Genomic DNA, 461,373 nt, shown 5'->3' on the forward strand with positions numbered 1-461,373 from the left:
ATAAGGATATATCTTTAATAACCTGAACTCCGTCGAAATCCTTTTTTATATGATTCATTTCTAAAAGCTTCATACTGCCGTCTCCTATCGATAGTAATTCAATTTCTTTTCAAGCAGCTCCATCACACCTGCAACCGCATAGTTAAATATATAGTAAAAAACACCTGCTATAAAGAACGGCATAACCGTTGTCTGAGCCGCCGCAATCTGCTTTGCTACCGCAAACATTTCAATATAAGACAATGAGTATACAAGCGATGTATCTTTTACCAGTGTTATAACTTCATTTGTCACTGATGGCAACACGATTTTCACAACCTGTGGCAATACAATTTTGCAGAATGTCTGCTGTTTAGAATATCCCAATAAAGTTGCTGCCTCATACTGTCCTTTCGGGATTGATTCAATTCCCGAACGATAAATTTCTGCAAAATATGCTGCATAATTTAAAGAACAGCCCAATAAGATTGCCGTCAATTTGTATCCACCTATGTTCATTCCCCACAAATAATATGGTCCGAAATACCATACCAAAAGCTGAAGCATCAACGGTGTTCCCCTCATAATAGAAATGTATACTTTAACCAGCCAGCTAACCGGTTTAAATTTGCTTACCCTACCGAAATATACAACCATTCCAAGCGGCAACGAAAATACTAATGTTAAAATAAATATTAAAAATGTCTGTCCAAACCCTGCGCCAAGCTGACGCAGCATTACTTCAAAACTCATTTTGCCTCCTCTCATGTAAAAAAACTTCCCCATTGCTTTTTACATTTATATGCTAACGAAACTATGCCCCTCTGAATCTCTTCAGGGGGGTATAGTCATCCTGCACCATTCATCTTGTCTTATTATTTTAATGTTACCATATCGGCAATTTCATATTTCTCTGCCAGTTTTTCAACTGTACCATCTTCTGCCAGTTTCTCTAAATCTGCATTCACTTTGTCGCAAAGCTCTGTATTTCCTTTTTTGAATCCAATCGCATACTGCTCTGTATTCAAAGTTTCATCCAGGATTTTATATCCGTCTCCTCTGGAATTAATCTGATATTTTGCAACACCGATATCAATTGCAAGTGCATCCAGTGCTCCTGCCTGAAGCTCTGTAAATGCTGTATTGTAATCAGCAAACTCGTTAAGAGAACCGAATGTATCTGCCAGTGCTTTCTGTCCACCCTCTTCTTCGCTGTTCAGAAGATCAAGTGCTGCGGAAGCTGCCTGCACACCTACTGTCTTTCCTGCAAGATCTGAAAGTTTTTCAATTCCTGAATTTTCAGCAACTACGATTACCTGGCTGTTATCAACATATGGTGTAGAGAATGTGTAATCATCTTCTCTTCCATTCATTGTAAATCCATTCCAGATGCAATCAATAGAACCAGAATTTAATTCCATATCTTTTGAATCCCAGTTGATTGGTTTTTTTACAAGTGTCCAGCCTTCCAGATCACATACTGCCTGTGCAAGTTCCAAGTCAAAACCTGTATATTCTCCGTCATCATCCATGTATCCATATGGTGGATATTCTGCATCAAATCCTACTGTAAAAGTATTGCCTCCATTTGATACTGAATCCTTCGTGCTTTCTGTTTTTGTCTCTTTTGTATCTGTAGATGAAGAATCTTTACTGCTTCCGCATCCCACTGCCATTGTTGATACTGTCAACGCTGCAATCAATACTACTGCCAATTTCTTTTTCATTGTATCACCCTCCTGCGTCGGTGGTTTGCGTTATTCTTTTATCAGTTGACCGCTTTACCACACTAAATTACTTAGGCAGTGTAACACATTTTAAGATACTTGTCAATTATTGACTGCACATAACTTATATATTGCTCCTACGATATTTGCGTTTCCACTCATCAATTTGTATTTCGTTATTCTCTGACAATGATTTTGCTTTTACATCTTCTACTTCTTGGCGCATCTGTGCATTCACTTCCACATAATCCGCGTGTTTTGTAAGTAAAATATGATATTCTTCCATTGACATATATTTGTAAGATGCATAAAGATATGGTTTTAAATATTTTTTATCTTCACAAATTTTATACGCATGATCATACATTTTGGCAGCTTCCTGATATAAGAATAATTTTCCGTATGCTGCACCCAATCCTGCATAGATTTGTCCATAAAACTTATCCTCTACACTTTCGTCACGCTCTTCATTTAATATTTCCTGATAAACAAGGATTGCCTCTTCAATTTCTCCGCTTTCCAGCAGATTATCTCCTTTGAATTTCTGGCGCTCAATGTCTTTCTGGTTTTTCAGACGTTCCAGAACATTTTGAATTCGTATCATCTGTGCTTCACGGTAAATCTTTGATTCCTTTAATATCGTCAGTACAAATTTTTCTACTGAACCATGCATCTGCATCATCTCTCGCAATTGCTCTGACAAAGCAGAAAGTCCTAATTCTTCGTCCAGCCAGTTACACAATTGCTCATTCATAATGGTGTAATCGATCAGATAAAGATTATTACACAGATAATAGCACAGTTCTTCTATTGTATATATTTTGCAGTGAATCCTGGAAATCTCATAAGGATGTGCTGCATGCTGCTCATGACATAGAACTAAATTTCCCATCATTGCCTCCTAAATGAATAATCTTCTCTTTCTGAAAATCTGTCGCCGGATAAAATTCTCCGAATCCCATATCACGCACAATGATCTTACATGTCTTTTCATCCATAAACAGTGTTTCAATCATCAGGCGCATCGCATACTCAGAGCGTCTCGGAAATTTATCCATCGGGATTACTTCTGTTCGTACTGTTCCTTGAACAAGTGACTCAATATGCAATTCGATATCCTCTACCTTTTCCAATAAAACTTCCCACTGATTATTTGACTCGTACCACTGTGCTCCCCAGGATACGATTGGATACCACATCTCCTGACCATTCACCCTGAGATTAAGTGTAATCTGATCTGTCAGCTTGCCATCCGACAAATAAACCGGATCTTCTACCTGCATATACATCTTTCTATAAGAGGTAAAGCAAGCACCTTTACTATATAGATTATTGCCTATGAAAGCTCTTCGTCCATTACAAAGCAGACGCAAAGCATTCGGATACCAGTTGTTCTCAAAGCCTTCACCTGTCAAAAACACAGATGAGACAATTCTCTTATCAAATACCCCTTCTATGAACTTACAGAACATAGAATCTGCTTCTCTGGCCTTGTCTTCGTTTAAAACCGGATATACTGCTGCCAATTCTTTCATATGTGCGCTTGCGACCTCGTCAACAGTCACAAATGTAGTTTTCCCACCGCCAAGTCCCGGTTTTAATCTTCTAAGCATATATGCCTTTATTTCATTGCGATCACAGCAAAACAGTGCTGCTTCATACTGCCATAATTCTTTTGGCTGATAAAACAGGTAATTACAAAAACTTTCTTTATAATCCTGAATAAAAATATGCTGTTTATCAATATTCATACGGACAGCAATTCCTCTTAATAGCTTTGCCAGTTCTTCTGTCAACTCCGGCACTGTAAAGACAATCCCATCAATTTTAGGGAATGCCTGCAAAGACATCTGAATGAACTTTGATAAGAGCCATACTGCATCATACGTATCTTCTCCAAATTCAACCTTTTCTCCGTCCAGACTTCTCTCCAGCAGCCTTGTCACAGTAAACCCTTCACTGATTGACACCAGTCTTTTAGCCTCTTTTCCATAAGCCCAGGTATCTCTAAGTTTTCCAATGATCAGCGGAATCTGATAATTATCAGATTCTGACTCCAATGTCTCCGGTTCCAACTGCTGATCATTATAGAAACTGATCTGGCAGGTTTTTTCATTTATTTCGTATCCTATTATATTTCCCTGCATCATGCAGATAAGCCTCCTTAATTTTCTCCGAATATATGAGCAGCGACAGCATCTTCTATCTCATACTCTTTCATCTTTGCTTCTTGTTCTTCTCCATCTAAAAGCAGAATATCATTGATTCTTCCATAACGTCCCCGTTCGCCTTGCTCCACTTTTTTTGTACACTCTGCTTTTTCGCTTCGATATACATTACCATCTATTATTTCTTTAAAATAATATTTTAATTTTTCATTGGCAAACAGGACAAATTTTTTAACATATAAATTTTCATACATTGGTGTCAATACTTCTGTTGAATAATCCACATTTTCAGAATCACCTTTCTGCAACTGATAATACAGCATGACTCTGCTACCCTTCTGCCCTTTGTATTCAATTAATGTCTTATCCCACAGCTGCTGTTCAATCAGCCATTCTTTCTCATAATTCATAAAGAATGGGAAATATATCTGTTTTCCACATAAATCCTGCATAAACTTTTTCAATGTTTTTCTCATTGAAGAATCATATTCTTTCTGTGCATAATATTTCAGCACCGCAATCTTACAGATATCGATTGTCTCTTCACCTTTTTCAAATTCTTTGCAGATAATATCAATCACACTCTTACTGATTTTTCTATTTTCTACTACATACGCTCTCGACATATATGCCAGATAAGCCTGCTGCAGTCCAATATATGCACCTTCTGCATAATATTCCTCAAAAATGGCAGCCTCGCCAAATAAAGATTCTGAAAAAAGCATCTGTGTCAGGATTCGTTCTCCGAGCTTGTGAGTATGCACCTCATATTCCTTTGCTTCTCTCCAGAGTTCTTTCATCTCGATCGTAGCTCCACAATAATAATTTGCCAGATATGTCAGGATTACTTTATCATACTGTCCTCTTTTAAACAGTCTGAAACATACATATGTAAGGAAATCATCGCATGCATAATTATTTTCACGGATTGTTTTACTGCTAAGTGCCAGCATCTCACTGTCTTCGTATTTTTCCACGCCATTTTTCTGTACGATTTCTAAAGTCAGTTCAGGGACAGCTTCTTCTTCCTGATTTATTTTCAAACTATTCAAATAGCGCTTACAAACATCCATGTAACGAAGTTCATAGAACATACGCTTGCTATCATATGGAATAGAATCTGTATAATGTCTTCCATCTTTGTTTTCCCACACAAGGCGGTCTGATTTTGCATACAGACAGATTAATGTGCCCTGCTCTGAATATGGTACTCTCTGTGTAATCTTCCCATCTTCTGCAATGACATAAATAAATTTTATGTTATGTACCTTCGTTTTCACCTCATAAGAATAGCAAATATCATATAATGCCTTCACACGTTCCGGATTCAGTTCTTTTTCTGAAATAAATCTTTTATATATTGTTCTTAAATGTGCATTAATATGTCTGCGTTCCAATTGTCTCCATGCAAATGATTCCATCTCTTCACGATAATGTGCATAAATTTCACTGCCCTCATCTTCATAGTTAATAACATTGGCATACAAAAATGCACATTTATTGTAATCAAGCATATTGCCATGCAAAAAATACAAATATACAGATCGTGGTAATGGCTTCTGAAACATATCTACATCCACTGATTCCATATAAAATTCGTAAAGCTGTGCGATTTTCAATTCCTCTTCAACAGCCTTTTCATACCACTCAAAATACTCTTTTCCTACACAGTTTCCTTTTATCAAAAGGGTACAGATAGAAGTCAGTATCATACTTTCCGGATATGCTTTATAGCACAGCACCAATGTCTGGAACAAATGTTTATCATATGCTTTCGACTGACTTGCCAGATTGGCTGTATAAAGTGCAAGCTCCTTTGTCATCAATCCGTATTTTGCCGCAAATAAAAGCACTCGGATTTCAAACATGCCTAATTTTTTCAAGCTTGTACTCTTTTCACGATAACAACGAAATACCTCCAGATAAAATATAAGGCTGTTTGTCTTTTCTGTATTAAATAATTTTTCTAAAATACGAAGCTTCTCACTGAGGATTTTATATTCAGAATCTACATTGATCAGCATACATAAAATGCGCCAGCTGTCTGGATGCTTCATATATGATTTTGCAAGCTCTTCCGCTACTCTTCTCTGTCCGATCGTGTCATTGCTTAAAAATGTAGTCAAATATAAATAATACGAGCTAAGTTCCACATTCTTACCAATTGCAAATCGGTTATAATTGTATGATTCAAGCAGCGTTCTTGCCTGCTCCTTCTTTCCACCGATAATACAAATATGTGCCTGTAAAAGCAGATACCATTCATTATTCTCATCCATCTTACGCAGACGCTCTGCCTTATGGATAGAATCCTCCGTCCATTCTTCCAGTTCTTTCTTGCCTGATTCATATACAAGATAATCTTTCAGAATACTCAAATACTCTCTTGTCTCATCTCTCTTCTCTTCATCTCTGCATATATCTTTTTCAACAATGATTTCATATGACAATGTTTCATATGGCGTTTCAAGAATAATCTTGCCAAAGTTACTGCCTTTATGTAAACGTTCTGCACTAATAAAATACTCTACTCTATAGGAATTTCCTAAAAATTCTTCTGTCGATATCTTTGTATGTTCTACATATAAAAAGTCACCCTCTGTATGGACATCAATATCCAAATGTCCCCAAGTGTTCTTTTTCAATGTAAACTTTTCTTTTCTTGCCTCTTTCATAGAGGTAAAAGCTCGACTCTCTTCTTCCAGTGTCAGATAAATTTTTTCTTTTTGTTTACAGCCAACTAAAAATTCTTCCAATGCCTGTTGATCCAGTTCCCACTTACGCATATTGTCATAAAGTGCCTGGATTCTTTTATCTTCGTATTTTAAAATTTCATAAAAATCTCTGGAACGGAATAATTTTTCCGCTTCTGCCGGATCACGATAAGTTAATTTTTTAAAATCTTCTAAGCTCTGAACTTTTCCATAAGAAGTCATCACAAACGGCTTCTCAATTACTGCTGTAAAAGCAATATCATATTCTCCGCCATTACATACGATAGTGAACTTTCCATGTTCGACATGCCCCGGCACCAATCCGGTCCCATCATATGTATAGGATATATTTACAGGATTCCCATCAAATCCCTGTTCCTCACAATGTACACGAAAAGAAGACGGGTATACCAATCCTCGGATTGTCCCCTCTCCCTGGTTCTGTAATGAAAAACTGCCTTTATATATTTCGCCTTCTCCGACACGCATAATAATCCTTGTTTCTGGGAAAATAATGTCAGGCTGCGGGACATGAAAATCCCCTTTTGAAAGTCTTTTTATTTTATTTTTCAACTTCGTCACCTACTTATATTCTTTTACGCACACGACGCTACTATGAATTATAACATCATCCCTTTCATTCTTGCAATGGTGTATAAAAATATTTTCGAATTAAATTGTATACACGCATACGCTTTATTTTTCATCATTTTTTCACTTTGTTTTTAGTGAATCCTTTGCAAATAAGTGTTATAATGGAAAAATACAAAGGAGGAATGCATTATGAAATTAGTGATTACAATGAGTCGACGTTTCGGAACCGGTGCAAGCGTCATTGCAAATGAACTGTCAAAGCGCCTGGATATTCCGGTATATGACAAAGCATATATTGAGCAGAAATTAGGAGAACATGAATATGAAACAGAGGCTGATGCAATTCGTAAGCTTGCTGAGAAACCTTGTATTATACTTGGTCGATGTGCCTCCGATATCTTAAAAGACCGCATGAATGTTTTAAACATTTATGTTTGCGCTGCAAAAGAGGATCGTATCCATCGAATCATGAAACTAGAGAATCTTTCTTATGATGCTGCCAAAGAAAGGGTCGAAAAGACAGACGAACAGCGTGCCGCCTATTATTATGAACATACCGGTAAAACATGGGGCGATGTCAATGACTACCACATGATTCTTGACACAAGTGAATTAGGTGTTGATCACTGTGCCGATATCCTTATGCAATATTTTGAAAGACTGGAATACATTTAATATCTTAAATCAAGCAAGTTACATTTTGCACAAGCATTTATCTTCTTTGCCTGATTTAAACATAAAAAGAGGATGAAAGTATTTTTTGCTTTCATCCTCTTTTTATGTTTCATTTACTCTGCACTCTCTTCTGTATTACCTGATGTATCTTTTACTGTCACACCCTGTTTCTGGAAATCCACTTTCTTCCATACACGTTTATTCAGATTAATATCTGTTTTCTTTCTCCATTTTTTCAAAAGATCATCATATTGATCCTTCTTTCTCTCTTCTACAATTGACTGCTTCTTTGCGTCTGTTGCAGTACGATCCAGAAAGCTTGTCACTTTTGCAACATATATACCAGAATCCGTCTCAATCGCATCTGTTACGTCGCCTTCTACTGTAAGAGCATCTGCTGCCTTCACTAAATCTGCATTCGGAGAAGTAGATTCTGAATCAAATGTAGCAGTCTGTACTTCCATGCCAGCTTCATTCGCTACGGCATCAATATCCTTTGTATCACTATTCTTCAATTTTTCCGCAAAATCTGTTGCCTTTTTCTTCACTTCTGTCTTTTCTGTCTCACTCATTGTTGATGTCGAATCGTTCTCATCCTTTGTATAACTATAAAATACATATTTCATAGCTTTCTGAGCTGCCTCATCATCTGACACCTCTGTATCCACATCCGCTGTCATCGCATCTTCCATCTTACTCTGAATTGTTAAAAGCTCCAGAACTTTCTTGACATACTTATTATACCCTGAGACTGCCTCTTTGTCTTCAAGTGCATTATTCTCATCAAATTCCTCTGCCGCCTTATCGATTGCTTTCTTTTCATCCTCGCTAAGTACCACCTCATACTCTGAAGCATGCTGCTCCAAAATATATATATTCTCCAATGACTTAATCATATCACTTTTAACTGACTGCTCATATGTCTTACCATCTGTTTCCTTTGCCCACAGTTCTTCACCTGTCGTTCCCATCATACCTGCGTAATAAGTTTCATACTGTGCCTGCTGCATTCTCGCATAGAAATTTGCCACACCTAATTTTATTTCGCTTTCTCCTACTGTTGCAACAACGTCATCATTATTCATAGAGCCGCATCCTGTCAGACCAGTAACAGCTAACATACCTGCCAGTCCCAGAGCAGTCACTCTTTTTTTCCACTGATTCATATTTTTTGTCCGTTCTCCCTTCATTTTCTCCGCATCCTAAAAAGAAGCTTTCTTCTCTTCCGCCACGCTCAAACTGAGCCGGTCAACTTCAATCATTATAATCTGTTTTTATATTTCTAACAAGGTTTTTATATCATTTAACAGCTTTTTCACAAGTTCAAGAACATCTTCGCTTTTTTCCTTTTTATTCTTTCCCTTTTTCTGATAGAGAAAATATGGCGTTGTCTCTGCCTTTAACACCAAATTTCCATGATACATTTTCAACAAGCCCGGTATCTTCTTTGGATCCACCTTTGCTTTTTCATACATTACAATCTTAATTGTATCAGTTTTCTGTTCTACTGCTGTCACATAAACAGAATGTGCGAGTGCTTTAAGCAGCGCAATATGCAATAGCTGCTGCACCTTTCTCGGAACATCTCCAAAACGGTCAATCAGCTCTTCAAGCATATCATCCATTTCTTCTTCATTTTCAATACTTGCGATTCGTTTGTAAATATCCAGCTTCTGAAATTCATTTGAAATATAACTATCCGGAATATAGGCATCCACATTCAGATCTATCGTTGTATTGAAAATATCTTCGTCCATCTCACCTTTTTCCTGCTTAACCGCTTCATTAAGCATCTTGCAATATAAATCATAGCCAACCGCTTCCATATGTCCATGCTGCTCTGCACCAAGCAGGTTTCCTGCACCACGGATTTCAAGATCACGCATTGCAATCTTAAATCCTGAACCAAGTTCTGTAAATTCCCGGATTGCTGCCAATCGCTTTTCTGCCACTTCTTTTAACAATTTATCTCTTCTATATAACAAAAATGCATATGCCATTCGATTGGATCTTCCAACTCTTCCTCTCAGCTGATACAACTGAGATAGTCCAAGCCGGTCAGCATCATGGATGATCATGGTATTCGCATTTGAAATATCCAGACCGGTCTCTATGATCGTTGTTGAAATCAACACATCAATCTCACCATTGATAAAGTCATACATAATATCTTCTAATTGACGTTCATTCATTTGCCCATGTGCAAACATTACATTCGCATCCGGAACCAATTTTTGTACCTTATCTGCCACATCCGCAATATCACTGACACGATTATATACATAATATACTTGTCCATTTCTGGCAAGCTCGCGTTCGATGGCTTCTCTTACCATCTCATCATTATATTCCATTACATAAGTCTGAATCGGCATACGATCCATCGGAGCCTCTTCTAGCACGCTCATATCACGTATTCCGATCAAACTCATATGAAGTGTCCTCGGGATCGGTGTTGCTGTCAGCGTCAATACATCAATATTTTCACGCAATTTTTTTATTTTTTCTTTATGTGTCACTCCAAAACGCTGTTCTTCGTCAATGATCAAAAGCCCCAAATCTTTATATTGTACATCCTTTGACAACACACGATGTGTTCCAATTACAATATCTACCAGCCCTTTTTTCAGATCCTCTATTGTTTTTTTCTGTTCTGTACTGGTTCTAAACCTGCACAATAGATCAACACGTACCGGAAATTCTTTCATACGCTGTACAAAATTATTATAATGTTGCTGTGCCAGTATTGTTGTAGGCACAAGATATACCACCTGTTTTCCTTCCTGGACTGCTTTGAATGCCGCGCGTATAGCAATCTCTGTTTTGCCAAATCCGACATCCCCACAGATCAACCTGTCCATGATTTTATGGCTCTCCATATCATGTTTCGTATCTTCTATCGCCTGCAGCTGGTCTTCAGTTTCTTCAAATGGAAACATTTCTTCAAATTCTTTCTGCCATACCGTATCTGGTTCGTAGACATATCCATCTGCCTGCTGACGTGCTGCATACAATTCCACCAGATCTTTTGCTACCAGCTTCACTGCACTTCGAACCTGGCTTTTGGTTTTCTGCCACTGCGCTGTTCCGAGTTTATTTAATTTAGGTTTTTTTGCATCTGCACCTGCGTACTTCTGAATCATATCCAGCTGCGTTGCAAGAATATACAGTGCACTGTCTCCCGCATAGCGAATCTTCATATAGTCCTTCGTTACTTTATCAACTTGTATCTTCTCGATTCCCTCATATACACCAAGGCCATGATTTTCATGAACAACATAATCACCCACTTTTAATTCTGTAAAATCCCGAATTTTCTGTCCTTCATAACTATGTCTTTTCTTGCGCTTTTTCTTTTTTCTGCCAAAAATATCACTTTCTGCAATAACCACAAACTTTAACATCGGATATTCATATCCTTCCGTTACATGTCCGTAAGTCACAAGTATCTCGCCCGGCTGTACCTCTTTTTCCAATGTTTCACTGTAATAACTGCTCAGCTCATAATCCCGAAGATCTTCTGCCAGTCTTCGTGCTCTCGTTCTTGAGCCTGATAACAAAATCACTCTGTAGCCATTTCGTTTTAATCGTTTTAGATCAAGTGTCAGCATTTCAAAACTGTTATTATATGGATTGACCCCTTTTGTCTGGAGCGAATATGTCCGTCTCACATGAAATGTGCCACACTTTGATTCTAACGTAGTAAATGCAACCGATGAATACTGATTCATCTTCTCAATTATCTCTTCTACCGCAAATACCAAAAGTTCGTCCGCAGACTCCTCCATACCTGCTTCTTGTCGGTTTTCTCTGCTTTTTTGATATTCTGATTCTATCTCTTTTGCCTGTTCCAGAAGCCGGATTGGCTCATCTAATAACAACAGACTTTCTTTTCTGTTAAAATACTCCAAAAAAGAAACGCTTTTTGTCTCATCCGTTATCAATTCTCCTGTCGGATAAATCGTTACCTTTTCTAAATTTTCAATTGAGCGCTGACTTTCTGCATCAAATGTCCGAATAGAGTCAATCTCATCTCCCCACAGTTCAATTCTTACCGGCAATTCATCTGTCAATGGAAATACATCCAAAATTCCGCCACGGACAGCAAACTGCCCCGGACTTTCAATCTGCGTTTCCCTCTCATATCCCATTTTCACAAGTTGTTCCTGCACCTTACCAAACTCAAGAACATCCCCGGATAACAATGTAAGTTTTTGTGTTTCTATCTCTTTTGGCCCGATCACCCCATCAAGAAATGCATCCATCGTTGTGATTACAGTAATTGATGCACTCTTGTCACATTCCAGTATTGCCCTGATAACTTCCATTCGCTGGCTCTGCAAATATTTTCCTTTGATGTCTGCATGATAAAACAACAAATCACGGGCCGGATAATAATATGTGTTTTCATCAAGAAATTTATATTCTTCATACGCCTGTTTAGCTTTTTCCTCATTTGAAAATACAACAAGATTATATTTCACGCCTTTACTGAGCGCATACATCAAATGTGTTTTCTGAGAATTTACACATCCCGTAATCTGTATAGTACCGGATTCTCTATTTCTATTTTTTATAATTTCTTCATAATCCGCCAGTTCCTTTAGCGGTGACAACAATGCATTCACGTTTACTCTTCCTTCTTTTTCCGATTATATTCATTCATTGCAGCAGAAATATCGCCTTCCAGAATCATCTCAACTGCATGTACTGCATGAGCATAGCCTTCATCCATAAGCACCTGCTCTTCTTTTGAAAAATGTCCAAGCACATAATCTGCCAGATCATATTTTGATGGTTTTTCTCCAACTCCGACTTTTACTCTTGGAAATACCTGTCCACCAAGATGTGCTATAATATTCTTAATCCCGTTATGTCCTCCTGCACTTCCTTTGGCACGAATACGGATCTGTCCGTTATCCAGACTGATATCATCGTAAATCACGATGAATTCCTGTTCTTCATCTACCTTATAGTAATCCAACAAACTTCTCACACTCTCACCACTAAGATTCATAAAAGTCTGTGGTTTCGCAAGGATTACTTTCTGACCCCCTATGATTCCTTTTCCAATCAGTGCACGGTGTTTTTTTGTATCTACGGAAATATTATATTTATCAGCAATTCGGTCTATAACCTCAAATCCTGCATTATGTCTTGTTCCTTCATATTCTTTTGATGGATTACCTAATCCTACTATAATAAACATTCTATTAACTCACCTTTCGTTCTATTCTTTCACATCCCTATTCTATCCGAAAACCTCTGACTTGTCATCTGCATCTTTCAATATTACCTTTTTATGCTTCATAAGGCACTAACATATTTTCTTCTTTTCTTTCATACAATGATAAAAAATGCATTGGAGGTTTATTTTACATGGGGTCTAAAACTAAAATCGTAGTTCTTCACATGAAAGAAATCGTATATACACTTATCTTTGCAGCCTTAGGAATACTTTTAATCATTTTACTGGTCATCATGTTTCGCTTTGGACACTCGTCTACACCTACAGCCTCAGCCAGGCTCTATACTCCCGGAATTTATACATCTTCCCTCACTTTAAATAATACGAATCTGGAAGTAGAAGTAACTGTAGATGAATCACAGATTAAAGCAATCCGACTGTCAAATCTGGATGAAAGTACAGCCGCCATGTTTCCTCTGCTGCAACCGGCTATTGAAAATATAGCAGATCAGGTTTGTAAAACCCAGTCAACCGACAATATTACTCTTTCATCTGAAACACCATATACCTCACAAATCCTCCTGGATGCAATTAATGAAGCCATTGAAAAAGCCGCAGTCCATTAGGCTGCAGCTTTTTTGCGGTTCTTTCTATTCATTTTTTTCATATAAAATATTTCTAAACTTAGTCTGAATGGTTCTACTATACTAACCTTCTACAATCAAATACTGACCGTTTGGTAATGGAAATACTTCCGAAGCCTCTTCTAATTCATCCATGCTCATAGTTTCTACATCTGCTCCGTTCTCTTCGAAGTACTCTTTTACCTCATCGAGCGAATCCACGACTACTGCCATACAATCTTCTAAAAAAGCTTCTGCCTCTTCCATTGATTCCGCAACTGGCTCATCAAATAACTGAGACTGATTTTCTAAGAAAGTTAATAAGCACTCTTCACTGTATTCGTTCATATTTCAAACCTCCCTAATCCTCTATCATGTTCATGATTTCTTCTGGCGAATCTACAATCAATTCCGCCCCGGCATCTTCTAAAACCTCTTTGCCACGAAATCCCCATGTCACTCCTACGGTATGCATCTGTGCATTCTTACCTGTAGCTACATCCACTTCTGAATCACCAATATATAGTGTCTCTTCTGGTGTTGCTCCTAATTTCTCTGCAATCTGAAGTACAGCCGTAGGATCTGGTTTTCTCGGAACTGTGTCTATCTGCCCTTGAATCCATTGAAATGTCTCTTTGCCAAAAATAGTCTCCACAACATGAACCGCCTGCTTATGTGGCTTATTTGACAAAACTGCAAGTTTCAACCCTCGATTCTTCATCGACTCCAGCATCTCTGTGATTCCTTCATAAGGTACTACATGATATGTGCAATTCGCATCAAATATACGTCCATATATCTGCATTGCTTCTTCAATTCTGTCAAGGTTCTCTGATCCTGAACTCCCCAGTGCTTTTTCCATCTGCACCCTTGCTCCATTCCCGACAAACAGTCGACACTGTTCTTCTGAAATCTGCGGAAGCTTCATCTCTTTTAATGTCTCGTTTGTCGAATACACAAGAGAGTCTAATGTGTTTGTCAATGTTCCATCCAAATCAAATATACATGCTTTATACATGGTTACTTCATACCCTTTCCTGTAGTCTACGATTATCATAGTATGAAGTCTCAAAAATTTCAATATCTAACTCTACTTTTTTTCTATCTTTTATTTTCCGGTTAAATATTGTCTCATTATAAGCAACGCATTTTTCTCCAATCTGCTTACTTGTGCCTGTGAAATTTGAATCTCCTTTGCCACTTCTACCTGTGTTTTTCCTTCAAAAAACCGCATCTGTATAATATGACGTTCTCTTTCTCCCAACCGATTCATCGCCGCTTCCAAAGACAATTCTTCTACCCAGTTTTCTTCCTTATTCTTTTTATCGCTCACCTGATCCATAACATATAACGTATCACCTCCATCGCTATAAATCGGCTCATACAAACTCATCGGACTTTGAATTGCATCCATTGCAAACACGATATCTTCTTTTGAAATACCAATCTCCTGTGCAATTTCTTCTACTGTCGGTTCTTTCATATTCATTTTCACATATGCCTCTTTTGCATATATTGCTCTGTATGCCGTATCCCTAAGTGACCGACTCACCCTGATTGAATTATTATCTCTCAAATAACGTCTGACTTCTCCTATGATCATCGGCACTGCATATGTCGAAAATTTCACCAGGCGATCCGGTTCAAAATTATCCACTGCCTTCATCAGTCCCACGCATCCAACCTGAAACAGATCATCAGCATTTTCATTACTTGACGAAAATCGCTTGATTACACTTAAAACCAGTCTGAGATTTCCCTTTATATATTCTTCTCTAGCGTCCTTATCTCCTTGTTTAATACGAACAAACAAAGCTTCCTTCTCCTGTTCCGACAGGAGAGGAAGCTTCGCTGTATTTACACCACATATTTCAACTTTATTCAGAGCCATAGTTTGAATCCTCCTACAAGATTTCAAAAATTTAAATCTAGTAAAATTTTTCTCACATTGTCTCCTTGTTATTCCGACTCTAATAAAATAAAAAAAGTTTTAGTCCTTGACAATTCTACAAATTATAACTATTATCTGCTGCTTTTTCAAATTCATCAACAATCTCTTTTTCCGGCGGTGCGGTCATAAGACTCACAATAATATTTAAAACCATCGCAACCAGAAAAGCCGGGAGCAGTTCGTAAATATCCCACGCCCCGCCCATCGGGCGTACAAGATATTTCCATACGAAAATCATAACACCGCCTGCAAACATGCTGACAATGGCTCCCTGTCGGTTGGAACGTTTCCAGAACAGTGCAAGCAATACTACCGGTCCAAACACTGCGCCAAAACCTGCCCATGCAAAAGAAACGATTGCAAAAACTGAGCTTTCCGGATTCAGTGCCATAAGTACTCCCATGACCGCAATCAAAAGTACGGTTACTCTTGCGATTATAAGAGAGGTCTTCTCACTAACTTCTTTTTTCAATATTCCCTTTAACAAATCTTCCGATACACTTGATGATGCCGCAAGAAGCTGTGAATCGGCTGTCGACATCGTACATGCCAGAATCCCTGACATGATCAGTCCCGCAAGTACAATTCCAAGCACACCACTCTTGCTCATCAATGTTGCAATGGTAATAATTACTTTTTCAGAATCTGCTCCTGTAAGCACATCAATATATCCCTGTCTGCTTAAAGTATATCCCATAATTCCGATAAATACTGCAACTGCCATAGAAATCACTACCCAAATTGTTGCAATTCTTCTGGAAAGTTTTATTTTATTCTCGTCACTGATTGCCATAAAACGCAAAAGTACATGCGGCATTCCAAAATATCCTAGTCCCCATGCAAGCGTAGATGCGATTTTAATCGAACCATAAGGAACCGCTGTACCCTCATTATATACACTTGTAAGAGACAAATATCCCTGCATGGAAGCAGTCTGTGATGCGATCACATCCATGCCGCCCAATGTCTTAATACCAAATAACACAACGCTGATCAATGCCACCGACATAACAATACTCTGAATCAAATCTGTTGTACTTGCTGCTGAGAATCCTCCTAATGCTGTATATGCCACAATTACAATTGCGCTGACCAACATTGCTCCAAAATAAGGAACTCCGAACAAGGTAGAAAAAAGTTTTCCGCATGCCGCAAAACCGGATGCTGTATACGGAATAAAAAAGATAACAATAAATATTGCTGATAATCCTGCAAGAATTCCACTTTTATCATGATAACGATTCTTAAAAAATTGTGGAATTGTAATCGCATTTCCTGCAACGACCGAATATCGTCTCAGCCGCTTTGCTACAATGAGCCAGTTCAAATAGGTTCCAATTGCAAGTCCGATTGCCGTCCACGCCGCATCTGCCGTTCCTGTCAGATAAGCAACTCCCGGCAGCCCCATCAAGAGCCAGCTACTCATATCCGATGCTTCTGCACTCATTGCTGTCACAATCGGACCTAACTGTCTGCCCCCGAGATAATAATCTCCGGTGGAACTGTTTTTCTTCATAAAATAAATTCCAATTGCGACCATCCCTACAAGATAGCATACAATAATCGCAGAAATTCCCCACACATTACTATTCATATTTATTCCTCACTTTTCCTTATTTCTTCTAAGCCCGCTTCTTTGACGTGGTAGCGTCCTAAAGTATTCTTTTCATAAAATCATACCATGAATGTATATACTTTTGCAAGATTAAATAAGAGTCCCTGCAATTTTCATCTATTCTGCATCAAAAAAAGGCCCTTACAGACCTTTTTTTGTATTTTTGTTTCTAAGTTTGTGCAAAAATTATTTGATTATTATATTACTCTAATCTATCCCATTTATCTGCCAGATTTTGAATCTGAGATTCGAATTTCGCTTTTTCTTTGTTTGCCAATCCTTCATTCTTATATACAATATCAAGCAATCGCTTCGCTGCTGCCAGCAATCTTTCAAAGGCTGCATCAGCCCTCTTCTGTGAAGCTTTCTTTGCTTTTATCGGAATTCTTACTCCTTCCTTCTCAATCTCACCTGTTGCAAGATCAACACAGCCCTGCGGGTATGGTGCAAATGCAGGGTAGCCAAATTTTTCTTCTACTGTCTGGGCAAATTCTTCAGTAACAGTATCTTCCCCATGTACCACAAATACATGCTGTAGCGGAGTTTGGAATCCTTCAATCCATTTTAACAACCCATTCATATCTGCATGCCCACTGACTCCATGCAGACTTTCAATATGTGCACGCACCTCGATTGGTTCTCCGAAAAGCTTTACATTTTTTTCGCCTTCGATCAATCTGCGTCCTAATGTTCCGACTGCCTGATATCCGACAAACAAAATGGTACACTCTTCACGCCATAGATTATGTTTCAAATGATGACGGATACGTCCTGCATCGCACATTCCAGAAGCTGAAATAATCACCTTTGGTTTTTCGATAAAATTTATCATCTTAGAATCGTCACTTGTTGTCATAATCTTTAGTCCCGGAAATACCAATGGATTAATCCCTGCATTCACAAGCTGCATGGCATCCTCATCGAAACATTCCATTTTATTCTTCGAAAATACTTTCGTTGCCTCAATTGCCAGAGGGCTATCCAGATACACTTCAAAATTCGCATATTCCGGAAGCATATTTTTTTCTTTGATCTCACGGATAAAATATAACAGCTCCTGCGTTCTTCCAACCGCAAAAGAAGGAATAACTACATTTCCACCCCGGTCAAAGGTTTCTTTTAAAATCTGAGTAAAATCTCCCACGTAATCTATCTTTTCCGTACTGTGCACCCGATTGCCATACGTGGATTCAACAACTACATAATCTGCTGTAGCAGTATATGTTGGGTCTTTGATAATCGGCTGGTCCAGATTACCCACATCGCCGGAAAATACAATCTTCTTGCTCACATCCCCTTCTGTAAGCCACACCTCAATACTTGCAGAGCCAAGCAGATGCCCTACATCTGTAAATCGAATCTCAACTCCGTCACAAATCCGAATACGCTGTCCATATTCACATGGAACTAATAAATCAATTGCATTGATCGCATCTTCCATTGTGTATATCGGCTCGTATACCGGTTTACCTGCACGTCTTCCCTTACGATTGCGCCATTCTGCTTCGAATTCCTGAATATGTGCACTATCACGAAGCATAATGTTACATAAGTCAGCTGTCGCATAAGTTGCATATATCTGTCCTTTAAATCCATTCTTCACAAGTTTTGGAAGCATACCTGAATGGTCAATATGTGCGTGTGTCAGCAACACATAATCCACTTCATTCTCCGGAATCGGTAAACCAGGGTTTTCATATAAATCGGGTCCCTGTTCCATACCACAGTCAACCAGTATATTCTTTCCTGCCACCTGCAAGAAATGACAACTACCAGTAACCTCATGTGCAGCACCTATAAACGTCAATTTCATACTATTCACCGACCTTTTTATTTTATTGTATCACCGGAAAACAAAGTGGTAAAGTTAAACATTTCCTGTTTTTATATATTTTTCGCTATATATTTTCTTACTTTTTATTATTGATATCGAACAATTTCTCTTCTTAGACGAAGCATGATTTTTTTCTCCAATCTTGAAATATAAGATTGTGAAATTCCAAGAAAATCTGCAACTTCCTTTTGTGTTTTTTCCTCCCCGGACGGATTGTCCAGCCCATATCTCATCCGGATGATCATCCGTTCTCTGTTTGATAATTTGCTAATTGCATGGATTAACAACTTTCTTTCTGCTTCATTTTCCAAATCTTTATAAATTGTATCTTCTTCTGTTCCTAATATATCGGACAACAGCAACTCGTTTCCATCCCAGTCTACATTCAATGGCTCATCAATTGACACTTCCAGTTTTGTTTTATTATTTCTCCTAAGATACATCAAAATTTCATTTTCAATACAGCGTGACGCATACGTCGCCAGCTTAATTTTCTTTGTTGGATTAAATGTGTTGATTGCTTTAATCAACCCGATTGTTCCAATGGAGATCAGATCTTCCACCCCAACCCCTGTATTATCAAATTTCTTTGCAATATAAACAACGAGACGCAGATTATGTTCAATCAGACTCTTTTTTGCTTTCTCCTGCTCATTTGTCTCAAGTGCTTCTATCATTTTTTGTTCTTCGTTTGCATCTAGTGGTGCCGGAAGTACATCCGTTCCACCTATGTAATGAATTTCTTTTCTCGGATGAAAAAATATATTTTGAAAATTAGATATTACATTTATCTTAAACTGTTGTGTATTTATTGTCTCTGCAACCATATTTAGCTCCTCCTATACTCTGCGCATTTACAATCATCTGATAGTCTGTTTCTTGCATAATGCCAATACCAATCTGCGGCATCTGTATTTCTATTACTGATTTTTGTCTGATTTCCATTTTATCCATTGTTATAACCGGCAATAAATGTGTTCCTTGAATGGTCTGACATGAAATAAAATGCAGTTTCTTTTGCATCCATTTTTCTTCATTCTCTTTAGAAAGTGAATACTCCATTAATTCTTCAACCATTTTTGCCCCATATATTTTTTCTGCCATTTTCTTTGAAATAATATGAACCGGTTTTTGTCCTACCGGATCTTGAAGCATATTTCCTGTGTCAATCATTGCACGAATATCCCATTTTTTTGTTTCATCATATAAGACAACCCGACAGCACCGCTTTTGAAGATTTCCCGCTCTTGTAAGCAAATTCCAGCTCATTTTTAAAATAAAGAATCCCACCAACGCACCACCATATACCACACTTACAATTCCAAGGTATGGTCGGAACAGTTGCATGATTCCTCCTAAGCATATTGCCGTAAAATACAATAGCAACAGGCCCTCGAACAACTGCAATACATTTGAAATTTTTACTCCTGCCCAGATCATAATGACCGGGATAATACAATAATTGCAAAAACACTTAACCGCTTCCGGCATTCTTATTGCAATAACCACACAGGAAAATACAGCGGAAATAATTCCTGCTGTAAATGTTCTTATCGTAAATGACTTTTTACCAAACACACTACGCACAAACAATAGTAAAATGGAATCCATCATAAAATTTTCTAAAAAAAATAAATCTATGTATAATTCATAGTACATATCCCCTCCTCATTTCCTACAAGCTCATTATAGAAACTACTCCTCTCAGATTTTGTCAAAATCTGGCATCCGCTATCAAAGAATCTTCGACAATTTTCTAACATTTAATAGGATTTTTATTGATTTTATCCCCATATTATGTATAATTAGAAAAGAATATGGTATCGTCTAATCTTAGATGGACGTACAGTATTACTACAAAGAAAGAGGTATATGTAAGATGGCAAAAATTGATTTAACTAAATACGGCATTACAGGAACTACTGAGGTTGTTTACAATCCTTCATATGAAATGTTATTTGAAGAAGAGACAAAACCTGAGTTAGAAGGCTTTGAAGTTGGTCAGGAAAGTGAACTTGGTGCAGTGAACGTTATGACTGGTGTATATACAGGTCGTTCACCTAAAGACAAATTCATCGTTATGGATGAGAACTCTAAAGATACTGTATGGTGGACATCTGACGAATATAAAAATGATAACCACCCAGCTACAGAAGAGTCTTGGAAAGCTGTAAAAGATATCGCAATCAAAGAGCTTTCTAATAAGAGACTTTTTGTTGTCGATGCATTCTGCGGAGCTAACAAAGATACTCGTATGGCTATCCGTTTCATCGTTGAAGTTGCATGGCAGGCACACTTTGTAACAAACATGTTCATCCAGCCTACAGAGGAAGAACTCGAGAACTTTGAGCCAGATTTCGTTGTTTACAACGCTTCTAAAGCAAAAGTAGAGAACTACAAAGAATTAGGACTGAACTCTGAGACAGCTGTTATGTTCAATATCACAAGCAAAGAACAGGTTATCGTTAACACATGGTATGGCGGAGAAATGAAGAAAGGTATGTTCTCTATGATGAACTACTTCCTTCCATTAAAAGGAATCGCTTCTATGCACTGTTCTGCAAACACAGATATGAACGGAGAAAACACAGCAATCTTCTTCGGTCTTTCAGGAACAGGTAAAACAACACTTTCTACAGATCCTAAACGTCTCCTGATTGGTGATGACGAGCATGGTTGGGATGATAATGGTGTATTCAACTTTGAGGGTGGATGCTACGCAAAAGTTATCAACCTTGACAAAGAATCTGAGCCAGATATCTACAATGCAATCGTTCGTGACGCTCTTCTTGAGAACGTTACATTGGATGAGAACGGAAAGATTGATTTTAATGATAAGAGCGTAACAGAAAACACACGTGTTTCTTACCCTATCAACCACATTAAAAATATTGTACGTCCAGTTTCTTCTGCACCAGCAGCTAAAAATGTTATCTTCTTATCAGCAGATGCATTTGGAGTACTTCCTCCAGTATCTATCCTTACAGAAGATCAGACACAGTACTACTTCTTGTCTGGATTTACAGCAAAACTTGCTGGAACAGAGCGTGGAATCACAGAGCCAACACCTACATTCTCAGCTTGCTTCGGACAGGCATTCCTTGAACTGCACCCAACAAAATATGCAGAAGAGCTTGTTAAGAAGATGGAGAAGAGTGGAGCTAAAGCTTACCTCGTAAATACAGGATGGAATGGAACAGGAAAACGTATCTCTATCAAAGATACACGTGGTATCATCGATGCTATCCTGAACGGAGCAATCAACAACGCTCCTACAAAGACAATCCCATACTTCAACTTTGAAGTTCCTACAGAACTTGAGGGTGTTGACACAGGTATCCTTGATCCTCGTGACACATACGCTGATGCTTCTGAATGGGAAGAAAAAGCAAAAGATCTTGCACAGAGATTTGTCAAAAACTTCGCTAAATACGAAGGAAATGAAGCTGGTAAAGCACTTGTTTCTGCAGGTCCACAGCTGTAAGATTTTAGTTGATAATTTAAAAGAGTGTGTGAAAACCAGTTTTTCACACACTCTTTTTATATATTAGGAAAGTGCTTTCCTAATATATAAAAATCGCTCCGCTAAGGATGCGCACTGCGGCGTACAATGTAGGTGTCGCAAGCGACCGCCGAAGGCACAAGAATGTGCAAAGCACATTCTTTTATGCATGGCAACTAAAAAAGAAGAGCACCTATATTCGATACTCTTCTTTCGTATTACTTATTCTCTATCTATTTATTTCTTAAAGAAATCCGGAATCTTAATAGACTGCTCTTTTACCCCGCTTGTAACAGGTCTTGACTGCTGCATAGATGGTGTTGTACCACCCATTGGTCTTGCTGTTGTTCTTCCATCATATGAAGGTACTGTTCTGTTTGCCCCATCTCCTGAAGGAAGGATAGATCCTACTTTCTGCTGTCCTTCTAATCTTGCTTTCAATTTTGATGAGCTTCCACCTACATTATGTAAACCAGTTGCAATAACTGTGATTGTAGCTTCATCGGATCTTGAATCATCATAAGTAGCACCAAAGATAATGTTTGCATTCTCTCCGGCAAGCTCCTGAACATACTCTGCTGCATCAGATGCATCCATAAGTGTAATATCACCAGATACATTGATAATAACGTGAGATGCACCCTGAATTGTTGTCTCAAGCAATGGACTTGCAACAGCCTGTTTTACTGCCTCAAGAGCCTTGTCATCTCCACGTCCCTCACCGATACCGATGTGAGCAATACCTTTGTCTTTCATAACTGTCTGTACATCGGCAAAGTCAAGGTTGATAAGTGATGGTACGTTAATCAAATCTGTGATTCCCTGAATACCCTGCTGTAATACTTCATCTGCCTTCTTCAGTGCTTCCGGCATTGTAGTTCTTCTATCTACTACTTCCAACAGTTTATCATTTGGAATTACGATCAATGTGTCAACATTCTCTTTTAATTTGTCAATTCCTGCCAATGCATTCTGCATACGTGTTCTTGACTCGAAACGGAAAGGCTTTGTAACAACACCAACTGTCAATGCACCCTGTTCTTTTGCAATACGTGCAACTACAGGTGTTGCTCCTGTTCCGGTACCGCCACCCATTCCACAAGTAACGAATACCATGTCAGCACCTTTCAATGCTGCTGAAATCTCTTCTGCACTTTCTTCTGCTGCTTTCTCTCCAACTTCCGGCTGAGCTCCTGCTCCAAGACCTTTTGTCAGTTTCTCACCAATCTGCATCAATGTTGGTGCTTTACATAACTGAAGTGCCTGTTTATCTGTATTAATTGCAATAAATTCTACACCTGCGATCTGTTCATCGATCATTCGGTTAACGGCATTGTTACCGCCTCCACCAACGCCAATAACAATTATCTTTGCAGCTGCCTCTGATTCATTAGTTTTAATTTCTAACAAGAGTAGTTCCTCCTTTGTCGTCTTATTAATCTTTATTATTATACATCCCATTTGAAATTGAACGCTATAATCCAATAATTATATAATATATTTTTTTCAGTAAATAATCAATAGATTTTTTTGTATTTTATGTTTTTTTTGCTCAACATCGCAAATTTCATTTTTTATTGTGTGTCCGGCACAAACCGGATTGATGTATCTGATGTCTGATAACTCTCCAAATGCAATTCTCCCGACTGATTTTCATACTGCTCAGACAATTTTTGCAATATCGGCGAAATCTGTGGAATCTTATCCTCATAGGAAGCACTTCCCAGAGAAACTCTTACGTTGCCAAAAACAACTGTGAGTTCACTTCCTGAACATATGATTTTATCTGCTGTCAGTTCATTCTCTTGTAACAGTGCTATAAGTTCTGAAAGTTGCTTAAACACATCTTTATCATCCACCGGTATTTTCTTTCCAAGTTTCACCTTGCTTTCTTCAATCTGTATTCCCTCGATCATTGCAGTTCCTTCGATCAGTTCCTCGCTTTTTAATGAAGCGATTCCATCCTTATCAAAATACAGATAACCACTTCCAAGATCAATCCTTCCTGTCATCGTCTTTTCTGTCACCGCCACATTAATCTTCCTCGGTGAAATAAGGCTTACTTTTACCTTCTCAACAGATGGTAATTGTGTGCAGTTTTCCCTGTTAAAATACCACAAATCATACAATGTATTTCCTGAATACGGATTTTGCTTTACCCACTCTTCTACTTCCTGCTGGGTTGTGTAAACATTTCCCGTCACCCGGATCTGCTTTAATTGGAAGATCAAGGTCTCCAGATAAACAAGGCCTGCACAAATAATGATAATTATAAATAAATACAAAAATACTTTTCCACTTACATTTCTTCTGTTCTTTTTATGCTTCTTTGATTGTTTTTTATTGTTTTTATTATTTTGTGAACGTATCTCACGATCATGCAGATCCTCTGAACCAGCAAGGTATATAATATCGTCACGCGAATAATGCTTCGCTGTAGTCCGGCTTCTTCCTCTGTCTGTCTTTCTGTTTCGCTGCTGTGTCATCGACAGCCGCCTCCTTCGTTTTCATTTGATACTGCCAGTCACAGTAATCATGTCTATTGCTATCTTACCAGATTTGATACACTCAACACAAGACCCATTTCCAGTAATAGAAATAAAACTGATGTACCTCCATAACTGATAAAGGGAAGCGTGATTCCCGTATTTGGAATACTGTTGGTCACAACCGCAATATTTAAGATTACCTGTATCATCATATGTGCCATCGCTCCGGTAACGATTAATGCTCCAAGCAAATCTTTTGCATTTATCGCAATAATAAAAAAGCGCCAGATTAAAATGAGAAATAAAATAATAATCATGCCAGCGCCAAATAACCCCAGCTCTTCACATATAATCGAAAATATCATGTCATTTTGCGCTTCCGGCAAGAATCCAAGCTTTTGAACGCTTTGACCAATTCCTCTTCCAAACAACCCGCCTGAACCAATCGCATAAAGTCCTTGTAATGTCTGATATCCTTTTTCGTATTGCTCCGGATTTCTCCATATTGCCAGCCTTTCCAGACGATAACTTTCCAATGCCAGAAATATTGCCATAAATCCGATTCCAAGAATCCCCATCCAAATAAACTGTATATACTTTGGACTTGCAACAAAAATAAGTACCACGGCAATACCTAATATAATAATCGCTGTACTTAAATTACTTGCTCCTACCAATGCTGTAACCGGAAGCACCGGAAGCATCAGACGCAGCATTGAATGCCAATTATCTACACACTTCTTTTGTCCTGATATCAGACATGCCAGAAACAAAATAATCGCTACTTTTGAAAATTCCGATGGTTGAAAAGAAAGCGGGCCCAAAGAAAGCCATCTTTTGGACCCGTTATATTCTTCTCCCACAAGCATCACTAATACTGACAATATAATTGATACCAGATATCCCAGATTTGCAAATGGAATCCACTTATGATAATCAATCTTTGCTATAATTAACATTCCAATCACACCTAAGACTGTAGCAGCACCTTGTTTTTTCACATAATAATATGCATCTTGAAATTTATTCTGTCCGTTATAAGCACTCGTACTGTATAACAATACAAGCCCTGCTCCAATCAACATGACCAAAACGATCAACAGCACATAATCTAGATTCGCTCTCTTCTCCAGGCGTTTCAAGGAACTTCACTCCTTATAATTCATTTACCAGCTCTTTGAATTTATCGCCTCGTTCTTCATAACATTTAAACATTCCCCAGCTTGCACATGCCGGTGATAAGAGAACCGCATCTCCCGGCTCTGCATATTTCACGCATGTTGCCACCGCTTCTTCAAATGTATCTACAAGAATTGTATCTGTAAAGCCTAATTTCTTTGCTGTTGCATCAATCTTTTCTCTTGTTACACCAAGTAATACAAGCTTTTTCACTTTTCCGTCAAAAGCATTGATCCACTCATCGTACGACGAGTCTTTGTCATATCCGCCCCCGATCAGAAGCGTTGGACGATTCATTGCCTGAATTCCTTTGATTGCTGCATCCGGGTTTGTTCCTTTGGAATCATTATAATAAGCTACACCATTTTTCTCTGCTACAAACTCAATTCGATGAGCTACACCTTTGAAAGACTTAATCACCTCTCGAACCAGGTCCACAGGCACACCATATGCGATTGCCATCGCAGCTGCTGCCATAATATTTTCATAATTATGTGTTCCCAGAAGCTGAAGTTCCTTCACATTACAGATTGTTACTGCAACATCTGTATCATAACTATATACAATATCACCCTCATCAAGATAAATACCTCTATCTAATATACGCTGACTACTGAAATATAGAACCTTCGCTTTAATCTCTTCCCCGAATTTTCTTGTCACTTCATCCTCATAATTCAATACACACACATCATCTGCTGTCTGGTTTCTGCAAATGTTCTTCTTTGCTTCAATATAAGCTTCCATTGTATGATGACGATTTAAATGATCCGGAGTAATATTCAGTATTGCGCTGACCTTCGGACGAAATGTATGTATTGTTTCCAGCTGAAAACTACTCATCTCTGCTACTGCCACAGAATCCTCTGTCATATCCAGCGCTACTTCTGTATATGGATTTCCAATATTTCCTACTACATATACATGTTCCTGATATTTCTTCATAATCTCCCCAAGTAATGTAGTTGTAGTTGTCTTTCCATTTGTTCCTGTGATTGCAAGAACCTCACCTTTTCCATATACGTAAGCAAGTTCAATCTCGCCCCATATTGGAATACCCATTTTTCTCATCTGGTTCACAACTTCAAGATCTGTCGGCACTCCCGGACTCATCACAGTAAGCACAAGACTTTCCATCACCTCTTTGGAGAGTTCCCCTAATATAACCTTTACATCGCCAGACAAAGTTACTCCGTGCTCTTCATCATGTAAAATATTTTCTTTGATTGTTTCTGCATCAAGCTTCTCATTTCCATCATATAAAATTACATCAGCTCCTTCTCTCAAAAGCAGACGACTTGCTGCTATCCCACTGATTCCAGAACCAAATACCAATACATTTTTATCTCTTATGTCCATCTTTATACCCCCATAAGTGCAATCAAACATAATATTGCTGTAATAATAGAAAATACAGCAACAACTCTTGTCTCTGACCATCCACACAATTCAAAATGATGATGTATCGGAGCCATTTTAAAAATTCGTTTTCCACCTGTCTTTTTAAAATATGTGACCTGAATAATGACAGAAGCCACTTCCACCAGATAGATTAAACCAACAATAATAATAAACAACGGCATCTGCATCATATATGCAGCACCTGCCACAAATCCTCCCAATGCAAGCGAACCTGTATCTCCCATAAATACGCTTGCCGGATATACGTTAAACAATAAAAATCCAAGTAAAGCACCTACTACCGCACAAGTAATCGGTTCAATTCCACTCTTTGTTCCAACTGCAACAACTGTAAAAAATGTTGCAACTAATACAGTTACACTAGATGCTAATCCATCCAGCCCATCTGTAAAGTTTGTTCCGTTTACAGTTCCGATTACCGCAATAAATAAAAGCGGAACTGCAAGCCATCCAATATCCAGATATTTTCCACCTGAAAATGGAATCAGCATTGTAAGTGGAATCTTCGCAATCCTTACTACATAATAAGCAAATATCGCTGTCACTACAATCTGCAATGCCATCTTCTGCTTCGGAAATAATCCATCTGAGCGTTTCATAACCACTTTTAAATAATCATCAAGAAAACCAATCAGACCAAAGCCAACTGTCAAAAACAATACCGGAATAATCTTCGGATAATCTTTTACATAGAACAGTGAAGTGATCACTACACTTCCTAATATCATAACGCCACCCATCGTCGGCGTTCCTGCTTTTTTCAAATGCGACTGAACTCCGTCAACACGTTCTGTCTGCCCCATCTTTAATCTTCGCAAAAATGGGATTACAAATGGTCCCATGATCACACTTAATGCGAATGATATTAACACTGGAATTACTACATGATTTGCCATACTCACACCTCTTCATCTCTTTGGTTCAGCGAGAAGTTTCTCTTTTGTAACTCTCGCTATATCTTATACAGTATAACTCATAGTCTGTGGATTTTCAACCTCACCAGAATATGGACGACATTTTATTTTTCCTGTTTTTCCAAATACGGAAGAACATTATCATAAATATCTCTTAGTACCGGAGCTGCAATTGTACCTCCATAATAGATTCCCTTTGGATTATATATGATCACCATTCCAATCACTTTCGGATCATTTGCCGGGGCAAATCCGGCAAATGAAGAGATATATTTATTTGCACTTCGCGGAAGCGTCTGTGAAGTCGCAGTCTTTCCTCCTATGCGATATCCTTCCAAATATGCATTATGTCCGGACCCCTCTGAAACAACACTTTCCAGCAGCATTTTCATAGTTTCTGAAGTTTCTTTTGATACGATTTCCTTTTGCTTTTGATATGTCAGTGTTTTTATTTCCTTTCCATCTGAATTATAAACTTTCTTTCCAAAATGAGGCGTAATACGGGTTCCACCATTTATAATTGAACTTATTGTTGTAAGTAGTTGTATCGGTGTGATTTGAAATGATTGTCCGAATGTCATCGTCGCCAGTTCTACTAATCCAATATCTTCTTTTTTATGCATGATTGTTCCTGCTTCTCCCGGCAAATCTACATTTGTTAACTTTAACAGCCCAAACTTTTGAAAATAATCATAAAATTTATCAGCACCTAATCGCAAACCTATTTCCATAAATACCGGATTACATGAATTTTGAATTCCTTGTGTAAATGTTTCCAGACCATGTCCTCCCACTTTGTGGCATCTGATTTTTCTATCCTCTACTATTTTGTACCCCGGACACGAAAAGGTATCATTTACTGTTACAACACCTTCTTCCAGACATGCTGCTGAAGTAATTGCCTTAAAAGTTGAGCCAGGCTCATAGGTATCATTAATACACCGATTTCTCCACATCTGATTTAATAAATCTTGCTTTTTTTCATCTGTAAGCTCACTTGTATCAATCTTTGAAGACAATGTGAACGGGTCATTCAAATTAAATTCCGGAACATTTGCCATCGCATAAATCTCTCCATTTTGAGGATCCATCAAAATAATTGCCACCGCATCAGCTTCTTTTTCTTCCATTACTCTCTTTGCCGCCTGCTCACAGTAGGATTGTATATTATAATCCATCGTAATCTCTAATGTATTTCCCGGTTTCGGCTCCATACGGTCTTCTGCCACTCCTTCCAGTTCTATTCCCCTTGCATCTGTCATTGTAAGAATTGTCCCATTAACTCCTTTTAGATATTCTTCATATTTCACTTCAAGTCCGATAATCCCCTGATTATCACCGCCTGTAAATCCCAGTACTTGCGATGCCAGTTCTCCATATGGATAATAACGTTTAAAATCCTCATCTACTTTCACTCCGTCTAAATCCAGATTGCGTATTCTGTCTCCAACCTCTTTTTCTACATTTGTTTTTATTTTTTCCATAGAAGAAATTTTCTCTACTCTCTTCCGTACATATGCTTCTTCCAGCCCCAACTCTTTTGAAAGCATTTGTATTGTCTGTTCCTTATTTTTTATCTGATTATGTATCACCGATATTGTACAAACTGTTTTATTTGTTGCAAGAACCACCCCGTTCCGGTCTAAAATCTCTCCTCTGGCCGCTTTGATTTTACGTTCTCTTTCATGTAATTCTTTTGCTCTTTTCTGATAATATTCTGCATCAAATATCATCAAAAAAATCATTCGTCCAAGCAATGCTATGATCATAATAACAGCAGCGAAAAAAACAATCATTATTTTTTTCTTATTATAAGTACGATTTTTCATAAAAAAACCTTACAAAAGACAGTTTATATAAAATATTATGTCTTCTGTAAGGTTATGCTTCTTCGTTCACATCTCATGAACGAATCTATTTTATTCTGTATAATAGTCCGAAGTCCAGTCTGTGAAATCCGGTGTATATGTATCATCTACATATGCCCCATCCCAATTGCTATAGGTGTCTGTATATGATTCATCATAATCTGTATAATCATAATCCCATGTTTCCTCATTGCTATTTGATGTATCCGATGAATCCTCTGTTTCCTGTACTGCAGCAGGATCATATCCTTCCACTGTGGTAACGTTTAAATACGGAAATGCTTGTGACATGATTTTTTTTGCCAGCCCAAGCACAAGTGAACTGTCATCCTGTGCCGCAGTATTTGGCTCATCGATTACCACATACACTACTACTTCCGGATTATCGAGTGGGGCACATCCGATAAAGGATAATACATACTTTCCATTATTACGCGGAAGCTTCTCCGCAGTACCTGTCTTTGCCCCAATATTGTATCCTTCCACTGCTGCTGTTTTACCTGTACCATAATCCATAACAGCTTTCAAATACGTCTTTACCTGTTCTGACGTTTGCTCTGAAATAGTTTTTCGAAGCAAAACCGGATTCTTTGTTTCTATAACTTTTCCATTTTCATCCTGGATTTGTTTTACAATATGTGGCTCATAGTAATTACCGCCATTTACCAGAGATGAGAATGCTGTTATCACCTGCGTCATTGTAACATTAAAACTCTGTCCAAATGAACTGGTCGCAAGATCCGTATCCCCCATTGTATCTTTGGTAAATAATAATCCTGCTGTCGAAGCTTCTCCCGGAAGATCAATTCCGGTATATTCCCCAAAGCCGAAAATATGCTGATATCGAATAAAGTCTTCAACACCTATCGATTCGGCAATTTCCATCAGTGCAACATTACAGGAATTTGCTATAGCATCCGCAACTGTCTCTGTTCCATGTCCTGAAGTAAGATGACATCGGATATCCCAGTCTCCCACATGCAGATATCCTCCACACACATAGGTTTCATCCCCTTTGATTGCTCCTGTATCCAGACCTGTTGCCACTGTAAATGGTTTGATCGTCGAGCCTGGTTCAAATGCATCACTAACGCAAAAATTACGCCACAATTCATTCATTGCCTCAAACTGCTCATCCTCTGTTTTTGCATTCCAGTCTTCCGTCGAATAAATAGCAGACAAATCTCTTGGCTTATTTAAATCAAAATTAGGATAAGAAGCCTCTGCAAGAATTTCTCCGGTATTTGGATTCATGATCATCACTGCTGTATTCTTACTTCCCAGCTCATCTTCCCGTTCTTCACCGGTATGTTCTTCATTAAATTCTTTAATACACTGCTCTACAATGCTCTGTAATGTCACATCAATCGTCGAAACAACCGTGTTTCCATTTTTTGCATCTTTTACAGTTCTCTCTAATGATGCATTATCAGAAAAATAGCCATACTCTCTTCCATTCAATCCATTTAAAACATCATTATATGCACTTTCAATCCCCAGTGCTCCAATATTATCTACTGTAGCAAATCCAATCACATCACTCGCCAATGTAGCATATGGATAATTACGCTTATAATCATCCTCAAGCCAGATTCCTTTTACATTTGGATAGTTTTCTGTATCTTCCTCAATCGCCCTAAATTTCTGTGCTTTTTCATAAGTTACATTTTCTGCAAGTATCTGGTATCTGCTATCCGGGTTATCAGAAATGATTTGATCTACATCCCCTTCATTTATCCCAAAACAATCCGACAATACTTTCTTTGTAGGATTGATATATTCTTCTTTGGAAGTCATAACATAAACATCGAGTATTACATTATATACTCTCTCACTTGTCGCAATCTTAGTTCCATTTCGATCGACAATATCTCCTCGTTTATATGGAATTACCCTGCTGTCATATGTCTGCTGATCCAAAACAATTTTTGTAAATTTGCTTCCTTTGGAAGCATTGATATATGTAATTTTTGCTATAAGAACAACAAAAGCCAGTATAACTGCCATAAATAGCATTACCAGCTTCTTTTGCATTCTTTTTGGAAATTTTCTTGTTAAAAATTGATAATTGTTTTTTTTATTCTTTTTGACTGCCATCTTCTTACCTTATTCTGACACATCTTTTGATTTTGCTAACACACCATCTTTTGGTATATCACTATACTGCGTTACACTGTCACTCTCTGGACCTGTATATTCCACCACGCTCCCCTGGGCTGCATATACCATTCCAAATTCGTTGATTGCTTTATCGCGAACCTCTTCCAAATTCACAGCATCTTCTGCACTTCGGTAAGCTGTATCATTTTCTTCTGTCAGATTTGAAAGTTCTTCTTGTAATGCCGTAATATTTTCCGAACGACTTACAACCTCTGCCTGCAACTGCAAAAACATAACACTGATACATACTGCAAAAATTGCTGCTCCTGTCAGAAAGACAGCATATACAGGACTTATACTCTGTGCACGTTTTCGATTTTTACGCACCTGACGACTAGCTTTCGCACTCTGCTTTTTCGGCTTTTCTATCTGCTTTGGCACTGTTTCCGGCTGCAAAGCTGCACTTCCATAGACATACATTCTTCTGTGCTGTCCAGCATAATATTCTGCTTTACTATACGTCTTCATACGTCCTATATCTGCCATTGCTTTTTGCCTTTCTCTTTCACCAGGCTCTCCCCTCCTGATGAAATTCTATTTGATATACTCCCTTTATTTTGCTAACAGCGTTCAAAAATACGTAACTTTGCACTTTTAGAACGGCTGTTATACTCTAATTCTTCTTCACTTGGAAGAATTGGTTTCCTTGTAATGACCTTTCCTTTTGAAACATTTCCACATACACATACCGGAAAATGCGATGGACATATGCAAGGATTTTCATTTTTTCGAAATGCACTTTTCACAATTCTGTCTTCCAAAGAATGAAATGTGATAATGCATATTCTTCCACCAGGATTAAGCATCTCGATCATATCATCAAGCGATTCCCTTAAAACATCCAATTCTCTGTTCAACTCAATACGAATTGCCTGAAATGTTCTCTTTGATGGGTGTCCTGCTGTCTTTTGAAATTTCATTGGGATTGCATGACGAATAATCTCGTTAAGCTGTCCCGTTGTCTCAATCGGTGCTTTTTGACGCTCTATTACGATATGCTTTGCAATATTTTTCGCAAACTTGTCCTCTCCATAGTCACGAATCACCCTGAAAAGATCTGCTTCGCTATACGTATTCACGATTTCTCGTGCTGTCAGCTGCTGTCTTTGATCCATTCGCATATCTAACGGAGCATCTACTCGATAAGAAAATCCTCTTTCTGCAGTATCCAGCTGATATGACGATACTCCCAGATCGATCACAATACCATCAACTTTATCTACACCAATTTCATGAAGCCGTGACTTCATCTCACAATAATTGCTTCTTATTATTGTAACCTTCTCCCCAAAGTCACGTAATCTTTCGCTTGCAGCTTCTATTGCTGCTGCATCTTGATCTATACCTATAAATCTCCCCTGTTCGTTCAGACGACTGCAAACTTCAAATGCATGTCCACCTCCGCCTAACGTTCCGTCTACATAGATTCCGTCTGGTTTAATTGCCAGACCATCTACTGTTTCTTCAAGTAATACTGATTTGTGTTTAAATGCCATATCTTCCTCCATCTTTTCGCATTATATTACCAGCTCTTATGATCGCCGTTCGTCATAACCGTGCAAACACGCTCCTGACTCACTACTACTCATTATATCCTGATTCCAATTGCTTCCATTCGTTCTGCAATTGCATCCAAATCTTCTTCGCTGACCATACTGCGTTCTTCCCAAAGTCCTTTATCCCAGATTTCTACACGATCTTGAACTCCCACAAGAACAACGTCCTTTTCAAGATGTGCTGCTTTTCTGAGTGACGGCGGTACTAAAACTCTCCCTTGTTTATCGAAACTGCCCTCTGAAGCACTTCCAAAGAAATATCTCTTGAATATTCTGGCATCCTTATTCATCCGTGGTAAGGTTTCCAGTTCTGCTACAAATTTGTTCCACTCATCTTGAGAGTACACAAATAAACAACCTTCCAGTCCATTGCAGATTACAAAGCTATCGCCCAAATCTTCACGTAACTTGGCTGGTATAATCAATCGGCCTTTTTCATCTATGCTGTGATTAAACTCTCCTAGTAACATTAAGAACTCCTTTTTAGAATTTATGGGCTCCACTTTTCTCCCACTTTATTCCACAATTCACCACTTCCTACCACTTAGAACCATTGTAAACCACTTCCCACCCTTTTTCAACCCCTTATTTTGTGAAAAAATTAGAACTAAAAAAATCCACTGGACCTTTTTGTCGTATACACGGCAATAAAAAAAGACAGAAAAGATTTTTTTCTTCTCTGTCTCTTCTTTACTTCTTATCTTACTGAGAAATTGTTGATAAATAACTGTTAATCGCATCATAATTAACTGAAGCAACTTCTCTTTCCTGCTTTGACTCATATGTATCATATGCAGAATATCCTAACCATCCGACTAATGCCAAGCCTGCCAGCGACAATACACAGGTTCTTACAACACCCATAACTCTCTGTTTGCGGATATTCTTTTTTCTATTTGCTTTTTCCTGTTTATATCGATCTACTTTCTCCTGACTCATATAAACCTTCCTTTCATCTATTAAATCGCAACGATGATACCACCATCATTTGCATACATAGAACTTATTCCGGCTGTATCCACGATGATGCTCTTCTTTACTTCCATCTTCTCTAATAATATTTTTTCAAAATCTTTTGCTCTCTGTTCACAATTACAATGTGAAATTGCCAGCACTTTTTCTCTTGCATTCTCTGTTTCCTGTTCAACATAATCTGCCATCTTAACTAATGCCTTCTTCATTCCACGAGCCTGCGCTTTCTGACAAATCGTACCTTCCGGTGTTGATCCCATAACTGGTTTTATGTTCAATGCGCCTGCAACCAGTGCTTTGATTCCTGTTAATCTTCCATTCTTACGAAGTGTATCCAGATTCTCCAGTACAAAATAAGTATGCTGCCCTTCTATATAAGCTTCTACTGTATCGATCACTGTCTGAAAATCCATTCCGGCCTCTTCACACTCCTGAATCTTTAATGCGATCAATGTCTCACCTATGGATGCTGAACGAGAATTAAATACATAGATGTCTTTTTCTCCATACTCTTCAAAGTACAAATTTCTTCCTAACTGAGCACTGTTATAAGAACCACTGAGCTCTGCCGATAATGTAACTACATAAATATGATCTGCATCACAATTATACTTCGCCAGATATTGCTCCGGTGAAGGACAAGAAGACTTTGGACTTTCCGGACATTCAGCAACTTTCTTTAAAAAATCTGCCTGATCAAATGTCTCATCATCTATAATATGATATTCTCCCACCTGCATAGTCAATGCGGCTGATACGAACATTCCGCTCTGTTTCATCTCATCTGTCAGTTCTCCGCAACTGTCAACAATCACTCTATAACTCATTGTAGTTCCTCCCAAATCACACTGTGTGTGATAAATTTCTATCACATGTAGTTTTTAATACTACATTATAATATACCATACTTTTGAGTGATTGAAAAGAGCTTTTTCATTCCATTTTTGGAAACCCATCTTATTACGTTACTGTTCACAGTAACTGTGAACAGTAACCTTATTGCTTCAATTTAATTTTACGAGATATTCCAAGTGCAATTCCCATCTCTGTCATAAGAAACAAAATCGACGTACCTCCATAACTGATAAACGGTAATGTAACTCCCGTTGTCGGCATCATATTGGTCACTACGGCAATATTTAAAATAACCTGAAGCGAAATATGTGCAAAGATTCCACTTGCGACTAATGAACCATAGAGATCCGGCGCATTCTTTGCAATAAACATCAAGCGATATAAAAGTAGACCAAACAGTACGAGAACGACAATTACGCCGAACACGCCCAGCTCCTCGCATACAATTGTCAGAATCATATCATTTTGCACTTCGGGAATTACCCCCAGCTTTTGCGTACTATTTCCAAGACCTTTCCCAAAAAATCCACCGGATCCAATTGCATACAATCCCTGCATTACTTGAAATCCACCTTCATCTGCATGATTTTCCGGATCAAGCCAGGTGATTATTCGTCGCAGACGGAAGTTTTCACTACTTGAAATATTTGCCGAAAGATATGAAAGTCCAACCACAACAACTACAGCTCCTGCAGCAATCAGCTGCAAAAATGGTTTTATCTTAGGATGTGCAACAAAGATTAATATCCCGGTAATCCCCGCAACAATAATCGCTGTACTTAAGTTATCTGTCAGAACCATTACACCACCTGCTGCAACTGCTCCAACTACACAAACTCGTTCAATCCCTTTCTTTGACTGAATCTTAGGACCCAGCCTGCAGATTTCATAAGGGATTAACAAAATAACTGCAATTTTGGCAATTTCTGATGGCTGTAATGTCATCTTGCCGGGAAGCTGAAGCCATCTTCTTGATCCATATGCTTCTACTCCAAGAGGTGTTTTTACCAGCAGCATCAAAAACAAGGAAATATAATAAATCTGCCAGGAAAAAGCACCATACACATGATAGTCTAATTTTGATACAAACAACATAAAAGCAAAACTAACCGCACTTATAATTGCCTGCTTTGAAAAATAGAACATATCATTTCCAAAATCCGCATTTGCACTATATGCACTTGTACTATAAAGCATCACCAGTCCAAAACACATTAAGAAAACCAGAATCATTAATAAATCATAGTCAAAATATTGCGGATTCTGAACAAATAATTTAGACCATTGAAAGCTTTTCTTATTTGGTCTTACAGTTCCATTCTCCATATCAACATCCCCTGTTTATTCAAATCATCTTGCTGCCATTTCCGGATGAACCGGTTTGCCATGTTCAAAATATCTGTCATACCATACAAGGAAAATATAAACTGTCCAGATTTTTCTGCTATTGTCTGTTTTTTCATTTTTATTCTTTCCATTCTTATGGTCGTCTAACATTTTGATCAGAAGTTCTGTATTAAAGAATTTGTTTGCTGCTTCTGACTGAAACATCTCTTTTACTCGGTTATAATACTTATCCTCTTTTAGCCAAACACGCGTTGGAATTGGGAATCCCAGTTTTTTCTTTTCTGCTGTCTTACTGCGAATCACTTTTTCAGCTGCTCCTCGCAGTGCTACTTTGGTCTTTGGTGCACGTACTTTATAATCTAATGGCAATGTTTCTGCAAGCTCCAGTACTTTTTTATCCAAAAACGGAACACGGACCTCCAGAGAATTTGCCATTCCCATCTTATCACCTTTCATCAAAATATCATGAACCAACCAAAGATGCATATCAACATACTGCATTTTTGTCACCGGATCTTTTCCCTGTACACGTTCATACAATGGTTTTGTCACTTTTTGAATCTGAGGTTCACAGCCCTTCTTTAAAATTTTATTTGCTTCACGTTCCGTAAAAATATTCGTTGCATTTGCAAAATAACGCTCTTCTAAGGTTTTTCCATGACGCATTAAAAAGCCTCTTCCCTTTGTTCCTCTAGGCAGGCAGTATTCTGCAAATTTGCCAAGCGCTCTTCGAATCGGCATTGGAATCTTATTAAAGCTCGTATGTTCCAATGGTTCACAATAAATATTATAACCGCCAAACAGCTCGTCTGACCCTTCTCCCGAAAGCACAACCTTTACTTTTTTCGAAGCTTCCTCACTCAAGAAATATAATGCAATTGCTGCCGGATCTGCTACCGGCTCATCCATATAATACTGAATATCAGATAATTTATCCCAATATTCCTCCGGACTGATTACTTTTGCATCGTTTTGCATATTAATACTTGCAGCAAATTCTTTTGCATCCTGGATCTCGCTGTATTTTCCTTCATCAAAACCAACTGTAAATGTACGGTCAACCTGACCTAAATAGGTTAAATAACTGGAGTCTACACCACTTGAAAGATAGGAAGCAACTTCTACATCACTGATCTTATGCATCTCTACAGATTCTTTCATCACTGCTTCAATATCATCTACGATTTCTTCAAATGATTTTGTCGTATCTCCTGTAAAATTCGGTTCAAAATAACGTGTAATCTCCATCTTTTCATTTTCATAAGTAAAGTAATGTCCCGGCTGTAAGCAGAAAACACCTTTAAAAAATGTCTCATTTGTCGGAACAAACTGAAATGACAAATAATTTCCAAGTGCATCTTCATTAAAAATCTTATCAAATTTCGGATGCTCCATAAAAGATTTAATTTCTGAACCAAACATCAATGTTCCATTCATCTGTGCATAATACATTGGTTTAATCCCAAAAATATCTCTTGCCCCAAATAGTTTTTTTGTTTTTGTATCCCAGATTACAAACGCATACATACCTCTCAGACGTTCTACCAGGCTTTCTCCCCATTCTTCATAACCATGTATCAATGTCTCGGAATCTGTATTCGACACAAATACATGTCCTGCTTCCACTAATTCTTTTCTCAGTTCCTGATAATTGTAGATTTCCCCATTAAATACAAGTACCTTACTTCTGTCTTCGTTATATAATGGCTGGTCGCCAACTTCAGAAAGGTCGATAATACTCAGACGTCGAAACCCCAGCGCCGCATCTTCATCCACATATTTTCCTTCGCTGTCCGGTCCTCTGTGAATAATCGTATTCATCATATTTTCCAGAACCTCTTCACGATTTTCAACCTCTCCTACAAATCCTGCAAATCCACACATATAGTCTTTGTCTCCTTTTGTTGTATCCTGTTTGCTCGTTGTTCTTATTATTTTTACATATAATTCGTTCCTTATTATAGCTTTTTTTCTATCTAAAAACAACTTTTTTCTTTTTATGCCCTTATCTTCATTTCTTTTCACAAAACTTTTCATGAAAAAGAATACATTTTCTCCATGCAATAGGAAATTGTCTGTTCCACACTCAATCCATTTTCTATCGGTCTTTGTATAATAACTAATTTTGTGCCTGTTTTTTGCGCTGCTTCAATCTTTTCATCAAAGCCACCTGCTTTTCCCGATTCTTTTGTCACCAGATATGCTGCTTCTGTATAATGAAGCAAAGCAATATTCATTTCTGTTGAAAATGGTCCCTGCATAGCGATTAAATGTCTGCCTTCAAATCCTAGTTTGGCCGCATCTGTCATAGAGTTTTTTGTTGAAAGCACACGCGCATAACATCTGTCTTGATAATCCTTAAGCTGAGTATATTTTTGAAGTTCTTTTCCGCCTGTCGTAATTAATATGTTTCCTTTCGTCTCCTGCAAATAAGAAACTGCTTTATCGACATTCTCTGCCCAGACACAATTTTCATTTTCAAATGCTTCATTTTCCGCTTCTCTGACACAACGGATATATTTTATTTTTCCATTCTCGCATGCTTTCTGTATATTTTCTGTCACCACTCTTGCAAATGGATGGGTTGCATCGATCACAATATCTATCTTATATAGATTTAAAAATTCTTGAATTTCTTCACGATCCATTCTCCCTGCTATAATCTCAGCTTCGGACTGTTCTTCTGCACACACTTTTCCATACTCAGTTGCAACGCTGACATAAACCTTTGCCGGCAGTCTGCACACTGCTTTTGCGATTTGATTTCCTTCTGTTGTTCCGGAAAATATCAAAATCCTGCACATTTCCAATTCTTCTTTATCGTTCTTATCCACGCCAAAACCTGTTCTTTCTTAAAATAAAACTTCCATCTTTTTCTGTACAATAGCTACCGTCATACCATCCAATTTCAGTTTATCTAATATCATCCTTCCATCCGGGCAACAATATTTTGCAGCTCTCTCACATACATTATCCACACCGGTAACCGATGCCACAAATTCTGAACTACTACTAACACACTCTACTTTTTTCAGCTTTTCTACTGAATATGTCAAAAATGGAATTTGATAGTTCTCCGACAGTTTTTTTATCGCCGGTTCTTCTTTCTTTAGATCAATACTTGCAAACGCTAAAATTTCAGCCAAATCTATTTGAACTTGTGCTAATGCTAACTGAAGTCCTTTTTCTAATTTTATATAAGATATGTTTTTTCTACACCCAAGACCTATAACATATGTTTTCGCAAGCAAATATAATCTGTTCGATTTTTGATTTTCTTCTTTTTTTTGAGCTGTCACAATAATTCCATATTCAAATTTATCCAATTCTCTTTCTGATTCACAACACACGACTTCTTTCGGCACTTTCCCTTTGTAACCAAGTTCACTGTAAAATCCTATCTTTTTTTCTTCTAAAACAGCTGCCGAAATTTCTTTTGCCAGTTTTCTGTCTGTAATTTGCAGTCTGTTTTTCTTTGCAAACACATCTACTGCAAATTTCTTCTGTACATCTGTCGCTGTCGTAATAACCGGCATTGCACCCATACAGTTTTCTATCATGTGCGCAAGCTCTATTCCCCCTCCGACATGACCAGATAGGACTGGTATGCAATACTGTGCTTTTTCATCCATCACCAATACTGCAGAATCTGAATATTTATCTTTCACCCACGGAGCGATCAAACGCACTGCAATCCCTATTGCACCAATAAAAATAAAATCTTCTTTCCCCCATTTTTTCCCAATCCATAAAGACAAATATTCTGGCATGGGTTCTAAATCACACTCTACGGAAAAACGTTTTATCGTATATCCAATGCAATCATACTCTTGTTCTGTTAAATAGCTGCACAGCTCTTTATTTTTTTGACTTCCTTTTTTTGTAAAACTTAATACGTTAATTTTCTTATTCATCTCTGTATATATTCTGAAAATCCTCCTTTTGCATACCATATGCAAAAGGAGGGTTTATTGTAATCATTCTATATTTTACTTACTTTATAAACATCGCATCCCCGAACGAGAAAAAGCGATATCTTTCTTTTACTGCTTCTTCATAAGCTGCCATCACATGTTCTTTTCCGGCAAGTGCAGACACTAACATAATCAATGTTGATTCTGGAAGATGGAAATTTGTGATCAGGCAATCTAACATTTTAAATTTATATCCCGGATAAATAAATATTTCTGTCCATCCACTGCATGGCTTCAAATGACCGGTTTCATCTGCTGCTGACTCAATCGTACGACAGCTTGTTGTTCCTACACAAATAACACGCCCCGCTCCATCTTTGGCACGATTAATTTTTTCAGCTGCTTCTTCATCTACCTGATAAAATTCAGAATGCATATGATGTTCTGTGACATCTTCTACTTTTACCGGACGGAATGTTCCAAGCCCAACGTGTAAAGTCACACGTGCAATATCAACACCCTTTTCCTGAATTGCATCCAGAAGCTCTGCTGTGAAATGCAATCCTGCAGTCGGAGCTGCAGCAGACCCCTCGTTTTTTGCGTATACAGTATTATAACGATTACGATCCTGCAACTGATGTGTGATATATGGTGGCAGCGGCATCTCGCCAAGCTGATCCAGAACCTCTTCAAAAATTCCTTCATAATGGAATTTTATCAGTCGGTTTCCTTCCTCTACCACTTCGATAACTTCTCCAATCAGCAATCCGTTACCAAAGCTCACCTGTGCTCCGACTTTCATCTTTTTGCCAGGTTTTACAAGTGTCTCCCAAACGTCTTTTTCTTTACGTTTTAATAAGAGTACTTCTATCTTTGCTCCTGTACCAATCTTTTCACCGATCAGTCTCGCCGGAATTACCTTTGTATCATTAATCACGAGACAATCTCCCGGATTCAGATAATCAATAATTTCTTTAAATATATGATGCTCTGTCTTACCTGTTTCTTTATCTAATATAAGCAGGCGAGAACTAGAGCGATCCTCCAGAGGATCCTGAGCAATCAGTTCCTCTGGCAGATCATAATAAAAATCACTTGTTTTCAATGACTTGTCCCTTCTCTTTCTTATTTACGAAGTTCAATTCCCATTTCTTCCAATGCTTTTAAGATCTTGTTCATCGCTGTTGTAATATCAGCCTCTTCCAAAGTCTTATCTTTTGCACGGAACACAATTGAATATGCAACAGACTTAAATCCTTCTTTAATCTGAGCCCCTTCATACAAATCAAACAAAGCAAAACTTTCCAGATAATTTCCACCTTTTTTTGCAATAACATCTTCAATCTGTCCAACCAGGATTTCTTTTGGTACTACCATACTCAAATCACGGGAAACCGCAGGATATTTTGCAATACCTGTATATTTTCTGTCAAATGTTGCATATTCCAGAACAACTGGCATATCAATCACTGCGACATATGCTCTTTCTCCGATTCCATAAGTATCAGCAACATCCGGGTGAACTTCTCCCAAATATCCAACCACTTTTCCATCATACAAGATATTTGCCTGTCTTCCTGGATGCAGATAAGATTTTCCTGCATTTGGATCGTAGCTTTCACGTCCCTTCATTCCAATCTTCTCAAAGAACTCTTCTACAACACCTTTCATATTGAAGAAATCTCCATCCCCATACATACCAAGAGTAAACTGCATTCTTTCATCCGGGAGTTCTGTAAGTGGAAGCTTTTCTGGAATATAAACATTTCCAAGCTCATACAGACGTACATTTTTATTTCTTCTGTTATAGTTTGTAGCAAGTGAAGTTAACATTCCGTTAAGAGATGTTGTTCTCATAATGCTATAATCTTCACCAAGTGGATTCATAATCTCGATTGCCTGACGCAATGGTGAATCTGCCGGAAGTAATAATTTATCAAACACTTTCGGACTTTCAAATGAATATGACATTCCCTGGCTAAATCCACAGAATTCTGCAATATCTCTTGCGACCTGTTCTACTCTCAGTTTAAATGTCAGCTTACCTGTTGTTGCCTCTCCATTTGGAAGTGTTGTAGGAATGTTATCATATCCATAAAATCTTGCCACTTCTTCTGCAAGGTCTGCAAGACGGAATAAATCATGACGGAATGTAGGTGCGATCACTTCGTTTGTATCTGCATCATATTCCAAATCAATCTTCGCAAAATATGCCAGCATATCTTCTTTTGAAATGTCTGTTCCTAACATTCTGTTGATTCTATTTTCATCAAATGGTACACGAACAGGTTCTTTCTTCTTACTGTATACGTCAACTGTTCCGCCTACAACTTCTCCTGCGCCCAGTTCTTCAATCAACTGACATGCACGGTCAATTGCCGCTTTTGCATTGTTTGGATCCAGTCCTTTTTCAAATTTTCCTGAAGCATCTGTACGAAGTCCGACTCTCTTACTTGATTTACGAATGTTTACTCCATCAAAACATGCCGCTTCGAAAAGCATTGTCTTTACATCATCTGTGATCATTGAGTTTTCTCCACCCATGATACCCGCAATACCTACTGCCTTCTCGCCATCGCAAATCATAAGAACATCTTTATCCATCTGACGCTCCTGTCCGTCTAATGTAACAAACTTCTGTCCGTCTTCTGCATTTTTAACAACAATCTCATGACCTGCAAGTGTATCAAGATCATATGCATGCATCGGCTGGCCATACTCTTCCATCACATAGTTTGTGATATCTACAAGGTTATTAATCGGACGGATTCCAACTGATGCAAGTCTTCTCTGCATCCATTCTGGAGATGGTCCGATTTTAATATTTTTAACAACTCTTGCACAATAGCGTGAACAAAGCTCTGTATTTTCTACAGTTACCTTTACATAATCATTAACATCTTCCTGATTACCTGTCTCTGTTACAACCGGTGGTTTAAATTCTTTATTAAATGTCGCTGCTGCTTCTCTTGCGATACCAACAACACTGTAGCAATCTACACGATTTGATGTGATTTCGTACTCAAATACAACATCATGAAGTCCAAGTACTTCTACTGCATCTGCCCCAACTTCTACATCATCTTTGAAAATATAAATACCATTTTCCGGAGCTTCCGGATACATATCTTTTGTAGAACCAAGTTCCTCGATTGAACACATCATACCGAAGCTTTCTACTCCACGAAGTTTTCCTTTTTTGATTTTAATTCCGCCCTCTACTCTTTGTCCAGGCTCGTGACCTCCTGCAACGCGTCCTCCATCAAGAACTACCGGTACCTTTGCACCTTCAAATACATTATGGGCACCTGTTACAATCTGAATCTGCTCTGTTCCTACATTTACCTGACAGATTATCAGTTTATCTGCATCTGGATGCTTTTCAATCTTATCAATCTGACCTACAACAATCTTATCCAGATCTGCATCTAATTTTTCAAATCCCTCTACCTTTGTTCCTGATAAAGTCATTGCGTCTGTATATTCCTGCGCTGTGACATCCAAATCTGGCACATACGCTTTAATCCATGATAATGAAGTATTCATGTTTTAAATCTCCTTTTTATTATTTCATTATTCGCTTATTGTTCTGTTCGCCAAAAACAATTTTCCTCTTTATTTATGTTTGTTTTACCTGCCAACTAGAATTGTTTCAAGAAACGAATATCATTTTCATATAATAATCTCATGTCATCAATCTCGTATTTCAATAATGCGATACGTTCCAGACCTACACCGAAAGCAAATCCATTGTATTCTTCCGGATCAATTCCGCACATTTCCAGTACGTGTGGATGAACCATTCCGCATCCAAGAATCTCAATCCATCCGGATCCTTTACAGAAACGGCATCCTTTTCCACCGCATTTAAAACAGCTCACATCCACCTCTGCACTTGGCTCTGTAAACGGGAAATGATGTGGACGGAATTTTGTCTTTGTATCTGGTCCGAACAATTCTTTTGCAAATACTTCCAAAGTACCTTTTAAATCTGCAAATGAAACATTTTTATCGATTACAAGACCTTCAATCTGATGGAAGGATGGAGAGTGTGTTGCATCTACTTCATCAGAACGGAATACTCTTCCCGGTGCAATCATACGGATTGGAAGTTTTCCCTGTTCCATCACTCGTGCCTGTACCGGAGATGTCTGTGTACGAAGTACGATATCTTTATTAATATAGAATGTATCCTGTTCATCTTTTGCAGGATGATCTGCCGGAATATTCAATTTTTCAAAATTGTACAGATCGTACTCTACTTCTGGTCCTTCAACTACTTCATATCCCATTCCTACGAAGATTCTTTCTACTTCTTCCAATGCGATTGTATTTGGATGTCTATGTCCTACACTATTTTTCTTAGATGGAAGTGTAACATCGATTACTTCTGCTTTCAGCTTTTCCTCGCGGATTGCTTTTTCCATCTTTGTTTTTGTCTCTTCCATAATCTGCTCAATTGCAGCTCTTGTCTCATTGACAAGCTGACCAACCTTTGGACGTTCTTCTGGAGCAACATCCTTCATACCTTTCAATACAGCTGTTAATTCACCTTTTTTTCCAAGAAATTTAACACGCACATCATTTAATTTTTCTGGAGCATCAGAAGCCTGAATTGCTTCAATTGCTTCTTTTCTGATCTGTTCCAATCTTTCTTTCATCATTTTTCTCCTTTCAAATAAAAAAGCTCCATCCCCAAAAAGGGACGAAGCTTATATTTTACTCGCGGTACCACCCTGTTTCCCAAAGTTATAACTTTTGGACACTCTGTTTGTGTAACGTACAACTTACGGTGTTCTCTACTTTATTTTTTCAAAAACACAGCTAACGTGGGAAATTCAATTACTATCTGAACTTAAGAAAATTTTCAGCCGATGATTCTCTCTCTCTGATAGAAGATAGCTCTCTACTGTACACGGTCTTCGCTTTTATGTTCATTTTATTTTTCAAAATTACCTCTATATTTTATCATATTCATACTGTTTGTCAAGTTTGATTTTCTGATGATTCCTCTTCTTTCTCATGTGCAAACATCTTGATTGCCCTTTGTAACAGGGCATTTACTTCTCCTCCAAGCAAAATGACATACATACACATATAAAGCCAGAGCATAATTAAAATGATCATCGTAAGGCTTCCATACATTGTTGTAAATCCGGTAAATATATCAAGATAAATAGAAAATATAAACGAAATCACTTGCCATGCACAAGCTGTAAATATTGCTCCTGGCAATTGTTTCTTCATTGTTGTTTTCCCTATATTCTTTCTGTTTGGCAAATATTTATATACCATATCCCAGAATAATGTAAGAATACCTAATGTAATCAGAGTTCTGCTTCGAATAACCATATCAATTAATCTGACTAACACCGGAAAATGCTGATTTAACATAATTGCAATCCGATTACCAAATACAGATAAAACAAGTGACAAAATAATTGCCACCAAAAATATCACTGTATACAATGATGCTCTGATTCGCAAATATACATAATTACGTGTTTCTCTGCTTTCATATACGCAATTCAGTCCATTTGTAATCGACAGTACTCCTCTCCCTGCCGACCATAACGCCACTAGAACTGTGATTGGAATGATTGTGCCAGACTGGCTGTACACCTGATCCACTATAGATTCAATCAACCCTTCTACTGTCGTTGGAAATGCCTGCAGTACAGCATTCATAATATAATCCTTTGTTAATGAGGTAAATTGTACCATCGTTAACAATAATAATATGATTGGAATCATGGATAAGACGAAAAAATAAGCTGCCTGAGCAGCATAAGCTCCTGTATGATGTGAGCTCACCACATCCATAACACGAAGCGCATATCCTTTTATTCGATTAAATTTTTCTTTCATATACTTCCTCATCTATCATTACATTTTATTGTAACAACTCTAAATCTCCTCGCAGCTATGTATTTTTAATCCACACCGCATTCAGTTTTAATAGAATAGCATACCCAATAAAAATATTCAAGTATATCATTTCAAGGACTGTTTTGTAGCTCTCTGCCAGATTTTGTGCCTTAAAAACGGGTTCAGTCAGCATGACCAAACCCGTTTTTGTTATATTTAATATAGAAATAGATTTTTATTTATCGGTTATTGATTGCCGTAATCAATGCATCGATTGATGCATGGATAATATCTGGATCCACTCCTGCTCCCCATGCAAGTTTGCCACTTGGAGTCTGGATTCCTACATAAGCAATTGCCTGTGAACTTGAGCTTTGTTCCAAAGCATGTTCTTGGTAAGTTACCAATGAGAAATCTAAATTATAAGCTTTCTTTAAAGCATTACTTACTGCATCCAATCGACCATTTCCTGTTGCTTCTGTTGTAATTGTTTTTCCTTCATATGTAGAAGTAACCTGAGTTGTAATTCCATCTTTCTGTTGGAAATGTACTTCATTGATGCTGTATGGTGATGTAATATTTTCAAATTTTTCTTTAAATAATTCAAAGATTTCTTCCGGCTGCAGTTCGGCATGCTTGTGGTCCGAAACACTCTTCGTTGCATAACTCATTGCCTCACGCATCTTTGGTGGAAGATTAAGGCCAAATCGAGTTTCCAGAATATAGCCAACACCGCCTTTACCAGACTGACTATTGATTCGTATAACATCCGCGTCATAACTCCTTCCGACATCAGTAGGATCAATTGGAAGATATGGAACTGTCCAATGATTTGGATCTTTTTCGTCAATCCATTTCATTCCTTTTGCGATTGCATCTTGATGTGAACCAGAAAATGCGGCAAACACCAATGCTCCACTATAAGGACTTCTTTCCCCTACTGTCATACCTGTATATTCTTCGTACTGTTCTACGATTCCCGGCATATCAGAAAAGTCAAGTTCCGGATCAACGCCCTGTGCATACATATTCATTGCAACTGTAATAATATCCACATTGCCTGTACGCTCACCATTTCCAAACAATGTACCTTCCACACGGTCTGCCCCTGCTAAAAGTCCAAGCTCTGTATCTGCAACTCCGCAACCTCTGTCGTTATGTGCATGCTGTGAAAGAATTACATTCTCTCTGTATTTCAAATTCTTTGACATGTATTCCACCTGACTTGCGTAAACATGTGGCAAAGATAATTGTACTGTTACCGGAATATTGATGATTGCTTTTCTTTCCGGTGTCGGCTGCCATACATCCAGCACTGCATTACATACTTCTACTGCATAATCCATCTCTGTACCTGTAAAGCTCTCTGGACTATACTCAAAATAAAGATCCTGCCCTGCTTCATCTGCCAGTCTTTTTAATAATGCTGCTCCATCGATTGCAATCTGTTTTACTTCTTCTTTTGACTTGCGGAATACCTGCTCTCTCTGTGCATAAGATGTTGAATTGTATACATGAACAATTGCTTTTTTTGCACCTTTGATTGCCTCAAATGTTTTCTTGATAATATGTTCTCTTGCCTGTGTCAACACCTGAATGGTTACATCATCCGGGATCAGATTATGCTCGATCAAAGTACGGCAGAATTCATATTCTGTTTCAGACGCTGCCGGAAATCCGACTTCAATTTCTTTAAATCCAATCTTTACGAGTAATTTGAAGAATTCTACTTTCTGTTCAAGACTCATTGGAATCACCAATGCCTGATTGCCATCTCGTAAATCCACGCTACACCAGATTGGAGCTTTATCTACATATTCTTTTCTCGTCCAATCCAGACATTCAGTTGGCGGCATATAATACTGTCTTTTGTACTTATTGTGATTCATCATGATTCATTTCCTCCTCGTTTTACATACCATTATATTTTTTATGCAAAAGAAAAAGTCCTCCGTCTCGCAAAATATCTTTGCAAGAGACGAAAGACTGCTATTTATCAAGTCCTACGCGGTACCACTCTTATTTATGAATGTTACTTCATACACTTATCAGATACAGGCTTTGTATATTCATATACGAAGCGATATATCTACCCTAGATAACGGTTGGGTTCCGTCTGCGTCTACTCTCCTGAACTTCTCCGTTCAGAATTTGGGGCAGCCGCTCCGAGGCCAGTTCCATCTATTCTTTCAACTGCTTTTCACCAACCAGCAGCTCTCTGGATTCAGATATAAATGTAATAATCCTCTTCATAGCTTTTTTCTATTACATAGCACAAGGTTACCATTATCTGGTACTCTTGTCAATATTTTTTTCTGAATTTTTATGCATTACTTATTCACCTAATATACAAAAAAGGCAGCCATTACTGACTGCCTCTTCTTTCGTATATCCCCAAAATGCCGTTCCCTGTCTTCTGACTCCTAGCTTCTGCTAGGTGGGCGTCCGCATCTGCTTTTCTGTCTTCCACTGCATAATGATGGCCTGACATATTACAGAGATTTGAGAGTCCCGTTTAAAGTAATGTAGGTTCAAAACAACAAGGTTATCGAACATCTCAGGTGATTTTTTCTCTGAGAGTATTATAACTCATTTAAATACTTTTTACAACATCAAGATATTGGAAATTGTTGCAAATTATAACCACATCAGATTAAAAATACTGTTTTTTTAATTTTGTAGTATAAACCAAAAAGCCAACAAGTACGATCAAGAATAAAATATTTGCAATTGTATCCACTATTCCAACTGGTTTGACAAATGAATTGATCATATCAATTACACCATATATTGTTGTAACTATACCAAACACAAGTACTGACGGAAGTGCCTTTTCCAGAAATGCTTTTTTATTTTTACATTTTTTTGCAACATAAGCATTTCCTAACAGAAGGATCTCATTGATCTCACCTGTTTTTTTCATTTTAATATATGCATATAATGTATATATACCACATCCTAATACGATCAGACTTACAAATCCAAATACGTCATTCATTTTTTACTCCTCTACACCGAGAATTTCTTTTACGGTCTCTTTCATTTTATCTACATCGCACTCTTTTGTATGTCGAATCTGTGCGTTGCGAATTTCTTCAATTGCATTCGGAATCGCTACTCCTGAAACCTTCTCAAGTTCGTCGATCAATGCAAATTCTTCTAATTCATCATATTTCTCATCAATTGCTGTCATTACACTTCTTGCAAATTTATAAGGGCTTGCTGTTGATGCAACCAACATCTTTTTCTGATCCTTGCTTGCATCACGATATGCTCTGCTTACATGCGCTGCGACAGCAGTATGTGTATCCATCACATATCCTGTAGACTTATAAGTTCCACCAATTGTCTCTTTTGTTTCTTCTTCTGTAGAATATCCACCTTCGAAATCAGATAATTTTTCTTTCATCTCAGGAGTAATTTCATATACACCATCTTTTTTCAAAGCTTCCATTAACTCACTATTTTTCTTAGCATCCTGTCCTGCAATTGTATAAATCAATCTTTCCAGATTGCTTGAAATCAGAATGTCCATCGATGGTGATGAAGTCAAAACAAACTCTCTGTTTCTGTCATATTTTCCTGTTTTAAAGAAATCAAACAAAACTTTATTTTCATTAGAAGCACAGATTAATTTTGCAATCGGAACTCCCATCTGTTTTGCATAATAAGCAGCAAGAATATTTCCAAAGTTTCCTGTTGGAACTGTAACATTAATTTCTTCACCATTTTCAATTTCTTCATTTTCAAGTAGTTTTGCATAAGCATATACATAATAAACAACCTGCGGAACCAGACGTCCGATATTGATTGAATTTGCTGATGAAAACTGATATCCTGCCTCTGAGAGTTCTTTTTCTAACTCTTTATCCTCAAAAAGTGCTTTCACGCCACTCTGAGCATTGTCAAAATTACCATGAATTGCAACAACCGAAGTATTATCCCCTTTCTGTGTCACCATCTGTAATTCCTGTACTTTACTTACACCATTCTTTGGATAAAAAACAATAATTTTTGTTCCCGGTACATCTGCAAATCCGGCAAGAGCAGCTTTTCCAGTATCACCTGAAGTAGCTGTTAAAATCACAATATCTTTTGTGACATTATTTTTCTTTGCAGCTGTTGTCAACAAATGTGGCAGGATAGATAATGCCATATCTTTAAATGCAATGGTTGCTCCGTGGAACAATTCCAAGTGATATGTATCGCCTACTTTTACAAGTGGAGCAATTACTTCTGTATCGAATTTGGAATCATATGCACTATTAATACAATGTTTCAATTCTTCTTCTGTAAAATCTGTTAAGAACTGTTTCATAACAGCATACGCTGTCTCCTGATAAGACATCGTTTTCAATTCATTCATTGTCACATCTAATTTTGGCAGTTCTGTTGGCACAAATAAACCGCCATCTTCTGCAAGACCTTTTAAAATTGCCTGAGAAGCTGTTACTGTCTTATCTGCGTTTCGTGTACTCTTATATAATAAGTTCATCTTTTCATCCTCACATATTATTTTCTACTATTTGTATAGTTTACAAGTCCGCCCGCTGCGATTAATTTCTGCATAAACTCTGGGAAAGCCTGTCCCTGAAATTCTGTTCCTTTTGTACGGTTATAAATTTTTCCACTGTCAAAATCTACTTCTACTTCATCTCCGGCATCGATTCCTCTTGCTGCTTCCGGACATTCGATGATTGGAAGACCAATGTTAATTGCATTACGATAGAAAATTCTTGCGAATGTCTCTGCAATAACACAGCTTACACCTGCTGTTTTTAAACAAAGTGGAGCATGCTCTCTGGATGATCCGCAGCCAAAGTTTTTATTTGCTACGATCAAATCTCCCGGCTGTACTTTTTTTACAAAATCTGGATCGATATCTACCATTGCATGGCTTGCCAGTTCCTGTGCGTCAAATGAATTCAAATATCTTGCTGGAATAATAACATCTGTATCCACGTTATCCCCATACTTAAATACATGTCCTTTTGCTTTCATTATTTGTCACCTACTTTCTCTGGATTAGCGATGCATCCTGCAATTGCACTTGCTGCTGCAACTTCCGGTGATGCCAGATAAATCAATGAATCAACATGTCCCATTCTCCCTACAAAATTACGATTTGTTGTTGAAACACATTTCTCTCCTGCTGCCATAACTCCCATATGACCTCCCATACAAGGTCCGCAACTTGGCGTATTCACAGCACATCCTGCATCTACAAAAATATCAAGAAGACCTTCTTTAATACATTGCTTATAAATCTTCTGTGTAGCAGGAATTACCATTACACGTACATCCGGATGAACAGTGTGTCCTTTCAAAATTGCTGCTGCTTTTCTCATATCTTCCATACGTCCATTTGTACAAGATCCGATCACTACCTGATCAATTTTAATCGGCTCCATTGCTTCAATCTCATCAATTGTCTTGGCATTTCCAGGTAAATGAGGAAACGCTACAGTCGGACGCACTTCTGCAAGGTTGATTTCAACGACCTGCTCATATTGTGCATCTTCATCTGCCGTATACACTGTATACTCTTTCTTTGTATGCTCTTTCAAATACTCTTCTGTCTTATCGTCTACAATAAAGATACCATTTTTAGCACCTGCTTCAATTGCCATGTTCGCCATTGTAAATCTGTCATCCATAGAGAGATTCTCAATCCCATCACCTACAAATTCCATTGATTTATATAAAGCTCCATCAACACCGATTTTGCCGATAATATGAATAATAATATCTTTACCGCTTACATATGGTCCTGGTTTTCCTGTTAATACAAATTTGATTGCCCCTGGTACCTTGAACCACAATTCACCTGTTGCCATACCTGTAGCAATATCTGTTGTACCCACACCTGTAGAAAATGCTCCTAATGCTCCGTATGTACATGTATGAGAATCCGCACCAATAATACATTCTCCGGCAGCCACTACACCAGCCTCAGGAAGGATTGCATGTTCAACACCAGATTTTCCTTGTTCAAAATACCATTTCAATCCCTGTTCTTTCGCAAACTCTCGGATTGCTTTTGAATTTTCTGCTGATTTAATATCTTTGTTTGGTGTAAAATGATCCGGTACAAATACAACCTTATCCTTATCAAACACATGATCTGACATCTGTTTTACGATTGGCAAAGCCATAGGTCCGGTAATATCATTTGCCATCACTACATCTAATTTTGCCATGATCAGCTGTCCTGCCTCTACAGAGTCCAACCCTGCATGTGCTGCCAGGATCTTCTGTGTCATTGTCATTCCCATCGTGACAACCTCCTTTATGCCCAATATTTTCTTTTATCTGTTTCTTTATATTTGTTAATACCTTCGGACAGATATTGCCCGAAGGTTCTTTTGTAATTATTTTGCCTGAATATACCCCTTTGCTGTCAAAGCTTCTGCACAAAGGACAGCACCACCTGCTGCACCTCTTACTGTGTTATGAGACAGTCCAACGAATTTATAATCAAACATGCTGTCTTCTCTGAGTCGACCAATTGATACGCCCATTCCATTTTCATAATTTACATCCTGTGTAACCTGTGGACGATTATCTTCTTCTAAGTACTGAATAAACTGCTTTGGAGCACTTGGAAGGTTTGCTTCCTGTGGAAATCCTTTGAAATTCACAAGCTTTTCGATAAGCTGTTCTTTTGTAGGTTTCTTTTCAAAATTGATAAATACAGCTGCTGTATGTCCATTTAAAACAGGTACTCGGATACACTGACATGTAATCTTTGGAAGCTCTGCTTTCACGATCTGTCCATTCTCTACTCTTCCAAGTACACGAAGTGGCTCCTGCTCACTCTTCTCTTCTTCTCCTCCGATAAATGGAATAATATTTCCAACCATTTCCGGCCAATCCTTAAATGTCTTTCCTGCTCCTGAAATTGCCTGGTATGTTGTAGCAACAACTTCTTTTGGTCCAAATTCTTTCCATGCTGCCAGACAAGGTGCGTAACTCTGAATAGAACAGTTTGGTTTTACTGCAATAAATCCACGAGTTGTTCCAAGACGTTTTTTCTGATCTGCAATCACCTCAAAATGCTCTGCATTGATCTCAGGCACTACCATTGGTACATCTGGTGTCCAGCGATGTGCACTATTATTTGAAACAACCGGAGTTTCTGTTTTAGCATAAGCCTCTTCAATTGCCTTGATTTCTTCTTTTGTCATATCTACTGCACTAAACACAAAATCTACTGTAGATGCAACTTTTTCTACTTCATTTACATTCAATACAACCAGTTTTTTTACTGCTTCCGGCATTGGAGTATCCATTTTCCATCTGTCTCCAACAGCATCTTCATATGTCTTTCCTGCTGAACGTGGGCTTGCTGCTACTGTTACTACCTCAAACCATGGGTGATTTTCAAGAAGAGAAATAAATCTCTGTCCTACCATTCCTGTTGCTCCTAAGATACCGACTTTTAACTTCTGTTCCATTATACATCTTCTCCTTTATCTAACTCTTCTATGATATAACTGCATTATGATTATTCTGCAATCAAATATGCTTCTTCCTGTGCAATCACTTTTTCCATTGCAGCTTTTCCAGGTGCTCCAATCGTATTTCTCATCTCAACACAGGTTTTCATACTGATTGCTTCATAAATATCTTCTTCAAATACCGGTGAAATCGCTTTGAACTCTTCCAATGACATATCATCGAGTGCAATATTCTTATCAATACAATATAACACCAGTTGACCTACAATACCATGTGCATCCCGGAATGGAACTCCATGGTTAACAAGATAATCTGCTGCATCTGTCGCGTTTGTAAAACCATTCTTAGCACTGTTTTCCATTCTTGTTTTATTGAATTTCATCGTGCGAAGCATTCCGGTAAATAATGCCAGACATCCTTTGGTTGTGTCAATCGCATCAAAAACAAATTCTTTGTCTTCCTGCATATCTTTATTATATGCCAGTGGAATTCCTTTCATCGTTGTCAACATAGACATCAATGCTCCATATACTCTTCCTGTCTTACCACGAACCAGCTCTGCAATATCCGGATTCTTTTTCTGAGGCATAATACTGCTTCCTGTACTGTATGCATCATCAATATCTACAAACTGATATTCATTTGAATTCCAAATAATCACTTCTTCCGAAAATCTACTCAAATGCATCATCACAGTCGACATTGCAGACAAAAGTTCAATTAAATAATCACGATCTGCGACAGAATCCATACTATTAAGTGTCGGTCCTTCAAAATCAAGCAACGTTGCAGTATATTCACGATCTAATGGATACGTAGTTCCTGCCAGTGCCCCTGAACCTAATGGACAATAATTCATTCTTGCGTAAATATCTTTCATCCGGGAGCGATCTCTTTTAAACATTTCAAAATATGCTCCCATGTGATGTGCCAGTGTGATTGGCTGTGCTTTCTGAAGGTGGGTAAATCCAGGCATATAGGTTTCCGTATTCTCTTTCATAATTTTTAAGAGTACTTCCAATATATCCTTTAACAGCTTATCCAATTCCAGAATCTCATCTCGGGTATATAACTTCATGTCGAGTGCAACCTGATCATTTCTACTTCGCCCGGTGTGCAGCTTCTTCCCTGCATCTCCAATTCTGTCAATTAAATTTGCTTCCACAAAACTATGAATATCTTCATATTTGTCCGTAATCTCTAATGTCCCATTCTCGACATCTTGTTTGATTCCGTTTAATCCTTCAATAATCTGTTTCTTCTCATCTTCTGTCAGGATTCCCTGTTTTGCAAGCATTGTCACATGTGCAATACTTCCCCGGATATCTTGCTCATAAAACTTCTTATCAAAGGAAATGGATGCATTAAAATTGTATACCAGCTGATCCGTTTCTTTTGTAAAACGGCCACCCCATAATTGTGCCATAGCCAATTTCCTCTCTTCTTTATTGTATTACTTTGTTCTGTAAGAATAAACTCCAGTCATATTCAGACTTTCTATATCTTCAGAGCGTTACTTTTGCACATTAGTTTAACATACTAAAGTGTTAATGTCTATCTTTTTTTCTGTGAAAGTGCCAAAAAATAGATTTCACTCTGTTTTTTATTCTGACAACATAAAGAAATTGCACTTTATTTTTTGTTTTTATTTTTCGCTTCTTTTCGTTCTTTCATCGAAAATACACAGCCACAATAATCCTGTCTGTACAATCCATATTGCTCAGACAATTCAACCGAACGTTTATATCCATTTTTCTTTTTAAAATCCGACAGCAGATACTCTATTCCATATTCTTCAGCTAAAAGCATCCCTATCTCGTTTAATTTCTGGGCATTTTTTAAAGGGCTGATACTCAATGTCGTCGTAAAAAAATCATATTCCCCATTCTTTGCAATTTTAGCAGCTTCCCTCAATCTTAATTCATAACATTTGAAACATCTTTCGCCACCTTCTTTTACATTCTCCATCCCACGTGCCATATTATAGAATTTTTCTGAATCATAATTTCCCGCAATAAATGTAACCGGATGTTTAAAACGCATTTCTGATATCAGTTTTTGCTGTTCCAGCACTCTCTTCGTATATTCACTTTCTGGATATATATTCGGATTATAATAAAATACTGTAACCTCAAAATATTGCGACAAATATTCTAAAACATAACTGCTGCATGGTGCACAGCAGCTGTGAAGAAGAAGCCGTGGCACTTTTTCTTCTTTTTTTAATTCCAGAATTAATTTATCTAATTCTTTCTGATAATTTACTTTCTGCCCTGCTTTATTGCTCACTTTCCAATTCCATACACTCACGTTTTTTATTCCTCATCTTTTCGTTTTCTATTATTCTTTTCTATCTTATATACTATCTCAATTATACACAGTTCGCAATTGTATCATCCAGCTTTTATACTTTTTTCATATACTCTTCATATTATTTTTCTTTATCTCTTGAGTCGATTCTGATACCAATTTTCCACCGCATTGATCAATGCGTATAATAACATAGAAAAAACACATAAAATACAAATGCTCATTAACAGCCAATCCATTTTAAATACCTGGCTCGAATAAATAATCAAATATCCAATTCCACTTCTCGCTGCAAGAAATTCTCCAATGATCACACCGACCAGACACAGTCCGATATTCACCTTCATATTACTGATAATTGCAGGAATTGATGACGGAAGTACAACCTTTGTCAAAGCCTGCCTTTTACTTCCATGCAGTGTATAGATAAGCCATAATTTTCCTTGGTCTACAGACTCAAACGTTGTATATAGACTCAAAACACTTCCAAATATCGCAACCGACATTCCTGCTATAATAATCGTTGTCGTATTTGCGCCCAACCACACAATCAACAGTGGAGCTAAAGCTGACTTTGGAAGACTGTTTAAAACTACAAAGTAAGGATCTAATATTTCTGATATTTTTTTGCTGTACCATAGTAATACTGCTATGCAGATACTGATTAATGTTACCAGCAAAAAACTGACTAACGTTTCATAAAATGTCGTCCACAAATGCACAAAAATAAAACCACTTAATATCATATTCCAAAAACAACAGATTACTTTGGAAGGGCTGCTGAATATAAATGAATCTATCAGACCAGTTGTTGCCGAAATTTCCCACAAAAATAAAAATATCAGCAAAATTGCAATTCTTGACACTCGTACAATCCATCTATGTTTATTCTGCTGTTTTAAATAAGTTTTCTGTCCATCAGATAATTCATTCATAACCATTTAATTCCTCCCATATTAAATTGAAATAATTCTTAAATTCTGATGCATTTCTTCGATGCATCGGTGTATCATTTTCCAATTCAAAGGAAATATCAACGATTTTAGAAATTGTAGCCGGACGTGGCGTTAAGATCAAAACCCGATCTGCCAGACTGACTGCTTCTGACAAATCATGTGTAACAAGAATCGCTGTTTTATGTTCATGTTTAAGAATCTGACCGATATCGTTTCCCACTGTAAGACGAGTCTGGTAATCGAGTGCTGAAAAAGGTTCATCCAGCAAAAGTAATTCTGGTTCCAGAACCAATGTTCTTATAAGTGCCACCCTTTGACGCATACCGCCAGACAATTGAGAAGGTCTGGAATTTTTAAATTGCTGCAGACCATATTGTTCTAATAATTCCAGTGCTTTCTTCCTTGTCTTTGCAGACAACATATGCTGAACTTCCAACCCTAATAAGACATTATGATAAACTGTACGCCATTCAAACAAATGATCGTGCTGTAACATATAGCCGATATTTGTTGTACTTTGTTTGAGATTTTTTCCATTCATTTTGATAAGCCCTTTTTCGGGCTTTAGGATTCCACAAATAATAGATAGAAGTGTTGATTTTCCACAACCGGAAGGACCGACAATCGCAATAAATTCTCCTTCTGAAACACTGAAAGAAACATCCTCTAAAGCTTTTGTCTCCCCTTCCGTTGTGTGATATGAATATGTGATGTGTTGCATTTCTAAAATCGGTTCCATTCAGCCACTCCATTTTTTCTATATTAATAGTGTATGACAGAACCTAAAATCAGTGAAAGAAACTCCTTTGTTTAAAAAATTGTTTCACTGAGATGTTTATATACCCGTTCGCAACGGATGATATCATCAATATCCACCCATTCATCCGGCTGATGTGCACATTCAAGATTTCCCGGACCATAGGACATACAATTATGATTGCCTAATTTTCCTGCTATCACAGCTGTATCTGTATATCCCGGAAATGGTGCAATCTCAGGCTCTTGTTTTGTAACAACCAGACAAGATTTTTTAAGTGCTTTAAGCATCAGCGAATTATCATCTTTTTCTATGTAAGGACGGTCTCCTGTAATTGTATATGTGACTGAAATTCCTGATACAACCTCTTTTGCTTTCTCAATTGCTTTTTCTAAAAGCTCTGTAGTTTTCTGCGTATTTGTCGGCGGAACCAGTCTCAGATCAATCCACAATTTGCATGCATCCGGCACAACATATGGTCGGTATCCGCCTTGAATCTGCCCAAATGTCACTGTCGATTTTCCAAGATCTGGGTGTGTTGGAACCTGTTCCATCTCTTTATGGAATGTATGTATGATCTCCGCCATAGCTGCAATGGCATCTGCTCCCTTCCATGGTGTACTTGCATGTGCTGTATGTCCCTGCACATCCACCTCGTACCAGGTACGACCCTTATGGGCCACCTGGATCATTCCATTTGTTGGTTCTGCATCAACAACCCAGTCATCTTTTCCTACCCAGCCTGATTTAATGCATTGTTCCGATCCTCTCATAAAATCTTCTTCATCTACTGTGCAGATTAATTTTAATGTACGTTTAGGTTTTTTATGTTTCTGCTGCACTAATGTAGCCGCATGTATAAATGCTGTCGTACAACATGCAAGACCGGATTTCATATCACATGCACCTCTGCCATAAATTTTATTATCCTGTTCTAGTGCACGAAATGGTGGCAATGTCCACCCATCTCCTACAACCACAGTATCCATATGGCAAATAAATATAAGAGCCGGCAATGTTTGATCTGTTCCTAAAAGCTCTGCACATAAATTAAATCTGCCCGGCAACACTTCCTCTTCTTTTAATTCTACTCCCGGTAATTTCAATAGTTTTTTCAGATAGTCTTTGATTTCTCTCTCGTATGTACCTGGATCTGTACTTTCAATCTGAACAAGTTCTTTTGTTAATTGAACTGCCTGAATCTGTTTCATTTTACTTCCTCCCATTGAACGCCCTGTTTTTATGTTCATAAGATAACTATAGAATCTTAAATAATAAAAGGCAAGAGATTTTATCAAAATGCTGTCCGCTCATCTATAACCATGCAATTTACTACCAACCTTTCCGGTGTCACTTCGTATCCAATACAAGTTGCCAATGTCACGATCTGACCTTCTGACCCTTCCCACTGTTTTTGGAAAATATCATTCGTATTTTCACAAACAAATACATTTTCTATTTGAAGTTTTTTTGTTTTGGAAGGAGTATACAAATATAATTCACGATTGGATTCTGCAAATACACTATCCTGAAATTCGTTTAATCTTCCAAACATCTGCCCTGATGCGGTATTATGTCCAAACAGACAGATATGTTTATCTGTCAACATATCATCTGTATATGCCCATGTAAAAATAGAACCAAGCGGACTATATTCTCCTTCGAAATTTCTCGTCAAATATATTGTATCATTTTCTCCTTTTAAAACCGGCGCATCTACTTCAATCTGAGGAATATAAAGCCATCCCACAATATCTTTGTTGATTTTTTTCAATGCTGCAAAATCTACACTTCTTCTCATAGGGCTTTCCGGTAATCCTGTATCAATTACATTTTGAACAATCTCTTCTTTTTTTATCATCTCTTCTATATACGGCTGATATTCCTTCACCGCAATGCTAAAAAATAAAAGACCACCGACAAATAAAATACCGATTATACTCATTGTAATTTTATTCCTCATTTTTCCTTTCTTTTCTCCATTCAACAGCTACAACAGTTCCTGCTGAGATAAAACACATTCCTACTATAGCCCATTTCCATGCGCTTGTTTCCAATCCTGTCTGCGGTGCCATATCCTTTCCGACCTTTTCCATCGATACATGCTTTGGCGACACCTTTATTTCATAAGACATTTTTCCTTCTGTTTCATCCCAACTTGGCAATGCTACGAGCATCGGAGTAATCAAATCATATTCATTGCTTTTTTCTGCCTGTATAAAATAAATCCCTTCTTCTAATTGCTCAAACACAACTTTTCCTGTTGCATCTGTTTGGATTCTTTGTTCCGGCTCTACTCCAAATTCTTCCAGACGTTTGGATACACGATCCAACTCTAAAGATGTTTTTATGTTATTTAAATCAATTCCTGCCAAATCATAAATTGGAAGTATTTTATACTCTCCATTTTCAATCTCTCCGATTTTTGTACATCCAAAAACAATCCCTTCTCTTTTCATATTTTTCCAATCTTCCGGCAATGTCATCTGTATTATTCCTGTCTGCTCCTGCTCAAATGCCGCCAATACCGGAAATGACTGAAATACTGCAAACAGCATCACAATTCCTGCCCATAATATTTTTCTTTTGTGTTTCATCTGTTCTTCTCCCTCCTCTTTCTTCTCCTCTGTCTTCGATATGTCTGTATTCTATTTTTAATTTCTATTACTACTATACTGACCACAAATAGGATGGGAAATACTGTAACTATAATTTCCCGTACAGAAGGAAGCTGTGGTTTAATTTTTATATATTCTTTTTCTTTGTAATCCACCCTGTGTCCTGTAACAATCAATCTATGACTGTTTATTCCAAAAGGCGTACACGTAACAAGCGATACCAGATCTTTTTCACCTTTTATCTCCATCCATGCAGTATCTTCTGGTTTTACAACCATAATTTCTTCTACCTTATAAGCCATCACTTCTTTGTATGTATGTATAAAAAATAAATCTCCTATCTTCATTTCATCAAGACGAACCAGTAATTTCGAACTTGGAAGTCCTCTGTGCCCCGTCAATACGCTATGTGTATTTTCTCCTCCTATTGGAAGACTTGTACCTTCCAGATGTCCGATTCCATTAGATAAAACTTCATCTGCCGTTCCGTGATATATTGGAAGTTCTACTTGGATTTTAGGAATTTCAAGACTTCCCATAATATCTGTCCCATGAATATTTAGTAACTCTTCATATTTCCTTTCTTCCGTTTCCTCTACAATTCCCCCTTTTGCCTGAAACAACATTTCATTATATTCATTTGCCTGTCTCCACTTCTCTTCTATTTCTTTTTCATCCTCTTTTTCCATTGTCTGTCGATATGTTGCGACAGCATCTGCCTGACGCTGCCGCTCAACTATATTACTGATAACCGGAAATATACAGATTAAAAAACCAGCCCAAAACAGTAAGTTTCGAAACTTTTTTCCTTTCTTTTCTGATTGTCTGTTTGTCTTCATCATATCTTATCGTTTTCGTTTGCTGCTCAATACTGCAACTGTCATTAAAATACTTCCACTTAAGACCATAATCAGAACAACGGGTGTTCCTGTAACCGGAAGCTTACTTCCAACCTGATTTATTACTGTCAGATTAATTGTTCCTTCTTCGGCATTTGTTTTCAATTCCTTCTCTTCACTATGCATAATACCACTGTAAAATGAATCTACTTTAGCCGTCACATTTAGATTTTTTAATACTGTATCATTTGCTCCGCTTCCCTTCACATAATGATCTCTATCATCTGTAAATATTGCCTTTATCTCAAGTTTAACCGGATCCTTTAACAATCGATAGCCTGCAGGTGCCTTTGTTTCTTTTAGGTAATACGTTCCAGAATCCAAACCGTAAATTTCAAATTGTCCATTTTCCGGTGAAACCATCTCGACAGCACGTTCAAATTTATTTCCACCGACATGATCCGTTCCTCCGACTGCATCTCGATTTACAACTGCGTACCCGTCTTTTTCCTTTCTTACATACACTTCATTTTGACAAGCTTCATCACTATATAAACGGAATTTTGCACCTGCCAATGTTTTCTGATAATTATTCACTTTTTGCACCTGCAATTTATATGTAAAACATACAACGGTATCCCATGGTGTAAATCCTCTGCTGCTTCCTCCATCGTTCGAATCCGGATTATTTGAAAATTCTAAACGGACATCATTTTCAATTCCCGGTCTTCCTATTTTCTGTACTGCCCTGTCATTTAATATTGCCTTATAACTCAGAGTTACTTTTTGATCATAAATATTTTCCTGTCCAGAATTAAATCTTGGAAATTCTCTATCTACAATACTTTTTATATCTGGTATTGAAATTTGAAATGTGTCGCCATTACTCGGCATCGTGTTGAGCAGATATTCAGATTCTTTTAATGTATATTCTTTTTTCCGGGTATCGGAAATGTTTCCTGAGATTGTGATTTTTACAGTGTCTTTAAGAAATGTTAATGCATCATCCATTCTGTCATGCCATGCATAATAGTATGTACGATAACCATTCATATTAGAAATATTAGATTCATATCGATATGGTACAAATTGACCGATTTCAAAATCCCCAATGTCATTCCATCGGTTTGGATCTTTTATATTTTCATTTGCCTCATCTTCCTGTATTTGTTTAGCAATTACCGGATAATCTGATTTAATTGATATGCTTGCTGTCGGATTTGCTGTATTAACCATGCATAATGAACTTGCTGAAGATGTATTACTCACTTCTGTCACCTCATCAATAATATAATACCCATATGCCATTCCTCTGATTTGAATAACATTATCCGGTCTCACCCCCCTTACTTCTACGCAATCTGAATTTACCGAAAGCTTCTCTAATTCATCTCTTAACTCTTCAACAAAATATCGAAATTCACTGTAGGTTCCTTCTTCTTTTTGTTCTGCCTTCGCCCCCTCTACTTGATTTGCATTTAATGACTGTATATAATCGATTGCCATATACTCTGTCACCTGTTCCGGGGTTGTTTTCTTTCCCTTTTTTGTTAATGCTTTTGCTGTCACATTCTTCAGTGCTGCCTCGCAATTAGGATTCCATGTATAGTTAACCGATTCTCCATCTCTGGCGTTCTCTGCTAAAAACAACTGATATATACGGAATTTTTTTCCAACCAGATTCTGCCCTTCATTTCCTTTTATCGTAATCACTGCTTCTCTGTTCCCTAGAACTGCAACCCCACCCTGGGTGTAAATTGGACTTTTATCCTCAGCCTTTACAATTGGTACCAGTTCTTGTAATGCAGTCCCAGGTATCACGGGTGCCATCCCGCTTAATAACATCACTCCTGCCATTCCTAGTACAATATTTCTACTCATCTTCATAATTTTTTTATCTCACTTTCTTGTTTATCTTATTTTTTATAAGGCGTCTTCCACCATATCGCTCCTAACACACATGCGATACCTGCAGTCAAAATCAAAAGATTCCAATCACTTCCTGTTTTAGGCAATTTATTTCCTTTATAATTTACAACTTCGATTGTTACAATTCGCTCCGCTTTTGTTCCTGATATAATGCTTTTACTATCCTCCAACTGATATATTTTTTGATCAATCTGACAGGTAAATATATTTTCCATCGGATTACTTGCTACTGATATTTCGTATATTTTATCACTTCCATCTAAATTCACTGGAATTCTGTATCCTTGTGGAGCCTTTGTCTCCTTTATAAAATATGTTTCTCCTACTGCAAGTCCTTCAAACTTTGCTTCTCCATTTTCATTGGTTTTACTACATGTAATTTTCTTTTTACATTCTTTATCCTGATACAAAGTGAATTCAGCATCTTTTAACTTTTTACCATCTTCATTTTTCTTATCTATCAAAAGCTTATATGGAGCACAAGCGTCTTCTACCCTTAATGCAGCTCCCCTTACTGTCTTCTCAAACTGTATTTTTCCACTTTGTACTGTCGAAGTATTTTCCTTCAATTCAATTTGATTATTTCCTGAAATTTGAAATCTGATTTTTCCCGGATTCCTTGTATAACCATCTGGTACAAAAGATTCTTCTACCATATGTTCACCACGAATCAATCCTTTTAGTGCAGCCTTTCCTTGTCCATCCGTCATTACTTCTTCTCTGCTTCCATCAGGCATTGTATGAATAAATTTTGCCCCGGCTATTGGTGTCATTGTTTCCTTTTGAACCTTAACGATATCCAATGTTAGAACCTGTTCCGGAATCTGAGCATTCTGATAACTGTCTACGATTTCTTCTCCTTTATTCTCACTTGTTATTTTCCGTACAATTACTTCTGGATTTATCTGATATCCTTCCGGAGCAGCAATTTCCTGTATTACAACCGTTCCTAATGGAAATGCAATTTCACCATTGTCCATTGTGTAAAATTCATCTCCTGATTCTCGATATTCATTTCTTAATTTTCCAACACCTTCTGAATCCGTCCTTATCACCCACGAACGAACAGGTTTAATCCCCTGTTGTTGAGGGTCCGATTCATAATTTCCAGCATAAAACTTCACATCAAACAATGCTCCTTCGAAAGTCCCATGACCTTGTGGTACATTTTGCCAAGTCTCTGCATCCACCTTTTTCAATAAAATTTCAACTGGGTTCATTGTTGGTGCGTCCGATACTTTAACAACTGCTGTTTCTCCAGAACAAATTGTCACATTGTATACTGTATGATTCCAGGCATACCCTATAGGCACTTTAATTTCTTTCACCCAATATGTATTTGCATCCAGTTGTGCTACATTTGAATTTCCATCTTTATCTGTCGTTAGAGTTGCCACTTGATTTGTACACGCCTGATCAGTATAGACTCCATAAACCGCACCATTGAGACTATAGCAGGTATTTCCATTTGTAATCCCCGGCTTTGTTGATGTCTTCAACACCCTTATATTTCCTTTTGGTGCACGCTCTACCCACACAATATCCTGCTGTGCATTGTAAGCAACATACGTTTTATACTCCGACATATATCTTTGCAAAGTCCCATTTGTTGCCATCTGATTTTGGGTTACAGCCACCATGTTTTTAATTCCCTGTGCCATTGAAGCAGATAAGCCTGTCAAACTGCCACAATACGCATACCCAACTGCCGCATGGCAATATGCATAAGTATTTCTATCTCTTTCATTGAAAATGTTTTTTCCTAAATTTTCATATAATTCCGGAATTACATAACACAAGATCAATGCTTTAATTATGTCACTGTTTAACTCTGACACACTGAATGTTCCGCTTGGTGTCGTTGAATTTGGCTCTGCACAAAATCCAAGATATGTCCCTGTTTGTGTCTTCACGCTAAATTCACAAGTCCCCCACGAGCCATACGAATGTCCTGCTCCCGGAGTAATCACAGCCGGAGATCCCACCGCAGACAATAACATAATTCTTTCTTCTGCTTCCTCTGGATTTTTTTCCTCACAGTAACTTTCCTCTTGATCAATATATGCTTCTCCTATCACCTCACCTTTTCCATATTTTCCTAATTCTTCTTCCGGGATCATCGACTCTAATTCTGCCTTAATGTTTTTTAAATCTTCTGATTCATCAATCGCTACGGCCGGAAGAATTGATTGCAGCAACAAGATAATTGTTCCTGTTATCGCGAATAGAAACTTTCCCTTCTTCATATATTTCCTCCTTCTTCAATTATTAAAACAGTAAGAAAGAGAATCCGACACTCATAGGCATTCCTCCTTTGTCTATTCGTTTTTAATCAAACATTGAAATAAGCTGGCGATCTGCCATAGATATTAGAATTTATTAGAATGTTTGAGTTGTGATTGCATCATAGCATAATAAAAAACATACCACAAGATGCTTTTTTATTTTTGTAAACAATTACTAAAAATCATTAATTGTTTTGGTGTATGTTTAAATAGAAAAAGGTGTAGATTCAACTTGAATCTACACCTCTATACAGCCGAAAATCGGACTTGAACCGACGACCCCTTCATTACGAGTGAAGTGCTCTACCAACTGAGCTATTTCGGCATTGGTTTTATAGCAACCTCATATATTATATCGTCTTTTCTTAGGAATTTCAACTGTTTTTTATTCTTTTTCTTGCATATGCACAGTCAACTGATTATATGGAATCTCAATTCCTTCTTCATCAAATGTCAATTTTATCTGTTCAAGAAGTTCCCATCTTGTATCCCAGTATTTTTCCATCTTCACATAAGCACGGATTCCTAAAACTACGGAACTGTCTGCCAATGAGTCCACAAACACCTTCCAGTCTTCGTTCGTCAATATATCTTTGTGACTAAGCAATAATCTTTCCAGAATTTCTTTTGCTTTCTTCAAATCTGATTCATATGAAATCCCAACCTTCAAATCCAATCTTCGTTCATCACGCTCTGTCACATTTGTCAGACTGTTATTCATAAGTTTTCCATTTGGAATCACAATTACCTTGTTCTCTATCGTCATCAATTTTGTATAGAAAATTTTAATTTCTTTTACTGTACCTTCGTTCTTATTCGTATCTTCAATAATATAATCTCCGACAGTAAACGGTCTCAATAACAGAATCATGATGCCACCTGCAAAATTTGTTATAAAATCCTGCAATGCCAACGATACACCGACACCTGCTGATGCAAATAACACGGTTATTGATGATAATTCAATTCCCAGATTTCCTGCAATGATAATAATTAATAATATATATAATCCGAATTTTACCATGGAATCTACAAATGTTGCAATTCCCGCATCTGTCTCTTTTACCTGAAAGGAATAACGAATACTTTTACGAATCCATTTTATAATTACACGTCCTATCATAAATATGATGATTGCAATGATTATTTTTATACCTAAGTTTATCAAATTCGGTATATGTTCTTGTATATAGTTGCTGAACTGACTCATATTTTCAGTCACTTCATTTACGGATGCTTCCGCCGACTGCTGAAGCTCATCTGTTGTTGTCATATACTGCCCTCCTATTACCTTACTCTTTTAATGCAAGAAATGCTGCCAGATTTCCTCTTCTGTCTCCGCTTGTACGGTGCGAATACAGAATCTCACTGTTGCAGTGTGTACATACATTCGTCACAGCAATATGTTCTGGCAATATTTTGGATTCTTTAAATATGATTTCATTTGCTTTCCATAAATCCAACTGATATTTTCCATTCTCTTTGCGATAAAACAAATCTTTCCAATATCTCTCTTCAAAATTTTTCTGGAACTCTAAAATCACATCTTCGCTGACTTCATAACAATCCTTACAGATAGACGGACCTACTGCTGCCAGAATATCCTTTGGATCAGACCCATATTGCTCCTCCATCTTACGAATTGTTTCTTTTCCGATTTTCCCCACTGTTCCACGCCATCCGGAATGACTAAGTCCGATTGCCTTTTGAACAGGGTCTACAAAATATAACGGGACACAATCCGCATAAAATGTCACAAGGCAAATTCCGGGGATATTTGTAACCATCCCATCCACATCTGTATAATCCAATGGTGTCACAATTCCCTTTCCTTTGTCTTTTTCCGTTACTACTCTTACATTAGTTGTATGCGTCTGTTGAGAAAGTACCATATTCTCGCATTTCACCCCGATTGATTTTGCGATTCTATGATAATTCTCACGCACTGCTGCTTCATCATCTCCTCTTGTAAAGCTCAGATTCATCGATGCATAGCACCCTTGACTCACGCCGCCAAGTCTGGTTGAAAATCCATGATGCACAATTTTTGTATCTGTCAAGAGCGGATATTCCAAATAGGGTACTTCCTTTTCTATCTCACGAAAAATTTGTCTCTCGTCTTTATATCTTATTCCAAGGCTCATCCTTATCTCCCTTATTCTATATGACCATTTTATTATTTTCACATATTTGTATTTTATCACAACTATGTGTATTTTTTATGAATGAAAAGCAAATGCGTTCTGGATAACATTTATCCTATTCTTCTCAATTCCTACTACGTCAAAACGATATGCCTGATTCTCTCCAAGATTATGTTCCATAATATAGAATAAGGCACAGCGACAGAGCACCCGCTGTTTCTTTTCATTCACAGCATCTAATGCATTCCCTGTCCCTCTGCCTTTCCGATATTTCACTTCACAAAATACAATATACGAACCATCTCTCGCAACAATATCAATCTCTCCGGCATGACAGCGATAATTATATTGTAAAATCTCATATCCCTGCTGTTCCAGATAGTAGCCTGCTGCCTGTTCATATACGCTTCCTATTTTTCTATTATTCATAATATCATATCGCATGATACCACTTAAAACAGCTTATTTTTCAAGATAGGCTGTTTTTTACTCATCTTTCAAGTCGAACGTCCGTGAGACTTGGCGCGTGATTCTGGTCAGCGAAGCTGACATATTCCTATCAGAATCACTGCGCATCCTCGCGGAGCGTTTATCTCAGTCGGAGATTGGACTCCCACTGAGACAAATTTGCTATTACTCACCACCTAAAGAGGTGGGAGTCTTCTCGACTGAGATAAAATTCTTGATAAATGTTTTTCTATGAATTGGTGTTGGTCCATATTCTTTCAATGCAGCAATATGTTCCTGCGAACCATACCCTTTATGTTTTGCAAATCCATATTCCGGCATAATTTTATCATATTGTAGCATCAGGCGATCCCTCGTCACCTTTGCTAAAATACTTGCCGCTGCAATAGATACACTCTTTGCATCTCCTTTAATAATCGGAACCTGAGCAATTGCAACGTCTGGTATCGTAACTGCATCGTTGAGCAAAATTTCCGGCATAATCCCTAAATTATGAATAGCTTCCCTCATTGCCTCATATGTAGCCTGCAAAATATTAATCTCATCGATTCTCGCCGGAGATGCCATACCAATCCCTGTCGCAATTGCTTTTTCCATAATTTCATCATACAATTCTTCTCTCTTTTTTGCAGAAAGCTTTTTAGAATCATTCAGATACAATATCTCGCAATCTTCCGGAAGAATTACAGCCCCTGCTACAACCGGACCTGCCAAAGGTCCTCGGCCAGCTTCATCAATCCCACAAATCCATTTACAGGCAGCATAACAATGCTCATATTCTCGCATCTGCTCTAATCGTGCTCTCTCTTGCTCCAGCTTTTCTTCTTGTTTTTGATATTTACGGATCAGATTCTTAACTCCCGCACGGGGATCGGATTCATATTTTTTATATAATTCCGGATATTCATCCATTTTTGCCTGTTCAAATACAAGCTTTATATCACTGATCTTCTCACTCATGCTTAATCACTCCAAACTTATCAAACGGCCATATTCGAATCCATGCCCTTCCCATAATATCATCTCGATGAAGAACTCCCACCGATGGGTCACGACTGTCTGAACTATGATTACGATTATCTCCCAACACAAAATATTCATCTTCTCCCAGTGTAATTGGCTCTGCTGCAATTCCCGGATCGTCCATAACTTCCAATCCATAATTTTCATCCAGCACTTCTCCATTGATATAAACATATCCATCTATCACCTGCACTGTTTCTCCCGGAAGACCAATGATTCGTTTAATGTAATAAGTATGTTCTTCATACTGAAATGGAAATACGATAATTTCAAATCTCTCTGGATCACGGAATCGGTAACTGATTTTATCTACGATCAGATTATCTCCATCTGACAGTGTCGTCTCCATAGAATGACCGCTCACTTTTGTCCTCTGCCCAATAAATGTAATGATTCCTAATGACAAAATAACAACGATCACAATGTAGATAAGCCAACTAAGCAACTCCCCTAAAATACTTCTTTCTTTCATTGTGCGCCCCTTTTATGCATCCATCTCATCCGGAAATTCTAATGTTATTCTTCCAAGTCTACCATTTCGGAAATCATCCAACATCAGTTTTGCTGCCTTTTCTGTGTCATACTCATTTCCTTTTACAAGGCAATGTCTGCTCTTTGCAATTTCCTGCAACATCGCAAAACCATCGTCAGATTCCTCTATATCATACTTTTCTGCCAATATTCCCGAATATTTATCATTCAAAAACTCACATAATTTTGCAGCCAGTTCTTCTGTATTCAGAATTTCATCCTTGATTGAACCAATATATGCAAGCTTCAATCCCACACTCTGATCCTCAAATTTCGGCCACAAAATTCCAGGTGTGTCTAATAATTCCACATTTTTATTCAAACGAATCCATTGTTTTCCTTTTGTAACACCCGGTTTATTTCCTGTTTTTGCACAGGCTTTTCCTGCAAGTGCATTAATAAATGTTGATTTACCTACATTTGGGATTCCAACAACCATTGCTCGTACCGGTCTGTTCAAAATTCCTCTTTTTCTGTCTCGTTCAATTTTTTCTTTACAAGCTTCCTGGATCACACCATGTATTGATTTAATCCCTCCGCCTTTTTTTGAATTTACTTTTACAACAGAATATCCTTTTTTCTTGAAATATTCCATCCACGCATCATTGCATCTCTCTTCTGCTAAATCTGACTTATTCAGCAAGATCAGTCTCGCCTTATTTTTTCCCAATTCATCAATATCAGGATTACGGCTGCTGACAGGAATTCTCGCATCAACCAATTCGATCACAAGATCAATCAATTTAATGTTCTCCTGCATCATTCTTCTCGCCTTTGTCATATGACCTGGATACCACTGAAAATGCATATCTTCCTCCTCTATTTTACAAATCCAAAATTCTTTCCTATATTTGTCACAAACCAAACTTTTCCGCCGATATCTTCACGTTTCACATTCCCGATATCTGCAAGCCGGCTGTCATCACTACCTGCACTATTATCTCCTAAAACAAAATATTCTGTCTCACCCAATGTAAGCTTTTTTTCTGCAATTCCTGCAAAATCCAGATCTGATGTGTAGACATTTTTCTTTTGTACTTTACCATCAATATAAATCTTTCCATCTTTGATTTGTACCGTTTCACCTGGAAGCCCTACTACTCGCTTTATACAATAATGTGCGTTTTCATTTCCATTTGGACGAAATGCTATAATTTCACCTCTTTTAGGCTTACGGGCATCATAAACAATCCGATTAATTAACACGACATCTCCGTTTTTCAACACCGGGCTCATAGAGTCTCCGGCATTGCTTACCCGCTGTCCAAAAAAACTCACAAGCATCCATGCTAAAATACATACAACAATAATTTCTGTGCCCCATTCAATCGCTGTCTTGACTTTTTCTGTTTTCAGTGAGCGGCATTTCTTTCGGAAATATAATTTCCACTTTTTTCGATCTATCGTATAACTTTTCTTCTTTGCTCTTTTTTTCATCGCCTATCTCTTAATATATCATACCAACAGTTACTTTCATATAATGAAAAAGGGACAAACTACAAATCTGTACTTGTCCCTCTCATCGTTACTATTTTACTAATTCTTTAACTTTAGCTCTCTTACCTACACGTCCTCTTAAGTAGTTCAGTTTTGCTCTTCTTACTTTACCTCTACGAACAATCTCAACTCTTTCTACATGTGGAGAGTGTACTGGCCAAGTTTTCTCAACTCCAACTCCGTTGGATGACTTTCTTACTGTGAAAGTTTCTCTAACTCCACCACCCTGTTTCTTTAAAACAGTTCCTTCGAAAACCTGAATTCTTTCACGGTTTCCTTCTTTGATCTTAGCGTATACTTTTACAGTATCTCCTACGTTAATTTCTGGAGCATTCTCTTTTAACTGCTCAGCTTCAATGTTTTTAATAATATCGTTCATTGTGTGACCTCCTTAATATTTGACGTTCTTAACACATTATTGTGCCAGAGGACCATCGCTCTTCTTTTCACAAACAACTGTTGTAGTTTATCACATTTTTGCTTGTTGTGCAAGTAGTTTTGCACTTTTTCTGTCAGCTTTTTCCTTTTTATTTTACTTCTGCTTTTGAGCCTCTACTTCTTCCAGCCATTTTTTCTCTTTTTTTGTCAACTCACATTTTTCAAATAAATCGGGACGACGTTCTTTTGTTCGAAGAATAGACTGTTCGCGTCTCCATTTTTCTATATTTGCATGATGTCCGGACAACAAAATAGCCGGTACTTTTTTCCCATGCCATTCTTCCGGTCTTGAATACTGTGGATATTCAAGCAGATTATCCTGAAATGATTCAAATTCAGCAGATACATCATTATGCAACACACCCGGAACCAGTCTGGAAATTGTATCAACCATGACCATAGCCGGGAGTTCCCCGCCTGTGAGTATATAATCTCCGATTGATACATAATCTGTAACAATCTCCTCCAGCACACGTTCATCAATCCCCTCATAATGTCCGCATAAAAGGACGAGGTCTTCTTCCTGTGCTAATTCTTCTGCCATCTTCTGATTAAATGTATCTCCTTGTGGAGATAAATAAACAACTCTCGTTTTCTTTTTATCTAAATTGTTTTCTGTCTGTTCTTCATTTGCTGGAGTATTTTCAATTTGACTTTCCTTCTTTCTCTTTGCAATGGACTCTTCAATCGACTGATAAGCCAAATAGACAGGTTCCGCCTGCATCAGCATACCAGCCCCTCCACCATACGGATAGTCATCTACGCTTTGATGTTTATTGAAAGCAAAATCACGAATATTAACAGCTTCTATGGATAATAAATCACGGGAAATTGCTCTTCCAATGATACTTGTATTCAATCCATTCATCACCATTTCCGGAAACAAAGTCATTATATGGAAGTTCATTATACCAGCCCCTCCAACAAATGTACTTTCATGCTCATAGCTTCTATATCCACATCTAATATGCAATCATGAATAGCAGGGATCAGCACCTCGCCATACTTGTCAAATTCCACGACATACACTTCATTTGCACCGGTTTCGATAACATCTACCAGTTTTCCTTCTTCACCTTCGTCTGTTATAACATCCATACCGATCAAATCTGCAATATAATATTCATCTTCCTCTAATTCTACTGCATCTTTTCTTGTTACAAATAAACTTTTTCTTTTATATCTTTCAATATCATTTATATTATCGATGCCTTTAAATTTCAGGATTACAAACTGTTTAAAAAATTTAACCCCCTGAATTTCCAACGGTATCTGTTCTTTTCCTGTGTCAAGTATTACATTTTTGAGGCTTTTAAATCGCTGCGGATCATCTGTTGTAGGAAATACCTTTACTTCACCTCTTACTCCATGTGTAGATGAGATCACACCTACCTGTAATAACTGTTCCATAATCGAACTCCTTATCTAAAATAAAGGGGACAGTCTTAACGGCTGTCCCTCTCTTATCGCTAAGTATATTTTAAAATATTCTATAGCATTTCTTTACTGAACAATATCAACAACCACTCTTTTATTATCTTTTGTAGCTGCTGCTTTCACTACAGAACGGATTGCTTTCGCAATACGACCTTGTTTTCCAATCACCTTACCCATGTCTCCATCTGCAACGCGAACCTCTAACACTGTTGTCTTGCCTTCCTGACGTTCCGTAACAACAACTCCATCTGGGTTGTCCACCAATGCTCTTGCAATAACTTCTACCAGTTCTTTCATTTACGCGCACCTCCGCGAAAATATTGCGTTAAATAATTTTTAATTATTTCTCAATTCCAGCTGCTTTGAAGATTTTAGATACAACTTCTGTTGGCTGAGCACCATTGTTGAGCCATTTTTTAGCTGCTTCTTCGTCTACTTTGATTGCACTTGGATCGCAGTTTGGATCATATGTTCCGATCTCATCGATAAATCTTCCATCTCTTGGAGATCTAGAATCTGCTACAATGATTCTATAAAAAGGAGCTTTCTTCTGTCCCATTCTTCTTAATCTGATTTTTACTGCCATGTTAAATACCTATCCTTTCTTTTTTACCTTCATAATTTCAGCGAACTATTCGCTTTATTTTTTATCTATGTGTTAAAAAGGAAGTTTAAATTTTCCTTTTTTACCACCCATACCACCCATGAGTCCCGGAAGCTTCTTCATCATCTTCCTTGTCTCATTAAACTGTTTTACCATGCGGTTCACTTCCGCAATATCTACACCTGCACCTTTTGCGATTCGGTGTTTTCTTGATGGATTCAACAAATCTGGATTTCTTCTTTCTTCTACTGTCATTGACTGTATCATTGCTTCCATCCTTGCCATCTTCTTCTCGTTCTCTTCCGAGTCGAGTTCCGGCATCTTCTTATTGCCCATTCCTGGCATACCCGGCAACATTCCCATTATGCTTGAAAGCCCGCCCATTTTTTTCATCTGTGACATACTGTCCAGATAATCTTCATAATCAAACTGAGCTTTCTTCATCTTCTCCATTGTCTTCTTGGCTTGTTCTTCATCTATCTCTGCGCCTGCTTTTTCAATCAGCGTCAGCACATCTCCCATACCAAGAATTCGTGATGCCATTCGGTCCGGGTAAAACTGCTCCAAATCAGAAAGCTTCTCACCCATACCTACATATAAAATCGGTTTTCCTGTCACTGCCTTAATCGACAATGCAGCACCGCCTCTTGTATCACCATCTAACTTTGTTACAATAACGCCATCAATTCCAATTTTATCATTGAAATTACTTGCTACGTTAACTGCATCCTGTCCTGTCATTGCATCAACAACCAGAATCGTCTGATGTACTGTAACTGCTTCTTTGATTTCTTGAAGCTCAGCCATCATCTCTTCATCAATATGAAGTCGTCCTGCTGTATCCAGGATCACAATGTTATTCTTATTCTTTGCTGCATGTTCCATTGCAGCTTTTGCAATATCAGCAGGTTTAATCTTATCACCCATGGAAAATACTTCCACGCCCTGCTTTTCGCCATTGATTTCCAACTGCTTAATTGCAGCAGGTCTATAAACATCACAGGCTACCAGAAGTGGCTTCTTACCTTTTAACTTGAACTTTCCTGCCAGCTTTGCAGTTGTCGTTGTCTTACCTGCACCTTGCAGACCGGCCATCATAATAACGGTGATTGCACTTCCCGGCTGAAGCTTAATCTCTGTTGTCTCAGATCCCATCAGCCTGATAAGTTCTTCATTAACAATCTTGATTACCATCTGTCCCGGATTCAGGCCGTTCATCACATCCTGACCGATTGCCCGTTCCTGAACTTCTTTAACGAAACTCTTCACAACTTTGAAGTTAACATCCGCCTCAAGAAGCGCCATCTTAACTTCTTTCAAAGCTGCTTTGACATCATCCTCAGTAAGTCGTCCTTTACTTCTTAAGTTTTTAAATACATTCTGAAGTTTTTCAGTCAAACTATCAAATGCCATTCTACAACTCCTCTATAATCCGATTCGAAATCTGCCTTATCTGTGAAATCATCTCTTTTTTATCTCGTCCTGTCTCTTCATAAGTATCCAGCATTTCATCAATCTGTCCTACCTTTTCTTTAATAGACAAGAATTTCTCCACCAGATGTAGCTTTTCCTCATATCCTTCCAATGTCTTCTGACATCGTTTTACAAGGTCATGTACGCCCTGTCTGCTGATTCCTTTTTCCTGAGCAATCTCACTCAAAGATAAATCATCTAGCACAAACTGCTCATACACTTCCTTTTGATGATCATTCAGCAACTCGCCGTAAAAATCATACAATAATGATTGTTCTAATATTTCATTCACAATTATCACCTATGCTATCTTACACGAAATGCCGCATGGTGTCAAGTGTTTTTTCTTGACACCTTTTATATTTTTTATTTCATCAACTTTCTCATATTCAACTTTCCCCATCCCAGCTCCTCTTTTTCTTCTTTTAAACAGCTTTCCCGAAGTCTAAGCTTTACTTCCACATTTGTCATATCCGGATATTTTGACAAAAGACAGGCTATTGCCCCTGCTACTACCGGAGTTGCCATAGACGTCCCACTCTTTGATATATAGGGCTTTTTCCAGCGATGTGTATACTGTCCGTTACAGCTTATTACTTTTGTTCCCGGTGCTGTCAGATCTGGCTTAACAACACATTGTTTTGTCGGGCCTCTCCCCGAATAATTCCATTCCTTTTGCGAATGAACATTAACAATTTGTGAGCCGCCTGTCACTCCTACTGTGATCACCTTTCTGCTGCTCCCCGGAATAGCGATTGTTCCATCCTTTGGACCATAATTTCCCGCTGACACTACAACCACCAGCCCTGCATCCCATAACATCTCCACAGCTGACAACAAGTTTCTTTCTTCTATATTATTTAGTTGTGGCTTTGCCCCTACTGAAATATTTACAATACGGATATTTCTTTTATTTTTCAATTCCAATATCCAATGTATTCCCTCTTCTACAGCCTGAATTGTTCCATTTCCCTGCTGATCTAATACTTTTCCTACAACCAACTCACTCTTTGGTGCCATTCCTTGATATATACCATCCGACATCTTCCCGCTTCCTGCGAGTATTCCCGCCACATGCGTACCATGACCGCTGTCATCATATATCGCTTTTTGTTTTCCAACAAAGTCTGTAAACTCTAAAATCCGCCTGTCAAAATCCGGATGTAAAATAATCCCGGAATCCAATATAGCAATACAGATTCCTTGCCCAAAATATTTTCCCTTTTCCATATCTTCCGTCCAATATCCGATAGCTTCTTTTACTCGTTTCATAAAAAGAACCTTTTCTTTCAATTTATTCACACTTTCTCATATTCGTTCATACTATAACATTGTAAATGATCATCTTTGGAGGATATATCGAATGAGTGATTTAACTGCTACAAACTGTGGATGTGGTTGCGACAACAATTGTGGAGGAAACTGGGAAAATAATTCTTGCCTGTGGATTATCCTGCTGCTTATCTTCTGTGGCGGATGCGGCAATAACCGAATCGGAGACGGCTGTGGATGTGGCGGAGACAGTTGTCTGTGGATTATCTTATTGCTTATCTTCTGTGGTGGATGTGGAAATAATGGATTTGGATGCGGCAACGGATTTGGATGTGGCTGCTAAGGTTTATTCTTTTTTTCTCATACTAACTTCAAAAGGTGCTGTCGCAACTGACAGCACCTTCTCTAAATATCTATAAATTGAATTTACAATTTATTTTAATTCTCCCAAAATAGATTTTCCAATTGTTCCTTCCGGCATCTTTACATCAAAGTTATCGGCGATTGTTGCTCCGATCACGGCAAAGGTATCTGAATCCTGCAATTTTCCATACCCTTCCATAGACGGAGAATAAGCAAAAAATGGAACTTGTTCTCTTGTATGGTCTGTTCCTGTATGTGTCGGATCATTTCCATGATCTGCTGTAATGATCAAAAGATCATCCTCTTTTAACTCCTTTAGAAATTCTCCTAATTTCACATCGAATTTCTCAAGCTCTTCTGCATATCCTTTTACATTTCGGCGATGTCCCCACAATGCATCAAAGTCTACCAGATTCACAAAACACAACCCTTTAAAGTCTCTCTTTGCTATATCGATCGTCTGCTCCATTCCATGAACAGAACTTTTTGACTTATTTGATTCCGTCAAACCTTCCCCATCGAAAATATCAAAAATTTTACCAACTGAAATTACATCATATCCAGCATCTTTCAATGCATTCAATGCAGTTCTTCCATATGGTTTCAGAGCATAATCATGTCTGTTACTTGTTCTCTTAAACTCGCCTTTTTTCTTTCCGACATACGGTCTTGCAATGACACGGCCTACTTTCCACTCATCTTTCATTGTGATTTCACGTGCAATCTCACAACAACGATAAAGTTCATCTAACCCAAACGTCTCTTCATTTCCACAAATCTGCAATACGGAATCTGCTGATGTATAAACAATCATATGTCCTGTCGCAATTTCTTCCTCAGCAAGTTCATCTAAAATTTCCGTTCCGCTCGCACTCTTATTTCCAATTACCTTATGCCCTGTTCTTTTCTCAAGTTCATCTATCAATTCCTTTGGAAATCCCGTCTCGGTAAATGTTTTAAATGGCTTTGTAATATGAAGTCCCATCATTTCCCAATGCCCTGTCATTGTATCCTTCCCTGTACTTGCTTCTCTCAAGAAAGAATAATATCCCATTGGTCGTTCTACAGGAGTCACTTGCTTAAGAGGATGAAGATTTGCAATTCCAAGTTTTTGGAGATTTGGAATATGAAAGTCCTCCACTGATTCGGAAATATGTCCCATTGTGTCAGTTCCGGCATCCCCATAATCTGCCGCATCCGGCATTGCCCCTGCACCAAATGAATCAATTACAATTGTAAAAATTCGATTATATTTTTTCATTAACCTCACTCCATTACATGTTTACAATAACTTTTGTAACAAGTTCCTTAAACGATTTTGCTACGCGGTCAGCTGTCTCCTGCACTTCTTTATGATCCAATGCTTCTTTTGAAAGTCCTGCAGCCATATTTGTAATGCAGGAAATTCCACAGATTTCCATTCCCATGTGACGTGCTGCCATAGCTTCGCAAGCTGTACTCATTCCAACTGCATCTGCACCCCAGTTCTGTGCAAGTCTTATCTCTGCCGGAGTCTCATAGCTTGGTCCTGTAAACTGAACATAAACACCTTCCTGTAGCTCAATACCACATTCTGCTGCGCATTTACGGATTACATCGCGAAGGCGCTTACTGTATACTTCACTCATATCCGGGAATCTCACTCCGAGTTCCTCAATATTTGGTCCGATCAATGGACTTGGTACCGCTGTTGTAATATGATCTGTAATCATCATAAAATCTCCTGGTTTATAAGCAGGATTGCATCCGCCTGCTGCATTTGTAAGGAGAATTTTCTTTGCTCCAAGCATTCCCATAAGACGCGTTGGAAGAACAACATCTGACATGGTATATCCTTCATAATAATGAACACGTCCCTGCATAATCACAACAGGTGTATTCTCTACATATCCAAATACAAAACGTCCTTTATGACCTTTTACTGTAGAAACCGGAAAGCCTTCTATTTCTGAATAATCAATTGTCTGCTCGATTTGAATTCCATCTGCAAAATCTCCAAGTCCGGAACCAAGAACCAATGCTACTTCCGGTTTAAAATCTATTTTCTTTTTTACACTTTCAAGACATGTCATTAATTTCTTATACATAATTTCCACTCCTTTTCACTCAATTTTATCTTCTGTCAATTTTATCAGTGACTATCTTTTTAAGACCTTCATACTGTTCTTTACTAATCTGTAACTGGCTTCCATTTTTTGTGACCAGTCCGGCTTCCGAAAATTTCCGAATTGCTCTACTGACACTCTTCAGACACAATCCTGTCTCGTCCGCCATACTCGTACGGCTCTCTTTGATATAAAATGTTCCATTTTTATTATATTTTTCATATAATTCCACATATAAAAGTGCCAGCCTGTCTGCTCCTTGAAGAAAGAGGTACAGACGGTTGCGCCTTTCTTCTTCCAGAAGAGAATGACAAGTTAGTTTCGCTTCCAGCCGAAATGTTTCCGGATCTGAATACAGCCACTTTTCATACTTTGCACGCGACAATTTTACCAACACACAGTCTGTCTCTGTCTGCACTGTTGTTTTGTAAGTCCCCTGCTCCATAATCACTTCCATTCCCCCAAGAGCAATTACATTATCAGGCTTCATAAAATCAAACGCAATTCCCGAGACTCGATAATCTGTCGCTTTTACTTTTCCGATTCCAACAAAATAAATCATATCTGCCGGTTCATTTTCATGAATAAAAATCGTCCCCGCTGCTATATTCTCCACTTCCAGTGCTTCCATGACCCAAAGCGGAGCACTATGAAAATATATTTCAAATTGTTCTTGTCTTTTTTTCTCAATCTGCGTCAAAAACGGCAGCATCTCATGCAAATAATTACGTTCCATACTTCTTCCTCTTTTTAATATCCTGTTGCTTCCTCATTCTTCACAATCTTAATGATACGGCTTGTGCCAAGACGATCTGCTCCAAGTTCAAGGAATTTCTCAGCATCTTCCATAGATGAAATACCACCTGCTGCTTTCATCTTCACATTTGGTCCGATATGCTGTGAAAAAAGTTTGATATCATCAAATGTTGCTCCCGCTCCGCCAAAACCTGTCGATGTCTTAATGTAATCAGCACCTGCATTTGTTACGATTTCGCACATCTTAATCTTCTCTTCGTCAGTAAGGAAACATGTCTCAATGATAACTTTAAGAATTTTATCTTTGCAGACAGCTTTTAAAGCTCTGATCTCATTCTCAATCAAGTCATACTTTTTATCCTTGAGCCATCCGATATTGATTACCATATCAATTTCAGAAGCACCATTCTCCAGTGCATCTTTTGTCTCAAATTCCTTTGCTTTAGTTGTCATATATCCGTTTGGGAATCCGATTACTGTACAAACCGCCATCTTATCACCCATATATTCTGCGGCCTGTTTTACGTAGCTTGGTGCAATACAAACAGATGCGGTTTCATATTTCATTGCATCGTCACAAATCTGTTTGATTTCTTCCCAAGTAGCCCCCTGAAGAAGAAGTGTATGATCAACATGTTTTAAAATCTCTTTCACATCCATTATATAGTCTTCCTTTCAATTTATAGTATATCATCTTTTTTACTATTTTTTATTTATTTTCCTGATCTGCTTTAATCAATTTACGAATTGCTTCAACTGCCACCTGAATTGCCATGTCTGTATCATGAGCAACCGGATTCTCAAGGCCAAGTTTTTCTCTCTCCTGATTTGCTACAACGAGGAAACATGAACCTGCTCTTGCTCTTAATTTAGATGCACAGATAAACAGTGCAGCAGACTCCATTTCTGATGCAAGACATCCCATCATCTTCCATGCTTCCCATTTATTGATAAGCTCATATCCTACCGGCATTGTCTCCGGCTCGTGCTGTCCATAAAATGCATCCTTACACTGAACAACCCCTGTATAATGAGTAAAGTTCTTTTCTTTTGCGGCTGCAACCAGCGCATTTGTAACATCAAGATCTGCCACTGCCGGATACTCGATCGGTGCATATTCTTTTGATGTTCCTTCCATACGGATTGCTCCTGTTGCAATTACAACATCCCCGCTTTTAATTTCTGTCTGCATTCCTCCACAAGTTCCAATTCTAACAAATGTATCTGCTCCGCATTTATATAATTCTTCCATTGCGATCGATGCTGACGGTCCGCCAATTCCTGTAGATGTTACGCTTACTTTTACACCGTCCAGTGTTCCTGTATATGTAACATATTCTCTGTTATCTGCTATCAAAACCGGATCATCAAAATACTGTGCGATTTTTGCACATCTCTTTGGATCACCCGGCATTATCACATAACGTCCGACTTCTCCCTTTGCCACCTGAATATGATATTGTCTGCTTTGATCTTCTGAATAATTTTTCATACCTTTTCCACCTTTCTGTCTTTATTTTATGTCTTATCGTTGTCCTTTATCGTATGGTATTCCTTCTGCCTTAGGTGCTCTGGAATTTTTTGATACAAACACAAGAACGACCAATGAAATAATATAAGGGAACATATTATACAATGTACTTGGAAGCTTTAACGCTACTAATGCCGGGAATCCTGTATATACATTTGAAAGGGCACGGAACTTTCAAATCTTAACAAGGAATGCTTTTTTCTCTTCAGGACTCTATATTTCCAATTATGACATATGTCCCCTCCTTTTAATAGGACTACAGTCCCTTTCTCCTATTCTTTTTTGCATTTTATCTATTTTTCACAGTTTTTTTATTCGGTTTTTGTTCACTTTATCTATATTTTTACCTTCCACGCAAAGACATTTGTCCTTTTTTGTCTCTTGAGATTCATTTTTTCTTCTTTGGTCTCTCTGTTTGTTTTTTCACCAACTGTTCCTCTCTTTTTTCTTTGCCTTTGTCCAATCGTTTCTTCAACATACAATCTTCATCTAATTCGTACACAGCATTTCCATCAATAATTAATCTTCGTTTCATATTTTACTCCATTGTTTCCTTTCCTATATAATATGCTTCTTTTTTTATCTCGGGTTATTCCACCTGCATATTCTTCCCTGTCACACATATTTTTATTCGACATATCATATATATCAGATATGGAAAAGAAATCAACAACACCACTCTCACCCTTTGATGAACTAACCATTCCATCTGAATTGCAGCTTTTAAAACTTATTCTTCCATACACTCCTGTCACCAATCAGAAAATGCTCGGTATTTTAATTAAATTTCTTGAATTAGAATACACGATTGATTTTTTTCAACACTGTACCCTTAAGCTCCACTCTCAGACAACCGATGCCCCTGTTTCTTTCTCAAATATCATCAGCGAAATAGCACCTTATCTTTCCAAACGCGATTCGCAAATGCTAGCTTCTGTTCAAAACATTTTGAATATTCTGGAAATGATGCAAACCTTTCAAGATACTTCATCCACTTCCCCTGCCGATTTATTTTCTGGAATGCTTTCTCCAGAACAACAAGAAATGTTCCAAATGTATCAAACCATGTTTCAACAGGAAGGAGACTCGCAAAATGAACGAATGGATGAATCATCCACTTCTAAAGAATATGAATCCGGTGAAATACAATCTCATTCAGATGGCTGCGACCAAAACAGCAGGAAAAAGCGGAAAGGAATTGATGCCGATTATGATGGCTCTGATCACGAGTGCAAATAAACAGGGGATTCATTTCACCCCCGACGAAATTACTTTAATCTTAGATATTATTAAAGAAGGTAAAACACCGGAAGAAAAAGCTCAAATTGACAGCACTATTCAAATGGTCAAAACAATTCTTTCTAAAAATTCCCATTCTTAAGTTCACCTGTTTTTTTACGAACAAAGAATGTGCTTTGCACATTCTTGCGCCTGTGGCGGTCGCTTGCGACACCTACATTGTACGCCGCAGTGCGCATCCATAGCGGAGCGATTTTTATATATTAGGAAAGCACTTTCCTAATATATAAAAAAAGATGCGGACATTATCGTCTGCATCTTTTTTAGTTCTAAAATCCTTCTTTTCTTCTGAGTTCCCGCATCTCGCGTCGCTTTTGTGCAGCCTCCCATTCGCCTCTTTGTTCTTCTGTCTCAATAATCAGCTCTGGAACCTGAATTGGATGATCATTTTCATCTAACGCTACCATTGTCAGATATGCTCTGTTAATTGGGCGTCTCATTCCTTGTTTATCTTCCACATATGTATCCACACGCACTTCCATCGAAGTATTCCCAACATAAGTCACTCGTCCGATAATAACAACATGTTCCCCCAGATATGCACCTCTTATAAATTTCAGATTATCGATGGATGCTGTAATACAATTTTCTCTTGTATGACGCATCGCCACAATACCTGCTGCTTCATCAATCCATTGAACCAACATTCCCCCAAATAATCTTCCTGCTGCATTCAAATGATTCGGACGAACAATATATACCGTCTCAACTCGAGATTCTTCCATCCGTCTTTGTTCACGCACTTTTACATTTTCCTCCAACTTTTTCACATATTTTTTTGCAATTAGTCTCATTGTAACGCTTTACTCTCTTGTTTGAAAGTATTCTTTTTTATGTTTTACATAAGATACAATTTATTTTATCTGGTAAATTTATTTCCTTTCATGTATCATATAAAGTACATATGAAAAGAGGATTGCTTATGAAAAACATAAAATTAACGATTCAATATGATGGCACGCGCTATCAAGGATGGCAGAAACCTGGGAAGAAAGGAAATTCTAATACCATCTCCGGAAAACTTACAGAAGTGATTTCTCGAATCACTGATGAAGAAACCACCTTATTTGCAGGTGCCAAAACAGACACAAATGTGCACGCTGATGCACAAATTGTAAATTTTAAGACAAACACTACATTATCTGCATTAAAATTAAAGCAAGAATTAAACCATTATCTTCCACAAGATATTGCTATTATTTCTGCCGAAGAGGTTTCTGAACGTTTTCATGCTTCATTAAATGCACAAACAATCACTTATCTTTATCGTGTAAACTGTGCACCGGTTGCAGATGTATTTACAAGAAAATACAAGTACCACCTGCCGGATACATTAGATTTTAATGCTATGCAGCATGCCTCAGAACAATTGCTTGGAAGACATGATTTCAAGCATTTTTCTTCTGGAAAGACAAAAAAATCAACCGAAAAAGATTTGCTTTCCATCGAAATTTTCAATGGATTTCATATTCCGAAAGATTTACTTCTAAAGTGTGAACAGCCATCTGATGCTGATTTTCTTTTTCTTCTAAAAGGAAATGATTTTCTACATCAAATGCCACTTTACTTAACAGAAACGTTATTAGAAATAGGACTCGGCAGCCGAAACGCATCTTCCATTCCATTAATTTTTTCTGGAGAAGATACTGTTTCTAAACGTTGTCCTTCTCATGGACTCTTTCTTCATGAGATTACATACTAATAAATAAGGAGGAGTTTTCATGCTATCATCAATGTCAATTTATTTTATATTACTATACTTTTTTGTATATGGGTTTTTAGGCTGGTGTACTGAAGTTGGTTTCGCAGCCTTTAAAACACATCACTTTGTAAACCGAGGATTCTTAAATGGTCCGATCTGTCCTATTTATGGAGTCGGAGTTACCGCTGTTATAACCATTCTAACTCCTTATAAATCAGATATTATTGTTCTCTATATTCTCTCCGTCGTCCTGGTAACAGTATTGGAAGGAGTTACCGGATGGGCTATGGATAAAATTTTTCATAATAAATGGTGGGATTATTCTGATATGCCATTAAACATCGGCGGATATGTATGTCTGTTATTTTCTATTGTATGGGGATTTGCATGTCTGTTTATTATTTATTTTATACAGCCGCTTGTTCATGATTTGCTTGCGTTCATCCCAACAATTGTCGGAATTATATTAATTATAATACTTGGAATCACTTTAATCGCAGACTTATATGTGACAGCTTCTACAATATTTAAATTTAATCGTCGTCTGGCCGCTATGGAGAAAATTGCTGCTGAGATGCATGAAATTTCTGAGCAGATTGGTCAAGAAATTTTTGAAAAGACAATCCGTGCTATGGATAGACAAGAAGCCTCAAAAGAAAAACTTGCTACTGCTACCGATGAGTTTAAAGAAAAAATGCAGGATACTGCTTCTGGATTGAAAGAAAAAACACAAGGAACTGCTTTTGAATTAAAGGAACGTGCTTTGGATGCCCGCGAACGTTCACAGGAAATCAGCGAAGAACTGCGCAGCAGAATCGCATCTCTTCACACTCGTTATCATGAATCAACGGATAAACCGGGTCGTATTTCCCGCCGTCTGATGAACGCATTTCCGAAAATGGAATCTCGTCAGCACAAAGAATCTCTTGAAGTATTAAAGAAACGCTGGAAACGATAATGTGTATTGTCTCAAAAAAGACAGGATGCAAATTAATTGCTTCCTGTCTTTTTTATGAAATAATCCTATTGATTTCTACATTTAAGAAAATATCTTATCTTCCATATAACACTGTCATTTGTTTCATCTGCTCTACAAGTTCATCTGTCAACGCATCTTTATCCATTCTCCATACCCAGTTTCCACCTAGTGTAGATGGCGTATTGATTCTTGCACGCTCATCAAGACAGAGGTAATCCTGCATTGGAATCACACATAAATCTGCAACACTTCCCATTGCCATTGCAATAAAATCCCATGAAAGAGTATCTTCATCTAATGCCGGCTTATGCAAATATTCTTTTGCATAAGTTCTACATTCTTTCGACACGTCATGATACCATGCTCTTGTAGTAGTATTGTCATGTGTTCCTGTATATACAACACAATTTTTCGGATACGTATGAGGGAGATAATTCCCAGACTCTCTGGAATCAAACGCGAACTGAAGCACCTTCATTCCCGGATATCCAGAGTCTTTCAATAACTGCAATACCGAATCTGTCAAAAAGCCAAGATCCTCTGCAATAATTTTTAATTCGCCAAGCTTTTCATTGATTGTATTGAACAGATCCATTCCCGGTCCCGGCTGCCAGCAACCATTCTCTGCTGTTTTACTTCCATAAGGAATTGCATAGTACTCATCAAATCCACGAAAATGATCAATTCGTACTACATCGTATAACCGGAAACAATGTGCAATTCGTTCCAACCACCATGTATACCCTGTCTCTTTGTGATATTCCCAATTATATAACGGATTTCCCCACAGCTGTCCTGTGGCTGAGAACCCATCCGGTGGGCATCCTGCTACTGCTGTTGGAAGATTTTCTTCATCAAACTGGAATAATTTTGGATTTGCCCAAGTGTCTGCACTGTCAAACGCAACATAAATTGGAATATCTCCAATAATTTCAATTCCTTTTTCATTGGCATAATCATGTAGTTTCTTCCATTGACATGCAAATTTATATTGCTGGAACTGATAAAATCCGATTTCATCTTTCAATTCTTCTTCGGCTTTTTTCATATACTCTGGAAGACGGTTACGATAACCTTCCTCCCACTCAATCCAACTTACTCCACCTTGCCAATCTTTAATTGCCATGTACAAACAGTAATCTGTCAGCCATTCTTCATTTTCTTTTATAAATTTTTCATATTCCTTATCCGGGCTAAAACGTTCATACGCTTTTCGAAGCAGTTTAAAACGATTAAAATACATTTTTTCATAATCGATTTCATCAGCCTTGTTTCCAAAATCTGCTGCATCGCATTCATCCTTCGTCAACAGACCTTCTTTGATCAGACTTTCCAGATCAATAAAATATGGATTTCCCGCAAATGTTGAAAAAGACTGGTACGGAGAGTCGCCATATCCCGTAGGACCAAGTGGCAGAATCTGCCACTTTTTTTGTCCTGCTTCTTTCAACTGATCCACAAAAGTATATGCTTCTTTTGAAAAACAACCGATCCCATATTTTGACGGAAGAGAAAATATTGGTAATAACACTCCACTTTCTCGCATTTTGTTTCCTCTTTTCTTTCTTGCTTCTGTTTATTTTACAAACAATATAATTTACTGTACATGCCAAATATCATTGTTATACTCTGCAATTGTACGGTCAGATGAGAAATATCCTGCTTTTGAGATATTTACTACCATCTTCTCGGCCCATGCTTTACGATCTTCATACGCTTTCAATGCTTCTTCCTTCTTTGCTGCATAAGCTTTGAAATCAAGAAGTGTCATAAACCAGTCTTTATTTAACAACTCATTTTTCAATCTTGTCAAATTCTCTTCATGTCCGATTGCAAGTAATTGCTCTGATGTGATAAAGTCTACTGCTGCCTTGATGTCCGCATCTTCCTCATAGAATTTCTTTGACACATAATCAGCTTTTGCATAGTGTTCAATAACTTCTTCACTTGAAGCACCAAATACAAAAATGTTATCGTCTCCAACAAGCTCATGGATTTCCACATTTGCCCCGTCTTCTGTTCCAAGTGTCAGTGCTCCATTTAACATAAATTTCATATTACCTGTTCCACTTGCCTCTTTTGATGCCAGTGAAATCTGTTCAGAAATATCACAAGCCGGAATCAGTTTTTCTGCTTTTGTCACGTTGTAGTTTTCTACCATAACAACCTTCAGATATGGACTTACTTCTGGATCATTGTTGATCAATTCCTGAAGACATAAAATCAAATGAATAATATCTTTTGCAATAACATATGCAGGAGCTGCTTTTGCCCCAAAAATAACTGTAATTGGTGTAGATGGTTTTTTCCCTGCTTTAATTTCCAGATATTTATGGATTATATACAGTGCATTCATCTGCTGACGTTTGTACTCATGCAGACGTTTGATCTGAATATCAAAAATTGACTCTGGATTTAATTCTACACCCTGGGTTTTCTTCAAATATTCGCAAAGTGCTTTTTTATTTTCTTTTTTCACTTCAAGTAACTGGTCTAATACATTTGCATCTTCTTTATATGCCAGTAATTTTTCCAGCCCGTTTGCATCATTTCGATACTCTTTTCCAATCACCTTATCAAGCAGTTCTGTCAGTCCTGGATTGCAGTGAATCAACCAGCGACGGAATGTAATTCCATTTGTCTTATTATTAAATTTTTCTGGATAAATCTGGTAAAATGGATTCAATTCTGTCTCTTTGAGGATCGCTGTATGCAAAGATGCAACTCCGTTTACACTAAATCCATAATGAATATCAATATGTGCCATATGAACTACATCATTTTTATCTATAATCACAACTCTTTCATCATCAAATTTTCTTCTTACTTTATCATCTAAAATTTCAATGATCGGAACAAGCTGTGGTACAACTTTGTTCAAGTAAGCGATTGGCCATTTTTCCAATGCCTCTGCAAGAATTGTATGATTTGTATATGCACATGTGTTTGATACAATTTCAATTGCCTCATCCATTGCAATTCCACGCTCTACTAACAAACGGATTAATTCTGGAATTACCATTGTCGGATGTGTATCATTAATCTGGATTACTGCATAGTCTGCTAAATCATGTAAATTGCATCCACGGGCAACACACTCGTCCAAAATCAGCTGTGCACCATTGCTTACCATGAAATACTGCTGATAAATACGGAGAAGACGACCATTATCATCACTGTCATCAGGATATAAGAATAATGTCAGATTCTTTGCAATATCTTCTTTGTTAAATGTAATTCCATCTTTTACGATTGTTTCATCTACGGAATCTATATCAAATAAATGAAGTTTATTTGTCTGATTATTGTATCCTGTAACTTCAATGTCATACATTCTTGACTGTAATTTCAAATCACCAAATGTAACCGGATATGTCACATCTGTTTTTGTAAGCCAGCTTTCTTTTTCAATCCATGGATTTGGCACTGCTTTCTGCAATTCGTCTTCAAATTCCTGTTTGAATAATCCTAAATGATAATTCAGCCCAATTCCATCTCCACTAATTCCCAAAGTTGCGATTGAATCAAGAAAACATGCTGCCAGTCTTCCAAGTCCGCCGTTTCCAAGAGATGGTTCTGGCTCTACTTCTTCAATCTCGCAAATATCTTTTCCATTTGCTGCAAGCAGCTCTCTTACTTCGTCATAAATCCCAAGGTTAATCATGTTATTAGAAAGCAATTTTCCAATCAAAAACTCTGCTGAAATATAATAAATTTTTTTCTTTGTAGCCGGAGCTTCTTTTTCTTTTGCCATTTCCTGCACAATACTTAAAAGTGCATAATAAATTTCTGTATTTGAAGCTGTATCCACTGATTTTCCAAGTTTCTGCTGCAATAATTCCTGAATCTTCATAAATGTGATTCTCCTTTCAAACATTTGCTTGTTTTCATTTTCTATATGTATTTTAATATGATTATATTTATTTTTCTTGCAAAATGCTCTTATTTTATAGTACAATACTATCAATTTTACAAATGATAGTTTTTAACAATCCAATCTTTTACTTTTGATAACATTTTTTGCAAAATGAAAGGAGCTCTATTATGAATATGAATGAATATCAAAATTATCATGAATCAAAATCGCATACTAACATAGAATTTCCTTACAACACTTATCTCTGCTGTATTCCTGTAGATTTTAATCAGGTTCCGCTTCATTGGCATGAAGAACTGGAATTTATCGTAATCACGAAAGGATGTGGGACCATATCTGTAGATTTCCATTCTCAATTAGTCTCCGCCGGTGATATTGTATTTGTACGCCCGGGGCAATTGCATTCTATAGAACAAAAAGAACATTTCCGCATGGAATATGAAAATATTCTTCTTGATCCTGCCATGTTAATAAGCGGAGAGCAAGATTTATGTGCACAGCAGTTTATTCTTCCACTTTTAAACAACCACATTCGAACTGAAACATTTTTTACTCCTGCGCTTCCTTATTATTCAGGAATCGCATCCTGCATCCGGGAAATCGATCAGTTGTGTGATATACGCCCCAAAGGATATCAATTAGCTGTAAAAGGAAGACTTTTTCAACTCATGTACCTTCTTATATCTAACCAGATAAGTAAAAAAAATATTTCAAGTGCCCGTTCAAAATCACTGGACAAATTGAAAATGATTTTAAAATATGTAGAAGAACATTACGATGAACCAACTACCATTGATGATATGGCTGACCTAACTCATTATAGTAAATCGCATTTTATGAAATTTTTCAAATCGCATATGGGAATGGGATTTATTGAATATTTAAATGATTACCGACTCACCATTGCCGCACGCCAGCTTGTATCTTCCGATGAATCAATCCTTACAGTTGCATCTCTTTCCGGATTTGATAATCTTTCTTATTTTAATAGATTGTTTCGAAGAAAATATCACACTACTCCGGGGGCATATCGCAAGAAAACAGCTTCTGACGAATAATTCCTCATAACCAAAAAGATGACACGCCCGAGAACATGTCATCTTTTTTATCTGTATTATTCCTTGCCTTGCAAGTATAATTCAATTGGATCAATCGGATCAAACGGATTCTCCTCTTCCATCTTGGAATTCCTTCCATGCCTCCTTAAGAGCTCCCCACTCTTATTATAAACCCAGAATGAATATGCCAGAATCTTATTGATCTTTCCCATCTTTTCTTTTGTTGTCTTCGTATAGAATGTACCACCAACCTGAAATTTTGTCTTTTTGTGAATCATAGAAATCAATTCTGTTTCACATGTTACAGGCTCAGGTAAAATAGTATATGCTTTTCCAATACAATCTGTCTTATGGGAATCACTTCCGCCCACTTTCACTTTTCCATATTTTTCCGCAAGCTTCATTGCACCATCATTCGACTCGGGAGACTCACAGCAATTAAATGCCTCGACAAAATCAAATCGTTTCATCAATTCCGGGGACTTGTAAAAACGTTTTGTATTCGTAAAGCTTAAATACTTTTCACCACATGGATGTGCCGGTCCCAATACACCTCCATTACGATGTACCAAATCGATCAGCACCGGTGCCGGCATTCCACGAAGCTCCAGAAGCTTCATCTTCACACCTTCCGGCATAATCACAAGAATATGTCCTGCATCCCTCGTATCATACTCAATTCCTTTTAACACTACAAAATCTGTGTGTCGTTTTCCTTTGATATGTTCTTTCCAATAACGATATCCGTTATACGTGTTATGGTCTGTTATGACCATTCCCTGAAATCCTTTTTCTTTTAAGATCGTAATATATTCTTCTACGCTAACCCTACTGTCAACAGAGCCTTCTTTTACATGGCAGTGCATATCAATTTTCATACGAAGCATCCCCTTTGCCTTTTCTTACTGTCTGCTATCTATGCAGTACAGTTGTATTACTTATCATCATCTGTAATAATAATAAAATCATCATCATCTTCCAGATCATCTAAATCTGTATAATCGTCTGGATTGTAGCCGTCAACATAATCACTTTCTTCTTCATCTTCATATTCTTCGTCATCCAAATCGATTTCATCCAGATAACTCAAGTCTGGTTCTTTCTTCGGCTTGTCATCCGGTTTATCATCTGACTTATCGTCCGGCTCGTCATCTAACAAAATGGCATCATCGAACATAGCTCTTGCTTTTTCTACCTCATTCTCTGTAGAATTCTGTTCTCTTATCTCAGCTGCTTTTTTCAAATTCTTCTTTTTACGCTTACCGGATTCCAGTGTGAATTGAATTATACCACCGACAATTGCAACCAGTACCATGATTCCGTATCCGAAAATTGGATTATCAAACTCCGCCAATGTAGCAATTGCATCCCCTGCGAGCACTCCACCGAGTATACTTGTCACAACAATCATGATTGGTTCTACAAACTTCAATGCCAGTAATGCGATGACAAGGCCAATTGCCAGACATACACCCAGGAAAATCCAATCCTGTGGATTCACGAACAGGATTGCAATGTAAGTTCCTGTCAGAAGTGCCATCAAAAATATTCCAAAACGATAAAAAAATCCTGCCAGAAATGCCAATACAATTCCGCCTCCAATGGTTGCTCCTACCACAATCATCGGTTCTAATCCTGCTAATTCTGTCACAGCAAAACCAATTCCGGCACCTGCAACAAGTCCAAGAAGTGCACTCCACAAACGAATCAGTTTTAAACCAAACATACTTAAAAATATACCTATCACAGTTGTAACAATCAGCGCAATCATCATGTTTTCACTTACAACCTGATTCACTGTATCTGAATTTACACTTTTAAGATATTGATATACTTGATCAGCTATTGTACTTATGTCCATCTTAATCTCTCCTCTTTTATACTTATAGTTCCCCGTATGTTTCTGTATCTTTTTCTTTTGATACTATTCTTATTTTATCAATTTTTACATTGTTATACAAGTAAATCAAACGAAGTTCACAAGATGTACACGAAAAAATTTTTTCTGTTTAAAAACCTCAAAAAGCATTTCCTATCGTATAAAAAAGCAAAAAGTAAGAGCCGATACGATTATTCATCCGATTCATATCAGCCCTTACTTTATATGTAATTTTTTATTCATTTAATATGCTGGTGGTCTATACCTCCTATTCTTTTCTATTCTTACGATTCGTTCTCTGATGAGAATCACGTTCGAAATAGATTTTACTTCTCTCATAACTTTCTCGTCATTATGATCTTTCTCTATCTCTTCTCACCCAATATCGAGAATCCTTCATAAGTGGAACTTACTGAATATTTTTTGAAGAAGACCTTTTTCCATCTCTTTCAATGATTTTTTACTTTTCTTTTATCTTAGCTAATAAGATTTATTTATCACTCTTTCAGATGTTTTTGTCTGTTCAATTGTATTCGTTCAGTTCTTTTTGTTGACTTTATATTAACATTCATTTTCGTTTTTGTCAACATATTTTCTGTTTTATTTTATATTTTTATTTAATTGTCAGTTTTCTATTGTTTTTCTTTTTATTTTTTCTGTCTTGTATTATCCGATTTCTATTAGCATTTCTATTATTTATAAAAATGTACTTGAAACACATTTATTGACTTTTTTTTTAAGAATCAGTACAATAGGTATATTCTTTCATAAGAGTTGAATTTTTAATCGTCTCTTATAATCATAGATAAAGGAGTTTAAAGTATGGAACATTTAACAATTCCTGAAGGCTACTCGTCTCCTCTTACAATTCGTGAGACAGAAGTTGCTATCAAAGAAGTAAAAGACTATTTTGAACGTGCACTTGCGAAATCCTTGCATTTGACACGTGTTTCCGCCCCATTATTTGTCCGCCCGGAATCCGGACTGAATGATAACTTAAATGGAGTAGAAAGACCTGTTTCTTTCGGTATCAAAGAGCAGGACGATGCACCTGCCGAAATCGTTCATTCACTGGCCAAATGGAAACGATATGCATTAAAGCATTATAATTTTCATTCCGGAGAAGGACTCTACACTGACATGAGTGCCATTCGTCGTGATGAGGATACTGATAATATTCATTCTATTTATGTCGATCAATGGGATTGGGAAAAAGTCATTTCCAAAGAAGAACGTAACACAGAAACCTTGGAATATACAGTAAGAAAAGTATTCAGTGCATTAAAAGAAACAGAAAACTATATTTCCAGACGTTATAACTACATTGAGCCATTATTGCCTGATGATATTTTCTTTGTAACTTCTCAGGAATTAGAAGATATGTATCCTGACAAAACACCAAAACAACGTGAATATCTGATTGCAAAAGCAAAAAAAGCGGTATTTATCTCTCAAATCGGTAAAGAACTTGCTTCAGGAGAAAAACACGATGGACGTGCTCCTGACTATGATGACTGGGACTTAAATGGTGACATCATCGTTTATTATCCTGTTTTGGATATTGCATTAGAGCTTTCTTCTATGGGAATTCGTGTTGATGAAGATTCACTTGCCAGACAGCTTAAACTTGCAGATTGCGAGGATCGCGCCAAACTTCCATTCCAGAAATCGCTTCTTAACAAAGAGCTTCCTTACACTGTCGGTGGCGGTATCGGACAGTCACGTATTTGTATGTATTACTTAAGAAAAGCACATATCGGTGAAGTCCAGTCTTCTATCTGGCCTGAAGAAGTCCTTCAATGTGCAAGAGAACATGGCATTCAGTTATTGTAATCTCTGCCACAATTGATACTTGCTTTGACTGATACAATCAAGTCGAACGTCTGTGAGACTTGGCGCGTGATTCTGGTCAGCGAAGCTGACATATTCCTATCAGAATCACTGCGCATCCTCGCGGAGCGTTTATCTCAGTCGAGAAGAATCACCACCTGAAGAGGTGGGAGTCTTCTCGACTGAGATAAAAAATGGTAGGCAACACTTTTTGAAGTGTTATCTACCATTTTTTATTATCTTATATCATTTAAAATTCTTTATAATTTTAGAATAATAATTTAACACATCCATACATACCTGCATCATTTCCAAGTGTTGCAAGTGTCACTTTTGTCTCACGACATGCCTGGAATACTATTTCAGAATATTTTTTCTGGATTCCTTCAATAAGAATGTCTCCCGCTCTTGAAACACCTCCACCGATTACAAAAACCTCTGGGTCTACTACACCGGCTACATTTGCCAAAGCAGTTCCAAGCACTGTACAAAGCTTGTCTACCAGCTCTAACGCTACTTCATCTCCTTCTTTTGCTACATCAAAAATATCTTTTGCTGTTAATGGATCAAAAGCTGTCAATTTTGTTGTTCTTGTTTCAGTCTGAAGCTTCTTCTTTGCCATACGTACAATTCCTGTAGCAGATGCATACTGTTCCAGACAACCTTTTCTTCCACAACCACAGCATTCTGTTTCCTCATCATCCATATGGATATGGCCAAGCTCCCCTCCGGCTCCATTAGCTCCTGCAATAATTTTACCGCCAACGATGATTCCACCGCCAACACCTGTTCCAAGTGTGACCATGACAACATTCTGATATCCTTTACCGCCACCTTGCCACATCTCACCGAGCGCAGCTACATTCGCATCATTTCCTGCCTTTACAAGAAGCCCTGTCTTCTCTTCCAGTTCTTTCTCAACATTTACAACATCCCAGCCAAGATTTACGCATTTATGTACTACACCTTCATTGTCAACCGGTCCAGGCACGCCAAGTCCAATTCCCTGAACATCTTCTTTATCAATATTCTTTTCTTCCATCTTACCAAGTACAGATGCTGCAACATCATCCAATATAGATGCTCCGTTATTCTCTGTATTTGTTTTGATCTCCCATTTTTCAAGAATCACACCGCTCATATCAAACAGACCAATTTTGCAAGTAGTTCCCCCTACATCTACACCAAATCCATATTTTTTCATGCCTTTACCTCGCTGAATCTCTTTCAGTTTCCTTTCTTATTTTTATTTATATTTTACCTAATTTGTTATATTTTCGTCAACCAATAACTTTGCTATCATTTAACTATATTTTTTCATGCTCCTGTTTTTCGCGATCTACAAACATCATGATAAATGCAACAAATAAAATAGCTGAACAAATCAAAATAGCTCTTTCTTTCATTAGGTTTACGAACTTATTTCCAATGATAGCACCCACCACAAAGCATAAAATTACGCCATAATACAAAAGACTTTTTTGCAAACAACTGCTTTTTTTTGTTCTTAAAAAATCCGTCAGATTCTGTGTTGCACTTCGCAAATTGCCAATACACATGGTTGTCGCGATCCCATTTCCATGAATCTTACGAAAACTTTCTACTTGAATTCCGCATGCAAAAGATGTAAGACTGTTCGCCAGCGTATTCATATCTTGTGAAATAAAGCTTACACCCATAAGTACAATAGCTTCCACTAATACAGAAAATTGCCTCCAGTGAAACAAACCTTCTTCATTACTCTTGTAACGAATCACTTCAGCCAGCGCAATTCCGATTGCAAATGCCATCACCGGGAAGAAATAATGTGCCGCCACTCCCCATTCTTTCTGTGATAAATGAATTCCAAGTAAAAGCATATTTCCTGTCTGTGCATTTGCAAATACCCCGTCCCTGCACATATAGGAATATGCATCCATAAATCCTCCTGCTACTGCAAGCACAATTCCCAGTCGAATGGATTCCGACATTTGTTTCGAATGTTTCATTTCTCTACACTTCTCTCTTAATTTTCTCGTTTTGTTCCCCAGAAAAACAATGCAACAGTTCCAGGGCCTGTATGACTTCCAATCGTGGTCCCAATGTCATTGATCATAACATTTCCTTTCAGATTCGGAAAACGCTCTTCTATCATATCTGCAACTTTTCTTGCATCTTCATAACATGCTGACTGGGACATAAAGCATTTGTCTGCATATTCTAAACCATTAACGGCAAATTGCTCCATCTTCTTCACTATTTCTTTGCTGACTTTTTTCTTTCCACGTATCTTAAATCTTGGAATTAATTTTCCCTCATTGCTTACATTTAATAGTGGACAAATATCTAACGCTGTTCCAAACCATCCCGAAATCTTAGATATTCTTCCCCCTTTAATAAAAAATGTAAGGTCTGTTGTGAAAAACCAATGATGTACTTCCAGCTTATGTTCTTCAGCCCATGAAGCAACCTCATCAATGGATTTTCCTTCATCTCGCAAATCTGCCAGCTTATCCATCAATAGTCCATATCCAGAAGATGCTGCAAGCGAATCAATAATATAAATCTTTCGGTCCGGATATTCTTCTTCCAGCATCTCTTTCGCTGTGCGTGCTGAATTCAAAACTCCTGAAATTCCTGATGATAATGTCACATGTAAAATATCTTTTCCATCTTCAAGAAATGGTCGGAAATATTCAACAAACTCGCCTACATTAATCTGTGATGTCTTGGTATCCGCACCATCCTGCATCTTTTTATAAAACTGTTGAAATGGCATAGACTGTCCAAGATCATCCGGATACTCTACTCCATCCATAAAATAGTGAAAACAAATATATGATATCTTTCGTTCTTCAAAAAATTCTTTTGGCATATCCGCCGTAGAACAACAACTTAAAATATACTCTTCCATCTGCTACTTCCTCCATGTTATCACTTACGTTGTTTCCTATTATAAAGCATTTCCCATAAAAGACAATTCCTTTTTTCTTTCTCTTTTAAGTTCGTATAAACTGACCTTGTGAAAAACACAACGTTAAAATTTTATCGTTATATTGCATAAAATTTAACAAACTATTTTTTAGATTTTTGTGCATTCTTCTTGCTTTTTTTTAGTTTATCGCATAAAATAAACTTAATTGAGTTTACGTGTTACGCTTGATACGTAAATACATTTGCAATTTTAACAATTTATGAAAAGGAGTATTTGATATGAGTAGATTAGAAATCCCTACCCCTATCCGGGCTCAGGTCGTTGTTGAAGGACTCTATCGTGATCTGGAACGTCGAATCGAATCCAGCCCTCCGGGACTTTGTCCTGTAGATATGACTCGTGCCTTTCTTGAAATGTGTCACACACAATCCTGTGGCAAATGTGTTCCTTGCCGTGTCGGTCTCTGGCAGCTAAAAAACCTTTTGACAGATGTTTTAAATGGCGAAGCTACCATGCAGACATTAGATGAAATGATGGAGCTTGCTACTTCTATTATGGAAAGTGCTGATTGTCCGATTGGATACGAGGCTGCTCATATGGTCTACAAAAGTTTATTAGGCTGTCGTGAAGATTATGAAGAGCATATTCGTCAGGGAAGATGTACATGCCAGTATACTCAGCCGGTTCCTTGTGTATCGCTTTGTCCTGCACATGTTGACATTCCTGGTTATATCGCACTTGTAAAAGCAGGTCGTTACGCAGATGCTATCCGCTTAATCAGAAAGGATAACCCATTCCCTACAACCTGTGGTTTTATCTGCGAGCATCCTTGTGAAGCACGTTGCCGCCGTAATATTGTTGACGATGCTGTCAATATCCGCGGTCTCAAGCGTGTAGCAGCTGACTTTGCAGGCGAAGTTCCACCTCCGGTCTGTTCACCATCCACAGGTAAACGAATTGCTGTTGTAGGTGGAGGTCCGGTTGGACTAAGCGCTGCATATTTTCTGCAGTTAATGGGACATCAGACACATGTATTTGAGATGCTTCCAAAATTAGGTGGTATGCTTCGCTATGGTATTCCTAATTATCGTCTTCCTAAAGACCGTCTGGATGATGATATTAATACAATCTTAAAAACAGGTGTCGAAGTTGAATATGGTAAACGAATCGGTAAAGATATGACTATCCAGAGTCTTCGTGAAGATTATGACGCTGTCCTGATTGCAATCGGAGCAAGTACAGATAAAAAACTTGGTATCGAAGGTGAGAATGCAGACGGAGTCCTCTCCGCAGTTCGTTTCCTCCGTGATGTCGGGGAAGGAACACCTGCAAATCTTGAGGGACAGGAAGTTGCTGTTATTGGTGGCGGTAATGTATCTATGGATGCAGTCCGCACTGCAAAACGTCTCGGTGCCAAAAAGGTAAGCATTGTATATCGTCGTCGTACAGCTGATATGACAGCTCTTGCAGCTGAAATTGAAGGGGCTATCGCTGAAGGAATTGAAGTGCAGACTTTGATGGCTCCATCCAAAATCCAGGTAGATGACAATAATCATGTGACCGGTATTTATGTTACTCCGCAAATGATCAGCAAGATTAAAGACGGACGTGCAAGTGTACGACCGACAGGAGAAGAAGACGTATTTATTCCTTGTCAGACACTGATCGTTGCCATCGGACAAGATATCGAATTTCAGCATTTTGAAGAAGCCGGTGTACCTGTTCAGCGCGGTAAGATCCAGACTGCAACATCCGGTGGATTTGATAATATTCCTGGCGTATTTGCCGGTGGAGACTGTGCATCCGGTCCTGCAACTGTAATCAAAGCAATTGCAGCTGCTAAAGTAGTCGCAGCAAACATTGATGAATATCTTGGATATCATCATATCATCAGCTGTGATGTTGAGATTCCGGAACCAGAACTTTGTGATCGTAAACCTTGCGGAAGAGTAAACTTAACGGAACGTGAAGCAGGTGAACGCGTCTGCGACTTTGATGGTGTTGAAAACTGTATGTCCAAAGCTGAGGCAGATCAAGAAGCCGAACGTTGTCTGCGCTGTGATCACTTCGGTTATGGAAGCTTCAAAGGAGGTCGAGAAACATTATGGTAAATATTACGATTGATAACCAAAAAATCTCCGTACCGGAAGGTACAACCATTATGGAAGCGGCTGCATCCATCGGCATCCAGATTCCCAAACTTTGCTATTTAAAAGGTATTAACGATATCGCAGCCTGTCGTGTCTGCGTTGTCGAACGTGAAGGGATGGATCGTCTTATGACCTCCTGCAATAACGTTGCGATAGAAGGCATGGTTATTTACACAAACAGTCCTAAGGTTCGTGATGCCCGCAAAAAAACGGTACAGCTTATCTTATCTCAGCATGACTGCCAGTGTGCAACTTGTGTCAGAAGTGGAAACTGTACATTACAGAAAATCGCAAATGATTTGAATATACTTGATATTCCATATAAACAAAGACTGGAAGATTTTCCATGGGATAAGGATTTTCCTTTTATCCGCGATTCCAAAAAATGTATTAAATGTATGCGCTGCATCCAGATTTGTGATAAAATTCAGGATTTACATATCTGGGATGTGACAAGTACCGGTTCTAGAACAACCGTAAATGTAAGAGGAAACAAAAAGATTTCTGATGTATCTTGTTCACTTTGTGGACAGTGCATTACCCATTGCCCTGTTGGTGCACTTCATGAAAGAGACGATACAGAAAAAGTATTCCGTGCCATTGCCGATCCAAATAAGGTAGTTGTTGCACAGGTTGCTCCTGCTGTACGTGCCGCATGGGGTGAAGCTCTCGGATTATCTCGTGAAGAGGCAACTGTAGGCAAAATCATGGATTCCCTCAAACGTCTTGGTGTAGATTATGTATTTGATACAACATTCTCTGCTGACCTGACCATTATGGAAGAAGGAAATGAATTCCTGCAGAGATTTACAAAAGGCGAATTAAAATTACGTCCAATGTTTACATCCTGCTGCCCTGGATGGGTTCGATTTATCAAATCGCAATACCCTCATCTGGTTCCACAGTTATCAACTGCAAAATCTCCACAGCAGATGTTTGGTGCAGTCATGAAAACTTATTTTGCTGAATCAATTGGAGTAAAACCAGAAAATATTTACACACTTTCCATCATGCCTTGCGTTGCTAAAAAAGGTGAACGAAACATGGAACTGTTCTATAAAGAATATGCCGGAAATGATATTGATGCGGTTCTTACAACCCGCGAACTTACACGTATGATCCGCTCTTCACACATTTCACCTTCTACATTAGTAGACCGTGAATGCGACCCACTTATGAAAGAAGGAAGCGGTGCCGGTGTAATCTTCGGTGCTACCGGAGGTGTTATGGAGGCAGCTCTTCGTTCTGCCCACTATCTTGTAACAGGTAAAAATCCAGAGCCGGATGCATTTAAAATTGTACGAAGCCCATCTTTTGAGACAGGTGTTATAGAGGCTGAAGTACAGCTTGGCAGTGCAACTGTAAAAGCTGCCGTTGTCAGTGGACTTGGCAATACACGTAAATTACTTGAAGCAATCGAACATGGCGAAGTACACTATGACTTCGTAGAAGTTATGGCCTGTCCTGGCGGATGCGTCGGAGGTGGAGGTCAGCCAATCCATGATGGAGAAGAACTTGCCCATGAGCGTGGTGAAAATCTCTACTTCCTGGATACTAATGCACCGCTTCGTTTCTCTCATGAAAATCCTGATGTACAGAAGCTGTACTCTGACTACATGGAGAAACCATTATCGCACAAAGCACATATGCTTCTTCACACAGACCATAATGCCTGGGAGATGCCAAAAGCTTAAATAACTTTTTTAACACAATATTAATTTTTTAACCAAATCTAAGCCTTCATATTTGTACGAAAAAAAGAGACGCATATCCGTTTTCAATAACGGCTGCGTCTCTTTTTTATAACTCTTTGATTACTTAGCTTTTATTCTACTCTTCATCATATGTATCTAAGAAATGATGCTTCACTCCATGCTCTTTATATGCCACGATCGTACTTAAATTCACATTCTCGACACTTTTAAAAATATTTCCCTCAACATATTTGTTTGTCTTTTTCAATTCCTGGATAAGTGCCTTGATTTCCATTCTTTTTGACTGATTTTCTTCGTTATTACATGTTGTGCATGTGTCCGTAAATTTGCAGGCACACTGAATAAAATGCAAATTATTGTAATCTCTCCACGCTTTAATACTATCCTCTCGAACCAGATATAATGGACGAATCAATTCCATTCCTTCAAAATTTGTACTGTGAAGTTTCGGCATCATCGTCTGAACCTGTGCCCCGTACAACATTCCCATCAAAATCGTCTCAATAACATCGTCATAATGATGACCCAGCGCAATTTTATTGCATCCTAATTCTTTTGCATAACTGTACAAATGTCCTCTTCGCATTCGTGCACACAAATAACATGGTGATTTTTCTATATTGTATACAGAATCAAAAATATCTGACTCAAACACCGTGATCGGCACTTTCAGCTTTCTTGCATTTTCCTCAATAACCTGTCTGTTTGCAGGGCTATATCCCGGATCCATAACAAGAAATTTTACATCAAACTGAAACTTATTATGTCTCTTCAATTCCTGAAACAACTTTGCCATTAGCATGGAATCCTTACCACCGGAAATGCAAACTGCGATTCGATCGCCCTCTTTTACCAATTCGTACTGATTGATTGCTTTTGTGAATTTGCTCCAGATTGGTTTATGAAATTTCTTCCGGATACTCTGCTCCACATCTGCGCAGATTTCATCTGCCTCCTGCTGCTTCATCGTGTCCAGCAACCATGCAATGTAACCTCCTTGAAGACTTACCGCATCATAACCGGATTCACACAATGCTTCTGCCACATCTGTACTGAAGCGCCCTCTTGCACAACAGATAACCAGTTTCTTATCTCTTGGAAATGCATCTTCTGTCTGTTCTTCTATCGCCTTATGTATCTCTTCTGCTGGCATATGAACCGCATTCGGAATGCTGCCATGTGCCACTTCAATTTCATCTCGCATATCGATAATCTGGTAGCTGTCCTTATCCAGATTTCTTAATTCCTGTACCGTAATTCCCATCTTTGTAATTCCTTCTCTATATGATATCTAATTGCTTTTGAATATACCTTTAACATCCTATCACGTTTTGCGGGATACGGCAACTGGGAGTGTTTGTATTTTGGTTATGAATTGGCGATACGGTCCTTCTAGAGAAAATAGAATGTGAATTTCTGTTCAGTTTCCATGAGCAAGAAATCCAATATGATGCTTTCCAAAAAGACCGTATAAGCCAGTACTCTAAAACACAACCACCAGCAACATCTTAAACTGCTCCTGTCCATACACTGCATGTGGGTGTTTGGCTGGCATTACAATGGATTCACCTTCTTTTAAAATGTATTCTTCTCCATCAATTGTGATTTTTCCAACTCCGTCCAGACATGTTACAAATGCATCACCGCCTGACTCATGTGTGCTGATTTCTTCATCTTTATCGAATGCAAACAGTGTTACACTTAAATGTTCATTTTGAGCAAGTGTTTTTGAGACAACCTGACCTTCCTGATATGCTACCTGTTCTTTTAATGTTACTACTTCTGCTTTGTTAAAATTTTTAATTCCTGCCATTTTTTTCTTCCTCCAAATATTTTTTATTTTATTATAAACCGATGTTTAGCAATTTAACCATTATTGTTTATTGCCGCATCTATTAATCTTATATCTTATATTGTTCAATCTCTGACAATTCCAACTAATCCAGAATTTGACCATCTATAGAAATTGTCACAACCTGCCACGGAATAAATTTTCCACTGTAATCTACAGCATTAAACTTCGAACATCCAATCAGCATCACCTTTCCACGCATGAATTCCTGATGTATATTTGCATATGCATAAGCTGTACAGTCTGCTGCAATCAATAATTTTGCTCCATTGTTTTCCTCCCTCTAAACTTCATTTTCAAAAATGCTGCCCCTGATATTCAGAAAGCAGCACTTTTACTAATATATTTTATTCACATTTTAAGCTATTCGTTTCCACATTATTATTTAAAAATCTTTACATAAGGATTTTCTTTTGTATAACTCTCCCATTTTTCTTTCTCTTCTTGAATCTGAGTTTCTCCATTCGGATCTCCCGTTTTCATAAAGTTTGTCCAGCATGTCACCATTTCTTCACTCAAATCATAATCATGCTGCTCCATTGGTCTCCAGCATCTGCCCAATGTACCAAATGTATACCACAACTCTGATGAATGGAAAGCGCCCCAGTCATCTCCCGGAAGTTCATGTGCAAAATGATACAGATACGCCGGCCTACCTTTCTCTTCTCTTGTTGCAGCCCAACGCTTGCACTCTTCCATCAAAATTCCTGTCTTTCCTTCTTTTACTTCATCTGGTGTTGCTCCAAGATCATCTGTCACAACACCACACATATAAGGAATATCCTTCATTGTTCCTTCTTTCCAAACATCTTTAACTGTCTTTTCCAGGACATATCCATCTGCATTTGGAACAACAACAAGACCCCTTCCTGTTTTCCACATCTCATCATCTAATTTTGCTTTTGCTTCAGACAATTCTTCTGTTGACATTGCACGAAGTTCTTCCAGCGAAGTTTTTCCGGTCAGTTCGACAAATCTTTCACCGATTTCCTCTTCCTCTTTTAATGTCGGTGTATAAAGTACATCTGCATCACAACTGATTCCACTCTGCATAATTGCCTTTGCCGGAATATCTCCTGTCAGTTTACTTGAACAAAGCACCTGTGTACTCATACTTCCTGCAGACTGTCCAAATACTGTGATATTTTTACTGTCTCCGCCAAAGTTCTCAATATTATTTGCAACCCATTTTAATGCTGCGATCTGATCTAAGATTCCATAATTTCCAGAAATATGTCTTTCATTTTCTGCATCCAGCCATGGATGTGCAAAAAATCCAAAAATATTTACCCGATAATTGATTGTAACAAGAATTACACCTTTTTTACAAAATGCTTCTCCATCAAATTCCAGTTCACTGCTGTAGCCACCGCCAAATCCACCACCATGGATCCAGAATGCCACCGGAAGTCTCTCTCCTTCTTCATGCTCCGGCACCCAGATATTCAAATACAGACAGTCTTCTCCCATTCCCGGAACAAATTCTGGATTATTATAAAATTCCTTATGAAAACGTCCCATAAATGGATGCTCTGCTTTCGGTAATTCCTGCATACACATATTCTGAAATGTATCTGCTTTATATGTACCTTCCCATGCATCCAGTTCCTGTGGTGCTTTCCATCTGAGTTCTCCTACTGGAGCCTTGGCATATGGAATCCCTTTAAATACAACATATCCACCTTTTTCGATTCCTTCCACAGTTCCCTTATTTGTTACTACACTTTTATTCATACTGAGCTTACTCCCCCACATTTATGCTTTGATCTTTCTTCTGCTTGTCACCAGATCTTTAATCTTTGGTCCTGCTAACTGAATCAAGATTACAATAATCAGGATTGTTCCTTTAATTGCATCATTGATCAGTGAATCCATCTTCAAAGCCACGATAATCTTATCGATAATTGTATAAGACATTGCTCCGAACAGAATTCCAAGGCATCTTCCTTTTCCGCCTGACATACTGATTCCACCGAGAACAACTGCTGCGATTGCATACATCTCATAACTCTTACCTGTTGTTGCCGGATCAGAAGAACCGTTCATCGCAATCCACAAGAACGCTGCAATACCTGTCATAACGCCTGCCAGAACAAATACAATCACTTTCATCGCACTGACATTGATACCTGACATTCTGGCACCTTTCTCATTACTTCCGATGGCATAGACTTTTTTACCAAATTTTGTGCTTGTTGATAAATATACAACCAATGCTGTCATGATCAACAGGATCAAACCAACAATTGGAATCGTCAGCATTTTACCATTACCAAACTGATATAAGGTCTGATATGAATTGTGGCTGGATGTCATACGATATACAGAACTTCCGCCTCCACATAATTCTTTAGAAATATGCTGGCATGCATACTGTGCTACCGAACGATAGATCAACATCGTAGCAAGTGTTACGATAAATGCCGGCATCTCTACTGCACCGACCAGTACACCATTGATCAGTCCACATACAGCGCCAAATACAATCGTAAATATTAATGTTACAAAAATATTATCTGTCATATTGAAGATAACAACTGCAAATCCACTGACCATCGCCAGCATAGAACCAACCGACAGATCGATTTCACCGGTCAGACATACAAGTCCCATACCAAGTGCAATGATTCCAACGACTGCAGAATGACGGAAGATGTTCATCACACCATTCCATGTCAATCCATTACTTGACAGTGCATATACTAAAAAAATTACTAAAAATACAAATACATAATTATAACGGGACCATATTTTTCCCAACATAGATTTTTTTGTTTTCATCCTTATCGCGCCTCCCCTGCATTTACTGCATTTGTAGAATACATCATAACGGTCTCTTCATTGATTTCTTCATGCTTTAACATCTTCACAAGCTCTCCGTCATAAAATACCGCACATCGGTCTGCCACTTTCTGTAATTCAGGGATTTCCAATGTGTTGATCAAAATGGTCTTTCCGGATTCCGCCAGGTCCAAAATCAATTTATAAATCTCCGCTTTTGCTCCTACATCAATTCCCTGTGTCGGATTATCAAGTAAAAGAATCTCTGCTTCTGTATTCAGCCATCTTGCCAGAAATACTTTCTGCTGGTTTCCTCCACTCAAAGAAGTAATCGGATCTGCACTGTTCTGTGCTTTTACATTCAACAATTTTTTGTATTTTTCAAATTTTCCTTCTTCTTTTTTCTTTGAAATCTGGAACTGCTTTGCTGACAATGTATGTTCTGCCAGATACATATTCTCCAGCAGACTCATATCTGCGATCACTGAATTTTCTTTTCTATTGGCAGGAAGCATTGCGATCTTATGTTTCATTGCTTTATGTATCGAATGTAACGGAACATTTTCTCCGTTGACATGAATTGTACCACCATCTGCACGGGTCACACCGAAGATTCCCTGTAGCAGCTCGCTGCTTCCGGATCCTTGCAGTCCTGTCATTCCGACAATCTCGCCCTTTTTCACGTCCAGGTTTACATTTCTAAATCCATGTCCTGTGAAATTCTTAATCTCTAATATCGTATCTCCGCATGCACGCGTCTGATAATTTTCTTCCGCACTATAATTAGAACCAACCATCATCTTTGTGATTGCTTCCGGATTGGTATCTACGATATTTCCCTCTCCGATAAATGTTCCATTCATCAGTACTGTATAACGGTCTGCAATCTCAAAAATCTCCGGCATCTTATGAGAAATAAAAATAAACGATGTTCCTTTCTCCTTTAATCTGCGGATAATACGGAATAAATGATCGATTTCCTGATTGTTCAAAGATGTCGTTGGCTCGTCTAAAATCAACAGTTTTGCATTAAAAAATAATGCCTTTGATATCTCAAGTAGCTGTTTCTGGCTCGGAGTCAGTTCTTCTACTTTCTCGTCCGGATCAATCTCTACTTCCAGTTCAGCAAATAATTTCTTTGCCTCATCTTTCATCCGTTTCTTATCCAATTTTCCAAATTTATTGGTATATTCCTTTCCAAGAAATATATTTTCATAAACAAGCAGATCATTGAACAGATTCAGTTCCTGATGGACAAATGCAATCCCCTGCTGCTCTGTCTGTTTGACTGATGTATTATTCAATTCTTTTCCATCAAACAGAATCTTTCCTGCATCTCTTCGGTATACTCCGGTCAGCACATTCATCAATGTTGATTTTCCGGCACCATTCTCACCTAACAGTGCATGTACTTCTCCTGCTTCCACTGTCAGATGTACATCCTTCAACACCGGAATATCGTTAAATGCTTTATATATTCCACTCATTTCCAGTCGTTTCATGCACGTTTCCTCCTCGTTTTTCTCTCTATTCTGTCGTTTTGCTGACAGATCAACATCTATTTTTTATTATATCATTTTTGACTCACAAGTAAATAAATTTAGATGCTCATATGTAAACAAAACACGGAAGTCTGCAAGCAGACTCCCGTATCAAGTTCCTCTATAACTTCTATCTGTAAGATTTAGAATGAAGGATAATCTGCAACGTTATCAGATGTAACATCTTCACACTCGATCACGTGATCCTGTTCTACATCTTTGCCATCCAGGTAATCAACCATATCCTGAATTGCTGTCTGAATCATAGATGGACTGTATGTAACTGACATGATTCCACCAAGTTTTCCAGCGATATCCTGATATGAGTTACCACGAAGTACTTCGTAAAGTTCATCTAATCCACCACATCCTGTGATAACAGGTTTGTTAGCATAGAAAGTATCTTTTGTAGAATCACTGATTCCGCCACCGTTGAGGGCTTCTAAGATACCCATTGTCAACTCATCATCCTGTGCATAGATCCATTTGATATCTGCGTTAGAAGCATCTCCCATCAGAGACTCAAATGATTCTTTTGTATCAGAACGGCTCCAGTTCATAGCTCCTGAATATGTAATTGCTTTGAGGTCATCCTCTGTCCATTTTGCATCGTCTGCAATCTTAGAGCCACCGAATTCAAGTTCTCCTGTAAGATAATCTGTAAATCCGCTGTCACGTAATGTTGTAACTGAAGATGTGTCGCCTTCGTAAACATATACTTTATCGCCAGGTTTCATTCCCTGCTCTACAAAGTAAGCTGCTGCACCAGCACCGATTCCCTGGTTATCACCTTTTACATTAGAAACAGCGCTTGGAGCTACTGCATCAATGATACGGTCGAATTCTACGAATGGAATATCTGCATCTACTAACTGCTGAATTGCAGACTGTACTGTGTCGTCCATTGGCTGTACAACTACTGCAATGTCATCCTCTCCGCTTGCTACGATATCTTCGATCTTAGTAATCTGCTCAGACGCATCAGCTGAAGTGATTACTTCTGCGGAATAATTTCCATCTCCGTTGATTTCCTCAACTTTTTCTTTTGCGAATGTTGCAACGGATCCTGTCCAACCATGATCTTCGGCTGCTGTTAACACATAAATGTGTGTTGATCCATTGTCAGATTTTGCTGTGTCGTCGCTACTGTCTTTTCCTGAATCGCTGCTGCTTCCACATGCTGCAAGGCTCAGAACCATAACACCAGCAAGAAGTGTTGCTAAAATTTTCTTTTTCATAATGATTTCTCCCTTCTTTTTTTCTTGTATTTATTATAATTTAATTATATATTTTTACCAGTGAAAAAACTTTTCTTTATCTAACCATTTTTATGTCATTTTCCGTCTTATTTTAACTTCAAAAAAAATAAAGGACAAAAAATATATACATTTTTTTGTCCTTTATTTTTTCTGGTTTGAAGATATCATTTACCTCTTCCCTTTTCCACTTAAAAAGAATTGAAATATCCATTTAGAAACTTCTTCATATCCATATCACTTTCTGTAATCTTTATAAAATAGAATAGTTTCTAACTCGCACAAAGGTCAAAAAAGGTTTTGATTGATGGTTTAGTTTCCATCAATCAAAACCTTTTTCCCTTCAAATGCAAACCCATAATGCCTGATTTGTGATTTCTTTATTCCCTGCTCCAACAACTCCGCATCATATTGCTTTTCTTCTATTTGGTTTAATGCTGCTTGCACTGTATCCTGCAATTTTTTTTCCTCTTCAGAATCATGCACTTTGAATTCCAATATAAACGCATTATCTCGTTTATTCGTCGGAATCAACATTACATCATAACGTCCATATCCACTTTCTCGATTTGATTTCACCTCATAGCGTTCTTTCAAATCAACCAACAGACCAAGAACAAAACCATGATAAAACCTCTCCGGTTGTGTCTTTCCTGACGGATGTTTTCCTGCATCAAAACTACTAAATGTTGTCAATGCTATATCGTTCATATATGCATTCATTTCTTTTACATTTCCATTCAATAGCGCATTTATAAACTCATTATAATTAGATGCATCATCATGAAACCAGCCTTGAAACATTGAATAAAACATACTCATCGTTTCAAGATTTGTAACACACAGATGATACCATGGTGTCAGCAGCATTCCCCTATATTCGATTTCCTGAATCTTTAAATATCCGCTTGCCAACATAAGACTCCAAATTGCATTTTTATTCTGCTCCAATTGATCAAATACAATTTGTTCATCAAAATTCACGATAATGTTTCTATCGTTTAAAAGTTCTTCCATCATCTCCTTTATATCCGGAGATGATTTTTGAAGCAATTTATTAATTAACCCATTCGAACTTGTCTGTGCCCAATATGGGCGTAATTGCTTTTCTTTCAGATAATTTGTAATTGACCACGGATTATAAATATCTTTTTGATTTCCGAATGTAAATCCATCGTACCATGTTTTTACAAGTTTCTTTTTATTTCCCATATCAAAATCATCCAATGCCTGAAATACTTCTTTTTCTGTAAAACCGAAACAATCCGCATAGCGTTCTGATGTTGTGGTAATGACAGTTAAATTGTTCAAATCAGAAAAGATAGACTCTTTTGAAACTCTTGTAATTCCAGTCATTATTGCACGTTCCATATATGGATTCGTCTTAAATGTTGAGTTAAAAAAACTTCGAATAAAAGAAGTAAATTCATCCCAATACCCATGCACATATGCTTCTTGCATTGGTGTATCGTATTCATCTAATAAAATAATTACTTTCTGTCCATAATAACGATTCAGACACGATGCCAGTCCTTTCACAGCTCTGAAAATCACTTCGTTTGTAATCGTTTTTGTCGGTTCTGGATTACTTACATACTCATCTAACACTCTAAAAATCTCTTTTTCCCCATCTGTTAAGAGATTGCTTTTTAATAAATATCTATGACTTTGATATGCGTCATTAATACATGCAATAATACTATTTTTACTCTCGTCATAATTATCCGCTTTCACATCTGCAAACGTCAAAAAGATAACCGGATATTTTCCTTGTAATTTTCTATATTGTTCATTTTTCCAAATAGAAAGTCCTTCAAACAAATCACTTCTATCTATATACTGATTTGAGAAAAAGCATTTCATCATATCCATATTCAAGGTTTTTCCAAATCGACGTGGTCTGGTAATCAAAGTCACATCATCCCCAGATTCCCACCATTCCTGAATATAGTTTGTCTTATCAATATAGAAATAGTTTTTCTTTCGTATCTGCTCAAAATCTTGTTTTCCTATACTTATTACTTTATTCATGAATCTCCTTCCTATCCATTAGCAATCGCTATTCACAATTCAACTATACTAACAGACTGAGTAAAGTGATATGGGTTATTCTTTTACTTTCCATTCATTATACCATACAACTCCTGTGCCTTCCAATCCAATTCCAGCAGCATCCATCTGGAATCATCCATCTGAGGCAATTTCAGATTTTTCCTTGCTTCCGCTTCACTGCTTTCTAACAAAACCGGAATTCAGGAATATTCTTTTATCCTCTTGTAAATATCCTTTTCTGCATTATTATCCAAAGCCCGCACATATAACGCATAACTATAAATCCCACAAATAGATATTTCAACATGACGTACACCAATGAGAACTTTCAATAGGTATCTTCTTAATTCTTCTGCTGAATAGTTCTGATTTGATATTACATTTGCAAGCTGTTCAAAGAACAAATTTCCATTTTGAATGTTGCACTTGTTGTAAACTTTTAAAATCTGTTTTGTTATCGGTCCATAACCGCCCGAGATTTCATTCAGATACTTTGTATTCTGTTCCTCTGTATGTAATGCTAACATTTGCATCAGCTGTTCTCCTAACCGAGCTTCAAATCTTGTTATCACATCTGTTCCTTTTGCGTACTTATCCGATGTTTCTTTTATTTTGTCTTGACGTTCGATAAATTCATTCATATTCACAAAACGAATCTTCATATTGCTGTACATCCGCTTCATTGCTTTTGCATATTCAATCGCATGGATATTCTGCTGTTTTTCCAATATAGCTTTTGCTCCCGGTATGAATTCTTCAGTCACTTCTGCACATGCAGTTGCAAAATTCTTTCCGTTTTCCATACACAGTTTTATTTTCTGCTGATATTCTCTAGGTTCAATAAATAAGAACTGAATCATGTCTTTCAACAATTTTTCATCTGCATCTTCACACAAAATTGCAAGTTCATCCACACAATTCAGTTTTTCCAACATCGATACTGCTGCAAATGCTAAGGTATCAAAGGTTGTCAATGTACAATATACTGGAATTTCCAACACAATATCTGCTCCCTGTTCCCTCAATATCTCTGCTTTTTTGTATTTACTTACAGATGCCAGAAGTCCTTTTTGTGTAAAATTTCCACTTGTAACAACGACAAGTCCATCGGCTTCTGTTTTCTTTTTTATGTGTTGGAATAACTTTGTTCTGTTGATTTCGATTGGTTCAAATTCATCTATTAATGCTGTAAGTTTCATGGGATTCCTCCGATTTCTATTCACATTTACCATTATTATAACTTTTGTTCACCAAAAAGAAATAGCAAATAATCATCTTTCCGACAATTATTTGCTATTTCTTGTTCTTTTTATCTATATTTACACAATTAACAATCTTCTCTCATTCACATGATGTCCAAACTCCGGCATAAAGATAAATGCTTCTTCATCTGGATTTAAACTATCCTGCATAACTGGTGGCATATAAGATGATGTAAAGCAGAATCCATATTTCAAATCATGGAATCCTTGAACAAGCCCACCCGATTTCTTTACTTTCAACACTGCCGGTGTTGTCACATCCCAGTGTGTCTGAAAATTTGATTTCATTTCTTCATAAGTATAATCTTCTCCATGAATATTCCAGATAATATCTTCTTTTTCAAATCGTTCTCCATCTACGAATAATGTTCCAGGTCTGAGCTGGCTTAAGAAGATTCCTCTATAATATGGAAGTCTGATCTTGAACTGAAATCCTGTTACATTTCCATCTTTCTTTATATTACGAAATCCTACAGACTGTATTACTTCTCTTTCCATTTTTCGAATCCTCCTTAATCACCAATATAATTCTTCATCATAATATGATGTTTTCTAAGTGTTTGTCCTACTTCGTATCCTGGGTCATATTTATCTGCACCTTCATATTCACTTAAGAGATATCCGTCCCAATTTTGTTTTTTAAGCAATTCAATAATTTCTTTATAAGGAATCGTTGTCTCTTCAAACTCATCACTCATATTGATAAATTTTGCATGACAACAGTAAATATATGGCAGTAATGGAATCAAATCTTCTGGTACGTTTGGAGTATAGTTTGGATCACGATATTCTCCTTCTGAGAATTCTGTACGAAACACGCTGAAGTCAATATTCAATCCAAAATTCTTTGTACCTGTTTCTTTGATAAAATCAACGTAATCTGTTACCATCTTTCCTTTCAGATTAGATGGTGTATGGATTTCAGGGCACATCTTGATTCCAAGTTCTTCTGCAAGTGGCAGTGCCATCTTGATAATCTCACGCCAGTTCTTTACCGGCTCCAGTGCGTCGTTGATTACCGGCATTTTTGTTCTCATTACAGTAAATCCCAGACGATGCGCCAGACGGATATCTCTTGCCAACATCTCATAAGATTCTTCTGTTGTCAGGTCTCGATATCCCAGAACATGTGAATCAATCCAATTGCCATACTCAACTGGAACAATCTCATATTTATCGCACAGGCGGAACCATTTTTCTACCCATTCATCTGTCGGGTTTGGATAATTCTCAATATGCGTATTTGCCAGAATCTCAATTCCATGAGCTCCCATGTCGTGTAAATCTTCAAAACATTCTTCCAATGATTTTGTAAGGCCAAATTCTGCTGAATAACTGTACAGTGCAACACCACGCTTTGGTCCCTTTCTATCGTACTGATACATTTTAACTCCTCCTTGTCATCTTTTCCGATTTGTTTTCGTTGAGTTTATTTTATCTCCTTTTTTAACATTTTTCTTTCCTTCAATTTCCAAATATTTTCCTATTTTTGCATTCTACATGAAAAAACAGGCATGACGCGCAACATTTTGTTATCATTTATTGCGTATCATGCCTGACTCTATTATAATTTATTAATTTTCCAGTTCTATCTCAACTTTGACATAAATATCTTCTATTATGAAAACTATACCTAGCATGCATCATCTTTTGATACATGCAACAATATAATCTCCTGTCCCCTCAGTGTCATTCTGATTTGAACCATCCCTTCCACTGACATTACTCCTTCCATCCGTCGCTCCGGTTGTGTAATCTCTCTCAAATATTTAATATCCTCATTTGTAAGGGTTTCTTCGTATTGAAATTTCTTCCATTCATCCAGAATACTCCCTTTTTCTCTGCAAATACGATTTGATGTGATTGTATAATTGCCATCAACCACATTTTTCAAAACCAAATCAATATTACATTCCTGATTTGTCAAAAATATTTTCTCTACTTTCTCCGGCGAATCAATGGGGTCATTTGCAACAACATAAGTATCTTCATATCTTTGATAATGAAAACCAATGATATGATAAACATCTTTTCCTATCTCTTTTGTAACAATTAATTCTTCATTATGTAATAGCAGTTCTTCGCCTAATTGGTTCAAAAACTGCAATGCAAAATACACCGGTTTTCGAATTGTATCCTTTGTGATCAAACCACTTCCGCCATTTGCAATTCGTTTCATATCAAAATAATTACTTACCCAATCAGATCCCATCCAAAGACATACCATATCTGCCATTGAAAGTATTTCAATAATCTTCTTTGTTATATAGGAAGCCCGAAAGCAAGAATCATTCAAAAAATTACGATTTGAAATAGAACTGTTCCATTCAACCACATAAAGAGGGATATCGACCTCTCCTTCTTCCATAATTTGATGAATAGACTGTAATTTTTCATACTCATAATTTTCTGACTGTGTACGATAATAATTTACTTTTCCATCCTTCCTCGAAGAATCATATGGAAACAAAAGAATAGAAATAAATTCTGGCAAGCAATTATTTTCTTTACTATATTGTAAGTACTCATGCAAAAATTTTACATCATTTGTTACATCAGAAGGTCCTCCTACGCAGGCATCTGGCAATGCCTTTTTTATAACCTGATAGGAAGATCTATAGCATTCTTTATAGTCATACTCCTTATCGATATAATATTGATTTCTTGCAAAATGCACAATATCACTGGATAATTCAAATTTCCATTGTACTACCTCTTCTTTTCCATATCGCTTTATTATATGATGAATAAAATCTTTCAACATTGCTATCCAGATATCTTTTGATTGAAATACAATACATTCTTCTTCGAAATATAATGTATTTCCCATAGATGATAATGCTGTATCTGGTCTTCTTCCCAAATCTACAAATGGTTTTATATGATGAGACACTAAAAAATCTAATGCCAGATCAATCATATCATAATTATAGTTTCCTTGCGTTTTTCCATCTGTAATCATCATCTTCTTAGAAAAAACATTCCATATCCGTACATATGAAAATCCCAACGTTTCTGTAAGATAAATTGTATGATATTGCAAATTAGCAAGTGTCAAATTATAAACCGAACCAATATTCACTACCTGATTCCAAATTTTTGTCAACTTGCTCTTTCGTCTCACATTAACTTCAATTGCACTATTTTCCGTATCAAGGGATTTGTTTTTATTTCTTTTATCTCTATTTTCTTTCTTTGTTGGCGTAGTACACTCTTTTTCTTCTTTTTTCTTCTCTCGATATTCTACCGGAGTGCACTGATAATATTGTCGAAACACACGATTCATTACCGAAGCATTAGAGAATCCATTATCCACTGCAATTTTCGTGACTGTCTTCGAAGTTGTCATCAAATCCTCTGCTGCAAAATAGATTCGCACCCGATTTACAAACTCTGCAAATTTCATTCCAGTTTGCCTCTGAAATAATCTGGATAATGTAGAGGTCGCTGTAAACAGTTCATCTGCAAGTTCTGATAAACTCACATGATTTTGACGATTTTCACCCACATACTTTACAATCTGACGCATACGAACATCGTCAGAGTTCGTCTGCAGAAAACCTTTTCCAGTTATCCAGACAGACACCAATCCTTGAACAATATAGCTTCTCTCAGTCTCTCTGAATCTGTCAGTTTTATTCTTTTGATTATTTCCTATCTGAATCCAATTCTCCATAGTTTACTCCGATTACTTTTCCAATTGTTTTTTACCGCTTCACATGTCTTATCATTCCCAGCACAGTTTCATTCGCATTGGTGACTTCCAACTGAATGTCTGGATATTTATTCTGAAACACACGGAACACTTCATCGGCGAATCCCTGTCCCATAAAATCAATTCCGCTGCAATCAAATTCTACTTGCTTAAACTGTTCTAGTCTGTAAACAACTCTTCGAGCCTGTGAACGTGCAATTGGTTCTCCATATGGACACACTTTTTTTAATGGTATTACAGTTTTTGCAAATCCTTCTTCTATCGGTGCAAACATGTCAAACACCTCCTTTAATGTATGCGTTGTATCATTTTCCAACTTCATCACAACCATCGTTCCGATTGACTTAAGACTAGTATAATACAAAATCAAATGCGATTGAATTAACTTTTCTTCTGTACATCTTCCTGCGGTAAACACACTTTGCTTAGACCATATTGCAAACTCTCGCAAGCTTTTAGAAACAAAAAAGATTCCTTCTCCCGAATGTGATTCTCTTTGTGTGGTTAGTTTTCCTTTATATAATTCTAAAACTGCATCTTGAACATCAGCTGGATATCCTTGTTCTTTTTCCAAATAACCCTTGATGTTTTCAAATATTCCAATTCCATCATCCGTAATAGAAATCTCTGTATACAAATTATCTTTTTTAATACAGCATGAAATACGCTTTGCTTTTGCGTGTTCGATTGCATTATTCATAATCTCCATAAATGCGTAGCTCCATATGGCAGATGCCTCTTTTGAAATGTTTTGCAATAAAGGTAGGATATCTTGAAAATAGATTTTATCTTCGACTAAAAAATCTGAAGCATCATAGACAAATCGATATTCTTCTGTTTTCAAGCGATAACCACATTCCGATTGCTTCTGTTCTTCCAGTATTCCCTGATCCAGAAGTTCTTTCAAATATCGTTTTACAGTTGTAACCGATATCCGAAAATTATCCATCGTCTTTTTTATATAATCAGTATCTTGATTCCTGACTTTTTCTAACAAGTATCTTTTAATACTATTTCTTTTTTCTTCTTGGAATGACATGTTATCAGCTCCTTTTTGAACTATATTTTGTCAAATTCAAATTTTATTTTTCTTATTTATAACTTTATCATGTTTATTATAAAACTTCAATCTTAATAATAAAAAAACTGATACAAAACAAATGAATTTCTCTCATCTGTTTCATATCAGTTTTTCTTATAACTTACAACTTAATATTTATATACTTCTACATATTTCCATCCCGGCATATCTCCAAGCTGAAGCATCATCTTTTCATCTCCATTAAGGATTCTTCCAGCCTTCCATTCGCCGTTCACTACATCTCCTTCTTCTAACCGAAGAAGATCAACTTTCTTATTTTCCCCTGCCTTTGCACGGAATGTAAATGTACTCATCATTCCTCCAATTAGAAATTTATTTGGAGCGAGCTCATAAATCACACCTGCTGCTAATGGTTTTGCCTGTCCCTTCGGTGCATAAGCAATCGCAATATCATATTCTTCGCAGCTAAAATATGTTCCATAATCTGTATCGGATTTTTTCACATAACTCATCAGCTTATCTGTTCCACGATATTTCAAATATAATGGTTCCATCTGCTCAACCATCTCATAAGTACGTTTTAAATAATCTTTGCTTCCTGTGATATCAAATGCAGATGGGTCAATATTCAGAGCAATCATAACTTCCATTGGCGGCTTGTCAATTGCTTCCGGCGGTAATACCAGTTCTTCAATTCCAAATGGTGAATAGCAAATTGCATTGCTATTTGCAAATGCATACAAGCAATAAGATGAAGTCACTGCATCTTTTCTCACTTCCGGAATCACCAGTGGATTACCTTCATATCCATATTCATCAATGACATTTGCCACATACGGAACATAAATATCCGGTGCCAGCGTAAATAACGATGGTGCTACAATTTTCCAAATATGATGCACCTCTTTGACCGGACCTCCTGATGGATAAGACCCTGCATACCATGGATACTGGCGAAGCCATGCATTGGCATAACATGGAAGTGCATATTTTTGCTGTCCTGCTTTTGTAATTTTTTCTACTGCCTTTGCAAAATAGTAAGCCATAAAATATTCTTCCGCATTCTCGGCAAATACTTCTTTCCAACTTCCTTCTGTCGCACATAATTCTTTCAATTCTGCTGGTACTACTTCTTTGAACTTTTCTTCTGCTTCCTGCCCATAATCGCGTTCTGTTCCAAGCAGACCTATTTCATTTTCTACCTGCACAAAGATTACTGTCGATTTCTGCTCATCAATTTCGCGGATATGTGCCATCACTTTTGCAAATGCATTCGCATCTTTCTCTATCGCAGCCTCGCAAAATGGTGAAATTGTATTGATTGATTCTCCATTTACCTTGCGTACACGAAAGTATGTATCTGTATCCTGTTTCATCCAAGCAGGCACATACATAGATTCAGCATTCTTCCAAAGCCCAAACCACAAGAAAATTAAATGTTTCTGTTCTTCTCTTGCCTGGCCGATTAATCCATCTAGCAATGTAAAATCAAATATTCCTTCTTGCGGTTCCATTGTCTCCCAATATAGTGGAACAATTACTGAGTTCATATTTAATTCTCTTAGTGCCGGCCATACATGCTCTTCCATATAATTCAGATTGCTGGCACTTGAATTATGAATCTCTCCGCTGCGTGCAAAGAATGGTTTGTCGTGAACATATAATGTTGGGATTCCGTTGTCGTTTTGAATTCTTGGTATCATGATTTGCTCTCCTTTTCTGATTCTTGCTTTTCTCTGTTCGAACATGTTTCTTATCTTTATTATATTCCACTATATCTTTTGTTCTCAATCTTAATATCGTAATATTTATATAACAATATTAAGCATATGAATTGTTTACTTCTTTTCTTTTTGGTATACTATTTAAAAATGAATTGATTAATCAATCAAAAAACAGACTACTCAACAAACAAAGGATTTATAATTATGCTTTACAATCTCCACTACTCCAATAAATACAACTTTCTCCCGCTTCTACCTAAACTTCTCGGTGTCAATCACCTTCAGGAACCAGTACAACGACCACATGGGTTTCCTGTCTTTCAGTGGTTCTACTGCGTAAAAGGGCAAGGAGAATTTATCATCAACGGGCAACGCTCTATCATTTCCAAAGGACAGGGATTATTGATTTATCCTCACATTTCCCACTCTTATAAAGGACTTACCTCCGACTGGACCGTTCATCTTATTGGATTTGGTGGAAATGCATGTACTGAAATATTACAGACATTGCATATGTTAGAGAGCGGCGTGTATCATTTTTCTAATTCAGATATCTTTCCTACTCATATTGAAAATTTGCTCTATCTTTCGCAACGTAATATCACCGAAAAAGAAACTGAGTTATCCAAAGCCTGTTACAGTATGCTTTTAGATCTGTCACCTTGTATTCGACAGATTCACAATACAACTGCCACTTATGAAAATGAACTGGTTCGTAAACTGATTGATTATATGGAGGAAAAATATGCCTGCGATATTTCTCTGAATGAACTGGCAGACTATGTAAATTTATCCAAAGAATATATGTGCAATCTCTTTAAACATACAATGCACCAGACAATTATGCAGTATTTACAAACTGTTCGTATTAGTCGTGCACGTATATTTCTAATTCAATATCCTGAAAAACATGTTGCTGAAATTGCACATATGTGTGGTTTTGAGAGTCCAAGCTATTTTGGAAAAGTATTTAAAAAAATTGCCGGATGTACACCCGACAATTTTCGAAGATAATCATTTTTCTTTTTCTTCCTCTAACAGATTATCTTTTTGTTATTTGTTATTTTTTAGTTCTTCTCTTATCTCCGTAAATGGCTTGATTTTTTCCGGATTTTCTTTGTGTTCACCTATGTGTTTTTCCATCCACACCATATCATACCATCGCCCAAATTTGTTACCGCATTGTTGAAACCTTCCAACCAGACGATATCCCATATGGTCATGAAACTGCACACTATTATTCGTAAGATGTTCATCTTCTACTGCTGTATACGCAATACAGGCATTTAAATTAAGAATGTTTTGCATTTTAAGAATGTTTTCCAATCCTTCATATAAAGCTCTGCCAACACCACTCTTTCTCTGATCTTCACGTACATATATCGTAGTTTCAACTGCCCAGTCGTATGCGGCACGGTTTTTAAATACACCTGCATATGCATATCCTAGAATTTCTCCCTCTTTTTCCTCTACAATGTATGGATATTTTTTTAGAATATTTCGTATTCGTTTTCTAAATTCTTCCACAGATGGAACTTCGTATTCAAATGTTATTGCTGTTTTTTCTACATAAGGTGCGTAAATATTCAAAAGTTCTTCTGCATCATTTTCTGTCGCAATTCTAATCATTTTCCATCTCCCTCATTCTTCTATTTTTTCTGTATTCTCATCTATTGCACGTTCTACAATTAGATTATCTATTGCCGCACGCAAATCCGTACGAATGAGCCATTCCAATCTATCATAATAATCCAATCCAACACTTTCCAACAACTCCCACAAATCTTCTCTGGAAGGTCCAGGTGTTCTCTCTGTAATAAAAACAGGCACATAATTTACTCGATAATAATGCTCCAATCTCAAACTCATATCAATTCCCGGTATTCCCTGAAATACTTTTGTAGAAAGAGTATCAATAATTGGCCAAAATGGACTAATAATATATTGAAATTCTTCATTTTCAAATTGTTCATATGTGATTTTACCAACTTGTATTTTTTCATTTTCTTTTGTTACCGCCTTAATAATTCCACTATTGCGATAAATCGGTGTATCTAAAATTGGCTTTGTATATTCATTTCTTGCAACCCAATCCGTCCTCACATATGTTTTCATTCCGTCTCACCTCACATGACTTTCCCGATTAATTTTCGATATGGTTCTTTTATCATCACTTCGTATCTTAAATGCAACATACATTTATTTCATATAATATAACATGCAATGCATTGTGTATCAATAGAGTATATTTTTATATCGATACACTTTAGTTCTTATTTTAAATTTCTAATTATTTAATCTTTTTTTATTTAAAATATTTAAGTCAAAAAACGGACATACCAGATTTTCTCCAATCTAGTACATCCGCCTTTTCACAAGATTTTATTCAATTTTTATCAAGGTCAGTTTTTCTTATTTATCACATGCACGTTTTCCTGCATCCAGATCAGCTCTGATTTCTGCAACTTTCTTAGGTGAAAGTTTATAGAAGAGCAATGGTACACAAGATAACAGTCCGATTACAAATGGAACCATGTTTACTACAATATTGATTCCCTGTTTAGCTGCTGCTGTCTGCTCTGCACCTGCTACATATCCTGCTGCTGCAAGAAGAAGTACTCCGGCAGAACCACTGATAGCTGTAGAAAGTTTTACACCAAAGCTTAACATAGAAGCTGCAATACCTTCCTGACGACGACCGAGCTTCCAGTCTCCATATTCGATAGAGTCTGATACAAGACCGAAACAAACTGATGATGATGAGTTACAAAGTCCGCAGATGAATGATACACCAAGTAAATATGGTTTATTATCTGTTGGATTAATAAACATCAGCAAGAATCCAATACACATGATAATATTCAAAATAATCAGATACCATTTTTTCGTAAATGTCTTTGTTCCCCATGGAATAAAGAAGTTACCAATTAACTGAGCAACTGTCATTGTTGTAAATACTGTTGCGATAACAGTATAATCACCAACTACATAAATGATATAGTATGTAAGCAGTCCCATACGACCAGATACACAAATTGTACCCAAAATTGTTGCAAGAACTACCATCAATAACTGGTCATTCTTTACGATTTCTTTCAAACTTCCAATAAAACCAAGTTTCTCTTCCTGAGCATTTGCATGCAACTGCTCTGCATATGTTTCTTTACATCCGGCTCCACAGATCCAGAATACAGGAATCATGATCAGTGATAAGATTACTGTTGTAACAAAATATCCATGAGCATTTGCTACCTCAGCTCCACTAAAGTGAAGAATCATTGGCATTGCACATGCTGAAAGGATAATTCCAATTACAGAAGAACCAATTCCTCTTGCTGTAGCAAGATTCATACGAACCTGTGAATCAATAGCGATTACATTCTGTAATGCCTGATATGAGATAGAACATGCTGTGTATGCCATACCTGCACCAACGTAAGTGAGCAGACATAAGATTACTTTAGCTGTTCCCTGCACTGGGAATGCTGTAAATGTTAAAATGTTAAAAATCGCAAGAACAGGTGGTGCCATATACAAATATGGTCTGAATTTACCCCATTTTGTATGTGTTCTGTCTGCGATGTTTCCCATCATTGGGTCGTTGATAGCATCCCAAATACGTGCGATCAACATGATCATTGAAATTGCTCCGGCAGCAAGACCTACAACATCTGTGTAGAATAACATCAGATAGTTGTTGATCATGTACCAGCTCATCTGGCAACCGACTTCTCCTAAACTATAACAGAATGCCAGTTTTGGGCTTGTTTTTTCTTTTGCATTATTACCCATTTTTCATCCTCCTCTTTCGGTCATTGACCTATTTCCTTGATGAAGAAATATTATCATTTTAAAGGCATTTACAACTATGTAAAAAAATTCAATATCCTTATATAGAATTGTTCTTTTTTAAGAAAATTTTACATCAGGTTTATAAACAACAAATTTTGGTATCAGATTTTTGTCCTTTTATCTTTTATAATAAGAGAGCTACTTCAAGCATCTATTCATGCTTAAAATAGCTCTCTACATTACAACTCTCCTACTACAATTCCTTGTATCTCCTGCGCTGCAACACGCGTTTCTACTACAAGCGTATGATCCACAGCCTCAACTTTATGAATTGTCATTTTAGGCTGACACCATTTTTGTAAATACTCTACTTCCTGTAAAGATAAATCATTGAAATAATCCAATTCTTTCCATTCATTTTGAACATTTCCATTTGTCTGACTGACTGAAAATGTTTTGATAATATACGTTCCATTATTTACATTATCAATTTTAAAACTCATCTGCATACTTTCATTATCTGAATAATATCGCTGTTGATTTTCCAATTCTATCTCGTTTTCATTTCTTGAATAGTACCGGAAATTTAAATGCTTATAATTATGACAACATATGAAGAACAAACCATTTTCTTTATAAGAAATAATAGCATTTTTATTTTTCCCTAAAATATAGTGCTCTAAATGATTCATAAAATCAAACGCATAATATGCCGGTTTACAGATACCATTTCTACTTATCAGACCACATCCGCCAAACAGAAATTCATCTGAATCAATACTCTCTGAAAAAATATCTGTTGCAACCCAATACCCCAGTGCTTTTACTTCACCATAATTTTCGATCAAGTTTTTCATTATATATGCACTTTTATAAACTCCATCATTCATACAATTTCGGTTTGATAATGTAGAACTCCATTCTGTTACTAACAGCTCCGTTTCATCCATACCAACTCGTCTCAAATCTGTTTTCGCTTGTTGAATTTGATGGTACAAATAACTGGTATCTGAAGAATATGGATTTCTTCCTGCATCCAGAATTTCTGCATCTCTCAAATACGGATATGAATAGAGTGAAATAAAATCAGGTTGGTGCTTTTTCTTTTTCCACTCAGAGAGTAATTGACAAAATTCCTCTTCCATCATATTTAAGCTAAATCCTGCACCACCCACTTTAATGTTCGGTGCATAATTTTTAAATATTCCAGCTATGGTATCAAATACTTTAAAGTATTCCTCTGCATCTACATTTTCTTGAACTACAGAATTTTTCTCTATCTCAATATACCAGCTTTCCACCACTTCCATACCATAACGTCTTGTCCAATGTCGGATTAATTCTTCCAGAAAACTTTTATTATTTTCAATCATAGCTATATTATTTTCATCATTCATACTAAGAAGTGATCGTTCTATTTTTTCAAAAATTGTATGATTTTTAAATCCTAATTCTATATGCAGTTTGATGTCCAGTCCAACAAGAAAATCAATCACCTGATCCAACAAGGTGAAATTGTATTTTGTATTTTTTTCATCTATGTGGATCATCATTTTTTCTGAAAAAACCTGCCAAAATCTCATGTATTCAAATCCGAGATGTTCTTTTAAATATTGTACCTGCGCCCTGACATCATATCGCATCAAATTTTCTGCCGGTCCGATATTTATCAGGCGTCTCCAATATTTTTTTGTTTTTTCTTTCTTCTTCGTATCTACTTCTAACACTGATACAACCGAATCTGCCGCCTCAGAAGTGCTGACCAAGTTGGATGCCAGATATTGTTCTACCTTTTCCAGTACCGCTGTGCCATTCTCTGTATTTTCTGAATTCTCTGTTTTTTTCTGCATCTGTATACGATACTCCGCAGGTGTGATCTGATAGCTTTCTTTAAACACTTGATTAAATGATGCCAGATTAGAAAATCCATTATCCATCGCAACTTTCAATATTGTTTTATCTGAATATAACAGCTCACTTACTGCATGGTCCAACCGAATATTATTCAGCAATTTCAAAAAGCTCATCCCGAAGTTTTTCTTTATGTATTTAGAAAGATATGCATTCGACAAATATAATCGTTCTGACAGCTCCTGCAATGTAATCGGTTCTCTGTAATTTGTCATGATAAAACTCATAATCTCATTCATACGCTCATCTTGTATTCCGCGCAGAGAATCGTATTGTTTCATTCCCTTTTTTACAATAAAATCTGACGTGATCAGATAAATGAGCTGATAATAGATACTGTTCTTTAACGCAATTGCCTGTCCCTCGGTCGCCTGATAGAGATTAAAAATCTGCCTGATATAATATCTCATCTTTTCATAGCTTTCTGATTTTTCCTCCGCAGAATTACACCAGAAAAACGGCTGTTCCCCACTAAATATTTCTGTCAGCATCGTATAATCAATAAACAGACTACCAAACAACACCTCATCATCAGAAAAATATTCATGGCGCACCTTGGAGTTGATCAGTATAAAGTCCTCTGCATTTAAATGATGCGATTCTTCCTCATAATTGATCTGAAGCGAACCATCCAACACATAGATAATCTCAATATCCTGATGAAAATGCATAATCTGTTCCCGCTTGGTAGAAAAACAACAGCGGACAATATTTTCATATTTCAATGTATGTACCCTCTCTCTGACATACCACAAACAGCAGACATGATTCTGCCTGCTGTTTGTATCTGTCATTTCTTATATTCTATTATAGCGATTCTCCCGGCTTTTGAAAAGTTATTTTTCATTGTAGAAAATCTTTACTTCTCCATACATTCCTGTCGGTTCGAGTGTTTCATGATTGAAATCAAATGGTGGTCTCATACCTTTTAACTGCTCTCTTGCAGGTGTTGTAGCTACTTCAATCACAATGTTATTCTTACCTGCCTGCAAAGATTCTGTGATATCCATCTGATATGGTGGGCGGATACATTTTCCAACTTCCTGTCCATTTACCACAACTTTCATTACCTCATACACATGCTCTGCGTACAGATAAGCCTCGGCTGGTGCTGTATCCAATTCAACCTCGGATTCATAGCGGATCACACCTGAGAATGTCGGATCTTTGAATGAAATCAGCTCCAGTGTTTCTACCTGTTCTGTTTCTCCAAAGTTCGGATATTCGATTGCTCTTACTTTGCCCACATTCCATGATGCAAATTCAACCTGTTTTTCACATTCATTTCTCTGCTGTGCAAATGATCTGTGTAAGTTTTCCACTACCTCTCCCTCTGTTTCGACAAGCACTGCGATTTCTCCCGGCTCTAATTCTAATGAAACTTTTGTAGCCTTCTGGTCTTTCAGGATTGTCGAATCATTTTCTACACTTCTGTACTCCTGTTTCCATGCATCATAATACTTCACTTTATATTCCAGTGGAAGTGTCACATGTCCTGTAAATTTATCCTCTGCTGATTCATTTAAGAATACAAACAGATTCTTTCCATCTTTTACATAATGATAGAAACTCAAATCTTTAAACTCTGTATCTACAGCAATGTCAAACATGTCTTTATTCTTCAACTCTGCTGAAAGGGAAGCAAGTTTCACTACTTCACAGGATGCAAGTGTTTCCAAATTGTTACCATTAACTGTTCGATCTGGCAGCTTATCTGTAAATATAACTGGAAATTCTGGATTTTCTTTTACAAATTCCACGAAATCTGCCGCAATTTGCTCCGTATAAGGAACGACCAATGCTTCAAAACGGATTCCATTTATATATAATACATTGTCTTCCACTTTTCCATTGTAGGCTTTGAGGTTTATTAACATATCTCTGCTCACAATATTGAAATCTATCTGATGCTCTATGAGTTCTCTGCACACCTTCTGCATCGGCATATGATTTCCAGCCCAGTCAGCTTCACCATCGTACAAAACTGCAACAGATGCTACATGCAAACCATTACTTAGTAATTTGCACATTCTGTCTCCATATTTCATTAATTCTGCAAAATAAGGAAACTGCGGGTTATTTCCTCTTGCATAGAAATGAGGCGGACAATCAATATCTGGGTATTCTGCCATCGAAAATGCATGTGGAACCAGATAATTGATACCTTTTACCAACAGATGATCCAGTAAATATTTCATATCACGGACGCCGAATTTCCATCCGTATGCTCCGAACAGCTCACACATTGTTCTTCCTTTTTTCTTTGGATCCAATTGACCACATGAAGTTCCCAGTTTTCCCAATGCGTAGTGGAAAAATTCCCCGTCAATATCTGTCATTTGTTTACGAGTTTGTGTCGGTGCCCCGTAAATAATCTGGCCTCCAATCACATCAATACCAGCCATATCCTGCCCTGCCATTGCCCGGAAATAATGTGCAGCTCCCATACCCAGTCTGCTGTGTGTTCCATTATCCTCAACAACATGTCCGATATATTCTACTCCATGTGCTTTGCACCAGTCACCTAACTGTTCACTAAAGTTTTTCTGATATAATTTTGAGACAAAGTCCATATAATCAAAACGAATCTGCAATTGTTTCTCTTTTTCTTCTGTCTCTTCGAATAAATATGGAAGATAGTTTACATATTCCGTACCATATTTTCCTTCTAGCATCTGCTGTAGTTCATCGCTCCATGGCAATGGCATCTTTGGCTTTCCTAGTTTTGCATCAAAGCAGACTTCTTTGATATTTCCAAACTGTGGTTCATCTGAAAAGAACCCTGCGATTGTCTTGCCAAATTCCTCTTTATATTGTTTATAATGTGGCTCATAAACTGCCTCTATCTGTGTGCTTGCAGATTCTCTGTCGATCATATTGATATAAGTATCATTTCCGCCATCTGTTTTTGTTTTATAAATGACATGCACGCGCCACTGTCCTTTTGGCAATTCGAAATTTACATAATTGCCTTCCACTTTATCTGTCAAATCAATCGTCTCTTCATGGAATAAATGCCCATTAGCACATCGGATTGCAACAACCGCAAGAATTTTATTGTTTGCCCGTTCTTCCATATCTACCGGATTTCCGATTTCCCAGTATCCAATTGTCGGGCGAAGCATTCTACTTACATCCAATGTCTGATATCCACCACTTCCAAATACATCTGCAACAGTTGTTGTGATATATGTTTTTTTACGCTCTGGATATTTCTCTGCTATCAAGCCATTTGCATATCCTGTCGGAAAATGTTTATCGTCCAGAATCCATATTTGCATTCCATATTTTTTTGCTTCGGCAATGACGATATCCATATCATGCCACCAGCCTTCTTTACAAAATTCATCGTGCGGGCGTGCTTCCACGCAAATTGCTTTAATCCCACACTCATGAATTTTCTCAATCTCTGTTTTCAGAATACTCTCATCTTCACCACGCATCCACAAAAAAGGGAAAATATGATTTTCTTCTACTCGATTACTCATATACTTAAACCTCCTGATTTTTAACTTTGTTTACGTCTTTATCTAGGATGAATTATACTTGAATCTGTTTCGAAAAAAATGTATATATTTTCCCTTTCCAATGTAAATTTATGACCTTTTCAGTGTATATTCACGTTAATTCATGTACATTTGCGTCTAAATCTATGTTTCTATATTAACCTGTGATTTCTACGATACATATCCGGTGTCATATCATATTCTTTTTTAAATTTCTTACTAAAATGACTGTAATCAAAACAGCCGACTTCCTGACTGATTTCTGATAATGATTTATCCGTTGTACTCAACATCTCTGCTGCACATTTCATTTGCAATGAATTTACAAGTACCCCAAAAGTCTTACCTGTATACTTTTTCAGCATCCTGCTCATATAAGACTCACTATAATTAAAAAATTCTGCAACATTTTTCAATGTCACTTTATTATAATTCACAGAAATATATCCTAATACTGCAACAACATTTTCATCTGGCTTTCTATCAAGTGGCTTTGAAACCTGTGCAAGCATTTCATAATTTCGGATAATATGAATGAATAGCTGTCGCACATAAAGCTCCAAACTTTGTCTGTACGCATACCTTTTCTCTGTTATTTCCTGAAACATATGCTCGTATACCAGTTTAATCCATTCATCCTGTCCCGTCGGAAAAATAATATATGGACTGACGCTTTTACCATATAGTATATTTTCAAAAAAATCCGCAAGCAAATGTTTTTCTTTAACCATTGCCAAGAAAGATTCATCCAATTGTTTCTTACTCATCAAAATATTCAGCACAATGCTTTCGTCATCAAGTGCCGTAATCGTATGCATCGATTCTGGTGCAAGAATACATAGATCTCCTTCCTTCATTTCAAATGCCTGGTTTTCCACATAATGCGTACATTTTCCACTATATACATACGCAATCTCTACAAAGGAATGATTATGCAATATCGGATAGGAATAGCGACTATGTCTAACCATATTGATTTCAGCGTTTTCTGTTGTTTTCTCCACATCCACAACTGTAATCCCATGATGGTCCTTTGAATATTTCGTATACAGATCTTCCTCTATCTGCAATTGAGGATGCTCTTTCATAAGTTTCTGATAGGTTGCATATTGCATCGGAACTGATAATATTTCTCTATACTGACCTTGGTATAATTTTTTTAAAAATTTTTCCTGCTCTGTTAATTCTTTGAAATCCATCTGTTTATCTCCTGCAATTATGTTTATCTTCCTTCATATTTCCTTTTTCTTCTTCCTCTATGCATCATCCCTTGTCAGTTTTCGAATCCAATTTCCATAATGAGATTCTAAAAATGCCGGGACGCATTTGAAAATCTGATCTGCATTCAAACAGCATACAACAACCGCCGGTGATGCCTTTACAACAAAAGCCATGAAAAGAGATAATGGAATAACAATTCCCCATATGCTGATCAAATCCATTTTAACAACAAACATCGTATTACCACCGCCTCTAATGATTCCATTATTAGTTGGCATCTGGTAAGACATTCCTACATAAACAACGCTTAATATAATTAGAAATGTGTTTGTCATCATCATTGTCTCCTGCTTCAAATCATACAGGGACAAGAATGGAACTCGAAGGAAGAATAACGCAATTCCGGAACATACACCAATGACAATAAACAATCTCTGTAATCTTTTCGCATAGCTTTTTACCTGTTCAATGTCTCCCACTCCGATTGCTTTTCCTATAATAATTGATGCCGTTGATGCCGCTCCGACCACTGTGGACTTCATCAACAAGAACAATGTCGATGCAGCACTGTTTGCTGCGATTGCTGTCGCCGTCATATGACCGAGAATTGCTGTCTGTAAGGCAGTATTCACTCCCCACAATCCTTGTGTAAATACCATTGGAGCGGTAATTTTCGTATAGTCTTTTGCCAACTGTTTATCCAGTGAAAAATAATCCGATAATCTTATCTGTAATTTCTTATCTTTCTTCTTGATATAGAAAATTAGTACAATGATTTCCATAATTCGTGCAGTCAAAGTACCGATTGCTGCTCCGACAATTCCAAGCTCCGGTGCCCCAAAATGCCCGAAAATCAATACATAGTTGATTCCGCAGTTTACAAAGAATGTCATCACAGATAACTGAAATGCTATCTTCACTGTCTCGACACTTCGCATTGTTGCCAGTAGTATCTGCGTAATTGCAAAAAACAAATATGTAAATCGAATTACGTTTAAATAACTCACTCCTGCTTCAATAATCGGTCCATCTGTTGTAAATATACCGACTGCCTGATATGGGAAGAAACTCACCAGCACAAACAATACAACTGCAATAAAAATTGCTGCATACATCGCTATAGCTGCAATCTTCTTCATCGGTCCGGTCTGCTTCTTCCCCCAATACTGACTACAGAAAATAACCAAACCATCTCCCAAAGCTAATAAGAGCTGCTGATAAACAAATTGTATCTGATTTACTGCTGCCGCCCCTGATAATGCGGTTTCACTGTATGCCCCAAGCATTACGTTGTCCGCCAGATTGACGCTGATTGTAATGATATTCTGTAATACCAGTGCCACATATATGTTGAAAAAATTTTTATAAAAACCTTTTTGCTGATTCAAAATTATCCCTTCATTCCTTTTTGTTCTTTATATCTCTTTTTACACTATTCCAATCACAGATTCCTGCCAATAAACGCCCTCGCATTTTCAAAAAACACTTTCTCTGTCAGTTTCTCTCCAAATCCATGTTCCAACATTGCCTTTCTCAAAACAGGCATCGACTGCACCCCTTGTATACCATCCGGGAATTCTCCGCTGCATCCGTCAAAATCTCCGCCTAACACAAGTACATCTTCGCCACCCAGATTCAGCACAGCATCCATATGTCTTATAATCGCTTCGACATCTTCTGTTCCACCGACAAAATTCCGATAGTAATTCATTCCGATTAATCCCTTTCTTCGAATCAATTCCTGAATCTGTTCTTTCTTTAAATTTCTCGGATGATTACACAATGCTCGTACATTAGAATGCGATGCTATAATTGGTTTGTCCGTCATCTGGAATAAATCTTCTACCCCTCTATCTGATAAATGTGAAATATCCAGAACAATTCCTTGTTGTAGCAAGAATTTCACGATATCCCGTCCTCTATCCGTCAATCCTTGTGCCTGATTCATAGCCGCACCGCAGGCATATTCATTTTCATAATTCCATGATAATAGAACAAATAAGAAACCAAGTTCACGAATCCGTTCTATGTCTTTCCCCATGATCGATACATCTTCAACTGATAAAAATGCGGCAGCTTTTCCATTCTGGTGCGCATCTTCCATTTCCTTTGCCGATGTGCACAACCGAATTTTATTTTCTGCTTTTTGCAATAATTCTATTGCTTTCTCATAGCTCTTACGAAAAACACTGCTTTCCGTTCCGGGCAAAATCTCTTTTCTATTCTTCCAGATTGCAAAAATCTGCGTGTACGTATCTGCAAATTTTTCTATACGCTGTAAATCTATATCGCAAGTATTTTTTTCCAGACTTTCTCCTTCTTTGATAACCTGTGTCAATGTATCTGCATGACAATCAAAATATTTCATCTTATACTCTCCATTCTAAAATCTGAAAAAGGCAGACACATCCTGGTGCCTGCCTCGTTTTCTCACATTTCTTTTTTGATGACTCACAATATGCTGTGTCAGTCAACCTCTGTTCTTACAGAATTCCAAACTCCTGCATTGCTTTCTTCAACTGTTCTTTGTGCTGTGGCTCCAGTTCTGTCAATGGTGCTCTAAGTGGTCCGCATTCTTTACCAAGCATATTCATAGCGGCTTTTACCGGAATCGGATTCACTTCACAGAATAATGCATCACACAGTGGAAGTGCCTTTAACTGCATCTGGCATGCTTCTGTTGTACTTCCTGATAAATATTTGTAAACCATATCATGAACATATGTCGGTGCCACATTTGACAATACTGAGATTACACCGATTCCTCCTAATGAAAGAAGTGGCACAACCTGATCGTCATTTCCTGAATATAAATCTACATTACCATCACATAAATGCATAATCTGTGCTACATTACCGATATCTCCGGATGCCTCTTTAATTCCGACAATATTCTCTACATTCTTTACGAGATGCGCAACTGTTGCCGGCTGGATTGAACAACCTGTACGGCTTGGTACATTGTAGAGAATAATTGGAGCTTTCGCTTCCTGTGCAATAGTTGTATAATGTGCGATCAGTCCATTCTGTGTTGCCTTATTATAATATGGTGTTACTAAAAGAAGTCCGTCAGCACCTGCTTCTGCTGCTTCTTTAGATAACTGAACTGCTGTTGCTGTACAATTAGAACCTGTTCCTGCGATAACCGGAATTCTGTGGTTTACTCTCTCAATTGCAAATTTAATCACATCAAGATGTTCCTGCTCTGTCATAGTAGCAGACTCTCCTGTAGTTCCACAAATAATGATGGAATCTGTCTCGTTAGCAATCTGCTCTTCCAGAATCTCGTCTAATTTATCATAGTTAACTTCATAATTATCCTTCATCGGTGTAATAAGTGCTACACCTGCGCCTTTAAAAATTGCCACTTCTTTGTCCTCCTAAATCTTCAACATTGTTGTTACCCTGACGGATTACCTTATATTACTCTGCACACCACTTATATATGCATCGCAACATAAAAAGAAACGGCAAGATGCGCCGTTCTAAAATATACATATTGTATATATCAGATAGCTCCCCATCCTGCGATGACAGTCGTGTCGTTCTTCACGCCACGCCCAAGTGATATAGCTCCAGGTTATTCTATATCCTTTCGGCATCTTCTCCTTTTTGATGACTTCTTCTGTCCCTGTCCATCCGACATCATACTCATAAAAAATGCAACCTCTATCTACGTTTCCTAATTAACAATAAAAGTGTAACACTGCCGCCATTTCTTGTCAAGGAAACGACGGCATATATTCATTTTCATTTTTCTTTTTTTACTGAATTCTTATTATTTTCCTTGATTCCAGTAACGCTGTTTCTGTTTGTCATCTAAACTGTTGACAAAACGTTTTTTATATATAAGGAAGTCTTCCAGATCCATCAAGATATGATAAAGCATCGCCTGACTTTCAAACTCTTCTCTGGTAGTCGGAAGCTTATCTTCCTTAATATGTTGAAAAATTTCTTTTAATTTGTCCATCTGCGCTGTCGGCTCATTTCGCTCTGTCACATAATCCATCATATATAATACATATTCCGAAATAATCAGTGCCTGCTGAGGCATCTTTCGGATTCTCTTCATCTCATAATGCAAGTCATGTATGGTATTACATTGTTTCATCCGCATCTCAAAATAATTAATATAATATTCCGGATGTGACTGAAATGTATTGTCCTGATATTCATAAGCATCATCAATAAATATACGAATCTGTGATTCTAATTCACGTATTGCCGCCCAAATATCATACTGCATTTCTTTATCTGCCAGATAAGCTGCAATTGCTCCCAATATCATCTGCATACGATTCTCTGTGTAGCGCATGTTTCGCACAAGGTCTTTACGTTGTCCTGCATAGTCATAGAACAGATTTAATACTACCGCTACTGTAATTCCTATTAGAACTAACAGAAATTCATTAAATACAAAACTTGCTTCAAAATCTCGCTTTGCCATGAAATGCATACCTATCACTGCATTTACCGATATCGTTGCCTTCCATCCAAACTCTTCAGAGACAATTACGATTAAAAATATATAAATACCATACGCCAGCCATTCTGACTGAATCTGTGTAAATACAATCCATGCCAGTACTGATGATACTAAAAATGTCACCAGACGAAACCAGGATAGTTTTACTGTTTCCCATTTTGTTGTAACCAATGTCAGCAAAGCAATACTTCCCGCTGAAATTGCATATTCTAAATTTAATACTTCTGCAACATAAATTGCAGCACTGCTTCCTACTGCAATTTTAATTGCCTGCAGCACTCGTTTTTTCTGCTGTTTCTTTTTCATCAATTTTTTCAATTATATTATCCCCGTTTATTACCTCCCCAAATCTTTGCCCTGCATCTATCTTATCTTGTATTTTTTTACTTTGTCAATTCTTCCTTTTGCAATTTGCACAAAATCGGAATTTTTCACAATTCTTTTTATTTATTATTGGTTGCTTTTCATAGAAATCAGGAGTGAACAATAACTAGGAACTTTCTTTTTACATAAAAGGATTCAACTGACTCCTTGCTGTTTTCGTCATCCTATTATATACTAATATGGTGGTTTTATCAGATGCACATTACTTTCAAAACAATTTAGAATAACATCTGATTTACAACTTGAGATAGACTGAAAAGAAGGAGGAAAAGTCATGAAATTCATATATCCAGCTGTTTTTCATCAGACAGAATCCGGCGGTTATAAAGCATATTTCCCAGATTTGGAATGTTGTACTGCAGAAGGTGATACGCTCTTTGATGTACTTGATAATGCTAATGCAGCAGCAAGAGACTGGCTTACAGTAGAACTTGAAGAAGAAAATGTTCAACTCCCACCTGTATCTGATGAGAGCGATATTACTCTGAAAGAGAATGAATTTGTTCGTAATATTTTAGTAAATATCCGATTCTATGAAGGATGGGACGAATAAGATATCCGTCACACGGCATAACAAAAGAGCATGTTTCGATTACTTTAAATAGCGCAATGCTATTTTCCCAATCGAGACATGCTCTTTTTAATTATTTATCTCTTTAATTTTTACAATCCGATTTCCCCGTTTCGACCGCCATTCCATCAAATACACCTTATACCTAAGTGAATCTCTTGATGTTATAAATGGTTCTTCTCGCACTATATCAGCCTTGATTCCCTGTTCCTTTAGTTTTCTCTGTTCTTGTTTTGCACGTTCTAAAAGAATTTTGTGTTCTTTTTCTTCTTTCTCATCAAATCTTCTCTCTGGATAATCTGACGCAGCTTTTGTCAATTCTTCCGTTAAAAGATCAACCACTTCAGCGTGTACATTTTTATGGAGCATATCCGCTATCCACCGCGTTACCCACCGCCAAGAATGTTTCTTATAAAATGACAGAATACGTTGCAGTGATTTATCTTCTGTCTGCTTTGCAAATTCCATCATCACGCGGATTGCATTTTCTGATGGCATCCATGGATTTTCTTTTGGTACAATATACTTCTCTGGTACTGCAGGATAACAGCAATAATTTAATGGTGGAAACTCTGCAAGATGGGCTAATTTTAATTCTGCCGCATTACAGTACACTTCTCCCAGATAATCGCGTTTGTCTCTTAAAATCGCAAGTCGGTATTCTAGCTGACGAAGGTATTCATATCCTTCTACCCAGAAATGACCAACCTTTCCATAATCATACAAATGTGTCTCTAAAACAATATCTGCAAAGAACAAAGTACATACGGTGTCACCTTGATAAACCACCAATACAAATTCTTCCTTCTCTGTGTCGGGATTCTGATGTATTGAAAGTGATGCCTCTACATCTCCTTCGTACTCTTTCTGATACACTCCTGTTATTCTTGCTTGTTCAAATACCAGAAAGCTCTCCACCGCGTCATTCATTAAATAAACTGCCTTTAATTTTCCATCTATTACCTGATCGGACATTAATTCAAATTGCCCTTGATCTAATAATTCTTCTAATTTAAGAATTGTATCGGAGATTTCAAATTTATTATTCCCGGTAAACATTTTGTAATCCTCCTGTTTATATGTTATGATATAAATACGTCTCCTTTAGGTAGATTGGTCGATAGTTTTTTGACAACTCTATTTTACCATAAATCTAAAGGAGATATTTTATTTTCACTACAAAAATGCTACATCTATACTTTTGTGGTATTTTACATCACTCATAAAAATATTTTTCCAATGAAAGGAGAAAGATAATGCTGACCCCGCGACAAAATATAATTATTTCTACTATGTATCGTCAACAAGACTGGATTACAGGAAAAGATTTGGCCAGACTTCTAAATGTATCTGATCGTACAATACGCAATGATATTGCCGCCATTAATCATTTTTATGAAGATACAGTAATTGTGTCTAATTTAAAGAAGGGATATTGTGTCCAGGACGATAAATTAAAAAAACTGATTCACCCAACTGACAAACAACTTCCAGAAACGATAGAAGAACGTAAGCTATTTATTTTAAAAAAACTGTTGACAAGCAAACAACCAATTAACTTATATGAATTGGCATCAGAAATGTTTGTTTCAGAATTTTCTTTAGAAAATGACATAAATAAAATCCGCAAACTATTGAAAAAATATCCAGGGTTAAAAATTAACAAGCATAATAATACTATAAAGCTTTCCGGAGACGAGTATACGAAACGACAACTCTATAAAGAATTGATTTTATCGAATATAAACGGTAACATTTTAAACTTGAATAAAATTGCAGAAAAATTTTCAAATTTTGATCTTCTGAAAGTCAAAGATATACTAAAAAATATTTTTTCAGAGAATCAGTATGAAATCAACGAAATACAAATTCCATCAATGGTAATTCATATTGGTGTCGTTTTAGAAAGAAATCTTTCCTACCACTTTTTAGCGAACACAGAATGTAGCAACACTATTCATGAAACAAAAGAATACAAGATTTCTAAACAATTCTTCGAAAAAATTTCTTCCACATTAATATTGAAAATAACAGAAGCAGAAATTTTAGATTTTGCATTATACTTAAAGCGTGGAAAAAAGAAAGGATATGGTGAAAAAGAACGATTAGAAGAAATTGCATCAGAACTGGTCCAGCATATCACAGATGAGATCAAAGAATATTTTGATATAGATTTTAGTGAAGACCGCGAATTTCGGCTTGGCCTGGAATTACATATTAATTCGTTACTGAGAAGACATTATGAAAAAATAGAAATTGACAATACTTGTTTGGAAGAAGTGAAAAGAAAATATTCATTTATTTTTGAAATGGGTGTATGGGTGTGCAAAATCATTGAAGAACGTTTGAAAATAACAATTAGTGAAAATGAAATTTCTTTTATTGCCCTTCACATCGGCTCAGCCTATGAAAGAGCAAATTTAAAGAAAAAATACAAATGTATCCTGATTTGTCCTCACAACAAGCTGATATCTGACCTATGTATACAAAAAATAGTGAATCGCTTTGGTGAACGAATGGAAATTGTAAATTGTATGAGTTATTTTGAAGAAATAGATATACTGAAAAATAATCCTGATTTTATTCTTACGACACAGCCTTTATCACATACTTTAGAAATCATGACATCAGAAATATCCATGTTTTTTGATTACAAAGATGAATCCGTTGTGTTTCAATTATTAAATCGTCTGGATCAGATTCGATATAAAAACAATTTTCAATTTTTCATTTTAAATTTAATCCGCAAAGAGATTTTCACTGTAAACCTAGATGAAGACCAGCCTGAAGAGATTATATCCTCTATGTGTGATAACCTTTATTTGCGTGGATATGTAAAAGAAGGCTTTAAAGAAAGTGTTTTAAAACGAGAATCACTTTCATCAACATCTTTTTTTCATGGGTTTGCATTACCTCACAATATGTCGAATCAATTTACAATTCACTCGGCAATCGGAACTGCAATTTTAAAAAAACCCGTCAAATGGGGACAATATGATGTTAGATTTGTTTTATTACTGGCAATAACAGAGGAAAACCGCAACTTTTTAAAGATTTTTTTTGATTGGCTGGATGGTGTGGTTACTAATCCCGAAAAATTTTCAAAGCTTTTAGAAGTCCAGGACTATAAAGGTTTTGTCGATACATTACTATAAAAATAAATAGAACTTTCCTTTCCTAATACTAGGAAGAAACTTTGAAAGAATTAAAAAAAATATCCGTTATACTTTAGTTAAAAGCAAAGGAGGTGTAAACATGGAGGGACTTGAACTTGTCTGTTTTCAGCTTATTACTTTTGCAGGTGAAGCAAAAAGTGCCTATATGAATGCAATTCAAAAGGCAAAGCTGGGATGTTATGAAGAGGCAGAAAATCTGATTCAAGAAGGAAATGCGGCTTTTTTGAATGCACATAAGGTTCATGCAGAACTGATTCAAAAAGAAGCAGCTGAAGAAGAAACTATAGTACCTAATATTTTGTTGATTCATGCAGAAGATCAGTTAATGGGAACTGAAACATGTAAAATTATGGTTGGTGAGCTAATTGATGCATACAAACGTATCGATGCATTAGAGAAAAAATCAATATAAACCATGCAGTATGAGGGAAAGGAAAATAGGATGAAAAAAGTATATTTATTTTGTAGTGCCGGAATGTCAACAAGCATGTTAGCAGCAAAAATGCAGGATGTTGCTAATTCACATGGAGTAGATATGGAAGTAGCCGCATTTCCACACGAACAAATTAGCGAAATCGTTGCAACTAAACAGCCTGATTGTATTTTACTTGGCCCACAGGTGAAGTATTTATATGATGAAACTGTTAAAAATTTTGAAAAAACAGGAATTCCGATTGCAGTAATTGATTCTACAGACTATGGAATGATGAACGGAGAAAAAGTATTAAAATCGGCAATTAAAATGATAAGAGCAGCTGAAAAATAAGAAAGAGAAGGTAAATACTCATGAAAAAATTTATGGATATTCTGGAAAAATATTTATCTCCGTTGGGAGCCAAGCTTGGAAAACAAAGACATTTACAGGCACTGTCTAATGGTATGATGATGACATTACCCTTGCTTGTAATCGGATCTATTTTTATGATCTTAAATAATCCCCCGATTAATTTGGAAACGGTGGACATGAATACAACAAATGTATTTATTCGTTTCTTGATCAACTGGAAACAGTGGGCGCTTGCAAATAGTGAATGGATTCTTGCGCCATATAATATGACATTCGGAATGCTCGGATTGATGACAGCATTTTCTGTAGCATATTGTCTGGCAAAAAGCTATAAGATGAATGCCGCAGTAAACGGAATTATGTCTATGTCCGTTTTCCTTCTTGTATGTTCAAAAGTAGTACAGGTTCCAGTTGGAGAAGAGATGACAATCCCAGCAATTACATCTCAATATCTGACAAGTGATGGTTTATTTGTCGCTTTGATTCTGAGTTTTCTGTGTGTAGAAATTAACCGTATGGTAGACAAGCTTGGAATAAAAGTAAAATTTCCATCTTCCGTCCCAAGTATGGTTGGTACTTTTGTAAACTCACTCCTTCCACTTTTTATTGATATTGTAGTTATATATGGAGTTAATTTATTACTGATTTCAAGTATCGGAAAAACAATTCCGGAAGCTATCATGGCACTCCTTACACCTGCAATTGACGTTGGAAACAACATTTGGGTTTATGCCGGAATTATCATGTTCTCGAATATTTTATGGTTCTTCGGAATTAATGGTACATCCGTTGTATTTTCAATTGTATTTATGATTGGTCTTGCAGGAACAGGAGCAAATGCTGCACTTGTAGTAAAAGGTTTAGAGCCAACTAATCCAATGAACCTTCAGTTATTCCGCTATGCAATGCTCGGTGGCGCAGGCGGAACATTAGGATTGATTTTACTTATGTGGAAATCAAAATCTGCAAAATTAAAATCTCTTGCAAGAATCTCAATTGTACCTGGTATCTGCTCAATCAACGAACCAATTACATTTGGAGTTCCTATGGCATTTAACCCGATTCTTGCAATTCCATATATTTTAACACCTTCCATTTGCGTGGTACTCGGATATTATGCCCAGGTACTCGGATTAATCAGACCTGGTTATATTGCTGATCCATCATTTATTCCATTTTTCGTACAAGCATGGATGTCTGGAATGGATTTCAGAAATGTGATTTTTATGTTCTTATGTATTGCGTTAAGTGTAGTATTTTACTATCCGTTTTTCAAAATATATGAGAAACAGCTGGTTGAAGAAGAATTAAAAGAAACAAAAGAGGAGGATGATTTCGAATGGTAAAAAAAACAATGTATGATCCGTGGCAATCAATTAAAACAAGAAATGGTTATGCTGGAGATGAGGTGATTTCAGCATTACAGAAAAGTATTAGACGTGCAAATGAGGAAGATGCCTGTAAATTTGCATATGAATTATATATCACCTCCCCAGAGATGGAAGAAAAGATGTGGAGACGCCTGCTTACAATCTCTGTAGAAGACATTGGGATGGGGAATCCGATGGCTGCTGTAGTAGTAAACAATTTATTCCAAATGAGAAAAGAATTTGCTTATTCAGATGGTGACCGACCAATTTATTTTATTCATGCAATCCGCTATCTTGTACAGTCTAAAAAAGACAGATCTAGTGATTTGTTAAAAAACATTTGTATCAAAGGATTTGCTATGGGAGAACTTCCTGAGATTCCAGATGTAGCACTTGATAAACATACTCGCCGTGGACAGGAAATGGGCAGAGATTCTTTCCACTTCCTTCATGAAGCAAGTAAAGTAATCCCTCAGGCAGAAGTCGACAATGATTATAAAGAACGCTATGAAGAAATGTTAAAGCGTTATGATCCTGAGAATGTATCGCCGACAGCTTTCACATTCAACGGATGGCAATTTTAAAAATCAAATGGCAAGGTGAATATGCTCACCTTGCCATTTGTATTTTAAACAGCAACTGCTTGTTTCTTCCCGATTCGTGCCAGCAGCTGATTACAAGCCACTGTATATACCGCACCGAATACATTTGCACCAATACGAAGTGCTACGGCAGCAGGCATTCCGAACATTCCTGCTGCAATAGACAGTGCTCCAAATGTGTTAAATACGGTCTGCCATGCATATCCTGCTGAGTAGCCGACTCCAATCCCGCCTATCACTCCGATATACGGATACATAGATTCTGGCAATACAAGATATAACACGATAAAAATCAAGCTTCCTACTATATTATATATACCTCTTAATTTTGCGCGTTCTTTTGCATCTTCCGTAAATGGCATGCACACTGACATACATGCAATTCCTGCCCACATTGCTCTTGGTAAGCCAAGAAGTGTCATAATCAACATTGCTGATGATACAATCAGTGTCAGTCGGATATACCATCTGCTTCTTGCTGAGAAACGATCAAATTCACGAAACAAATCCAGAAACGTTCTGCGATATGGTCTGTTTTTCTGGTTTTTGTAAAATATTGCCATACAGCCTATCATTCCGACAACTAATCCAATCACACGAAGTCTGTACGACTGTCCACTTACATCATATCCAAACAATAATAAGTATCCCAATACAAAGGTTGAATGATTTGACATGATCACATTATGGCATCCCAAAATCATTAATAATAGAATACAGATTATATTTACACCAAATGCTATAACTGGCGGCAATATATTTGCTAATCTTGGTCCTATCATTAATATCACAAAAATGCCTCCAATACTGAGAATGCCATGACTTGTCCGAATTCCGAAATCTGCCTGACGAAGGACAAGTACTGCCAGTAATATGGTTACTCCCGCCACACTGTTATCCGAACCGAATATCTGGCTGAATATTGTTACAAATGCAAAACAAAATGCCATTACAAGATATACTTTAAAGTTGTAGATTAGTATGTGACGACGCTTTTCTTTTTTGTCTTGTGTGTTTTTGATCAATTGTTTTGAGCCTACAGAGCTTAACTGTAATTCCTGATAAAATGTCATGAGGTACCCTTCCTTTCACTTTTTTATGTTAACTGCATCGTCTTTTGTGAATGCAATTATTTTTGATATAGCGAAGAGGTACTATACACGAAAAATGCCTTTTAGTCAAGACATTTTTTTGAAACCTTTAAACATACAAAATATCTATACAGCTTTGCTCATCTACAATCGATCCGTTCACCTTCATTTGCATCTTCCATCGTAATCTCTGCCATAACTATTTCCTCTGCAAAGGTAAATCTTAGCACTGCCTGTGTCCAGTTCAAACTGATTTTTGCCTTTTTCTGCTTTTCTTCTCCGGCTTTCTGGATTATGTCTATTAGTTCATCTAAGACTTCTTTTGTTAAATATCCGCCACGCCAGTGCATCGTAAATATTTTTCCTTTTTTTGCAGTCTGTAATGCTCTTTTATATACATCTTCTTTTTTTGTAAAAGAAAGTTTCTTTTCTTTATAATAGAAATGTTCTCCGTCTTCACATTTTGGTACAGATACGAGAACTGGTTCATGATCACGAAAAATCTGTTTATCACTTAGGTTGAAATAATCGTATCGAATTTCGGAACCAAAAGTTTCTTCTTTTCCCAGCGTATTGTCAAAGGTTGCATCAAGATGATAGTATTTCCCATTGATTTTCACAATATTCCAGGTATGACGATATTTAATTCCTTTTTCAGGATTATTTCCACAAATTGCAATAATACACCAGACACCTAATGCATCACACAACACTTTTACCGCTTTTGCAATACCTTCGCAAACTCCGACTCCTTGACCTAATGGTCCGATGATTTCATGGGAATATGATTTTTTTAATTTATCGTATCGTACATTTTCACAGATAAAATCATGCACATACTTTTCTTTTTCCCATTCGGAATAGTTTGTAGCCGGTCTTGATAGTTTTTCTACGCGGGCTTTCATTGCTTTTTGATGTTCTTTGATTTTGTTTTTATCAAATAAATATTCCGGGATAAAAATTAAATTGGAAGAATCTATATAATGTTTATATTTGAATCCACTTGCCCAGAATATTTCCGGATGATCGAGACGAAGTTGGAAGAATACATCGTATAATTCATTTCCTTCCAGATAAGGTATTTTAATTTCATCTGCCAATGAAGTCAGTCCTTGCATAAGAGAATGATATACGATTTGTTTTTGCTTATTCATCTTGCTGTAATAGTATGGTTCCATGCTTCTATTCCTTGTTTTTTAATACTCTTTTTAAATGATTTTTTTCTTTTTAAAGAAATGCAGACTGACTACAACAACTACAACACTTAACACGCACACGCTGTAGTATCCGCTTTTAAGTCCGGGCATATCGTAAAAGTTCATTCCGAACCATCCTGTAATGAGGGTCAATGGAAAGAATATTGTTGATATCACTGTTAAGAACTGCATATTATTATTCTGTCTTGCTGCAATCTGTGACTGATAAGCTTCTTTTACCTGTTGTGCATATTCCAGTAAATGCTGTGTCTTACTCATCAGGCGGTCGGCACGGTCTGTCAATGTACCGAAATATTTTAAATGACGTTCAAGGAAAATGCCATTTTCATTTTCTTCAAGCTCTTTTCCCAGGTCCATGATTTCATCGTAATAGCTTCTTAAATTTAAAAGTTCTCTGCGGATTGGCATCATTTCATTTTCAAAGCTTTCTACTTCATCGCGGGTCACTTCTTCCTCCATCTGTAGGAGACGGCGTTCATATGCAATCAGTATTTCCAGATCTCTGCTCATAAACTCTGCAAAAAAATTATAAATAAAACGTTCTTTTGTATCTGCCTGTCTTGCTTTTTTCTTTTGGATCCGCTGTATCAATTTATATGCAAATGCATCATCGTCTACAATTACAACATTAAGCTGATTAACAAAAAAATACATTCTATATTTGTTTCCCAACACATCCAGAAGTTTTGGTATACACAAGGTTCCTACCATACATTCATGTTGGTTTTCTACTTTACAAAAACCAATCTTAGCAAGCTTGATTTCATTATCATATACAATCCCTGCTTTTTTCAGGGTTTCTTCTGCATGTGCAGAATCTGTCAAAAAAACCGCAGCCGGTCTTTCTTTTTCCCAGGTTTCATTTTCAATGGGAACTAAACGTTCTCCTATTTTATAAATCACCGGAGTCACCTTCTCTCTTGTTTTTACCAGAACAAAGAATGTGCCTTGCCACATTCTTGTGCCTGCGGCGGTCGCTCGCGACACCTACATTATACGCCGCAGTGTGCATCCTTAGCGGAGCGTTTTTATATTAGGAAAGCACTTTCCTAATATAAAATATTATCTCATACTTTGCCTGTTTTGGGAAGTCAATTAGAAAAGACAGCCAACTTGACTGTCTTCTCCAAAATGTATTTCTATAAAGAATGGTGAACAACAACTATTATGCTTCCCATTTTTTGTAGATTCCTTCTAATGCATCTACAACTCCGTCAATTCCCATAAGACTTGAATTGAACATCATTTGATGTGCTTCTATGCTTCCCCATTCACGATCTGTATGTTCTTCATAGTATGATTTTCTTGTGCGGTCTACACGTTTGATTTTTTCCCATGCTTTTTTCTCATTCAAATCATACAGTTTCATGATTCTTCGGATACGATCTTCTTTATATGCGTAGATAAATGTATTAATGCAATTTGAGTAATCACCTAATATGTAATCTGCACATCGTCCCACAAATATACACGGACTTTGTTCTGCGAGTTTTTCGATTAATTTGGACTGCATCTCAAATATCTGTTCTGATAATGGCTGTTCATATTCTGTCCCGTTCATAAAGAGTATATATGCTCCTGAGCCTGTGCCGGATACTGCGGAAGCCATGTATCTTCCAAGAATTGTTTCATCTACTTCCTGGGCTTTTTGGGGATCAATCTTCAGTTCTTGTGCCGCCATACGGATTAGGTTGTAATCATAAAGTGGAATTCCAAGTCGTTCTGATAATCGATTCCCGATTTCATGTCCGCCACTTCCAAATTGTCTGCCGATTGTAATAATTGTGTTGTTCGTCATAATTGTCACTCCCATCTGCTCGTATTATTGTATTTCACATTTTAAATACACGTTGATTATATACAGATATTATAACGTAATTCCATTGTTTTTTCTATCAATTTTCACATTATTTCTATTTCAAATTTCATCAGCACTTCTATTTTGACTTATTTCATCTCACTTGCTTTCATCACTGCACTATCTCCAAATTTTTTTCTGATTTCTTCCATTGCTTTATTGAGCTTCTGATGTTTTTCATCTGGTTTTTCCGGCATTTTGATATCGAATATAGATAGTTGCTCTGGTTCCGACGCATCGACCAGTTTTGCTGTCCTGATTCCAAGAAGCCGCACAGGCTCTCCGTTCCATGATTCTAAAAATAACTGACATGCAGCATCATATATTTCTTCTTCTTTGTCTGTCGGTTTTGAAAGCTGTCTTTGATGCGACATTGTTTGAAAGTTGTGATATTTTACTTCCATACTGATCATCATTGCTTTCTGACCGGCTTTTTTTAACCTGCCTCCAACACTTTGTGCAAGGCTTTTGAATACTTTTTGAACTTCGTCATAAGTTGCCACATCTTCTGAAAGCGTCATTGAATTTCCGATTCCTTTTGCCTCTGATGGTTTTGATCGTACTTGCGAATCATCAATTCCATTTGCGAAGTTCCATAACATACGGCCATGACTTTTCAAATGAAGTTCAATCAATGCCGGATCTGCTTTTGCCAAATCTCCAATCGTATTGATTTCCAGTTTTTTCATTGTATCCACGCTTGATTTTCCTGCCATAAACAATTCATTTATCGGCAAAGGCCACATTTTCAATGGAATTTCTTCTGGAAATAATGTATGTACTTTATCAGGCTTTTCGAAATCGGATGCCATCTTTGCCAGAAGTTTATTTGAGGAAATACCAATGTTTACGGTGAAACCAAATTTGTTTTTTACTCCATCTTTTATTTCACACGCTGCTGCCACCGGCGATGCAAATTTATCTGCGATTTTCGTAAAGTCCATATAACATTCGTCCACACTGACCTGCTCGATTTCTGTTGTGTATGTCCTAAGATAATCCATCAACTGACGGCTTTTTTCCCGATACATCTTGTGATTGGGAGCTGCTGTTACGAGATTTGGGCACTTACGAAAGGCATTCGCCACCGGTTCCCCTGTACGAATGCCATATTTTTTTGCAGAAATGGACTTGGCAAGTACAATTCCGTGACGGGATTTTTGATCACCGCCGATAATCGCAGGTATTGTACGCAAGTCTACTTCTGCTCCATTTTTCAATTGTTCTACTGCTGTCCAACTCAAGTATGCTGAATTTACATCAATATGAAATATGATCGTCGCCATGCCTTCCTCCCAGTGTTTTGATAAGGCTATCATTACACACTTTTATATAGCCGTCAAGGTTGGCATAATGTCTTTCTAGTTATCTACATCCATTATTTTCCCAATAAGAATATCTCTCCCGTTTGTCTCTCCAGATGTACAGGTGCTAAGCACAAGCAAGTGTTCGGAAGATGTCACCACGCATTTCCTTTTTTGTATTGCATATTGATCAATATACTCCAACAATGCTGTTTTTTCGTCTTCCTCTTTCACCTCCGGATTATAAATTGTGTAATCATAAGCATCTGTTTCAAGAAATGCGAAAAATTCTATTTTTTGGTATTCTCCTCCATAATACAGCTTTCCCCAGCGGTGATTTTGAAAATATTTTTTCCCCGAGAAATATTCCAGCTCTCCAAACATTTTTTCTTTTGCCATATGATGTCCATATATAATGTTATTAAAATCCAAAAAATCCGGATGATTTCGGCAGTCTAAAAAGAGGCTCCCCGACAATGAAGCATTTCCTTTTGCATCCGTATTTACATACTTTGAATTATCTGTCCCTTGTGTCAACGGGTAATTGATATTCGTGTCCTCAACCTCCAGCCAGCCAATCACTTCCGGATTCATTTTTACAAGTTCTTCAAACGACTCCTGTTTTTTCGGATTATAAACAGAATAGCTTGTAGCAGATGCATTTTCATAAATCTGCTGTGTGTCCCACCACGTATAACAGGCATAAAGGAGCAGAATCAGTCCGATCACACCTGCTATGCAATTTAATATTTTGTCTACAATCTCAAATACATAATTTTCCAACTGCATTCGTCTTTACATTTTCATTATTTTTCTTTTTTAAATCTTTTTACAAATGTTCCCATTGCCAGAAGCACTGCTGCAGCTCCGATCAGAATTGTAAATGGCAGGTTTTCAAGAATAACACCTGTGATTGGAACATCATCAAACGTGTTTGTAAAGTCTGCGCTATTATTTCCTTCTCCAACAAGATTTGTTGCTCCCGCTTCTGCTGATGACAAACTCTGTCCTTTGACTGCCTTTGTATGTACTGTTTTGTCTCCATTTTCAACTACTTCTACAGAAGGTGTATAATATGCTGTTCCTGTTTCTGTTACGGCATAGCGTGTTCCGGCCGGAATGTTTGTGAATACAATTTTTTCTCCGTCATGAAGTTCAAATGTCTTTGCTTCTCCTGCCTTGAATTCTACTTTTTCATTTCCAATCATTCCTTCATAAGTATCATCCGTTGCTGTACCTGATTTTGTAAATGTTAATGTAAATGCAAAATCTTTTGTTCGGTCTGCATTCTTTCCTGCTGTTGTTTTTGAAATAGTAAGTGAAGCGTTATTTTTAATATAAATGTTTTCAAAATTCATTTCACTCACTTTATCCCCTGCCGTGTTTGAAGCTGTAATTTTTTCAACTTCTGTTCCGCCATTCTCTGTATTAATGACATATACATGCATCGTATATGACTCTGTGGAATATGTCATAACTTCGCTGGAAGCAGTATTATAGGTGTCTGCTGTTTCCTGCACATGATACTGATACTCACCTGCATGTGGAAATTCGCCAAATGTAATCTTGCCTGCTTTGTTGATTTTATAAACTCCTTCTGACAAGTCACCTTTTGAATCTTCTGCACTATAACTTACACTCTCGATTTCTGCCTCTGGTGCGTCTTCAGTAATTTTGTCGGCTGTAAAATGAAATGTCGCTCTTGGAATTGTAATACCTTCGGCAAGCTTTAATTCTTTTGTAATCTGTGCTACTGTTTCCGGCACATTGCTCGCATCACCTGCAACATCATTTACCGAAGGCTGATTTTTCGAGCCATTAACAGCGCCATTTCCTATAAATACATTTGTATCTGCTGCCAATGCGGTTGCTCCAATACAGATTGTCATTGTAGCCACCGTGCATCCTACCATTGATTTCCAATTGTTCCTTTTCATAGTTTTTTACTCCTTTTGACTTACATTTTTTATAATCTGTTTCGCCGAATTAATGTGATGACTTTTCCTAACGTGTCTTTTTTATTTACTGCCCCGTAAATGCGGCTGTCTGTTGCATGTTCTCTCGCATCTTTTAAGAGAAATATTTCTCCTTTTTTTAAGGTGACCGGAAATGAAATTCCTTCGGCATATCGTTCTGTTTTTTCCGGGATGTCAGATTCTTGAACATACATCCCATTGATTTTTAACCCTTCGCCATCTATATCTACAATGTCCCCTTCCACCGCTACGACTCTTCCCACTTGCTTTTTTCCATCTTGTACGATTGCCACCAGATCGTGAAATACATAATTTTTATTCAACTGATAGCTTACAATCAAATCCCCTTGCCGTATGGCCGGCTTCATTTCCTCATCATTATTTTGAAAAATGGAAAAGCAGACACCAAATAACAGCCACAATATTAAAATCAGTACGCCAGCTTTTGTAATCAGAAATATTATTTTTCTTTTCAATTACTTATCCTGCTTTTTATCTTTTTTTCCATAAAACAATTTTGAAATTGCAGCCAATACAAATAGTGCCACTGTTGCAAGAAGGATTCCTGGTATCATATTTGTGCCAAATGTGACTACATTTGTCAGTGGAATATTTTCTTTTTCATTTGTAACATTAATCCTCACATCTTCATTTAATATTCCATCTACTGATTTTTTATGGATTCCATTGAAACTGACCCGGTACCCTTCTGCATCGTTTACTTTTTCTGTTATGTTATAAGATGTTCCAAGTGAAAGCTGCTGAAACTCTATCCCTTGTCCATGAGATAACCAGATTTCTGCAACGCCTTGCTCAAATGTTAATGTTCCGTCTTTTGGAGCCGTGACATTTTCTACATCGTCTAAAATGAATCCTCGATATGAATATGTCCCGTTGATTGGATTTCCTGACGCATCTTTCAATATAATCCGGAATGGGAATTTTTTTGTAATATCCCCCATTTCACCGGTCACTTTTTTGCTGATAGAAAGACTAGGCAGCTTCGTGTTTGTCACTGTAAATCCTCTTGTCGAATCACCGGACACTGCACTGACAAATCCCTCCAAAGCCTGTTCCTTGATCTGATACTGATGATGCTTTGCCACATGTTGAAAATCTGCTCTCCACTGATTGTCTGCATTCAATGTCAACGTTTTGTATGGTGCAAGCTTTCCATCCTGATACAATTCAACTTTTACCGGAACTTGTTCACTCTTTGCTGTGTTTTTCCACTCTTTATTCACCGGAATGGTCAGAGAATTCACCTGGAGTACCGGTTTTTCCACATAATCCACTGTCTCAGCTTTTGCCTCCCCTGTTCCATAAATATACGTCAAGGTTGCCCCGGCGTTTGTGTAAAATCCGGCTTTGCCTGAGCTTGTATCATTATCCCATGCATCACTGTTCATACTCCCCACAACTCCACCATAACTGTCTTCATTTGCCGCATATTCATCATATGCCTTTGCTGTAGGTTTGACATTGAAGCTGACAGCGTAAGTCACATCTTTCTGTAATTTGTAATCTGTTGGAAATGTTGCTGTTACTGTGCGTGTTCCTTCATTGTATGTTACCTGAATATCAACGCCGGATAAATCTACCTCACTTCCGTCACTTGTGGTTGCTTTTACTGTCGGATTAAGATGTTCTGCATTTTCTAGTTCTGCATAGTCACTCAGCGTATCTGTAAGCACTACATTTCTACAAGTATATTCCGTCAGATTTCCCGTAATCTGTTTAAATGCCTCCGCCAACTTATCTGCGTCCGCTGCGGAATAATATTTTTTAGTAGAAGTTGTATTTACTTTTGTCGCCAGTGTACTCAAAAATTTGCTGTCTGCACTATCAGAAAATCCGATAGTGTAAAATTGATCCAAGCCTTTCATCGCAGTTGCTTCATTGTAAGCCGCATTCGCATTGTAATTCTTAGAATCTGTCTTTCCGTTTCCTATCGTATAACCATCGTTGTCATACCTGTACGTTGGAAGTCCGTCCGATAGAAAAATTACAATCTTACGTGCACTGCTATCTGCCTTTGCCAAAGCCTCCTTCGCAGTACGCAAGCCAGCCTGACAGTTTGTTCCGGATTTTTCTTCATTTACACGAATTCCATTTACAATCTGATCTACTTCTGACTTTGTTGTCGCCCATGCTCCATTTACCCAGGTTGCATCATCCCATGGTGAGTTATACCAATAAGAATCCTCTAACCCATAATATGTTACAACTGTCATTCTCGCATCGATTTGATCATTGTTGAAAATGGAATCACTCAAGCCGCCTTTTTCTGTAACTACATCCTGCAGAGCCTTTAATCTTGACTTTTCTCCCATCGGCTCATTCATACTGCCAGATGTATCAACAATAAGAACAACATCGATTTTCGGTTTGTTCAATGTTGAATCATATTTTCCTGTTACATCCAAGGTCAGCGTGTAAGAATCTTCTCCATTGTACTTGATATACTTACGATGCGCCGGTGCCGTATTCTCGTCAGACGATAATACAAGTGCAGAAGGCTTGGCCGTGGTGGTATCAAGCTCTGCATCTTGTGGTGTATCTGTGTTTGTTGTTATAGCAATATCCGGAATTGTCGTTGCATCTGTTTGCGTGGTGGTATCTGATGTGGTTACATCTTCTATTTCAGCTTCTGTCGTGTCTGTATCTGGTATGGTTATATCTTCTGTTAAGTTGGTATCTGTGCTTGTCGTTATCTCTTCTGTTTGCTTTGCGTCTGATGTTACGTCTGCTTCTTCTTCAATTGCATTTGCGTCTGGTGTTACATCTGTTTCTTTTTCAATTGTGTTTTCTTCGACATTAAAATCAGATTGTTCAGCTGCATTAGATACGCTTGTCCAGATTCCTAAAATCATTGTCAGGACAAGTGCATATGCAAGAATTTTCTTCAATATCAAATGTCGTTTTCCTTCTCCTCGCATATTTCTCCCTCCTTCATCACAGTTTGATTGGATTTAAAATCCATAATTCAAGTCGAACATGCTTTGACACATTCTATTAACAGTCCTTGCATAAACCTATAACCGAACTGTTACTATCTTTTATATGCTTGTCCGAAGGGATGTATGTAACATTTTAAGACAAAAATTTTGCGGTTTTTCGTGGATTTTTGACATAATATTGAATTGGTGATATAGAGGGTGCTGGTCACAGTAACAAAATTATGATTATACAATTAGAAAAAATGTGATAATATATGATTATGTAGGTAATTATATTTCTATGGATTTTGAAGGCAATTACGTAAAGACGAAGAAAGAAATAATAAGATGAAGGGACAGTAAGATGAAACAATTGCAAAAACAAAGGAAAAAGATAATGACTTTTTTGCTGACATTTGGGATAGTCTTCGGATTATTGGGAGCAATGCCGGTACATGCACAGGATGAGAATGCATCCGAAAGTACAACATTTGATGTAAAAATCGTACATACCAATGATATTCATGCACGAGTAGAAGAAGATGATTACAATCAAGTGATCGGAATGGACCGGCTAAGCAAAATTGCACAGACATTTACGGCAGGCGCCGACGGTTCATTGATGCTTGATTCCGGAGATATCTTTCACGGACAGCCGATTGCAACACTGGTACAGGGAGAATCGGTAGCTAAACTGATGAAAGCCTGTGGGTATGATGCAATGACCGCCGGAAATCATGATTGGAGCTACGGCAAAGATCGTTTGAAAGAGCTTGGCGGAATTGCCAATGTCAAAATTTTATCCGGAAATATCAAGAATGCAGATGGAACCTCCTTTTTTGATACAGATGCACTTGTAAAGGAGATTACTAAAAATGGGAAAACATTAAAAATCGGTGTGTTTGGTGTAAGTGACCCAAATATGAAAGACAAAACAACTCCATCCAATGTGGAGGGACTGGAATTTCAGGATGCAATAGCTTATGCAAATATGGAAGCTGCCGCATTAAAGGCAGATGGATGTAATGTGGTGATTGCACTGTCACACACGCTTAATCCGAAAAATCTGGCTGCACAGGTGGATGGTGTAGATTTGTGGCTGTGCGGACATGAACATATTGAACTTAGCGACACCGTGACGACACCAAATGGATCAAAGGCTTATGTATCGGAAAGCGGATATTATCTGAATACCGTGGGGCTAATTGATTTGAACTGTACAATGGATGCTGAAGGCAGCGTACATGTAGATTATAATAAGACATCTGTTGATTATGAAGCAGCACAGAACTATCCGAAGGACGCTTCTGTAACAGCCATATTGGATGCGATTAAAGCAGAAAACGAGACAGCACTAAATCGTGTCATCGGTACTTCTCCTGTGGAATTAGATGGTGTCTGGGAGCATATCCGTATTGGGCAGACAAACCTTGGAAATGTCATAACAGATGCATATCTGCTTGCCACAGGTGCCGATATAGCCTTTGAAAATGCCGGTGGCATCCGTGCTTCTGTCGCAGCCGGAACGATTACATACGGAGATGTCATTAATGTCAGCCCTTATGGAAACTATGTGGTGACAAAAAAACTAACCGGTGCACAGATTAAAAATATGCTTGAAACCAGTCTTACCATTCAGAAAAACTGTATTGCCGCAAATGACAGCGGCGAGTGGGATGCCTGGCCAAATGACAGTGGAAGTTATCTGCAGGTTGGCGGAATCACCGTCAGCTTTGATCCAGCACAGCCGGAGGGTTCACGCGTGCTTTCCGTAAAAAAAGATGGGCAGGAGTTGAATAATACAAAAGAATACATCGTAGCAGTTAATAATTATCTAGCAGGTTCTGACAGCTATCCGGCACTTGCCGAGGCAGCGGAAATCGGAGAATATTCTTGTTGTGAGGAGTTACTGATCCGTTTCTTTGAACAAGGTTCCGATGCAATTGCCACAAGTGCATCAAAACAAAATATGATCCAGACAACCAAAGAGTCCACAGAACCGGTACCGCCAACTACACCGGAAACACCTTCTGTACCTGTAACACCAGCTGTCCCGGAGCAACCGGCAAAAGAACAGCCGAAATCCCCAAAAACAGAGGTTAAAAAAGATGATGCAGGCGGAACAAAAGCTTCGGCAAAAAATCCAAAAACGGGCGACGACAATACTCTGCTCTGCTGGATATTGCTTCTGTTACTCAGTGGAAGTGTAGGAAGTATCTGCCTGGTTCAGAAAAATAAAAAGTAAGGTTAAACAGAGGTGTCACAAGTATAACGACACAACTCATTCTAAGCGACTATGTTTTCCTTCTACGCATTGGATAAACCCGATTCCAATTCGAGGGGAGGCATAGTTGCTTCTTTTATGATAATTTCTCTGCCTGTTTCACTTTGCATCGTTTCATATAACATGCAATCCCATATTTTAAAATTTTATTCACTCCGTTCTCCCGGAGTTCTTCATCATATTTCTTTTCCTCTATCTGCTGTAGTGCCCGCTCACAAGCCTGAACTTCCATATCTGTAAAGCCAAAATATTCATCATATCGTTCATCTGTAATGGACAATACTTTCAGGTTATTAAACCCCGTAAAGATACTTTCTTTGGAAATGCGCATGCATCCTGCCATCACTGCAAATTTCAGGCTATTATTCGTTTTTAATGCCTGTTCCAATAAACTACGTATTAAAAAGATCATCTGATCATAATACCCGTTTTCAAATGCTTTTGCTAATGGAACATCATACTCATCAATCAAAAGAACTGCTTTTGTTCCATAATGTTTCTTTAATAATATGGACAACTTTTTCAGACTACTACAAAATACAGCTCCACTCATATTATCATCCAAAAGTTTCTGGTATTCTGATTTGTCATACTCACTCAGTTGTTTGCTTTCTAGAAGAAACTGCATTGTAGCTGCTACTTCTTTCATAATCTGAACTGCAAAATCAAATGCATCTTTATAAGTGGCTGCATTGATTCCTTTCAGGGAAATTGAAATGACCGGATATTTCCCCATATACTCTTCACACAGTTTTGTATCTTTTGAAATTTCCAATCCATCAAAAATACTCTGATCCCGCTCTATGGAAAAAAAGTGTTCAATCTCATTCACACTCCTTCTCTATTAATCATAATATAACAAAGATACGCTCAAAAACCCATACCTAACTTTTTTCATAATTCCCTTAAACAAATTTCTTTTTTAAAAAAAGAACCGCCTCTCGGCCATTATAACCAAGAGGCAGTTTTTTGCTTAACAGTTATTGAGCATCCCTTAATTGCTCTACAACGCTGCATTTCGTTGCGTTGTCATACATCATGCAGGGGATCAGACATCCCAGCAGAAGAAATACCGGAATTGTCAGCAGGACAGGCAGAATGGTGAATCGATACTCAAAGAACCAGAACATACTGCCCAGCATTTTTCCCGCAAGAGGTCCCACTGCCAGCGACAGAATAAAAGCCACCGCTACGGAGGACATTGCGTAAAACAACCCCTCGTAGATCAGCATGGTTTTGAGCTGCCGGTTTGTCATTCCTACAGCCTGAAGCACAGCAAATTCACGGCGGCGGGAAAGAATACCGGTCATCATGGCGTTGAAGAAATTTAAGAGTCCCACCAGCCCGATGATAGCACAGAGGATACCACCTATCAGAAGGAACATCTGCCGGAATTGAGCAAACTCAGAGCGAGCCGTGGCCTTGCTTTCATACATCAAGGGCGAAAACTCACCGGCAGTGAGCTTCGATAGATATTGCTCTGCTTCGGCCTCGTCAACTTCGTCCGCTGTGTCGAACAGGTAGAGCATCGGAATGGCTGCACCACCGCTGTCCCTCTGTGCGGTATCCACAGACAAAACCGCCTCATATCCAATACCATCATAACGATAACTCATGGAAAACGGAAGCTCTACCAAGGCGCAGACCGTGTACTCTACATCTCTGGCTCCACACAGTTTTTCCTGAAGGTACTCCTCCGGTGTATCTTCGGTGCAGAGTTCCCCGGTGCGGCTGTCGATATATTTCACATCGTCCGCATAGGTAGCTGTGATCGTGTCTCCCACCTTGGGGTAGTATTCAGGATTGAGCAGATTACCGTAGTCATCTAAGGAAACCGCAATGGCAATGGCGTTATTGTCCGGCTCCAGCATAGGAGAAATATCTCCGTCGAGCACTTGCAGCTTGTCAAACAGACTGTTATCCAGAGCCTCGATTCTGCTATCTCCCATCACCATATTGCCCCGGTGCTCCATGCGGCTCATATGGCTGTCCACCTGCTCAGCACTTTCGAACAATGCATAGTCCTGCCGCAGAGCATCCTCCGTCATCCACAGATATGCGGGTTTTCGCACAGCATATCCCGTGCCGGAAAGACTGGCCTTTGTGTTTGCTGCGATCTCTCCGATCTGTTCTGGCGTGATGAATTCATCTGCCGGGTTGTAGCGGAAATAGTCGGGCGTGCTGACGATAAAATCGGCGCAGGTCATGCTGGACACATACTTCTCCATGCTGAAGCCGCCCACAAAGGCACACAGCGCATTGAACAGCGTCACCGACAGTGCCAGAGACACCACCACCAGCACCGTCTTTTTCTTGTTGCGTCCCAGATTGGCAAAGGCCATCTGATGGAGCTTTGCCCCCCGGATGCTGCGCTGTTTTTTCTTGGTCTGCATCGCATCCGTATATTTGGTAGCCTCCACCGGAGAGACCTTAGCTGCCATTTTTCCGGGCTTGGAACAGGACAAGAGCACCGTCAACAAGGCGAACAGCATAGAACCAAGGAAGATCACAGGCGATGTGCTGATGGTGGTGATGCCTGCATCCAACCGGGTGGAGCGCAAGACAACAGGAACCAAAACAGCGCCAATGCCGTAGCCCAGCAGCAACCCCGCCGGAATACCGATCAGACAAAGCAGAAGTGCCTGCTGGCGAATGATGCGTTTGAGCTGCCGGGGCGTTGTGCCAATGGTTTTCAGAAGTCCGTAAAACCGGATATCCCCTACAACAGAGATCTGAAAAATGTTATAGATGATAAGATACCCCGTGAAAATCACCAGCAGCAAAAAAGCTGCTATGGCGACCATCAGCTCTGGATCGAGCTGCGACTCCAGCTGGGATGAGGTATATCCCCAATTGACGCCGATCCGGACGCTGTTGGGATCGGTATAGCTGTCCCATGTGTAACCAAGATCGGTATCCACCTGCTCCATCTGCCCTTGAATGTTTGTGCCGGAAACCAGCATGACATTCAAATCGGTGCGGAAAGGCTGTAAACCTGTTTTCACTGCCTGCGCTTCGATGTCATCTGCGTAATCACGGCTGATGTTGATGTAATGAACAGGCATTAGTTCATCATAGTCCCAATAGCCCACCAGCGTAAAGGTATCTGTTACAGTAAAGGCGGTTTGATCCTTGTCCGTAATGGAATAGGAAACCGTGACCTCGGCGCCCAGCTCCGGCGTTACGCCAAGCAGCTGCAACGCTGCCGTATCCATAGCTACCTCTTTGCCGCTTTCGGGCATCCGTCCGGTAGTAGGGGTTGCATAGCTCCATTTAGTGCAGTTGGCATCCATGTAGCTGATCTCTGCCGGTATTTTGGCAAAGACCCCCTCCGCAGTGATACCGATTACCTTCCGTACCCCCGTAGCCTTCACCTTTGGGTGGGCAGCGATGCGTTCCGCCTGCTCGGGGGAAACATCCTTAAAGGTGCCATGCGCATAGCCGCCTACCTGCCGAAACTGGTAGGTTTCATAACTGGCGTTCAACGACAAGACAATGGTGAACATGGACGTAAATAGCAGCGTTGTCAGCGCAATGGCAAAAATGGCGATCAGATTGCGACGACGGTTCGCATAAAGAGATTTTAAGCTGAGTTTTCGAATACATTTTCGATTTTTGACATTCATCGTAGCCACCTCCTGTTAGTTCTGGGAGACGATCCGACCGTCTTCGATACGGATAATGCGGTCTGCCATCTGCGCAATTTCTTCGTTGTGAGTGATCATTACGATTGTCTGGGCGAACTTTTGACTGGTGACTTTCAAAAGGCTCAATACATCCTGGCTGGTTTTGGAATCCAGATTGCCGGTGGGTTCATCTGCCAGAATGATAGCGGGTGCTGCAGCCAGCGCACGGGCAATGGCTACTCGCTGCTGTTGACCGCCTGAGAGCTGATTGGGCAGCGCATCCAGACGATCATCCAGCCCAAGTGTCTGTACAATTTGCTGTACGAAATCCTTATTGACCTTTCCACCATCCAGTTCAATTGGTAGAATGATATTTTCATATACGTTCAGCACCGGAACAAGATTATAGCTCTGAAATACAAAGCCGATTTTCCTGCGGCGGAAGATTGTCAGTGCTTCCTCCTTCAGGGAGAAAATATCCTGTCCATCCACCATGACCGTACCGCTTGTAGGGCGATCCAGTCCGCCCAGCATGTGCAACAGCGTGGATTTGCCGGAGCCGGATGTGCCGACAATTGCAACAAATTCGCCCTTCTTTACACTTAAATCAACTCCATCCAACGCATGAACTGCGTTATTGCCGGAGCCATAAATCTTTTTCAGGTTTTTTGCCTGTAAAACTTCCATAAATGAGTACCTCCATGAAAAAATCTGTATGTATGAAAGGAAATGATCCTTTGATACATACAGATTATCGCATAAGAATCTTTCCACATTCTTTCCGGCGGAAAATGAAATCTAACAGTTTTGATAGAATTGTTGTTATTTCGGCAGAAATATGGAAAACGTACTTCCTTTTTCCGGAACGGAAGCAACCTTGATATAACCGCCCTCGCCGGATATGATCTGTCGGGCAAGGTATAAGCCGATGCCGACCCCTTCTTGTTTCTGCACACTATTTGAACGGTAAAAGCGAGCAAATATCTTCGCTTGCTCACTTTCCGGGATGCCTGAACCGGTATCCGATATATCGATCCTTGCAAACATTTCATAGCTTACGGCAGAAATAGTAATGGTGCCATGCTCTGTATATTTGATGGCGTTGTCTACGATATTAGCCAGCGCTTCCACTGTCCATTTGAAGTCGAATACAGCAAAAGCATCTGTATCCTGCATTTGCAAAGACAATCCTTTTTCCGAAGCCTTGGCAATATATTGTTCTACCACACTTTCAAGCAGCGGCTGCAGCACTGATTGCTGAGGGGAGAGTGAAATGATCCCGTTTTCCAGTCTGGAAAGCTTTACGAGAGAATCGATCAGAAATCGCAGCTTTTCCGATTGTTTGTACAGCGCCTCCACATTTGCCTTCGCCGATGCAGGCAGAGTTTCCTCCATCAAAAGCTCGCTGTATAACAGCAGATTTGCAATCGGCGTTTTCGTCTGGTGGGAAATGTCCGCAATCAAGGTTTTGATTTTGTCTTTTTCCTGCGCTACATTTCGAGAAGATGCTTCTGCGGCAGAAAGATAGTGTGCAAACTTTGTTTCCAAAGCAGACTGCCGGCTTTCATCAAAATTGGTTTCAGAAAAGGAGCCGGTCATGGCAGCGTCCAGCATTCTTTCGATTTCTTCCATCGTTTTTCTGGCCTTTCTCCGCTCCCATAACACAACAGCTGCCGCCGCCAGAAAACACAGCAGTATGATCACAATGCCGGTTTTATTCATCTTTTGTCACCCAGCTATAACCGATTCCATAGACGGTTTTAATATATTTCTGTGCGCCAAGCTTATCCCTCAGTCGCTTGATCGTAACAGACAAAGCATTTTCATCCACATATTCTGCGCCATCTGTCCAGATCCGGTCTACAAGGTCTCCACGGGTCATGGTTCGGCCTCGGTTTTCAACAAGCAGACGCAGTAATTTTTGTTCTGTTTTACTCAATTCCACTTTTGAATCTTCCACATAAAAGGTCATAGCCTCAAAGTCAAAGTGAAATAGATCAATATGGATCGGCGCATTTTTATGGCTTGACGTCTGCTTTCGCAGTTGGGTATTCACCCTTGCACGCAAAACCGAAAGAGAAAAGGGCTTGGTAATGTAATCATCAGCACCTCTCTCCAGTCCGTCTACGATGTCCAGATCGGTGTCGTTGGCAGTCAGCAGAATAACAGGAACTCCGGGCATGTTTTCCTTGACCTCCCGGAGCAGCTCAATCCCACTGCCATCCGGCAGATTGATATCCAACAGGATCAGGGACACACCGCCGCAAAGCAGCTGTTCCTTCGCCGTTTTTAGGTCTTGGCAGGAAATGATCTGCCGAGCATCTGCTTTCAGTGCTTTGCATAACCCTTGATTCAAACCAATATCATCTTCAACAATCAGTAATTGCTCCATATATCTCACTCCCATTTTTTGAAATCTTATAGCTTTGCTATTAATGATAGCTTTCGGAAGGTCCGTAAAGTACCTGTTTTTATCCGAATACTTCCTCCACAGTTCATTCAGCATTTCTTCTACTGCTTCTTCATTTCGTTCATCTGCATCTTCTCTCAATGCCAATTAAAAGGATCTGACCTCAGTAACTTTTGAAGAATTTAGTTGTTGTCACAACGATATAATAGCGGAAGTTTTCAATCCATAATTACATCCCTTTCCAACATCTTTTATTCATAAAATCATATTAAAAGCAAGATGAACGTTAATTAATCAAACATACTGCTTTATCAAAGTCCTTCTTACGAACATAAATCTTATACTCATAGGAATAGTCTTGATTGATTCCATAGTTACCTGTATAAGCTCTTTGGCTTCCAACTACAGTTGCACTCTGTAGATTTGTTGTTTTTACTACATACTCAATGTTATTTGCAGATAAAATTTCACGTATCTCCGATTGCTTTTTCATATCTAAAGTAATCAATAATTCTTTTCTATTAAAAATAGTAATCATCTTTACCTTCCCCCTACTGTTCATATCCCGTACTCGCTATTGAGCGTTTACCTGATTTCTTGCACATAACCATCATCAGACTTACTAACCCTTGTATTTACAATCGTTTCTTCTTAATTGTTTTCCATAAATTTATATCAATTTTTCTTACTCGATTTAATCATAATAAATGCTATGCCAATCACTACTATATACCCTATCAACGAAATAACAGATGATTCAATCCCAAATTCTCCCCCTGTAATTGCAAAAGATTTTGAATTAAGGACGTATGTCATTACAGAATATTTATCCATTTTTTCTCCGATGGACAATCCACCACCAATAATCATAACGTTCCAAATAGCATGCACTATTCCACTATTCCAAATTGAACCACTCTCTATTGCAATCATTGAAAACATAACGCCTACCATAGTTCCAGCGATAATAACTAATAAACAACTGCCTATTGAAAAATCCTGTCCCAGAACATGTACAATACCAAATAACATTGATGGAACGATTACTGCCACTTTAACATTCCATCTTTTCTTTAATGCATTAAGTATAACTCCTCTAAACACCATTTCTTCAACAAATCCAGCCGCTATTCCAGTGAAGGCAATTCCTGCGCTTAAAGTAGTAAATATCTGATTTCCATTCATATTTGAAGAAACATACTTACCGTTGAATATTAAAAGATAACTTCCTTTTATAATGACTGGTAACAATACAGCTACTATACCCCATCTTATTTTAATTTTAAATTTAGGTAGTCCAAACTCTGACACTGGTAACTTAATAACCTTGCTAATAAATATTTTCAAAAGAAAATATGACAATCCGGCATATATAACTCCAGCGATAATATTACAAATTCCATATGGAACATGTATTATAGTAAATATACTTGCAATTGCTTGTGCAATAACTTGTGTAATTACTAAAATGAATATGGCAACAAATGATATGCCAATTGCTTTTTTTGTACTCATTTTATTTCTCCTTGTATTATGTATTACAAATCAACAAATAGTGATTTGCCTTTATCATACTACCACACCAACGAACTTTTGTACATTTTCTCACTAAAAAACCCCTCACACCATAATTGATGTAAGGGGTTTTCTATATAGACTAATTAACACTCTGTGTTATATATCCTATTTGTCTGCTTTCTGAGCGATAGCAGCCTGTGCAGCAGCTAATCTTGCAATTGGTACACGGAATGGTGAGCAAGATACATAATCCAGACCAATCTTGTTGCAGAATTCTACAGAAGATGGATCTCCACCATGCTCTCCACAGATACCGATGTGAAGTTTTGGATTAACAGGTCTACCTAATTTGATAGCTGTTTCCATTAATTTACCTACACCAGTCTGATCCAGTTTAGCAAATGGATCGTTCTCAAAGATTTTAGCATCATAGTAAGCATCTAAGAACTTACCAGCATCATCACGTGAGAATCCGTATGTCATCTGTGTTAAATCGTTTGTACCGAAGCAGAAGAAGTCAGCTTCTTTTGCGATATCATCAGCTGTAAGAGCAGCTCTTGGAATCTCAATCATTGTTCCAACTTCATATTCAAGGTTGCTTCCTGCTGCTGCGATTTCAGCATCTGCTGTCTCAACAACAAATTTCTTAACATATTTAAGCTCTTTGATATCTCCAACTAATGGAATCATGATTTCTGGTTTTACATTCCAGTCTGGATGAGCTTTCTGTACATTGATTGCTGCACGGATAACAGCGCTTGTCTGCATCTTAGCAATTTCTGGATAAGTAACAGCAAGACGGCATCCACGATGTCCCATCATTGGGTTGAATTCATGTAAGCTATCGATAATTGTTTTGATTTCTTCTACAGTTTTGCCCTGAGCATCTGCAAGTTTCTTGATATCCTCTTCCTCTGTAGGAACGAACTCATGAAGCGGTGGATCAAGGAAACGAATTGTAACCGGGTTACCTTCAAGGGCTTCATACAGTTTCTCGAAGTCTCCCTGCTGCTCTGGAAGAATCTTAGCAAGTGCAGCTTCTCTTTCTTCAATTGTCTCTGAACAAATCATTTCACGGAATGCATCAATTCTGTTGCCTTCGAAGAACATATGCTCTGTACGGCAAAGTCCGATACCTTCTGCTCCAAGCTCACGAGCTTTCTTAGCATCTGCAGGTGTGTCTGCGTTAGTACGAACTTTCATTGTTCTGAACTTGTCAGCCCAATCCATGATACGTCCAAATTCACCAGCGATTGTAGCATCTACTGTTGGGATGATTCCATCGTAGATATTACCTGTTGTTCCGTCGATTGAGATTGCATCTCCTTCGTGGAATTCTTTTCCTGCTAATGTAAATTTCTTGTTTTCTTCATCCATTGCGATGTCTCCGCAACCAGATACACAGCATGTACCCATACCACGTGCAACTACAGCAGCGTGAGATGTCATACCACCACGAACTGTCAGGATACCCTGAGCAGATTTCATACCTGTAATATCTTCTGGAGATGTCTCAAGACGAACCAGAACTACTTTTTCACCTTTTGCAGCCCATTCAACAGCGTCATCTGCTGTAAATACAACTTTACCACAAGCAGCTCCTGGAGAAGCTCCAAGACCTTTACCGATTGGTGTAGCAGCTTTTAATGCAGCTGTATCAAACTGTGGATGAAGCAATGTATCCAGGTTACGTGGATCGATCATTGCAACTGCTTCTTCTTCTGTTCTCATGCCTTCATCTACAAGGTCACAAGCAATCTTTAATGCAGCCTGAGCTGTTCTTTTACCATTACGTGTCTGCAGCATGAACAGTTTTCTATCCTGGATAGTAAACTCCATATCCTGCATATCTCTATAGTGTGTTTCCAATTTGTTGCAAACACCTACGAACTGATCGTATACTTCTGGCATAACTGCCTGTAATTCTGCGATTGGCTGTGGTGTACGAACACCGGCAACAACGTCTTCTCCCTGAGCATTCATCAGGAATTCTCCCATCAGCTTCTTCTCTCCTGTTGCAGGGTCACGAGTAAATGCAACACCTGTACCAGATTCATCTGACCAGTTACCAAATGCCATCTCCTGTACGTTAACAGCTGTTCCCCAAGAATATGGAATATCGTTATCACGACGATATACGTTTGCACGTGGGTTATCCCATGAACGGAATACAGCTTTGATAGCTCCCATCAGCTGTTCCTTAGGATCATCTGGGAAGTCAGCTCCGATTTTTTCTTTATATTCAGCTTTAAACTGATTAGCAAGCTCTTTTAAGTCATCTGCTGTAAGGTCTACGTCCTGTGTAACCCCTCTTTCAGCTTTCATCTTGTCGATCAATTCTTCGAAGTATTTTTTACCTACTTCCATAACTACATCAGAGTACATCTGGATAAATCTTCTGTAGCAGTCACGAGCCCATCTTTCGTTGCCTGTTTTCTTAGCAACTACTTCTACTACTTCTTCATTCAATCCAAGGTTAAGGATTGTATCCATCATACCTGGCATAGATGCTCTTGCTCCTGAACGAACAGATACAAGCAGTGGATTCTCATTGTCTCCAAATTTCTTGCCTGTTACTTCTTCCATCTTTACGATTGCTTCCATGATCTGTGCCATGATTTCGTCGTTGATCTTTCTTCCGTCCTCGTAATACTGAGTACAAGCCTCTGTTGTAATTGTAAATCCCTGTGGTACTGGAAGACCAAGATTTGTCATCTCTGCAAGGTTTGCACCTTTTCCTCCAAGCAGGTTTCTCATTGTTGCGTTACCCTCAGTAAACATATAAACCCATTTTGCCATGTCTAAAAGACCTCCTACTAAAGTTTTTTTCAATCATATGTATTCATACTATTGAACTAAGTCGCATAATTTATTTTAAACTTTTCGACGGAGAGCGTCAAGTTTTTTGCATTTATTTTTGTACAATCTTTAACAATCTTTTTTGGTTATTTTGTACAATTTCAGTGTTTTCACCTAAATATTTTTCAGTTTATCTAAATATTTTTTTGGCGTTTTGTCGAAAACCCAGTTTTTCCGGTTCTTTATGCTTGTCTTATGTATTTTTATTTCATTTCTTCAATAAATGCTTTGTATCCTTTATATGCTTCATATACATCCGCTTTGCTTGTTGCTTCCCAAGGAGCATGCATACTAAGAACAGCTACACCACTGTCGATTACTTCCATGCCATAATTTGCCATAATATAAGCGATTGTTCCGCCACCGCCTGCGTCTACTTTACCAAGCTCTGCAAACTGATATGATACATCCTGTGAATCCATTGCCTGTCTAATCTTTGCAAGATATTCTGCATTTGCATCATTTGATCCGCTCTTTCCACGGCTTCCTGTAAATTTATTAAATACAAGCCCTTTTCCGAAAAATGCTGAGCTACGTTTTTCAAATACTTCTGCATACATCGGATCATAAGCTGCACTTACGTCTGATGAGAGCATTGTTGAGTTCATAAGAGCTCTTCTTACTTTCAGATCTGACTCTCCCTCTGTAAGAGCAACCAGCTCTGCAACAATATTTTCAAAGAAACGAGAATGCATACCTGTTGCACCAACACTTCCGATTTCTTCTTTATCTACTAAAATGCAGCAAGCTGTACGCTCTGTTTTCTCTACATCTAACATTGCAAATAAAGATGTAAATGCACATACACGGTCATCCTGACCATATGCCAGAACAATACTGCGGTCAAAACCACAGTCACGTGCTTTTCCTGCCGGTACAATTTCTAATTCTGCTGAAATAAAATCTTCCTCTTCCACGTCATAATACTCTTTTAAGAGATTCATAACGTTTGCCTTTACAGCTTCTTTTTCTTTCTTTTCAAGACTTTCATCCTGTTCAATTGGACGGCTTCCGATAAGCAGATCTAAGTTCTCGCCTTCTACTACTCCTGCTGCTTTTTTATCCATCTGTTTTGAAGCGAGGTGGATCAATAAATCTGTGATAACAAATACCGGATCTTCACCCTTTTCACCAATGTTTACATTTACAACTGTACCATCTTTCTTTACGATCACGCCATGAATAGCCAACGGTATAGTTACCCACTGATATTTTTTAATTCCACCATAATAGTGCGTATCTAAATATGCAAATTCTTCATTTTCATATAATGGATTCTGTTTTACATCAATACGTGGTGAGTCGATGTGTGCTCCAAGTATATTCATTCCTTCTTCCAAAGGCTTTGTTCCCATATTGAACATAGCGATCATCTTATTCATGCAAACAGCATAAATCTTATCTCCTGCCTGCACCTTTTCGCCGCTTTTAATAACGTCTTTAATATTCTTGTAGCCTGCTGCCTCTGCTCTTTCAATTGTAAGTGCAATACATTCACGCTCTGTTTTTCCTGCGTCCAGACATTTCTTATAATCCTCATTAATCGCATTGAGTTTTTTTAATTCTTCTGCATTATATGTTGTCCATGCATTTCTACGTTCCATTGAAATTACCTCCTGATTACCAAAATCAACCCAGCAGATTTTCTTTCAAAAATCTTACCAGGCTGATATATTCATGTATTATTTTTACCACTCAAATTTTTTCTCAAAATATGCTTTCAGATCTTCGATCTTAACTCTTTCCTGTTCCATCGTATCACGATCACGAACTGTTACTGCTCCATCTTCTTCCGAATCGAAATCATATGTTACGCAGAACGGAGTTCCGATCTCGTCCTGACGACGATAGCGTTTTCCGATATTTCCACGATCATCGAATTCGCAGTTATATGTCTTGCATAATTCATTATATACTTTTTCTGCACCTTCATTCAGTTTTTTAGAAAGTGGAAGTACTCCGATTTTAACCGGTGCCAGTGCTGGATGGAAATGAAGGACAGTACGTGTATCCGGTTTCTCTTCTGTACCAATCTCCTCTTCATCATATGCACTGCAAAGGAATGCAAGTACCATACGGTCTGCACCAAGTGATGGCTCGATAACATATGGGATATATTTTTCTTTCTTTTCATCATCAAAATATGTCAGATCCTGTTTCGATACTTCCATGTGCTGTGACAAGTCATAATCTGTTCTGTCTGCGATTCCCCAAAGCTCGCCCCATCCAAACGGGAATAAAAATTCTACGTCTGTTGTTGCTTTACTGTAGAATGACAGTTCTTCCTGATCATGATCACGATATCTTACTTCATCTTCTTTTAAGCCCAAAGAGCTCAGCCAGTCAAGACAGAATTTTTTCCAATATGCAAACCATTCCAAGTCTGTTCCAGGTTCACAGAAGAACTCCAGCTCCATCTGTTCAAATTCTCTTGTACGGAATGTAAAGTTACCCGGTGTGATCTCATTTCTGAATGATTTACCAATCTGTCCGATTCCAAATGGGATTTTCTTTCTTGATGTACGCTGTACATTTTTAAAGTTTACAAAAATACCCTGTGCTGTCTCAGGACGAAGATATACTGTGTTCTTCGCATCTTCTGTTACTCCCTGGAATGTCTTGAACATCAGGTTGAACTGACGGATATCTGTAAAATCATGTTTTCCACATGTTGGACATGGAACATTATGTTCTTCAATAAATGCTGTCATCTCTTCCTGTGACCATGCATCTACAGCACCTTCAATCTCAATTCCATGCTCTGCACAATAATCTTCAATTAATTTATCTGCACGGAAACGCTCATGACACTGTTTACAATCCATAAGTGGATCAGAGAATCCTCCCAAGTGTCCAGATGCGATCCATGTCTGTGGGTTCATCAGAATCGCACAGTCTACCCCTACGTTGTATGGTGATTCCTGGATGAATTTCTTCCACCAGGCACGCTTTACATTATTCTTCAGTTCAACTCCAAGATTACCATAATCCCATGTATTCGCAAGTCCTCCATAAATCTCAGAACCTGGATACACAAAGCCTCTTGATTTTGCAAGAGCTACAATCTTGTCCATTGTCTTTTCTGCCATAGTATTTGTTCCTCACATTCTTTTAATCTTTGATTTCACCGATCATAATTCCATCGGATTGAATTCTCAATTGTTTCCTATTATAGCTGTTCTGTTTGTTTTTGTAAACATTCCAGATGTAATTTCCGACAGCTTCATCAAATTACAATAATGTTTCCAAAATTTCCAGTGATTTAAACCTCTTATCTACATACAGATCATTGTATCTTTCCATCAATCTTCCCAGTTCATCTAAAACATTTTCTTTCACAATAAATGTATATAAATGTTCAATCTTACTATTCTCCACATATTGAAGTGTATACAATGTAGAATTATTTAACCGCATTCCATCAATGACATCTCCGTCACATTCTGTACAGACCAATCCACCTTTTCTTGGACTAAACACCATAGAATGTCCCGTACTTCCACAACAAGTACATTGAAATACCTGTGGGGCCTGTCCGTTAATACATAATGCTTTCAATTCAAATACATATCGAATGAGTCGATTCGGTATCTTTGGATTGGTCAGAGCCTTCAATGTCTGATAAAGCAGCTTTAGCATCTCCCGCTCATCGTTTGCTTCTTTTGTAAAATACATTGCGTATTCCATAAAATAGAAACCATAATAGGCTGCAATAATATCCTCTCTTAATTCCGAAAAATAGTTTTCTACATGTACAGACTGAATCGTATATGAACTGCGTCCTGCATATAGAGTAAACTGACCAAATGTAAACGGATTAACCGCACCAACAAGTGGACTATTTGGTTTTCTTGCTCCTCTGGCAAATGCAGATATTTTCCCTTGTTCCTTTGTCAAAATGACTACTCTTCTGTCATATTCTCCAATGGGTGCCGTTTGCAGCACCATCCCGGTCATTGTAATCTGATTCACGTTCTATCCCTTCTAAACTATGTCTGGTACAATTACAAAAGATAAAACGCCGCCTCTGATATTTAATACTCGTCTTGACGATATCCGAAGTTTTTCATCAAAAAGTCACTGTCGCGCCAGTTCTTCTGTACTTTCACCCATAATTTTAAATTTACTTTACAATCCAGCATACGCTCAATCTCATAACGTGCTGTACTTCCAATTTTCTTCAGCATACTGCCTTGCTTACCGATAATAATTCCTTTATGAGAGTCTCTTTCGCATATAATTGTCGCATCGATATGCATTACATGTTTTTCCATCTTCATGCGATCAATCGCAACTGCGATTCCGTGCGGAATCTCATCCTGTAAACAATGTAACGCTTTTTCACGGATCAATTCTGCCACAATCTGACGCTCTGGCTGATCTGTCACTGTCTCTTCATCATAAAACTGCGGACCATAAGGAAGATACTGCAAAATCACTTTTACCAGTTCATCTGTATTCTCTCCATTTCTCGCTGAAACCGGAACGATAGCTGCAAAATCATATTCTGTTCTATATGCATCTATAAATGTCAGAATTTCTTCTTTTTTTACCATATCGATTTTATTAATGACTAATACAACCGGAGTTTTTACCTTTTTCAGCTGCTCGATAATATGCTTTTCACCAGCGCCGATAAATGTAGATGGCTCAACAAGCCAAAGAACGACATCCACTTCATTTAACGAACGCTCTGCAATATTGACCATGTATTCACCAAGCTTATTTTTTGCTTTATGAATTCCCGGCGTGTCTACAAACACGATCTGTCCTTCTTCTGTTGTTAAAACTGTCTGAATACGATTTCTCGTTGTCTGAGGTTTATTGGATGTAATCGCAATCTTCTGTCCGATCAACTGATTCATCAATGTCGACTTACCAACATTTGGACGACCGATCAAGGTTGCAAACCCAGACTTAAAGTTTTCTTTCATAGATTATCCTCCGTTTTAAAATTATTAAAATAATGTTCTCACTTCATCAAACATTTCTTTTTGTGCTTCTATCTTTTCTTCGCTTCCGATAACACAAATCTGTTTTGCAGCAAGCATTGCCTCCAGCACTTTTGCAAGTTTACGGATATCCTCCTGTTGTGCATTTAAAATATCGGCTCTTTCTTTACGGATCATTTCTGCTGAAACATGGTTCATATATAAATTCATTGAACGATCACCCTTCGCTGCCGGATTCATCGGGCGATCAATATTACTCATTGTTCCGATAATATATTTATTCATATCGCGTTCATCTACCATAAAATTCTTCAGGTAATCCACAACGCCTTCATATACTTCCATTGTACGTTCCAGATTTGGATCTCGATAAGAAATCAAATATCCTTCTCCAAGACGGTTAAAATTGCTCATGCAACCATATGCACCACCTTTTACACGCACATTCTGCCAGAGATAATCATAACTCAAAATCACCTTCAAAATCTGTAAAGCTCCGTCATATTCTGCTCCACCATCAATAAAGTTACCTACTCTTGCTACATACTGAACTTTCGAAGATGTCTTGAACCCTTCATTTCGTTTCTTACAATGCAGAACACATTTCGCCTCTTCTCTTGTTGTTCCAGCGTTAAGCGCAGCTTCTCCACTTACAAGATTTTCAATTTCTTTTTTAACAACGTCCAGACCTTCTGTAGAAGAAGTATAACTTACCATCATATTATCTGTGCGGAAAATCTGTCTTGCCAGCTTTTGCAAATTAGCAATCAGTTCATCTTTTTTCTCTGTGAAATGTTCTTCAATATCTTTTACTACTTCGTAATAACCGATTCCATCCGTATCATCTTTGAACTTCGATAACGGTGATGCATACGAAAGAGCACGTAATGCAGCTGTTGTATGTCCCGATGATAAGAATCCCATCTGCAAGCGAGATTTTGTCATTGAAAGAATTTCTTTCAGACGCTTTTCATCATCAAGCTTAGATTCCATCAGAATCTCTCTCATCATTTTAAACAAAACATCCATCTTTGGATATAATGCTTTACCTTTTATTTCAAATGTTGCACGGAATGCTTTTTCTTTTACATGTCTTACATCTGGATAAAGCTCCAATGATGTTCCGATTCCACCAGTATGCACATTGATTTCATTAAACAACTCTCCATACTCATAATGTGTCGTATCAATAATACCAAGTACTGCCTGTAACAAACCGAGATACGGAAGTTGTTTCTCTTCCACCTCTGAAAGGTCAAACATCAAAGTTACATATCCGATTCCATTTGTCTCTACATTGTGATGTACCATCTGTACATCTCCAACTTTTATTTCTTCGTTATAGATCGGTGCAATCTCTTTTGAAATATCATCGCGTCCAAGAACCGGTATCTTCTCCATATCTTCTTTTAAATCTTCCGATTCCTGATATTCAACCAGCTGTTTTGTACGTTCTACAAGATTCTGGATGTCTTCATCACTTAAGGAAGCTTTATATGTCTGAAGCTTCTCGTCGAGTTCTTTATCCATTCTTGCAGTTCTTCCCTGCTCTGGCTTGATTACCACAATTGATCCATGTGTATTGTCAAGCAACCACTTTTGAATTAGATTTTCAAAATAATCCGTATCCAGCTGACCCTTTAAAAATTCAAATGTTGGAATCGCCTGCATGTGGATAAATGGTTTTGTCTCGTCATACAACCAACTATCAAACAACTGAAGACCATACATCAATCCTTTTGGATAATTACCAAAATCTGCTTCACGGAAACGGAATTCATGATAATTAATTCCCGCTGCCAACGCTTTCTTATCCATACCATTGTTGACAATATCACGTAATGTATCTTCGATAACCTGTATAAACTTCTCTTTTTGCTCTACATTTGCATTCTTTGCAATAACAGAGAAGATTGGCTGATAAATACCATTGTCATATGAACCCATGATATCTTTTCCAATCTCTGCATCCATAAGAGCTTTTTTCAGTGGAGCTCCCGGAGCGGATAACAACGCATAATCCAATATCTGGAACGCAAGATACAATTTTTCATCCAGACTTGTTCCAATTACTTTATTGTATGAAAGATATGTGTTGTCTTCTTCCGACTCTTCGCTGGAAATTGAATACTCTTGTTCTACTTCGATAACCTTATCAAATGGCTTCTGATATTGAATTTCTGAATCCACTTTATCTTTGTCAAATGTTGAGAGATATTCTTTATCCAGCCATTCCAGTTTTTCCGCCATATCCATATCACCATATAGATAAATATAGCTGTTTGAAGGATGATAATATTTTCTATGGAAATCTAAAAATTGCTCGTACGTAAGTTCCGGAATCACCTCCGGATCACCTCCGGACTCATTTGCATAAGAAGTGTCTGGGAACAATGAATTTAGTATCACACGATCCAGCACTCCTTCCGGTGACGAAAATGCACCCTTCATCTCATTGTATACAACACCATTGTACTCCAGTTTTTCAGCAGCATCTTCCAATTTATAACTCCAACCTTCCTGACGGAAAATCTCATCATGCTGATAAATATTTGGATAAAACACGGCATCCATATACACATGCATCAGATTCTGAAAATCTTTGTCATTACAGCTTGCAACCGGATATACTGTCTTATCCGGGTATGTCATCGCATTTAAAAATGTGTTCAATGAGCCTTTTACCAACTCTACAAACGGGTCTTTGACTGGGAAGTTTTTCGACCCACACAAAACCGAATGTTCCATAATATGCGGCACACCTGTACTATCTGAAGGTGGTGTACGAAATCCAATCGTAAAAACTTTATTTTCATCATCATTTTCCATAAGCAGAACTCTTGCCCCGCTTTTTTTATGTTTTAGCAGATATCCTTTCGATTTAATATCCGACAAATCTGCTTCTTGAATCAATTCATATGCATTCAAGTCTTTGATATTCATCTGCTTTTCTCCTTTCGAATTATCACTTGCTAACGCCCATTATAACATTTTATCATCTGTTTTACTAGGGAAGTGTCATCTTGTTTTTTTCATCTTAAATAACTGTTCAACTTACCAGTTCTTGCTCTTGAAACAATTTTTCTACCGCTTCATCATACTTATACAGTTTTTCACATTTTTTAATCTTTTTGACATATTTTTCATAATTGGTAAAAATAGGTCCAAGGAAGCTCCATAATTCTTTCATTTTAAATAAAATTGTCTTGTCCCCTGAGAGCACTTCCTTGTATCCTGCATACAATTCATCATGAAATGCTCTTAAGGATATTTTGTCTACCGGTTTATTTTTTTTAATTTCCCTGATAAGTCCAGGATTTTTCAACAGACCTCTTCCCAACATAATACAGTCTACAGTCGGAAATTCTTTTCTAAATTCCTCGTAATCATTTTTTGTAAATATATCTCCGTTATAACAAATTGGATTTTTACTCTTTTCCAATGCTTCTGCAAATACATCCTTATTCGGATGATTTTTATAAAAATCCTTTTGTACACGCGGATGTATAATCAGTTCTTTCATCTGATATTTATTATAAATTTCTAACAGTCTGACAAATTCATCCGGGCTTTCTTTTCCAATCCGGGTTTTGATAGAAATTTCTAATTTACACTTCCTAAAAATCTCATCTAAAAATTGTTCCAATTCATCCGGATACGCTAAGAATCCGGATCCTCTCATTTTTGAAATCACTGTTTTTGACGGACATCCCAGATTCAAATTGATTTCTTTATATCCATATGCTTCTAGCTTTTCTGCTGTCTGTAAAAAATCTTCCGCTTTATTGGTCAAAATCTGCGGAACAGGATACATATTCAAGTTATTCTCCGGCATAATATCTTGTTTTTCTCTTGTGCTAAAATTACCATTTTGATTTGGTCTGATAAATGGGATGAAGTATTTATCAGCTCCGCCAAAATGATGATAAAGTGCTGTTCGAAACACATGTCCGGTAATCCCTTCCAAAGGTGCTGTATATATTTTCATTCTTTTCCTCTTCCAAAAAAGGAAAGCCTTAATTGAAAAGCTTTCCTCTTATCTTATTCCAAATTATTCCTACTGCATAATCATATGCTTTATCATAGATAAATAAGCCAATCTGACCGGCAATCAACGCTCCAATCGTCATGCCTAAAGACAATTGTTTTCCAAATAATAATTTGCTGCATCCAAACACTGCCGGAATATACATCAAATTAAATATTGCATATTTAATCACCCATAATGCTACTTTGCATTGCTCTATGCTAAACATTGTATTATTTCCAAGCATCTTCCTAATCTGTCTCCAGACACTTTCTGACAATAATATATAAATTCCCATAGCGGCATAAGTAACTACATATAATTTATTTGGCACAACAATCACTCCAAGCAGTACTCCCGCCAAATAAAATGCACATCCTGTCTTCATACCAAATTCTCGGATTATAATTCCCACAAAAAATGACGCAAGTGCAAGAAAAAATACAGTATTCAATTCCAATATATTGCCTAGTAACATACTGACAATTGAAAATGCCAGCATCAAACCGCCAATCGCAATTTTCTTAGCTTTTACATGCATGGACAAAGATCGCCTCCCATACATTCACAAAGTGTATCTGCAATCCAAAGATCACAGCACGCATTTCCTGTTCCACAAGAATCCGTATTTCTTCCATAACCTGCTCCATATGGATTGTTCTGATAACGCTGTCCACTCCACTCTAGCTGGTTTAACAATCGACGATACTGTTGATTGTTCGGTTCCATATTTACGGCCTGATTCACTTGATCACGTGCAATCAGGTTATTTCCCATATTTGCATTAGCAACGGCACTTAAATAGTACCACTGGGCATCTCGGTTGTTCATTCCATTCAAAACATTCAACGCTTCCGGATATCGTCTTGCATTCAAATAATTATAGACAGCCTGTATCTGTGGATTCTGTTCTGTTCCATATCCACTATTATAGCTATATCCTCCGCCTTGATAGCCGCCATTAGACTGATATCCTCCCTGTGCACGCTGTCTCATAATCTCATCATAAGCTTCCTGCACTTCTTTAAATTTTTCTTCTGCCAAATCTGCCAGCGGATTATTCACATTCGCATCCGGGTGATATTTTCTCGTCATATCACGATATGCTCTTTTCACTTCATCATCTGAAGCATTTGGTGAAATCCCAAGTACTTCGTATGGATTCTTACTTGTCATTTAATACTCCATTCTATTATGTTTCTATCAATGTAACGTTACAATCATATACTACTTTTAAAAAAAAGTCTACTTTCTATCCGCTTTTTTCTCTTCTTTTTCCATCTGTTTTTTTCGATATTTCGTCCAGACACCTGCGTATAAAATATTTCGCAATATCTCCACATCAACCAGACACGGTAACTGCTCAAATGCTGTACTACATTCCGCAATCATCATTTGAAGCATCTGGTAGCATTTTTCTTCAAAATTTTCTTCAAAACGCAATATCTTCAACGGATTATAACATTTCTCTTTCATATCCTTTTGCAAATCGTCATATGCATCCATAATATAAATGAATTTTCCGAGGAAGAACCCAACCTTCCTAAGCGTCGGTTCCCACATATCTTCCTTATACACAAGTAATTCTTCCATCAACCTTCCAAAACACCCTGCCGGTAAATCTATGTTCTGACAATTTTCCTTTTCGTACTCTGCCAACTTTTTTAGTTCTCTGCGAATCACTTGGCTTTGTCTTTTATATTTTTTCTCTATCTTCTTAGCTTTTCCATGAAGCGTTTTCGAAGCAAGTAATCCACTTACTTTCTTTTCATCTTGCCAGTTATCTATCATGTGATAATATGCAAGCAGCACATTCATATCTGCACAATATTCTGTAATCTCATTCTGGATCATCCACTGCTTTTTCACCGGGTGAGTCTTACATCTATGTGAAGAAGTCAGGCCTTTCACTTCATACAAGGACGTCAAAAGTATCACTGCAAATGTCATATCATATGTCAATGTCAGCTGACCTACATTCCCATGTCTCTCCTTTAAAGTCCGACACAATCCACAATAATATGAACGATATTTTCTCCAGTCCTTCATCTTCAATTCAGGTTCACAAATTGTCACATACCCAAACATTTTTTATTCCTCTTCTGCCCATCCATAAGAACGCTCTACCGCCCGCTTCCATCCACGGAGCATTTTGTCTCGTTTTTCACTTTCAATATTTGGCGTAAATGTGCGGTCAATTGCCCAATTCTTTACTACTTCTTCTTTATCTTTCCAATATCCCACTGCAAGTCCCGCCAGATAAGCTGCTCCCATCGCTGTTGTTTCTACACATTTTGGTCTGTTAACCGGAGCATCACTGACATTTGCCTGTGTCTGCATCAGGAAATTATTTGCACTTGCGCCTCCATCTACCTTTAATGTTGCCAGCTGCAAATCCGCATCTGACTTCATTGCCTGTAATACATCATTTACTTGATATGCTAAAGATTCCAAAGTTGCTCTTACAATGTGGTATTTATTTACTCCACGAGTCAATCCGACAATTGCCCCTCTTGCATATTGATCCCAATATGGGGCTCCCAACCCGGTAAATGCAGGAACAACATAACAGCCATTTGCATCTGGAACCTTCTGAGCCATATACTCTGTGTCAGATGCCGAATCGATCAATCGCAACTCATCTCGAAGCCACTGTATCGCTGCTCCTGCTACAAATATTGAGCCCTCCAGAGCATAATTCACCTTACCATCAATTCCCCAGGCAATTGTTGTAACCAGGCCATTTTCAGAAAACACCGGTGTCTCCCCTGTATTCATCAACAAAAAACATCCTGTTCCGTATGTATTTTTTGCTTCTCCTTTTTCAAAACAAGTCTGACCAAATAATGCCGCCTGCTGATCTCCTGCCGCTCCTGCAATTGGGATACGTCCGCCGAAAAATGATGGGTCTGTCTCGCCATAAATCTCACTGGATGGTTTTGCCTGTGGAAGCATGCTTTTCGGAATCCCAAGTTCTGCCAGAATTTCTTCATCCCATTCTAAAGTATTAATATTGAACATCATTGTCCGGGATGCATTGGAATAATCTGTTACGTGAACAGCGCCCCTTGTCAGCTTCCATATCAGCCAGGTTTCTACTGTTCCAAACAAAAGTTCTCCACGCTCTGCACGCTCTCTTGCGCCCTCCACATTATCTAATATCCATTTTACCTTTGTTCCGGAAAAATATGCATCAATGACCAATCCTGTTTTCTTACGAAATGTCTCTGTAAGTCCTTTTTCTTTCAATTCATCACAATATCTGGATGTACGTCTGCATTGCCACACGATTGCATGATAGATTGGTTTTCCAGTGTTTTTATCCCACACAATGGTTGTCTCACGCTGGTTTGTAATACCAATTGCCGCAATTTCTTCTGCCGATACACCAATTTTATTCATTGCATCACGTGCCACCTGCAGCTGTGTTGACCAGATTTCTCCTGCATCATGTTCAACCCATCCCGGTTTTGGAAAATACTGTGTAAATTCTTTTTGTGCTACACTACACATCTCGCCTTTTTCATTAAATAAAATGCATCTGTTGCTAGTAGTTCCGGCATCTAACGCCATAATATATTTCCCCATATTTTTTCTCCTGTTCTATCTAATCCGTTCTTTTCAATCTATTTTATATTATAACGTATTGCATAAAAAAAGACCAGCATGTTTCCATGCCGGTCTCTCTTTAATCACCGATTCTCATCGAGTAATTTATTCTTATTTCTCTTCTTCTCCATAGAGTGTGATTAACTTCTTCAGGTAATCATATCTCTCTGCTGCTTCCTGCTCATTGATTGCGAACAGTTTGTCAGCTTTTTCTGGATTAGCTCTCTTCAGAGCGTTGTAACGAACTTCTCCGTTCAGGAAGTCCTGATATCCTTCCATCTTAGGCTCTTTACTATCAAGAGTAAACTTATTGCCTTCAGCAGCTGGATTGAATCTGAAGTTGTTCCAGTATCCGCATTCTACTGCAAGCTGTTCCTCTGTCATAGCTTTGCTCATACCCTTCTTAATACCATGGTTGATACATGGAGCGTATGCGATGATAAGTGATGGTCCTGGATAAGCCTCTGCCTCTGCAATTGCTTTTACAGTCTGATTGAAATCAGCACCCATAGCAATCTGTGCAACATATACATAACCATAGCTCATAGCCATGCTTGCAAGGTCTTTCTTCTTAGTCTCTTTTCCGCCTGCTGCGAACTGAGCTGTAGCACCAGTCTTAGTAGCTTTAGAAGACTGTCCACCTGTATTAGAATATACCTCTGTATCGAATACCATGATATTGATATCTTTCTTACTTGCAAGAACGTGGTCAACACCACCAAATCCGATATCGTAAGCCCATCCGTCTCCACCGAAGATCCACTGAGATTTCTTAGACAGGTAGTCTTTCATCTTCAGTACTTCAGCTCTTTCTTCAAGGTCACATGAGCATGCTTCCAATGCTGCTACAAGTTTATCTGTTGCTGCACCATTAGCTGCTCCATTTGTAAATGTATCAAGATATTCTTTTGCTGCTGCTTTTACATCTTCTTTTTCAGCAACTTCAGCAATCTTCTCTACTTTACCTTTCAATCTGTCTCTGATTGTATTCTGTGCAAGAAGCATACCATAACCAAACTCAGCATTATCTTCGAAGAGTGAGTTAGACCAAGCTGGTCCTTTTCCTTCTGGAGTTACTGTGTAAGGTGTTGATGGTGAAGAGTTACCCCAGATTGAAGAACATCCTGTTGCATTTGCAATGTACATTCTATCTCCGAATAACTGTGTAATTAATTTAGCGTAAGGTGTCTCACCACATCCAGCACAAGCTCCTGAGAACTCAAGCAATGGCTGTTTGAACTGACTTCCTTTCACTGTTTCTGGTTTGAACTTAGCAACAACTTCTGGTTTTACAGGAATCTCTGTACCGAAATCGAAGTACTGCTGTTCTCCAGCGTTCTCTTCCATGTTTGCCATTGTAAGAGCTTTTTCACCCTTCTTACCTGGACAAACGTTAGCACAAGATCCACATCCTGTACAGTCATAAGCTGAAACAGTCATTGTGAATTTCATTCCTGGCATACCGATCATATCCAGTGTCTTGATTCCTTCTGGAGCTTTTGCAGCTTCTTCTTCTGTAAGAGCTACCGGACGGATAACTGCGTGTGGACATACATATGCACAACGGTTACACTGAATACATGTATCTGGATTCCATACTGGAATATCTACTGCGATACCACGTTTCTCATATGCAGATGTTCCTGATGGTGTAGAACCATCTACATAATCTGCAAATGCAGATACTGGAAGTGTATTACCTTCCTGAGCATTTACTTTAGCCTGGATATTCTTAGCAAATGATACGGCATCTTTTCTTCCTGCTTCATCTACATGTGGAGCGAAAAGACCTTCATCATCTGCATCTTTCCAGCTTTCTGGAACTTCGATGGCTACTACCTGTTTTGCACCGGCATCAATAGCATCGTAGTTCATCTGTACAATCTTGTCACCTTTTCTTCCGTAAGTAGCTTTTGCTGCTTTCTTCATAAGGTCAATTGCTTCTTCCTCTGGAATAATAGCTGCCAGTTTGAAGAATGCTGACTGGAGAACTGTATTGATACGTCCGCCAAGTCCGATTTCTTTACCAATCTTGATACCATCGATTGTATAAAGTTTGATGTCATGGTTAGCAATAAAAGCTTTCACCTGTCCTGGTAAATGCTCCTCAAGACCTTCCATATCCCATGGGCAGTTCAGAAGGAATGTACCACCGTCAACTAATTCCTGAACCATGTTGTATTTATTTACATATGATGGGTTATGACATGCAACAAAGTTTGCCTGGTGAATCAAATAAGTTGATTTGATTGGTGATTTACCAAAACGCAGGTGAGACATTGTTACACCACCAGACTTCTTAGAATCATAGTCAAAGTAAGCCTGTGCATACATGTCTGTATTGTCACCGATAATCTTGATAGAGTTCTTGTTAGCACCTACAGTACCATCTGCTCCAAGGCCCCAGAACTTACAGTTGATTGTTCCTTCTGGTGTTGTAACAAGTGGTTTGCCTGTCTCTAATGACAGATTTGTAACATCATCAACGATACCAAGTGTAAATCTTGGTTTTTCATCATTGTTATATACTGCTACGATCTGTGCAGGTGTTGTATCTTTAGAACCTAATCCATAACGTCCTGAGAATACAGGTACTGCATCGAATTTAGATCCTTTAAGTGCTGCAACTACATCTAAATACAGTGGCTCGCCAAGTGATCCTGGCTCTTTTGTTCTGTCAAGAACAGAAATCTTCTTAACGCTGTCCGGAATAGCTGCGATCAAAGCTTCTGCGCTGAATGGTCTGTAAAGACGAACTTTAACAACACCCACTTTTTCTCCGGCTTTTGTTAAGTAATCAATTGTCTCTTCGATTGTGTCACAAACAGATCCCATAGCAACGATAATGTGCTCAGCATCTTCTGCTCCATAGTAGTTGAACAGTTTGTAATCTGTTCCGATCTTCTCGTTAACTTTGTCCATATATTTCTGAACAACGCCTGGAAGAGCATCATAATATGGGTTACATGCTTCTCTTGCCTGGAAGAAGATATCTGGGTTCTGAGCTGAACCTCTCTGACATGGGTGATTTGGATTCAGTGCATGTGCACGGAATTCGTCAACTGCATCCATGTTAACCATATCTTTCAGATCTTCGTAATCCCATGTCTCGATTTTCTGAATCTCATGAGATGTTCTGAATCCATCAAAGAAGTTAATGAATGGAAGTTTTCCTTCCAATGCTGCACAGTGTGCTACTGGTGTTAAATCCATAACTTCCTGAACACTTGACTCACAAAGCATAGCAGCACCTGTCTGACGACAAGCATAAACATCTGAATGATCTCCGAAAATGTTCAATGCGTGGCTTGCCAACGCACGAGCAGATACGTTGAATACACCTGGTAACTGCTCTCCTGCAACTTTATATAAGTTAGGAATCATAAGAAGTAATCCCTGTGATGCTGTAAATGTTGTTGTCAATGCTCCGGCTGATAAGGAACCATGTACTGCTCCTGCTGCTCCTGCCTCTGACTGCATCTCTGTTACCTGTACAGTCTGTCCGAAAATATTCTCTCTACCTTCTGTAGCCCATTCGTCAACGTGCTCTGGCATAACAGATGATGGTGTAATAGGGTAAATAGCTGCAACTTCTGTATAAGCATATGAAACGTGAGCTGCTGCCTGGTTACCATCCATGGTCTTCATTTTTCTTGCCATTTCTTGTTCCTCCTTAAATAGTACATTGCAAAAAGTTATTCTTTCACATGTAAATTTATTATATCTCTAAATTCTTCAAAAGTCTATAGAATCCCTTCTGGTTTTTGTTTCTTTTCCGATACATTGAACAAAAAATGTATTATTTCATCACATCTTTATGACATATTTGTTAACAAAATGACAAGCCTGGTGTGAAAAGTCGCTTTCTTTTTCCTTATATGACCTTTTAGTAAATAGAAAAAACATGCAGCACACTCTTCGCACACTGCATGTTTCTTCTACTTCTTTTTCGTATATCTGATTTTCTGAACCATCAAAATTATTCCTGTGGTTGCGACAATAAGCGCTGCCAAAAGCTGTGATACCGGAACTCCAATTCTGTGCAATATCAATTGATCTGTACGAAGTCCTTCAATCCAGACTCTTCCAAGGCCATATCCAAACAAATACATCAAGAATAATTCTCCATTATATTTTTTGTGCTTTCTATACAGGAACAAAACAAGTAATACACAAGCACACCAGAATGATTCGTATAAAAATGTCGGATGCACTTGAATGTACTGAGCACCACGAATTGTCTGTACATGTGCCCACATTTTCTCTGTAATGTCACTGTCTCTTACCGCATCTACCGGAAGTCTCATAGCAAACAGTGAATCGGTATATTCACCAAACGCTTCACGATTAAAGAAATTTCCCCATCGTCCAAGCATCTGACCATTTACCAATGACATTGCAATCGTATCAAAGATCAGTGGAGCGCTGATTTTTTTCACTTTTGCACAAATTAAGACTGCAATAACTGCACCGATCACACCGCCATAAATCGCAAGACCGCCTTCTCTCAGATTAAAGACATCTAATATATTGTCCTTATACATATCCCATGAAAATATAACATAATAAATTCTAGCTCCGGCAATTCCTACAATCACGCCAAAAATCCCCATATCGAGATAATCTTCCGGATTCTGTCCTGTCCGCTTTGCTTCTCTTGTTGCAATCCAAAAGCCAAGCATAATTGCTGTTCCTATGATGATTCCATAATATGCGATATCAAATCCATGCAGCGAAATCACTTTTCCAACATGATCAAATGTTATTCCCAAATTTGGGAAACTGATATCATAATGCATTCTTTTTCTCCTCTATCCAGCTGATTCCATTATTCAAGTCGAATATTTTTCTACAAGTTATACATTAAAACGGAATACGATGATATCTCCATCCTGTACGACATAATCTTTACCTTCCAGACGTACAAGACCTTTTTCTCTTGCTGCAGCATGTGTTCCACATGCGATCAGATCATCATAACTTACGATTTCTGCACGAATAAATCCTCTTTCAAAATCAGAATGAATCTTACCTGCTGCCTGTGGAGCTTTTGTTCCTTTCTTGATTGTCCATGCACGAACCTCAGGCTCTCCGGCTGTCAAATAGCTGATCAGTCCAAGCAGGCTGTAACTTGCTTTGATCAGTTTTTCCAGTCCGGATTCCGATAATCCAAGATCCTCTAAGAACATCTTCTTCTCTTCATCATCCAATTCTGCGATTTCCTGCTCAATCTGAGCACATACAACAAATACTTCAAAGCCTTCTTGTGCTGCATACTCTCGTACTGCCTGCACTCCTGCATTCTGAGCACCATCATCTGCCAGGTCATCCTCGCATACATTTGCCGCAAAAATAACTGGTTTAGCTGTCAGAAGATTATAACTGTCGATTAATTCCTGCTCTTCATCAGACTCTGCCTCAAAGCTCTTAGCCAGTCTATTATCTTCCAGATGTGCTTTCATTCTGTTCAACAGCTCTAATTCTTTCGCTGCTTCTTTATCGTTTCTTGCAACCTTTGTTGTCTTAGCAATTCTTCTCTCCAAAATCTCAAGATCAGAAAAAATCAATTCTAAATTGATTGTCTCAATATCACGCAGAGGATTGATACTTCCATCTACATGCACAATATTACTGTCCTCAAAACATCTTACTACATGCACGATAGCATCTACTTCACGGATATTAGCAAGGAACTGGTTTCCAAGTCCTTCTCCTTTTGAGGCTCCTTTTACAAGACCTGCAATATCAACGAATTCAATTACCGCCGGAACGATTTTCTTTGTGTTATACATCTCTCCCAATACATTCAGACGTTCATCCGGAACAGTAACAACACCGACATTCGGATCGATTGTACAGAATGGATAGTTTGCTGACTCTGCTCCTGCTTTTGTTAATGAATTAAATAATGTACTTTTTCCTACGTTTGGTAAACCAACGATTCCTAATTTCATCTTTTATATTTCCTCCTATAAATCCTTTGATTCTTTTCTTTTTGTTTTTTAGTATAGTAACTGCTTCTTCTGTTAAGGGTATCGTTCGATAACCTGATTTACTCTTTGGTTCTCCGCTACGCCACTCCTTTTCACTGTAACGGTATTCTATACTTCTCTTTCCAAACCGATCTACAAATCTGGCTGAGTATAATCTCGTACTTTCCTGGGATATTCCCTTGTCAAGTTCTTTGCCTTTTAAATCTTTTCCATATTTCAGCTTCTTTCATAAGAAGCCCTAATACAGTACCTTGTATTATACCATAGCATCTTATTTTTGTGAATATTCATTTTTATATCATCCTCTTCGGGCGTACGGTCGGTTTTATTTGCCAGTCCCTTTCCGGCGGTTTTAACCATGACATTCATCATGAAACGATACGCTCCATGAAGCTTCTTCACATCAAAGTTCCCCTGTAACGTAAATAAAGGAATCCTGTGCTTCCGGTATTTGATGTATATATGATTGCTTTCATTCTTCTAACCTCCCATAACATAAATGACGCAGTACAAAACTGTAATATTACAATCTGCACTGCGTCTTAGCGTCTGGCTTAGGTCAGTTTACAAGGAACTACACGCAGACCACGAAACGGGGGCTGCTGACAACAAATAAAGGCTGAGTATCAAGCACCGGGAAAGTGCGAGATATTCAGCCTGTTTTGTTGTCCTGGGTTTCCAAAGGGGCTTGCCCCTTGGCACACGACTTTACTTGCAAAGTGTAGTGTGTTATACGCTCTGTCGGCGTTGCTGCGAAAATAAGGTTGCCGCCGGGGAGGGCAAAGGCGTTTGAAGCAGCAGGAAAACAGGGTTGTGATTGCGTGACGTGGAGCCGCAAGCGCAGGACTGGTTTCATCAGCAGACGGGGCGTATATGAAAGTCCCCGTTCCTCGTTCTACACCGAACTTGTGGACACACTCCCGTAAAAACTGAAATTTTAGACTATTTGTAAATAAACCTTTATATTATCCCAAGTGAAATTTTTAATTCTAATATGCGTAAAACAGATTCATCGATTCGTTCCTCTGTAATTTCTCCCTGTTTGACTGCTTCAAGTATGGCTGGAATTTGCACCTCAAAATCTGTGCAGCATAACATATCATTTCCTGCCTTCACAGCTTGAACTGCAATTTTTGTGTCTTCTGCAAAATTGCGCACACCATCCATAGCTAAGTCATCTGTAATAATAACTCCAGTAAATTTTAATTCTTCCCGCAGGATTTTGTGTACCTGTGAAGACAGCGAAGCAGGGGTTTGACTATCCATGCAGGATACCACATTATGAGAAACTAATACCATATTGGCTCCAGAATCAATTCCTGCTTGAAACGGCAAGAAATCTGAGTTCAAAAATGTTTCATAGGTGCGATTATCATAAGCAATACCTGTATGTGTATCCACATTATTTCCGTACCCGGGGAAATGCTTTAGGACGCTCCCCATACCTTCTTGAAACATGGTTTGCACAACTAAGTGGACATAAGCGGCAGTTTGCTCTGCGTTCTGTCCAAAACTCCGGTCATAAATAAAATCCTCTGGATTTTGCGAAACATCGCAGATTGGGGCAAAGTTCAAATTAATCCCCAAACTATTCAATAATTCACATTTTTCTTGTGTGTCACTTTGAATCAAATCAAAGCCACCTTCAGCATAGAGTTCTTGAGGGGACCAGAAAGGCACAGCTCGCAAATTAGGGTTTGTGCTAACACGGTTGACAGTGCCTCCTTCTTCATCTACTCCGATAAACATGGGAATTTTTGCTGCACTTTGGTAACTTTGAATATTCTGGATAATTTCATCTCTTGTTTTTCCAGAAAAGTCTCGGCTAAAAAGAATATAACCTCCAAGATTATACTCCTTTACCTTCTGTACGCTATTTATTTCGGGACAGCGTGCAATAAACATCTGTCCAACTTTTTCTTCCAGCGTCATTGCATTTAGAATTTCTTGTGCTTTCTGTGTCACGGAAGCAGAAGGGGGACTTGGCTCTGTTTCACCAATTGTTGGTTCAGGATTTTCGGTATTCAAACTGGAATCTGTAACCGTAATGGAAAGTAATTCAACCTCTTGTACAGATGCATTCAAATCCAATTTGCCATGATATGAAACTGTCACTGGATTCCCAATCACTATTCCTGTCTCACCAGTTGAAATATTTACACCTTCTGTTCCAAAATAATATTCACGATTATCCTCACCTTGAACAGTTAGAGTATTCATTGTTGCATCTTTTACAGTTCCTCGAAGCTCTTGTGCAGGTTCAGTTGTACTTGAATTTCCAATAATTTCTATTGTTGCCTCAGACGAGTTTTCCAACAAAATATTATTTACTTTATGCAAACTGGCTATCGCAATGCCTGCACATACAAGAAGCAAGATAATCACACTAAAAATAAGCACTTTATTCCTTTTTTCTTTTTTTACCCGTTTCATGTAATCCTCCTGATTGTTTTATAAAACTACATATATTTTTCTGCAATTATTTTCCTACCTGCTCCATCATCCTCTTTGCCAACTGCCGGAACTGTTCCGCCATTTCCTCGTCCATCGGAAGAAACTTCCCAATCTGTCCGGCAATCATAGCAGTTACATCGTCCATAGAAAGCAGCTCCTGCTGGTGGTCTTTCATGGTTTCCTGCATGGTTCGGAACATAGCGGCGGTCACAGCTTCTCCTGGCTGTTCTCTGTTGTCCATATCTTTCTTAATATCTCGCAGGCTAGCAAGAAATACATTCTTGATTTTTTCAATTTCCGCTTCATGTTCTCCCATCTTCTGTGCGTTCAGAAGTTGCAAATCCTGTTTTGCTTCTGCCCGATGTTCCGGGTGTTCTTTCATCAGATTGGACAAGGAAGCCGTTGCCAGTTCAATCAGCTGATTTCGTGCCATGATACCCTTTGCCGCTGTGTCTTGAAAATAAATCCGTATCAAATCCATCAGTTTCGGGAAGTTCCTGTGTTCCAACAGACGGTTAAGGATTTGCACATCGACTGTACCTGCCACAAGCCCTCTCACAGCTCCCTCGGACAATCCTAATTCAGAAATATCATAACTTTTACGGACACTCAAGGTGGACAAGCCTAATATGTAGTCCGTTGATACCTTAAATTCCTTTGCCACGCCTATGAGAATATCGCTGCTGACCGTCTTTGTTTCCCCACTGACAATGCGGCTCAACTGGGAAGCAGATACGCCTATCTTCTCCGCAAGTTGCTTTTGAGAAATATGATTGCCGTTGCACAAATCAGAAATCCTTTGTCCGGGTGTTCCGGGTAAAGCCATACACAACACCACCTTTTCCTATTTCCCATTATACAAGAAAATTGCAGAACTGCAATTTTGAAATTGAATATTGCCCTAAAATGCAATTCTCGCAAGATTCCGGGAATTGCATTTTTTTCGTGTAGACTTAGGGTAGTTCATCGATGAACTGCACCTTGAAAAATGAATGACCATCCGAAAAGGAATACCCCGGCAGGGGAAGCACCGCAACGAGCCACTTCGGGACAAAATGTCCCGAAGTCCGGGGAGCGTGCCAACGCTGGAACACGCCGCAGGAATGGGGCAGGAAGCCTTTTCGGGGAGAACGGCTGGGCGGACGAATATGGGCGCATTTACCTCTACTATCCCATCAATGAGGTAGTGGAACTGCTCCACTGCGGGCGGCAGAAGGCGGTCAACACCCTGTGGGAGCTGCAATATGCCGGACTGGTGGAGATCCAGAAGCAGGGCTGTGGAAAACCCAACCGCATTTACCCCAAATCCTATGAAGCGGTTCCAAACACCGACTTCAAGAAATCCGGTTATGGTACGCCGGAGGACTGAAAACCGCACTCCACAAGTACGATAATCAATCCTCTTGAAGTACGAAAACCGGACGGTATATAGAAATACAGAGATTAAAACGATTTTATTTATATCTTATCCATTCCTATCCTATCTGAGATATTTTCTGCGGGATTTTCCTGTGGAAAAGTCCCGGAAAAGAACGGAATGGGGAAAGGAGTTTCATGGCACAACACGCAATCTTGCGATTTGAAAAACACAAAGGCAATCCGGCAAGACCGCTGGAAGCCCATCACGAACGGCAAAAGGAACAGTACGCCAGCAATCCCGACATTGACACAAGCCGGAGTAAATACAACTTCCATATCGTCAAGCCGGAGAGCCGCTATTACCATTTCATTCAGAGCCGCATTGAACAAGCCGGATGCCGCACCCGCAAGGATAGCACACGCTTTGTCGATACGCTGATAACCGCCAGCCCGGAGTTTTTCAAGAAAAAATCCCCAAAGGAGATACAGGCGTTTTTCCAGAGGGCGGCTGATTTCTTAATCGGGCGGGTAGGGAAAGAAAATATCGTGTCGGCGGTGGTACACATGGACGAGAAAACGCCCCACCTGCATTTGGTCTTTGTCCCGCTGACAGAGGACAACCGCCTGTGTGCAAAGGAGATTATTGGGAATAGAGCCAACCTCACAAAATGGCAGGACGATTTTCACGCCTATATGGTGGAGAAATATCCCGACTTGGAGCGTGGGGAAAGTGCCAGCAAGACAGGCAGGAAGCATATCCCCACCCGTTTGTTTAAGCAGGCGGTCAATCTCTCCAAACAGGCAAGAGCCATTGAAGCCACGCTGGACGGTATTACCCCGTTCAATGCCGGAAAGAAGAAAGAGGAATCCCTCTCCCTGCTGAAAAAGTGGTTTCCGCAGATGGAGAACTTCTCCGGACAGCTCAAAAAATACAAGGTCACGATAAACGACCTTTTGGCAGAAAATGAACAGTTGGAAGCCAGAGCCAAAGCCAGCGAAAAAGGCAAGATGAAAGATACGATGGAACGGGCAAAGCTGGAAAGCGAGCTGAAAGACATTCAGCGGCTGGTAGACCGTATCCCGCCGGAGGTGCTGGCAGAACTGAAACGGCAGCAGCGGCACACAAGGGAACGGTGATCGATGACAGAAAACATTTCACGCCGCGGTATGACGGCACTGCACTTTGAAAATTAAATACGGAGGTACTATGGAGCATATCAGATACAAGAAAGAAACCGAAGTCGTGACTTTTCAGGGAAAGGAAATCACGCTGGAAAATCTCTCCCCGGTGTTCACGCCGGAGCCGGAAGCGGCAAAACGCCGGGAGCTGGAACAGCAGCTTTATGAGGTGTTCCGCAAGTATGCCGACAAACGGCAGAGTGAGGAAGCCGGGGCATAAGGTTTTCCAAAGCCATCGTTGATTTGCGGGGCTGCTGACGGTATAATAAAGGTGTCAGCAGCTCCGTTTCTTTTTTAAGAAAAGGAGCGACAATATGAATAATCGAATAGACGCAATCTATGCAAGACAATCGGTAGACAAAAAGGACAGCATTTCCATTGAAAGCCAGATTGAATTTTGCAAATACGAGTTGAAAGGCGGTAACTGCAAGGAATACACAGACAAAGGGTACAGCGGCAAGAATACAGACCGTCCGAAGTTTCAAGAACTGGTGCGGGACATCAAGCGGGGCTTAATTGCAAAGGTCGTGGTTTACAAGCTCGACCGTATCAGCCGTTCCATTCTGGACTTTGCCAACATGATGGAGCTGTTCCAGCAGTACAATGTAGAGTTTGTGTCCTCTACGGAAAAGTTTGATACCTCCACCCCGATGGGGCGGGCGATGTTAAATATCTGTATCGTGTTCGCCCAGCTTGAGAGGGAAACCATACAGAAGCGAGTAACGGACGCTTACTATTCCCGCAGCCAGCGAGGTTTCAAGATGGGTGGGAAAGCCCCTTACGGCTTCCATACAGAGCCGATTAAGATGGACGGTATCAATACAAAAAAGCTGGTGGTAAATCCAGACGAAGCGGCAAATATCCGGCTGATGTTTGAGATGTATGCTCAGCCCACAACCTCCTACGGGGACATTACCCGGTACTTTGCCGAACAGGGGATTTTGTTCCATGGCAAAGAGCTGATACGCCCCACGCTGGCGCAGCTGTTACGCAATCCTGTCTATGTGCAGGCAGACCTTGATGTGTATGAGTTTTTCAAAAGTCAAGGGACGGTCATTGTCAATGACGCTGCCGATTTTACTGGCATGAACGGCTGCTATCTGTATCAAGGGCGGGAACTGCGGGTATGCCCTTATGAGTATCTTCAATTCCTCCGGCAAGCAATACCTTCGCTGTACGAAACGGCTGGACAATAAAAGCTGTGCCGGGTGCGGGAAAATCATCACTTCGGAGCTGGAAGCGGTTGTTTATCAGCAGATGGTAAAGAAACTGGCAAGCTACAAGACTCTGACAGGCAGAAAGAAAGCGGCAAAGGCAAACCCGAAAATTGCAGCACTGTAAGTGGAGCTTGCCCATGTGGACAGCGAGATTGAAAAGCTGGTGGACAGTCTGACGGGTGCAAACAATGTCCTGCTCTCCTATGTGAATGTGAAGATAGCGGAACTGGACGGGCGCAAGCAGGAACTTCTGGCGAGGATAGCGGAGCTGACGGTGGAAGCCATCAGCCCGGAACAGGTCAGCCAAATTTCCGGCTACCTCGACACTTGGGAGAATGTATCCTTTGACGACAAGCGGCGGGTGGTGGACTTGATGATTACCACCACAGCCGCTACAAGCGACAGCTTGAACATCACATGGAAAATCTGACGGGCGGAACCCCCGTCAGATACCTACCCTGTGTAGTCCCTTGTAAACTGTACTTTCCTTAACTATAAATTTTTCTGCATCGCCTAGCATTCTTAAAATTCAAGTCGAGCAGCCTATCGTCCGCCTTCACCCTCTGGCAACAATGTAACCACATAGTAAATAATTCCAAATATAGCTATGCTTCCCATCATAATGCCAATCATCTGATTTATACTCACCACATTTCCATGAAATACCGGATTGCAATCAAGCGTGTCTCTTATCGCTTCAACCATTTCATCCGGATAATGTTTTCTCTCCATCTCCTTGAAAACTCCGTGAAGCATATGATTCTTAATCAATGAAGTAGCATATGTACTCGGAAGATAAGACAGTGCCTTCTGAAGACCTGAACCAAAATTTGAAATCGGCATATAAGCACCACATATAAAACCATATCCTGCGCTGACAATTGTACCTACAGCTGAAAGCTGTCCCTGTGTTGTCAATGGAAAACTAATGATACTTGAAAGCGTACTTCCAAACAGGACGAGCAATATCATATCAAATAAAACCCAGAATACATCTGCTGCATTCATATACCATCCCATTTTCAGTAAATATCCCAGGCATAATACAAACGCAAGTCCATTGACCATCAATGAATTAGCAACTGTTGAAAGGAAATATCCCAAATATATTTTTCTCTTGCTGACAGGCGAAACATTAAAATCCTTCCTTGTTCCATTTGCCCTGTCCTGCACCATAGTCAGATTCACACAAAATGTTACAGTGATACAGCTCACTGCCATAAGTGATGCTGTCAGTTGTGCTGCCACGGTTCCATTAATAAGCTTATCCGAAATCGTAATCATATCCGGAATTGCCGCTGTAAAAGAATCTCTGAAAACCTTTGCAAGAAACGTAGCATACAGAACAATCAGAATGACGGGTGTGATCATTGATGTAAACAACATCCCTTTATCTTTAAAAAACAGTTTCCTGTTCCTGTTCATTAGTGCCAATACTGTTCTCATCAGCGTTCACCTCCAAGCTTCTTTCCTGTGACTGCAAGAAATACGTCATCCATACCGCCTTTTACTACTTCATAATCCGTGAATAAGTCCTGATGCTCTACAATAAGTCTCGTTGCTTCCTTCGTATTTCTTACTTTTAACTGATATCCGTCATGTATTTTTTTATATTCTCTGTTCAATGACTTTATTTCATCTTCGGAAACACCATAAACAGATACTATATCCTGTACATAATCATTTTTAAGTTCAAATGGTGTACCTTCCGCTGCAATACTTCCTTTGTCGAGAATCACAACATACCCGGCATTAGCAGCCTCTTCCATATAATGGGTGGTTAGAAATACTGTCATATTTTCATTTTTCTGAAGCTTCTCGATAACATTCCAGATTAACTGCCTTGTCTGCGGATCAAGCCCTGTAGTAGGTTCATCAAGAATCAAAATTTCCGGTCTGTGCAATAATGCACGGGCAATATCAATCCTTCTTCTCTGACCTCCCGACAGCTTACCTACAGGTCTGTTTAAAAACTCGTCAAAATCCAAAATCTCGACCAGTTCCTGTAATCTTTTATCAAAAGCATTTCCTGTAATGCCGTACAACGCAGCTCTGCTCATCAAGTTTTCTTTCACTGTAAGCGGTTTATCAAGCACACTATCCTGAAATACAACACCAAGCATCCGCTTTGTCTGTGCACTGGCTTTGTCAGTTTCTATTCCATTTACCAGAACAGTTCCACTGTCTTTTTTCAGCAGTCCACAGAGAATAGAAATCGTTGTGCTTTTCCCTGCACCGTTTACTCCAAGAAACGCAAACAATTCTCCTTTTTTCACACGAAAGCTCAAATCATTTACTGCTTTTACTTCGCCAAAGCTTTTATTCAGATGGCTGATTTTAATGATATCTGATTCCATATCTTCTCCTTTTTCATGCTGCTCCATATAATCAATAAATTGCTCTTTTCTCCCAAATCACCATAACAAATCCTGCGCTTTTGCTATAACATCAAGGATAACTCTATCTCATAATCTGCCTGAGGCTGATATTATATTTTTCCATGTTATCTATTCGACCCCTATATTTCTTCACTTTCACACAAATTTTTCAGCCGCACATAAACTATATTTTTCTATTACCCATCGCTCCGGATATGAGCTTCGATATATCGTTCCGGTTCAAATTTGCCTTCATATGTTGTGATACCGTTCTGCGTGGTAATCACCATTTTAGGTGAATCGTTGCCGCAGGCGGTCAGCAATAATAAAGCCGCAGCGAGGACAAGGTGTGAAAAAACGCCGAGACACTTCAAATTCTTTTCCATTTCATTCCGTTACTCCATTCCTTCGCGCAATTCTGCTCCATAACGGCATCCCAGAGACATCACAATAAACATCACACCGAGTGCCACGGATTTACCACCATAATTATTCTATCGCTAATTGAATTCATTGTCTATATACAGACAACTAACATGCACAAATCGCTACCAAGATGCATGATAATTCCATCTGCTGCTCCATACGCTGTACAATACAGTCAAAAATATCTCTCTTTCTTTTGTTATGACGGTACAATGCCCCTTTTGTCATATCAAGTTCTCCTGCTATCCGGCTGACGTAGACAGTCTCGTAACCATCTCTGGCAAACAGATGCAGTGCCACAATTAATATTTTCTCTAAAATAAATAAACGACCATTTACGTTTTGATAATAGTAAACGGTCATTTATTTGTCTAGACTATTCTTTTTGTTTATATTATCTCTTTTTATAAATCACAAGCTCCGGATTTTCACCATTCTTCTCATATGTACATACGAGAAGAAAATCCATACCTGCCAAAATACCGAAGCACCTTTCTCCCCCAAATTCAGACTCCAGTTGATTGCCCAGATAGGTTTTCTGATCATCAAGGAATTTCACTTTTTGACCATTAGGCAGATTATATTCCAGATTCACATATTTCCCCACAAGTGCATTTAGTTTGTCTACCCTTGGAAGTCCATCTATATGCAGATCATTTATTTCATTTATCAATTGCATTTTAAACTCTTCAAACTGCCCATTGTCACTAAGTTCATCATACCTTTTCCAATAATCTAACTTTGGAAGCATTTCTTTCAGATAAGTGCGTGCCTGTTCTTCGGTAAAGCTTTCATTTACCATATTCTTTACACATACATCAATCAATTCATCCATATCGTTATATGTGTACGTTCCATCTGCATAGCACCATTTACAATACTCCTCATTTAATGTGCCATCTTTATCACGTCCCAATATGGAATCATCATCAATTGGCATCCCGCAGCACTGACAAATCAACTTTCTGGGTTCTCCTAAAAGCGTATTGATTGAGACATCAAATTCTTTCGATAAGAGCTTAAGTGTATCCGTATTTGGAACGGTATCTCCATTTTCCCAACGTGATACTGCCTGCCTTGTAACCATGATTTTATCTGCCAGCTCGTCTTGTGACATTCCTCTTCCAGTACGAAGTTTCAAAATAATATTTTTTGTTTCCATAGTCGTCACCTCCGTTATCTTTATCATATCGATAAATCTGCAGGATGAAAAGCAACCTGCTGTTGCCATAAGCTATCTATATGATTCGATTATCACTCTTTGGTCATGACTTTCTTGCACCACCTTACAAGCCTTAAAAAGCGTATAATTCATTCCTTTTTGATCAATTTGTTTTTCCAGATTTTTTCTTACACGCAAGACATGTAACAAAAATATTAATAACTGCAAATGATAACATTACACTCACAGTAATCTGAATCGGCCAATGAAATGTAAAATATGACAATTTATTTTCCATATAAATCTTTACTCCAACCAAAGTGACCATTCCTACAGTAAACAACAATCCCATCACACACATAAAATAATAACTGCCTTCTCCAAAAAGCATTAATTTCATTTGCTTATCGGTCATCCCAATGCTTTTCATAATATCAAATTCTTTTCTCCGAGTGTACATCCCGGTAAATACAACGTTACAATAATTGGTCAATCCTGCAATGAATAATATGATACTTACAGCACCTAAGAGAATTCGATTTCCTCTCATATATGTTTCTTTTTGCTGCATCAGGTCTGATTTACAGATAACAAAAACTCCTGCTTCGCCGGTTCCTTCATCCATTGATACTTCTGTCATTTCGGATCGTTTTTTATTTTCCTCGGAGACCAGCTCGCTGATCTGTGTTTTCACATAAGGTTCTTTTTCTGAGTCGGCAGTTAATTCCATTGTTAATATCTTTTTCTCAGTTGGTATCTTTTGAAAGCCTTTCTCACTGATAAAATAGTATAAGCTGCCTTCTCCATGCCAGGATTGATTTATTTCCGGGAAATCATCACTTTGCCTGTCTAAATAACCGCATAAAGTAAATGTTACGGATTCCTTTTGTAGGAAATCGTCTTCCTGTTGTTTCTCTTTACTATCAGAATTATATTGTTCTTTTCTACGAATTGCATCTTCTTTTGAAAGCAACGTTTTAAAATATACCGGTTCGCCAATTGCTTCATTTGCAAGTTTTTGCTGTTCCGGAGTCAGCATATGATCATGTATGATCAGCACGCCATTTCCCTCTTCCAAAGATTCCATATCAATATTGAGTTGATTATCCTGCACGTATTTCTTAAGTGACAAGATTTGATTTTCATCTATAACTTGTACAGTATCCCAGCTAAATCCTTCCACCATATTCTCACTTGTAAGATTCGAAAGCCCCTCGTCATAGGGACGAATGCCTTTCTTAGATATAACCGTATCTACATAGGCTCCTTCAATCAGATTGGACTTCTCCCAATCAATACCATCTATCTTGTGTAGTTTTTTCTCTAACTCTTGAGAAATTGGTGAAAATTCATCATAATCATTGTCATACAACAGTTCCACACCGTCGCCCTGTGTCAGTAAAGGATCAACATCGATTTCTCTAGTTTTATATTCTTCCCCACATCCCTGGCTTTTCCCGAATTCGCTAAACTCTCCTGCCAGCAAAAAATCAGGGCGTTTCTCAAGAAGATGCTTATAATCGCATCCATTTGTAAGTACATTCATTAGAATAAAAGACAGGACTCCTAAAAAGATAGAAATACTTGTAATGATAAATCGTGCTTTATGACGTTTTATATTTCCCCATGCAATATAAAACATTTCTCCTGTCTCAGAGCGTTTCAACACCAGTTTTCCAGGATGTTTTATTTTTTTGTCACCCATATTTCCATCATAAGTGGCACTCTCGATACAAGACAGCTTCGTTATTTTTCTAATAACGCCTTCTGATGCCATCCACAAAATTCCATTTACAAATACAACAGAAAGAAAAAGAATCCATGGTCTGAAAAAGGAAAGTATCATATTTCCTCCCATTTCCTGATAAAAATGAAACCCTAATATTTCCGGTATCAATAAGACCAAAATCAATACAGAAATCAAACTCCCTAAGACAGAACCTTTTAACATGAGTAACCGCATTTGTTTCCGGTATATTTTTGTGATCTGTCTTTCTGTGGCTCCAATCGTGTGGAGTAATCCGAGATTTTGAATATCTTCACTCATGGATATCCAAAGAACATTACGCACAAGGAAATAAATTCCGCACAAAATACCTAGCGTTCCTAATATCACCATCTCATATCCACCTGCGAATTTAGAAACGGCAGTATATTGTGCTGTATCAGAAACGTATATCTTCTGATCTGCACTCTTCATCGGCAATGCCTGATATAATTTTTCTTCTGTTTTGCTTCTGCTTAAATGATTGCTCTGACTGAAAAGTAAAGTATAGGGACCCTTTTCCAGGTTTAACTCATTAATTTTGTCATGTGAAATATATCCGATTGCTAATTTATTTCCAGAGTCCGTATACCAGCCACATAGTTTGAATTTTTCTTTCGAATGTTCGAACAGACCTTTGTATACATCTAAGTTTATTTCCATTCCCTGTTCTGGTTCAGAAATACCAAGTTTTTTCAATGCCCTCTCAGATAATAGAATTTCATCCTTTTTCTGTGGGTAATTTCCAATCACATTGGTATATGCAGGCTTCAAAAAATTGTTCCAGCTTTCTGAGTCAGCCCATACTACATCACATATCGTTTTTGCATTATCATCTGAAATGTCTGTAGCTTCACCTACAAAAATACTTTTTCCAACCCGTTTTATATAATCCAGTTGTTTTAATTTTGCATATTGTTCTTCTGTTCCATCTTCTATTCTGCCCGAAGAAGCAGTTCCATTTTCTCGGGTTAATCTTATTTCTTCTGCTTGTATTTTTCCAAAGGAAATTCCAAATACCATGGTAATAGCAACAATACCGATTACTGCCGAGCAAAATAAAATCGTATGATGTGGGTGTCAAAAGTATTGATATCACATAGTGCGCTTTGCTACGAAAATAAAACTCGTAGCAAAGGACAAAAAATATGTGCAGTTGTCAGTCACAGAAAATGTGACTTTTGACACCCACATCATAAAAAATAAACCGGCAGAAAAACAACTTATTCATAAGAAAAATTTTAGTTATATAAGCGGTAAGGAAAGCCAAATAAATTTTTATCTGCAGGAACCGCAGTGCTGCGAAAGATAATATTATGGAAAAACGAATTGCCCAAAATATCAGAATAGTATGAATGTTTATTGAAAGTTGTCTGAATATATAATATAATACTATTACAATAAAAACGAGTATTCTTTGTTATGAGAGGAGGAGAATCCATTGGCATATTAATTTCACATCGAAAAAAAATAAGAAAGTAGTGTAAAATATTTATTTTTAAGAAAGATATATGTGTTGCCAGAAATCTTGTGGAATGTAACAGAATTAAAGGAAGGAGAAAGAATTTATGAAACACGCAAAGAAAATGATAGCATTCATATTAGTAATTACAATTACGCTGATACAAGGGATATCTGCAAACGCCTCAAATATTAATCTTAATGATGATTCTGCTAATTTATTATATAAAAATCATCACTCAGAAGAAATTCTGATTGATGGGAAAACTTATATCTATAACTTATATCTGACGGATGAAGGAAATCGAGGGATGGATATACTTGATGAATCAGGTCAGATTATAGCACAATTAGAATATGATGAAGATAATTATACTACTCTAGTGGATGGTCATGTTTGGAGTGTTGGTACTCCTGACAAAAATGTAAATGTATTAGCTGATGCTAATTGGATTTATTTCAGTTCTGTAGATCATACTATTACATGGCCAGAAGCCGCTGCTGTTGCTGTAATCGCAGGTGCTATAGCAATAGGTATCGGATTCATTGGTCCACAGGCAGTAATAGGAGCTATTGGTTTTGGAGCATTATCTGTAATTGCTGGTATGAGTCCTGGAGGACGTGTCAACGCAACAATTTATAAATTCAATTCATCTCTTATTAATCAATATAAAGTCATTTGGATGTTCTGCGATCCGCTAGGTGTATGGTACGGTCCATATACAAATATAGTTAACCAATAACTCAAGGAGGTATTTATGAAAAAGCATTTATCGGCTATCATAACAAGTATCGGAATCATGATTGGAATTATCTTACTGATTTTGATTCAGGTAATTGGAAAGACGAATATTCTTGACATACTGGTAAGGTGCTATACTTTTTCTATCCCATTATGGATTACTATTATTGTTTCCTTAAAAAGAAAAGAAAAGTAGTACCGCTATTTCAAAAAAGACAACATCAGTACAGCTTGACTGCAGAGCAGGAAGGAGACTATTATATTACAATTTATTTTGCGACTAAGATACTTACTTTGAAAAATGGTCGGATGGAGAGAAAGCCACCAGGGTTGTTTCATGAAGGATTTTTAAAAACATAAAAAGATCAGATTTTATCGGGGGTTATGCATGTTATACAAAACATGTGTAACTCTTGATTTTTTGTGCCTGTAGAGGTATAATATCTATATGGTATAGGTGTATTGCACCTATACAGAAAGGAGGATATTATGCCAGTAACTGAGAAAAAGTACCCGGATTGGGTTCAGAAGTATCGGATCAAAGGAACTACCGTGAAGAAAAAAGGAGATTCGTATTATCTCTATAAAAGAACATCCCGGCGCGTGAAAGGGAAAAAGTATCCGCAGCCAGTCGATACCTATATCGGCGTGATTACTCCGGAAGGAGTAATACAAAGCAATAAAAGAAAAGTATCTTTGACAGATGCAGAAGTATGGGAATACGGATTTTCAAAAGCCGTCTGGGAGTTGTGTCCGGATGATTGGAAAAAACCGTTGGGGGATGACTGGCAGGATGTACTTTCCATTATTCTTCTAAAACAGTCTCCAACCTCTTATATCCAGAAAACACGAGTGATGAAAAAAGAATCGGATTTCCGATATCAGTTTGCAGCCCAGACAGCGTCCCTGTCCCGCAGAATTTATAAAAAACAGGGCATTGGCCTGGAAGAATTACATCAGTTAGAGACCATCTATTTAGTATGCCTGGATAAAACGGAAATCATTTCGAAAGTGAATGAGGGGCAACGGAGACTCCTGGAGAAAATACAGGTGGCATTGGAAATGTGCTGAAAAGACTGTTCTGACAGAAAAATTGATCCATTATTTCAGGCAGATTCCGGATTATCGGTGCGGCAGAGAGAAAAGACACGATCTTGGAGAAATGCTGGTATGCGTCACCCTCGGATTCCTTTGTGGCCGGACAACGATCCGCAGGAGCCTGAAATGGTGCAAAACCCACTTGGAAGAGCTGCGGAAGCATATGAACTTAAAATACGGGATCGCCTCGCCTTCCACTATTACCCGGATGTTGAATGGCATTGATGAGGAATTAGCTTTGTATGCTTTTATGGAGTGGATTGGCGAGATCGTGGAATCCAGAAATACCCATCTAGCTATTGATGGGAAAGCATTGTGCGGTGCAACGGAAAAAACGAAAGGTGAGACAACCCCGATGCTGCTGAATGTAGTGGAAACGGTCCGGGGATTGATACTTGCACAGCTTCCGGTAGATTCAAAGACGAATGAGATTACGGCGATTCCTGAATTATTAAAGCTTCTGGATATCAGCGGGAGCATTGTAACGATTGATGCTGTTGGGACACAGACTGCAATCATGGAACAGATTCATGAACAGGGAGGACATTTTGTGTTAACAGTAAAGAAAAATCAGCCGGAGGCCTATGAGGAGATTCATACGTTCATGGATAAACTGGGGGCGGAAGATCTCAAAAGAAAAAAAGGCGAAGCTATGGATCCTGGGATGAAGGAGTTCCTTGAGAAATACGAAGAAATCAGCCAGATGGAAAAAAACCGGGACAGAAATGAGTATAGGACTTGCCAGATATGTAAAGACGCTTCAAATCTGACCAAAAGCCAAAAAGAATGGCCGCACGTTCAAAGTATTGGGCGGATCAAGCAGGTGAGGATACCCAAGGAAAAAGACAGCCAGGGGAATGATGTGACGCCGTCGAAGGAAGAGTTTTTGGAAAAAGGCTCCAGAAGAATCCCAGCTCCTTCTGCTGGAGAGGGAGCCGGGAAAGATGTCCAGTGTACGGCACTGATATCAGACCTGATCCTTACAGCAGAGGAGCTGGGAAGCATAAAAAGAATGCACTGGTCAATAGAGAACCGGCTCCATCATGTGCTGGACGATACATTTAGGGAAGACCGCTCGCCAGCCAAAAAGTCCCGGAACAACCTGTCGCTCATCAGAAAATACGCATACAACATCCTGCGTCTGGCAATGTACGAGACGGGTCTGGCAAATATAATGACAGAAATGATGGACTGCTTTTGTGACAATGCCGCTTTGCGGGAACGGTATGTGTTTCAAGGCATAGCCAGTCTCTATTGACTATATAAAAAGAATACCTCTGAAAAAAGGTCCTGTAAAGGGATATAGAGTTAATTTGCGCTTTTTTACATGACCAATGAATCAGAAACAATATGAGAGATGTGATAGCAAGGATGCAATAAGTTAGATCTGCCCATGGATAGTTCATGAAACAACCCTGCAATTTGAGGAATAACCTGTACCTAAGTGTCTAAAGTATGATATCATGTGAGTAACAAATTAGAAGTTGCAAGGAAGGAATTATGAAATTTATGCAAACAGAGAAAAAACAGCTTTTGATCTATGTGATTATAGCATACGGAATCACATATGTAATGGGACTTCTGATGTGGTATGGCTATGGAAAAGGTCTTAATCTCAGCGCTTTTCCACAGGCGCAGATGCTGTATCCAGCAGCAGGTGTGATGATGGCTTATTTAATTACCAAAAAAGGAGATAAAAATCTTCCAACGGCTTTTTACATATTCTTTGTAGCTCTCACGGCGGTGCTGGTTGTCTGCACGGCGGCTTCTGTTCTGGCTCCCAAAAATAGAGATCTGATGAGCATGCCATATTCTCAGTGGGCACCGATCATGGAGTACGTTATAATAGGTGGCAGCGTTATTTTCTGGATTCTTCTTCTGCAATCCGGTAAAGAAAAGCGCAGAGCCTATGGACTGAACAGCGAACACTGGAATATATCTATTCGTATGATCCTGTTGTTTATTGGATTATATCTTCTCAGATTTGTGATTGCCTGTACTCTGAGCGGCCAGCTTTCTGAATTTGGCAAAATAATGGCAAATCCTACTACCTGGATCATATTTTTTACTGTTTTGGTAAACTTTTTCCTGTCAGTAGTGGCATTCTTTGGAGAAGAATACGGATGGAGATATTATCTTCAGCCTCTTCTTCAGAAAAAATTTGGACTAAAAGGCGGCGTAATCCTTTTGGGCTGTGTGTGGGCTGTATGGCATCTGCCAATAGACTTCTTCTATTACACTACGCCGGATATGGGGCTGGCGGCTCTGGCAAGCCAGTTTGTTACCTGTATTTCACTGGGGATTTTTATGGCATATACTTATATGAAAACCCAGAATATCTGGGTTCCGATAATTATTCATTTTCTGAATAATAATATGGTGGTAGTTTTTTCAGGAACGTACTCTGCGGATGTACTTCAGAATCAGCAAATCCACTGGGGAGATATTCCTGTGGCACTGGTAATGAATCTGCTGATCTTTGGATGGGTGATCTTTCTGAAGCCATTTAAGGAAAAAAAAGCATAATATTGAATTCATTCAAATTATTTAGAACAATTTGCAGGAGTACCTGCATTTTTAGGAATAGTTATTTTAATTTCATGTATTGCAGATTGGATGATATTTGCAAAAATTGAAGTGGCATAACTTATAATAGGTTATTCATAATTGTAATCAAAAATCACTGTCCATTCTGTGGCAAATCATTAAGGATTGTACCTATAAATAGTGAAGAATATTGTCCACACTGTGGTTGTAAAATAGAACAGGAGCATAAGAAAAATCAAGTTTGTAGAATTTAAAAATTTAATATGAAATATGAGATAGAGCGTATGAAAACTATACGTTCTATTTTTTGCCTTTTTGAGAAAAGTGAAGGCAAAACACAGTGTCTAGACATCGTATCAATGCGAATCCTTTTCTTCACCGCAAAAACCAACAACAAAATGGGTAACCAGAACATTAACCACTAAAAGTGATAGCATTATTCCTGCGATAATAAGAATCGGCCAACGAAATGTGAAATATGACAATTTATTTTCCATATAAATCTTTACCCCAACCAAAGCTGCCATTCCTACAGTAAATAACAATCCCACCACACACATAAAATAATAACTGCCTTCTCCAAAGAGCATTAATTTCATTTGCTTATCGGTCATTCCAATACTTTTCATTACGTCAAACTCTTTTCGTCGAGCGTACATCCCAGTGAATACAACGTTACAATAATTGGTCAATCCAGCAATGAATAATATGATACTTACAGCACCTAAGAGAATTCGATTTCCTCGCATATATGTTTCTTTTTGCTGCATCAGGTCTGATTTACAGATAACAAAAACTCCTGCTTCGCCGGTTCCTTCATCCATTGATACTTCTGTCATTTCGGATCGTTTTTTATTTTCCTCGGAGACCAGCTCGCTGATCTGTGTTTTCACATAAGGTTCTTTTTCCGGATTGGCAGTTAATTCCATTGTTAATATCTTTTTCTCAGTTGGTATCTTTTGAAAGCCTTTCTCACTGATAAAATAATATAAGCTGCATTCTCCATGCCAGGATTGATTTATTTCCGGGAAATCATCGTTTTGCCGATCCAAATAACCACATAGAGTAAATGTTTCAGATTCTTTTTGAGGGAATTCGTCTTCCTGTTGTTTCTCTTTATTCTCAGAATTACTTTGTTCTTTTCTACGAATCGCATCTTCTCTTGAAAGCAAAGTTTTAAAGTATACCGGTTCGCCAATTGCTTCATCTGCAAGTTTTTGCTGTTCCGGGGTCAGCATATGATCATGTATGATCAGCACACCATTTCCTTCTTCCAAAGATTTCAAATCAATATTGAGTTGATTATCCTGAACGTATTTCTTAAGCGACAAGATTTGATTTTCATTTAAAATCTGCACAGTATCCCACCAGAATCCTTCCACCATATTGTCATTTGTAAGATTCGAAACCCCTTCGTCATAAGGACGGATTCCTTTTCTGGACATAACTGTAGTCACATAAGCTCCTTCAATCAGATTGGAGTTCTCCCAATCGATACCATCTATCTCGTGTAGTTTTTTCTCTAACTCTTGAGAGATTGGTGAAAATTCATCATAATCATTGTCATACAACAGTTCTACACCATCTCCCTGTGTCAGCAAAGGATCCACATCGATTTCTCTTGTTTTATATTCTTCCCCACACCCCTGGCTTTTCCCAAATTCGCTAAACTCTCCTGCCAGCAAAAAATCAGGGCGTTTTTCAAGAAGATGCTTATAATCACATCCATTTGTAAGTACATTCATTAGAATAAAAGACAGAACTCCTAAAAATATGGAAATACTTGTAATGATAAATCGTGCTTTATGACGCGTTATATTTCCCAATGCAATATAAAACATTTCTCCTGTTTCAGAGCGTTTCAACACCAGTTTCCCAGGATGTTTTATTTTTCTGTCACCCATATTTCCATCATAAGTTGCACTCTCAATACAAGACAGCTTCGTTATTTTTCTAATAACGCCTTCCGATGCTATCCACAAAATTCCATTTACAAATACAACAGAAAGCAAAAGAATCCACGGTCTGAAAAAGGAAAGTATTGTATTCCCTCCCATTTCCTGATAAAAATGGAAACCTAATATTTCCGGTATTAATAAGACTAAAATCAGTGCAGAGATCAAACTTCCCAAGACTGAGCCTTTTAACATGAGTGACCGCATTTGTTTTCGATAAATTTTCGTAATCTGTCTTTCTGTAGCTCCAATCGTGTGGAGCAAACCGAGATTTTGAACATCTTCACTCATGGATATCCAAAGGACATTGCCCACAAGGAAATATATTCCACACAAAATACCTAGCGTTCCTAATATCACCATCTCATATCCACCTGCGAATTTAGAAACAGCAGTATATTGTGCTGTTTCAGAAACGTATATCTTCTGTTCTGCACTCTTCATTGGCAATGTCTGATATAATTTTTCTTCTGTTTTACTTCTGCTTAAATGATTGCTCTGACTGAAAAGTAACGTATAAGGTCCTTTTTCCAGACTCAACTCATTAATTTTGTCATGTGAAATATAGCCGATTGCTAAATCATTTCCATAGTCCGTATACCAGCCACATAGTTTGAATTTTTTTTTCGAATGTTCGAACACACCTTTGTATACATCTAAGTTTATTTCCATTCCTTGTTCCGGTTCAGAGATACCAAGTTTTTTCAATGCCCGCTCAGATAATAGAATTTCATCCTTTTTCTGTGGGTAGCTTCCAATCACATTGGTATATGCCGGTCTCAAAAAATTGTTCCAGCTTTCTGAGTCAGCCCAGACTATATCACATATCGTTTTTGCATTGTTCTCCGAAACTTCTGTAGCTTCACCTACAAAAATACTTTTTCCAACTTGTTTTATATAACCCAGTTGTTTTAATTTTGCATATTGTTCTTCTGTTCCATCTTCTATTCTCCCCGAAGAAGCAGTTCCATTTTCTCTGATTAATCTTATTTCTTCTGCCTGTATTTTTCCAAATGAGATTCCGAATACCATAGTAATAGCAACAATACCGATTACGATCGAGCAAAATAAAATCGTATTTCTCACCTTTTTTGTGCCTGCAAAATTTTTAGCCAGAAATCGGATTATGTCTTTATTGTTATTTGGAATGTTCTTGTGAAGCATAGTAATCCCTCCTAACACTCGTTACAATCTCTTGTATAGATTTTTCCATCAGACATACGTATTACTCTGTCTGCCATCTGTGCGACCTCTTCTTGATGCGTCACGATCAATGTCGTCTGATGAAATCTTGCAGCACAGGATTTTAGTAATCCTACGACTTCCATACTTGTAACAGAATCCAGATTTCCGGTCGGTTCATCCGCCAGGACAATTGCCGGTTTCGTCAACAATGCCCGTGCTATAGAAACTCTCTGTTGCTGTCCACCGGACAGTGTTGATGGAAAACGTTCTAATTTATCTTTTAATCCAAGTATTTCTACAATCTCATTAAAGAAATCTATATCAATTTCCTTACCGTCAAGTCGCATCGGAAGAACTATGTTTTCGCGTATACTAAGCGAAGGAATTAAATTGTATTGTTGGAATACAAATCCGATATTTCTTCTTCTGAATATTGTTCTTTCTTCCTTACTGAGATCTTTTAAACTTGTATTTCTGATCCAGACACCTCCAAAATCCGGAATGTCAAGACCACCTAATATGTTCATAAGTGTTGTCTTTCCACATCCGGAGGTACCAACAACCGCTATAAATTCGCCCTCTTCCACCGTTAATGACACACCATCTAAAGCACGCACTTCATATGTATCAGATGTGTAATATTTTTTTAGATTTATGGCTTTAATTATATCCATCTTTTCTGTAAACTCCTTTCGTAAATGCTACCTTTAACTCAGCCATAATCTATTTTACATGGTACATCTTACAAACTTCTTACACGCTGCATATGAACTGTCTATACCGGAAGATTCACTTCTATAAGCAGCCCTGGCTTCATTTGTTTTGCTTTCATCATCCCTTTTTGTAATAGAACAATCTCTCTGGAAAGATATAAACCAATTCCGCATCCTTCCTGCCCTCTTGCCTGCTCACCACGATAAAATCTTTGAAAAATTTTATTTTCTTCTCCATCTCTTATCCCGATTCCATAATCTCTTACTTGAATTTTATAAAACATTTCTGTCTGTTTCATTGTGATATTGATCGTGCTGTTGTTTTTACTATATTTGACTGCATTATCAAACACATTATAAAACGCCTCACACATCCAGTTTTTATCATGTTCACAGATAATTTTCTCTGGCAATTCTACTTGAAAATAGATATCTTTCTCTTCTGCCTTTTTCTGTATTTGCCCCAACGCATTTAAAATCGTTTCAACAAGATTTTCTTTTTGAGTGTGAACTTGTATGATTCCCTGCTCTAATCGGGCAGTTTTTATAAAGCTCTCCACCAAAAAACATAATTGTTCTTCACTTGTTCGCAAGTCTTTTATGTATTCTGTATTCAATGTTTCTTGAGTTTCATTTAATGACTCTTGCAGCAATTCTGTATAATTTTTTATATTCGCCAGCGGTGTCCTTAGTTGATGCGCAATCTCAGAAATTAATTTCTGTATCTCATATTTACTTTTTTCAGCCTCTTTCCTTCTTCCTTCCAATATTTCCTGTAAACGGATTAATTGATTGGTCGTTTTAGAATAGATTGTTTCTTTCCCTATATCAGAACCATCTAATTCATTGCCGTTTATTAAGGATTCCGTCAATTTATATATTTTATTCATTTCATTTGTTCTCAAATGATTTTCAACTAAATATACAGTGCTTCCTCCGAGTATGAAACCTATTAAAAGTACTGTAAAAATTGCTACAGCCATGCTACTCTCCCATTCTATATCCCATTCCAAATACATTACTGATAACATTCGATGAATCATTCAATTTCTTTTTCAATCTGCTGATCATAACGCTAATTGTGTTAGGATCAATGAATTCACTATCGATTCCCCATATATTTTCCATTATCATCTCTTTTGTAAGAACCTGGTTCTGGTTCATAATAAAATATTCTAAAAGCTGATACTCTTTGAGTGTCAAAGATATTTCCGTCTCTCCAACAAAAACCTGTTTTCTATCGGAATATAACATAACCTGTCCGCACATAAAAATATTTTCATTTGATTTTCTCTTTAGCACAACTTCAATACGTTTTAACAATACTTTTATTGAAAATGGTTTCACCACATAATCATCTGCTCCTGTATCAAACGCTTTTAACATATCTTTTTTATCATCTTCTATAATTCCTATTACCATACATATCTCCTGATTTTTCTAGACTATAATATAAAAAGTCCGTTACAATATGCATAACATCTCTGTATATTGTAACGGACTTTTTATTCTTCCCTCTCTGTTCAAGAATGCCTCTGCATTCTTGCTGCGAAATGCGCGTCATGCAATGCATGACATACTTCTTCTGCGCATCTCTGCAATCCTGCCGGAGGCTATATCAGATTGGGATTGACTCCCACCACTGATACTGATTTGTTACTCGCCACCTACAGGTGGGAGTCATCTCACATCTGATATAAGCTTCCTTAACTCTGCTTTCAAGAATTCATACCTCAATCGCTTTTCTTCTTTTTCAAAATGAACATCTCGACTCTGGATAGGGTTATTCTCATAAGATAAAACCTCATCTTTGAACTGCTCACTTGTAAGGTCAAATATACAATCACCAATCACATTATAGCAATGATAATTACCACCACTCCTTCGGATTCCATATACCTCTCCACCGAAAATATCCTGTGCAAGGAATGCAGTAATCGAGCACTGTCCCAACGTCATATTTTCTTTTGACCAACCATCTCTCATTCTCGGTGCACAGGTATCAGCGCACCAGATTTCCGACAACAAATCATACAGATGTCTTGGATTTTTTACTTTTTTATATTCTTCATTAACAGTAGGAACATCGGCATTCTGCCAACCATAGAATCTATATTCCTTCATTATTACTCTTCCTCGTATAATTTCATCATCTAATCTATTATTCCCTAAGCACTATATTCTGCAAGTCATCTCATGCCATTCTTCTCCACCCCAGGTAGAATCCGCAATTCCTCTATCCTCAAATCCAAACTTTTTATACATCTCCACTTTGTTTGCAAGACATGTCAGATACAGCATATTGCGCCCTTTTTCATGTTCTATTCTACGATACTGACAGACAATTTCTCTCGCAAGTCCTTGCTTTCTATACTCAGGAAGCACATCCAGACCAAGCAACATAATATTCTTTCCCTCTGGATCATAAAGACTTACATCTGTGAAAAATTCATCTCTAAACTTGGATTCTTTCGTAGATAATCCATTAAGAAATCCTGCTATTTTACCAGTATCTTTATCTACCGCTACAAGAAACAACTCTGGTGCAGCAGCTATACGCTCTTTCATTGCCCTCGGTAAGCATGCTTCATTTGGTGGAAAACAAATTTGCTCTATAGCAATTGCCTGTTCCACCTCATCTTGACGGATATTTCTAAATTCAAATCTCTCCATATTCTGATTTTCCCCTCAATCTCTTGTCTCCATCAAAATTACATTTCCCACCGGAAATGTGATTTCGACTTCTTCCTCTTCCCACTCATTACTGACACACAGACTGTCAAACGGCATTAATGTATGATGCTGCAGTGGATATTTTGCCCCTGTTATATTAAAATCTATAATCTCTCCGTCTAATGGAAAAACTGAAAAATATGGGCCAAATGCTTCTGACTTTCGAATTATGTTCGATTCATCTAACAAACGGATTCGATTATGTGCATCCATCAGACATGCTTCTGCCCCCGCATCCTTTGCTATCTTCAAGCTCTGTACATTTGCCCAGATATGATCGATACGGGTACCTGTTCCTCCAAGTATTACAATATTTTTTCTTCCCATATTGAGGCACAAGCGAAGTGCGATTTCGGTATCAGATGCATCTTTTACCGGATTAAACTGCCGAATTGGCACTTTTGTTTCTGTCTTGTAATAATTTACAATTTCTTCTGATGTGCTGTCAAAATCTCCAACAATATAATCTGGCTTAATTCCATGCTTATATAGGAATTCTAATCCATGATCTGCCGCAACAATGTATTCGGTTTCTTCGCTCTTTAAAATTTGCAACGTGAATTCTTCGTCTAACATTCCACCGCTGACAACTACTGTTCGTCTATTCATTTTCGTTTAATATCTCCATAAAGCCTTTTACATTTTCTGCAATGTTATCTTTAAATACTGCTGAACCGGCCACTAATACATTAGCCCCTGATTCCAGAACTTCTTTTGCATTACCAAGATGGATTCCACCATCAACTTCTACGTCTGCTGTTAACCCTTTTTCGTTTAATAATCCACGCAATTCTCTAATTTTATCCAGGGATTCCGGAATAAATGACTGACCACCTTTTCCTGGTTCTACAGACATAATTAAAAACAGTTCTGCCTGATCAAGATATGGTTTTAACACTTCTACAGGTGTTGCCGGTTTTATTGTAAGTCCTGCTTTCATTCCGCATTTGTGAATGGCATCTAACGTTGCCTGAACATCTTCACATGCTTCATAATGCACATTTAAAATATCTGCTCCGGCTTTATGAAATGCTTCTACATAACGGATTGGTTCTTCTATCATAAGATGTACGTCCATCACGATATCTGCTGCACCTTTGATTGAAGCAAGTACCGGGATTCCAAATGAAATGTTTGATACAAACATTCCATCCATCACATCAAAATGAAGATACTCTGCGCCATTCTCTGCACAAGTTTTAACCTGCTCCCCTAACACTTTAAAATCTGCCGATAAAATTGATGGTGCTAATATGTTTTTCATTTTACTTAAATCTCCCATTAATATCTTTTTTTGTTTTTTAATTCTTGATACATTTCAAGATAATCTTCATAACGGATTTTATGAATTTTACCTTCCTCCACTGCATCCTTAACCGCACATCCCGGTTCATGCACATGATCGCATCCGTTAAATCTGCATTGCCCTTCATATGATGCAAATTCACGGAAATAATATTTTAATTCTTCTTTTTCAAATTCATTTACATACAATGAGCTAAAGCCCGGAGTGTCCATAATGTAACTGTTGTCGTCAATTGTAATAAGCTCCGAATGTCTTGTTGTGTGCTTTCCTCTTGAAATCTTCTTGCTGATACTTCCGGTCTCCATCTGAATATCTGACTGAAGCAAGTTGATCAAAGAAGATTTTCCAACTCCGGACGGACCTGCGACCGTTGTTGTCTTTCCCCGAAGTACTTTTTTTATTTCTTCAATATTCTCTTCCTCTTTTGCACTGATCAATATCAACGGATATCCACATGCCCGGTATACTTCTTCTAATTCTGCAACTTCCTGCTTCTTGGCGATATCTTTTTTATTAAAACAAAGTATCGCCGGAATCTCCTTGCTTTCCATCATAACCAAAAAACGATCCAGCAAATTAAAATGTGGCTTTGGCTCTGTTACTGCAAACACAACTAATGCCTGGTCAATATTTGCCACTGCCGGTCGGATCAATTCGTTCATTCTTGGTAAAATATTTATAATATTTCCTGTTTTTTCCTGTTCATCCAGTACTTCTATCTCTACATTATCTCCTACGAGTGGTTTTTTCTTGTCTTTTCGAAAAACTCCTCTCGCTTTACATTCATAAATGCCGGATTCTACTACATGAACGTAGTAGAATCCGGCGATACCTTTTATTATCTTTCCCTGCATAATATTCCTTTATTGTAACTCTGAAGATTCATTGTCTTCTCCGCCTGTGTTTCCATTGTCAGTAGATGGTTGTGCTCCTTTACTTACTACAAAGCCAACACTGCTGCCTTTCTCTATCTGACTTCCAACGGAAGCAGTCTGCGAAATTACATATCCGGCTGAAACGCCTGCATTATATTCTTCTGTAACACTTCCAACCGTAAGTCCTGCATCTATAATGGCCTGTTCTGCTGCCTGCTGTGTCATTCCACTTAAAGACGGAACTGTCACCATTTTTACCTTTGCTCCTTTGCTGACCACGATATTGACAGTGCTTCCTTTCTTTACTTTGCCACTGGCTGGATCTTGTGAAATAACCATTCCTGACGCAACGGTATCACTATAATCCTCTGTAACAGAAGCCTGTAATCCAACATTCTGTATCGCAGACTGTGCTTCTTCTGAACTCATGCCTGTAATACTTGGCACTTCAACAGACTCAATTCCCAGACTGACATACATGGTTACTTTGCTGCCTTCTGTAAGCTGTGTTCCTGCTACCGGATCAGTTGAAATTACTTTTCCAGATGCAACGGTATCATTGTTCTGTGCCTGTGCCTCCACAACCAGATTCAGATTTTCAAGCGTCTTCTGCGCATCATCCTCACTCATACCTTTTACATCCGGTACAGATACTGTCTTTTTCGCTTTACCGGTACTGATTACAACTTTTATTTCTGTATTCTTTTCCACTTTGGAATTGGCCTTTTCGCTCTGTTCCATAATCTCGCCGGCTGCATACTTATCTGATTCTTCTCTTCCTGCTATAGAATATCCAAGATTCTTTTTCTTTAATGCGGCCTTTGCCTCATCTTCTGTCATTCCCAGCAAGTTAGGTACTACTACTTTTGCATCGTTCGTTGTTGTATTCAGACCGATACCACCTTTAAATGCACCCATAGCATTTCCTACCATAAATATAATAACCATGGCAATAATCGCAGCTGCAACAACCATTAAAATTTTCATGATTTTCTTCGTATTCGGATCTACATTCTTTTTACGATTATAATCTGAGTTTCTTCTCTGAGTCGGTGCTCTGTAATCGTCATCGTCGTCATCATAATCATCATCGTCATAATCGTCATCGTCATAATCTGAATCATCATAATCATCCGACTGTGAATAACTGCGTTCCTGAGCTCTTCGAATCTCATCCTCAGACATCAGAATTGTCTCATCACCTGCCGGCTTTCTTCCGGTAAATACATCCAACTGCTCATCTACAAAATGCCCATCCGGATCTACAAGAGAATGTTTCAAATCAGAAATCAGATCCTGACAATTCTGATATCTTCTCTCTACATTCTTCTCTGTACATTTCATAATAATGCAATCCAGACTGTAAGGAATATCAGGTACTTCTACTGATGGTGCAACAATCTTCTCCTTCAGATGCTTCAACGCAACTGATACTGTCGAATCCCCATCAAATGGTACATGTCCTGTAACCATCTCATACATGGTAATACCAGCTGAATAAATATCACTCCGCTCATCTACAATACCGCCTTTTGCCTGTTCCGGTGAAGTATAATGAACCGATCCCATAACATTCGTACTGATTGTAGCCGTCGATGTTGTAGCACGTGCAATACCAAAGTCTGTAACCTTAACCTTACCATCCTTTGAAATGATAATATTCTGTGGTTTGATATCTCTGTGGATAATATGATGATTATGTGCAGCCTGAATACCGCTTATCATCTGTATTGAAATACTGATTGCCTCTTTTGCAGACAAACGTTCTTTCTTTTCAATATATTCTTTTAGTGTAATTCCTTCAACAAGCTCCATGACCATATAATACAGTCCGCGATCTTGCCCTACATCATACACATTCACTACATTCGGATGCATCAGACCTGCTGCCGCCTGCGCTTCACTTACAAACTTTTTGATAAATGATTCGTCATTCCTATAATCACTTTTCAAAACTTTTACGGCAACATAACGATTTAACTTATGATCTTTACCTTTATATACATCCGCCATACCACCCGAGCCGATACGCCCGAGTATCTCATAGCGCTTTCCTAAAAAAACCCCTTCTTTTAACATATACTCACCTCATCAGTAAATGGTTCCATCAAAACAACTCCGATGTTATCTGTTCCACCGTTCTCTTTTGCTGCATCCACTAATGCTGTTCCGGCTTCTACAATATCTCTTCCCCCCTGAACTATATGAAATAGTTCCTCGTCTTCTACCATATTACTCAAACCATCTGTACACATCAGTATGATATCTCCCCGTTTCAGACGGTGTTCGTAAAAGTCTACATCGACATTGTTCTTAGCACCAATTGCTCTCGTAATGATATTTTTATCCGGATGATGCTTCGCCTCTTCCGGTTTGATACCACCCAGTCGTACCATCTCTTCAACCAGCGAATGGTCCTTTGTCAACTGTGTGATTCCTTGATTGATCAAATATAAACGGCTGTCTCCAACATTTGCAAAATACATCATATGATCTACGATCGTTGCTGCTACAACTGTTGTTCCCATGCCTTTCAAATGTTCATCTTCCGATGCTTTCTTGATAATCTCTCGATTTGCCTTCTCAATTGCGGAAACAAGCGCTTTCTCCACGTCTTTCTCTTCACTTTGAGCAAGCTCTCTTTTCATCACTTCAACTGTATATTTTGAAGCGTAATCTCCTGCCTTGTGTCCTCCCATACCATCTGCTACAACAAATAAGTTTGGGAGAGGTCCTATTGGATTGTCTGTCGTATAGACATAGTCCTGATTTACTTGTCGTACCATACCTACATCGGTAATCGAAAATGTCTTCATATTCTTCTCCTTTATTCCTCACTTGTCTCTACGTAACGTCTTCTGAGCTGACCGCAGGCTCCATCTATATCTGCGCCCATTTCTCTTCTTATAGTAACATTTATTCCGCTTTTTTCAAGTTTATTTTTAAAATTCAACGCATTTTTCCGATCTGGTCTTACAAAATCACGCTCTTTGATTGGATTGACCGGAATCAAATTCAAATGGCAATTTCTTGGTTTTAATATTTGAATTAATTCTTTTGCATCTTCCGGTGTATCGTTCACTCCATGCACCAGACTATACTCAAACGTAATTCTTCTTCCTGTCTCTTCAAAATATGCATCGCACGCTTCAAGCACTTCTGACAACTCATATTTATTTGCAACCGGCATTAATTCTTTTCGTTTATTCTGATTTGATCCATGCAGTGACAACGCCAGTGTGATCTGTAAATGTTCTTTTGCCAGATCATAAATCCGTGGAACAATCCCACAAGTCGATACTGTCACATTTCTCTGACTGATATTCAGTCCATGTTCATCTGTCAATATATGAATAAATTTGAGAAAATTATCGTAATTATCCATCGGTTCGCCTGTTCCCATAATTACCACATTCGAAACTCTCTCCCCTATGATTTTCTGAATCTGATAAATCTGTCCAAGCATCTCTGATGCAGACAAATTGCGAACAAGACCGCCTATCGTAGATGCACAGAAGCGGCATCCCATTCTACATCCTACCTGTGAGGAAATGCAAACTGAATTGCCATGTTTATACCGCATTAAAACACTTTCCACTACATTGCCGTCATGAAGCTGAAATAAAAACTTATTTGTTCCATCCAATTTGGATTCTTGCCGCTCCAACATATGCACGGAAAGGATCTCATAATTTTCTTTCAATTTTTCACGCAATGCTTTTGAGATATTTGTCATCTCGTCAAAATTATCAATGGTCTTCACATGAAGCCATTCGTAAATCTGCTTTGCACGAAATGCTTTTTCTCCCTGAGTTTTTAATTCTTCTTGTAACTCTTCGTATGTATATGCTCGAATATCTTTCTTCATTCTCTCTGTCTATTTCCTTTTCTTCATACATGCCAGGAAAAATCCATCACTTTGATGAACCCCCGGAAGCAGTTGGATGCATCCATTTTCTTTCACATCCTTCTGAAGTTCTTCACACAATGATCCATGAATATCTATTAATTCAAATTCTGGATATTCATTTAAAAACCAATGTACATTATCCATATTTTCTGCCGGATTGATCGTACATGTACTGTAAACCAGTTTTCCTTCATCTTTCACATATGCCTGTACATTTTTTAACATCTCTCTTTGCAATTTTGCAAGCGAATCGGCTCCCTCTTTTGTCGCCTTATATTTCAAATCTGTTTTCTTTGCAAGCACTCCAAGACCTGAACATGGAAGATCTGCCAGAACAATATCTGCTTTTCCTACAGAAGTCTCATCGAATATCAAGGCGTCCTGCTGTACTGCTTCCACATTACTCAGACCGGTTCTCTCAATGTTTTCCTGAATCAGACCGACTTTATATTCTGTCAGATCACGTGCTTCTACACGTCCGCTTCCATTTAATTTTTCAGCCATATGAAGGCTTTTTCCTCCCGGTGCCGCACAGACATCGATCACATAGTCACCCTCTTTAGGACCTGCCAACTCACTTACAAGCATGGAACTGATATCTTGTACTGAAAACTCACCATTTTGAAAGCTTTCCAAATCTCCCAAATAATCAAATCCTGATATATGAAATGCATATTCTAAATATGGATGCACTTTAACTGTAACGCCTTCGGCCTCCAGATGTTCTTTTAATTGCTTTGGTGTTACCATACGCAGATTACAACGTATCGTAAGCGGAGTTTCTCTCTGAAATGCCTGAAGCATCTGTTCTACGATATCACTGTCATATACCTTTAGCCACAGATTCAAAATCCATTCCGGCATGGAGTACTGAATTGATAATCTCTTAAGCGGTTCTGTAGGATACTCAATCTGATCCAGATTTCGTGCCACATTTCTAAGAACTCCGTTCACAAATCCTCTTAAACTTCCAAACCCTTTTCTGACAGCCAGCTTTACTGCTTCATTACAGGCTGCGGATACCGGAACGCTGTCCATATATTTCATCTGGTAAACTGCACTTCTCATAATATTACGGATTACCGGTTTCATTTTCTTTACTTTCACTTTTGAAAATTGATCTAAAATATAATCAATCTCCATCATATGTTCCAGTGTCCCCTCTGTCACTCTTGTGATAAAGCTACGCTCTTTCTTCTTCAGGTACTGGTACTTATTTAAAACATCACGAAGTACAATGTGACTGTACATTCCATGTTCTGTAATTTCTAATAAGACTTCGAGCACAATCTCTCTTTCATTGATTGCTTTAGTCATTTCGTCTTCTTCCTCCTGAAATTAATATCAGACGTAAAAGCTGTAAAATAGCAGAAGCCGCACTTGCCACATAAGTCAATGCTGCTGCACGCAGTACTTTTCTTGTATCTGCTACTTCTTCAGTATAAAGTATTCCATTTGTCTCCAATGACTTTAATGCTCTTGACGATGCATTAAATTCCACCGGTAATGTCACAATCTGGAATAAAACTGCTGCCGAGAACAATAGGATTCCCAGATTAATCAGCAAAACAGATGCATTTCCCTGAATCAAAAATCCAATCAATATCAATGGCCATGCCAATGTAGATCCAAAATTTGCCACCGGTACCAATGAACCTCGTATTTTAAGGGGTGCATATCCATTGGCATGCTGCACAGCATGACCACACTCATGTGCTGCCACACCAATTGCAGCAACTGAAGTAGAAGCATATGTTGAATCCGAAAGATTTAACGTTTTATTTCTTGGATCATAATGATCTGTCAAATTTCCTGCTACACGCTGAACCGTAACATCATAAATTCCATTTGCATGTAAGAGGCGCTCCGCAGCCTCACGTCCAGTCATACCACTATGACTGCGGATTCTGGAATATTTTTGAAAAGTTCTGTTGACATTTGCTGATGCCAGCATACAAATTACAACACCAATTAATACCATTACATAGGTTGGATCATAATAAAAACCATACATATCTATCTCTCCTCGCTGTATATAGATTGATTGCCCCTCTTCTTATTCACTTTTACTCTCTTATTCCTGATGAAATACTTCTCCAGGCTCAATTGTATAACCTCTTAAAAATGCTCCCGCATCCATTCTCTTTTTCCCTGGAATCTGTAATTCAAGTACTTTTAAAAGTCCGTTTCCTGTCTGCACATAAAAACCATCTTTTTCAACCTTTACAACGGTTCCTGCCTGCTCGTTACTATTTTCATCTGTCACAGAAGCCTTCCAGATTTTCACCACTTTCTTATTCCAGTAAGTGTATGCACTTGGCCATGAATTCAAACCGCGAACAAGTCTTTCAATTTCTACTGCTGACTTCGTCCAGTCAATGTTTCCCAATTTTTTATCAAGCATTTTTGCATAAGCGGTCGGACTTTCTCCCTGTTTTTCCGGAACAATGCTTCCTTCCTGCAGCTTTGCCAATGTCTCTACACAAAGTGCCGCTCCTGCCTTGGCTAACTTATCGTGCAGACTCTCACCTGTTTCTTCTGCTGTAATCGGCACCTCTGTCTTCAACAGCATATCACCAGTATCCAGTCCCTCATCCATCTGCATCGTTGTCACACCTGTTACAGCTTCTCCATCAATAATAGACCACTGAATCGGTGCTGCTCCACGATACTTTGGAAGCAGAGATGCATGTACATTCACACATCCATATGGCACCATCTCTAAAATCTCTTTCGGAATGATCTGCCCAAATGCAATCACTACCATAATATCTGCATTATACTGTCTTAATTTTTCCACACACTCAGCTTCACGTATTCTACGTGGCTGATATACTTCGATTCCATGTTTCAATGCAGCTTCTTTTACCGGTGTATACTGCATTTCTTTTCCTCTTCCTTTTGGCTTATCCGGCTGTGTCACAACAAGACATACTTCATGTCCTGCTTCTACCAGTGCTTCCAATGTTCCAACAGAAAAGTCCGGTGTTCCCATAAATATTATTCTCATGAGTCTATTCCTCCTCGTTCAAATAATCTTCCTCAGTATATTTATTGTCATGGATTCCATCTTCTGCCAGTTCCATATACATCTTTCCTTCCAGATGGTCAATCTCATGACAGAATGCTCTGGCAAGGAGTCCCTCTCCTTCCATCTCTACAGTATCCATGTGCTCATCTTGAAAACGAACCTTCACATGGTTTGGCCTTGTCACAATACCATATTTTCCCGGAAGGCTTAAGCATCCCTCTTCTCCGGTCTGCTCCCCTGATGTCTCAAGAATTTCAGGATTAATCATAATGATTGGTCCTTCTCCGATATCAATTACTACGATTCTTTTCAAAATTCCAACCTGTGGTGCAGCAAGTCCAACTCCCATCTCTTCGTACATTGTATCTAACATATCAAATATTAATGTCTCTGTACGCGGAGTTATCATTTTTACCTCTTTACATTTCTTTGTTAAAATATCGTCTCCAACTACACGAATTTCTCTGATTGCCATAATATCCTCCTATTAATTCTTTTATTTATGTACGCTCTAAATATTTCTTATGAAATATGCATCGGATTGAAATCAAACTGGATTCGCATCGGATTGAATCCAGGATTCACTTCAATATATTGTTCCAATTTATTTTTCATCTTTATCAATGTATCATATTTTTCCGTTTTGAGATAGAGCACTTTACGATATACATCATTGATTTTTCCAATTCCCGGACTGGCCGGTCCTATAATCGCTACTTCTTCTGCACCTCTTATCCGAACTGCAAATTCTTTCAGATATTTACAGCCGGTTTCCAAAAGTGCTTCTTTTTCACAGCTTACGAGAATTGCGAGTAAGTTATCCACAGGCGGATACCCCATAAGTTCACGATAGTGGATTTCTTCCTCGTAAAATGCCTCATAATCCTGTGCTGCCGCTGTAACAATTGCGTAATGCTTTGGACTGTATGTCTGAATAAGAGCTTCTCCTTTTTTTGCTCCACGTCCGGCTCGTCCCGCTGCCTGAGTCAGAAGCTGAAATGTCCGCTCTCCTGCACGATAATCATTTGAATACAATGACATATCTGCTGCCAGGATTCCAACCAGCGTTACATTTGGAAAATCATGCCCTTTTACAATCATTTGCGTTCCAACTAAAATATCTGCCTCTTCATTTGCAAATGCCGCCAGAATTTTCTCATGTCCGTCCTTTGACCGGGTCGTATCCAGATCCATACGCAGCACCCTGGCCTCTGGGAAATGTTTCTTCACCACTTCTTCTATCTGCTGTGTTCCGGCTTTAAATTCTCCAATGTGTCTGGAACCACATTCCGGACATATCTGTACTCTTTCTTGTTCATACCCACAATAATGACAAACCATTTTCCCATTGCGGTGATACGATAATGATACATCACAATGTGGACATTTTACAACAAATCCACATTCCCTGCAGGAAATAAATCCGGCATAACCACGTCGATTCAAAAAGAGCATAATCTGTTCTTTTTTTTGCAGCCTGTCTGCAATCATCTGCTGTAATTTTCTGCTCAAGATTGAACGATTGCCTTCCCGCAATTCCTCTCTCAAATCTACTACATGAACTTTAGCCATCTCCTGATTGCCGGAACGATTATGAAGCTCCAATAATTTATATTCTCCATGCTTTGCACGGTACATTGCCTCCACAGACGGAGTTGCAGATCCTAATATGACACTTGCCTGTTCCAGTTTTGCTCTGGCGATTGCAGTCTCCCTTGTATGATATCGTGGAATCTGTTCACTTTTGTATGTATTCTCATGTTCTTCATCAATTACTATCAATCCAAGATTAGGAAATGGCGTAAACAATGCGGAACGCGGACCTATCATCACATCAATCTCTCCTGCCTTCGCCCGCATCATTTGGTCATATCGCTCACCTGCGGACAATCTTGAATTCATGATAGATACCCTGTCACCAAATCTTCGATAGAACCTCATCACAGTCTGAAATGTCAATGCAATTTCAGGGATCAGAACAATTGCCTGCCGCCCTTTGGCTGCCACTCTTGCAATCATTTCCATATACACCTCTGTCTTACCGCTTCCGGTAACACCATGAATCAGATATGTTCCATATTGTTGTCTCTGATAGTCTCCCCAAAAACACTCTATCGCATTCTTCTGCTCAACTGTATAGCAAATGTCCTTCTCTTGTTGTTTTCGATTCTGTATCGGATTTCGGTATACCTGTTCTGACTCTATTGAAAGCACACCTTGTTCTTCCAAAGCTCGAACAACATTCAGTGTAATATTTAACTTTTTATTAATAAGCTCATAATCTAAAACTGGTTCATCGAGAAGTGCTGCAAGAAGTCTCGCTCTCGCTTTCTGATTCTTATGTAAATAAAAATCCAGCTTTGTTTTCCCTTCTTCTTCATTTAATAAAAGACGAACCTTTTTCTTAACCTTTGCCTGCTCTTTCTGTTTTATCGGAAGTACGGTTTTGAGTGCCTGAATCATAGTTCCACCGTAATTCTCCTTCATCCAGGCTGCCAATGCGACCAGCTTTCCTTCAATTGCCATGCCTTTTCTTGAAATCTCGGCAATTTCCTTAACCTTTGACAAATCATAATCGCAGTTTTCCGTAAAATCCACCACATAACCTTTTGTCATACGATTTCCTTTTCCAAATGGCACCAAAACTTCCATACCGATAGAAAGTTCCCCTTCCATATGGGAGGGGACTCTATATTGAAAAATCTTATCTAACTTTTCGTGTGTGATATCTACAATAATATTTGCAAACACAAGTTTCTCCTATTTTGCTTTCAATTCTTCTAAGACTTCCTGGATCAGCACCCGCTCATCCATCGGATGTTTTACACCTTTGATGTCCTGATAATCTTCATGCCCTTTACCGGCAAGAACAATGACATCTCCAGTCTGTCCATGTTCAATCGCATACTTGATAGCTTCTTTTCTGTCACAGATTTCTACATATTTTCCATCTGTTTTCTGAATTCCTGTCTTAATATCATCAATAATCGCCTGTGGTTCTTCAAATCTTGGATTATCCGATGTAATGATAGTCAAATCTGCCAGACGACCTGAGACTTCTCCCATCTCATAACGTCTGTCTTTGGAACGGTTTCCTCCACAGCCAAATAAACATACCAGACGCTTTGGATTGTATTCTTTCAATGTAGTCAAAAGACTTTCCAGACTCATTGCATTGTGTGCATAATCAATCATGAGTGTAAAGTCATCTGATACTTTTATCATCTCGATTCTTCCCTTTACCTTCGCAACCTTAAGTGCCTTTTTAATTGCATCTATCGGCACACCGAAGTGTCTGCATACAGCAATCGCCGTAAGTGAATTATAGACACTGAATGTTCCTGGAATATCGATTTCCACATCGAAATTCATCAGTCCCTCCACCTTGTATGCCACTCCAAGATATCCCGGTCTGGATACCAGATGCGTATCTGTTGCCCGCAAATCTGCTTTTTCAGAAAAACCGAATGTCTCTGTCTTGCAAGTTGCGCCTGCAAATACATCCTCGAAATATTTGTCATCTACATTGGCAATTCCAATCTCACATTGCTTGAACAAAAGACCTTTGCAACGTTTGTAATCATCAAAATCCTTATGTTCATTTGGTCCAATATGATCTTTTCCCAGATTTGTAAAAATACCAATTGTAAATGGGATTCCTGCTGTACGATGAAGCATCAATCCCTGAGATGAAACCTCCATTACAACACAATCACAACCAGCTTCTACCATCTCTGCAAAATATTTGTGAATCGTATAAGATTCCGGTGTTGTATTTGCTGCCGGAATATGTTTGTCACCAATGATTGCCTCAATTGTACCAATCAGTCCGACTTTGTGACCAACTGCATCCAAGATAGATTTAATCATATAAGTTGTTGTCGTCTTACCCTTTGTTCCTGTAATACCGATTACTTTCAACTTATCTGCCGGATATCCAAAATACGCAGCTGACATCAAAGCTAAAGCATAACGTGTATCCGGAACACGGATTACTGTCATATCTTTCGGTGCATCCACCTCATCTTCTACAATAACAGCTGATGCCCCTTTTTCTGCAACCTGCTGCACAAACTCATGTCCATCTACAACCGCACCTTTGATGCATACAAATGCGCTTCCATTTTCCACTTTTCTGGAATCATTGATTAATGTAGAAATCTCAATCTGGTCACTACCCTGTACTACTTCATATTCTAAACGTTCTAATAACTTACTTAATTGCATAATTTTTACCTCCTTGTATCGGAAATCGTTGTAATATAGAATATCATAAATCGAGGGTAAATGCAAAAAAAGAAGAGTCGGATTCTTGCGAAATCCAACTCTTACTCAAAGATTTATTATTCTGGTTTGTATTCGTCAAAATCGTATTTGATTGTTCCAAATGGTGTCTCCTGCTCACGAAGTGCAATAGACTTAGAAAGAGCTTTGATCTCATCTGCTGTTACGCTGCGTCCAAGTTCACTTGAAAGCACTACACCTTCTGACAAGAATGCTGTCTGCATTGCAATATATGGAGAGTCAATTCTTGTAGTATCATCCAGATCTCCTCTGAGGTATGAATACCACTGTAACTGGTTATCATTGTACATTTCCATTTCAGGGTGAAGCATAAGTTCCTGCTGTCCTGTGATATCACCGATTGCACAATCCAATTTATTCTCGAAGAGAACGCCATCTTTATCAACACCGAACCACTCAAGTCTTGGTTTCTGAAGCATTCCGCCTCCCATGATCTGTCCACCTTCTGGAACTGCAAGAGGACCACCTGTTGTATCTACGTCGATGAATTTCAATCCACCTTCAGAACCTGCAACAAAGCTTGTTCCGATTTCATCCATGTGAATTGCCCAGTCTTCATAGATATCCATTGAAAGACCGCCTTTGAATCTTGCGATTCCAACACCAAGGTCTTCTACTGGAGCGATACGATTTGTAATCTTGTCGATTCTTTCATCTGTCCAGTAATCACAAGACTGTACTCCGTATACACTCTCAAGTTCAGGCATTCCTAATACGTAAAGCATCTGTGCCAAGTGATAAATTCCAAGATCGAAAAGTGGTCCATGTACACCAACCTTAGGATTGATAAAGTCTTTGCTGAAGAAAGGCATATCATATCCAGGACGTCCCTGACGTCTGTGTCCAACACTTCTTGCATGGTAAACTTTACCAAGTTTTCCTTCTTCGATCATTTTCTTAGCGATACGAGTCTGTGGGTTGTAGATAGAACTGATCTGAATAGCCAGTTTCTTTCCATATTTTTTCTGTGCATCATAGAGAATCTTAGCGTCTGCATAGCTTGCTGACATTGGTTTCTCTGAATAGCAGTCAAATCCTGCTGCCATAACTGCTGTTGCAACTGATGTATGAAGGTTGTTATGTACACAAACTTCTACTTCGTCAATGTCATCTCTCTTGAGCATCTCACGGAAATCCTGGTACAAATTTTCCTCTGGAATACCATACTGTTTTCCGAATGCTTCCAATTTGTCTTTGTCGATTTCTGCTGCAGCTACAACAGTAAGTGCCTGTCCCTGTTTTTTCAGGTTATTGATAACTGTCATATGTCTGTGAGAAATCATACCTGTTCCGATAATTGCAATTCTAATCTCTTTCATTATTATAGTTCTCCTTCTTTATTTTAATGAAATATTGTTATTTCTCTACCATCCTAAGATTTTCAGATATTCACGGCTTCTTCTTGCACATTCCAATGGATCCATTTCGTAATGCTCATCCTGCTCTACGATAACCCAGTTTGCATTTGCTTTAATAGAAGCATCTAATACCGGCTCCCAGATCATCTGTCCAAATCCTACTGGACGGAATCCGAAGTATCCTGTATCTCCTTCTTCTTCCTCTGTGTCGATACCGATCAGTTTGTACATATTTTTAACTTCACCTTTTTTGATGTAGTCTTTCAAATGTACAACTGGAATACGATCTGTATATTTTTCTACGAATTCTGGTGCCTCTCCTGTTGCAACATCACACCAGCAAGTATCTAATTCTGACATCAGATGGTCATGAGGAATTGCTTCGAACATTGCATCATATCCCCATCTTCCGTCTGGAAGTTTTACAAATTCGAAATCATGGTTGTGATACAAGAATGTCATTCCTGCATCATGAATTTTCTTTCCTACTTCATTTAAAAGTGGAAGGAAGCTCTCAAATCCTTCTGGATTAACCGGACGATATTCTTCTGCCATGTAAGGCATAACCAGATATTTCACACCGATTGTAGAATAATCCTTGAGAATCTGATCTAAGTTATCCATCATCTCTGCAAATGCAACGTGTGCACTGATTGGTATAAGTCCAACCTCATCAAGAATTGCTTTTACGTTCTCTGGTTCCAGACCATACAATCCAGCAAGTTCCACACCGTCATATCCCATCTCTTTAATTTTCTGCATCACATTCTTAAAATTTTCCGGAGTGTTTTCCAGAAGATCTCTTAAACCATAAACCTGTATTCCAACTGGAAGTTTGTTAGCCATTTTTATTTCCTCTCTTTCTTTTCACTCGGCAGTTCTTTTGAACTTCTCTTCGTTTTATATTTATAGTTTAGCACTTCTCAAATCATGAAACTTCTTCGTAATTATTCAAAAAACAGTTAATTTTTTGCATTTTTATTTCTTAAATTTCAGAAAAAAAGTTTTACAGCAAAATTTCATGTACAATTTTTGTTCTTAACTCTTCTGATTACAAAAAAGCAAATGATCCGAACGCTTTTCGCATCCAGACCATTTGCTTTTATTCTTTTCAAGTCGAAAAGCTACTCACCACCTGAAAGAGGCGGGAGTCTTCTCGACTGAGATAAAAACTTTTTATTCTTCTGTTTCCCCTGTATGTTTCGGCAAGAACAAGCTGAGAAGTAATGATACCACAAATACTCCTGCAACTGCATTTCCATTAAAGATATCACCTACTGCTGCCGGGAATGCAGCAAAGAAGTTTCCATCTGTCTGAGTTAAACCAACACCAACACAGAATGCAAGTGATACAATGATCATTGTTCTGTTGTTGAATTCACAATCCTTCATCATCTTCACACCTTCATACATGATAGATCCGAACATCATAACTGTACATCCGCCAAGTACTGCCTGTGGAAGTGAGTTAAAGAATGCTCCAAGTGGTGGGAATAATGATGCTAAAATCAAAATAATTGCTCCCATTAAGATTGTAAAACGGTTAATAACGCCTGTCATTGTTACCAATCCGACATTCTGGCTGAAAGATGTAAGCGGAAGACATCCAAAGCATCCTGAAATCGCACTTGAAAATCCATCAACTGCAAGAGACCCCTGCAATTCTTCCATTTTTAAATCTCTGTCCAATGCACCTTTTGCTATTGCTGTTGTTGCACCTGTTGTCTCCGCAGCAGATACAAGGAACACGATTGCAATTGTAAAGAATGCACCAAGATTAAATACCGGCTTGTGGCTTGTGAAGAACACAAGTCTTGGAATACTTACAAAACCAACCTCTTCAATTGTTTTTGCAATTCCTGAAAAGTCGATCATCGGAGCAATTCCTGTAACTGTAAAAATTGCAGATAATATGTAACCTCCAACTAATCCTACCAGAACATTCAGGTTCTTATACACACCTTTTAATAAGTAACTAGATACCAGACAAATCAGTAATGTTACAGCTCCGATAAACAAATGGTACCATGCACCAAATGTTTCTGAGCCGCTTCCACCTCCCCATGAGTTCATTCCAACAGGAAGCAAAGACAATCCTATTGCAACTACTACGCAGGCAGATACGATTGGTGTCAGATATTTTTTCCAATACTGTGCACTGAGTCCGACCAAACCTTCAAAAATACCACCGAGGATAACTGCTCCAACCATACCTTCATATCCAAGATCAGGATTCGTACAGATCATTAACAGGCTTCCAAGGAATGTAAAACTAACTCCCATAACGATTGGCAGTTTGGAACCGATTTTCCATATCGGATATAACTGTAAACAAGTACCTATACCCGCTACAAACATTGCACACTGCAATAATCTTGTAATCTCTACCGCAGTCAGATGATCTCCTGTCCCCCTCACAAGAGCTGCACTACATACAATCAATACAGGGGCTAAGTTCGATACAAACATAGCCAATACATGCTGCAATCCAAACGGAATTGCTTTATTAAGTGGAACTCGTCCGTTTAACTTGTAAATATTCTCTTCACTTACTGTGGTGATATTTTCCTCTTTATTAACTTTCATACCAAATACCTTTTTCTTTCATAAACTTTTTTCTAAATTGCATCCGCCTCTTCATTTTTTCCTAGTCTTCGCAGCATTGTCTTCTTCACCGCTCTTAATATATTCTCATATCCTGTACACCTGCACAAGTGTCCTGACATTAATTTTCGTATTTCATCATCAGAAAACTCTCTTTTTGCATTCAAAATTTCAGTTGCACTCATAATACATCCCGGTGTACAGAACCCACACTGCACAGCTGCTTCATCTATAAATGCCTGCTGGATGTCAGATAATTCGCCATTCGGTCCTGCAAGTCCTTCCAATGTAAGAATTTCTTTTCCTTCAGCCCAAACTGCCAGATAAATGCAAGAGTTAAAGCATTCGCCGTCAATAATAACATTACACGCTCCGCATTCCCCTACTTCACATCCTTTTTTTACACTGGTCATTCGAAAATCATCTCGAAGTACGTCCGTAAGCGAAGCACGGACATCGATCATCTTCTCAACTTTCTTTCCATTGATCGTACAAGAAAGTAATTTATACTGCTTACTCATCTATTTCACCTCCTGCCAGTCGAATTGATTCTGTCAACGCTCTCTTAGCAAGAACAACTGCGATATGCTGACGGAAATCCTTAGCAGCTCTCCAGCTGTCTCGTGGATTAATGTCTTCTAATACAGCTTTTGCAAATTCTTCAACAACTTCTTTTGTTACTGGTTTTCCCTTTGCAACCTGCTCTGCTGATGGTGCTCTCATTGGCACCGGACCCGCAACACCATATGCAATTCTGACATCCTCAATTGTTTTTTTATCTTCGGACAGTTTTACATTAACCGAACAACCTGTAGTTGCAATATCCATGGCATTTCTCATAGCATATTTAATATAATGTCCATAATAACCTTCATATGATTCTTTCGGTATAATAATTGCTGTCTGAATTTCTGCTGGTTTCAGGTCTACAACTCCTGCTTTTATGTAAAAATCTTTAATCGGTATTCTACGTACACCTTCCGGTCCTGTTATTTCTACCACAGCATCCCATGCATGAAGTGTCGATGCTGAATCCGCAGAAGTTACACCATTACATGTATTTCCACCGATTGTTCCTATATTTCGGATTTGTGGTCCTCCTACCATATCAACTGCTTCCCCAAGTACATTGATATGTTTCTGAATAATCGGATCTTTTGTAATATGTGAAAAGCTGGTAAGCGAACCGATACGGATTGCATCGTCCTCTTCGTATGAAACTCCTCTCATTTCATCGATCATATAAATGCTGACCAGTTCTTTTCCTGCTCTTTTTCCTTCTCTCATCTGCACAAGTACATCGCTTCCCCCTGCAATGATCTGTGCTTCTGGATGTTCCTGTAAAAGTCTGATCGCCTCTTCTACATTTTCTGCTTCATATAACGCTTTAATATCGTACATAATCATTCGCCCCCTTCTATCATATGTTCTTCTTTTAATTTACGGAAGAGATTATGTGGATTTACCGGTGCATCATTTACAAATACGCCTGTTGCATGGTATACCGCATTACGGATTGCCGGTGCAATAGAACATGTAGGCGGCTCTCCTAATGATTTTGTTCCAAATGCACTTGTAGGCTCTGGATTTTCAACAAAATATGCTCGTAAATTTGGATGATCCATAAATGTTGATAATTTATAATCCAATAAGTTATTATTCAATGCTCTTCCTGTCTTTGGATCAAACAACAGTTTTTCTGACAATCCAAAGCCAATTCCCATACTCATACCACCATGTACCTGTGCCTCAGCCAATGCAGGGTTGATAAGTGTTCCTGCATCATGTACATTTACCAGGTCAAGCAATTTAACCTTGCACATTGGGATATCTACTTCTACTTCTGCAAATGTACATCCAAATGAATATGCATTGGATTTAATCTGTGCTGTACTCTCTGCTGACAGATGCTGACTGTGATTTAAGCTATACAAAGCTTCTGTTGATAATTCTCCTAAAGACATCAGTTCTCTTTTGTCTGTCACACGTACAATCTTACCATCAATAATATCTAAGTTATATTCCGGCATACGTGTCAACTCATGTGCATATTTCAAAATGTGTTCTTTCAAAAGTGATGCTGTCTGACGAATTGCAAATCCTGCTGTATATGTCTGACGTGATGCATAAGCTCCTGTTCCAAATGGAGTTATATCTGTGTCCTGACATGAAACAACGTGTACCATGTCCATTGGAACTCCAAGCACATCTGCTGTCATCTGAGCGTATGCTGTATCAGCACCCTGTCCGATCTCAGTTTCTCCAAGCTGTACCTGAAGGGAACCATCCTGGTTAAGTACCATTCTACAAGAAGAAGTTTCCAGAGATATCGGCCATACTGCTGTGTTGTACCAGAATACTGCCATTCCTACTCCTCTTCTTACATCACCAGTCTGATTCTTATATTCTTCGTATTTTCTCTTGAAATCTGTAGCTTCCATACCCTTATCAATACACTGATTAAATGTATCAGAATACAATTCATTTTTAGAAAATGCATCTACAAATCCAACCGGCATCAGATTTTTACGTCTGAATTCTATTGGATCCATATTCAATTTCGCTGCTACTTCCTCTGTGTGACATTCCACTGCCCACATTGCCTGTGGAATTCCGTAACCACGCATAGCACCTGCTACTGATTTGTTTGTAAATACAGTATAGGCGTCTGCCTCTACATTGTCACATGGATAAAGCTGTGGAAATGCTCCGACTCCTTTGGCGCAAATACTATGTCCATGAGATGCATATGCACCCTGATCAGAAAATGCTTCCAGCTTACGTGCCGCAAACGTTCCGTCCGGTCTTACCCATGAAACAATGTGGCTATGAATTGCATGACGTACACGAGTTGATACGAAAGTTTCTTCTCTTGGAACATCTAATTTTACTAAATGACCGCCAACCTGCAAACATAACCATGCACACAATGGCTCGTACAATACATCCTGTTTGTTACCAAATCCACCGCCAATATATGGTTTGATAATACGGATCTTACCCCAGTCTATTCCTAATGCCTGACCACAGACACGACGAACGATATGTGGAATCTGTGTTGAGCTAACAATTTTGATTCGATCAGCTTCCTTCTCAGCATAACAAATAAAGTTTTCAATATGACAATGCTGTACCGTTGGTGTGCTATACCATCCCTCTACTTTGATCAAACCAGGTTCTTTGATTGCTTCCTCATAATTTCCTTTACGGATTGTTGTATGTTTTAAAATATTATTCGGATAGTTCTCATGTAACTGTGGTGCTCCATCCTTCATTGCTTCATGAACGTCCAGTACAAATGGATATTCTTCATATTCTACTTTAATAACACGAAGTGCCTGTGCTGCTGAAACTTCATCTTCTGCAATAACTGCTGCTATATCATCCCCATAAAATCTTACCCTGTCTGTTAACACCAATCTGTCCGCTACATCCTGATGCGATTCATCCGTTGACCATGGATGTCCGGCTGTCGGGAAATAATGTTTTTCTTTTAAATCAAAACATGTACAGACCTTTACTACTCCCGGAATTTTTTCAGCCTCTGTTGTATCAATAGAAATAACCTTTCCATTTGCAATTGTTGAATGCAAAATACGTGCAACATACGCACCTTTGTCACACAAATCGTCCGTATATCGTGTACGTCCGATTACTTTATCATATGCATCGACACGAGTTACTTTTTTACCTACATACATTTTTCTTCCTCCCTTTTATCCTTTTATTTTTACCGCACTCTACGATGTGTTTAAAAAACATTTTCTCCGTTAACATAATATTCAAGTTCTTTTTTCATAATCATATATTGCGATTTCGTAATGACTATCTTGCCCTTGTTCAATTGTATTAGATTTACTTCTTCTAATTTCTTAATATTACGGTTTAATGTCTTCATAGATATGCCAACTTCTTCCGAGATTCTTGTTCTTGTCTGTTTTAATTCAAGTTTTTCCGGTAATGGCTGCTTTTGTTCATATTTTCGAACTAAATGTACCATCAACCGGTCTTTTCCTTCCATAAACAAATACCTTCTTGCCTCTGCAGTCTGCATAACTAACCGCTTCATATTTTCCTGTGTCCGCATATATAATGCATCTACATCCATATGCATCCATTCCATATAATATACACAAGGAATTGCAAGCAATCGACACTTTGTAGATGATAAAATGTCAATTCTATAATTATCCATTCCTGCAAAACACTCGATTTCTCCAAAGAAATCTCCCGGTCCAAAATCTTTAAAGTAATAAGACTTCTCATTCATCGGCCATTCTATTCCGGTTACTTTACCAGATAAAACGATATATATATATTTACACTCTTCTCCAGCTTTAATAAATGTCTGATCAGCTTCTATTTCCACAACTGACATATAATACTTTACTTCTTCCGTACAATTACGAAAAAGAATATTCATGTATTCTCGTTTTTTGGATGGTAACCCCTTAAAAATTTCCACGTTTTGGTCCTCCTTTTGATATATTATATTTTGAAATGAAATGTCTTTAAAAGGTCAAGTGACTACTTTTCTTTGCCTTTTTTATTTCTGGCGAAATATACAATTTTGCACGATTAATATAGCTTTATTATAATCTTTTTTAGTACTTTTTACTATAATTAATTTTTCAGATAACTCAAGTCGAACGTCCGTGAGACTTGGCGCGTGATTCTGGTCAGCGAAGCTGACATATTCCTATCAGAATCACTGCGCATCCCCGCGGAGCGTTTATCTCAGTCGGAGATTGGACTCCCACTGAGACAAATTTGCTATTACTCACCACCTGAAAGAAGTGGGAGTCTTCTCGACTGAGATAATATTTAAGTTGTATAAAGCAATCTGCCATATTTTGAGAACAAAAAAACACGTTCAAGAATTACTCTTAAACGTGTTACTGATTCTTTTTATTTGGTTTTTGTACCTTCAAAACTGCATACAAAGTTTTTTCATCCATCTTGTTCTCCTATCACCTGTTCTGGTTATGCCCTCGACCTATTAGTAACAGTCAGCTCCATGTGTTACCACACTTCCACCTCTGCCCTATCTACCTCGTCGTCTTCAAGGGGTCTTACTAACTTGACGTTATGGGATATCTTATCTTGAGGGGGGCTTCACGCTTAGATGCCTTCAGCGTTTATCCCTTCCCGGCTTGGCTACCCTGCCATGCATCTGGCGATGCAACAGGTACACCAGCGGCCAGTCCATCCCGGTCCTCTCGTACTAAGGACAGCTCCTCTCAAATATCCTACGCCCACGCCGGATAGGGACCGAACTGTCTCACGACGTTCTGAACCCAGCTCGCGTACCGCTTTAATGGGCGAACAGCCCAACCCTTGGGACCTACTTCAGCCCCAGGATGCGATGAGCCGACATCGAGGTGCCAAACCACTCCGTCGATGTGAACTCTTGGGAGTGATAAGCCTGTTATCCCCAGGGTAGCTTTTATCCGTTGAGCGATGGCAATCCCACTTTATACCACCGGATCACTAAGTCCTACTTTCGTACCTGCTCCACCCGTCGGTGTCGCAGTCAAGCTCCCTTCTGCCTTTGCACTCTTCGAATGGTTTCCAACCATTCTGAGGGAACCTTTGAGCGCCTCCGATACCCTTTCGGAGGCGACCGCCCCAGTCAAACTCCCCACCTGACATTGTCCCCCAGCCGGATCACGGCTGCTGGTTAGAAACCCAATACTGCAAGGGTGGTATCCCAACATCGACTCCACGGCAACTGGCGTTACCGTATCCTAGTCTCCCACCTATCCTGTACATGCAATATCGAATCCCAGTATCAAGCTGGAGTAAAGCTCCATGGGGTCTTTCCGTCCTGGCGCAGGTAACCAGCATCTTCACTGGTATTTCAATTTCACCGGGTGCATTGTTGAGACAGTGCCCAAATCATTACGCCTTTCGTGCGGGTCGGAACTTACCCGACAAGGAATTTCGCTACCTTAGGACCGTTATAGTTACGGCCGCCGTTTACTGGGGCTTAAGTTCAAAGCTTCGCTTGCGCTAACCTCTCCCCTTAACCTTCCAGCACCGGGCAGGCGTCAGCCCATATACCTCACCTTTCGGTTTTGCATAGACCTGTGTTTTTGCTAAACAGTTGCTTGGGCCAATTCTCTGCGGCCATTCGCATGGCACTCCTTCTCCCGAAGTTACGGAGTCATTTTGCCGAGTTCCTTAACAATGCTTCTCCCGTCGGCCTTAGGATTCTCTCCTCATCCACCTGTGTCGGTTTACGGTACGGGTATGATATAAACAATAGCGGCTTTTCTTGGCAGTTAGCTCACGCTCTTCCCTACTCTTTTTCGGTCCGCATCACGTCTTCCCGTTGCCTGCCGGATTTTCCTGACAGACCGGTACCTCGCTTGCGCCGGGCTTTCCGTTCCCGGCTCGCGCTCTCTCCCTGCGTCCCCACAGTTCTGTTATATCATAGTACAGGAATTTCAACCTGTTATCCATCGACTACGTCTTTCGACCTCGCCTTAGGCCCCGACTTACCCAGCGCAGATCAGCTTTACGCTGGAAACCTTAGATATTCGGCCGGAAGGATTCTCACCTTCCTCTCGCTACTCATTCCGGCATTCTCTCTTCTTAAAAATCCACTGCTCCTTTCGGTACAGCTTCGTCTCTTTAAGAATGCTCCTCTACCAATTAACATTCGTTAATTCCTAAGCTTCGGTAGTGTGTTTCAGCCCCGGACATTTTCGGCGCAGGACCTCTCGACTAGTGAGCTATTACGCACTCTTTTAATGGATGGCTGCTTCTGAGCCAACATCCTAGTTGTCTTCGAAATCCCACATCCTTTTCCACTTAACACACATTTTGGGACCTTAGCTGTAGGTCTGGGCTCTTTCCCTTTTGACTACCCAACTTATCTCGTGCAGTCTGACTCCCATACATCATCTACGCGGCATTCGGAGTTTGATATCTCTTAGTAAGCTTTGACGCCCCCTTAAGAATTCAGTGCTCTACCTCCGCAAGACTCGTATGAGGCTAGCCCTAAAGCTATTTCGAGGAGAACCAGCTATCTCCGGGTTCGATTGGAATTTCTCCCCTATCCACACCTCATCCCCACCCTTTTCAACGGATGTGGGTTCGGTCCTCCATTGCCTTTTACGGCAACTTCAACCTGGACATGGATAGATCACCCGGTTTCGGGTCTACTCTGACTGACTTCACGCCCTATTCAGACTTGGTTTCCCTTCGGCTCCACACCTTCAGTGCTTAACCTCGCCAGCCAGCGTAACTCGCCGGACCGTTCTACAAAAAGTACGCGGTTCATCATATAAAGATGTTCCACAGCTTGTAAACATATGGTTTCAGGTTCTCTTTCACTCCCCTCCCGGGGTCCTTTTCACCTTTCCTTCACAGTACTATGCGCTATCGGTCACTAAGAAGTATTTAGCCTTACGGGGTGGTCCCCGCTCATTCCCACAAGGTTTCTCGTGTCTCGTGGTACTCTGGATACCGCCATGTCAACTCGTCTTTCGCTTACGGGGCTTTCACCCTCTCTGGCTGGCTTTCCCAAAACCATTCTGCTAGACTCATTGAATCAATTCTGCGGTCCGAACCCCGGAGTGCACGCACTCCGGTTTGGGCTCTTCCGCTTTCGCTCGCCGCTACTCACAGAATCACATGTTGTTTTCTCTTCCTCCGGCTACTTAGATGTTTCAGTTCACCGGGTTCCCTTCCTAACGTTATGGATTGGCGTTAGGATACTTGAGGTTTGCTCAAGTAGGTTTCCCCATTCAGAAATCTCCGGATCAATGGATATTTGCTCCTCCCCGAAGCTTTTCGCAGCTTATCACGTCTTTCATCGGCTCTTAGTGCCAAGGCATCCACCATACGCTCTTATCAGCATAACCAACAGACAAGAAACACGGGTTGGTTTCTCATCGACACATACTAGCGTGTATGCGTTGGTAATAGGTCAATTTCTTTTAAGTCTGTTTTCTTCAGACTTCAGTTAATGTTTGTTAACATTACCTCGGATGTCTTGATTAGATATTTTTTAATCTTATCATCTATATTTCTTTGTATGCAATTTTCAAGGTACATAAAGATGCGAGCGTATCGAAAACAATTATGTGTGACAAGCTCGCTTGTCTAAGCATAAATGCTTTTCGATGCATTGGCATGTAATGCCATGAGCGATAAGACCTCTGATCTTAGAGCTTCGCATCTATTCATTTTTCTGACTGACATTTATCAGTCATTAGAAAACTGAAATCTCTTTCAACTCTCTAATCACTGGTAAAACCAGTTATTCAAACAGCACTGCCCTGCTGATGGGGTTGGCGTTGATAAGTTGTTGCTCATCCTTGCCTGTATCTATATTGAATTCTTTCGACGGCGGTTCCGTCTTTTTTCTTTATAGATTTGGCGGCCACCTACTCTCCCACACCGTCTCCAGTGCAGTACCATCGGCCGTTTAGGTCTTAACCATCGTGTTCGGGATGGGAACGGGTGTTACCCCTAAACGCATCGCCACCAAAAGGTTCCATTATCAAGTTGTTTCTTGATAACTAAACAATAGACAACGATTCTTTACTTCTTCTCCCATCTGTTTGATGTTTGAAGTTATTTCTTCCTTAGAAAGGAGGTGATCCAGCCGCACCTTCCGATACGGCTACCTTGTTACGACTTCACCCCAGTTATCGGTCCCACCTTCGGCAGCTCCCTCCTTACGGTTGGGTCACTGACTTCGGGCGTTACTGACTCCCATGGTGTGACGGGCGGTGTGTACAAGACCCGGGAACGTATTCACCGCGACATTCTGATTCGCGATTACTAGCGATTCCAGCTTCATGTAGTCGAGTTGCAGACTACAATCCGAACTGAGACGTTATTTTTGGGATTTGCTTACCCTCGCGAGTTTGCCTCCCTTTGTTTACGCCATTGTAGCACGTGTGTAGCCCTGCTCATAAGGGGCATGATGATTTGACGTCATCCCCACCTTCCTCCAGGTTATCCCTGGCAGTCTCTCCAGAGTGCCCGGCCAAACCGCTGGCTACTGAAGATAGGGGTTGCGCTCGTTGCGGGACTTAACCCAACATCTCACGACACGAGCTGACGACAACCATGCACCACCTGTCTCCGGTGTTCCGAAGAAAAGCTCCCATTACGGAGCGGTCACCGGGATGTCAAGAGCAGGTAAGGTTCTTCGCGTTGCTTCGAATTAAACCACATGCTCCACCGCTTGTGCGGGTCCCCGTCAATTCCTTTGAGTTTCATTCTTGCGAACGTACTCCCCAGGTGGACTACTTATTGCGTTTGCTGCGGCACCGAATGGCTTTGCCACCCGACACCTAGTAGTCATCGTTTACGGCGTGGACTACCAGGGTATCTAATCCTGTTTGCTCCCCACGCTTTCGAGCCTCAACGTCAGTCATCGTCCAGTAAGCCGCCTTCGCCACTGGTGTTCCTCCTAATATCTACGCATTTCACCGCTACACTAGGAATTCCGCTTACCTCTCCGACACTCTAGAAAAACAGTTTCCAATGCAGTCCCGGGGTTGAGCCCCGGGTTTTCACATCAGACTTGCCTCTCCGTCTACGCTCCCTTTACACCCAGTAAATCCGGATAACGCTTGCCCCCTACGTATTACCGCGGCTGCTGGCACGTAGTTAGCCGGGGCTTCTTAGTCAGGTACCGTCATTTTCTTCCCTGCTGATAGAAGTTTACATACCGAAATACTTCTTCCTTCACGCGGCGTCGCTGCATCAGGGTTTCCCCCATTGTGCAATATTCCCCACTGCTGCCTCCCGTAGGAGTTTGGGCCGTGTCTCAGTCCCAATGTGGCCGGTCGCCCTCTCAGGCCGGCTACTGATCGTCGCCTTGGTAGGCCGTTACCCCACCAACTAGCTAATCAGACGCGGGTCCATCTCATACCACCGGAGTTTTTACCCCTGCACCATGCGGTGCTGTGGTCTTATGCGGTATTAGCAGTCATTTCTAACTGTTATCCCCCTGTATGAGGCAGGTTACCCACGCGTTACTCACCCGTCCGCCGCTCAGTCACAATACTCGTCATTCCGAAGAAATCCAAGTAAAGTGCTTCGCTCGACTTGCATGTGTTAAGCACGCCGCCAGCGTTCATCCTGAGCCAGGATCAAACTCTCGTTAAAAGTGTTTGTTCTAGTCAAGATTAACTCTAGCTAATCTATCCTTTTACTGTTGTTTTGGCATTGAACACTTAATGAGGTTTTTCACGAATTTAGTGTGAAAGCCGTTCGGCTCAATACCGAACCTCATTTGTATTCATCCGTTCTTAAAAAATTTTCTCTTAAAGAAATTTTCAAGGATCTGTTGTCTATTGTTTAGTTATCAATGTTCTTTATTTTGTTGTCGTCTCAAGCGACAGCTTTAATAGATTATCACATCTTTTGTCGTTTGTCAACAACTTTTTTATTTTTTCTGTTTCGCTTTTGTAATTTTATCAATCACTTTCAAGCGACAGCTTGTTCACTTTATCACATCCGACAACCTTTTGTCAAGAACTTTTTTCAAGTTTTTTCTTTGCATTTTTCATCTTACACTTTCCATATCCCGCCAGGGCTGTCCGGTGTTTTCAATTTTGCATCGGTTGTCTTAGCGACGAAGATTATCTTATCATCTCGTTTTTGAATTGTCAACGTTTTTCTTGTTTTTTATTTATTTCGCACAATTCAGACAATTTACTCTGTTTACTAATACTGTATACAAAATATCTTTTTTCTACTTCCACGTACACCAAACATATTATTATCCTAAAAAACTATTACTATTCACAATATTCAAGTCGAACGTCCGTGAGACTTGGCGCGTGATTCTGGTCAGCAAAGCTGACATATTCCTATCAGAATCACTGCGCATCCTCGCGGAGCGTTTATCTCAGTCGGAGATTGGACTCCCACTGAGACAAATTTGCTATTACTCACCACCTAAAGAGGTGGGAGTCTTCTCGACTGAGATAAAAAACCTTTCTTTGTCTGATTATACCTGTTTGATATACTACCGACAACGAAAGGCTTTTCTTCTATAATATTCAAGAATGCCTCGGCATTCTTGCTGCGAGGTGCGCGTCATGCAATTGCATGACATACTTCTACTGCGCACCTCTGCAATCCTGCCGGAGGCTATATCAGCTGGGGGGATTGACTCCCAGCTGATATAAATAAACTTTATCTCATTTCCGATAAAATAGAATAAATCATTTTACCTATCACCAAATACTATTTCACTAATTTCAATACTTCTTCTTTTGGCTGTGCTCCCAACGTCTTTGCTGCAACCTCTCCATTTTTAAATGCAATAAACATTGGAATACTCATAACTTTGTACTTCTGAGCAATCTCAATGTTCTCATCAATATTGATTTTACCAACTTTAATTTCTGTCTCTTCATTCGAAATCTGCTCGATTACCGGTGCCATCATCTTACATGGTCCACACCAATCAGCATAGAAATCTACCAATACAGGCTTATCTGATTTCAGCACTTCTTGCTCAAAATTTTCTGCTGTCAATTTTACAACTGCCATAATTATTCTCCTTTTCTTCTATCTGATGCCACGTGCTACAATTTACTACTCACTACAATAGCTTCTCTATTTCCAACTATTACTCTCATTCTACACTATTTTCCAAACAAATCAAGATTTTCAAACTTGTAATTCCTGCCAATTTTCTCCTGCTCCAAATGTTTCATGAAATCTTGTTGAAATTTCTTTATTCTGAAACAGTACCCCTTGATATTGCCCAAGCATCTTTCCTGCAATCGGAACAGCTCCATGATAGACGCCATTTAATATCTGACAATATTTCTTACACGCCGGATTCGGTTGCTCACTCATCACCATTCCATGCACGCCCTCGTATTGTCCTGCGACTTTCATTCCGAAAAATAATACTTTTCGTTTTATCGGATTTTGTGCAGTCAAAAGCTTATCACACAGAATCATATACCTCAATGTTTTCCTTATTTCTTTTGCACTGACTCCATCATAGAATTCTGCAATCACCGCGGCATTCTTTATCGTCGGATGAATACAATTTGCTCTGTGAAATGTCATCGGATCAATATGTTTTCGTACCAACATCATTCGATCAAATTCCATTTCAATCTCAGAATGTGTTATCCCGCTGACTTGTATCATCTTCTCTACGTATTTGTGACACTCACTATCCAAAGCAAAATGACAAATAAAACCATATATATACGCTCTTGCCGCACTCTTATTTTCAGACTGCTTAATAACTTCCGCTGCATGTTTAAAAAATGTATCTGCATACTCCTCATGCATTCTATATCCTATCGCATTTACACGATTTTTATGAAAAATACGATAGTAAAAAAAGATATCCGGTCCATATAATCCGATATCAAAAAGTTCTCGATGATTCTCGATTGCTTTTTGAAGCGGTCCCGGTAATATTCTGATTACATCGTTTCCGAATTGATAATGTGCATATGTTGTCGGCATATCCATACCTTCTTTCCCTTCAATTCTCATCCCCATTCTAACACGAATCAGAAAAAGTGCAATGTAATCTTTTATCAATTATCTTTTTTCAAGTCGAACATCCGTGAGACTTGGCGCGTGATTCTGGTCAGCGAAGCTGACATATTCCTATCAGAATCACTGCGCATCCTCGCGGAGCGTTTATCTCAGTCGGAGATTGGACTCCCACTGAGACAAATTTACTATTACTCACCACCTGAAGAGGTGGGAGTCTTCTCGACTGAGATAAAATAGTTTCTATTTTTTCTGATAAGTACCTTGACTTTCTAATTTCCTTTCATTAGAATAAGAAGCGTGAAAATGATTTCACTTCATTTTTGGGCTTGTACTGGTTTCGACAGGGATTCTGAAGATGGAGAAGCTATCCGTAGGCCGATGCGTCAAATCGCAAACTTAAAATTAAACGCTAACGATAATTTCGAATTAGCTGCAGCCTAATTGCTGCATGTCAGCCCCGAGGCACCCGCACCTTGGGAATCTGGCATCAACTATGTGGGAAACGATATTAGCAAAGCTTTGAGTTAATAGGCGTATTATGAAGCTACTGAACCTGTAAGAGTGTTAGTTCTCGTACAGCAGAGGGAATGTTAAATAACTGACTATGATAGTAGAAGTACATGGGATGGGTTTTTGGACGCGAGTTCGATTCTCGCCAGGTCCATTCAAAAGAAATAAGGACGAAGAAAACAATTTACTTTTCTCCGTCCTTATTTTTATTTCAGAATGTTTTAAATCTTATTCTCGCAAATAAGCATAACTTTTCAGAAAATATTATCCAAGATTTCTCACTTTAAAATCTCTCTGTGCCTCACGTCTCTGATCTTTCTTCGCAATATCATCTCGCTTATCGTAAAGTTTTTTACCTTTTGCAAGACCAATTTCTACTTTCACAAGACTTCCGCTAAAATATACCTGTAATGGAACAACTGTATTCCCTTTTTCTTTCATCTTTCCAAAAATCTTATCGATCTCTTTCTTATGAAGAAGCAGTTTTCTTACACGCAATGGATCTTTATTAAAAATATTTCCTTTTTCATACGGTGAAATATGCATTCCATAAATAAACATCTCACCATCTTCAATTCGAATAAATGCTTCTTTAATACTGCATTTTCCCATTCTCAATGATTTTACTTCTGTTCCATGTAGTACAATTCCGGCCTCATATTTTTCCAGAATAAAATAATCATGATACGCTTTTTTATTATTTGCAATCAGTTTTTTCTCTGCCATATATCCAACCTCTTTCTCGTCCTTTTAAGACTTTTATTTACGAATCGTATTCTTCATCCTCGTCACAGAATTCAAAATCAATCGTCCGGTTCAATTTATCTACATCCAGCACGCGTACTTTCACGCTCTGACCTAATTTATATACATTTCTTGTATGTTCGCCAATCAATTCATATTGTTCTTCCCAATACTCATAATGATCATCTCGCATATTCGTCACATGTACAAGTCCTTCGATCGTATTTGGAAGTTCCACATAAGCCCCCCATTTAGTAATTCCTGATATTACGCCTTCAAATTCTTCTCCGATGCGCTCCTGCATGTACTCTACTTTTTTCAATTTTACAGTTTCTCTCTCCGCCTCTTCCGCACGACGTTCCAGCATACTTGACTGAACTGCCACTTCCGGCAATATTTTTTCATAATGCTCAATTCTCTTATCATTCATGCGACCCCGAATATTTTCCTTGATGATTCGGTGAATCTGTAAATCTGGATATCTTCGGATTGGAGATGTAAAATGTGTATAATATTTCGCTGCCAGTCCGAAATGTCCCGAATTCTCCGGTGTATATTTTGCCTGCTTCATAGAACGAAGTGCCAAACGGCTAATCAATGCTTCTTCCGGTGTTCCTTCTACCTTACCAAGAAGCTTCTGCACTTCTTTCGGACGCACTTCATTTCCCACATGTATATGATAACCAAAATTATTGATAAATGTACTCAGACGTTTCATTTTATCCTCGTCTGGTGTATCGTGCGTTCTATATAGAAACGGAAGCTCTCTCCAGAAATATTCTTCCGCAACGGTTTCATTTGCAAGCAACATAAAATCTTCAATAATCTTTGTAGCCACATTTCTGTCATACGGCTTAATATCAATCGGTCTGCCATTTTCGTCTAATACCATCTTAGACTCTGGAAAATCAAAATCAATAGAACCTCTTTTTTTTCTATGTTCACGCAAAATATGAGATAATTCCTTCATTAATTCAAACATAGGAACCAACTCTTCATATTTTGCAATCTCGTTTTCATCGTGCTCTTCAAGAATTTTAGCGACGCTTGTATAATTCATTCTTCTATCAACCTTGATTACCGTTTCTGCAATCTCATGATCAATCACTTCACCTTTTGGATTTACTGTCATAATACAACTAAGCGCAAGACGATTCTCGCCTTCATTCAAGGAACAAACTCCGTTTGATAATTTCTGCGGAAGCATAGGAATCACTTTATTCACAAGATAAACACTTGTCCCACGCTTGAGTGCTTCACGATCCAGCGCACTTCTCTCCTGTACATAATTTGTTACATCAGCAATATGGACCCCCAGTTTATAATTGTCTCCTTTTTTTGTCAATGATACCGCATCATCCAAATCTTTCGCATCTTCTCCGTCAATCGTTACCATCTGCCAGTCTCGCAAATCTTTACGTCCTGCCATATCCGCATCACTCACGTCTTTGCCTACACGTTCCGCCTGATTCATAACTTTCTCCGGGAACTCTACCGGAAGATCAAATGATTTCACGATTGACATAATATCCGTGCCCGGATCGTTGATATGTCCTATAATTTCCACCACATATCCTTCCGGTTTCATATTCTCGCTACCATAAGATGTCAGCTCTACCACGACTTTATGCCCGCTGACAGCACCTTTTTCTTTCCCTGCCGGGATATAAATATCACTGAGCAAACGTTGATTGTCTGGTCTTACAAAGCCAAAATTCTTGCACTTTTCATACATACCAACAACATGTGTTGTCCCATGTGACAATATTCTTACAATTTTCCCTTCTGTACGTCTTCCTGTCTGACTGTCTTTCTCTTTTGTAATAACAAACTCTACTTCATCTCCCTGAAATGCTCCGTTGATATTATCTTCTGAGATAAAAACATCCTCATCTTCGCCTTCGCGAATGACAAACCCAAAACCACGCTGATGGGATTGAAATGTTCCTGTCAGTCTTTTCGCCTGTCCTTTTGCATACTTGCCTTTCTTGGAAACAAATATCTTACCTTCTTGTTCTAAAGCTTCTAAGACTGCCCTCAATTCATCCCTTTGTTCTTTTGGAACCTGAAGGATCATAGCAATTTCTTTAAACTTCATCGGCACATAAAAATCATCGCAGATGAAATCGTAAATGACTTTTTTTCTTTTTTCAAATGTGTTACTCATTCAAACTCTCCTCTAAAACCTCGCCAAGTTATAATGTAACACCATCGGACACTAGGCTCGAAAAGACCTCGCTAAGTGCCGAGGTGTGCGTTCTCACTAGGCTCGAAAAAACCTCGCCAAGTGTTCACAGCAAAAAACACCCTATATATGCATATAGAGTGTTTCGTCATCTTCTTCTCTAGTTAAATACACTGAGGTTCAAAACCACAGCCAAAACTATAAACAAAATTGCCAGGAACTTTGTAGACTTTACAAGTGCACCTTCCATAGAACGTCCTTTGTTCTGTCCCCAATAAGAATCTGCTGCCCCGCTGATTGTTCCAAGACCTGCAGACTTCCCTTCCTGAAGCAAAATAATCGCTGATAATGCGATACAATCTATTACAAATATAATGGTTATTATTGTTTTTAAAATTTCCATTTGTTCACACCTCCTGCGGATAAACCGATGTTTATTCTAGCATAGATTGTATCAAATTTCAACTGTTTTGCATTAATTTTCTACTTCCTCTTGAATTCGCAACAATCGATTATATTTTGCAACTCTTTCTGACCGGCAAGGAGCACCTGTTTTTATCTGTCCTGTATTAAACGCTACAGCCAGATCAGCAATCGTTGTATCCTCCGTCTCACCTGAGCGGTGTGATATAATTGCTCGATACCCCGATTTTTGAGCCGTTTCAATTGCTTCTATTGCCTCTGTCAGCGTTCCTATCTGATTTACTTTGATCAGAATCGCATTTGCAACACTTTTTTCGATTCCTTTTCTCAGTCGTTCTACATTTGTCACAAAGAGATCGTCCCCTACCAATTGTACATCCCGTCCCAATCGGACCGTCAACAATTCCCATCCTTCCCAATCTTCCTCATCCAGTGGATCTTCTATCGAACAAATCGGAAATTCCTGCATCAATTCTTCGTAATAATCTATCAGCTCTTCTGCTGAACGGATGACTTTTTTCCCACACATTTTACTTTCCCCTGGAAATTCATATGTCTTAAAATCAGCGTTATATAATTCTGATGCTGCAATATCCAGTGCAATCCTAATATCTTTTCCCATCCGATATCCTGCCAGTTCCACCGCCTGTTTCAAATACTGCAATGCAGTTTTTGCATCCGGAAGATTTGGTGCAAACCCGCCTTCATCCCCAACTGCTGTGCTAAGCCCCTGCTTTTTCAATAAAGCTTTTAATTCCTGATAAATTTCTGCACACATTCTAAGCCCTTCTCTGAAATCATCTGCTCCAACCGGCACGATCATAAACTCTTGTATATCCAATGTATTATCTGCATGTACACCCCCATTCAAAATATTCATCATCGGTGTCGGTAATTTTTTCGCATTTACACCCCCGAGATAACGATACAGTGGAATCTGTAATGCATTTGCCGCCGCATGGGCACATGCAAGTGAAACACCCAGCAATGCATTGGCTCCTAATTTCTTTTTGTTCAAGGTTCCGTCTAAACGAATCAATACCCGGTCAATTTCGCTCTGCCCAAAAATATTCATCCCGATGATACTTTCTGCAATCTGATTATTTACATGTTCCACTGCTGCCTGGACACCTTTTCCTCCATATCGCACCCCTCCATCTCTTAATTCTACCGCCTCATATTTTCCGGTAGACGCTCCTGATGGAACAGCTGCCTTGCCGATTATATTTTCTCCTACAAGCACTTCTACTTCTATTGTCGGATTTCCTCTGGAATCTAATATTTCTCTCGCGTACACATCTCGTATCGGCATGTATTCATACATAGCAAAAACCTCCTTGGATTTTTTAATTTTAGTATTCCAAGAAGGTTTTATTTCATACTATCGTAAATTTATTTTTCTCTCCAAAAATATTACATCAGTCCACTATTTGCTCCGTCTGTCCGGAATAACAAATATCCACACAAGCGAACTAACTAACAGTAAATATGGATAAAATAACTTTGGCATGATCTGGAACGCTGATATCTCATAGCCCAGCTCATTCACTGCTGAAATTGCAACCAGCATCTGTGCTCCATAAGGAATCACCCCTTGGAACACACAAGAAAATGTATCCAGCAAAGAGGCTGCTTTCCGTGGTTTAATACCATATTCGCGTGACATCTCCTGTGCGATTGGGTTTGCCATTACAATTGCAACTGTATTATTGGCAGTCGCAATATCCATTGCTCCAACAAGCATTCCCATCCCCAACTGACCGCCTTTATTTCCTTTAAAGATTTTTTTGATAAATTGCAGTAACGCTTCAAACCCACCATATTCACGGATCAAAGCACACATCGCCGCTACCAAAACAGCTACCATACTGGTTTCAAACATTCCGGCAGCCCCTGAGCCCATATTACTCAGCAAATCGATTGCCTGAATATGTCCTCCTGCAATCATAATAACTGATCCGGACACAATTCCAATCAGTAATACCACGAACACATTAATTCCTGCAATTCCACCTGCCAATACCAACAGATATGGTATAATCTGCACCAGATTATATGACTGCTGGATTTGTCCGTTTATATCTGTCTTAAATGATAAAACCAATATCATGATCAAAGTTACCACTGCCGCCGGAAGAGCGATCCAGAAGTTTTCTTTAAATTTATCCTTCATCGCACATCCTTGTCCATTACATGCCGCAATCGTTGTGTCGGATATAAACGATAAGTTATCCCCAAACATTGCTCCTCCCATAACAGATCCTACACATAATGGAACTGAAAATCCGGATACACCTGCTACTGCTACTGCAATCGGCACGATTAATGTGATTGTTCCAACGGATGTTCCCATAGCTGTCGATACAAAGCAGGCAACTACAAACAATACTGCAACTGCAAATCTTGCCGGAATCATAGAAAGCATAAAATACGCAACACTTTCTGCACTGTCACGCCCTACAACTCCTACAAATGAACCCGCTGTTAAAAAAATCAACAACATCGTAATAATATTCTTATCTGCCAAACCTTGCGCCATTAATTCCAGCTTTTCATCAAAACTAACTGCCCGATTCTGCAGACAAGCTACCAGTATGGCCACCAAAAATGCGATTACGATTGGCACATTATAAAATCCCATCGGAATCTCCAGCACATACTCAAACAAAATTCCCAACCCCAGATACAACACAAGAAATACTACAATAGGCATCAAGGCAATTGGATTACTCTTTTTCTTTTGCATCATACTCTACTTCTCTCCTCTTTTTTCCTGACAGAACCCATTGTAACATTCTTTTCTTATTTTGGACAGTGAAAATATTTTCCTATTTCCACAAAAAGTAAAACAGATGATTAATTTCTATCAATCATCTGTCCTTGTTTTTATTCATTTCAATTCCATTTTAGTGAAAATAATGATCTCCCAGCTGATATCCCATACCACCTTGATCAAAATAGAGGCAATCTCCGATTGGATTACTTCCGGACAACGCATCTATTGCTGCCTGCATAGCACTTGGTGTATACCCTGCACTATATCTGACACTGTCAAGCCATCCTGTCATCGCCGGGCCAAATTGTCCTGATTGGTATACTACCTCTGAAATACTGTTTGGATACACCGCACTTTTCACACGATTCATAATAACCGCTCCGACTGCCACCTGACCTTCGTAAGGTTGATTTCCCGCCTCACAAAAAATAATCGATGCCAACAGTTCTTTGTCTGCTTCCTGAAGCTGTGCCACAGCTGCTTCCTCTTCGGCTTTTCTTTGTGCCTCCGCCTGCTCTGCCGCAATACGTTCTGCTTCTTTTTTCTGCGCTTCCTCTAATTCGCGCTGCGCCTTTTCTTCCGCTTCTTTCTTCTCCTGCAAAGCTTTCTCTTCCGCTTCTTTTTCTGCTTGTTTCTGCTCTGCTATTTTCTTGTCCAACTCTTCTACTGTCAGCAATCCTGCCTCCTGATATTCATTTTCCATAACAATTTCATCTGTTCGTTCTGAATCCTGAAGTAATTGAGCAAAGGATGCGATTTCCATGTGGTCGGATGCATACATCATTTCTGTATGATGCTCCGCAGCCTGTGTATTAACACCTAATGTCATCACCGTAACCGTGGTTGCAACTACCGCCATAGATACCCATCTTTTATATTGAATCATATAGTCTCCTCCTACAATTTCGTAACATTCTTTGCAATTTTATTTCACTTTAATTAACGAGTTATAATAAATTATATTCATTTTTTTCGTTTTTATTACAAATGTTACAATTTTGTTACGAGTCGACATTCTAATATAAAATTTCAAACTTGTCAACAATAAATTTTAATTTCCACTGATTGCCAGAACATCTCCCTTTTGAATAACCGTCTCTCCTTTTGGGATAACTGTCGAGCCATCTTCTCGTCGGATTAACGCAATCATTCGCTCTTCCATTTTCGGTAAATCTTTAATCTGACACCCGATTCTTCCATCTCCTTCTTCCACCGTTTCTTCCCTCAATACCATATCAATATCCCCTTCATAGGATTGCGCGCTCAGTACAAGAATATCTCCTTCTTTTATCTTCACCTCAGCCCTTGGGATAATATCCTCATCACCACGTTTGATCAAGACGATCAACATATTTTTTATCCGCAGTTCAGAAATCTTTTTACCCACATACTTATGATCCTTTTCCATTTTCATTTGAATTAATTGAATCTGTTGTTCTTCCTGATAATCACTAAATGTCTTCATAACATTTTGTCCATCATCTACCATATCAAGTCGTTCTGCAACCACCGGAAGTAAAAGCCCCTGAAATGTAACAGAAATCAACGCCACACAAAATACGATGTTAAACACATCACTTTTCGTATAAACCGGGCTTACCGTCACCATAATTGCAAATACAATCGAAGCGGCGCCTCGCAATCCGGAAAATGCAATCAAGGTTTTCTGTTTAAAGCTTGCACGGAATGCCAAAAGCAACAAAAAAGTTGCTATCGGCCTTGCGATAAAAGTCAAACCTATAAAAACCAATATTGCACTTCCTGCAATTCCCAATAATTGCGATGGGAAAACAAGTAATCCTAACAAGAAGAAAATTAAAATCTGCGCCAGATGATTGATTCCATCAAAGAAATGAATTAATGCAACTTTATGTTCAAACTTCTGATTTCCTATTATAATTCCTTGTAAATATACGCTCAGATATCCATTTCCTCCAAGCAATACAGAACCGGCATAGGCAAGTAACACCAATGCGATCATCAAAATTGTATCCATTCCTTCGATTTCAAATTCAATATGCTGCAAACTCCATACAGCAAGTATACCAATCCCAATTCCGAACAAAAAACCGACCCCAATCTGTTTTATTAGCATCCAGACAATATTTTGATTGCTTAACGACATCCAACTCAGAATGATCATCGTCATCATATAAGCAACTGGATCGTTGCTTCCACTTTCTACTTCCAAAATAGATGCTGTTCCATCTTTTAAGTTTAACTGTTTTGATCGTAATATAGAAAATACTGACGCTGCATCCGTAGAACCAACAACTGCGCCTAGCAACATACCTTCTTTAAGAGACATATGTAATACGTAATGACAAAATATACCTGTCAATACCGATGTTAATACAACACCCAATGTTGACATGCAAATTGATTGTTTAAGAACCGGCTTTGCCGCTTTTAAACTTGTTCCAAAACCACCATAAAACATAATAAAGACAAGTGCCGTAGAACAAATTTTTTCCGCTATTCCAAAATTATCGAATGGAATTTTAAAAATCCCTTCACTTCCAAATACCATTCCAATCGCCATAAACACTAAAACAGCCGGCACTCCAATCCTGTTTGTCAACTTATTTGTTAAAATACATGTTATAATTACAACCGCACATAAAATTAAACTTGTCTCCACACACTCACCTCTTCTTTTTTCTATTTCTTCCTATTATAACATATGTCCCTTTATAAAACGAAACTGAAAAAGAGACCTTGGTATGTTCCACGCATACCAACGCCTCTTTTCACTACTATTTTTTATATTCTTATCTCATTTTAAAAATAGGACTGATTTTTTTGTAGATCAATAACACAATCAGTGAAACCAAAATACCTTTTAATAAGTTAAATGGTGCTACTGCAAATAACACAAATGTTGAAAGACTTGTGATGTGTGAATTAACTGCAGTTCCCATTGCTACTAATGCATCGATTGGCATTCCAAATGCTTTTGCATAAACCGGAAGCAATACAAATGCATTCATTGCACTTCCTACAACAACCATCAAAAGTGTTCCAGCTATCATACCAAGCAATGCGCCCTTTCTTGTACGTTTATATTTGTAAATAATACCTGCCGGTACACACAATGCACATCCTACCAGAAAATTGGCTACCTCTCCAACACCAGCTGTAGTTGTTCCATTGATTACAAAGTTCAAAAGAATTTTAACAAATTCGATTGCTGCACCTGCCAAAGGTCCCATTACAAAACATCCGACCATTACCGGAACTTCGCTGAAATCAATCTTGTAAAATGATGGTGCAAATGGAAGTGGAATCTCAAATAACATCAATACCACTGCGATTGCTGCAAGCATACCAATCTGAACCAACGTTCTTACTCCTACTTTTTGTGTTTTTTCTGCTGTTGCTATATTACTACCTGTGCTCATCTTTTTTCTCTCCTTTAAAACAAACAGATTTTGAAAAGAAAGAAAGTCTTCTTGGAAGTGTTGTCAAAAAAGAAACCCCGGATTTTCTAATCCGGGGCTTTGTTATCTCTATGACATCAATTTCTTCTCTCATCCAGACTTTACTGTCGGTACTGGAATTCTCATCAAACTTATGAGTCACCAGTTCAACCACTTATGTGGGTCGCGGACTATACCGCCGGTTGGGACTTGCACCCTACCCCGAAGAATTTCTTTGTTCAATTTCATATATAAGTATAATCATGTATTTTTATAAAATCAAGAGTTTTTCACAAATTAATTCTGGTTTTCTGATTTTTTTCAAAATTTTCATCCACATTCTTGAAATCCTCTTTTGATTAGAAACTATTTTATTTCTTTTCATCTGTTTTCCTTGCCTTTTCCATGATTTCTCCGTATTTACCTATAATATAACCATAATTCTCTCTCTTGTGAGGCAACATACACTCTGTGCAATCTTTAATCCCGCTCTCTGTATATCGAAAGTTTCCTCCACATTTATCTCCCAGAGTATATAACGGACAATAGCAAAATAAACAATTAAAATCTTCCGGATGATTTGTTTTATGACATGGAAAATACTCACATTCTTTATTGCAGAAAAACGAGTAATGCTTTCCCATCCACTTTGGCTGTTCACTCATTTTACATTCCTATCTTTCACAAATTTTCTCAATCATTTTCAATTCTTCCTCTGAAAATGATGTCTGCTCAACAATTGATATATTTTCTTTAATCTGTGATGGTTTTGATGCGCCGATTAATACTGAGCATACCTCATCGTCTTTTAATACCCAGGACAAAGCCATCTGTGCAAGTGTCTGTCCTCTCTGTTTTGCCAGTTCATTTAACTCTGCAATTTGCCTCAAACGTTCTTCTGTCAAATCACTTTTGTGTAAAAAACGATTATCTCTGGCAATTCTGCTATCTTGCGGAATCCCCTCCAGATATTTATCTGTCAGCATTCCCTGAGCCAATGGACTAAACGCAATAATCCCAACCCCAGCTTCTTTGCAATATTTTTTCACTCCATCCTCTTCAATCGTTCGATCAAACATCGAATATCTTCTTTGATTCACTATAAATGGACAATGAAGTTCTTTTAATATAGAAACTGCTTTTTCCGTATACTCTTTATTATAATTAGAAACGCCCGCATATAAAGCTTTCCCGCTTCTTACAATATCCGCAAGTGCCTGCATTGTTTCTTCAAGCGGAGTGTCAGGATCCATTCTGTGGTGATAGAAAATATCCACATAATCTAATTTCATCCGTTTCAGACTTTGATCCAAACTTGCCATCAAATATTTTCTGCTGCCCCAGTTTCCATAAGGTCCATCCCACATATCATATCCTGCCTTGGTTGTAATCACCAACTCATCACGATATGGCCGAAAATCCTCTTCCATTAAACGACCAAAATTACTCTCTGCACTTCCGTATACCGGACCATAATTATTAGCTAGGTCAAATTGTGTAATACCGAGGTCAAACGCCGTTCTACACATTTGTTTCATGTTATCATAATTATCTTTACTTCCAAAGTTATGCCAGAAGCCTAACGAAACTGCCGGAAATTTCAAGCCACTTTTTCCCACTCGGTTGTACTGCATCAAATCATATCTTGATGCATCTGCTTTGTAAATGTTTGCGATATCTGCCATTGCCGGTTTCCCCTTTTTATGAAATATGCTATTTCTTCATTATTGACATTATACACTATACTTTCTTAAAGTGATAGCTGTTAATCCACCCCAATCTGCTTATAAACAAAAAAATCACGAAGCCTTATCGACTTCGTGAAATACTATAACAACATCGGAGTGACGTGATTCGAACACGCGACCTCTACGTCCCGAACGTAGCGCTCTACCAAGCTGAGCCACACTCCGATAATAAAAGAATCTGGACAATCCAGATTCTAAGCTACGGAAAAGGGACTTGAACCCCTACTAACAGAGTCAGAGTCTGCTGTGCTGCCAATTACACCATTCCGCATCATCTTTATTTATCTTATTTGTCACACGCAACATGATTATTATATCAGACTGTCCAGAAAAATCAAGAGCTTTTTTATATTTTTTTCGTTAGAATTTTCAACTCTTTAAGCGCTATTGTCAGATATTTATTTGCTATTTAGTTCATTAAGTTGGCAATACGTTCCTTACAAAAAATTGATATAAGAATTCTTGCTCAGATTCCATGAGCGGGTGACACATAAGGGCGTAAATTTTTGCTAAAAGCAAATGAATTTGAACTCAAACTTGCTGCTATGCAGCTTCAAACACGTTCGTTCAAATTCATTAACACAAAAATTTACGCTCTAAGTGTCTCCAACGCTCACTCCATATTCGCTCGAATTTCTTATATCATTTTTTTGTAAGTAATGTATTGGCTCAAGTTGTGAAGTGAATAGCAACAAAGGATATTGAGTGGCGATATCTGCGATAATGGATTCTAGGGGCTTGAAGATGCAAAATTTTGATGGGGAACATCCGCAAAGCATTGAAAGAGCAAGTTGAGGATGCACAATTTCTGCGGGGGTTATCTGCAAGTTATAGGAAGGGCAAGTTGAGGATGCATAATTTCAACGAGGAGCATCTTCACGTTATCGAAAATATGGGATGTAGATGCAAAATTTGCAAAGGGAGTATCTTTAAATCCCAGAAAAGGCAAGATGCAGATGCAATTGTACATGCCAGGCAGGCTGAAAAGTATCTGCAAGCTCAAAGAAAAGTAAGTTGCAGATACAACAGCTGCCAAAAGAGCATCTGCAACAGCGAATATCAAGGTCTTGCAGATACATCAGTTGTCAAAAAAGCATCTGCGACAGCAAATAACCTCATGATATAGATACATCAGGCGCCAGAAAAGTAAATCCTTCATCATTCCACCTATTTCAATCACGATACACCACAAAGCAAGAAAAAGACTATGCAATCCAGCGAATTGGAGTCGGGCTTGCCCGACGAAGTTGAGCAGGAGTGCACAGTCTTTTCTTGCTTAGAGTCCGTCGTGAACTAAATAGCAATTACTTCCTTTTTCTTTTTATAAAATAACCTACTCCACCTATCACAACAAGTGACCCTGCCATTGTAATAATCCATATCCAGCTAAAGGTATCTCCTGTCTTTACTTTTTTCACTGGTTTACCTGTTGTTGTTCCTTTTGTATCAGGCTTTTTCGTATCTTGCTGCTTCATTTCTTCTTTCTTCACAATCTGGTATTCCATCTGATATTCCGAGTCTTCTCCTTTGAGAACATAATTATCACTCTGTTCGCCAGTCATTCTGACAATATTAGCTGTGTATTTTCCTGGCTTCACTGCATTTCCACCTTCTACAACTGCTTTACAATCATCCTTAAACAATACACCTGTAAATTCTGCTGATACATTTGCTTCTTTTCCTGTATATACCACAGTTCCATCTGTATTCCATGCAACGCCTAATGGTTTTGGCTGGATGCGCAGTGTTCCCGGTGTTAAAGACACTGCGTAATTTGCATTGCCTGCTGCCAGCGGAGTTTTTTCTACTATATTATAGGAACCTACTTTGCAGTTTTCCTTTTCTCCATCTCCAGCTGTCAATGTAACCTCAATGTCAAGATCCTCTGTCTGATCTTCTCCCGCCAGATTTCCGTCTATAATTGACCACGTATATTCTGAGATTGTCTTTCCATATTCCTTTTCCGCACGATCCGGTCTAATCACAAGTTTCCTTGGCTGGACTGTTACCGGAAGCGTTGACGTAACCGTTTTATAATTCGGATTAGATGGTGTAAAAATCATCTCATGTCCACTCTGATTCTCTGCCACTGTAAGTACTACTGTATCATCAGCAAACCTAAACTCACCTTCTCCTGACTGACCGGAAAGTGTTGCTTTCTTTAAACTGTCTCCATATGTCACCGTTATATCAGGAAATGTTACGCTTGGATCGGCCTGCAAAATCTCGTATTCCCACACATGTATCCCACTTGTTCCTGAAAGAATGTAATTCGCATTTGTCACACCTATTGCAACTGCTTTGTATTTTCCTACTTCTGTACATTCTGCATTTAACAGTTTTTTTATCTCACAACTATCATTTCCCAGAAGACTGTCAGATTTAACCCTTGCCTCTATTCCACATGCATTTCCTGTATATGTATACTGAGTTTCAGCATTCCATACTAGAACAGCTTCTTTTGGAGATACATTCAAAAATGCCGGAATAACTACTACATCATAATTTGTGTTTGTTGCATTGTCTTTCTGAATAAGATATTTCCCTACATCACCATATATATCTAAAATTTCATCCCCATCTTTATCTGTCGTGCTTCCACTGAGAATATTTTCAGGTTCAATTGTCGTTGCTTTCAAAGTTAATCCCAGACTGTCCATTGTATCTCCCGGAAGAAGCTTTGCTTCTTCTGAAGCACTGATTGTAAATGTGAGATCTGCAGCTGTCAATTTTTCTCCGTACATTTTTGCTTTCTTATCAGCACGAACCACTATCCTCTGTATACTACTTCCGGCTACCGCACTACTTTCTTCTGCGACACTTACTCCCGAACCGTTTTCTTCTATATTCCCTGCTACTGAACCACTTTCCACCGCATTCTCTGTTACTGAACTGTTTTCCAACACAGTATTTTCTGACGCTGTTACGCTCACCGGATTGACAACCAGATCATGTTCTTTCAAATGAATCCACTTTACTTTGAAACCACCTACTGTCTCTGGACAATCAATTTTATAAATTCCCTCGTCAATCACTTCATTTAATGACTGACCTGTTTCCTGAACCTTCATTTCATTAGTAACATTTGCAAACAATGTTTCTAGTTCCTCTGCTTTTATAGTTTCTGCCGGTACAATTGCGTACGCCATCTTAGGTATTTCCCCATAAGAAATCTCTTCGCATCCGATATATGCTGTGATTACTTCTGTTTTCTTCACTGTTTTTACCGGAACCTGCATCGTAACATTTTTATATGTTTTATTATCTGTTGGTTGAAAGATAAGTTCAAATTTCGTCTGATTTGCTACTTCCTCATCTGTCACAACATGATCTGCATCTTTGAATAACCATTTTCCGGCCGGAGCACCTTCTATGCCTTTCAAGGTTGCTTCTGCCAGTGTCTGTCCACATTCTACTTCTATTTCCGGTATTGGAAGCTTTGGCTCAAACTTCATACCAAAGTTTGTCTCATAAATTAATCTGGACATAGGCTCATTAATAAAATTCAACATCATCATTCCAAGATATCTGCTGTCAATACAGTTGTCTTTATCCTCAAATAATCTCGGATTAATTTCTTTTGTCAGCTCCAAAGGAAATCCACGTGCACAAGAGGTATAATTAAATACCCATGAATTATAGTCTATCGGATGACTTTTATCCTGTTCTGTCGTCTGTTGCATCGTTCCTAATATGTAATCCCATTTTACAGAAGCGAGCAGGCCTTCATAAGTATTATAGGCATCCTGGATATAGACATGATTAATACCATCATCATATCTTTTGTATGCATATTTATAATCTCTATAACTGACTTCATCCCAATTTGTAATATTCAGTCCCATCGCACGTACAAGCCAGTCCTCTGAATAGCTCTGACTCAGCTCAAATCTTCGCATAAATACAATTTTTCCACGAGCTTCTTTCATTGATGGAATATTTCCGCCAGTATAAACATGCTCTGCATTGTTTTTTATAAATTCAGCAACTGCATGTTCCAGTCCAACAACGGAACCATCATCCGGTTTTACTGTAAGAATGATTGTTTCGCTTGGGTGTTTTTGCAAAAATCCAAGACTCGTATCAAAAATATCCTTCAATGTAAGATCATTTCCATATTTATCTTCACACTGTATCCTATCCCCACCATGTATAATCATGACATCTTGTGCTGATGCATCATCTTTTTTTGCATTTCCTCGAATGTCGAAGCTTCGTGCCCCTACATTTAACTGTTCACTATAATAAAGATACTGACAAGAGGTCATAGAAATATAAGGAAGGGCATCCTGAAAAACCGCAGCAGTTCCTGAGTCATGTGTTGCCGGAATGTTCACTGATGAAAGCAGCGCATCATCCGGGATTTCTGCCATCCATTCGTCTGCGTAATTATATTGTGTCTCACTATTGCTTCCTTCCAGAATTGACAAGTCTACAAGTGACGCTGTAGGACAAAGCAACACATCATTGTAGGTTTGCCCGTTTATATACATACCGTTTCGGGCATTCTGGATTTTATATGTTCCATCATTCTGTCTAAAGAAACGCCATAATTGACTGGTGTTCTGGTTTCTATCGAAACTTTCTTTATCCCAAATATTGACCGGAGTATTGTTTCGCCCTGATTCTCCCATAATATCCAGAGCATACCTTGTATCTCCCTCTCCATCTGAAATTGCTTCAATCCGATATGCATGATACTCCGGATACCAGACTAGTTTCCATTTACTGGCGATTCCCATCTTTTTAAAAAGTACCAATTCTCCAGGCAATGATGTATTCCCTTGTCTGTTGATTGCTTCCAATGCTCCTGCCTTGTGGATTTCACAAACTGCTGTGGTGTCTCCTTCTGTTAAAACCTGAGTTTCTTTTCCGGTAAGCGGAACTACTGATTTTGTGACTATCCAGACCTTTCTGTCTTTTTCTTCTGTCTGAATGATATTTGGATTATTATTGTTTAGTTTTCCTTCGTAGCCAATCCATTTTCCACTTTTTCTATTCTTTATATAATATCTTTTGTTTCCGTTCACATCATCTCCGAGATAATAAAATGCAAATTGACGATGTTCTTTTCCTTTCACTTTGCTATCACTACTTTCCCATAAATGTAGCTTTGCACCGCTCTTAGTACTTTCATGTTCTACGTCTACAAAACGATCAGTTCCATTCACCTTAATATGTTTAATTCCATACCATCCGTTTTCTATCTTATCCAAACGGAAACGACAATTATTACCTTCACCGGTATCCAGATGTACATCATTTCCTTTCTCTGCAATATTATCTACGTTCCACCGATATCCTGTATTTTCTTCCAATGTAATAAATAATTCACTGTTCGTCTCCATATCTGTAGACATACTTCCACTAGAATCCGCTGCTTTTACGCTAAGCGGAATTTCTGTAAAAATCATCATCCCCATCAAAAATACTGCCAGTATTCTTTTTATTTTTTCCATTTAGCTTTCCTCCTTGCCCGTATTATTCGCTTTCTGACATTCATATTTACTATCATTATATTTTTGACACCATTTTTATCAATATTGTTGGCACGAATTGTCAGAAAATGGCACGAGTCGTTATTCTGTGGTATACTAGCATTATGTCAAGATTTTCGTATCTGCTCTAAACAGATACAAATTTGGGGAGGATTTCGTATGACAATTGCTATTGTTGATGATATTGCAGAAGAACGTATTCTGCTACGAAAACGATTAGAAAAGATTTTACTTCAGAAAAATATAGAATTTCATTTCTGTGAATATGAGAACGGAGAGGCATTTCTTAAAGCTTCAAAAAATCAGAACTTCACAGTTTTATTTCTGGATATTTATATGGATGGTATAAACGGAATTGAGATTGCAAGGAATTTTAGAAAATTCAATAAAGACTGTATGTTAATTTTTACTACCACATCACGAGATCACGCGCTGGAAGGTTTTCAAGTCCGTGCTATGCACTATCTTGTAAAGCCGTATAGTGAAGAGGATCTTATTTCTTTGTTCGATGAAATTTTATCCCGGATTCCGGCTCCTGAGAAAATACTTGAGCTGAAAATAAACGGAAGCGACCTTCAGGTGCCGTTCAAGACAATTATTTACGCAGAACATTTTTCTCATATGATCCGCATTTTTACAACAACTGGAAAAGAACTTGTCATCCGACAGTCTTTTGGAACATTTACAGCTCCGTTAATAGAGGATTCCCGCTTCTTTATCTGCAACAGAGGGACAATCATTAACATGGAACATGCAGTTGACTTCGACGGAACGATGTTTCTTATGAATAACGGAAATAAGATTGGCGTCAGTCGTGAACTTAGCAAATCAGCACGCCAGCATTTTATGGATTATCTATTCCAAAAAGAAGGATTTTAGTCCATACGCTATTTATCAGAGGTTAAATCTACTTTTCTGATTTATAAAATGGTGCATATTTTAACAGATTTCCCTCACGACACCATCCTTAAGATACAGCACACGATCACATATCATGTCCACCACATCCAAATCGTGTGATACAAACAAATAACTAATCCGTTCTTTTTCCTGCAACTCCTTCAACAGTTGTATAATTTGTGCCTGCACAGTTACATCTAATGCGGAAAGAGGTTCATCTGCCAGAACAAACTTCGTCCCGGTTATCAATGCCAGGGCAATGCTAACACGCTGTCTCTGACCGCCACTTAATTCTCTTGGATATCTGCTGTAAAATTCTTTCGGCAAATGCACCAACTCCAGCATTTCTTCTGCTTTTTTTCTTCGCTCTTCTTTTGACCTTTTTCCTTGTATTTTCAAAGGTTCTTCTAAAATCCAGCCTATCGTTTTTCTTGGATTCAATGAACTAAACGGATCTTGAAAAACCATCTGTGGCCGATTTGTATAATGCATGATATTCCCTTCGTAATCCTTCAGCAACCCGAGAATACATTTACATAATGTCGTCTTTCCGCTTCCGCTTTCTCCTACGAGTCCGACTATCTCACCTTCATATAACGTGAAGGAAATATCATTTAGAATCTGTTTTCGCACTTTACCATCTTTATAATAGGCATTCACGTTACTCAATTCCAATACTTTATCTTGCATCCTATTTCCTCCTCCATTTATATGCATTTTCTACTATATGTAACATTATTTTTCTATTTCAGCACTATTTTTCTCTTTTGTACACGCGTAGGAATTGCTTCTATCAACTGCTTTGTATATTCATATTGTGGGTTTTTAAATATTTCTTCTGTTTCTCCCTCTTCTACGATTTCTCCATTTTTCATTACGACCACTCGCGAACAAATTTCATTTACTACACGTAAATTATGTGAAATGAATAAAATACTCATCTTGTATTTTTGATTTAACTTCTTCATCAACTTCAAAATACTTTCCTGCGTATTTACATCTAATGCAGTTGTCGGTTCATCTGCAATCAACAACTTTGGTCGGCACACGATTGCAGCTGCGATCATCACTCTCTGACGCATACCGCCCGATAATTCATATGGATATTTTTTTATCAATAATTCAGGATTTTCCAGTTCCACATCTTCCAATGCTTTTAATACTTTTTCCTGTCTTTCTTTTTTGGACATATTGGTGTGCAGCTTCAATGCCTCTTCCACCTGTCTCCCTATTTTCATCGTTGGATTTAAAGAGGTCATTGGCTCCTGAAATATCATACTAATATCATTTCCCTGAACCGTTCTCATCTGTTTTTCATTTAATTGCAGCAAATCCAGATTTTCCAGATAAATGTTTCCGCTATCCAGAAATGCATGTTTTTTTAACAATCCCATCACAGTCAGAGCTGTCATTGTTTTCCCTGAACCAGATTCTCCGACAATCCCAAGTATTTCCCCTTCCTTTACGGAAAAAGAAATTCCCTTTACCACTTCCTGTCCTGCTTCCCGATCTTCGAAACGAATGGTAAGATTTTCTACTTTCAGCATTATCTTCCACCTCCAAATTGATCTAGAATCCCTTCTCCTAACAATCCGACTCCAAGAACAAGTAATACTAAAAATAGTCCTGGAAAAATTGCACACCACGGACCACTTGCCAAATAAGTCTGTGATTCTGACAACATTCTTCCAAGTGAAGCATCTGGTGGCTGTACTCCGATTCCCAGATAACTAAGCCCTGCTTCTGCTAAGACTGCATTATTAAATCCTATTGCTATCGCTGATAATAGTGCCGGCAAAATATTAGGCAGTATGTGTACAAACAAAATCCGTGGTGTCTTTACGCCGATTAATTTTGCACTGATCACATAATCAGCTTCACGAAGCCGCATATATTCGCCTCTTACTACACGTGCAAAACTTGGGATAAATGCAATCCCAAGTGCAATCATAACTTTATATTTTCCTGTCCCTGCAATACTGATTATCACAAGTGCAAGTAATACACTTGGAAATGCTGCAACTGCATCATTAATCCTCATTAATGCCTCGTCAAACCAGCCGCCAAAATAACCTGTCGCAGCTCCTATAATAATCCCTGCTCCGCCACCGATTATAATGGTTCCTAAGGCAATTAGTAATGTACTTCCTGCCCCGCTTAAGACACGGCTCAACACATCTCTTCCAAATTGATCTGTCCCGAACCAGTGTAACAGGCTCGGTCCCTGCAATTTTAATGATCCTTGCATCGCATCCGGATCGTATGGCGTCCATAACATGCCAATCAAAATAAGAACAAACATCACTATTGTGATTGCCAGACCTGTTGCATAATTGTGTGATATATTCTGTTGTCTTTTCTTTTTCAAACTTATTTTCTTCATATTTATATCTCAATTCTCTTATCCAGTACCTTGTACATTAAATCTGTAATCATATTAATAACAAGTATCACTACTGCAATCAGTACAATAATCGCTTCTACTACAGGATAATCTCTCTTAGAAATAGATGAGATCAGTGTTCTCCCCATTCCCGGAATCCCAAACACCTGCTCTATTACAATGCTATTTGCAATAATATCTGCAATTGCTACTCCTAAAAATGTAATAACCGGAAGGATTCCATTTCGAAAGGCATGACAAATCAGTACTCGCCCCGGACTGTTTCCTCTACTAAATGCTGTTCTTACATAATCCTGATGCATTTCTGTGATTAAAGAATTCCGAAACATTTTTATTGTCATTGCAGCCTTTGGCAATGCGATTGCCAAAGATGGTAATATTAAATATCCAATAAAATCACTCACGCTTTCTGTATAAGAAATATAATCTCCCGGTGTAAAAAAGTGAAATATCAAACCAAATAACACCGTAAATATAATCCCTATAAAGAATGGAGGTATCGACATTGTGATCTGATTAAATATTAGGAAAAAGCGATCAATAAATCGATTTTCATACCGAACGCTGAGCAAACTAACTGGTACTGTCAATAACAAAATGAATACAAATGCGATCACTGTCATTGCTATAGTGATCGGTATTTTATCTCCAATCATTTTCGAGACAGGCTCCTGATAATAATATGATGTTCCCATATCACCTTTTAAGAAATCTGTCACCCATTGTCCATATCGTTGCGGCAAAGGACGGTTTAATCCCATCTCCTCCCGCAATGCCTGGACCTTACTCTCTGTTGCCTCTGTCCCGAGAATTGTTCTGGCCGGATCTCCCGGAATGATTTCAAAAGCAAGGAAGGCAAGCATACTGACAATTAATAATGCGATTATAAGACCTGTAATTTTTTTGATTACGTATTTCATACTTACCCTCCTGATATAACATCCGGCAATCTGTTTTTGCCAGATTTACTTTCTTTTTTTATCTAAAATGTCCTTGTCATTCTTACTGTGAAATGCATGTCATTCTTACTGTGAAATGCATGTCATTCTGTGCATGACATATTATTCTACAGCATACATTGTAGACATATCCTGCACATATAATGGATAAAACTTGTAACCATCAAATTTATCACTGATTGCTACCAGATTTACCAAATCCTGAATATATACATTTGCTGCACGCTCTGCCAAAATTCCTTCCAGCTCTTTATACAACTCTGTCTGCTTTGTATCATCTGTCTCTGCGATTGCTTTCTTGAATACTTCATCATATTCTTTATCGCTGAAATTAATAAAGTTTCCATGACCGTCTGTTGTAAATCTTTCCAGCATTGCTCTTGCTGTCAGTGCTGATGCATCTACTCCGACAACTGTTGACTGGTAATTTTTGTTTGAATATACATCCTCCAGCCATACTTCCCACTCTACCGGTTTGATTGTCACATTAACACCAATATTCTTGAGTTCTTCCTGGATGATCTGTGCTGTATCCACATGTGGCTGATCTGCTGAGCTTACTGTGATTTCGAGATCAAATCCATCCGGATATCCTGCTTCTTTAAGCAGTTTCTTTGCCTTATCATAGTCCTGCTCATAGTAATTTGTATACTTGTCGTCAAAATATTTCTTCAGACCCGGATACATGCTTGTACCCACACGAACACCTTTTCCATCTGCCATCATATCCATGATTTCATCCGGATTGATTGCATAACAAAGAGCCTGTCTGACTTTTTCATTATTCAAAGGCTCTACAGCATTATTCAAATACAATGCCTGTACAAGGTTCATTGTTCCTTCTTCAATATGGAATCCATCTTTCAATTCTGCTGCCTGGCTTGTTGTCAAACGCATGACCATATCAATGGAACCTCCCTTTAAGTTTGTTATCAACATATCTGCATCTGCAACAATCTTAAATTCCACTTTATCCAAATGTGCTTTTTCGCCCCAATAATCTTCATTTTTCTCAAGGATAATATTTTCCTGCGGATTGCGGGATACATATTTGAACGGACCTGTTCCTACTGGATTTGTTGCCAGTGTATCAGCAGAATCCTTCGGCACGATTGCTGTTGTCATATATGCCAGAAATTCTGTGTTTGGTTCTGTCAGACAAACCTCAACAGTCTTATCATCCAGAATATTTACACTGTCAATAATAGAATACGCCGATACTAATGGACCTCCATTAGAAGTATCGGCGCATCGATCGATCGAATATTTTACATCATCCACTGTAACTTCATTACCATTATGAAATTTCACACCATCACGCAAAGTAAATGTATATTTCTTTGCATCATCTGAAATTTCATAACTGCTTGCTACAGCTTCTACTAAATTTCCGTCACTGTCTGGTTTTACCAGACCTTCGTAAATATTGAATAAAACCTCTTTCGTTCCTGCCGATACTGCCGTATGTGGGTCAAGACTGTCTAAATCCTGGGATATACCTACTTTGATGGTTCCCCCTTCGACTGGTTTTCCTGAAAGTTCATTCTCCGTCTTCGACTTGGTCTCTTTCTTATCACCTGAACAACCTGTCAGTGCAATAGAAACAGCCATTGTGAACACTAAAAGAATACTTGTCACTCTTCTTTTCATGTGTTGTCTCCTTCTTCAAATAACCTTCATTATTAAATTGTCGAATTTATTGTACGTTATTTTCATATGAAATACAAGTTTTTTCCTAAGTACAATTTTAATCACTTATACCTTTTCTTATCTTTTAGTATACAAAAAAATGCTGAACAACCAAAACTGTCATTCAACATTTTTATTTCACATGTACCTTCAAAACTGCATACAAAGTTTTTTTCATCCATCTTGTTCCTATCACCTGTTCTGGTTATGCCCTCGACCTATTAGTAACAGTCAGCTCCATGTGTTACCACACTTCCACCTCTGCCCTATCTACCTCGTCGTCTTCAAGGGGTCTTACTAACTTGACGTTATGGGATATCTTATCTTGAGGGGGGCTTCACGCTTAGATGCCTTCAGCGTTTATCCCTTCCCGGCTTGGCTACCCTGCCATGCATCTGGCGATGCAACAGGTACACCAGCGGCCAGTCCATCCCGGTCCTCTCGTACTAAGGACAGCTCCTCTCAAATATCCTACGCCCACGCCGGATAGGGACCGAACTGTCTCACGACGTTCTGAACCCAGCTCGCGTACCGCTTTAATGGGCGAACAGCCCAACCCTTGGGACCTACTTCAGCCCCAGGATGCGATGAGCCGACATCGAGGTGCCAAACCACTCCGTCGATGTGAACTCTTGGGAGTGATAAGCCTGTTATCCCCAGGGTAGCTTTTATCCGTTGAGCGATGGCAATCCCACTTTATACCACCGGATCACTAAGTCCTACTTTCGTACCTGCTCCACCCGTCGGTGTCGCAGTCAAGCTCCCTTCTGCCTTTGCACTCTTCGAATGGTTTCCAACCATTCTGAGGGAACCTTTGAGCGCCTCCGATACCCTTTCGGAGGCGACCGCCCCAGTCAAACTCCCCACCTGACATTGTCCCCCAGCCGGATCACGGCTGCTGGTTAGAAACCCAATACTGCAAGGGTGGTATCCCAACATCGACTCCACGGCAACTGGCGTTACCGTCTCCTAGTCTCCCACCTATCCTGTACATGCAATATCGAATCCCAGTATCAAGCTGGAGTAAAGCTCCATGGGGTCTTTCCGTCCTGGCGCAGGTAACCAGCATCTTCACTGGTATTTCAATTTCACCGGGTGCATTGTTGAGACAGTGCCCAAATCATTACGCCTTTCGTGCGGGTCGGAACTTACCCGACAAGGAATTTCGCTACCTTAGGACCGTTATAGTTACGGCCGCCGTTTACTGGGGCTTAAGTTCAAAGCTTCGCTTGCGCTAACCTCTCCCCTTAACCTTCCAGCACCGGGCAGGCGTCAGCCCATATACCTCACCTTTCGGTTTTGCATAGACCTGTGTTTTTGCTAAACAGTTGCTTGGGCCAATTCTCTGCGGCCATTCGCATGGCACTCCTTCTCCCGAAGTTACGGAGTCATTTTGCCGAGTTCCTTAACAATGCTTCTCCCGTCGGCCTTAGGATTCTCTCCTCATCCACCTGTGTCGGTTTACGGTACGGGTATGATATAAACAATAGCGGCTTTTCTTGGCAGTTAGCTCACGCTCTTCCCTACTCTTTTTCGGTCCGCATCACGTCTTCCCGTTGCCTGCCGGATTTTCCTGACAGACCGGTACCTCGCTTGCGCCGGGCTTTCCGTTCCCGGCTCGCGCTCTCTCCCTGCGTCCCCACAGTTCTGTTATATCATAGTACAGGAATTTCAACCTGTTATCCATCGACTACGTCTTTCGACCTCGCCTTAGGCCCCGACTTACCCAGCGCAGATCAGCTTTACGCTGGAAACCTTAGATATTCGGCCGGAAGGATTCTCACCTTCCTCTCGCTACTCATTCCGGCATTCTCTCTTCTTAAAAATCCACTGCTCCTTTCGGTACAGCTTCGTCTCTTTAAGAATGCTCCTCTACCAATTAACATTCGTTAATTCCTAAGCTTCGGTAGTGTGTTTCAGCCCCGGACATTTTCGGCGCAGGACCTCTCGACTAGTGAGCTATTACGCACTCTTTTAATGGATGGCTGCTTCTGAGCCAACATCCTAGTTGTCTTCGAAATCCCACATCCTTTTCCACTTAACACACATTTTGGGACCTTAGCTGTAGGTCTGGGCTCTTTCCCTTTTGACTACCCAACTTATCTCGTGCAGTCTGACTCCCATACATCATCTACGCGGCATTCGGAGTTTGATATCTCTTAGTAAGCTTTGACGCCCCCTTAAGAATTCAGTGCTCTACCTCCGCAAGACTCGTATGAGGCTAGCCCTAAAGCTATTTCGAGGAGAACCAGCTATCTCCGGGTTCGATTGGAATTTCTCCCCTATCCACACCTCATCCCCACCCTTTTCAACGGATGTGGGTTCGGTCCTCCATTGCCTTTTACGGCAACTTCAACCTGGACATGGATAGATCACCCGGTTTCGGGTCTACTCTGACTGACTTCACGCCCTATTCAGACTTGGTTTCCCTTCGGCTCCACACCTTCAGTGCTTAACCTCGCCAGCCAGCGTAACTCGCCGGACCGTTCTACAAAAAGTACGCGGTTCATCATATAAAGATGTTCCACAGCTTGTAAACATATGGTTTCAGGTTCTCTTTCACTCCCCTCCCGGGGTCCTTTTCACCTTTCCTTCACAGTACTATGCGCTATCGGTCACTAAGAAGTATTTAGCCTTACGGGGTGGTCCCCGCTCATTCCCACAAGGTTTCTCGTGTCTCGTGGTACTCTGGATACCGCCATGTCAACTCGTCTTTCGCTTACGGGGCTTTCACCCTCTCTGGCTGGCTTTCCCAAAACCATTCTGCTAGACTCATTGAATCAATTATACGGTCCGAACCCCGGAGTGCACGCACTCCGGTTTGGGCTCTTCCGCTTTCGCTCGCCGCTACTCACAGAATCACATGTTGTTTTCTCTTCCTCCGGCTACTTAGATGTTTCAGTTCACCGGGTTCCCTTCCTAACGTTATGGATTGGCGTTAGGATACTTGAGGTTTGCTCAAGTAGGTTTCCCCATTCAGAAATCTCCGGATCAATGGATATTTGCTCCTCCCCGAAGCTTTTCGCAGCTTATCACGTCTTTCATCGGCTCTTAGTGCCAAGGCATCCACCATACGCTCTTATCAGCATAACCAACAGACAAGAAACACGGGTTGGTTTCTCATCGACACATACTAGCGTGTATGCGTTGGTAATAGGTCAATTTCTTTTAAGTCTGTTTTCTTCAGACTTTAGTTAATGTTTGTTAACATTACCTCGGATGTCTTGATTAGATATTTTTAATCTTATCATCTATATTTCTTTGTATGCAATTTTCAAGGTACACAAAGATGCGAGCGTATCGAAAACAATTATGTGTGACAAGCTCGCTTGTCTAAGCATAAATGATTTTCGATGCATTGGCATGTAATGCCATGAGCGATAAGACCTCTGGTCTTAGAGCTTCGCATCTATTCATTTCTCTGACTGACATTTATCAGTCATTAGAAAACTGAAATCTTTTTCAACTCTCTAATCACTGGTAAAACCAGTTATTCAAACAGCACTGCCCTGCTGATGGGGTTGGCGTTGATAAGTTGTTGCTCATCCTTGCCTGTATCTATATTGAATTCTCTCGACGGCGGTTCCGTCTTTTTTCTTTATAGATTTGGCGGCCACCTACTCTCCCACACCGTCCCCAGTGCAGTACCATCGGCCGTTTAGGTCTTAACCATCGTGTTCGGGATGAGAACGGGTGTTACCCCTAAACGCATCGCCACCAAAAGGTTTCATTATCAAGTTGTTTCTTGATAACTAAACAATAGACAACGACTCTTTACTTTTTTCTTCCTTAGAAAGGAGGTGATCCAGCCGCACCTTCCGATACGGCTACCTTGTTACGACTTCACCCCAGTTATCGGTCCCACCTTCGGCAGCTCCCTCCTTACGGTTGGGTCACTGACTTCGGGCGTTACTGACTCCCATGGTGTGACGGGCGGTGTGTACAAGACCCGGGAACGTATTCACCGCGACATTCTGATTCGCGATTACTAGCGATTCCAGCTTCATGTAGTCGAGTTGCAGACTACAATCCGAACTGAGACGTTATTTTTGGGATTTGCTTACCCTCGCGAGTTTGCCTCCCTTTGTTTACGCCATTGTAGCACGTGTGTAGCCCTGCTCATAAGGGGCATGATGATTTGACGTCATCCCCACCTTCCTCCAGGTTATCCCTGGCAGTCTCTCCAGAGTGCCCGGCCAAACCGCTGGCTACTGAAGATAGGGGTTGCGCTCGTTGCGGGACTTAACCCAACATCTCACGACACGAGCTGACGACAACCATGCACCACCTGTCTCCGGTGTTCCGAAGAAAAGCTCCCATTACGGAGCGGTCACCGGGATGTCAAGAGCAGGTAAGGTTCTTCGCGTTGCTTCGAATTAAACCACATGCTCCACCGCTTGTGCGGGTCCCCGTCAATTCCTTTGAGTTTCATTCTTGCGAACGTACTCCCCAGGTGGACTACTTATTGCGTTTGCTGCGGCACCGAATGGCTTTGCCACCCGACACCTAGTAGTCATCGTTTACGGCGTGGACTACCAGGGTATCTAATCCTGTTTGCTCCCCACGCTTTCGAGCCTCAACGTCAGTCATCGTCCAGTAAGCCGCCTTCGCCACTGGTGTTCCTCCTAATATCTACGCATTTCACCGCTACACTAGGAATTCCGCTTACCTCTCCGACACTCTAGAAAAACAGTTTCCAATGCAGTCCCGGGGTTGAGCCCCGGGTTTTCACATCAGACTTGCCTCTCCGTCTACGCTCCCTTTACACCCAGTAAATCCGGATAACGCTTGCCCCCTACGTATTACCGCGGCTGCTGGCACGTAGTTAGCCGGGGCTTCTTAGTCAGGTACCGTCATTTTCTTCCCTGCTGATAGAAGTTTACATACCGAAATACTTCTTCCTTCACGCGGCGTCGCTGCATCAGGGTTTCCCCCATTGTGCAATATTCCCCACTGCTGCCTCCCGTAGGAGTTTGGGCCGTGTCTCAGTCCCAATGTGGCCGGTCGCCCTCTCAGGCCGGCTACTGATCGTCGCCTTGGTAGGCCGTTACCCCACCAACTAGCTAATCAGACGCGGGTCCATCTCATACCACCGGAGTTTTTACCCCTGCACCATGCGGTGCTGTGGTCTTATGCGGTATTAGCAGTCATTTCTAACTGTTATCCCCCTGTATGAGGCAGGTTACCCACGCGTTACTCACCCGTCCGCCGCTCAGTCACAATACTCGTCATTCCGAAGAAATCCAAGTAAAGTGCTTCGCTCGACTTGCATGTGTTAAGCACGCCGCCAGCGTTCATCCTGAGCCAGGATCAAACTCTCGTTAAAAGTGTTTGTTCTAGTCAAGATTAACTCTAGCTAATCTATCCTTTTACTGTTGTTTTGGTTTGTTATAAACCGTTCTTAAAAAATTTTCTCTTAAAGAAATTTTCAAGGATCTGTTGTCTATTGTTTAGTTATCAATGTTCTTTGTTTTGTTGTCTCAAGCGACAGCTTTAATAGATTATCACATCTTTTGTCGTTTGTCAACAACTTTTTTATTTTTCTTTATCGCTTCATTTCAGTGCCTCTCGGTCTGTCTCAGCGACGAAGACTATATTATCATTCCTATTTGTAATTGTCAACGTTTTTCTTGCTTTTTATTTATTTCGCACAATTCAGACAATTCACGCAATTCTGACTAAAAAAGTATTCTCTAGTTGCTGTTCACTCCCGTGTCAATCACTACGCTGATTGACACGGAGGATGCACGTTTTATCTTGAACGGCATCTTGACCATCGCCAAAGGCGATTTAAAATGGCGAGATGCGTTACTTGTCACAGGTACTGTGAACAGTAACCTTCTCTTAAATCTCATTTTTAATCATACGTTTATTTTAATCATACGTTTATACAGTGCGTTTTTCCTTTACTTATGATATAGTTATATCAGATGTGAGATGTCTGACCTTTATATTTTTAACAAAGGAGAATTCTTTATGAAAATGAACGAACTAGGTCTGGTCTACTTCAGCCCGACCGGAACAACAAGAAAAGTCATTATGGAGACTGCCAGAAACATCGATTTAAAATCAGTATCTTACGATCTCTCTATTCACAAAGAAAAGAAACCAAATCTACATTTCAAATGCAACGATTTTGTTCTTTTTGGAATTCCTGTTTATGGTGGCCGTGTTCCTGCCACATTTCTGGAATACTTTGAAACATTAAAGGGTGATAACACTCCTGCTGCACTGATTGCTACATACGGATGCCGCGAATACGAAGACGCACTTTTGGAATTAAAAAACGAGGTTGAGAGTCGCGGATTCAAAGTGATCGGAGCCGGTGCCTTCCCTGTACAGCACTCCATCGTACGCCAGATTGGAATGAGCCGACCGAACAAGGCAGACTTGAAAGTCATTGCGGATTTCGGAATACAGTTGAACCGCAAACTTCGCAATGCTGTAGATTTTAATAATGTCGATATTCAGGTTCCAGGTAACAATCCTTATAAAAAATATGGAACAATTCCGCTCGTTCCAAAAACAGATGTGAATCTTTGTATAGAATGTAAGGCATGCGCTAAATCCTGTCCTTCCGGTGCTATTTCCATGGAAAATCCTAAAAAAACTGATAAGAAAAAATGTATTTCCTGTATGAAGTGCGTCTACTCCTGTAGAAAGAAAGCCCGCTATGTCAGCAACATGAAACTGAATATAGCACAAAAGAAACTGACTAAGGTATGTAAGAGCGATAAAACAGCAGAGATTTTCATGTAACATTAAGTTCCGAAAAAAGGGATTAATAATCTCTTTCTTCGGAACTCTTTTTATTACACGATAAGATGTACCAAATTTATCTTTTCACAAAGTATTCATCATACCAGACAAGAAATGTATAGATTGTCCACACTTTTCTCCAGTTATCTGAATTTCCGCCAACATACTCATCAAAAATAGCCTGTATCTCCTCCATATTAAAGAATTTCTCAGCTATATCGCTCTGGAATTTTTCACGCACATCTTTATTATATCTGTCATCCGCCATCCAAACACGAATAGGCACGATAAATCCTAATTTCTTACGGAAAGCAATTTCCTCCGGAAGAACTTTTGCTGCTGCTGTACGGAATGCAACTTTATTTTGTTCTTCGTTCACTTTGTAATGAGATGGCATTCTGGATGCAATGTCAAAAATTCTTCTATCTGTCAATGGCATACGAACTTCCAGACCTGCAGCTGTACTCATCTTATCTACATTAAGATAAATATCTCCCTCTAACCAAATCTGAATATCAACATCTGACATTTTTGTAAGCGGATCCAGTCCTTCTGTTTCTTCATAAATACCTGCTGCCAGTTCGATTGGAAGTACATCTGGATCATATTTCTTCAGAATACGCTTTTTCTCATCCTCTTTCATAATGTTCGTATTTCCAACATAAAATGTTTTCAGATTGTCGCCATATCTTTCCGCATTACGATACATATTGTATCCGCCGAAAAATTCATCCGCTCCTTCTCCTGAATAACAAATATCTGTATGTTCTGCTGTTGCCCTGCATCCAAGTGCAAATGCAATTGCTGAAGCATCTCCAAGCGGCTGCTCCATATTATACATTACCCAAGGTACAATATCAAAATATGCCTCCGGTGTAATTCTGCAACGGCTGTTTTCTCTTCCTAAAATATCTGCTGTTTCTTTCGCTAATGGTGACTCATCAAAACGTGCTTCATCATATCCACAAGAATCCGACATTTTTACATCCGACATTGCAAGTACATAAGAAGAATCCACTCCGCCCGACAAAAATGACTCTGCTTTTTCATCTGCTGTTTTTACTTCCGGCATAATTTCTTTCAGCGTAGAATGAATCTCATCTGCCCAATCTTCCAATGATTTACTCTCATCCGGATGGAATTCTGGTTTCCAGTATCTCTCTATTTTCATTTTTCCGTTCTGCCAGATTAAATATCTTCCAGGCAACAATTTCTTAACACCTTTGAAAAATGTATTCTCTCCTGCAACATAAGTCAGAGATAAATACAATTGTAACATTTCTTCATTCAATTCTTTTACAAACCCAGGTTTCTCCATAATCTGACTGATCATTGTACCATACAGAAGTTGTCCGTCTGCTGTCTCATAATAGTAGAATGGTTTTGTTCCAAACTGATCACGAAGACAGAATAATTTTTTCTCTTCTTCATCCCACAATGCAAATGCGAACATTCCATGCATATGATCAGCCATCTCACATCCCCATGTCTGATATGCACGAATTAAAATTTCTTCCTCTCTTGCCTCTCTTTTTAATGAAGCATCGATATTCAGTTCTTTGCACAGAGCCTCCCAATTACGGATATGTCCTCTGTATTCTTTTACGATTATCATTTGTACCTCTCCTTTCAACATCTGATATCTTTTGATCTATATTCTAATGCGTTTCACTGACTCTTCACCCTTTATATACAATCAGCCTAAATCAGATTCATAGCATCATTGATTGTTTTCACTCCTATAATCTTGATTCCTTTTATTCCTTTCACCATATCTAATGATACTTCTGGAACAACACATGTTTCAAACCCTAATTTTTTTGCCTCTGCCACTCTTTGTTCCGGCATATTGACCGCACGGACTTCTCCGCTAAGCCCTACTTCTCCAAAAACAATCATCCGCTCATCTACCGGACGATTTTTATAGCTTGATACAATCGCCATCACAATACCAAGATCGATTGCAGGTTCATTCATCCTGATTCCACCTGCAATATTGACATATGCATCGCAATTAGCTAGGTGCAATCCTATTCTTTTTTCCAAAACGGCCATAAGCAAATTTACTCGGTTATAGTCTGTTCCTGTCGCAGTTCTTCTCGGCATTCCGAAATTGGTATCACAGACCAGTGCCTGAATCTCTATCAACAATGGACGAGTACCTTCTATTGAACATGCCACTACTGACCCTGATGCATTTTCCGGTTTCCCGCTCAACATATATTCCGATGGATTCTCTACTTCCACCAGACCATTCTGCCGCATCTCAAAAACTCCGATTTCGTTAGTCGAACCAAATCTGTTCTTCACTCCTCGTAAAATACGATAGGATGCATGTCTGTCTCCTTCAAAATACAGTACGGTATCCACCATATGTTCCAACACTCTCGGTCCTGCCACCGTTCCTTCTTTTGTTACATGTCCTACAATAAATATTGTAATGCCAAGACCTTTTGCCAACTGCATAAATACATTCGTAGATTCACGAACCTGCGATACACTTCCCGGTGCCGATGGCACCTCTTCGCTATACATTGTCTGGATAGAATCAATCACTACAAATTCCGGTTGTTTTTTTTCGATAACATTCCTGATTGTTCCAAGATTTGTCTCACAAAACAACTTCATGTTATCTGAAAAATCCCCCATTCTGTTTGCTCTAAGTTTTATCTGCGACAGAGATTCCTCACCTGAAATATAAAGTACCTGTCTCTCCTTAGCAAGCTTCTGACAAACCTGTAATAATAATGTTGACTTTCCAATTCCCGGGTCCCCGCCGACCAGAACAAGTGAACCCGGTACGATACCACCACCAAGCACCCTGTCAAGTTCTTTCATGCCAGTTTGAAAACGTTTCTGTTCATCTGTATTGACCTGCGACAAAGCTACTATTTTTTTCTCTATATCCCTATCTGTCTTTACACTTGCAGACACCGATGATGCGATTACCTTTTCTTCTACAAATGTATTCCATTCTTTACACATCGGGCATTGTCCGAGCCACTTTGTCTCTTCATGTCCACAATTTTGACAGAAAAATACTGTCTTTTTTCCTTTTGCCACATTTAACCTCTCTTACCGAAAAAGACCGGCAAGTATTTTTCACCCGCCGGTCTCTCCTCTTTTTATGCTAGCGTTTTACAACCTTCACAGCTGCACTTTCATTCGCATTCAATTCAATACTCACGCTAAGTTTACCACTTAAATTTGTTGTCATCTTACCTGCTGAAGCTTCATCAATAAATACTTCATACTCACTATCCGGCTCAAGCTCCAATGTAAACTGTACATCTTCCGGTGCTGAAACTTCAAATTCCACTTCACGGTCTGTCTCTTTGAAATTCTCTACCGCACTTCCTGGAACTGATTCGTATACAAACATTCCATTCTTCTCAAGTTTTGTAATCTCTGCAAATGTTTTAACTTTATAAAGATCTCCTTCAAATTCAAAATTGTCTAACTTTGTCTTTGATGTAAGTGTATAATCTCCAAAACTTAATGTTCCGTCACTTTCTGCACGTAATAATTCTTTTACTGTTGCCATCGTTACTGTCCTCCTACGTATCTCAGATCTTCTCTGTAGTATTGCTATCTTTAGTATAATATAAGTATCGTTTTTTTTCTACTTTTTTGTTTCTTTTCTCTCGACTTTTATGGAATTTTTAGAAACGCCTACTGCAACCATATCACCACTTTGAATGTCTCCATTCAAAATTGCCTCTGCAAGCTTATCTTCTAATTCTGTCTGCATCGCACGTCTCAATGGTCTTGCCCCATACTTAGCATCCGTTCCTTTTTCAACAATTAAATCCTTTGCTGAATCACGTATTGTCAAACTAATATTCAACTGTCTTTTCACACGGGCAATAAATTCTTTGCAAAGCAATGTCACAATCTGCTTCATATCTTTCTTTTCCAATGCATGAAATACGATTACTTCATCAATTCGATTCAAAAATTCCGGACGGAAGATCATTTTCACTTCATCCATCACATTCTGTTTCATTTTCTTATAATCACTTTGTGGATCTTCTTTTGTAGCGAACCCCAGTTTCTTAGGATCAATAATAGATTTTGCCCCGGCATTAGATGTCATAATAATAACCGTGTTACTAAAATCAACCATTCTTCCCTGCGAATCTGTAATATGCCCATCATCCAACACCTGTAATAAAATGTTAAATACATCCGGATGTGCTTTTTCAATCTCATCAAAAAGAATTACTGAATATGGTTGTGTACGAACCTTGTCACTAAGCTGACCGCCTTCTTCATGTCCTACATATCCCGGAGGTGATCCAATCATCTTTGACACTGAATGCTTCTCCATATATTCTGACATATCTACACGAATCATTGCTTCTTCTTTTCCAAATAGCGCTTCTGCCAATGCTTTGGATAACTCTGTTTTTCCTACCCCGGTTGGTCCTAAGAATAAAAATGAACCAATTGGTCGTTTTGGATCTTTCAATCCAACTCTTCCTCTTTTTACTGCACGAGCTACCGCATTGACCGCTTCATCCTGGCCGACCACTCTGTGATGCAGTTCTTTTTCAAGATTATTCAATCTCTGTGTATCGCTTTGCTGTAATTTCTGTACCGGAATCTTAGACCACGATGATACAATGGCAGCAATATCTTCCACCGAAACTTCCGGATTGCTTGATGCCATCTTTTTATCAAATCTTTTTCTTGTAGATTCAATCTTTTTCTTAAGTTCCTGCTGCTTTTTTTGAATCTTAGAAGCTTCTTCGAAGTTTCCTTCTTTAATTGCACTTTCTTTCTGAAGACCCAATTGCTTCTTCTCATCTTCCATCTCTGTCAAATGTGCCGGGACCTTATAACCTGTCAGACTTACATGTGCACAAGCTTCATCCAATACATCAATTGCCTTATCCGGAAGATTTCGATCTGTAATATAACGTTCCGAAAGTTCCACTGCTGCATTCAACGCTTCTTCTGTAAGCTTCACTTTATGGTGTGCTTCATACTTCGGTTGAATTCCTTTTAATATATCCAGGCACTGTTCTTTTGAAGGCTTCTCGACTGTGATCGGCTGAAATCTTCTTTCCAAAGCTGCATCTTTTTCAATGTACTTGCGATACTCTGCGATCGTAGTTGCTCCGATCAACTGCAATTCCCCACGAGCCAGTGCCGGCTTTAATATACTAGATGCATCAATTGCACCTTCTGCTCCACCAGCTCCGATCATCGTATGTAATTCATCCAAAAACAAAATAATATCTCCGTCCGCTTCGACTTCAGATATCAGCCCTTTCATACGTTCCTCAAATTCGCCTCTGTATTTTGAGCCTGCAATCAGCCCTGGAAGATCCAATGTATAGATACGTTTTCTTTTCATCGTTTCCGGCACAATCCCTGAAGCAATCCTCTGTGCCAGGCCTTCCAGAATAGCTGTTTTACCAACTCCCGGTTCTCCAACCAGACATGGGTTATTCTTTGTTCTTCTGCTTAATACCTGCATAAGACGAAAAATTTCTTCTTCTCTTCCTATAATAGGATCTAATTTTCCTTCTTCTGCTTCCGCAGTCAGGTCTTTACAAAATTGTTCCACGGCTCCGCCATTTCCACGAAGTCCATCCTGCAATTCGTCCTGATATGCTTTCGGATCAACCCCTGCTGCCACAAAAATGTCTTGCATCAGCTTCTGCAAATTTACATTCAACGTAATCAGCATCTTTGCTGCAACACAATCTAAGTCTCGTATGATCGCCACAAGAATATGTTCTGTCCCTACTATATCCATATGAAAATGTGCCGCTTCACGCGCACTGTCTTCCAATATATATTGAAATCTTGGACTTTCTTTTGGCTTCTGTCTCTTTTCTGTCTTTTTATTTGGTGCTACGAGCTCATCCATTAATTTTAAAAGCTTCTCTTCATCTACTCCATGACCTGCCAGCACCTGCCCTGCTACACTTGCAAATTCCTGCCGCAATCCAAGAAGCAAATGTTCTGTTCCTACATAAGGATGATTTAATTTCTTTGCTGCTTTTTCTGCATTGCTAATTGCATGCTGTGCCTGTTGTGTAAATTTAATCTGCATATAACCTCCGTCTGCTTATCTATTATCTGTCTGATTCCCAGTTATCAATGTTATCCGTTACTGTCAAATTCTACGACTCATATTCATCCAGAATCTCATCCACCAGTTCATGGATCTCTTCTCTTGAAATCGCACGACAGCATGCTTTTGCCAAAACAATCTGCAATTGCTGACGCATCTCTTCTACTGCACGGATTTTATTCTCATCCAAAGCAATAACTGCTCCACGTCTTTTATCCAATGTAATAAAGCCTTCCTGTTTCAAAACATTATATGCCTTATTCACCGTATGCATATTAACGCCAATCGTTTCTGCAAGCTGACGCACGGAAGGAAGTGAATCCCCCTCATGAATATTCGCAGTTGCAATTCCCAGTATAACCTGATTGCGAAGCTGAATATAAATCGCTTCTTCACTGTTAAAATCAATTTCTATCAGCATCTTTCTACCTCTTTTTCTTTCGTGATATTACTGCTTTTCATATACTACGCACAGTAACTGCACAATTCTGTTATAGAAATACTAGCACAAAGAGAGAATCTCTGCAAGCAATTATTCTCCTGCAGGACTCTCTCTTTATCCCCACTGTTACTGTTCACAGTTCTGTGACCAGCAACGCATCTCGCCATTTTAAATTAAACTTTTTTCACATAATTTTAGAATTATCCACAATGTCTTTCTTATACTCTCAACATTTCCGAAAATTCTGTACTCAGCTTAATCTCTGCAATATAGAAGACATCTCCTGTGATATACACATTCCAGTCATCTGCAATTTCAACCTGAAGATCTCCACCCGGCATATGCACAAGCATCTTGTTTTCTGTCAATCCCAATTTATATGCCACTGCTGCTGCCGCGCACGCACCTGTTCCAGTCGCCATTGTATACCCCGCACCACGCTCGTATGTCTCAATTGCGATGTTATTGCGATCTGTCACCTTCATAATCTCTGTATTCACTCGTTCTGGGAAATATCTTGCACTCTCAGAATGTACACCGATTTTACAAACCAGCTCTTTTGAAATTTCCTGCATTGGAATAACGCAATGCGGATTTCCTACTGACACACATGTTGCCGGATACAGATTGTTGCCAAATACCATATCCTCATTGATGACCTCTCTTCTTTCTCCTATTACCGGGATTTCCTCACTCACAAAGGATAATTTTCCCATAGAAATACGCAGTCTGCTTCCCTCTTCATTCAAATATGTAATCTCTACAATACCGCCATCTGTCATCAATTCATAATTCTTTTTCTGTACATATCCTGCGTCTTTTAAATATTTTGCAAAAATACGAACTCCGTTTCCGCTCTTTTCTGCAACACTTCCGTCCGGATTCCAGATTTTCACAGCCAGATGTTCTCCCAGTAACGGGCCTTCCAAAATACCATCTGAGCCGAGCCCTACATTTCGATTACAAATCATCTTGACATTCGCTTCATTTAATTCTAATTCATTTTTATTTGGATCAAATACAAGATAATCATTTCCCAATCCGTGATATTTTTCTAATAAAATCTGCATAATCTACTCCTCCCACATTAATATACTATTTTTCCCATGATATTTTTATTATACATAGCATTATATTTGAATAATACAAAATAACTGCTTTCTATATTGCAAATAATGCTGTTTTTGTTTAATATCATATTATCGGACCATATAAAGGAGGGATGTTATGGAAACATATCAGAAACGAGGATATTTAAACAGTGATTTTCGGATTTTTCATTTAAAAGATCAAGTGGATACCGAGTTTGATTATCATACGCACAATTTCCATAAAATCACTATTTTTATCAGTGGAAATGTACAATATTTTATTGAAGGAAAGACTTATACTCTAAACCCTTATGACATTGTCCTCGTCAATCGAAACGACATTCACCGTATTCAGGTAGACTCTTCCATTCCATATGAAAGAATCATCGTTTATATTTCTCCCGGATTTATGGAAGCTTACCGGACTACCGAATATAATCTCGCTTACTGCTTTGAACAGGCCCGCGAGAAGCAGTCTTATGTGCTTCGAATTCCTTCCTTAGAAACCAGCTCACTATATAAGACTACCCAGCGCTTAGAACGCTCGTTCCACGATCATGAATATGCAGGAAGCTTATACCGCCAGATTTTATTCCTGGAATTTATGATTCAATTAAATCGTGCCACATTAAAAGAGGGCATCGAATACCTTGACACCAAGCTTTATAACAAAAAGGTTCTGGATATCATGAATTATATTCAAGATCATTTAACAGAGACAATAAGTATGGATTCCCTCGCATCTGTCTTTTATCTGAGTAAATATCATATGATGCGGTTGTTCAAAGCAGAAACCGGTGTTACTATCGGTCATTACATTACTTATCGCCGGCTGTTGCTTGCCAGACGTTATATTCACTTTGGCATGCCTATTACAGATGCATGTTTTGCCTGCGGTTTTCAAAGTTATTCCGCATTTTCCAGAGCATATAAGCAAGAATTCAAAGAACCACCAAGAAAATTAAAATAATCTTCCTGGTGGTTCTTCTCTTCCCTATCACATTTTCATATTAATTAAAATATACCATCTCTTCAATCGGTTCAGCCGGCTCAATATTTTCCGCTGTCAACACCGGACCAACTCCTCGATACATTGCCAGTTTCTCATACCCTACTTTTGCACGCACTTTTACCCACTGTCCTGCTTTTAATTTTGGTGCATAAGAACTTTTACAAATATATCCTAAAAATGTTGTATCATCTGCGCAGCAAGTCATTGCCATTCTTCCCGGGAAAAATAATTTACTTGGAAAGCTTCTTGGTTTCATAACTCTGGCTGTATATTCTACAACTTTTCCATCGTAGCGTTCCTGATTTTCCATCATATCCACATACCAGATTCCATAATCTTCCGGAAGTATTTCAATAACATCCGCTTTCAAATCATATGGTACCTCATCTTCGAAAATATTTTCCACTTCGCCATTCTCATCCTCAAAAATAACTTCTGCCTGAGGACTTACAACTTTTACGCTTCGACGATATCCTGCAAGTGGTTTTACGTCACTGCAACGATTAAATAATACCATCTCTGAATTGCGGACCATTTCCACAAACAATGGTTTCATATTTGCAAGATATATCTGAAATGTGCTCGCATCTACTGTTGTGATCTTTTGTTCGATCCCCCAGCCTTTTGGCAGTTTCAAACTTTCAAAATCACTGACCTTCCACATTCCATTGTACTCAATAACAACTCGCTCTGGATGATATTTTTCATCCAGTTTTTCCAGCCATTCCTCTGTCAAAGCTTCTGGATCGTCAATTGTTTCCATTACAATACGATGCTCTTTTAACATCTCCGGACTATATTCTTCCTCCCCTTCTTCACAAAGGATCAGAAGTGTTGTCCCATCAATCTGAAAATATTCCTGCTCTAATGTAAATTTCAAAAACTGTGTCTTTCCGCTATCAAGAAATCCAGTCATAAGATAGACCATAACATCTGGTTCCATAATATTTTCTCCTTTTAATTATTTTGCAATGCCAAATAACTCTTCCAGCTTATGCTCATCCAATTTTGAGCCAATAACACAGATTCTTCCTGTATACTCTGCTGCTCCTGTTCTGACTTCATGCTCTTCCGGTACCATATCGAAATAAATCCATTCTCCATCAGCTCCCGCAACCATACCTTTCGCACGGAGAATTGTACCATATGAAGAATCTGACTCTAACGTTTTCAAAATATTGCTGATTTCTTCTTTTGTATAAGTCTGGATTGTTTCTTTACCCCAACTTGTGAATACTTCGTCAGCATGGTGATGTCCATGATGGTCATGATGATGATCGTGTCCACATCCGCATCCACATTCTTCGCCATGATCATGGTCGTGATGATGGTGCTCATCATGGTCATGGTGGTGGTGCTCATGCTCGTCGTGGTCGTGGTGGTGCTCATGCTCATCGTGATCGTGGTGGTGCTCATGTCCACATCCGCACTCCTCATCGTGATCATGATGTCCGCCGCATTCCGGGCAAACAATCTCAGCCAGAAGTTCTTCTTCCAGAGACTTGCTTCCTTCCATTGTTTCAAGCAATTTCTCTCCTGAAAGCTGCTCGATTGGAGTTGTGATGATTGGTGCTTTCTCATTTAATCCACGTAAAATAGCAACGCTTTCTTCAACCTTCTCATGTTTTGCTTTATCTGTTCTGCTTAAAATAATTGCTCCTGCATACTCAATCTGATTGCTGAAAAATTCTCCAAAGTTTTTACTGTAAATTCTACATTTAGTCACATCAACAACTGTTGTAAAGCTGTTCAACTGTGCATCAAGATTAACCTGTGCATCCTGTATTGCTTTGATAACATCTGAAAGCTTTCCAACTCCCGATGGCTCGATCAAAATTCTATCCGGATGATATGTGTCGATTACTTCTTTTAAAGATTTCTCAAAATCACCTACCAGTGAACAGCAGATACAGCCTGAATTCATCTCTTTAATCTCAATTCCGGCTTCTTTTAAAAATCCACCATCAATACCAATTTCTCCAAATTCATTTTCAATCAGAACAACCTGTTCTCCTTTAAATGCTTCTTTTAAAAGCTTTTTAATAAATGTTGTCTTTCCAGCTCCTAAAAATCCAGAAATAATGTCAATTTTAGTCATGATGACCGCCTCCTATTATTTATTTGTCTTTTAATTCCAATACAATTGGACAATGGTCTGAACCCATTACATTTGTTAGAATCTGTGCATCCTGCAATCTGTCTTTCAGACATTCTGATACGCAAAAATAATCAATTCTCCATCCGGCATTCTTCTCTCTTGCCTTAAAGCGATAAGACCACCAGGAATAGATTCCTTCCTGCTCCGGATAAAAATATCGGAATGTATCGATAAATCCTGCATCTAAAAGCTCTGTAAACTTCTGTCTCTCCTCATCTGTAAATCCTGCATTCTTACGATTTGTTTTCGGATTTTTCAAATCAATTTCCTTATGAGCAACATTCATATCCCCAGTTACAATAACCGGTTTCTTCATTTCCAAAGACTTTAAATACGCACGAAAATCGTCTTCCCAACGCATACGATAATCCAGGCGTTTCAACTCATTTTGAGAATTTGGTGTGTACACTGTAACAAAATAAAAATCCTCAAATTCACATGTTATCACACGACCTTCCTGATCATGTTCTTCTATCCCGATTCCATAGCTTACTTGAATTGGTTCTTTCTTTGTAAACACTGCAGTTCCTGAATATCCTTTTTTCACTGCATAGTTCCAATATTGATTATACCCCTGCAAGTCAAGTTCTAACTGTCCGGACTGCATCTTTGATTCCTGAATACAAAAAATATCTGCATCAATCTCATTAAAAAAATCAAGAAATCCTTTTTGCACACATGCCCGGATTCCATTTACATTCCATGATACTAATTTCATTATTTATAAAACACCTCTTTCAAGCATAGTCCGCTTGCAGGTACTAAAAATCCCGCATCTGCACGTTGACCGGACTCAATTATCTCATTTATGCTTTCCGGACTTCTTCTCCCACTACCGATTTCCAGCAGTGTTCCTGTTAAAATTCTTACCATATGATACATAAATCCACTTCCGGTATACTCAATTCTAAGTCTGTGTCCGTCTTGCCTAACTATTATATCATAAATTCTTCTTGTTGTGGACTTTTCATCCGGCCGATCTGTAAATCCTGCAAAATCATGGCTTCCACGCAAATATTCGATTGCCTTCTCCATCTTTTTCACATTAATCATTTCCGGATAATGAAATGAATATTTTCTCAGAAATACATCTGCTTTTTCTGCAGTATCAATCGTATATTCATATCTCTTACCTCTTGCACTGTGACGTGCATGAAACCCGTTCTTTGCAAGTTCCATATTCACAATGCGGATGTCCTCTGGAATTTTCTCATTTATCTCTGTAAGAAATACTGGCTCATCCACCTTGCCTGATAGAATAATACTGGCTGTCTGACCAGACGCATGTACTCCGCCATCTGTTCGTCCGGAGCCATTCACTTCTACTTTATATCCCACATACTCACTAATATCACGCTCCAAAATCCCTTGAATTGTCATATCTGTGTCCGGCTGTCGCTGCCATCCTCGAAATCTGGAGCCATCATATGCAATTGTTAATTTATATGTTCTCATAGCATTTCACCATTTATCCCTTCTTGTCATATGATTGTATATAAAATTTCATGAAAAGACAAGTGGGAATAAAGCTCGTCTTCTATTATTACAGCTTCATTGATTATTTCAATTAAGCGACTATTTCTATAAGAAAGTTGATTGACTTTGCTATTATTTTATTCTCCAATTATTTGCTCAACTTCTTCAACTGACAGCTGAAGTTCCTTAGCTATTTCTTGAACACTTGCATCTTGCTCTTTCATTTTGAAAACCTTCCGCGCTAATTCTATGCCTTCCGCTTTCCCGCGTTCTTCTATTCCATCACTTAAATTACACATTACTTTCACATCCTCCTCTATTGATTTTTCCATCGGTATATGATATTCGTTTTTGAGTATATCTAGTTTTTCCTCTTCTCTTAGTGTTTCTGACAATAACGCCCCTAATAATCGGTGAAGTTCATGTTTTTCTTCTTTGGGAGAAATTTCCTTTGCCAGTCCTATCATAACAATATTCACCAAGTCCTCTCTTCCTTTCCAGATTTGATTTCCTATAATCATATCATTTGTCAGATGTATATGGTTCATACTGTCTTCTGACATGTTCATACATATCCAAATAGAATAGACTTTCTTGATATCGTTATAATTGCTATTCACAAACTCCCGATTTTTCTGAGATGAAATTTCACGACTAACGTAAAAGACAGCTCGGTTAAGAATATCATATTTTGTCGGTTCTTTTCTCTGCGCTTCTACATTTATGATAATCTTCGAACGTCCCTCTTTCAAGCGCACGTAAAAAATAATATCAAATAAAATGTATCCGGCATTCACTTCTTCATTTACCGTATTCATTCCTATAATTTCTTTGCCGTTTTCATCCACTCCGACAACTGTATTTGTAAGTCCCGGGTCAACCGGAACCTTTCCGATTTGTATGTCATCTTCAATCAATGACTTCACTTCTTCCGGTGATATTCCCCGGAACTCCTCGACTGCCTCTATCAAAATTCGTGCCAGTATGTCTTTGTAGCCAAGCAATTTTTTTGCACACGCATCATACTGTGCTTTGAGGTCTGTCGCTAATACAGCATTTTTCAACTCAGTATTCATTTTTCCTCCTTTTGCAGAAGGAACTTCCTCTATCTTCACTCTCTTCCAGCCCTCTTCTGCTTTTTTACATGTTTTGTGGTATCAAAGCATAGATTTCTGAAATGTTATTAGAATATAGATGGTGCGATGCCCCTTAGATTTCGTATAGAAATATGCTTTTCTATACTTTAGCATATGCTGGGAATAGATTGCAAGATAGATTTTTAGTTCATTAGATGACTATATGGCTCTGGTTACTGTTAACACTAACTGTGACCAGCAACGGCATCCTCTGTGCCTATCAGCGTAGTGGTTGTCACGGAAGTGAATAGTAATCTATTAAATTCTGAATAACAAACTTATGAAACCAGTGCCCTAAAATATGCAAAACATAGAATTCTGAAACAATTTTCAAAAGAGGATTGAAATTTATTAAAGCAGTGACTATAATTAAGAATTTGTAAAATGAGGAAAAGAACATATATTATCTAGCGGAGGATTTAGATATGAAGAATCAAGGAAAAACACAAGAAGTAATTTTAGCACCAATGACTGGTACAGCAGTTGCAATTACAGATGTACCAGATCCGATATTTACAGAAAAAATACTTGGAGACGGCATTGCAATCATCCCAACTGACGGAAAGATTGTAAGCCCAGTTGACGGAGTCGTATCCAAAGTGGTGGAAACAGGACATATCTATGAAATAACTTCAGAAAGTGGAGTGATAATTTTAATACATATGGGGCTTGAGACAGTTGCACTGAATGGAAAATGTTTCCACATTTATGCAAAGATTGGAGATAAAGTAAAAGCCGGAGATTTGATTGCAGAAGCAGATTTGGAATTCATCAAAGAGACCGGACGCAACTCCATTACTCCTGTTCTGATTAGTTCAGGTTTAGACGGAAAAGAGCTCGTATGTGAAAAAGGCGAAGTCCAGGCCGGAAAAAGTGTCATCATGACATTAAAATAATTTTATAGTGACAGATTTTCGTAAGAAGCGACTATGGGGCTGTCGGGAAATTAACCGACAGCCCCATAATTATGTTTTTTATTCCTCCATTTCTTCTTCATAGTATTTAATAAGCGCCTGCGTTCCTAATTCTCCATAACCTTCTGCTTGCAATAATTCATAATTTGCAAGCACCTGGCTTAAAACGTCTAAATTAATATTACTCATATTTGCTTCTGTAAGTGCCAATTTCATATCCTTAATAAAATGTTTCATAAAAAATCCCGGAGCATAATCACCCTCTAAAATCTTAGGTCCAAAAGTATCTAACTGCTTACTTCCAGCTGCCCCTGTAGACACGGAATCAAGCAATGTCTGAAGGTCCAGTCCTTTTGCTTTTGCATAAGTAAATGCTTCGCATACTCCTGACAACGTTCCTGCTATCATAATCTGATTAGCAAGTTTTGCATGCTGTCCGCACCCGATACCACCTTGATAATTAATGTTTGTCCCCATTGCCTCAAACAATGGCATACAAGCTTCATAATCTGCTTTTTCACCACCTACAAGAATAGAAAGTGTTCCGTTTTTTGCTCCTATATCTCCACCCGTAACAGGTGCATCCAAAACATGAAGTCCTTTCTTTTTTCCCTCTTCTGCAATTTTCTGATCCAGCATCGGACTTGTAGTTGTCATATCAATCAAATATGTGCCTTGTTGAACACTATCTAAAATATTTCCTTTATCAAAATAAACTTCTTCGACATCGACAGGAAATCCTACTATTGTAATAACAGCCTCACATTCCTTGACGCACTCTGCAATGCTATCATGAAAAATAGCCCCTTCGTTAACAACATCTTCTACTTTCGATTTTGTACGAGCATAAATATGCAGCTCAAATCCTGCTTTTATAAGATTTCGCACCATGGATTTTCCCATGATTCCAACTCCGATAAATCCAATTTTTTTCATCTTTTGCCTCCTCAAATTATAACTACTGTAATTATAATTCTTTTTATAAAAATGTACCATATTAAAATTATCAATGCATCAGGAAAAAATATATCACACCTCCGACTCCCCTTCCCAATGCCATTGCACATATCAATCCAGCAATATATTTTGTTATTTTTAATCTACGGATAAATATCGGAAAAACATTTAGAATTTCTGCCAGTGCCATCGCCCAACACCCGACAAAAATCCCGATTAGCAGCCCTATCGGAATAAGCAAAATTTTGCCATAAGGAATCGGTATCGAATATACAAAAATAACATTCCCTATAATTCCTCCTAAAGCGGCACAGTCTTCATACAAATGAATTTTATTTCCTGTATGTGTCCGATCTGCAAAATCAGCGATGACACCTAATTCAACAATAAATCCAAACAGTCCTCCCGCTACTAATATTCCTGCGCTAAGACCGATTACTGCCATTAGAATTTGACGTATCAGCATCCAGTTCTTTCCCCTTTCTTGAAGCATTTTCTACAAGGGTTGTCTGTATTTCATTTTCATAAGTTCGCATCTGTACCTCCAACGGTGTAGGGTCCACTGAAAACCTTTTCTTTCCAAAATGATTAAAAAACAATAGTATCCCTATCGTAAGTCCGATGGAATAACTTAGTTCTAAGATTGTAGATCCATGTGGTTTTATGCCTGTCATCAATTGATAGATTTGAGAAAATAATTTTCTAACTGATACATCATTGTTAAATGTCATGATTGCAAATGCCGCACCTGTAAATGTCAATACTGCGGTAAACCCGGTTTTGATCAGATGGCTTATCATCCCTGTTGATTTTTGCTCTTCGTAAGTTACGATAATATCTGTCTCGCCCAAATTTTGGACATCCATGTTCGGATATATTTCATGTATTAATTTTATAATTTTTAAAATAGATATGACTTTGCGCTGTCCCTCTTTCTCCTGCATTTTCATAACCTTAATCGTTTTAAGCCTCGGAATTACATTTTGATTACTACATTCCATAGACAAAATATCCCCCAGCGTTACCTCTGGCTTTGTCACTTCTATATTTTTATCACCCTTTATATATAGTGTTTCCTGCTTAACAGCCATTGCATTTCTCCTCAGAATTTACTAACATCTCTTCTGATTCGTAACGCTCAGCCTTCCCGGCAGCACTATAATAATAACAAACACCTGATATCACCGCAGCTATCAGCATAATTGTCAGGCATATTCTTATTTTTCTTCTTCCATCTTCCAAACTTTTCATCTCCATTTCATGTACTTTTATGATATGCTCTTTAGTATTTTCTCTTCTCTTTAAAATATACATAACTTGATCAAATGGCTTCTCTGATTCTATGTTCCAATTTTCCTTAAATTTTCCATAATCTTCTTCTCCATTCTGGAAACCTGTACCTGCGATATTCCTAATTCTTTTCCCACTTGTGACTGTGTCTTATCTTGAAAATACCTCATATAGATCAATGTGCGTTCTTCTTTTTCCAATGTCCCAAGCAACTGCTGCAACAACATGTGATCCAGTATCTTTTCTTCTCTGTGTTCTTTTTCTTCCAGCTTATCCATCAGCCGGATCTCATTTCCCTCTTTCTGATGTATTGGTTTATAAATGGATTCTACTTCACTTCCGGCCTCCAGTGCTTCTACTATTTCTTCTTTGTCTATCTGCATTTTTTCTGCAAGCTCTTCAATGGTTGGTTCCCGTCCCAATAAATCCAGTAATTTTTCTCTGGTTTGAAATATTTTATAAGATAATTCTTTCAGTGTACGACTTACTTTTATCATCCCGTCATCTCTCAAAAATCTCTTGATTTCCCCTGAAATCATCGGGATAATGTATTATAGTGGAAATTTTGAAATTTCCTTTATCCAATAGGGTAATTATCTTGAATAAGATATATGAAATTTTACACGCAAGAAGATATATCCCCTTGCGATGTATTAACTATAGAAATGTAATTTACTGTAGTGTCAAAAGATCATTATACTCAATTTCAACATAATCATTCGATATTTTAATCTTTTTGATATATTCACGTACAGTCTTCTGTCTTTCATTGAAAGACATGAACTCCCAGCTGTCAGCAACACTTTTGAATGCTTTAGCTCTTGCTGTCATATCTTTAGCTCTGGTGTTCTTTAATGTGTACTGTTCTATCTGTGTATTCAGATTTTCCAGTTCTTTATTGATCTCACCAATTGTCTCCAGCAGGACACTATTATTGGTATCGGATGCATATAAATTATACAGGGATTTCAGCTTACCTTCAAGAACTGATTTTCTCTGGTTCATAGCTTCAAATCCTTTTTGATTTTGCTGTTCTGATTTTTCCTCGATTACCTCATACTCCTTTGATAATTTCAGCATATCACTAACAACAACATCTTCAACTTCAGCTGCATCCAATTTTCCGTTCTGGCAATTTGGATTCTTAACCAAGTGCGGTTTACTATGGTCTAATGAGTAACAGTAAATCATCACTCTTCCACCGCTCCATTTTTGATAACGCATCTTTGCCCCACATAATCCACAATATATTAACCCAGTAAGTAAATACTGTGATTTATGAGAAGTTGCTCTCGTTCTTGTTTTTCGTAATTCCTGAACTTCATCAAACAGTTTTTTATCAACTATCGGCTCATGAAGACCATCAACGATTTCTTTATTATATTTGAGCTTTCCAATGTATGTCACTCTGGACAACATATCGGACACTTGCTTGTCTCCTTTTAAATCGAACATCTTTGCCAGTGCATACGTGGAATAGCCTTCCTTATATAATTCAAAAATCTTTCTGACTGTTTCTGCATCTTTATTTGGCACAAGAACGTCATCACCGTTATTATAGTCATAACCAAATGGTGGTTTCGTCCCTCTCCATTTTCCGGTTTTGATTCTCTCTGTAATTCCCATCTGTGTACGTTCACGAATGTTTTCACGTTCATACTGAGCAAATACAGATAAGATACCTACCATTGCTTTTCCATATGGTGTTGTTGTATCAAAGTTCTCATTTAAAGAAATAAATCCAACATCATTTGCTTCAAACACATCTTCAAGAAGATAAATCGTATCTTTCTGGCTTCTGGACAAACGATCAAGTTTAACAACTACAACTGATTCCACTTTGCCCTCTTGAATTTCTTTAATAAGACGTTTCATCTCCGGTCGATTCAAATTGCTTCCTGAATAGCCACCGTCAATATACAAATCATAATTATCAATCTCCTGATAATTACAATACTTTTCAAGCTTCTCCGTCTGAGCACCTACTGAATATCCTTCTTCAAACTGAAAATTTGTAGAAACTCTGATATACAATCCTGTTTTTTTATTATTTGAGGTATTCTTTCCAATTCTTATGTTTCTCACCTCGCTCTTTCCTCCTCTCACGTACACTATACCATCTTTTCAGAGAAATTTCAACTTATTTTATTTATTAAAGTAAGTTATATAAAATTTCTTCTTTCAGCTGCATCGACTTTAATATTATCAACTGCTCCCATCTCTTTATTCATCTGATATAAGATCTGACGAACTACCGGGGAATCCAATTTGAATCTTTCTAAATCTTTATCTTCGATCACATTACCATTTGCATCATATCTTCTTACAATTTTTAATGCCATCGCAATCCCTCCCTTTATAAATCATATTCAATCGTCTCTAAAAAATCACCAGAACCTCTCGTCCTGTATTGTCATTCTTTTGTGTTGTCTACATTTTATGACGTCGTTTTCTGTTGAATTGTCGAAAGCAGGAATATCATTTCTCGCTTTCGTTCATTCCCATTTGAATCCGTACCGCTTTCAGCACCCGATCCAGGCTCCACTTATTTACTCTTCCGCATTTCTCAATAATGCATTTTGTAGAAATGCTCATAACCTGTTCAGCCAATGCCAGGCTTCCTTTTCGAATCCCTGTCATATCGTATTTACTGATAAATACATGTGTTGGTAAATATCGCTTCTTATATATTCTTGATGTCAGCGGAACTACTGTAATGACTGAACTGTATGTATTGGCTTTATTATTGCTCACTACGATCACCGGTCTTACACCACCCTGAACAGATGTTGTAGGAAACATACCGAGATCTGCCCATAAAATATCTCCTCTGCGGATTGTCATTTGTCCTCTCTCCAATCTATTATTTTTATTTGTAAAGCATCCATAGCGCTATATTGGCTCCACAGGAATACGGCAGAGTTTCTTTCCCATAAGGAAAGCTCTGCCGCATAACCTCTATAGCCAATTTGATTATTAAACAGTGCTCGCTCGATTCTATTTATCCTCGATACCCCGAATCGTTACTCCTGCATATGCAGGAAGGGAATAATAACCTGCCCGAATGCATACTCCGGACCACAACCCAAAAACTCTCGTTTCCAGGCTCCAGCAGTTCATAGGTTTACCAGTTACAGACTTCTCAGGATCTGCAAGTGTATCGCATCTCATACATATCATCGCATCACCAGCCTGCCAGCTGGCTTCGGTCAGTGCTTTTTCGCAGCATTACAGACTGAACTAAAAATCTTGGTTTTGTCTTATAATCCTATAGCGGCATCTTCCTCGTGCTCTCTGCATGAAATGTCACGTCAGTTATTATTGGATATTCAGTTATCATGGTTCATTTTAGGAAGTCCTTTAACTTCCTCTAATTACTAAAGTCAAATGACTTTGGCAGATGCAAAAGATTTTGAAAAATTTTTTAAAAAAATTTATTCATATACATTTCACGCATCTTATTAAGAGTGGATTTCAGCTTGTATGACAGCATCTGTCTGGAAATCCCCATAATCTCCGCCATCTGTGTCTGTGTCTTGTTTTCAAAGAAAATGCCATAAATAATCATGCGTTCCTCTGAGTTCAGCTGATTGATCACTTTGTGAATATCCTGCTGTTCCATTTTTGTCAGTACACAGTGCTCCACATCGCAGTTCAGATCTGGAAAATCCTCAATCATGAAGCCTTCTCCATCAATGGACTGACCACTGTAAGGTACTTCTCTCAGCATCTTATCCACAACCTCACCCAGTTCGTTCTTAATCTCAACTTTTTTTGCCTTGCTGCTTCTATAAAAATTATTCATCGCATACGCAACTTCTTTTGTAATCTCGATCATTTCTCCATCAATATTTGCGTAATACTTTCCTTCATAAAAATATGGGTGTTCAATATACATATCCGTTCCTCCTGAATTTGAAATCTTGTTGCTCGTTTCAAATCCAGAAGGCGGACCTCTGTTTAGAATCATGCCTGCTCCGCCTTTATCCTGCCGGGATACGCCCGCAGTTATTGGCTGAGAAATTCAGGCACGAAAAAAAGCCCCAGTAGTTTTTTCTTAACTACTGAGGCTTTCGTCTCTTTCTTGTATTCAGTTATCTATGCCTTCTTTCATCAGCATAATCATTGTATCAGGATAAAGTTCACAAAGTATCCGCAATATGTTCCCATAAGTTCATATCATTATTGGAATCGTACATATTTCAGTATAAAAAGTTCACCGTGTTATTCTTCTACTTCTTTTCCATCTATATATAGTTGAAATTTATCAGGATTATTGACTACATCATAGTCCTTTCCATATTCTACAGGTCTGTATTCGGCTGTCATTACCGATTCCCCATCTTCAATATCCTCTTTCCATAAATAGATGTTCATATCAAGACTCGTCGCATATCCCCTGTCTGTGGAGAATTTTGTCGAATAAAAAGAATCATCCTTGTACATCTGCAAAAGCTCTCTTACAAACGCTTCTCTATCCTCAATATTTTTCCGGTTAGCAACCACGGTTAAATTTTCATCCCGATTTACGGAAAATGTTCCAACTACATCCGGTTCGCCTTCCTTATGACCAGATTCAGATTTCCCATAAATACTTCCTGCAGCAATTATCAAGATCACTGCTCCTGAAATCAATGCAATTATCTTTTTCTTCATATTTTTATTTTCCTTTTAGTTTTTTTACTGCGTAATTGATTACTTCTTCCGGTGTAGGTCTTTCTCCTTTAAGTGTCATTTTCTTCCATTCTTCCTGCACAGCCGGATCAGGATTATCAAATCCTGCATCTATGGCTATCTGCATTTCTCTGCGTACTTCTTCTGGTGTTGTGTTGTACTTTTCTGCAATCTTCTCATAAATAGTTTTTTCTCTCATTCATTTTCCTCCGATATATAACTGGATTTACAACTTGTTCTATAGAACCAATTTAGCATATTTCTATTATCATGAAAAGACACTTTACAACTTAAATCTGAATAAATGGTCAAAAAAAGAAGAGCTACTTGCTCTTCCCAGTTTGTCATATCACTCTTCCAATAATGTGTGAATTACTTTGATGATTTTTTTCTGTTCTTTGATTGGAAGTTTTTCAATTTTTTCTGTCAGTTCATTTGTAACACCTGTAACTGAATGTGCCACAACATCAATTAAAAGAGTATCTGCAGAAACATCTAACGCATTTGCAATTGCAACAAAGGTATCCAATTTTGTAACTTTCAAGCCTCTCTCTATTACACTCACATGCGTCGGGCTTAAATTTACTAATGCAGCCAGTTCCTCTTGTGTGAGATTTTTTGCTTCTCGTGCCGATTTGATTCGCTGTCCTACTGCTTTCAAATCCATCGTAACACCTCCTCCGGAACGAATAATCGTTCTGGATTTAGTATACTTGTGGATGTCTTCAATATACAGAATCGCAAAACCAAGTTCTAATTCTATAGAACTATATTTCAAGATTTTCTTTGCATTTTCGTAAAAAAGCGTTATGATTGAATCAGTTAAATCAAAGGAGGTATCAAATCATGAAATCACATAAATACTGGTCCTTAGGCGCACTTTTCTGTATGTTGGGATGCATTTATTCTGGAATCAAAAAAATCTATGACTGCACATAAATACTTTGCCTATTCTTCATTGCTTTGTATTGGCATGTCCATTTATTCCGGTCACAAACTGGTTTCTCCAAAGAAGAAAAAAATCACTGAATCAAATAATAGTGAGAATAGTTAAATGAAAATTTGACCTTTATTCATCAAAGACAAAGTTGCTGGAGAATATTTTTTCTCTCCAGCAACTTTCTTTATCTTTAAGCCATTGAAATACAATACTGTCCAATCAGCTTCGTCCAACTATTATATTTATTCTTTTCACACACCTTTCGGCAAATTTCATTTTCCATCAATACACAGAACATCTTATCATAATCAAATGCCCAAACAGCACCATTCACATGGTTTTCCACTGCTTTCTGATCTATGCTCTTTAAGCGTGTGACCATTTTTTCAATTTCTCCATTTCCCAAGTTACCGATATTTTTGCAGATAAACCGAAAGAAATTCAACGTTGCATATTCGTCATGCCAATGGAACTCTTCTGGATTGTTTTTAATTTTACTGGCTCGTTGCTGTTCTTTGATTATCTGATCAGCTACACCTTTCATCGAATCTTCGTATCTCATATTATTCACCTACTCTTCCTCTACGCCCAGTGACGGTTTAAATCTTTTATCCTTTGCCTGCGGTACCACGATCTCATAAAAATAAAATCCTAAATACCCAAGTGCCTGCTTCTTCATTTTATAAAATGAAGTCCTGCCTATTCCTAACTCCTGTTGTACTTCCACATCTGTCTTATTATAATGACTGCAAAAACAGGAATGAAGGATCTCACTGAGCATCACACCATTCGGTGCATAGAACTTAACCAGTGTCATTCCACGATAGATCATATCTGACAAGCCATAAATGATCATCAGGTTATTCATTTCCCGGTGCATCTTTGGCACATTCAGCTGATTGTTATAAATGCTCAGATAACTCAACGCATATGCCATATCTTCATTGATTTTCTCCTGGCACTCCATATCCAGTTCTTCTAACACAATCTGATTTTCCAAAATCAATTTCTGATAGCTTGTCATCAATTCTTTAATATCAGTATAATGTCTTTCAATCGTTACTTCCAAATAATCCTGTGCATGGCTTGCCATCTGGAAGGTAATCTCTTTCATTGATTTAATTGCATAATCTCTGTCTGTCATCAGTTTCAAAATCTCCTTATCATCATCACACTAACTGGCGGTCTTTCAGACCAGTTCGCTTTCCCCATGATTTTGATGGGAAGCAATTACTTACTACAACTTGCAGAAGCGGATATCCAAAAGGCATTGTGGGAGCTGCCTTTGCTGACCGGAATCCATCTTCTTATGTAAAACCTGCAGGAATAAAAAGGGAAAGTGACTATCCCTGCCGGTTAATAATCCAAATAATATCGTCTATACCAAGCTCTCCTTATGCTGTTTTTCTCTCCATAAACCATTTATCCACTTCGTAAAACAAGTGGCTTTCCTGCCCTTGTATCATACAGGTGTACATCATTCCTACACCGCCTGCCTTTCTGCTGGCGCATCGCTCGATTTTCAAAATTCTGTCAATGCTATACTTTCTTCCATCCTCCCATGTAAAAAATATGGGAACCAGCTGTCCGTTTTTCCGAAACTCTGCTACTACATCTACATATACTTTGTTCATGCCGACACCTCACTATAAAATCTCAATTGCTCTTGGCGATGCCGGGATTCTGCGGATATATCCATTTAACTCCAACTGCTTGATTCTGGAAAATGCTGATGATGTTGATTTCACCCCGATCAATTTTCCAAATTCCCGTATTGTCGGTGGATATCCATGTTCATTGGTATATCGTAAAATACACTGATAACTTTCTTCCTGTTTTCTGGTTAATGCTTTTTTCAAATCTATCCCTCCAATTACCCATGGAAATAACTATGTGGATGGATCGTGTGCGTACCAGCGTCTAAGTGGGATAAGACTTTATCCTGATACATTGCCGCTCGCTGTATACTGAAATAACCAAACCGTCGTCTGATCTCATCTACAGTACGATCCAGCTTCTCTAACTTTTCCTTTTTCTCCTGATTTCCAAATAAATCCAACTGCACGGGAATATCATCTAACACAAGATCCGCAGCTCGGATTCCCAGGCTTCTAATGGGATGTTCCCATTTGTAATTATCTTTAAATAGCTGAAATGCTGCAGTTACAATCTCGTTTGTAATATTCGTTGGCTGTCGTAAATGTATCTGTCTGGAAAAACTATACAATCGATTATCTCGAACTGTAATTTCTACTGTTTTGCATTTAAATCCATGTTTCCGCAATCGTGCAGCTACACTTTCTGCCAATGCTATTTGAATGATCCAGACATCCAGATCATTTTCCAGATCTCTCGGTGTTGTAGTGCTATTACCTATCGACTTTACTGGTGCTTCATATCCTTCCTTGCAAACCGGATCTTCATCCCAGCCATTTGCGAAAGCCCATAATACATTTCCTATTTTTCCAAAATGACTCTCTAACAACTTTTCGTCTGATTCCGCAAGTTGCCCGATTGTCCGGATTCCAAGTTTTTGCAATTTCTTATTTGTCTGTCTTCCGACATAAAGCAAATCTGACGCTGGAAGCTGCCATATCCTGTCTTTATAATTTTCTCGATTAAACTCTGTGATTGCATCCGGCTTTTTATAATCTGAACCAAGTTTCGCATAAATCTTATTCCAGGAAATTCCAATACTTACCGTTACACCCAGTTCGTATTTAATCCGATGGCTGATTTCTCTTGCAATCGTCATTCCGCTTCCTTTCAGATTTCTGCTGTCCGATACATCCAGCCAGGCTTCATCAATTCCATATGGCTCAATCTTGTCCGTATACTCCGAATAGATTTCTCTTGCCATCTTTGAAAATCTCAAATACAAATCCATCCGTGGTGGTACAAATATGATTTCCGGACAAATCTGTTTTGCCTGCCATAATGCCATTCCGGTCTTTACACCTTTTTGCTTTGCAATATAATTTGCTGTCAGCACAATCCCATGTCTGGCTTCCGGATCGCCACCGACTGCCAGCGGCATTCCGGCAAATTCCGGATGATGCAGCATTTCTACACTGGCATAAAAACAGTTCATATCACTATGCAGGATCACACGCTCACTCAAACTTTTCACCTCCCAGCTGTTTCCTTCAACATGATGTCTTATCAATTTTTGTATGTTTAGTATATATCGACATTCCGGAGATAGTCAAGTAACATCTTGGTTGTATTTTCTCCATTTTGGAGATTATTGTTGATTTTATTTCTAACATACGGTATAATGCATATAGAAAATTCAAATAGAAATGAGGCGAACAAATGCGTGATTTCGGGGAAATATTAGCAGAAAATAGAAAAAAGAAAGGATACTCTCAATCAGATCTGGTAGACCTGCTTTCTCAGGAAGGTATTCAGGTCACTACAAAAGCAATCTCCAAATGGGAGACCAATGCACGAGAACCAGCTTTACATGTTTTCCTGACACTTTGCCAGTTACTTGATATCGAAGATATATATGAATCCTTCTTTGGAGAAAACCCATATAACATTATGAGTGGATTGAATGAAGAAGGCAGAAATAAATTGATTGAATTTGCTGATATTTTGAAAGCTTCTAAAAAGTTTTCTCCACTGTCTGCAAAAATTATCCCATTCCATCATCCTGTAGAAATTACCTGGGAACCAGTTTCTGCTGGTACTGGAAATTACCTGGAGGATTCTGTAAAAGAAACCTATGATGTAGGACACCTTGCTCCTGAGCAGACTGACTTTGGTGTACGGATTTCCGGTGACAGTATGGAGCCACTTTATCATACAGACGATGTTGCATGGATTCAGAAAAAAGATTCTCTTGCTAATGGTGAAATTGGAATCTTCTATCTCAACGGCAATACTTACATCAAGGAATTACACGATGAGCCAGATGGTGTTTATCTGATTTCTTTAAATCAAAAATATCGTCCTATCCAGGTTTTGGAATCTGACTCTTTTAAGATTTTTGGAAAAGTAATCGGGAAATGCAAAGGTGCAGAAATTCCGGGATTTCATTAGACTTCAACAGCAGGTTCATGATCCTGCTGATAACAATAAGCAAAGGAAGTGATTGAATGGCAATCAATAATACACTAAAAGATATTCGTGAAGAACGGAATCTCATTCAAGCAGATTTGGCTGAAGCCATAGGTTCCTGCAGCCAGACTATAGGCCGCATCGAACGTGGAGAACGTAATCCCTCTCTTGAGATTGCAATCCGGCTGGCACATTACCTGAAAGTGCCTGTAGAAGATATTTTTCAGGTTGAAGACTGAAACACAGCTGCCAGAAAACCGAGGAGTAAAATCCCCGGTTTTCCTTTTGCTCAAAAATCAGTGTAATCCTTTTACGAAATCCGCTGCGTTTTTCATATCTTCTTCATTCGGATGGTCTTTAGCAATACCTCCAACCAGTTTAAATGGTCCGAATGTGTCATACCCTTTACAACCAAATTTTCCAACCACACTGGCATGTCTTTTATCCAAAATCTGCTCTATGGTTTTATAATTCGCACTCCCGCCATAAGTACAGATCAGAAATATCTTTTTGTCGTCCGGTAGATTCTTCTCTGCAAATTCCAATATCGACTGATGAAACTTTGAAAAATAGATTCCTGATGCAAACCCAATCATATCATAACTGCTCAGGTCTGCATCTGGCTGTTTCACAGCATCAATCAAATCCACCTGACATTCTTCTGCGATCCTCTTTACTAATTTTTCTGTATTTCCATGATGCACAGATGCGTATACTATCGCTGTTCTCATTTTTCTTCCTTTCCGTCTGCTCCGTCAATCAGGTCATAGCTCATATCCAAAAAGTCCAATATCTTCGCTTCACTGACTGAACCATCCAGTAAAATCGTGATCCAGTGCTGTTTATCCATATGGTATCCTGGTAAAAATCCATAAGTCTGAATAATCATGCTGGTCATTTCTGGATTGCACTTTACATCCATAATGTCAACCAGATCATTTCCCTCTAATCCCAGTTTCGATTTTTCAACCGTCATGATCACTGCATACCATTTTCCATTTTTATGTCGAAGTACTGCACTGTCCGATAGTTTACTCCATAAATATTCCGGCATTGTGCCATACTGTTTCTGCACATATTCAAAAATTTCTTCTTTCTTCACAATCTATTCAACTCCTGATTTTTCTGATATCCTGCCCATAATCATACCACATTTTCGTATCCCATACTACCTGCCAAATTCTTTTGCATTTTTCCGGTTCTCCTGACTTTAACTAATAGAGGGGTAAAACAGCAAGGACAGGAAGTGAGGATACACTTCCGGGAAATCCCAATTTAGGGAACCCTGCCCTAAATTGAAAAAAACGCTGAAAGCAACGATACTACTGCCCTCTCAGAAAGGAGAACCCGCCAATGGCTGAAAGAAAGAGAAACAAAGAAATCCATTTCTATGTCACCGAAGAAGAACGAAAGCTAATCCGCAGGAAGATGATAGAATCAAAGACAAAAAACATGGGAGCTTATCTGCGCAAAATGGCAATCGACGGTTACATCGTCAACACAGATACCACTCCACTTAAGAAACAGTATGAGGAAATGCACAAGATTGGTGTAAATATCAACCAGATTGCAAAAAAGGTAAATACCACCGGAGATCTATATCCAGAAGAAATGCAAGAATTGAAAGAGATGGTGAAAGAATTATGGCGTATCTTAAGATCTTCCCCATTAAAGTAACAGACAAGAAAGCTCTGGACTACATCACGAATCCAGATAAAACAGATGAAAAACTGTTAGTTTCCAGTTTTGGCTGTTCCCCGGAAACTGCGGATTTGGAATTTGCTCTCACCAGAGAAGCAGCAAAAAAGAACGTAATGGACAAAGGCGATAACCTGGCATTTCATCTGATCCAGTCATTTAAACCTGGAGAAGTTAATGCCGAAACTGCCCATCGCTTAGGTCAACAATTTGCTGACGAAGTGCTGAAAGGAAAATATGAGTACGTGATCAGCACACACGTTGACAAAAATCATATTCACAATCATATCATCTTCAACGCTGCAAGCTTTGTTGATCATCACAAGTATGTTTCCAATAAGCGGAGCTACCACAAACTCTGCAGAATCAGTAATCGTATCTGCCATGAAAATGGACTTGTCACCAGTATGCCAACCGGAGAAAAAGGTAAAAGCTATAAAGAGAACATGGAATACCATCGTGGCACCAGCTGGAAAGCCAAACTGCGTGTCGCAGTTGATAAAGCAATCTGGACTTCCATCAACTATGAGGAATTCCTACAAAAGATGCAGTTAGCAGGATATGAAGTTCGACAGGGAAAACATTTATCCTTCCGTGCACCGGAGCAGAAAAACTTTACTTATATAAAATCTCTTGGAAACTATTATTCAGAAGAAAATGTCCGCATCCGTCTGGCTAAAAATCGTAACAAAGTAAAAACTCCAAGGCATCTGTCCAGAGAAGCTCGCCTGTATATCAATATTTCCACCTATGTAACAACAGGCAATCGTGAAGGATTTGAACGATGGGCAAAACTCAATAACCTGAAAGAAGCGGCTCGTACCTTCAACTATCTTTCTGAAAATAACCTGCTGAATTATGAAGATTTCCAGCAGCATGTTTCTGACATTGAAGCTTCTGTTAAAGCTGCCGATCAGAAGATAGTGGAAATCAGCAATGAACTGACTACACAGAAAGTCATCCAGAAACACTGTGATTCTTACCGTCTCTGCCGTAAAGTGATTGAAGATTGCAAATTTTCTAAAAATCCAAAAGCATACCGGACCAAGCATCAGACAGAATACCAGCTCCACGATTCACTAAAAAAAGAGCTTCAGGATCTCGGTGTCACCAAAATCCCAAGCTCTAATAAAATCCAGAAGCGGATTGAAAATCTTGAATCTGAACAGGATGCTACTGTCCGGGAAAAACAGGAATTGCAGAAAAAGCAGAAAACCCTAGAGATCATTCAGCAAAATTTCACTGCACTGCTCGATGCTCCTGAGATCAGTTCTGACTTACTTCAGGCAAAACGGGAATCTGTTTCTGTCACAAGAGATAAATGAAATTGCACTGACAACCCAATTATTCTCTTCCACATCATCCCAAGGTTTCAGCCCCATTTCCTCCCAGGTGACACCATACGGTGCACCTCAGGAGGTATAACCGGCAATAACGAAAAATCTGTCATCTTTCAAGATTTCTTCTTTAGCCAGATTATCTCTTGTTTCTTTTTTCTGTTTTGCTCGCCTCTGCTGCTTCTTTTGTTTCGCAATCCTTCTTTCTTTAATACGCCTACTGCGTGACTGATACTGGGTTTGCTAAATCCCATGTGCCGGGCAAGGTCAATAGAACGCAACATACCACTTTTCTTTTGTAATACAAGTATAGCTTCCAAATAATCTTCTCCGGATACATGAAGTTTCATAATCGCCTCCTTTACTGAACCAATTTCCAGCCCGTTGTTTTATGACGAATATTGATAAAATCCGCATAAATACCAGATTGCATTTTCAATTGTTCGTGCGTTCCACGCTGTGTAATTTTTCCATCTGCAATTACTACAATCTGATCCGCATTTTTGACTGTTTTCAAGCGATGGGCAATCGTAATAACCGTTTTACTTTCTGTCAAACTTTCAATGGCTGCCTGTAAATCGGATTCATTTTCAGGATCAACACTGGAAGTTGCCTCATCCAAAATAACGATAGGTGCGTCTTTCAAAATCGCTCTGGCAATGGAAATACGCTGTTTTTCACCACCAGAAAGAGTTGCACCACTTTCACCAATCACAGTATCATAACCTTTGGGCAGTGCCATGATAAAATCATGGCAACAAGCTTTCTTAGCAACCCGGACAACCTCATCGTGACTGGCATCCGGCTTTCCAAAACGGATATTATTTTCAATCGTATCAGCAAATAAATAAACATTCTGAAAGACAATGCTGAAATTAGAAAGCAATTTATCTAACGTATAATCTCGTATATCCGTACCGCCTAAAGTAATACTTCCAGACTGTACATCCCAAAATCGTGCAATTAAACTACACAATGTTGTTTTTCCACTTCCTGATGGTCCGACTATTGCTAGCGTTGTTCTGCTTGGAACGGAAAGATTAATACATCGGAAAATTTGATGTTCACCATATGAGAAGCTAACATCCTTTAATTCAATATCCATATTTGGAGGCGTTATATTTTGTCCCGACAAATCCATAATCGGCGTTTCATCAATCTCATTTATTTTATCAATCGAGCTTTCAATGAGACGAAGCGCAAATGATTTACCGCCCGCTTTTTCTAATTCACTAAAAATCAAAAATGAAGCCACACACATCAATAGGCAATACACAAGTGTCATACTGCCTTGCAAATAAAACAAAATAGAACAGAACATAATAGATACACTTATTAATCTTAACACAAACTGTTGTGCAGCACCATAAGGAATAAAAACAGTTTCCAGTTTTGTATTACGAACCCTGCTTTCTTCTATGGCCTGTTTCATTTTTTGATTGGAGTTACCACCAAGATTAAATGATTTTACAATATTCATTCCTTGTATGTACTCTAATGTAGCACCAACCAAATCTTCCTGTGCACGTTGCCTTTCCAGCGATATTTTCTGTGATTTTTTCTGCATCATTGAATTGCATACTAAAAATAGAAGAATTCCCAAGCAACATAAAGAACCTATGCGCCAGTCAAAGAAAAACATCACGATAGTAATAACAACTACATGAACAAATCCGTGAACAACTGTAATTAAAACAGACGGTGCGTTATTTTCCACATCTCCAATTGTTGTAGTAACAGCCGAAGTCAGCTTTCCAAGACTATGATCGTTAAAATACCCCATCGGCATATATTTCATGCGATCACCCACATGAATCCGCTTTTCCGCACACATATAATAACCAACCTTCGTTTGCGAAAAATCAGAAATATAACTGCAATAAATTTTCCCCAATATGCCGATAATCAGAAGTAATAACGTAAATACTATTATTTGCAATGTCATTCCTTCCGTTAAACCAATTAAAATCAAAAAAAGCGCAGCAATCTGAAACATATCAAAAATGGAGTGCAACAGACTGAAAGCAACAGATTTCTTTAATACTCCCTGCCAATTTCCTGCAAAGTCATATATTTTTCTCAATGCGGTAAGCATCTGTCTGCACCTCCTTCATCACGGCTACCAATATGAGCCATCCACATTTGTTTATATAGTGGGCAAACCTCAAGCAACTCCTCATGTGTTCCAGTCGCTTCTATCCGACCGTCATTTACCACAACAAGCTGGTCTGCCCCTGTTACAGTGTAAAGACGATGTGCAACCATAATCAACATTTTCCCTCGAACCAAATTTGAAATTGCATCCTGCACTAAACTCTCATTTTCAGGGTCAAGGTAAGCGGTCGCTTCGTCAAAAATTACAATCGGTGCATTCTTGAGCATTGCCCGCGCAATCGCTACTCGTTGCCGTTCTCCGCCTGACAAATGTCCTCCTGCACTGCCAACAACTGTTTCATAGCCATGCTCCAGCTCTACAATAAAATCGTGACAACCGCATTTTTTGGCTGCTTCCTCTACTTCATCATCTGTTGCCGTAAGACGACCCATTCGGATATTTTCACGCACACTCACATCAAATAAGTAATTATCCTGTGAAACATAAGATACATACGATGTGAGTTGTGAAAGCGGCATTTGCCGAATGTCCTTGCCACCCAACGTGATTTTGCCTGATGTCACTTCCCAAAAACCAGTAATAAGTTTCGTAATGGTGGATTTTCCGGAACCTGACGGTCCCACAATCGCAGTCATAGTGTTAGGGCGAAATATAAGATTAACATGACTCAAAACAGGCTCTTCCACATTTTCATCATAGGAAAAAGAAACATCCTGAAATTTTATCGTTAAATCCTGTATGTCGGTCTGTATAGAAGGGCGCTTCATTTCGGGAGCCGACAGCAAACTACATACAGCGCCTATTATCGTTCCTAGCTGCGCTACACTATCCGTAAATTTGATTGCCGCTAAAATTGGCCCAACAATTCCAAGTGATAAAATCATCACGGTTAAAAAAACAGGAGCAGAAAGGATTCCTGCTTTGTAAAGGATTCCTCCGACCGGTAAAATAGCAATCCACACACTTGGCCAGATGGTATTGCTCATCGACATAAAAAGCTGTGTGTCCTTCATCCAGCCAACCGCATAATCGGCGTTATCTTTCACAGAATCAGAGTATCTTTCATAAGAATTTGCAGATTGATTAAATGCTTTTATTACCTCAATCCCATTCACATACTCAACGACTGTTGTATTCATTTTCTTAACTCGTTTTATAAGCCCAGAAAACCGTTCCTCATAATTTTTTGCCATTCCCATATAACAGAAAAATCCTATGGGCAACGTAACTAGTGATAAAAGAGCCATACGCCAGTCTAGAACAAAAAGATAAACAAGCATACATACTGGCACAAACAAATTAGATGTCATTTCAGGAACTAAATGCGCAAGAATCGGCTCCATACTTTCCACCCTATCCACAATCGTGTCTTTAAAACTACCCGATGATTGATCCAAGATATAGCCCATCGGAACCCGTGACAGCTTATCTATAATCTGCATTCGAATCTCTTTCAATGTATAAAATGTTGCCGTATGTGATACAGCAGTTGAAAGATTCGCAAAAATAATTTTCAAAGAAAATCCGAGCAACACCATCATGCACCAAAAGGCATAAATAGACATCTCCCTTATACCTTCCAGCAGATAAAGCATAATTCTGGCAATTGCAAAATACGGAATCATACCAGAAGCAACGCCCAAAATAGCAAGCAGAATTGACAGCACAAACTGATTTTTATGCGCACGCATAAAACCTAATAACTGTTTTGCAATTTCTGATTTATTCATTTTCCTTACCTCCCATGTAGAATCTGTTGTCACAAGCCATATCACACAGTAAATCATCATGAGTTATAATGATAATGGTTTTTCCTTTCTGGGCAAGGAATGTTACCCATTTTGAGAGACTTAGTACACCTTCTCCATCCATTCCACTTGTAGGTTCATCTAAGATAATTATATCGGCATCCGAGCAATATGCGGCAGCTATTGTTACTCTCTGTTTTTCGCCACCAGACAAAGACGCTGGATGCCGATCCTTTAATGCGGTCAGATGAAAGGCATCCAACGCATCATAGGCACGATTTCTCAAATCCTCTGTTACCTTTTTACCTAATACCAGCTCATTCCCGACACTATCCGCATAAATCTGATAATCCGCGTCCTGCATAACAAGATAACTGGATGCACGACGCTCTGCGCAAGATAATACCTGATTTTCTCTTTTTATTGTTCCGACCTTTTGTTTTAACAGTCCACACAAAATTTTGCAAAACGTAGTTTTCCCTATTCCATTTCTGCCAAGAATGGCAGTAACAGTCCCGGCAGGAAAGCAGCAAGACAAGTCTTCAATTCCCCACACAGCTTTTTTATACCGAAAAGAAATTCCCTCCACAGTCAAATCTTTATCAGCAGATAAAATCTGTCGATGCGGTCTTTGTACATATTCAGCCAAATCCGGATGTCGGATGCCCCACTCAATCAAATCACTACAAGTAAGCCGTTCAAACTGGGCTTTTGTCCATTTATTTACCAATCTGCCGGCATCAATATGCAAATATACATCCGCAATAGATAAAAACTGATGCAGACGATGTTCACTGATAATAATGGTTGTACCATTCTGCTTTATCTCTCCCAAAATTTCAAGCAAGATTTTAATTCCGCCCCGATCCAAATTAGAAATTGGCTCATCCAATATCAATACAGGCGGAGCGAATACAGTGGCGGCAGCAATCGCCACACGTTGCTTCTGCCCACTGGATAATTCATTGACTTTTTTCTCCAACAGGGACTCTATTTCAAGTCTCTTCGCGCACTCCATAACCTGCGGTAATATTCGTTCGGGAGACAACCCAATGTTTTCAGCAGAAAATGCAATTTCATCAAGTACCTTTCCCATAAAAAACTGGCTTCGAGGGTCTTGAAAGACTACTCCCAGTGTTGCAACCCTTTCTTCCGGTGTGAAACTGCTGGGAAAACCATTATTTACTATAACACGGCCTTTTAACTGCCCTTCGTAAAATCCAGGAACTAACCCGCTAATCAGGTGGAGAATAGTACTTTTTCCAGCTCCAGAACGTCCGCACAGGACAGCGCACTGACCCTTTTCAATTTTAAAAGAAATATCTTCTACCCCGGTCAGGAGCATTCCCGCATCTTCCCGTCCATAATGAAAGGAAACGCTTTCTAACTCAACCAAGTTCTCACCCCCAACATAACACCAATGCAACCTAACACAAATCCCAAAATTGTCAAAATGTCCCTGTAAGTAAAACCAATATTGTATATGCAGGAACGGGGATTAGATGAATCCAATCCCCGCAGCTCCGCAGATGCCCCAAGTTCAGTAGATAATTTCAAACATCGAACCGTCAAGGGAACGAAAAAACATTCATATGCCATAATAGGATTCTTTAGGATACTCCACCAAGTAGGGAAAATACCCCTTGCACGTATTCCGTTCCTGATAGATAACATTTCTTTTTCTATAACTGGAAAAAAACGAATCAATATACACAACATTACCAATACATTCTTAGGAACATGTATTCGCTGAAAACTATACATCATGCGGCTCGGATTTGCATACAGAATCGGTGCAGCCACCATCGTCAGCGGTATAGCACGTGCAAATGTGCAAATAACAACATACATAATCCCCATAATAGGAGCCGTCAAATAAGCTAACAACAACATAATAATATATGTCATAATAAAGCCTGGAGCTTTCTCCCAATATCCTGCTACACACATATACAAGGCGCATAGAACCACTAGACCATGTATTTCCGCGTTGCTTTGAAATACAAACCAAAACAGAGTAGCACTGATTAAAACAATTAAGTGTGTTCTAATGTCCAGTTTTTCCATTGATTACACCAGTTTTGCCTTTTTAATATGCTTTTTCAAGAAATAGCAGCCAATCAAATAACCAACAATGGCAAATACTATCGTTATAACACTAATGAGCGCAACCATAGCGGGCGAACCATAATATACAAGCGTTTCAAGTCCTTCTTCCGTATAAGAATCGGCTAGACTTGCAAGATATTGATCTTTGAACAGATAAAGCGGAATTGCACTACCAACAGCATACAGAACCCAGTACACAATATAACCAATTCCATTTCTAATCGGATTCTTATATGTATTCTCGCCCAACATAAGCAACTCACAAATCACACCAACAATTAGTTCAACAATCAGAAACCAACCAGAACCAAAAAGCAACATCATAAGACCAGAAAATAATGCGGTTACAAAGAGAGTTCCTGTTTTTGCTACTTTGTTTGACATAACAACATACAAAGGAGCGCAAAAGAGTGCCATGACTCCAACATATGCCAGATAGTTAAATGCCGGTGTCGCAACCATCATAATAACCATCTTAACTACAACCATAACAACAAGGATTGCCACATTAAATATGGCCAAAGTAATAATGTCTTTCATTTTTAATTTGTTTCCCATGACAAATTTCCTCCTAAAAAATAGTGCGGTCAGTCCTCACTAACCGCAATTAGAATACAACATAATCTCGTTTTTTTCCTTCCCAAACAGCCAAATTCTATCCAAAAAGCCATTTATTTGTTTTTTGCCCGATACGCTCTCGGAGAAACACCTATCACTTCTTTGAACGCAGTCGAGAATTTGTTTGGATTCTCATAGCCAAATTCCCCAGCAAGCTCTGTAATGGACATATCTGTTGTCGTTAAAAGTTTTGTTGCGACCTGCATTTTGTATTCTCGTCTAAAGGCATGCACCGGTTTTCCATAAACAGCCTTAAAACAATCTTTCAACATAGTAAGACTTAATCCGTATTGCTCGGCAAGTTCTGGCAAAGAAATTTTTCTATCCAACTGTTCCATCAAAGCCGATTTCAACGCCTTTACTTTTGCAATTGTCTCGCCAGAATAGTATGCAGAGGTTTCAATATTATCCTGCGTTGATAAATTAGACAACAAAAAGAATATCTCCAGTGCTTTCAAACGCAAATAACCAAGATTACCTCTATAGGTACAATCACAAATTTCTTCAAATACATGTAATAATTCAGGGGGCGTTTTCATTACTACACAGCATTGTTCGTAACAAAATTTCTGAATAAGTCCAGCGAAATCAATCTCAAGCCCAATAACCGGAGCATGAAAACAGTCCCCTATGATGTCGGTATTGATAATAAGGGCCACCCCTTCATAAATTCCCGTAGGAAATATAGGCTCATTTCTTTGTGAGTTTATGATGCTCACAGCAAGGTCATTCTCACCTAAATATGTCATAAATCCTCGCTTATATTCACATTCGTATCGCCCCGATCTACAATATGCAATTTCAATTATATGAGGAAGTGAATTTTTTCGTTGAAAGCAGGAATTAGCATAAAAAGTCGTATAAGCCAAATCAATGCCCTGAAAAAGATGGTAACAATCCATTGTACCATCCGGTGTATTGCAGTCAATTTGATATTTCGTCACATTTTGAGTCTTTTCAAGAACAACTACACCCGAATCAAAAAGTCCATAATTTTCTTCGATTTTTTCATACATAATATAAAGCACTCCATCATTTTCACAGTCAAAAGTTAGTGGTATCTAATCGTAAGTATATATTATTTATCTATCGAAGTCAATTTATCAACAATGTGAACTTCCGAAAATAAATCCCCTAAATGTAGGATTTCCCCCAAACAACCAGGCTAAATTCACCTGTCGTGCCTATTTATAGACTTATTCAGTCCTGTTTTACTCATCCTCTGATGTCTCTCCTGAGGTAATAAATGTCAGGATCTCTCCATAAGAACGGCTGCTGTTTTTCATCGCTTTTAACAGTTCATCTCTCTGATATGCCATTCTTATATCGTACAGTTTTTTTAATTCATCAACCGCTTTTTCATGTGCTTCTTTCGTTTTTGCAACCTTTGCTTCTGCCTGTTCAATCTTGTATTCCAGGGTCTGTTCGCTGCTTCTTCTCATTCTTGCCATATCTTTTTTATCCTATGTTTTTCTTACTTGCTCTGTAGGATTTTTCGATTTCTTTCGCTTAATGCCGTACATTACCTTCGTTTAAACCAAAGGCATCCAGTATGGTTTTCTGGGTTGCGGTGACAGCATGCTCCAGACGATAAACGCCGTCAAGCTGACGTATCATTACTATCTTTTCCAGTTCTTTTAATGCTGCTGGAACTGTTAGATAGTTCGGTCTTTTCAACATTTTTTCGCTTTTTTCTTTTAATGCTAATAGATCCTGCTTCGCAGAATCAGGGCAATAAACTGGATAAATACCTTTAATGACAATGCTTCATCACTATATACTCGCATGCTTTTATTTCCAAGATAAGATTTGTCACTGCGGAACAGTTTTTCTGATGCATCTCTGCTTTTATATAACGCAATTGCTTCCCGTGCGTCATATTTTCTGATGAAACAATGGCAAAATATCCTGCCGGAGACAGTTCCTTTTCTACTGCTGAAGCGTTCTCTTCTGCAAGCTTCAGCGTCTTCCTATCCTTTTCAAAATTCAGGTAAAAATACTTCATGATCTCTGGCCCAAATGCTACACATTCTTTCCCAACACATCCGTCTAGATATTTTTTCAGCCGGCGTATCTTCTGCTTGATCTCCTGTTTTTCACCATATGCTTTTCCATCACTGTAGTAAATGTGGATATTTCTTTTTTTCGCATCCCCTTCGTATAACAGGTTCCTGACAGTTGTTCCATACAGATCATAACGATCAATATTTTTTATTCCTCACTAGCCCTAAAATTTGTTTAGGGGAGATTTTTTCGGAAGTTCAGAAACAATATACCGCAGAATCCATTTCACATCAAAACATCGTAGATACCACTTCAATGCTATTTCAAAAACGAAAGTTGATTGAATATTCTTGCAGCCCAAAATCAGCACCCCAATATAGAAATCGAAGTTTCGTTACTCGGAAATTGCTTTTTCTATAAGAATATTAATCAAGACCTTGCCGCAACTACGACATATAGCAGTCTTTATCAATATTCTCATAGAAATTATGATTCAATATGCATAAACGTGAATCTCAAAAGTGATTTCCATATTATCGAACAGATGATGGAAACTTATCCGGAATATACTATTCCCCTATATTATAAGCATATTTTCGACTGGCGCAAACGACCATTGTTCACACAAACTATTCAATCATATACATCGCAATTTTTTTTGCATGAATTTGAGTTGTATCAAAAATCGGAACATCCATGAAATTTTGTTGAATTAGCAATCCTATTTCTGTACACCCAAGTATTACACCAGTTTCTTTTCCTTTACAGTACTTATATATTATTTTTTTGTATTGTTCTTTAGAATTATTGGTTATAATACCCCTACATAATTCTGCAAAAATGATATCATGTACCAATTGTCGCTCCTCTAAACTAGGGATAATAATATTTACTCCATTTTTATAAAATCGCTCCTTATTAAACGATTCTTCCATTGTAAATCTTGTTCCTAACAGCAGCCCTTCAGACATTCCCTCTCTTTTCATCTCCTCCACTGTAGCGTCAACAATGTGAACAATAGGTAAGTTTACCTTCTTTTTTATAGCCGGAAGACATTTATGCATCGTATTAGAACATATACCGATAAAATCTGCACCTGCATTTTCAAGGCTTTCCGCTGCATTTGCTAATAACTCATTCGATTTGTCCCAATTTCCTTTTGATATTGTTGATTCAATCTCATAGAAATTTATACTATGTAAAATGCAATCTGCAGAGTATAATCCGCCTAATTGTTGCCCGATTACCTCATTTATTATTTTATAATACGGCACCGTACTTTCCCAGCTCATGCCTCCTATTAAACCTGCTTTTTTCATGAGCATTCTATTCCTTTCTTTATAATCTCATAAATTATATATTATTTGTTTGGGCAAATTGCAAAACATCTAACAGGGAACCCCGTTCCATTTGTCTGCTTTACAAAAATACAGAATATAATAGCTCCTCTTTCCGGAATTTTATCCAGATTTGTAAGCATCTCAATTTGATATCTGTCTTGTTTCAAGACATAACATTCCGCTTGGAAATAACGCTGTTCTTTGCAAAATGGTGGATCTGTATCAAATGTTTCATGTCCAATTGCAGTAACATCTCTTTTTTCAATTAAATATTTTACAGCCTCTAAACTCCAGCCAGGATAATGCTGTTCTCCGTATTCATCCATATTTTGAAACTTTTCCTGACTAGGCCACCTTTTTCCCCAATCGCTCCTCATCGCAACAAAAGCTCCCTTTGGAATTTTTCCATAAATCTTTTCATAATCATGAATATCATCTAGCGATAATGCATAATCACTATTCATTTTAACCTTATCACTACAATTAATTACGCATAATGGCAATACACATTCCTTAATATCAATTTTTTCCAAGGTGCGTCCATTTACATCAGCATGACCTGGTACATCTACATGTGTTCCATATTGCCCTGGAAACGAATATTGATATGCTCTTACTGGATATTCACCAAATTCCAATTTAATCTCTTTCCTCAATGACTCAAAACCTGGCCATCTTGGTGTGTTTTCACCAAATTCATGTGACAAATCAATCCATTTCATCTGCTTCAGCTCATTCAATAAACTCAACAACTCCATTTTCATCTCCCTTAATTATTAATCTTGAAAACATTTTGTTATCTTCTTACAAAGAGTACATGCGTTTTCCTTATTTTCCGTGCAGGTTATGTGATTACCCTTTATCATTTCTACGCTCATATCGTCCAAACAAGTATTTTTCCAAAATGCCAAAGTTTCTTCGTCATTATCTGGAATAAAACTAGTTGATTCCTCTGCTAATAAAAAACGTATATTTCCTGCATAAACTTCAGGCACAAACTGAGCCGCCTTAAAACTTTGTTTATACGCCGCAAATAAATCAATACACATATCTACAGGGAACTGGTTTTCTGCTTTTTCTAAAGCCATTTTCGAATATAATTCAAATCTTTGTCGTTTTTCCATACAATCTAATTTAAGCAGTATTTTTTTCAGATTTATATATTCATCAGGTAAGTACTGTATGGATCTCGATGGGATTTCTTTTTTAAATTCATTATATAAATATAGAACTGCTTTATATAATTCCTCATTGCTTATTTCTCCCAAACCCAGTTGTGATATTTCAATACCCAAACTTGGTAAAAACGTGATTTCCATTAACAATTCATCTTCTAACTGATATTGAATCGGGTGACTGTCGATTAAAACAAGGTCAAATATTTCTAACCCCCTTTCCATTAATCTTCTAGCTATTTCTACTGCAATAAGTCCACTTATACAATATCCAATAATTTGTATTTTTTTCTTGTTTAATCCAATAATTAAATTCACATATTCATCGGCTAGAATTTCAATCAAATTATCTGGATTCATTTCGCAATACCGTTTGCTATTCTTTATCGCTATTCCGGCAATCGTTCCTTTATTATCTAGTCTCATATATTCTATCAAGTATCGGAAACAATTCATTGTTCCAAATCCTGCATGCAATAATACCTGCAAAGTATCATTTTTATTCTCATGAAAAATATTAATTGTTCCGATTCCATCATTCTTTATATTTTGAACCAATTTTTTATCTGGCATACTATAATTTTCAATATACTGATAAAGGGATAGAACATCAGGATGGTTTAATAATTGGCGAAGTAACACATCAAAAGGTATTTCATTTTTCGTATAATTATTTCTTATCTTACTTGCCATTTGTGCCATTATCAATGAATCAACTCCATAATCATACAAATTATCTTGTAGTTGAATTTCAGAATTATGCAGTGCTTCCCTCCACATCAAAAGTAATTCATTTGCCGAATTATTATCAACACTCATTCCCTCCATGTGCTTTTGCATTTCTTCAATACTATAGTTCTCATCTATTCTTTTTCTATCTATCTTTCCATTAAACGTCAATGGAAATGAATCCCAAACTACTATTTTTTTTGGTATCATATATTGAGGTAAATGCATTTTTAAATATATCAATATATCCGCTTCAGAAGCATTACTTCCATTATGAAACACAACCGCTGCAACCAACAGTTTATTCTTGATTACTGACACAACCGCTTGATAAATCGGTTCATAATTGCATAATATTGATTCTATTTCACCTAGTTCTATCCTATAGCCATTTATTTTAACCTGCATATCTTCTCGGCCCAAGAATTCAATTTCTCCACCTAATAGATATCGCCCCTTATCTCCTGTTCTATAAAATCGTTCTCCTCCTTTAACAATAAATTTTTGAGCAGTTAAATCAGAGCTATTCATATATCCCTTGGCTAATCCTATGCCTCCTATAAACAAATCACCTTTGACACCGATAGGACAATCCCTCATATTTTCATCCCAAATATAAAGTGTTTGATTTGATAAAGGTTTTCCATATGGAATACTCTTCTTATATTGTTCATTTATATTACATTCATGATAGACAGACCAAATGGATGCTTCAGTAGCACCACCTAAACTTATTATTCTTGTATCCGGTAAAAATTCGTAAATTCGAGCAGGTAAATCAATGGGTATCCAATCACCGGATAGTAAAATATTTCTCAAGGAACTTATTCTTTTACATCCCTTAGCTTCTTCATTCACAAACAATATTTGCATCAGTGCAGGAACACTATTCCAAATTGTCACCCCATAATGATTTATTAATTCAGCCCACCTTTCAGGATTTACTGTATCATCATCAGGAATAACTAATGTTGCACCCGCAATTAAGCAACCAAACATATCATAAATCGATAAATCAAAATTCATTTTTGATATAGCAATAAAAACATCATTTTCCGTTATAGATAACCGTTCATTCATATCAAGAATGGTATTCATAACTGATTCATGACTAATTTCTACACCTTTGGGTTCACCTGTAGACCCTGATGTATATATTACATAAGCACTTTGTGTGTTTTCTAGCAATTTCGCTGATTCTATTATTTTTTGATCCCTGAATAATTCATCAACATAAACAACATCTTGTACTTCTATACTTTCAGTTAAAGGAATATCTAGCACAATTATGTGGATATTTGAATTTTGTATAATTTTCCGTTTTCGCTCACTAGGCAAATCACTTGAAATGGGTACAAAAATTGCGCCTGTACAAAGAATTCCTATCGCTGCTATTACTTGGAACGCAGACTTATTTACCATTATTCCTACATAGTCTCCAACCTTACAGTTCTTTTTTTCTAATTCGCTTTTTATAACCATTGCATATTCAAGGGTCTCTTGATAGGTAAAAGATCGTTCCTTATCTACTAACGCTATTTTATTAGGATTGTTTCTACATGAATATATGATACCTTCTTCAATACGATATAGTTCTCTTTTTACCGCGGTATTATTTACACTATTTCGCACTTGCTTTTGCCATTCTGGTAATTCCACTATATCTTCCTGTGTCCAAAAACACTCCTTCTCCATCTTATCGATCTGTTTTCCAAAAAGGAAAAACATATCTTCTACCAAACCATCCGGAAAAATCCCTTCTCTTACATCCCAAAATATCCTTAATCCCTCTAAATCATCCATTACTTGACAGTCTATGAATACTTGAGGTGTTTGACTAACTCCAAACTCATTCATTCGCCCCACAAAGTTACTTTCCAATGTTTTTCCAACTAATCCTACCGCACTTGTAAATACATATGGCATCAGTGCCTTGTCAATCCCTTTTTCTTTATTTAGTTCTCTTAATACTTTTATTCCGGAAAATGCTTTATGATCCAAATTATCAAATAATTGTTTTTGTAGTATCCTTGCACTTTCTACAAAAGTATCAGTTTCCAAATTGAAGCACTCCAACACACACAGTTCTGTAAAATCCCCCACAATATTCTCTAAGTCAGAATGCAGATTGTTTCTGTTCATCATTGTTAAGTTCAATGAAAAATCCTTATTACTACTCCACATTCTGATGATCTGTACATAAACTTGTAAAACAGCTACTGTTGGTGTAATTCCATATTTTTTTGAATATGCAACAACTTTTTCCCATGAATCCCTATTCAGAGAATGACTAAAATGCTTGAATCTATTGGAGTCATAAGCCTGCTCTACGGTCGGCAAACAGGGGGCTTCTGGTATCCTTTCAATTTTACTCTTCCAAAACTCTAAATCACGATAAAATGCTACACTTTCCTTTTCAGCCAGCAAGAAATCTACATATCTTCTAAATGAACTATTTAAAATAGGCAAAGTTTTCTTTCCAAAATAGATATCCTCAAATTCCTTTACCAAAAGCCATATACTTGTCCAGTCTGCTACCATCATCTCTACGGATAAAAATAAAATATCATTCTTTTTTTCTCTGCTTATGACGCCGACATCAAATAATGGTGCTTTATAAATATTATATTGCTTATTTCCAAATTTTTCTCTGACCATGCTCAGAATCTGATCCTCAGTTTCATTTGTTGTATCCCAAAATGTCACAATATTCTTTGGAACTATTTCAGAAATAATCTGCTTTTTATCCGCAGTTATTTCCATACGCAGCATTTCATGTCTTTCAAGTAATTCATTCCAGACATTCTGAACTTGATTAAAATCTAAACAACTATATTCTATTTCAAAATATATATGGCATCCTACGTTGCCATACGAAAAGCACTCTTCTCGTCCCATCAAATATGCAGCTTGAGTATCTGTTAATGGGAAGGATTTACTTTCATAGATACCCATAGAATTCCACTTTTCTGTAGTATCATTCAATAAAAGCTTTATAATCTCCGATTTATTTTCCTTCAAAAAATCAAGAATTTCTTTATTTATTTTATCCTTTGGAGCTTCATATGATAATTTAAGACCATCTGTTTTTAAGATGATATTTTTCTTCTCTAAATCTACTATCTTTTTTGATATGCTTTCCATTCTTACACCTCTACTGCCTTTATGAGAACATTGCAAATTTTAATACTATTAGAAAGTCCCTCTATTCCAATCTCACAAATATGTGTATCTCTACCTTTAATCAATTGAATTCTATCGTCATCTTTTACAAGTTTAAACAGTTCTTTATATTCCTGTTTTCCCACCTCGATTTTTATATAAGCTATCTTTTTTGCACCATTTTGATGCACTGTTTCTAAGGATTTTTGCCTAGGTTCATATCTTGAAACTATAAACGGCAGTTTGACATTTCGAGGAATAAAATAACTATAATTAGCATATTTGCCTTTGCAATTTTTTCTTTTCCAGTGTAATGTTTTTGGAGCTACGTTAATACCCATATCTTTTACATACTTCTTTATGCTCTCGATATCAACAATAGTTTTCTTATTTTTCCTCACTATTTTTGTCATATTGTCGTTATCGTCTTCTAAGGCAAAATCACACCACATATTTTTAGCACTAAACCAACGCCACCATTTTTTTGCTGGTACAGTGCCATACACAAGCTGCATAGCAACAACTAATGGTGCAAATTTTCGCTTTATACAAAACACTTCTAAGAAGGCTTCATCTCCAAACCAAATAAAAAAATTATTCTCCTTACCAGGTAAACCACCCCATTCAATTGTGAAACCCATTTCCTCCACTTGTTTCGCAACTTCATATAAATTATCAACCCTACACGAAATATGACTTAACTTTAACATGTTATTTCCTCCCTATAATTAATTTTTGCTGTAGAACACTTAACATATCACTATCATCAGGAACGATATCAACTATTTCAAAATTACTCTTTTCTAAAATATCTATCCATTGTTTCTCATTAAAAAAAGTTTGATTATTTAGATATCTCATATCAACAGGCTTTGTCATCATAAAAACTTGTGAAATCTGAAGTTCCAAAAGTTCCTCTACCGGTTCAGCGATAAAAATAATTCCTCCTTTTTTTAATACTTTCCATATATTACTAATAGTGAATTCTGTATCTAATGCATTATTTAACATCCCTGATGCTACCACAATGTCCACAGAATCTTGATCTATTCCTTGTCCAGAAAAATCTTGATCTATATCTAGTATTTGATATTCCACATTGGGAAAAACTGAGAATTTATCTTGTGCCGCATTTAAAAAATATGACGAAAGATCAGTAAAAATGTACTTCACATCTACCCCAACTTTTTTCAAGATTAGCTCAGTGCTAGCTCCTGTTCCTGCTCCAATTTCTAAAATTGTCATACCAGGATTGTAGAAATGGAAAATCTTGTCACTAATAATATGGTTTAAATATCTTGCTATAAGGGTGTTTGTATAAAAATCTTCCGCAACATCCATCTTTCCCTCTGTAAAGAGCAAATATGTCGCATTAAGATTATCTGCAAGCAATTCCTCTAAATGTTTCGCATTTCTGTAATAGTAGTCAATCACAACAGAATCTGATAAAGTTCCAATCCAAGTTCTCTTTGCTTCTTTCCACGCCTCTTCTACATCTAAAGCACATAATTCTATTCTACTTATTGCACAATTGTTTTCTTGCCCTATCATGTGGTTATCTATCAATGCTTTTATCCAACGATCTATAACATATGAAAAGTCTTTCTTTCCCCTCTCTGAGATATATGGTTTCTTAACTTCCAATATATCTCCCACAAAAACTTTTTCTTCACTTTTCAAGGTAAATAACATAGAATATAGGCATGCCTTATCAAGCTTATGCTTGATTTCAAGTATTTTTTTTCTGTTTAGATTAGAAAATATAGATGCAAAATCACACTTTTGTATATTTTTTTTATAAATAAATTCTTGTATTCTATCAATGGTATTTTCCTCATAAGAGCATACACTTTTTTCCCTTGGATAACCAATATTTTTCATTACTTCATGCCATTGCTTTGATTGATATAATTGCTTTTGTATGTTAGAATTGTACGCTTTATCATAGATAATATAATCACCAGCTATAACTACTTGTTTTATTATAGCCTCCCCCCATTTGTTCCAAAAAATATCGTAATATTTACTTCCTTCGCTAATTATAACAACATTACTTTTATCAAATTCCTTGCAATTTTTTTCTTCATAATTAAAATCAGGTGGTATGACAAAACGTGAATACCATAAAATTGGCCCTGCTGGATCTTCTAACTGTAGTTCTCCACTTTTAAATCCTACCTGCATTTTATAAAATAAATAAAAGAAATTATCCGGATCATCAGAATTAACTTCATTATGAATTTTTAAAATACACGGAATATCATTAATCCTACAATACAGAATATCAAATGGACCAATGTCAGTAATTACTTGTTCAATAACAAATGGCCGAGCATAATCCGTTAAATCAAACAATATGCTCAATACCGAATATAGAATCTGATGACCGCATTCTACATTTATGTATTCGACATACTCTTCTTTTTTCAAATGGTTTACCAAATCAATAAAAGATTGTGTAGCATCAATATATCTATATAAATTACTAACTCCCATAAAGCATTTTTGCTTTTTTGCAATAACATAACACTCTTTTAATTCTTTATAATGAATAGGTTGCTCATGCAAAACGCTTATTCCTTTTTGTAAAAGTTCCTTTGATAACTGGATACCTTCCCCTCCCATTACACCAGCTCGTACAATTACACAGGCCAAATCAATACCAGAGGGAAGTTCAGAAACTGATGTATACAGTGGAATATTATATTTGGTAGAACATTCTAAAGAATGTTGTCCACCTTTCCCTAAAATTCCGACAACATCAACTAAATCTTTTCGCCTTAATAATACTTGCAAATATACTTCTCCAAATTTTGCCCCAACCACAATAACTTTTAATCTTTTCATCATATATCTCCCACGACTATCGACTCTTCTACATTTTGCAGCATACTCTGTTCGACCTTTGATACCATTTCTTGTATATTTGCACTATCAAATATCTGTGCTATCGAAATATTAGAATTAAATCTTTTCTGTATACTATTTTTAAATTTTATAGCACGCAAAGAGTCACCTCCGAGTTGAAAAAAGTTGTCTTCCATAAAAACTTCATTTTGCTTCAATATATCTTTTAATATATTGACTATTTCAATCTCAATATATGTTGTAGCCGTTGTCCCATCTTTTCTTCCAAATTTGCATTCTTTTAAATACGAAAAAACTTTTTTCCGATCTAATTTTCCATTCTTAGATAGCGGCAATACATCCATTTCTACAAAAAACTCTGGAATCATGTAATTAGGCAATTTTTTCTTCAATATTTTTTTTATTTCACTTTCAAACATTTCCTCTAGTTCTTTCTTATTTTCCCATATAAACATAACCTTTTTATCCATTGTTCCATAATTCTTGGTAGCTATTTCCTGCAGTCCAGCTTTTATTGCAGATTCCCTCCATTTTTGTTTATCAAACAATAATTCTTCATTCTCTGATCGTTCATCTGTGTAATTATTAAAATTATTTTCTAAAAGACCTATTACTACGTTGAAAAAGCAACTGTTCCTCGTAGGTTCAACACTTATTAGAAGCCCTCCGCTTTTTAAAACTTTTCTAATTACCTTAAAAGCTTCATCAATATTATTTGCACAATGAATTGATTGATATGCTACAACTATGTCGTATTTGCTCTTCCCACATCTATAAGAAAACAATTCATTATTAATATCTAAATCAATACATTCTATCTCAAAAGCAACATTATCTACTTTACCCATTTCACTATTTTTGGGAGACAGATAAGTATATTTCTCTATATATGAGCCTAATTCAAAACTCACATTATTAACGATAGATTTGCTATAACCTCCAATCTCTAAAATATTAATTTTTCTATTATTCTCCTCACTCATCTGTTTTATTATGTTTTTTATTCCCGCAATGTAATCTTGACCCTGTTCAAACAATTCATTCAATTTATCAGGTCTAAGATCATATTTATTAGGTTCTAGAGTGTAAGTACCTTCTAAGCACCCTTGGATAATCTTTCTAATAACATCTTCACTATTAATTACAAGTTCGTATATTTGCTTTAAAATAATGTTGCTATCAGATAGATCTTGTATATATTTTACAATGCTATCTCGGATATCAATCAGATTACCCGGGCAGTAATATTTTTGTTCAATAAAGCGAATACTTCCTGTTTTTACTAACATATTTAACCATATCCCAAACAATTTTTTATAATGAGTATCAATTTTACATATTTTGCACAAATCGTTATATGTGTAATACAACCCATTTTCAATAAAACACTTTTCATAGATTAAAATATCAACAATTATAATTATCCCTAAATCATCTAGCACTTTTTCCAGTTCGTCCGTTATATATTCTTCATTATCAATTAAAAATCTTTTTTGATCATTAATTTCACTTTCCTTCGAATAAAAAAAGGCTATTAATTTCCCCTTATTACTTATTACAATTGATTCATCTATGCCATCTATAGATTTTATGCTCGTTTCTATTTCTCCCAATTCTATCCTATGTCCACGTATTTTCACTTGAAAATCTTCTCTTCCCAGAAATTCAATCGTTCCATCCTCCCAAAATCTACCTTTATCTCCAGTCCTATACCATACCGTTCCAGAATCTTCCACAAATTTTTGACGTACTAATTCCTCATCACCTCTATAAGTACCTACTCCATCACCGCCTATCCAAAGTTCTCCTTCTACCCAGAATGGAACATCTCTTCTCCTAAAATCCATAACTCTGTATGATTGCCCTGAAAGTGGACGTCCATATGGAATTGATTGCCAATTTGAAGGAAGTGGTAACTTTACTTCAATATAATTTGACCAAATACTTGCTTCTGTCGCACCACCCATAGCAATAAATTTGCAGTCTGAAGTAGAACCCGCCAAGCGTTGTGGCAGATCCATCCCTATCCAATCACCTGATAATAATACTGTTTTTAATGGCAATTTCACTTTTTTTTCTTCCGCACATATTAATAGCATATCCAACAAAATTGGTACCGAATTCCATATTGTTACCTGATATCTAATTACAAGTTGCAGCCAATACTCAGCATCCCTACTTTTCTCTTCTGGAATCATAACCAAAGTTCCGCCTGTTCCAAGTATGCCAAATAAATCATATACAGATAAATCAAAGTCGAGAGCCGATACTCCGAGTAATACATCATTTCCGGTAATCTTGATGCGCCTATTAACATCTTTTATTGTATTCCACGCTCCTTTATGCCGTATCTCTGCACCTTTAGGAATCCCTGTTGTTCCTGACGTCATAATAATATAAGCCGCATCTTCTGGTGTAACTTTCGGAAGATCTTCTGTTTTTTCTTTAAGTAGAATATCCTCTATTAACCATACAATAGTATTTTTCGGCCAAGTTAAGGTAGCATAATGCCTCTTATCAGTAATGACATACTGTATTCCTGTTTTTTCATGTATAAGTTTTCTTCTTTCTTCTGGTTGAGATGTCGTGACCGGAACATATAAATTACAAGAAGTTAATATTCCAAGGGCCGCTACAGCTTGACGCCAGCCCCTTCCAGTCGATATTGCAATTGGTTGATCCTTAATATTTTTATCTATTAAAAAAGCCGCAACAGATAAAGCTTTTTCTGACAATTCACCATAAGAAAGTGTTATATCTTCTCCAGTATCAATTATTGCCACTTTCGCTGATACAGTATTTGCAATATTAAAAAAATCCGAATGAATACAATCAGGTTTATACAATCTTCTTATTTTCTTCTGTTCCTCAACAAATTGTTTTTGTCTTTCCGGAAACACATCAAATCTCTGATTCCAGTCTTTCTTTCCTAATTCATGCAGAAGAATCTCAAAACTCTCCAACATATCCGGAATCATATTCTCCGGGAATAACTCATCCACGCTGTCCCATGTAAGCTGTACACCATTTTCATCTTCATAACTCTGAAAATCATTCCACACCTGCGGCGTCTGGGAGATCATATAAGAAAACTGCCCCAATTCTTTCCGGAAGGTATCATTTACCAACGGCGTTCCCAGATTGCAGGCAAAAACAACCGGCGCCACCGCCGACGCGTCCCCATACATCTGTGCAAGGTCTCTCTGGACTTGTACGCCGGAATATGCCGTATACTTCATATCCTCATGAAGCTGCCTCTGAATCCTGTCCAACAATTCCGCAAAAGTCGGATTTTCTTCGCAGTTAATCTCCAGCAATAACAGAGTAGTAAAATCTGCTATTACTTCCTCTAACCCCTGCTGCTCTGTTTTCCGGTTAAAAAATGGAATATTAATAAGGAAACGATGATTCCTGCTCCACCGTTCCAAAACCGTCGCATATGCAGTAAGAAGAACCATTGCCGGAGTTGTCTGGTATTCCTTTGCCCGTACTTGCAGATGAGCCCACTCTTCCTTGCCAATCCTTACAATCCTGCGGTTGAATACAGTCTTTGTCACTTCCTGCGGCCGTTTTGCCAGTGGCAGGCCTGGCCCTTTCGGCAAATGCTCCAAGCGTTTTTTCCAGTATCCTTCTGCATTGTTTTTCTCTTCCTTATCTTCCTCTTTCTGCCGTTCCAGATAAGAAGCAAAATTCCACCCTTTTGATTCTGCCGGAAGGCTTTCTCCGCGATAGGCAGCCGCCAAATCCCTCAATAAGATCTGCAGACTCTGTACATCAGCAACCAGAAGCGCCATGTCCACATGAAGGCGTGCCTTATTTTCAGGAAAAAGCGTAAGCTCTATTCCTGCTACTTCGCCTTCCTCAATCTTTAACTTCCGATGGGATAAACGTTCTCTGACAGATACTGCCATTGCCTCTGCTTCCTCAGATGACATCCGGGAAAAATCATGAACCTTTATTTTTTCACAATACGGCTTATCCAGGATTTTCTGTGTCCCATCTTCCAGAAAGCAGGCACGCAACATGGGATGATGATACTGCAGCACATTCCATGCTTTTTCCAGACGCTCCGGATCTATATTTTCCCCATCAAACTCTAAATACGCATGACAGTCTATTCCTCCAAGAGCCTGTTCTTCATCCCTGCCAACCCAATATGCATACTGTACGTCTGTTAAAGGAAACGGCTGTTTCATATCCTTTTCCGGCGTTATCTTAGATTCTTGCGCCCGTTTTTTGCCCGCTTTTTTCTTTATGCTGCGCTGGATCAGCGCCCACCAGCCTTCAAGGGTAGGATTTTCCATCAATGAACCGAATGAAACCTTAACCCCCTGTTTTCTCCACTGGTTTACCAGACGCATAATCGTCAGGGATGAAAGCCCAAGCTCCAGCAGATTTTCGGAATCCCCCAAATCTCTGGCTACCGGCAGCTTTTGTTTGATCTGTTCCTTTATCTCTATATATTCCATGATTCTGTCTCCTTCTATTTTCCCTGCGCCATCCGTTCTAATGCTTTCTTATCTATTTTTCCTACGCTGGTCAGCGGCCATGTCTCTACCCGTTCTATCTGATCCGGCATTTTATACGCCGCAACGCCTATTTCCCGCAGGAACCTGTGGATTTCCTGCAAATCGATCCCGGCTTCATCATCGGTCACAAGGAATGCACATATCCGGTTTCCAAGGGTTTCATCCGGAACGCCGACAACGGCTGCCTCTTTGATTTTCGAATGCCTGCAAAGGTAAGCTTCAATCTCTGAAGGCATGATCTTTTCTCCGGCGCGGTTAATCTGCTCTTTGATTCTCCCGCCCAAACGTAACCTTCTGTCTTTCGTCCACATAGCTTTATCGCCCGTCCGGTAAAATCCGTCCGGCGTAAAGCTCTTTTTATTTGCTTCCTCCGCCATATAATAACCATCAATCGTATACGGGCCTCTGGATAATAATTCCCCAAAAACTCCTTCCGGTACGGCCTTATCTTCTTCATCCACAATCTTCACTTCATCCGCAGGAGACACCGGAGTTCCCTGACATCTTGCGATCAGGGAACCTTCATCCTCCGGGCTAGTAAAGGACAGTAGCCCCTCCGCCGTACCAAATACCTGCATCAGTTTACACGGCCATTCTTCAATGATCTTATCCGCAAGGGAATCTTCCAGCATTGCGCCGCCCACCTGCAAAATCCGCAGGCTGGATATATCATAATCTTCATCCCATTCCAGCATTTCCATGCACACAGTAACCATAGCAGGAACCAATGCCGTTATCGTGACACCTTCCTCTGTAATTGCGTCAAGGATATCATCCGGGCTGGTCGCAGACGCAAGCACAACTTTTCCTCCCACTTCCAGCGTGCCTAAAAGCCCCGGGCAGCATAATGGGAAATTATGAGCTACCGGAAGAGACGCCAGATAAACGTCACTGCTATCCAAGCGACATCTCTTCGCGGACATGCGGGCATTATACATATAATCCGTATGGGTGCGCGGAATCAGTTTCGGAACCCCTGTCGTCCCGCCGGACAGCAAAAGCACCGCCGTTTCATACCCATCCACAGCCGGAAATGCTCCATTTTCTCCACACGTTTCCGCAATCATTCCACTGATATCTCCGGATTCGCTATCTACAAATATATGCCGGATACATGAATATTTCTCTTTCATCGCATTTGCCATCGGCACATATGAAAATCCCAGATATTTCTCCACCACAATATAAGCGGCCGGCTTTGCCAGTTCAATAATTCCTTCCAGTTCTGCCTCCCTGTGGGCCGGCAGCATCATGATTGGCACCGCCCCAATCTTGGAAAGCGCAAAAAACACGATCACAAAAGAAATCCTATTCGGAAGCTGCACAAGCACTTTGTCTCCCTTTAAAATCCCTTTACGCAGAAAAGCTGCCGCAAGACAATCTGCTTTTTGCTTTAATTCCATATAACTGATCTCGTCTTCGCTGTCCGTGACCGCAGTTCTTTCTCCATATTTTTCCGCCCACTTATCAAGCTGCTCTCCAAAGCCGCATCGTTCCCATCCTTCCAAATGCTCGTATTTGCTCATATCCTTCTTATAACTCATTTGATTTGTCTCCTTTCTTATGCGCCGCCACATACGCAGCATATCCCTCAATCTTTACCGGATACAAATGCCATCCCTGGCCTTTCCTGCCTTTTTCTGTAATTTCCCCGTTTCTGACAGAGAAGAAATCCATTCCTCTTCCCAATCCAATACCGATCGCTTTTACATACGCTTCTTTCGCCGCCCAATACTGGAAAAACAGTTCCGGTCCCTCATTTATTACATCTTCCGCTTCTTCTGCCGTATAGAAATTCCCGGCTATCTCCCTGTAATCCGGGCATCCTGCCATTTCCTGCACATCCACTCCGATATCCATTCCGACAGCGAATCCCTCCAGTATGAATTCCCCCGAATGCGAAATATTAAAATTGACTGTCTGCTTTCCTGCGATTTCTTTATGATAAGGCTTACCCAGTTCATTGACAGAAAAATCAACTGTTTCCACATCTAAGTATCTTTTCAAGAGAATTCGCACGATAAGTTTCCCGGCAATATAACGCATCCTGTCTTCAGGAAAGCGGAACTTTCCGGCTTGCTCCGACTCCTGCTCACTCAGGATATATTCATGATTCTTCCAGAAATCTGTCATTTCCGGCCAACAGATGCACCATATATGTATCTCATTTTCACGGATATGAAGTTTGTCTGCTGACAGAAATTCCTTCTCCCCGCATCGTTTAACCTCCATTTATCATTCCCTGAAGCCGTCTCTCAACCTCACTTATTACTTCGTCTTCGTAATCCCGCAGATAAAAATGCCCTCCCGGAAATATTCGGTAGTCAAAATCATTATCCGTATACTTTCCCCATTCGCAGATTGCGCTCTCATCCGCTTCGCCATCCTTTTCTCCGCCAAATGCAGCGATAGGCGCATGCAGTACTATTCCCGTCTTGTCATAATATGTTTCATCCATGGTAAAATCTGCCCGCAGCATAGGCAGAAAGAAATCCAATAATTCCTGATTCTCCAGTATCTCTTTTGGCGTCCCCTCAAATCTTCCCAGTTCCCTCTTAAACTCTTCATCCGGAAGATGATAGATCGGATTCGGCTCCGGAATACTGGGAATCCGGCTACCGGAAATAAACAGACAGCTCGCTGTATATCCGACCGCTTCCAATCTCTTTTCCAGCTCATAGGCAATCTTACCGCCCATACTGTGCCCCCATAAGGCATACGGTCCATCCACAACCTCTCTTACTGCCTCTTCCAGATCATCTAACATAACCGGCATATCTATATACGGCTTCTCCATGATCCGTTCTTCCCTTCCCGGAAGCTGAACCAGACATACCGTTACTTTTCCCTGCATCTTTTTCGCCCACTGGTTATAAGCAGAAGCGCCGCCCCCCGCAAACGGCAGACAAAACAAAGTTATTTTCTCTTTGTTAATATTTTCTGTATTTTTTATCAACTTCAAATTCACTTTTATGTTCCTCTTGCATCATGTTCTTTTTTATTCTGTTTATTATCATTTTTTGATATGCTTTTCCCAAGCATTTCTTATTCCTATCCAGGATTAGTTGACTCTAACTATTTGTCAAAAAAAAATTTTTGATCCATCCCAATATTAAACCGGACGCCAAAACAATATGCGCTACCATAATCCCGTTTACGACCAGGAAATATCCGGTTACAGAAAAAACACCTGCTATCGCGCATTCAATAATTAAAATTGCCCTCGCGCGCATACCATAAACTTTCTTTTCTTTCTCATCCAGTTTCTTACTGCTGGCATCCACCGGTGCCATAACAAATATGACTCCAACTGCAGCAAGCCATATGATCCGTATTTGCCACATCACAGCCGAACCAGACGCCAGATACTGACCGCACAGAAGGACAAGGATACTGGAAACAACCATGCAGCTCCCTGCTTTTTCTAAATGAATCCCTCCGGCATACTGCCTTAGAACAGTAAAGGGCAATAAAAAGACTAGCATCTCCAGCCAATTCCCCGTTACAATGCCAAGTATGACAATGATAAGGTATATCGCCACCCTGCCCAGCAGTACGCCGTAAGCATATTCATACAGCCTGCGGTCTTTCTCTTCAAGAATCCCGTTCCTGTTTTGCACTTCAAAAAGCCAGCCGGTAGTTTTTTTCCACACTAGAATTTCCTCATTTTCTTAACTTCTTCCGGCTCTTCTTCCTGATAGTACAGCCAGTTGCACGCCAGATTTGCCGTATATGCCGTCAGGCAGAGTGCAAGACAGTTTACAACTCCAAGTACTTTGATACCCAAGCTTTTTCTGATTGTTTTTTTCATAGTTACATGCCTCCATTTTTTTCCGATAGTTTACACAAAAATCGCCCTTTTTTCAATTACCGTGGCAAAAACGGTAACTTTTTGGGCGATTTTTGCACATCTTTATTTTATTGTAAAGATCAGCTTAACAGAGAACTCCTGTTCTCCGACCTCCACTCTCATAATTCCAGCATACTTTTTAACCAGTTTTCCAACCGTATGCAGTCCGATCCCGTGACTGTCTGCATCTCTTTTGGTGCTTATGTACCGGTCCTTGTCCTTTAACAGTGGAACAACATACCCGTTGCAAAATTCCATAACAAGGAAATGTTCCTCATTTCCCATATACATCCTGCATTCCACATATCGGCCATCTTTTGTCTTTTCTGCCGCTTCCAGTGCGTTATCCAAAAGATTACCTACGATTGAGATCATATCCAGTTCTTCCAGAAAGTCCAGCCTGAGATCATTACCCAGGGTAATCTTATAGGAAATATTCTTAGATTCCGCAAGGAATTTCCTTTCGCACAGGATGCTGTTCAAGATCGGGTGTTCGCAATACACACCTTTTTGAAGGCTCTGAATCCGGACACCTAAATGTTCCATAATCTCCTTAACCTCTTGATTTTCTCCTTCTTCCATCAAACCGGCTACTGTACAAATAAATTTATTTATATCGTGTAAGAATGCCCTGTTATCCTCATTGACCTTATTCATATACTGTAAATTAGCAATCTCCGCCCTGCTTTTCTGGTAAAGCCGGTCCATCTTCTTCACTTCTTCTGATTTCTCTACAAACCGGTCAAACACTGAGAAAATGAAGATATTCGTCAATAGCAGCAGCGAAGCTCCTACCGGAACCATAACCCTGTTCATTCCTTCAAAAGAAATATTTGAATAAAACACACATCCTAATATAATGATCGTAGCGGTTGGCAGCATGAGCAGCACAGTAAAAGTTTTATTCTCAATCGTCAGATAATTCCTTTTTCTCGTTACCTGATTAATGCATTTAATAAACAGAAATGTCATGGTACTCATTAGTAGTAGCGCTAATGTTTTTTCTATTTCCGTCCTAAAACCCTCAGATGCACCAGTCACGCCATACGCATTCGTAAGCGTTGCAAAGAGAAATTCAGGAATAATTGCCAGCACATAATAGCAGCATACTATAACCAGCTTCTTCCATATATTTCCCCGGAACACAACCATTGACACAATCATATACGTTACCGGAATCATTACCATATTAAATACTGAGGATTCCAAGTGGTTGATTCCGAGCATTATCAGTGCTACGACAAAATATATGAGAAATTTTCCCCAAAAGTTTTCTCTTCTGTATGGAAGCATGTTCTTTTCCAGATCTTCCAACAGATACATCTGAAGAAGGCAGATCAAAAAATCTCTTACTATCATACCATGCCGTTCCTTTCCCCAAGAAACATGATCAGAGCGTCAGCAAACTGACCTTTTCTCGACCTTGAAACATTCAATTGGATTCCCATCTGTAGCAGCGCCACATTCTTTTCCAATCCTTCCACTTTCGCCAGATTTACAATATAACTGTTATGTGCATACTCAAATCCCCTTCCGGCCAGACGTTCATATAAATCGCCTAAAGATTCCTTACAATGCATCTCATCTATCTCCCCCTGCCTAGCAACGTATATAGAGCAACCCCTTTTCGCCAGACAGATATATAAAATGTCTTCCGTATAGATACGAATTACTCTTCCCGCTGATGTAACCGTCACGGAAGAATCTCCACAGTGCAATTTTACTTTTGATAAAATTGCAGGGATTTCCCTTTTTAGACTTCTGTCATGCAAGTCTTTCATAATATACCGGAACGGCTGCCCAATATTGATGCTGTCTGAAGTCGGTTCAAAGTATCCGGAGCAGAACACCAATATCGCTGCCCTATTGTATTCCCTCAGCTTCAGTACCGATTTATTCCCATCCAATCCGGGCATACGCATATCCATAAAGACCAAATCATGCAAAATATCAGCATTTTTCAGTAGTTCCTTTCCTGACTCGTATTCATAAAACCGTATCTCGCTCTTAGGAAGAATCCCTTCCGTTTCTATAACCTTCTCTATTTTCTCCCTGTAATTTTTATCATCATCGCAAATTGCTATTTTATACATCTATGTCCTCCTAAGTTAGTTTCCTCTAACCCTCTTTCATAAAAAATCCATCCTGCAGAATCTGAATCCTATGAGCATTTACTCTTCCTATAGTTCGGGTTCCAAATCTGCAAAGATGGGATCAGCAAAAAATTCCTGTATTGTGACATCCAATCCATCGCATATCTTTTTTATTGTAACTACGCCAGCATTCTTACTCTGACCATACAAAATATTCTTTAATGTTGAAGGAGGAACGCCAGAACATACCGCCGCCTCATTCACTGTGATATCTTTCTGATTAATCAGATCGTTTAAACGATATATGACCGCTGTTTTTATATCCACGGTATCGACCACCTTTTTTTCTTCTATTTTATATAAATCGGCTTTAAAAGGTCGCCCATATATAGTCTTTTTGATCTATATACGATATTTTTTTAACAGTTTTTCTTATTCTAGCAGAAATCCGCTAAATTTCTATATTTTATTAGATACATGAAACCCTGTGAGAACATTTCTGATCCTACGCAGGGTTTTCCACTTTGTTATAAAATTTTTATATTTTGCAGTATGCTGGATCGGAGTTATCATTCAACTTTCCTTCTGCTGCCGATTGTAAAAACATATTTTTACGAATAAATATTCAGCAGTTCTTCCGGAGAAAGCAGTGTAATCCAAAAGGAAAGAAAATCCTTTTTATTCCTTGTCACAATCGCATCACACTGATTCTCCTTCGTACAAGTTGCAAGTAGGCAGTCTTCAAAATCAGATACTCTCTGCAAATAAGCAGGCAGCACATCTTCGTTCGTCACTGTCAGCACTTTTGCTATGTCCAAAACGGAGCCAAGTGCCTTTCTATAAATTTATACCGTTCTTACATCCCGATCAGCTCCTCTCTCCAGCTCATCTTTTCCCTGCTTTTCTTGGATTTTTCTCTTATTGATTTCCAGTCGTTCATGAATAGATGGCTTCTTTGCCTTCGTAGTTGCTTTATTCTTTTCTGTTTGCATACTCGAAACTACCTTTTTCACAGCTTTGTCATTATCCCCTTTTGTCACATTCGCTGCCCTTGACGCTTCTACTCTGCTGTCCTGCTTTTCTGCAACCTGCCGTTCCTGCTTTTCCTGCACACTTTTTTCTTCCAGACTGCAAAAGCTCTGCAAATATGGCAGCACATGGTTCTGCATATCGGTCAGATCTTCCATACACTTCTGAAACTCTTCATTTCCCTTGTTTTTCAGATAACCAATCCAGCTTTCATCCGTAAGTTTCAGTTCATTTTGGAGTTTCAGCTGACTTAAAATACCGCCATTTCCTGTTCCAATATCTATTTTCCCTTTGAAATGTTGCAGCATTTTATCGCCTTTTTCCGCATAATATATAGTAAAAAACATCTGGGCTGTTACCATCGGCTCATCCGTCCTCGGATTACGGTCTGCGTACCATTCCTTATCCTTCTGTGCAGTACGGGAATCCAGATCTGAGAGCTTCTGACAGCGTGGTTCCATCAGCTCTCGCTTTTCACAGTAATTCACATACACCATCGGCTCTGTTTCTTTGGATATATCTGGTTCGTAGGATTTCAGCCGTTCCAGCAAAACACCTGCCCACACGGACTGCTCACAGTCTTCTTCAATCACATCCTTCAGAAAGGAAATATAAGAACCAACATTTCCACTTTGCAGATCCAGCATGACTTCCTGTATGGTATCCTGCCCTGGCTCTACATGGTCCCGATAGTCATACGGATCGAAGTCTTCCGCAATCTCATCCAATGCTGCTGCCAGTTCTTCTGTTGTCATTTTTTTCGGATACATTGCCTCACGCACATCCTGAATCGGGATATATTTATAATCAGGCAATGCTTTATGAATCTTCTCCAAACCTTCACGCACCACCGGCTGATCTTTTAAAAACCGCACATTATCCAAGAAGTCGCCGTGTATCGTTGTTCCCATTACAATCAACAGTTCTGTTTCATCAAACAAGCTATCCTCCGGATCACGATAAATAATCCCCATTCCACTGCCTTTATAAGCGTTTTCCGGATCTTCTCTGTACTTCTCATAGATTGCTGCGATTTCTTTCACATCTGTGCTTTTCTCATAAGCTCCCATATCATGAATTTCATCACATTCTGCAGCATAATATTCCAGATAAGCTTCTTTCTTAGGCGGCATATTATTGAGTACATTATCAATCATGTTATAATTGGCCTCTTCCAGTTCCTCCACCTTTGCCAATGGCTTATATTCGCCCTGGCTTTTCTGAATCTCTGCCATTACAGCTTCATCCATTTCTTCTACTTTTTCCATCAACTGATCATAATCCCCACGGATGCGTTCTCCCGTCCAGCCTTCGTCTTCCAAAAGTTCCTCCGCCGCTTCTTCAATAGAAATTTCATCATTCTCATAAATGCCACCATCCATCAAGCGGAAATCTTCATCGTAAAAGGAATAATCATATCCTTCTTCTGTTCTCTGAATAGCAAAATATCGTTCTCCTACCTCATATGCCAGTTCACTAAGAACCTGTTCTTCCAGATTCAGGAAAGAATCCAGCTGTTCAAAACTGATACTGTCTACAAAATGAGCAGTTACCTTTTTCCCGTCATTCAGAACTATGATATCACTGACAGACAGGGAATGCCCACGGAAGTCTTCCGGTCTGTCAATGTTGAACTTTTCAAAAATATCATCCAGTGACATATTTCCTGATAATTCACCAACATAGACCAGCTTATAATCTTCTTTTTTTATCTGCATACCATGACTTTCAATAAAACTCATATTCATAAATGCATAGTTTTCTCCCGGTAAATCATCCCGAATCTGATAAATTCCAAATGTCCTTCTTGTTCCTAACAACAGATTTGCTTCTTTCAAAGATTGAATCTGTGGATATTTCTGCATTTCCCATTCCAGGTTACGGAAACGCTCCAGTTCTGTCATAGACATCTGATAATGCTCCGGTCCTCGTTCAATTTCCATGCGTTCTGTGACATACATAGGTGATGAAAAATTAGTGATCAGATAGATATCTGCTCCTGCATCGTATAATTTCAGTGCTTCTTCCTGCTCAATGACACTCATAGGCTCCTGAAATGCTCCTAAATTTTCTTCTGCATAATCTAGGTTGTTATCTTTTATCCGTTCCCACATCTGCGATTCCATTCCAAACAAACCGTCATGTGCCTGTATCATTTCTTTACTCGCATATTCACCTTTACTGCCAGCACTGCCAAGACAATAAATCTTAGAACCCATTCTGTGATAATCCAAAGCTGCTTCTTTTCTAAGTGGCACCATATCTTCTTCCATATATCCATAGTCACGTAATTCCAGCTTACCTATGGTTGGATCTGGCAGTTCCTGAATATCCATTCTTGCGTCATCCAGCAAATCCTCTACACCTTCTGAATCTGCCTGGCTCACTGCATCTGCCAGATTTCTTACCAAAGCCCTAACTTTCTCTTTCTCGCCGATCAGATTCGCATATTCAAAAAGCTGTCCTTTTACATCTGTTGATATTTCTATACCTCTACTCTCTGCCTGATTGATCTGTTCCTGCGTATATTCCTGCATTTTCTGCGTTTCTCTACCTATTATCCTGTTTCTTGCCATATAAGTTCCTCCTGTATTCTGAAAAATGGCATAACCCACAGAACATATTTTCTGTCAGATTATGCCATCTTCCTTGTTTTCTTATTCCAGACCAAAGTCCCGTTTTCTGTTATCCTTGCCAGTTTCACTTTCCCGCTGACTCTTTTCTTTACAAATCTGCAGTTTTTCATGGATAGAACCACGTGCCGGTCTTTCTTCTTTCTCATCTGATTCAGATACTTCTGCTTCTGCATCTTCCCGTTCATCCATATTGAGCAATGCATTTAGCTCTGACAGTCGCTCCAGTTTCTGGTTCAACTCCTCTTCTTTTGGAAATGGCTTTCCCACTTCTTCTTTCGCATTTGCCATCTGTTCATACACTGTTTCCAATCTTTGTTGTGCTTCTGAAAGCTTCTCTGGATAACTGTCCAACAGATTGTTGATACGGGTAATATTTCCAAGTGCATCTGCTCCAAGATGAACTTTCGAGACAGCCTCATGTTTGACAGATAATATAAATTCTTTACTCCATCCATCAAACTGAATCCTCATATTGAATCCCTGATAGTTTCCGATATCCATCGCAGCATCTACAGTTTTAATATCTTTACATACCGCCAGAAGTGCTGCTCCTGCCTCTTTCTTTTCTGTGAACACTTTGCCACCAATCTCCATAGTAAACTGCTCTGGATCTGTGCTTTTATGCTCAGAATAATGAGCGATGTCTGCCTTGTAGCTGTCAATGATTTCTGTCAGTTTTGCAATCTGTTGTGGAAAATTCCTTGCAATATCATCTTCCAGGCGGTACTGGTTATTCATGTGGTTGGCTTTTAAAAGTTTTAATTTTGCCACATCAACATCCAATGCCATCTTCTCTTTTACTGCTGGATTTCCGGTTGCAAGAGCTTTGACCTCTGCATAGGAAAGTGCCGCTTCGTCCACATCTTCACAGCTTCGCACAGGTGCTTTACTGGTCATAATCTGAGAAATGAATTTCTGCTTGTTCTCAATCAACTGCCACATGTAGCTGTCAAATGTGGATTCTGTTACATATCGGAAGATATGAACCTTTTTATTATGATTTCCCTGGCGGATAATACGCCCTTCTCTCTGTTCCAAGTCAGATGGTTTCCAACCAATATCCAGATGATGCAACGCAATCAGACGATCCTGCACATTGGTCCCGGCACCCATCTTTGCTGTTGAGCCAATCAAAAAACGAACCTGCCCGGATTTCACTTTTCCAAACAGCTCCGTCTTCTTTGCTTCTGTATTTGCATCATGAATAAAAGCAATCTCTTTTTCCGGTACACCTTTTTCCATCAATTTCTGCTTCAAGTCATCATAAACATTGAAGCTGCCATCGCCTTTCGGGGTACTCAAGTCACAGAAAATCAATTGTGCAGATTTCTGTGCTGCCGTGCCTTTCCAGATCTCATAACTTTTCTCTGCACAGACTGATATTTTGCTTTCTGGATTATCTGGCAATAATTCGTTCACCAAACGCTGATCCAATGCCAATTTTCTTCCATCGTTGGTAATTTTCAGCATATTATCAACCGAAGCATCTACCCCTCCGTTTCTGACAACTTCTGCACGTTCCCCCAGACTTTCTACGATTTCTTTCTGCTGTTCCGTTGGTTTCAGCACCACTGTTTCATATTCCGCCTCTGGCACAGGAAGCTTTAACTGATCGGAAGTCTTGATATCTGCAATCTCCTTAAACATATTCATCAGTTCCGGAATATTATAAAATCTTGCAAATCTTGACTTTGCACGGTAGCCTGTTCCTTCTGGTGCAAGCTCAATGCTCGTGACTACCTCGCCAAAGGTGGAGGCCCAGGAATCAAACAGTCCAAGTCCCATATTTTGTAATTTGCTGTTCTGCAGATACCTCTGCATAACATATAATTCCGTCATGCTGTTGCTAATCGGTGTGCCCGTAGCAAAGGTAATGCCTTTTCCTCCGGTAATCTCATCCAGATACTGACATTTATTAAACATATCCGCCGACTTCTGTGCTTCATTCTGTGCAATCCCGGCTACATTTCTCATTTTTGTATAAAGAAATGCGTTTTTATAACTGTGTGCTTCATCTACATATAAATGATCCACTCCCAGTTCTTCAAACGTAACTACCTGATCTTTTTTCTCTTTCTGATTCAGTTTCTCCAGCCTTGTCTGCAATGTTTTTCTTGTCTTTTCAATCTGTTTGACGGTATAACGTCCACCATCCTGTTCATACCTTGCACTCTGGATTGCCATTTCCAGATCATCAATCTGCCTCTGAAGCATGGCTTCCTGTTTCTCATCAGAGATTGGAATACGCTCAAACTGGGAATGACCAATAATAACAGCATCGTAATTTCCCATAGCGATTCTGGCACAGAACTTCTTTCGATTTGCCGGTTCAAAATCCTTTTTCGTTGCTACCAGAATGTTCGCCCCTGGATATAACTGCAGGAATTCTGCTCCCCACTGCTCCGTCAAATGGTTTGGAACTACAAAGAGGTTTTTCTGAGATAATCCCAGACGTTTGCTCTCCATTGCCGCCGCTACCATTTCGTAAGTCTTCCCAGCTCCTACTACATGTGCCAGAAGCACATTATCACCGTATAGCTGATGTGCGACTGCATTTTTCTGATGCGATCGAAGTTCTATTTCCGGATTCATTCCTGGGAAAGTCAGATGACTTCCATCGTACTCACGGGGACGGATACTATTAAAACGTTCATTGTACACGCTTACCAGTCTTTCTCTCCTCTGCTGATCCTTAAAAATCCAATCTTGGAATGCAGCCTTCAAAGCATCCTGCTTTTGTGATGCCAACATAGTTTCTTTTTTATTCAAAACTCGCACTTCATCCCCATTGTCATTTACGACTTTATCATAGATTCTAACATCTTTTAGATTCAAGGTATCTTCCAGAATCCGGTAGGCATTTGCTCTCTCCGTTCCATACGTTGCATAGGCAAACGCATTTCTTGGACTGTCGGCGTTCTTTCCTGTAATCCTCCACTCACCATTTATCTCAGAGAATTTTACCTGTATTTCCTTCTGCGCAAGATACCTCGGCGTATGAAGCAGTTCCACCATAAACTCCTGATAATCCGAAGGTTCAATCCAGGTGGCTCCAATACGCACTTCAATCTCCGATGCTTCCAGATCTCTCGGCTGAACTGCCTCCAATGCACGGACATTCGGTGTGAATTCTGGATGATTCTCTGCAAAAGTTCTCGCTGTATTTAATTTATCCCTAACATTTCCGGACAGATATTCATCTCCACTTTCCCACTGGTCTGTCAGTGGATTTTTGAAGATAACTCCAACCAGCTCTTCTGTGATTTTCTCTTCGGTCTTTCCGGTCAACTGTGCCATATATGGGAGATCTACTTTAGCCTTTTCATTTAGGGACAAAGCAAGTGCTTCTGTGGCTGTCTCCACACTTGTCACAGCGACCGCCTTTTTAATGGTTCGTTTGGTAAACATGTCCGCTTTCCGCTTCAATGTTCCATCTTCATTCAAGTCTTCCAGGGAACACAGCAGACAATAAGAAGAGTCATCAGAAAATGCACGTTTGTTAGCATTACTTCCAATAACTCCATACTTTGCTGTGTAGGTATCATACACCTGATTCAGTTTTTTCTGCTGTTTCTGGATTTCTTCGTCTGTGACAAATTCTTCCATCTGCATGGCGATCAGTTCACGAACGGTATCACGGATTGCAACCATGCCTTTTACACGTTCTGCAGTGGCTGCAGGCATTTTCACCTGATTCATCAAAGAATTGACACGGTAATATACCTGATCATCTACCACCGTATAGCTGTAATTTCGAACATTCGGATCTGCCGGAATACTCTCTGGCATCTCATCCAGTTCTGCCTCTATATCTACTGCCGCTACCATGCTTCCCTTGATGTGTTTTACAGCTTCTTGTAACTGTAATTCCAGATCAGCTCCTTCCATTGGAGCACAGGTTGTTTCCATACCATACGGACCGGACACTTCTTTCATCTCACCAAGAATCAATCCCGGATGCTGAACAAAATACTTGTTAATGGTAATCCCATTTGCATCACTCTCCAAATTCACCCAGTCTGGCATCTCTTTTGTGAAACTCTCACGCTTCTGGAAAAACAAAATATCAGCACTGACTTCTGTTCCTGCATTTGCCTTAAAAGCTGTGTTCGGCAGTCGGATTGCCCCCAGCAAGTCTGCACGCTCTGCCAAATATTTCCGGACTTCCGGTGATGCCTTGTCCATAGTTCCCTTTGTTGTGATCAACGCAGCTACACCACCTGGACGTAACTGATCTATAGTCTTGGCAAGAAAGTAATCATGAATCATAAAATTGTAGCGGTCATACTGACGGTCATTGACCTTATATGCACCGAATGGCACATTTCCGATTGCCACGTCAAAGAAATCATTGGGATAATCCGTCTTCTCAAAGCCTTTGATCTGGATATTGGCATCTGGATAGAGAAGTTTAGCAATTCTGCCACTGATGCTGTCCAGTTCCACTCCATAGAGTTTGGACTGGTTTAGATTCTCTGGAAGCTTTCCAAAGAAGTTCCCGACTCCCATAGATGGCTCCAGGATATTTCCCTTTGTAAATCCCAGATTCTCCAACACCTGATACATACTTTCAATCACAATCGGCTGTGTATAATGAGCATTTAATGTGGAAGCTCTGGCTGCAGCATATTCTTCCGGTGTAAGGACGGTCTTTAATTCCAGATATTCTGTCTCCCATGCAGATTTTGTCTCATCAAATGCATCTGCAAGACCTCCCCAGCCAACGTACCTGGATAAGATTTCCTGTTCTTCCGGTGTTGCATTGCGATTCTCATCCTCACATTTCTTTAACAACTGGATAGCCATGATATTGGCACGGAACTTTTCTTTTGCTGTACCCTGTCCAAGCTCATCATCTGTGATGCGGAAGTTCGTTGCTGGAATCGTTTCTGATATTCCGTTAATCTCTTCCAAAGATTCTTTTTCTTCCGATACCTCAACTTCTCCAGATAATTCTTTTTCTTTTTTATCATAATCTGTCCACACACGTTGAGAAATAGCAGTAAAATACAAGGACTCTTCCTCCATAATTTCTTCCCTGATTTCCCGTAATTCATCTAAAGTATCCGCATTTACAGTTTTGTTGTGATAATGATAATAAAGTACTTCTTGTCCGAGTTTTACATCCAGACGTTCCAATTCTTGTGTTGACATTCGATTCCAAATATCATCTTTTTCCGTATGAATCGTGAAACCTTCTCCATCATCATGATATTCTAATGTGTATTGAAGTCGATTCGCTTCTCCCTTAACTTTGCAATCAAAATCGTGGATTTTTGTTCTGGTACCAGACATATATTCTGAATCAACTAATCGCAAATCAGTTATATCTTCCGCTGTCAAAGTATCCTGCTCCAGCTGTTCTCCTAACATCTGCTGTGCTTCTTCCAAATCTGCCAGTCTTTGTGCTTCCTGTCGTTCTTCGTACTTTTCCATTTCTTCCGGTGACAAATAATCATCTGTGCGGATTAACTGGCGAACACGTTCTGCAACCTTGTTCCACTTTAATAAAACTTCTACCTCTGGACTGCCAATTTTCCCTTTTGCAAGTTTTAATCCTTTTGCATCATGGGATGCGTCGGAAGCATCTGCTCCTGGTATTCCGGGTGAGGAACCACCTGTTCCATACTCATTTTTCAGGAACTCAGCTGCATCTTTCATATCATGATGTTCCATGAAATACTCATAGATTCGGTTACGTCCTCCTGCAGTAATGCCGCCTCTTCTTAACACTGCGTCAATTTCATCCTGTGTGATAAAGGATAGTGCCGGACGTTCGACCGTAAATTTCTGGTCTACCCAGGAACGCTCCCTCTGAAGATCCTGAAAGCGTTGGAAATATTCCGGATTATGCTGAATCTCCCAGCGGTGATAATCTCCCGGATTCTCATCCATATATTTCTGCAGCCATTCAAAACGATAGACAATCGCATCTGCTTCCTCTTGATCTGTCCATGCTCCACTCACTACATCCTGCCAGTCTGAATATGATTGTTTCTTTTCCCAGTTTCTGCAAGTATCCCGAAAATGAAGTGCAAGAAGATTGGTCATTTCTTCCTGCTCCTGTTCAATGGCATTATTGGAAATCAAATTATCCACGTAATTTCCATCCTCATACATATCCCGAATTCTGTTCGCTGCTTCTTCCCACGTAACCATGCGGTCAAAGTTTCTTCTGGCAGAGTCCCCTCGCCGGATACGGATACCATCATTGTCATACCAGATACTGATTTTCTGACCATCTATGGTAAATCCTTTGCCACCAGTTCCATATTCATCTTTCAGAAAACTCCGCATTTCTTCATTATCCAGACCTTCAATCAGTCTTGCTGTAATATGAAACAGTGTATTTTTCTGTCCGCTTCCCGTGCGGAGAATATCATTTACCACTTCATCGGAAATAAGAAAAGCGGCTGGCTGTTCCAATGCAGCTGCCGCTTTCCTTATTTCTCCTAACTGTTCCTCTTCTGTTGGGAACAGACTTAACTGTAAATAATCTCCTGAATCACCAGCTCCTCTGCCTGTGCCTTGATCTGGTTCATGTGTCTGGTCCATGCCATCCCGTCTGCCATTTTGTCCGGTGCCGGATCTTTCTCCAGAAGTTCGTTCATCAGGTCGTCTACTCTCTGTCTTGCCTGGCTGTCGATCTCCATCAGATGACTGTCCAGACGGTTCTGCAGTGTCAGAATGTTGAACCTGGCTACCTTGTGATTTCTCAGATACTCTTTCCGCATCATTCCGTACTTGCCGATGGTTCCTCTCGTCTCTTCCAGGCTGATATCTGGAATCTGATACTCTCCGTTCTGGCTGTAACTGATCTCTCTCATAGTCTGTTTCCTCCTTTTTTTCTTCTCTATCTTCTGTGTTATCTGTATTGCTTTCACGAATTAACGTGTTAAATTCATTATATGCTACTTCTTTTTCTTTTGCAACCGTTTTCAGGTCATTTTCCAGATCATTCAGAACATATCGTCCAATCTGCATCAGAACTGGTCTGCTGATCTCGTTGACTGCACTTCCCAGATGTCCTAATACTTTCAGCTGATTGAAGTCCGTAATATGCCGAAAATCCTCTGCATCCAGATATTCCTGTACATCCAGTCCACACCTGTTTAGTAATACATACCAGACACTATTGGTCATCAGTTCCCGGAATTCTACTTCCTGATTCTGTTCGTCCAGTTCTTCCAAAAATGTCCCTGTCACATCCAGTCTCAGTTCTTCCAATGCATCTGGAAGCCATTCCTGCATACTCTCCTTCGCTGCCTGATGCAGACTTTCAGCAAGCCCTCCTTCTGTATCTTCCAGTGATAACTGCTCCTGCAGATAATCTGCAACCAGTTGTTCACCTTCCATTGGAAGATTCCATAACTGTGGATCTTTTCCCAGATTCCGCACTTTATAAGTGTCCTGCACATCAAATACATACCGAAGTTTTGTTTTTGGTCCGGAAGTATTGTCAATCAAGGCAATCCCCTTGGATCCCTTTTTGATCCAGCGGTACATCTTCTGATTCCAGATTTCCATGGATGCTGCGGCAGTTGCTTCCGGTCGCTGTGCATAAATTAAAAGCTGTTCTGGAAAAGTATATTTGTACAGTCTGGATGAAGTGTTTAGGAACCGCATCCATTCCTGCGGACTGGCAGCTACATCTTTTGCCACCTCTTCCGTCAGCTGTTCCATTGCATATAATTTATTTGCCATGTGCTACTCCTTTTCATAAAATCAGGGACTGCTTAGTACAGTCCCCTTAAAATCATCGTTGTTTCTCTTTATAATGCTGCGGCAAGATCTTTTGACTTATTCTTTGGCACTTTGTCTGCCTCTTTTGCCTTGATCTCTGCCTTGGCTTTTTCCAGTCTTCCATGGATTCCACCTTTTACTTCCACTTTTTCGGCTGCTTTTTCTTTCTCCAAACGAGCTTCCCTACGCTCAGCATTTTCCATTACTGCGGTCTTTTTATCACAGAACTGAACCTTATCCGAAAGCTGTTCCTGTCTTTCCACCTGTGTCTCATTGACTTCCTGTACCATCGCATTTAATTCCGGAACCTGAAAAATGCCGTTATCAGGAAGAATCAGCACTTCATGAATGGAAGATGGGATGACAAAGTAATCACTTCCCAGGCATTCCCCAATCTGTTTACGAATATCTTCCTGCAGTAACAGGGAAGCTCCATTCATCTTAGCTTTGTTTGTCAGACAGAACATTGGGTTTTCCATGGCTTCCATATCCATTTTTTCATTCAGCAGGTTTTCTGGTTCTTCACCAAAAATCATAGATTTGATAATCTCATTCATATCCATAAGTGTGACACCACGTTTTCGGTCTGCCACCATCGCATTCGCTTGAATCTGTTCGGCAGATACTCCCCACTCGTTCATCAGAGAAACAGTTACCGGAATACTGCTGATCCCTTCTCCATTTTCCTCCAGATTTACTGCATAATAAGCTGCAAAATCTCCGTGTTCTGTGACTACTTTATCTGCAAGAAGATCGGTATTCCATTCCTTATCACAAATTCTCATCTGTAATTTGTCCTTCATCTTTTCATAATCCAGAATATCTGGAACTCCCATATCAAAAAATTCTGCTTTTCCCTGTGCCTCAATACGCATATCAGCCACATCGCCAACACAAGAGTCTACATCTTTTCCATGGATATATTCCTGGTAGAGGGAATCCAGATAGACTGTCGGTACGATTCTCTGATCTCCGTTTGGAATCGTAATACCTGTCAACTTCAAACCGTTGTTTTTTTCTACTTCCTGAAGTTTAATTTCTGCGTCCTTATAAGACTCTGGCAGATACTCCTTTACATTGTCTTTGACATATTCATAAAATTCTTTTCTGTTCATCATACGCTTTTACCCCTTTCTGATCATGTGATGGTTCATTCTTTTTCTGCTGACCATCTGCTCGGCTTTCTTCTGATAAGCCATCATTCTCTTTACTGTTTTCTCCTGGTTTTTTCGTGCTTCCTGTCTTTTTTCCATTGCTTTCATCATAGTTTTCTGTTCCTTTCTGTGATTTTTTTGTATGAAAAAGGGAGCCTCACATAGAAGCTCCCAATCATAACCGTTGGTTTTAATTTCCTTATTTCCTTTTCCTGCTGATATAAAGTCCTGCCATACCTCCTGTGGAGATTACAAGAAGCAAGATTGGCAGCCAGATATTCGTGCTGTCACCTGTTTTCGGTGCGTTTGATACCTTTGTCTCTTCATGGGACTGTGGTATATCCGGTGTGTTCGGTGTTTCTGGAACTTCCGGTTTCTCATTTGTCAGATTAAAGGTAACTTCTACAACCGGTGTACTGTCATCTGCATAGGCAAATGTCACTTCATGCTTGGTCTGATCCAGTGTGTATCCGTCCAGTGTTTTTGTTTCCACCAGATAATACTTGATTGCTGTATCATATTTGCCGTTCTTAAATGTGGCAATCTCATACAGCTTACTTTCTGCATGACCGGCAGCGTCTGTCTTTAAGGTTTCCAGTACCTTTCCTTTGCTGTCACGGAGTTCAAATTCTACCCCTTTCAGCGGTTCTCCTGATGATTTATCTGTCTTATTGAGAATCACTTTTCCCTTGGCAGTGTCATCTTTCATAGCTACTTTCTGGATCTCTCCAGTATCCTTTACTTCAAAACTAACATCCGATGTCAGAAGATATCCTTTCGGTGCCTGCTCTTCACGTAAGGTATATTTACCGATTGGAAGTTTTTCGATATAGTGTGCTTCCTCTGTGGAAGTCCAGCTCTCTACTACCTGATCATCCTCATCGAGAATCGTCAGTTTCGCACCTGGAATCTCAGTTTCTCCTGTGATATCAGTCTTACTGATCTCTACTTTTGTCACATCATCTTTCATCTCATGCTTCTGAACCTCTGCTGTATTCTCTACTGTGAAAGTAATACTTTCTGCAGTGACATATCCATCTGCCGGTTTTGTCTCTGTCATGGTGTATTTCTTACCAACAACCAGTTCTTTGATCACATGGGATTCTTCCGTAGAAGTCCATTCATCTACTGTATTGCCATCTGAATCCGTTACTTTCAGGTGTGCACCTGGAAGTTCTTTACCTGTTGTCAGGTCTGTTTTGGACAGCTCCACTGTGGTTGGCTGATTTTCAAAAGTAAAGTCGTAGCTTACTTCTGCCTGGTCTTCTCCGGCATATTCAAAGGTAAATTCCTGTACTTCTTCTGTTGTAACAAATCCGTCCGGCGCAAAGATTTCTTTCACATAGTATTTTCCGTCTACCGGAAGATCTGCCGTAAAAGTAATCTGTCCTTTTTCATCCGTTACCCGCTGCTCGATCAGACTGTCTTTCTCAAGGAGTACCTCGCCCTTTGCATTTTTGATATCTTCACTGGTATAAAGACCAAAGACACCACCTGCAAGAACACGTTCTGTATCTTTTTCTTTCTTCAGAACCGTAACCTTTACTTTCTGACGGGCATTCTGCCATTTCTCATCATAAGTGATGACTGGTGTGTCCTGATCACGGTAGGAAAGGTCAACATATCTCGACTCTTTGTCCAGCACATAACCGTGAGCTGTTTTTACTTCCTTCACATAGTATTTTCCAGCCGGGAGATCTCCCATCTGTGCAATACCATTGGAATCTGTGGTAATGGTTCCTACTTTTTCATCTGCTTTGAAATAATCTTCACTGACACCATCTGCCGCTTTGATATCTTCCGCAGCAAATACATCGAAAGCCACATCTGAAAGGCTTCCGGTTACATACTCAAAAAGATGCTCCACGGTACCTTTTACATGATCCAAAAGTGTCACCTTATCCAGAAACTCTCCATTTTTGTTGATGATCAGAAGTCCTGTTGGAACTTCATCTTTCATCTCTACTTTCTGAATCTCGGCAGTATCTTCCAGTGTGAACTTCACATCCGTCGCTTTCAGATATCCATACGGTGCCATTTCCTCTCGAAGGGTGTATTCTTTACCCACAGTCAGTCGTTTGATCACATGTGGCTGATCTTTTACAGAAGTCCACTGATCCACAACATTTCCTTCTTTATCAAGAACGGTGAGTTTTGCCCCATCCAGTTCCACACCTGTTGTTACATCAGATTTTGTGATTTCAACTGTTGTCGGCTGGTTCTTTTTCACTGTTTTCAGTTTTACTGTCTTCACATCCTGCCCCTGGTAAGAAGCATCCAGATTCAGAACTTCATCAGAGGATACAAATCCCGCCGGTGCTTTTAACTCTTTCACATAATACTGTCCAAGCGGCAGATCCAGCGTACATGCTGCAAGACCATCGTTATCAGAAGTCATTTCCTGCAGAAGTGTATCTGCCTTTACAATGATCTCACCTTTCTCATTCTTCAGATCTTCTGTGTTATAGATGCCAAAGACAGCTCCTGCTACGGTTGCACCATTTTCTGCATCCTGTTTTTCTACCTGGATTGCAACTTTCTGGCGGTCATCGCCAACCATCACTTCCTGTTCGATCACAGGTGTATCCTGATCCGCATAGACAAATGAGACATCCGATCTGTCATGGTTCAGGACGAATCCTTCCGGTGCAGTCTTTTCTACCACATAGTAAGAACCAAGCGGCAGGTTATCAGCAACTGCTTTTCCGTCTTCCCCGGTCGTTACCGTTGTTACCAGTGCATCTTTTGCATAGATCAGCTGTCTGTTTCCGTTTTCATCTTTCTGATAATCCGGTGTATAGATATTTTCAGCTGCATAGACATGAAATGATGCACCCTTCAGGTATCTTTCTTCATAAACAAAATCCTTTTTAAATCCGGTCAGCATCTCACCTTTTTTATAGATCGTCAGCTTTCCTTTTACCGGATGGTTCTCGTAGTCTACCGTAATAATGGCATCTCCGCTCTCAGAATCCATCTGGTATGCTGTATTTGCATCCACCGCAATCTCTACATAGTTCTTATTGATTGTGTACCCTTCCGGTGCGTTGACTTCCTCAATCCGGTAATGTCCGATCTTCAGATTCTTCGGCATGATCAGATATCCCTGGCTGTCCGTAAAATAGGACTTGTGAGTAGTTGTCACTGGGTAAGTTGTTACCTGCTCCACATACTTCTTGTTGTCCAGGTCATATACCTTAAATTCTGTCCCGGCAATCAATACAGATTTCTTTGTTTCATCGTCTTTTTTCACGATTTTCAGTTTTGCCTTAAACTCTTCATCCAGAAGCACTCGCCAGATCTGTGGCTCGTTTGGATGATGTTCTGTGATATTCACTTCAAAATCATCGACTGGCTTGTAATTGTGCGGTGTTGTAGTTTCACGCACGATATAGCTTCCAAATGGTAATGGAATACTGCAGGCATACCCTTTTTCATCTGTGAAAATCTCAGTTGCTCCATTTTCTCCACTCACTACTGGTTTGGCAGAATCAAAATCATAGCTTCCATCTGCTTTCTTTGTAAGGGAAGATTTCAGATAAACTGTAAATCCGGCTCCGGATAACAGATCTGCATCGGTCTTTCCATTGTTGGCTGCTTTGATGATCTGAAATGGCTGTTTGATGACCTGCTCACTGGAAGTGCACTCTCTTTTTACTTCTGCTGTCATATCTCCTTCATAACTGCACACAAGATCATGCTCTTCTGTATCTGCCAGGTATCCGGTCGGCGGTGTGATCTCTTTGACATAATATTTGCCAAGATATAAACCTTTTACAGAAGACTGTCCTTTGTCATCTGTTGTAAGAGATGCTACCTGTTCTCCTGCTTTATAAATAGTTCCAGTTGCTCCGTCCGGATGCACGATATCTTCACGGGCATACAGACCATAAACCGCACCTTTCAGTGTGGCATCTCCCTGTGGTACTGCTTTTCCTGTTTCTTTATCAACTTTGAATAAATTGATCTTTGCTGTCACACGGTCATTGCTGAAGGTATGGGCAAATAATACGGTTGCTTCTTTATCATTGGTGTAAGAAAACTTGAACGTATACACATCTTCTGTATTTCTTACATAGCCTTCCGGCGCCTGATCTTCTTTTACGGAATAGGAATATCCAATCGGAAGATCTGCTGTGAATTTTGCAGTTCCATCTGCTCCAGTAGTTGCTTTCTCAATCAGTGTTCCTTTTTTCACAACAACGGTTCCGTCTGCATTTCTAATATCATCGGATGCATACAGAGCAAAAATACCGCCATTCAGTGGTTTCTTTGTATCTTTATCCTGTTTTACTACGGAAACATCTGCTTTCTGTCTTTCGTTGTTAAAAGTCACATCTGCAAATACAACTTCTTTATTCTGTCCGGCATAAGTCAGAGTCACTGGCTTTTCTTCGCTGCCGTTATAGAAATTGTCCGGTGCTTTTGCTTCTTTCACCACATAGCTTCCAAGATGCAGGTTCTTCAGTGTAACAGAACCATTCTCTCCCGTAGTCAGATTATCTTTTACCAGGTCACCTTTGCTGTACACTTTTGTGCCATAAGCAGTTACGATATCTGCCCCGGCATACACGTTATACACTGCATTTTTCTGTCTGCGGTTTTCATACTGGAATACCGTTCCATTTTCACTGACATCTGCTCCGGTAAGAACCTGTCCTTCTTTGTAAATGGTAAGCTCTGCCAGCTGTTCCTTATTTTCCACAGTTACCGATGAGGTTTTACTTGCTACCAGTTTTACATTTGTTGCCGTTGCATTTACCACATATCCCTGTGGTGCGGTGATCTCTTTCAGATAAACAGTATCCTGTGTCTTGATGATCGTAACAGAAGATTTTCCATTCTTATCTGTTGCCGGCATCTGAATGATCAGCTTTGTACAAGCCTCATCGCTGTATACACCGAACACTGCACCTGCAAGATTAACATCCGCTGTATCGTCTTTCTTTACGATTTCGATCGTAGCCTGTTCAATCCAGGACACCTTTAAGCTTACATATTTTTCATCAGCGACACCTTCTCCAAACACAAATGCCAGATCCTGAACACTTGCATTCGTAGTCAGTTTATATGCTGAATAATCTTTTGTAATACTTCCCTTCATTTTTGCAGAAAAAGTAGCACTTACATCTCTTGTCTGTGTCAGAGGAGCTGAAAGATAAAACGTGGTTCCGCCTCCAATTGTTACGCTTGCACCTGCCGCACTTACATTTCCAGTAGATACATTATAAAGCTTCACTCCCTTTGGTAAGTCCATTGTGATTTTCTGCTGGGAAGATGCATTGAACTTAATGTTCTCCGTTCTCTGAACATTTCCATCTACATAAGCTTTTACATTCGGTTTGGAAAATGACATCGCTACATCTGGTATTTCCGGCTTATTTGCACAATAATTATAGAGTTCTTTTGCCAAAGCCTCGCCTGTAGCATTTGTTCCATAGAATGCATCACTGCTTCCATTGGCATAAGATGCAGCCATGTGAATAATGATGAATCTTTTTCCTTCTGAAAAATCCGTGTGTTTATTCGCAAAAAAACTTTCGCTTCCTGCGGCATCTGTACCGTAATAACACACTTTTGCTAACGCCTGATTGTCCCCGATCTTTGTGATTGTATAATTTCCAGATCCTGGTCCTGGTTTTGCCGGCTGTACACAATACGCAGTTGCTCTGACGCTTCCGTAGCTGATATAGTACGGCTCTGTCAGATAGGTTCCAAGATTATAATCTGCATATCTATACAGAGGTCCTTTTTCGATTGTTACCTGCTGTGTACTTCTTGCTGAATAAGCCAAAACTGCTTCAAATGTTGCAATCTCTCCCTCTTCCATAGAATCAAGATCCACACCTTCGTCTCCTGCCTGTTCCAAAACATCGTGAAGCTCTAACCCGGATTCTTCATCATAGGTATCCTGATTCTGTGCCTGCTCTACTAAATCATCAAATTCATCAGCATCAATATCGGTAATTTCCGAGTCTGATTCTGAATCCTCCGCTTCTTCTGTCTGCTGTTCACTGCCAGCTGTTTCAGATTCGGTTACTGCTTCGCTCCCTGCAGTTTCTGTCTGCACTTCTGTTTCTTTCTCACGCACAATCAGCTTTCGGCTGATCTGATACTTCGGATGCTCCTGATTTACCGGTTCCACATAATAGACCGCTTTGTAAGTGTCCACATGATCTGTCGTAAAATCCTCATTCTTGTCGTTCTTTGCTTCCTCAAATGTGACTTTAACCTTTTCATCATCCTTGATTTCCAGTCCTGTGTAGTCTGATTTCACATCAAATACACTGCCTGTTTCAAGTTCATAATCTTTGGCAGTCACCACCTCCTCTTCATCCAGAAGGTCTTTCACTTCCTCATAAAGTGGCGGTTTTTCCTCTGGCTGGATCTCCGCTGCATATGCAGTCATCGGAGACAACACTGTACTAAGCATTGTCATGCCTGCCAGCAATCCAGATACTACTTTCCTAAAATTACCTTTTTTCTTCATGCTAAGGTCCTCTCTTTCATAATATTTGTATGAAAACAGACAGTCCTTAGACTGCCTGCAATACATTACTTATCGTTATGGGAAAATCAGATTGAACTGCACATTTCCCTCGCCGGGATCAATCATTTCCACAGTTGCTTCATACTGTCTCCCTGTTTTTCTGGATACCAGATCCTTATAATGGATTTTTCCTTTAGACAGGAACTTCTTTGCTGCCGCCTTATCCATCTTTTTCCCCTGGCTTGCAAGGAATTTATCATTCTTCCATAAGGTAAAAGCACAGTTCCGGTCGGAACAGTAAAAGTTTACTTTTCCTTCCCTGACATCAGCTCCACATCGGGGACATTTGCCAATGACTTCCCCTTTTGCTTTTCCCTGAAACTGCTCTTTCTTTTCTTCTGAAATAGCCTGATATCTGGCAACCAGTTCCTGCATCAGCTCTGTAATCCCATTTAGGAATTCATCTGCTGTCTCTGTATTCTGGGCAATGTGATTCAATGCCATTTCCCACTCTGCTGTCATCTTCGGAGATTTAATCTCATCCGGCAAAACCGTAATCAGTACATTGCCATCATCTGTCGGCACCAGATTTTTCTTTTCCCTTTTCACAAAACCAGACTGAATCAGTTTTTCAATGATTGCTGCCCTTGTTGCCGGAGTACCAAGTCCTTTCTTTTCCGTATCTTCGGTCAGTTCTTCATTCCCAGCACGTTCCATCGCAGAAAGCAGGGTATCTTCTGAAAGCTTTTGTCAAGGGGGTGCGTGGATATTTTTTATATTACTTACGCAGATTCTCTCTCTGCTTCTGCCTGAATAATGCGTTTCAATCTGTCCTCAGCAGTCAAACCGCTACTATGGTCAAAAAACACTTTGACTTTATAATTTGTTTTGCCTTGCTTAATCACAAAAACTCCATCCGGTTTGTTTTTCTCCGAATGGTTATTTGGGGTGGGTAGTGTACTGTTCACAATATTTGTCATACGATATTCCTCCTTGAATGAAAAAAGCCCGACAAGGAAAGGTCTGACAACGAAGTTCCGACAACGGACATCAGAAAACCTTTTTTCTTTATCGGGCGATACTATCTTTTTACTATTTCCTTTTTCTTTATAATATTGGTTGTCATGGTTGTCAGAGAGGGAAAAGTGCCGCAATATCAAGGCTTTCGGGATTTTTGCCCGACAACCAGACCGACAACCGGCTCGACAACCGAAGCGACAACGAGCTTTTATTTTTGCTTCAACCATTCTTCCGGAAGCCCTAACTGTTCCATTTCCTCTGTCGGGATTTCTTGAAAACCATCCATGCTGTTGTCAGGCTCGTTGTCGTTCCTGATACGCTCCCAGCCTTTTTGTCTGCGGTAAGGCTCTGGAAAATACCTAGGATTGCTGAACGCCCTCCAGCCTGTGACAGCGTTATTCATAATGTCGTTGATCTCTCGCAGTTCCCATTGTTTCGGTTCGTCATAATCATGCCCCAGTGCTTCCTTATAAAGCTGTTTGGAACAGACCATGCTGCCGGAATAGCGTTCCAAATAGTCTAAAATCTGTCCTGCCTTTGTGTCCTCCGGCATAAAGTCCTTTTGGTGGGCTTTCAGATAAGCGTTCATAGCCGGACTGAATCTCAGACGGAAATTTCCGCTTCTGTAAATCTCCATAGCTTCTGCCCACATCTGATTGATATACTCTCTTGAAGCCTGTTCATCTGCCAAAATATGAACCTCAGCCCTTTCAGGATAGACCATAACCGGAACGAAGCGGCGGTTGCCTGTTCGGTCGAGGGGAAGAAAGTCAAGGGTATTGGAAGAACCTCCAAACACACATTGTCGTTTTCTGTCTGCCGGATGTGTTTCATAGGGTATCTTATAGGTTTCCTTTTGGCGGCTCAGAAAGGACTTGATTTCTTCAATGCTCTTAGCGTTGGCGGTTGCAATCATTTCCGACATTTCAATAATCCAATGCCCCTGCATTTTGCGGTACACATTTTCATCATCCAGCTTCTTCAAGTCATCAGAGAACCAATCATCATTGACCGCAAGCAAACGGAAGAAAGAGGACTTTCCGGCTCCCTGACCGCCTACAAGACAGAGCATTACCTCAAATTTGCACCCCGGCTTAAAGGCTCGTGAGATAGCACCCAACAGAAACAACTTCAATGCTTCATAGGTGTAATCATCTGTATCAGAACCGAGAAAGCGGTGCAGACAGAAGCGTATGCGTTCCGTTCCGTCCCAGTGTAGGGCATTGAGAAAATCGCAGACAGGGTGGTAACGGTTTTCGTTGGCAATAACCGCAACTGCGTCTATGATTTTCTTTTCTACGGTCAATCCATAGTTTTCTTCAAAATATAGGAGCAGATATTTCACATCCACATCCGTCAATGTCGGGCTGTCACGATACCAACCGAGGGGCTTCACAATGTCGATTCTTTCGGTCAGAAGATTTTTTCGGATAGCTCCTTTCAAAAGTGGGTCATATTGCAGAACACGCTTATAATTTGCGGCAGTATTATAAACCTTACCTTTCTCGCTCTGCTCTAAGCTGTTTCGGATTTCTTCTACTGTGCATGGTTCTGTCTGCTGACAGTTCTGCAATTCGTTGTTCAAGTTTCAACACCTCCTTTCTCTGTTCTGCCACAAGTGCTTTTCGTTCCTCCAATGAACCATACAGAAGAATATCAAGCAGATATTCGATATAGTTCTTCTTATACAGTGCTTCTGCAAACAGAGGATTCCATTCCTCATCCGGCTGTTTAGGAGCGTATTTCTTTTCCCATTCTCTAAGAAGATGAAAATAATCCGTCAGCACCTTGTAGCAATGATTTTCTTCTTTTTGATATTTCTGCTCCGGTGTCGGCTCACGAATACGAGGGCGGACACTGGGCTTTTGTCGGCTGTCATAGTTAAGACCAAAATCTTCAGCAAGTTTGACAGCAGCTTCCCTCAGCCCGATACCGAATAGCTTCGCTGTGAGATCAACAGCGTCTCCGGTTGCTCCGCAGCCAAAACAGTAATAGCGTTCATCCAGCTTCATACTGGGGGACATATCCGAGTGAAACGGACAGCACGCCATACCTGTGCGACCCACTTTCAAGCCATAGGCTTCTGCGGCTTGTCGGGCAGTAACATTTTCTTTTACAATTTCAAATACATTCATGTGACTCCTTTCCTGAAACGAAAAAAGCACCTGTCATTTTCAAAACGAAAATAGCAAGTGCCTTAAAGTTCCATATTTAATTTTAGGTGCAAAAAAGCAGGAGACCTTTTCAGATTTCCTGCTTAGCAAAGCTGTGAAGATTTAATTGTGGTTGGGTTGCCAGTTATACAAACTGGGATTTTTCTTTTTAGAATGAATTATTTATTTTCTACAATAGCACCATATTTCGTATGCGGAAGATATTGTACCTTTAAATAAGTATTTTTATCAACATACCTTGAAAATACTGTGATTTCGATTTCATCATCTTTAACTTTATCATATAGAAAAATACTTCTTCTTTCAGAAGATATATCTGCACCACCATGAGATTGTTCAGTTACATATCCTTCTGCATAACTATACTGTTTGTTTATGATGTAAGGCATATCTAAAACAAAATCTTTCAAATATAAGATTAAAAGAATAGCTACTATAACAAGAATGGTATTAGCCAATCGAAGAAATATTATATCATTTTTTCCAGTATATTCTTTTTTTATCGCTTCTTTATCAAAAAATATCGAATAGATAAGTTTTCTTTTTTTAATTAGATAGATAATGCAAGCAATTAAAGCTATAACAAATAATGAAACTCTTATAAACAATCTAAATATAGCAAAATCCATAATATCATTCCCTTAAACTTCAAGTTTGTTGCTTACATTATACTTCATCAACCTAAAGAATGGAAGATATTTTCTTGCTCCCTAAAGCAAAAGCACCTGTCATTTTCAAAACGAAAACAGCAAGTGCCTTAGAGTTCCATATTCAGTTTTTGGGAAAAAAAGCAGGAGACCTTTTCTGATATGCTCCCTTTATGAGAGACAGTGAAAAAACAAACTGTCATCATGAAGGGAGCATATCATTCGGATCTCTTGCTTAGTAAAGCTGTGAAGATTTAATTGTAGTCAGTTTTTCTTATACCATCCGAAATTTATACTTTAATGTTCTCTCATAACAAAAATCAATTTTGTCCTCCAACAAAAATACCGTTTGGGGGATTATCCCATATAAAATTATCCTCAGCCACTTCGCTCTCTAATGCAATTTCAATTTTATATATCCCCACATTTTGGGCATTTTCATCATCCTCACTATACATATAAAAATTCATACAATACCGTTCCTTCTCTGTCAATATGAGATACATACCATCCAATTCCGTTTTCCTTTTACCATAGTTGCTTTCACTTGATGATGCACAATCGCCCTCAAAACTTTGGATACTGCCCTCAATATAATCGAAAAAAGCAGAGATTTCAGTGTCTAAATTCTCAATGTTCTTTTTGCTTTCTTCGGAAAATAGAGATTTGAGTTTCTCTGAATCCTGTTGCTTACATGCCTCGATAATTTGTTGACACATCTTATCCGTTTCATTTTGTTCAGAGCTAAACCAGTCATTGAAATATTTGTTAGAGCAGCCTGTTAAACCGAGTATAATAATCACACTGAAAAGCAACAGTACTTTCTTCATATAATTACATCCTTTACTTGATAATTGCAAAATCACTTATTGGATTAAGGTCATTACAAAAAATTTCTTACTATCATTATACTTCATCAACCTAAAGAATGGAAGATATTTTCTTGCTTCCTAAAGCAAAAGCACCTGTCATTTTCAAAGTGAAAACAGCAAGTGCTTTAGAGTTCCATATCCTGTTTTTTGCTTTTCGCCGGAAGTGTCCGGCTGACTTCACGCTCTGCCATTTCTTTCTTTTTTCGGCTCAACTGCTCTATAATGGAACTTTTGGCTTTCTTCTTGATTTGCTCCGTTCCGGCTTTTTTGACCTCCGGTTTCATCAGCGTGGTTTGAATTTTCTGAATGGTTGATTTCATAGCGTTTGTGATTCTGGCAATCACGCCATCCAATCGTTTCGTTGCATACTCGATTTCTTTCTTTGAAGCCTTACGCTCAGGGGAGAGAACCCATGCCTTAGACTGCTCCACCAGCTTAATATCCTCCTTGTGCGTTTCCAGTTTCACAGTATCAGCAACGACCTCAACCGCCTTGTCATAGGCAATATCGGCAACCTCGTCCACCAGAGCTTCCACATCCTCAATCTTCATCGTGAGTTCTTCCAGCTTTTGCTCCTGTGCTGCCAGTTGCTCCTTTTGCTTGAAAAGAATATAGTCCTGTTTTTCCAGATATGCACGACCACCATATTCCGGTTCTTCTTCCAGTTGTAAGCCATGCTTTTTCGCCACATCAAACAGCAGCACTCGGCAAGCTGAATCGAAAGTCATCTTGCGGTTATTTTTTCTTCCGACAGGCTTCTCCGGTTCCGGCAGTTCAAACCCCAGTGCTTCCAAAGCCTTTTCCTGTTGTGGGGCAATCTCCCCATATTGATTTTCACAGTCGAACACATGACGCTCGTGAATATGAGGGGTACTTTCATCCAAGTGCAGAGCCCAATTCAGGATATGGACATGAGAACCGAAACGCTCATTTACGATTTCCATAAATTCTGTGACGATCTCAATGAGCAATTCCGGTGGAACATGATTATCAAGCGTTCCAATCTGATAGACCGTTTCCTCTGGACAGGTCTTTTTGCTTTTGAGTAAATCTCCGGTTTCCTTATTTCTTTCAGGGTGTCGGTTCTTCACATTTCTTTCGTTCTGTCCGGTCACAAAATCACGATACCGCTGACGATAAAAAAGCTGTTCCACATCTTCAAAAGTGGCAGACAGCTCATTTTCCTTTTCGGGATTTTTGAAATTGCGGAAGCCATTGTAACAGTCCCAATAGAGATTTTGTTTGGCTCGTTCTTCGTCAATGTGTTCGCTGTTGGCAATGTCAAAACTGCGGTCATTGTGCTTCGGATTATAAACGCCATTCTTTCCGGCTCGTCCATTGTGTCTTGTTAATTTCACATGAGTTCCTCCTTTTCTTTTTGATTTCCCCGACAGGGGAGAAGGGCAGCGAAGCTGATTCCTTGCGGCTTTCTGCGTCAAGTAATACCCAGTACTAAGTGGCGAAACGCCACTTAACTGGGCAAGGCTGCCGCCCTTGACCTGCACAGGGATATTGCATTCCCTGTACCCATGCACAAAGGGTTGCACCCTCCGTACTCCCGCCCGAACAAACTGACTTCGCCCCGTCCCAAGCTCCGTCAGTTCCTTCGGTTTTACAAAACAGTCCACCGGACTATTTTGCAAAAAGAAAAACCGACGCATGATCGCTTTACGCTCAATACATCGGTTTCTTCATCTGACCTTAACGTTCATATTCAGTTGTGGCAGATTACGGATAATCTGCAAATGGATAAACAAAAACGACCAACTATGTAGCTGATCGTCCTTGCGTGGTTGCCTTAAAAAGTAGTTGATAAACACCCTACTCTTGAAAAGCTCGTTGTCATTTACATCTATTATTTTTGAATAGAAAAATTCCTTTATAGATGATAAAAGGAATTGAACCGATTACTCCAGCAAGTGTATAAATCGGGAAAGTAACAAATCCAATTATAATTTTAGGTGCGATAGGAGTTAGCCATTTCTTAACTAAACCACTATAAAAAATCAAACCTGTTGGTATTCCAGCAAAAAGCAATCCAAAAGAAAGAATACTTCTTGTAAATCCTAATGGTTCAGGAACAGACATATTTTGACTTGTCCAAAACGCAATGTACTCAGGGTCACTAAGTTGATTCATTTGATTAAGTGCTACAAAATAACCAAGTACACAACCAATAATTAAAAATAAACATATAAGCAATATTTGTTTCAACTCTTTTTTCATATTTCATCTTCCTTTACGGTCATATTCAGTTGTCTAACATCGTACTGTTATAAAATCTATGTCATTTACGATTTTTCTTATGCTGATTTGCCCAGTAAGATTTTACAGGGATTCTTCTTCTTTTTATGTCCTCCATAAATTCTTCTTTGTCAATATTACTATCAATGGTAAATAATTTTTCTCCATTTACATATACACGCATAGAACCTTTCCTTCTCTCGCAATAGGTAATATCTTCAAAGTGAAAAGTTCTCTTTCTGCCAAAAGTTGAACGCCATGTGATTTCATCTTCATCCACTTCCAGTTTCCACATAATCATATTCAATGAGCCTATAAAAAACACAACAAATGCAATGCCAAATACCAAGGGAGGAAATATATCATCCTGTTGGATAGCACTTGCTACAGTACAACCTCCTGTAAATAAAATTCCAAAAACAAATATAATAGTCAATGTTTTCTCTGTTTTTATTGTATAATGCGTTCTAATTATTCCCTTTTTCTGTTCTTCCTCTCGTTCTTTAGCTCTCTTTTGTTGAAGATTTATAAGATATTTCAAAAGAAGAAGTACAACTAAATAGGGGCCTATTTGTGTAATTATATTCAAACACATTCGTAAAAAATCATTCATTTTTTGCCCTCCATAGTTCCAGCTATATAAAAATGATTGTTTAAATTCGAGTATTTAAAACCTCACTTTTTCATATCTCATTATACTTCATCAACTTAAAGAATGGAAGAAAAAATTTTGTGTACAGAGTTCCTGTTCAAGCCTTGTAACGCACAATTCTGCAAAATCCATAGTCCCCGATACTTTCCTCACAGGCGATATACAGTCGGAATTCTGTCAGCTCATGAAATAAGAAAAACCGACGCATGATCGCTTTACGCTCAATACATCGGTTTCTTTATCTGACCTTGACGGTCATATTCAGTTGTGGCAGATTACAGGTAATCTACAAATTTCCCAAAACAAAATAGGATATTTATTTTTATTCTATTCAACTACATACCCATATTCTGTGTGTGGTAAATACCTTACAGTTATCTTATCTCCTAAATCGCTACCTGTTCCCCAATATTTTAATGAATGTTCTTCTCCAGTTTTCTCATCTCTAATATGTATTCTTCTTTCACTATTAGAGTTTTCTCCTGACATTGCACCTTGTGTAACTTCTCCGGTAACTTCAACTAAATTGTTAGATAGTAAATAAGGTATATCCAAGCAACAAGGAACAGTTATAAATATACCGAGAATCAATAACCCAACAACTGCCATCACATTGATTATTTTTTCCCATTTTTGATATTTTATTTTTTCTTCTTCATTGACAGCCTTTCGTTTTATAAACTTCCCATTTTTCTTTCTATGCAAAACATACATAATTAAGACTATAAATGATACTATAATCACTCCAAAAGTTCTAAACATCAATAATGCCATAAATTTGTACTCCTTTCAAAGCGACACGCTATTTATTAACAGCTTTATCAGCTAATCTTTTATCTCCCCATGGCGTTTTCAGCATAGGCTCATTATCAATAATTCCTGCTCTTAAAATTTCAAGGGGTTTTTCTAATTGTAAGATGTTTTTATTATCTATAATAATAGCAGTTTGAAATTCCTCAAAACTTTCAAAAACTCTGTCTTGAAATATAAAAGATATATTTTCTTTACATTCCTCTGCGTTAGCAGGTAAAACACAGGAACCCATCACATATTTTTTCTCATTATAGGAAAACTCAATAAGAGTAAAAGCCATATCATTATCATAATCAGACTTGATAATTTCCATTAGATCTTTTGCTTCAATAATGAGCGTTGGCTTTTCATTTTTCTTAAAACCAAACATGAATAACACCTCCAAGAATTAACTTTATCTTATTTTTCATTATACTTCATCAACTTAACGAATGGAAGAAAAAATTTGTGTGCAGAGTTCCTGTTCAAGCCTTGTAACGCGCATTTATGCAAAATCCATAGTCCCCGATACTTTCCTCACGGGTGATATACAGTCGGAATTCTGTCAGCTCATGAAATAAGAAAAACCGACGCATGATCGCTTTACGCTCAATACATCGGTTTCTTCATCTGACCTTGACGGTCATATTCAGTTGTGGCAGATTAGCCAATTTGAAAAATTACTCTGGCACATCTACTGAGTAGCTCAGACAATCGCCTCTTTTATTGCTTTTCAAATCGTTATAATACCACATATACATCGTTCTACCATATTCTTCATATTCTATAATCCCATCTGGCTTTTGACCTTCTACTTCTAATGAGTAAATTTCTTTATCATGTGCATAGCCAAAAACGAATCTGGTATCCGGATAATTTGGATTTAAGTCTTGTTGAATATCACTTATTGTTAAAGATAAATGGATAAATTTTTTGAAGTCTCCCCCATAAGTGGTATCTGGTGTAGTGGTAGCTGGTGTAGCATTTACAAACGCATATTGTACACTTGCTTCCTCCACCTGTTTTTTGCAGCGTGCCATCACAAAACCTTGAACGGGATCGTTATCGCTTCCTGCCCGATAGAAAATAGTATCATACTGTTTGCCATTCCATATATGCAATATTTCATCAACATGATTAAGAAAATCTTCTGGAACAGAAAATTCTTCATTTTCAGCATTCAAAGGAGAATTCAAAATAGCTTCTTCGACAGAACTATAATATATGAGTTCAGAATCCTTTTTATCGTAATCACTCAAATTGAATTCGACATATGCATTGTCTTTATTGTCATCTTCCGGAACATAAGTATAACGACCATTTTCAATATGGTCATCATAATCAACAAACAGTCCAATACATATCAGCGCTGCAAAAATCAAAAAAACTATTCCTACAATGATTAGCAATATTTTCAAAAATTTTTTCATACAAAAGTCCACCTTCTTGCTTCATTTCAGTAAATTATATCATACCGATATGAACAATTCAATTCACGCTCTATCAAGTAGTTTTTTACTTACCTATAACGCACATTTCCGCAAAATCCATAGTCCCCGATACTTTCCTCACAGGCGATAGGCAACGGTCAAAACATCAGGTCTGCACCTGACATTTTAACCGCATATCAGCCCTGATTATCACATTATCCCTGCTGGCTGTTCAGCCCATGCTTTTTCGCATATTCACTGGCTTTCTGTCTGCGTTCCTCACTGTAAGGCGGCAGGAAACGGATAGACAGACGGGACTTTGCCAGCTCATAAGAAACACCGCCTTGAACATTGGATTTTTCCAGTCGGCAAAGGTCAGGGTACTTCTTAGCAAAAGCAGCCAACCTCTTTTTCAATCCGGCGTTGTGGGTGTAGATATTTGCCTTGTCCTCGCCCTCATTAAAGAGAACGATTGTTTCTTTCTCAATCTTTGTCAGTCTCGTCATAGCAGCCCTCCCTACGGTTTTTCAACACCCTCAGCCTGCGGTAAAAGCAACGATACCACCTTTCAACACCCTCAGCACTCAGCTTGACGGAAAGCATATAAAACAGCTTCTTCGCCACCGGATCGGGTGCAAGGGCAGCCACCATACGCAAACGCTCGACAGTTGCTTTCAGGTTCGGACAGCCAAAGGCATAAAGGGCTTCCATTTCATTCCGGTTCATCTTCATTGTGTTTTCCTCCTTAAAGTTTGATAAATGAAAAGCGACAGACACTTCATAAGGAAATACCTGTCGCTTCGTTGACGATATAAAATTGTTGGTTTTGGACTTGATAAAATCAGCAGTAAATCATTTCCTGTCTGATGATTTCTTCGGCTCGGTTACGGATAGAGTTTATGGACTGTACCCACAACATCTGATTATCTGCTTTCATGGTTTCGGTCACACCCTCGGCTTGTTTCATCTGCTCAATGATAAGGCTGCACCTTTCCGCTGCCTGTTCGTTCAGGTCAGCAAGGTAAGTATGCAGTTCGCCGGATAAACAGAGGGCAGATAACCTTGCAGGGCGGTACTGCTCCAAATATGTCCTGTGCAGTCTGCCCCACATACCGATAGGGCGGTGTTCCTCCGGCAGCTTCAAGTCCGGCACATAGTAATCGCCCACAAGAACATAGTCCAGACCATTGCTTTCATCATGGATTCGTGGTTTCAATTCTGTCATGCTATTTTTTCTCCTTTCACTTTTTGCCGATTTGATTTGCTTGTGGCGTTCTGTTCAACACACACATTGCTATCAGAGCTTTTTTCTTCTGCTATACGCTCATGCTCCGCAAATTCTTTTGATTTCTCACGAATCTTTTTCATATACTTACGATTGGATTCTCGTTTTCTGCGAAGTCGTTCCGCCTCTTTTTCAGCAGCAATCCTTTCTTCCTCGGTTGGTTCATGCTGCTCCACAGGTACTTGAAATTGCCCGACATAGTTAAGATATATCTCCACCTCTGTGGTGCGGTCTGCACCTTTTCCTTGTGGCTCGTGAACCAGAATTTTGTCGATAAATTCATTTATCATGGCAGGAGTAAGTTCTGTAATGTTCTCATACTTTTTGACCAGCTTTAGAAAACGCTCCACATTATTTTGACCGCCTATAATCCGTTGCATATCAGCGGTGTCAGTCTCAATAATCTTGTTCAGCTCGTTCTGCTCATTTTCATAATCAGTAAGCATACTCTGAAAAAGTCTGTCCGGCAATCTTCCAATCACATTATCTTCATAGATTTTCCTGATAAGCATATCCAGTTCGTGAACTCGCTTCTGATTTCTTTCAATGCGGTTTTTTACAGTTTCAGAAACAGCAATATCTTTCATCGCCGATTCTTCTTGCAGAGAATAGACAAACTCCTGCTCATTCAAAGAAACATAATGGCAAGTCTCCTGTATGGTTTTCAGAATGATGCTTTTAAGTGCTTTTGTTGAAATATGGTGGCAAGTACAGTGACGATCATACTTCTGATAAGCAAGATTATAAGTGGAACATTCATAACAATCTGCCGGATTGGAATAACTTGTCCTTTTTTCGCCTTTGGCAGTATAGTATATTCTTTCTCGCCCTTTCCGCTGCCTGTGATTATACATCGGCGCACCACAATCAGCACAGTAAATCTTTCCGGTCAGAACATTAGGCTCGCCCATAGGATCTGCTTTTCTTACATTCTGTCTTAACTTTTGAGCAAGCAGCCATGTTTCTTCATCGACAATAGGCTCTTGTGTATCATCAAAAACCACCCAATCTTCCTTGTCTGCCCTTTTCGTCTTTTTGTCCTTATAGGAATTTTTGAATGTCCTGAAGTTGACAGTCTTTCCGATATACTCTGGTCGGGCAATCAGAGTAGTAACCTGATTTCCTCGCCACATATACGGATTTTCTTTGTCATAGTTGCTTGCATGATTTCCAAGTCCCTTTTTTCCAAGATAATAAGACGGTCTTTCTATTTTTTCTTCTGAAAGTTCTCTTGCTATCTGATAAGGTCCTTTTCCCTCAATAGTCATGCGATAAATTCTGCGGACTACTTCAGCAGCTTCTTCATCAATAATCCAATGGTCGGGGTTTTCGGGGTCTTTCAAATAGCCGTATGGTGGGATATTACTTGTATGAGCGTTGCCGGAAGAACCTCTGGATTTCAGTACAGCTTTAATTTTCTTACTTGTGTCCCTGACAAACCACTCATTCATGATATTCAGAAAAGGGGCAAACTCACTGGTTTCTTGACGGTCACTGTCAATACCATTATTGATTGCTATAAATCGAACTTCCTTTTCTCTAAACAGAATGTCAGTGAAAAAACCTACTTGCAGATGATCTCTGCCGATTCTGGACATATCCTTGCAGATACAGGCAGTGATTTCTCCGTTTTTAACACCTTCAACAAGTCTGTTCCATGAAGGTCTGTCAAAGGTCGCTCCACTCCAACCATCATCGGTAAAATGAACAAGATTCGTAAAGCCATGTTTTATAGCATAATCTTCAAGCATTTGCTTTTGATGAACGATACTGTTACTCTCTCCAGCATTATCATCATCACGAGACAGTCTTTCATACAAAGCAGTAATGCCATTGCTTTTATCTTTTTTTCTTCTCATGCTGAACTCCTTTCTTCAATTCCTATCCACTCCTTACGCTCACAAAATATCACATCTGTGTACTGTTTCGGTGGCTGTGTAAAATGCTCCGATACAAAAGAATCACAAGGACCGTAATGCTTACCTGCCCAGATATCCAGCTCCGGCTCTTCTTTCTCACTCTTTACGCCAAAGAACTGTTTCATTTTATTTTCGATTGCCTTGAATCCTTCCTGCTTTGTTTTCTTTGCCGTGAGATAAAACGTATGATAATTACAGGTAATCTGGCTTTTATGGCTTTCATAAATATAAGGATCTGCAGTTGCTGTCAGTACCCTGGCACTGATCAGATACAAAATCTTGCGGTTTCGCTCTTTCAGTTTACCTATATCTGCCTTTGCTACTTCCATGGTCGGGATAATTGCATGGTGATCAGATACTTTCTTTGAATTTAATACCTTACTCACGTCCGGTTGATATTCCAGGCTTTCAGCATAAGGCATTTCCCCAAGTAACATCTGAATCAGAGTTTCTGTGCTTTCTCCCATCTCATCTGTCAGATACTGGCTGTCTGTTCTCGGATAAGTGACAAGCTTCTGCTCATACATCTCCTGCACTGCATCCAATGTCTGCTGTGCGGTATAGCCAAACATTCTGTTAGCTTCCCTCTGAAGGGTGGTCAGATCATAAAGCTTCGGAGGGCGGACTGTTTTCTCTTTCACATCATCCTTTTCCACTTCGCACATCCGCTCCAGGCAGTCCGCAGCCACTTTATCTGCATCCTCTTTTTTCTGAAAATGCTCTGTAACTGCATCCATATCATCAAACTTGATATGAGCCATATAATATTTTTCTTTGGTAAATTCCTTGATCTTCTGATTTCGATCCACGATCATGGCAAGTGTTGGTGTCTGCACTCTTCCGACTTTCAGATTCTGGTTATACAGAACGGAAAAAAGACGGCTCGCATTGATTCCCACCAGCCAGTCTGCCTTTGCCCTGCAAAGTGCTGACTGATAGAGACTGTCATAACACGAACCGTCTTTTAATGACGCAAATCCATCTTTAATTGCCTGTTCTTCCATGGAAGAAATCCAGAGCCGCTTCATCGGCTTTTTGCATCCTGCCTGCTCATACACCAGACGAAAGATTAACTCTCCTTCACGTCCTGCATCAGTAGCACAGATCACTTCATCTACATTGGAATCTCTCATCAGTTTTTTCAAGATTCCGTACTGCTTCTTTGTTCCATCCAAAACCTTGTGTCTCCAGCATTCCGGCACAATCGGCAGATCTTCATATCTCCATTTTTTATATTTTTCATCGTATTCCGATGCATCGCATAATCCAACTAGATGTCCTACGCACCAGGAAACGATATAACCGTTTCCCTCCACGTAGCCATCTTTTCTTGTTCTGGCTCCCAGTACCGAAGCCAGTGCCATCGCAACCGATGGCTTTTCTGCAATCACTAATTTCATTTACTCCTACTCCTCTTCTTCATCTTCCAGTACATCATCATTGAAATCTTCATCTCTCAGGATTTCCGGTTCTGCACTTTCTTCCTGCTCATCTGCATCGTCTACTTCCCGTTTTTCTGACTCTGAATCTTCGGATTCATCTTCATCCTCTTCCATCTCATCCTCGTCATCATATTCATGCTTTGGTTTATAGACTTTGAAGTAATATCCTCCTGCCGCAGCTCCGACTGCTACCAGCGCAATCAGAAGATACGTTCCAAATGGGCTTTTATCTTCTGGCATCTGGATTTCATCCTCCACCTTATCTTTCTCATCTGTCTCTGTCGTTTCCGGTTTTTCTTCCTCTGCTTTTTTCTCTGGTTCTGCATAAACCGTATCCACTTCCGGAAGTGTCACCGAATCAGAAAGTGTAAAGTTCATCAGATCTTTTTCACTGACTTCTGTAAGAAAATACACATTATCCTGAGATTTTGAATTGTCGATGATCAGATAAAAAATCTTACCACTCTTAGTTGAAATGGTATAAAACTCTTTTGTGCCTTCCGTAGCCGTTTTGGTAACAGAATCTGCTGTCTCGCCTTCTTTATTAAGCTGTTCCTCAATACCTGTCACTGTCCGATCATCCACAGTTCCTTTTGCATCTGTTGGCTCAGATGCCTGCGCATCCTGCGGAAGCGGTGAAGTCGTTGTTTTCTCAGTCCCAGTTGCATCTGCACTGGTCGTGGTTGCCATTGCACCATTACTGTCACTGGAAGTTTTCTGTTTCTCTGCCTGCTTCTTTGCCCATTCATAATAAGGATTCTGCAACACATACTTTTCAGAAGTATTTCCGGCACCATCCGTTACCGTGATTTCAATCTGTTTTGTTGTAAAATCTTTCTGTGTCAGTTGCACTCTCAGCATTCCATCCTTCAGATCTGTATAAGTGGTGCCATTAACTGTCACAGAAGTAATGCCGGAAACGGTATCATTTCCCTGAATCGTCAGTACACCATCTGTCAGAGATGCAGAAAGCGTAGGCTTTTCTGTGTCATAACACTTAATAGAGCGATTCTGCTCATAGACCTTCCCCTCACCATCTGTCACACGGACATACACTGTCTGGTTTCCAGTGATCGTGATACTTCCGCTTCCGGTTACATCCTGCCAGCTCCCATCTTTTCCTGCTTTTGCTTCAATTTTTGCTATTGAGAAACCATCCGGCATATGGCTGGCATCTACCGTAACAGCAATGGTTGTTTCTCCCTGTTTCCAGCCATCCGGTTTCTCAATCGTGATTGCAGGTGTTGTATTCTCAGCTGCATAAGCAGTCTGTGTCTGGAGCAAAGGTGTTGTCAGGCAAAGAAATGTCGTTGCTGCAAGCAAGCTCTTTTTTACCCTGCTTTTAGTAATTGTTCTCTTCTTCTGTTTCATTTTTTCCAGATTCATCATCGGCTTTTGTTTCCTCCTTCTGTATTTCTACCCTGCCGGGCAGTTCATTTTTCATTCTCTTTTTGAAAGCTTCTAATTCCGGAATACTCATATCCATCGCACGGATAATTTTTACAATTTCCAGATTTTCCGCTTCTGTTTTTGCTATCTCCGCAGCCTTGAACCGCTTTAAATCTGCTTCATATCTGGCTTTGGAAGCTTCCATTTTCTCTTTGGCTTTCTCATAATCTGCCGTAGCTTTTTCAAGACTTTTCATCGGTTCTCCTTTCCGGACGGCTGATGCAGCCGCCCTTTTTTCTTACCATCGTCCAAATCCATAGAAATGGCTCTGCCAGTATGGGGAATTGATGGACGTATACTGCACCGGATGTCCACAATGGATCATCTGACCATTGCCTACATAGATTCCGATATGCGTTACCGGCTCCCCTGCGTCGTAAGTTCCAGTAAAGAAAATCAAATCTCCCGGCTGCGCCTCCGACTGGGATACTGGTGTACAAATGTTGTACAGTCCCTGTGCTGTTAATCTTCCTGTATTCCTTACACCAGAGTTTGTCAGACAGTAGCTTACAAATCCAGAACAATCGAATCCACTTGGGGAATATCCACCCCACACATATGGTGTTCCGAGATATCTCGCTGCTTCATTTAACAAACGCTGTGCTGCTTCACTGGTATATTCATTTCCGCCAAATCCTGCCCCTTCTCCTGTTTCCAGATAAAAGATCGGATTTAACCGCTCTCCATTTTTCAGAAGTTCAATATGAAGATGGCTTCCTGTGGAATTTCCAGTATTTCCTACAAGACCTATCTCATCACCTTTCGTGACGGATGCTCCTGCAGATACACTCCGGCTGCTTAAATGTGCATACCGCAGTTCATAGCCTTTACTGTCCTTGATCACAACATAATTGCCATAGCTGTCGTTATAAGCAGAAGTTGTAACCGTTCCGGTCAGCCCTGCCATTACTGTTGTCCCTTCCGGTGCTCCGATATCCATACCATTATGAAGCTGATTTGCTCCTGATATTGGATGAATCCTGTATCCATAATAGCTGGTCACACTGGAATACCAGTTAAAATCAACCGGTGTTGCAAACATCTGCAAGTTGCCTTTTGTATCGTTGTAGGCACTGAACAGTTCTTTCTGGAAAAATCCCAGCCTGTCCTGACAGATTGACATCAGGTTTCCACTATTTAAGGTGACATTCAGCACATCTACATCTCTTGTCCTGGTCACTTCCACTTCATTGCTTCCATTATCATCTGCCAGATAACATTCCCATGTTTGATGTCCATGTGCAGATGCTGCCGCATGACTGTCATAATAGACATCAAACTGTACACCGTATCTTGCGAAAGCTCCGGTATCTTCTACAGTATATTCGACACCATTCATAACTACCTTTGTTCCCATTGGTACAAACGGATTGGAAGCATCTACCGCTAAGGTATGATTGGCAGTTGGATATGCTCCACTGGCAGTCGGTCCTCCGCTCCAAATACCACAACAAATTGGGCAGTTACAATACCCACTGGTCACAACCTGTCCCAAAGATTCTCCAACTCTTACAGTTGCTGTCTCTGTCACAGTCTCATTGACTGCTTCTGTTTCTAACCGATACTGCAATGCAAAAAGAGCATCCAGTTCTGGCTTTACCTGTTCAAAGGTAAATTCTTCATACTTTGCTGACAGATAACTGATCAGGATAAACGGATCATGCTCAATAGGTCCGATGTTATATCGGTATTCCTCATGTCCCGGTTCTTCAGATTCCATGTTGTTGATCCGCTCCTGCAGATTAGCTTCCAGCTGTGTGTAATACAGTTCCGCTTCCCGGATTGCCTGATCCGATGACAGATAACTGGTTCCGGTATAAGTGATCACATTTTGTAAAAACACTGCAGAGCAAGACGTGACATTCGTTATGATCAGAAACATCAATCCGATTAGAACTGCTACACTGATATACACCTTCCGGTTTTCTTTAAAGAAGTTGGTGACCTTACCGCCAATCTTCTTAATATAATCAATCGTACCTTTTGTAGCTGTTCCTACTGTCTGTTCACTTCGCTTCGCTTTGGCATAATCCCGTTTGATCTGTTGCTTCTGAATCTGTTTTTTCAGCTTCTTCTGCTCCTGATGGGCTGCGGCCTGTGCCTGTTTCTCTTCCTGTCTTTCAAGTCTGCTTCTTTTTCTGGATGCCCTCTGTTTCCTGCGTCTTGCACTTCTCTGTTCCAGCCGGTAAACACCTTCGCCGCTTTCTTCTAACTTATGGGCACCTTCTACCGCCGCATTATCGTCTTCATTTTTGCTGATCTCACGGTGCAATGCTGCGGAAGTTGCACTACCTGCTTTCTTGACAACAGAAGTTTTTTCTGTTTTCACAGATTCCCCTTCGCCAAACTTCAAGCGGGATTTCTTCTTTTCAGGAGCTTCTCCATCATTTGCCTGATAGACCTGTGCCTTCTTGGAATGTTGCTTTGCTTCCTTCTTCTTTTTGGCTTCCTCATAAGAAAACTTTTTGGCTTTTTCCTTCTGTTTCTGATGGCGGAAATTGACTCCATCCGCATCCATCTGGTTCAACTTCTCCATATCTTTATCATTTTTCACAGAAGCACCAGTCTCCTCATAAGCAAATTTCAAACGCTGCTTTTGTTTTGGCTTTTTGCTGCCACCTGTCTGATTTCTCCGGCTGTCTCCTCTGTTTTCTGATAGATCCGCACGTTTTTCTTTCAGTCTCCCTGACTGTCCGGCTTCGGATTTTTCTGCAAGTCTGGATTCTTTTCCGACTTCAGCACGGATTCTTTTTCTATTTTGCTGTTTACTACTCTGTCCAAGATCCTCACTTTGCTTCTCTGTCCGTATCAGTTCCGGTGCATCTCTGGATTTTTGCACAGAGGGACGAATATTTTTCCCACTCCGTTCAGACTGGCGGGGAGACTTATCCACAAGGTTTTCTTCTTTTTCCCCCTGTTTTCTTCCCATCTGCACATCACTGGCACGGTTACTGACACGAACAGAAGATTTATCTGTCAGGTTTTCTTCCACCAGACCATCCTTGGTCATCTTTTGGACTTTCTTGTCCCTGACTTTCATTCTCTGTTCTGCCACTACTTACTCCTCCTTCTTCGGATACCCTTTCCCTGCCTGTAATAAGCAGAGAAAAGCGATGCCGAAAACAGCACCGCCACTAAAAGTTAATACATATGAAATTGCTCGTAACATTGTTTTCTCCTTTGATTTAACCTGCTTCGGAAGTCTCCTCTAAGCGGGTTGTCATGATTTTATAGAGGGAATTCTTCGGGAATCTGTCTACAAATGGGATAATGACATTTCCATAGAACAAAAGTCCTTCCCCCTCATTACTGTTGGTTACATAGGACAGCTGGGTTGGTGAGATATTCAGCTGTTTTGCCAGAATCTGCCTGTCTCCGGATGCCTGGTTGAGCATATAGATAAAATCAGAGTTTTCAAAAATATTCTCGATTTCCCTGGAAGCTAAAAGATCCTTAATGTTCTGGGTAATTCCTGTCGGAATACCGCCCCATTTACGGAATCGCTTCCAGATTTCCACGCTGTAGGCTGCTGTCTGTTCTTCTTTTAAGAGAAGATGGAATTCATCCACATAGTAACGGGTGGATTTATGAGCGGAACGGTTGATCGTCACTCGGTTCCATACCTGGTCCTGCACAATCAGCATCCCGATCTTCTTCAGCTGTTTTCCAAGCTCCTTGATATCAAAACATACGATACGGTTGTTGATGTCCACATTTGTGCGATGATTAAATACATTTAGGGAACCTGTAACGTAAATCTCCAATGAAGTTGCCAGACGCTGTGCTTCCGGCTCTTCCTGTTTCCGCAACAGATTATATAAATCCTCCAGTATCGGCATCTTCTCTGGCACCGGATCAGCGAGATATTCCTGATAGACCAGCCGCACACAACGGTCAATGATCGTTTTTTCTACCGGCTCCAGTCCATTCTTTCCGCCAACAATCAACTCACACAGAGATAAAATAAAATCTGCTTTTAATGACAGCGGATTGTCTTCCTCGGAATAATTCAGGTTCAGATCCATCGGATTGATATACTGGTCAGATACCGGTGAAACCCGAACCACCTGTCCATGCAGCGCCTGCACAAGTGCCGAATACTCGGCTTCTGGATCGCAGACAATGATATCGTCTTCCGTAATCAGAAAACAGTTCGTAATTTCCCTCTTTGCTGAAAATGACTTACCAGAACCTGGTGTACCAAGAATCAGTCCATTTGGGTTCTTCAGGCGTTTCCGATCAACCATGATCATGTTGTTGGATAACGCATTCAATCCATAATAAAGAGCTTCCCCTTCCTGAAACAGTTCCTGTGTCGTAAATGGCACAAAGATTGCGGTTGATGATGTGGTAAGCCCTCTCTGAATTTCAATTCGATTGACTCCAAGCGGAATACAGGACATGAGTGCTGCTTCCTGCTGATAATCCAGCTGTTTTAAGGAACAGTTATATTTCTGTGCGATTCCCTGTACCTGGAAAATATTATTCTCCAGCTTCTGCCGCTTCTTTGCGGTATTCATAACCAGAACCGTCACAAGGAACATTCGCTCATTTCTGGACTGCAGATCTTCCAGCAGGTTTTTCGCCTCTTCTCCATAGGTTACAAGGTCCGATGGAAGCACGTCCATATCATAACCGGAACGTACTGCCCGCTTCTGCTCTTCAATCTTCATCTTATCCAGATCTGAAATCTTGCTCTTGATCATCTTAATCGCAGAACTCTGGTCAATGGACTGGATATGAATGTTGACATTGATGCTGTCATCCACATCCAGGAAATCTGCAAGCATCCGGTCTGTCAGCTCCGGTGCAAGAATCTGCAGGTAACTTACACTTCCCATCGTTCTTCCCATCAAAAATGTCTGATTCTTGGAAAAGTTAAAGGAAGTCGGTGCAATAAAATCTTTGGTTTTTAATCCGGTTTCCGGCAGCATCTTATACTGGAACTTAAATGGTTCGATCCGATCCTGGTTGAACACATGATACAGAATCTCAAGCCTTTCCAGTCCATTCAAGGAATGTGCCTGTGCTCCCAGAACCTTAAAGTTGTTTAAGATATCTGTTTCGATTCTTTCAAGTCTTGGTCTTGCTACCTTCAGACTCTCTGCTTCGATTCCAAAAGTGATATACTTCGTCTTTACCAGACCATTATTTCCCTTGGAAAGCTGATTTTTCAGCATAGTACGGTACTCTTCACGAATGGCATTAAAGTCATCCGTCTGATCCGGAATATCAATGCTTTTTTCAAATTCTGCCACATCCACCTGCTGATTGATGAAGGACAGCTGCACACTGATGGAAGAATCAAAGTAATTTAAGAAATCACAGTAATTCTCAAATATCGTGGTCTTATCCTCGTTTAAAGCAAGCTGATAATTGATGTCGTAAAACTGAATCGTCTTGGAGAAAAAGGTCTTTGTCACCTGGCAGATACCATCCTGCAACATCCGAATATACGGAATACTCTGCTGTGCAGTTGTAGGAATGCTTTTCTGTTTCCTGCGGTCCCGTTCCTGTTTCTTCTTACGCTTTTCCTGTTCTCTTTCTTTTCTGCTTTTTTTGTTTCTTCTTTCCTGACGGTTTCTTTTTTCCGCCAGGGACAGACGCTCCTGCTGAGTCTCCTGCTTTGTCTTTTTTGCCATCCGGCACACCCTCCTTTTTTACAAGGGTGGAAATCTCCTGATAAAAATTTTCTGTCTTATATGGTCTTACTGCCGGACAGATAAACTTCTGTCGAATGATATTTGCCACCACTTTTTCAAAGGGAAGTCCGTCTTTTTCATACATTGCCATGAAGAAAAACGGAAGCATGATCGTTACCATCAAAATGGCAGCAATACTGGAACCGATTGGTTTTCTCATGAACAGATAAAACGGAATTCCCACAACTGCGGCAAGTGAAAAGAAAATCAGCTGCCGCTTTGTCAGATTTAATGCTACTTTTGTTTTGACCTTGGTAAGGTCTTTTGGTACTGGTACATACGCCATGGTATGCGCTCCTTTCCTGCCCGCTAGTGGGCATTGAATATAGATTTGCTAAGGCTTCCGGTCTTGAATAATGAAAATGCAAGAATCACGGTATAAGCCGCTACTGAAAACATAGCTGCATGAAGATCACTGGATATGGTCATTGCATTTACTAAAACTGCATAAATTCCCACACAGACCATCATGAAGAATCCCTGAAATGCCAGTGCGAACAAGCCTTTTAAATAGTTGTTTCCGATATTGCCCCATTCCTTATTGGTCATGGTGGCAAACGGAATTGGTGCTATGGAAGTATAAAGGTAAATTTCTATCATTCTTCCGAACAAGATTACCGTAATGATAATTGACAGAATGTGCATGGTAACACTGATCAACATCGTTTCCATGGATAGCAGGAACAAATCCCCTAACTCCATATCCTCCAGGGCATCCACAATCCGTGAAATTGCTTCCGTTGCATCCACCGCAGTGTTTCCTGATATCACCCCGGCGGCATTGTTGACCACATGCTGGCCAACGTCAAAGACCGCCATCGTGATATTGAACGTATTTGTCACCAGATAAATAGCTACATACGCTTTGAAGATCCAGAGGAAAATATTGTAAGTCTCAAATTCATGGAAATTGTTTTTCTGTGTTACCATCGTGATCAATTCATAGCACAGGACAAAGGTGATGATCAGTCCCGCAATGGGGACAATCACCGTTTGGGATATATTCTGAATCAGATTAAAAATCCCTGCATTCCATCCCTGCGGTGTCTGTCCCACCTGCCCGGCTATGGTTCCCACCTGCTCATTGACAGACGTGAACATGTTATCCAAACATGACTTGATAAGCCCGATCAGGATATCCTTTATCGCTTCCGTAATTCTCTCAATGATGGTGTTCATCTACCACTCCTCTTAAGAGAACAATGTTGCCAGCTGTGGAATCAGGGTAGTTCCCAGCAGCATGATTCCGGCACCAGCCATCAGCTGTTTGATGCCCTGGCTTTTTACTGATGTGCGATAAAGAAGTAATAGAAGTGTAAAAAATTTTGCCGTTCCTATCCGGCACTTGCGCATTGTGTCGGATAGGTCGGGCGGTTATTCGGGCAAGTCCACCTTGCCAACAAAAGAATAATAAATCTCAATGTCCTGTCTGCGGGTCTTGTTCTCGTCATAGCTGCACTCATGCACAACGATTTTCTCTACAAACTCCCGCAGCAGAGTAGGGGTAAGTTCTTCAAAGCTGGTATGCCGCCGGACAACATTCATAAACTTTTCTGCGTTCACGGTGGCTTCCTGTGCTTTGGAAAGCTCCGCTTGGATAGCAGCGGCTCTTTCTTTCAGCTCCCGTTGTTCTGCTTCATAGTCTGCCGACAGTTCTGTGAAACGCTCGTCTGATATGCGCCCGGTCACGCTGTCCTCATACAGCCGCTTGAAGATAGCGGATAACTCGGCTATGCGTTTCTCGGCGGCTTCCAGTTCCTTTTTCTTGGCGGCGTTCCTGCGTTTGCCCCCGTCCTCGTTCTGCTCAATCAAGAGTTTCATAAACCGGGCTTCATGCTTTGCCGCATAGCTGGTCACTTTCCGCAGATTGGAGAGTACACCAGCGGTCAAGAGGTCGGTGCGGATAAAGTGCGCCGTACAGTCATGGGTGCGTTTCTTGTAGTTGCCGCAGATATAACAGTCCTGCTTGCGCTTGTCCGTCTGGTATCGCTGCTGATACATCACGCTGCCGCAGTCCGCACAGAACAGTATGCCGGAGAACAAACCCACTTCATCATAGCGGTTTGGGCGTTTGCGCTGTTTGCGAAGCTCCTGCACCCGTTCCCATGTCTGGGTGTCTATGATAGGCTCGTGGTGGTTCTCGAAAATCACTTGCTTTTCCGGGGGATTTTCTACACTGTGCTTGACTTTGTAAGAAAGTTTTTCTGTCTTGAAATTTACCAGACAGCCTGTGTATTCCCGGTTTTCAAGGATATGCACTACGGTATTGGTCGCCCACTTGCACTCATAGCCGGGGTGGTAGCGGCGGGTGCTGCCCGTCCTGCGGTATTCCAGCGTTCCCGGCGTGGGGATTTGCTGCTCTGTGAGCATACGGGCTATCTTGGTCGGACCATTCCCGGCAAGACAGAGGTTGTATATCTGCTTGACTACGGGTGCAGCTTCCTCGTCAATGATGAAATTTTCGTCCTCGTCCATGAGGTAGCCATACACAGGCTTGCTTGTGATGGGCTTGCCACTCATGCCTTTTGAGCGTTTTACCGCCCGTATTTTCTTGCTCGTATCTCTCACCAGCCATTCGTTAAAGATATTCCGCAGCGGGGCAAAGTCATTGTCGCCCTGTGCGCTGTCCACTCCGTCATTGATAGCGATGAAGCGGACGCCTTTCTGTGGGAAAATCATTTCCGTGTACATTCCCACTTGCAGGTAGTTTCGCCCTAACCTCGACATATCCTTTACGATAACTGTCCCGACTTTTCCGGCTTCAATGTCCGCAAGCATGGCTTGAAAACCGGGTCTTTGAAAGTTCGCACCAGAATAACCGTCGTCCGTGTACCAGCGCAGATTGGAAAAGCCGTTCTGCTTCGCATAGGTTTCAAGGATACGCTTCTGATTGGAAATGGAATTGCTCTCGCCTTGCAGCTCGTCCTCATGGGAAAGTCTTGGGTAAAGGGCGGTAATTGGTTGTTGGTTGGTCTGTCTTAACATAAAATCCTCCGTTTCCGACAGCCAGCCCCACTATTCCGTACCTTGATTGTACCACATGGGGCGGCTGTCTGTATAGCGGCAAAAGCGTCAAATCTGCTTCTTTATGGTCTGTCAAATCGCCGTTTTTTGTGTAGCAGCTTCCGCTTCCAGCACTTTCATCATCTTGTCGGCTGCGGTGTCGGTTGCGCCCTGCTTGAAGAAGCCGGAAACGGTAAGGACGGAGTTGCCCATGCGGATTTCCGTTACACAGTCCGGGCGGCGGTCTGTTTTGGTGGTGCTTGTCTGTTTGGTTTCTGTCATAGGCTCTCCTTTCGCTGCTTTATCAGTTGCTTTAATCGTTCCAGCTTTTCCTGTGCGGTTTCCTTTCGGAAGTTGCTGCCCGTGAAGCGGACGGGGGCGCACATGGAAGTCAGCCTGTCATAGATACGGGCGTGGGGCGTGTCCTGCGGGTGCTGCAATTCCTCCAGCGTGAGGTTGGTCGTGGCGATCAGCGGCTTGCCGCTTCGGTAACGGCTGTCAATCACGCTGTAAACCTGTTCCAGCCCGTACTCTGTCCCTCGCTCCATACCAAAATCATCAAGTATCAGCAGAGGGTAGCTGCAAAGGCGGGAAATATATTCGTTCCTGCCCTCAAAGCTGGCGGCAAGGTCACCCAGTATCGTTGCAAAATTTGTCATGCGAACGGCAACCTCTTTTTCCATAAGGGCGTTGGCGATACAGGCGGCAAGGTAGCTTTTTCCTGTCCCCACGCCGCCCCAAAACAGGTAGCCGATATTTTCAGCCTGCATGGTTTCCCAACTCTCCACATAAAAGCGGGCGGTTTCGGTCTGTGGGTTTCTGCCGTTGTCATGCTCAAATGTCCAGTTCCGCATAGCGGGGTCGGTAAAGCCCCGGCGTTTCAAGTCCTCCACTGTTTCAAGGTGCTTCTGTCGGCTTTCAGCGGCTTCCCGCTTTTCACGGGCTGCCCGGTGGCAGTCGCACTCTGCCGGGTGTCGGTCATGCCCTAACCATTGGGCGGTTTCTTTTGAAAAGTATGCTTCTTTTGGCGTATGGCACTTGCCGCAGTATAAAAGCCCGTCCTCGCCTGTGTAGTCCTCTGCTTCGGCGGTAGTGGCTGTAATGTCCGTAATCATAGCTTCAATCTCGTTTTTCATAAGCTCTCGCCCTCCTTGCATGAATAATCGGGTATGCCCTGTTTCGGGGCAGCCTTGCCTTTGGCAGCGTCCTCCTGCGCCCACTTGTAAATGGTGGCTGCATGGCTGTGGTACTGCTTCCCGGTGGAAGCGATATGGCAGGAAAGCCGGTCAATATAATACTCCCACTTGTCGGGCAGCTCTGTTTTCAGCCCGGAAAGCTCTGTATCGGTCAGTATCACATTGTTGTATCTGCCATAAGCGGCGGGGGCGGGGTATCCCGTTTCTCCCTCTCTCTCTTTTTCTATCTCTATCTCTTTCTCTAACTCTATCTCTATCTCTGGTGGACGAATGTCGGACAAATGTCCGCCTTTTGTCCGGGGCGGTAAAAGTGCCTTGTTTTCCAGCCTTGCAGCCCGTTTCCTCTCGGCTTCGGTAGAGGACTGTCCTATCATCAGCTCAATGTCGGTCATATAGAAAGCCCCGCTGTCAAGCTGCTCCACAAGCCCCAACTGCCGGAAAATCTCTAAAGCCCTCTCAACTGTCCCTATCTGGTGGCGGGTCAGTGTCGCTATCATCTGCGCTGTGTAGGGGATATGCTCGTCAAGCTGCAACTTCCCGCCGTTTTTCAGCGATTTTAAGTACAGCTTCAAGAGAATATTGGAATATAAAATCCCGTCTTTCATATCTTCCAGCAGTACAATGGAGTCGCTGTCAAAAAAGTTCTCTTTCAGCTTGAGGTAGTAATACTTGCGGTTATCTGCCATTGTCCCTGTCCTCCTTTTTCCGGCGTTTGGAGTAGTAGCGGGGGCAGAGTATGATAACCGCCCGGAAGCTCTGCTTGCAGCTATGGGTACAGCTCCGGCAGAGGTCGTTGTATGTGATACGGTCGCAGGTGGCATTCCCGACTTTCACTTGCCGCAGGAAAAAAGACCATTCCAGCCGCCGTTTCTTGCTCATTCTTGGCATGGGTGCGCTCCTTTCTGCCGTTTCCGCTGGTGTGGCGGTATCGGCGGTAATTCTGTATCATCTCGGTATCATTTTCGGGGTTTTTCTGCCCTGTAAGCCCGTTAAAAAATCCTTTGGTATTGGGGATAGGGTACGGGGCAGCCCCCTTGTTCTGTATGGGTTCAGGTACATTTTGGGGTGGTTTTTATCGCTCCTGTTCCTGCCTTTTCACAGGCTTGCGCTCCCGGCGTAAAATCTGGTCGATATTGCCCTTGACGGTCTGTAAGCGGCGGTATTCCTCCCGTTTTGCCCGGTAATCGTTGTAGCCGCTGTTTTTCTCTTTGATAAGGGTTTCAATCTCTGCTTGCAGGGCTTTATAGCTTGGCAGCTTGGAAATGCCGTTCTCCCTAAAATAACGGGCGGCTGCGTCTGCTATGATAAAGTCGCTTTCGTGCTTCTGTCGGTAGGCTGCTTTTGCTTTGGCGTTTTTCTGCTGTTTCAGCCCGTCCCGGACAGGGCGGGTCTTGGAATAGGCAAGCACCTGCCGTTGCAGCTCCTTTTTCCCGTCCAGCGTCTTTTCCACCTGCTTCAGCTCTGTAAGGCTTTCCCGCATGGCGGTATAGGCGGCAGAACAGGCTTCGTCCAGTTCCTCCGGGGAAGAAAAGCCGTACTGCTGGTAGGCGGTAACGGTAGCCGCCATTTGCTTTAGATTGTACTTTGCCGCCCAGCGGTCATAGCCCACGCCCTTGCCCTCGGCTCGCTTGGCTTCCCGGTCAACCATGCGCTGCAAGGTGTTGTCTGCCGGGGTGGTTTTTGTGGTTTTTTCCCCTTGTGACGGCTTTTTAACTGCGGCAGGGTATTCGGGTATGGCTTTGGTCTGTTCGGCGGCTCTGCGGGCGTTCTGTGTAAGCAGGGCAAGGACAGTAGCCTTGTCAAAATCGTCCCCCAGCTTCCGGGCTGTGATAGGCTTTGTCCTGTCCGGCGTGAGGTAGGAAAGCCGCCCCCGACTCTCCTTGACAGTCACACCCTCACGCAGCAAAAGGGAAGAAAACTCGTCAAAGCTGGTAGCTTGGGAAAGTGCCTGCCGTATCGTCCGGCGCAGCTTCGCCTTGTCCGTTTCAAACTTGGTGGGCTTGGTCGGCTGTCCGGCGGCTTCTCTGGCGGCGTTCTCTTTATCAAGGGCAAGCTGCCCTTTCTTTGCCGCCCAGTATTCCCGTTCCGTTATCCGTTCCTTGCTGCCGCTTAGGAGGTCGATTTGGTAAAGCCCCTCCCGGTGGCACATCTCCATGACTTCACTCTTGAAATATTCCATAGCGGCGTTGGTGCAGCGGTGCTTGCAGCCCTCCCGTGTATCGGCTGGTCTGTCCATGTAGGGCAGAAGCGGGACTTCATAAATCCGCAGGGAGTTGATGACGATATGCACATGGATATTGCCGCTGTGGTTATGCCCGTCCGGGTGGGTGCATACAAGGGCTTGGTGTCCGGGGAAATGCTCTTTACAGAACTGCTCGCCCAGCTCCTGCGCCCGGTCTACGGTCAAGCCGTTGTCTGTCCCGTCCCGTGGGTCAAAGCTGATGATATAGTGGTGGCTTTTCACATCTTCCCGTTTTTGGTTTTTCTCATAGCGGAGATTGGCTCGCATACAGGCAACAGCGAAATCTTCGCCCCCACAGTTAAGGGAAGAAATGCGGTAATCCTCCCTCGGTATCAGCCGCCCGTTTTCATCAAGGGTGGGCTTCATGGTAAACTCGTCATGCTCAAATGTGAGGTAGGCTTCCGCTGCGCCATAGTCGGCATTTTTAGAGCTGATATGTTTGAATGTTGCCAACAGCGTCACCCACTTTCTGCAAGACTTCAAACTTTAGGGCAGCAAGGTCGGAAACCGCCGCCCGCACCTCCCCGGCAAGCTGCGGGTAGGGGCTGTGCCACTCGTTCAGCGTCCGGGCTATCTGGTTTAAGTTGCCGCCGATCCTGCCGTATTCGGCGGTCAGTTTCCCGACAGCGGCAAGCAGCTCGTCATTGACAGGAGAAACGGTTATGATGGGGCGTATGGCTGCCCCGGTTATGGCTTGCCGGATAAACTCGGCTTGGCTCATGTTGTAAGCAGAAAGCCTTTCCGCAAACTCGGCGTATTCTTCCTCGGTCATGCGTGTCTTGACTACCCGGCTGCGGTGCGGTGTGTTGTATCGTTTTCGCATGGTAAAACCTCCTTTCTGTGCGTGGTGTCCTCTCACTAATAGGAGAAAAACGGGGTGTGAAGCGGAACTGTTTTTGAAAAATCCGAAAAAATATTTTGAGGGATTTTTAAGCGGCGCAAGCCGCATAAGCAGGGTTTGGGGAAGGCACTCCCCAACAAGATTCCCGCAGGGGCAAAATGAGCGAAAAGCGAATTTTGGTACTGCGGTAGAATCTTGCTCTAAGAAAGTGACGGATTCCGCTGTGTAGGCTTCTGCTGATACCCTCGACGGAGAGGGCGGGGCTTCTGCCAACTTTGCGGCAATATTTTTCCCGTCATTATTACTACGCACTGGAAGAAAAATATGGCAAAGTCCCCCGGAAAATCTTTTCGTGTTTTCGTAACAGTATTTGACAAAAACGGGCGCAAAAAAACAGGAAACCTTTTTCTGATTTCCTGTTTACTGACTGCCAAAAAGGGCGGCGGTTATTCGGTTGTCATTCCCCGGAAGCAAACTTGTAGCCTATGCCTAAAACGGTCTTTATGTAGGTGGGGTTTTTGCTGTCCGGCTCTATCTTTTTCCGTAGGTTGTAAATCACGTTGACAACACTTGAATGGCAGCTATCGCTATCCATGTTCCAAACGGCTTCAAAAATCTGTTCTTGTGTGAGGACATTGCCGGGATTGGAAGCAAGGAATACAAGGGTACTGTATTCAAGGCGGGTAAGGTTTATTTCCTCCCCGTCCCTAAATACCCGGCGTTGGTGCTGCCTTATTTCCAGTCCCGGAAAAAAGAGTGTAGGAAAAACACCAAAAGACATGGTTTCCATTTTAGCTTGATTGGCAGTTATTAACGATATAATTTGTTCATATAAGTTGTTCTGATTATCTGTCCGAATTATTATTAACTTATCCATGTGTTTTCATGACCTATTCTGTCTGCGCTAGTTTTGTATGTTTAGAAGTTGCATATATCAATGGGCTAACTTCTTTTTCACAAAATAAGCTAAGTCTATGGAGTGCTCTGGTACAGGCAACGTATAAGAGATTTTTATCATCTTCATCATAGTAGTTTTGATTGTCTGCATCACAAATTAAGACGGCATCAAATTCCAACCCCTTTGACATATATACTGGTATAATGAATACACCTTGTAACTCTGCTGCACTTCCATTTCTGATTATTTGTATATCTAGTTTGTGCTTTATTTTGTTATACAAGCAGATGGAATTATTTTCAGTTTTACAAATTAATCCTATTGACTGTAATCCTTTTTCTTGGCATGATTTTACCTCTTCAACAATCTTGTCAATAAAGACTTCGGAATTATCCGCAATAAATACTTCCGGGCTATCCCCTTTCCGATTAAAACTTTTTATCTGTGGACTTTGTTCTATGAATTTTAAGCTAAAATTTAATATCTCATTCGTACAACGGAAACTTTTGTTCAACACGATAAGAGAAGATTTTTTCTTATTCAGTATTTTATGAATTTCTTCATAGAAAGATATATCCTCTTTTTTGGCAAGGGTTTGTTTCATATCCCCTAAGATTGTAAATTTAGCATTTGGAAATAATAAGCCGAATATTTCATATTGAAGCGGGTAATAGTCTTGAGCTTCATCAATGACAACCTGCTTGATATTTTTATATTCATTCGTTCCGTATATTTTTAAATATAAATAAAGCATTGCTATTGCGTCATCATAGTATATACAGCCTGCTTCCAGATTTTCTTTCGTATATTCCCGGATTTCCTTTATGCTCTCTGAGGAATTATTATTTTGCAATAAACTGAAAAAATAGGATTCATTGCTAAATAATGTTTTATACAACTCAAATATATCAATTTTTATAAATTTTTGTATTTCCTGCTTTACTAAATTTTTTTCTGCTTTATGTCCCCGTCCCTTTCCTGTTCCAAATATTAGTTCTAAAATATAATCTTCTAATTGCTCTAACTTTATGCCTAATGGAGTTTCTGTTCTTCCCAGTATCTTATCTTGTAGAGTCTGCCTGTTTACAACACATGTTCCTTCATAATAAACATCATCAAATTCTATCCATTGGCATGGAATATCATAAATAAATTTGTCTAATATTTCCCCAAAAAGTTTTGACGCTTTAAACTCGATACTGTCTTTATAAATTTTTTTGTATTGTGAGGGAGCAATTATTTTTTCTAAAAAATCGTTCTTGGACTGAATTTTCCTGCCTTTTAACAGCATTTTTAGAATATCCTCAAATACAACGGAGATAACATTATCTTCTCCCAATTCGGGCAACACATTAGAAATATATTGCTCAAATATAGTATTAGGGGAAATAATCATAATATTATTTGCGGACAACTTTGTCTGTAATCCTTGATACATAAGATAAGCTGCCCGATGAAGGGCAATGGAAGTTTTACCGCTTCCTGCCACGCCCTGCACCATTAACAGGTCGTTTTCCATATCTCTGATAACAGCGTCCTGTTCTTGTTGTATTGTTTCAACTATCGCTTTCATTTTGGCGGTGGTATTCTGTGATAATAGTTGTCTTAAAAATTCATCAACAATCTGCACATCTGTATCAAAAAAATACTTTAACACTCCATTCTTTATTTCATACTGACGTTTTAATTTGAGTTCACCTGTTACCCGCCCGCATGGAGCGTCATAAAATGCTTCTCCTTTCATAAAGCGGTAAAAAATACTTGCAATCGGTGATCGCCAATCATAAACATACATCTCCTGATAACTGTTTTTCCGTAGAGAGGAACGTCCGATATATATTTTTTCACATTCTTCCTCATCATCAAATTTAAAATCAATACGGGCAAAATATGGTGATTTTATCATGTTTTCCAGTAAAAGTATTCTGTGTTCTTCTTCTTCATAATCTACAATTTTATCTGTAACAGGGTTCATATATTGACTTAACTCAACAAGTGCCTCAAATCCGTCAGAAGTGTATAGATTTGTAACACTATGTGTTGCGTTTTCACGAACTTCTTTTTTGGCTTCGATAATTTGTGATTTCTTTTTTTCTGCTGCTTCTTTTGCTTGTTTTAATTGTTCCTCGGCTAAAGATATAGTTTGCTTTAATCTTATTTCTTCGTACTCTCTTTCTGATTGATTATTTCCCATAAAAAATACCCTCCTTGATAAAAAACAACAGAAAAATTCTCACTGATACATTGCTAGGCTAGTTTAGCACACGTTTGCCTATATAAACAGTCTTGTAATCATGAAATTTGTATGATACTATTATGGTGGGAGAGAGAATACAAAAATATTGTATATGCAATAGTAAAAAGGTCAGTAGCCTTTCCCATTATCCCATATCTTCAGCAGACAGGAATACAAGCCCAGTAAATTCTTCTTACAGAACGTGGGAAAGCTGCACCTTAGCTTTCCATGTCCTGTGAATAGAGTTATCCATGATTCCATAGCCTGTTATGCACATTTCCATAATGCTTGTCTTTGGTTCTTTTGTTCGGAATAGTGTGGTGCTTGCGGTCTATCTCTTGTTTTCGGTTGCTTGCTTCTTTACCGTACATGAGCATTAGCGCCGGGATTGTCATTTCCATATCCTTCCAGAAGGTTTACGACACCCCACACACCAAGACCTGCGCCGATTGCGACTACAAGAGTTTTTAAAGTTGTAATTGCACTGCTAAAAAATGCCATATATTCATAAACCAAAACTGACTTCTTTCAGGTGTTTACGGGAATGAAAAAACACCGACTAAAAAGCCGGCGCACCTAATGTCAGTTATTCCTTTCCTCATTATTTTTCGTTCATTCCCAAGGTTACTCCGACAGTTCTACATGAATCACTTCCACCTCTTCTTCGGGTTTCGGTGTGTACTGCGGATTTAACTCTTTCTCTACTTTGTACCGGTTCTTCTCGTTTTCATCTGCAAGAAGCCGATAGTTTTTGTGTTTCGTGATATCATATTTATCCGAGAAAAATGGTCTGGCACCACGGATCTGCAGGATACATTTTCCTCCATCCATGACTGCAATCTCATCTTCCGTCATCAGCTGTTTGCCTGTTTTCTGGTAATTCAATCCAAAGGACTTCTGATTACTCCTCGTCTCCGAAGTGTTATACAGGTCAATGGTTTCCTTCCCCAGAAGCTCACTCATTTCCTTTAAGGTAGTTTTCTCTTTTCCACCAAGGAATAGTGTGGTATCACAGTTGCCCAGAATGGTATCTGCACTATCCTTATACATTGCCTTTAACTGACTCTGGGACTGCAAAATAATAGAAGCAGAGATTTCCCTGCTTCGTATGGTTGCAATCAGCTTGTCAAACTGAGGAATCTGTCCGATGTTGGCAAACTCATCAGCGATGACACGCACATGCAGCGGAAGTCTTCCACCATATTCATCATCTGCCTTATCGCAAAGCAGATTGAAAAGCTGTGACTGTAACATGGCAATCACAAAGTTAAAGGTTGTATCTGTGTCGGACATAATCAAGAACAAGGCTGTTTTCCTGTCTCCGATCTTATCCAGTTCCATTTCATCGTAAGACATGATCTCACGAAGTTCTGCGATATCAAATGGGGCAAGTCTGGCTCCACAGGATATCAAAATACTTTTCGCTGTCTTTCCAGCCGCCATTTTATATTTTTTATACTGTCTGACCGCAAAGTGCTGCGGATCTCTTTCTTCCAGTTCCTGGAACATCATATCCACCGGATTCTGATAAGTTTCATCCTCTTCACGGGTTTCGCTTTCGTTCAAAAGATCCAGAAGGGTATTCAGATTCTTTTCCTCTTCATCCCCTTCATACCAGATAAAAGCAATCAGTGCTGTGTACAGCAATTTCTCTGCTTTCACCCAAAAATCTTCGGAAGCTTTTTCCCCTTCGCCTTTGGTATTCACAATGATTGTTGTCACCAGCTTCAGGATATCTTTTTCAGACCGTATATAAGCAAATGGATTGTAATGAAGCGATTTGGAAAAATTGATGGTATTCAGAACCTTAATCACATATGGCTCATGAACCACTTTTCCAGATTTATCTTTCATAATATTTCCATTCTTATCTTTCTTAGGCGGTCCCTTTGCTAACATCTTCCCACACTCTTCGATCAGAGTACCTTTCGGATCTGTAATGACCATGGAACAATTCATCTGCATGACCGACGGCTTTACAAAAAATCGTGTCTTTCCGGAACCACTGCCACCGATGACCACGATATTTTTATTTCTCGCATACTTCGGCTGCTTTGGTCTGCTCTCCATGGTCAGTGCTTCTGTTGCTGTCAACGGAATATTCATCCAGGGATCATCTGACATATAAGGCTTGATATCCTCTGCAGTTCCCCATCTGGCTGAACCATACTCGATTCCTTTCCGAAGTTTCTTTGCATCTGACTGTTTCTGCCAAACTAATAGTTTCAAAACAACTGCGACAGTAACTCCAACCAATAGATCTCTCAGGTCAAGACTCAACAGAATCCCTGTAAAAATCCGATCTGCATGTTCCATCGCATATAACAGTTTGTTCCCTATATCTTCTCCGGGACTGCTCCTGTATAGGCAGGATGCTCGGTCCGCATAAAAAGCGGTCAGAACATAGGGAAGATTCGTAAGAACCAGTTTCTTTTTATCCAGGGCGGACAGCCTGACCCCAGCTTTATTCTTCCACTTCTGCATCAGATTATTGCCGTTTTGTTTCTTCATCGGCTCTGTTCCTGATGTCGGCTCTTTACTTTGTCCTTCGTCTTCTTTGGCATCATTGCCCGGTAAGCTGCAAGACGCTTATGAATGGAAGGTTTATTCGCTTTTTGAATCTGTTTCTGGGAAAACTCACGGAAAGCAGCATTGAGGGCATCCTGATCACGTCCCTTGAAAAATACCAGATAAACCGGCGGCTCTTTGCTCTTGTCTTTTTTCAGAGCATAATTGATCCCATATTTTCTAGCATACCGTTCAAAGGACTTGATATTTTTGTCCGTGATCTCGATATTGACCATCCCGGCATTCTGTTTTGCCAGCTCTTTTACCGTGACCTTTCCCTGTTTCGGCTGATTTTTCTGTGCTTTCTTCTCTACTGATTTCTGCTTCTGATGACGCAGATACGCAACAAGAACCTTTTTCAACAGGTCTGCCGTAATCTTAGTAGCCCGAATACAGAACGTGACCGTTTTCTGAGTTACCTCTTCCTGCATGACTTTTCCCTCCTTTCAGCGATTCAACTGCTGTCCAAATCTGTAATCATGGCAATCACCCCCTTTAATGAAAAAAGACAGATTAACCGGTAATCAGGTTCTGCACCTGTACGAGTTTTTCTGTCCCTTCTTCTTTTCTCTTATCTTCTCCACCACAATAGATGGGAACACACATTTCAAGTATTCTACTGTAAATACGCTGATGGGCAGTATCCAAATCTGTGGACTTCATTTCATTCAGTCCCAGATTCGTTGTTATGATCAGCGGAAGCATTTTACAATAGCGGCTGTCTATCACATTATAAACCTGCTCCAAAGCAAACTCGGAATTTCGTTCTATTCCCAAGTCATCAATAATCAGCAGCGGATAATCCACAAGATTTTGTATAATCTGGTTCTTATCTGCCTGATAGCTGGTCATTTCATTTAAAATCCTGGAAAAGTTTGTCATCATGACACGTTCTCCCTGTTCCAAAAGTGCATTTGCAATACAGCCTGCAAAAAAGCTCTTCCCGGTTCCAACCGGTCCCATCAAAAGCAATCCTACATTTTTTCTCTTCATATCTGTCCAGTTTTCTACATACTGCCTGGCGATTAGTATCTTCTGGTTGCTTCCATTGTCATTTTCAAATTTCCATTCCCAGAATCTTCTTTCCCGAAGTCCGACGGATTTTCTCTGATAAAGCTGCCGCTGTTCTTCTTCCCGCTGCATCTTCTCATCCAGTTCCTGCCTGGCTTTTACCTCGCATTCGCACAAACAGGACACTACATGCTCAAAACCTATCAGACTGACTTTCATCTGTTTTCTTTTTCCACAGGTGCCACAATGAAGACATCCCTCTTCGTCCAGATAATCTGCTGTTACTTTGTTTTCCATCACAGGCTTTCTCCTTCCTGAAATTCATATTTATCCATTCCTATCCTGGTTCCATCCCTTTCTGCCCAAAGACAGATTGTTGCAAAATGGTTTTGATACTCTTTTCCACTGGATTTCATATAAACAGAAAGATGATCAATCCGTTTCTGGTAATCCCATGGAAATAGCGTCGTCAACTCCTGCAGTTCAGCTTCCGACAGAACAACATTTTTAAATCTACCATATTGACTGAATTTTTCTTCCAAAGCGGGTGTATTGCCCTTACTCTTATCAGTATGATTCTTTTCAGTCTTATTTATCTTAGTATTACTTCCATCCAGATTCTTGCAGTCCGGACTTCTATTTTTTTGCGTTCCGGACTTCCAGTTTCTTGCAATCCGGATTTCCAATTCTTTGCAGTCTGGATTTCCAGTTTCTGGCATTCCAGAAACAAAGTATCTTACTGGCTTTCCTCTACTCCGTTTTACAAAATTTTTCACATATATGACAGAGGGACGATTATTCCCCTGCCGATACCGCTCGATCAATCCAATCCCATGCACACTATCCAGCTCATATAGAAGCTTTGTCACTGTCGTATGCGACATTCGCAACAGCTCCTGCAATTCTGCGATCGTGTAAATGATATAGACATAACCCTCACTGTCAATCCAGCCATTTTTCTTGGACAGGCTGATTCGATCAAGCAGAATTCCATAAAGGAGCTTTGCGTCTGTGGACAGGCTTGCAAACTCTTTTTCTGTGAACAGAGCTTTTGGTATCCGAAAAAAAGAAAACTGGTCAGATTCTTCTGCTCTGAAATATTCAAAATCTGCCATAATATTTTCCTACTCTTCTACATCAAAATCACAATTTGCTGCACTGCCTGTACCATGGCACATCTCATCAAATACAAAATTGAATGATTGAATCATTTCGTCCAAATAATAATTTCTGGCCTTCTTGTTACAAGCATACATATCACCAATAAAGCCTTCATCATTCCCCATCGCATGAACAAGGGTTTCCAGGACCTTCATAAACTTCTTTTTTGAACAGCTTTCATACTGTCTGTTCACATATTTCTGGATATCTAACACACGAGCAGGATTATTTTCATTTTCCTCCAGAATTCCAAATGCAAGATCCATACCAAACTCATATCCATCTGCCTTAATTTGATCAATATCCATCTCTCCAAGCTCATCCTGGTATCCTCGCTTTTCCATTGCAGTTAAAGACGTTTCATATTGATCAATATATCCCATATCCGCAATAGTTTCAAAAATATCTCTGGATGCTTTCACCATCTTATCCATAATAATTTCTCTTTCAGCCAGCGGCATATTTGCCATGATAGTATCTAATGTCATCATTGATTCTTCCTCCATCTCATTTTCATAAATACCATTGATATAAAAGTGGTTCGCCTTTCCATTGTTTGGAATGATACGCACCAGTTTACCAACCTGAACCAGTTCCTGTACTGCCTGATCTACTCCATACCGAGTCGTATTCAGGTCTTTCTTTATTTCACTTTTGGGATAGATAACAAACAGATTCCCGTTATGATCTACCCAGCCATTTTGCACCGCAAATTTCAAACGATCCAGAAATAAGCTGTATAGAATCTTTGCTGTATTTGACAGATTTTTGTATTTTTCCATCTGAAACAGCACCTTTGGCACCTGCAGACAATCTACCGGCATATACTCCATCTTACTCATTGATTGTTTCCTCCTTCTGTTTGTACAGCACTTCGGCTGAATTAATATTGATTTCCAGCATCCCTACAAACACCTGATAGTACAGCAGGCATATCTGTTCATCCTCTCTTGCCAGATACAATCCTTCCAGTTCATTGGACGGATGTTTCATTCCGTATACTGCCTGACAGATATCATGGATTTTCTCACATTCCACACTTCTAAGATGCATCTCCAAGGTGTGATTAAATCTCTGCCAGTCCTCCAGTTTCTGATTTACTGCCATCATGCACTGGAACAGTTCCGCTGCTTCACATGCTGCTGACAGCACTACATTTTTGTTGTTGATACTTCCATCGGCATTTTTCATATGCCCTACCATATACGCCTGATCTACTGAAACCATCTTTTATCCTCCTCTATCTAAACGGCATTTCTTCTTCCATACCCTCTGGGATCTCTAAGAACCCTTCCGCATCTTCTGGAAACGGTGGTCTGTCAACCATTTTTGCACCTGCGAATTCAATCCGGTTTGCATACACTTCGGTGGTATAGATCTTTTTCCCAGTATCCTTATCTTCATAATTACCTGTGACAATCTCGCCTTCCACCATGACCTTCGTTCCCTGCATCAGATAATCTCTGGCAAATTCTGCTTTCTTTGCAAAAGCCTTTACCGGAATGAAACTGACTTCATCGGAATAATTTCTTCTGACTGCCAGAACGAACTTGGCAATCTTATGAAGTCCTTTTTCATTCTCCACTTCGTTGTATCCAGGATTTCTTACTAATCGCCCGGAAATAACTGTTGTATTCATTGGCTTACCCCTCCTATGCTTTCATTGATTTGTAACAGATACCGATACATGGTCCACATTTTCCATAGGCACATCCGTAACATTCATCTTTTTCCAACTCTTCTTGCTTCATTTCATCGGCAAACATTCCTAACAGTGTTGTGTAAATCTTTTTCATTGCCAGGAATTTTTCTTCTGCTTTTTCCATCTTCTCTTTGTAAAATGGGATCAGTTCACGAAGAACTGGATGGAAACGTTCATTTTCATCATCCCAGGCACAGGTTTTCATCATACAGCGTGGCTGTTTCTCATAATTGCCCAGATAATATGGGCAGAACGTACAGCCTCTTTCTTTAACAATTGCCACCGGAATCACTGGCATCTGACTTTTGATTTCCTTTGTTACATGCTTACTTTCAATTCGCTCTCTCATCTTAAAAATCCTCCAAGAATATATATATTTGCAAAAGGGAATTCCCCTGAATTGCCTGTTTTTAAGCACAAAAAAAGAGGCAGACTTACGATTTTTATTTTCGCAAGCCTGCCTCTTATCAATCTAATATTCTATTTTCCAATGACATACCGTATAAACACGTATATCGCTCTGATCACATACACTGGAATCATGATGCTTCCAATCAATGCTCCAATAATGACACTTAATGCAGCCATCCCAAGTGTTGCTGTGGTATCCATTCCTCTCGGAATTAGAATCAACCGCATTTTATGTATTCCAAATGGAAGTCCGGCAATAAATACCCACCAGAACCAATCCGTCTGCCCACTGACCTTCATAATTGTTTTTGTCATCCAAAACCAGAATACCATAAATGCCAGTGGCAGAATTGATTTTTTAATTACATCTCCAATCGTCATTTCTTTCGTCCTCTTATCTAATCTTTTTATCTTCTGTACTTTAGAAAGATATGCCTGATATCTTTGCATCTGTCTATCATTATATCTTATTTGCTTTTCATATTCCACTTTATCATCCCCTTTGCTCTGTTTGTGCTTTCCACGAATCTAATAACTGGAAAATTATTTTTTCGATTTGCTCTTTCTTGTAATCTGGTGGAAAATATTTTTGCAGTTGCTTTTCTGAAAAACTGATTTTCTGATAATTCACTTTTGCTTCTCCTCTAAGAATTTTCTCTATATCTTCTCCAGTCAATTCTTTTTGCTGGCTAAGGTCTTTCAGTTTTTTTGCCTGAGATCCATTTGGCATTTTCTTTGTTGTTCCTATAAACGCCAGTAACAATGACTGCTCATTACTTTTCAAATAAGATAAATCAACTGCAACAGTAAATGGCAATTCATTTTTATCTACAAACTCCAGCAAGTAATTCGACAAGTAGGTCAAGCGTATATATCGTTTGATCGTACTCATTGTCTCTCCGACTTCTGTGCCAACCATCTCAGCTGCCCATCTTTTTTTCAACTTTGGTTCAACTTGGACCAAAGTTAAATCAGTCCGTCTACCCTGACGTTTCAATGCTTCATACTTCATGCGGTATGCAAATGCCTTCTCACTATATAGCAGATTTTCTCTTTGAATGTTGGAATCGACCATAACCACAGTTGCTTCATCATCAGACATATCTCTGATAATGACCGGCATTGTTTTCAGTCCTAATTCCCTGCAAGCATATTTTCTTCTGTGTCCCACAACTAATTCATAATCCTTTTCCCCTGAATTTGAAGGTCTTGCAATTCCTGGCACAAGAACTCCATATTCTGAAATACTTTCAATCATTTCCTCCATTTTATCATCCCTAAACACTTTAAACGGATGATTCTTGAATGTATCCAACTCGTCCAGCGGAATTTCTCGCACACACTCCTGCTCCTCTGACAATCCGAATAATGCATCTACCCCTTTGAATTTTATCTTTGAAGCACTACTTTCTTTCACTGCCATCACCAATCACCTCCTCTACCAATTTTTTATAAGCTTCGGCAACACGACCTTTCGGATCGTGTTTATAAATACTTACTCCCTCAGCACTCGTCTCTGCTGCCCTTATCGAAAACGGGATTGCAGTCTTGAAAATATTGATATATTCGCCATAATTATCATGAAGCAACTCTATAATCTCTTTTGAAAAATTCGTTCTTCGATCTACCATGGTAAGTAAGATTCCGTCAATCTGAAGCTTTCGATTTATCTGCTTTCTAACTTTATATATGGTCTGCATCAACTGTTCCAATCCTTTAACAGGAAGATAATGTGCCATAACCGGAATGATAACCGAATCAGCTGCTGCAAGAGCATTTACAGTAAGCATTCCTAGCGATGGCATATTATCAATCAGGATATAATCATATTCTGGCGAAATTGTCTTGATAAACTGTTTTAACACATATTCTCTGCTCATAACATTTACCAGACTAACTTCTACCCCAGACAGTTCAATATTTGCCGGAAGAATGTCTATTCCCTCTTCATGGTGAAGAATTCCATATCCTTCTGGTAATTCAAGACCATTCATTTCACAATGAAGAATTGTCGCTACTGTTATTTCTAATTCATCTGGATTCTGATATCCAAGACTTTCTGTTAAACTTCCCTGTGGATCAAAATCTATTGCCAGAACTTTATATCCTTTTTTTACCAATCCGATTCCTAAATTCACACAGGAAGTTGACTTTGCGACACCACCTTTTTGATTGACTATTGCTATAACTTTTGCCATCTCTATTTCCTCCCGATTCGTAATGTATGTTTTGAAACTGCTTTTTCTGCCTTTTTCTGATTTTCAGCCTGCAATGTTAAATCATGCGTCTTTATCAGCAATGCCTCAAATCTTTCTTTTTCTTCCTGCTGTTCGTGTGCTGTCAAATCCGTTTCCAAATTCGTTTTTTGTGAAACGCTCAACTTATTTCTAATATTATATGTGTCATATCTTCTTCTAATGCAATTCGCTTCTACACCGGACAGTGTAACCAACTCTGACCAGGAAGACACTTTACATCTTCTTGCAATCGTTCCCCATGATGGTGTTTCTGGATTTCTACAAGCATCATATATTTTTGACGTTGCCGGTTGTATCCGTTCAAATTCGTTTTTAAATATTTCCAAAAAATCATATTGATCATCCACACACCTTGTTCCATGACGTCCAATCCTTACGTATTCCATCTCACCATAATAATCATTTAGAAATTCTCTGGCTGTTTTTCCAAAAAGCTTTTCAAAGACCATATGGCTTGGTAGCTCTTTATGGCTGTCACACTCTTTTATTCTCGGTGGTATACCATTATGAGATTCTGTCCATTCATCTAATGCTTCATATACACTGGCTGCATCCCATCTATCCAATGGCGTGGAAGAATATTTTTTTAGTGCCTGTATCACTTCCACAACTTCCTCCGTCTGTGGCAGACATTGCAGTAATTCGATTGCCTTGGGTATGGCTTTTCTTCTTGTCATAATTCTTGCCATAAAAAAACCTCCTTTGAATGGTCATCATCTCATTCAAGAAGGTTCCTATCAGAAACAATTCCGAATTATTTTCAATATCTTATCTATACTGTTATTTCAACATAAGATATCGAAATGTACATCTGACAGCACTGTTTTTTTATCCAATGCCTTTATCAGAAATCCCTTATTTTAAGGCTTTTCCGGTCATTTCCTTTATCGTACTCTATTGGGACTGCATAGGTTGAGAATTTCACATCATATGAAAGATCAAATTTATCAATGGCTTTAAGAAGTCCAATACTTCCTATCTGAAATAAGTCTTCATTTTCAAGTCCTCGTCCATAAAAACGCTTTACCACACACCAGATCAGCCCTACATTTTCCTCTACCAATTGTTCTCTCGCCGCTTTATCTCCTTCGTGTGATTTTTGAATTAAAGCGATTGTGTGGTCCATGCATTTCTTCCTTTACCAATTGTTTTTTTCATTTTCACTTCGGTTCCTTCTCCCGGTATGGATTCCACTTCTACCTGATCCATAAATGCTTCCATAAACGAAAATCCCATACCAGACCGATCTGCTTCTGGTTTTGTGGTATACATAGGCAGCATTGCCTGCTTTACATCTTCAATTCCTTTTCCTTCATCTCTGACTGACACATAAAATGTATGTTCATTAATTTCACAGCGTATGTAAATCTTTTTTATTTCATTTTCATATCCATGTATAATACAATTCGTAACTGCTTCCGATATTGCTGTTTTTACATCTGACACCTCTTCCACAGTTGGATTTAATTGCGTTAAAAATGCCGCAACTGCGACTCTTGCAAAGCTTTCATTTGCAGAACGGCTGTCAAAGATCACTTCCATTTCATTTGTGTTCCCCATTTTCCTGTTCCTCCTCATATATCTGCATTATTTTCGTCATCCCGGACAATGTTAATATTTTTTTAATTCTTGCATTTGTATGTACCGCCCACACTTCTCCATTTATAAGCTGTATCATGCGATATCGCCCCATTATTGCTCCGATTCCTGAGCTGTCCATAAACTCCGTATCTTTGAAATCAAAAATCACATATTTGATATGATTTTTTTCGATAACTGAATCTGCACTTTTCCGTATTTCTTCCGCATTATGATGATCTACTTCTTTTGGAAGAAATATTGTCAGACAATTTTCCTGCACTTGATAATCCATCTTGTTTTACCTCCTGTCATATTTTTTCGTATTACAATCTTTTATCTGCAGTATTTCATACCTTCTTTTATTCTTTGTAAAAGAAAAAAGAGGGAATTATGCATCTTCTACATAATTACCTCTTTTGTATATTTTGTTCTTCCGTATATTTCAAATATCCGAAAACTTATTATTCTGTTTTCTGTGTTTCTTCAGTATTCTGTGAAATCATATTCAGATTGTTTGTTGCTTCTTGTGCATAATCTGTATCTGGATATTCCTGAACTACAGCTTGGAAATTGGCAATTGCATTGTCATTATCTCCGCTTCTTAGATATGCAATACCTAAATTAAGTCTTGCGCCTCCGTCATCGTAATCAGCATTCATTCTTACAACTTTAGACAAGTTGTCTATCGCAGAGCTATAATTTGCAACATTCAGTGCCTCTATTCCGGCTTCGTATTTAATCTCACAGGCAGATGGATAAACCTCTCCTGTCATCTCATCATACATCTCCTGACCGGATGCTCCAAGCAGATCACGGTTAACATTCAAAAGTGAATCTGCAATCACATCATAAGTATAGTTTCCTGAATTATATTGTGTTGATGCAGACATCAGATTCTCATAACTGTCTGAAGTACTTGCAGCATTCTGCGCTGCTGCCTCCGAATCACTACCTGCTGTACGATAATTGTCCAGCGTTCTTGTCATTGCACTGATTTGTGCCTTCATGGCATTAATCTGCTCACTGTATTCAATAATCTGCTTATTTGTCTTCTCTGATTTCGACTGATTGACAGACGGAACAACGAGATACCATACAATCATCGCTCCGATCAATGCTCCAATTATAATATTCATAATTGTGAATTTTCCTGCAATTGTCTTTACTATATGATATGCCGGCTGAATAATTGTTTCATTGCCATCCTTATATTCCACAGAATTTTTCTTTTTTCTCTTTTCTTTTTTCTTCTCTGACCTTGCAGGCACCTTACTTCGATGCAGTTCGAGTTCATGCATATAACGCAACGTAGTTGCATTGGTTGTATCCAGTTTGGATGCAGTGCGAAGCAATGAATTTGCTTTCGGATATTGTCCATCCTGAATATAGATCAATGCCAGCAATTGATATGCTTTGACAAAGGTCGGATGACCTCCGATAACCTGTCTCAGTTTCAAAATTGCCATATCAATGCTTCCCTGTCTGCATAACTGCAGACATTGATTATACACCTGAATTGCATGATCCATAGCCTCCAGTCGTCTGGATGAATCCTGAACACGCTGTATATATTCATTTGCAATATTATCACGTGGTTTCAAATTCTTACTGATAATCCACTCTACCAGTGCCTCTGCTACTTCTCCCCTGCCATAATAAACTAATCCAAGTAGATTTCTGGCAGCAATATTCCCCTTATTATATTGTAAACTTTGTCGAAGTGAGAGAATCGCTCCCGATAAATCCCGAATCTGCGCTTTTCTCAGGCCATCATTGTACCAATAATTGGAACAATGCATGATTTTCTTCGTATAGTCCATCTATGCTCACCATAATCTTTCTAATTTTTCTGTTGATCCATTACCTTATTCAGGAGGTCCATCACATCTGTCATCTCTTCCTGATAAACGGCATCTTCAATATCTTCTACTTCCAGACTTGGTTTAAACTTCTTCAGTTCTTCTTCAAAATCTAGCATTTGACTCCTCCTCTATCAAAGCTTTGACCATCCCCACCAGATACAACGATCCCAGACAATAAATTGTCCTGTCTTTCTGATTGGATGTCACATAGTTCCATGCAGCCTTCAACGAATCCTGCACGATAACTGGTTTTTCTGTATATTGACGAAATATCTCTGCTAACTTTTCTGTATCTGCAGCACGCTTATCTGCTATATGTGTGATCACAAAAAAATCTGCATCCACATGCTGACAAAGACAAGCAATCATTTCCTCATAATCTTTATCTTCTACCACAGAAAATAAAATTCCAATTCCTGTAGTATCCTTTGGAACACTCTCAACAAATCTTTCGATTGCACTGATATTATGTGCCCCGTCAATGTAAATATGTGGGAGGACTTCTTCCATTCGCCCGCCTACTTTACATGCACTAAGTGTTTCCTGCCACTTTTGTAATTCTCCTTCAGTGCCAAACAGATAACGCATTACCTCCAACGCAAGCATTGCATTCTCTACCTGATATCGTCCAGTGTTGTTTAGTTTCCATGTAACATCTCCATAATACGCATTTGCACATGAAAATGCAATATATTTCTCATCAATTTCAAGAATTTCGAACGCATTTTTCGAGACTTTTTTACATGAAATTCCAAGTTCTTTTGCACGTTTTTCAATCACCTGATTGCTTTCTTTTTGCCCTTCAATGTAAAAAGCCGGCACAGCATTTTTTAAGATTCCAGCCTTTTCCGTGGCAATTTCTTCCAATGTATTGCCAAGATACTGCATATGATCCATTCCAATTGATGTGATTACTGAACAGATTGGATGTTCAACACAATTCGTCGCATCCAGTCTTCCTCCAAGACCCGTTTCAAGCACTGCATACTCCACCTTCGCTTGTGCAAATGCTATCAGTACCATGCCAAATAAAAACTCGAAAAAAGTAGGATGTGGAAGACCATCTTCCACCATCCCTTCTACTTTTTCTTTGACCTGTTCAAATACATTTAGAAATGTATCATCATCGACCATTTGATGATTGATTACAATTCTTTCATTCATTTTTACTAAATGAGGAGACAGTGCAAGACCAACTGTCTTCCCCTGGGCACGAAGCATTGCATCCAGATAGGAACTTGTGGAACCTTTTCCATTTGTTCCTGCAACATGGATCACTTTTAAGCTATCCTGTGGATTTCCAAGTCTCTTTAAAAACTCTTTCGTATGCTCCGGCGTATTTTTTTTTGTAAATTTTGGAATCTCATTAATGTATTCCACTGCCTTATCATAGGTCATTATTGTTCTCCTGCGTCTTTTCCTACAAATGCATTTCTTCCTGTTTCCGGGTCATTCGGATCTGTCGGAAGTTCTTTTAATGCTCCGTCTTTATACTCATATTTCTTAGAAGTCCTGAAAATCGTATTACTTGAACCAACCTGCGCCACATAAACTACATCACCATCTTGTAATTCTGCTTCCTTTAGGTCAATTCGTGTATTATTTAAAAATGAACTTGTCTGTTTTTCATCATTGATATAAATCTTACTATATTTTGTAAAATTCTCTCCATAAAGGCTATAAGTTCCATCCAACTGTTCTACAATATCCGAAATAGATGTGTCTTTCACACCCATAACCATATGACCTTCTGTGATCGGCTTGCCTGTATTTTCATATACATACTGATTTCCATATAAAACGTCATACTGGAGCAGTTCAAGATCTGCCAGATAATTCTTTGTATCTTTTCTCTGCTGATGGTAATTAAAAAATGTTCCTGTATGGATATCTAAACGATCAAACACTTCTGCCATAATCTGATATGCTGCATAGTTTCCGTCTTTCTTTTCCAATCCAATGTTATCCCAAATAACATAATTTGTATTATAAAGATATTTGCTCTTCATATCTTTTGCTTCAAGTCCCATTGTAGGAAGATGATCTCCATAAAATACAACTACTGTCGGTTCTCCGCGTTTTTCCAACGCTTCAATCAACTGACCTGCAAATTTGTCCATCTCATGAACTTCATTTACATAATATTCCCATGCATTTCGCTTTCCTTCGTCTTCCACACCACTGACAATAATTTCAGGATCATCCAAAACTTTTTCTGTCGGATAATCTCCATGTCCCTGCACACTGATTGTCATAACAAAATCCTGCTGCTTCGTTGTATCCATTGACTCTAAAATATGTGGAACAAGAATATCGTCTGTTGCCCATCCTTTCGGTGTTGTCTGAAGCACATTCATAAATTCCTTGCTTGTGTAATGGTCAAATCCCATATGATTATAAACTTGTGCACGACTATAGAAATTACCTGTATTATTATGAAGTGCCTCTGCACCATATCCCAATTTTTCCAGTGATGATGCCGCACTTTCAATTACTTTTGTCTTTGCATAAGTTTTATATGGATACTCTCCAGGTCCGAAGAAACGCATACTCATTCCTGTAAGCACTTCAAACTCTGTATTTGCAGTTCCTGCCCCTACAGACGGCACCTTAAAATATCCTGATGAATATTCACTGTATAATTTGCGCAAATTCGGAATTGGATCTTCTGAAAACTGCAGCCATTCTACTTCTGTCGGATCAAAATAAGACTCTAACTGTACAAATAGAATGTTCGGTTTGTCTTCATCTGACAGACTTGTCTCACTTACATTCAGCGCACCATCTTTATTGATAGCTTCCATCGTCTCTTTGCTGTAACCTGCCGGTTCGGATATTCCTGTATTAAATACACTCGCTGTAAAACAGTATGGGAATCCATAATCTTCATAAGCAAATGCAATATTTCCAAAGTAATTTGAAATCACACGTTTATCAATTGCCACATCCGTAAGTACAACATATCCCATTAAACTTACAATCAATCCACAAAATGCAACAACCCTATGCATCTTACCGGTATACTGTCCACCACGTCTCCACATTGAAATCACCCATATTACTACTGCAATGATTCCAACGATCAACATGATCAATTCCATTTTCCCAAAATAATTTCCTGTCAACGAAATAGCATCTGACAATACTTTTAAATCCTGTGCATTAAATGGTGTTACACGTTTCATTAACATATACCCATTTGTAATACCCAGTATCAGCCAGAATACACTAATCAGAATACGGGCAAATACCCGTCGCCTCACCAGATATACAATCATCAATGTTGCAAATATCAGATAAGCATTGAACAAAAATACCTTTGGCGTCTCTATCATATAGAGCCATGCCTGAATCAACGAATGTCTTGAAATCCCCTCTATAAAGAAATTCAAAATACATGCTAAAAGGAAATGAAATACCAGCGAAAATCGATTCATAAATCGGTACACTGGCTGCATCTTCTTTGCAAACCTGCTGTTTCTTCTTTCCTCAAGAATTCGTTGTCGTCGTGCCTTACTCTCTTTCCAATGTGCCTTGATATCTTCCTTTTTCAAATTTTTTATCTTATGAAATGTACCTTTGATATCCGGCTTTTTTATATGCACCTTCTTCATTGATATCCTCTCTGTTCTAATCTGTTACGTTATCTCTTACATGTTTTTTAGTCTATAAGACATTGTTCCAAAATGTCCAAAACGGGGATAATCAACATATGCTGTCAATCCATCCCCATCTCAGATATATCATTTACAGACATTTTAAATCTGTATATTCTATCGCTTTAATCCTTCCAGACGTTCCTGAACCTGTGCCAGCATCTGTGTATATTTTTCCAGTTTCTCTTTTTCTTCCTGTACTTTTGCTTCTGGTGCTTTGCTTACAAAACGTTCATTTGAAAGCATACCTTTCGCTCTTGCGATTTCTTTTGTGAGCTTCTCTTCTTCTTTTTTCAGACGCTCTAATTCCTGCTCAAAATCAACCAGCTCTTCCATTGGAAGATATACAGTTGCTCCCGGAACTACAATAGATACTGCATCATCTGCAACATCTTTCTTTTCGTAGTGAAGAATAATGTCACTTGCAAGCATCAGTGGTTTTACAGAATTTTTAAATACTTCTAAGGCTTCCATTAAGGATTTATTACTGCTAACAATATAAACTTTTGTACGTTTATTGTTTGGAACATTCATCTCTGCACGCATATTTCTGATTCCGCGTGTAATTGCTTTTACATGCTCCATTACCTCTGTTGCTCTTGGGAATTCCCATTCCGTTTTATACTCAGGCCATTTTGACATCATCAAAGATTCTTCTTCCGGTACAAGTGCGCCATAAATCTCTTCTGTGATAAATGGCATAAATGGATGAAGTAATTTCAATGCCTGTCCAAGAACTGTCTTAAGTACCCACAAAACGCACTGTGCTGACTGTGAATCCTCTTCTGCATGATAAATACGATATTTTGCAATCTCTACATACCAGTCACAGAACTCATCCCAGACGAAATCATGTACTTTCTGAACTGCGATTCCAAGTTCAAATTTGTCCATGTTCTCTGTCATTTCTTTTGTCAGACTGTTTACTTTTGAAAGAATCCATCTGTCTGCCGGTTTTAACAAGAAATCTTCTGGCTCTTCTACAACATTTTTCTCCATATTCATCATAATGAATCGAGATGCATTCCATACTTTATTTGCAAAATTACGGCTTGCCTCAACACGTTCATTATAGAAACGCATATCATTACCAGGTGCATTACCTGTAACCAGTGTCAGACGAAGTGCGTCTGCACCATACTGATCGATAATCTCCAATGGATCGATACCATTTCCAAGAGATTTACTCATCTTACGTCCCTGTGAATCACGAACCAATCCATGGATCAATACTGTATTAAATGGACACTTGCCTGTATGCTCAATTCCTGAGAATACCATACGGATTACCCAGAAGAAAATGATGTCATATCCTGTTACAAGTACATCTGTTGGATAGAAGTAATCCAAATCTTCTGTTTTCTCCGGCCAGCCAAGTGTAGAGAATGGCCACAATGCTGAACTAAACCATGTATCCAGAGTATCTTCATCCTGTGTGAAATGTGTACATCCACAATGTGGGCATTTCTCCGGTGCTTCTTTTGCAACTACAAATTCACCGCATTCATCACAATAATATGCAGGGATTCTGTGTCCCCACCATATCTGACGTGAAATACACCAGTCTTTGATATTCTCAAGCCAGTGCAGATAAATCTTATCAAAACGTTCTGGAACAAACTTTAATTCTCCGCTCTTCAAAGCTTCAATCGCTGGTTTTGCAAGCTCTTCCATCTTTACAAACCACTGCTGTTTGATCAATGGCTCTACTGTTGTTCCGCAACGGTCATGTGTTCCTACATTGTGAGAATGTGGAACTACTTTCACAAGATATCCCTGTGCATCCAGATCTGCTACGATTGCTTTTCTTGCTTCATAGCGGTCCATTCCTGCATATTTGCCACCTTTATCATTGATTGTAGCATCATCATTCATGATATTGATCTCTGGAAGGTTATGACGTTTTCCAACTTCAAAGTCATTCGGGTCATGTGCAGGTGTGATCTTAACCGCACCGGTTCCAAATTCTTTATCTACATAATAATCTGCAACGATTGGAATTTCTTTGTTAACCAATGGAAGCAATACATTCTTACCAACGATATCTTTATATCTCTCGTCATCCGGATGTACGGCGATTGCACTATCTCCAAGCATTGTCTCTGGACGTGTTGTAGCAATCTCAAGGAATCTGTCTGTTCCTACGATTGGATACTTAATATGCCAGAAATTACCATTCTGCTCTTCATGTTCTACCTCTGCATCAGACAACGATGTCTTACACTTCGGACACCAGTTAATGATACGAGAACCTTTGTAAATATATCCTTTTTCATACAGATTAATAAACACTTCCTCTACAGCTTTAGAACATCCCTCATCCATTGTAAAACGTTCTCTGTCCCAGTCGCAGGAAATACCCAGTTTCTTCAACTGATTTTCAATTGTTCCCGCATACTCTTCTTTCCACTGCCATGTACGCTCCAAGAATCCTTCACGTCCAAGTTCTTTCTTATCAATTCCTTCTGCCTTTAACTGATTTGTTACTTTTACTTCTGTAGAAATGGCAGCATGGTCTGTTCCCGGAATCCATAATGCATTGTATCCCTGCATTCTCTTATAACGGATCAGAATATCCTGTAATGTATTGTCTAACGCATGTCCCATATGAAGCTTACCAGTAATATTCGGTGGTGGCATTACCGTTGTAAATGGTTTCTTACTGCGGTCTACTTCCGCATGAAAATATTTGTTCTCACACCATCTTTCATATGTCTTTTGCTCAATTGCTTTTGGATCATAAGTTTTTGCCAGTTCTTTACTCACAATTTTCATGATGTCCTCCTTTTGTTTTCATATTATTTTATTTTTTTTGATTTGTCACTATGAGTCACAATTTTTTCACATAAAGTGGAATTGTCAAAATATTCAAGTCGAACGTCCGTGAGACTTGACGCGTGATTCTGGTCAGCAAAGCTGACATATTCCTATCAGAATCACTGCGCATCCTAAGCGGAGCGTTTTTTATATATTAGGAAAGGACTTTCCTAATATATAAAAATACGCCCTTCATATACTTCCGTACATAAAGGGCGAATCATCGCGGTACCACCTTAAGTTCATATACAGACAACTCTTCTGTATACCTCTTTGTTCTATAACGTAAACAACCACGAGATATCCTACTTAATTTCAAATATCCAATTCCAAAGCTACCTTCCACAACCCTTTTTCGAAATCATCTCACAGCCTTTGGATGATTCTCTCTGACGATAGTAATTATGTACTCCTCTTTTTCATTATCTTTATATCTTATTCATATTGATTAGAATACTATCTTCTAACGCACATTATACTATAGCTTTCAATGGAGGTTTTGTCAAGATATTAAAGTGTATTTGATTCATGAAATTGCTATTTAGTTCACGACAGCCCCAAGCAAGAAAAAGACTATGCACTCCTGCGGGAGCTTCGTCGGGCAAACCCGACTCCAATTCGCTGGATTGCATAGTCTTTTCTTGCTTTGTGGTGTATCGTGATTGAAATAGGTGGGGCGATGATGGATTTACTTTTCTGGTGCCTGATGTATCTATATCATGAGGTTATTTGCTTGTACAGATGTCTTTGTGGCAACTGATGTATCTGCACTAGCTTGATATTCGCTGTTGCAGATGCTCTATTGACAACTGATGTATCTGCACTGCCTAGATATTCACTGTTGCAGATGCTCTTTTTGGGCCCACCGTATCTGCAACTTGCTTTTCATTGAACTTGCAGATACTTTTCAGCCTGCCTGTCATGTACAATTGCATCTGCATCTTGCCTTTTCTGGGATTTGAGGATACTGCCTTCGCAAATTTTGCATCTACATCTCACATTTTCGATAACGTGCGGATGCTCCCCATCAAAATTTTGCATCTTCAATTTCCGAAAATCCACTATCGCAGATATCGTCGCTCGATATCCTTTGAGTTCTATTTACTTCACAACTTGAGCCAATACATTACTAAAAAAAATTGATATAAGAAATTCGAGCGAATATGGAGTGAGCGTTGGAGACACTTAGAGCGTAAATTTTTGCGTTAATGAATTTGAACGAACATGTTTGAAGCTGCGTAGCAGCAAGTTTGAATTCAAATTCATTTGCTTTTAGCAAAAATTTACGCTCTTATGTGTCTCCCGCTCATGGAATCTAAGCAAGAATTCTTATATCAATTTTTTTAAGGAACGTATTGCCACCCAGTGAACTAAATAGCAAGCCTCACATATGGACTTACAATTGTATTCCCCTGCGAATCAACTCCTCCTGTCCCGCTAAAGAACCACAAGTACATCTGATCCACCTGATCTTCATCTATGACATAAATCAATGTATAATCCAGTTCTTCTCCTGCTGCAAGTGGGTGCCACAGAGCTTGTTTTAAACGCTGATTTCCATCTGTATAGTACATTTTATCAAAGTAAACCGGAAAACTGCTGCCATCTGATGACATCCATTGTAATGAATAATTCTCGTTCACTGATACATAAGAATCATCCGCTTTTACTATTGTGCCATCTTCCATAGAAGCTAATGTTGTCAAATCCGGTGCGATAGGTACTCCATCTTCTTTGTTCCATTCACTTTGTGTATCTCCGCAATTTTTTGCTGTCATGCGAACGATTACATACTTCGAATTTACTTTTTCTATTCCTTCAATTTCACCATTTTCATTCAAGACACCTCTGTCATGTGATTTTAATGTTCCATCTTCATTCATCCATGGTGCCATTTCATTTTCGTAGTCGATGAAATTTTCTTTTGGATATTCAGCTAATGAAATGCTATCTGCCACCTCTACCGAATTTACAACAAAGCGAATATCCTCTACCTCGTTTTTTAATGCTTCATCTTCTAGCATTGGATCTGTTATTTCATCACCAATCTCATAAATATCTTCCGCCGCAATTTTCTTTAGACCTACTTTTTCTTTTTCTAATTTTTTCTGCTCTGCCTTCGCTTCTTTGATTTCTTCCTCTGTTGCATATGGAACCACCTCGTCAAGCACTGTCACTTTTAAACCTTCGGCAACCTTCAATATCTCTTCATATGGCAAATCACTTCTGCTCCATATTTGGATCGCATACCCTTCATTTTCATCATACAGATAAATATTTTTAACTGTATCATCACTATCAATATAAAAATCCTCTCTGACATATACATCGACCTGCTGTTCTCCCAGGTTCATAACCTTCTGCTGCTGGCTTCTTTTATAATTCATAAATTCTTCTGTCTGTCCCATTCGTTCGATATAATCCAGCTCTGATGCATTCATCGGAATAATACTGATTCCGCCACCTGTTTTATCATTATGCCATTTTCCATAATTCGCAGTATTTTCACCTCCACGTTCATACCCTTCCGGCATATATGTTGGCTCTACGGAAATTGCATGTGCTTCTTTTGTACGGTCTACCTGAAATGTATATTGAATGGAATCGCCTTTCTCTGATTTCAATACGGCCATATACTTATTAGCTGCAAATCCAACAACACTAAGACCGGCGGTTACTGCAATCGCTGCCACTGCAATTTTCCAAGTATGATATTTACTTGTGGATTTCTTATTATGATGAATCCCAAGACATTCATACGTATCCTTGATACGCTGATTTACGTATTCCGGAGTTTCTATATCTTCTGATAAAATCTTTTTAATTTCCTGATCTGAATATTCTCTTTTCACACTATTTTTGTTTTTATTATTCATAAAATCCTTAGACATACGCTCATCTCCTTCCTTGCGCCAGTTCCATTGTATGCATTTTCTTTACTTCTTTTCTTCCTCTGGACAACCTTGTTTTTACTGTGTTTTCTTCCATCTCAAGTAGTTGTGCAATTTCCCTGACCTTAAATCCTTCTGCATAATACAGAATTAAAACCGTCCGATATTTTTCATCCAATTGATTCATTAATTCCTCGAATTCATATCTTGCTGTACTCATCCCCGCGTCTCCCTGCTCTGAAATCACATCATATGAACATTCTCGCTTTCCTTTTCGTAAAATGTCATTACACTTATTTATCAAAATCCGTATCAGCCAGGTTTTAAAATATTTTCTTTCTTTTAAACTATCTATTTTTTCGTAGCATACAATAATGGTATCCTGTATTGCATCCGCAATATCTGCTTCGGAATCAAGATAACTTCTTGCTACTTTATATAAATCTCCCTTTACCATTTCAATCAATTGCACAAATGCCTGGTCATCCTTCTTTTGTGCTCGTTTCACAAGATATTCCACACTACTCCCTCCTTTCAATTATTTGTAAATTGAAAATCGATTTTCCTTTTTTCACTTATTAGACGTTTCAGTATCTTATTTCGTTTCATTATTTCTGCGGAATTTCTATTTAATTCACTAAGTTGGATAAGCATCCCTTAGAAAAATATTTGATATGAATTTCTGTTCAGACTCCGTCAGCGGGAAATACATAAAGGTCAGAATTATTACTAAAAACAGAGCTTAGAAACCAGCAACTCGGGCTGTGCCCTCAAACAGCAAGTTTCTAAGCTCTAACGTAAAATTCTGGCCTTTTACTATTTCCAATCGCTTCCTTTGTATTCGCAGAAATTCATATCAAATATTTTTTCTCAGTACGTTATCGCAAATCTAATGAATTAAAAAGCAGAGCTTTACTGAACAGGCACTGGTATCTCATGTATCTACACATCTCGCTTATTCAATGTTGTAGATATCTTTGTGGTAATCGTTGTATCTGCAAGGCTTGATATTCGCTATTACAGATGTTCTTTTCTTGACCAATGTATCTGCAACTTGCTTTTCTTTGAGCTTGCAGATACTTTTAAGCCTGCCTGTCATGTACAATTGCATCTGCATCTTGTCTTTTCTGGTATTTGAGGATACTTCCTCCACAAATTTTGCATCTTCAATCCCCAAAAATTCACTATCGCAGATATCGTCACTCAATATCCTTTAAGTTCACTCACTTCACGGACTGAGCCAATACATTACTTACCCAAGAATTCTTATATCAATTTTTTGTAAGAAACGTATTGCCATTTAGTGAACTAAATTACATCTTCCCAATCATACTCACAATTGAATATCCATACTTCTCCGCAGTTGCCCATCCGGTTCCTGCAGGGTTTTCTCTTTGCCCCAGCCATTCTACATATGGTGCACATCCCTTTAAGACATACTCATATCTCTCATCTACACATGCTTGATTTAAAGGCTCTGTTGAGGCATATGCTTTTAAATGTTGTATCTGGGCACGGATTCCTGTCCGCACATCTGGATAAGCATTTCCTGGAACACCGCCCCCGGTTGTTCCAAGCCCTGCAAAATTAAATTGTTCTACAGAAACATCTCCGCCAAACTGAAGCCAGCCAGTCTCTTTCATCGTCTGCACAAATGCAACCTCCGGGCGAACCCCTTCTGCTGCCGCTTCTTCACAATACATTGTTGCAAATGTCTCGATAGAATCCGCACCGCCTTTTTTCAGTTCCTCTGTTGGATATGCGACACCGGCCGATTTAAAATAAGAAACAAGTTGTTCGACTGTGACCGGACTTTCTCCCATGATTGGATATTGTCCATTTGCGGTAGTTTCTTGAACAGAATCATCTTCGTTTTTTTCTTCTGATTTTTTCGTTTTTGATTCTTGTTTTTCCTTAGCATTCTGATTTTCAACTTCTACCTTATGTATCATCTCTGCTTCTTTTGCAATAACGACAGATTGATGTCTTTTCCAACCTCCGATTCCTGCCATTGTGATAATCAATATGACTGCAAGTCCGATTTCCAGATATCCGGGTGTCTTTAATTTATTCCACTCTAAATGCATATCCAACCTCATCTCAATTCTTTAGAACTTACTTTCCTATTTCACACTATGATAGTTTACCATAAGTTATTACTTTTTGACAGACAAGGCAACCGCAAAAAGGCAGAGCCAAAGTATTTTCTACTCTGACTCTGCCTTTCAAATCTTTTTGGATTCTATATTTTTAGGAGAAAAAATTATTAATTACTTGTTCAACAACTCGTAACTGTTTAGTCAGTTACAACGCCTTTCTGAAGCATTACATTTGCATAAACTGCTGACTCACCTGTTGCAATGATTGCATAAGCTGTTTTAGCTTCATCATAAAATGCAAATCTCTCGATATTGCCAACTGCTGCTTCGCCTCTTTCATCGTGTTTCTTCACGATTGCTTTGTACTCGTCCCAGATTGGTGTGTCGATTTTGCCGATATCACATGGCATAAGTTCCATCAAATTAACTGGTTTCTCTACATATGCATCCAATGGCATAACTGTAAGAATTGCATCCAAAATTTCTGGTACGCCATGTCCGTCACAACGGATTACGATAGCATCTTTTCCCATTGATTCACATGGAAAGTTTCCGTCTGCAATAACAATACGATCACTATGTCCCATCTCGCATAATACTTTTAATAATTCTGGTGATAAAATTTTAGGAATTCCTTTTAACATCTTCTCATCCTCCATGAAACTTTTTTATTTTTCTAAAAAGGACGCATACCATTTCGGCATGCGCCCTATATTTTATAAGGGATTAATTATTTTTTCGATTGCATGCAATCAGTGTTATTTGTTAATTATTTTTTGAACTGTGGTCCAAAGTTAGCGCATGCTCTGTAGTCTGCACCTTCTTTATCCATTCCAAATGCATTCCAAGCTGCTGGTCTGAAGATCTTCTCTTCTGGTACGTTGTGCATGCAAACTGGAATTCTCAGCATAGAAGCCATTGTAATCAAATCTGCTCCGATATGTCCGTAGCTGATTGCACCGTGGTTAGCTCCCCAGTTGTTCATTACATCGTAAGCTGTCTTGAATGCACCTTCTCCAGTTGTTCTTGGAGCGAACCATGTACATGGCCATGTGTAGTCTGTTCTCTTCCAAAGTTTATCAGAAACTTCTGCTGGAAGTCCTACTGTCCATCCTTCTGCAATCTGAAGAACTGGTCCAAGTCCTTTTACAATGTTCAGACGGATCATTGTTGCAGGCATCTCTACTTTTGTTTCAAATCTTGAAGAGAATCCACCTCCACGGAAGTATCCAAGGTCTGCATAGTTCCATGTAGTAGCTTTCATGATTGCATCCTGATCTTCTTCTGTTACTTCATACCAAGGTTTCATAACTCCGTTGCCGTTCTCATCTTTTGCTTCACCACAAGCATCCAGACAAGCTGCTCCAGAGTTGATCAAGTGGATAAATCCGCCTGCTTCTTTAGCAACACCTTCCAAATCATATCCTGTAGCTTTCTTAACAGCCTCTGGGCTCCAGTATGTACGAACATCAGCGAAGATCTGTGCACGGTTTGTTAACAGTTTCATGAACAACATACTTGTTGCGTTCAATGTATCATTCTCTGTTCCGAGAACGTATGGCTCTCTTGCTCCATTCCAGTCAAATGATGTATTCAAGAGTGCTTCTGGATAGTCACAGTTTGGATAGAAGTCTGTCCACTGTCTCTGTCCCTGAAATCCTGCAACGATTGCATTGTGTCCAACCATCTCTTCTTCGCATCCTGCTGGAAGTTTATCGTTACCATTCATTAAGTCTTTGATGATGCACATCATCTTAACTACGAATTCCCACTCAGAATCTTTCTGATCACGAGTTTTCTGAAGTTCTTCTGGGTTCTTATCGAATCCTTCGATACATTTTTCTTTTGTCCATGCAAGTGCTTTCTGGTATTCTTCTTCGTCATAGATACCTTCTGTCATACGACGGATGATTTCTACCTCGTCTACAGATTCTACACGCATTCCAAGATAATCTTCGAAGAAGTCTGTGTTGATGATAGATCCACCAATACCCATTGTTACAGAACCGATCTGTAAGTAAGATTTTCCTCTCATTGTTGCACAAGCAACTGCAGCACGTCCGAATCTTAACAGCTTCTCTTCTACGTCAGCTGGGATAGATGTGTCATCTGCTTCCTGAACATCATGTCCATAAATACCAAATGCTGGAAGTCCTTTCTGTGCATGTGTAGCAAGTACTGATGCAAGATATACAGCTCCTGGTCTTTCTGTTCCGTTGAATCCCCAAACAGCTTTGATTGTGTTAGGATCCATGTCCATTGTCTCAGCTCCGTAGCACCAGCAAGGTGTAACTGTAAGAGTAATATCTACACCTTCTTTTCTAAATTTGTCTGCGCAAGCTGCTGACTCTGCAACACGTCCGATTGTTGTATCAGCGATAACAACTTTAACTGGCTCTCCATTTGAATATCTGATGTTCTCCTCAAATAATTTTGCAGCGGATTTTGCCATGTTCATTGTCTGGTCTTCCAATGACTCACGAACTTTAAGAACTCCTCTTCTTCCGTCGATTGTAGGTCTGATTCCAATTACAGGATAGTCCCCAATAAGTCTTGATTTTGCCATGATACATTTCCTCCTTGATTAATGAATAAATGTTTTAAATTTCTCATATGCAGCATCCCACTTCTCTGTATCCTGTGGAAGATACTCATATGTAGTTTCTGAATCTGCGATGATCTGTCTTGCTTCTTTTACATCTTTGATTTCTCCAAGAGCCATCAACTGTACAGCAATATTTCCAAGTGCTGTCGCTTCGACAGGTCCTGCGATAACTTTACGACCGTTTGCTCCTGCTGTCATCTGACAAAGAAGTTTACTCTGGATTCCTCCACCGATCATATTGATTACAGGATAATGTTTACCTGTACATGCTTCAATCTGTTCCAGTGCATAACGATATTTTAATGCTAAGCTCTGGTTGATACAGCACATAATCTCTCCGATTGTCTCCGGCACTTTCTGTCCTGTTTTACGGCAGAATTCACGGATACGCTCCGGAATATTACCTGCAGCAACGAATTCTGGTGAATCCGGATCGATAAAGCTCTGGAATGGCTCTGCTTTTACTGCCATCTGTTCCAATTCGCCGAACGAATATTCCTGACCTTCACGAATCCATTGTCTACGGCTTTCCTGTGCAAGCCAAAGTCCAATGATATTTTTCAACAATGTTGTTGTATTACCATAACCACCTTCATTACTTACATTACACTCCAGTGATTTTTCTCCAATAACCGGTCCTTGTAACTCTGTTCCGAACAGGCTCCATGTTCCACAACTAATGAAAATAAAATCTTCATTCTGTGTTGGTACAGATACCACTGCACTCTGTGTGTCATGTCCTGTGATTGCAATTACTTTTGCCGGGTCTACGCCAAGCTCTTCACAAATTGCAGGCTGTAATGTACCGATTACAGTTCCACTTGGAACGATCTCCGGTAAAATATGTTTTGGAATCTGAAGTGCCTCCAGAATCTCTTCTGACCATTCTTTCTTCTTTGCATCCAAAAGCTGTGTTGTAGCAGCCATTGTATACTCTGCTTTCTTCTCTCCTGTAAGGAAATAGTTGAATAAATCAGGAGTTAATAACATCTTGTCTGCTTTTTCCAATAACCATGGTCTTTTCTTAACCAATGAATATAATTGGAAAATTGTGTTGAAATTTTCAAACTGTAATCCAGTTAACTCGTACACTCTTTCTTTTGGAATTGCTTTGAACACTTCTTCCTGCATGCCAAGTGTACGATCATCTCTGTAGTGAACCGCACTTTCTAACAATGCTCCATGTTCATCCAAAAGTCCGAAGTCAACTCCCCATGTATCAATTCCGATACTTTCGAAGCCACCCTCCTGTTTTGCTTTTACAATTCCCTGTTTAATTTCAAAAAAATGTCTCAGTGTGTCCCAATACATTGTTCCGTTGATTATAACCGGATCATTTGAAAAGCGATATACTTCTTTCATCTGAATCTTTCCGTCTTCCAGACTTCCGAGAATTGCTCTTCCGCTTCCGCCACCAAAATCAAATGCCAGAACTTGTTTTTTGTTGTTGCTCACTGATGAACCTCCTTTCTCACTTCCATCCCATCATATATTGACAGTTATGAAGCAGTTCATAATGGAGTAAATACGCACTTCTCTTCACTCCCTTGATCTCATGTAATCATTTTACCATTGTTTTCTACAATTTACTTGTGTTATACTGGTAAAAAATATAACAATATTCACATTTATTAATTTGTTTTGAAAATCAATCAATCTTATTTATAATAATCTATACAAATAAAAAGGAGCAAAAAAATACTATGCAATATATAAACTATCGTGAAAGCAGACAACGAGGAACTGCAGATTTTCCATTGGAATACCATCATGTTTCTCCCTCTCATCCTCAATATGAGATGGCCCTGCACTGGCATGTAGAATTTGAATTAATCCGTGTTTTAAAAGGTGTTTTACAGATAACAATTGATGAACGGACTTTCCGTGTCTCAGCCGGTTCATTTATATTTATCCCGGCCGGTTCTCTTCATTCCGGCACCCCGCTTGGCTGTGAATATGATTGTCTGGTATTTGATATGAATGTCTTAATGAATAAAAATGATGACTGTTGTAAATTCGTGCGTAAAATTACCGACCGGGAAGTCTCTTTTAATTATGTTTACACCGGAACTTACAATGATATCCACCAGATCGTATGGCATATGTTTGATTCAATTTCCTCTAAAAAACCTGGTTATCAGCTCATTGTACTTGGTTCCTTATACCAACTGATCGGAACTATTTTTTCTGAAAATTATTATAATCCAACTCCTGACAAACCGCCTCGTGATCATCGAAGAATTGTTCAGCTTAAACAGGCTTTGGAATTTATCGAATCTTCCTATAACAAGCCGATCAGTTTACAGGAAATGGCAGATTCTGTGCAGATGTCTCCGAAATATTTTTGCCGTTTTTTTCAGGAGATGACACATCGTTCACCTGTCGATTATTTGAACTATTACCGTATTGAGCGTGCCTGCTATCAGCTGCTTACGACAAATGATACGATTACAGAAGTGGCTTATAATGCCGGTTTTAATGATTTGAGTTATTTTATAAAAACATTCAAGAAATATAAGGGAACAACTCCAAAACAATATTTAAAATAATGTTTTTTCTTCTATTTTTAATATTACCGCTCCCCTTTAAGGAGAAGAAAAAAGAGATGCTTATGAAACAAAATTCACATGCATCTCTTTTTATTTCCATTCATCATATCTTTTTAAATGTTTTAATATTAAAAAATACCAAATATTTTTTCGCGGAATGAATCATATAATGAGTCATAATCTGTATAACCGATATCACTATTAGCAAAACTGCTTTTCCATACCTCACATACACCATCCGCAATTGTCTTAGCATATTCGCTTCCGCTGCTAAGAATTGTTGGAAAGACATAGTATATCATAAAGAAATTGAGATCAGACTGGGTACGCGCTCCGATCTTCCCCTTCTTATTTACAAATGTCTTCTTTACTGCTGATGCAAGACATTCTCCGATTTCTTTTGCCGCTGCTTCTTTGTCTTTAGCACCTTCTACATATGTTGTCATCTCTTCAAAATAATGGCCATGGTTTTGAATAAAGTTTTCTGTATATTCCTTATAAGTTTTCTTTTTCAAATGAGCCATCATTTTATCTCTGTCTTCGAAAATTATTTCTATCCCTTGAAGCATCTAATCATCCTCCTATGTCTTTCATGTTCTTCCGACTTAGATCTTTTCCTGCCAAAATCTACTATTATTATACCGAGATGATATCTTTATAGCAAGGAAAAGATATTTCCATTAAATAGAAAAACCGAGGTTTTATCCCCGGTTTTCCTTATTTTATGCTTTTCAGATTGTTATTCTGAAATTAGTCATACAAGTTTGGAGAGATGTCAGCATCATCCATGTTTGTTGAATCATACCAGTAACCATCTGTCTGAACGTCTTTAACTTCTTTTCCTTCGCAGATGTCATACAGTGTTTCGATAGAAATTTTACCCTGCATGAATGGAGACTGTGTAACAGCACCGATGAGTGTTCCGTCTTTAACAGCTGCTTTGATTGTAGATCCAGCGTCGAATCCAGCTGCAACGATGTTTTTCTCAACATCTGATCCTAATACATTCAGGTTCTGGTTAGCTGTAAGAAGACCTTCAGCTGAAACCTGGTTAGAACCGAACATAGCGATTGTATCATTTTTGTTCATGATGTTAGATGCCTCTGTAGCACACAGCTCAACTGTTGTCTGTGCAGGTACAGCTACTTCGATGATGATATCAGCTTTTTTAGCATCTCCGTTATCTTTTACAAGGTTAACATAGTAGTCATTTCCAACTACTGCACATGTTTTTCCATCTTCTTTAGCAAGCTCGATGAATCTGTTTACGAATCCCATTCCACGCTCTGTGATGTTAGCAGATGTAGCATCCTGGTTAACTTCACCTACACGAACCTGTCCGTCAGCTTTTGCGATTTTGTCTTTAACTGCTTCGTAAATTTTGTCTGCTGCGATAGCACCAGCACCACCATTGTCTGTAACTACTGTAGCGTATACAGATCCTTCTGGAGCATCAGGTACACCTGAGTCGAAACATACTACTGGGATACCTTTGTCTTTTGCTGACTGAAGTGCTTCAATAACTGAGTTCTGGTCACAAGCAGCAAGTGCGATTCCGTCTGGGTTCTGGTTGATTGCGTTGTTCAGCATGTTTACCTGGTCAGCGATATCAGACTCTGCGTTAGGACCTGTTGTGTTTGTTGTTACACCCAGTTCTTCCTGTGCCTGCTCGATTCCCTGTACAGCTGCCTGCCAGTATGAAGCCTGGAAGCTCTTTACAACTACTTCGAAGTGATATCCTTTTCCTGAATCTCCGTCAGCTTTTTTAGTGTCTGCTGAAGAATCGCTTGAGCTTGAAGATGAGCTTCCGCCACATCCAGCAAGAAGTCCTGCTACCATACATCCACCAAGTAATACTGCTAAAACTCTCTTTTTCATAATTTTTGTCCTCCTTGACATGAAAATGTTTTTTCTTTTTCTATAGTAACAATCAGTCATTTCCCTCGTCTCTGATTGCTATCTATCTTTTTTAGGGGTGGCGGATTTTTTCCGCCACGATTGAATATTAATTATTTTTTCTTATGTGAAATTATTTGTTTTCACCTTTTCTCTTCATGATATCAACCAATACAGCTGCGATTAATACAAATCCTGTAATGATCTGCTGCCAGTTAGCTGTCAATCCGATGAATGGAAGTCCTGTCTTTAACAGACAGATTACGAATACACCTGCAAGTGTTCCTGTGATACTTCCTGCACCACCTGACATTGATACGCCACCGATGATAGCTCCACCGATCGCTTCAAGCTCAAATCCGGCACCACTACCTGGCTGAACTGTTGCGAAGATAGCTGAGTAAGAAATTGAAGCTAATCCTGCGAAGAATCCGCAAATCACATAAGCCATAATGTGGTAGAATGTTACGTTTACACCAGATAATTTTGTTGCTTCTTTGTTACTTCCGATTGCAAGTGTATAACGTCCAATTTTTGTATGATTCAATACAAATGACATTACTACTACTAACAAGATAATCCATATGAATCCGATTGGAATATTTGTTCCACCAACCTGAATCTTAAAGATTTTTCTGAACCATCCGCCTGCTGCTCCAGCTGCCGGCCATGAAATTCCAAATCCACCTGAAATGATAGATCCAAGTCCTCGAGTAATCATACATGTACAAAGTGTAGCTAAGAATGCAGGTAATTCCATGATTGCAACTAAGAATCCGTTTACAACACCTACTGCCATACCCATTAAGATACTAATCAGAATACCAACTCCTGTAGGAAGTCCCTGATGCACGATCAAATATCCACCTACAAGTGAGTAACAAATAAGTCCTGTACCAATGGAAAGGTCTACACCGCCTGTCATCAATGTAAATGCAACTCCAATTGCCATCAATGAAATATAATATGAGAAATCAAGGATGTTAACAATTGTTGTATATTTTCTAAAGTTCGGGCTCATTATGCAGAAGAAGATAAACAATGCAATTACTACGAGAAGAACGATTACTTTCTGTCCTCCAAGTCTATCGATTGTCGACTTCTTCGTACCAGCCGTTTTCGTCGTTGTTTTTGCCATTACTTTTTCCTCCCTAATCAATCTCTCGTGTAGCCATGTTCATGATATTTTCCTGTGTAGCCTCGGAAATATCCAGCTCACCAGTTTTCTTTCCTTCACACATTACGACGATTCTATCACTCATACGTAATATTTCTGTCATCTCTGAGGAAATCATAATAATGGCTTTTCCTTCTGCTGCCAACTGATTCATCAGTTTGTAAATCTCATTTTTAGCTCCAACGTCGATACCTCTTGTAGGCTCATCGAAAATCAGAATCTCTGAATCTCTTGTCAGCCATTTAGCGATAACAACTTTCTGCTGGTTACCACCTGACAGGTTTACTACCAGCTGATCTACTGTTGGTGTTTTTGTTGCAAGAGATTCTACATATTTCTTAGCAACTTCTTTCTCTTTCTTCTTATCGATAAAGATACCCTTCATGAACTGTTCCATTGTTGCCATTGTTGTATTCTCAGCAACTGATTTCTGAACAACAATTCCGTATCTCTTTCTATCTTCTGAAAGATATCCGATACCACATCTAACAGCATCTTCCGGACTCTTGATTGTAACTTTTTTACCATTAATGTAAATGTCACCACTGTCGATCGGGTCAGCTCCAAATAAAGCTCTTGCTGTCTCTGTACGTCCAGCACCCATAAGTCCTGAGAATCCAAGGATTTCGCCTTTTCGTAATTCAAAGCTTACATCCTGAACCATCTTACCTGCATTGAGGTGTTCTACCTTCAGAACAACCGGTGCATCTTTTGGTACTGTACTTTCAGTCTTAGGATCTTCATAGATAACACGACCAACCATCATGTTGATGATATCGTCTTTTGTACTATCTTTTGTGATCAATGTTCCAACATACTGACCATCTCGCATAACTGTAACACGATCTGTAATGACTTTAATCTCATCCATACGATGTGAGATATAAACAATACCAAGCTGTTTTTCTCTCAAATCACGAATGATTTTAAAGAGTTCCTGAATCTCTGTCTCTGTTAATGCAGCAGATGGTTCGTCAAAGACGATTACTTTTGCATCATGAGAGATTGCTTTTGCGATCTCACACATCTGCTGTTTTCCGACTGTCAGGTTCGCCATTTTTTCTTTTGGATCAATATCGATGTTCATTCTGTCGAACAGCTTCTTAGCTTCTTCATTCATCTTCTTATCATCAATGCTAAGTCCTTTTTTGAACTCACGTCCGATAAAAATGTTCTGTGCAACAGTCAGATCACCTAACATGTTCAACTCCTGATGTACGATGATAACACCTGCATCCTGAGCTTCTCTTGCGTTTGTAAATTCTACTTCTTTTCCTTCATATGTAATTGTACCGGAATCTTTTTTGTAAATACCTGTCAACACTTTCATCAATGTTGATTTACCGGCACCGTTCTCTCCCATAAGTGCAAGGACTTCACCTTTTCTCACTTCCAGGTTTACATGATCCAAAGCATGTACACCAGGGAAAGACTTGTCAATATCTTTCATCGTTAAAATAACTTCGCCCATTCTATTACCCTTGCCTTTCTGTTCTCAATCTCAATTTCCCATGTATCATTATTAGTTCTTTCTACGTCTTGCAACAACATCACTGAATACTGCAACGATAACAATAATACCTGTAATAATAAGCTGATAATCTTTTCTTAAGCCAAGAGCCAGAATTCCTTCCTGAAGTAAAGCGATGATAAACACACCGATTACAGTACCGCTGATAGAAGCAAGACCTCCTGCCATGGAAGTTCCTCCCATTACACAACCAGCAATTGCTTCGTTGTTGTACTGATCACCATATCCAGGCTGAACTGTTGTATAAGCAGCTACATAGAAGAGTGCGCTGATTCCTACAAGGAGTCCACAGATAACATATGCTGCCATCTCCCATTTTTTAACATTTACACCTGAAAGTCGAACAGCTTCTTTGTTGCTTCCAAGTGAAAGAATGTAACGTCCGATTCTTGTCTTGTTCAAAATCACTGCACAAATAACTGCAACAGCCAAGAAAACAATCAAACCTACCGGAATATCCCCAACTTTGATAAGGTTTCTGTACCATCCACCTTCCTGTGATGCCTGTGGCCAGCTGACTGACTGTGTCTTTGTGTATACAGATGCAATACCTTTTGCAATGTTCATACTTGCCATTGAAGTGATGAATGAAGGTACTGACCAATATGCTACAAGATATCCGTTAAAGACACCAAACACAAGTCCTACAAGTAAGCTGATTATCATTGCTGCTGCCATAGGTACACCATGTGCTGTCAGGCTGTAACCTGCAACCAATGCACAACAGAACATAACTGGTCCGATAGAGAAGTCGATTCCGCCTGTTGCGATTACGAATGTAACTCCCAATGATAAGAACCCTAAAAAGTATGCATAGTTGAGAGCGCTCAGAATACGAGTTGTTCCAGCGAATCTGCCCTGTGTCATTACACAGAAAAATCCGTACAAGAGAAGCAAAACACCGCATAACACGATTCTGTTAAACCCTACCTTTTGTACAAAAGGATTTTGTTTAATTTTTCCCACGTTTCTTCCTCCTAGTTCTTTAATCTTATCTTTTCCCTTAAGACTTGTACTAAGTATAAACTTTATTAAATAATTATGAAATTGAATATCTTACTAAAAAAGGTTAAAAATTTCCTATTTGGAAATTTTTAACCTTTTTTTGAATACAATTTACCTTATTGTCCCGAGAACGGATAAAGCAATCTTTGATTTTCTTCTTCATACATATTGTCTCTGGTAATAAGTTTACAGCCGGAATCAAGTGTTTTTTCTACTGTTTTCCCTTCTAACAGGGCAATTGTCTGTTCCACCCCCATATACCCCATATTAAATGGTTTCTGAATGATAATTCCATCAAAAACCCCTTCTTCCAAAAGTTGAATTTCTTCTACCGAATTATCAAAGGCAACCATTTTAATCTTTTTTTCCATCCCCATATCCTTTATTGCTCTTGCAGTTCCCACTGCTGCATATTCATTTGTTCCAATAAGCAACCGAATATCCGGATTTTTCATCAACATTGTTTTGGTCTGACTGTATGCTTTTTCATATGAAGAATCGCAATACAAAATATCTACAATATTCGCTTTGTAATTTTCAAGACCGTCTCTTATTCCATTTTCACGCTCTATCTCTGTAGATGTTCCTTTTACATGCCCCATGATGCCAATTTTTATGTCCTCATCAATCAACGTCTTTGCATATTTCCCTAATTCTTTACCAGCTTTATAATTATCTGTAGAGACTTCGCAGTCAGCAATATCATTTTCTGTAGTAGAATCAATATAGATCAAGGTAATTCCAGCATCCTTCACTTTCTGAAGCACATCATGCAGCAATGAATAATCCGCCGGTGCAACCAGAATTGCATCCGGATTTTTCTGAATACTTTCTTCAATTGTTTTTATCTGTGTCTCGACATCATCTTCTGAACGGCCACCCACAACTTCAATCTCTGCTCCAAACTCTTCTGCTCCCAGTTCTGCACCTTTTATAAGTGCCGTCCAGAAATCATTTGCAGAATCTATCGTCTTAGGGACAAAAATCAAATGATATGTCTTTTCCTTTTCCTGCTCTTCCTGCACCTGGATTCCGAAAGTTACCAGAATAGTCGCAAGAAGTATAAACAACACTATCCTGGTTCCTACTTTTCTACTCATCTGTCTACTCATGGTTTTCTCCTCCGTCTAACGGAATTGTAACTGTCGCCACTGTTCCTTCCCCTTGTCTGCTGATATATGAAATCCCATATTCCGGTCCATAATATAATTGCAGTCTTTTTTGTACATTTGGCACACCTACACCATTTGATTTTGGCTTTTTCTCTTTTTTCTGTTTTTCATCAAAAATATATTTCAAAGTTTCTTCGTCCATGCCTACGCCATCATCTGTAATTGTAATATATCCTTTTTTGCCCCTTACATATCCGTGTATGCTGATTTTTCCTTTTGTATCTTTATATTTTAATCCATGGTAAATCGCATTTTCTACCAATGGCTGAATTGCAAATTTTATAATGGACACACCACATATTTCAGGATCCACATCAATTGTATATTCCAGTTTATCTTTGTAGCGCATTTTCTGAATGGTCAGATAACTTTGCACATAATTTATTTCCTCTTCTACTCTTACTTGTTCTTTGTCATTACTGATACTTTGTCGTAATAATTTAGCCAGAGCTGAAGTCATCAGTACTACATCATCATTTTGTCCGGCTTCCGCCATCCATATGATTGAATCTAACGTATTATATAAGAAATGAGGATTGATCTGTGCCTGCAAAGCTTTCATTTCACTTTTTCGTTTTTCTTTCTGTGCGGCAACATTTTGCTCCATCAACTCCTGGATTCGTTTTGTCATCACATTAAATGATTTCGTCAAGCTTCCAATTTCATTCATTGTTGTCACTTCTACATTTGCCTGTTGAAATTTTCCTTCTTCGACTTTGCTCATCGAATCACGTAAAAGTAAAATTGGTCGTGTGATTTCTTTTGACAACAAACTTGAAATCACAATAACTGCCAACAATAGTATTGCAGCGACCATAATGTAATTCAACTGTGTCTGTTTGCTGTTTTTCAACAATTCCTTTGTATCCATTGCCCCAACAACCGTCCAACCGGTTTTTGTTGATTTGGACATTGTATACAGTTTATTTTCTCCATCACGCTTTATTTCCAGATAATCTGCTTTACAATCCATGATTTCCCGAATATTCTCTACCATCAGTCCGCCATACATCAACTGCTGCTTTGGATGATAGATTATATTTCCATCTTCATCTAAAATAAAAATATAACCTTTTTCTCCAATATTATTTTTATTACACAGATCACTAATTGCACTATAGTTCAAATCCATGAAGAAAACGCCTTCTCGTTTTCCTGATTGATTATTCACCAATGCACGGCTTAGCGTGATAACCCATTTATAACTTGTAGGAATTGCATTCTGCACATGTGAAGATGACACAGCAATTCCACTTTTAGATTGCATTGCCTCCTGATACCAATCCAATGACTGCACATCTATATAGTCTGTCAGGCTTCCGTCTTCATCATTTACAAGATATTTTCCATTTTCTGCCACTGCTGCAACATTCGAAATATCATTTCTACTTTCCTTGATTGTTGCAAACTGTGTTAAGATACGTTTTTTCTCTTCCTCAAACTCTTCTTCTGTTTGATGTTCATCAAAGAAATATTTTGCTACGTCTGTACTTTTTGCCATCAATGAAGACGTATTCTCCATGTAGTCGATATAATTGTCTATATCTGAATTTACCTGTTTGATGATCTGTGTAGAATAATCAATCGAATTTTCATAAATTGTTTTCTTTGTAGAATTCATAGCAATCACCAAAAAGATAACTACCGCGATTACCATTAACACAGAAAACGAAACTAGCATCGTATTCTGAATACTTTTGAATCTTCCGAAAAATGTTCTGGAATGTTCTTTTTGCTTTCTCATGATTTTCTTCCTTTAGCATATTCTTTCGGTGACATCCCTGTTGCCTTCTTGAAGGCAATACCAAAATAGTGTGGATCACTAAAACCAACTTTTTCTGCAATTTCGTAATTTTTCATCGTTGTCTTTTGTAGCATTTGTTTTGCTTTTTCCATTCGGACACTTGTCAATACTTCCAGAAATGTTTTTCCAGTCTCTTCTTTAAAGATTGTACTGAATCTGCTTGTACTAATATTTAAATATTCGCATACACTGTTCAAACTCAAATCGGGATTTCCGTAATTATCTTTTATATACTCCATTGCCTGTGCTGCTTGTCTTTCTCCGCTGGTCTGGCATGCTTCCTGTACTGCTTTTAATCCGGATAGTGCATATTCTTTTGTAATCTCCATTGCCTGATCCAGATTTCTTGCCTCTGTAATACTTGTAAGAACAGAATCCGGTAACACAAATGATTCCTGCGTTTCATGCCCCACCTCGTATACAATCTGTAAAACATGCTGAAGATATGCAATTGACTTTCTTCTATTAATATAGCCTGTTTTCAACCAGCTTCTCATGTGTTCCATAGCATCGTCCAGGACTTCTCTATCTCCCCCTCTGATAGCTATAGCAATATCACGATAATCCATCTCTAATTCCATGGAATTTTCTTTTTGTTTTTCCTCTTCACAGTCAAACATGATTCCAGAACCTTTGGTATATCGATATTGAAGCATTTCGCTTGCACTCTCGTATGATTTGGAAAGCTCCTCAAGTGAGTCCACATAGCATCCCATTCCCATGGAAATGCTCAGCTGCATAGCAGAATATACATTTTTCTGAATATCCTTGCATATTTCAACAATTTCTTTTCTAAATTCCTGCGGGCGGTTTGTCCAAAGTAATAAACACACTCTATTATCTGCATCACGAAATGCAATTCCGGCATTATACTCTGAAATAATCTCACTGCTTATATTTTCTACAACAAATGCCATCAATGCACTTTCTTTTTTCTGCTCTGGATTTATCTCATATAATCCTGAATAAACATCGATATCTATCACAACTGTTCTGTATGAACTTCCACTGATTTCAATATCAAATTCTTTCAACTCATCCAGACTTCTTTTTACTTCCTGCGTTCCTTTTACAAGACGAGACAATATTCTGGAAATAATCACCGCTTCATTTTTTGTATAACTATGATACACTTTCGTCAACTGATCGATTTTTTTCTCTTCTTTTCTTTTGGAATCCAGCTTTTCACGAATCCGAATCAAAACCTCTGACAGTTCTTTCGCTGTTACCGGCTTTAATATATACTCTGACACTTTATATTGTATTGCCTGTTTTGCATATTCAAAATCGCTATAACCACTGAAAATAATAATTGCCGTCTGAGGACAATTTTCGCTTAAATATTTGCTCAGTCCCATTCCATCTATGTACGGCATACAAATATCTGTCAGCACAACATCAACCGGTTGATTTTTCACAAATTCAATGGCATCTTTTCCATTTTCACAGTCTCCGACCAGCTCATACCCCAATTCATTCCATTCTATTTTTTTGCTGATTGCTTCTCTGACAAGTATCTCATCATCTACCAGTAATACTTTATACACATTTTTCTCCTCCGTGTAATTTACTCTTTACGAGATTAATATTCTCTCAAAAATCTGTTATTAGTATACCTCAATTTACAACAAAAAACCACAATCAGATGCTAAGCAATTGTGCTTTTTTACAGAATTTTCATTATCAAAAAAGACCGCATAAGCGGTCTTTTCGAAAAGGGATTTTTTATGTTTTAATTATTTACACAGTTTTTTGAATTCGTCTGCTACAAACTGAACCTTTGTACCAACAACAACCTGTACTGCATTCTTTCCAGGTCTGATTACTCCTGCAACACCTGCAGATTTAATCTTTTTCTCATCAACTGCTGTATAATCTTTGATTTCCAGACGAAGTCTTGTAATACAGTTATCAATAGATGTAACGTTTTCTTTTCCGCCAACACCTTCTAAGATAATTTTAGCAACTTCTGTATAATCATTGTTTGCCAAAGTTACTTTTGTTTCATCTGTATCGTCATCATCGTCTTCTCTACCTGGTGTTTTCAGATCGAATTTTGTAATTGCAAATCTAAATACAACGTAGAATACGATAAATGCTGCGATTCCAAGAGGAATGATCAACCATGTTTTCTGTGCTGCTGGAAGTGATGCTGAGAACAGAAGGTCTGTTGCTCCAGCTGAGAATGAGAATCCTGCACGGAATCCAAGTAATGTAGTAATGACTGTAAAGATACCATATAACAATGCATATACTACATAAAGTCCAGGAGCAAGGAACATAAATCCAAACTCGAATGGCTTTGTAACACCACAAACAAATGCACAAAGTGCTGCTGATGCTACAAGACCGATTGCAACTTTTTTCTTGTTATCTTTAGCACACTGAATCATTGCCAATGCTGCTCCAGGGATACCAAACATCATACATGGGAAGAATCCTGACATGTACATTCCAAGGCTCCAGTTAACATCTGCTGATGTTTCTCCAGCCCAGAAGTGTGTCAAATCTCCAAGTCCGATTGTGTCGAACCAGAATACGTTGTTCAATGCATGGTGCAATCCTGTTGGGATTAATAATCTGTTCAAGAATGCGTAGATACCAGCTCCGATAGCTCCCATACCTGCAATTCCTTTACCAACTGAAATCAACAGTCCAAAGAGAATTGGCCATACGAACAATAATACTACTGATACAACAATTGAAACCACACCAGCTACGATTGCAACGCAACGTTTTCCACTGAAGAATGAAAGCCAATCTGGTAATTTTGTGTTTTTAAATTTGTTGTAACATGTAGATCCGATAACACCTGCAAGGATACCGATAAATGGGTTTGCGATTTTATCGAATGCTAATGTTTTGTCTACATTATCTGCAATTGAAGGGAACAGAGTTGTTACAAAACCTGTACTTAATAATGTTGTGATCATTAACCATGATGCAAGTGCTGCAAGACCACCTGTACCATCATTATCTTCTGACATACCAACACCAACACCAATTACAAATAACAGTGCCATGTTATCAATTAATGCTCCACCTGCTTTTACCAAAAAGATACCTACTAATGGTCCAAAACCTGTGATATCTCCACCCTGCATACTAGCTGGACATAAGAGATATCCAATACCCATCAGGATACCACAAATTGGAAGACATGCTACAGGCAGCATTAAAGCTTTTCCTAATTTCTGTAAATACTTCATACCTTTACCTCCTCTAAATCACTCTCGTCTGTAAATCCCTTTATTTATTTTAACCCGGACATTACCAGGCAAAATACATTGATTAAGTTGTTTTTTCTGATATTCTGTGCTTTCTTTGAATATCGTTTACTATTTTTCAGTGATAATGATTACATCGTCTCCAGCCTGTACATCTTTTCCGTCCAGACCATTTACTGCGGCATAATCATCTGTATTGCAAATCAGCATTGGTGTGATTGTATCATAACCTGCTGCTTTTACCTTGTCTAAGTCGACTTCCAAAAGTAAATCACCTTTTTTTACAGTATCGCCTGCTTTCACATAACCTTTAAAACCTTCTCCATTCATCTTTACTGTATCAAGTCCGATATGGATAAGTATCTCAACACCTTCTTTTGTAGTCAAACTAACTGCATGGAGCGTATTAAACACCATTCCGATCGTTCCGTCTGCCGGAGCGTATATCTTACTGTCTTCAGGGCAAATTGCTATTCCCTGTCCAAGCATTCCTTCACTAAATGTTGGATCGTTCACACTTGAAAGCGGTACTGCCTTTCCTTTTACTGGTGAACCGATAATCAATTCCAACTGCTTTTTCTTTTTTAAAAAATCAAACATGTTCTTAGCCTCCTTATTTTTCCACCGCAGTAACTCTGCGAATATGAACTGATAAATACATAACTTCCTCGTCTGAAAGTGTACATCCTGTTGCTTCTTTTATATATGCTGCAACTTTCTCGCTGCAGTTATACTCTTTGGGATACTTTCGCTGCATCATCTGTGCTAAGTCTTTATCTTCACTGGAAAGTAATTCCTTACGATAAATTCTCTGAAGCAAAAACTTCACATGTGTAACAAATCGTTCGTAATGCAATGATCCTTCATCTAATTCCAGCCCCAGCTCTTGTTCCACGATCCTCACAATATCATTCATCTGATTAGGAAATTTTAATGCATCATGAATATCGGTTCCATACTCAGCATTTACAAAATGCAGTGCTATAAAGCCTGCTTCATCCTCTGGTAATTTAATCCCCAGTCTTTCATGTATCAGCTGTAATGCATATGTTCCAAGTTGAAACTCATGTGAATAAAATCGTTTAATCTCCCACAATAACGCATTCTCCGGTTCGATTCCCTGGCTTACTCTCTCAATTGCAAAATTAATGTGATCAGTTAAAGTCACATATATACTCTGATTTAATTTTAACTTCAATTGATCTTTTGCATAAGCAATAATCTCTGCTGAAATCTCCACACGCTCTAACGGCATATCGGCGAGCAATTCTTTTAATTGTTCAGCAAGTGTTTTGCTTTTCATTCTGAATATCTTTTCCACTTGCTCACTCGGTACAGTCTGTCCTGGTTTCTTCTTAAAACCAATCCCTCTGCCCATCACAACAACTTCTGTCCCCGACTCCTCAAACGCAGAAATTATATTATTATTGATCACTTTATCAATTATAATTTCTCCCATATTATTCCTTTTCTATTACATAAAAAAAGCCAGAACTACAGACTGAGACCCTCAGCCATAAATTCTGGTTTTGCCTGCCTTACAGTAACAATCCTCATAACTTCAATTGATATTGTTATTATAACAAATTCTCTTTTTATCGTCAAGCATTCGTTTATTTTTTGTTAATAATGTTTATATTTCTTTTAGTTTATTGGTAATTCTGCTGATTAATTATTTTTTGTTTCAAAATGTTTTTCATGCAATATTAACATTTTAATGTACTTTGACATATCTCACCAAAAAAGGTATACTTTTTATAAAAATAAATGTAGGGAGGTATTTTTATGCTGATTCAAAGTAAAAAAGTTTGGATTGCGGATCAGTTTGTACCAGCAGTGATTGAAATCCATGAAGGTAAAATCACCGATGTTCTTCCATATGAAAGCAGAACACCTGATGTTGACTACGGGGACAAGCGCATTGTACCGGGTTTCCTCGATATTCATTGTCATGGTGCTTTCAAATTTGACACCAATGATGCAAACGAAGAAGGTCTTCGTAACTGGAGCAAACATATTGTTTCTGAAGGAGTAACTGCATTTCTTGCTACAACGATTACTCAAAGTGAAGAAGTCTTAACTAACGCAGTTGCTAATGTTGCTAAAGTTATGGAGGAAGGATATGAGGGTGCTGAAATCCTTGGCATTCACTTCGAGGGACCTTATCTTGATATGAAATATAAAGGAGCACAGCCGGAGCAATTTATCGCAAAACCAACAATTGAACAGTTTGAAAGATATCAGGCTGCCGCCAAAGGACACATCAAATATGTTACTATGGCTACCGAAACTGATGAAGATTTTACCTTGACACGTTATCTGGCTTCACATGGCGTAGTTGTCAGCATCGGGCATTCTGCTGCAACTTATGAACAGGCAGTCATGGCATACGCACATGGTGCACGTTCTATGACACATGTATACAACGGCATGAGTCCGTTCACTCATCGCGCGAATGGTCTTGTAGGTGCAGCTTACCGTCTTCGTACTATGTATGGTGAGATTATCTGTGATGGTAATCACTCTACTCCTGCCGCCTTAAATAATTACTTTATGTCTAAAGGACCTGATTATGCGATCATGATATCCGACGCATTAATGGCAAAAGGAACACCTGTAGGAAGTAAATTTATTTTCGGTGGAAATGAAATTGAGATTTATCCTGATGGAAGTGCGCATCTGACCGAAAGTGGTACACTTGCCGGTTCTACACTGAGATTAAACGAGGGACTTCGCATACTTGTCGAAGAGGCGCTTGTTCCATTCAACTATGCGATCAACTCTTGTACTATCAATCCAGCGCGTTGTCTCGGCGTTGATGACCGAAAAGGTGCTATCGGAGTCGGAAAAGACGCTGATCTGGTTGTGTTGGATTCAGACTATAGCGTTTTACAAACCTATTGCATGGGAAATGCCAAACTTTAAGTATTAATATATTCTATTCAAGTCGAACAGTCGCGAGACTTGGCGCGTGATTCTGGTCAGCGAAGCTGACATATTCCTATCAGAATCACTGCGCATCCTCGCGGAGCGTTTATCTCAGTCGGAGATTGAACTCCCACTGAGACAAATTTGCTGTTACTCACCACCTGAAGAGGTGGGAGTCTTCTCGACTGAGATAAAAAAATGAGGTGAAACCCAAGTAAGTTTCACCTCATTTTTATTGGAATATATTTCTTACCACAATTTCTGATACATTTTCACAACGTCTTCCTTAGTTGGAACACGTGGATTTGTAGCTGTACATGCATCTGCAAGTGCTGCATCTGCCATACGATCAATTGCGTTAAAATATTCTTCTTTTGAAATTGTTCCCATCTGTGAAATTGACAGCGGAATATCCATTTCTTTCAACATAAACTGTACCCAGTTTACAAGTGAACGAACAGTCATAATTTTGTTATAACTGCTAAGTCCCAAAATCTGAGCAACTGTAGCATAACGTTTTACAGCCGGCAGATATTCTTTCTGGCTCTTGCTGTGTTTGTTAATATCACTGTTAAATTCAATAATATGTGGAAGCAGCATTGCATTCGCACGTCCATGTGGAATATGGAATGTTGCTCCTAACTGATGTGCCATACCATGATTTAATCCAAGCGAAGCTGTGTTAAAAGCAAGTCCTGCCAGACAAGATGCAGAATGCATCTTCTGACGTGCATGTGTATCATTTCCATCAAGATAAGCTCTCAATAAAAATACGCCACAAATTTCAATTGCCTTCTCAGCCAAAGCGTTCGTAAAATCACTTCTATTTGTACTTACGCATGCCTCTAATGCATGTGTAAATACATCCATACCTGTATCTGCTGTAATTGCCGGTGGCACACTCTTTACTAATTCTGCATCCAGAATTGCTTCATCCGGTGTTAAGTGTTCAGATACAAGCGGATATTTCATTTTTTCTTTTGGATCAGAAACTACGGCAAAAGATGTAACCTCAGAACCTGTTCCACTCGTTGTTGGTATTGCGATCAATCCAACTTCAGCATATGGTTCTACTCGCAATGCAAACTCGCGGATAGATTTTGATGAGTCAATTGCTGAACCTCCACCGACTGCAACAAGTACATCCGGTTTGTATTCCAGCATCTTTTTAACACCTTCTGAAATCTTCTCAATCGGAGGATCTGGAACAACATCTTTAAAAATCTCAAATTCTTTATTTGCACGTTTAAGCGGATCTGTTACCAAATTGAACATACTGCTCTGTGCCATAAATGGATCTGTGATAATCAACACTTTGTTGTACGGGATCTCTGCCAATCTATCTAAAGCCTGATCTCCAAAAAATACTTTTGTCTTTATTTCAAAGCTTCTCATACTATTCTTCCTCTATTCGGGATAAATACATTCAATTCCATACTCTTTAAATGCCTGAAGCCAAACTTCGTCTGGTTTCGCATCTGTAACTACCATACTAATATCTTCTAATGTACCAATCTCTGTAAATGCTGTCTTTCCAAACTTTGAACTATCTACAGCAAGAACTTTTTCTCTTCCTGCGTGTAGCATCGTTTTCTTATTGTTTGCATGAAGTTCCTCTGTATCTGTCAGCCCTGTCTCGAGATCAAATCCTTTTGCTGAAACAATTGCCATATCCACATGATAAGAATTTAACATCTTATCAGTCTGCGGACCTACCAGTGCAAATGATCCTTCTCTCATTGCTCCACCTGTTGACAATACATTAACATTAGGTGTATCGAACATTTCTATCAAAATCTCGATTGAATTTGTTATCAATGTCAGATTCTTTCTCTCTTTCAATGCTTTTGCAATATATACAGCTGTTGAACTCGCATCAAGCATAATACTGGTGCCATCTTTAATTCTGGAACTGATCACTTCCGCAATTTTCTGTTTGCTGATCACATTCCTCTTTTTACGGATATTAAATGGCAAATCTACATTTGCATTTTCATTAATTACTGCTCCGCCATAACTTTTTATCGCGAATCCATCGTTCTCAAGCTTTTCCAGATCTCTTCGAATCGTTTCCTCCGATACCTTATAAATCTGACTCAACTCACTTACGACTACCCGACGTTCAGCCTGCAGTTTTTCTAAAATAGCATTTCTTCTCTCTATTGCAAGCATCCCTTTGCCTCCCGGTCATTTTTTTGAGTTATGTAACTGTTTGGCACTTACACAACAAACTGTGTATCGCAGCACCAAACAGCCACTGGATCTCTATTTATTCAACTACAGAATCGCATTGCGAATCTGTGCATCTGGATGTGCAATAACAGAAGAATCAAGGAACATTCCATCCTCTGCTACTACGCTTTTAGCACGTTCGATCGCTGCTTCTACAGCTGCCACCTCGCCTGTGAGCATCATGTATGACTTACCACACATACCTCTTGCGATTCTAAGCTCAACCAAATCAACAATTGCTGTTTTTGCAGCTTCATCTGCTGCTACAATAATCGATGTAGCATCATATGTTTCTACAATACCAAGTGCGGATACATCCTCAATTGCTGTGGCACCATAGATTGCCGGAAAAATGGATTCGTGTGGGTTACCGAGCACAAAACTGTTGATCAAGTATCTTCCGTGCAGATTCTTTGCATTATCAACTGCTGCACGAACAGCACTCAGATCTCCTGAAATGATTACGATATATTTTCCCGGACATACGGTCTGTGCTTCAATGATATCGACTTCTGAGGTCTTTACCATAGCATCTGCTGCCACAACACCTGAAGCAACAGTCTTATATTCTACCATTCCAATTGCCTTACTCATTTACCTGCACGTCCTTCCTGAGTTTCTATAATTACATACTTGTCAGTAACTTCACTGACAACTCCATCTATAGATGCGTGGATTCCAACGCTCAATCCCTTAGCTGGTTCTGCAATCATCTGTCCTTTTGTTACTTTGTCGCCCTGTTTTACAATTGCTGCTGCCGGAGCACCAATATGCTGGCTCAGCATAATTTTAACTTTTGAAACAGGCACTACAGACTCATCAAGCGGAGCCTCTTTATTGTATTTTGTCAGATCCAGTCTCGCCATCAGACGTTCCATAGGAACTTTACGGTATTCACGTTCCGGTCCAACCGGTTTTGCTTCTACCTGTGGCGGTCTGAGTCCATTTGCTCTTAAGCCAGCCTTATATTCTGCCATCAATGTTCTTGGTGATAATCCCTGCATGCAAGAATACATCTCGCAAAGACCACAAGAAGAACAGAACATTGTATTTACAAAAATATTCGGTTCCTGAACATCTTTACATGTAGCAGCACGCATAAATAAATGTGGCTGGATTGGATGTCCCAGTCTGTTTCTTGGACAAAGATCTGTACACATTGAACACTGACAGCAACAAGCTGCTGCACGTTTCAGATCGATACTCGTTTTCTTTCTCTTTTTCTGAATGATCAAATGCTCTTCTGGAAGAACCAGTACTGCATTTGTTGTTTTTGTTACAGGAAGTGAACCGCTTCCAATGAATCCCATCATTGGTCCTCCAATAAAGTATACTGGATTCTTTGTTGTAATTCCCCCTGCAAGTTTTACTGTTTCTTCGATTGTAGTTCCAATCGGAACTCTGACTGTTACCGGGTGATCTACCTCGGCAACAACAGATACCAGTTTATCTACAACCGGAGTACTTTGATTAATTGCTCTATATGCATTGTATACGGTCTCTACATTAAATACGGCAACTCCCTGTTCAATCGGAAGTCCTCCCGGACGTACCACTTTCTTTGTAACTTCATAGATCAAAACAACTTCATCACCGGCTGGATACACTTCATCCAGCAGTCCCAGTCTTACTTCCGGGTATGCTCCGATTACACCATTCAGTGCATCGATAGTCTTTGTATAAGCTTTTTTGATACCAATTACGAGTTCTTTTGCACCAACTGCCTGACCAATCAAATGAAATGTCTCAACAATCTCCTGTGCATATTTTTCCAGTAATTGTCTATGTAATCTCAGTAGTGGTTCACACTCTGCACAGTTAAGAATCAATGTCTCAGCATTTTCATTTAACTTTGCGTATGTAGGGAATCCGGCACCACCTGCACCAACAATACCATTTTGTTGCAATATGTTGCTTAATTCTTTCATATCCATCATTTTCACTACTCCAGTCCTGTTCCGTCATCAATAATTCCAACGATTGCAGCATCGATAGGTGCGTCCTCCATATCAGTTCCTACTCTGGCTGCACTTCCCTGTGCCACCAATACATAGTCTCCAATCCCGGCACCAATCTTGTCGATCGCAATGATCTGATCAGCTCCTCCGGTCTGTACATGCTGCTTCAACACTTCTACAATCATGAATTTATTTCCAACTAATCTTTCGCATTTCCGTGTTGATACAACACTGCCTTTCACTTTTCCTATCAGCATAATCTTCTCCTCTTGCAACCTGTAAGAAATCTATTTGATAATTCTTACTGTATCTCCTGTCGCAATCTTCGCTGCATTCGCTTCATCTGTATCGATATGCATCTCAAGTGTAAAGCTGTCATCTACACGAATCTGTACATTGTTAAATGTTGTTCCGCGTTCATTATCTGCTTTAACCGAAACGATATCTCCATCATGTACACCTGCTGCCATTGCATCTTGTGGTGCCATATGAATATGTCTTTTGGCTACAATACATCCTTCATTCAGGTAAATCGCACCTTTTGGTCCAACTACCGCAATTGCAGCGGATCCTGCAATATTACCGGACTCTCTTATTGGAGCTTTTACTCCGAGACGAAGTGCATCTGTAGCAGAAATCTCTACCTGTGATTTACTTCTGACCGGTCCCAGGATTCTAACATTCTCGATTGCTCTAAGCTTCAGACCAACAATTGTGACTGTCTCATTTGATGCAAATTGTCCGCCCATAAGCCCTTTTTTCTTTGTAAGCTGGTATCCTTCTCCAAACAAAGCCTCTACATGCTCCTGTGTCAGATGGATATGTCTTGCAGACACACCAACCGGAACCACATAACCATTTTCAGAAGAAGCTTCCTGTTTCTGAATTGACTCCAGCACCATTCTTGTGATTAATTCTATACTTTGATTATCCATAATACGTCTCCTTGTATTATGCGGATTCTCCACATTTGGAAAATCATATCATTTTATGACATGACAGCCTTACAGTTTTTATCCTGTAAGGCTATCTGTCACCCTGATCGCATTTATTAGTCGATATGTGGAAGAATTTTTTCTACATCATTGTGTGGTCTTGGGATTACGTGTGTTGCCACTAATTCTCCAAGTCTTCCAGCTGCGTCTGCACCTGTTTCAACTGCTGATTTAACAGCTCCTACGTCTCCACGTACCATAACTGTTACAAGACCAGATCCAATTTTCTCTGTTCCTACTAATACTACGTTAGCAGCTTTTAACATTGCATCTGCTGCTTCGATTGATGCTACAAGACCTCTTGTTTCAACCATTCCTAATGCTTCCTGTGCCATTCTTTTTTCCTCCTTATGAATTGTTTCTGTTATCTGCTCTGCTTTTTGTGTTGTTTTTCTTACACGTTGCACTGTCTTAGCCGGTGCTTTTGCAGTTGCCGTTTTTGTTGTTTTCTTTGTGGATGCAGCTTTTGTTGTACTCTTCTTAGCCGTACCAGCTGCTTTAGAAGACGCTTCTTTCTTCTCTTGACCTGTCGGCTTCTTTTCCTCTGCCATCGTAACTGCCCTCCTTAACAAACTCGATTCGCACTGTTCTCAATCAGTTTCAGAATCTCTTCATGGGGACTTGGGATTACAACATGAGCAACCGGGTCTTTGATTCCATTGGCCGTAGCTGCTTCAATGGCCTGTGTTACCGATGATACATCTCCGCGGATGATAACCGTTACAAGTCTTCCACCTAACTTTTTTTCCCATGTAACCAGCTCTACTTCAGCTGTTTTGCACATAATATCAATTGCGACTACTGCTGCTGTTACACTTGGGATTTCAAAAAATCCATATGCCTGTCCCATGAGACTACTCCTTTACTTCTCTACATCCGCAGTCTGTTCTAACCCAAACTGCGGATATTTATCATTATATTAGTTAATTATACAGTAGGAAGGATTTTCTCAACGTCGTTGTGTGGTCTTGGGATTACGTGTGTTGCTACTAATTCTCCAAGTCTTCCAGCTGCGTCTGCACCTGTTTCAACTGCTGCTTTAACTGCTCCAACGTCTCCACGTACCATAACTGTTACAAGACCAGATCCGATTTTCTCTGTTCCTACCAATGTTACCTCTGCTGCTTTAGTCATTGCATCCGCTGCTTCGATTGCTGCTGTAAGTCCTCTTGTTTCTACCATTCCTAATGCTAACTGTGCCATTATTATTTCCTCCTAAAATCTTATATAAATACTATGTTTGATGTTTATTTATCTAAACCACTAATTTTCAGCATCTTCTCTGTATCCTCTGTAGGTCTTGCGATTTCATATTCAGCGACAATTCCCGCAAGTTCATTTGCTCTTTTTGTTGCTGCCTCCAACGCTGCCTTTACATCTGATACACTTCCACGAAACTTAACCATTACGATCAATGGTACCGGTAATTCGTCTGCATTTGCCGGTTTATTCTTATCAAAAGTCTCCAGTCTTACATTACCTGCTTTACATCCCGCATCTGCTGCTGCAAATGCAGTTGCCAGCCCGAAGACTTCTAACATGCCTACTGCTTCTCCCATATCATTTCTCCTTCAAGGGGCAGTTATTATTTATTCACAATCGCAATTTTAAGACCCTTCTGCTCTAAGTTTGTAATATGAGCTTCGTTGATCTCTTCCAATGGGAATTTGTGTGTGATAAGTTTTTCCATTGGAAGTCCGATTCCTTTTGCTCTCTTCAAGAAATCAAATGTTGTTGCATAATCTCTCAGTGTGTATACCCAAGATCCTACCAATGTGATCTCTTTTGAACAAAGATCAAAGTGTGGATTAATTGTTGCATCTCCGCCATTGATGAAGAATCCAAGTTCACAAAGTCCTCCGCCATTGCGGATGAATTTGTAAATGTTAGCATGAGCTACAGGAGATCCTGTACACTGGAATGCAAAGTCTGCTGCATGTCCGCCAAATGCTTCTTTTACAGCGTCTGCAAGTGCATCAATACCTTTATGATTCATGAAGTTAACTGACTTTTCTGCTCCCATTTCTTTCGCGAATGCAAGTCTCTGTTCGTTACCGTCAACTGCCACAATATTCTCAATACCCATTGTACGCAAAACAGCGATACAAATCAAGCCGATTGGTCCACATCCCTGAACAACAACACGACTATTGAATCTTAAGATTCCAGTTGTTTTAGCTCTTTCTACTGCATGAACCAATACTGCACATGGCTCGATGAGGATTCGAGAATCCAGATCAAGATCACTTACATTAAAGACTGAAGATCCTTCTCTGACTAAGATGTAATCTGAGAACCATCCATTCAAATGGATATCATCATCTGGAAGTAATCCGTATACATCAGCTCCACCGATATTCTTCTTGTTCAAATCGAACATCTCGATCTCCGGATCATCTTTAAAAATCATACATGTTACAACTTTGTCTCCGACTTTCAGTGGTTTTCCTGCACTGTCAACTTTGACATTTTTACCCATTTTTACGATTTCTCCTGTACCCTCATGTCCAAGAGCAACTGGGATCAATCCAAATGGATCTCTCTTGAATTCGTGTGCGTCTGTTCCGCAGACTCCACAACCTTCTACTTTAACAAGAATATCTCCGTCACCAACTTCTGGGATTGGGAATTCTTTGATATCATAATGCTCCAGAGATGTCAGCATAGCTACGCGTGCTGTCTTTGGAATTGCCTGGCTTGCTGGTGCCGGCGCACTTGCTGCAGGTGCTGCAACAGGTGATTTTAACATATTTTCAAGTACCTGTTTTACAACTTCTTCTACGTTTGCAGAATTCATTTCCATTGTGTTACCCTCCATATTATTATCTGATACACAAGCTGTCTGTCATAACACATCTTCTTCTCTTAGTAAATGTGCTTGCGCTTGTCAGTCCTTCTCCTGTACGGCTTGCGATTGTGAAAGTACAGAATCCTTCACCACCAAAGCCAAGTGCTGAATACGAAGGTCCATTCTTTACAAGAATAGCTGTATCAATTGCTTTTGCATATTTTGTAATGTTATCCACATTCTTTGAATGGATATGTGCAGAATGTCTGTTGCCATGCTCCAGCCACACTGCCTGCTCTACTGCATCATCAAAATCTTTCGCTCTGACAACACCGAGAATTGGCATCATCAATTCTTCTGCGATCAATGGATGCTCCTTTGGTCCTTCAAATGTGATACATCTGATATTGTCCGGAACCTGAACTCCGATCATACCAAGTAATGTTTTAGCATCTCTACCTACACATTTACGATTTAATTTTCCACCTTTGAGAACTACTTCTGTCAGTGCATCCTGCTCTTCTTTTGATGCAAGATAACATCCCTGTTCACTTACCATGTAGTGCATCAATTCATCTGCAATAGAATCTACTGCAACGATTTCTTTTTCTGCGATACATGGGAGGTTGTTATCAAATGTACATCCGTTAACAATATCTTCTGCTGCTTTACGGATGTCTGCTGTCTCATCTACCAGTGCCGGTGGGTTACCTGCTCCGGCTCCGATTCCTCTCTTACCAGAAGAAAGCACTGCTGTTACTACACCAGGACCTCCTGTAGCTGCAATCAAAGGAATATCTTTATGTTTCATCATGACAGCACTTGTTTCCATCGTAGGTTTTTCAACAGTAACTGCGATATTATCCGGACCGCCTGCTTCGATGGATGCTTCATTTAACATATTTACTGCATAAATAGAAGTCTTAATTGCCGCTGGATGTGGGTTGAATACAACTGTATTACCTCCTGCCAGCATTCCGATTGTATTACACAGAACTGTCTCACTTGGGTTTGTACAAGGAGTAATTGCTCCAATAACTCCAAATGGTCCCATCTCGATCAATGTAAGTCCTCTATCACCTGACCATGCAGTTGTTGTAATATCTTCTGTTCCAGGTGTTTTTTCAGCAACGAGCTGATGTTTTAAAATTTTATGTCCAACATTTCCCATGCCTGTTTCCTGCACACCCATATGTGCAAAAGTTTCAGCATTTTCTTTAATTTTTGTTCTAATGTTAGAAATGATTTTTTCTCTCTGATCCATAGACATCTTAGCAACGATTTTCTGTGATTTCTTCGCAGCTTCAATTGCTTCGTTCATGTCTTTGAATACTCCATGATTACCAGTCACATCGGCAGAAATCTGCATCTTTGCAACAACTTCTTTAACGATGTCCTGAATCATCTGTTCATTTACAGACACGCTAATACCTCCTTAAAAGCTTCTTTTCCATAAGCAGCAAGCTCTGTGTCTTCTTTGGCACTGCCACCGCTTACACCTAAAGCTCCGATTATTTTGCCATCTGCTTCCAGCACCTCTCCACCGCCGAAGATTACGATCTTACCTTCATTAGTGAACTGAATACCATATAACTCTTTACCCGGCTGGCTTAGTTCAGCCAGCTTTGCGGTAGACATTTTTAAGCTTGCCGAAGTAAATGATTTGTTCAACGCAATGTCGAAACTTGCTATATAAGCACCATCCATGCTCTGGACTGCCACCGGTCTCCCAGCAGCATCCGCAACCGCAATTACTACATTCAATCCCATTGTCTCTGCCTTTGCCTTCACTTTATCGATCAGACTATTAGCTTTATCCAATGTCATCTTGTTCTTTTTACATTTACAGACATGTCCTTGTGCATGGTGAGAACCGTTCGCATTCATCCCTTCCAGCACAGCCTTCACTGCATTGGAAATATCCTGTTCGTTCATACCAGTCCTCATTTCTTATATATAAATTATTTTCCTAACTGATCCATAACTTTCTTTGTGATAGAAGCAATCAGGTCTGCATCTACTGTTGCTGCTTCATGTGATCCACAGTTTCCTCCACATGAGTGGCAGTTTGGTTTACCAGCTTTTGCATTTGGGCAAAGGTTTGCAGGATGTTTTCCTGGAAGTCCCATCTGTCTTCTGATTTCATAAAGTTTTTCAACCTGCTCTTTGTTCAGTTCCTGTGGTCCACCGATCTGCATTGTCTGCCATAACAGACGAGCGTAGAACTCTACTGACTCCATCTTGTGGTATGCATTTAATAAAGAATCAGAATATGTTAATGCTCCGTGGTTCTCAAGAAGAACTGCATCGAAATACTGAAGATATTCAGAAACTGCATCTGGAATCTCCATTGTAGAAGGTGTACCATATTTAGCAACTGGAACACATCCAAGAGCGATAACTGCCTCTGGCATGATTGGCTGTGTCAAAGGAATACCTGCAATTGCAAATGTTGTTGCATAAAGTGGATGAGCATGTACTACAGAATTAACATCTGATCTCTCTTTGTAAACACGCATATGCATTTTGATCTCTGATGATGGTTTGAATCCTGGGTTAGCCTGGATTACATTACCATTAGCATCTACTTTACAGATATACTCTGGCGTCATAAATCCTTTACTTACTCCTGTTGGTGTGCAAAGGAATTCGTTGTCGTTCAATTTTACTGAAAAGTTACCATCATTTGCTGCAACCATTCCACGATTATAAACGCGTCTACCGATCTCACACATCTCTTTTTTGATTTCATACTCGTTAACCATTCTTGTTTCCTCCTTGGATTTTACAAAAAATTTGTTTTTTGTTATTTCTAACTTGATTCTACCACACAACCCCACAACAGTCAACTAGATCTTGTGTTGTTTTTGTTGGTTTTCACCCTTTGTTTTTACTGTTTTTCAGTTTACTCTTATCTGTTCCTGTTGTATCGGAAATGTTTTTCAAGTTATTCACATATTGTTTTATTTTTTGATATATTTTGTGAAGTTTCAGGATATGCGCCCGTCTTCTTATACAACATATATCGTCACTATTCACACTTCGTGTGACCAGCTATCATCCGCCGATCTGACACTCGATTCCCGATGTCACCTCAGCTACTTTCAATAGCTTTTCCATATGTTCATTTGTCGGAGGTTTTACATCCCCCATCAAATACTCTCGATTCAATCCGGTGTATTTATCCTGTCCTAATCTATGATATGGCAACAAATGCATACGTTTCACATTAGGAAGTGTCGCTGTATAAGCTGCAATCTGACGGATCTCCTCTTCTGTATCATTGAACCCCGGTATAACCGGAACTCTTATGCTAAGTTCTGTCATGCCAGACTTTGCAATCTTCATCGCATTTTCTATCATCAGTTCATTGGAACGTCCAGTAAACTCTTTATGCTTTCTTGGATTCATATGTTTAATATCAAGCAGATACTGATCTAAATATGGAAGCAGTTTTTCAATTGTCTCCCATTTTGCACATCCCATACTCTCCATTGCTGTACTAATTCCGCTTTCTTGTGCAGCCTGAAGCAACGCTGTTGCAAATTCCGGCTGGCAAAGGCTTTCTCCTCCTGACAGAGTCAAACCTCCACCCGTTCTCCAGTAATACTGACGATCCTTCTCCACCGTCTTCATCACCTCTGCAACAGTCACATCACGCCCGATCACTTTCGGCTTTCCCTGCACCATCATCGTCTGGATATCATATTCCTGAGATTCCGGATTACAGCACCATCGGCAACGAAGTACACAGCCTTTCAAAAACACAATTGTCCGAATTCCATTTCCATCATGAATAGAGTATCGCTGAATATCGAAAATACGACCTTTCGTATTCCAGTATGCTTCCATGTTGTCTGTTCCTTTCTTGTATCACTGTTCAAATGCGAACTGTAATATTTTAAAATCCCTGCTCTGTTCTACGAATGATATCATCCTGCAAAGATTTTGATAACGTTGTGAACAATGCACTATAACCTGCAACACGAACAACTAAATGTTTATACTGTTCCGGATGTTTCTGTGCATCCAACAATGTTTCTCTACTGACTACGTTAAACTGCATATGACTTCCTTTTTGATCAAAGTAAGAGCGAATCAATCCCACAAAATTCTCAAGTCCTCTTCTTCCGCTTAATGCAGATGGGTGGAACTTCTGATTAAATAATGTTCCGTTTGATGCAATTCCATGATCCAGTCTTGAAACCGAATTAGCTGCTGCTGTTGGTCCATTCACATCTTTACCTGCTGATGGAGAAACGCCATCTGCTACAGGCTGATATGCAAATCTTCCATCCGGTGTTGCTCCAGTCTGTGCTCCCAGAGGAACATTTGCAGATACTGGATAAAGACCTGCCTGGAACTGTCCACCTCTTGGATTGTAATATTTCAACATTGGCTTTGTATATGTATAAGCAACATCTCTTGCAAATGCATCTACTTCCGGATCGTCGTTACCAAATTTTGGAACCTCTTCGATCATCTTAAGGATGCGTTCTCCATTTGCCTTTGCTTCCGGAGATTCAACCGCTGCCACTACACTCTGCAAAATTGCTGCAATCTCTGTCGGTCCTACCTGCTGTCCGGCTGCTGCCATATCCTGTGCAACCTCTGATGTCATCGCTGCAATGTCTTCCTGATTCAAACCATGACCATAGTTTGTTGTCAAAGCTTCTTTCAGTTCTTTCATTGACAATTTTTTCTCGTCATATACAAGTGTTTTCACTACATATAATGAATCTGCCATATTTGCAATTCCAAATCCCTGTGGTCCTGTGAAATTGTAAACAGCTCCACCTTCCTGCACCGATTTACCACTCTTCATACAATCATCGATCATAGATGATAGGAATGGTAACGGACATCTCTCAGCATGTGCCATATCTATGGCATTATCAGCGTTAACCAACAATTTGATCATGTATTCCATCTGAACTTTATAAGCATGGTAGAACTTCTCAAATGTATCCATATCTTCCACATTACCTGTCTGTGGTCCAACCTGAACACCTTTGTCCTTACCATTGTGGAATACCAATTCCAATGGACGACACATATTAAAGAATGCTGCATCATGCCATCCGTCTGTCTTACCGGCTTTCTGTGGTTCTACACAGCCGATAATGTTATAGTCTCTTGCATCTTCCAGTGTTACACCTCTGCTCATCAATGAAGGAATGATCACTTCATCATTATAATAGGCCGGAAGTCCAATACCGGTTCTTGTCAGCTCTGCTGCTTTGATCATCAGATCATGAGGTGTTCCATTCCATACACGGATAGAAAGTGATGGTGCCGGAAGAAATACATGATGCGAAGCATCAATACACATAAACGACAAATCATTTGTCACATCAATTCCTTCTGAATTCTGTCCACCAACAATCATATTCTGGAACAAGCTATATCCTGCAAATCCCTCTGCTGAAGCGCCGTCACGACATTTGTTCAAGTCATTTAACTTAACAAAAATACAATCGATCAGTTCCTGTGCAAACTCTCTTGTAAGTTTGCCGCTATCGAGATCCTTCTTATAATAAGGATACATGTACTGATCAAATCGTCCCGGTGAAATAGAATGTCCACTCGATTCAATCTGAAGCAGCTGCTGTACAAACCAAAATGACTGACATGCTTCATAAAAGCTTGTTGCACCTTTTTCTGGTACATTCACACAGTTCTGAGCAATCTGAAGTAATTCCAGTTTTCGTTTTTCATCTGTGCATTTCTGCGCCTCATCCAGTGCAAGTTGTGCATATCTTCTTGCGTAATTGATTGCTGCATTACAACTAATGATCATTGCCTGCAGAAGTCTTGACTTCTTCTGGTAATTACCATCTGCATAGCTGATTGATGCAAGTTCAGCTTCTGCCTTTTCTCTGATCCCTGCAAATCCAATATCTAACACTTCCCAGTATTTTACTGTAACGTGTCCTACACCATTATAGAAATAGTTTCCCGGTGTGAACATATTATGTTCCATTGCAGTCAATGTCTCAGGTTCCATATAAGCAGTTGCCAGTTCACTGGTCGTTTTTCCTTTCCAATAGGCATCTGCTTCTTTAATCTCCTGCTTTGTCTGCTCTGAAATGTAAAATGGATCTGCTGATCTGGTCTCTACTGTATCAAACTCTGCTTCCAGCCACTCATATGAGAATTCTGGATATGTCTGACATCCTCTTGGTGCAAGTGTTGTGCTACCAACAATCAACTCAAGATCACGAATCACGATTGGAATATTTTCCAATATATGTTCAAATGCTTTCGCACGACGTATGATGATTGGTTCATTCTCTGTCTGCTTATAAGATTCTGTAATCAGCCTTGCTCTGGCTGACTCAATCTCCGGCATCTTCGCATAAAGATTCTCGACCAGTTTAGGGATTCTATCCGATTTCGGAATAGCCGTATTATCATAGGTATATAGTCCCATTTTTCGTTCTTCTCCTTTCCTCTGCCCAGTTATTGTTATTATACTTCACGAACGCCATTAAGTCAACGAAATCACAACAAATCCCAATACTTTTATCCGTATAAACAATTCTGAAAACAACAGAATCCCACATTTTTATGTTGGTTTTCATTCTAAACATCTCTTTTTTTCGCATTTTTATATTGACATCCGTCACAAAACAATCCATACTGGGTTTAAAGTATTTAATATAATTCTATTCTAATATATTTTTTAATAAATTGCATCTAATTTTTACTCAATAGCAAACTTATTTATACATTTTAAACAAAAGGAAAGTGAGGGATTTGTTGTGTTTTCAATTGAACTAGACATTCATACTCATACAATTGCCAGTGGTCACGCATCCACCGCAACTATTACTGATATGGTAAAGGCTGCTTCGGCTGCTCACTTAAAATTACTCGGAATATCAGACCATGGTCCGGCGACATTAGGAGGCGGAAAACCTTCTTATTTCCGTAGTCTCCCTATGGCTGCCCGTAAACGGCTTGGGATAAATATGCTTTATGGTATCGAAGCTAATATTACAGATTACAATGGAACTTTAGATTTGGAAGATTCTTTACTTGCAGGACTTGACTATGTCATTGCCAGTATTCATAAACCTGTCCTCAAACCTGGTACAGAGGCTGAAAATACAAAGGCTTATCTTCGTGCTATGGAGAATCCTTTTGTATCTATTCTCGGACACTGCGATGATGTCAAATATCCTGTTGATTATTTGGCAATTATCAAATCTGCAATGGAACATCAAGTCATATTAGAAATTAACAATAGTTCACTTAGCCCGGATGGATATCGCGGAGATACAAAATTTAACGATTTGATGATTTTGAATTTGTGCAAACATTTTCATTATCCGGTGTTATTATCGAGTGACAGCCACGGTCCGGAACATGTGGGAGATTTTCGATATGCATTGGAATTGGTGGAACAGGCGGAATTTCCGAAAGAGTTGGTGTTGAATTATTCAACTAATGAATTGATGAGCTGGCTGGAGAAGAGGAAAGTTGCTATTTAGTTCACGATGCCCTCAAAGCAAGAAAAAGACTATGCACTCCTGCTCAGCTTCGTCGGGCAAGCCCGACTCCAATTCGCTGGATTGCATAGTCTTTTTCTTGCTTTGTGGTGTATCGTGATTGAAATAGGTGGAATGATGAAGGATTTACTTTTCTGGGATCTGATGTATCTACATCCTAGGTTTATTTGCTGTCGCAGATGCTTTTTTGACAACTGATGTATCTGCACTGCCTTGATATTCATTGTTGCAGATGCTATTCAGCCTGCCTGTCATGTATAAATTGCATCTACATCTTGTCTTTTCTGGGATTTAAAGATACTTCCTTCGCAAATCTTGCATCTACATCCCACGTTTTCGATAACCTGAGGATACTCCCCGCAAAAATTTTGCATCCTCAATCCGCTCTTTCTACACCTTGCAGATACCTCCCACAGAAATTTTGCATCCTCAACCTGCCCTTTCTACACCTTGCAGATACACCCAACTGAATTTTTGCATCCTCACTTCCAGAAAATCCACTATCACAAATATCTCCCCTATTCTTTGAACTCCATGACCTGAGCCGATACATTACTTACAAAAAAATTGATATAAAAAATTCGAGCGAATATGGAGTGAGCGTTGGAGACACTTAGAGCGTAAATTTTTGTGTTAATGAATTTGAACGAACATGTTTGAAGCTGCGTAGCAGCAAGTTTGAGTTCAAATTCATTTGCTTTTAGCAAAAATTTACGCTCTTATGTGTCACCCGCTCATGGAATCTGAGCAAGAATTCTTATATCAATTTTTTTGTAAGGAACATATTGCCATTTAGTGAACTAAATAGCAACTACGCTCTCTTAGACAGAACCTCTTCTTCGTATTTAGCAACATCGTCAAACCATCCTTCTGCTGCCACACCGCATCTGTTGCAGTATTCTTCCCAGATATCTCCGATTGGAAGTGTCTTGCACTCTTCCATCATTACCATTTTCTTAGACATCTGATTTGTATCCTGAAGCTCTTTGAGCATTGCACTTGGTGTACACAGAGCATTCAATAACGCTTTCTGGAAGCTTCTAAATCCTGTTACCCATGCAGAAATACGATTGATTGATGCATCAAAGTAATCCAATGCAATATATGTACGCTCAATTCCACCTTCGCAGCGAACGATTTCCTGTGCGATTTCTTTTGTTTCATCATCAAACAATACTACATGGTCTGAATCCCAACGAATCGGACGTGTTACGTGCAGAGCGATTTCAGGGAAGAATGTTAAAAGTGCAGGAATCTTATCTGAAACAACCTCTGTTGGATGATAATGTCCATTATCCATAAGTGGCAGGCATTTATCTTTGTTCATTGCCGCATAGCTTAAAGAAAATTCTGCTGAACCTACTGTATATGCTTCTACACCGATTCCGAATACTTTTGACTCAACACATGGTTTTACAAGATTTGTATCAAATGGCTCTGCAAGGATTGCATCAATAGATTCTTTATAACGTACACGTGGTCCCATACGGTCAGCCGGTACATCCTTAAATCCGTCTCCTATCCAGATATTCATAACACAAGGAATTCCTGTCTGCTCTGCAAAATACTGCGAAATACGAATGCAGGCTTTTCCATGTTCAATCCAGAATTTTCTTACTTCTTCATCCGGGCTTGACAATGTCAATCCATCTTTTACCATTGGATGTGAGAAAAATGTTGGGTTAAAATCAAGTCCCATTCCTCTTTCTTTTGCAAAATCAACCCATTTCTGGAAATGTTTTGGCTCCAATTTGTCACGATCTACAAACTCGCCATCTTCAAAAATTGCATAGCATGCATGTACATTAATTTTTTTCTTTCCTGGCATCAGGCTCATTGCCTTATCCATATCTGCTAATAATTCTTCCGGAGTTCTTGCTTTTCCAGGATAATTTCCTGTTGTCTGGATTCCACCTGTCAGAGGTCCATCATGGTCAAATCCTGTTACGTCATCTCCCTGCCAGCAGTGAAGTGAAACAGGAATCTGCATACATTTTTCAATTGCAGCGTCTGTGTCTACACCTAATTTTGCATAAATTTCTTTTGCTGATTCATATCTTGTCATTTTTTAATCCTCCATTTTACTTTTATAATTTCGTTTTCGTAAATGTCTATATCTTTATTTTAATTTCGTATATTTTTATGTCTGTATTATTTAGTTCTCGTAGATTTTTATGTCTATATTATTTAGTTCTCATAGATTTTCACATCAAATGACTCACCGATACATGTTCTTGCTTCCGGAAGACTCTTAAATGTTTTGTCGTGAAGCATCTGAACAATAATATTTCCGATGGCTGTGGCTTCGGATGGTCCTGCTGAAACTCTTCTTCCTGTATATTTTGCAGTCAATTCATTTAAATATCCTGCATTTGCACCACCACCGACAACATAGATTGTTGAGTAATGCTCGCCTGTCAGTGCTTCGATTTCCTCGATTGTATCGCCATAACATTTTGCAAGACTGTTATAAATAACAGCCGCGATTTCTCCTACTGTTTCAGGAATCTGCTGTTCTGTATCCTGACAGAATTTCTTCACTGCTTCAATCATACTCTTTGGAGCAAGGAAGCAATCGTCATTACAATCTACGATAGATGAAATTGTTTCTTTTGAAGCTCTTTCGCAAATTTCTGCAAAGGAAAGGTCTTCTGTAAATTCTTTCTTTACAGACTGGATCATCCAAAGTCCCATGATATTTTTCAGGAAACGGAAACGATGGTCGTATCCACCTTCATTTGTGAAGTTTGATTGCATACTCTTCATAGAGCAGTCTGCTTCTTTTCTTTCAATTCCCATCAGCGACCATGTTCCAGAGCTGATGTAAATTGCATTGTCATCGTTTGTCGGAACTGCAAGTACTGCCGAACCTGTATCATGTGTTGCAGGAAGGACAACAGTACAGTTGAAACCGACCTCTTCCTGAATTGCTTTTGTAAATTCACCAACAACTGTTCCCGGCATCGATACTGGCTGGAACATTTCTTTGTTGTATCCAAGCATATCGATCAGCTCATAGTCCCACTCATTTGTCTTTGCATTCACAAGCTGTCCTGTTGTTGCGTTAGTATACTCGTTTTTCTTCTCTCCTGTAAGAAGGAAATGGAAATAATCCGGAATCATAAGGATTGATTTTGCCTGCTCCAGATATTCTGGGTGTGACTCTTTCACCGCCATCAACTGATATATTGTATTGAAAATCTGTTTCTGGATTCCTGTTCTCTCGTATAATGCTGAAAGTGAAATTGTCTCATACACTTTTGCATCCATTCCATTTGTTCGGTTATCGCGATATCCAACTGTCTCGCCAAGGATTTTATCATCCTTGTCCAACAACACGTAATCAACACCCCATGTGTCAATTCCCATATAAGATGGAATTTTGCCGATTTCTTTACATTTTTTCAGTCCATTTTTTATCTCTGTAAACAGTCTCTCTACATCCCAACACAGTGTACCATTCTTGTTATCCATTCCGTTCGGGAAACGATACACTTCTTCCAGCTGTATTTTTCCATTGACCATGGATGCAAGCATGTGACGTCCGCTTGATGCCCCAATATCAATTGCTAAATAATACTTGCTCATTGTGTGCCTCCTTCTTGTATTTTCACTAATTTTCTTGTATGAGTACATTATAAATTGTAAAAAAATACAAAAAAAGGTCTCCATTTGAAAACAAATGAGACCTTATTTGCACCACAAGTTCAGCCATGCGCAAAAATAAACACAATCTTTATAAGCTTGCTTATATAAGACTGTGTTTATTTTTGCATATGGCAAACGCCATACAGCGAGAAGTAGTTGCTATGCAACGGATTCGAGCTGCATGGCTGAACAATAAATGAATTCACCATCATTTCCCCGCCCGATACTCCTTTGGGCCCATGCCATACCATTCTTTAAACTTTCTATAAAAATAACTTGTATTATCATATCCTACTGATTCAATAATATCTGCAACCGGCAATGTACTATTCGTAAGTAAATACGCCGCCTGACTCATACGTTTTGACTGCAGTAATTCTTTATAAGTCTTACCGGTCTGCTTTTTAATTGCCTTGCTCAGCCAATATACATCATAATTCATGATTTCAGCCAGTTCTGACAAGCTTCCATTTTTATAATGTTCCTCTATATAATTTAGAACTGTTCCGGTCAATTCGTTATCAAATCCGGCATTTCCTGTTTCCATTTTGTCCATATGATTTAATAACTGAAGCAACATAAGTCCCATCGTAATCTGATTACAGCTTCGTTTATTTCCTATATCATAAAAAATGGTCCAAACCATATTTTCCATCAGATTCTGAATTGGTAAAATATCTGCAACATGAAAATATAAATAGGATGTCTTCCCATCTTTTCCACAGAGTGTTCCTACAAGAAATTCCTTAAGAATATTATCTTCCGCACCCATCATAGAAAATGCCATGTTGAAAAATTCCGGCAAAATGATAAAATTCACGGCAATATCTTCTTTCCCTGCCGGCAGTATTTCCTGCTGAGCATGTTGATTTAAAAATAGCAAATCGCCCTGCTCCAACACAACTTTATTTCCATCAATATAATGTGTTGTACTGCCCTGACACATGTAAATCAATTCCACATAATTATGCCGATGCTTTGGAAAATTCACGAATCTTGTATGTGGCCTAACCTGGATCAGCTTCCCTTTTTGCAAAAGCTTTTCGCTGTCAATAACCAGCTCTTTTTTCCCCGTATAGAGCCCACGATCTATTCCCTTCTGTTCATTCAAAATGCGCTGTTCTTCTTCTGTAATGACAGAAAGCGCATCGATCAGTTCTTTGTGCATCCTGCAATTTCCTCCGTCAGTGCCATATACTCTTTTGCACTACGGCTGCTTTTTTTGTAAGCCATAATCGGTCTATGATCATCCTGAGACCATTCTACAGTACTGTCTACTCGAATATATGTATCAAACACTCTGACATTTTCCAAATCCTGCAACACTTCTAATGTCTGTTTAAAATAGCTCTTTCTTGTATCTACTTTTGTGATCAGCACGCCTCCGATTTGTAAATCCGGTGCAATTTGTTTGACCTCTTCTAAAAATTCGAACATATTTCCTAATCCGAATAATCCCCAAGGTGTAGATTCTACCGGAATTATCACTTCGTCCGATGCACATAAAATATTCATCACCCAGCCGCCAAGTGTCGGTGGTGCATCGATTAAAATGTAGTCATATAATTCTTTCTCTACAATTTTAGAAATTCCTTTCTTTAAAATGTATTCTCTCTGCCACTTTGTAAAAAGCTCATACTCAATTGAACTCATCAGTGTTGAAGATGGGATCAAATCCAGATTTTCAAAGTCCGACTTCACGATATAATCTGTCAAATCAGCCTGTTTTCGAATCCCTTCATATAAGTTCTTATCACTCTGAGCAAATGCAAGTACTTTATCCTCGTCAAATAATGACAGTGAAAGATTCAACTGCATGTCTCCATCGATCAGAAGGACTTTTTTCCCAAGCTGTGTCAGACCATATCCTACATTGGCACAAGTTGTTGACTTTCCGCTTCCCCCTTTATTATTTGCAAAACAGATTACTTTTGTTTTTCCCATAGCTAAATCCTTCTTTCTATTGCTCTCTCCACGATTCATCAGCAGGTTCTTTCCCAAAAATCTTGTCGACCAACTGAGAATATTCCGCATACGCCTCCTGCCCTTCAAAGCCTGGTCTTAAAACGTCTCGGATATTTTTATAATACCATCCCATAGCATCCTTATTTTTCATACGGAACCGCAGCCACAATTCTTCTCCGAATATCGGATAATCTCTGTTAATGTCCCTCAGATTAGATAATTTATCTGCCAGACCAATCATCTGTAATTCCTCAGATGCATTTTTTAAATGTTCAATGGTAGCTGACTTTCTTTCTACCCATGTTCTTGTCTTATCCTCGCTCTCACCCACTACCAGCTTTGCAACTCTTTCACCAAACTGTGTGCAAATTGTTTTCTCCGATACATCTTTGCAATCCTCTATTGTATCATGAAGCACTGCAGCACAGATGATTTCTTCATCTTCTGTCATTGTCATCACAATGTCTTTTACTTCTAACGGGTGCACGATATAAGGTTTCTTTGTTCCTTTTCGAAATTGTCCTTCATGTGCTTTCGTTGCAAATAGAATCGCTTCATCCAGCATCTTTTTTCCTCCTCGAATATAGAACTGTTACTTTTCTTTGACTTCTATAGAAAATGATATCATAATTAATTTTGATACTCAACGAAAAAAAGCAAATGATGTTTGCTTTTCTATATATAAATCCGTTATAATAAAAATAATAGTGAGGTACTCTTTATGCACAAAAAACATGTTTTGATAACCGGTGCATCCCGCGGAATCGGTGCTGCCTGCGCTTTCACTTTCGCAGCACATGGTTATCATATATTTTTAAATTGTAATAAATCAATCGATGCACTTCAAAAGGTTGCTGATTCTATTACTCAGCAAGGTGGAACTTGCACCTTAGTTCCCGGTGATGTCGGCAATCCTGATACTGTACGAGCGATTTTTGAAAAGATTTCCACCATTGCTCCCGGATTGGATGTACTTATCAACAATGCCGGTATTTCTTATGTGGGATTGTTAACAGATATGAGCGACGAAGAATGGACGTGTATTTTAAATACAAATCTTTCTTCTTCGTTTTATTGTTCCCGTGCTGCAATTCCTTATATGGTCCGGCAAAAAAAGGGAAAGATTATCAACATTTCCTCTATGTGGGGAAGAGTCGGAGCTTCCTGCGAAGCCGCCTATTCTGCCACAAAGGCTGGGATGAATGGGCTTACAATGGCCCTTGCAAAAGAACTGGCCCCAAGTAATATCCAGGTCAATGCAATTGCATGCGGAGTGATCGATACAGAAATGAATGCTGTATTTTCAGATGAAGAGCGCCAGGATCTCTCTGAAGAAATTCCTGCCGGGCGTTTCGGAACCGCAGCGGAAGTCGGTCAGCTGGCATTTGACCTTTCTGAAAACCATAATTATTTAACCGGACAGATTATCGGACTGGACGGCGGATTTATTTAATTCAAATGAATTTATGATTGGAGATACATTATGATTAACGTACATGAAATAGAAAAAATATCTATGAACTGTTCTATGACAGAATTTGTCGGAACAACTGTATTAGATACAATTGGACTGGTCATTCCCGGAGTTGATCCGATGCTTTTGAAACAAATGAATTTAAAAAAGCCCTACCGAAGCTTAGGTCTTCTCAGCTCTCGTACCGGTGCTGCCGGACAGATTAACGCTGTCGACGAAGCAGTTAAATCTACAAACACTGAAATCGTATCCATTGAACTGCCACGCGACACAAAAGGCTGGGGCGGACATGGTAACTATATTATCATCGGCGGAGACAACGTTTCAGATGTCCGTCGTGCTGTAGAAATTGCACTCGAATACACTGAAAAATATGCCGGAGAACTTTATATCAGCGATGCCGGACATTTGGAATTTACCTTCTCTGCAAATGCAGACCAGGCTCTGAATCTTGCTTTTGATGCACCAATCGGAAAACCTTTTGGCTTTTTCTGTGGTTCTCCTGCTGCAATTGGAATGGTTATGGCTGATTTAGCTGTTAAATCTGCTTCTGTAGAGATTGTAAAATATATGACTCCGGATCGTGGAACCAGTCATTCCAATGAAGTGATTGTTGCTGTGACCGGTGATGCCAGTGCTGTAAAAAATGCAGTACTGACAGCCCGTGATATTGGTTTACAGCTTCTCGTCTCTATGGGCAGCTATCCAAAGAGTCCCGGAAAACCTTTCTTAGAATAACCCATGCTTTTGTTACTCTGAATCAACTTCGAACGTAAAACATAAAGGATGACAATCTCCACTTTTTTGTAGTGTATATTGTCATCCTTTTTTACCATTTTAACCTCTGCTTATATTCTTCCATAGATTGACTTCGGTACATATGCCTTTACTGCAATTCCTTCTTCAACATATTTCTCTTCTAAAAGCTGCCCATGTTTTCGAATCAATTGAATTCTACCGGCTTCAGAAAAATCATACAATCGTTCCACATAAATCTGATCCTGCCGGATGATATCAAGCAATGCCCCTTTCAGTTCATCCAGTCCCTGTCCGGTCTTTGCTGACACTGCAAATGTATAGTCTGCATGCAGATCGCGAAACATTTGTGGTGCTTCCAATTTATCCTGCTTATTAAACAGTGTAATAATAGGCTTTCCTTCTACGCCTAACTGACGCAGTGTATCATATACTACATACATCTGTGTATCCATCTGAGGGTTTGAAGCATCTACAACATGAATTATAATATCTGCATATTTTGCTTCTTCCAGAGTACTTTTAAATGCCTCTATCAAATGATGTGGCAATTTGCGGATAAAACCTACGGTATCCGTCAAAAGTACCTGTTGTTTTCCTTCCAGTTCTAACGCTCTGGTCGTTGTATCCAATGTTGAGAAGAGCATGGCATCTTCTAAAATTCCTGCCCCGGTCAGTGCATTCTCCAAACTGCTCTTTCCTGCGGAAGTATATCCTACAAGGGCTGCCACTTTCAGATTAGAATCCTTACGCTGTGTCCGGATCAATTCACGGTGCTGTTCCACCTCGCGCAGTTCTTTTTTTAATCTGCTGATTCGTTCTCGAATCAAACGCCTATCCATCTCCAGTTTTTTCTCTCCGGGACCTCTTGTACCAATTCCGCCTCCCAGTCTGGACAATGAATTTCCCAGTCCAATCAATCTTGATGCTCTATATTTTAATTGTGCAAGTTCTACCTGTATCTTACCTTCACTTGATACTGCTCTTGCCGCAAAAATATCCAGGATCAATAGCGTACGATCAATGATTTTACACCCTAACTCCTGTTCCAGATTTTTTAATTGCACAGATGTCAGTTCATCATCACAAATAATTCCTGTGGCATCTGTTTCCCACAACAGTTCTTTGAGTTCGGTTATTTTTCCTTTTCCTATATAAGTTGCCGGATGAATATACTCTCTGCTTTGTATCATTCTTCCCACAACTTCAGCTCCTGCAGTTTTTGCCAGTTCGCCAAGCTCATCCAATGACTCTTCTGCCGGTTCGTTTTCATTTAACTGAACTCCGACCAAAATCACTTTTTCTTCGGCTTCTTTTAACTCATACATCGTCATAAACTATCTTGTCTCCAAAAATTCTACTTCTTTTTCTATATCCTTGTCATTCGGGTAGTCTGCAATATACTCATTTGCCGCATTCTTAGCTTCTTCCCAGTTTTCCTGTTTTTCATAACACACAACCTGATTGTATCTCATCTCCTGTATGAGATCAGAATAATCAACTTCTTTTTTTGATTTCGATGCATTTACCGCATCCTTTGACTGTGCATATGAAATTCCTTCGTCAAAATATTTTAATGCAGATTCATAATCCTCCTGCTGCATTGCAGACACTCCCATAATATTGTAAAGCTCGGCAGTTCTCTGAACTCCATCATCTAACGCTTTCTGCATACTTTCCAGGACTTTATCATACTCTTTTAATTCATAGTATGCCATTCCCAGTCCGCGATAAGCTTCCGCAGCATTCTCTTTCTTTCCTTTCGCCTCTGCTGTACTTGCAGCCTGTGTAAACTGAGTAACCGCTTCTTTATAATCTTCCTTTTCCATTGCTTTTATTCCTGCTTTTCCTGCATTTGAACATCCTGTAAGTAAACAAGACATTGTCAAAATCACCAATCCACAGTTTCGAATAAATTGCATTTGATTCTTCATTTTCATTCTCCATTTTCGTCTTTATTCCGGATATTTCAATATCCAGAATGAATTTAAAATATTTAATAACATTACACCGACATCCGCAATGATGGCATTCTCCATAGATACATAACCAAATAATGCCAGCACCAGCAAATATACTTTCATGCCGATTGCAAAAATCATATTCTGCTTCACTGCCCGAATTGTCCCTTTGGAAATCCGAATCGCATTTACAATTTTAATCGGCTCATCTTCCATCAAAATAATATCTGCAGCTTCAAGTGCTGCATCTGCTCCCAGTCCTCCCATGGCAATTCCGATATCAGCACGTGCAAGAACCGGCGCGTCATTGATTCCATCCCCGACAAACGCAAGTTTTTCCTCTTCAATCCGGCTTTCCATAAAGTCTTCTAACTGTTCTACTTTATCCTCCGGCATTAAGTTTGCAAAAACAGAGTGGATTCCTATTTTTCTGGCAACATCTTCTGCCACTCTGTCATTGTCACCTGTCAGCATAACGGACTCGATCTGATGTCTGTCAAGCCATCGTACCATCTTTTTCACACCTGGTCGAATAATATCCGAGATTAAAATATATCCGGCATATTCTCCATCTACCGCTATATGAACCGCTGTTCCGATATCCGATACCGGCTGATAATAAAAGCCTTGCTTATTCATATATTTTGCATTTCCGGCAAAGACAACTTGTCCATCTACAATTGATTCCACTCCAAAGCCAGAATATTCCCTTGTATGAGAAACTCTTGCTGTATCAATTGTTTTTCCATAGGCCTCCCTTAATGACTGTGCGATTGGATGATTTGAATGAACCTCCCCATATGCGGCAAGCTCCAGTAACTTCTGTTCAGACATTCCTCGCGGACAAATCTCTTTGACAGTAAATACACCTTCCGTTAAAGTTCCTGTCTTATCAAACACAAATGTTTCTGTCTGTGATAAGGCTTCCAGATAATTACTTCCTTTGATCAATACACCTTGTCTGGATGCTGCTCCGATTCCACCTAAAAATGCAAGTGGAACCGATACTAACAGACCACATGGACATGCAGCTACCAGAAAAATCAATCCTCGATAAATCCAAACATGTCTATCCTGACCCGCAAACATCATTGGCGGAAGTATCATGACTAAAATTCCCATCAGTATTACGATTGGTGTATAGTATCTCGTAAATCGATCAGCAAGCTTTTCTGTTTCTGCTTTTTTATTATTTGCCGCTTCAACCAAGGTCATAATCTTCGCTGCCATAGATTCCTCATAAACTTTCGAAACTCTCGCCTCGATCATTCCACTTAGATTGATACTTCCGCTAAAAAGCTTGCTTCCTATCTTCACTTCTCTTGGTTCTGCCTCGCCAGTCAACGCTTTTGTATCTATCATACTTACGCCCTGTGTAACTGTTGCGTCCACCGGAATTCTCTCTCCCGGTTTAACCACGATTACATTCCCCGGTATCAATTCGTCAGGCGAAACCGTTCTTGTTCCACCTGCAATCTTTAAGTTTGCATGTGACGGCCGGATATCCATAAATTTGGCAATTGATTTTTTTGTTCTTTGCAGAGAAATAGCCTCTACCAGATTTCCCACCTGATAAAATAGTACGGCCGCAACAGCCTCACGATATCGCCCAACAAACATGGCTCCTATTGTTGCAACCAACATCAGAAGATTTTCATCAAAAAGTTTTTTATGTTTTATATTATAAAAGGTCTGCCACACTATCTTTACTGAAAGTACAATATATGCAAAAATATACAACATCAATTCCACTCTGCTATCTGTATTCCATTGCTTTACCGCAAAAAGTGCATTCAAGTAAAGAACCAGGCCTGCTCCTATTTCGATCAGCTTACTTTTTACTTCTTTTGTCATTCTTATCCCTCTGCTTTTCAATCGCCTACGTTACTTCTCGCCGCTTTTAAGTCGAATGTACCTGACTACATTTCTCTCTTTCCTAATAAATGTTCCGCCACACTGGCAACACTCTCTGTCTTTTGTACCCCTTCCTGCTGCTCCAGACACGCTTGAATTGCTTCATTGAGCGATAACATCTTATCATCCAGCTCTGATACCATCTGTGCACATTCTCTTAAATCCCTGCTTATATATTCCGGTGCCATTCCTTCAAATTTGTAGTAAATCTTATGTTCCAGACTGGCCCAGAAGTCCATTGCAATCGTTCGAATCTGAATTTCTACTTTCGTATCAACCACGCTATCTGATAAAAAGATTGGAACAGATACCAGCATATGATAACTCTTATATCCGCTTTCCTTCGGTTTTTTAATATAATCCTTGATTGTCAGCACTTTCAGGTCGCTTTGATTACCTATCATCTCTGCTAATCTGTAAATATCAGATGTAAATGAACAGATCAGCCTTACTCCTGCAATATCATTAATATACTTTACCATATTCTCAATCGATGTTTCATATCCATATCGTTTCAACTTTTTTACAATACTCTCCGGAGTTTTCACCCTCGTCTTGATATGCTCAATCGGATTATATTTATGCACATGCTGAAACTCATCATTGAGAATTTCTAACTTTGTCCCCACTTCTTTTAATGCTGCATTGTACAGAAAGATAACAGTCTTCCAACTATCTACATCCTCATAATTTTTAATTGCATCCTGCATTCGACATCGTTCTCCTTCATAAATATATTTCTTTCCCCATTCACTATTTCTGTCAATTTTTAAGAAACAGTATATATACTTTAGTATAGCATAGTCCAGCCTACAAATCCAGTTTCATGTCTCCATAACGAATCCACTTTTTCTTTCGCATATACTCAGAAAAAAGTAATGTCAAAAGTGCCGGCAGAACAATCTGGATTGTCAGCATTTTAATCATGACTATCATCGGTTCTTCCGTCTGCGTCATAACCTGCCAGGTCATAATCTGCCCCACCAGTCCGGCTGTTCCCATCCCCGACCCAGTTGCATTATTAGTCATATGCAAAAACATGGTTCCGACCGGTCCTAAAATTGCACTGGATAATATTGCAGGAAGCCAAATCACCGGTCGTTTCACAATATTCGGAACCTGTAGCATTGATGTTCCGATTCCCTGTGCAAATAAACCTCCAAATCCGTTTTCACGAAAACTTGCAACTGCAAAACCAACCATATTACAGCAGCATCCTATCGTTGCCGCACCAGCTGCCAGACCTGATAAATTCAATACAATTCCGATTGCAGCCGAACTAATTGGAAGTGTCAAAACCATTCCCATCAATACAGAAACTACAATTCCCATGATTAACGGCTGTTGCTCCGTTCCCCAGTTGATCAGAGAACCTATCCAAGCCATAAATTTTGAAATCGGCGGTCCCACAAAAAGCCCTACTGCCGAACCGACACCGATAGTAACAAGCGGTGTGATCAATATATCCAGTTTTGTCTTTCCCGCAATTAAAATTCCTACTTCAATAGCAAGATAAGCAGCAACAAATGCTCCCAGAGGTTCACCCGGTCCCGCTAACACAATTGCCCCATTCTGCAAAATCTCTCCCGATAAAATCTTACCGGCAAATGCACCTACCATACCTGCTGTCGCTGCTGACACTACAACCAGCTGACTTGCTTCAAATTTTCTTGCGACGCCAACACCGATTCCTGCGCCTGTCATCGCTGCTGCGACCTTTCCTATCAGAACGATCCATGCCCCTGTATTACCAGTCACCATAGCTCCAATCTGCTGTATGATCGTCCCAATGATCAACGTTGCAAACAATCCCTGTGCCATACCACTCAATCCGTCAATAAAAATACGGTCCAATCCTTTTTTCATTTCGCAATTTCCTTCCAAATCTTGTTTTCTAACTGCATCATATAAAACGCTGCCTTCCATTCTTTTCCTTGCAAACAACAACATTTTATTTTCGTTATCATCATATTCTATCATCGACATTTTGCTTTTTCAATGATATACTTGAACTACTTTTCAAATTTTAATAAGTATAGATAAAATTATAATTTGCAGAATATTTTTAATCATAACAAGGAGGTCACCTTTATTATGTTTCGTTTATGGGGAAAAGAATTCAAAGACAACCATATGCTCCGTGACACAGTCATCTGTGATGATACAGATGATACCCGGACTCATAAGATTTTTCATGCATTGGATGAGATCTGCTATGAATTTGATTTAAGTAAACCGATTTGGCTGGACTCTACGATTGCTGATTTTAAAAGGCATGATAAAGCTCGATTTTATCAGGATAACTTTGTAGATTCAATTGATTTTGATTATTTGGAGATACAGATTATTGAAGAATAGACGGGAAGAAGTTTTAGGAGTGAACGTGTAGATGTTAAAACGACAAGAAGGTTATATTTTAAAACATATTGATGACAAGACTTACCTCCTTCCATATGGACAGAAAATTGCCGACTGTATTGTCCGGCTTTATGGACCTGCTCATGTTTTTTCTGAAAAGTTTGCACCTTTTTACCTGTCATCTACTACTTTCTCCGGATGCAACGATCATAGAGAAGAGCTTCCGCAGACAGTGTGTTCTGATATGGATATCGAAATTATTTTGGGCGAACCACAGAATCATCAGAATGGTACAATTCTTCTTCGCAACAAAGAATTGATCGTCTCTTGTTGGGAAGAAGGATATCTTTTATAGTTTCCAACTCTGGATAACATCATCGAAGCTCAGATTACCACAAATGCTAATTACGCCAGAATTTACTGTAAGAATACGCTTCCGGAAAGCGATTGCGAGAATCTTTTTCTTGCAATCCGTCCTTGCTTTTTATATAAAGCACAACTGGAAGGCTGTTTTGCCATCCATTCTGCTTCGATTCTCTATCAGGATCAGGCGTGGCTGTTCTCCGGACATTCCGGCATGGGCAAGTCCACTCACACTGCCCTCTGGCATGACCTCTTACATACCCCATATTTAAATGGGGACTTGAATCTTGTAGCACAAAAAAACGGACAGCCTGTGGTATACGGAATTCCATGGTGCGGGACATCACAGATTTCCACTGCCAAAACATATCCTCTCGGCGGTATTGTCTTACTCGGAAGAGCTGACATCGATTATCTCGTAGACCTCGAACATTACGAGAAAGTACTACAGGTTATGCAACGCATGATTTCTCCTAGTTGGAGTGCCTCACTTATGGAATGTAATTTGGATTTTGCACATATTCTGGCAGATACGATTCCTATTTATAAACTGATGTGCACGAAAAATCCTTCCGCTTTAGAAGTTATAAAAACACAGATTGATACACTTTCATTGTTGCAAAAACAGACCTGACATGGAAAACAATTTTCCACATCAGGTCTGTTTTTTACATCTTATTCACAATTTCTAACCGTCTCCGGTGAATGATTACATATTCCAGTCTGTTACTATATCGTCCGGATCATATCCCTTCTTTTCCCAAGATGACATACGATTACCATTATCCACGTCATAGCTTCCTGCATGGCCGGAATCTTCATAATGTGTCTGAAGACCACATCCGTTTGCTGTATTTGCCGGACATCCAAGACAGGCAAACTGCTGTTTGTATCCTCTTGTTCCTCCGTTCCAGTTAGAATAATCAGAACCTTCACCTGGTTAAATGCTGCTCTTAAATTCTCTACACCAAATGATTTGTCCTGGTCATAACGAATTCCATTCTGGTCATTGAGGTGAACTGTCATCAGTTTTCCCATTGCCATTGCAAATCCGATTTCATTTGCCGGGAAATCATGCACTACATCGATGAACATTATAGCGAAAAACTCCTGCTTTCAGATATCGCTAAACAGCAGGAGCTTGACTTATACTATTTATCTCATTTATTTAAGGAATCCTTTGGAATCACATTTCAAAACTATTTGTCCAAGATTCGCTGCGAGCACGCCCGCCAGCTTTTATTGTTGACTGATTATTCCCTGTTGGATATCAGCATCGCCTGTGGATTCTCCGATCCGAAATATTTTAACAAAGCTTTCAAGGCACAATACGGATGTTCTCCAAAGGAATACCGAAGATCTTTCCAGAATGCACATATCGAGCAGCAGCAGAAATCGATGCTTACAACACAGGACTTTTTGTCAGATGACGCCAGTCTGCTCATGTTGGAGAAGTACACGCTGTGACTTCGACGTTACTATTCAGAGTACCTGTGACCAGCAACGCATCTCGCCATTTTAAATTGCCTTTGGCGATAGGCGAGATGCCGTTCAAGACAAAACGTGCATCCTCCGTGTCAATCAGCGTAGTGAATGACACGGGAGTGAACAGTAACACTTCGACTCCACATGGATTTTGGCTCGCTATCGTTATTGAAATAATTTTCAAAGTCTTGTATACTCCTACTTAGGAATTTATCACATCATATTAATATTAAAAAAGGAAGATTATATTTTGAATAAGATAAAAAAAGGATTAGTCATGGAAGGCGGTGCCATGCGTGGAATGTTCACTGCCGGAGTAATCGATGTTCTCCTTGAAAACAACATCGTTTTTGATGGTGCTGTCGGAGTATCAGCAGGAGCAGTTTTTGGATGCAATTATAAATCAAAGCAGATAGGTCGTGCAATACGTTATAACAAAACATACTGCAATGACCCGAGATATGTTAGCCTTCGTTCATTTCTTCAAACGGGAAATCTATATAACGAACAATTTGCTTATCATGAAGTACCAGAAATATTAGACCCTTTTGATTCACATACTTTTGCTTCCAATCCAATGGAATTCTATGTTGTTTGTACCGATATGGTAACAGGTAATGCAGTATATCATCGTTGTGAGCATGGAACTACCGAAGATATTGAATGGATGAGAGCCTCTTCTTCCATGCCTCTTGTATCAAAAGTTGTAAAAATAGATAATTTATCTTTATCTGATGGTGGCACAGCTGATTCCATCCCGATACGATTTTTGGAACAACAGGGTTACAATAAAAACATAGTTATTCTGACTCAGCCAAAAGGATTTGTAAAAAAACGCAATTCGTTTCTCCCTATATTGCGTGTTGCCTTACGTAAGTATCCTGCATTACTTCGTACTCTCAGTAATCGACATATTACCTACAATGAAACATTGAAGTATATAGAAACCCAGCAAAATGCCGGAAATCTATTTGTAATACAACCACCTGAAGCTCTAAACATTGGAGCTGTGGAACACAGACCGGAAGAATTAGAACGTGTATATCAAATTGGAAGACATGAAGCACAGCGTGAACTGCAACATATTATAAGATTTCTCAATTGACTCCTAGCTAATCAATATTGGTGCTTTATAAAAGACTGACTTCATCGGATTTATCCTTTGAAATCAGTCTTCACCTTTACAATTGCTCTACTTCTGATATAAAGCGTCTATTTTTTATCCTTTTTTTGCGATGTGAAAATTGCAACATCACAATAGTCCAACTCTGTTTCTTTCCCGTATTTATAAGTTTTGAATTCACCTACAAACGGAATTTTCATTTTCTTTCCATTTTTTTGAGTTTCCTCAATGGTCTGCAACATTCTGTTGAGATGACTTTTTGGCAAAGCACATCTATCGTGTGCTGAATATGCTTCCTTAAAATCTATTTTCTTTAACCGCTCCACTTTTTTGCAAAACGGCTCTAATTTTACATCGCTTCCCACACCGAAGAGCAGTCTTCTTGCTACAGAATCACCCGACAAAAGAAGCTTTGTTTTTTGATCTAGAAGCAGAATGCTTCCCGGTGTATGTCCCGGAATATGATAAACCGTCAATTTTCTGTTTCCCAATTCTATCACATCTCCCTCATTTAGCGAATGCAACACAGGACAAGGATGAGTTGGTTCATTCACTCCGGGAACTCCATTTTTCACCATATCCATGTCATCGGGATGGAGCCATACCTCTTCTCTCTTATTCAGATAAAAAATATGATCCACATGTCCATGGCTTAATACCACTTGAACCGGTCTGTCTGTCAGGGAGCACGCATAATCCCACAGATTTTCCTGATTGATTGCTAAGTCGAAGAGCAATGCCTTTTCTTCTCCGACAACGAGATAAGAATTTGCAGTTGCCTTTTGTGGTTTTACCAGTTCCTCCATCGCAATATTTGATTTATTTGTCACAGATATCAGAAAAATTCCATCTGCGATTTCTGTTGAAAAAAATGTTTCCTTCAAAATATTTCCACCTTTTTATGACTCTTTCTTTTCACCATACGCAGTTACACCAGGCGCATATTTTCCTTCTGCAAGATCGGCAGCAATCTGTGGATAAATTTTATCCAAATCATAGAGAGCTGCTGCAACGATTGCCAGGACGATCATTGCTGCCGGAAGGAAGATAAACATAACCTTAAATCCCATCAATGCAGAAGCAGTCTGCTGCGCAGCTCCTGCTACATATCCGGAAGCATTCATAACCAAACCGAGTACGATAGTTCCAAGGCTGTTTCCGATTTTTCCTGCAAAAGAGTTTGCGGCATTTCCCATACCAATCATACTATAACCGTTTTTCCATTCGCCGTAAGTCAATGTATCCTGAATGATAGATGCAAACGCACATCCTGCAATCCCATATCCAGCTCCACCGATCACACCTGCTACAAGCAAAATTGGCTTTGCACTCGAAAACAATGGAAGTAATGTACCAATACCACGTATAATAAGACCACCCAGTACCGCGTTACGCTTTCCAAGTTTTGCCATGATTGGGAATCCCACCAGCATAAATCCAAGCATTGCCAGAGAATTTGCGGTAGAAAACACCTGATAGAATTCCGCATCTCCTACTACATATGTCATATAATAGGATGTTGTAGATCCGGTTGCTCCCATGAGGAACTGAATCACTACTGCAATAATAATATTATAAATCCAATACTTGTTTTTAAAGAGTGCTTTTAATGTTGTAAATACAGACACTTCTGCTTTCTTACTTTCTTTCCCATCGTCTTTACCTGCATTTTCAATCACACGTTCTCTCGTTCCAAATACAATCAGAACCTGCGCAAGCATTCCGACAATCATCCAGATGACTAGCAATTTAATCCATCCAGTTCTGTCTCCATATGGTGAGAACGAAGGGTCTGAGCTTAAAAGTTTTAATGCAGTGATAATCGTTGCATTTCCAAGTAAGCTTGCAATTACATTTCCTACCATGTTGATACCGCCGTTTAAACCACGGGATTTCTGATTCGTTGTCATAAGACCGTTTAATGCCATAAACGCTACATAACTGAACGTATAACATCCTGTAGAAACAAGATTGTACATCACAAATACATATACAATCTGTGCCGTACCCGTGAGACTGCTTGGCATCAGATACAATAACAGTAACGAAATAACTGTACACGGAATCATACGAAGCAGCCAGACTCTGGCTTTTCCAAATTTGCTGTGTGTCTTGTCAATGATTCGTCCTGCAATCAAATCTGAAATACCATCCAAAAACTTTGATACACCGACAATTCCCGCAGCAACCCCCGGATTGATTTTCATAATTTCTGTTAGATATACAATTAAGAATGCACCGATGAAAAGGTTTACCGCATTTGTGGCAAATCCCCCTCCTATACCGTATGCAAGATGTTCGCCAAATCCTACTTTTGCATTTTGTGACATATCTTTACTCTTTTTGCTCATTAGTATTTCCTCCTCTTATACATGAATTTTGCTAATCTCTTCAATTGCTTTTTCATAACTTTCCGTTGGTTGTCTGAATAGCATTGCACGCGTTCTCTGATCTACGATTGATTTATTCATTGCTTCCAAATCATTCCGGTCGATGGATGCAATATATCCTGGTAGATATTTATCAAGAATTTCTACTGCCTTTGGATTATCCAATAATCTTTCTACCGGAGTTGTTCCGGAATACAGTGCAAGATAATCTCTCTTCGTCATAATTTCGAAATCATAACTTCCTGCAGGAAGCACTTTTGCTTCCTGCTCAGGTAATACCACTTCTGCCTCACAGCCAAATGGGATTTCTATGTGGAATGACAAGACTCCGTTTTTCTTAATCTCCCACTGTGATACATAACGACCTGCCGCTGAATCAAAGGAGCCTTTGAAGTAACCCATTCTTACATCCGGTTTTGGCGCAAGACATACTTTTTTAAATCCAGGTTCTACCGGAATCAGCCCCATCGAATGACGATATACAAATTCCATAACCGAACCATAAGAGTAATGATTTAAGGAGTTCATTCCTGTTCCGCTAATCTTTCCGTCAGGTAAGATTGAATTCCATCGCTCCCAGATAGTGGTTGCTCCGAGATTTACTGCATAGAGCCATCCAGGAAAACCTTCAAAGAATAGGAAATCGTATGCAAGATCTTCCATTCCACAGTCAGCTAGAACAGTATTCATCATCGTAGCACCTACAAAACCTCCTTTGATGCGATAACAGTCTTTTTTAATACGAGTTCTTAATGCCTCAATCATTTTATTCTTATCACGATAAATGCCAAACTTCAATGCAACAAGATAACCGGTCTGCGTATCAACCGCAATTCTTCCGCTTGTTGTAAAATATTCATCCAAGATGGCAGTCTTAATACTTTCTGCCAGCTGCTCATATTCCTTTGCCTCTTCATAACCAAGTACCTTTGCTGCTTTTGCCACATAGCTTGTAGACGCATAGTAGTATACTGAAGCAATATAACCGGAATCTGTTGCGCCAAATGTACTCTGTTCTGTTGCACCGTCTAAAGCAAGCCAGTCTCCAAACTGGAATCCAAAATCCCAGAGATGTTTTTCTCCCCTGTTCTGGTCTTCTCTTCTGATACAATCCACCCAGTCCTTCATCAATGGATAGTGGCATGCAAGCATGTCCTTGCTTCCATAGTAATCATAAAGCATATCCGGCAAGAAGGTAGCAATATCACTCCACACGCTTGCGCACAGACCAGGAAATTCATTTGGAAGATAAATAGCAGCTTTTCCGTTGTTTCGCATCTGATCCGAACGAAGATCACGAATAAATTTGGCATAAAAGCTGCGTGTATCCATCAAATAACCTGCAGTACGGCAAAATACCTGTGCATCACCTGTCCAGCCGAGTCTTTCGTCTCTCTGCGGACAATCCGTAGGCATATCTATAAAATTTGATTTCAATCCCCAAACTACATTTTCGTGAAGTCTGTTAATTTTAACATTTCCTGTTTCGATTTCTCCTGTTCGATCCATTTCCGAATAGATTGCTTTACCGGTGAAGCAAGAGCCATCAACCTCTTCTAAACCTGAAACCTTTACATAACGGAATCCAAAGAATGTAAACTTTGGGCGAATCGTTCTGTCACAGCCATCCGATGTATAGACAAATTCTGATTTTGCTGTTCGATAATTCTCATGATAAAAATTACCATCCTGTAAAACTTCCCCAAACTCCCATTTCATAGTTGTTCCCTTTGGAATCTGCTGTGTGCACTCAACCACACCGGCAAAGTTTTGACCAAAGTCCAGAACATTTTCTCCTGCCGGTGTATGAATCACATCCTTCACTGACAGACTTTCCATATCATGAAGTCCCGGCGAATAGCGTTCCACTAATGTTGCCAATGCATCAATTCTTTTCGCACTGCGCCATGGATTTTCTTTTCCATCCCATAAGAGATAATTTTGTGTTTCACCGTCATAGATACATGTTTTCTCAAATACACTTCCGCGATAATTCCAACTCTCATCTGTTCCGATTACTTCCACGCTTCCATCCTCATATTGGATATAAACTTCTGCAATCAGGCCGAAAGTCTTCATGCCATAAGCAACATTTGTTAAGCCGAAGTGTCCCATATACCAGCCTTTTCCAAGCTGTACTAAAATTTCGTTTTTCTCGCTTAAATGTTCTGTTACATCATATGTACAATATTGAATATGCTCTTTATAATCATTGATAAATGGTGCCATAACATCGTTTCCAACCTTTTTACCATTGATTTGTGCTTCGAATACACCAAGACCACAGATGTACAGACGCGCCTGCGAGATTTTTTTAGATATTGAAAATCTTTTCAGGAATTCAGGATGTATACTATCATTTTCTTCAATACCAATCCAATCTGCACTCCATTCTTCAGCTAGTTTTGCAGTCTCAAACCAGCACACCTCACTTTGTACTGTTTCATTTGCATCTGTTGTCACAATTACCTGATAATAATATCGTGTGTGAGGAGTCAATTCTAATTTTAATGGTACGCCCAATGAATCAAGTTTTGGCGAATTCAACTCGTAAATCACATTTTGCATATTTGCTTCCAATGCAACTTGAATCTCCACATTTGTCTGCTTTTTTCCAGATACTCCGCGCACCTTCCAAGAGCAGATGAGTGTATCGTATAGATAACCTAATGGATTCTCAATTCCATTAATTTTTACTGCATATATTTCCATATTTTATTCCTTCCTATTTCAATTTATAAATGTTTCCAAAAACGAAGCGCTTTTTCTACCCATCCATCAGCTTCTGTACCGGTTCCCAAACCGAAGCCATGCTCACCGGTTTTGATTCTCTCGTATTCATAGGCAATTCCAAAAGCAGCCAATTGATTCTTCATATTATCACTATTCGAAATTGGAACTGTGCTGTCATTCTCTGCCTGAATAAGAAATGTTGGTGGATAGTCTGCATCCATATTTCGAACAATCTCATAATCTTTGCAAATTTCTTCCGCATTACCTTTTCCAAAATAGCCTTTTACCATCATAATTCGAACTGGCAGTGGCATCTGCTGCAGTGTATCCCAGACATCAATCAAAGGATAGTCTAACAGCATACATTTTGGTTTCAGACATCCGTATACCTCGTAACCGATTGATTTCGTTCCCCATGAAGCAGCCAAATGCCCGCCGGCAGAGAAACCACCTACCGCATATTCCTCGGCATTCACCTGAAAATCATCTGCATGCGCTTCAATATATTTGCATGCAGCAGCCAAATCTTGCATCGGTTTTGGAAATACTTTCGGTGCACCGACACGGTAATTCAAGCAGAATACAGTCACACCCAATTCATTTAATTTTGCAGCTACAGGAAAACTTTCTGGTAATGAACAGACCGAGCCATATCCACCACCTGCAGCCAAAATCACATATTGTTTTGACTCAGCCGGAAAGTGAAAAATCTGCACATCGCCTTTCTCCGGATCTTCTGTCACACTCGTAGCATCGTACACTGGATAAGCAAACTTCTTACCGCTTTCTAAAATTTCTGCAACACGGTTCAAACCATATACCATATCTTGTGCAGACCATGTTTTGTGCTCTTTTTCAATATCTGCAAGACTCATGTTCATCTTCAGATTGCCGCCTAGTCCATTCTGACTGTAGACTAAATAAGGGATCAGAGACTTCCATTCTGGTCTCATCTGCAATTCTCTTAAGGATGTACATTCTGTTATTTTCTGACTCATGCTACTTTCCTCCCCACACGTCAAAGACAAGTTCTTCTACCTTGGTACTGATATAGGAACCTGATCCACCAAGATCACAACGATTTGTTACAAACACAACCTCTATTTGATCCTTAGGACTCACAAAAAAATGAGTTCCGAAAGCTCCACTCCATCCGTATGTACCTTCTGTCGCAAAGCTTTTCGCAGCTTCAGGATTTTGCCGAATCTTCATACCTAGACCCCATACCATACCTGGTTCTGATTCCAAATGTTTTTCTGCTGCTTCTGTATGCATCAATGATACAGTTTCAGGTTTCAAAATCTGCCGTCCATGATAAGTTCCTTGATTATAGAGCATTTCTCCAAAATGTTCATAATCTATAATCGTAGAGAACAATCCTCCACTTCCTTCTTCAAACTGTAACGGTTCCTGATGCAGCATTCCAAACATGTCATCCTTTGTTCCGGTAACATCTTTTAATTTTTCATTTTCTCTCTTATATACGTGAACAAGACGTTTTTTCTGTTCATCATTCAAGAAAAAAGTGGTATCCTTCATATCCAACGGTTCACAAATGTTCCTTTGGATATATTCTTCCAAACGTAAGCCAGACACGCGTTCAACGATATAACCGAGAATATCAAATCCGGCAAGTGGAGAATAATTTGTTGCTGATCCAGGTTGGAAATCCAACACGTATCTGCTGTATCGCATCACACGGTCTTCCAAAATCTGATCTTCATTTTTCATTTTCATCATTGCAATCAAACCAACTGCACCTTGCTCCAAACCAGATGAATGAGACAGCAAATCACGAATATTTATTTCTCTGTCCGCAGGCACGGTCTTTACCTTTTCCATTTTAAAAAATGGCACCTGGAGCAGAATTTTCTTTGGATTTTTCATATCAATCACATATCGTTTATCCGATGCGACCTGCATATTTTTGAATTCAGGCACATATTTTGACAACGGATCATCCAAATCCATCTTGCCACTCTCAATCAATTGCATAATGGCAACTGCAGTTACACATTTCGACATCGACATCATACGGTAGATGGAATCATACGAAACCTCTTCTTTTGTGTCGAGATTGGCCATTCCCCATTTATTTTGATAAATCAACTCGCCATCTTTTCGTACCATAAGTGCCCCACCGGACATTTCCCGGTGTTCCACATATGTCTGCATACATGCGGTAATATCGTGTTCTGTCATCTTATCTCAACCCCTGTTCTTTTAATTCTTTTTGAATTTCTGTAATTCCTTTCTTCTCCAGGTCAATCTTCCAGAAACAAATTGCTGCTAATATGTACATCACAGCAGGGTAAATTCCTGCTAACACACGAATCATAAAAATCGCACTATCAGGCTGTACTGCAAGCACTGAACTATCTGTGTTGATATATCCGCCCAGTGCAAGCATCATGCTTGATAACCCTGCTGCAAGACCGATACCAATCTTACCCCCCATCGTAGCAGCTGAACTAATTGTTCCATCCATCGGCTTTTTTGAACGATACAATGCGTAGTCACAAATTTCACCTGTCATTGGAATCAATGCAACGGTAAACGGTACAACTGCAATACCACCGATACTTTTTCCAATCATGAACATCGCTAAATTTGTATTTGCAAAGAAAATAACAATATGGCTAGCTGCTGCTAATAACATTCCACCAACAATACAATTACGCTTTCCAAATTTATTGATAAACGGTACCGCAAATGGAAGAATAAAGATAGCTAACATACCCGGCAGATTAATCAGCGCCGTCTTATTAATATCTCCAAATACATATTTCGCATAGTAGGTAGCAACCGGAGCTGCTGATAAATTGTAAAGGATTGTTCCAATTGCAAGGAATACAAAGTATTTGTTTTTTACAAGTTCTTTTAAAGATTCCTTCACTGGTTGCTTTTCTTTTAAATGTGCTTCTGAATGCTCTGTTACGGTTTCTCTTGTTAATTTCACACCCAAAATTGCAGCTAAAACAGCGATTGCCGCAAAGATCAATGTTACGGTTGTATATGCAGCCTGACTCTCATTCATTGCAGAAAGAATTACAGGAACAACCAGACCAATAAGCATAACGCAGAACAATGATCCATATGCCGAGAACACACCGAGTACACTACGCTTTTTCGAATCAGCTGTTAAAAGGTTATTCATCGTTCCGCATGCCACAGAAGTCATCGTACCGAAAATAGGATTTGCCAGGAAATAAAACAGCGCGCAGAACGCAACCTTAAACCATCCAGGCAAGCTTCCCGGGCAATTGAACAGCATCATAATTGAAATAGCAAGTCCGGCTCCACCCGCAAGAACCCAAGGTCTCGCTTTGCCAAGCTTTGTATGGGTTCGATCAACAATCATACCCATGACAATATCTGTTACACCGTCAGTAATTTTCGTAATCATTAGAATCATACCAACTGCACCCATGGAAATGCCAACGTTATCTGTATAATAAATATTAATGTAGTTCGGTACATATCCCGTGGCTACTGCACTTACCATCGCGCAAAGCATGATACCGATTTTTTGATTCATTCCTAATTTTTCTGTATTTTCTTTCATTTTATCTTCCATTTCTATTCTATTTCTTACTACTTTTTATATTTCTAACTATCTTTCAAACTGATAAGTGCCACTGCCGATGTTTACTACTGTTTCTCCACAATAAACAGTTGCCGTTGTGTTACATGGAATTTCCACTTTCAATGTGTGCTCATCCCATTTCACGGAAACCATACCGGCTTCACTCTCAAAAGTTCTCTCACAGCTTGTAAGCTTTGAGTCATACTGTGGACGAATCACAAAATGTTTAAAGCCAGCCTGATCTGTGTCGATTCCGCAAATAGCACGCTCCATCCAATCATCCACGCATCCGAGTGCATAATGGTCAAAACTAACAAATCGACCTGGCTTTTTCGCCTCATCCGCATCCCATGCTTCCCAGATTGCAGTTGCACCATGGTCTACTTCGTAAAGCCATGACGGACGTTTATCCTGCCAGAATACCTGATGTGCAAGCTCCTGTTCTCCCACGATACAAAGTGCATCAAGCAAGAACGGTGTTGCTAAAAATCCGGTGTCAAGACAATAATCATTCTTCTGAATCAGTGACACTAACTTTTCTTTGTAGCTTTCCTTTAGATCATCCGGCACTAAATCAAATGCAATTGCCACACAATAGCCACCCATTAGATCATCCGGCATATGTCCGCCACGCATAATTCCATTCTGAATTGCATTTTTCATCTGCTGTGCAATCTCATCATAGTGGTTCTGCTCATCTACTTTTCCAAGCAATCCACAGATTTCCGCAAAATAACGTACGGACTGATATCCGAAGAACGGTGCCATAAAGTATGAAGTTGTTTTGGCATTCTCATAAGGATGTTTCGGGTCAATCTGCTGACTTGGAATCAACCATTCACCAAAGTGAAAACCGGTATTCCAAAGATACTGATCATACTCATAAGGAATATCACGATAACCTCTTTTTTCTTTCGCAGTACGAATAATATAATCACACCACTTTTTCATTGCTTCATAATTATCTTTGAGGACAATGGTATTTCCTGTCACCTGATGCATAATATATGGCACCCAAACTATCGCATCCGACCAGCCTGCAACACCTGTCACTCTGGTGTCACCGAATTCTTTCACCGTATTCATCAACACGCCGTCATATAGCTTTGTATATGGTGCGGTAATCATAACGACACCGTCATCTGCCTGGTTTTCTCTTAAGCTGTGAAGCCAGCTGCTTAAGAATGGTGTTACATCCTCATTCATAAGAGC

The 461,373-nt window shown here is 39.0% G+C and carries 398 protein-coding genes, 3 tRNA genes, 6 rRNA genes, 2 other RNA genes, 7 pseudogenes, 2 riboswitches and 3 other annotated features (2 of these 421 only partly in view); of the genes and pseudogenes, 49 read left to right on the top strand and 367 right to left on the bottom strand.

The annotated features are described in order from the left end of the window. The 6 genes from H8S40_RS09465 to H8S40_RS09490 all read right to left on the bottom strand — a co-directional run. Positions 1-73: the beginning of an amino acid ABC transporter ATP-binding protein gene (locus H8S40_RS09465; RefSeq protein ID WP_117989591.1), read on the bottom strand. It extends 686 nt beyond the left edge of the window; the window shows 73 of its 759 coding nt (coding positions 1-73); the start codon lies at positions 71-73; the stop codon falls past the left edge of the window. Positions 74-84: 11 nt separating this feature from the next. Further along, on the bottom strand, positions 85-732 hold the full coding sequence (locus H8S40_RS09470; RefSeq protein ID WP_022076389.1) for an amino acid ABC transporter permease: 648 nt from the start codon (positions 730-732) through the stop codon (positions 85-87). A 122-nt stretch (positions 733-854) separates the two neighbouring features. Next, on the bottom strand, positions 855-1,706 hold the full coding sequence (locus H8S40_RS09475; RefSeq protein WP_118723883.1) for an amino acid ABC transporter substrate-binding protein: 852 nt from the start codon (positions 1,704-1,706) through the stop codon (positions 855-857). Positions 1,707-1,830: 124 nt separating this feature from the next. Further along, positions 1,831-2,598 carry a hypothetical protein gene (locus tag H8S40_RS09480; RefSeq protein ID WP_022076387.1) on the bottom strand — a complete coding sequence of 256 codons (768 nt, stop codon included), beginning with the start codon at positions 2,596-2,598 and terminating at the stop codon, positions 1,831-1,833. Continuing rightward, on the bottom strand, positions 2,573-3,856 hold the full coding sequence (locus H8S40_RS09485; protein ID WP_022076386.1) for a DUF5716 family protein: 1,284 nt from the start codon (positions 3,854-3,856) through the stop codon (positions 2,573-2,575). Before H8S40_RS09485 ends, H8S40_RS09480 begins: the two co-directional genes overlap by 26 nt. 14 nt (positions 3,857-3,870) lie before the next feature. After that, positions 3,871-7,161 carry a DUF5717 family protein gene (locus H8S40_RS09490; protein WP_186865135.1) on the bottom strand — a complete coding sequence of 1,097 codons (3,291 nt, stop codon included), beginning with the start codon at positions 7,159-7,161 and terminating at the stop codon, positions 3,871-3,873. A gap of 210 nt (positions 7,162-7,371) precedes the next feature. On the opposite strand from H8S40_RS09490, the gene H8S40_RS09495 reads away from it, so the two are divergent. Then, positions 7,372-7,857 (top strand): cytidylate kinase-like family protein, encoded by a 486-nt coding sequence (locus H8S40_RS09495; RefSeq protein ID WP_022076384.1) that lies wholly within the window; start codon positions 7,372-7,374, stop codon positions 7,855-7,857. Between the two features lie 113 nt (positions 7,858-7,970). Here the strand turns inward: H8S40_RS09495 and H8S40_RS09500 are convergent, their stop codons facing one another. From H8S40_RS09500 to pth, 3 genes are all read right to left on the bottom strand, one after another. Beyond that, positions 7,971-9,047 (bottom strand): peptidylprolyl isomerase, encoded by a 1,077-nt coding sequence (locus tag H8S40_RS09500; protein WP_243238222.1) that lies wholly within the window; start codon positions 9,045-9,047, stop codon positions 7,971-7,973. 84 nt (positions 9,048-9,131) lie between these two features. Then, positions 9,132-12,485 carry a transcription-repair coupling factor gene (gene mfd / locus H8S40_RS09505; protein WP_186865136.1) on the bottom strand — a complete coding sequence of 1,118 codons (3,354 nt, stop codon included), beginning with the start codon at positions 12,483-12,485 and terminating at the stop codon, positions 9,132-9,134. Between the two features lie 2 nt (positions 12,486-12,487). Continuing rightward, positions 12,488-13,066: an aminoacyl-tRNA hydrolase gene (gene pth / locus H8S40_RS09510; protein WP_022076381.1), complete on the bottom strand. Its 579-nt coding sequence runs from the start codon at positions 13,064-13,066 to the stop codon at positions 12,488-12,490. A 170-nt stretch (positions 13,067-13,236) separates the two neighbouring features. Between pth and H8S40_RS09515 the strand changes: the two genes are divergently transcribed. Next, the gene (locus H8S40_RS09515) at positions 13,237-13,671 is read left to right on the top strand and encodes an FMN-binding protein (RefSeq protein WP_022076380.1); all 435 of its coding nucleotides are present in this window, start codon (positions 13,237-13,239) and stop codon (positions 13,669-13,671) included. Between the two features lie 81 nt (positions 13,672-13,752). Here H8S40_RS09515 and H8S40_RS09520 read toward each other — a convergent pair whose 3' ends face one another. The 7 genes from H8S40_RS09520 to H8S40_RS09550 all read right to left on the bottom strand — a co-directional run bounded on the left by H8S40_RS09520 (position 13,753) and on the right by H8S40_RS09550 (position 20,727). Next, positions 13,753-14,016, bottom strand: coding sequence for a hypothetical protein (locus H8S40_RS09520; RefSeq protein WP_022076379.1), 264 nt, complete (start codon positions 14,014-14,016; stop codon positions 13,753-13,755). Positions 14,017-14,029: 13 nt separating this feature from the next. Next, positions 14,030-14,725, bottom strand: coding sequence for an HAD family hydrolase (locus tag H8S40_RS09525; RefSeq protein ID WP_022076378.1), 696 nt, complete (start codon positions 14,723-14,725; stop codon positions 14,030-14,032). A 51-nt stretch (positions 14,726-14,776) separates the two neighbouring features. Further along, positions 14,777-15,559, bottom strand: coding sequence for an RNA polymerase sporulation sigma factor SigG (gene sigG / locus H8S40_RS09530; protein ID WP_186865137.1), 783 nt, complete (start codon positions 15,557-15,559; stop codon positions 14,777-14,779). A 115-nt stretch (positions 15,560-15,674) separates the two neighbouring features. Then, on the bottom strand, positions 15,675-17,213 hold the full coding sequence (locus H8S40_RS09535) for a sodium/proline symporter (RefSeq protein WP_186865138.1): 1,539 nt from the start codon (positions 17,211-17,213) through the stop codon (positions 15,675-15,677). 223 nt (positions 17,214-17,436) lie between these two features. After that, positions 17,437-19,047, bottom strand: coding sequence for an MBL fold metallo-hydrolase RNA specificity domain-containing protein (locus H8S40_RS09540; RefSeq protein WP_186865139.1), 1,611 nt, complete (start codon positions 19,045-19,047; stop codon positions 17,437-17,439). Positions 19,048-19,154: 107 nt separating this feature from the next. Continuing rightward, positions 19,155-19,895 carry an RNA polymerase sporulation sigma factor SigE gene (gene sigE / locus H8S40_RS09545; RefSeq protein ID WP_022076374.1) on the bottom strand — a complete coding sequence of 247 codons (741 nt, stop codon included), beginning with the start codon at positions 19,893-19,895 and terminating at the stop codon, positions 19,155-19,157. Further along, a complete protein-coding gene (locus tag H8S40_RS09550) occupies positions 19,861-20,727 on the bottom strand; it encodes a sigma-E processing peptidase SpoIIGA (RefSeq protein WP_186865140.1) in 867 nt (288 codons plus the stop codon). Before H8S40_RS09550 ends, sigE begins: the two co-directional genes overlap by 35 nt. Before the next feature lie 220 nt (positions 20,728-20,947). Here H8S40_RS09550 and pckA point away from each other — a divergent pair, with 220 nt between their 5' ends. After that, a complete protein-coding gene (gene pckA, locus H8S40_RS09555; protein WP_118723891.1) occupies positions 20,948-22,552 on the top strand; it encodes a phosphoenolpyruvate carboxykinase (ATP) in 1,605 nt (534 codons plus the stop codon). Positions 22,553-22,807: 255 nt separating this feature from the next. On the opposite strand, the gene ftsZ is transcribed toward pckA, so the two are convergent. The 53 genes from ftsZ to H8S40_RS09820 form a co-directional block, all read right to left on the bottom strand. Further along, positions 22,808-23,980 (bottom strand): cell division protein FtsZ, encoded by a 1,173-nt coding sequence (gene ftsZ, locus H8S40_RS09560; protein ID WP_186865141.1) that lies wholly within the window; start codon positions 23,978-23,980, stop codon positions 22,808-22,810. 164 nt (positions 23,981-24,144) lie between these two features. Beyond that, complete coding sequence (locus H8S40_RS09565) at positions 24,145-25,056, bottom strand: cell division protein FtsQ/DivIB (protein WP_186865142.1); 912 nt, start codon at positions 25,054-25,056, stop codon at positions 24,145-24,147. A gap of 59 nt (positions 25,057-25,115) precedes the next feature. Further along, positions 25,116-26,201 (bottom strand): FtsW/RodA/SpoVE family cell cycle protein, encoded by a 1,086-nt coding sequence (locus H8S40_RS09570; protein WP_186865143.1) that lies wholly within the window; start codon positions 26,199-26,201, stop codon positions 25,116-25,118. Positions 26,202-26,214: 13 nt separating this feature from the next. Next, positions 26,215-27,597, bottom strand: a complete 1,383-nt coding sequence (gene murD / locus H8S40_RS09575) for a UDP-N-acetylmuramoyl-L-alanine--D-glutamate ligase (RefSeq protein ID WP_186865144.1) — start codon at positions 27,595-27,597, stop codon at positions 26,215-26,217. A gap of 2 nt (positions 27,598-27,599) precedes the next feature. Further along, the gene (gene mraY, locus H8S40_RS09580) at positions 27,600-28,556 is read right to left on the bottom strand and encodes a phospho-N-acetylmuramoyl-pentapeptide-transferase (RefSeq protein WP_022076367.1); all 957 of its coding nucleotides are present in this window, start codon (positions 28,554-28,556) and stop codon (positions 27,600-27,602) included. A 122-nt stretch (positions 28,557-28,678) separates the two neighbouring features. Next, complete coding sequence (locus H8S40_RS09585) at positions 28,679-30,403, bottom strand: peptidoglycan D,D-transpeptidase FtsI family protein (RefSeq protein ID WP_186865145.1); 1,725 nt, start codon at positions 30,401-30,403, stop codon at positions 28,679-28,681. A gap of 90 nt (positions 30,404-30,493) precedes the next feature. Beyond that, the gene (locus H8S40_RS09590; RefSeq protein WP_186865146.1) at positions 30,494-32,539 is read right to left on the bottom strand and encodes a peptidoglycan D,D-transpeptidase FtsI family protein; all 2,046 of its coding nucleotides are present in this window, start codon (positions 32,537-32,539) and stop codon (positions 30,494-30,496) included. Positions 32,540-32,548: 9 nt separating this feature from the next. After that, positions 32,549-33,088, bottom strand: coding sequence for a hypothetical protein (locus H8S40_RS09595; protein ID WP_022076364.1), 540 nt, complete (start codon positions 33,086-33,088; stop codon positions 32,549-32,551). Between the two features lie 74 nt (positions 33,089-33,162). Further along, positions 33,163-34,098: a 16S rRNA (cytosine(1402)-N(4))-methyltransferase RsmH gene (gene rsmH / locus H8S40_RS09600; RefSeq protein ID WP_022076363.1), complete on the bottom strand. Its 936-nt coding sequence runs from the start codon at positions 34,096-34,098 to the stop codon at positions 33,163-33,165. A 92-nt stretch (positions 34,099-34,190) separates the two neighbouring features. Beyond that, entirely contained in the window at positions 34,191-34,628 is a 438-nt protein-coding gene (mraZ, locus tag H8S40_RS09605; RefSeq protein WP_022076362.1) for a division/cell wall cluster transcriptional repressor MraZ, read from the bottom strand. A 232-nt stretch (positions 34,629-34,860) separates the two neighbouring features. Further along, the gene (locus H8S40_RS09610) at positions 34,861-35,097 is read right to left on the bottom strand and encodes a hypothetical protein (protein WP_022076361.1); all 237 of its coding nucleotides are present in this window, start codon (positions 35,095-35,097) and stop codon (positions 34,861-34,863) included. A 20-nt stretch (positions 35,098-35,117) separates the two neighbouring features. Further along, positions 35,118-35,957 (bottom strand): DegV family protein, encoded by an 840-nt coding sequence (locus tag H8S40_RS09615; RefSeq protein WP_118723897.1) that lies wholly within the window; start codon positions 35,955-35,957, stop codon positions 35,118-35,120. A 169-nt stretch (positions 35,958-36,126) separates the two neighbouring features. Next, positions 36,127-37,311, bottom strand: coding sequence for an FtsW/RodA/SpoVE family cell cycle protein (locus H8S40_RS09620; protein ID WP_186865147.1), 1,185 nt, complete (start codon positions 37,309-37,311; stop codon positions 36,127-36,129). Between the two features lie 24 nt (positions 37,312-37,335). Continuing rightward, entirely contained in the window at positions 37,336-39,216 is a 1,881-nt protein-coding gene (asnB, locus tag H8S40_RS09625; protein ID WP_117989710.1) for an asparagine synthase (glutamine-hydrolyzing), read from the bottom strand. 149 nt (positions 39,217-39,365) lie between these two features. Continuing rightward, on the bottom strand, positions 39,366-40,166 hold the full coding sequence (gene cobK / locus H8S40_RS09630) for a precorrin-6A reductase (RefSeq protein ID WP_366482426.1): 801 nt from the start codon (positions 40,164-40,166) through the stop codon (positions 39,366-39,368). 18 nt (positions 40,167-40,184) lie between these two features. Continuing rightward, on the bottom strand, positions 40,185-41,246 hold the full coding sequence (locus H8S40_RS09635) for a cobalt-precorrin 5A hydrolase (protein WP_186865148.1): 1,062 nt from the start codon (positions 41,244-41,246) through the stop codon (positions 40,185-40,187). Positions 41,247-41,325: 79 nt separating this feature from the next. After that, positions 41,326-42,351, bottom strand: coding sequence for a tRNA preQ1(34) S-adenosylmethionine ribosyltransferase-isomerase QueA (gene queA, locus H8S40_RS09640; protein ID WP_022076355.1), 1,026 nt, complete (start codon positions 42,349-42,351; stop codon positions 41,326-41,328). Positions 42,352-42,371: 20 nt separating this feature from the next. After that, complete coding sequence (pheT, locus tag H8S40_RS09645; protein WP_186865149.1) at positions 42,372-44,792, bottom strand: phenylalanine--tRNA ligase subunit beta; 2,421 nt, start codon at positions 44,790-44,792, stop codon at positions 42,372-42,374. Between the two features lie 95 nt (positions 44,793-44,887). Continuing rightward, entirely contained in the window at positions 44,888-45,907 is a 1,020-nt protein-coding gene (gene pheS / locus H8S40_RS09650) for a phenylalanine--tRNA ligase subunit alpha (protein ID WP_022076353.1), read from the bottom strand. Between the two features lie 37 nt (positions 45,908-45,944). Further along, positions 45,945-46,178: a binding site (T-box leader), on the bottom strand. A 54-nt stretch (positions 46,179-46,232) separates the two neighbouring features. Beyond that, positions 46,233-47,114: a YihY/virulence factor BrkB family protein gene (locus tag H8S40_RS09655; protein ID WP_243238223.1), complete on the bottom strand. Its 882-nt coding sequence runs from the start codon at positions 47,112-47,114 to the stop codon at positions 46,233-46,235. Between the two features lie 239 nt (positions 47,115-47,353). Then, positions 47,354-49,006, bottom strand: coding sequence for a 2-isopropylmalate synthase (locus H8S40_RS09660; protein ID WP_186865151.1), 1,653 nt, complete (start codon positions 49,004-49,006; stop codon positions 47,354-47,356). Positions 49,007-49,085: 79 nt separating this feature from the next. Further along, positions 49,086-49,376, bottom strand: a binding site (T-box leader). 125 nt (positions 49,377-49,501) lie between these two features. Next, positions 49,502-49,681: non-coding RNA, 6S RNA (gene ssrS, locus H8S40_RS09665), on the bottom strand. A gap of 86 nt (positions 49,682-49,767) precedes the next feature. Then, entirely contained in the window at positions 49,768-50,112 is a 345-nt protein-coding gene (locus tag H8S40_RS09670; RefSeq protein ID WP_118737088.1) for a hypothetical protein, read from the bottom strand. 3 nt (positions 50,113-50,115) lie between these two features. Next, entirely contained in the window at positions 50,116-51,609 is a 1,494-nt protein-coding gene (gene thrC, locus H8S40_RS09675; protein ID WP_022076349.1) for a threonine synthase, read from the bottom strand. Positions 51,610-51,626: 17 nt separating this feature from the next. Next, positions 51,627-52,115, bottom strand: a complete 489-nt coding sequence (locus tag H8S40_RS09680) for a 3-isopropylmalate dehydratase small subunit (RefSeq protein ID WP_022076348.1) — start codon at positions 52,113-52,115, stop codon at positions 51,627-51,629. Continuing rightward, positions 52,115-53,389 carry a 3-isopropylmalate dehydratase large subunit gene (leuC, locus tag H8S40_RS09685; RefSeq protein WP_118737086.1) on the bottom strand — a complete coding sequence of 425 codons (1,275 nt, stop codon included), beginning with the start codon at positions 53,387-53,389 and terminating at the stop codon, positions 52,115-52,117. The genes H8S40_RS09680 and leuC overlap by 1 nt, the downstream gene beginning before the upstream one ends. 96 nt (positions 53,390-53,485) lie before the next feature. Next, the gene (gene asd / locus H8S40_RS09690) at positions 53,486-54,571 is read right to left on the bottom strand and encodes an aspartate-semialdehyde dehydrogenase (RefSeq protein WP_186865152.1); all 1,086 of its coding nucleotides are present in this window, start codon (positions 54,569-54,571) and stop codon (positions 53,486-53,488) included. Between the two features lie 50 nt (positions 54,572-54,621). Beyond that, complete coding sequence (gene argH / locus H8S40_RS09695; protein WP_118723905.1) at positions 54,622-56,001, bottom strand: argininosuccinate lyase; 1,380 nt, start codon at positions 55,999-56,001, stop codon at positions 54,622-54,624. 206 nt (positions 56,002-56,207) lie between these two features. Next, positions 56,208-56,885, bottom strand: a complete 678-nt coding sequence (locus tag H8S40_RS09700) for an epoxyqueuosine reductase QueH (RefSeq protein ID WP_366482431.1) — start codon at positions 56,883-56,885, stop codon at positions 56,208-56,210. 131 nt (positions 56,886-57,016) lie between these two features. Further along, positions 57,017-57,826, bottom strand: coding sequence for an ABC transporter permease (locus tag H8S40_RS09705; protein WP_366482433.1), 810 nt, complete (start codon positions 57,824-57,826; stop codon positions 57,017-57,019). After that, entirely contained in the window at positions 57,813-58,580 is a 768-nt protein-coding gene (locus H8S40_RS09710; protein ID WP_022076342.1) for an ABC transporter ATP-binding protein, read from the bottom strand. Before H8S40_RS09710 ends, H8S40_RS09705 begins: the two co-directional genes overlap by 14 nt. A gap of 71 nt (positions 58,581-58,651) precedes the next feature. Then, on the bottom strand, positions 58,652-59,809 hold the full coding sequence (locus H8S40_RS09715; RefSeq protein ID WP_186865153.1) for a M20 family metallopeptidase: 1,158 nt from the start codon (positions 59,807-59,809) through the stop codon (positions 58,652-58,654). A gap of 83 nt (positions 59,810-59,892) precedes the next feature. Beyond that, entirely contained in the window at positions 59,893-60,543 is a 651-nt protein-coding gene (locus tag H8S40_RS09720) for a class B sortase (protein ID WP_186865154.1), read from the bottom strand. Between the two features lie 7 nt (positions 60,544-60,550). After that, positions 60,551-61,195: a hypothetical protein gene (locus tag H8S40_RS09725; protein ID WP_186865155.1), complete on the bottom strand. Its 645-nt coding sequence runs from the start codon at positions 61,193-61,195 to the stop codon at positions 60,551-60,553. Beyond that, positions 61,192-62,058 (bottom strand): class C sortase, encoded by an 867-nt coding sequence (locus tag H8S40_RS09730; protein WP_243238225.1) that lies wholly within the window; start codon positions 62,056-62,058, stop codon positions 61,192-61,194. Before H8S40_RS09730 ends, H8S40_RS09725 begins: the two co-directional genes overlap by 4 nt. 3 nt (positions 62,059-62,061) lie before the next feature. Further along, a complete protein-coding gene (locus H8S40_RS09735; RefSeq protein ID WP_279286790.1) occupies positions 62,062-63,942 on the bottom strand; it encodes an isopeptide-forming domain-containing fimbrial protein in 1,881 nt (626 codons plus the stop codon). Between the two features lie 29 nt (positions 63,943-63,971). Then, positions 63,972-66,230 (bottom strand): SpaA isopeptide-forming pilin-related protein, encoded by a 2,259-nt coding sequence (locus tag H8S40_RS09740; RefSeq protein ID WP_186865156.1) that lies wholly within the window; start codon positions 66,228-66,230, stop codon positions 63,972-63,974. Positions 66,231-66,521: 291 nt separating this feature from the next. Then, a tRNA-Thr gene (locus H8S40_RS09745) sits at positions 66,522-66,594 on the bottom strand. 60 nt (positions 66,595-66,654) lie between these two features. After that, positions 66,655-67,542, bottom strand: coding sequence for a mechanosensitive ion channel family protein (locus H8S40_RS09750; protein WP_022076335.1), 888 nt, complete (start codon positions 67,540-67,542; stop codon positions 66,655-66,657). A 19-nt stretch (positions 67,543-67,561) separates the two neighbouring features. Then, positions 67,562-68,413 (bottom strand): peptidoglycan editing factor PgeF, encoded by an 852-nt coding sequence (gene pgeF / locus H8S40_RS09755; RefSeq protein ID WP_186865157.1) that lies wholly within the window; start codon positions 68,411-68,413, stop codon positions 67,562-67,564. A gap of 75 nt (positions 68,414-68,488) precedes the next feature. Beyond that, on the bottom strand, positions 68,489-68,842 hold the full coding sequence (locus H8S40_RS09760; protein WP_240577486.1) for a YraN family protein: 354 nt from the start codon (positions 68,840-68,842) through the stop codon (positions 68,489-68,491). A 204-nt stretch (positions 68,843-69,046) separates the two neighbouring features. Further along, a complete protein-coding gene (gene rnhB, locus H8S40_RS09765; RefSeq protein WP_186865158.1) occupies positions 69,047-69,841 on the bottom strand; it encodes a ribonuclease HII in 795 nt (264 codons plus the stop codon). Then, a complete protein-coding gene (gene lepB, locus H8S40_RS09770) occupies positions 69,834-70,376 on the bottom strand; it encodes a signal peptidase I (protein ID WP_117989547.1) in 543 nt (180 codons plus the stop codon). Before lepB (H8S40_RS09770) ends, rnhB begins: the two co-directional genes overlap by 8 nt. Positions 70,377-70,388: 12 nt before the next feature. Next, positions 70,389-71,243 carry a ribosome biogenesis GTPase YlqF gene (gene ylqF, locus H8S40_RS09775; protein WP_117989546.1) on the bottom strand — a complete coding sequence of 285 codons (855 nt, stop codon included), beginning with the start codon at positions 71,241-71,243 and terminating at the stop codon, positions 70,389-70,391. Positions 71,244-71,254: 11 nt separating this feature from the next. Continuing rightward, the gene (gene lepB, locus H8S40_RS09780; RefSeq protein WP_117989545.1) at positions 71,255-71,872 is read right to left on the bottom strand and encodes a signal peptidase I; all 618 of its coding nucleotides are present in this window, start codon (positions 71,870-71,872) and stop codon (positions 71,255-71,257) included. 91 nt (positions 71,873-71,963) lie between these two features. Beyond that, the gene (rplS, locus tag H8S40_RS09785) at positions 71,964-72,311 is read right to left on the bottom strand and encodes a 50S ribosomal protein L19 (RefSeq protein WP_022074881.1); all 348 of its coding nucleotides are present in this window, start codon (positions 72,309-72,311) and stop codon (positions 71,964-71,966) included. Positions 72,312-72,464: 153 nt separating this feature from the next. Continuing rightward, a complete protein-coding gene (trmD, locus tag H8S40_RS09790; RefSeq protein WP_186865159.1) occupies positions 72,465-73,277 on the bottom strand; it encodes a tRNA (guanosine(37)-N1)-methyltransferase TrmD in 813 nt (270 codons plus the stop codon). Next, complete coding sequence (rimM, locus tag H8S40_RS09795; protein WP_186865160.1) at positions 73,277-73,780, bottom strand: ribosome maturation factor RimM; 504 nt, start codon at positions 73,778-73,780, stop codon at positions 73,277-73,279. Before rimM ends, trmD begins: the two co-directional genes overlap by 1 nt. 93 nt (positions 73,781-73,873) lie before the next feature. Next, complete coding sequence (locus H8S40_RS09800) at positions 73,874-74,104, bottom strand: KH domain-containing protein (protein ID WP_022074884.1); 231 nt, start codon at positions 74,102-74,104, stop codon at positions 73,874-73,876. Between the two features lie 43 nt (positions 74,105-74,147). Next, complete coding sequence (gene rpsP / locus H8S40_RS09805) at positions 74,148-74,393, bottom strand: 30S ribosomal protein S16 (protein WP_022074885.1); 246 nt, start codon at positions 74,391-74,393, stop codon at positions 74,148-74,150. A gap of 72 nt (positions 74,394-74,465) precedes the next feature. Then, entirely contained in the window at positions 74,466-75,824 is a 1,359-nt protein-coding gene (gene ffh / locus H8S40_RS09810; RefSeq protein ID WP_186865161.1) for a signal recognition particle protein, read from the bottom strand. Between the two features lies 1 nt (position 75,825). Then, the gene (gene ylxM, locus H8S40_RS09815; protein ID WP_022074887.1) at positions 75,826-76,176 is read right to left on the bottom strand and encodes a YlxM family DNA-binding protein; all 351 of its coding nucleotides are present in this window, start codon (positions 76,174-76,176) and stop codon (positions 75,826-75,828) included. 74 nt (positions 76,177-76,250) lie between these two features. Continuing rightward, positions 76,251-77,156: a S8 family peptidase gene (locus tag H8S40_RS09820; protein WP_186865162.1), complete on the bottom strand. Its 906-nt coding sequence runs from the start codon at positions 77,154-77,156 to the stop codon at positions 76,251-76,253. 91 nt (positions 77,157-77,247) lie between these two features. Here H8S40_RS09820 and H8S40_RS09825 point away from each other — a divergent pair, with 91 nt between their 5' ends. Next, complete coding sequence (locus tag H8S40_RS09825) at positions 77,248-77,499, top strand: hypothetical protein (RefSeq protein ID WP_022074890.1); 252 nt, start codon at positions 77,248-77,250, stop codon at positions 77,497-77,499. Positions 77,500-77,589: 90 nt separating this feature from the next. Here the strand turns inward: H8S40_RS09825 and H8S40_RS09830 are convergent, their stop codons facing one another. The 6 genes from H8S40_RS09830 to H8S40_RS09855 all read right to left on the bottom strand — a co-directional run bounded on the left by H8S40_RS09830 (position 77,590) and on the right by H8S40_RS09855 (position 82,446). Continuing rightward, a complete protein-coding gene (locus tag H8S40_RS09830; RefSeq protein WP_118737074.1) occupies positions 77,590-78,780 on the bottom strand; it encodes a phosphopentomutase in 1,191 nt (396 codons plus the stop codon). 13 nt (positions 78,781-78,793) lie between these two features. Then, positions 78,794-79,606: a purine-nucleoside phosphorylase gene (locus tag H8S40_RS09835; protein ID WP_186865163.1), complete on the bottom strand. Its 813-nt coding sequence runs from the start codon at positions 79,604-79,606 to the stop codon at positions 78,794-78,796. A gap of 25 nt (positions 79,607-79,631) precedes the next feature. Then, complete coding sequence (locus tag H8S40_RS09840; protein ID WP_118723915.1) at positions 79,632-80,360, bottom strand: Crp/Fnr family transcriptional regulator; 729 nt, start codon at positions 80,358-80,360, stop codon at positions 79,632-79,634. A gap of 14 nt (positions 80,361-80,374) precedes the next feature. Next, positions 80,375-81,040 carry a deoxyribose-phosphate aldolase gene (gene deoC, locus H8S40_RS09845; RefSeq protein WP_118723916.1) on the bottom strand — a complete coding sequence of 222 codons (666 nt, stop codon included), beginning with the start codon at positions 81,038-81,040 and terminating at the stop codon, positions 80,375-80,377. A 49-nt stretch (positions 81,041-81,089) separates the two neighbouring features. Then, positions 81,090-81,872 (bottom strand): uridine phosphorylase, encoded by a 783-nt coding sequence (gene udp, locus H8S40_RS09850; RefSeq protein ID WP_186865164.1) that lies wholly within the window; start codon positions 81,870-81,872, stop codon positions 81,090-81,092. A gap of 427 nt (positions 81,873-82,299) precedes the next feature. Beyond that, positions 82,300-82,446 (bottom strand): hypothetical protein, encoded by a 147-nt coding sequence (locus H8S40_RS09855; RefSeq protein WP_186865165.1) that lies wholly within the window; start codon positions 82,444-82,446, stop codon positions 82,300-82,302. Between the two features lie 119 nt (positions 82,447-82,565). Here H8S40_RS09855 and H8S40_RS09860 point away from each other — a divergent pair, with 119 nt between their 5' ends. After that, complete coding sequence (locus H8S40_RS09860) at positions 82,566-83,150, top strand: hypothetical protein (RefSeq protein ID WP_186865166.1); 585 nt, start codon at positions 82,566-82,568, stop codon at positions 83,148-83,150. Between the two features lie 329 nt (positions 83,151-83,479). On the opposite strand, the gene H8S40_RS09865 is transcribed toward H8S40_RS09860, so the two are convergent. Continuing rightward, positions 83,480-84,004, bottom strand: coding sequence for an acyl-CoA thioesterase (locus H8S40_RS09865; protein ID WP_186865167.1), 525 nt, complete (start codon positions 84,002-84,004; stop codon positions 83,480-83,482). A gap of 128 nt (positions 84,005-84,132) precedes the next feature. Here H8S40_RS09865 and H8S40_RS09870 point away from each other — a divergent pair, with 128 nt between their 5' ends. Together H8S40_RS09870 and H8S40_RS09875 are read left to right on the top strand one after the other, a co-directional pair. Beyond that, a complete protein-coding gene (locus H8S40_RS09870) occupies positions 84,133-84,912 on the top strand; it encodes a tRNA pseudouridine synthase A (RefSeq protein WP_186865168.1) in 780 nt (259 codons plus the stop codon). Between the two features lie 19 nt (positions 84,913-84,931). Further along, complete coding sequence (locus H8S40_RS09875; RefSeq protein WP_366482439.1) at positions 84,932-85,870, top strand: putative ABC transporter permease; 939 nt, start codon at positions 84,932-84,934, stop codon at positions 85,868-85,870. Positions 85,871-85,964: 94 nt separating this feature from the next. On the opposite strand, the gene malQ is transcribed toward H8S40_RS09875, so the two are convergent. Together malQ and H8S40_RS09885 are read right to left on the bottom strand one after the other, a co-directional pair. Next, complete coding sequence (malQ, locus tag H8S40_RS09880; protein ID WP_118687708.1) at positions 85,965-87,437, bottom strand: 4-alpha-glucanotransferase; 1,473 nt, start codon at positions 87,435-87,437, stop codon at positions 85,965-85,967. Positions 87,438-87,488: 51 nt separating this feature from the next. Then, the gene (locus tag H8S40_RS09885; RefSeq protein ID WP_118737070.1) at positions 87,489-89,744 is read right to left on the bottom strand and encodes a glycogen/starch/alpha-glucan phosphorylase; all 2,256 of its coding nucleotides are present in this window, start codon (positions 89,742-89,744) and stop codon (positions 87,489-87,491) included. A 191-nt stretch (positions 89,745-89,935) separates the two neighbouring features. Between H8S40_RS09885 and H8S40_RS09890 the strand changes: the two genes are divergently transcribed. Next, complete coding sequence (locus H8S40_RS09890) at positions 89,936-90,826, top strand: helix-turn-helix transcriptional regulator (RefSeq protein ID WP_186865169.1); 891 nt, start codon at positions 89,936-89,938, stop codon at positions 90,824-90,826. Between the two features lie 56 nt (positions 90,827-90,882). Here H8S40_RS09890 and H8S40_RS09895 read toward each other — a convergent pair whose 3' ends face one another. Further along, positions 90,883-91,704 carry a PHP domain-containing protein gene (locus H8S40_RS09895; protein ID WP_022074761.1) on the bottom strand — a complete coding sequence of 274 codons (822 nt, stop codon included), beginning with the start codon at positions 91,702-91,704 and terminating at the stop codon, positions 90,883-90,885. Between the two features lie 56 nt (positions 91,705-91,760). Beyond that, positions 91,761-92,687 carry a TM7S3/TM198-like domain-containing protein gene (locus H8S40_RS09900; RefSeq protein ID WP_118737069.1) on the bottom strand — a complete coding sequence of 309 codons (927 nt, stop codon included), beginning with the start codon at positions 92,685-92,687 and terminating at the stop codon, positions 91,761-91,763. 840 nt (positions 92,688-93,527) lie between these two features. On the opposite strand from H8S40_RS09900, the gene asnA reads away from it, so the two are divergent. Next, a complete protein-coding gene (asnA, locus tag H8S40_RS09905) occupies positions 93,528-94,538 on the top strand; it encodes an aspartate--ammonia ligase (RefSeq protein WP_118723922.1) in 1,011 nt (336 codons plus the stop codon). A gap of 265 nt (positions 94,539-94,803) precedes the next feature. Here the strand turns inward: asnA and H8S40_RS09910 are convergent, their stop codons facing one another. The 3 genes from H8S40_RS09910 to H8S40_RS09920 form a co-directional block, all read right to left on the bottom strand. Further along, positions 94,804-95,739, bottom strand: coding sequence for an ROK family glucokinase (locus tag H8S40_RS09910; RefSeq protein WP_117989527.1), 936 nt, complete (start codon positions 95,737-95,739; stop codon positions 94,804-94,806). Positions 95,740-95,842: 103 nt separating this feature from the next. Next, complete coding sequence (locus H8S40_RS09915; RefSeq protein ID WP_118723923.1) at positions 95,843-96,523, bottom strand: YoaK family protein; 681 nt, start codon at positions 96,521-96,523, stop codon at positions 95,843-95,845. Positions 96,524-96,540: 17 nt separating this feature from the next. Continuing rightward, complete coding sequence (locus tag H8S40_RS09920) at positions 96,541-97,428, bottom strand: DegV family protein (protein WP_118723924.1); 888 nt, start codon at positions 97,426-97,428, stop codon at positions 96,541-96,543. A gap of 299 nt (positions 97,429-97,727) precedes the next feature. Between H8S40_RS09920 and H8S40_RS09925 the strand changes: the two genes are divergently transcribed. Then, positions 97,728-99,560: an NAD(P)-binding protein gene (locus H8S40_RS09925; RefSeq protein ID WP_186865170.1), complete on the top strand. Its 1,833-nt coding sequence runs from the start codon at positions 97,728-97,730 to the stop codon at positions 99,558-99,560. Further along, complete coding sequence (locus tag H8S40_RS09930) at positions 99,554-101,293, top strand: [FeFe] hydrogenase, group A (RefSeq protein ID WP_186865171.1); 1,740 nt, start codon at positions 99,554-99,556, stop codon at positions 101,291-101,293. Before H8S40_RS09925 ends, H8S40_RS09930 begins: the two co-directional genes overlap by 7 nt. A 136-nt stretch (positions 101,294-101,429) precedes the next feature. On the opposite strand, the gene H8S40_RS09935 is transcribed toward H8S40_RS09930, so the two are convergent. The 15 genes and pseudogenes from H8S40_RS09935 to H8S40_RS10000 all read right to left on the bottom strand — a co-directional run bounded on the left by H8S40_RS09935 (position 101,430) and on the right by H8S40_RS10000 (position 118,518). Continuing rightward, on the bottom strand, positions 101,430-102,578 hold the full coding sequence (locus H8S40_RS09935) for a PP-loop family protein (protein ID WP_186865172.1): 1,149 nt from the start codon (positions 102,576-102,578) through the stop codon (positions 101,430-101,432). Between the two features lie 219 nt (positions 102,579-102,797). Beyond that, the gene (locus H8S40_RS09940; RefSeq protein ID WP_117989521.1) at positions 102,798-103,127 is read right to left on the bottom strand and encodes a cupin domain-containing protein; all 330 of its coding nucleotides are present in this window, start codon (positions 103,125-103,127) and stop codon (positions 102,798-102,800) included. Positions 103,128-103,251: 124 nt separating this feature from the next. Further along, positions 103,252-103,437, bottom strand: a pseudogene (locus H8S40_RS09945) (4Fe-4S ferredoxin); the annotation flags it as partial. A gap of 110 nt (positions 103,438-103,547) precedes the next feature. Then, a complete protein-coding gene (locus tag H8S40_RS09950; protein ID WP_186865173.1) occupies positions 103,548-104,900 on the bottom strand; it encodes a carboxylesterase/lipase family protein in 1,353 nt (450 codons plus the stop codon). Between the two features lie 21 nt (positions 104,901-104,921). Further along, positions 104,922-105,947: an ABC transporter permease gene (locus H8S40_RS09955; protein ID WP_117989520.1), complete on the bottom strand. Its 1,026-nt coding sequence runs from the start codon at positions 105,945-105,947 to the stop codon at positions 104,922-104,924. Positions 105,948-105,949: 2 nt separating this feature from the next. Then, positions 105,950-107,449: a sugar ABC transporter ATP-binding protein gene (locus H8S40_RS09960; RefSeq protein WP_186865174.1), complete on the bottom strand. Its 1,500-nt coding sequence runs from the start codon at positions 107,447-107,449 to the stop codon at positions 105,950-105,952. Between the two features lie 182 nt (positions 107,450-107,631). Then, positions 107,632-108,726 carry a substrate-binding domain-containing protein gene (locus H8S40_RS09965; RefSeq protein WP_186865175.1) on the bottom strand — a complete coding sequence of 365 codons (1,095 nt, stop codon included), beginning with the start codon at positions 108,724-108,726 and terminating at the stop codon, positions 107,632-107,634. A gap of 330 nt (positions 108,727-109,056) precedes the next feature. Continuing rightward, complete coding sequence (locus H8S40_RS09970; RefSeq protein ID WP_186865176.1) at positions 109,057-110,775, bottom strand: AAA family ATPase; 1,719 nt, start codon at positions 110,773-110,775, stop codon at positions 109,057-109,059. Between the two features lie 83 nt (positions 110,776-110,858). Further along, positions 110,859-110,987: a hypothetical protein gene (locus H8S40_RS16325; RefSeq protein ID WP_279286791.1), complete on the bottom strand. Its 129-nt coding sequence runs from the start codon at positions 110,985-110,987 to the stop codon at positions 110,859-110,861. A gap of 9 nt (positions 110,988-110,996) precedes the next feature. Further along, the gene (locus H8S40_RS09975) at positions 110,997-111,995 is read right to left on the bottom strand and encodes a nucleotidyltransferase family protein (RefSeq protein WP_186865177.1); all 999 of its coding nucleotides are present in this window, start codon (positions 111,993-111,995) and stop codon (positions 110,997-110,999) included. Between the two features lie 120 nt (positions 111,996-112,115). Beyond that, positions 112,116-112,556, bottom strand: a complete 441-nt coding sequence (locus tag H8S40_RS09980; RefSeq protein WP_186865178.1) for a C-glycoside deglycosidase beta subunit domain-containing protein — start codon at positions 112,554-112,556, stop codon at positions 112,116-112,118. A gap of 14 nt (positions 112,557-112,570) precedes the next feature. Continuing rightward, positions 112,571-113,443, bottom strand: coding sequence for a sugar phosphate isomerase/epimerase family protein (locus H8S40_RS09985; RefSeq protein ID WP_186865179.1), 873 nt, complete (start codon positions 113,441-113,443; stop codon positions 112,571-112,573). 248 nt (positions 113,444-113,691) lie between these two features. Further along, on the bottom strand, positions 113,692-115,734 hold the full coding sequence (locus H8S40_RS09990) for a GH39 family glycosyl hydrolase (protein WP_186865180.1): 2,043 nt from the start codon (positions 115,732-115,734) through the stop codon (positions 113,692-113,694). A 31-nt stretch (positions 115,735-115,765) separates the two neighbouring features. Then, positions 115,766-116,812, bottom strand: a complete 1,047-nt coding sequence (locus H8S40_RS09995) for an STAS-like domain-containing protein (RefSeq protein WP_186865181.1) — start codon at positions 116,810-116,812, stop codon at positions 115,766-115,768. Positions 116,813-116,982: 170 nt separating this feature from the next. Next, a complete protein-coding gene (locus H8S40_RS10000) occupies positions 116,983-118,518 on the bottom strand; it encodes a DUF5597 domain-containing protein (protein ID WP_243238227.1) in 1,536 nt (511 codons plus the stop codon). Between the two features lie 225 nt (positions 118,519-118,743). Between H8S40_RS10000 and H8S40_RS10005 the strand changes: the two genes are divergently transcribed. Continuing rightward, complete coding sequence (locus tag H8S40_RS10005; RefSeq protein ID WP_186865183.1) at positions 118,744-119,553, top strand: AraC family transcriptional regulator; 810 nt, start codon at positions 118,744-118,746, stop codon at positions 119,551-119,553. A gap of 39 nt (positions 119,554-119,592) precedes the next feature. On the opposite strand, the gene H8S40_RS10010 is transcribed toward H8S40_RS10005, so the two are convergent. The 10 genes from H8S40_RS10010 to H8S40_RS10055 all read right to left on the bottom strand — a co-directional run bounded on the left by H8S40_RS10010 (position 119,593) and on the right by H8S40_RS10055 (position 133,773). Then, positions 119,593-120,168, bottom strand: coding sequence for a GNAT family N-acetyltransferase (locus H8S40_RS10010; protein WP_121055510.1), 576 nt, complete (start codon positions 120,166-120,168; stop codon positions 119,593-119,595). A gap of 12 nt (positions 120,169-120,180) precedes the next feature. Further along, positions 120,181-120,654 carry a hypothetical protein gene (locus tag H8S40_RS10015; RefSeq protein ID WP_243116217.1) on the bottom strand — a complete coding sequence of 158 codons (474 nt, stop codon included), beginning with the start codon at positions 120,652-120,654 and terminating at the stop codon, positions 120,181-120,183. Positions 120,655-120,951: 297 nt separating this feature from the next. Next, positions 120,952-122,331: an MFS transporter gene (locus H8S40_RS10020; RefSeq protein ID WP_022074794.1), complete on the bottom strand. Its 1,380-nt coding sequence runs from the start codon at positions 122,329-122,331 to the stop codon at positions 120,952-120,954. Between the two features lie 239 nt (positions 122,332-122,570). After that, positions 122,571-124,967: a GH39 family glycosyl hydrolase gene (locus tag H8S40_RS10025; RefSeq protein WP_186865184.1), complete on the bottom strand. Its 2,397-nt coding sequence runs from the start codon at positions 124,965-124,967 to the stop codon at positions 122,571-122,573. Between the two features lie 111 nt (positions 124,968-125,078). Then, a complete protein-coding gene (locus H8S40_RS10030; RefSeq protein ID WP_186865185.1) occupies positions 125,079-127,730 on the bottom strand; it encodes a glycosyl hydrolase in 2,652 nt (883 codons plus the stop codon). Positions 127,731-127,900: 170 nt separating this feature from the next. Beyond that, positions 127,901-128,947 (bottom strand): AraC family transcriptional regulator, encoded by a 1,047-nt coding sequence (locus tag H8S40_RS10035; protein WP_117989508.1) that lies wholly within the window; start codon positions 128,945-128,947, stop codon positions 127,901-127,903. Positions 128,948-129,004: 57 nt separating this feature from the next. Continuing rightward, complete coding sequence (locus tag H8S40_RS10040; protein WP_186865186.1) at positions 129,005-130,357, bottom strand: MATE family efflux transporter; 1,353 nt, start codon at positions 130,355-130,357, stop codon at positions 129,005-129,007. Positions 130,358-130,410: 53 nt separating this feature from the next. Next, positions 130,411-131,337, bottom strand: a complete 927-nt coding sequence (locus H8S40_RS10045; protein WP_117989506.1) for a dipeptidase — start codon at positions 131,335-131,337, stop codon at positions 130,411-130,413. A gap of 115 nt (positions 131,338-131,452) precedes the next feature. Beyond that, positions 131,453-132,337, bottom strand: coding sequence for a 4-hydroxy-tetrahydrodipicolinate synthase (dapA, locus tag H8S40_RS10050; RefSeq protein ID WP_118723940.1), 885 nt, complete (start codon positions 132,335-132,337; stop codon positions 131,453-131,455). A gap of 137 nt (positions 132,338-132,474) precedes the next feature. After that, a riboswitch (Lysine riboswitch) is annotated at positions 132,475-132,649 on the bottom strand. A 98-nt stretch (positions 132,650-132,747) separates the two neighbouring features. Further along, positions 132,748-133,773 (bottom strand): aromatic acid exporter family protein, encoded by a 1,026-nt coding sequence (locus H8S40_RS10055; RefSeq protein WP_366482446.1) that lies wholly within the window; start codon positions 133,771-133,773, stop codon positions 132,748-132,750. A gap of 340 nt (positions 133,774-134,113) precedes the next feature. Here H8S40_RS10055 and H8S40_RS10060 point away from each other — a divergent pair, with 340 nt between their 5' ends. Continuing rightward, on the top strand, positions 134,114-134,392 hold the full coding sequence (locus H8S40_RS10060) for a type II toxin-antitoxin system HicB family antitoxin (protein WP_022074802.1): 279 nt from the start codon (positions 134,114-134,116) through the stop codon (positions 134,390-134,392). Positions 134,393-134,479: 87 nt separating this feature from the next. Here H8S40_RS10060 and H8S40_RS10065 read toward each other — a convergent pair whose 3' ends face one another. Further along, complete coding sequence (locus H8S40_RS10065; RefSeq protein WP_022074803.1) at positions 134,480-135,469, bottom strand: DUF3878 family protein; 990 nt, start codon at positions 135,467-135,469, stop codon at positions 134,480-134,482. 197 nt (positions 135,470-135,666) lie between these two features. Between H8S40_RS10065 and H8S40_RS10070 the strand changes: the two genes are divergently transcribed. From H8S40_RS10070 to H8S40_RS10090, 5 genes are all read left to right on the top strand, one after another. Next, complete coding sequence (locus tag H8S40_RS10070; RefSeq protein WP_186865187.1) at positions 135,667-137,565, top strand: BglG family transcription antiterminator; 1,899 nt, start codon at positions 135,667-135,669, stop codon at positions 137,563-137,565. Between the two features lie 100 nt (positions 137,566-137,665). Further along, positions 137,666-137,998, top strand: coding sequence for a PTS sugar transporter subunit IIA (locus tag H8S40_RS10075; protein WP_118723944.1), 333 nt, complete (start codon positions 137,666-137,668; stop codon positions 137,996-137,998). Between the two features lie 30 nt (positions 137,999-138,028). After that, positions 138,029-138,352, top strand: coding sequence for a PTS sugar transporter subunit IIB (locus tag H8S40_RS10080; protein WP_118723945.1), 324 nt, complete (start codon positions 138,029-138,031; stop codon positions 138,350-138,352). A gap of 20 nt (positions 138,353-138,372) precedes the next feature. Next, positions 138,373-139,719, top strand: a complete 1,347-nt coding sequence (locus H8S40_RS10085; RefSeq protein WP_118723946.1) for a PTS sugar transporter subunit IIC — start codon at positions 138,373-138,375, stop codon at positions 139,717-139,719. Beyond that, complete coding sequence (locus H8S40_RS10090; RefSeq protein WP_118723947.1) at positions 139,713-140,327, top strand: AAA family ATPase; 615 nt, start codon at positions 139,713-139,715, stop codon at positions 140,325-140,327. Before H8S40_RS10085 ends, H8S40_RS10090 begins: the two co-directional genes overlap by 7 nt. Before the next feature lie 44 nt (positions 140,328-140,371). On the opposite strand, the gene H8S40_RS10095 is transcribed toward H8S40_RS10090, so the two are convergent. From H8S40_RS10095 to H8S40_RS10135, 9 genes are all read right to left on the bottom strand, one after another. Continuing rightward, positions 140,372-141,418: an FUSC family protein gene (locus H8S40_RS10095; protein WP_186865188.1), complete on the bottom strand. Its 1,047-nt coding sequence runs from the start codon at positions 141,416-141,418 to the stop codon at positions 140,372-140,374. Between the two features lie 158 nt (positions 141,419-141,576). Beyond that, entirely contained in the window at positions 141,577-142,614 is a 1,038-nt protein-coding gene (locus tag H8S40_RS10100; protein ID WP_186865189.1) for a transglutaminase domain-containing protein, read from the bottom strand. Positions 142,615-142,644: 30 nt separating this feature from the next. Further along, positions 142,645-143,556, bottom strand: a complete 912-nt coding sequence (locus H8S40_RS10105) for a magnesium transporter CorA family protein (protein WP_186865190.1) — start codon at positions 143,554-143,556, stop codon at positions 142,645-142,647. A 262-nt stretch (positions 143,557-143,818) separates the two neighbouring features. Beyond that, positions 143,819-144,451 (bottom strand): cytidylate kinase-like family protein, encoded by a 633-nt coding sequence (locus H8S40_RS10110; RefSeq protein WP_022074808.1) that lies wholly within the window; start codon positions 144,449-144,451, stop codon positions 143,819-143,821. A gap of 149 nt (positions 144,452-144,600) precedes the next feature. Beyond that, a complete protein-coding gene (locus H8S40_RS10115) occupies positions 144,601-145,797 on the bottom strand; it encodes a Y-family DNA polymerase (protein ID WP_186865191.1) in 1,197 nt (398 codons plus the stop codon). 75 nt (positions 145,798-145,872) lie between these two features. Then, positions 145,873-146,598 (bottom strand): class B sortase, encoded by a 726-nt coding sequence (gene srtB, locus H8S40_RS10120; protein ID WP_207723259.1) that lies wholly within the window; start codon positions 146,596-146,598, stop codon positions 145,873-145,875. Between the two features lie 23 nt (positions 146,599-146,621). After that, positions 146,622-147,752: a DUF7601 domain-containing protein gene (locus H8S40_RS10125; protein WP_186865193.1), complete on the bottom strand. Its 1,131-nt coding sequence runs from the start codon at positions 147,750-147,752 to the stop codon at positions 146,622-146,624. 29 nt (positions 147,753-147,781) lie between these two features. After that, on the bottom strand, positions 147,782-148,267 hold the full coding sequence (gene lepB / locus H8S40_RS10130) for a signal peptidase I (protein WP_186865194.1): 486 nt from the start codon (positions 148,265-148,267) through the stop codon (positions 147,782-147,784). Continuing rightward, entirely contained in the window at positions 148,268-150,730 is a 2,463-nt protein-coding gene (locus H8S40_RS10135) for a DUF7604 domain-containing protein (RefSeq protein ID WP_186865195.1), read from the bottom strand. 364 nt (positions 150,731-151,094) lie between these two features. Between H8S40_RS10135 and H8S40_RS10140 the strand changes: the two genes are divergently transcribed. Beyond that, complete coding sequence (locus H8S40_RS10140; RefSeq protein WP_186865196.1) at positions 151,095-152,975, top strand: bifunctional metallophosphatase/5'-nucleotidase; 1,881 nt, start codon at positions 151,095-151,097, stop codon at positions 152,973-152,975. Between the two features lie 115 nt (positions 152,976-153,090). Here H8S40_RS10140 and H8S40_RS10145 read toward each other — a convergent pair whose 3' ends face one another. The 24 genes from H8S40_RS10145 to H8S40_RS10260 all read right to left on the bottom strand — a co-directional run bounded on the left by H8S40_RS10145 (position 153,091) and on the right by H8S40_RS10260 (position 185,288). Then, complete coding sequence (locus H8S40_RS10145; protein WP_186865197.1) at positions 153,091-153,846, bottom strand: AAA family ATPase; 756 nt, start codon at positions 153,844-153,846, stop codon at positions 153,091-153,093. A gap of 148 nt (positions 153,847-153,994) precedes the next feature. Next, complete coding sequence (locus tag H8S40_RS10150) at positions 153,995-156,640, bottom strand: ABC transporter permease (RefSeq protein ID WP_186865198.1); 2,646 nt, start codon at positions 156,638-156,640, stop codon at positions 153,995-153,997. Between the two features lie 15 nt (positions 156,641-156,655). After that, positions 156,656-157,327 (bottom strand): ABC transporter ATP-binding protein, encoded by a 672-nt coding sequence (locus H8S40_RS10155; RefSeq protein ID WP_118723956.1) that lies wholly within the window; start codon positions 157,325-157,327, stop codon positions 156,656-156,658. 135 nt (positions 157,328-157,462) lie between these two features. Further along, positions 157,463-158,362: a sensor histidine kinase gene (locus H8S40_RS10160; RefSeq protein WP_186865199.1), complete on the bottom strand. Its 900-nt coding sequence runs from the start codon at positions 158,360-158,362 to the stop codon at positions 157,463-157,465. Further along, positions 158,355-159,032 carry a response regulator transcription factor gene (locus tag H8S40_RS10165; protein ID WP_186865200.1) on the bottom strand — a complete coding sequence of 226 codons (678 nt, stop codon included), beginning with the start codon at positions 159,030-159,032 and terminating at the stop codon, positions 158,355-158,357. Before H8S40_RS10165 ends, H8S40_RS10160 begins: the two co-directional genes overlap by 8 nt. Before the next feature lie 304 nt (positions 159,033-159,336). Further along, positions 159,337-159,588: a hypothetical protein gene (locus H8S40_RS10170; RefSeq protein WP_022074572.1), complete on the bottom strand. Its 252-nt coding sequence runs from the start codon at positions 159,586-159,588 to the stop codon at positions 159,337-159,339. 137 nt (positions 159,589-159,725) lie between these two features. Further along, positions 159,726-160,565 (bottom strand): CPBP family intramembrane glutamic endopeptidase, encoded by an 840-nt coding sequence (locus H8S40_RS10175; protein ID WP_186865201.1) that lies wholly within the window; start codon positions 160,563-160,565, stop codon positions 159,726-159,728. Between the two features lie 168 nt (positions 160,566-160,733). Beyond that, entirely contained in the window at positions 160,734-163,367 is a 2,634-nt protein-coding gene (gene ppdK, locus H8S40_RS10180; protein WP_022074570.1) for a pyruvate, phosphate dikinase, read from the bottom strand. A 263-nt stretch (positions 163,368-163,630) separates the two neighbouring features. Next, entirely contained in the window at positions 163,631-165,031 is a 1,401-nt protein-coding gene (locus H8S40_RS10185) for an aminopeptidase (RefSeq protein WP_186865202.1), read from the bottom strand. Between the two features lie 84 nt (positions 165,032-165,115). Continuing rightward, on the bottom strand, positions 165,116-166,516 hold the full coding sequence (locus tag H8S40_RS10190) for a glycine--tRNA ligase (RefSeq protein ID WP_022074568.1): 1,401 nt from the start codon (positions 166,514-166,516) through the stop codon (positions 165,116-165,118). Between the two features lie 142 nt (positions 166,517-166,658). Then, positions 166,659-167,399, bottom strand: coding sequence for a DNA repair protein RecO (gene recO / locus H8S40_RS10195; RefSeq protein WP_366482452.1), 741 nt, complete (start codon positions 167,397-167,399; stop codon positions 166,659-166,661). A gap of 62 nt (positions 167,400-167,461) precedes the next feature. Then, positions 167,462-168,361, bottom strand: coding sequence for a GTPase Era (era, locus tag H8S40_RS10200; RefSeq protein WP_118723960.1), 900 nt, complete (start codon positions 168,359-168,361; stop codon positions 167,462-167,464). Positions 168,362-168,385: 24 nt separating this feature from the next. Then, positions 168,386-171,322 (bottom strand): insulinase family protein, encoded by a 2,937-nt coding sequence (locus H8S40_RS10205; protein ID WP_186865203.1) that lies wholly within the window; start codon positions 171,320-171,322, stop codon positions 168,386-168,388. A 106-nt stretch (positions 171,323-171,428) separates the two neighbouring features. Beyond that, positions 171,429-172,367: a tRNA dihydrouridine synthase gene (locus H8S40_RS10210; protein ID WP_186865204.1), complete on the bottom strand. Its 939-nt coding sequence runs from the start codon at positions 172,365-172,367 to the stop codon at positions 171,429-171,431. A 28-nt stretch (positions 172,368-172,395) separates the two neighbouring features. Next, positions 172,396-172,947 (bottom strand): hypothetical protein, encoded by a 552-nt coding sequence (locus H8S40_RS10215; RefSeq protein WP_186865659.1) that lies wholly within the window; start codon positions 172,945-172,947, stop codon positions 172,396-172,398. Further along, complete coding sequence (locus tag H8S40_RS10220) at positions 172,938-173,582, bottom strand: DnaJ domain-containing protein (RefSeq protein ID WP_022074562.1); 645 nt, start codon at positions 173,580-173,582, stop codon at positions 172,938-172,940. Before H8S40_RS10220 ends, H8S40_RS10215 begins: the two co-directional genes overlap by 10 nt. Before the next feature lie 69 nt (positions 173,583-173,651). Continuing rightward, a complete protein-coding gene (locus tag H8S40_RS10225; protein WP_022074561.1) occupies positions 173,652-174,494 on the bottom strand; it encodes a DUF5685 family protein in 843 nt (280 codons plus the stop codon). 3 nt (positions 174,495-174,497) lie between these two features. Further along, on the bottom strand, positions 174,498-175,994 hold the full coding sequence (glpK, locus tag H8S40_RS10230; protein ID WP_022074560.1) for a glycerol kinase GlpK: 1,497 nt from the start codon (positions 175,992-175,994) through the stop codon (positions 174,498-174,500). A gap of 132 nt (positions 175,995-176,126) precedes the next feature. Next, positions 176,127-179,675: a pyruvate:ferredoxin (flavodoxin) oxidoreductase gene (gene nifJ / locus H8S40_RS10235; RefSeq protein ID WP_186865205.1), complete on the bottom strand. Its 3,549-nt coding sequence runs from the start codon at positions 179,673-179,675 to the stop codon at positions 176,127-176,129. Positions 179,676-179,953: 278 nt separating this feature from the next. Then, positions 179,954-180,814: a prolipoprotein diacylglyceryl transferase gene (gene lgt, locus H8S40_RS10240; protein ID WP_186865206.1), complete on the bottom strand. Its 861-nt coding sequence runs from the start codon at positions 180,812-180,814 to the stop codon at positions 179,954-179,956. A gap of 57 nt (positions 180,815-180,871) precedes the next feature. Continuing rightward, positions 180,872-181,969 (bottom strand): redox-regulated ATPase YchF, encoded by a 1,098-nt coding sequence (gene ychF, locus H8S40_RS10245; protein ID WP_121055553.1) that lies wholly within the window; start codon positions 181,967-181,969, stop codon positions 180,872-180,874. Positions 181,970-182,224: 255 nt separating this feature from the next. After that, on the bottom strand, positions 182,225-182,410 hold the full coding sequence (locus tag H8S40_RS10250) for a hypothetical protein (RefSeq protein ID WP_186865207.1): 186 nt from the start codon (positions 182,408-182,410) through the stop codon (positions 182,225-182,227). Positions 182,411-182,968: 558 nt separating this feature from the next. Continuing rightward, positions 182,969-184,441, bottom strand: coding sequence for a glycoside hydrolase family 3 protein (locus tag H8S40_RS10255; RefSeq protein ID WP_243238229.1), 1,473 nt, complete (start codon positions 184,439-184,441; stop codon positions 182,969-182,971). Positions 184,442-184,487: 46 nt separating this feature from the next. Continuing rightward, complete coding sequence (locus H8S40_RS10260) at positions 184,488-185,288, bottom strand: helix-turn-helix domain-containing protein (protein WP_186865208.1); 801 nt, start codon at positions 185,286-185,288, stop codon at positions 184,488-184,490. A 162-nt stretch (positions 185,289-185,450) separates the two neighbouring features. On the opposite strand from H8S40_RS10260, the gene H8S40_RS16440 reads away from it, so the two are divergent. The 4 genes and pseudogenes from H8S40_RS16440 (at position 185,451) to H8S40_RS10280 (ending at position 188,647) form a co-directional block, all read left to right on the top strand. Further along, positions 185,451-185,831 (top strand): replication initiator protein A, encoded by a 381-nt coding sequence (locus tag H8S40_RS16440; RefSeq protein WP_366482456.1) that lies wholly within the window; start codon positions 185,451-185,453, stop codon positions 185,829-185,831. Positions 185,832-186,016: 185 nt separating this feature from the next. Beyond that, a complete protein-coding gene (mobV, locus tag H8S40_RS10270) occupies positions 186,017-186,958 on the top strand; it encodes a MobV family relaxase (RefSeq protein WP_186865209.1) in 942 nt (313 codons plus the stop codon). Positions 186,959-187,028: 70 nt separating this feature from the next. Then, complete coding sequence (locus H8S40_RS10275) at positions 187,029-187,220, top strand: hypothetical protein (protein ID WP_186865210.1); 192 nt, start codon at positions 187,029-187,031, stop codon at positions 187,218-187,220. 94 nt (positions 187,221-187,314) lie between these two features. Then, a pseudogene (locus H8S40_RS10280) lies at positions 187,315-188,647 on the top strand (recombinase family protein). A 113-nt stretch (positions 188,648-188,760) separates the two neighbouring features. Here the strand turns inward: H8S40_RS10280 and H8S40_RS10285 are convergent. The 6 genes from H8S40_RS10285 to H8S40_RS10310 all read right to left on the bottom strand — a co-directional run bounded on the left by H8S40_RS10285 (position 188,761) and on the right by H8S40_RS10310 (position 194,971). Beyond that, positions 188,761-189,663, bottom strand: coding sequence for an ABC transporter permease (locus H8S40_RS10285; RefSeq protein ID WP_186865211.1), 903 nt, complete (start codon positions 189,661-189,663; stop codon positions 188,761-188,763). Beyond that, on the bottom strand, positions 189,663-190,574 hold the full coding sequence (locus H8S40_RS10290; RefSeq protein WP_186865212.1) for an ABC transporter ATP-binding protein: 912 nt from the start codon (positions 190,572-190,574) through the stop codon (positions 189,663-189,665). The genes H8S40_RS10285 and H8S40_RS10290 overlap by 1 nt, the downstream gene beginning before the upstream one ends. Positions 190,575-190,792: 218 nt before the next feature. Next, positions 190,793-190,981: a hypothetical protein gene (locus tag H8S40_RS10295; RefSeq protein WP_186865213.1), complete on the bottom strand. Its 189-nt coding sequence runs from the start codon at positions 190,979-190,981 to the stop codon at positions 190,793-190,795. Positions 190,982-191,126: 145 nt separating this feature from the next. Beyond that, positions 191,127-191,384 carry a TetR/AcrR family transcriptional regulator gene (locus H8S40_RS10300; protein ID WP_022074409.1) on the bottom strand — a complete coding sequence of 86 codons (258 nt, stop codon included), beginning with the start codon at positions 191,382-191,384 and terminating at the stop codon, positions 191,127-191,129. A gap of 31 nt (positions 191,385-191,415) precedes the next feature. Beyond that, a complete protein-coding gene (locus tag H8S40_RS10305; RefSeq protein WP_186865214.1) occupies positions 191,416-192,183 on the bottom strand; it encodes a zinc ribbon domain-containing protein in 768 nt (255 codons plus the stop codon). A gap of 163 nt (positions 192,184-192,346) precedes the next feature. Further along, a complete protein-coding gene (locus H8S40_RS10310; protein ID WP_243238230.1) occupies positions 192,347-194,971 on the bottom strand; it encodes an FtsX-like permease family protein in 2,625 nt (874 codons plus the stop codon). A 545-nt stretch (positions 194,972-195,516) separates the two neighbouring features. Here H8S40_RS10310 and H8S40_RS10315 point away from each other — a divergent pair. The 5 genes from H8S40_RS10315 (at position 195,517) to H8S40_RS10335 (ending at position 199,775) form a co-directional block, all read left to right on the top strand. Then, positions 195,517-196,152 (top strand): hypothetical protein, encoded by a 636-nt coding sequence (locus H8S40_RS10315; protein ID WP_117861817.1) that lies wholly within the window; start codon positions 195,517-195,519, stop codon positions 196,150-196,152. A gap of 15 nt (positions 196,153-196,167) precedes the next feature. Next, positions 196,168-196,347, top strand: a complete 180-nt coding sequence (locus tag H8S40_RS10320) for a hypothetical protein (protein ID WP_117861818.1) — start codon at positions 196,168-196,170, stop codon at positions 196,345-196,347. 293 nt (positions 196,348-196,640) lie between these two features. After that, positions 196,641-197,222, top strand: coding sequence for a hypothetical protein (locus H8S40_RS10325; protein WP_055148571.1), 582 nt, complete (start codon positions 196,641-196,643; stop codon positions 197,220-197,222). Then, entirely contained in the window at positions 197,167-198,507 is a 1,341-nt protein-coding gene (locus H8S40_RS10330; RefSeq protein WP_227156865.1) for an ISAs1 family transposase, read from the top strand. The genes H8S40_RS10325 and H8S40_RS10330 overlap by 56 nt, the downstream gene beginning before the upstream one ends. A gap of 242 nt (positions 198,508-198,749) precedes the next feature. Then, the gene (locus tag H8S40_RS10335; RefSeq protein WP_117861816.1) at positions 198,750-199,775 is read left to right on the top strand and encodes a CPBP family intramembrane glutamic endopeptidase; all 1,026 of its coding nucleotides are present in this window, start codon (positions 198,750-198,752) and stop codon (positions 199,773-199,775) included. Between the two features lie 377 nt (positions 199,776-200,152). Here H8S40_RS10335 and H8S40_RS10340 read toward each other — a convergent pair whose 3' ends face one another. From H8S40_RS10340 to H8S40_RS10485, 30 genes are all read right to left on the bottom strand, one after another. Continuing rightward, positions 200,153-202,915, bottom strand: a complete 2,763-nt coding sequence (locus H8S40_RS10340; RefSeq protein WP_186865215.1) for an ABC transporter permease — start codon at positions 202,913-202,915, stop codon at positions 200,153-200,155. Positions 202,916-202,926: 11 nt separating this feature from the next. Further along, positions 202,927-203,610 carry an ABC transporter ATP-binding protein gene (locus H8S40_RS10345; protein ID WP_186865216.1) on the bottom strand — a complete coding sequence of 228 codons (684 nt, stop codon included), beginning with the start codon at positions 203,608-203,610 and terminating at the stop codon, positions 202,927-202,929. A 101-nt stretch (positions 203,611-203,711) separates the two neighbouring features. Next, positions 203,712-204,632, bottom strand: coding sequence for a sensor histidine kinase (locus tag H8S40_RS10350; RefSeq protein WP_238012853.1), 921 nt, complete (start codon positions 204,630-204,632; stop codon positions 203,712-203,714). A gap of 1 nt (position 204,633) precedes the next feature. Then, positions 204,634-205,071: a response regulator transcription factor gene (locus H8S40_RS10355; protein WP_243238231.1), complete on the bottom strand. Its 438-nt coding sequence runs from the start codon at positions 205,069-205,071 to the stop codon at positions 204,634-204,636. 258 nt (positions 205,072-205,329) lie between these two features. Further along, a complete protein-coding gene (locus H8S40_RS10360) occupies positions 205,330-205,773 on the bottom strand; it encodes a YunG family protein (protein WP_186865217.1) in 444 nt (147 codons plus the stop codon). 51 nt (positions 205,774-205,824) lie between these two features. Continuing rightward, the gene (locus H8S40_RS10365; RefSeq protein WP_186865218.1) at positions 205,825-206,322 is read right to left on the bottom strand and encodes a GNAT family N-acetyltransferase; all 498 of its coding nucleotides are present in this window, start codon (positions 206,320-206,322) and stop codon (positions 205,825-205,827) included. 15 nt (positions 206,323-206,337) lie between these two features. Then, positions 206,338-206,991 carry a thiamine diphosphokinase gene (locus H8S40_RS10370; RefSeq protein WP_118725258.1) on the bottom strand — a complete coding sequence of 218 codons (654 nt, stop codon included), beginning with the start codon at positions 206,989-206,991 and terminating at the stop codon, positions 206,338-206,340. Beyond that, complete coding sequence (gene rpe, locus H8S40_RS10375; protein ID WP_118737289.1) at positions 206,984-207,646, bottom strand: ribulose-phosphate 3-epimerase; 663 nt, start codon at positions 207,644-207,646, stop codon at positions 206,984-206,986. Before rpe ends, H8S40_RS10370 begins: the two co-directional genes overlap by 8 nt. Before the next feature lie 17 nt (positions 207,647-207,663). Further along, on the bottom strand, positions 207,664-208,542 hold the full coding sequence (rsgA, locus tag H8S40_RS10380) for a ribosome small subunit-dependent GTPase A (protein WP_118725259.1): 879 nt from the start codon (positions 208,540-208,542) through the stop codon (positions 207,664-207,666). Positions 208,543-208,551: 9 nt separating this feature from the next. Next, positions 208,552-210,642, bottom strand: a complete 2,091-nt coding sequence (gene pknB / locus H8S40_RS10385; protein WP_186865219.1) for a Stk1 family PASTA domain-containing Ser/Thr kinase — start codon at positions 210,640-210,642, stop codon at positions 208,552-208,554. Next, a complete protein-coding gene (locus H8S40_RS10390; RefSeq protein ID WP_118737287.1) occupies positions 210,636-211,379 on the bottom strand; it encodes a Stp1/IreP family PP2C-type Ser/Thr phosphatase in 744 nt (247 codons plus the stop codon). The genes pknB and H8S40_RS10390 overlap by 7 nt, the downstream gene beginning before the upstream one ends. Before the next feature lie 11 nt (positions 211,380-211,390). Then, a complete protein-coding gene (rlmN, locus tag H8S40_RS10395) occupies positions 211,391-212,431 on the bottom strand; it encodes a dual-specificity RNA methyltransferase RlmN (RefSeq protein WP_118737286.1) in 1,041 nt (346 codons plus the stop codon). A gap of 9 nt (positions 212,432-212,440) precedes the next feature. Further along, on the bottom strand, positions 212,441-213,790 hold the full coding sequence (gene rsmB, locus H8S40_RS10400; protein ID WP_186865220.1) for a 16S rRNA (cytosine(967)-C(5))-methyltransferase RsmB: 1,350 nt from the start codon (positions 213,788-213,790) through the stop codon (positions 212,441-212,443). Next, a complete protein-coding gene (locus H8S40_RS10405; protein ID WP_118737284.1) occupies positions 213,783-214,487 on the bottom strand; it encodes a zinc metallopeptidase in 705 nt (234 codons plus the stop codon). The genes rsmB and H8S40_RS10405 overlap by 8 nt, the downstream gene beginning before the upstream one ends. Positions 214,488-214,547: 60 nt before the next feature. Further along, the gene (gene fmt / locus H8S40_RS10410; protein WP_186865221.1) at positions 214,548-215,483 is read right to left on the bottom strand and encodes a methionyl-tRNA formyltransferase; all 936 of its coding nucleotides are present in this window, start codon (positions 215,481-215,483) and stop codon (positions 214,548-214,550) included. Between the two features lie 4 nt (positions 215,484-215,487). Next, a complete protein-coding gene (gene def / locus H8S40_RS10415; RefSeq protein WP_022074668.1) occupies positions 215,488-215,979 on the bottom strand; it encodes a peptide deformylase in 492 nt (163 codons plus the stop codon). Between the two features lie 47 nt (positions 215,980-216,026). Next, entirely contained in the window at positions 216,027-218,255 is a 2,229-nt protein-coding gene (gene priA, locus H8S40_RS10420) for a replication restart helicase PriA (RefSeq protein ID WP_186865222.1), read from the bottom strand. Between the two features lie 9 nt (positions 218,256-218,264). Beyond that, on the bottom strand, positions 218,265-219,731 hold the full coding sequence (locus H8S40_RS10425; protein ID WP_186865223.1) for a UDP-N-acetylmuramoyl-L-alanyl-D-glutamate--2,6-diaminopimelate ligase: 1,467 nt from the start codon (positions 219,729-219,731) through the stop codon (positions 218,265-218,267). Between the two features lie 116 nt (positions 219,732-219,847). Further along, a complete protein-coding gene (locus H8S40_RS10430; RefSeq protein WP_186865224.1) occupies positions 219,848-221,128 on the bottom strand; it encodes a Gfo/Idh/MocA family protein in 1,281 nt (426 codons plus the stop codon). Between the two features lie 45 nt (positions 221,129-221,173). After that, complete coding sequence (locus H8S40_RS10435) at positions 221,174-222,013, bottom strand: sugar phosphate isomerase/epimerase family protein (protein ID WP_186865225.1); 840 nt, start codon at positions 222,011-222,013, stop codon at positions 221,174-221,176. Between the two features lie 330 nt (positions 222,014-222,343). Continuing rightward, a complete protein-coding gene (locus H8S40_RS10440) occupies positions 222,344-223,753 on the bottom strand; it encodes a uracil-xanthine permease family protein (RefSeq protein ID WP_118725264.1) in 1,410 nt (469 codons plus the stop codon). Positions 223,754-223,785: 32 nt separating this feature from the next. After that, positions 223,786-224,292 carry a xanthine dehydrogenase subunit XdhC gene (gene xdhC, locus H8S40_RS10445; RefSeq protein ID WP_117989454.1) on the bottom strand — a complete coding sequence of 169 codons (507 nt, stop codon included), beginning with the start codon at positions 224,290-224,292 and terminating at the stop codon, positions 223,786-223,788. Then, positions 224,285-225,172, bottom strand: a complete 888-nt coding sequence (xdhB, locus tag H8S40_RS10450) for a xanthine dehydrogenase subunit XdhB (protein WP_186865226.1) — start codon at positions 225,170-225,172, stop codon at positions 224,285-224,287. Before xdhB ends, xdhC begins: the two co-directional genes overlap by 8 nt. A 2-nt stretch (positions 225,173-225,174) precedes the next feature. Next, positions 225,175-227,472: a xanthine dehydrogenase subunit XdhA gene (gene xdhA / locus H8S40_RS10455; protein ID WP_117989452.1), complete on the bottom strand. Its 2,298-nt coding sequence runs from the start codon at positions 227,470-227,472 to the stop codon at positions 225,175-225,177. Positions 227,473-227,522: 50 nt separating this feature from the next. After that, on the bottom strand, positions 227,523-228,236 hold the full coding sequence (locus H8S40_RS10460; RefSeq protein ID WP_186865227.1) for a Crp/Fnr family transcriptional regulator: 714 nt from the start codon (positions 228,234-228,236) through the stop codon (positions 227,523-227,525). A gap of 514 nt (positions 228,237-228,750) precedes the next feature. After that, positions 228,751-231,642: ribosomal RNA gene (locus H8S40_RS10465) — 23S ribosomal RNA — on the bottom strand. Between the two features lie 512 nt (positions 231,643-232,154). Beyond that, positions 232,155-232,272 (bottom strand): 5S ribosomal RNA (rrf, locus tag H8S40_RS10470). A 100-nt stretch (positions 232,273-232,372) separates the two neighbouring features. Then, positions 232,373-233,905: ribosomal RNA gene (locus H8S40_RS10475) — 16S ribosomal RNA — on the bottom strand. Together the 16S, 23S and 5S rRNA genes form the textbook arrangement of a ribosomal RNA operon. Positions 233,906-234,991: 1,086 nt before the next feature. After that, positions 234,992-235,300: a thioredoxin gene (trxA, locus tag H8S40_RS10480; protein WP_022075351.1), complete on the bottom strand. Its 309-nt coding sequence runs from the start codon at positions 235,298-235,300 to the stop codon at positions 234,992-234,994. A 120-nt stretch (positions 235,301-235,420) separates the two neighbouring features. Beyond that, positions 235,421-236,242, bottom strand: a complete 822-nt coding sequence (locus tag H8S40_RS10485; protein WP_118737645.1) for a zinc dependent phospholipase C family protein — start codon at positions 236,240-236,242, stop codon at positions 235,421-235,423. A gap of 358 nt (positions 236,243-236,600) precedes the next feature. Here H8S40_RS10485 and ssrA point away from each other — a divergent pair. Then, positions 236,601-236,945: a transfer-messenger RNA gene (gene ssrA, locus H8S40_RS10490) on the top strand. A 107-nt stretch (positions 236,946-237,052) separates the two neighbouring features. Here ssrA and smpB read toward each other — a convergent pair. The 13 genes from smpB to H8S40_RS10560 form a co-directional block, all read right to left on the bottom strand. After that, positions 237,053-237,514, bottom strand: coding sequence for an SsrA-binding protein SmpB (gene smpB, locus H8S40_RS10495; protein WP_117992130.1), 462 nt, complete (start codon positions 237,512-237,514; stop codon positions 237,053-237,055). 37 nt (positions 237,515-237,551) lie between these two features. After that, on the bottom strand, positions 237,552-239,699 hold the full coding sequence (gene rnr, locus H8S40_RS10500; RefSeq protein WP_186865228.1) for a ribonuclease R: 2,148 nt from the start codon (positions 239,697-239,699) through the stop codon (positions 237,552-237,554). Positions 239,700-239,877: 178 nt separating this feature from the next. Beyond that, positions 239,878-240,120: a preprotein translocase subunit SecG gene (secG, locus tag H8S40_RS10505; RefSeq protein ID WP_117992132.1), complete on the bottom strand. Its 243-nt coding sequence runs from the start codon at positions 240,118-240,120 to the stop codon at positions 239,878-239,880. A 72-nt stretch (positions 240,121-240,192) separates the two neighbouring features. Then, on the bottom strand, positions 240,193-241,464 hold the full coding sequence (eno, locus tag H8S40_RS10510) for a phosphopyruvate hydratase (protein WP_118737621.1): 1,272 nt from the start codon (positions 241,462-241,464) through the stop codon (positions 240,193-240,195). Between the two features lie 102 nt (positions 241,465-241,566). Then, the gene (locus H8S40_RS10515) at positions 241,567-242,889 is read right to left on the bottom strand and encodes a Na+/H+ antiporter NhaC family protein (RefSeq protein WP_022075345.1); all 1,323 of its coding nucleotides are present in this window, start codon (positions 242,887-242,889) and stop codon (positions 241,567-241,569) included. 157 nt (positions 242,890-243,046) lie between these two features. Then, the gene (locus H8S40_RS10520) at positions 243,047-243,802 is read right to left on the bottom strand and encodes a cell wall hydrolase (RefSeq protein WP_118725291.1); all 756 of its coding nucleotides are present in this window, start codon (positions 243,800-243,802) and stop codon (positions 243,047-243,049) included. Positions 243,803-243,967: 165 nt separating this feature from the next. Then, positions 243,968-245,557 carry a potassium/proton antiporter gene (locus H8S40_RS10525; RefSeq protein WP_186865229.1) on the bottom strand — a complete coding sequence of 530 codons (1,590 nt, stop codon included), beginning with the start codon at positions 245,555-245,557 and terminating at the stop codon, positions 243,968-243,970. A 130-nt stretch (positions 245,558-245,687) separates the two neighbouring features. Next, positions 245,688-246,317, bottom strand: a complete 630-nt coding sequence (locus H8S40_RS10530; protein WP_186865230.1) for an ECF transporter S component — start codon at positions 246,315-246,317, stop codon at positions 245,688-245,690. Between the two features lie 117 nt (positions 246,318-246,434). Next, positions 246,435-246,569: riboswitch (FMN riboswitch) on the bottom strand. A 137-nt stretch (positions 246,570-246,706) separates the two neighbouring features. Further along, positions 246,707-247,000, bottom strand: coding sequence for a cysteine-rich small domain-containing protein (locus tag H8S40_RS10535; protein ID WP_022075341.1), 294 nt, complete (start codon positions 246,998-247,000; stop codon positions 246,707-246,709). A 9-nt stretch (positions 247,001-247,009) separates the two neighbouring features. Then, on the bottom strand, positions 247,010-248,020 hold the full coding sequence (mgrA, locus tag H8S40_RS10540) for an L-glyceraldehyde 3-phosphate reductase (RefSeq protein WP_186865231.1): 1,011 nt from the start codon (positions 248,018-248,020) through the stop codon (positions 247,010-247,012). A gap of 154 nt (positions 248,021-248,174) precedes the next feature. Beyond that, positions 248,175-248,248 (bottom strand) — tRNA-Pro (locus tag H8S40_RS10545). Between the two features lie 34 nt (positions 248,249-248,282). Then, positions 248,283-248,354 (bottom strand) — tRNA-Gln (locus tag H8S40_RS10550). 1,033 nt (positions 248,355-249,387) lie between these two features. Beyond that, entirely contained in the window at positions 249,388-253,542 is a 4,155-nt protein-coding gene (locus H8S40_RS10560; protein WP_186865232.1) for an MBG domain-containing protein, read from the bottom strand. A gap of 198 nt (positions 253,543-253,740) precedes the next feature. Between H8S40_RS10560 and H8S40_RS10565 the strand changes: the two genes are divergently transcribed. After that, positions 253,741-254,460 (top strand): LytR/AlgR family response regulator transcription factor, encoded by a 720-nt coding sequence (locus H8S40_RS10565; RefSeq protein WP_186865233.1) that lies wholly within the window; start codon positions 253,741-253,743, stop codon positions 254,458-254,460. 60 nt (positions 254,461-254,520) lie between these two features. On the opposite strand, the gene H8S40_RS10570 is transcribed toward H8S40_RS10565, so the two are convergent. From H8S40_RS10570 to H8S40_RS10605, 8 genes are all read right to left on the bottom strand, one after another. Then, entirely contained in the window at positions 254,521-255,171 is a 651-nt protein-coding gene (locus H8S40_RS10570) for an ABC transporter ATP-binding protein (protein WP_117992140.1), read from the bottom strand. A gap of 53 nt (positions 255,172-255,224) precedes the next feature. Continuing rightward, on the bottom strand, positions 255,225-256,028 hold the full coding sequence (locus H8S40_RS10575) for an ATP-binding cassette domain-containing protein (RefSeq protein ID WP_186865234.1): 804 nt from the start codon (positions 256,026-256,028) through the stop codon (positions 255,225-255,227). After that, on the bottom strand, positions 256,028-256,864 hold the full coding sequence (locus H8S40_RS10580) for an ABC transporter permease (protein WP_117992142.1): 837 nt from the start codon (positions 256,862-256,864) through the stop codon (positions 256,028-256,030). The genes H8S40_RS10575 and H8S40_RS10580 overlap by 1 nt, the downstream gene beginning before the upstream one ends. A gap of 2 nt (positions 256,865-256,866) precedes the next feature. Beyond that, a complete protein-coding gene (locus H8S40_RS10585) occupies positions 256,867-257,805 on the bottom strand; it encodes an ABC transporter permease (RefSeq protein ID WP_022075792.1) in 939 nt (312 codons plus the stop codon). Between the two features lie 141 nt (positions 257,806-257,946). After that, complete coding sequence (locus H8S40_RS10590) at positions 257,947-259,494, bottom strand: ABC transporter substrate-binding protein (RefSeq protein WP_118725283.1); 1,548 nt, start codon at positions 259,492-259,494, stop codon at positions 257,947-257,949. 240 nt (positions 259,495-259,734) lie between these two features. Continuing rightward, a 23S ribosomal RNA gene (locus tag H8S40_RS10595) occupies positions 259,735-262,626 on the bottom strand. A gap of 511 nt (positions 262,627-263,137) precedes the next feature. Next, a 5S ribosomal RNA gene (gene rrf, locus H8S40_RS10600) occupies positions 263,138-263,255 on the bottom strand. 71 nt (positions 263,256-263,326) lie between these two features. Beyond that, positions 263,327-264,859 (bottom strand): 16S ribosomal RNA (locus H8S40_RS10605). A gap of 650 nt (positions 264,860-265,509) precedes the next feature. Between H8S40_RS10605 and H8S40_RS10610 the strand changes: the two genes are divergently transcribed. Further along, positions 265,510-266,292 (top strand): 4Fe-4S binding protein, encoded by a 783-nt coding sequence (locus H8S40_RS10610; protein ID WP_186865235.1) that lies wholly within the window; start codon positions 265,510-265,512, stop codon positions 266,290-266,292. A gap of 76 nt (positions 266,293-266,368) precedes the next feature. On the opposite strand, the gene asnB (H8S40_RS10615) is transcribed toward H8S40_RS10610, so the two are convergent. From asnB (H8S40_RS10615) to dapF, 6 genes are all read right to left on the bottom strand, one after another. Then, positions 266,369-267,907 carry an asparagine synthase (glutamine-hydrolyzing) gene (gene asnB / locus H8S40_RS10615; RefSeq protein WP_186865236.1) on the bottom strand — a complete coding sequence of 513 codons (1,539 nt, stop codon included), beginning with the start codon at positions 267,905-267,907 and terminating at the stop codon, positions 266,369-266,371. 86 nt (positions 267,908-267,993) lie between these two features. After that, a complete protein-coding gene (gene radA, locus H8S40_RS10620) occupies positions 267,994-269,355 on the bottom strand; it encodes a DNA repair protein RadA (protein ID WP_186865237.1) in 1,362 nt (453 codons plus the stop codon). A 67-nt stretch (positions 269,356-269,422) separates the two neighbouring features. Then, positions 269,423-269,836, bottom strand: a complete 414-nt coding sequence (locus H8S40_RS10625; protein WP_022075022.1) for a hypothetical protein — start codon at positions 269,834-269,836, stop codon at positions 269,423-269,425. Positions 269,837-269,914: 78 nt separating this feature from the next. Further along, a complete protein-coding gene (locus H8S40_RS10630; RefSeq protein ID WP_186865238.1) occupies positions 269,915-272,359 on the bottom strand; it encodes an ATP-dependent Clp protease ATP-binding subunit in 2,445 nt (814 codons plus the stop codon). A 70-nt stretch (positions 272,360-272,429) separates the two neighbouring features. After that, positions 272,430-272,801 (bottom strand): GntR family transcriptional regulator, encoded by a 372-nt coding sequence (locus H8S40_RS10635; RefSeq protein ID WP_022075024.1) that lies wholly within the window; start codon positions 272,799-272,801, stop codon positions 272,430-272,432. Positions 272,802-273,040: 239 nt separating this feature from the next. Further along, positions 273,041-273,892 carry a diaminopimelate epimerase gene (dapF, locus tag H8S40_RS10640; protein WP_186865239.1) on the bottom strand — a complete coding sequence of 284 codons (852 nt, stop codon included), beginning with the start codon at positions 273,890-273,892 and terminating at the stop codon, positions 273,041-273,043. Between the two features lie 157 nt (positions 273,893-274,049). Between dapF and H8S40_RS10645 the strand changes: the two genes are divergently transcribed. After that, a complete protein-coding gene (locus H8S40_RS10645; protein ID WP_186865240.1) occupies positions 274,050-274,883 on the top strand; it encodes an AraC family transcriptional regulator in 834 nt (277 codons plus the stop codon). A gap of 40 nt (positions 274,884-274,923) precedes the next feature. Here the strand turns inward: H8S40_RS10645 and H8S40_RS10650 are convergent, their stop codons facing one another. From H8S40_RS10650 to H8S40_RS10670, 5 genes are all read right to left on the bottom strand, one after another. Next, the gene (locus H8S40_RS10650; RefSeq protein WP_207723260.1) at positions 274,924-275,868 is read right to left on the bottom strand and encodes a TIGR03943 family putative permease subunit; all 945 of its coding nucleotides are present in this window, start codon (positions 275,866-275,868) and stop codon (positions 274,924-274,926) included. An 18-nt stretch (positions 275,869-275,886) separates the two neighbouring features. Further along, entirely contained in the window at positions 275,887-277,023 is a 1,137-nt protein-coding gene (locus tag H8S40_RS10655) for a CobW family GTP-binding protein (RefSeq protein WP_186865241.1), read from the bottom strand. 19 nt (positions 277,024-277,042) lie between these two features. Continuing rightward, positions 277,043-277,801, bottom strand: coding sequence for an exodeoxyribonuclease III (locus H8S40_RS10660; RefSeq protein ID WP_117990362.1), 759 nt, complete (start codon positions 277,799-277,801; stop codon positions 277,043-277,045). Next, complete coding sequence (gene truA / locus H8S40_RS10665; protein WP_121056042.1) at positions 277,801-278,538, bottom strand: tRNA pseudouridine(38-40) synthase TruA; 738 nt, start codon at positions 278,536-278,538, stop codon at positions 277,801-277,803. The genes H8S40_RS10660 and truA overlap by 1 nt, the downstream gene beginning before the upstream one ends. A gap of 158 nt (positions 278,539-278,696) precedes the next feature. Next, positions 278,697-279,635: a hypothetical protein gene (locus H8S40_RS10670; RefSeq protein WP_186865242.1), complete on the bottom strand. Its 939-nt coding sequence runs from the start codon at positions 279,633-279,635 to the stop codon at positions 278,697-278,699. A 485-nt stretch (positions 279,636-280,120) separates the two neighbouring features. On the opposite strand from H8S40_RS10670, the gene H8S40_RS10675 reads away from it, so the two are divergent. Continuing rightward, a complete protein-coding gene (locus H8S40_RS10675; RefSeq protein ID WP_186865243.1) occupies positions 280,121-280,591 on the top strand; it encodes a PTS sugar transporter subunit IIA in 471 nt (156 codons plus the stop codon). Positions 280,592-280,669: 78 nt separating this feature from the next. Here the strand turns inward: H8S40_RS10675 and H8S40_RS10680 are convergent, their stop codons facing one another. From H8S40_RS10680 to H8S40_RS10740, 12 genes are all read right to left on the bottom strand, one after another. Beyond that, positions 280,670-281,545: an NAD(P)-dependent oxidoreductase gene (locus H8S40_RS10680; RefSeq protein ID WP_118724187.1), complete on the bottom strand. Its 876-nt coding sequence runs from the start codon at positions 281,543-281,545 to the stop codon at positions 280,670-280,672. Positions 281,546-281,615: 70 nt separating this feature from the next. Then, complete coding sequence (locus H8S40_RS10685; RefSeq protein ID WP_118689030.1) at positions 281,616-282,032, bottom strand: stage V sporulation protein AB; 417 nt, start codon at positions 282,030-282,032, stop codon at positions 281,616-281,618. Next, positions 281,992-282,657, bottom strand: coding sequence for a stage V sporulation protein AA (locus H8S40_RS10690; RefSeq protein ID WP_186865244.1), 666 nt, complete (start codon positions 282,655-282,657; stop codon positions 281,992-281,994). Before H8S40_RS10690 ends, H8S40_RS10685 begins: the two co-directional genes overlap by 41 nt. Continuing rightward, positions 282,647-282,823 carry a hypothetical protein gene (locus H8S40_RS10695; protein ID WP_172696967.1) on the bottom strand — a complete coding sequence of 59 codons (177 nt, stop codon included), beginning with the start codon at positions 282,821-282,823 and terminating at the stop codon, positions 282,647-282,649. Before H8S40_RS10695 ends, H8S40_RS10690 begins: the two co-directional genes overlap by 11 nt. An 83-nt stretch (positions 282,824-282,906) precedes the next feature. Next, the gene (locus tag H8S40_RS10700; RefSeq protein ID WP_366482467.1) at positions 282,907-283,395 is read right to left on the bottom strand and encodes a sigma-70 family RNA polymerase sigma factor; all 489 of its coding nucleotides are present in this window, start codon (positions 283,393-283,395) and stop codon (positions 282,907-282,909) included. A gap of 133 nt (positions 283,396-283,528) precedes the next feature. After that, positions 283,529-284,941: a recombinase family protein gene (locus H8S40_RS10705; RefSeq protein ID WP_055057334.1), complete on the bottom strand. Its 1,413-nt coding sequence runs from the start codon at positions 284,939-284,941 to the stop codon at positions 283,529-283,531. A 77-nt stretch (positions 284,942-285,018) separates the two neighbouring features. After that, on the bottom strand, positions 285,019-285,198 hold the full coding sequence (locus tag H8S40_RS10710) for a hypothetical protein (RefSeq protein WP_008688169.1): 180 nt from the start codon (positions 285,196-285,198) through the stop codon (positions 285,019-285,021). A gap of 136 nt (positions 285,199-285,334) precedes the next feature. Next, entirely contained in the window at positions 285,335-285,700 is a 366-nt protein-coding gene (locus H8S40_RS10715) for a type II toxin-antitoxin system PemK/MazF family toxin (RefSeq protein ID WP_055057333.1), read from the bottom strand. A gap of 580 nt (positions 285,701-286,280) precedes the next feature. Continuing rightward, positions 286,281-286,754: a sigma factor-like helix-turn-helix DNA-binding protein gene (locus H8S40_RS10725; protein WP_172677496.1), complete on the bottom strand. Its 474-nt coding sequence runs from the start codon at positions 286,752-286,754 to the stop codon at positions 286,281-286,283. A 326-nt stretch (positions 286,755-287,080) separates the two neighbouring features. Then, positions 287,081-287,512, bottom strand: a complete 432-nt coding sequence (locus H8S40_RS10730) for a hypothetical protein (RefSeq protein ID WP_024720748.1) — start codon at positions 287,510-287,512, stop codon at positions 287,081-287,083. 4 nt (positions 287,513-287,516) lie between these two features. Continuing rightward, positions 287,517-287,729, bottom strand: coding sequence for a sporulation initiation factor Spo0A C-terminal domain-containing protein (locus H8S40_RS10735; protein WP_024720749.1), 213 nt, complete (start codon positions 287,727-287,729; stop codon positions 287,517-287,519). A 150-nt stretch (positions 287,730-287,879) separates the two neighbouring features. Further along, the gene (locus H8S40_RS10740; RefSeq protein ID WP_008688152.1) at positions 287,880-288,197 is read right to left on the bottom strand and encodes a helix-turn-helix domain-containing protein; all 318 of its coding nucleotides are present in this window, start codon (positions 288,195-288,197) and stop codon (positions 287,880-287,882) included. A 179-nt stretch (positions 288,198-288,376) separates the two neighbouring features. On the opposite strand from H8S40_RS10740, the gene H8S40_RS16545 reads away from it, so the two are divergent. Together H8S40_RS16545 and H8S40_RS16615 are read left to right on the top strand one after the other, a co-directional pair. Continuing rightward, positions 288,377-288,469 (top strand): DUF6219 family protein, encoded by a 93-nt coding sequence (locus H8S40_RS16545; protein ID WP_436286249.1) that lies wholly within the window; start codon positions 288,377-288,379, stop codon positions 288,467-288,469. Beyond that, on the top strand, positions 288,456-288,584 hold the full coding sequence (locus H8S40_RS16615) for a DUF6219 family protein (protein WP_494545937.1): 129 nt from the start codon (positions 288,456-288,458) through the stop codon (positions 288,582-288,584). Before H8S40_RS16545 ends, H8S40_RS16615 begins: the two co-directional genes overlap by 14 nt. A 76-nt stretch (positions 288,585-288,660) precedes the next feature. On the opposite strand, the gene H8S40_RS10745 is transcribed toward H8S40_RS16615, so the two are convergent. From H8S40_RS10745 to dinB, 5 genes are all read right to left on the bottom strand, one after another. After that, positions 288,661-289,041, bottom strand: coding sequence for a hypothetical protein (locus H8S40_RS10745; protein WP_436286250.1), 381 nt, complete (start codon positions 289,039-289,041; stop codon positions 288,661-288,663). Next, the gene (locus H8S40_RS10750; protein ID WP_008688147.1) at positions 289,042-289,614 is read right to left on the bottom strand and encodes an ArpU family phage packaging/lysis transcriptional regulator; all 573 of its coding nucleotides are present in this window, start codon (positions 289,612-289,614) and stop codon (positions 289,042-289,044) included. 250 nt (positions 289,615-289,864) lie between these two features. Beyond that, entirely contained in the window at positions 289,865-290,104 is a 240-nt protein-coding gene (locus tag H8S40_RS10755; RefSeq protein ID WP_024720751.1) for a hypothetical protein, read from the bottom strand. Positions 290,105-290,116: 12 nt separating this feature from the next. After that, complete coding sequence (locus H8S40_RS10760; RefSeq protein ID WP_024720752.1) at positions 290,117-290,329, bottom strand: LexA family protein; 213 nt, start codon at positions 290,327-290,329, stop codon at positions 290,117-290,119. 14 nt (positions 290,330-290,343) lie between these two features. Continuing rightward, positions 290,344-291,591: a DNA polymerase IV gene (dinB, locus tag H8S40_RS10765; protein WP_024728258.1), complete on the bottom strand. Its 1,248-nt coding sequence runs from the start codon at positions 291,589-291,591 to the stop codon at positions 290,344-290,346. 194 nt (positions 291,592-291,785) lie between these two features. Here dinB and H8S40_RS10770 point away from each other — a divergent pair, with 194 nt between their 5' ends. Then, on the top strand, positions 291,786-292,517 hold the full coding sequence (locus H8S40_RS10770; RefSeq protein WP_024720754.1) for a helix-turn-helix domain-containing protein: 732 nt from the start codon (positions 291,786-291,788) through the stop codon (positions 292,515-292,517). Positions 292,518-292,573: 56 nt separating this feature from the next. Next, positions 292,574-292,774, top strand: a complete 201-nt coding sequence (locus H8S40_RS10775; protein WP_005344265.1) for a helix-turn-helix transcriptional regulator — start codon at positions 292,574-292,576, stop codon at positions 292,772-292,774. 57 nt (positions 292,775-292,831) lie between these two features. Here H8S40_RS10775 and H8S40_RS10780 read toward each other — a convergent pair whose 3' ends face one another. Together H8S40_RS10780 and H8S40_RS10785 are read right to left on the bottom strand one after the other, a co-directional pair. Further along, entirely contained in the window at positions 292,832-293,266 is a 435-nt protein-coding gene (locus tag H8S40_RS10780; RefSeq protein WP_024720755.1) for a flavodoxin family protein, read from the bottom strand. After that, complete coding sequence (locus H8S40_RS10785; RefSeq protein ID WP_024720756.1) at positions 293,263-293,637, bottom strand: MmcQ/YjbR family DNA-binding protein; 375 nt, start codon at positions 293,635-293,637, stop codon at positions 293,263-293,265. Before H8S40_RS10785 ends, H8S40_RS10780 begins: the two co-directional genes overlap by 4 nt. A gap of 251 nt (positions 293,638-293,888) precedes the next feature. Here H8S40_RS10785 and H8S40_RS10790 point away from each other — a divergent pair, with 251 nt between their 5' ends. Together H8S40_RS10790 and H8S40_RS10795 are read left to right on the top strand one after the other, a co-directional pair. Further along, on the top strand, positions 293,889-294,212 hold the full coding sequence (locus H8S40_RS10790) for a MobC family plasmid mobilization relaxosome protein (protein ID WP_161286424.1): 324 nt from the start codon (positions 293,889-293,891) through the stop codon (positions 294,210-294,212). Further along, positions 294,179-295,558, top strand: a complete 1,380-nt coding sequence (locus tag H8S40_RS10795; RefSeq protein WP_186582087.1) for a relaxase/mobilization nuclease domain-containing protein — start codon at positions 294,179-294,181, stop codon at positions 295,556-295,558. The genes H8S40_RS10790 and H8S40_RS10795 overlap by 34 nt, the downstream gene beginning before the upstream one ends. 209 nt (positions 295,559-295,767) lie before the next feature. Here the strand turns inward: H8S40_RS10795 and H8S40_RS10800 are convergent. The 92 genes and pseudogenes from H8S40_RS10800 to H8S40_RS11255 form a co-directional block, all read right to left on the bottom strand. Continuing rightward, positions 295,768-295,920: pseudogene (locus tag H8S40_RS10800) on the bottom strand (helix-turn-helix domain-containing protein); the annotation flags it as partial. 11 nt (positions 295,921-295,931) lie between these two features. Beyond that, positions 295,932-297,665: an ABC transporter ATP-binding protein gene (locus tag H8S40_RS10805; RefSeq protein WP_186582088.1), complete on the bottom strand. Its 1,734-nt coding sequence runs from the start codon at positions 297,663-297,665 to the stop codon at positions 295,932-295,934. Beyond that, complete coding sequence (locus tag H8S40_RS10810) at positions 297,650-299,416, bottom strand: ABC transporter ATP-binding protein (protein WP_161286428.1); 1,767 nt, start codon at positions 299,414-299,416, stop codon at positions 297,650-297,652. The genes H8S40_RS10805 and H8S40_RS10810 overlap by 16 nt, the downstream gene beginning before the upstream one ends. Further along, positions 299,409-300,830 (bottom strand): ABC transporter ATP-binding protein, encoded by a 1,422-nt coding sequence (locus H8S40_RS10815; RefSeq protein ID WP_161286429.1) that lies wholly within the window; start codon positions 300,828-300,830, stop codon positions 299,409-299,411. Before H8S40_RS10815 ends, H8S40_RS10810 begins: the two co-directional genes overlap by 8 nt. Next, positions 300,818-301,501 carry an energy-coupling factor transporter transmembrane component T family protein gene (locus H8S40_RS10820; protein WP_186582089.1) on the bottom strand — a complete coding sequence of 228 codons (684 nt, stop codon included), beginning with the start codon at positions 301,499-301,501 and terminating at the stop codon, positions 300,818-300,820. The genes H8S40_RS10815 and H8S40_RS10820 overlap by 13 nt, the downstream gene beginning before the upstream one ends. Positions 301,502-301,504: 3 nt before the next feature. Next, positions 301,505-302,101 (bottom strand): MptD family putative ECF transporter S component, encoded by a 597-nt coding sequence (locus H8S40_RS10825; protein WP_161286433.1) that lies wholly within the window; start codon positions 302,099-302,101, stop codon positions 301,505-301,507. Between the two features lie 113 nt (positions 302,102-302,214). Beyond that, positions 302,215-303,177 carry a helix-turn-helix domain-containing protein gene (locus tag H8S40_RS10830; RefSeq protein WP_186582090.1) on the bottom strand — a complete coding sequence of 321 codons (963 nt, stop codon included), beginning with the start codon at positions 303,175-303,177 and terminating at the stop codon, positions 302,215-302,217. Between the two features lie 195 nt (positions 303,178-303,372). Beyond that, positions 303,373-303,612, bottom strand: a complete 240-nt coding sequence (locus H8S40_RS10835; protein ID WP_186582091.1) for an ErpK protein — start codon at positions 303,610-303,612, stop codon at positions 303,373-303,375. A 58-nt stretch (positions 303,613-303,670) separates the two neighbouring features. Next, on the bottom strand, positions 303,671-303,838 hold the full coding sequence (locus H8S40_RS10840) for a hypothetical protein (protein ID WP_186865245.1): 168 nt from the start codon (positions 303,836-303,838) through the stop codon (positions 303,671-303,673). Positions 303,839-303,914: 76 nt separating this feature from the next. Then, entirely contained in the window at positions 303,915-304,166 is a 252-nt protein-coding gene (locus H8S40_RS10845) for a hypothetical protein (protein ID WP_186582092.1), read from the bottom strand. A 628-nt stretch (positions 304,167-304,794) separates the two neighbouring features. Then, positions 304,795-305,484 (bottom strand): aspartate/glutamate racemase family protein, encoded by a 690-nt coding sequence (locus H8S40_RS10850; RefSeq protein WP_161286439.1) that lies wholly within the window; start codon positions 305,482-305,484, stop codon positions 304,795-304,797. 41 nt (positions 305,485-305,525) lie between these two features. Continuing rightward, positions 305,526-306,263, bottom strand: a complete 738-nt coding sequence (locus H8S40_RS10855; RefSeq protein ID WP_243164889.1) for a cyclase family protein — start codon at positions 306,261-306,263, stop codon at positions 305,526-305,528. Positions 306,264-306,281: 18 nt separating this feature from the next. Next, positions 306,282-310,553, bottom strand: coding sequence for a non-ribosomal peptide synthetase (locus H8S40_RS10860; RefSeq protein WP_186582094.1), 4,272 nt, complete (start codon positions 310,551-310,553; stop codon positions 306,282-306,284). A gap of 2 nt (positions 310,554-310,555) precedes the next feature. Continuing rightward, on the bottom strand, positions 310,556-311,281 hold the full coding sequence (locus tag H8S40_RS10865; protein ID WP_186582095.1) for a VOC family protein: 726 nt from the start codon (positions 311,279-311,281) through the stop codon (positions 310,556-310,558). Between the two features lies 1 nt (position 311,282). After that, positions 311,283-313,418 carry a bifunctional Gfo/Idh/MocA family oxidoreductase/class I SAM-dependent methyltransferase gene (locus tag H8S40_RS10870; RefSeq protein WP_186582096.1) on the bottom strand — a complete coding sequence of 712 codons (2,136 nt, stop codon included), beginning with the start codon at positions 313,416-313,418 and terminating at the stop codon, positions 311,283-311,285. After that, positions 313,418-317,908, bottom strand: coding sequence for a non-ribosomal peptide synthetase (locus tag H8S40_RS10875; RefSeq protein ID WP_186865246.1), 4,491 nt, complete (start codon positions 317,906-317,908; stop codon positions 313,418-313,420). The genes H8S40_RS10870 and H8S40_RS10875 overlap by 1 nt, the downstream gene beginning before the upstream one ends. 14 nt (positions 317,909-317,922) lie before the next feature. Beyond that, positions 317,923-319,512 (bottom strand): (2,3-dihydroxybenzoyl)adenylate synthase, encoded by a 1,590-nt coding sequence (locus H8S40_RS10880; RefSeq protein WP_186582097.1) that lies wholly within the window; start codon positions 319,510-319,512, stop codon positions 317,923-317,925. Then, the gene (locus tag H8S40_RS10885) at positions 319,502-320,200 is read right to left on the bottom strand and encodes a 4'-phosphopantetheinyl transferase family protein (RefSeq protein WP_186582098.1); all 699 of its coding nucleotides are present in this window, start codon (positions 320,198-320,200) and stop codon (positions 319,502-319,504) included. The genes H8S40_RS10880 and H8S40_RS10885 overlap by 11 nt, the downstream gene beginning before the upstream one ends. Further along, entirely contained in the window at positions 320,190-320,936 is a 747-nt protein-coding gene (locus H8S40_RS10890; protein ID WP_186582099.1) for a thioesterase II family protein, read from the bottom strand. The genes H8S40_RS10885 and H8S40_RS10890 overlap by 11 nt, the downstream gene beginning before the upstream one ends. A gap of 103 nt (positions 320,937-321,039) precedes the next feature. Next, a complete protein-coding gene (locus H8S40_RS10895; protein ID WP_186582100.1) occupies positions 321,040-321,621 on the bottom strand; it encodes an accessory gene regulator B family protein in 582 nt (193 codons plus the stop codon). Further along, positions 321,621-321,779 (bottom strand): cyclic lactone autoinducer peptide, encoded by a 159-nt coding sequence (locus H8S40_RS10900; RefSeq protein ID WP_015528432.1) that lies wholly within the window; start codon positions 321,777-321,779, stop codon positions 321,621-321,623. The genes H8S40_RS10895 and H8S40_RS10900 overlap by 1 nt, the downstream gene beginning before the upstream one ends. A gap of 102 nt (positions 321,780-321,881) precedes the next feature. Then, positions 321,882-323,177 carry a sensor histidine kinase gene (locus H8S40_RS10905; protein WP_186582101.1) on the bottom strand — a complete coding sequence of 432 codons (1,296 nt, stop codon included), beginning with the start codon at positions 323,175-323,177 and terminating at the stop codon, positions 321,882-321,884. Continuing rightward, positions 323,174-323,911 carry a LytR/AlgR family response regulator transcription factor gene (locus tag H8S40_RS10910; protein ID WP_055059676.1) on the bottom strand — a complete coding sequence of 246 codons (738 nt, stop codon included), beginning with the start codon at positions 323,909-323,911 and terminating at the stop codon, positions 323,174-323,176. Before H8S40_RS10910 ends, H8S40_RS10905 begins: the two co-directional genes overlap by 4 nt. An 87-nt stretch (positions 323,912-323,998) precedes the next feature. Next, positions 323,999-324,238, bottom strand: coding sequence for a helix-turn-helix domain-containing protein (locus tag H8S40_RS10915; protein WP_054337273.1), 240 nt, complete (start codon positions 324,236-324,238; stop codon positions 323,999-324,001). Between the two features lie 284 nt (positions 324,239-324,522). Further along, on the bottom strand, positions 324,523-324,729 hold the full coding sequence (locus tag H8S40_RS10920; protein WP_024728263.1) for a PIN domain-containing protein: 207 nt from the start codon (positions 324,727-324,729) through the stop codon (positions 324,523-324,525). Positions 324,730-324,756: 27 nt separating this feature from the next. Next, complete coding sequence (locus tag H8S40_RS10925; RefSeq protein WP_186582102.1) at positions 324,757-327,516, bottom strand: YodL domain-containing protein; 2,760 nt, start codon at positions 327,514-327,516, stop codon at positions 324,757-324,759. 81 nt (positions 327,517-327,597) lie between these two features. Next, complete coding sequence (locus H8S40_RS16555) at positions 327,598-335,280, bottom strand: helicase-like domain-containing protein (protein ID WP_186582103.1); 7,683 nt, start codon at positions 335,278-335,280, stop codon at positions 327,598-327,600. Positions 335,281-335,348: 68 nt separating this feature from the next. Then, complete coding sequence (locus tag H8S40_RS10935; protein ID WP_144167203.1) at positions 335,349-336,437, bottom strand: DUF5688 family protein; 1,089 nt, start codon at positions 336,435-336,437, stop codon at positions 335,349-335,351. 6 nt (positions 336,438-336,443) lie between these two features. Then, a complete protein-coding gene (locus H8S40_RS10940) occupies positions 336,444-336,584 on the bottom strand; it encodes a hypothetical protein (RefSeq protein ID WP_008688072.1) in 141 nt (46 codons plus the stop codon). 88 nt (positions 336,585-336,672) lie between these two features. Beyond that, the gene (locus tag H8S40_RS10945; protein WP_186582104.1) at positions 336,673-342,963 is read right to left on the bottom strand and encodes a SpaA isopeptide-forming pilin-related protein; all 6,291 of its coding nucleotides are present in this window, start codon (positions 342,961-342,963) and stop codon (positions 336,673-336,675) included. Between the two features lie 75 nt (positions 342,964-343,038). Beyond that, positions 343,039-343,698: pseudogene (locus H8S40_RS10950) on the bottom strand (DNA topoisomerase); the annotation flags it as partial. A 47-nt stretch (positions 343,699-343,745) separates the two neighbouring features. Continuing rightward, the gene (locus H8S40_RS10955) at positions 343,746-343,943 is read right to left on the bottom strand and encodes a hypothetical protein (protein ID WP_005335835.1); all 198 of its coding nucleotides are present in this window, start codon (positions 343,941-343,943) and stop codon (positions 343,746-343,748) included. Positions 343,944-344,191: 248 nt separating this feature from the next. Next, positions 344,192-345,556, bottom strand: coding sequence for a virulence-associated E family protein (locus tag H8S40_RS10960; protein ID WP_204987892.1), 1,365 nt, complete (start codon positions 345,554-345,556; stop codon positions 344,192-344,194). Beyond that, a complete protein-coding gene (locus H8S40_RS10965) occupies positions 345,480-346,118 on the bottom strand; it encodes a CHC2 zinc finger domain-containing protein (protein ID WP_117553179.1) in 639 nt (212 codons plus the stop codon). The genes H8S40_RS10960 and H8S40_RS10965 overlap by 77 nt, the downstream gene beginning before the upstream one ends. A gap of 197 nt (positions 346,119-346,315) precedes the next feature. Beyond that, positions 346,316-346,786 carry a hypothetical protein gene (locus tag H8S40_RS10970; protein WP_022616344.1) on the bottom strand — a complete coding sequence of 157 codons (471 nt, stop codon included), beginning with the start codon at positions 346,784-346,786 and terminating at the stop codon, positions 346,316-346,318. Positions 346,787-347,124: 338 nt separating this feature from the next. Continuing rightward, positions 347,125-347,634 (bottom strand): DUF5104 domain-containing protein, encoded by a 510-nt coding sequence (locus H8S40_RS10975; RefSeq protein WP_024720781.1) that lies wholly within the window; start codon positions 347,632-347,634, stop codon positions 347,125-347,127. Positions 347,635-347,801: 167 nt separating this feature from the next. Further along, entirely contained in the window at positions 347,802-349,034 is a 1,233-nt protein-coding gene (locus H8S40_RS10980; protein ID WP_241522615.1) for a plasmid recombination protein, read from the bottom strand. A 484-nt stretch (positions 349,035-349,518) separates the two neighbouring features. Further along, entirely contained in the window at positions 349,519-349,902 is a 384-nt protein-coding gene (locus H8S40_RS10985) for a hypothetical protein (RefSeq protein ID WP_003021642.1), read from the bottom strand. Between the two features lie 61 nt (positions 349,903-349,963). Beyond that, positions 349,964-350,533 (bottom strand): DUF6560 family protein, encoded by a 570-nt coding sequence (locus tag H8S40_RS10990; RefSeq protein WP_118710272.1) that lies wholly within the window; start codon positions 350,531-350,533, stop codon positions 349,964-349,966. A 366-nt stretch (positions 350,534-350,899) separates the two neighbouring features. Further along, entirely contained in the window at positions 350,900-351,346 is a 447-nt protein-coding gene (locus H8S40_RS10995; protein WP_003023134.1) for a hypothetical protein, read from the bottom strand. Positions 351,347-351,374: 28 nt separating this feature from the next. Then, positions 351,375-351,755, bottom strand: a complete 381-nt coding sequence (locus H8S40_RS11000; protein WP_003023131.1) for a hypothetical protein — start codon at positions 351,753-351,755, stop codon at positions 351,375-351,377. A gap of 289 nt (positions 351,756-352,044) precedes the next feature. After that, positions 352,045-352,794: a hypothetical protein gene (locus H8S40_RS11005; protein ID WP_117553178.1), complete on the bottom strand. Its 750-nt coding sequence runs from the start codon at positions 352,792-352,794 to the stop codon at positions 352,045-352,047. Positions 352,795-353,009: 215 nt separating this feature from the next. After that, the gene (locus H8S40_RS11010; protein ID WP_005930793.1) at positions 353,010-353,300 is read right to left on the bottom strand and encodes a hypothetical protein; all 291 of its coding nucleotides are present in this window, start codon (positions 353,298-353,300) and stop codon (positions 353,010-353,012) included. Then, on the bottom strand, positions 353,278-353,526 hold the full coding sequence (locus H8S40_RS11015) for a ferredoxin (protein WP_117553177.1): 249 nt from the start codon (positions 353,524-353,526) through the stop codon (positions 353,278-353,280). Before H8S40_RS11015 ends, H8S40_RS11010 begins: the two co-directional genes overlap by 23 nt. Before the next feature lie 109 nt (positions 353,527-353,635). Next, a complete protein-coding gene (locus tag H8S40_RS11020; RefSeq protein ID WP_117553176.1) occupies positions 353,636-354,019 on the bottom strand; it encodes a TnpV protein in 384 nt (127 codons plus the stop codon). Then, a complete protein-coding gene (locus H8S40_RS11025; RefSeq protein WP_003023119.1) occupies positions 354,016-355,938 on the bottom strand; it encodes a recombinase family protein in 1,923 nt (640 codons plus the stop codon). Before H8S40_RS11025 ends, H8S40_RS11020 begins: the two co-directional genes overlap by 4 nt. Further along, positions 355,935-357,398: a DNA topoisomerase gene (locus H8S40_RS11030; protein ID WP_186865247.1), complete on the bottom strand. Its 1,464-nt coding sequence runs from the start codon at positions 357,396-357,398 to the stop codon at positions 355,935-355,937. The genes H8S40_RS11025 and H8S40_RS11030 overlap by 4 nt, the downstream gene beginning before the upstream one ends. A 6-nt stretch (positions 357,399-357,404) precedes the next feature. Then, positions 357,405-358,829 carry a CD1107 family mobile element protein gene (locus tag H8S40_RS11035; RefSeq protein ID WP_330600198.1) on the bottom strand — a complete coding sequence of 475 codons (1,425 nt, stop codon included), beginning with the start codon at positions 358,827-358,829 and terminating at the stop codon, positions 357,405-357,407. Further along, positions 358,783-359,085 (bottom strand): DUF4315 family protein, encoded by a 303-nt coding sequence (locus tag H8S40_RS11040; protein ID WP_005344193.1) that lies wholly within the window; start codon positions 359,083-359,085, stop codon positions 358,783-358,785. Before H8S40_RS11040 ends, H8S40_RS11035 begins: the two co-directional genes overlap by 47 nt. Before the next feature lie 42 nt (positions 359,086-359,127). Next, positions 359,128-361,899, bottom strand: a complete 2,772-nt coding sequence (locus H8S40_RS11045; RefSeq protein WP_366482686.1) for a CD1108 family mobile element protein — start codon at positions 361,897-361,899, stop codon at positions 359,128-359,130. Positions 361,900-361,947: 48 nt separating this feature from the next. Then, positions 361,948-362,058: a hypothetical protein gene (locus H8S40_RS11050; protein WP_008688066.1), complete on the bottom strand. Its 111-nt coding sequence runs from the start codon at positions 362,056-362,058 to the stop codon at positions 361,948-361,950. 16 nt (positions 362,059-362,074) lie between these two features. Beyond that, positions 362,075-364,531, bottom strand: coding sequence for a VirB4-like conjugal transfer ATPase, CD1110 family (locus tag H8S40_RS11055; RefSeq protein ID WP_186582106.1), 2,457 nt, complete (start codon positions 364,529-364,531; stop codon positions 362,075-362,077). Further along, entirely contained in the window at positions 364,413-364,877 is a 465-nt protein-coding gene (locus H8S40_RS11060; RefSeq protein ID WP_024720790.1) for a PrgI family protein, read from the bottom strand. The genes H8S40_RS11055 and H8S40_RS11060 overlap by 119 nt, the downstream gene beginning before the upstream one ends. Before the next feature lie 23 nt (positions 364,878-364,900). Further along, positions 364,901-365,770, bottom strand: coding sequence for a VirB6/TrbL-like conjugal transfer protein, CD1112 family (locus H8S40_RS11065; RefSeq protein WP_118383792.1), 870 nt, complete (start codon positions 365,768-365,770; stop codon positions 364,901-364,903). Between the two features lie 12 nt (positions 365,771-365,782). Continuing rightward, positions 365,783-365,875, bottom strand: a pseudogene (locus H8S40_RS16455) (Maff2 family mobile element protein); the annotation flags it as partial. Between the two features lie 90 nt (positions 365,876-365,965). Then, a complete protein-coding gene (locus H8S40_RS11075) occupies positions 365,966-367,576 on the bottom strand; it encodes a recombinase family protein (RefSeq protein WP_117962491.1) in 1,611 nt (536 codons plus the stop codon). A 111-nt stretch (positions 367,577-367,687) separates the two neighbouring features. Further along, positions 367,688-367,876, bottom strand: coding sequence for a transposon-encoded TnpW family protein (locus tag H8S40_RS11080; RefSeq protein WP_002569233.1), 189 nt, complete (start codon positions 367,874-367,876; stop codon positions 367,688-367,690). After that, complete coding sequence (locus H8S40_RS11085; protein ID WP_117962489.1) at positions 367,873-368,730, bottom strand: ATP-binding protein; 858 nt, start codon at positions 368,728-368,730, stop codon at positions 367,873-367,875. The genes H8S40_RS11080 and H8S40_RS11085 overlap by 4 nt, the downstream gene beginning before the upstream one ends. Then, positions 368,727-369,476 carry a phage replisome organizer N-terminal domain-containing protein gene (locus H8S40_RS11090; RefSeq protein ID WP_117962487.1) on the bottom strand — a complete coding sequence of 250 codons (750 nt, stop codon included), beginning with the start codon at positions 369,474-369,476 and terminating at the stop codon, positions 368,727-368,729. Before H8S40_RS11090 ends, H8S40_RS11085 begins: the two co-directional genes overlap by 4 nt. Beyond that, positions 369,466-369,678, bottom strand: a complete 213-nt coding sequence (locus H8S40_RS11095; protein WP_087212865.1) for a hypothetical protein — start codon at positions 369,676-369,678, stop codon at positions 369,466-369,468. Before H8S40_RS11095 ends, H8S40_RS11090 begins: the two co-directional genes overlap by 11 nt. Before the next feature lie 184 nt (positions 369,679-369,862). Further along, a complete protein-coding gene (locus H8S40_RS11100) occupies positions 369,863-371,485 on the bottom strand; it encodes a relaxase/mobilization nuclease domain-containing protein (protein WP_117962497.1) in 1,623 nt (540 codons plus the stop codon). After that, on the bottom strand, positions 371,457-371,855 hold the full coding sequence (locus H8S40_RS11105) for a plasmid mobilization protein (RefSeq protein ID WP_002569238.1): 399 nt from the start codon (positions 371,853-371,855) through the stop codon (positions 371,457-371,459). Before H8S40_RS11105 ends, H8S40_RS11100 begins: the two co-directional genes overlap by 29 nt. A 475-nt stretch (positions 371,856-372,330) precedes the next feature. Further along, a complete protein-coding gene (locus H8S40_RS11110; RefSeq protein ID WP_117649097.1) occupies positions 372,331-372,750 on the bottom strand; it encodes a winged helix-turn-helix domain-containing protein in 420 nt (139 codons plus the stop codon). Between the two features lie 13 nt (positions 372,751-372,763). Continuing rightward, complete coding sequence (locus H8S40_RS11115; protein ID WP_117739290.1) at positions 372,764-374,965, bottom strand: HelD family protein; 2,202 nt, start codon at positions 374,963-374,965, stop codon at positions 372,764-372,766. 414 nt (positions 374,966-375,379) lie between these two features. Next, positions 375,380-375,508, bottom strand: a pseudogene (locus H8S40_RS11120) (Maff2 family mobile element protein); the annotation flags it as partial. A 123-nt stretch (positions 375,509-375,631) separates the two neighbouring features. After that, positions 375,632-377,491 (bottom strand): VirD4-like conjugal transfer protein, CD1115 family, encoded by a 1,860-nt coding sequence (locus H8S40_RS11125; RefSeq protein WP_330607389.1) that lies wholly within the window; start codon positions 377,489-377,491, stop codon positions 375,632-375,634. Positions 377,492-377,514: 23 nt separating this feature from the next. Then, complete coding sequence (locus tag H8S40_RS11130; RefSeq protein ID WP_024720793.1) at positions 377,515-378,006, bottom strand: PcfB family protein; 492 nt, start codon at positions 378,004-378,006, stop codon at positions 377,515-377,517. An 82-nt stretch (positions 378,007-378,088) separates the two neighbouring features. After that, a complete protein-coding gene (locus tag H8S40_RS11135; RefSeq protein ID WP_186582108.1) occupies positions 378,089-378,883 on the bottom strand; it encodes an ATP-binding protein in 795 nt (264 codons plus the stop codon). Then, on the bottom strand, positions 378,883-379,701 hold the full coding sequence (locus H8S40_RS11140; protein WP_055156955.1) for a replication initiator protein A: 819 nt from the start codon (positions 379,699-379,701) through the stop codon (positions 378,883-378,885). The genes H8S40_RS11135 and H8S40_RS11140 overlap by 1 nt, the downstream gene beginning before the upstream one ends. A 9-nt stretch (positions 379,702-379,710) precedes the next feature. Beyond that, positions 379,711-380,589, bottom strand: coding sequence for a replication initiator protein A (locus H8S40_RS11145; RefSeq protein ID WP_024728267.1), 879 nt, complete (start codon positions 380,587-380,589; stop codon positions 379,711-379,713). Continuing rightward, on the bottom strand, positions 380,582-380,974 hold the full coding sequence (locus tag H8S40_RS11150; RefSeq protein WP_008688048.1) for a hypothetical protein: 393 nt from the start codon (positions 380,972-380,974) through the stop codon (positions 380,582-380,584). Before H8S40_RS11150 ends, H8S40_RS11145 begins: the two co-directional genes overlap by 8 nt. Before the next feature lie 13 nt (positions 380,975-380,987). After that, positions 380,988-381,386, bottom strand: coding sequence for a single-stranded DNA-binding protein (locus H8S40_RS11155; RefSeq protein ID WP_005344165.1), 399 nt, complete (start codon positions 381,384-381,386; stop codon positions 380,988-380,990). 13 nt (positions 381,387-381,399) lie between these two features. After that, entirely contained in the window at positions 381,400-381,798 is a 399-nt protein-coding gene (locus H8S40_RS11160) for a hypothetical protein (protein WP_008688044.1), read from the bottom strand. Positions 381,799-381,929: 131 nt separating this feature from the next. Next, a complete protein-coding gene (locus H8S40_RS11165; RefSeq protein ID WP_243111524.1) occupies positions 381,930-382,349 on the bottom strand; it encodes a DUF6050 family protein in 420 nt (139 codons plus the stop codon). Between the two features lie 4 nt (positions 382,350-382,353). Further along, positions 382,354-383,283: a ParB/RepB/Spo0J family partition protein gene (locus tag H8S40_RS11170; RefSeq protein WP_117577932.1), complete on the bottom strand. Its 930-nt coding sequence runs from the start codon at positions 383,281-383,283 to the stop codon at positions 382,354-382,356. Continuing rightward, the gene (locus H8S40_RS11175; RefSeq protein ID WP_117577930.1) at positions 383,264-384,058 is read right to left on the bottom strand and encodes a ParA family protein; all 795 of its coding nucleotides are present in this window, start codon (positions 384,056-384,058) and stop codon (positions 383,264-383,266) included. Before H8S40_RS11175 ends, H8S40_RS11170 begins: the two co-directional genes overlap by 20 nt. 2 nt (positions 384,059-384,060) lie before the next feature. Beyond that, a complete protein-coding gene (locus H8S40_RS11180; RefSeq protein WP_008688040.1) occupies positions 384,061-384,807 on the bottom strand; it encodes a hypothetical protein in 747 nt (248 codons plus the stop codon). Between the two features lie 206 nt (positions 384,808-385,013). Next, positions 385,014-385,244 (bottom strand): annotated as a pseudogene (locus H8S40_RS11185) (sigma-70 family RNA polymerase sigma factor); the annotation flags it as partial. Beyond that, positions 385,223-385,678 carry an anti-sigma F factor gene (gene spoIIAB / locus H8S40_RS11190; RefSeq protein WP_186865248.1) on the bottom strand — a complete coding sequence of 152 codons (456 nt, stop codon included), beginning with the start codon at positions 385,676-385,678 and terminating at the stop codon, positions 385,223-385,225. The pseudogene H8S40_RS11185 and the gene spoIIAB, both read right to left, overlap by 22 nt. After that, positions 385,662-385,991, bottom strand: a complete 330-nt coding sequence (locus H8S40_RS11195; protein ID WP_022075038.1) for an STAS domain-containing protein — start codon at positions 385,989-385,991, stop codon at positions 385,662-385,664. The genes spoIIAB and H8S40_RS11195 overlap by 17 nt, the downstream gene beginning before the upstream one ends. A 169-nt stretch (positions 385,992-386,160) precedes the next feature. Then, positions 386,161-387,519, bottom strand: a complete 1,359-nt coding sequence (locus H8S40_RS11200; protein ID WP_118724190.1) for a tetratricopeptide repeat protein — start codon at positions 387,517-387,519, stop codon at positions 386,161-386,163. Positions 387,520-387,539: 20 nt separating this feature from the next. Continuing rightward, positions 387,540-387,677: a hypothetical protein gene (locus tag H8S40_RS11205; protein ID WP_022075040.1), complete on the bottom strand. Its 138-nt coding sequence runs from the start codon at positions 387,675-387,677 to the stop codon at positions 387,540-387,542. Then, complete coding sequence (locus tag H8S40_RS11210; protein WP_118724191.1) at positions 387,664-388,959, bottom strand: bifunctional folylpolyglutamate synthase/dihydrofolate synthase; 1,296 nt, start codon at positions 388,957-388,959, stop codon at positions 387,664-387,666. Before H8S40_RS11210 ends, H8S40_RS11205 begins: the two co-directional genes overlap by 14 nt. Next, positions 388,959-391,175: an LTA synthase family protein gene (locus H8S40_RS11215; RefSeq protein WP_186865249.1), complete on the bottom strand. Its 2,217-nt coding sequence runs from the start codon at positions 391,173-391,175 to the stop codon at positions 388,959-388,961. The genes H8S40_RS11210 and H8S40_RS11215 overlap by 1 nt, the downstream gene beginning before the upstream one ends. A 159-nt stretch (positions 391,176-391,334) precedes the next feature. After that, positions 391,335-393,983 carry a valine--tRNA ligase gene (locus tag H8S40_RS11220; protein ID WP_186865661.1) on the bottom strand — a complete coding sequence of 883 codons (2,649 nt, stop codon included), beginning with the start codon at positions 393,981-393,983 and terminating at the stop codon, positions 391,335-391,337. 259 nt (positions 393,984-394,242) lie between these two features. Next, positions 394,243-394,466 (bottom strand) — a binding site (T-box leader). Positions 394,467-395,404: 938 nt separating this feature from the next. Then, positions 395,405-396,925 carry a DUF4367 domain-containing protein gene (locus H8S40_RS11225; RefSeq protein WP_186865250.1) on the bottom strand — a complete coding sequence of 507 codons (1,521 nt, stop codon included), beginning with the start codon at positions 396,923-396,925 and terminating at the stop codon, positions 395,405-395,407. Between the two features lie 4 nt (positions 396,926-396,929). After that, a complete protein-coding gene (locus H8S40_RS11230) occupies positions 396,930-397,445 on the bottom strand; it encodes an RNA polymerase sigma factor (RefSeq protein WP_186865251.1) in 516 nt (171 codons plus the stop codon). 435 nt (positions 397,446-397,880) lie between these two features. Next, a complete protein-coding gene (locus tag H8S40_RS11235) occupies positions 397,881-398,132 on the bottom strand; it encodes a hypothetical protein (RefSeq protein ID WP_186865252.1) in 252 nt (83 codons plus the stop codon). Positions 398,133-398,238: 106 nt separating this feature from the next. After that, a complete protein-coding gene (locus H8S40_RS11240; RefSeq protein ID WP_186865253.1) occupies positions 398,239-399,012 on the bottom strand; it encodes a glucosaminidase domain-containing protein in 774 nt (257 codons plus the stop codon). 209 nt (positions 399,013-399,221) lie between these two features. Continuing rightward, complete coding sequence (locus tag H8S40_RS11245) at positions 399,222-399,668, bottom strand: RbsD/FucU family protein (protein ID WP_117990377.1); 447 nt, start codon at positions 399,666-399,668, stop codon at positions 399,222-399,224. A gap of 125 nt (positions 399,669-399,793) precedes the next feature. After that, positions 399,794-401,590: an L-fucose isomerase gene (locus tag H8S40_RS11250; RefSeq protein ID WP_117990378.1), complete on the bottom strand. Its 1,797-nt coding sequence runs from the start codon at positions 401,588-401,590 to the stop codon at positions 399,794-399,796. Between the two features lie 18 nt (positions 401,591-401,608). Continuing rightward, complete coding sequence (locus H8S40_RS11255; RefSeq protein ID WP_118724195.1) at positions 401,609-403,084, bottom strand: rhamnulokinase; 1,476 nt, start codon at positions 403,082-403,084, stop codon at positions 401,609-401,611. Between the two features lie 248 nt (positions 403,085-403,332). Between H8S40_RS11255 and H8S40_RS11260 the strand changes: the two genes are divergently transcribed. Beyond that, the gene (locus H8S40_RS11260) at positions 403,333-404,178 is read left to right on the top strand and encodes an AraC family transcriptional regulator (protein WP_117990380.1); all 846 of its coding nucleotides are present in this window, start codon (positions 403,333-403,335) and stop codon (positions 404,176-404,178) included. A gap of 128 nt (positions 404,179-404,306) precedes the next feature. Here H8S40_RS11260 and H8S40_RS11265 read toward each other — a convergent pair whose 3' ends face one another. The 11 genes from H8S40_RS11265 to licT form a co-directional block, all read right to left on the bottom strand. Beyond that, positions 404,307-404,747: a hypothetical protein gene (locus H8S40_RS11265; protein WP_022075814.1), complete on the bottom strand. Its 441-nt coding sequence runs from the start codon at positions 404,745-404,747 to the stop codon at positions 404,307-404,309. Positions 404,748-404,928: 181 nt separating this feature from the next. Beyond that, positions 404,929-406,056: a substrate-binding domain-containing protein gene (locus H8S40_RS11270; protein ID WP_186865254.1), complete on the bottom strand. Its 1,128-nt coding sequence runs from the start codon at positions 406,054-406,056 to the stop codon at positions 404,929-404,931. Between the two features lie 151 nt (positions 406,057-406,207). After that, positions 406,208-407,212, bottom strand: coding sequence for an ABC transporter permease (locus tag H8S40_RS11275; protein WP_117990382.1), 1,005 nt, complete (start codon positions 407,210-407,212; stop codon positions 406,208-406,210). A gap of 13 nt (positions 407,213-407,225) precedes the next feature. Next, positions 407,226-408,722, bottom strand: a complete 1,497-nt coding sequence (locus H8S40_RS11280; protein ID WP_117990383.1) for a sugar ABC transporter ATP-binding protein — start codon at positions 408,720-408,722, stop codon at positions 407,226-407,228. Between the two features lie 51 nt (positions 408,723-408,773). Then, positions 408,774-409,748 carry an ABC transporter permease gene (locus H8S40_RS11285; RefSeq protein WP_118724200.1) on the bottom strand — a complete coding sequence of 325 codons (975 nt, stop codon included), beginning with the start codon at positions 409,746-409,748 and terminating at the stop codon, positions 408,774-408,776. Positions 409,749-409,903: 155 nt separating this feature from the next. Then, the gene (locus H8S40_RS11290; protein ID WP_186865255.1) at positions 409,904-410,899 is read right to left on the bottom strand and encodes a substrate-binding domain-containing protein; all 996 of its coding nucleotides are present in this window, start codon (positions 410,897-410,899) and stop codon (positions 409,904-409,906) included. Then, entirely contained in the window at positions 410,892-412,703 is a 1,812-nt protein-coding gene (locus tag H8S40_RS11295; protein WP_118688749.1) for a cache domain-containing sensor histidine kinase, read from the bottom strand. Before H8S40_RS11295 ends, H8S40_RS11290 begins: the two co-directional genes overlap by 8 nt. Beyond that, positions 412,700-414,310, bottom strand: a complete 1,611-nt coding sequence (locus tag H8S40_RS11300) for a response regulator (protein WP_186865256.1) — start codon at positions 414,308-414,310, stop codon at positions 412,700-412,702. Before H8S40_RS11300 ends, H8S40_RS11295 begins: the two co-directional genes overlap by 4 nt. A gap of 189 nt (positions 414,311-414,499) precedes the next feature. Further along, positions 414,500-415,972 carry a PTS transporter subunit EIIC gene (locus tag H8S40_RS11305; protein WP_186865257.1) on the bottom strand — a complete coding sequence of 491 codons (1,473 nt, stop codon included), beginning with the start codon at positions 415,970-415,972 and terminating at the stop codon, positions 414,500-414,502. 129 nt (positions 415,973-416,101) lie between these two features. Continuing rightward, positions 416,102-416,590 (bottom strand): PTS sugar transporter subunit IIA, encoded by a 489-nt coding sequence (locus H8S40_RS11310; RefSeq protein ID WP_117990390.1) that lies wholly within the window; start codon positions 416,588-416,590, stop codon positions 416,102-416,104. A gap of 13 nt (positions 416,591-416,603) precedes the next feature. Then, positions 416,604-417,449, bottom strand: a complete 846-nt coding sequence (licT, locus tag H8S40_RS11315) for a BglG family transcription antiterminator LicT (RefSeq protein WP_207723263.1) — start codon at positions 417,447-417,449, stop codon at positions 416,604-416,606. Positions 417,450-417,775: 326 nt separating this feature from the next. On the opposite strand from licT, the gene nagA reads away from it, so the two are divergent. After that, the gene (gene nagA / locus H8S40_RS11320; protein WP_118724205.1) at positions 417,776-418,915 is read left to right on the top strand and encodes an N-acetylglucosamine-6-phosphate deacetylase; all 1,140 of its coding nucleotides are present in this window, start codon (positions 417,776-417,778) and stop codon (positions 418,913-418,915) included. A 252-nt stretch (positions 418,916-419,167) separates the two neighbouring features. On the opposite strand, the gene H8S40_RS11325 is transcribed toward nagA, so the two are convergent. The 16 genes from H8S40_RS11325 to H8S40_RS11400 form a co-directional block, all read right to left on the bottom strand. Beyond that, positions 419,168-420,313, bottom strand: a complete 1,146-nt coding sequence (locus H8S40_RS11325) for a 1-propanol dehydrogenase PduQ (RefSeq protein ID WP_186865258.1) — start codon at positions 420,311-420,313, stop codon at positions 419,168-419,170. 12 nt (positions 420,314-420,325) lie between these two features. Continuing rightward, on the bottom strand, positions 420,326-421,090 hold the full coding sequence (locus tag H8S40_RS11330) for a DeoR/GlpR family DNA-binding transcription regulator (RefSeq protein ID WP_117990393.1): 765 nt from the start codon (positions 421,088-421,090) through the stop codon (positions 420,326-420,328). A gap of 105 nt (positions 421,091-421,195) precedes the next feature. Further along, a complete protein-coding gene (locus H8S40_RS11335) occupies positions 421,196-421,744 on the bottom strand; it encodes a BMC domain-containing protein (RefSeq protein WP_117990394.1) in 549 nt (182 codons plus the stop codon). Beyond that, positions 421,741-423,087: a 4Fe-4S dicluster domain-containing protein gene (locus tag H8S40_RS11340; protein ID WP_366482490.1), complete on the bottom strand. Its 1,347-nt coding sequence runs from the start codon at positions 423,085-423,087 to the stop codon at positions 421,741-421,743. Before H8S40_RS11340 ends, H8S40_RS11335 begins: the two co-directional genes overlap by 4 nt. Positions 423,088-423,092: 5 nt before the next feature. Next, positions 423,093-423,365: a EutN/CcmL family microcompartment protein gene (locus tag H8S40_RS11345; RefSeq protein WP_022075385.1), complete on the bottom strand. Its 273-nt coding sequence runs from the start codon at positions 423,363-423,365 to the stop codon at positions 423,093-423,095. 30 nt (positions 423,366-423,395) lie between these two features. Beyond that, positions 423,396-424,043, bottom strand: coding sequence for a phosphate propanoyltransferase (pduL, locus tag H8S40_RS11350; RefSeq protein ID WP_022075384.1), 648 nt, complete (start codon positions 424,041-424,043; stop codon positions 423,396-423,398). Positions 424,044-424,159: 116 nt separating this feature from the next. After that, the gene (locus H8S40_RS11355) at positions 424,160-424,438 is read right to left on the bottom strand and encodes a BMC domain-containing protein (RefSeq protein ID WP_118724244.1); all 279 of its coding nucleotides are present in this window, start codon (positions 424,436-424,438) and stop codon (positions 424,160-424,162) included. 230 nt (positions 424,439-424,668) lie between these two features. After that, on the bottom strand, positions 424,669-424,953 hold the full coding sequence (locus tag H8S40_RS11360) for a BMC domain-containing protein (RefSeq protein WP_022075382.1): 285 nt from the start codon (positions 424,951-424,953) through the stop codon (positions 424,669-424,671). Between the two features lie 77 nt (positions 424,954-425,030). Next, entirely contained in the window at positions 425,031-425,306 is a 276-nt protein-coding gene (locus tag H8S40_RS11365) for a BMC domain-containing protein (protein ID WP_009003872.1), read from the bottom strand. Between the two features lie 44 nt (positions 425,307-425,350). Then, the gene (locus H8S40_RS11370; RefSeq protein ID WP_022075381.1) at positions 425,351-425,662 is read right to left on the bottom strand and encodes a BMC domain-containing protein; all 312 of its coding nucleotides are present in this window, start codon (positions 425,660-425,662) and stop codon (positions 425,351-425,353) included. Positions 425,663-425,688: 26 nt separating this feature from the next. Further along, positions 425,689-426,906, bottom strand: a complete 1,218-nt coding sequence (locus H8S40_RS11375; protein ID WP_186865259.1) for a zinc-binding dehydrogenase — start codon at positions 426,904-426,906, stop codon at positions 425,689-425,691. 19 nt (positions 426,907-426,925) lie between these two features. Beyond that, the gene (locus tag H8S40_RS11380) at positions 426,926-428,314 is read right to left on the bottom strand and encodes an aldehyde dehydrogenase family protein (RefSeq protein ID WP_117990398.1); all 1,389 of its coding nucleotides are present in this window, start codon (positions 428,312-428,314) and stop codon (positions 426,926-426,928) included. Further along, the gene (locus H8S40_RS11385) at positions 428,305-428,826 is read right to left on the bottom strand and encodes a GlcG/HbpS family heme-binding protein (RefSeq protein ID WP_118737173.1); all 522 of its coding nucleotides are present in this window, start codon (positions 428,824-428,826) and stop codon (positions 428,305-428,307) included. Before H8S40_RS11385 ends, H8S40_RS11380 begins: the two co-directional genes overlap by 10 nt. Positions 428,827-428,852: 26 nt before the next feature. Beyond that, entirely contained in the window at positions 428,853-429,656 is an 804-nt protein-coding gene (locus H8S40_RS11390; RefSeq protein ID WP_186865260.1) for a class II aldolase/adducin family protein, read from the bottom strand. Between the two features lie 292 nt (positions 429,657-429,948). Further along, positions 429,949-430,743, bottom strand: coding sequence for a glycyl-radical enzyme activating protein (locus H8S40_RS11395; protein WP_117990401.1), 795 nt, complete (start codon positions 430,741-430,743; stop codon positions 429,949-429,951). Between the two features lie 49 nt (positions 430,744-430,792). Next, on the bottom strand, positions 430,793-433,324 hold the full coding sequence (locus H8S40_RS11400) for a glycyl radical protein (RefSeq protein ID WP_117990402.1): 2,532 nt from the start codon (positions 433,322-433,324) through the stop codon (positions 430,793-430,795). A 331-nt stretch (positions 433,325-433,655) separates the two neighbouring features. On the opposite strand from H8S40_RS11400, the gene H8S40_RS11405 reads away from it, so the two are divergent. Then, complete coding sequence (locus H8S40_RS11405) at positions 433,656-434,387, top strand: phosphatase (RefSeq protein WP_118724208.1); 732 nt, start codon at positions 433,656-433,658, stop codon at positions 434,385-434,387. A gap of 829 nt (positions 434,388-435,216) precedes the next feature. On the opposite strand, the gene H8S40_RS11410 is transcribed toward H8S40_RS11405, so the two are convergent. The 5 genes from H8S40_RS11410 to H8S40_RS11430 all read right to left on the bottom strand — a co-directional run bounded on the left by H8S40_RS11410 (position 435,217) and on the right by H8S40_RS11430 (position 440,583). Further along, positions 435,217-436,470, bottom strand: coding sequence for an L-rhamnose isomerase (locus tag H8S40_RS11410; RefSeq protein ID WP_186865261.1), 1,254 nt, complete (start codon positions 436,468-436,470; stop codon positions 435,217-435,219). Between the two features lie 122 nt (positions 436,471-436,592). Continuing rightward, a complete protein-coding gene (gene rhaB / locus H8S40_RS11415) occupies positions 436,593-437,993 on the bottom strand; it encodes a rhamnulokinase (RefSeq protein ID WP_186865262.1) in 1,401 nt (466 codons plus the stop codon). A gap of 268 nt (positions 437,994-438,261) precedes the next feature. Continuing rightward, the gene (locus H8S40_RS11420) at positions 438,262-439,221 is read right to left on the bottom strand and encodes an AraC family transcriptional regulator (RefSeq protein WP_118724210.1); all 960 of its coding nucleotides are present in this window, start codon (positions 439,219-439,221) and stop codon (positions 438,262-438,264) included. After that, the gene (locus tag H8S40_RS11425; protein WP_118688590.1) at positions 439,206-439,997 is read right to left on the bottom strand and encodes a ParA family protein; all 792 of its coding nucleotides are present in this window, start codon (positions 439,995-439,997) and stop codon (positions 439,206-439,208) included. The genes H8S40_RS11420 and H8S40_RS11425 overlap by 16 nt, the downstream gene beginning before the upstream one ends. 16 nt (positions 439,998-440,013) lie before the next feature. After that, positions 440,014-440,583 carry an HD domain-containing protein gene (locus tag H8S40_RS11430; RefSeq protein ID WP_022075412.1) on the bottom strand — a complete coding sequence of 190 codons (570 nt, stop codon included), beginning with the start codon at positions 440,581-440,583 and terminating at the stop codon, positions 440,014-440,016. A gap of 156 nt (positions 440,584-440,739) precedes the next feature. Between H8S40_RS11430 and ymfI the strand changes: the two genes are divergently transcribed. Together ymfI and pduB are read left to right on the top strand one after the other, a co-directional pair. Continuing rightward, positions 440,740-441,471 (top strand): elongation factor P 5-aminopentanone reductase, encoded by a 732-nt coding sequence (gene ymfI / locus H8S40_RS11435; protein ID WP_186865263.1) that lies wholly within the window; start codon positions 440,740-440,742, stop codon positions 441,469-441,471. A 30-nt stretch (positions 441,472-441,501) separates the two neighbouring features. After that, positions 441,502-442,230: a microcompartment protein PduB gene (gene pduB, locus H8S40_RS11440; RefSeq protein WP_022075410.1), complete on the top strand. Its 729-nt coding sequence runs from the start codon at positions 441,502-441,504 to the stop codon at positions 442,228-442,230. Between the two features lie 110 nt (positions 442,231-442,340). Here pduB and hflX read toward each other — a convergent pair whose 3' ends face one another. The 5 genes from hflX to H8S40_RS11465 form a co-directional block, all read right to left on the bottom strand. Next, positions 442,341-443,576, bottom strand: a complete 1,236-nt coding sequence (gene hflX / locus H8S40_RS11445; RefSeq protein WP_366482689.1) for a GTPase HflX — start codon at positions 443,574-443,576, stop codon at positions 442,341-442,343. A gap of 9 nt (positions 443,577-443,585) precedes the next feature. Then, on the bottom strand, positions 443,586-444,182 hold the full coding sequence (locus H8S40_RS11450; RefSeq protein ID WP_186865265.1) for a tetratricopeptide repeat protein: 597 nt from the start codon (positions 444,180-444,182) through the stop codon (positions 443,586-443,588). A gap of 21 nt (positions 444,183-444,203) precedes the next feature. After that, entirely contained in the window at positions 444,204-446,063 is a 1,860-nt protein-coding gene (locus H8S40_RS11455; protein ID WP_118724215.1) for a heavy metal translocating P-type ATPase, read from the bottom strand. A gap of 65 nt (positions 446,064-446,128) precedes the next feature. After that, a complete protein-coding gene (locus H8S40_RS11460; RefSeq protein ID WP_022075406.1) occupies positions 446,129-446,833 on the bottom strand; it encodes a GTP pyrophosphokinase in 705 nt (234 codons plus the stop codon). 100 nt (positions 446,834-446,933) lie between these two features. After that, complete coding sequence (locus tag H8S40_RS11465) at positions 446,934-448,103, bottom strand: PTS sugar transporter subunit IIC (protein ID WP_366482494.1); 1,170 nt, start codon at positions 448,101-448,103, stop codon at positions 446,934-446,936. Between the two features lie 114 nt (positions 448,104-448,217). Between H8S40_RS11465 and H8S40_RS11470 the strand changes: the two genes are divergently transcribed. Together H8S40_RS11470 and H8S40_RS11475 are read left to right on the top strand one after the other, a co-directional pair. After that, positions 448,218-448,481, top strand: a complete 264-nt coding sequence (locus tag H8S40_RS11470) for a hypothetical protein (RefSeq protein ID WP_117990415.1) — start codon at positions 448,218-448,220, stop codon at positions 448,479-448,481. A gap of 31 nt (positions 448,482-448,512) precedes the next feature. After that, positions 448,513-448,836, top strand: a complete 324-nt coding sequence (locus H8S40_RS11475; RefSeq protein ID WP_117990416.1) for a hypothetical protein — start codon at positions 448,513-448,515, stop codon at positions 448,834-448,836. 129 nt (positions 448,837-448,965) lie between these two features. Here the strand turns inward: H8S40_RS11475 and H8S40_RS16335 are convergent, their stop codons facing one another. Next, on the bottom strand, positions 448,966-449,091 hold the full coding sequence (locus tag H8S40_RS16335; protein WP_276312737.1) for a hypothetical protein: 126 nt from the start codon (positions 449,089-449,091) through the stop codon (positions 448,966-448,968). Between the two features lie 33 nt (positions 449,092-449,124). On the opposite strand from H8S40_RS16335, the gene H8S40_RS11480 reads away from it, so the two are divergent. Next, on the top strand, positions 449,125-449,478 hold the full coding sequence (locus tag H8S40_RS11480; protein WP_147365675.1) for a hypothetical protein: 354 nt from the start codon (positions 449,125-449,127) through the stop codon (positions 449,476-449,478). A gap of 95 nt (positions 449,479-449,573) precedes the next feature. On the opposite strand, the gene H8S40_RS16205 is transcribed toward H8S40_RS11480, so the two are convergent. Then, complete coding sequence (locus H8S40_RS16205) at positions 449,574-449,939, bottom strand: hypothetical protein (protein ID WP_243238233.1); 366 nt, start codon at positions 449,937-449,939, stop codon at positions 449,574-449,576. On the opposite strand from H8S40_RS16205, the gene H8S40_RS11490 reads away from it, so the two are divergent. Both H8S40_RS11490 and H8S40_RS11495 read left to right on the top strand, forming a co-directional pair. Then, on the top strand, positions 449,919-450,311 hold the full coding sequence (locus H8S40_RS11490) for a helix-turn-helix transcriptional regulator (RefSeq protein ID WP_186865266.1): 393 nt from the start codon (positions 449,919-449,921) through the stop codon (positions 450,309-450,311). The genes H8S40_RS16205 and H8S40_RS11490 overlap by 21 nt on opposite strands. A gap of 268 nt (positions 450,312-450,579) precedes the next feature. Next, a complete protein-coding gene (locus H8S40_RS11495; RefSeq protein WP_330638927.1) occupies positions 450,580-451,434 on the top strand; it encodes a patatin-like phospholipase family protein in 855 nt (284 codons plus the stop codon). A 107-nt stretch (positions 451,435-451,541) separates the two neighbouring features. Here the strand turns inward: H8S40_RS11495 and H8S40_RS11500 are convergent, their stop codons facing one another. The 7 genes in view from H8S40_RS11500 to H8S40_RS11530 are tightly spaced (at most 48 nt apart) and all read right to left on the bottom strand, a layout consistent with a single transcriptional unit that may run on beyond the window. After that, positions 451,542-452,336, bottom strand: coding sequence for an MBL fold metallo-hydrolase (locus tag H8S40_RS11500; RefSeq protein ID WP_118724217.1), 795 nt, complete (start codon positions 452,334-452,336; stop codon positions 451,542-451,544). Positions 452,337-452,351: 15 nt separating this feature from the next. Beyond that, on the bottom strand, positions 452,352-453,803 hold the full coding sequence (locus H8S40_RS11505) for an MFS transporter (protein WP_186865267.1): 1,452 nt from the start codon (positions 453,801-453,803) through the stop codon (positions 452,352-452,354). Positions 453,804-453,818: 15 nt separating this feature from the next. Beyond that, positions 453,819-456,554, bottom strand: coding sequence for an alpha-L-rhamnosidase (locus tag H8S40_RS11510; RefSeq protein WP_243238235.1), 2,736 nt, complete (start codon positions 456,552-456,554; stop codon positions 453,819-453,821). A 23-nt stretch (positions 456,555-456,577) separates the two neighbouring features. Next, a complete protein-coding gene (locus H8S40_RS11515) occupies positions 456,578-457,573 on the bottom strand; it encodes an alpha/beta hydrolase (protein WP_117990420.1) in 996 nt (331 codons plus the stop codon). A gap of 1 nt (position 457,574) precedes the next feature. After that, on the bottom strand, positions 457,575-458,777 hold the full coding sequence (locus H8S40_RS11520; protein ID WP_186865268.1) for a serine hydrolase domain-containing protein: 1,203 nt from the start codon (positions 458,775-458,777) through the stop codon (positions 457,575-457,577). A gap of 1 nt (position 458,778) precedes the next feature. Further along, entirely contained in the window at positions 458,779-460,140 is a 1,362-nt protein-coding gene (locus H8S40_RS11525) for an MFS transporter (RefSeq protein ID WP_186865269.1), read from the bottom strand. Positions 460,141-460,188: 48 nt separating this feature from the next. Further along, positions 460,189-461,373, bottom strand: the end of a protein-coding gene (locus tag H8S40_RS11530) for a family 78 glycoside hydrolase catalytic domain (RefSeq protein ID WP_186865270.1). The gene runs 1,389 nt beyond the window's last position; the window shows 1,185 of its 2,574 coding nt (coding positions 1,390-2,574); the start codon falls outside the window, past its right edge; it ends in the stop codon at positions 460,189-460,191.

Origin of the sequence: Ruminococcus hominis, from assembly GCF_014287355.1 — a bacterium.
In the GTDB taxonomy this organism is placed as follows: Bacteria; Bacillota; Clostridia; order Lachnospirales; family Lachnospiraceae; genus Schaedlerella; species Schaedlerella hominis.

Coding starts and splice junctions, on each gene's coding strand:
- H8S40_RS09470 (WP_022076389.1), bottom strand. CDS start 732: ATGAGTTTTGAAGTAATGCTGCGTCAGCTTGGCGCAGGGTTTGGACAG.
- H8S40_RS09475 (WP_118723883.1), bottom strand. CDS start 1,706: ATGAAAAAGAAATTGGCAGTAGTATTGATTGCAGCGTTGACAGTATCA.
- H8S40_RS09480 (WP_022076387.1), bottom strand. CDS start 2,598: ATGGGAAATTTAGTTCTATGTCATGAGCAGCATGCAGCACATCCTTAT.
- H8S40_RS09485 (WP_022076386.1), bottom strand. CDS start 3,856: ATGATGCAGGGAAATATAATAGGATACGAAATAAATGAAAAAACCTGC.
- H8S40_RS09495 (WP_022076384.1), top strand. CDS start 7,372: ATGAAATTAGTGATTACAATGAGTCGACGTTTCGGAACCGGTGCAAGC.
- H8S40_RS09500 (WP_243238222.1), bottom strand. CDS start 9,047: ATGAAGGGAGAACGGACAAAAAATATGAATCAGTGGAAAAAAAGAGTG.
- pth (WP_022076381.1), bottom strand. CDS start 13,066: ATGTTTATTATAGTAGGATTAGGTAATCCATCAAAAGAATATGAAGGA.
- H8S40_RS09515 (WP_022076380.1), top strand. CDS start 13,237: ATGGGGTCTAAAACTAAAATCGTAGTTCTTCACATGAAAGAAATCGTA.
- H8S40_RS09520 (WP_022076379.1), bottom strand. CDS start 14,016: ATGAACGAATACAGTGAAGAGTGCTTATTAACTTTCTTAGAAAATCAG.
- H8S40_RS09525 (WP_022076378.1), bottom strand. CDS start 14,725: ATGATAATCGTAGACTACAGGAAAGGGTATGAAGTAACCATGTATAAA.
- sigG (WP_186865137.1), bottom strand. CDS start 15,559: ATGGCTCTGAATAAAGTTGAAATATGTGGTGTAAATACAGCGAAGCTT.
- H8S40_RS09535 (WP_186865138.1), bottom strand. CDS start 17,213: ATGAATAGTAATGTGTGGGGAATTTCTGCGATTATTGTATGCTATCTT.
- H8S40_RS09540 (WP_186865139.1), bottom strand. CDS start 19,047: ATGAAATTGACGTTTATAGGTGCTGCACATGAGGTTACTGGTAGTTGT.
- sigE (WP_022076374.1), bottom strand. CDS start 19,895: ATGGTTGCAGAGACAATAAATACACAACAGTTTAAGATAAATGTAATA.
- H8S40_RS09550 (WP_186865140.1), bottom strand. CDS start 20,727: ATGTACTATGAATTATACATAGATTTATTTTTTTTAGAAAATTTTATG.
- pckA (WP_118723891.1), top strand. CDS start 20,948: ATGGCAAAAATTGATTTAACTAAATACGGCATTACAGGAACTACTGAG.
- H8S40_RS09565 (WP_186865142.1), bottom strand. CDS start 25,056: ATGACACAGCAGCGAAACAGAAAGACAGACAGAGGAAGAAGCCGGACT.
- murD (WP_186865144.1), bottom strand. CDS start 27,597: ATGGACATAAGAGATAAAAATGTATTGGTATTTGGTTCTGGAATCAGT.
- mraY (WP_022076367.1), bottom strand. CDS start 28,556: ATGGCAAATCATGTAGTAATTCCAGTGTTAATATCATTCGCATTAAGT.
- H8S40_RS09585 (WP_186865145.1), bottom strand. CDS start 30,403: ATGAAAAATCGTACTTATAATAAGAAAAAAATAATGATTGTTTTTTTC.
- H8S40_RS09590 (WP_186865146.1), bottom strand. CDS start 32,539: ATGGCAGTCAAAAAGAATAAAAAAAACAATTATCAATTTTTAACAAGA.
- H8S40_RS09595 (WP_022076364.1), bottom strand. CDS start 33,088: ATGGCAGATATAGGACGTATGAAGACGTATAGTAAAGCAGAATATTAT.
- rsmH (WP_022076363.1), bottom strand. CDS start 34,098: ATGGCATTTAAACACAAATCAGTATTACTTGAAGAAACAGTAGATGGT.
- mraZ (WP_022076362.1), bottom strand. CDS start 34,628: ATGTTACTAGGAGAGTTTAATCACAGCATAGATGAAAAAGGCCGATTG.
- H8S40_RS09610 (WP_022076361.1), bottom strand. CDS start 35,097: ATGAGTCAGGAGAAAGTAGATCGATATAAACAGGAAAAAGCAAATAGA.
- H8S40_RS09615 (WP_118723897.1), bottom strand. CDS start 35,957: ATGAGTTATAGAGTGATTGTTGACAGTTGCGGAGAACTGACAGATGAG.
- H8S40_RS09620 (WP_186865147.1), bottom strand. CDS start 37,311: ATGGAGAATGGAACTGTAAGACCAAATAAGAAAAGCTTTCAATGGTCT.
- asnB (WP_117989710.1), bottom strand. CDS start 39,216: ATGTGTGGATTTGCAGGATTTGTAGGAGAGGTTGAAAATCGTGAAGAG.
- H8S40_RS09635 (WP_186865148.1), bottom strand. CDS start 41,246: ATGAATAAGAAAATTAACGTATTAAGTTTTACAAAAAAAGGAAGTCAA.
- pheT (WP_186865149.1), bottom strand. CDS start 44,792: ATGAATACTTCATTATCATGGATTAAAGCGTATGTGCCAGATTTGGAT.
- pheS (WP_022076353.1), bottom strand. CDS start 45,907: ATGAAAGAAAGATTGGAACAGATCAGAAAAGAAGCAATTGAAGCAATT.
- H8S40_RS09655 (WP_243238223.1), bottom strand. CDS start 47,114: ATGAAAGAAAAATTTAATCGAATAAAAGGATATGCGCTTCGTGTTATG.
- H8S40_RS09660 (WP_186865151.1), bottom strand. CDS start 49,006: ATGATGAATCACAATAAGTACAAAAGACAGTATTATATGCCGCCAACT.
- H8S40_RS09670 (WP_118737088.1), bottom strand. CDS start 50,112: ATGAATGACGTATTTGGATTTGTAAGTCTGATCGTATTAGGATGTGGT.
- thrC (WP_022076349.1), bottom strand. CDS start 51,609: ATGAACTTATTATATAAGAGTACACGAAACGCAGATAAGACAGTAACA.
- H8S40_RS09680 (WP_022076348.1), bottom strand. CDS start 52,115: ATGAAAGCAAAAGGACATGTATTTAAGTATGGGGATAACGTGGATACA.
- leuC (WP_118737086.1), bottom strand. CDS start 53,389: ATGGGAATGACAATGACACAGAAGATCCTGGCAGCACATGCAGGGTTG.
- asd (WP_186865152.1), bottom strand. CDS start 54,571: ATGGAACAGAAGTTAAAAGTCGGTATCTTAGGAGCAACAGGAATGGTA.
- argH (WP_118723905.1), bottom strand. CDS start 56,001: ATGGCACAATTATGGGGTGGCCGTTTTACAAAAGAAACGGATCAGCTG.
- H8S40_RS09705 (WP_366482433.1), bottom strand. CDS start 57,826: ATGGTTATGAATGAATTATCTGATGGACAGAAAACTTATTTAAAACAG.
- H8S40_RS09710 (WP_022076342.1), bottom strand. CDS start 58,580: ATGGAACCGATTTTAGAAATGCAACACATCACATATTCATATCACACA.
- H8S40_RS09715 (WP_186865153.1), bottom strand. CDS start 59,809: ATGAAACAGATTCAGGCAGTTCAATTAACAAAAGAACTTGTTCAGATT.
- H8S40_RS09720 (WP_186865154.1), bottom strand. CDS start 60,543: ATGAGTATAATCGGTATTTTATTTGTCGGTGGTCTTTTATTTTTTAGC.
- H8S40_RS09725 (WP_186865155.1), bottom strand. CDS start 61,195: ATGAAACACAAAAGAAAAATATTATGGGCAGGAATTGTGATGCTGTTT.
- H8S40_RS09730 (WP_243238225.1), bottom strand. CDS start 62,058: ATGATGAAGACAAACAGACAATCAGAAAAGAAAGGAAAAAAGTTTCGA.
- H8S40_RS09735 (WP_279286790.1), bottom strand. CDS start 63,942: ATGAAGATGAGTAGAAATATTGTACTAGGAATGGCAGGAGTGATGTTA.
- H8S40_RS09740 (WP_186865156.1), bottom strand. CDS start 66,230: ATGAAGAAGGGAAAGTTTCTATTCGCGATAACAGGAACAATTATCTTG.
- H8S40_RS09750 (WP_022076335.1), bottom strand. CDS start 67,542: ATGACAACAACAGATGAGCTTCAGCAGTCGGCGGAAGCATCCGTAAAT.
- pgeF (WP_186865157.1), bottom strand. CDS start 68,413: ATGAGCCTTGGAATAAGATATAAAGACGAGAGACAAATTTTTCGTGAG.
- H8S40_RS09760 (WP_240577486.1), bottom strand. CDS start 68,842: ATGAATAATAGAAAAATAGGAAGCGTATATGAACAGGCAGCAGGCTAC.
- rnhB (WP_186865158.1), bottom strand. CDS start 69,841: ATGAGTGAGAAGATCAGTGATATAAAGCTTGTATTTGAACAGGCAAAA.
- lepB (WP_117989547.1), bottom strand. CDS start 70,376: ATGAAAGAAAGAAGTATTTTAGGGGAGTTGCTTAGTTGGCTTATCTAC.
- ylqF (WP_117989546.1), bottom strand. CDS start 71,243: ATGCATTTTCAGTGGTATCCAGGTCATATGACAAAGGCGAGAAGAATG.
- lepB (WP_117989545.1), bottom strand. CDS start 71,872: ATGAAAAAAAGAGCAAAGAAGAAAAGTTATACGATAGATCGAAAAAAG.
- rplS (WP_022074881.1), bottom strand. CDS start 72,311: ATGAACGATATTATTAAAAACATTGAAGCTGAGCAGTTAAAAGAGAAT.
- trmD (WP_186865159.1), bottom strand. CDS start 73,277: ATGAACTTCCATATAATGACTTTGTTTCCGGAAATGGTGATGAATGGA.
- rimM (WP_186865160.1), bottom strand. CDS start 73,780: ATGGAACAGTTATTACAGGTAGGTGTGATCTCATCTACACATGGAGTA.
- H8S40_RS09800 (WP_022074884.1), bottom strand. CDS start 74,104: ATGAAAGAACTGGTAGAAGTTATTGCAAGAGCATTGGTGGACAACCCA.
- rpsP (WP_022074885.1), bottom strand. CDS start 74,393: ATGGCAGTAAAAATCAGATTAAGAAGAATGGGACAGAAGAAAGCTCCT.
- ffh (WP_186865161.1), bottom strand. CDS start 75,824: ATGGCATTTGATAGTTTGACTGAAAAACTTCAGAATGTATTTAAAAAC.
- H8S40_RS09820 (WP_186865162.1), bottom strand. CDS start 77,156: ATGAAACGAGTAAAAGAAGCTATCGGATATTGGACGGAAGATATGGAA.
- H8S40_RS09825 (WP_022074890.1), top strand. CDS start 77,248: ATGAGTGATTTAACTGCTACAAACTGTGGATGTGGTTGCGACAACAAT.
- H8S40_RS09830 (WP_118737074.1), bottom strand. CDS start 78,780: ATGAAAAAATATAATCGAATTTTTACAATTGTAATTGATTCATTTGGT.
- H8S40_RS09835 (WP_186865163.1), bottom strand. CDS start 79,606: ATGTATAAGAAATTAATGACATGTCTTGAAAGTGTAAAAAAGAAAATA.
- H8S40_RS09840 (WP_118723915.1), bottom strand. CDS start 80,360: ATGGAACGTAATTATTTGCATGAGATGCTGCCGTTTTTGACGCAGATT.
- deoC (WP_118723916.1), bottom strand. CDS start 81,040: ATGGATGTGAAAGAGATTTTAAAACATGTTGATCATACACTTCTTCTT.
- udp (WP_186865164.1), bottom strand. CDS start 81,872: ATGAAAAATTATTCAGAAGATCAAAGCAGACAATATCATATTCAGGTG.
- H8S40_RS09855 (WP_186865165.1), bottom strand. CDS start 82,446: ATGAAACGAAGATTAATTATTGATGGAAATGCTGTGTACGAATTAGAT.
- H8S40_RS09860 (WP_186865166.1), top strand. CDS start 82,566: ATGGAAAAGAAATCAACAACACCACTCTCACCCTTTGATGAACTAACC.
- H8S40_RS09865 (WP_186865167.1), bottom strand. CDS start 84,004: ATGAGACTAATTGCAAAAAAATATGTGAAAAAGTTGGAGGAAAATGTA.
- H8S40_RS09870 (WP_186865168.1), top strand. CDS start 84,133: ATGAAAAACATAAAATTAACGATTCAATATGATGGCACGCGCTATCAA.
- H8S40_RS09875 (WP_366482439.1), top strand. CDS start 84,932: ATGCTATCATCAATGTCAATTTATTTTATATTACTATACTTTTTTGTA.
- malQ (WP_118687708.1), bottom strand. CDS start 87,437: ATGCGAGAAAGTGGAGTGTTATTACCAATATTTTCTCTTCCGTCAAAA.
- H8S40_RS09885 (WP_118737070.1), bottom strand. CDS start 89,744: ATGAAGATTCAGGAATTATTGCAGCAGAAACTTGGAAAATCAGTGGAT.
- H8S40_RS09890 (WP_186865169.1), top strand. CDS start 89,936: ATGAATATGAATGAATATCAAAATTATCATGAATCAAAATCGCATACT.
- H8S40_RS09895 (WP_022074761.1), bottom strand. CDS start 91,704: ATGAAAATTGATATGCACTGCCATGTAAAAGAAGGCTCTGTTGACAGT.
- H8S40_RS09900 (WP_118737069.1), bottom strand. CDS start 92,687: ATGGACATAAGTACAATAGCTGATCAAGTATATCAATATCTTAAAAGT.
- asnA (WP_118723922.1), top strand. CDS start 93,528: ATGGAACATTTAACAATTCCTGAAGGCTACTCGTCTCCTCTTACAATT.
- H8S40_RS09910 (WP_117989527.1), bottom strand. CDS start 95,739: ATGAAAAAATATGGATTTGGTGTAGATGTAGGGGGAACTACTTGCAAA.
- H8S40_RS09915 (WP_118723923.1), bottom strand. CDS start 96,523: ATGAAACATTCGAAACAAATGTCGGAATCCATTCGACTGGGAATTGTG.
- H8S40_RS09920 (WP_118723924.1), bottom strand. CDS start 97,428: ATGGAAGAGTATATTTTAAGTTGTTGTTCTACGGCGGATATGCCAAAA.
- H8S40_RS09925 (WP_186865170.1), top strand. CDS start 97,728: ATGAGTAGATTAGAAATCCCTACCCCTATCCGGGCTCAGGTCGTTGTT.
- H8S40_RS09930 (WP_186865171.1), top strand. CDS start 99,554: ATGGTAAATATTACGATTGATAACCAAAAAATCTCCGTACCGGAAGGT.
- H8S40_RS09935 (WP_186865172.1), bottom strand. CDS start 102,578: ATGGGAATTACGGTACAGGAATTAAGAAATCTGGATAAGGACAGCTAC.
- H8S40_RS09940 (WP_117989521.1), bottom strand. CDS start 103,127: ATGGCAGGAATTAAAAATTTTAACAAAGCAGAAGTAGTAACATTAAAA.
- H8S40_RS09950 (WP_186865173.1), bottom strand. CDS start 104,900: ATGAATAAAAGTGTAGTAACAAATAAGGGAACTGTGGAAGGAATCGAA.
- H8S40_RS09955 (WP_117989520.1), bottom strand. CDS start 105,947: ATGAAAACAAAAAAATCTATGTTGGGAAAAATATGGTCCCGTTATAAT.
- H8S40_RS09960 (WP_186865174.1), bottom strand. CDS start 107,449: ATGAAACGACTGGAAATGAGTGGAATATATAAAGCATTTAACGATATT.
- H8S40_RS09965 (WP_186865175.1), bottom strand. CDS start 108,726: ATGAAAAAGAAAATTTTAGCAACACTTCTTGCTGGTGTTATGGTTCTG.
- H8S40_RS09970 (WP_186865176.1), bottom strand. CDS start 110,775: ATGAATAAAGTAATAAGTATAGGAAAACAAGATTTTGAGCAGATACGA.
- H8S40_RS09975 (WP_186865177.1), bottom strand. CDS start 111,995: ATGAAACTTACAGCATTAATAGATGAATTTGAACCAATCGAAATCAAC.
- H8S40_RS09980 (WP_186865178.1), bottom strand. CDS start 112,556: ATGGAAAGAGAAGTAATACAGTCTGTAGGATTTCGTAATATAAAGAAA.
- H8S40_RS09985 (WP_186865179.1), bottom strand. CDS start 113,443: ATGTATCAGTACGATAGAAAGGGACCAAAGCGTGGTGTTGCACTGTAC.
- H8S40_RS09990 (WP_186865180.1), bottom strand. CDS start 115,734: ATGGAGAATTGGATTCAGATAGGAAATAATCAAAAGAATAAAACTGAC.
- H8S40_RS09995 (WP_186865181.1), bottom strand. CDS start 116,812: ATGTCATTCCAAGAAGAAAAAAGAAATAGTATTAAAAGATACTTGTTA.
- H8S40_RS10000 (WP_243238227.1), bottom strand. CDS start 118,518: ATGATACCAAGAATTCAAAACGACAACGGAATCCCAACATTATATGTT.
- H8S40_RS10005 (WP_186865183.1), top strand. CDS start 118,744: ATGCTTTACAATCTCCACTACTCCAATAAATACAACTTTCTCCCGCTT.
- H8S40_RS10010 (WP_121055510.1), bottom strand. CDS start 120,168: ATGATTAGAATTGCGACAGAAAATGATGCAGAAGAACTTTTGAATATT.
- H8S40_RS10015 (WP_243116217.1), bottom strand. CDS start 120,654: ATGAAAACATATGTGAGGACGGATTGGGTTGCAAGAAATGAATATACA.
- H8S40_RS10020 (WP_022074794.1), bottom strand. CDS start 122,331: ATGGGTAATAATGCAAAAGAAAAAACAAGCCCAAAACTGGCATTCTGT.
- H8S40_RS10030 (WP_186865185.1), bottom strand. CDS start 127,730: ATGAGTAATCGAGTAGAAGAAAATCATATTTTCCCTTTTTTGTGGATG.
- H8S40_RS10035 (WP_117989508.1), bottom strand. CDS start 128,947: ATGGATTTCAAAGAATTAACAGAGCAGGAAAAATTTTTAAAAAAATTA.
- H8S40_RS10045 (WP_117989506.1), bottom strand. CDS start 131,337: ATGAAATATTTTGATTGTCATGCAGATACATTGACACAGGTTATCAAA.
- H8S40_RS10060 (WP_022074802.1), top strand. CDS start 134,114: ATGAAATTCATATATCCAGCTGTTTTTCATCAGACAGAATCCGGCGGT.
- H8S40_RS10065 (WP_022074803.1), bottom strand. CDS start 135,469: ATGTTTACCGGGAATAATAAATTTGAAATCTCCGATACAATTCTTAAA.
- H8S40_RS10070 (WP_186865187.1), top strand. CDS start 135,667: ATGCTGACCCCGCGACAAAATATAATTATTTCTACTATGTATCGTCAA.
- H8S40_RS10075 (WP_118723944.1), top strand. CDS start 137,666: ATGGAGGGACTTGAACTTGTCTGTTTTCAGCTTATTACTTTTGCAGGT.
- H8S40_RS10080 (WP_118723945.1), top strand. CDS start 138,029: ATGAAAAAAGTATATTTATTTTGTAGTGCCGGAATGTCAACAAGCATG.
- H8S40_RS10085 (WP_118723946.1), top strand. CDS start 138,373: ATGAAAAAATTTATGGATATTCTGGAAAAATATTTATCTCCGTTGGGA.
- H8S40_RS10090 (WP_118723947.1), top strand. CDS start 139,713: ATGGTAAAAAAAACAATGTATGATCCGTGGCAATCAATTAAAACAAGA.
- H8S40_RS10095 (WP_186865188.1), bottom strand. CDS start 141,418: ATGACATTTTATCAGGAATTACAGTTAAGCTCTGTAGGCTCAAAACAA.
- H8S40_RS10100 (WP_186865189.1), bottom strand. CDS start 142,614: ATGGAACCATACTATTACAGCAAGATGAATAAGCAAAAACAAATCGTA.
- H8S40_RS10110 (WP_022074808.1), bottom strand. CDS start 144,451: ATGACGAACAACACAATTATTACAATCGGCAGACAATTTGGAAGTGGC.
- H8S40_RS10115 (WP_186865191.1), bottom strand. CDS start 145,797: ATGGCGACGATCATATTTCATATTGATGTAAATTCAGCATACTTGAGT.
- H8S40_RS10125 (WP_186865193.1), bottom strand. CDS start 147,752: ATGAAAAGGAACAATTGGAAATCAATGGTAGGATGCACGGTGGCTACA.
- H8S40_RS10135 (WP_186865195.1), bottom strand. CDS start 150,730: ATGCGAGGAGAAGGAAAACGACATTTGATATTGAAGAAAATTCTTGCA.
- H8S40_RS10140 (WP_186865196.1), top strand. CDS start 151,095: ATGAAACAATTGCAAAAACAAAGGAAAAAGATAATGACTTTTTTGCTG.
- H8S40_RS10150 (WP_186865198.1), bottom strand. CDS start 156,640: ATGAATGTCAAAAATCGAAAATGTATTCGAAAACTCAGCTTAAAATCT.
- H8S40_RS10155 (WP_118723956.1), bottom strand. CDS start 157,327: ATGGAAGTTTTACAGGCAAAAAACCTGAAAAAGATTTATGGCTCCGGC.
- H8S40_RS10160 (WP_186865199.1), bottom strand. CDS start 158,362: ATGAATAAAACCGGCATTGTGATCATACTGCTGTGTTTTCTGGCGGCG.
- H8S40_RS10165 (WP_186865200.1), bottom strand. CDS start 159,032: ATGGAGCAATTACTGATTGTTGAAGATGATATTGGTTTGAATCAAGGG.
- H8S40_RS10170 (WP_022074572.1), bottom strand. CDS start 159,588: ATGATTACTATTTTTAATAGAAAAGAATTATTGATTACTTTAGATATG.
- H8S40_RS10175 (WP_186865201.1), bottom strand. CDS start 160,565: ATGAGTACAAAAAAAGCAATTGGCATATCATTTGTTGCCATATTCATT.
- ppdK (WP_022074570.1), bottom strand. CDS start 163,367: ATGGCAAAATGGGTTTATATGTTTACTGAGGGTAACGCAACAATGAGA.
- H8S40_RS10185 (WP_186865202.1), bottom strand. CDS start 165,031: ATGGAACGTAGAAATGCATGGACAACATATAATGCAGAAGAATTAAAA.
- H8S40_RS10190 (WP_022074568.1), bottom strand. CDS start 166,516: ATGGCAGAAAAGACAATGGACAAGATTGTAGCTCTTGCAAAATCAAGA.
- era (WP_118723960.1), bottom strand. CDS start 168,361: ATGAAAGAAAACTTTAAGTCTGGGTTTGCAACCTTGATCGGTCGTCCA.
- H8S40_RS10205 (WP_186865203.1), bottom strand. CDS start 171,322: ATGAATATCAAAGACTTGAATGCATATGAATTGATTCAAGAAGCAGAT.
- H8S40_RS10210 (WP_186865204.1), bottom strand. CDS start 172,367: ATGAAAATATATACAGCACCTTTGGAAGGGATTACCGGACATGTGTTT.
- H8S40_RS10215 (WP_186865659.1), bottom strand. CDS start 172,947: ATGCATGTAAAAGCTAAGAAAATTGCGATTGGCGGTTTGATGCTGGCA.
- H8S40_RS10220 (WP_022074562.1), bottom strand. CDS start 173,582: ATGACAAGTAAGAATCCATACGAAGTACTTGGGATTTCACCAAATGCT.
- H8S40_RS10225 (WP_022074561.1), bottom strand. CDS start 174,494: ATGTTTGGGTATGTGACAATTTGTGAACCTGAATTGAAGATGAAGGAC.
- glpK (WP_022074560.1), bottom strand. CDS start 175,994: ATGGGGAAATATATTATGGCGTTAGATGCCGGAACTACTAGCAACAGA.
- nifJ (WP_186865205.1), bottom strand. CDS start 179,675: ATGGCAAGAAAAATGAAGACCATGGATGGTAACCAGGCAGCAGCTCAC.
- lgt (WP_186865206.1), bottom strand. CDS start 180,814: ATGCATTATGATATCAGTTTCCCAAATTTGGGAATAACATTTGATCAT.
- ychF (WP_121055553.1), bottom strand. CDS start 181,969: ATGAAATTAGGAATCGTTGGTTTACCAAACGTAGGAAAAAGTACATTA.
- H8S40_RS10255 (WP_243238229.1), bottom strand. CDS start 184,441: ATGAAACGGGTAAAAAAAGAAAAAAGGAATAAAGTGCTTATTTTTAGT.
- H8S40_RS10260 (WP_186865208.1), bottom strand. CDS start 185,288: ATGGCTTTACCCGGAACACCCGGACAAAGGATTTCTGATTTGTGCAAC.
- H8S40_RS16440 (WP_366482456.1), top strand. CDS start 185,451: ATGAATGACCATCCGAAAAGGAATACCCCGGCAGGGGAAGCACCGCAA.
- mobV (WP_186865209.1), top strand. CDS start 186,017: ATGGCACAACACGCAATCTTGCGATTTGAAAAACACAAAGGCAATCCG.
- H8S40_RS10275 (WP_186865210.1), top strand. CDS start 187,029: ATGGAGCATATCAGATACAAGAAAGAAACCGAAGTCGTGACTTTTCAG.
- H8S40_RS10285 (WP_186865211.1), bottom strand. CDS start 189,663: ATGAGAACAGTATTGGCACTAATGAACAGGAACAGGAAACTGTTTTTT.
- H8S40_RS10290 (WP_186865212.1), bottom strand. CDS start 190,574: ATGGAATCAGATATCATTAAAATCAGCCATCTGAATAAAAGCTTTGGC.
- H8S40_RS10295 (WP_186865213.1), bottom strand. CDS start 190,981: ATGGAAAAGAATTTGAAGTGTCTCGGCGTTTTTTCACACCTTGTCCTC.
- H8S40_RS10300 (WP_022074409.1), bottom strand. CDS start 191,384: ATGACCGTTTACTATTATCAAAACGTAAATGGTCGTTTATTTATTTTA.
- H8S40_RS10305 (WP_186865214.1), bottom strand. CDS start 192,183: ATGGAAACAAAAAATATTATTTTGAAACTTCGTACTGGAAGAGGAATG.
- H8S40_RS10310 (WP_243238230.1), bottom strand. CDS start 194,971: ATGGTATTTGGAATTTCCTTTGGAAAAATACAAGCAGAAGAAATAAGA.
- H8S40_RS10315 (WP_117861817.1), top strand. CDS start 195,517: ATGAAACACGCAAAGAAAATGATAGCATTCATATTAGTAATTACAATT.
- H8S40_RS10320 (WP_117861818.1), top strand. CDS start 196,168: ATGAAAAAGCATTTATCGGCTATCATAACAAGTATCGGAATCATGATT.
- H8S40_RS10325 (WP_055148571.1), top strand. CDS start 196,641: ATGCCAGTAACTGAGAAAAAGTACCCGGATTGGGTTCAGAAGTATCGG.
- H8S40_RS10330 (WP_227156865.1), top strand. CDS start 197,167: ATGAGGGGCAACGGAGACTCCTGGAGAAAATACAGGTGGCATTGGAAA.
- H8S40_RS10335 (WP_117861816.1), top strand. CDS start 198,750: ATGAAATTTATGCAAACAGAGAAAAAACAGCTTTTGATCTATGTGATT.
- H8S40_RS10340 (WP_186865215.1), bottom strand. CDS start 202,915: ATGCTTCACAAGAACATTCCAAATAACAATAAAGACATAATCCGATTT.
- H8S40_RS10345 (WP_186865216.1), bottom strand. CDS start 203,610: ATGGATATAATTAAAGCCATAAATCTAAAAAAATATTACACATCTGAT.
- H8S40_RS10350 (WP_238012853.1), bottom strand. CDS start 204,632: ATGGCTGTAGCAATTTTTACAGTACTTTTAATAGGTTTCATACTCGGA.
- H8S40_RS10355 (WP_243238231.1), bottom strand. CDS start 205,071: ATGGTAATAGGAATTATAGAAGATGATAAAAAAGATATGTTAAAAGCG.
- H8S40_RS10360 (WP_186865217.1), bottom strand. CDS start 205,773: ATGAAGGAATATAGATTCTATGGTTGGCAGAATGCCGATGTTCCTACT.
- H8S40_RS10365 (WP_186865218.1), bottom strand. CDS start 206,322: ATGGAGAGATTTGAATTTAGAAATATCCGTCAAGATGAGGTGGAACAG.
- H8S40_RS10370 (WP_118725258.1), bottom strand. CDS start 206,991: ATGAATAGACGAACAGTAGTTGTCAGCGGTGGAATGTTAGACGAAGAA.
- rpe (WP_118737289.1), bottom strand. CDS start 207,646: ATGAAAAACATATTAGCACCATCAATTTTATCGGCAGATTTTAAAGTG.
- rsgA (WP_118725259.1), bottom strand. CDS start 208,542: ATGCAGGGAAAGATAATAAAAGGTATCGCCGGATTCTACTACGTTCAT.
- pknB (WP_186865219.1), bottom strand. CDS start 210,642: ATGTTAAAAGAAGGGGTTTTTTTAGGAAAGCGCTATGAGATACTCGGG.
- H8S40_RS10390 (WP_118737287.1), bottom strand. CDS start 211,379: ATGAAGACATTTTCGATTACCGATGTAGGTATGGTACGACAAGTAAAT.
- rlmN (WP_118737286.1), bottom strand. CDS start 212,431: ATGAAGAAAGATATTCGAGCATATACATACGAAGAGTTACAAGAAGAA.
- rsmB (WP_186865220.1), bottom strand. CDS start 213,790: ATGACTAAAGCAATCAATGAAAGAGAGATTGTGCTCGAAGTCTTATTA.
- H8S40_RS10405 (WP_118737284.1), bottom strand. CDS start 214,487: ATGTATGGTTTTTATTATGATCCAACCTATGTAATGGTATTAATTGGT.
- fmt (WP_186865221.1), bottom strand. CDS start 215,483: ATGAGAATAATATTTATGGGAACACCGGACTTTTCTGTTGGAACATTG.
- def (WP_022074668.1), bottom strand. CDS start 215,979: ATGGCAATCAGAGAAATTCGTGTAGTTGGAGACGATATTTTAACAAAG.
- H8S40_RS10425 (WP_186865223.1), bottom strand. CDS start 219,731: ATGCAATTAAGTAAGTTATTAGAACGTTTAGAATATGAAGTAGTACAG.
- H8S40_RS10430 (WP_186865224.1), bottom strand. CDS start 221,128: ATGAAAGAGATTAGAATTGCAATTATCGGAACAGGTATGATTTCTCAC.
- H8S40_RS10435 (WP_186865225.1), bottom strand. CDS start 222,013: ATGGCTAACAAACTTCCAGTTGGAATACAGGTTTATGGTTTAAGAGAT.
- H8S40_RS10440 (WP_118725264.1), bottom strand. CDS start 223,753: ATGAAAGTTAATAAAGAGGAAAATATCACCACAGTAAGTGAAGAGAAT.
- xdhC (WP_117989454.1), bottom strand. CDS start 224,292: ATGAGTAAGCAGTATAAATTACTTTCTTGTACGATCAATGGAAAGAAA.
- xdhB (WP_186865226.1), bottom strand. CDS start 225,172: ATGTACGATATTAAAGCGTTATATGAAGCAGAAAATGTAGAAGAGGCG.
- xdhA (WP_117989452.1), bottom strand. CDS start 227,472: ATGTATGTAGGTAAAAAAGTAACTCGTGTCGATGCATATGATAAAGTA.
- trxA (WP_022075351.1), bottom strand. CDS start 235,300: ATGGCAGTTGTAAAATTGACAGCAGAAAATTTTGAGCAAGAAGTGCTG.
- H8S40_RS10485 (WP_118737645.1), bottom strand. CDS start 236,242: ATGCCGACAACATATGCACATTATCAATTCGGAAACGATGTAATCAGA.
- smpB (WP_117992130.1), bottom strand. CDS start 237,514: ATGGCAGAGAAAAAACTGATTGCAAATAATAAAAAAGCGTATCATGAT.
- rnr (WP_186865228.1), bottom strand. CDS start 239,699: ATGAGTAACACATTTGAAAAAAGAAAAAAAGTCATTTACGATTTCATC.
- secG (WP_117992132.1), bottom strand. CDS start 240,120: ATGGAAATTTTAAAAACAATAATAACCATTATATTTGTAATAGATTGT.
- eno (WP_118737621.1), bottom strand. CDS start 241,464: ATGTATGAATACATGCCGATACGAGATGTGTACGCGAGAGAAATATTA.
- H8S40_RS10515 (WP_022075345.1), bottom strand. CDS start 242,889: ATGATGCAAAAGAAAAAGAGTAATCCAATTGCCTTGATGCCTATTGTA.
- H8S40_RS10520 (WP_118725291.1), bottom strand. CDS start 243,802: ATGATTCAATATAAAAGATGGGTATCTATGGCGGTAGTTGCAACCACG.
- H8S40_RS10530 (WP_186865230.1), bottom strand. CDS start 246,317: ATGAGCACAGGTAGTAATATAGCAACAGCAGAAAAAACACAAAAAGTA.
- H8S40_RS10535 (WP_022075341.1), bottom strand. CDS start 247,000: ATGAGTGAACAGCCAAAGTGGATGGGAAAGCATTACTCGTTTTTCTGC.
- mgrA (WP_186865231.1), bottom strand. CDS start 248,020: ATGGCAGATATCGCAAACATTTACAAAGCAGATGCATCAAGATATGAT.
- H8S40_RS10560 (WP_186865232.1), bottom strand. CDS start 253,542: ATGGAAAAAATAAAAAGAATACTGGCAGTATTTTTGATGGGGATGATG.
- H8S40_RS10565 (WP_186865233.1), top strand. CDS start 253,741: ATGACAATTGCTATTGTTGATGATATTGCAGAAGAACGTATTCTGCTA.
- H8S40_RS10570 (WP_117992140.1), bottom strand. CDS start 255,171: ATGCAAGATAAAGTATTGGAATTGAGTAACGTGAATGCCTATTATAAA.
- H8S40_RS10575 (WP_186865234.1), bottom strand. CDS start 256,028: ATGCTGAAAGTAGAAAATCTTACCATTCGTTTCGAAGATCGGGAAGCA.
- H8S40_RS10580 (WP_117992142.1), bottom strand. CDS start 256,864: ATGAAGAAAATAAGTTTGAAAAAGAAAAGACAACAGAATATATCACAC.
- H8S40_RS10585 (WP_022075792.1), bottom strand. CDS start 257,805: ATGAAATACGTAATCAAAAAAATTACAGGTCTTATAATCGCATTATTA.
- H8S40_RS10590 (WP_118725283.1), bottom strand. CDS start 259,494: ATGAAAAGAAGAGTGACAAGTATTCTTTTAGTGTTCACAATGGCTGTT.
- H8S40_RS10610 (WP_186865235.1), top strand. CDS start 265,510: ATGAAAATGAACGAACTAGGTCTGGTCTACTTCAGCCCGACCGGAACA.
- asnB (WP_186865236.1), bottom strand. CDS start 267,907: ATGATAATCGTAAAAGAATACAGAGGACATATCCGTAATTGGGAGGCT.
- H8S40_RS10625 (WP_022075022.1), bottom strand. CDS start 269,836: ATGGCAACAGTAAAAGAATTATTACGTGCAGAAAGTGACGGAACATTA.
- H8S40_RS10630 (WP_186865238.1), bottom strand. CDS start 272,359: ATGCAGATTAAATTTACACAACAGGCACAGCATGCAATTAGCAATGCA.
- H8S40_RS10635 (WP_022075024.1), bottom strand. CDS start 272,801: ATGCTGATAGAAATTGATTTTAACAGTGAAGAAGCGATTTATATTCAG.
- dapF (WP_186865239.1), bottom strand. CDS start 273,892: ATGCAGATTTTATTAGAAAAATATCACGGATTGGGAAATGATTATCTT.
- H8S40_RS10645 (WP_186865240.1), top strand. CDS start 274,050: ATGGAAACATATCAGAAACGAGGATATTTAAACAGTGATTTTCGGATT.
- H8S40_RS10650 (WP_207723260.1), bottom strand. CDS start 275,868: ATGGAACCAGATGTTATGGTCTATCTTATGACTGGATTTCTTGATAGC.
- H8S40_RS10655 (WP_186865241.1), bottom strand. CDS start 277,023: ATGACTAAAATTGACATTATTTCTGGATTTTTAGGAGCTGGAAAGACA.
- H8S40_RS10660 (WP_117990362.1), bottom strand. CDS start 277,801: ATGAAATTAGTATCATGGAATGTAAATGGAATCCGGGCATGTGTGCAA.
- truA (WP_121056042.1), bottom strand. CDS start 278,538: ATGAGAACATATAAATTAACAATTGCATATGATGGCTCCAGATTTCGA.
- H8S40_RS10670 (WP_186865242.1), bottom strand. CDS start 279,635: ATGAATACTGAGTTGAAAAATGCTGTATTAGCGACAGACCTCAAAGCA.
- H8S40_RS10675 (WP_186865243.1), top strand. CDS start 280,121: ATGAAGAATCAAGGAAAAACACAAGAAGTAATTTTAGCACCAATGACT.
- H8S40_RS10680 (WP_118724187.1), bottom strand. CDS start 281,545: ATGAAAAAAATTGGATTTATCGGAGTTGGAATCATGGGAAAATCCATG.
- H8S40_RS10685 (WP_118689030.1), bottom strand. CDS start 282,032: ATGCTGATACGTCAAATTCTAATGGCAGTAATCGGTCTTAGCGCAGGA.
- H8S40_RS10690 (WP_186865244.1), bottom strand. CDS start 282,657: ATGGCTGTTAAGCAGGAAACACTATATATAAAGGGTGATAAAAATATA.
- H8S40_RS10695 (WP_172696967.1), bottom strand. CDS start 282,823: ATGGAGATGAAAAGTTTGGAAGATGGAAGAAGAAAAATAAGAATATGC.
- H8S40_RS10700 (WP_366482467.1), bottom strand. CDS start 283,395: ATGATTTCAGGGGAAATCAAGAGATTTTTGAGAGATGACGGGATGATA.
- H8S40_RS10710 (WP_008688169.1), bottom strand. CDS start 285,198: ATGGCATTAAAAATTGTAAGAAGATATGATGCAAATGGTAATGTGATC.
- H8S40_RS10715 (WP_055057333.1), bottom strand. CDS start 285,700: ATGACAATCCGCAGAGGAGATATTTTATGGGCAGATCTCGGTATGTTT.
- H8S40_RS10725 (WP_172677496.1), bottom strand. CDS start 286,754: ATGTATATTGAACACCCATATTTTTATGAAGGAAAGTATTACGCAAAT.
- H8S40_RS10730 (WP_024720748.1), bottom strand. CDS start 287,512: ATGAAGAAAAAGATAATTGCATTGATTTCAGGAGCAGTGATCTTGATA.
- H8S40_RS10735 (WP_024720749.1), bottom strand. CDS start 287,729: ATGAGAGAAAAAACTATTTATGAGAAGATTGCAGAAAAGTACAACACA.
- H8S40_RS10740 (WP_008688152.1), bottom strand. CDS start 288,197: ATGGATTTGAAAGCAGTAGGACAGCGAATCAAATCGGCACGAGAAGCA.
- H8S40_RS16545 (WP_436286249.1), top strand. CDS start 288,377: ATGAAATCACATAAATACTGGTCCTTAGGCGCACTTTTCTGTATGTTG.
- H8S40_RS16615 (WP_494545937.1), top strand. CDS start 288,456: ATGACTGCACATAAATACTTTGCCTATTCTTCATTGCTTTGTATTGGC.
- H8S40_RS10750 (WP_008688147.1), bottom strand. CDS start 289,614: ATGACAGACAGAGATTATGCAATTAAATCAATGAAAGAGATTACCTTC.
- H8S40_RS10755 (WP_024720751.1), bottom strand. CDS start 290,104: ATGAACAAAGTATATGTAGATGTAGTAGCAGAGTTTCGGAAAAACGGA.
- H8S40_RS10770 (WP_024720754.1), top strand. CDS start 291,786: ATGCGTGATTTCGGGGAAATATTAGCAGAAAATAGAAAAAAGAAAGGA.
- H8S40_RS10775 (WP_005344265.1), top strand. CDS start 292,574: ATGGCAATCAATAATACACTAAAAGATATTCGTGAAGAACGGAATCTC.
- H8S40_RS10780 (WP_024720755.1), bottom strand. CDS start 293,266: ATGAGAACAGCGATAGTATACGCATCTGTGCATCATGGAAATACAGAA.
- H8S40_RS10790 (WP_161286424.1), top strand. CDS start 293,889: ATGGCTGAAAGAAAGAGAAACAAAGAAATCCATTTCTATGTCACCGAA.
- H8S40_RS10795 (WP_186582087.1), top strand. CDS start 294,179: ATGGCGTATCTTAAGATCTTCCCCATTAAAGTAACAGACAAGAAAGCT.
- H8S40_RS10805 (WP_186582088.1), bottom strand. CDS start 297,665: ATGCTTACCGCATTGAGAAAAATATATGACTTTGCAGGAAATTGGCAG.
- H8S40_RS10810 (WP_161286428.1), bottom strand. CDS start 299,416: ATGAATAAATCAGAAATTGCAAAACAGTTATTAGGTTTTATGCGTGCG.
- H8S40_RS10820 (WP_186582089.1), bottom strand. CDS start 301,501: ATGGAAAAACTGGACATTAGAACACACTTAATTGTTTTAATCAGTGCT.
- H8S40_RS10825 (WP_161286433.1), bottom strand. CDS start 302,101: ATGGGAAACAAATTAAAAATGAAAGACATTATTACTTTGGCCATATTT.
- H8S40_RS10830 (WP_186582090.1), bottom strand. CDS start 303,177: ATGTATGAAAAAATCGAAGAAAATTATGGACTTTTTGATTCGGGTGTA.
- H8S40_RS10835 (WP_186582091.1), bottom strand. CDS start 303,612: ATGGCAAGAATGAGAAGAAGCAGCGAACAGACCCTGGAATACAAGATT.
- H8S40_RS10845 (WP_186582092.1), bottom strand. CDS start 304,166: ATGAAGTATTTTTACCTGAATTTTGAAAAGGATAGGAAGACGCTGAAG.
- H8S40_RS10850 (WP_161286439.1), bottom strand. CDS start 305,484: ATGAAAAAAGCAGGTTTAATAGGAGGCATGAGCTGGGAAAGTACGGTG.
- H8S40_RS10855 (WP_243164889.1), bottom strand. CDS start 306,263: ATGGAGTTGTTGAGTTTATTGAATGAGCTGAAGCAGATGAAATGGATT.
- H8S40_RS10860 (WP_186582094.1), bottom strand. CDS start 310,553: ATGGAAAGCATATCAAAAAAGATAGTAGATTTAGAGAAGAAAAATATC.
- H8S40_RS10865 (WP_186582095.1), bottom strand. CDS start 311,281: ATGTTAAAGTTAAGTCATATTTCGTGTAGGGTTGATAATTTATATGAA.
- H8S40_RS10870 (WP_186582096.1), bottom strand. CDS start 313,418: ATGAAAAGATTAAAAGTTATTGTGGTTGGGGCAAAATTTGGAGAAGTA.
- H8S40_RS10875 (WP_186865246.1), bottom strand. CDS start 317,908: ATGGAATATATAGAGATAAAGGAACAGATCAAACAAAAGCTGCCGGTA.
- H8S40_RS10880 (WP_186582097.1), bottom strand. CDS start 319,512: ATGAGTTATAAGAAGGATATGAGCAAATACGAGCATTTGGAAGGATGG.
- H8S40_RS10885 (WP_186582098.1), bottom strand. CDS start 320,200: ATGGAGGTTAAACGATGCGGGGAGAAGGAATTTCTGTCAGCAGACAAA.
- H8S40_RS10900 (WP_015528432.1), bottom strand. CDS start 321,779: ATGAAAAAAACAATCAGAAAAAGCTTGGGTATCAAAGTACTTGGAGTT.
- H8S40_RS10905 (WP_186582101.1), bottom strand. CDS start 323,177: ATGATAGTAAGAGATTTTTTGATCTGCCTTCTTCAGATGTATCTGTTG.
- H8S40_RS10910 (WP_055059676.1), bottom strand. CDS start 323,911: ATGTATAAAATAGCAATTTGCGATGATGATAAAAATTACAGGGAGAAA.
- H8S40_RS10925 (WP_186582102.1), bottom strand. CDS start 327,516: ATGGCAAGAAACAGGATAATAGGTAGAGAAACGCAGAAAATGCAGGAA.
- H8S40_RS16555 (WP_186582103.1), bottom strand. CDS start 335,280: ATGGCAAATAAATTATATGCAATGGAACAGCTGACGGAAGAGGTGGCA.
- H8S40_RS10935 (WP_144167203.1), bottom strand. CDS start 336,437: ATGATGAACAGAAAAGAATTTTATGAATATGTCAAAGACAATGTAAAG.
- H8S40_RS10940 (WP_008688072.1), bottom strand. CDS start 336,584: ATGATGAAAGCAATGGAAAAAAGACAGGAAGCACGAAAAAACCAGGAG.
- H8S40_RS10945 (WP_186582104.1), bottom strand. CDS start 342,963: ATGAAGAAAAAAGGTAATTTTAGGAAAGTAGTATCTGGATTGCTGGCA.
- H8S40_RS10955 (WP_005335835.1), bottom strand. CDS start 343,943: ATGACAAATATTGTGAACAGTACACTACCCACCCCAAATAACCATTCG.
- H8S40_RS10965 (WP_117553179.1), bottom strand. CDS start 346,118: ATGAATGTATTTGAAATTGTAAAAGAAAATGTTACTGCCCGACAAGCC.
- H8S40_RS10970 (WP_022616344.1), bottom strand. CDS start 346,786: ATGGATTTTGCTATATTTAGATTGTTTATAAGAGTTTCATTATTTGTT.
- H8S40_RS10975 (WP_024720781.1), bottom strand. CDS start 347,634: ATGAAGAAAGTACTGTTGCTTTTCAGTGTGATTATTATACTCGGTTTA.
- H8S40_RS10985 (WP_003021642.1), bottom strand. CDS start 349,902: ATGAAAAAAGAGTTGAAACAAATATTGCTTATATGTTTATTTTTAATT.
- H8S40_RS10990 (WP_118710272.1), bottom strand. CDS start 350,533: ATGAATGATTTTTTACGAATGTGTTTGAATATAATTACACAAATAGGC.
- H8S40_RS10995 (WP_003023134.1), bottom strand. CDS start 351,346: ATGGCATTATTGATGTTTAGAACTTTTGGAGTGATTATAGTATCATTT.
- H8S40_RS11000 (WP_003023131.1), bottom strand. CDS start 351,755: ATGTTTGGTTTTAAGAAAAATGAAAAGCCAACGCTCATTATTGAAGCA.
- H8S40_RS11005 (WP_117553178.1), bottom strand. CDS start 352,794: ATGAAAAAATTTTTGAAAATATTGCTAATCATTGTAGGAATAGTTTTT.
- H8S40_RS11010 (WP_005930793.1), bottom strand. CDS start 353,300: ATGACGAGACTGACAAAGATTGAGAAAGAAACAATCGTTCTCTTTAAT.
- H8S40_RS11015 (WP_117553177.1), bottom strand. CDS start 353,526: ATGAAGATGAACCGGAATGAAATGGAAGCCCTTTATGCCTTTGGCTGT.
- H8S40_RS11020 (WP_117553176.1), bottom strand. CDS start 354,019: ATGACAGAATTGAAACCACGAATCCATGATGAAAGCAATGGTCTGGAC.
- H8S40_RS11025 (WP_003023119.1), bottom strand. CDS start 355,938: ATGAGAAGAAAAAAAGATAAAAGCAATGGCATTACTGCTTTGTATGAA.
- H8S40_RS11030 (WP_186865247.1), bottom strand. CDS start 357,398: ATGAAATTAGTGATTGCAGAAAAGCCATCGGTTGCGATGGCACTGGCT.
- H8S40_RS11035 (WP_330600198.1), bottom strand. CDS start 358,829: ATGATGAATCTGGAAAAAATGAAACAGAAGAAGAGAACAATTACTAAA.
- H8S40_RS11040 (WP_005344193.1), bottom strand. CDS start 359,085: ATGAAAAGTCTTGAAAAAGCTACGGCAGATTATGAGAAAGCCAAAGAG.
- H8S40_RS11045 (WP_366482686.1), bottom strand. CDS start 361,899: ATGACCAAGGATGGTCTGGTGGAAGAAAACCTGACAGATAAATCTTCT.
- H8S40_RS11050 (WP_008688066.1), bottom strand. CDS start 362,058: ATGTTACGAGCAATTTCATATGTATTAACTTTTAGTGGCGGTGCTGTT.
- H8S40_RS11055 (WP_186582106.1), bottom strand. CDS start 364,531: ATGGCAAAAAAGACAAAGCAGGAGACTCAGCAGGAGCGTCTGTCCCTG.
- H8S40_RS11060 (WP_024720790.1), bottom strand. CDS start 364,877: ATGGCGTATGTACCAGTACCAAAAGACCTTACCAAGGTCAAAACAAAA.
- H8S40_RS11065 (WP_118383792.1), bottom strand. CDS start 365,770: ATGAACACCATCATTGAGAGAATTACGGAAGCGATAAAGGATATCCTG.
- H8S40_RS11075 (WP_117962491.1), bottom strand. CDS start 367,576: ATGTTAAGACAGACCAACCAACAACCAATTACCGCCCTTTACCCAAGA.
- H8S40_RS11080 (WP_002569233.1), bottom strand. CDS start 367,876: ATGACAGAAACCAAACAGACAAGCACCACCAAAACAGACCGCCGCCCG.
- H8S40_RS11085 (WP_117962489.1), bottom strand. CDS start 368,730: ATGAAAAACGAGATTGAAGCTATGATTACGGACATTACAGCCACTACC.
- H8S40_RS11090 (WP_117962487.1), bottom strand. CDS start 369,476: ATGGCAGATAACCGCAAGTATTACTACCTCAAGCTGAAAGAGAACTTT.
- H8S40_RS11095 (WP_087212865.1), bottom strand. CDS start 369,678: ATGCCAAGAATGAGCAAGAAACGGCGGCTGGAATGGTCTTTTTTCCTG.
- H8S40_RS11105 (WP_002569238.1), bottom strand. CDS start 371,855: ATGCGAAAACGATACAACACACCGCACCGCAGCCGGGTAGTCAAGACA.
- H8S40_RS11110 (WP_117649097.1), bottom strand. CDS start 372,750: ATGGATAAGTTAATAATAATTCGGACAGATAATCAGAACAACTTATAT.
- H8S40_RS11115 (WP_117739290.1), bottom strand. CDS start 374,965: ATGGGAAATAATCAATCAGAAAGAGAGTACGAAGAAATAAGATTAAAG.
- H8S40_RS11125 (WP_330607389.1), bottom strand. CDS start 377,491: ATGCAGAAGTGGAAGAATAAAGCTGGGGTCAGGCTGTCCGCCCTGGAT.
- H8S40_RS11130 (WP_024720793.1), bottom strand. CDS start 378,006: ATGCAGGAAGAGGTAACTCAGAAAACGGTCACGTTCTGTATTCGGGCT.
- H8S40_RS11135 (WP_186582108.1), bottom strand. CDS start 378,883: ATGGAAAACAAAGTAACAGCAGATTATCTGGACGAAGAGGGATGTCTT.
- H8S40_RS11140 (WP_055156955.1), bottom strand. CDS start 379,701: ATGGCAGATTTTGAATATTTCAGAGCAGAAGAATCTGACCAGTTTTCT.
- H8S40_RS11145 (WP_024728267.1), bottom strand. CDS start 380,589: ATGAGTAAGATGGAGTATATGCCGGTAGATTGTCTGCAGGTGCCAAAG.
- H8S40_RS11150 (WP_008688048.1), bottom strand. CDS start 380,974: ATGGTTTCAGTAGATCAGGCGTATATGGTAGGGCATATGAAAAATGCC.
- H8S40_RS11155 (WP_005344165.1), bottom strand. CDS start 381,386: ATGAATACAACAGTTATTTCCGGGCGATTAGTAAGAAATCCTGGATAC.
- H8S40_RS11160 (WP_008688044.1), bottom strand. CDS start 381,798: ATGAGAGAGCGAATTGAAAGTAAGCATGTAACAAAGGAAATCAAAAGT.
- H8S40_RS11170 (WP_117577932.1), bottom strand. CDS start 383,283: ATGGCAGTGAAAGAAAGTAGTGCTTCAAAGATAAAATTCAAAGGGGTA.
- H8S40_RS11175 (WP_117577930.1), bottom strand. CDS start 384,058: ATGGCAAAAGTTATAGCAATAGTCAATCAAAAAGGTGGTGTCGCAAAG.
- H8S40_RS11180 (WP_008688040.1), bottom strand. CDS start 384,807: ATGGCAAGAATTATGACAAGAAGAAAAGCCATACCCAAGGCAATCGAA.
- spoIIAB (WP_186865248.1), bottom strand. CDS start 385,678: ATGGGGAACACAAATGAAATGGAAGTGATCTTTGACAGCCGTTCTGCA.
- H8S40_RS11195 (WP_022075038.1), bottom strand. CDS start 385,991: ATGGATTATCAAGTGCAGGAAAATTGTCTGACAATATTTCTTCCAAAA.
- H8S40_RS11200 (WP_118724190.1), bottom strand. CDS start 387,519: ATGGACTATACGAAGAAAATCATGCATTGTTCCAATTATTGGTACAAT.
- H8S40_RS11205 (WP_022075040.1), bottom strand. CDS start 387,677: ATGCTAGATTTTGAAGAAGAACTGAAGAAGTTTAAACCAAGTCTGGAA.
- H8S40_RS11210 (WP_118724191.1), bottom strand. CDS start 388,959: ATGACCTATGATAAGGCAGTGGAATACATTAATGAGATTCCAAAATTT.
- H8S40_RS11215 (WP_186865249.1), bottom strand. CDS start 391,175: ATGAAGAAGGTGCATATAAAAAAGCCGGATATCAAAGGTACATTTCAT.
- H8S40_RS11225 (WP_186865250.1), bottom strand. CDS start 396,925: ATGTCTAAGGATTTTATGAATAATAAAAACAAAAATAGTGTGAAAAGA.
- H8S40_RS11240 (WP_186865253.1), bottom strand. CDS start 399,012: ATGCATTTAGAGTGGAATAAATTAAAGACACCCGGATATCTGGAAATC.
- H8S40_RS11245 (WP_117990377.1), bottom strand. CDS start 399,668: ATGTTAAAAGGAATTCCTAAAATTTTATCACCAGAATTATTAAAAGTA.
- H8S40_RS11250 (WP_117990378.1), bottom strand. CDS start 401,590: ATGGCAAAATCAAGACTTATTGGGGACTATCCTGTAATTGGAATCAGA.
- H8S40_RS11260 (WP_117990380.1), top strand. CDS start 403,333: ATGCAATATATAAACTATCGTGAAAGCAGACAACGAGGAACTGCAGAT.
- H8S40_RS11265 (WP_022075814.1), bottom strand. CDS start 404,747: ATGCTTCAAGGGATAGAAATAATTTTCGAAGACAGAGATAAAATGATG.
- H8S40_RS11270 (WP_186865254.1), bottom strand. CDS start 406,056: ATGAAAAAGAGAGTTTTAGCAGTATTACTTGGTGGATGTATGGTAGCA.
- H8S40_RS11275 (WP_117990382.1), bottom strand. CDS start 407,212: ATGGCAAAAACAACGACGAAAACGGCTGGTACGAAGAAGTCGACAATC.
- H8S40_RS11280 (WP_117990383.1), bottom strand. CDS start 408,722: ATGGGCGAAGTTATTTTAACGATGAAAGATATTGACAAGTCTTTCCCT.
- H8S40_RS11290 (WP_186865255.1), bottom strand. CDS start 410,899: ATGAGTAGACAGATGAGTAGAAAAGTAGGAACCAGGATAGTGTTGTTT.
- H8S40_RS11295 (WP_118688749.1), bottom strand. CDS start 412,703: ATGAGAAAGCAAAAAGAACATTCCAGAACATTTTTCGGAAGATTCAAA.
- H8S40_RS11305 (WP_186865257.1), bottom strand. CDS start 415,972: ATGAAGTATTTACAGAAATTAGGAAAAGCTTTAATGCTGCCTGTAGCA.
- H8S40_RS11310 (WP_117990390.1), bottom strand. CDS start 416,590: ATGTTTGATTTTTTAAAAAAGAAAAAGCAGTTGGAATTGATTATCGGT.
- licT (WP_207723263.1), bottom strand. CDS start 417,449: ATGGGAGAAATTATAATTGATAAAGTGATCAATAATAATATAATTTCT.
- nagA (WP_118724205.1), top strand. CDS start 417,776: ATGCTGATTCAAAGTAAAAAAGTTTGGATTGCGGATCAGTTTGTACCA.
- H8S40_RS11325 (WP_186865258.1), bottom strand. CDS start 420,313: ATGAGAAGCTTTGAAATAAAGACAAAAGTATTTTTTGGAGATCAGGCT.
- H8S40_RS11330 (WP_117990393.1), bottom strand. CDS start 421,090: ATGCTTGCAATAGAGAGAAGAAATGCTATTTTAGAAAAACTGCAGGCT.
- H8S40_RS11335 (WP_117990394.1), bottom strand. CDS start 421,744: ATGAGTAAGGCAATTGGAATGGTAGAATATAAGACTGTTGCTTCAGGT.
- H8S40_RS11340 (WP_366482490.1), bottom strand. CDS start 423,087: ATGATGGATATGAAAGAATTAAGCAACATATTGCAACAAAATGGTATT.
- H8S40_RS11345 (WP_022075385.1), bottom strand. CDS start 423,365: ATGCTGATAGGAAAAGTGAAAGGCAGTGTTGTATCAACACGGAAATGC.
- pduL (WP_022075384.1), bottom strand. CDS start 424,043: ATGGATAATCAAAGTATAGAATTAATCACAAGAATGGTGCTGGAGTCA.
- H8S40_RS11355 (WP_118724244.1), bottom strand. CDS start 424,438: ATGGCACAGGAAGCATTAGGAATGGTTGAAACAAGAGGTCTTGTAGCA.
- H8S40_RS11360 (WP_022075382.1), bottom strand. CDS start 424,953: ATGGGACAGGCATATGGATTTTTTGAAATCCCAAGTGTAACAGCAGCA.
- H8S40_RS11365 (WP_009003872.1), bottom strand. CDS start 425,306: ATGGCACAGTTAGCATTAGGAATGGTAGAAACAAGAGGACTTACAGCA.
- H8S40_RS11370 (WP_022075381.1), bottom strand. CDS start 425,662: ATGGGAGAAGCAGTAGGCATGTTAGAAGTCTTCGGGCTGGCAACTGCA.
- H8S40_RS11375 (WP_186865259.1), bottom strand. CDS start 426,906: ATGGAAATGAATTCTGCAAACGTAGAAGAAGTTGTAAAACAGGTACTT.
- H8S40_RS11385 (WP_118737173.1), bottom strand. CDS start 428,826: ATGAACGAACAGGATATTTCCAATGCAGTGAAGGCTGTGCTGGAAGGG.
- H8S40_RS11390 (WP_186865260.1), bottom strand. CDS start 429,656: ATGGTTAACGAGTATGAAATCAAAAAAGAGATGTGTGAGATCGGTAGA.
- H8S40_RS11395 (WP_117990401.1), bottom strand. CDS start 430,743: ATGGAAGCATACTGGAATACGAAAGGTCGTATTTTCGATATTCAGCGA.
- H8S40_RS11400 (WP_117990402.1), bottom strand. CDS start 433,324: ATGGGACTATATACCTATGATAATACGGCTATTCCGAAATCGGATAGA.
- H8S40_RS11410 (WP_186865261.1), bottom strand. CDS start 436,470: ATGACAAGATATGAATCAGCAAAAGAAATTTATGCAAAATTAGGTGTA.
- rhaB (WP_186865262.1), bottom strand. CDS start 437,993: ATGAGCAAGTATTATTTAGCAATTGATATTGGGGCATCAAGCGGACGT.
- H8S40_RS11420 (WP_118724210.1), bottom strand. CDS start 439,221: ATGCACAAAGAACTGATCGATGCGCTTTCTGTCATTACAGAAGAAGAA.
- H8S40_RS11425 (WP_118688590.1), bottom strand. CDS start 439,997: ATGGGAAAAACAAAAGTAATCTGTTTTGCAAATAATAAAGGGGGAAGC.
- H8S40_RS11430 (WP_022075412.1), bottom strand. CDS start 440,583: ATGCTGGATGAAGCGATTCTATTTGCAACGAAAGCACATGAAGGACAA.
- ymfI (WP_186865263.1), top strand. CDS start 440,740: ATGCACAAAAAACATGTTTTGATAACCGGTGCATCCCGCGGAATCGGT.
- pduB (WP_022075410.1), top strand. CDS start 441,502: ATGATTAACGTACATGAAATAGAAAAAATATCTATGAACTGTTCTATG.
- hflX (WP_366482689.1), bottom strand. CDS start 443,576: ATGTATGAGTTAAAAGAAGCCGAAGAAAAAGTGATTTTGGTCGGAGTT.
- H8S40_RS11450 (WP_186865265.1), bottom strand. CDS start 444,182: ATGAAGAATCAAATGCAATTTATTCGAAACTGTGGATTGGTGATTTTG.
- H8S40_RS11455 (WP_118724215.1), bottom strand. CDS start 446,063: ATGACAAAAGAAGTAAAAAGTAAGCTGATCGAAATAGGAGCAGGCCTG.
- H8S40_RS11460 (WP_022075406.1), bottom strand. CDS start 446,833: ATGCAGGATGCAATTAAAAATTATGAGGATGTAGATAGTTGGAAGACT.
- H8S40_RS11465 (WP_366482494.1), bottom strand. CDS start 448,103: ATGATAGAATATGATGATAACGAAAATAAAATGTTGTTGTTTGCAAGG.
- H8S40_RS11470 (WP_117990415.1), top strand. CDS start 448,218: ATGTTTCGTTTATGGGGAAAAGAATTCAAAGACAACCATATGCTCCGT.
- H8S40_RS11475 (WP_117990416.1), top strand. CDS start 448,513: ATGTTAAAACGACAAGAAGGTTATATTTTAAAACATATTGATGACAAG.
- H8S40_RS16335 (WP_276312737.1), bottom strand. CDS start 449,091: ATGCCAGAGGGCAGTGTGAGTGGACTTGCCCATGCCGGAATGTCCGGA.
- H8S40_RS11490 (WP_186865266.1), top strand. CDS start 449,919: ATGCACTACATCGATGAACATTATAGCGAAAAACTCCTGCTTTCAGAT.
- H8S40_RS16205 (WP_243238233.1), bottom strand. CDS start 449,939: ATGTTCATCGATGTAGTGCATGATTTCCCGGCAAATGAAATCGGATTT.
- H8S40_RS11505 (WP_186865267.1), bottom strand. CDS start 453,803: ATGAGCAAAAAGAGTAAAGATATGTCACAAAATGCAAAAGTAGGATTT.
- H8S40_RS11510 (WP_243238235.1), bottom strand. CDS start 456,554: ATGGAAATATATGCAGTAAAAATTAATGGAATTGAGAATCCATTAGGT.
- H8S40_RS11515 (WP_117990420.1), bottom strand. CDS start 457,573: ATGAGTCAGAAAATAACAGAATGTACATCCTTAAGAGAATTGCAGATG.
- H8S40_RS11520 (WP_186865268.1), bottom strand. CDS start 458,777: ATGACAGAACACGATATTACCGCATGTATGCAGACATATGTGGAACAC.
- H8S40_RS11525 (WP_186865269.1), bottom strand. CDS start 460,140: ATGAAAGAAAATACAGAAAAATTAGGAATGAATCAAAAAATCGGTATC.